This is a genomic window from Dyella sp. C11 (assembly GCF_003121485.1).
GTDB lineage: Bacteria > Pseudomonadota > Gammaproteobacteria > Xanthomonadales > Rhodanobacteraceae > Dyella.
In genome coordinates, this window is the sequence record NZ_QAVX01000001.1 from 57,672 (window position 1) to 519,044 (window position 461,373).

The 461,373-nt window shown below is 63.7% G+C and carries 402 protein-coding genes, 2 tRNA genes, 2 other RNA genes and 1 riboswitch (1 of these 407 cut by a window edge); of the genes, 233 read left to right on the top strand and 173 right to left on the bottom strand.

Features of this window, described 5'->3' with window-relative positions:
* Positions 1–57 precede the first annotated feature (57 nt).
* The 4 genes from DK366_RS00220 to DK366_RS00235 are packed head-to-tail and all read left to right on the top strand — an operon-like array spanning position 58 to position 6,488.
* Positions 58–3,498 carry a response regulator gene (locus tag DK366_RS00220; protein WP_198651368.1) on the top strand — a complete coding sequence of 1,147 codons (3,441 nt, stop codon included), beginning with the start codon at positions 58–60 and terminating at the stop codon, positions 3,496–3,498.
* A 14-nt stretch (positions 3,499–3,512) separates the two neighbouring features.
* Positions 3,513–4,337 (top strand): CheR family methyltransferase, encoded by an 825-nt coding sequence (locus DK366_RS00225; RefSeq protein WP_109123509.1) that lies wholly within the window; start codon positions 3,513–3,515, stop codon positions 4,335–4,337.
* Positions 4,334–4,906, top strand: a complete 573-nt coding sequence (locus DK366_RS00230) for a chemotaxis protein CheB (RefSeq protein ID WP_109123510.1) — start codon at positions 4,334–4,336, stop codon at positions 4,904–4,906. The genes DK366_RS00225 and DK366_RS00230 overlap by 4 nt, the downstream gene beginning before the upstream one ends.
* Positions 4,907–4,922: 16 nt before the next feature.
* The gene (locus DK366_RS00235; RefSeq protein ID WP_109123511.1) at positions 4,923–6,488 is read left to right on the top strand and encodes a response regulator; all 1,566 of its coding nucleotides are present in this window, start codon (positions 4,923–4,925) and stop codon (positions 6,486–6,488) included.
* Positions 6,489–6,542: 54 nt separating this feature from the next.
* On the opposite strand, the gene DK366_RS00240 is transcribed toward DK366_RS00235, so the two are convergent.
* Positions 6,543–6,695, bottom strand: coding sequence for a DUF3309 family protein (locus tag DK366_RS00240; protein WP_109123512.1), 153 nt, complete (start codon positions 6,693–6,695; stop codon positions 6,543–6,545).
* 238 nt (positions 6,696–6,933) lie between these two features.
* Positions 6,934–7,422, bottom strand: coding sequence for a hypothetical protein (locus DK366_RS00245; RefSeq protein WP_109123513.1), 489 nt, complete (start codon positions 7,420–7,422; stop codon positions 6,934–6,936).
* A gap of 294 nt (positions 7,423–7,716) precedes the next feature.
* Here DK366_RS00245 and DK366_RS00250 point away from each other — a divergent pair, with 294 nt between their 5' ends.
* From DK366_RS00250 to DK366_RS00265, 4 genes are all read left to right on the top strand, one after another.
* On the top strand, positions 7,717–8,730 hold the full coding sequence (locus tag DK366_RS00250) for a LacI family DNA-binding transcriptional regulator (protein WP_109123514.1): 1,014 nt from the start codon (positions 7,717–7,719) through the stop codon (positions 8,728–8,730).
* Positions 8,731–9,225: 495 nt separating this feature from the next.
* Positions 9,226–11,643: a glycoside hydrolase family 3 protein gene (locus DK366_RS00255; protein WP_232820872.1), complete on the top strand. Its 2,418-nt coding sequence runs from the start codon at positions 9,226–9,228 to the stop codon at positions 11,641–11,643.
* A gap of 352 nt (positions 11,644–11,995) precedes the next feature.
* Positions 11,996–14,437, top strand: a complete 2,442-nt coding sequence (locus tag DK366_RS00260) for a TonB-dependent receptor (protein ID WP_109123516.1) — start codon at positions 11,996–11,998, stop codon at positions 14,435–14,437.
* Between the two features lie 203 nt (positions 14,438–14,640).
* The gene (locus tag DK366_RS00265; RefSeq protein ID WP_109123517.1) at positions 14,641–16,221 is read left to right on the top strand and encodes a tryptophan halogenase family protein; all 1,581 of its coding nucleotides are present in this window, start codon (positions 14,641–14,643) and stop codon (positions 16,219–16,221) included.
* A gap of 63 nt (positions 16,222–16,284) precedes the next feature.
* On the opposite strand, the gene DK366_RS00270 is transcribed toward DK366_RS00265, so the two are convergent.
* The 9 genes from DK366_RS00270 to DK366_RS00310 all read right to left on the bottom strand — a co-directional run bounded on the left by DK366_RS00270 (position 16,285) and on the right by DK366_RS00310 (position 25,926).
* Positions 16,285–16,746: a hypothetical protein gene (locus DK366_RS00270; RefSeq protein ID WP_198651369.1), complete on the bottom strand. Its 462-nt coding sequence runs from the start codon at positions 16,744–16,746 to the stop codon at positions 16,285–16,287.
* A 109-nt stretch (positions 16,747–16,855) separates the two neighbouring features.
* Complete coding sequence (locus DK366_RS00275; protein WP_109123518.1) at positions 16,856–17,479, bottom strand: hypothetical protein; 624 nt, start codon at positions 17,477–17,479, stop codon at positions 16,856–16,858.
* Entirely contained in the window at positions 17,473–17,799 is a 327-nt protein-coding gene (locus DK366_RS00280) for a hypothetical protein (RefSeq protein WP_109123519.1), read from the bottom strand. The genes DK366_RS00275 and DK366_RS00280 overlap by 7 nt, the downstream gene beginning before the upstream one ends.
* A 144-nt stretch (positions 17,800–17,943) precedes the next feature.
* Positions 17,944–18,690 (bottom strand): hypothetical protein, encoded by a 747-nt coding sequence (locus DK366_RS00285; RefSeq protein ID WP_157956408.1) that lies wholly within the window; start codon positions 18,688–18,690, stop codon positions 17,944–17,946.
* 111 nt (positions 18,691–18,801) lie between these two features.
* Entirely contained in the window at positions 18,802–19,755 is a 954-nt protein-coding gene (gene pip, locus DK366_RS00290) for a prolyl aminopeptidase (RefSeq protein WP_109123521.1), read from the bottom strand.
* 90 nt (positions 19,756–19,845) lie between these two features.
* Positions 19,846–20,265, bottom strand: a complete 420-nt coding sequence (locus DK366_RS00295; protein ID WP_198651370.1) for a hypothetical protein — start codon at positions 20,263–20,265, stop codon at positions 19,846–19,848.
* Between the two features lie 123 nt (positions 20,266–20,388).
* Entirely contained in the window at positions 20,389–23,325 is a 2,937-nt protein-coding gene (locus DK366_RS00300) for a TonB-dependent receptor (RefSeq protein WP_109123523.1), read from the bottom strand.
* Positions 23,326–23,553: 228 nt separating this feature from the next.
* A complete protein-coding gene (locus tag DK366_RS00305) occupies positions 23,554–23,931 on the bottom strand; it encodes an MliC family protein (RefSeq protein WP_198651371.1) in 378 nt (125 codons plus the stop codon).
* A 3-nt stretch (positions 23,932–23,934) separates the two neighbouring features.
* Complete coding sequence (locus tag DK366_RS00310; protein ID WP_109123524.1) at positions 23,935–25,926, bottom strand: serine hydrolase domain-containing protein; 1,992 nt, start codon at positions 25,924–25,926, stop codon at positions 23,935–23,937.
* Between the two features lie 416 nt (positions 25,927–26,342).
* Here DK366_RS00310 and DK366_RS00315 point away from each other — a divergent pair, with 416 nt between their 5' ends.
* On the top strand, positions 26,343–27,371 hold the full coding sequence (locus tag DK366_RS00315; protein ID WP_109123525.1) for a sensor domain-containing diguanylate cyclase: 1,029 nt from the start codon (positions 26,343–26,345) through the stop codon (positions 27,369–27,371).
* Positions 27,372–27,378: 7 nt separating this feature from the next.
* On the opposite strand, the gene DK366_RS00320 is transcribed toward DK366_RS00315, so the two are convergent.
* From DK366_RS00320 to DK366_RS00335, 4 genes are read right to left on the bottom strand one after another with little or no spacing between them, the layout of a single operon-like run.
* The gene (locus DK366_RS00320; RefSeq protein WP_109123526.1) at positions 27,379–28,293 is read right to left on the bottom strand and encodes an AraC family transcriptional regulator; all 915 of its coding nucleotides are present in this window, start codon (positions 28,291–28,293) and stop codon (positions 27,379–27,381) included.
* Between the two features lie 55 nt (positions 28,294–28,348).
* Positions 28,349–29,143: a DNA-binding domain-containing protein gene (locus DK366_RS00325; RefSeq protein WP_109123527.1), complete on the bottom strand. Its 795-nt coding sequence runs from the start codon at positions 29,141–29,143 to the stop codon at positions 28,349–28,351.
* On the bottom strand, positions 29,140–29,982 hold the full coding sequence (locus DK366_RS00330) for a DUF692 domain-containing protein (RefSeq protein ID WP_109123528.1): 843 nt from the start codon (positions 29,980–29,982) through the stop codon (positions 29,140–29,142). The genes DK366_RS00325 and DK366_RS00330 overlap by 4 nt, the downstream gene beginning before the upstream one ends.
* 52 nt (positions 29,983–30,034) lie before the next feature.
* A complete protein-coding gene (locus DK366_RS00335; protein ID WP_109123529.1) occupies positions 30,035–30,316 on the bottom strand; it encodes a hypothetical protein in 282 nt (93 codons plus the stop codon).
* Positions 30,317–30,596: 280 nt separating this feature from the next.
* Here DK366_RS00335 and DK366_RS00340 point away from each other — a divergent pair, with 280 nt between their 5' ends.
* From DK366_RS00340 to DK366_RS00350, 3 genes are read left to right on the top strand one after another with little or no spacing between them, the layout of a single operon-like run.
* Positions 30,597–31,103, top strand: a complete 507-nt coding sequence (locus tag DK366_RS00340) for a DoxX family protein (protein ID WP_109123530.1) — start codon at positions 30,597–30,599, stop codon at positions 31,101–31,103.
* Between the two features lie 25 nt (positions 31,104–31,128).
* Positions 31,129–31,515, top strand: coding sequence for a thioredoxin family protein (locus tag DK366_RS00345; protein WP_109123531.1), 387 nt, complete (start codon positions 31,129–31,131; stop codon positions 31,513–31,515).
* Complete coding sequence (locus DK366_RS00350; RefSeq protein ID WP_109123532.1) at positions 31,515–32,243, top strand: cytochrome c biogenesis CcdA family protein; 729 nt, start codon at positions 31,515–31,517, stop codon at positions 32,241–32,243. The genes DK366_RS00345 and DK366_RS00350 overlap by 1 nt, the downstream gene beginning before the upstream one ends.
* 9 nt (positions 32,244–32,252) lie before the next feature.
* Here DK366_RS00350 and DK366_RS00355 read toward each other — a convergent pair whose 3' ends face one another.
* The 3 genes from DK366_RS00355 to DK366_RS00365 all read right to left on the bottom strand — a co-directional run bounded on the left by DK366_RS00355 (position 32,253) and on the right by DK366_RS00365 (position 36,269).
* Positions 32,253–32,927, bottom strand: a complete 675-nt coding sequence (locus DK366_RS00355) for a MarC family protein (RefSeq protein WP_109123533.1) — start codon at positions 32,925–32,927, stop codon at positions 32,253–32,255.
* A 91-nt stretch (positions 32,928–33,018) separates the two neighbouring features.
* Positions 33,019–33,888, bottom strand: a complete 870-nt coding sequence (locus tag DK366_RS00360; protein ID WP_109123534.1) for a ribonuclease H-like domain-containing protein — start codon at positions 33,886–33,888, stop codon at positions 33,019–33,021.
* The gene (locus DK366_RS00365) at positions 33,885–36,269 is read right to left on the bottom strand and encodes a DEAD/DEAH box helicase (RefSeq protein WP_232820873.1); all 2,385 of its coding nucleotides are present in this window, start codon (positions 36,267–36,269) and stop codon (positions 33,885–33,887) included. The genes DK366_RS00360 and DK366_RS00365 overlap by 4 nt, the downstream gene beginning before the upstream one ends.
* 207 nt (positions 36,270–36,476) lie before the next feature.
* Here DK366_RS00365 and DK366_RS00370 point away from each other — a divergent pair, with 207 nt between their 5' ends.
* The 5 genes from DK366_RS00370 (at position 36,477) to DK366_RS00390 (ending at position 44,088) form a co-directional block, all read left to right on the top strand.
* Positions 36,477–37,142: a response regulator gene (locus DK366_RS00370; RefSeq protein WP_109123536.1), complete on the top strand. Its 666-nt coding sequence runs from the start codon at positions 36,477–36,479 to the stop codon at positions 37,140–37,142.
* Complete coding sequence (locus tag DK366_RS00375) at positions 37,139–38,545, top strand: ATP-binding protein (RefSeq protein ID WP_109123537.1); 1,407 nt, start codon at positions 37,139–37,141, stop codon at positions 38,543–38,545. Before DK366_RS00370 ends, DK366_RS00375 begins: the two co-directional genes overlap by 4 nt.
* Before the next feature lie 142 nt (positions 38,546–38,687).
* The gene (locus DK366_RS00380; protein WP_109123538.1) at positions 38,688–40,001 is read left to right on the top strand and encodes a TolC family protein; all 1,314 of its coding nucleotides are present in this window, start codon (positions 38,688–38,690) and stop codon (positions 39,999–40,001) included.
* The gene (locus tag DK366_RS00385) at positions 39,998–41,044 is read left to right on the top strand and encodes an efflux RND transporter periplasmic adaptor subunit (RefSeq protein WP_109123539.1); all 1,047 of its coding nucleotides are present in this window, start codon (positions 39,998–40,000) and stop codon (positions 41,042–41,044) included. Before DK366_RS00380 ends, DK366_RS00385 begins: the two co-directional genes overlap by 4 nt.
* Positions 41,041–44,088 carry an efflux RND transporter permease subunit gene (locus DK366_RS00390; RefSeq protein ID WP_109123540.1) on the top strand — a complete coding sequence of 1,016 codons (3,048 nt, stop codon included), beginning with the start codon at positions 41,041–41,043 and terminating at the stop codon, positions 44,086–44,088. The genes DK366_RS00385 and DK366_RS00390 overlap by 4 nt, the downstream gene beginning before the upstream one ends.
* A gap of 29 nt (positions 44,089–44,117) precedes the next feature.
* On the opposite strand, the gene DK366_RS00395 is transcribed toward DK366_RS00390, so the two are convergent.
* The 5 genes from DK366_RS00395 to DK366_RS00415 all read right to left on the bottom strand — a co-directional run bounded on the left by DK366_RS00395 (position 44,118) and on the right by DK366_RS00415 (position 48,661).
* Positions 44,118–45,941, bottom strand: coding sequence for a GGDEF domain-containing protein (locus DK366_RS00395; protein ID WP_109123541.1), 1,824 nt, complete (start codon positions 45,939–45,941; stop codon positions 44,118–44,120).
* 2 nt (positions 45,942–45,943) lie between these two features.
* Complete coding sequence (locus DK366_RS00400) at positions 45,944–46,261, bottom strand: hypothetical protein (RefSeq protein ID WP_109123542.1); 318 nt, start codon at positions 46,259–46,261, stop codon at positions 45,944–45,946.
* Between the two features lie 330 nt (positions 46,262–46,591).
* A complete protein-coding gene (locus DK366_RS00405) occupies positions 46,592–46,861 on the bottom strand; it encodes a hypothetical protein (protein WP_109123543.1) in 270 nt (89 codons plus the stop codon).
* Between the two features lie 119 nt (positions 46,862–46,980).
* The gene (locus DK366_RS00410; protein ID WP_109123544.1) at positions 46,981–47,787 is read right to left on the bottom strand and encodes an SAM-dependent methyltransferase; all 807 of its coding nucleotides are present in this window, start codon (positions 47,785–47,787) and stop codon (positions 46,981–46,983) included.
* 52 nt (positions 47,788–47,839) lie between these two features.
* Entirely contained in the window at positions 47,840–48,661 is an 822-nt protein-coding gene (locus DK366_RS00415; RefSeq protein ID WP_109123545.1) for an alpha/beta hydrolase, read from the bottom strand.
* Between the two features lie 159 nt (positions 48,662–48,820).
* Here DK366_RS00415 and DK366_RS00420 point away from each other — a divergent pair, with 159 nt between their 5' ends.
* The 3 genes from DK366_RS00420 (at position 48,821) to DK366_RS00430 (ending at position 50,792) form a co-directional block, all read left to right on the top strand.
* Positions 48,821–49,279, top strand: a complete 459-nt coding sequence (locus DK366_RS00420) for a hypothetical protein (RefSeq protein ID WP_109123546.1) — start codon at positions 48,821–48,823, stop codon at positions 49,277–49,279.
* A 92-nt stretch (positions 49,280–49,371) separates the two neighbouring features.
* Positions 49,372–50,229: a fumarylacetoacetate hydrolase family protein gene (locus tag DK366_RS00425; RefSeq protein ID WP_109123547.1), complete on the top strand. Its 858-nt coding sequence runs from the start codon at positions 49,372–49,374 to the stop codon at positions 50,227–50,229.
* Positions 50,226–50,792 carry a YbhB/YbcL family Raf kinase inhibitor-like protein gene (locus DK366_RS00430; RefSeq protein ID WP_157956410.1) on the top strand — a complete coding sequence of 189 codons (567 nt, stop codon included), beginning with the start codon at positions 50,226–50,228 and terminating at the stop codon, positions 50,790–50,792. The genes DK366_RS00425 and DK366_RS00430 overlap by 4 nt, the downstream gene beginning before the upstream one ends.
* 8 nt (positions 50,793–50,800) lie before the next feature.
* On the opposite strand, the gene DK366_RS00435 is transcribed toward DK366_RS00430, so the two are convergent.
* Positions 50,801–52,363 carry a S53 family peptidase gene (locus tag DK366_RS00435; RefSeq protein WP_109123549.1) on the bottom strand — a complete coding sequence of 521 codons (1,563 nt, stop codon included), beginning with the start codon at positions 52,361–52,363 and terminating at the stop codon, positions 50,801–50,803.
* A gap of 186 nt (positions 52,364–52,549) precedes the next feature.
* Between DK366_RS00435 and hemB the strand changes: the two genes are divergently transcribed.
* Entirely contained in the window at positions 52,550–53,542 is a 993-nt protein-coding gene (gene hemB / locus DK366_RS00440) for a porphobilinogen synthase (RefSeq protein ID WP_109123550.1), read from the top strand.
* Between the two features lie 819 nt (positions 53,543–54,361).
* Here hemB and DK366_RS00445 read toward each other — a convergent pair.
* Genes DK366_RS00445 through DK366_RS00455 form a run of 3 tightly spaced genes read right to left on the bottom strand, consistent with a single transcriptional unit; the run spans position 54,362 to position 55,632 of the window.
* A complete protein-coding gene (locus DK366_RS00445; protein ID WP_109123551.1) occupies positions 54,362–54,742 on the bottom strand; it encodes a tautomerase family protein in 381 nt (126 codons plus the stop codon).
* An 18-nt stretch (positions 54,743–54,760) separates the two neighbouring features.
* A complete protein-coding gene (locus DK366_RS00450; RefSeq protein ID WP_109123552.1) occupies positions 54,761–55,306 on the bottom strand; it encodes a DUF4865 family protein in 546 nt (181 codons plus the stop codon).
* Entirely contained in the window at positions 55,303–55,632 is a 330-nt protein-coding gene (locus DK366_RS00455) for a carboxymuconolactone decarboxylase family protein (RefSeq protein WP_109123553.1), read from the bottom strand. The genes DK366_RS00450 and DK366_RS00455 overlap by 4 nt, the downstream gene beginning before the upstream one ends.
* A gap of 104 nt (positions 55,633–55,736) precedes the next feature.
* Here DK366_RS00455 and DK366_RS00460 point away from each other — a divergent pair, with 104 nt between their 5' ends.
* The 3 genes from DK366_RS00460 to DK366_RS00470 all read left to right on the top strand — a co-directional run bounded on the left by DK366_RS00460 (position 55,737) and on the right by DK366_RS00470 (position 59,881).
* Positions 55,737–56,624, top strand: a complete 888-nt coding sequence (locus tag DK366_RS00460; RefSeq protein WP_109123892.1) for a LysR substrate-binding domain-containing protein — start codon at positions 55,737–55,739, stop codon at positions 56,622–56,624.
* 89 nt (positions 56,625–56,713) lie between these two features.
* Positions 56,714–58,558: a monovalent cation:proton antiporter-2 (CPA2) family protein gene (locus DK366_RS00465; protein WP_109123554.1), complete on the top strand. Its 1,845-nt coding sequence runs from the start codon at positions 56,714–56,716 to the stop codon at positions 58,556–58,558.
* Between the two features lie 153 nt (positions 58,559–58,711).
* Complete coding sequence (locus tag DK366_RS00470; RefSeq protein WP_109123555.1) at positions 58,712–59,881, top strand: glycosyltransferase family 9 protein; 1,170 nt, start codon at positions 58,712–58,714, stop codon at positions 59,879–59,881.
* On the opposite strand, the gene DK366_RS00475 is transcribed toward DK366_RS00470, so the two are convergent.
* Both DK366_RS00475 and DK366_RS00480 read right to left on the bottom strand, forming a co-directional pair.
* Positions 59,800–63,267: an ankyrin repeat domain-containing protein gene (locus tag DK366_RS00475; RefSeq protein ID WP_109123556.1), complete on the bottom strand. Its 3,468-nt coding sequence runs from the start codon at positions 63,265–63,267 to the stop codon at positions 59,800–59,802. The two genes, DK366_RS00470 and DK366_RS00475, sit on opposite strands and share 82 nt — an antisense overlap.
* A gap of 117 nt (positions 63,268–63,384) precedes the next feature.
* On the bottom strand, positions 63,385–63,684 hold the full coding sequence (locus tag DK366_RS00480; RefSeq protein WP_109123893.1) for a YcgL domain-containing protein: 300 nt from the start codon (positions 63,682–63,684) through the stop codon (positions 63,385–63,387).
* A 346-nt stretch (positions 63,685–64,030) separates the two neighbouring features.
* Here DK366_RS00480 and DK366_RS00485 point away from each other — a divergent pair, with 346 nt between their 5' ends.
* Positions 64,031–65,470 (top strand): outer membrane protein transport protein, encoded by a 1,440-nt coding sequence (locus tag DK366_RS00485; protein WP_109123557.1) that lies wholly within the window; start codon positions 64,031–64,033, stop codon positions 65,468–65,470.
* A 203-nt stretch (positions 65,471–65,673) separates the two neighbouring features.
* Here DK366_RS00485 and DK366_RS00490 read toward each other — a convergent pair whose 3' ends face one another.
* The 5 genes from DK366_RS00490 to DK366_RS00510 all read right to left on the bottom strand — a co-directional run bounded on the left by DK366_RS00490 (position 65,674) and on the right by DK366_RS00510 (position 73,782).
* Positions 65,674–67,086: a coniferyl aldehyde dehydrogenase gene (locus tag DK366_RS00490; RefSeq protein WP_109123558.1), complete on the bottom strand. Its 1,413-nt coding sequence runs from the start codon at positions 67,084–67,086 to the stop codon at positions 65,674–65,676.
* A gap of 16 nt (positions 67,087–67,102) precedes the next feature.
* Positions 67,103–69,559: a TonB-dependent receptor gene (locus DK366_RS00495; protein ID WP_109123559.1), complete on the bottom strand. Its 2,457-nt coding sequence runs from the start codon at positions 69,557–69,559 to the stop codon at positions 67,103–67,105.
* Positions 69,560–69,620: 61 nt separating this feature from the next.
* Positions 69,621–70,766 (bottom strand): SO2930 family diheme c-type cytochrome, encoded by a 1,146-nt coding sequence (locus DK366_RS00500; RefSeq protein WP_232820856.1) that lies wholly within the window; start codon positions 70,764–70,766, stop codon positions 69,621–69,623.
* 10 nt (positions 70,767–70,776) lie between these two features.
* A complete protein-coding gene (locus DK366_RS00505) occupies positions 70,777–72,021 on the bottom strand; it encodes a parallel beta-helix domain-containing protein (RefSeq protein WP_109123560.1) in 1,245 nt (414 codons plus the stop codon).
* A 168-nt stretch (positions 72,022–72,189) separates the two neighbouring features.
* Positions 72,190–73,782, bottom strand: coding sequence for an ATP-binding protein (locus tag DK366_RS00510; RefSeq protein WP_109123561.1), 1,593 nt, complete (start codon positions 73,780–73,782; stop codon positions 72,190–72,192).
* Between the two features lie 87 nt (positions 73,783–73,869).
* On the opposite strand from DK366_RS00510, the gene DK366_RS00515 reads away from it, so the two are divergent.
* The 5 genes from DK366_RS00515 to DK366_RS00535 all read left to right on the top strand — a co-directional run bounded on the left by DK366_RS00515 (position 73,870) and on the right by DK366_RS00535 (position 78,866).
* Positions 73,870–74,553 carry a response regulator transcription factor gene (locus DK366_RS00515; RefSeq protein ID WP_157956411.1) on the top strand — a complete coding sequence of 228 codons (684 nt, stop codon included), beginning with the start codon at positions 73,870–73,872 and terminating at the stop codon, positions 74,551–74,553.
* A gap of 226 nt (positions 74,554–74,779) precedes the next feature.
* Entirely contained in the window at positions 74,780–75,145 is a 366-nt protein-coding gene (locus tag DK366_RS00520) for a hypothetical protein (protein WP_157956412.1), read from the top strand.
* A 116-nt stretch (positions 75,146–75,261) separates the two neighbouring features.
* Positions 75,262–75,885: a response regulator transcription factor gene (locus DK366_RS00525; protein ID WP_109123564.1), complete on the top strand. Its 624-nt coding sequence runs from the start codon at positions 75,262–75,264 to the stop codon at positions 75,883–75,885.
* Positions 75,886–76,249: 364 nt separating this feature from the next.
* Positions 76,250–77,704 (top strand): DUF1254 domain-containing protein, encoded by a 1,455-nt coding sequence (locus tag DK366_RS00530; RefSeq protein WP_198651372.1) that lies wholly within the window; start codon positions 76,250–76,252, stop codon positions 77,702–77,704.
* Positions 77,705–77,840: 136 nt separating this feature from the next.
* A complete protein-coding gene (locus DK366_RS00535) occupies positions 77,841–78,866 on the top strand; it encodes a DUF1254 domain-containing protein (RefSeq protein ID WP_109123566.1) in 1,026 nt (341 codons plus the stop codon).
* 149 nt (positions 78,867–79,015) lie between these two features.
* Here the strand turns inward: DK366_RS00535 and DK366_RS00540 are convergent, their stop codons facing one another.
* Entirely contained in the window at positions 79,016–80,092 is a 1,077-nt protein-coding gene (locus DK366_RS00540; protein ID WP_109123567.1) for an AraC family transcriptional regulator, read from the bottom strand.
* A 128-nt stretch (positions 80,093–80,220) separates the two neighbouring features.
* Here DK366_RS00540 and DK366_RS00545 point away from each other — a divergent pair, with 128 nt between their 5' ends.
* Together DK366_RS00545 and DK366_RS00550 are read left to right on the top strand one after the other, a co-directional pair.
* Positions 80,221–81,027 carry a phosphatase PAP2 family protein gene (locus DK366_RS00545; RefSeq protein ID WP_157956413.1) on the top strand — a complete coding sequence of 269 codons (807 nt, stop codon included), beginning with the start codon at positions 80,221–80,223 and terminating at the stop codon, positions 81,025–81,027.
* A 54-nt stretch (positions 81,028–81,081) separates the two neighbouring features.
* Positions 81,082–82,566: an NAD(P)/FAD-dependent oxidoreductase gene (locus tag DK366_RS00550; protein ID WP_109123569.1), complete on the top strand. Its 1,485-nt coding sequence runs from the start codon at positions 81,082–81,084 to the stop codon at positions 82,564–82,566.
* A 96-nt stretch (positions 82,567–82,662) separates the two neighbouring features.
* Here the strand turns inward: DK366_RS00550 and DK366_RS00555 are convergent, their stop codons facing one another.
* Together DK366_RS00555 and putA are read right to left on the bottom strand one after the other, a co-directional pair.
* A complete protein-coding gene (locus tag DK366_RS00555) occupies positions 82,663–83,397 on the bottom strand; it encodes a TlpA disulfide reductase family protein (protein ID WP_109123570.1) in 735 nt (244 codons plus the stop codon).
* Positions 83,398–83,449: 52 nt separating this feature from the next.
* Positions 83,450–86,605, bottom strand: a complete 3,156-nt coding sequence (gene putA, locus DK366_RS00560; protein WP_109123571.1) for a bifunctional proline dehydrogenase/L-glutamate gamma-semialdehyde dehydrogenase PutA — start codon at positions 86,603–86,605, stop codon at positions 83,450–83,452.
* A gap of 491 nt (positions 86,606–87,096) precedes the next feature.
* Here putA and DK366_RS00565 point away from each other — a divergent pair, with 491 nt between their 5' ends.
* The 5 genes from DK366_RS00565 to DK366_RS00580 all read left to right on the top strand — a co-directional run bounded on the left by DK366_RS00565 (position 87,097) and on the right by DK366_RS00580 (position 91,333).
* Positions 87,097–87,537, top strand: coding sequence for a DUF2244 domain-containing protein (locus DK366_RS00565; RefSeq protein WP_109123895.1), 441 nt, complete (start codon positions 87,097–87,099; stop codon positions 87,535–87,537).
* Between the two features lie 23 nt (positions 87,538–87,560).
* On the top strand, positions 87,561–88,526 hold the full coding sequence (gene coxB / locus DK366_RS00570) for a cytochrome c oxidase subunit II (RefSeq protein ID WP_109123572.1): 966 nt from the start codon (positions 87,561–87,563) through the stop codon (positions 88,524–88,526).
* A gap of 47 nt (positions 88,527–88,573) precedes the next feature.
* The gene (gene ctaD / locus DK366_RS00575) at positions 88,574–90,196 is read left to right on the top strand and encodes a cytochrome c oxidase subunit I (protein ID WP_109123573.1); all 1,623 of its coding nucleotides are present in this window, start codon (positions 88,574–88,576) and stop codon (positions 90,194–90,196) included.
* Between the two features lie 51 nt (positions 90,197–90,247).
* On the top strand, positions 90,248–90,379 hold the full coding sequence (locus DK366_RS21655) for a hypothetical protein (RefSeq protein ID WP_255412526.1): 132 nt from the start codon (positions 90,248–90,250) through the stop codon (positions 90,377–90,379).
* 66 nt (positions 90,380–90,445) lie between these two features.
* Entirely contained in the window at positions 90,446–91,333 is an 888-nt protein-coding gene (locus DK366_RS00580) for a cytochrome c oxidase subunit 3 (protein WP_109123574.1), read from the top strand.
* A gap of 260 nt (positions 91,334–91,593) precedes the next feature.
* Here the strand turns inward: DK366_RS00580 and DK366_RS00585 are convergent, their stop codons facing one another.
* Positions 91,594–91,809 (bottom strand): twin transmembrane helix small protein, encoded by a 216-nt coding sequence (locus DK366_RS00585; RefSeq protein WP_019464088.1) that lies wholly within the window; start codon positions 91,807–91,809, stop codon positions 91,594–91,596.
* 59 nt (positions 91,810–91,868) lie between these two features.
* On the opposite strand from DK366_RS00585, the gene DK366_RS00590 reads away from it, so the two are divergent.
* From DK366_RS00590 to DK366_RS00635, 10 genes are all read left to right on the top strand, one after another.
* A complete protein-coding gene (locus tag DK366_RS00590; RefSeq protein ID WP_109123575.1) occupies positions 91,869–92,606 on the top strand; it encodes an SURF1 family protein in 738 nt (245 codons plus the stop codon).
* Complete coding sequence (locus DK366_RS00595; RefSeq protein ID WP_109123576.1) at positions 92,603–93,172, top strand: hypothetical protein; 570 nt, start codon at positions 92,603–92,605, stop codon at positions 93,170–93,172. Before DK366_RS00590 ends, DK366_RS00595 begins: the two co-directional genes overlap by 4 nt.
* Positions 93,172–94,338 carry a COX15/CtaA family protein gene (locus tag DK366_RS00600; protein WP_109123577.1) on the top strand — a complete coding sequence of 389 codons (1,167 nt, stop codon included), beginning with the start codon at positions 93,172–93,174 and terminating at the stop codon, positions 94,336–94,338. The genes DK366_RS00595 and DK366_RS00600 overlap by 1 nt, the downstream gene beginning before the upstream one ends.
* Positions 94,339–94,340: 2 nt before the next feature.
* Positions 94,341–95,249 (top strand): heme o synthase, encoded by a 909-nt coding sequence (cyoE, locus tag DK366_RS00605; protein ID WP_109123578.1) that lies wholly within the window; start codon positions 94,341–94,343, stop codon positions 95,247–95,249.
* A 964-nt stretch (positions 95,250–96,213) separates the two neighbouring features.
* The gene (locus DK366_RS00610) at positions 96,214–96,444 is read left to right on the top strand and encodes a hypothetical protein (protein WP_109123579.1); all 231 of its coding nucleotides are present in this window, start codon (positions 96,214–96,216) and stop codon (positions 96,442–96,444) included.
* Between the two features lie 166 nt (positions 96,445–96,610).
* Positions 96,611–99,280: a magnesium-translocating P-type ATPase gene (gene mgtA / locus DK366_RS00615; RefSeq protein ID WP_109123580.1), complete on the top strand. Its 2,670-nt coding sequence runs from the start codon at positions 96,611–96,613 to the stop codon at positions 99,278–99,280.
* Positions 99,281–99,630: 350 nt separating this feature from the next.
* Positions 99,631–101,280, top strand: coding sequence for a Na/Pi cotransporter family protein (locus DK366_RS00620; protein ID WP_109123581.1), 1,650 nt, complete (start codon positions 99,631–99,633; stop codon positions 101,278–101,280).
* Between the two features lie 283 nt (positions 101,281–101,563).
* Entirely contained in the window at positions 101,564–102,673 is a 1,110-nt protein-coding gene (locus tag DK366_RS00625; protein ID WP_109123896.1) for an efflux RND transporter periplasmic adaptor subunit, read from the top strand.
* Complete coding sequence (locus DK366_RS00630; RefSeq protein ID WP_109123582.1) at positions 102,666–105,767, top strand: CusA/CzcA family heavy metal efflux RND transporter; 3,102 nt, start codon at positions 102,666–102,668, stop codon at positions 105,765–105,767. Before DK366_RS00625 ends, DK366_RS00630 begins: the two co-directional genes overlap by 8 nt.
* Before the next feature lie 2 nt (positions 105,768–105,769).
* Positions 105,770–107,284 (top strand): efflux transporter outer membrane subunit, encoded by a 1,515-nt coding sequence (locus DK366_RS00635; protein ID WP_109123583.1) that lies wholly within the window; start codon positions 105,770–105,772, stop codon positions 107,282–107,284.
* Positions 107,285–107,287: 3 nt separating this feature from the next.
* Here DK366_RS00635 and DK366_RS00640 read toward each other — a convergent pair whose 3' ends face one another.
* From DK366_RS00640 to dnaG, 3 genes are all read right to left on the bottom strand, one after another.
* Positions 107,288–107,890: a pentapeptide repeat-containing protein gene (locus DK366_RS00640; protein ID WP_109123584.1), complete on the bottom strand. Its 603-nt coding sequence runs from the start codon at positions 107,888–107,890 to the stop codon at positions 107,288–107,290.
* Positions 107,891–107,900: 10 nt separating this feature from the next.
* Positions 107,901–108,527, bottom strand: coding sequence for a DedA family protein (locus DK366_RS00645; protein WP_109123585.1), 627 nt, complete (start codon positions 108,525–108,527; stop codon positions 107,901–107,903).
* Positions 108,528–108,713: 186 nt separating this feature from the next.
* The gene (dnaG, locus tag DK366_RS00650) at positions 108,714–110,504 is read right to left on the bottom strand and encodes a DNA primase (protein WP_109123586.1); all 1,791 of its coding nucleotides are present in this window, start codon (positions 110,502–110,504) and stop codon (positions 108,714–108,716) included.
* Positions 110,505–110,636: 132 nt separating this feature from the next.
* Between dnaG and DK366_RS00655 the strand changes: the two genes are divergently transcribed.
* Entirely contained in the window at positions 110,637–111,293 is a 657-nt protein-coding gene (locus tag DK366_RS00655; protein WP_232820857.1) for an N-acetyltransferase, read from the top strand.
* Between the two features lie 5 nt (positions 111,294–111,298).
* Here the strand turns inward: DK366_RS00655 and DK366_RS00660 are convergent, their stop codons facing one another.
* Positions 111,299–111,469, bottom strand: a complete 171-nt coding sequence (locus DK366_RS00660) for a DUF1328 domain-containing protein (protein ID WP_109123588.1) — start codon at positions 111,467–111,469, stop codon at positions 111,299–111,301.
* A gap of 207 nt (positions 111,470–111,676) precedes the next feature.
* Here DK366_RS00660 and DK366_RS00665 point away from each other — a divergent pair, with 207 nt between their 5' ends.
* The gene (locus tag DK366_RS00665) at positions 111,677–113,419 is read left to right on the top strand and encodes a S41 family peptidase (protein ID WP_109123589.1); all 1,743 of its coding nucleotides are present in this window, start codon (positions 111,677–111,679) and stop codon (positions 113,417–113,419) included.
* 28 nt (positions 113,420–113,447) lie between these two features.
* On the opposite strand, the gene DK366_RS00670 is transcribed toward DK366_RS00665, so the two are convergent.
* Together DK366_RS00670 and rpsU are read right to left on the bottom strand one after the other, a co-directional pair.
* On the bottom strand, positions 113,448–113,894 hold the full coding sequence (locus tag DK366_RS00670; protein WP_109123590.1) for a GatB/YqeY domain-containing protein: 447 nt from the start codon (positions 113,892–113,894) through the stop codon (positions 113,448–113,450).
* Between the two features lie 198 nt (positions 113,895–114,092).
* Complete coding sequence (gene rpsU, locus DK366_RS00675) at positions 114,093–114,308, bottom strand: 30S ribosomal protein S21 (protein WP_014404075.1); 216 nt, start codon at positions 114,306–114,308, stop codon at positions 114,093–114,095.
* 123 nt (positions 114,309–114,431) lie between these two features.
* On the opposite strand from rpsU, the gene tsaD reads away from it, so the two are divergent.
* The 4 genes from tsaD (at position 114,432) to DK366_RS00695 (ending at position 117,362) form a co-directional block, all read left to right on the top strand.
* A complete protein-coding gene (gene tsaD / locus DK366_RS00680; RefSeq protein ID WP_109123591.1) occupies positions 114,432–115,457 on the top strand; it encodes a tRNA (adenosine(37)-N6)-threonylcarbamoyltransferase complex transferase subunit TsaD in 1,026 nt (341 codons plus the stop codon).
* Positions 115,458–115,578: 121 nt separating this feature from the next.
* Positions 115,579–115,938, top strand: a complete 360-nt coding sequence (gene folB, locus DK366_RS00685) for a dihydroneopterin aldolase (protein ID WP_109123592.1) — start codon at positions 115,579–115,581, stop codon at positions 115,936–115,938.
* A gap of 12 nt (positions 115,939–115,950) precedes the next feature.
* Positions 115,951–116,433: a 2-amino-4-hydroxy-6-hydroxymethyldihydropteridine diphosphokinase gene (gene folK, locus DK366_RS00690; RefSeq protein WP_109123593.1), complete on the top strand. Its 483-nt coding sequence runs from the start codon at positions 115,951–115,953 to the stop codon at positions 116,431–116,433.
* Between the two features lie 74 nt (positions 116,434–116,507).
* Positions 116,508–117,362 (top strand): DUF6159 family protein, encoded by an 855-nt coding sequence (locus DK366_RS00695; protein ID WP_109123594.1) that lies wholly within the window; start codon positions 116,508–116,510, stop codon positions 117,360–117,362.
* A gap of 49 nt (positions 117,363–117,411) precedes the next feature.
* Here DK366_RS00695 and DK366_RS00700 read toward each other — a convergent pair whose 3' ends face one another.
* The 4 genes from DK366_RS00700 to DK366_RS00715 form a co-directional block, all read right to left on the bottom strand.
* Entirely contained in the window at positions 117,412–118,158 is a 747-nt protein-coding gene (locus DK366_RS00700) for a pteridine reductase (protein ID WP_109123595.1), read from the bottom strand.
* 58 nt (positions 118,159–118,216) lie between these two features.
* Positions 118,217–118,852, bottom strand: coding sequence for a hypothetical protein (locus DK366_RS00705; RefSeq protein ID WP_109123596.1), 636 nt, complete (start codon positions 118,850–118,852; stop codon positions 118,217–118,219).
* A gap of 616 nt (positions 118,853–119,468) precedes the next feature.
* Entirely contained in the window at positions 119,469–121,319 is a 1,851-nt protein-coding gene (locus DK366_RS00710) for a J domain-containing protein (protein ID WP_109123597.1), read from the bottom strand.
* Between the two features lie 261 nt (positions 121,320–121,580).
* Positions 121,581–122,147, bottom strand: a complete 567-nt coding sequence (locus tag DK366_RS00715; RefSeq protein ID WP_109123598.1) for a hypothetical protein — start codon at positions 122,145–122,147, stop codon at positions 121,581–121,583.
* Between the two features lie 536 nt (positions 122,148–122,683).
* Between DK366_RS00715 and DK366_RS00720 the strand changes: the two genes are divergently transcribed.
* On the top strand, positions 122,684–123,430 hold the full coding sequence (locus DK366_RS00720; protein ID WP_109123599.1) for a hypothetical protein: 747 nt from the start codon (positions 122,684–122,686) through the stop codon (positions 123,428–123,430).
* 152 nt (positions 123,431–123,582) lie between these two features.
* Entirely contained in the window at positions 123,583–124,254 is a 672-nt protein-coding gene (locus DK366_RS00725; protein ID WP_157956414.1) for a hypothetical protein, read from the top strand.
* Between the two features lie 284 nt (positions 124,255–124,538).
* Here the strand turns inward: DK366_RS00725 and DK366_RS00730 are convergent, their stop codons facing one another.
* The 3 genes from DK366_RS00730 to DK366_RS00740 all read right to left on the bottom strand — a co-directional run bounded on the left by DK366_RS00730 (position 124,539) and on the right by DK366_RS00740 (position 127,243).
* Positions 124,539–125,444 carry an alpha/beta hydrolase gene (locus DK366_RS00730; RefSeq protein ID WP_109123601.1) on the bottom strand — a complete coding sequence of 302 codons (906 nt, stop codon included), beginning with the start codon at positions 125,442–125,444 and terminating at the stop codon, positions 124,539–124,541.
* 36 nt (positions 125,445–125,480) lie between these two features.
* On the bottom strand, positions 125,481–126,305 hold the full coding sequence (locus DK366_RS00735) for an oxidoreductase (protein WP_109123602.1): 825 nt from the start codon (positions 126,303–126,305) through the stop codon (positions 125,481–125,483).
* A gap of 95 nt (positions 126,306–126,400) precedes the next feature.
* On the bottom strand, positions 126,401–127,243 hold the full coding sequence (locus DK366_RS00740) for an SDR family NAD(P)-dependent oxidoreductase (RefSeq protein WP_109123603.1): 843 nt from the start codon (positions 127,241–127,243) through the stop codon (positions 126,401–126,403).
* A gap of 860 nt (positions 127,244–128,103) precedes the next feature.
* Between DK366_RS00740 and DK366_RS00745 the strand changes: the two genes are divergently transcribed.
* The 4 genes from DK366_RS00745 to DK366_RS00760 all read left to right on the top strand — a co-directional run bounded on the left by DK366_RS00745 (position 128,104) and on the right by DK366_RS00760 (position 133,255).
* Positions 128,104–128,901: a type 1 glutamine amidotransferase domain-containing protein gene (locus DK366_RS00745; RefSeq protein ID WP_109123604.1), complete on the top strand. Its 798-nt coding sequence runs from the start codon at positions 128,104–128,106 to the stop codon at positions 128,899–128,901.
* Positions 128,902–129,269: 368 nt separating this feature from the next.
* The gene (locus DK366_RS00750) at positions 129,270–129,569 is read left to right on the top strand and encodes a putative quinol monooxygenase (RefSeq protein WP_109123897.1); all 300 of its coding nucleotides are present in this window, start codon (positions 129,270–129,272) and stop codon (positions 129,567–129,569) included.
* A gap of 47 nt (positions 129,570–129,616) precedes the next feature.
* Complete coding sequence (locus DK366_RS00755) at positions 129,617–130,033, top strand: heme-binding protein (RefSeq protein ID WP_109123605.1); 417 nt, start codon at positions 129,617–129,619, stop codon at positions 130,031–130,033.
* Positions 130,034–130,663: 630 nt separating this feature from the next.
* Positions 130,664–133,255: a sensor histidine kinase gene (locus DK366_RS00760; RefSeq protein WP_198651373.1), complete on the top strand. Its 2,592-nt coding sequence runs from the start codon at positions 130,664–130,666 to the stop codon at positions 133,253–133,255.
* 60 nt (positions 133,256–133,315) lie between these two features.
* On the opposite strand, the gene DK366_RS00765 is transcribed toward DK366_RS00760, so the two are convergent.
* The 3 genes from DK366_RS00765 to DK366_RS00775 form a co-directional block, all read right to left on the bottom strand.
* A complete protein-coding gene (locus DK366_RS00765; RefSeq protein WP_109123607.1) occupies positions 133,316–133,729 on the bottom strand; it encodes a GFA family protein in 414 nt (137 codons plus the stop codon).
* A 92-nt stretch (positions 133,730–133,821) separates the two neighbouring features.
* A complete protein-coding gene (locus DK366_RS00770; protein ID WP_109123608.1) occupies positions 133,822–134,538 on the bottom strand; it encodes a type 1 glutamine amidotransferase domain-containing protein in 717 nt (238 codons plus the stop codon).
* A gap of 93 nt (positions 134,539–134,631) precedes the next feature.
* The gene (locus DK366_RS00775; RefSeq protein ID WP_109123609.1) at positions 134,632–135,234 is read right to left on the bottom strand and encodes a TetR/AcrR family transcriptional regulator; all 603 of its coding nucleotides are present in this window, start codon (positions 135,232–135,234) and stop codon (positions 134,632–134,634) included.
* Positions 135,235–135,551: 317 nt separating this feature from the next.
* On the opposite strand from DK366_RS00775, the gene DK366_RS00780 reads away from it, so the two are divergent.
* Both DK366_RS00780 and DK366_RS00785 read left to right on the top strand, forming a co-directional pair.
* A complete protein-coding gene (locus DK366_RS00780; RefSeq protein ID WP_109123610.1) occupies positions 135,552–137,759 on the top strand; it encodes a TonB-dependent receptor in 2,208 nt (735 codons plus the stop codon).
* A gap of 141 nt (positions 137,760–137,900) precedes the next feature.
* Positions 137,901–139,094 (top strand): SAM-dependent methyltransferase, encoded by a 1,194-nt coding sequence (locus DK366_RS00785; RefSeq protein ID WP_109123611.1) that lies wholly within the window; start codon positions 137,901–137,903, stop codon positions 139,092–139,094.
* 71 nt (positions 139,095–139,165) lie between these two features.
* Here the strand turns inward: DK366_RS00785 and DK366_RS00790 are convergent, their stop codons facing one another.
* From DK366_RS00790 to DK366_RS00810, 5 genes are all read right to left on the bottom strand, one after another.
* Positions 139,166–141,454, bottom strand: a complete 2,289-nt coding sequence (locus DK366_RS00790) for a YfhO family protein (RefSeq protein WP_109123612.1) — start codon at positions 141,452–141,454, stop codon at positions 139,166–139,168.
* A 15-nt stretch (positions 141,455–141,469) separates the two neighbouring features.
* Entirely contained in the window at positions 141,470–143,428 is a 1,959-nt protein-coding gene (locus tag DK366_RS00795; RefSeq protein ID WP_109123613.1) for an alkaline phosphatase family protein, read from the bottom strand.
* A 170-nt stretch (positions 143,429–143,598) separates the two neighbouring features.
* Positions 143,599–144,828, bottom strand: coding sequence for a multifunctional CCA addition/repair protein (locus DK366_RS00800; protein ID WP_109123614.1), 1,230 nt, complete (start codon positions 144,826–144,828; stop codon positions 143,599–143,601).
* A gap of 124 nt (positions 144,829–144,952) precedes the next feature.
* Positions 144,953–145,897 (bottom strand): complex I NDUFA9 subunit family protein, encoded by a 945-nt coding sequence (locus tag DK366_RS00805; RefSeq protein WP_109123615.1) that lies wholly within the window; start codon positions 145,895–145,897, stop codon positions 144,953–144,955.
* A gap of 13 nt (positions 145,898–145,910) precedes the next feature.
* Positions 145,911–147,989 carry a transglycosylase SLT domain-containing protein gene (locus tag DK366_RS00810; RefSeq protein WP_109123616.1) on the bottom strand — a complete coding sequence of 693 codons (2,079 nt, stop codon included), beginning with the start codon at positions 147,987–147,989 and terminating at the stop codon, positions 145,911–145,913.
* 229 nt (positions 147,990–148,218) lie between these two features.
* On the opposite strand from DK366_RS00810, the gene DK366_RS00815 reads away from it, so the two are divergent.
* Positions 148,219–149,838, top strand: a complete 1,620-nt coding sequence (locus DK366_RS00815) for a glycoside hydrolase family 17 (protein WP_109123617.1) — start codon at positions 148,219–148,221, stop codon at positions 149,836–149,838.
* On the opposite strand, the gene DK366_RS00820 is transcribed toward DK366_RS00815, so the two are convergent.
* The 5 genes from DK366_RS00820 to DK366_RS00845 form a co-directional block, all read right to left on the bottom strand.
* Positions 149,737–150,171 (bottom strand): hypothetical protein, encoded by a 435-nt coding sequence (locus tag DK366_RS00820; protein ID WP_109123618.1) that lies wholly within the window; start codon positions 150,169–150,171, stop codon positions 149,737–149,739. The genes DK366_RS00815 and DK366_RS00820 overlap by 102 nt on opposite strands.
* The gene (locus tag DK366_RS00825) at positions 150,168–150,983 is read right to left on the bottom strand and encodes an endonuclease/exonuclease/phosphatase family protein (RefSeq protein WP_109123619.1); all 816 of its coding nucleotides are present in this window, start codon (positions 150,981–150,983) and stop codon (positions 150,168–150,170) included. Before DK366_RS00825 ends, DK366_RS00820 begins: the two co-directional genes overlap by 4 nt.
* A 111-nt stretch (positions 150,984–151,094) precedes the next feature.
* Entirely contained in the window at positions 151,095–151,751 is a 657-nt protein-coding gene (locus DK366_RS00830; protein ID WP_109123620.1) for a thiol:disulfide interchange protein DsbA/DsbL, read from the bottom strand.
* Positions 151,752–151,795: 44 nt separating this feature from the next.
* Positions 151,796–152,656, bottom strand: a complete 861-nt coding sequence (locus DK366_RS00835) for a thiol:disulfide interchange protein DsbA/DsbL (RefSeq protein ID WP_198651374.1) — start codon at positions 152,654–152,656, stop codon at positions 151,796–151,798.
* Positions 152,657–152,725: 69 nt separating this feature from the next.
* Complete coding sequence (locus DK366_RS00845) at positions 152,726–153,529, bottom strand: c-type cytochrome (protein ID WP_109123622.1); 804 nt, start codon at positions 153,527–153,529, stop codon at positions 152,726–152,728.
* A 110-nt stretch (positions 153,530–153,639) separates the two neighbouring features.
* On the opposite strand from DK366_RS00845, the gene yihA reads away from it, so the two are divergent.
* Positions 153,640–154,275 carry a ribosome biogenesis GTP-binding protein YihA/YsxC gene (gene yihA / locus DK366_RS00850; RefSeq protein WP_109123623.1) on the top strand — a complete coding sequence of 212 codons (636 nt, stop codon included), beginning with the start codon at positions 153,640–153,642 and terminating at the stop codon, positions 154,273–154,275.
* Positions 154,276–154,335: 60 nt separating this feature from the next.
* Positions 154,336–154,929: a class I SAM-dependent methyltransferase gene (locus tag DK366_RS00855; protein WP_109123624.1), complete on the top strand. Its 594-nt coding sequence runs from the start codon at positions 154,336–154,338 to the stop codon at positions 154,927–154,929.
* A gap of 6 nt (positions 154,930–154,935) precedes the next feature.
* Here DK366_RS00855 and DK366_RS00860 read toward each other — a convergent pair whose 3' ends face one another.
* A complete protein-coding gene (locus DK366_RS00860; protein WP_109123625.1) occupies positions 154,936–155,430 on the bottom strand; it encodes a GAF domain-containing protein in 495 nt (164 codons plus the stop codon).
* Between the two features lie 125 nt (positions 155,431–155,555).
* Here DK366_RS00860 and bioD point away from each other — a divergent pair, with 125 nt between their 5' ends.
* The 10 genes from bioD (at position 155,556) to DK366_RS00910 (ending at position 167,136) form a co-directional block, all read left to right on the top strand.
* Positions 155,556–156,227, top strand: coding sequence for a dethiobiotin synthase (gene bioD, locus DK366_RS00865; RefSeq protein WP_109123626.1), 672 nt, complete (start codon positions 155,556–155,558; stop codon positions 156,225–156,227).
* 53 nt (positions 156,228–156,280) lie between these two features.
* Entirely contained in the window at positions 156,281–156,625 is a 345-nt protein-coding gene (locus DK366_RS00870; RefSeq protein ID WP_109123898.1) for a hypothetical protein, read from the top strand.
* Positions 156,626–156,799: 174 nt separating this feature from the next.
* Positions 156,800–158,998, top strand: coding sequence for a peptidyl-dipeptidase Dcp (dcp, locus tag DK366_RS00875; protein ID WP_109123627.1), 2,199 nt, complete (start codon positions 156,800–156,802; stop codon positions 158,996–158,998).
* Between the two features lie 187 nt (positions 158,999–159,185).
* Positions 159,186–159,998, top strand: a complete 813-nt coding sequence (locus DK366_RS00880; RefSeq protein WP_157956416.1) for a hypothetical protein — start codon at positions 159,186–159,188, stop codon at positions 159,996–159,998.
* A 260-nt stretch (positions 159,999–160,258) separates the two neighbouring features.
* Positions 160,259–162,562, top strand: coding sequence for a TonB-dependent hemoglobin/transferrin/lactoferrin family receptor (locus DK366_RS00885; protein WP_109123629.1), 2,304 nt, complete (start codon positions 160,259–160,261; stop codon positions 162,560–162,562).
* 13 nt (positions 162,563–162,575) lie between these two features.
* Positions 162,576–163,661, top strand: coding sequence for a ChuX/HutX family heme-like substrate-binding protein (locus tag DK366_RS00890; protein ID WP_109123630.1), 1,086 nt, complete (start codon positions 162,576–162,578; stop codon positions 163,659–163,661).
* Positions 163,654–164,508, top strand: coding sequence for an ABC transporter substrate-binding protein (locus DK366_RS00895; protein ID WP_109123631.1), 855 nt, complete (start codon positions 163,654–163,656; stop codon positions 164,506–164,508). Before DK366_RS00890 ends, DK366_RS00895 begins: the two co-directional genes overlap by 8 nt.
* 68 nt (positions 164,509–164,576) lie before the next feature.
* Positions 164,577–165,563, top strand: coding sequence for an iron ABC transporter permease (locus tag DK366_RS00900; protein WP_232820858.1), 987 nt, complete (start codon positions 164,577–164,579; stop codon positions 165,561–165,563).
* The gene (locus tag DK366_RS00905) at positions 165,560–166,417 is read left to right on the top strand and encodes a heme ABC transporter ATP-binding protein (protein WP_198651375.1); all 858 of its coding nucleotides are present in this window, start codon (positions 165,560–165,562) and stop codon (positions 166,415–166,417) included. The genes DK366_RS00900 and DK366_RS00905 overlap by 4 nt, the downstream gene beginning before the upstream one ends.
* 44 nt (positions 166,418–166,461) lie before the next feature.
* On the top strand, positions 166,462–167,136 hold the full coding sequence (locus DK366_RS00910) for a hypothetical protein (RefSeq protein ID WP_109123633.1): 675 nt from the start codon (positions 166,462–166,464) through the stop codon (positions 167,134–167,136).
* 19 nt (positions 167,137–167,155) lie between these two features.
* Here the strand turns inward: DK366_RS00910 and DK366_RS00915 are convergent, their stop codons facing one another.
* Complete coding sequence (locus DK366_RS00915) at positions 167,156–167,944, bottom strand: LytTR family DNA-binding domain-containing protein (protein ID WP_109123634.1); 789 nt, start codon at positions 167,942–167,944, stop codon at positions 167,156–167,158.
* Positions 167,941–169,053, bottom strand: coding sequence for a histidine kinase (locus DK366_RS00920; RefSeq protein WP_109123635.1), 1,113 nt, complete (start codon positions 169,051–169,053; stop codon positions 167,941–167,943). The genes DK366_RS00915 and DK366_RS00920 overlap by 4 nt, the downstream gene beginning before the upstream one ends.
* Positions 169,054–169,250: 197 nt before the next feature.
* Here DK366_RS00920 and DK366_RS00925 point away from each other — a divergent pair, with 197 nt between their 5' ends.
* Positions 169,251–169,664, top strand: coding sequence for a hypothetical protein (locus DK366_RS00925; RefSeq protein ID WP_109123636.1), 414 nt, complete (start codon positions 169,251–169,253; stop codon positions 169,662–169,664).
* Between the two features lie 65 nt (positions 169,665–169,729).
* Positions 169,730–170,143, top strand: a complete 414-nt coding sequence (locus DK366_RS00930; protein WP_109123637.1) for a hypothetical protein — start codon at positions 169,730–169,732, stop codon at positions 170,141–170,143.
* Positions 170,144–170,208: 65 nt separating this feature from the next.
* Here DK366_RS00930 and DK366_RS00935 read toward each other — a convergent pair whose 3' ends face one another.
* The 7 genes from DK366_RS00935 to DK366_RS00965 form a co-directional block, all read right to left on the bottom strand.
* On the bottom strand, positions 170,209–171,576 hold the full coding sequence (locus tag DK366_RS00935; protein ID WP_109123638.1) for a glutamate--cysteine ligase: 1,368 nt from the start codon (positions 171,574–171,576) through the stop codon (positions 170,209–170,211).
* A gap of 218 nt (positions 171,577–171,794) precedes the next feature.
* Complete coding sequence (locus DK366_RS00940; RefSeq protein ID WP_109123639.1) at positions 171,795–173,183, bottom strand: sensor histidine kinase; 1,389 nt, start codon at positions 173,181–173,183, stop codon at positions 171,795–171,797.
* 8 nt (positions 173,184–173,191) lie between these two features.
* Positions 173,192–173,857: a response regulator gene (locus tag DK366_RS00945; RefSeq protein WP_109123640.1), complete on the bottom strand. Its 666-nt coding sequence runs from the start codon at positions 173,855–173,857 to the stop codon at positions 173,192–173,194.
* Positions 173,858–174,018: 161 nt separating this feature from the next.
* Positions 174,019–174,942 (bottom strand): Grx4 family monothiol glutaredoxin, encoded by a 924-nt coding sequence (gene grxD, locus DK366_RS00950; protein ID WP_109123641.1) that lies wholly within the window; start codon positions 174,940–174,942, stop codon positions 174,019–174,021.
* Between the two features lie 262 nt (positions 174,943–175,204).
* Positions 175,205–176,062: a UDP-2,3-diacylglucosamine diphosphatase gene (locus tag DK366_RS00955; protein WP_109123642.1), complete on the bottom strand. Its 858-nt coding sequence runs from the start codon at positions 176,060–176,062 to the stop codon at positions 175,205–175,207.
* Between the two features lie 306 nt (positions 176,063–176,368).
* Positions 176,369–176,965: an SGNH/GDSL hydrolase family protein gene (locus DK366_RS00960; protein WP_109123643.1), complete on the bottom strand. Its 597-nt coding sequence runs from the start codon at positions 176,963–176,965 to the stop codon at positions 176,369–176,371.
* A gap of 6 nt (positions 176,966–176,971) precedes the next feature.
* Positions 176,972–178,222 carry an aminotransferase class I/II-fold pyridoxal phosphate-dependent enzyme gene (locus DK366_RS00965; protein ID WP_109123644.1) on the bottom strand — a complete coding sequence of 417 codons (1,251 nt, stop codon included), beginning with the start codon at positions 178,220–178,222 and terminating at the stop codon, positions 176,972–176,974.
* Between the two features lie 150 nt (positions 178,223–178,372).
* Here DK366_RS00965 and rsgA point away from each other — a divergent pair, with 150 nt between their 5' ends.
* From rsgA to aceE, 5 genes are all read left to right on the top strand, one after another.
* Complete coding sequence (gene rsgA / locus DK366_RS00970) at positions 178,373–179,428, top strand: ribosome small subunit-dependent GTPase A (protein WP_109123645.1); 1,056 nt, start codon at positions 178,373–178,375, stop codon at positions 179,426–179,428.
* Positions 179,429–179,496: 68 nt separating this feature from the next.
* The gene (locus tag DK366_RS21660) at positions 179,497–179,628 is read left to right on the top strand and encodes a hypothetical protein (protein ID WP_255412528.1); all 132 of its coding nucleotides are present in this window, start codon (positions 179,497–179,499) and stop codon (positions 179,626–179,628) included.
* Positions 179,625–180,899, top strand: coding sequence for a flavohemoglobin expression-modulating QEGLA motif protein (locus tag DK366_RS00975; RefSeq protein WP_109123646.1), 1,275 nt, complete (start codon positions 179,625–179,627; stop codon positions 180,897–180,899). The genes DK366_RS21660 and DK366_RS00975 overlap by 4 nt, the downstream gene beginning before the upstream one ends.
* A 214-nt stretch (positions 180,900–181,113) precedes the next feature.
* Positions 181,114–183,405, top strand: a complete 2,292-nt coding sequence (locus DK366_RS00980) for an NADP-dependent malic enzyme (RefSeq protein WP_109123647.1) — start codon at positions 181,114–181,116, stop codon at positions 183,403–183,405.
* A gap of 982 nt (positions 183,406–184,387) precedes the next feature.
* Entirely contained in the window at positions 184,388–187,081 is a 2,694-nt protein-coding gene (gene aceE / locus DK366_RS00985; RefSeq protein ID WP_109123648.1) for a pyruvate dehydrogenase (acetyl-transferring), homodimeric type, read from the top strand.
* Positions 187,082–187,337: 256 nt separating this feature from the next.
* Here aceE and DK366_RS00990 read toward each other — a convergent pair whose 3' ends face one another.
* From DK366_RS00990 to DK366_RS01000, 3 genes are all read right to left on the bottom strand, one after another.
* Positions 187,338–187,661, bottom strand: a complete 324-nt coding sequence (locus DK366_RS00990) for a hypothetical protein (protein ID WP_109123649.1) — start codon at positions 187,659–187,661, stop codon at positions 187,338–187,340.
* Between the two features lie 76 nt (positions 187,662–187,737).
* Positions 187,738–188,952, bottom strand: coding sequence for a 5-demethoxyubiquinol-8 5-hydroxylase UbiM (gene ubiM, locus DK366_RS00995; RefSeq protein ID WP_343125606.1), 1,215 nt, complete (start codon positions 188,950–188,952; stop codon positions 187,738–187,740).
* Between the two features lie 88 nt (positions 188,953–189,040).
* Positions 189,041–190,315: an MFS transporter gene (locus DK366_RS01000; protein WP_109123650.1), complete on the bottom strand. Its 1,275-nt coding sequence runs from the start codon at positions 190,313–190,315 to the stop codon at positions 189,041–189,043.
* A 141-nt stretch (positions 190,316–190,456) separates the two neighbouring features.
* Between DK366_RS01000 and DK366_RS01005 the strand changes: the two genes are divergently transcribed.
* Complete coding sequence (locus DK366_RS01005; protein WP_109123651.1) at positions 190,457–190,759, top strand: DUF3247 family protein; 303 nt, start codon at positions 190,457–190,459, stop codon at positions 190,757–190,759.
* Between the two features lie 19 nt (positions 190,760–190,778).
* On the opposite strand, the gene DK366_RS01010 is transcribed toward DK366_RS01005, so the two are convergent.
* A complete protein-coding gene (locus tag DK366_RS01010) occupies positions 190,779–192,002 on the bottom strand; it encodes an acyltransferase family protein (RefSeq protein ID WP_109123652.1) in 1,224 nt (407 codons plus the stop codon).
* Positions 192,003–192,156: 154 nt separating this feature from the next.
* On the opposite strand from DK366_RS01010, the gene DK366_RS01015 reads away from it, so the two are divergent.
* The 3 genes from DK366_RS01015 to DK366_RS01025 all read left to right on the top strand — a co-directional run bounded on the left by DK366_RS01015 (position 192,157) and on the right by DK366_RS01025 (position 194,351).
* Positions 192,157–193,050, top strand: coding sequence for a LytTR family DNA-binding domain-containing protein (locus tag DK366_RS01015; protein ID WP_109123653.1), 894 nt, complete (start codon positions 192,157–192,159; stop codon positions 193,048–193,050).
* A 67-nt stretch (positions 193,051–193,117) separates the two neighbouring features.
* The gene (locus tag DK366_RS01020; protein WP_109123654.1) at positions 193,118–193,846 is read left to right on the top strand and encodes a hypothetical protein; all 729 of its coding nucleotides are present in this window, start codon (positions 193,118–193,120) and stop codon (positions 193,844–193,846) included.
* Positions 193,847–193,904: 58 nt separating this feature from the next.
* Positions 193,905–194,351, top strand: coding sequence for a DUF6491 family protein (locus DK366_RS01025; protein ID WP_198651376.1), 447 nt, complete (start codon positions 193,905–193,907; stop codon positions 194,349–194,351).
* A gap of 940 nt (positions 194,352–195,291) precedes the next feature.
* Here DK366_RS01025 and DK366_RS01030 read toward each other — a convergent pair.
* On the bottom strand, positions 195,292–196,113 hold the full coding sequence (locus tag DK366_RS01030) for a ferritin-like domain-containing protein (RefSeq protein ID WP_109123656.1): 822 nt from the start codon (positions 196,111–196,113) through the stop codon (positions 195,292–195,294).
* 129 nt (positions 196,114–196,242) lie between these two features.
* Positions 196,243–196,659: a universal stress protein gene (locus tag DK366_RS01035; RefSeq protein ID WP_109123657.1), complete on the bottom strand. Its 417-nt coding sequence runs from the start codon at positions 196,657–196,659 to the stop codon at positions 196,243–196,245.
* A 316-nt stretch (positions 196,660–196,975) separates the two neighbouring features.
* Between DK366_RS01035 and DK366_RS01040 the strand changes: the two genes are divergently transcribed.
* The 9 genes from DK366_RS01040 to DK366_RS01080 all read left to right on the top strand — a co-directional run bounded on the left by DK366_RS01040 (position 196,976) and on the right by DK366_RS01080 (position 202,642).
* Positions 196,976–197,437, top strand: coding sequence for a hypothetical protein (locus DK366_RS01040; protein ID WP_109123658.1), 462 nt, complete (start codon positions 196,976–196,978; stop codon positions 197,435–197,437).
* Positions 197,438–197,532: 95 nt separating this feature from the next.
* The gene (locus DK366_RS01045) at positions 197,533–198,078 is read left to right on the top strand and encodes a peroxiredoxin (protein WP_109123659.1); all 546 of its coding nucleotides are present in this window, start codon (positions 197,533–197,535) and stop codon (positions 198,076–198,078) included.
* Positions 198,078–198,638, top strand: a complete 561-nt coding sequence (locus DK366_RS01050; protein ID WP_109123660.1) for a hypothetical protein — start codon at positions 198,078–198,080, stop codon at positions 198,636–198,638. The genes DK366_RS01045 and DK366_RS01050 overlap by 1 nt, the downstream gene beginning before the upstream one ends.
* 65 nt (positions 198,639–198,703) lie before the next feature.
* Positions 198,704–199,456, top strand: a complete 753-nt coding sequence (locus DK366_RS01055) for a DUF2884 family protein (protein ID WP_109123661.1) — start codon at positions 198,704–198,706, stop codon at positions 199,454–199,456.
* A 111-nt stretch (positions 199,457–199,567) separates the two neighbouring features.
* On the top strand, positions 199,568–200,002 hold the full coding sequence (locus DK366_RS01060) for a PA2169 family four-helix-bundle protein (protein ID WP_109123662.1): 435 nt from the start codon (positions 199,568–199,570) through the stop codon (positions 200,000–200,002).
* Positions 200,003–200,028: 26 nt separating this feature from the next.
* Positions 200,029–200,604 (top strand): DUF924 family protein, encoded by a 576-nt coding sequence (locus DK366_RS01065; protein ID WP_109123663.1) that lies wholly within the window; start codon positions 200,029–200,031, stop codon positions 200,602–200,604.
* Between the two features lie 27 nt (positions 200,605–200,631).
* On the top strand, positions 200,632–200,931 hold the full coding sequence (locus DK366_RS01070; protein WP_232820859.1) for a DUF2845 domain-containing protein: 300 nt from the start codon (positions 200,632–200,634) through the stop codon (positions 200,929–200,931).
* A gap of 116 nt (positions 200,932–201,047) precedes the next feature.
* Positions 201,048–201,356: a DUF2845 domain-containing protein gene (locus tag DK366_RS01075; protein WP_109123664.1), complete on the top strand. Its 309-nt coding sequence runs from the start codon at positions 201,048–201,050 to the stop codon at positions 201,354–201,356.
* Between the two features lie 62 nt (positions 201,357–201,418).
* A complete protein-coding gene (locus tag DK366_RS01080; protein WP_109123665.1) occupies positions 201,419–202,642 on the top strand; it encodes a low temperature requirement protein A in 1,224 nt (407 codons plus the stop codon).
* 10 nt (positions 202,643–202,652) lie between these two features.
* On the opposite strand, the gene DK366_RS01085 is transcribed toward DK366_RS01080, so the two are convergent.
* Together DK366_RS01085 and DK366_RS01090 are read right to left on the bottom strand one after the other, a co-directional pair.
* Positions 202,653–203,681 carry a 2-dehydropantoate 2-reductase gene (locus DK366_RS01085; protein ID WP_109123666.1) on the bottom strand — a complete coding sequence of 343 codons (1,029 nt, stop codon included), beginning with the start codon at positions 203,679–203,681 and terminating at the stop codon, positions 202,653–202,655.
* Positions 203,678–205,336, bottom strand: a complete 1,659-nt coding sequence (locus DK366_RS01090) for an FAD-binding dehydrogenase (protein WP_109123667.1) — start codon at positions 205,334–205,336, stop codon at positions 203,678–203,680. Before DK366_RS01090 ends, DK366_RS01085 begins: the two co-directional genes overlap by 4 nt.
* 581 nt (positions 205,337–205,917) lie before the next feature.
* On the opposite strand from DK366_RS01090, the gene DK366_RS01095 reads away from it, so the two are divergent.
* The 3 genes from DK366_RS01095 (at position 205,918) to lpdA (ending at position 210,531) form a co-directional block, all read left to right on the top strand.
* The gene (locus DK366_RS01095) at positions 205,918–206,751 is read left to right on the top strand and encodes a mechanosensitive ion channel domain-containing protein (RefSeq protein ID WP_109123668.1); all 834 of its coding nucleotides are present in this window, start codon (positions 205,918–205,920) and stop codon (positions 206,749–206,751) included.
* 194 nt (positions 206,752–206,945) lie between these two features.
* Entirely contained in the window at positions 206,946–208,640 is a 1,695-nt protein-coding gene (aceF, locus tag DK366_RS01100) for a dihydrolipoyllysine-residue acetyltransferase (RefSeq protein ID WP_109123669.1), read from the top strand.
* Positions 208,641–208,740: 100 nt separating this feature from the next.
* A complete protein-coding gene (gene lpdA / locus DK366_RS01105; protein ID WP_109123670.1) occupies positions 208,741–210,531 on the top strand; it encodes a dihydrolipoyl dehydrogenase in 1,791 nt (596 codons plus the stop codon).
* Positions 210,532–210,594: 63 nt separating this feature from the next.
* Here lpdA and DK366_RS01110 read toward each other — a convergent pair whose 3' ends face one another.
* From DK366_RS01110 to DK366_RS01135, 7 genes are all read right to left on the bottom strand, one after another.
* Positions 210,595–211,626 (bottom strand): hypothetical protein, encoded by a 1,032-nt coding sequence (locus tag DK366_RS01110; RefSeq protein ID WP_109123671.1) that lies wholly within the window; start codon positions 211,624–211,626, stop codon positions 210,595–210,597.
* A gap of 158 nt (positions 211,627–211,784) precedes the next feature.
* The gene (locus DK366_RS21080; RefSeq protein ID WP_157956417.1) at positions 211,785–212,054 is read right to left on the bottom strand and encodes a hypothetical protein; all 270 of its coding nucleotides are present in this window, start codon (positions 212,052–212,054) and stop codon (positions 211,785–211,787) included.
* Positions 212,055–212,283: 229 nt separating this feature from the next.
* On the bottom strand, positions 212,284–212,952 hold the full coding sequence (locus DK366_RS01115) for a hypothetical protein (RefSeq protein ID WP_157956418.1): 669 nt from the start codon (positions 212,950–212,952) through the stop codon (positions 212,284–212,286).
* Between the two features lie 59 nt (positions 212,953–213,011).
* Positions 213,012–214,886 carry a tetratricopeptide repeat-containing sulfotransferase family protein gene (locus DK366_RS01120; protein WP_109123673.1) on the bottom strand — a complete coding sequence of 625 codons (1,875 nt, stop codon included), beginning with the start codon at positions 214,884–214,886 and terminating at the stop codon, positions 213,012–213,014.
* A gap of 111 nt (positions 214,887–214,997) precedes the next feature.
* Positions 214,998–217,910 (bottom strand): TonB-dependent receptor, encoded by a 2,913-nt coding sequence (locus DK366_RS01125; RefSeq protein ID WP_109123674.1) that lies wholly within the window; start codon positions 217,908–217,910, stop codon positions 214,998–215,000.
* A 169-nt stretch (positions 217,911–218,079) separates the two neighbouring features.
* Positions 218,080–219,183: a DNA polymerase IV gene (gene dinB, locus DK366_RS01130; protein ID WP_109123675.1), complete on the bottom strand. Its 1,104-nt coding sequence runs from the start codon at positions 219,181–219,183 to the stop codon at positions 218,080–218,082.
* Positions 219,184–219,324: 141 nt separating this feature from the next.
* Positions 219,325–220,644, bottom strand: coding sequence for a flavohemoglobin expression-modulating QEGLA motif protein (locus tag DK366_RS01135; RefSeq protein WP_109123676.1), 1,320 nt, complete (start codon positions 220,642–220,644; stop codon positions 219,325–219,327).
* Positions 220,645–220,851: 207 nt separating this feature from the next.
* Here DK366_RS01135 and DK366_RS01140 point away from each other — a divergent pair, with 207 nt between their 5' ends.
* Both DK366_RS01140 and DK366_RS01145 read left to right on the top strand, forming a co-directional pair.
* Positions 220,852–222,183 (top strand): amino acid permease, encoded by a 1,332-nt coding sequence (locus DK366_RS01140; RefSeq protein ID WP_109123677.1) that lies wholly within the window; start codon positions 220,852–220,854, stop codon positions 222,181–222,183.
* 88 nt (positions 222,184–222,271) lie between these two features.
* Positions 222,272–224,467: a beta-agarase gene (locus tag DK366_RS01145; RefSeq protein WP_109123678.1), complete on the top strand. Its 2,196-nt coding sequence runs from the start codon at positions 222,272–222,274 to the stop codon at positions 224,465–224,467.
* Between the two features lie 121 nt (positions 224,468–224,588).
* Here DK366_RS01145 and DK366_RS01150 read toward each other — a convergent pair whose 3' ends face one another.
* The 3 genes from DK366_RS01150 to DK366_RS01160 all read right to left on the bottom strand — a co-directional run bounded on the left by DK366_RS01150 (position 224,589) and on the right by DK366_RS01160 (position 226,503).
* The gene (locus tag DK366_RS01150) at positions 224,589–224,996 is read right to left on the bottom strand and encodes a hypothetical protein (RefSeq protein ID WP_109123679.1); all 408 of its coding nucleotides are present in this window, start codon (positions 224,994–224,996) and stop codon (positions 224,589–224,591) included.
* A 153-nt stretch (positions 224,997–225,149) separates the two neighbouring features.
* Positions 225,150–225,599, bottom strand: coding sequence for an Mpo1-like protein (locus DK366_RS01155; protein WP_109123680.1), 450 nt, complete (start codon positions 225,597–225,599; stop codon positions 225,150–225,152).
* A gap of 7 nt (positions 225,600–225,606) precedes the next feature.
* Positions 225,607–226,503 carry a phosphoribosylaminoimidazolesuccinocarboxamide synthase gene (locus DK366_RS01160; RefSeq protein ID WP_109123681.1) on the bottom strand — a complete coding sequence of 299 codons (897 nt, stop codon included), beginning with the start codon at positions 226,501–226,503 and terminating at the stop codon, positions 225,607–225,609.
* 233 nt (positions 226,504–226,736) lie between these two features.
* On the opposite strand from DK366_RS01160, the gene DK366_RS01165 reads away from it, so the two are divergent.
* The 3 genes from DK366_RS01165 to rpe all read left to right on the top strand — a co-directional run bounded on the left by DK366_RS01165 (position 226,737) and on the right by rpe (position 228,619).
* On the top strand, positions 226,737–227,021 hold the full coding sequence (locus DK366_RS01165) for a c-type cytochrome (RefSeq protein ID WP_109123902.1): 285 nt from the start codon (positions 226,737–226,739) through the stop codon (positions 227,019–227,021).
* Positions 227,018–227,827: a co-chaperone DjlA gene (gene djlA / locus DK366_RS01170; RefSeq protein ID WP_109123682.1), complete on the top strand. Its 810-nt coding sequence runs from the start codon at positions 227,018–227,020 to the stop codon at positions 227,825–227,827. The genes DK366_RS01165 and djlA overlap by 4 nt, the downstream gene beginning before the upstream one ends.
* Positions 227,828–227,935: 108 nt before the next feature.
* Positions 227,936–228,619 carry a ribulose-phosphate 3-epimerase gene (gene rpe / locus DK366_RS01175; protein ID WP_109123683.1) on the top strand — a complete coding sequence of 228 codons (684 nt, stop codon included), beginning with the start codon at positions 227,936–227,938 and terminating at the stop codon, positions 228,617–228,619.
* A 254-nt stretch (positions 228,620–228,873) separates the two neighbouring features.
* Here rpe and DK366_RS21665 read toward each other — a convergent pair whose 3' ends face one another.
* Positions 228,874–229,005, bottom strand: a complete 132-nt coding sequence (locus tag DK366_RS21665; protein ID WP_255412531.1) for a hypothetical protein — start codon at positions 229,003–229,005, stop codon at positions 228,874–228,876.
* A gap of 391 nt (positions 229,006–229,396) precedes the next feature.
* On the opposite strand from DK366_RS21665, the gene pdsR reads away from it, so the two are divergent.
* Genes pdsR through DK366_RS01190 form a run of 3 tightly spaced genes read left to right on the top strand, consistent with a single transcriptional unit; the run spans position 229,397 to position 232,739 of the window.
* A complete protein-coding gene (pdsR, locus tag DK366_RS01180; protein WP_109123684.1) occupies positions 229,397–230,086 on the top strand; it encodes a proteobacterial dedicated sortase system response regulator in 690 nt (229 codons plus the stop codon).
* Complete coding sequence (locus DK366_RS01185) at positions 230,086–230,685, top strand: hypothetical protein (RefSeq protein ID WP_109123903.1); 600 nt, start codon at positions 230,086–230,088, stop codon at positions 230,683–230,685. The genes pdsR and DK366_RS01185 overlap by 1 nt, the downstream gene beginning before the upstream one ends.
* A gap of 44 nt (positions 230,686–230,729) precedes the next feature.
* Positions 230,730–232,739 carry an ATP-binding protein gene (locus tag DK366_RS01190; protein ID WP_109123685.1) on the top strand — a complete coding sequence of 670 codons (2,010 nt, stop codon included), beginning with the start codon at positions 230,730–230,732 and terminating at the stop codon, positions 232,737–232,739.
* Between the two features lie 102 nt (positions 232,740–232,841).
* Here DK366_RS01190 and DK366_RS01195 read toward each other — a convergent pair whose 3' ends face one another.
* Positions 232,842–234,140 (bottom strand): hypothetical protein, encoded by a 1,299-nt coding sequence (locus DK366_RS01195; RefSeq protein ID WP_157956419.1) that lies wholly within the window; start codon positions 234,138–234,140, stop codon positions 232,842–232,844.
* A 142-nt stretch (positions 234,141–234,282) separates the two neighbouring features.
* On the opposite strand from DK366_RS01195, the gene trpE reads away from it, so the two are divergent.
* From trpE to DK366_RS01215, 4 genes are all read left to right on the top strand, one after another.
* On the top strand, positions 234,283–235,758 hold the full coding sequence (gene trpE / locus DK366_RS01200; protein ID WP_109123904.1) for an anthranilate synthase component I: 1,476 nt from the start codon (positions 234,283–234,285) through the stop codon (positions 235,756–235,758).
* 11 nt (positions 235,759–235,769) lie between these two features.
* Entirely contained in the window at positions 235,770–236,468 is a 699-nt protein-coding gene (locus tag DK366_RS01205; protein ID WP_232820861.1) for a hypothetical protein, read from the top strand.
* 214 nt (positions 236,469–236,682) lie between these two features.
* Positions 236,683–237,372 carry a hypothetical protein gene (locus tag DK366_RS01210; protein WP_157956420.1) on the top strand — a complete coding sequence of 230 codons (690 nt, stop codon included), beginning with the start codon at positions 236,683–236,685 and terminating at the stop codon, positions 237,370–237,372.
* A gap of 164 nt (positions 237,373–237,536) precedes the next feature.
* Entirely contained in the window at positions 237,537–237,767 is a 231-nt protein-coding gene (locus tag DK366_RS01215; protein ID WP_157956421.1) for a hypothetical protein, read from the top strand.
* Position 237,768: 1 nt separating this feature from the next.
* On the opposite strand, the gene DK366_RS01220 is transcribed toward DK366_RS01215, so the two are convergent.
* The 7 genes from DK366_RS01220 to DK366_RS01250 all read right to left on the bottom strand — a co-directional run bounded on the left by DK366_RS01220 (position 237,769) and on the right by DK366_RS01250 (position 248,107).
* Entirely contained in the window at positions 237,769–238,818 is a 1,050-nt protein-coding gene (locus DK366_RS01220; RefSeq protein WP_109123689.1) for a serine hydrolase domain-containing protein, read from the bottom strand.
* A gap of 18 nt (positions 238,819–238,836) precedes the next feature.
* Positions 238,837–239,514 (bottom strand): M15 family metallopeptidase, encoded by a 678-nt coding sequence (locus DK366_RS01225; RefSeq protein WP_109123906.1) that lies wholly within the window; start codon positions 239,512–239,514, stop codon positions 238,837–238,839.
* A gap of 34 nt (positions 239,515–239,548) precedes the next feature.
* Complete coding sequence (locus tag DK366_RS01230; RefSeq protein WP_109123690.1) at positions 239,549–241,102, bottom strand: serine hydrolase domain-containing protein; 1,554 nt, start codon at positions 241,100–241,102, stop codon at positions 239,549–239,551.
* On the bottom strand, positions 241,092–242,309 hold the full coding sequence (locus DK366_RS01235) for a dipeptidase (protein ID WP_109123691.1): 1,218 nt from the start codon (positions 242,307–242,309) through the stop codon (positions 241,092–241,094). The genes DK366_RS01230 and DK366_RS01235 overlap by 11 nt, the downstream gene beginning before the upstream one ends.
* A complete protein-coding gene (gene lysA / locus DK366_RS01240) occupies positions 242,306–243,571 on the bottom strand; it encodes a diaminopimelate decarboxylase (protein ID WP_109123692.1) in 1,266 nt (421 codons plus the stop codon). Before lysA ends, DK366_RS01235 begins: the two co-directional genes overlap by 4 nt.
* Positions 243,572–243,637: 66 nt before the next feature.
* Positions 243,638–246,640, bottom strand: coding sequence for a carboxypeptidase regulatory-like domain-containing protein (locus DK366_RS01245; protein ID WP_109123693.1), 3,003 nt, complete (start codon positions 246,638–246,640; stop codon positions 243,638–243,640).
* Between the two features lie 42 nt (positions 246,641–246,682).
* On the bottom strand, positions 246,683–248,107 hold the full coding sequence (locus DK366_RS01250; RefSeq protein ID WP_232820874.1) for a transglutaminase-like domain-containing protein: 1,425 nt from the start codon (positions 248,105–248,107) through the stop codon (positions 246,683–246,685).
* Between the two features lie 209 nt (positions 248,108–248,316).
* On the opposite strand from DK366_RS01250, the gene DK366_RS01255 reads away from it, so the two are divergent.
* The 7 genes from DK366_RS01255 (at position 248,317) to DK366_RS01285 (ending at position 256,068) form a co-directional block, all read left to right on the top strand.
* Complete coding sequence (locus DK366_RS01255) at positions 248,317–249,468, top strand: DUF819 family protein (RefSeq protein ID WP_109123695.1); 1,152 nt, start codon at positions 248,317–248,319, stop codon at positions 249,466–249,468.
* A gap of 17 nt (positions 249,469–249,485) precedes the next feature.
* On the top strand, positions 249,486–250,883 hold the full coding sequence (locus tag DK366_RS01260) for an SH3 domain-containing protein (RefSeq protein WP_109123907.1): 1,398 nt from the start codon (positions 249,486–249,488) through the stop codon (positions 250,881–250,883).
* Positions 250,884–250,927: 44 nt separating this feature from the next.
* On the top strand, positions 250,928–252,025 hold the full coding sequence (locus tag DK366_RS01265) for a dipeptide epimerase (protein ID WP_109123696.1): 1,098 nt from the start codon (positions 250,928–250,930) through the stop codon (positions 252,023–252,025).
* 1 nt (position 252,026) lies between these two features.
* A complete protein-coding gene (locus DK366_RS01270) occupies positions 252,027–252,884 on the top strand; it encodes a MurR/RpiR family transcriptional regulator (protein ID WP_109123697.1) in 858 nt (285 codons plus the stop codon).
* Between the two features lie 141 nt (positions 252,885–253,025).
* Entirely contained in the window at positions 253,026–253,691 is a 666-nt protein-coding gene (locus DK366_RS01275) for a hypothetical protein (RefSeq protein ID WP_109123908.1), read from the top strand.
* Positions 253,688–254,935 carry a dicarboxylate/amino acid:cation symporter gene (locus DK366_RS01280; RefSeq protein WP_109123698.1) on the top strand — a complete coding sequence of 416 codons (1,248 nt, stop codon included), beginning with the start codon at positions 253,688–253,690 and terminating at the stop codon, positions 254,933–254,935. The genes DK366_RS01275 and DK366_RS01280 overlap by 4 nt, the downstream gene beginning before the upstream one ends.
* Complete coding sequence (locus tag DK366_RS01285; RefSeq protein WP_109123699.1) at positions 254,932–256,068, top strand: FAD-binding oxidoreductase; 1,137 nt, start codon at positions 254,932–254,934, stop codon at positions 256,066–256,068. Before DK366_RS01280 ends, DK366_RS01285 begins: the two co-directional genes overlap by 4 nt.
* Before the next feature lie 15 nt (positions 256,069–256,083).
* Here DK366_RS01285 and DK366_RS01290 read toward each other — a convergent pair whose 3' ends face one another.
* Positions 256,084–256,665: a hypothetical protein gene (locus DK366_RS01290; protein WP_157956422.1), complete on the bottom strand. Its 582-nt coding sequence runs from the start codon at positions 256,663–256,665 to the stop codon at positions 256,084–256,086.
* Positions 256,666–257,087: 422 nt separating this feature from the next.
* Between DK366_RS01290 and DK366_RS01295 the strand changes: the two genes are divergently transcribed.
* The 5 genes from DK366_RS01295 (at position 257,088) to DK366_RS01315 (ending at position 261,429) form a co-directional block, all read left to right on the top strand.
* On the top strand, positions 257,088–257,684 hold the full coding sequence (locus DK366_RS01295; protein ID WP_109123701.1) for an aminodeoxychorismate/anthranilate synthase component II: 597 nt from the start codon (positions 257,088–257,090) through the stop codon (positions 257,682–257,684).
* On the top strand, positions 257,681–258,748 hold the full coding sequence (gene trpD / locus DK366_RS01300; protein WP_109123702.1) for an anthranilate phosphoribosyltransferase: 1,068 nt from the start codon (positions 257,681–257,683) through the stop codon (positions 258,746–258,748). The genes DK366_RS01295 and trpD overlap by 4 nt, the downstream gene beginning before the upstream one ends.
* Before the next feature lie 42 nt (positions 258,749–258,790).
* A complete protein-coding gene (gene trpC / locus DK366_RS01305; RefSeq protein WP_109123703.1) occupies positions 258,791–259,585 on the top strand; it encodes an indole-3-glycerol phosphate synthase TrpC in 795 nt (264 codons plus the stop codon).
* Between the two features lie 21 nt (positions 259,586–259,606).
* Complete coding sequence (locus tag DK366_RS01310) at positions 259,607–260,308, top strand: HAD family hydrolase (protein WP_109123704.1); 702 nt, start codon at positions 259,607–259,609, stop codon at positions 260,306–260,308.
* Between the two features lie 131 nt (positions 260,309–260,439).
* Entirely contained in the window at positions 260,440–261,429 is a 990-nt protein-coding gene (locus DK366_RS01315) for a helix-turn-helix domain-containing GNAT family N-acetyltransferase (protein ID WP_109123705.1), read from the top strand.
* Positions 261,430–261,500: 71 nt separating this feature from the next.
* On the opposite strand, the gene crp is transcribed toward DK366_RS01315, so the two are convergent.
* On the bottom strand, positions 261,501–262,196 hold the full coding sequence (crp, locus tag DK366_RS01320) for a cAMP-activated global transcriptional regulator CRP (RefSeq protein ID WP_109123909.1): 696 nt from the start codon (positions 262,194–262,196) through the stop codon (positions 261,501–261,503).
* Between the two features lie 279 nt (positions 262,197–262,475).
* On the opposite strand from crp, the gene speD reads away from it, so the two are divergent.
* Positions 262,476–263,261, top strand: coding sequence for an adenosylmethionine decarboxylase (gene speD / locus DK366_RS01325; protein WP_019465856.1), 786 nt, complete (start codon positions 262,476–262,478; stop codon positions 263,259–263,261).
* Positions 263,262–263,689: 428 nt separating this feature from the next.
* On the opposite strand, the gene coq7 is transcribed toward speD, so the two are convergent.
* Positions 263,690–264,331: a 2-polyprenyl-3-methyl-6-methoxy-1,4-benzoquinone monooxygenase gene (gene coq7 / locus DK366_RS01330; RefSeq protein WP_109123706.1), complete on the bottom strand. Its 642-nt coding sequence runs from the start codon at positions 264,329–264,331 to the stop codon at positions 263,690–263,692.
* Positions 264,328–265,548 carry a (Fe-S)-binding protein gene (locus DK366_RS01335; RefSeq protein WP_109123707.1) on the bottom strand — a complete coding sequence of 407 codons (1,221 nt, stop codon included), beginning with the start codon at positions 265,546–265,548 and terminating at the stop codon, positions 264,328–264,330. Before DK366_RS01335 ends, coq7 begins: the two co-directional genes overlap by 4 nt.
* Before the next feature lie 132 nt (positions 265,549–265,680).
* Between DK366_RS01335 and rplM the strand changes: the two genes are divergently transcribed.
* The 4 genes from rplM (at position 265,681) to DK366_RS01355 (ending at position 268,880) form a co-directional block, all read left to right on the top strand.
* The gene (rplM, locus tag DK366_RS01340) at positions 265,681–266,109 is read left to right on the top strand and encodes a 50S ribosomal protein L13 (protein WP_109123708.1); all 429 of its coding nucleotides are present in this window, start codon (positions 265,681–265,683) and stop codon (positions 266,107–266,109) included.
* Between the two features lie 9 nt (positions 266,110–266,118).
* Positions 266,119–266,511, top strand: coding sequence for a 30S ribosomal protein S9 (gene rpsI, locus DK366_RS01345; protein WP_109123709.1), 393 nt, complete (start codon positions 266,119–266,121; stop codon positions 266,509–266,511).
* A 66-nt stretch (positions 266,512–266,577) separates the two neighbouring features.
* Positions 266,578–266,651: transfer RNA gene (locus DK366_RS01350), tRNA-Gln, on the top strand.
* 558 nt (positions 266,652–267,209) lie between these two features.
* The gene (locus tag DK366_RS01355; RefSeq protein ID WP_109123710.1) at positions 267,210–268,880 is read left to right on the top strand and encodes an MFS transporter; all 1,671 of its coding nucleotides are present in this window, start codon (positions 267,210–267,212) and stop codon (positions 268,878–268,880) included.
* Positions 268,881–268,914: 34 nt separating this feature from the next.
* Here DK366_RS01355 and rpiA read toward each other — a convergent pair whose 3' ends face one another.
* From rpiA to DK366_RS01385, 6 genes are all read right to left on the bottom strand, one after another.
* On the bottom strand, positions 268,915–269,553 hold the full coding sequence (gene rpiA / locus DK366_RS01360) for a ribose-5-phosphate isomerase RpiA (RefSeq protein WP_109123711.1): 639 nt from the start codon (positions 269,551–269,553) through the stop codon (positions 268,915–268,917).
* A 29-nt stretch (positions 269,554–269,582) separates the two neighbouring features.
* Positions 269,583–270,047 carry an EVE domain-containing protein gene (locus DK366_RS01365; protein ID WP_109123712.1) on the bottom strand — a complete coding sequence of 155 codons (465 nt, stop codon included), beginning with the start codon at positions 270,045–270,047 and terminating at the stop codon, positions 269,583–269,585.
* The gene (locus DK366_RS01370; RefSeq protein WP_109123713.1) at positions 270,044–270,664 is read right to left on the bottom strand and encodes a 5-formyltetrahydrofolate cyclo-ligase; all 621 of its coding nucleotides are present in this window, start codon (positions 270,662–270,664) and stop codon (positions 270,044–270,046) included. The genes DK366_RS01365 and DK366_RS01370 overlap by 4 nt, the downstream gene beginning before the upstream one ends.
* 74 nt (positions 270,665–270,738) lie before the next feature.
* Positions 270,739–270,925, bottom strand: a non-coding RNA gene (gene ssrS / locus DK366_RS01375) — 6S RNA.
* A gap of 7 nt (positions 270,926–270,932) precedes the next feature.
* Complete coding sequence (locus DK366_RS01380; RefSeq protein WP_109123714.1) at positions 270,933–271,256, bottom strand: cell division protein ZapA; 324 nt, start codon at positions 271,254–271,256, stop codon at positions 270,933–270,935.
* Positions 271,249–271,485, bottom strand: coding sequence for a TIGR02449 family protein (locus tag DK366_RS01385; protein WP_109123715.1), 237 nt, complete (start codon positions 271,483–271,485; stop codon positions 271,249–271,251). The genes DK366_RS01380 and DK366_RS01385 overlap by 8 nt, the downstream gene beginning before the upstream one ends.
* Before the next feature lie 101 nt (positions 271,486–271,586).
* Between DK366_RS01385 and DK366_RS01390 the strand changes: the two genes are divergently transcribed.
* On the top strand, positions 271,587–272,150 hold the full coding sequence (locus DK366_RS01390; RefSeq protein ID WP_109123716.1) for a UPF0149 family protein: 564 nt from the start codon (positions 271,587–271,589) through the stop codon (positions 272,148–272,150).
* Positions 272,147–273,457 carry an aminopeptidase P N-terminal domain-containing protein gene (locus DK366_RS01395; RefSeq protein ID WP_109123717.1) on the top strand — a complete coding sequence of 437 codons (1,311 nt, stop codon included), beginning with the start codon at positions 272,147–272,149 and terminating at the stop codon, positions 273,455–273,457. The genes DK366_RS01390 and DK366_RS01395 overlap by 4 nt, the downstream gene beginning before the upstream one ends.
* Before the next feature lie 99 nt (positions 273,458–273,556).
* Here DK366_RS01395 and cydX read toward each other — a convergent pair whose 3' ends face one another.
* The 10 genes from cydX to rph form a co-directional block, all read right to left on the bottom strand.
* Complete coding sequence (cydX, locus tag DK366_RS01400; RefSeq protein ID WP_109123718.1) at positions 273,557–273,694, bottom strand: cytochrome bd-I oxidase subunit CydX; 138 nt, start codon at positions 273,692–273,694, stop codon at positions 273,557–273,559.
* 15 nt (positions 273,695–273,709) lie between these two features.
* Positions 273,710–274,840, bottom strand: a complete 1,131-nt coding sequence (gene cydB, locus DK366_RS01405; RefSeq protein ID WP_109123719.1) for a cytochrome d ubiquinol oxidase subunit II — start codon at positions 274,838–274,840, stop codon at positions 273,710–273,712.
* Between the two features lie 10 nt (positions 274,841–274,850).
* The gene (locus DK366_RS01410; protein ID WP_232820875.1) at positions 274,851–276,434 is read right to left on the bottom strand and encodes a cytochrome ubiquinol oxidase subunit I; all 1,584 of its coding nucleotides are present in this window, start codon (positions 276,432–276,434) and stop codon (positions 274,851–274,853) included.
* Positions 276,434–276,676 (bottom strand): cytochrome oxidase putative small subunit CydP, encoded by a 243-nt coding sequence (gene cydP / locus DK366_RS01415; RefSeq protein ID WP_232820862.1) that lies wholly within the window; start codon positions 276,674–276,676, stop codon positions 276,434–276,436. The genes DK366_RS01410 and cydP overlap by 1 nt, the downstream gene beginning before the upstream one ends.
* Before the next feature lie 184 nt (positions 276,677–276,860).
* Positions 276,861–278,186, bottom strand: coding sequence for a Xaa-Pro dipeptidase (pepQ, locus tag DK366_RS01420; RefSeq protein ID WP_109123721.1), 1,326 nt, complete (start codon positions 278,184–278,186; stop codon positions 276,861–276,863).
* Positions 278,187–279,742: 1,556 nt separating this feature from the next.
* Positions 279,743–280,102, bottom strand: coding sequence for a PilZ domain-containing protein (locus DK366_RS01425; RefSeq protein WP_232820863.1), 360 nt, complete (start codon positions 280,100–280,102; stop codon positions 279,743–279,745).
* Positions 280,099–282,387, bottom strand: coding sequence for a DUF1631 family protein (locus tag DK366_RS01430; protein ID WP_109123722.1), 2,289 nt, complete (start codon positions 282,385–282,387; stop codon positions 280,099–280,101). Before DK366_RS01430 ends, DK366_RS01425 begins: the two co-directional genes overlap by 4 nt.
* An 82-nt stretch (positions 282,388–282,469) precedes the next feature.
* Positions 282,470–283,636 carry a radical SAM family heme chaperone HemW gene (gene hemW / locus DK366_RS01435; RefSeq protein ID WP_109123723.1) on the bottom strand — a complete coding sequence of 389 codons (1,167 nt, stop codon included), beginning with the start codon at positions 283,634–283,636 and terminating at the stop codon, positions 282,470–282,472.
* 3 nt (positions 283,637–283,639) lie between these two features.
* Positions 283,640–284,239, bottom strand: a complete 600-nt coding sequence (gene rdgB / locus DK366_RS01440; protein WP_109123724.1) for an RdgB/HAM1 family non-canonical purine NTP pyrophosphatase — start codon at positions 284,237–284,239, stop codon at positions 283,640–283,642.
* A gap of 15 nt (positions 284,240–284,254) precedes the next feature.
* Positions 284,255–284,986: a ribonuclease PH gene (gene rph, locus DK366_RS01445; RefSeq protein WP_109123912.1), complete on the bottom strand. Its 732-nt coding sequence runs from the start codon at positions 284,984–284,986 to the stop codon at positions 284,255–284,257.
* Positions 284,987–285,062: 76 nt separating this feature from the next.
* Between rph and DK366_RS01450 the strand changes: the two genes are divergently transcribed.
* The 7 genes from DK366_RS01450 (at position 285,063) to DK366_RS01480 (ending at position 290,252) form a co-directional block, all read left to right on the top strand.
* The gene (locus DK366_RS01450; protein WP_109123725.1) at positions 285,063–285,923 is read left to right on the top strand and encodes a YicC/YloC family endoribonuclease; all 861 of its coding nucleotides are present in this window, start codon (positions 285,063–285,065) and stop codon (positions 285,921–285,923) included.
* On the top strand, positions 285,920–286,561 hold the full coding sequence (gene gmk, locus DK366_RS01455; RefSeq protein ID WP_109123726.1) for a guanylate kinase: 642 nt from the start codon (positions 285,920–285,922) through the stop codon (positions 286,559–286,561). The genes DK366_RS01450 and gmk overlap by 4 nt, the downstream gene beginning before the upstream one ends.
* A gap of 138 nt (positions 286,562–286,699) precedes the next feature.
* Positions 286,700–287,536: an ABC transporter ATP-binding protein gene (locus tag DK366_RS01460; RefSeq protein ID WP_109123727.1), complete on the top strand. Its 837-nt coding sequence runs from the start codon at positions 286,700–286,702 to the stop codon at positions 287,534–287,536.
* Positions 287,533–288,306, top strand: coding sequence for a lipid asymmetry maintenance ABC transporter permease subunit MlaE (gene mlaE, locus DK366_RS01465; RefSeq protein WP_109123728.1), 774 nt, complete (start codon positions 287,533–287,535; stop codon positions 288,304–288,306). The genes DK366_RS01460 and mlaE overlap by 4 nt, the downstream gene beginning before the upstream one ends.
* A gap of 46 nt (positions 288,307–288,352) precedes the next feature.
* The gene (gene mlaD / locus DK366_RS01470; RefSeq protein ID WP_109123729.1) at positions 288,353–289,213 is read left to right on the top strand and encodes an outer membrane lipid asymmetry maintenance protein MlaD; all 861 of its coding nucleotides are present in this window, start codon (positions 288,353–288,355) and stop codon (positions 289,211–289,213) included.
* 53 nt (positions 289,214–289,266) lie between these two features.
* On the top strand, positions 289,267–289,950 hold the full coding sequence (locus tag DK366_RS01475) for an ABC transporter substrate-binding protein (RefSeq protein WP_109123730.1): 684 nt from the start codon (positions 289,267–289,269) through the stop codon (positions 289,948–289,950).
* Complete coding sequence (locus DK366_RS01480; protein ID WP_109123731.1) at positions 289,947–290,252, top strand: STAS domain-containing protein; 306 nt, start codon at positions 289,947–289,949, stop codon at positions 290,250–290,252. The genes DK366_RS01475 and DK366_RS01480 overlap by 4 nt, the downstream gene beginning before the upstream one ends.
* 69 nt (positions 290,253–290,321) lie before the next feature.
* On the opposite strand, the gene DK366_RS01485 is transcribed toward DK366_RS01480, so the two are convergent.
* Positions 290,322–291,170: a VacJ family lipoprotein gene (locus tag DK366_RS01485; RefSeq protein ID WP_109123732.1), complete on the bottom strand. Its 849-nt coding sequence runs from the start codon at positions 291,168–291,170 to the stop codon at positions 290,322–290,324.
* Positions 291,171–291,370: 200 nt separating this feature from the next.
* On the opposite strand from DK366_RS01485, the gene rpoZ reads away from it, so the two are divergent.
* The 7 genes from rpoZ (at position 291,371) to DK366_RS01520 (ending at position 299,532) form a co-directional block, all read left to right on the top strand.
* Positions 291,371–291,661, top strand: coding sequence for a DNA-directed RNA polymerase subunit omega (gene rpoZ / locus DK366_RS01490; protein ID WP_109123733.1), 291 nt, complete (start codon positions 291,371–291,373; stop codon positions 291,659–291,661).
* A 133-nt stretch (positions 291,662–291,794) separates the two neighbouring features.
* Positions 291,795–293,960 carry a bifunctional (p)ppGpp synthetase/guanosine-3',5'-bis(diphosphate) 3'-pyrophosphohydrolase gene (locus DK366_RS01495; RefSeq protein ID WP_109123734.1) on the top strand — a complete coding sequence of 722 codons (2,166 nt, stop codon included), beginning with the start codon at positions 291,795–291,797 and terminating at the stop codon, positions 293,958–293,960.
* 69 nt (positions 293,961–294,029) lie between these two features.
* The gene (locus tag DK366_RS01500; RefSeq protein ID WP_109123735.1) at positions 294,030–294,413 is read left to right on the top strand and encodes a RidA family protein; all 384 of its coding nucleotides are present in this window, start codon (positions 294,030–294,032) and stop codon (positions 294,411–294,413) included.
* A gap of 80 nt (positions 294,414–294,493) precedes the next feature.
* Positions 294,494–296,611 (top strand): ATP-dependent DNA helicase RecG, encoded by a 2,118-nt coding sequence (gene recG / locus DK366_RS01505; protein ID WP_109123736.1) that lies wholly within the window; start codon positions 294,494–294,496, stop codon positions 296,609–296,611.
* Between the two features lie 88 nt (positions 296,612–296,699).
* Positions 296,700–297,626 (top strand): nucleoside hydrolase, encoded by a 927-nt coding sequence (locus DK366_RS01510; protein ID WP_109123737.1) that lies wholly within the window; start codon positions 296,700–296,702, stop codon positions 297,624–297,626.
* Positions 297,627–297,734: 108 nt separating this feature from the next.
* A complete protein-coding gene (locus DK366_RS01515; protein ID WP_109123738.1) occupies positions 297,735–297,980 on the top strand; it encodes a type B 50S ribosomal protein L31 in 246 nt (81 codons plus the stop codon).
* Between the two features lie 256 nt (positions 297,981–298,236).
* On the top strand, positions 298,237–299,532 hold the full coding sequence (locus DK366_RS01520) for a citrate synthase (RefSeq protein WP_109123739.1): 1,296 nt from the start codon (positions 298,237–298,239) through the stop codon (positions 299,530–299,532).
* Positions 299,533–299,805: 273 nt separating this feature from the next.
* On the opposite strand, the gene DK366_RS01525 is transcribed toward DK366_RS01520, so the two are convergent.
* Positions 299,806–300,483 (bottom strand): hypothetical protein, encoded by a 678-nt coding sequence (locus DK366_RS01525; RefSeq protein ID WP_109123740.1) that lies wholly within the window; start codon positions 300,481–300,483, stop codon positions 299,806–299,808.
* Positions 300,484–300,568: 85 nt separating this feature from the next.
* Positions 300,569–303,106 (bottom strand): penicillin-binding protein 1A, encoded by a 2,538-nt coding sequence (locus DK366_RS01530; RefSeq protein WP_109123741.1) that lies wholly within the window; start codon positions 303,104–303,106, stop codon positions 300,569–300,571.
* Positions 303,107–303,354: 248 nt separating this feature from the next.
* On the opposite strand from DK366_RS01530, the gene DK366_RS01535 reads away from it, so the two are divergent.
* The 11 genes from DK366_RS01535 to DK366_RS01585 all read left to right on the top strand — a co-directional run bounded on the left by DK366_RS01535 (position 303,355) and on the right by DK366_RS01585 (position 315,726).
* Positions 303,355–304,413: a pilus assembly protein PilM gene (locus tag DK366_RS01535; RefSeq protein ID WP_109123742.1), complete on the top strand. Its 1,059-nt coding sequence runs from the start codon at positions 303,355–303,357 to the stop codon at positions 304,411–304,413.
* Positions 304,413–305,147, top strand: coding sequence for a PilN domain-containing protein (locus DK366_RS01540; protein ID WP_109123743.1), 735 nt, complete (start codon positions 304,413–304,415; stop codon positions 305,145–305,147). Before DK366_RS01535 ends, DK366_RS01540 begins: the two co-directional genes overlap by 1 nt.
* A complete protein-coding gene (pilO, locus tag DK366_RS01545) occupies positions 305,147–305,836 on the top strand; it encodes a type 4a pilus biogenesis protein PilO (RefSeq protein WP_109123744.1) in 690 nt (229 codons plus the stop codon). The genes DK366_RS01540 and pilO overlap by 1 nt, the downstream gene beginning before the upstream one ends.
* Complete coding sequence (locus DK366_RS01550) at positions 305,833–306,366, top strand: pilus assembly protein PilP (RefSeq protein ID WP_109123745.1); 534 nt, start codon at positions 305,833–305,835, stop codon at positions 306,364–306,366. The genes pilO and DK366_RS01550 overlap by 4 nt, the downstream gene beginning before the upstream one ends.
* Positions 306,367–306,420: 54 nt before the next feature.
* Complete coding sequence (locus tag DK366_RS01555) at positions 306,421–308,538, top strand: type IV pilus secretin PilQ (protein ID WP_109123746.1); 2,118 nt, start codon at positions 306,421–306,423, stop codon at positions 308,536–308,538.
* Between the two features lie 152 nt (positions 308,539–308,690).
* On the top strand, positions 308,691–309,686 hold the full coding sequence (locus DK366_RS01560) for a MoxR family ATPase (RefSeq protein ID WP_109123747.1): 996 nt from the start codon (positions 308,691–308,693) through the stop codon (positions 309,684–309,686).
* Between the two features lie 14 nt (positions 309,687–309,700).
* A complete protein-coding gene (locus DK366_RS01565; RefSeq protein ID WP_232820876.1) occupies positions 309,701–310,615 on the top strand; it encodes a DUF58 domain-containing protein in 915 nt (304 codons plus the stop codon).
* Positions 310,612–311,142: a DUF4381 domain-containing protein gene (locus DK366_RS01570; protein WP_109123749.1), complete on the top strand. Its 531-nt coding sequence runs from the start codon at positions 310,612–310,614 to the stop codon at positions 311,140–311,142. Before DK366_RS01565 ends, DK366_RS01570 begins: the two co-directional genes overlap by 4 nt.
* Positions 311,139–312,119: a VWA domain-containing protein gene (locus tag DK366_RS01575; protein ID WP_109123750.1), complete on the top strand. Its 981-nt coding sequence runs from the start codon at positions 311,139–311,141 to the stop codon at positions 312,117–312,119. The genes DK366_RS01570 and DK366_RS01575 overlap by 4 nt, the downstream gene beginning before the upstream one ends.
* On the top strand, positions 312,116–314,032 hold the full coding sequence (locus DK366_RS01580) for a tetratricopeptide repeat protein (RefSeq protein WP_109123751.1): 1,917 nt from the start codon (positions 312,116–312,118) through the stop codon (positions 314,030–314,032). Before DK366_RS01575 ends, DK366_RS01580 begins: the two co-directional genes overlap by 4 nt.
* Positions 314,029–315,726 carry a BatD family protein gene (locus DK366_RS01585; protein ID WP_109123752.1) on the top strand — a complete coding sequence of 566 codons (1,698 nt, stop codon included), beginning with the start codon at positions 314,029–314,031 and terminating at the stop codon, positions 315,724–315,726. The genes DK366_RS01580 and DK366_RS01585 overlap by 4 nt, the downstream gene beginning before the upstream one ends.
* On the opposite strand, the gene DK366_RS01590 is transcribed toward DK366_RS01585, so the two are convergent.
* Positions 315,710–316,231, bottom strand: a complete 522-nt coding sequence (locus DK366_RS01590) for an O-acetyl-ADP-ribose deacetylase (RefSeq protein ID WP_109123753.1) — start codon at positions 316,229–316,231, stop codon at positions 315,710–315,712. The two genes, DK366_RS01585 and DK366_RS01590, sit on opposite strands and share 17 nt — an antisense overlap.
* 87 nt (positions 316,232–316,318) lie before the next feature.
* Here DK366_RS01590 and DK366_RS01595 point away from each other — a divergent pair, with 87 nt between their 5' ends.
* The 3 genes from DK366_RS01595 (at position 316,319) to DK366_RS01605 (ending at position 321,303) form a co-directional block, all read left to right on the top strand.
* Entirely contained in the window at positions 316,319–316,783 is a 465-nt protein-coding gene (locus tag DK366_RS01595) for a MarR family transcriptional regulator (protein ID WP_109123754.1), read from the top strand.
* A gap of 277 nt (positions 316,784–317,060) precedes the next feature.
* Positions 317,061–318,191, top strand: a complete 1,131-nt coding sequence (locus DK366_RS01600) for an efflux RND transporter periplasmic adaptor subunit (RefSeq protein ID WP_198651378.1) — start codon at positions 317,061–317,063, stop codon at positions 318,189–318,191.
* A gap of 13 nt (positions 318,192–318,204) precedes the next feature.
* Positions 318,205–321,303 carry an efflux RND transporter permease subunit gene (locus DK366_RS01605; protein WP_109123755.1) on the top strand — a complete coding sequence of 1,033 codons (3,099 nt, stop codon included), beginning with the start codon at positions 318,205–318,207 and terminating at the stop codon, positions 321,301–321,303.
* A 292-nt stretch (positions 321,304–321,595) separates the two neighbouring features.
* Here the strand turns inward: DK366_RS01605 and DK366_RS01610 are convergent, their stop codons facing one another.
* From DK366_RS01610 to DK366_RS01620, 3 genes are all read right to left on the bottom strand, one after another.
* Positions 321,596–323,035, bottom strand: coding sequence for a M20/M25/M40 family metallo-hydrolase (locus tag DK366_RS01610; protein ID WP_109123756.1), 1,440 nt, complete (start codon positions 323,033–323,035; stop codon positions 321,596–321,598).
* A gap of 156 nt (positions 323,036–323,191) precedes the next feature.
* On the bottom strand, positions 323,192–323,608 hold the full coding sequence (gene mscL / locus DK366_RS01615; RefSeq protein WP_109123757.1) for a large-conductance mechanosensitive channel protein MscL: 417 nt from the start codon (positions 323,606–323,608) through the stop codon (positions 323,192–323,194).
* Positions 323,609–323,689: 81 nt separating this feature from the next.
* Entirely contained in the window at positions 323,690–324,376 is a 687-nt protein-coding gene (locus DK366_RS01620) for a fumarylacetoacetate hydrolase family protein (RefSeq protein ID WP_109123758.1), read from the bottom strand.
* A gap of 228 nt (positions 324,377–324,604) precedes the next feature.
* Between DK366_RS01620 and DK366_RS01625 the strand changes: the two genes are divergently transcribed.
* The 5 genes from DK366_RS01625 (at position 324,605) to DK366_RS01645 (ending at position 330,295) form a co-directional block, all read left to right on the top strand.
* Entirely contained in the window at positions 324,605–325,852 is a 1,248-nt protein-coding gene (locus tag DK366_RS01625; protein WP_109123759.1) for an efflux RND transporter periplasmic adaptor subunit, read from the top strand.
* A gap of 70 nt (positions 325,853–325,922) precedes the next feature.
* Positions 325,923–326,609 carry an ABC transporter ATP-binding protein gene (locus DK366_RS01630; protein WP_109123760.1) on the top strand — a complete coding sequence of 229 codons (687 nt, stop codon included), beginning with the start codon at positions 325,923–325,925 and terminating at the stop codon, positions 326,607–326,609.
* Positions 326,610–326,619: 10 nt separating this feature from the next.
* Positions 326,620–327,786, top strand: a complete 1,167-nt coding sequence (locus DK366_RS01635; RefSeq protein ID WP_109123761.1) for an FtsX-like permease family protein — start codon at positions 326,620–326,622, stop codon at positions 327,784–327,786.
* A gap of 10 nt (positions 327,787–327,796) precedes the next feature.
* Positions 327,797–329,116, top strand: a complete 1,320-nt coding sequence (locus tag DK366_RS01640) for an ABC transporter permease (protein WP_109123762.1) — start codon at positions 327,797–327,799, stop codon at positions 329,114–329,116.
* A gap of 99 nt (positions 329,117–329,215) precedes the next feature.
* Positions 329,216–330,295: an alpha/beta fold hydrolase gene (locus DK366_RS01645; RefSeq protein ID WP_157956423.1), complete on the top strand. Its 1,080-nt coding sequence runs from the start codon at positions 329,216–329,218 to the stop codon at positions 330,293–330,295.
* Here the strand turns inward: DK366_RS01645 and DK366_RS01650 are convergent.
* The 4 genes from DK366_RS01650 to DK366_RS01665 all read right to left on the bottom strand — a co-directional run bounded on the left by DK366_RS01650 (position 330,271) and on the right by DK366_RS01665 (position 334,060).
* Complete coding sequence (locus tag DK366_RS01650) at positions 330,271–331,659, bottom strand: TIGR00366 family protein (protein WP_109123914.1); 1,389 nt, start codon at positions 331,657–331,659, stop codon at positions 330,271–330,273. The genes DK366_RS01645 and DK366_RS01650 overlap by 25 nt on opposite strands.
* A 99-nt stretch (positions 331,660–331,758) precedes the next feature.
* Complete coding sequence (gene yedA, locus DK366_RS01655; protein ID WP_109123915.1) at positions 331,759–332,673, bottom strand: drug/metabolite exporter YedA; 915 nt, start codon at positions 332,671–332,673, stop codon at positions 331,759–331,761.
* Between the two features lie 126 nt (positions 332,674–332,799).
* Positions 332,800–333,675 carry a methylated-DNA--[protein]-cysteine S-methyltransferase gene (locus DK366_RS01660; RefSeq protein ID WP_232820864.1) on the bottom strand — a complete coding sequence of 292 codons (876 nt, stop codon included), beginning with the start codon at positions 333,673–333,675 and terminating at the stop codon, positions 332,800–332,802.
* A gap of 112 nt (positions 333,676–333,787) precedes the next feature.
* On the bottom strand, positions 333,788–334,060 hold the full coding sequence (locus DK366_RS01665; protein ID WP_109123765.1) for a hypothetical protein: 273 nt from the start codon (positions 334,058–334,060) through the stop codon (positions 333,788–333,790).
* Positions 334,061–334,138: 78 nt separating this feature from the next.
* On the opposite strand from DK366_RS01665, the gene DK366_RS01670 reads away from it, so the two are divergent.
* The gene (locus DK366_RS01670; RefSeq protein WP_109123766.1) at positions 334,139–334,483 is read left to right on the top strand and encodes a Rieske (2Fe-2S) protein; all 345 of its coding nucleotides are present in this window, start codon (positions 334,139–334,141) and stop codon (positions 334,481–334,483) included.
* Positions 334,484–334,537: 54 nt separating this feature from the next.
* On the opposite strand, the gene DK366_RS01675 is transcribed toward DK366_RS01670, so the two are convergent.
* The 5 genes from DK366_RS01675 to DK366_RS01695 form a co-directional block, all read right to left on the bottom strand.
* Entirely contained in the window at positions 334,538–336,670 is a 2,133-nt protein-coding gene (locus DK366_RS01675; protein ID WP_109123767.1) for a YjbH domain-containing protein, read from the bottom strand.
* Complete coding sequence (locus tag DK366_RS01680) at positions 336,667–337,452, bottom strand: capsule biosynthesis GfcC family protein (RefSeq protein ID WP_109123768.1); 786 nt, start codon at positions 337,450–337,452, stop codon at positions 336,667–336,669. The genes DK366_RS01675 and DK366_RS01680 overlap by 4 nt, the downstream gene beginning before the upstream one ends.
* Entirely contained in the window at positions 337,449–338,195 is a 747-nt protein-coding gene (locus DK366_RS01685) for a YjbF family lipoprotein (RefSeq protein ID WP_109123769.1), read from the bottom strand. The genes DK366_RS01680 and DK366_RS01685 overlap by 4 nt, the downstream gene beginning before the upstream one ends.
* A 1-nt stretch (position 338,196) precedes the next feature.
* Positions 338,197–339,222 carry a polysaccharide biosynthesis/export family protein gene (locus DK366_RS01690; protein WP_109123916.1) on the bottom strand — a complete coding sequence of 342 codons (1,026 nt, stop codon included), beginning with the start codon at positions 339,220–339,222 and terminating at the stop codon, positions 338,197–338,199.
* A gap of 160 nt (positions 339,223–339,382) precedes the next feature.
* On the bottom strand, positions 339,383–339,736 hold the full coding sequence (locus tag DK366_RS01695; RefSeq protein WP_198651379.1) for a hypothetical protein: 354 nt from the start codon (positions 339,734–339,736) through the stop codon (positions 339,383–339,385).
* A 338-nt stretch (positions 339,737–340,074) separates the two neighbouring features.
* On the opposite strand from DK366_RS01695, the gene DK366_RS01700 reads away from it, so the two are divergent.
* The 11 genes from DK366_RS01700 to DK366_RS01750 all read left to right on the top strand — a co-directional run bounded on the left by DK366_RS01700 (position 340,075) and on the right by DK366_RS01750 (position 353,259).
* On the top strand, positions 340,075–340,518 hold the full coding sequence (locus tag DK366_RS01700) for a low molecular weight protein-tyrosine-phosphatase (protein ID WP_109123918.1): 444 nt from the start codon (positions 340,075–340,077) through the stop codon (positions 340,516–340,518).
* A 105-nt stretch (positions 340,519–340,623) separates the two neighbouring features.
* Positions 340,624–342,825 (top strand): polysaccharide biosynthesis tyrosine autokinase, encoded by a 2,202-nt coding sequence (locus DK366_RS01705; RefSeq protein ID WP_109123770.1) that lies wholly within the window; start codon positions 340,624–340,626, stop codon positions 342,823–342,825.
* Between the two features lie 256 nt (positions 342,826–343,081).
* Positions 343,082–344,503: an undecaprenyl-phosphate glucose phosphotransferase gene (locus tag DK366_RS01710; protein WP_109123771.1), complete on the top strand. Its 1,422-nt coding sequence runs from the start codon at positions 343,082–343,084 to the stop codon at positions 344,501–344,503.
* 68 nt (positions 344,504–344,571) lie between these two features.
* Positions 344,572–345,720, top strand: coding sequence for an EpsG family protein (locus DK366_RS01715; RefSeq protein ID WP_157956424.1), 1,149 nt, complete (start codon positions 344,572–344,574; stop codon positions 345,718–345,720).
* Between the two features lie 73 nt (positions 345,721–345,793).
* Positions 345,794–346,594: a glycosyltransferase gene (locus DK366_RS01720; RefSeq protein ID WP_109123773.1), complete on the top strand. Its 801-nt coding sequence runs from the start codon at positions 345,794–345,796 to the stop codon at positions 346,592–346,594.
* A complete protein-coding gene (locus tag DK366_RS01725) occupies positions 346,591–347,670 on the top strand; it encodes a glycosyltransferase (RefSeq protein WP_198651380.1) in 1,080 nt (359 codons plus the stop codon). The genes DK366_RS01720 and DK366_RS01725 overlap by 4 nt, the downstream gene beginning before the upstream one ends.
* Before the next feature lie 100 nt (positions 347,671–347,770).
* Positions 347,771–349,003, top strand: coding sequence for an oligosaccharide flippase family protein (locus DK366_RS01730; RefSeq protein ID WP_157956425.1), 1,233 nt, complete (start codon positions 347,771–347,773; stop codon positions 349,001–349,003).
* A gap of 14 nt (positions 349,004–349,017) precedes the next feature.
* Entirely contained in the window at positions 349,018–349,953 is a 936-nt protein-coding gene (locus DK366_RS01735) for a glycosyltransferase (RefSeq protein ID WP_109123776.1), read from the top strand.
* A 23-nt stretch (positions 349,954–349,976) separates the two neighbouring features.
* Positions 349,977–351,479: a hypothetical protein gene (locus tag DK366_RS01740; RefSeq protein ID WP_109123777.1), complete on the top strand. Its 1,503-nt coding sequence runs from the start codon at positions 349,977–349,979 to the stop codon at positions 351,477–351,479.
* 96 nt (positions 351,480–351,575) lie between these two features.
* Positions 351,576–352,550, top strand: coding sequence for a UDP-glucose 4-epimerase GalE (galE, locus tag DK366_RS01745; protein ID WP_109123778.1), 975 nt, complete (start codon positions 351,576–351,578; stop codon positions 352,548–352,550).
* A 61-nt stretch (positions 352,551–352,611) separates the two neighbouring features.
* Positions 352,612–353,259, top strand: a complete 648-nt coding sequence (locus tag DK366_RS01750; protein ID WP_109123779.1) for a phosphatase PAP2 family protein — start codon at positions 352,612–352,614, stop codon at positions 353,257–353,259.
* Here DK366_RS01750 and DK366_RS01755 read toward each other — a convergent pair.
* The 5 genes from DK366_RS01755 to DK366_RS01775 all read right to left on the bottom strand — a co-directional run bounded on the left by DK366_RS01755 (position 353,253) and on the right by DK366_RS01775 (position 359,490).
* Positions 353,253–355,070, bottom strand: a complete 1,818-nt coding sequence (locus DK366_RS01755) for an SLC13 family permease (RefSeq protein WP_109123780.1) — start codon at positions 355,068–355,070, stop codon at positions 353,253–353,255. The genes DK366_RS01750 and DK366_RS01755 overlap by 7 nt on opposite strands.
* Before the next feature lie 349 nt (positions 355,071–355,419).
* Entirely contained in the window at positions 355,420–356,145 is a 726-nt protein-coding gene (trmB, locus tag DK366_RS01760) for a tRNA (guanosine(46)-N7)-methyltransferase TrmB (protein ID WP_109123781.1), read from the bottom strand.
* Positions 356,146–356,148: 3 nt separating this feature from the next.
* Positions 356,149–356,949 (bottom strand): thiazole synthase, encoded by an 801-nt coding sequence (locus DK366_RS01765; protein ID WP_109123782.1) that lies wholly within the window; start codon positions 356,947–356,949, stop codon positions 356,149–356,151.
* A 60-nt stretch (positions 356,950–357,009) separates the two neighbouring features.
* On the bottom strand, positions 357,010–357,210 hold the full coding sequence (thiS, locus tag DK366_RS01770) for a sulfur carrier protein ThiS (protein WP_109123919.1): 201 nt from the start codon (positions 357,208–357,210) through the stop codon (positions 357,010–357,012).
* A 96-nt stretch (positions 357,211–357,306) separates the two neighbouring features.
* Positions 357,307–359,490, bottom strand: coding sequence for a DUF6600 domain-containing protein (locus DK366_RS01775; RefSeq protein ID WP_198651381.1), 2,184 nt, complete (start codon positions 359,488–359,490; stop codon positions 357,307–357,309).
* Positions 359,491–359,729: 239 nt separating this feature from the next.
* On the opposite strand from DK366_RS01775, the gene DK366_RS01780 reads away from it, so the two are divergent.
* From DK366_RS01780 to DK366_RS01805, 6 genes are all read left to right on the top strand, one after another.
* Positions 359,730–359,803: transfer RNA gene (locus DK366_RS01780), tRNA-Gly, on the top strand.
* Positions 359,804–359,860: 57 nt separating this feature from the next.
* Positions 359,861–360,316 carry a RimK/LysX family protein gene (locus DK366_RS01785; RefSeq protein WP_109123784.1) on the top strand — a complete coding sequence of 152 codons (456 nt, stop codon included), beginning with the start codon at positions 359,861–359,863 and terminating at the stop codon, positions 360,314–360,316.
* The gene (gene rimK, locus DK366_RS01790) at positions 360,313–361,230 is read left to right on the top strand and encodes a 30S ribosomal protein S6--L-glutamate ligase (RefSeq protein ID WP_109123785.1); all 918 of its coding nucleotides are present in this window, start codon (positions 360,313–360,315) and stop codon (positions 361,228–361,230) included. The genes DK366_RS01785 and rimK overlap by 4 nt, the downstream gene beginning before the upstream one ends.
* A 127-nt stretch (positions 361,231–361,357) precedes the next feature.
* Entirely contained in the window at positions 361,358–361,852 is a 495-nt protein-coding gene (locus DK366_RS01795; RefSeq protein WP_109123786.1) for a hypothetical protein, read from the top strand.
* Between the two features lie 298 nt (positions 361,853–362,150).
* Positions 362,151–362,837, top strand: a complete 687-nt coding sequence (locus tag DK366_RS01800) for a response regulator transcription factor (RefSeq protein WP_046972192.1) — start codon at positions 362,151–362,153, stop codon at positions 362,835–362,837.
* Positions 362,821–364,104, top strand: a complete 1,284-nt coding sequence (locus DK366_RS01805) for a HAMP domain-containing sensor histidine kinase (RefSeq protein WP_109123787.1) — start codon at positions 362,821–362,823, stop codon at positions 364,102–364,104. Before DK366_RS01800 ends, DK366_RS01805 begins: the two co-directional genes overlap by 17 nt.
* 151 nt (positions 364,105–364,255) lie before the next feature.
* Here the strand turns inward: DK366_RS01805 and DK366_RS01810 are convergent, their stop codons facing one another.
* From DK366_RS01810 to metF, 3 genes are all read right to left on the bottom strand, one after another.
* Positions 364,256–365,173, bottom strand: a complete 918-nt coding sequence (locus DK366_RS01810) for a branched-chain amino acid transaminase (RefSeq protein ID WP_109123788.1) — start codon at positions 365,171–365,173, stop codon at positions 364,256–364,258.
* A gap of 80 nt (positions 365,174–365,253) precedes the next feature.
* Positions 365,254–365,862, bottom strand: coding sequence for a DUF4124 domain-containing protein (locus DK366_RS01815; RefSeq protein WP_109123789.1), 609 nt, complete (start codon positions 365,860–365,862; stop codon positions 365,254–365,256).
* 28 nt (positions 365,863–365,890) lie between these two features.
* Positions 365,891–366,718 (bottom strand): methylenetetrahydrofolate reductase [NAD(P)H], encoded by an 828-nt coding sequence (gene metF / locus DK366_RS01820; RefSeq protein ID WP_109123790.1) that lies wholly within the window; start codon positions 366,716–366,718, stop codon positions 365,891–365,893.
* 218 nt (positions 366,719–366,936) lie between these two features.
* Here metF and ccoN point away from each other — a divergent pair, with 218 nt between their 5' ends.
* The 10 genes from ccoN to DK366_RS01870 are packed head-to-tail and all read left to right on the top strand — an operon-like array spanning position 366,937 to position 375,723.
* The gene (ccoN, locus tag DK366_RS01825) at positions 366,937–368,382 is read left to right on the top strand and encodes a cytochrome-c oxidase, cbb3-type subunit I (RefSeq protein WP_109123791.1); all 1,446 of its coding nucleotides are present in this window, start codon (positions 366,937–366,939) and stop codon (positions 368,380–368,382) included.
* Between the two features lie 10 nt (positions 368,383–368,392).
* Positions 368,393–369,034, top strand: coding sequence for a cytochrome-c oxidase, cbb3-type subunit II (ccoO, locus tag DK366_RS01830; RefSeq protein ID WP_109123792.1), 642 nt, complete (start codon positions 368,393–368,395; stop codon positions 369,032–369,034).
* 1 nt (position 369,035) lies between these two features.
* A complete protein-coding gene (locus DK366_RS01835; RefSeq protein ID WP_109123793.1) occupies positions 369,036–369,176 on the top strand; it encodes a cbb3-type cytochrome c oxidase subunit 3 in 141 nt (46 codons plus the stop codon).
* Complete coding sequence (gene ccoP / locus DK366_RS01840) at positions 369,173–370,108, top strand: cytochrome-c oxidase, cbb3-type subunit III (protein ID WP_109123794.1); 936 nt, start codon at positions 369,173–369,175, stop codon at positions 370,106–370,108. The genes DK366_RS01835 and ccoP overlap by 4 nt, the downstream gene beginning before the upstream one ends.
* A gap of 38 nt (positions 370,109–370,146) precedes the next feature.
* Positions 370,147–370,413: a hypothetical protein gene (locus DK366_RS01845; protein ID WP_109123920.1), complete on the top strand. Its 267-nt coding sequence runs from the start codon at positions 370,147–370,149 to the stop codon at positions 370,411–370,413.
* Positions 370,410–371,963, top strand: a complete 1,554-nt coding sequence (locus DK366_RS01850) for a 4Fe-4S dicluster domain-containing protein (RefSeq protein ID WP_109123795.1) — start codon at positions 370,410–370,412, stop codon at positions 371,961–371,963. Before DK366_RS01845 ends, DK366_RS01850 begins: the two co-directional genes overlap by 4 nt.
* On the top strand, positions 371,960–372,439 hold the full coding sequence (locus DK366_RS01855; RefSeq protein WP_157956426.1) for a hypothetical protein: 480 nt from the start codon (positions 371,960–371,962) through the stop codon (positions 372,437–372,439). The genes DK366_RS01850 and DK366_RS01855 overlap by 4 nt, the downstream gene beginning before the upstream one ends.
* Positions 372,440–372,441: 2 nt before the next feature.
* Positions 372,442–374,847 (top strand): heavy metal translocating P-type ATPase, encoded by a 2,406-nt coding sequence (locus tag DK366_RS01860; protein ID WP_109123797.1) that lies wholly within the window; start codon positions 372,442–372,444, stop codon positions 374,845–374,847.
* Positions 374,844–375,014 (top strand): cbb3-type cytochrome oxidase assembly protein CcoS, encoded by a 171-nt coding sequence (gene ccoS / locus DK366_RS01865; protein WP_109123798.1) that lies wholly within the window; start codon positions 374,844–374,846, stop codon positions 375,012–375,014. Before DK366_RS01860 ends, ccoS begins: the two co-directional genes overlap by 4 nt.
* On the top strand, positions 375,004–375,723 hold the full coding sequence (locus tag DK366_RS01870) for a sulfite exporter TauE/SafE family protein (RefSeq protein ID WP_109123921.1): 720 nt from the start codon (positions 375,004–375,006) through the stop codon (positions 375,721–375,723). The genes ccoS and DK366_RS01870 overlap by 11 nt, the downstream gene beginning before the upstream one ends.
* A gap of 138 nt (positions 375,724–375,861) precedes the next feature.
* Here the strand turns inward: DK366_RS01870 and ahcY are convergent, their stop codons facing one another.
* Complete coding sequence (gene ahcY / locus DK366_RS01875; protein WP_109123799.1) at positions 375,862–377,295, bottom strand: adenosylhomocysteinase; 1,434 nt, start codon at positions 377,293–377,295, stop codon at positions 375,862–375,864.
* 37 nt (positions 377,296–377,332) lie between these two features.
* Positions 377,333–377,429, bottom strand: a riboswitch (S-adenosyl-L-homocysteine riboswitch).
* A 140-nt stretch (positions 377,430–377,569) separates the two neighbouring features.
* Here ahcY and DK366_RS01880 point away from each other — a divergent pair.
* The 3 genes from DK366_RS01880 (at position 377,570) to DK366_RS01890 (ending at position 383,975) form a co-directional block, all read left to right on the top strand.
* The gene (locus tag DK366_RS01880) at positions 377,570–380,065 is read left to right on the top strand and encodes a prolyl oligopeptidase family serine peptidase (protein WP_109123800.1); all 2,496 of its coding nucleotides are present in this window, start codon (positions 377,570–377,572) and stop codon (positions 380,063–380,065) included.
* Between the two features lie 133 nt (positions 380,066–380,198).
* Positions 380,199–382,904: a phosphoenolpyruvate carboxylase gene (gene ppc, locus DK366_RS01885; RefSeq protein WP_109123801.1), complete on the top strand. Its 2,706-nt coding sequence runs from the start codon at positions 380,199–380,201 to the stop codon at positions 382,902–382,904.
* A 72-nt stretch (positions 382,905–382,976) separates the two neighbouring features.
* Complete coding sequence (locus tag DK366_RS01890) at positions 382,977–383,975, top strand: glutathione S-transferase family protein (protein ID WP_157956427.1); 999 nt, start codon at positions 382,977–382,979, stop codon at positions 383,973–383,975.
* Positions 383,976–383,996: 21 nt separating this feature from the next.
* Here the strand turns inward: DK366_RS01890 and DK366_RS01895 are convergent, their stop codons facing one another.
* Positions 383,997–385,874, bottom strand: a complete 1,878-nt coding sequence (locus tag DK366_RS01895) for an ATP-binding cassette domain-containing protein (RefSeq protein ID WP_109123803.1) — start codon at positions 385,872–385,874, stop codon at positions 383,997–383,999.
* Positions 385,875–386,258: 384 nt separating this feature from the next.
* Between DK366_RS01895 and DK366_RS01900 the strand changes: the two genes are divergently transcribed.
* Positions 386,259–387,389 (top strand): D-alanyl-D-alanine carboxypeptidase family protein, encoded by a 1,131-nt coding sequence (locus DK366_RS01900; protein WP_109123804.1) that lies wholly within the window; start codon positions 386,259–386,261, stop codon positions 387,387–387,389.
* A gap of 881 nt (positions 387,390–388,270) precedes the next feature.
* Here DK366_RS01900 and metK read toward each other — a convergent pair.
* A complete protein-coding gene (gene metK, locus DK366_RS01905) occupies positions 388,271–389,470 on the bottom strand; it encodes a methionine adenosyltransferase (protein ID WP_109123805.1) in 1,200 nt (399 codons plus the stop codon).
* A 613-nt stretch (positions 389,471–390,083) separates the two neighbouring features.
* Complete coding sequence (locus DK366_RS01910) at positions 390,084–391,904, bottom strand: FAD-dependent oxidoreductase (RefSeq protein ID WP_109123806.1); 1,821 nt, start codon at positions 391,902–391,904, stop codon at positions 390,084–390,086.
* Positions 391,905–392,082: 178 nt separating this feature from the next.
* Between DK366_RS01910 and DK366_RS01915 the strand changes: the two genes are divergently transcribed.
* Both DK366_RS01915 and DK366_RS01920 read left to right on the top strand, forming a co-directional pair.
* Positions 392,083–392,778: an SGNH/GDSL hydrolase family protein gene (locus DK366_RS01915; protein WP_109123807.1), complete on the top strand. Its 696-nt coding sequence runs from the start codon at positions 392,083–392,085 to the stop codon at positions 392,776–392,778.
* Between the two features lie 113 nt (positions 392,779–392,891).
* Complete coding sequence (locus DK366_RS01920; RefSeq protein WP_232820865.1) at positions 392,892–393,614, top strand: hypothetical protein; 723 nt, start codon at positions 392,892–392,894, stop codon at positions 393,612–393,614.
* Positions 393,615–393,624: 10 nt separating this feature from the next.
* Here the strand turns inward: DK366_RS01920 and DK366_RS01925 are convergent, their stop codons facing one another.
* The 3 genes from DK366_RS01925 to dusB form a co-directional block, all read right to left on the bottom strand.
* Positions 393,625–394,446 carry a class I SAM-dependent methyltransferase gene (locus DK366_RS01925; protein WP_109123922.1) on the bottom strand — a complete coding sequence of 274 codons (822 nt, stop codon included), beginning with the start codon at positions 394,444–394,446 and terminating at the stop codon, positions 393,625–393,627.
* 80 nt (positions 394,447–394,526) lie between these two features.
* Entirely contained in the window at positions 394,527–395,444 is a 918-nt protein-coding gene (locus tag DK366_RS01930) for an alpha/beta hydrolase (RefSeq protein WP_109123809.1), read from the bottom strand.
* A 70-nt stretch (positions 395,445–395,514) separates the two neighbouring features.
* The gene (gene dusB / locus DK366_RS01935; RefSeq protein ID WP_109123923.1) at positions 395,515–396,501 is read right to left on the bottom strand and encodes a tRNA dihydrouridine synthase DusB; all 987 of its coding nucleotides are present in this window, start codon (positions 396,499–396,501) and stop codon (positions 395,515–395,517) included.
* Positions 396,502–396,586: 85 nt separating this feature from the next.
* Here dusB and DK366_RS01940 point away from each other — a divergent pair, with 85 nt between their 5' ends.
* Positions 396,587–397,171: a flagellar basal body-associated protein FliL gene (locus DK366_RS01940; RefSeq protein WP_109123810.1), complete on the top strand. Its 585-nt coding sequence runs from the start codon at positions 396,587–396,589 to the stop codon at positions 397,169–397,171.
* A gap of 170 nt (positions 397,172–397,341) precedes the next feature.
* Here the strand turns inward: DK366_RS01940 and DK366_RS01945 are convergent, their stop codons facing one another.
* Entirely contained in the window at positions 397,342–398,604 is a 1,263-nt protein-coding gene (locus tag DK366_RS01945) for a nucleoside permease (protein WP_109123811.1), read from the bottom strand.
* Positions 398,605–398,829: 225 nt separating this feature from the next.
* Between DK366_RS01945 and rhtC the strand changes: the two genes are divergently transcribed.
* A complete protein-coding gene (gene rhtC, locus DK366_RS01950; protein ID WP_109123812.1) occupies positions 398,830–399,453 on the top strand; it encodes a threonine export protein RhtC in 624 nt (207 codons plus the stop codon).
* A 15-nt stretch (positions 399,454–399,468) separates the two neighbouring features.
* Here rhtC and DK366_RS01955 read toward each other — a convergent pair whose 3' ends face one another.
* The 5 genes from DK366_RS01955 to DK366_RS01975 form a co-directional block, all read right to left on the bottom strand.
* Complete coding sequence (locus DK366_RS01955; RefSeq protein ID WP_109123813.1) at positions 399,469–399,810, bottom strand: GFA family protein; 342 nt, start codon at positions 399,808–399,810, stop codon at positions 399,469–399,471.
* Positions 399,811–399,833: 23 nt separating this feature from the next.
* Positions 399,834–401,204 (bottom strand): FAD-linked oxidase C-terminal domain-containing protein, encoded by a 1,371-nt coding sequence (locus DK366_RS01960; RefSeq protein ID WP_109123814.1) that lies wholly within the window; start codon positions 401,202–401,204, stop codon positions 399,834–399,836.
* A gap of 40 nt (positions 401,205–401,244) precedes the next feature.
* Positions 401,245–402,750 carry an alpha/beta hydrolase gene (locus tag DK366_RS01965; RefSeq protein WP_109123924.1) on the bottom strand — a complete coding sequence of 502 codons (1,506 nt, stop codon included), beginning with the start codon at positions 402,748–402,750 and terminating at the stop codon, positions 401,245–401,247.
* Positions 402,751–402,853: 103 nt separating this feature from the next.
* A complete protein-coding gene (locus tag DK366_RS01970) occupies positions 402,854–403,210 on the bottom strand; it encodes a YraN family protein (protein ID WP_109123815.1) in 357 nt (118 codons plus the stop codon).
* Positions 403,210–405,072, bottom strand: coding sequence for a penicillin-binding protein activator (locus DK366_RS01975; protein ID WP_109123816.1), 1,863 nt, complete (start codon positions 405,070–405,072; stop codon positions 403,210–403,212). Before DK366_RS01975 ends, DK366_RS01970 begins: the two co-directional genes overlap by 1 nt.
* Positions 405,073–405,167: 95 nt before the next feature.
* Here DK366_RS01975 and rsmI point away from each other — a divergent pair, with 95 nt between their 5' ends.
* From rsmI to lpxC, 17 genes are all read left to right on the top strand, one after another.
* Complete coding sequence (gene rsmI / locus DK366_RS01980; protein ID WP_109123817.1) at positions 405,168–405,995, top strand: 16S rRNA (cytidine(1402)-2'-O)-methyltransferase; 828 nt, start codon at positions 405,168–405,170, stop codon at positions 405,993–405,995.
* Between the two features lie 141 nt (positions 405,996–406,136).
* An RNA gene (gene rnpB / locus DK366_RS01985) (RNase P RNA component class A) lies at positions 406,137–406,503 on the top strand.
* Positions 406,504–406,814: 311 nt separating this feature from the next.
* Complete coding sequence (gene mraZ, locus DK366_RS01990) at positions 406,815–407,261, top strand: division/cell wall cluster transcriptional repressor MraZ (protein ID WP_046972286.1); 447 nt, start codon at positions 406,815–406,817, stop codon at positions 407,259–407,261.
* A gap of 56 nt (positions 407,262–407,317) precedes the next feature.
* Positions 407,318–408,232 carry a 16S rRNA (cytosine(1402)-N(4))-methyltransferase RsmH gene (gene rsmH, locus DK366_RS01995; protein ID WP_109123818.1) on the top strand — a complete coding sequence of 305 codons (915 nt, stop codon included), beginning with the start codon at positions 407,318–407,320 and terminating at the stop codon, positions 408,230–408,232.
* 5 nt (positions 408,233–408,237) lie between these two features.
* Entirely contained in the window at positions 408,238–408,510 is a 273-nt protein-coding gene (gene ftsL / locus DK366_RS02000; RefSeq protein WP_109123819.1) for a cell division protein FtsL, read from the top strand.
* On the top strand, positions 408,507–410,318 hold the full coding sequence (locus tag DK366_RS02005; RefSeq protein WP_109123820.1) for a penicillin-binding protein 2: 1,812 nt from the start codon (positions 408,507–408,509) through the stop codon (positions 410,316–410,318). Before ftsL ends, DK366_RS02005 begins: the two co-directional genes overlap by 4 nt.
* The gene (locus DK366_RS02010; RefSeq protein ID WP_109123821.1) at positions 410,315–411,787 is read left to right on the top strand and encodes a UDP-N-acetylmuramoyl-L-alanyl-D-glutamate--2,6-diaminopimelate ligase; all 1,473 of its coding nucleotides are present in this window, start codon (positions 410,315–410,317) and stop codon (positions 411,785–411,787) included. Before DK366_RS02005 ends, DK366_RS02010 begins: the two co-directional genes overlap by 4 nt.
* Positions 411,784–413,154, top strand: coding sequence for a UDP-N-acetylmuramoyl-tripeptide--D-alanyl-D-alanine ligase (murF, locus tag DK366_RS02015; protein WP_109123822.1), 1,371 nt, complete (start codon positions 411,784–411,786; stop codon positions 413,152–413,154). Before DK366_RS02010 ends, murF begins: the two co-directional genes overlap by 4 nt.
* Complete coding sequence (mraY, locus tag DK366_RS02020; protein ID WP_109123823.1) at positions 413,144–414,244, top strand: phospho-N-acetylmuramoyl-pentapeptide-transferase; 1,101 nt, start codon at positions 413,144–413,146, stop codon at positions 414,242–414,244. Before murF ends, mraY begins: the two co-directional genes overlap by 11 nt.
* A 2-nt stretch (positions 414,245–414,246) precedes the next feature.
* Complete coding sequence (gene ftsW, locus DK366_RS02025; protein ID WP_198651383.1) at positions 414,247–415,476, top strand: putative lipid II flippase FtsW; 1,230 nt, start codon at positions 414,247–414,249, stop codon at positions 415,474–415,476.
* A complete protein-coding gene (murG, locus tag DK366_RS02030) occupies positions 415,473–416,546 on the top strand; it encodes an undecaprenyldiphospho-muramoylpentapeptide beta-N-acetylglucosaminyltransferase (protein WP_109123825.1) in 1,074 nt (357 codons plus the stop codon). The genes ftsW and murG overlap by 4 nt, the downstream gene beginning before the upstream one ends.
* Positions 416,543–418,042: a UDP-N-acetylmuramate--L-alanine ligase gene (gene murC, locus DK366_RS02035; protein ID WP_232820866.1), complete on the top strand. Its 1,500-nt coding sequence runs from the start codon at positions 416,543–416,545 to the stop codon at positions 418,040–418,042. Before murG ends, murC begins: the two co-directional genes overlap by 4 nt.
* A gap of 202 nt (positions 418,043–418,244) precedes the next feature.
* Positions 418,245–419,180 (top strand): D-alanine--D-alanine ligase, encoded by a 936-nt coding sequence (locus tag DK366_RS02040; protein WP_109123826.1) that lies wholly within the window; start codon positions 418,245–418,247, stop codon positions 419,178–419,180.
* Positions 419,177–419,914, top strand: a complete 738-nt coding sequence (locus tag DK366_RS02045) for a cell division protein FtsQ/DivIB (RefSeq protein ID WP_109123827.1) — start codon at positions 419,177–419,179, stop codon at positions 419,912–419,914. Before DK366_RS02040 ends, DK366_RS02045 begins: the two co-directional genes overlap by 4 nt.
* Entirely contained in the window at positions 419,911–421,143 is a 1,233-nt protein-coding gene (gene ftsA, locus DK366_RS02050; RefSeq protein WP_109123828.1) for a cell division protein FtsA, read from the top strand. Before DK366_RS02045 ends, ftsA begins: the two co-directional genes overlap by 4 nt.
* Positions 421,144–421,260: 117 nt before the next feature.
* Positions 421,261–422,442, top strand: coding sequence for a cell division protein FtsZ (ftsZ, locus tag DK366_RS02055; protein WP_109123829.1), 1,182 nt, complete (start codon positions 421,261–421,263; stop codon positions 422,440–422,442).
* Between the two features lie 463 nt (positions 422,443–422,905).
* A complete protein-coding gene (gene lpxC, locus DK366_RS02060) occupies positions 422,906–423,820 on the top strand; it encodes a UDP-3-O-acyl-N-acetylglucosamine deacetylase (RefSeq protein WP_109123830.1) in 915 nt (304 codons plus the stop codon).
* Positions 423,821–424,051: 231 nt separating this feature from the next.
* On the opposite strand, the gene DK366_RS02065 is transcribed toward lpxC, so the two are convergent.
* Positions 424,052–424,534: a DciA family protein gene (locus tag DK366_RS02065; protein WP_109123831.1), complete on the bottom strand. Its 483-nt coding sequence runs from the start codon at positions 424,532–424,534 to the stop codon at positions 424,052–424,054.
* A gap of 30 nt (positions 424,535–424,564) precedes the next feature.
* On the opposite strand from DK366_RS02065, the gene DK366_RS02070 reads away from it, so the two are divergent.
* On the top strand, positions 424,565–425,494 hold the full coding sequence (locus DK366_RS02070; protein WP_109123832.1) for a M23 family metallopeptidase: 930 nt from the start codon (positions 424,565–424,567) through the stop codon (positions 425,492–425,494).
* Between the two features lie 244 nt (positions 425,495–425,738).
* Positions 425,739–428,474 carry a preprotein translocase subunit SecA gene (gene secA / locus DK366_RS02075; protein WP_109123833.1) on the top strand — a complete coding sequence of 912 codons (2,736 nt, stop codon included), beginning with the start codon at positions 425,739–425,741 and terminating at the stop codon, positions 428,472–428,474.
* A gap of 71 nt (positions 428,475–428,545) precedes the next feature.
* On the opposite strand, the gene DK366_RS02080 is transcribed toward secA, so the two are convergent.
* From DK366_RS02080 to lptD, 6 genes are all read right to left on the bottom strand, one after another.
* Positions 428,546–429,394 (bottom strand): symmetrical bis(5'-nucleosyl)-tetraphosphatase, encoded by an 849-nt coding sequence (locus DK366_RS02080; RefSeq protein ID WP_109123834.1) that lies wholly within the window; start codon positions 429,392–429,394, stop codon positions 428,546–428,548.
* Entirely contained in the window at positions 429,394–429,777 is a 384-nt protein-coding gene (gene apaG, locus DK366_RS02085) for a Co2+/Mg2+ efflux protein ApaG (RefSeq protein ID WP_109123835.1), read from the bottom strand. Before apaG ends, DK366_RS02080 begins: the two co-directional genes overlap by 1 nt.
* Before the next feature lie 89 nt (positions 429,778–429,866).
* The gene (rsmA, locus tag DK366_RS02090) at positions 429,867–430,652 is read right to left on the bottom strand and encodes a 16S rRNA (adenine(1518)-N(6)/adenine(1519)-N(6))-dimethyltransferase RsmA (protein ID WP_109123836.1); all 786 of its coding nucleotides are present in this window, start codon (positions 430,650–430,652) and stop codon (positions 429,867–429,869) included.
* On the bottom strand, positions 430,649–431,659 hold the full coding sequence (pdxA, locus tag DK366_RS02095) for a 4-hydroxythreonine-4-phosphate dehydrogenase PdxA (RefSeq protein WP_109123837.1): 1,011 nt from the start codon (positions 431,657–431,659) through the stop codon (positions 430,649–430,651). Before pdxA ends, rsmA begins: the two co-directional genes overlap by 4 nt.
* A gap of 7 nt (positions 431,660–431,666) precedes the next feature.
* Positions 431,667–433,019, bottom strand: coding sequence for a peptidylprolyl isomerase (locus tag DK366_RS02100; RefSeq protein WP_109123838.1), 1,353 nt, complete (start codon positions 433,017–433,019; stop codon positions 431,667–431,669).
* Positions 433,020–433,057: 38 nt separating this feature from the next.
* The gene (gene lptD / locus DK366_RS02105; protein WP_232820867.1) at positions 433,058–435,319 is read right to left on the bottom strand and encodes an LPS assembly protein LptD; all 2,262 of its coding nucleotides are present in this window, start codon (positions 435,317–435,319) and stop codon (positions 433,058–433,060) included.
* A 335-nt stretch (positions 435,320–435,654) separates the two neighbouring features.
* Here lptD and msrB point away from each other — a divergent pair, with 335 nt between their 5' ends.
* Complete coding sequence (msrB, locus tag DK366_RS02110; protein WP_109123840.1) at positions 435,655–436,059, top strand: peptide-methionine (R)-S-oxide reductase MsrB; 405 nt, start codon at positions 435,655–435,657, stop codon at positions 436,057–436,059.
* Between the two features lie 8 nt (positions 436,060–436,067).
* On the opposite strand, the gene DK366_RS02115 is transcribed toward msrB, so the two are convergent.
* Genes DK366_RS02115 through DK366_RS02125 form a run of 3 tightly spaced genes read right to left on the bottom strand, consistent with a single transcriptional unit; the run spans position 436,068 to position 438,172 of the window.
* Entirely contained in the window at positions 436,068–436,988 is a 921-nt protein-coding gene (locus DK366_RS02115) for a histone deacetylase family protein (RefSeq protein WP_109123841.1), read from the bottom strand.
* A gap of 6 nt (positions 436,989–436,994) precedes the next feature.
* Entirely contained in the window at positions 436,995–437,561 is a 567-nt protein-coding gene (locus tag DK366_RS02120; protein WP_109123842.1) for a cob(I)yrinic acid a,c-diamide adenosyltransferase, read from the bottom strand.
* Between the two features lie 5 nt (positions 437,562–437,566).
* Entirely contained in the window at positions 437,567–438,172 is a 606-nt protein-coding gene (locus DK366_RS02125) for a hypothetical protein (protein ID WP_109123843.1), read from the bottom strand.
* A 103-nt stretch (positions 438,173–438,275) separates the two neighbouring features.
* Between DK366_RS02125 and ubiH the strand changes: the two genes are divergently transcribed.
* From ubiH to DK366_RS02140, 3 genes are read left to right on the top strand one after another with little or no spacing between them, the layout of a single operon-like run.
* Positions 438,276–439,505 carry a 2-octaprenyl-6-methoxyphenyl hydroxylase gene (gene ubiH, locus DK366_RS02130; RefSeq protein ID WP_109123844.1) on the top strand — a complete coding sequence of 410 codons (1,230 nt, stop codon included), beginning with the start codon at positions 438,276–438,278 and terminating at the stop codon, positions 439,503–439,505.
* Positions 439,502–440,725 carry an FAD-dependent oxidoreductase gene (locus tag DK366_RS02135; protein WP_255412534.1) on the top strand — a complete coding sequence of 408 codons (1,224 nt, stop codon included), beginning with the start codon at positions 439,502–439,504 and terminating at the stop codon, positions 440,723–440,725. Before ubiH ends, DK366_RS02135 begins: the two co-directional genes overlap by 4 nt.
* A 33-nt stretch (positions 440,726–440,758) precedes the next feature.
* Entirely contained in the window at positions 440,759–441,547 is a 789-nt protein-coding gene (locus tag DK366_RS02140; RefSeq protein WP_109123846.1) for a dienelactone hydrolase family protein, read from the top strand.
* Positions 441,548–441,856: 309 nt separating this feature from the next.
* Here DK366_RS02140 and DK366_RS02145 read toward each other — a convergent pair whose 3' ends face one another.
* Positions 441,857–442,858 (bottom strand): polyprenyl synthetase family protein, encoded by a 1,002-nt coding sequence (locus DK366_RS02145; RefSeq protein WP_109123847.1) that lies wholly within the window; start codon positions 442,856–442,858, stop codon positions 441,857–441,859.
* Positions 442,859–442,995: 137 nt separating this feature from the next.
* On the opposite strand from DK366_RS02145, the gene DK366_RS02150 reads away from it, so the two are divergent.
* The 11 genes from DK366_RS02150 to ssb all read left to right on the top strand — a co-directional run bounded on the left by DK366_RS02150 (position 442,996) and on the right by ssb (position 456,526).
* On the top strand, positions 442,996–444,210 hold the full coding sequence (locus tag DK366_RS02150; protein WP_109123848.1) for an MFS transporter: 1,215 nt from the start codon (positions 442,996–442,998) through the stop codon (positions 444,208–444,210).
* Between the two features lie 137 nt (positions 444,211–444,347).
* Positions 444,348–445,319, top strand: coding sequence for a DedA family protein/thiosulfate sulfurtransferase GlpE (locus DK366_RS02155; RefSeq protein WP_109123849.1), 972 nt, complete (start codon positions 444,348–444,350; stop codon positions 445,317–445,319).
* Positions 445,320–445,699: 380 nt separating this feature from the next.
* A complete protein-coding gene (gene kdpF / locus DK366_RS02160; protein WP_082121097.1) occupies positions 445,700–445,792 on the top strand; it encodes a K(+)-transporting ATPase subunit F in 93 nt (30 codons plus the stop codon).
* Positions 445,789–447,591 carry a potassium-transporting ATPase subunit KdpA gene (kdpA, locus tag DK366_RS02165; protein WP_109123850.1) on the top strand — a complete coding sequence of 601 codons (1,803 nt, stop codon included), beginning with the start codon at positions 445,789–445,791 and terminating at the stop codon, positions 447,589–447,591. The genes kdpF and kdpA overlap by 4 nt, the downstream gene beginning before the upstream one ends.
* A 28-nt stretch (positions 447,592–447,619) precedes the next feature.
* Positions 447,620–449,695: a potassium-transporting ATPase subunit KdpB gene (gene kdpB / locus DK366_RS02170; RefSeq protein ID WP_109123925.1), complete on the top strand. Its 2,076-nt coding sequence runs from the start codon at positions 447,620–447,622 to the stop codon at positions 449,693–449,695.
* A 177-nt stretch (positions 449,696–449,872) separates the two neighbouring features.
* The gene (locus DK366_RS02175) at positions 449,873–450,073 is read left to right on the top strand and encodes a hypothetical protein (protein WP_109123851.1); all 201 of its coding nucleotides are present in this window, start codon (positions 449,873–449,875) and stop codon (positions 450,071–450,073) included.
* An 80-nt stretch (positions 450,074–450,153) separates the two neighbouring features.
* Positions 450,154–451,647 (top strand): outer membrane beta-barrel protein, encoded by a 1,494-nt coding sequence (locus tag DK366_RS02180; RefSeq protein ID WP_109123852.1) that lies wholly within the window; start codon positions 450,154–450,156, stop codon positions 451,645–451,647.
* Between the two features lie 10 nt (positions 451,648–451,657).
* Positions 451,658–452,227: a potassium-transporting ATPase subunit KdpC gene (gene kdpC, locus DK366_RS02185; RefSeq protein WP_109123853.1), complete on the top strand. Its 570-nt coding sequence runs from the start codon at positions 451,658–451,660 to the stop codon at positions 452,225–452,227.
* Positions 452,228–452,371: 144 nt separating this feature from the next.
* A complete protein-coding gene (locus DK366_RS02190) occupies positions 452,372–455,038 on the top strand; it encodes a sensor histidine kinase KdpD (protein WP_109123854.1) in 2,667 nt (888 codons plus the stop codon).
* Positions 455,035–455,727 (top strand): response regulator transcription factor, encoded by a 693-nt coding sequence (locus DK366_RS02195; RefSeq protein WP_109123855.1) that lies wholly within the window; start codon positions 455,035–455,037, stop codon positions 455,725–455,727. Before DK366_RS02190 ends, DK366_RS02195 begins: the two co-directional genes overlap by 4 nt.
* Positions 455,728–455,956: 229 nt before the next feature.
* Complete coding sequence (gene ssb, locus DK366_RS02200) at positions 455,957–456,526, top strand: single-stranded DNA-binding protein (RefSeq protein ID WP_109123856.1); 570 nt, start codon at positions 455,957–455,959, stop codon at positions 456,524–456,526.
* A 193-nt stretch (positions 456,527–456,719) separates the two neighbouring features.
* Here the strand turns inward: ssb and cynR are convergent, their stop codons facing one another.
* Positions 456,720–457,664, bottom strand: a complete 945-nt coding sequence (gene cynR, locus DK366_RS02205) for a transcriptional regulator CynR (protein ID WP_109123857.1) — start codon at positions 457,662–457,664, stop codon at positions 456,720–456,722.
* 173 nt (positions 457,665–457,837) lie between these two features.
* Here cynR and DK366_RS02210 point away from each other — a divergent pair, with 173 nt between their 5' ends.
* Positions 457,838–458,662 carry a fumarylacetoacetate hydrolase family protein gene (locus DK366_RS02210; RefSeq protein WP_157956428.1) on the top strand — a complete coding sequence of 275 codons (825 nt, stop codon included), beginning with the start codon at positions 457,838–457,840 and terminating at the stop codon, positions 458,660–458,662.
* A 543-nt stretch (positions 458,663–459,205) separates the two neighbouring features.
* Here DK366_RS02210 and DK366_RS02215 read toward each other — a convergent pair.
* Entirely contained in the window at positions 459,206–459,589 is a 384-nt protein-coding gene (locus tag DK366_RS02215; protein ID WP_109123859.1) for a nuclear transport factor 2 family protein, read from the bottom strand.
* Positions 459,590–459,739: 150 nt separating this feature from the next.
* On the opposite strand from DK366_RS02215, the gene DK366_RS02220 reads away from it, so the two are divergent.
* Positions 459,740–460,360, top strand: a complete 621-nt coding sequence (locus DK366_RS02220; RefSeq protein WP_109123860.1) for a DNA-3-methyladenine glycosylase — start codon at positions 459,740–459,742, stop codon at positions 460,358–460,360.
* A gap of 21 nt (positions 460,361–460,381) precedes the next feature.
* On the opposite strand, the gene mug is transcribed toward DK366_RS02220, so the two are convergent.
* Together mug and DK366_RS02230 are read right to left on the bottom strand one after the other, a co-directional pair.
* Positions 460,382–460,894 (bottom strand): G/U mismatch-specific DNA glycosylase, encoded by a 513-nt coding sequence (gene mug, locus DK366_RS02225; protein WP_109123861.1) that lies wholly within the window; start codon positions 460,892–460,894, stop codon positions 460,382–460,384.
* A 63-nt stretch (positions 460,895–460,957) separates the two neighbouring features.
* Positions 460,958–461,373 carry the 3' portion of a TetR/AcrR family transcriptional regulator gene (locus DK366_RS02230; protein ID WP_109123862.1) on the bottom strand. It continues 214 nt past the right edge of the window, so only the last 416 of its 630 coding nucleotides appear in the window; the start codon falls outside the window, past its right edge — the gene reads right to left on this strand; the stop codon is at positions 460,958–460,960.

Consider the following 461,373-nt stretch of genomic DNA (forward strand, 5'->3'; position numbering starts at 1 on the left):
GAGACGGATCTTGCTGCTAACTTGCCGCCATTTGACCGGCAACCCGTCACGGACCCCATGAGCCCACAACACCCGAGTTCCGGTGCCTTCCGCCTGCAGGGCATGGATAAACGAACGTCGTTCGCCCTGCTTTCGGTGATTGTCTTCTTCGTGGTCAGCGGTTTCGTGGCGTACCAGAACGTCCGCACGATTCGCGATGACAACCAGAAGGTCATCCAGTCGCAGGAAACCGTCACGGCGCTCAACGAGATCCTGTCCAGCGTGCAGGATGCGGAAACCGGCCAGCGCGGCTTTCTGCTTACCGGCAACGAGCGATACCTGGAACCGTATCGCGCGGCGCTGGCGAGCATTCCGGCGCGCGTGGACACCATCCGTACCTTGACGCGCGACAACCCGCGCCAACAGCAGCGACTCAAGGAACTGTCCGGCCGACTGGACGACAAGCTCGCCGAACTCAAGGACACCATCGAACTGCGACGGTCACGCGGGCTTGAGGCAGCGCTGGCCGTGGTGAATACCGACCGCGGCAAGGCGGGCATGGATGCCATCCGCACGCAGCTGGGCCACATGCAGGACGACGAATTCGACCTGCGCGAAAAGCGCGTGGCCGAGATGTCGACGGCTTACGGCAGCGCCATCACCAGCGGCATCCTGAGTGGCCTGCTGGGCGTGGCCCTCACCATTTTCGTGAGCATCCTGATCCGCAATGCGTCGCGTGCACGCCAACGGGATGCGTGGCTGCAGAAGGGGCAACTCGAACTCGCCGCCGTCATGTCCGGCGATCAGGACACCGGGCCGCTGGGTGCGAACATACTGTCCTTCCTGGCGCGCTTTCTCGATGCGCAGGCAGGGGCGATCTTCGTCAACACCGCGAATTTCTACGAACGCATCGGCACGTATGGTGTGCCCGCCGAGCACGGCATGATCGAACGTTTTTTGCCGAGCGAAGGATTGCTCGGCCAGGCGGCGGCCGAGAAGCGCATGCTGGTGGTGCAGGACGTGCCGGACGGCTATTTGCTTGTGGGCTCCGCACTGGGACACGACAAGCCGCGCCACCTTGTGCTGTCGCCAAGCGTTGCCGATGGCGAAGTAAAGGGTGTGCTGGAGCTCGGCTTCTTTCGCGCCGTGGACGCAGACACTCTCGCGTTTCTGGAACAGAGTGCCGATGCCATCGGCATGGCGCTGCGCTCGGCCACCTATCGCGCCGAGTTGAGTCGTTTGCTCGAGGAAACGCAGCGCCAGTCCGACTCGCTGCAAGTGCAGGGCGAAGAACTGCGTGTGTCCAACGAAGAGCTGGAAGAGCAGAGCCGCGCGCTGCGCGAGTCGCAGTACCAGCTTGAGCAGCAGCAGGTGGAGCTGGAGCAGACCAACGCGAACCTGGAAGAACAGGCGCAGCAGCTGGAAACCCAGCGCGACGAACTGAGTCGTGCCAATCGCGAGATCGAAGCCAAGGCCGGCGAGGTGCTGCGCGCCAGCCGCTACAAGTCGGATTTCCTTGCCAACATGTCGCACGAGCTGCGCACGCCGCTCAACTCCGCACTGATCCTCTCCAAGCTGCTGGCGGACAATCCGCATGGCAATCTCAGCGAGGAACAGGTGAAGTTTGCCCGCACCATTCACTCCTCGGGCAACGACCTGCTGACACTGATCAACGACATTCTCGATCTGTCCAAGATCGAGGCAGGCCACATCGAGATTCACGCAGAACCGATGCCCATCGAGCGTCTGCTCAAGGATCTGATGCCGCAGTTCCAGCCCGTCGCCGAACAGAAAGGCCTGACCTTCGACGTGTCGATGTCGCCCGAATGCCCGGCGATGATCGAGAGCGATCGCCAGCGCATCGAGCAGGTCATCCGTAACCTGTTGTCGAACGCTTTCAAGTTCACCGAACGCGGCGGCGTGAAGCTCGACGTGTTTGCCGACAAGCACGACAACGTGGTGTTTGCCGTCACCGATACCGGCATCGGCATCGCGCCCGATCAGCAGAAGAAAATCTTCGATGCGTTCCAGCAGGCCGATGGCACCATCAGCCGCAAGTACGGTGGCACGGGTTTGGGCCTGTCGATTTCGCTCGAACTGTCGCGCCTGCTTGGCGGCAGCATTGGCGTGGAAAGCACGCTGGATCAGGGCAGCACGTTCACTTTCACCTTGCCACGCAAGGCCGTTGCGGTGCCGCCGGCCGCGCCGCCGCTCGCACCGCGTCCAGCCATCGCCATGCCGGTGGTTGCAGCGCCCCCTGCCGCACCGGTCAACATCGAGACGATATCGGCACCCAAGGTGGCCGACGATCGCGCGAACACGACCGATCACCGTCGCGCCATCCTGGTCATCGAGGATGACGAAGCCTTCGCGCAGATCCTGCGTGACCTCGCCCACGAAATGGACTTCCGCTGTCTGGTGGCCACGAGCGCGCAGGAAGCGTTGGGGCTGGCAAGGCAGCACGTGCCGCAAGCCATCGTGCTGGACATCGGCCTGCCCGACCAGTCGGGCTTGTCGGTGCTCGACATCCTCAAGCGCGATATCCGCACGCGCCACATCCCGATCCACGTGGTGTCAGCCGCCGACCACTCGCATGCCGCGCTCTCCATGGGCGCGATGGGTTACATGCTGAAGCCGGTGAAGAAGCAGCAACTCACCGAAGTGCTGGGCAAACTCGAGGCCAAGCTCGCGCAGAACGTGCGCCGCGTGCTGGTGGTCGAGGACGACGACGTGCAGCGCGACGCCATTCGCCAGCTGCTCGCGTCGGCCGATGTGGAGACGGTGGGCGCGGGCACGGCGGCCGAATGCCTGGAATGCCTGAAAGAGCAGACCTTCGACTGCATGGTGCTGGACCTGTCGCTGCCCGATGCCTCCGGTTTTACGCTGCTGCAGACACTGAGCGGTGAGGGTGCCTATGCGTTCCCGCCGGTCATCGTCTACACCGGTCACGATATTTCGCCGGCGGAAGAAGAGCGGCTGCGTGCCTATTCGCACTCCATCATCATCAAGGGTGCGAAGTCGCCGGAGCGCCTGCTGGACGAAGTGACGCTGTTCCTGCATCAGGTAGTCACCGATCTGCCGCCGGAGCAGCAGAAGATGATCCAGGAAGCCCAGCACCGCGACGCCGTGCTGGAAGGCCGTCGCATCCTCATCGTCGAAGACGACGTGCGCAACGTCTACGCGCTGATGAACATTCTTGAGCCGAGGGGCTGCGTGCTCACCATTGCGCGCAACGGCCAGGAAGCCATCGATGCCTTGAATGCAGCCAGCACATCGGCGGGCAAACCCATCGACCTGGTGCTGATGGACGTGATGATGCCCGTGATGGATGGCCTTACCGCCACGCGCGCGATACGCGATGACGCGCGCTGGAAGCGGTTGCCCATCATCACGCTCACCGCCAAGGCCATGCCGGACGACCAGGAAATCTGCCTGCAGGCGGGTGCGAGCGACTACATGGCCAAACCGCTGGACGTGGACAAGCTGGTCTCGCTTGTGCGCGTGTGGCTGGCGCGATAAGGCAGGGAGGCCACGTGACCGACAAGATCGAAGAGCTGGAGATCACCTTGCTGCTGGAGGCGCTTTACCAGCGCTTCCACTACGACTTCCGCAGCTATTCGAAGGCGTCGATCAAGCGGCGGTTGCGTCAGCTGCGGGAGCGGCTGGGCTATCGCAATTTCTCCGCCATGCTCGAAGGCCTGCTGCACGATGCGGCGATCTTTCCGCAGGTGATCAGCTACCTGACGGTGCAGGTGAGCGAGATGTTCCGCGACCCATCGTACTTCCGCGCGCTGCGCGAGCACGTGGTGCCGCACCTGCGCACGTATCCGTCGCTGAAGGTGTGGATCGCCGGCTGCAGCAGTGGCGAGGAGTTCTATTCGCTCGCCATCCTTTTCCGCGAGGAAGGGTTGGAGCAGAAGACGATGTTCTACGCGACGGACATCAATCCCGGCGCGCTGGAAGCGGCGTCGGCGGGCGTCTACAACCTCGATCGCATTCGTGGTTTTACGGAGAACCACCAGCAATCCGGTGGCCGCTCGTCGCTGTCCGACTACTACACCACGGCCTACGGCAAGGCGTCGTTCGATCGTACGCTGCGCGACCGCGTGGTCTTTTCCGACCACAGCCTGGTCACCGATGCCGTCTTCGGTGAGATGCACCTGATTTCCTGTCGCAACGTGCTCATCTATTTCGATAGCGCGTTGCAGGACCGCACGCTGAAACTCTTCAGCGATTCGCTGATCCGCAAGGGTTTCCTGGGGCTGGGCTCCAAGGAAAGCCTGCGTTTTTCCAGCGAATCCGGTTCCTTCCTCGATTACGTGCAGGGCGAACGGATCTACCAGAAGCGCGACCTATGACGACCACGGCGCACATCAAGGCGGTGGTGATGGGCGGCTCAGCCGGCTCCATCGCGTCGCTCATCACCATCGTGAGGGAGCTGCCTGCGGCCTTCGAACCCTCGGTATTCCTGACCGTGCACGTGCCGCCGAGCGAGAAGCGGAACGTATTGGTGGATGTGCTTCGCTCCCACTGCGACATCGCCATTGGCGAAGCGGAAGACAAGCAACCCATCCAGCCCGGCACGCTTTATGTCGCGCCCTCGGATTATCACTTGCTGGTGGAAAGCAGCGGCGTGTTGTCGCTGTCGTCGGACGAGCCGGTGCTGTTTTCGCGTCCCTCCATCGACGTCTTGTTTGAAAGCGCGGCCGATGCCTATGGCGAGGCGCTGGTGGGCATCGTGTTGTCGGGTGCCAGTTCCGATGGCGCTCACGGCTCACGTGCGATCCAGGATGCAGGCGGCGCCGTGATGGTCGAAGACCCGCTGTCGGCCTACGCATCGGTGATGCCGCTGGCGACATTGAACGCCTGCCCGGGAGCCCGCGTGGGATCGCCGGGGCAGATCGCAACCTACCTCAAGCACTTGTAGACAAGCAGGCATCGACATGGAACCGGTTTACTTCCTCTTGGTGGATGACCTCGACGACAACCTCACGTCGCTGGAAGCATTGCTGCGACGCGAAGGGCTCGTGCTGCTCAAGGCACGCTCCGGCGAAGAAGCGCTGGAGCTGATGCTGGTGCACGATATTGCACTGGGCCTGCTCGACGTGCAGATGCCGGGCATGGACGGCTTCGAGCTGGCCGAACTGATGCGCGGCAACGAGCGTACGCGCCATGTGCCGATCATTTTTCTCACGGCGAGTGCATCGGACAACCATCGCAAGTTTCGTGGCTACGAAGCAGGAGCGGTCGACTTCATCCAGAAGCCGATTGAGTGGGACATCCTGCGCAGCAAGGCCAATGTGTTCTTCGAGCTGCATCGGCAACGCCAGCAGATTGCCGCGCAACGCGACAAGCTGGAGGCACTCGCCGAAACGCTTACCCGTTCGGATCGCTACAAGGACCAGTTCCTGGCCATCCTTGCGCATGAGCTGCGCAATCCGCTGACGCCGCTGCGCATGGGGCTGGACGTGTTGAACGGCCAGCCATCAACCGATCGAGCGAAGCAGATCCATGACGTGATGAATCGCCAGCTGGTGCATCTGGTGCGACTGGTCGACGACCTGCTCGATGTGTCGCGCATCAGTCAAGGAAAGATCGTGCTGAAGCGCGAGAAGGTGCACATGGCCGACATCGTTCAGTCGGCGGTGGAAGCCAGCCGTCCACTGATCGACAACGGCAAGCACGAGTTGAACATTCGCGTGGCGGAACAGCCGCTATGGGTGAACGGCGACAAGACGCGCCTCGCACAGGTGCTGGGCAACCTGCTCAACAACGCGGCGAAGTACACCCCGGCGGGCGGCGTGATTTCGCTGGATGCGCATCAGGAAGGGCAGGACGTCGTCATCTCCGTGGCCGACAACGGCATGGGCATTCCCCACGCCATGCAGTCGACCATCTTCGACATGTTCACGCAGGTAGGTGAGCATCTTGCGCGCGCGCAAGGTGGCCTGGGCATTGGCCTGGCGCTGGTCAAGCAACTGGTGTCGATGCACGAAGGCACGATCACGGTGAAAAGCGACGGTACCAACCAGGGCAGCACGTTTACCGCGCGGCTGCCCTTGCTTGCCGCGGAGCGCAAGGAAACCGGATTGGAGGAGCGCACGGCGGGTGGCCACACGGGCCCACGGCTCAAGGTGCTCGTGGTGGACGACAACGTCGACGTGGCCGAAACCATTGGCTGGTTGCTCGGCGAAATGGGCCACGAATACCGCGTGGTTCACGACGGCAGCAAGGCACGCGATACCGCACGCGAGTTTGCGCCCGACGCGGTGTTGCTGGATATCGGCATGCCGACCATGGACGGCTATGCGGTGTGTCGCGCATTTCGGCAGGATGCCGACCTCAAGGACCTCACCATCATCGCGCAGTCGGGTTGGGGGCAGGAGCACGACAAGGCGCAGACCGCACAGGCGGGGTTCGATCATCACCTGGTGAAGCCGATTGGCTACGGTGATCTTGAGCGCGTGCTGTCATCGGCGTTCAAGGCAGGACGCGTCGGCGTGGCGTAATGCGCATGCCGGCAGCGCGGACATCATCTGCGCTGCCGGCATCGTTCCACGCGTTTAGATGCGCCCCAGCAACAGCAGGATCAGCAGGATCAGCAGCACCAGGCCCAGGCCACCGCTGGGGTAATAGCCCCAGCCGCGGCTGTACGGCCACGAGGGCAGTGCACCGATGACGAGCACGAGCACGATGATCAGCAGGATGAGCGACATGGCGATTCCCTCGTCTGGCTTCCGTAGTGGCGCGGGCCGGGCATCCGGTCCGAAGGCGATGTGTGTTTCGCCCTGAAGCCTGCGGAGCGAGGGATAACGGACGTGTCAAAAGTGCACACGCAAAACGTGTAGGAAGCTGCACCGTTTGGAGTGCGCTAAGCAACGACGCGGCGTATGGTGCGCGCCGCGTCGTTGATCACATGCCGGTTTGGCCGTCCATTTGACGGATGGCCGTGCATCAGGCGATGGCACGCACCCGGAACGACCTGGTGGTGCGGATGGCCAGCACCACGAACACCACAAGCACGACCAGCTGCGATGCGCCGAACAGCTTTTTCTGCAGGTCAGGCGGCAACGCAGCCAGCGCCGGCACCTTGGCGAAGATCTGCGCCACCAGTACGAACATCAGGAAGTACTCGCTGATGACGATTCCCAGCGGAAACTGCGCGGTCCAGAATCCCGAGCGGCCGATGGAACGGCGCGCCGCGAGCGTCCACGCCAGCACTACCAGCGCGACGATGCCCACGCCGATGGCGGGCGTGAAACCGTGGAAGGGAAAGAAGAAGCCCGTGACGCTGGTGAGGATCGCGGTGACCAGAAAGGCGCTGAGGGCGCCCGACCGTACGCGTCCCACCATCAGGTCGCGGATGGCCCAGAAGCCGACGACGATGGCGACAAGGCTGAGTAGTGTGTGGAAAGCGGTGAACCAGGCGAGAGGCGTGCTCATGAATGCGCTCCTTGGTGGTGTCGCAGGAACTAACGCAGCACGGCAGGCGATGGCATGTGGCATCGCGGCGCCGTGTCCGGTGGCAAAGCATTCGCTACAAGGTGACCCGGTCCCCCGACCGGATGGCTGGCCCCTGGACCAGCCTTGGCCACTATGCGCCCGGGATCGCGCCGCCCTCAACCCACGAAAGGGTAAAAGCCGAGCGGCGGCAGAAACGTGCCATCGCCGGTTCTTGTAAACGCAAGGGCGCCAAGGGCATATTGACCAGGCAGCAGGTCGTCGTTGGGAGAAGTCATGCGGGTCCGCCTCGAAGATGTAGCACGTGCGACGGGTGTCTCGCCCAAAACGGTTTCCCGCGTCCTCAACGAAGAATCCTCGGTCAAGGAATCCACCCGCCAGAAGGTGCTGGCGGCCATGGAATCCATGAACTACCGCCCCAGTCCCGCGGCGCGCGGGCTGGCCGGCAGCCGGTCCTTCCTGGTGGCCATGCTGTACGACAACAACGACAACCCCGCGTCGACCTATCTGGCTGAAGTGCAGGACGGCGTGCTCGACGCGTGCGATGCACATCGCTACAGCATGATGGCCTGTCCGCTGCGCATGCGCGGGCAGGACTTCATCCGGCGCGTGGATGCGCTGGTATTCGATCACCACATCGACGGCGTGATCATGACGCCGCCGCTCACCGACTACGCGCCGCTGCTCCAGCGCCTGAAGGAACACGGCGTACCGTATTCCAGCATTTCGCCCGTGCAACGGGACAGTTCCATCGGCGTGTGCATGGACGAACAGCAGGCGGCCAAGGCGCTGGTGATGCAGCTGGTGGAACTGGGGCATCGCCGCATTGCCCACATCCTGGGAATCGCCAATCACGGTGCAAGCCGCTGGCGCATGGCCGGCTACAAGGACGCGCTGGCGGCGGCGGGCATTCCGTTCGATGCGCAGTATGTGGTGCAGGGCGAATTCTCGTTTGGTTCCGGCGTACTCGCCGCGCGCGAACTGTTTGCCTTGCCCGAACTGCCCACCGCGATCTTCGCGGCGAACGACGACATGGCCGCCGGTGTGATGTGGGCGGCCAACGAACGCGGATTGAAAGTACCGCGCGATCTTTCCGTCTGCGGCTTCGATGACACGCCGCTGGCCACACAGCTGTGGCCGCCACTCACCACCGTGCGCCAGCCCAGTCGCGAGATGGGCAAGCTGGCCGCGTTGCAGCTCATGGAGCTGTTGCGCGGCCGCGGCCCGGGCTTGCTGGTGCAGGTGCCATACGCGTTGCAGATGCGCGAATCGACGGCGCGGGCGCCGTAGGTTTTTTCGGGGCGTTTTGTTTTCGGCCGGGGATTTGGCGCCGGCACCAAGCTTCATGACACGCCGCGCCGCAACGGTATCCGATGACCTCCGTTACCCCTCTCCGTCATTCCCGCGAAGGCGGGAATCCAGTGCCTTTCGCCCAACACCGAAGGCGCTAGATCCCCGCCTTCGCGGGGATGACGGTGAGGAAATGATTGGCCTTACGGGCCAATGGGCTAGCGAATAATTTTCATAAGTAACTAATTTTACGACAAAATATCCAGCGTCTCTCGTCCCCGCGAGTGCTTTCCCCCTCTGCTGCGACGCAAATTGACAGCGCTGACATTTCTGTCAGTCTCCCCACCGACCGACTCCGAGGGGGAGCCGGCCCCCTGTCTGATGGAGAGAGCCGTGCTGGCTTGCGTTCGTCGTTTGCGTGGTGTTCCCGCGGTTCTTGCCGTTGCCCTGGCCTGCGCATGTGCAGGCGTCGCGTTCGCCGACGATGCGTCGACCGTGCACCCGGATGCGTGGCCGCGCGCTACCTGGCCGTTTCCGAAAGACGCAGCGCTCGAACAGCGCGTATCGGCGCTGATGGCGAAGATGACGGTGGAGGAAAAAGTCGGGCAGCTCGTGCAGGCGGACATCCTCAGCGTGACGCCTGACGACGTGCGCAAGTACCGTCTCGGCGGCATTCTCGCAGGCGGCAACTCCAAGCCCGGCGGCAAGGTCACGGCCACCGTGGATCAGTGGAAGGCCACATCCGAAGCGTTCTATCGCGCGGCGATGGATACGAGTGGCGGTCATCAGGCGATTCCGTTGCTGTTCGGCATCGACGCCGTGCACGGCCACAACAATGTCGTGGGTGCCACGCTGTTCCCGCAGAATTCGGCGCTCGGCAACGCGCATGATCCGGAACTGATTCGCGAGATCGGCGAAGCCACGGCCGCCGAAGTGCGCGCCACCGGCATCAACTGGAGTTTCGCGCCCACGCTTGCCGTGCCGCAGGACGTGCGCTGGGGTCGTTCCTACGAGGGCTATTCGCAGGACCCTGCCATCGTGGCGCAGTACGCCACCGCGATGGTAGAAGGCCTGCAGGGCAAGGTCGGCACGCCGCAGTTCCTCGATGGCTCGCATGTGCTCGCCTCCGCCAAGCATTTCGTGGGTGATGGTGGCACGAAGAACGGCAAGGACCAGGGCGATGCGCAGATCAGCGAAGCCACCTTGCGCGACATCCACGCAGCAGGCTATCCGCCGGCCATCGACGCGGGCGTGCAAACCATCATGGCGTCGTTCTCCAGCTGGAACGGCACCAAGATGTCGGGCAACAAGGCGTTGATCACCGACGTGCTCAAGCAGCGCATGGATTTCCAGGGCCTCGTCGTCGGCGACTGGAATTCGCACGGCCAGGTGCCCGGTTGCAGCAACGACGATTGCCCCGCGTCGTACAACGCTGGCCTGGACGTGCTGATGGCGCCCGACAGCTGGCGCGGCCTCTACGAACATACGCTCGCCGAAGTGAAGTCCGGCGTGATTCCGATGACGCGGCTCGACGATGCCGTGGCGCGCATCCTGCGCGTGAAGTTCCGCGCGGGCCTGTTCGAGAGTGGTGCGCCTTCCACGCAATCCATCGTGCAGCACGCCAGCGAGGTGATCGGCAGCCCGGCGCATCGTGCCGTGGCGCGGCGCGCGGTGCGCGAATCGCTGGTGCTGCTGAAGAACAACGGCGGCCTGCTTCCGCTCGATCCGCGCAAGCACATCCTGGTGGCGGGCGAGAGCGCCGACAATATTTCCCGCCAGAGCGGCGGCTGGACGCTCAACTGGCAGGGCACGGGCCTGAAGAACGAAAACTTCCCCGGTGCGCAGTCCATCGGTGCAGGCATCGCGGAACAGGTGAAAGCGGCTGGCGGCAGCGCCGAGATCGATGCGGACGGCCATTTCACGCAGAAGCCGGACGTCGCCGTGGTGGTGTTCGGCGAAGATCCGTATGCGGAATTCCAGGGCGATATTCCCAACCTGATGTTCCGTCCCGGCGACGATCACGATCTGGAGTTGCTCCGTCACCTGCATGCGCAAGGCATTCCGGTGGTGGCGGTATTCCTGAGCGGTCGGGTGTTGTGGATGAATCGCGAGATCAACGCTGCCGATGCGTTCGTCGCTGCGTGGCTGCCGGGCAGCGAAGGCGGCGGTGTGGCCGACGTGCTGCTGCGCAAGCGCGATGGCAGCATCGCCAACGACTTTCACGGCAAGCTTGCTTACGCGTGGCCGAGTTCGGCGGTGGAGGGGCAGGGCAAGCCGCAGTTCGCGCTGGGATACGGCCTGACCTACAGCGATCGCGTGTCGCTGCCGAAGCTGTCTGAAGTCTCGGGCATCAGTGGCGAGCAAGTACCGGTCGGCAATTATCTCGATCGCGGCAAGGCCGTGCACGGCTACACGTTCACGCTGGTCGATGCGCAGGGTGCGGCGATGGCAGGCGACGTGTCGCCGGCCACCACGCCCGACGGCAGCCTCCACATGGTGGCGCTCGACTACAAGGCGCAGGAAGACGCGCGACGTTTCACCTGGCAGTCGAACAAGGCGCAGCTGTCGATTCGCGCACGCACGCCGCTCGATCTTGATCGCGAAACCAACGGCGACGTGCTGCTGGTGACCACGCTGCGCGTCAATGCGCTGCCGACGCAGGATGTCTGGGTTGGCATGGGCTGCGGCGCGAACTGCCAGGGCCACGTCGCACTGGGCAAGGCCTTGTCGAAGGTCGCGCCGGGCCAGTGGACACGCATCGGCGTGTCGCTGAAATGCTTCCGCGCTGCCGGTGCGGACATGCATCACATCGAGCAGCCGTTCGCGTGGGGCGCGGGCAGTGGAACGGACATCGCGATTTCACGCGTTGCCTTGGGCACGGATGTCGATCAAGCGGTCGATTGCCCTCATTGATGTCGGCATTCGAAAGCTTGTGCGGCAGGAAAACCCGGCATGGATGGCCGGCGATCAGCAAGGGTAGGTCAGTGGTAACGGGCAATGGACGGCTGGAAGTCTGTTTGCTCTTGCATCAAAAACATCCGTGAAGGCGATCGTCACGGAGGCGCAAAGCAAGCTGCAGCAAGGGGTTCAAGGGGAGTTTTTACTTGCTGCCGCGCGTCAAGCTTCTGCCGGGCAACCGGTCTATGATCGCCATGACAGCGCTGTCATACAGACGAATGACAGCGCTGTCATCGGGGAGCGTCAGATTCAGTCACCGTCGAGGGCGGTGACATACAACAATCCGATTGAATTGAGGGGAAGCCAAATGAAGTTGCGCTATTCGGCGTTGTACGTCGCCATGTCCCTGGTGCTTGCGCCGGGCCTGGTGCTGGCCGCAGATCAGGATGCAGCGCCGCAGAGCGCGCCTTCGCAGAACACTGCGCCGCCGGCGGACAAGAAAGTTAAGCAGCTCGATGCCATTTCGGTGACCGCGACCAAGCGCGAGACACCGCTGCAGAAAACGCCCGTGGCGGTGAGTGCCATCACGCCTGACACGCTCGACAAGGAGCGCGTCATGACGGTGCAGGATCTCACCAAGCTCGTGCCGGGCCTGCAGGGCACCAGCGAAGGCGACCACGGCGTGGTCACGCTGACCTTGCGCGGCATTGGCAACGACAGCGCGAAAACCGAGTACGCCGATCCGGAAGTGGCCACCTTCGTCGACGGCGTCTATGCGCCGCGCGCGGAAGCCGCGTCGGGCCTGCTGCTGGACATGGATGGCGTGGAAGTGCTGCGCGGTCCGCAGGGCACGCTGTGGGGTCGCAACTCCACCGCGGGCGCCATCAGCTTTCAGACGGCCAAACCGGACATCGGTGCCGGCTTCTACGGCAACGCGCAGGTGGAAGCGGGCAACTACAACCAGATGGGCGCACGTGCCGCGTTCAACATGCCCATCAGCGATACGTTCGCGATGCGCGTGGCGGTGGTGCACGAGCAGCACGACGGCTATGTGGATTACCAGAACCCGTCGAGCGAACTGCCCAGCGTGGCCGAGCAGCAGCAGGCCTACCTGGCCTCGCCCGCCTCGGGCGGTTCGCTGGCCAATTTCAAGCCGATCGACCCCAGCCAGTACGTGCAGGGTGGCAAGAAGTACAACTCGCAGGATCAGTCCGCCGCACGCGTGAGCGCGTTGTGGCAGCCCAGCGATTCGTTCAAGTGGAACCTGTCGTACGAGTATTTCCTCGATCGCGGCACGCCGGACCTCAGCCTGATGCAGACGCCGCGCCAGGGCCAGGATTTCTGGTCCGCGCTGATCGACACCGCGCCGTACCTGGACCGCACGTCCAAGACGTTGCGCAGCCGCATGGACTGGGAGATCAATGACGGCATGGAGCTGAGCTACATCGCCGGCTACAACCGCTATTCCGGCAAGAGCGATTTCGACCAGGACGTGGGCGTCGCCGTGCCAACCAGCTTCACCACGGGCGGCGTGTACCAGGACGACCGCACCAACTACTCCAACTATGAAAGCTGGAGCCAGGAAGTCGATCTTCGTTCCAAGGGCCAGCAGACGTTCGACTGGATCGTTGGTGCGTACTACGGCTACGAAGACAACAACATCCGCTTCGACATTCCCATCATGAACGGCACCAAGTACGGTTCCGTGAACTGGCAGGGCTCCTTCATCCAGCCGAAGGAAACCGTGGAGTCGTATGCGCTGTTCGGCCAGACCACGTGGCACATCAGCGACCACTGGCGCCTGACCGGCGGTGCGCGCTGGTCGCACGACGACAAGGAAAACAAGGGCGGCATCAACTGGGGCTGGGATTACGATCCCACGGTGCCGCAGCTGCCAATCTCGCCGGGCGTGTATCCGGACCCGTCCAACGGCTTCACCATCTCGCAGGAAAACAGCGCCAAGTACAGCAAGAGCAAGCCGACCTGGTTGCTGCGCGTGGATACCGACGTAGGCTCCAACGGCCTGCTCTACGCCAGCGTGTCGACCGGCTACAAGTCGGGCGGTACGCAGGACGCGGGCACGCTGTACAAGCCCGAGACGCTGACCAACTATGAAATCGGCAGCAAGTTCACCTTCCTTGATGGCCACATGACGTGGAACTCGGCCATCTATTACGAAGACTTCAAGAACTTCCAGCTGTCCGCGCCCATCGTCTATCCGGACGGCAACCACGGCCTGGGCTTCTCCAACGTGGGTGGCACGACCGAAGTGTTCGGTATCGAGTCGGAGCTTGCGTACCAGCAGACGGACGACCGGGCCAGCCTGATCTTCTCGGCCATCCCGAAGAAGAAGCTTGGCACGCTGATCTATGCCGGCTCCAACGACTACCAGGGCCTGCCTGCATGCCCGCCGGCATCGAACCTCGCCAACTGCATGAACGTCACCGGCAACGACCTGCCGCACGCGCCCAACGTATCGCTCACCGCGATCTACGAGCACGATTTCCACCTGGGCAACGGTGGCCGCCTCACGCCGCGCATCAGCGCGCAGTACCAGAGCACGCAGTGGCTCAGCTACTTCAATCTCGGCGCGGGCGACCAACAGAAGGCGTACACGCGTGGTGATCTGTCGCTGCGCTACACCGAGCCGGGCGACAAGTGGTGGGTGAACGCATACGTGCAGAACATCTCCGACGGCAAGATCCGCACCAGCGCGGCGCGCTTCCTGATGCCGGACGGTTCGCTCGAGTACGTGTCGCAGTACCTCGCTCCGCGCACGTATGGCGTGCAAGTGGGCGTGTGGTTCTGATCGGATGCAGGCGGCGTCCCCATGATCGTCGCGCCGCTCACGTTTTGCCGTTCTGCAGGCGGTGCTCCGGGGAGCATCGCCGATCCTCCCCTTGAATGGCGTTTTTGCCGGGTCCGCGTGGGGCGGCCCGGCAGTTCTTTCATGCAATCATTCGCGATGCAATTGCCGCGAAGCGCTGGCGTGCTCGCCAGCCGGGAGATGTCATGGCTCGTCTGAAGAAAGTGCTGATTGTCGGCGGCGGTACGGCCGGCTGGCTGGCGGCGTGCTATCTCGCCAAAACCGTGAACGCGCGCGATCCGAATGGCGTGCAGGTGCATCTGGTGGAGTCGCCGGACATCGGCCTGCTCGGCGTGGGCGAAGCCACGTTTCCCTCCATTCGCGGCACGCTTTCCGCCATTGGCCTGGACGAGCGACGCTTTCTCGTCGGCGCGACGGCCACATACAAACAGGGCATCCACTATCGCCATTGGGTGCGCCCGCCCGGAACGCCCGGTGCGGACCATTTCTTCCATCCCTTCAATGCACCGAGCCAGCGACCGGGCGGCCCGGAGCTGCTGCCCTACTGGTTGCTGGGCGCGGCGCCGGAAGGCATGTCGTTTGCCGACGCCGTGTCGATGCAGACCACGCTGGTGGATCACTCCAAAGGCCCCAAACGCTTCAAGGACCCCGACTACCAGGGCCCGATGAACCACGCGTTCCACTTCGATGCTGCGTGTTTTGCGCGCGTGCTTGCGGAGCATGGCCAGGAAGCACTCGGCGTGAAGCGTCACATCGCCACGGTGGAACGTGCGGAGCTTGATGAGAACGGTGCCATCGCGCGCATCGTGACGAAGGAGCTGGGCGATCTCACGGCCGATCTCTATGTGGATTGCACCGGCCTGAAGGGGATGCTGATCGGCAACGTCATGCAGTCGACGTTTCGCAGCCGCGCGGATGTGCTGTTCGCCGATCGTGCGGTCGCCATCCAGGTGCCCTACGAGCGGCCTGATGCGCCGATTCCGTCGTACACCATTTCAACCGCGCAGGAAGCGGGCTGGATCTGGGACATCGGTCTGCAGAAGCGCCGCGGCGCGGGCTATGTCTACTCGTCCCGCCACACCGATACGGCACGGGCGGAAGCGGTATTCCGGCGTTATCTCGGCCCCGCCGCAGATGACCTCAAGGCCTTCCATATCAAGTTCGAAACCGGCTATCGCCCCGAGCACTGGCGCAAGAACTGCGTGGCGGTGGGTTTGGCGGGTGGTTTCGTCGAGCCGCTGGAATCCACCGGTATTGCGCTGATCGAACTGGCGACGTATCTGCTGACGCACCTGCTGCCTAGCGACACGGATGCGATGGAGCAGGCGGCGCGCCACTTCAACGAGATGATGATTGCGCGCTACGACCGCATCATCGATTTCATCAAGATGCACTACTGCCTGAGCCAGCGCCGCGATTCGCAATTCTGGATCGATAACACCGATCCGTCGAGCATTCCGCAGACGCTGCAGGACAAGCTGGCGCAGTGGAAAACGCGCCCGCCGCATCGCCTGGATTTCGTCAGCGACCTGGAGATGTTCCTGGTCTCCAGCTGGCAGTACGTGCTTTACGGCATGGAGTTCAAGACGGATCTTTCCGCCATGCGCAGCATGTATCCGCGTATGGACGAGGCGAAACAGGAATTCAGGAACATCCAGCTCGCTGCATCACAGGCCTTGCATGACCTGCCGGATCATCGCGCGCTCGTCGAGCAGATGTGTCGCGAGTACAGGCAACGTGTGGGGCTTGAAGGCGCAGTGGCCTGACCCTCGTCGAATGAACATGCCGCGCCGAAGCTGTGGCCTCGGCGCGGCACGTCAGCAACAGCGTCAGCGACTGTAGTGCACGTCGCTGATGGCGTGATCCACGGCCGCCTGGGCCTGGTCCACATGCATGAGCGCGCGATGCTTCAGGTCACGCGTCATCGGATCGTCTTCTTCGCGGGCGATGTCGTCATGCACGCGGGCGAGCAGATCGGCGGCCTGGTGCAGGCGGCCCGGCTGGTCCATCGCCATGTCCGCTGCCGGATGATCGTTGAGATCCTTGCCGTCGTCGTAGGCGGCGCGCTTGATCTCGTCGATGGCGCGGTCGATCTCGGTCAGCGCAATGTCTTCCTGGCTGCTTACCGCGGCGTCGCCGGGACGGTGGGAAATCATCCAGCGCGCAGCGCGCAGGTCGGACAGCGCGTGCAGATAGGCAGGATGGCGCCCCGGCATATCGGCGTGCGCGGAAAGCGGCAACAACACGGCGATACCCGCCGTCAAAATCATGCGCTTGAACAGCAACTTCATGCGGCCCCCTCGGGTGTGAAAGTGGCCGCATTATTCAGTGCAATCGCTTGCGCATGCCTTGCTTTGAAAAGGCCGTATTTAGCGGGCAGTCGGTGATGCGACGCAGCGCTCAGGGAAGCGCTGCCACACCACCGCTGCCGAACGTGCGGATGGCCTCGTCGATGGCGAAGTCGGCGGCATTGATCGAGGCGTTGGCGCGATAGGCATCCCAGTCGCGTTCCATGGCACGCAATAGCACGCGCCGCGGCGTGTCGCCTGCGTCGCTCGCTGCCACGCTGCTGTCGCCATAAGTGGCGGGCAGCTTCGACTGCATCAGCAGGCACAGCGCTTCCTCGATGTCGTATGCCGTGCCGCCGCGCGCGGAAATAAGGTTGATGGCCTGCGTGGCGTTCCTGCGTTTCTTCCAGTCGCCGTTGCGACCGCTCATCATCATGTGCATGCCTTCATAGCCGACGACGGCTGGCAGGCTCGCATCCTTCATGGTGGCAAACATGATGGGCGGGTTGTCCATGTTGTTTCCCAGGGGGCCAAGCCCGATTACGGCCACTTTTACCGAGCTGTAGGGGAACGGCATGCGCGCGAGATCTTCGAGATGGCGTACGTGGTGGCTTCTGGCTTCTTCCGCCGTCCACGCGGCAATGGTCGACTGCTCCCTGGGCTCCACGTGTTGCCGCCAGTAGCTCATGAAGTCGCCAAAGCGCGGCTCGCCCAGCTTCAGCGTATTGATCAGCACGGCGCTGTCGTCGTAGGTGTAGGCAAGCTTGTAGAGTCCGCATAGCTGCGCACGTCCGACGCCATCGCATACGCCGGCAGGAACGATCCCGTGTTGAGTTCCTTGATGCCATCCAGCGGCACGGCAGCGCGCAGGTCGGGGAAATTGGCGTTGTCCCGATGCAGCAGGTAGAACAGGAAATCGGCATAAGGGGACGCCACGAATTCCAGGCTTGCTCCTTGCGCCGCCGTTGCCGCTGGTGCTGCGTGTGCCATGCCACACAGCAGTAGCATCATCGTTACTGCAAAACCCATTGCCCTGCGCTTCTTGCGTACGTGCATGACAGCCTCCCTGGTGGTACTGCAGCCAACGAATGTGATGCTGACGACGATGGTACAGGGGGTCCCGATGAAAATCGGGACGGAGTCCTCATGGGCGCAAGTACGCAACGGATGCCTGCGCACCCGCTGCGAATCAACCCGCGATCAGTTGTGGCTGGCCTTGGAGAGCTCGCCCACTTGCACGTGACCGGTCCATCCATCAAAGACGTTGACGGCAGCCTTGTCGATCACCTGCACCATGGCCTGCGACGTCATGCAGTGGTTGTCGGTGTACGGGTCGCCGCCCAGGTTCTGGTCGGCCGGCATGCAGGAGATGCCGTCGCCGCGTGACGCCACCCTGGCAATGCGTGCCATGCCGTCGGCGTAGCGGCGTTCGGCTCGCGGTGCCGCCACGGCATCGCCATAGGTCGGCAACATCTCCCGAAGAAGCGAGCGTGAGCGCTCGCGTTCCTGGGGCGTGGCGCTGTTGTAGGCCGTTTCATAGGCCTGTCGAAAGCTGGAGTTGGGACGTTCGGCGCTGAGTGCCAGCCACGCGAGGCCGAGCGGCCGGTTCACGGGTTGATGGTCGCCATTGAGCGCCATCACGCCCAGTACGTACTGGGCGGGTTTGCTGGCCCAGCTCGCGGCGACCTTGAAGAGGCGTTGCGATTGCTCGACTTCACCGTGGCCGAAGGATCGCTCCGCGATGCAATAGTAAAAGTCGGCCGGCAAGACTTTTTCCTCGCCGGGCGCGCAGAGCGTCCTGGCGAGGTCCACATCGTCGGTTGCTGCTTCGGCTGGCGTTGCGTTCGCCGGTGCGGCCTGGGGATCGCCGGCCATGACCGGTGCCGTGAACGCGATGGACGCGGCTAGCCAGGCGCCCATCACGCGGATGCAGTGCTTCCTTTGCATGTCTCTACCCTCGGGGATTGGGTTTCGATCGGTTTGATCGTAACTCTCCTATCGTTGGATCGAGGCGAAAGGGGTCATGAAGATTTCTTCATCCGCCACACCCTGGCGACGTCAGGCGTAGCGATCCGCCAGCGCGTCCGTGGCGCTTACCAGTTTGTCCACGATCTCGGGATCGGCTGCGCTGTGGCCTGCCAGCACGACGTGGAACGCTGCCTCCGGCCACGCCGTGGCGAGATCGTAGGCGCTCTTCATCGGGCAGATGATGTCGTAGCGGCCCTGCACGATGGTCGAAGGAATGTGGCGCAGTTTTCCAACTTCGCGCAACAGCTGGTCCGGCTCCAGGAACATGTCATGGCGAAAATAATGCGCTTCCGCGCGCGCCACGCTGATGGCCACCTGCGGCTCGTCCTGCGTGCCGGGTTCATCGGGGTCGTGGATCAACGTGGTGCTGCCGCCTTCCCAGTTGCCCCATGCCTTGGCGGCAGCGAGGCGAACGGCTTCGTCGGCGCTGTCCAGGCGGCGCCAGTAGGCTTCCACCATGGCGTCGCGTTCGTTCTCGGGGATATGCGCGAGATAGCGTTCCCAGCGCTCGGGAAAAATCCAGCGCGCGCCGCCATCGAGTTCGTTGAACCAGCGCAGCTCTCCTTCGCGGCCAAGGAAGATGCCGCGCAGCACCAGTCCAAGCACGCGTTCGGGATGCTTCTGCGCATACGCCAGCGCCAGTGTGGAACCCCACGACCCGCCGAACACCACCCATCGTTCGATGCCGAAGTGTTCGCGGATCGTCTCGATGTCGTCGACCAGATGCCACGTGGTGTTGTCGCGCAGCTCGGCATGCGGGGTGGACTTGCCCGCGCCACGCTGGTCGAACAGCACGATGCGGTAACGCGCCGGATCAAAGAACCGGCGGTGATACGGCGATACGCCGGCGCCGGGACCGCCGTGCAGGAACACCACGGGCAAGCCATCCGGATTGCCGCATTCCTCGACATGCAATTCGTGAAGGTTGTCCACCCGCAGCCGATGGGTGCGATAGGGCTCGATCTCGGGATATAGCTCGCGCATACAAGTCTCCTCGGCTATGTGCGGGAGCATAGCGACAGCGGCACGAAAAGATATAGCAAACGTCGGCTGTCTCGTAGCGGGCTCTGGTTGCTATCCCGTCAGATCTGCGAGGCGAAGGAAGTGCTTCAGCAATTCGTCGCTTACGACAAACGGTGCCAGATAGCTACGTGCCCGCTCTTCCTTCTCGGTCGAACCGAGTTGCGACCAGCTTGAATCGAGATTGGCGTTGTTCAGTGCCAACCGCCATTCGCGCCGAGTGTCGTCCATCAGGAGCCATTGATCCCAGCAATGTGGATCCTGCCCGCTTTCAGCCTCCATCGTGGTCATCGCGACGATGACCTTTCTATGAAGGTCCGCCAGGAGAGGACTTCCGGCAACGTAAAAATTATTGGGTGACTCGGAAAATCGAGCCTCCATGAGGCCCTTGTGAAGGGCGAGAAGTTCGTAATAGTCATCGATCACCAACGCCTGCGCCATCATCGATTCCTGCGTTGAGTCCGAAGAATCCATGGTCTAAAAATTTCGACCATCACACCTTCCGTAACTGTTCTTCCCTTCCGCGGCGAAATGCCCTCTACGAGCCTGGCATATGACGGGGCCGCGCACGCGTTGCGCGGCCCCGATTCCGTCTGATCACATCTTGTAATTGATGCCGAACATCACCGTGCGGCCCCAGGTGTTGTAGTCAAGCGGACGTCCGATCGACACGCCGTTGGGCAGTGCGGAAATCTGCGCCGTCTTGTACGCCGAGTTGGTGAGGTTGTAGACCTGCAGCAGGATCGACAGGCCGTTCCATGTGCCGTCGGTGAAGTTGTAGCCGCCCTGGAAGTCGGTCTGCTTGTCGGCCAGCACCTGCTGGTAACCCAACTGGTCGAACAGGGCGATGGCTTCGCCGGTGAACGACGAGCGGTAGCGCTCGGACAGGCGGAACGACCAGCCGTACTTCTCGTAGTACACCGCCAGGTTGGCCACCTTGCGCGACAGGCCGGGCAGGGTGGATGGCGCACCCGGAATGGACGTTACCGAACTCACTGGCACCGTGCTGTTGGTCAGCGAGAAGTTCGCCTGCACGCCGAAGCCATCGAGCGGGCGCGCGATGAGCGCGCCTTCCAGTGCACCGGACAACTCCAGGCCTTCCATGCGGCCACCGGTGCCGTTTTCAGGCGTGGTGTACGAGCCGATATTGCTGGTGGGTACCAGGGTCGGGTCGTTGTTGATGTACTTGGAGAAGTCGTAGTCGAGGACGGTCTTGTTGTAGATGTAGTTCAACAGGTTCTTGTTGAACACGGCGACTGCCACGTAGCTGGACTTGCCGAAATACTTCTCCCACGAGAGATCGGTGCCGACCGCCACATACGGCTTGAGGTTGGGGTTGCCGCCGCTGCCCGTCCACAGCACCTGGCCCGCTGCCGGGCCATCCGTCACCTGGTAAACGCCTGCGGAGGACGCGACCTTCTCGTCGTCGATGCGTCCGCGGGTCATCGTCTTGGCAAAACCGAAGCGCAGGTATTGCTGATCGGCGATCTGCGCGGCCAGGTTCAGGCTGGGCAACACGTTGTTGTAGGTGGTGCCGCCGCTGATGTTGCCCAGCAAGGTGTTGCCGTTGGTCTGCAGTGCGTTCGACGATTGGTCGGTGTGCACGAACTGCACGCCCATGTTGCCGCGCAGCGGCACGTCGCCCAAAGAGGTGTCGATGTTGAACTTCACATACGCCACCGGCACTTTTTCCTCGACGCTGTAGTTGCGTGCCCAGTCGCCCTGGCCGTTGCCGTCGGTGAGGTAGAACTGGTTGTTCAACGCGGCGAGCACGTTGTAGTTGAGGATGGGTCCAATGCCGCCGTAATTGATCGACGTGGGTCCGTATAGGTACGACGGATTCACCGGCACCGAGTAGCCCGGCACATAGTCGCTGCCGGTGGAACCGTTGCCGTTGAGCCACGCGAATTGCACGTCCGCCGATTTGGTCTTCTTGCGGTCGGAGTAGTTCACGCCCACATCCACCGTGCTGAAGATCCAGCCGACCGGATGCGACACCTGCAGGCGGATCGCCTTGATCACGTCGTTCTGGTGATCGAATTCCTGGCGACCGTCATAGCCGTAGCCATCAGGGTCGGTGAATTGAATGGCCGACGGATCGGCCAGGTTCACACCGGTGCTGAAGTTCGGGAAGCCGTAGTTGAGCGGCGTGGCGAACTGCACGCTGGTGGTGCCCTGGTCGGGAATGCCGGAGAACAGGTAGGCGTCGTGCAGATCCTTCTTCGCACTGGAGTACGAGAGGTCGGCGACACCTTGCCAGCCGTTGCCGAATTCGAACTGGTTGTTCCAGCCGACCGAGAACAGCTTGTCGTGTTCCTTGGTGAATTCGTTCTGCAGGATGGGACGGATGCCGTCCATGGTGCCGGTGGTGACCACCGGATAAGGCTGCGACGGCACCACGCCAAGGTTGCTGTACACGGCCGGGCCGGCGTTGTCATAGGGGCCGCTCGCCCACTGCACGCCGTTGGTGTACTTCTTCTCGTTGAACGTGGAGTAGTACGTATCGAGCGTGCCGTGATACCAGTCGTTCGGTGCCCACTCCAGTACGGCCATCAGGCCGTTGCGCAACTGGTTCTCCGACTGCGCGCGCAGCTGCATGCCTTCCTGCGAGAGCACGCTGTTGGGCACGCCCGGCGAATGCGGACCGCCCCAGGCATCTTCGATGCTGCCCGGGCCGTTGTTGAGGCTCCACCACCACGCCTGGTACTGCTTTTCCTGGATGGGCGAATCGAGCTGCGCGAAGCCGATGGCGAGGCCGAGCGTGTGGTCGAGGAACTGGTCGACGTACGAAAAACTCGCGCGATGGCCGAGATCGCCTACGCCCGTGCCCGGGTTGTTCTTGCCGTTGGTGGTGTATTCGCCACGGAGGTTGGCCACGATGGTGCGCGTGGACAGGTCCAGCGGCTTGAGCGTGTGCAGGTCCACCGTGCCGGACAGGCCCTGGCCGATCAGGCTGGCGTCGGGCGTCTTGTACACTGCCGCGCCGCTGATCAACTCAGCCGGATACTGGTCGTAATCCACGCCGCGGTTTTCACCGATGGTGGCCTGCTCGCGACCGTTGAGCGTGGTGCCGGCGAAATCCGGTGCCAGGCCACGGATGGAAATCTGGTTGGCGCGGCCATCCACGCGCTGCGTGGCCAGGCCGGGCAGGCGCGCCAGGCTTTCCGCGATGCTGGCATCAGGCAGCTTGCCGATGTCTTCCGCGGAAATGGCCTCGATGATGTTGTCCGAGTTTTCCTTGGCCTTGATCGAATTCTCGATGCTGCCAGCGATGCCCGTAACGGTGATGGCATCGAGCGTCGAGGCACGATCTTCGGATTTGGGCAGCGGGTTTTGATCCGACGCCGCGGGCTTCTTCGCCGGCGTGGTCTGCGTGTTCTGCGGCGTGGCCTGTGTCTGATCCTGCGTCTGCTGGGCGAACGCTGGCACAGCGGAGGCCAGGGCGATCAGTGCAGTGGCGCAAGCGAGTGCGAGCGGGCGTTTGGCCCAGACGGTGTTGCGTGCAACGAGAACCTGCGAGCGGCAGCCGTTCATTCCCTTCCCCATGTCGTTATGTGTGCTTGCCGCGCCCCCCGGCACGGCCTCCGCAGGCACGCGCCTGCCCCGGCTGCAAGTTCTTGCGAGCAGGCGGCCAAACGGTAGTTTTCTGCGTGCGGGGAAGAATGAGCGAGAGAAATTGCTGCGTCATCATGCGACGCAGCAACTTGGTCATGTTGTTGAAGCGCGGGGCGCGCGCGGTTCAGCGAGGTGAGGAAAGCGTCGTCATGCGCCCGGTGCGGACGAACAGCCGGCAATGATGGGTGCCGCGTTTGGCCCGGCCATCATGTCGTACAGGTCGCCGCTGTTGCCCTTGGTCCACCAGGTGTACTGGCCCGCCACGTACTTCACGCCGGAACCTGCCGCGGTATCGACGAACAGCATCGCCTTGTCCTTTACCAGCAGCAACGCAAAGCTCTGGCCGCCATGACTGTTGTAGTAGGTGACCTTGAGCGACTTGCCGTCCTGGCAGTGGTACTGGCGAACGATGGTGGCATCGACCGGGATCTCCGGCACGTTCAGGCTGTCGGCCATGACGGCGCCCGCCGCAAGCCACATGACCGTGGCGAGGGCGGCGCGTGTGTAAGCTTGGTGGATGTCCATGGCTCACTTCACCTCGTCGTAGACGTATTCGTGCTGGCCATCGCGCAACACCAGCTTGCGCGCATCTGCCGTACCGGAGACAACGAACTCGAAGCCATCCGAGCCCGGCGAGATGGTGACGAACGATACGGAGCCGTCGTCGTTCTTTCGTGATGCCACATCGCTGTGCCACGCGCCGAAGTCGAACGCCACGTTCTTGCCGCTGCGATCCACCTGGATGCTGCCCACGGCGGCGTTGCGATAGTTGTTGGCCAGCTTGGCTGCCTGTGCCGGATCGGCCGGCACCGTCAGTCGCTTGCGTTCGGCGGCAATGCCGGCCTTCAGTCGCTTCACGCCCGCGTCGATGTCGTTCTGGGCGAGCGGCTGGCCGTCGAACAACACTTCGAGCAGGCGACGCTGGAACGGTCCACGGATCAGCACGCCGGCATCGGCGTTGGTCAGGATCACGGCGCCCACGCCTTGTTCCGGCAGCCACATCATGTCCGAGTGGAAACCGGCGAGATCGCCGCCGTGATGCACCACCGGCACGCCCCACGTGTGGTCCACCATCAAGCCCATGCCGTAGGTGGCCGTGGTGCCTAGCGCCACGTTGGGCTTGCGACGTTCGAGCAGCGCTTCTTTTGAGACGTAGCGCGTGCCGTCGGGCAAGACGCCCTCGGCCAGTTCCATCTGCACGTAGCGCAGCATGTCGCTCACCGAACTCCATGCGGCACCGGCGGGGCGCGCTGCTCGAATGGAATCGTTGATGCCCATGCCGGCCACCGCCGTATGGCCATCCACGTCCATGCCGTGTGGCGTGGCGTGGTCGCCGAGCAATGCGCGGTCGTAGTCGAAGGTGGTGAGCTTCATGCCGAGCGGATCGAAGACCTGCTTCTGCATGGCCATGTCGTACGCGGCGCCAAGCTCCAGTGTCGGGTAAAGCACGTGGCCGCCCATGTAACCGGCTGCGGCAGCCATCAGGTTGGAATACTGGAACAGTTGACCGAACTTGCTGGTGGGCTGCATGCCGCCCAGGGCACTCATCACCGTTTCGGGCGTGGCGTCGCGGCTGTTGAGCAGCCACTCCATGTCCTGTCGCGGCATGCCCGTGCAGGCGCAGATGAGGTGGCGGATCAGCACCTGCCTGGTGGTGTTCGCATCACCGAGCCGGAACGACGGCATCACGTCGATCACGGGCGTGTCCCAGGTGAATTTCTTCTGGTCCACTTCGCGCGCCAGCATCAGCGTGGTCAGCGCCTTGGTGTTGGAGGCGATCATGAAGAGCGTATCGGCGTCGACCGGTTCGGCCTTGTTGATTTCGCGCACGCCCAGGCCACCGGCGAACACCACCTTGCCGTGGTCGATCAGGCCAATGGCAATGCCTGGCACGTCATACGCCTTGCGCGCGTTGTCCACGAAGGTTTTCAGCGTTTCCACGCGCGTGGCATCGAGCTCATGGGCCTGCTTGCCGGCAAACGTCTCGCGCTGGTAGCCCTTGGGCAGCAGACGATCGGAGATGGCGCGCAGCTGGGAGGCACGTTTTTCGCCTACCGCATTGGCCACGTCGTAGATCAGCACCGTGTACTGGTCGCCGTGGCGATAGGCGATGGCGGTAACGTCCCGCTTGTCGTTGGCCGAGGTTTCGTAGTTGTAGACGCGGATCTGGTCCCAGCTGTCGCGCTTGGCGACATCGGTGGCGATCTGCAACGGCCACACCTTGGCGGGTGCGTAGGCTTTCCAGGCTTGCTTGACGGCGTCGTCCGGCGTGCTTGCCTTGGCATCGACCAGCACGGCCTGGGAGCCGGCCTCGGGCGGGTCGAGGGTGATCTTGTTGCCGACTGCCTGGATGGTCCAGTCGGCGGGCACGACGAACTGCGTTCCGGCGGACGTGGTTCGAGGGGTGTCGGCCTTTACCGGGGCGCCCGGGGCCGGTGCTGCCGGCGGAGGCGTGGGGTTGGCCAGTGACAGGGATGCCAGTGCGAACAACGTGGCGAACGCAATGCAACGCTTCAACATGAAGGTACCTCGCTAAGAGAGGGAACACTCGTGCTGGACGTGTTGCGCTGGGGTTGGCGCGACACGATGGGGACGTCGACGGCTCGGGCGAGTCTACACAGGTTGGGACATCACGCCAGTGCGTCGCGCGGAACAGGGCGCGGCATGGTGGGGCGAGGGCGGGACATGGCACCAACGACATCGTGGCGCGCACACGGCAGTCGCCTTGTCCCAGAGACCATCCGCCACGATCCGGGAAAATCGTTCCATACGCCTGTTGTTCTGACGCCACGCTGACAGCGGGGCGCGGGATCGATCAAGCGGCGACGTGGCCTTTGGTCGGTCATTGCATCCTTTCCGCGGGATGTTTTTAATGTCGACTGCGCCCACGGGTGCTGGCGTTATGTCGTGCGTACTGATCGAATCGAAGGATGTCCATGTCAACTTTTTCACCGTCCGATTTCGTGGGCCAGTTGGCGGAATCCGTCGCCAAGGCACGCACGCTGGAAGAACTGGTGCGCCCGTTGCTTGAGTTGCTGCAGACGGTGACGGGGCTGGAGTCCACCTACCTCACCACCATCGATACCAGCCAGGGCTATCAGTACATCCTGTTTTCTCGCAACACGAGCCGGCTGGATATCCCCGAAGGGCTGTCCGTGCCGTGGGAAGGCACGTTGTGCAAGCGCGCGCTGGAAGAAGGGCGCCCTTATACCGACGACGTCGCCAACTGCTGGGCCGATTCCGGCCCTGCGCGCGAACTGGGTATCGCGACCTACGCAAGCACGCCTGTGCGCCTGGAAGACGGCACGCTCTACGGCACGCTGTGCGCGGCCAGCGGCGAGCGCAAGCCGCTCGCGGACGGTGCCGAGCAGGTGTTGCAGATGTTCTCCCGCCTTATTGGCCAGCAGATCGAGCGCGAACGCATGCTGCAGGCCTTGCAGCAAGCGAACGACACGCTGGCGGTGAGTGCATTGACCGATGCCACCACCAAGCTGCCCAATCGTCGCGCGCTGATGGAAGAATTGCGTCGCCGCCTCGCGGGTCATGGTCCGGATGGCAACGCGATGGTGGTCGCGTTCATCGACCTGGATCAGTTCAAGGCAATCAACGACGTGCACGGTCACGATGCAGGCGATCGATTCCTCACGGCCATCGGCGGTCGCATGCAGGGGGCGGTGCGTTCCGGCGATTTCGTCGCGCGCCTGGGCGGCGACGAATTCGTGGTGTTGTCCAGCCCGGCGCACAGCGATGCGCTGGCGGTCGCCGAGGCGCTGCGCAAGCGCCTGCAGGAAGCCACCACCGGCCGCTTCCACCTGGGCGACATCACGCTGGACTACGCCGGGCCGAGCATCGGCACCATCGTGTCGATGTCCGGCGAGCTCGATCCCGAAGCATTGATCGCCAAGGCGGATGCCGCGATGTACGAGGTCAAGCGCGAACGCAAGCAGACCCAACCGCCGCGCTAAGGCGTCATCAATTCAATGCGGTGGCACGCATGCCTTCACCCCGGACCCGGCCGGGACACATGCCGCTGACCCGCTTGAACAGGCGCCGGAACGCAGCTTCGCTGCTGTAGCCCAGTTGCTGCGCAATGCCCGCCACCGATTGCTGGCGATCGCGCAGCAGTTGCTCTGCCACGCTCACGCGCCATTGCGTGACGTACTGCACTGGCGGCGTCTTCATCAGTTGGCTGAAGCGTTCGGCGAACGCTGAGCGCGACATGCACGCCAGCGCCGCCATGGACTGCATGGTCCACGCCTTGCCCGGATGATCGTGCACGGCCTGCAACACGCGTGCGATGCGTGGATCGGCCAGCGACGCGAACAGGCCCTGCCGTTCGTCGGTGCTACGCGAGTAGTCGCAGATGGCGAGGGTGAACAAAGCATCCGCCAGTTTGTTGAGCAGCACATGGCGACCCGCGCAATCGGCGTGTACTACGTCGGCCATGGTCGACGCCAGCTGGCGGAACGGCGCGCTGGCCTGCGAGGCATGAATCACCATGCACGCGGGTAACGCAGCGCTCAGCGGATGCTGCGCGCTGCCGGTGAAGCGGAATTCGCCGCAGATCAGGCTGGCCTGGTGCACGCCTTCCTCGCCTTCACCGCTCAAGCGGTGCGACGAGCCATGCGGAAAGATCACCAGGTCGCCCGCTTCCAGCGTCACGTTACCGCCCAAGGCCTCGCTTTCCACCGTGCAACGGCCGGCGCCCACCAGATGGAACAGGCCGCATTCGTAGCGCGGGGCATCCGCGTACCACGTACCGCAGCGATGAAGCTCGGCGACCACCTGCACCTGCAACATCGACCGGCTGAGCAGGGATTCCAGCGCCGGCTCGACGAGCCTGGGGCGTGGACCGGCGGGCAATGAAGGGTTCGGCTCGATGTACATGGGAGTCCTTCCGGCGGGTGTCTCATAGAAAACTTCGCCGGAAGGACGTTGAGGGTTACATGGGGGGCACTCCGGCCAGTTCGACGCTGCCGATCAAGCCCTCGCCCAACCACTGCATCAACAGGGACGCCACGCGTGGCAGCGCTGCCTCAGGTCGTCGCAGCTCCGCCATGCATTCGCACAGCTGGGCAAACGTGCCGCCCTGCATGGCGACCTGCAGCGCCGCCGATTCGTCGGGCGCAAGCGACCGATAACGAACGTCCAGCGCGGGCCGCCATACCAGCAGGGTTTGCGGACGACGGCGCCGCCGCAGGCCAGGTCGCCTGTCGTCGTGATCGGCCGCGCGCCGGAACGCTTCGATGTTGCCGGTGGCGCGAACCAGTCGCGCGTTCGGCAGGATGCGCAGGCTCATGGTGGCCCAGGCATCAGGCGGCACGCGTGCCAGGTCGTGTGGGGCGGCGGCGGGGTGGGCAGCGGCATCGAAGGCCGTGGAAATGGCCCAGTCCAGCTGCGCCATCTCCGCCAGCGCGGGTTGTTCCGACCACGGTGGTGTCGTGGCAAGAAACGACGCGAGTCCCTTGCCATGCCAGCGAATGTTGAAATGCGTGGACGGGTGTGTGGCGACGTAGTCGTCGAGCAGCGCGACGAATCGCCGACCGGCAAGCAACCGGAGCCCGGGAAATTCGACGGCCAGCGCTTCGCGAAGGCGAATGCGATAGCCGTGGTGATAAATCGCCAGGCGGCTGGCATCGTCGGCCATGGCGTCGCCGCACAGCGAGGCCACATGCGGCATCGGTTGCGCGAGCATGGCTTCGGCCAATTGCTGTTGCATGGTGCGCAAGTCGCTCACGCGGCCTCCTGCAACAGCGCATCGGCCAAGGCGCGCGCATGGGCCAGTTCCGCGCGCAATTCCGCCAGCGGCGGAATATGGTCGTCGCGCTCGATCATGGTGGACACGCGCCCGAAGCGGCGCACGGCTTCCACGTAGAGATCCCACACGGCATCGACCACGGGTGCGTCGTGCGTGTCGATCAGCAGCGACCCGCCTTGCTCGTGCCCGGCCAGGTGAAATTGCTGCACGCGTGACACCGGCATGTCGTCGAGATAATCCAGCGCGGAAAAACCGTGGTTGTGCGCGCTGACGTGCACGTTGTTGATGTCGAGCAGGATCAGGCAGTCCGCGCGCTCGGCCACGGCAGCGAGGAACTGCGATTCGCTGAGCTGCGATTGTGCAAAGCGGATATAGCTGGACACGTTTTCCAGCAGGATGCGGCGACCAAGACGATCCTGCACGCGACGCACGCGGTCGACGACGTGATCCAGTGCCTCTTCCGTGTATGGCAGCGGCATCAAGTCGTGCAGGTTCACGCCGTTCACGCCGGTCCAGCACAGGTGATCGGAAATCCACGCCGGTTGCAGCTGGTTCGCCAGTGCAGCGAGCTGATCGAGGTAATGCGGATCGAGCGGATCGGTGCCGCCAATGGACATCGATACACCGTGCATCACCAGCGGAAACCGCTCGCGGAACCGTTCCAGCCAGCGCAACGGGCGACCGCCCGGCACCAGGTAGTTTTCGGAAACCACTTCCAGCCATTGCACCTGGCCGGGATCGTCGATCAAGGCTTCGTAGTGATCGACGCGCAAGCCAAGGCCAAAGCCAAGGTAAGGCAGTTCGCGATGGGTCGTCATGGCGGCAAGGGCAAGGCTCGCGGCACGGCGTCCGCGAGCCTTGCTGCAGGTCTTACGCCTGCTTCGCCGCGGCCTGCGCCGCCGTGCAATCGGACTGCGTCTTCTGCATGGTGAAGCCCTGGCCCTTGCACGCGTTCTGGCCCTTGCAAGCGTTGGCGGCCTGCTTGCACGCGCCCTGGCCCTTGCACGATGACGAGTTCATGCACTTCACGCTGGCGGTGTCGCTCTTGCCTGCCGCGGTCTTGTCGGCCGCGGAGGCGGACATCGAGGTGACGGCGAACAGGCCGGCAACCATCATCGCCATCGCGGCACCGTTGAGTTTGCTGGTCTTCATGGGACTCTCCTGACAAAGGGGAAACGGCCGCCGTGGGCGGCGCGGAAAACGAACGTCGGGCCGGACGCAGCGTCCGGACGGGTGCCGACGCATGCATTCTCGACAGATGGCCCGTCGTCGACTGTCCCCCGGCGTCCCCGTTTTGTGTCCCATCGTCCGGTCGTTTGCCCGTCCGGAGAGGACCGGACGCCAAGGCACAAAAGCGGGACGCGCGGACATGGCGGGGCGGGCGCATGCGTTTGCATGATGCGTGCACCTCGTTTCCCTGGAACTGCCCGTCATGCGTCACTTCATCGCCGACAACGCATCGAGCCTGCTCGCAGGCCTTCACCGGTTCGAATGGATCGGGCCGCTCGTCGTGCGCCTGGTGTTCGGCTACTTCTGGCTGGAGACCGGCATCGCCAAAGTGCACAACCTCGATGGATTCACCCAGCGTTTCGTCGGCTGGGGCATCCCGTTTCCCGCCTTCAGCGCGGGCCTTTCCGCGTGGACGGAGCTGATCGGCGGCCTGCTCATCATGCTGGGCCTGTTCACGCGACTGGTATGCATCCCCATGCTGATCAACATGGCCGTGGCGGTATCGCTGGTGGTGTCCGCCAACCTGATGAGCCTGGACGACTACGTGGAGGCGGACGAAATTGTCTACAGCCTGATCTTCTTCTGGTTGTTCGTCAGCGGGCCGGGCAAGGCCAGCCTCGACACACTGCTGGCGCGTGCGCTGGGCATCCGCACTGCGTCGGACAACACACCCTCGCCGCGTGCCGTCATGCGCGCCATCGTCGATTGATGGTCGAGCAAAGGAGTCTGCTTCGATGAAAACATCCCTTTTCAGCATGGCCGTCGCGACGCTTCTACTGGCCATCAGCGCCGGTGCGGCGGCCGACGAGGTGCCATTTAACCAGGGCCAGTACGCGCAGGCGGTGGCGGCGGGCAAGCCGGTCGTGGTGTATCTGCACGCGGACTGGTGTCCCACCTGCCGCGCACAGAAGCCCGTTCTCGACCGGCTGTCCAAAGAGCCGCGGCTGAAGGACATCACGATCTTCGTGGCGGACTTTGATACGGAAACCGCGCTGGAGAAATCGTTGAAGGTGACGCAGCAATCCACCTTCGTGGTTTTCAGGCAGGGGCACGAAGTAACGCGCTCGACCGGGCAGACCGCCGAGCCTGCCATCCGTGCGCTACTGGAGCAGGCGCTCTGATGGATTTTGGCGTTGGTACTTACGCGCTCGGCTTTCTTGCGGGCATGGCGACGCTGCTGTCGCCCTGCGTGCTGCCCATATTGCCCATCCTGATCGCTTCGGCACTGTCGCGGCATCGTTGGGGCGGTGCCGCGCTGGCGCTGGGGCTTGCGTTGTCATTCGCGGTCACAGGCACGTTGCTCGCTGCTGTGGGCGCATCCATCGGCCTCGATGCATCGACTCTGCGTGTGATCGCGGCGACGCTGATGGTGCTATTCGGCCTGGTGATGTTGTTGCCACCCTTGCAGCATGGGTTTGCACGCGTCACGGCCCAGCTCGGTAACCGTGGTCAGCAGGTACTCGGCAACGTGCGCGACGAAGGTGGTATCAGCCAGTTCCTGATCGGCTTGCTGCTTGGGCTGGTGTGGAGTCCCTGTGTGGGGCCCACGCTGGGCGCGGCCACCACGCTGGCCGCGCAGGGGAAGAATCTCGCGCAGATCGCCTTGCTGATGCTGTTGTTCGGGCTGGGCGCCGGTTTGCCGTTGGTGGTGCTGAGCACCCTCTCCGGCGCCACGATGACACGCGTGCGGGGCGCGTTGGTTTCCGTCGGCCATACGGCGAAAGCCGTGCTGGGCGCGTGCTTTGTGGTGATCGGGGTGCTGGTGCTCACGGGGCTTGATCGCCGATTCGAGGCCTTCGTGCTTTCCGTCAGCCCGGACTGGCTGACCCGCCTCACCACGTCGTTGTAAGCGGCACCATCAGGCTTGCCACTTGATCGATTCCAGCAACTCCTTCAATCCCAGCCAAAGCAGCTGCATGCCAATGCAGAACGTGATGAGGGCGAACAGCCGCATCACGATCTTGGTGCCGGCCGAACCCAGCCAACGCTCCAGCGTTCCTGCAAAGCGCATGCAGATGTAGATGCTGGCGCTCAACACCACCAACGCCGCGGCGACGCCCGCAAAGTGCGCGGCCGACAGGCCTTCCTTCGGCGAACTGGTGCCCAGCGCAATGGCGACGGAGATGGAGCCGGGGCCCACCATCAAGGGCAGCGTGAGCGGATAGAAGGTTTTGGAGGCGAGCGACGCGCCCGGTTTGGGCGCTTTCACTTCCTGTGCCTTTTCCAGTGCGGCATCGTCGTCATCGGGCTTCTGCAGCAGGTTCCAGCCGGCCACCGCAATGATCAAGCCCCCTGCCACGCGCAGCACCGGAATGGAAATGCCGAAGAAGGTGAGCACGTAGGCACCCATCAACAGCGAACCCAGCAGGATGGCGAAGCTGTTGGTGGTGATGCGCCAGGACAGGTCGGTGCGCTCGGCTTCCGTGGTATGCGGCACCATGCTGAGCACGATGAAGGCCGACCCGATGGGGTTGATCACCGGAAACAGGCCCGTGATCAGCAGCAGGGCAGTCTGGATGAAATCCTTCAACATGGCGTGCGGCTCCCGGGTGCATCCGCGGTGACAAGGCGGACGTGCAACGCATGCATCGCAACATATGATGGCCATGTTGGACAAGATGGCATCAAGGCCGCGTGCTTTGACTCGGCACCATCGCGTCCTCGTCCGTCGCGAATCGGTGAAGAATGCCCCCCAGGCTGCGCAAGTCCTGGCTGTTGTGATGTGCCACGCGGTGCAGTGGCGCCGCCGAGCCACCACGCAGAAAACCAAGCCAGGCAGCAGGCGCTTCGGAGCCGGGCAGGTCGTCCTCGCGAACGACTTGCAGCAGCTGGCGCTCGGCCGTGGCAAGGCGACAGTTTTCCCATGCGCCACGCCAGCGCCGCCGGACGGGATGCAACAGGTCGATATGCGCCAGGCCTTCCAGTGGCGAGGCGATGCGTTGCATGCGATAGCGCGTCTTGAGCAGTGGCGCGTCATAGGACTTGCCGTTGTAGCTCACCAGCACCGAGTCCGGTCGCAGCCACGAGGCGAAGCATTCGAGCATGGCCGCTTCACCAGCCAAGGTGGTGATGAGAAGCTGCCGCTCGCGAAATTGCCCTTCGTGCCAGTCACCCACGCCGATCATGAAAGCGCGCGTGCCCGTACCGCCAGCCAGTCCCGTTGTCTCGGTATCGAACAGCAGCAGGCGTTCGGGCTCGATGTTTTGATCGATACGCGCGAAAGCCGCATGGAAAGCAGGTGGCATGGCCGGCCACGCGGTGCGCGCTTCGCACAACTGCAATCCAGGCGCGATGGTCTGGCCGGGTAGCGGCCCCACGTCCATCACCGTCTTGCGTGGTGGCGTGCGTTGCACGCGTTGTCGAATGCCGAGCAACTGGCTGATGTTGTCGGGAAGCGCCGGGCGCTGGCGCGGTGTCGGCACGGGCGCGGGCGCCGGTGGCGAAACGCCCGCCTGGCGACGCAGGCCGCGCAGTTTGTCGGCCAGCGCGCTCATAGCGCAGCGACCAGGTCGAGCACGCGCGTGGCCAGCGTCTTGAGCGAGCGTTCGCCCTGTTCGTCGGCGGCGAGTACCGGGCCGACACAGGCCGGGCAGCCGGCGCGGCAATCGCAACGATGCACCAGTTCACGTGCAAGCCGCACCAGGTCTTCGCGCCGTTCGAACAACGGCGCACTCAGCCCCACGCCGCCGGGGAAGGCGTCGTAGAGATACAGCGTGGGGATGAAGGGGCCCGACAGAGCCACTTCGTTTTCTCCGAAACCCGCGCGCAATTGTGCGCGTCCGTTGGTGTCGGGAGTGGCGAACCACGCGCCGTCGCCGCTGCCCACGGCCTTCTGCAAATCGCGCGCCTCGGCCATCACGGCCACCGTCGCCACGATGTGCAGTGCGTGCGCCGCGGCGAGAAAACCGTCAAGCGCTTCCTGTCGATGATCGAACGCCTGCTCCAGCGCACGCTGCGGAAGCTGCCACCACACGGCCGTGGTGTGCAGCTCCAGGTCGGGAAGATTCACCGGCCCGTAGCCGATGTTTTCATGGGTGTAGTAACGGATCTTCTTGTAGCCGGCCACGCGACGCGCCACGTGCACTTCGCCGTGATGCGCGCTGCCCGCGCCGGCGGGCGAGCCGTCGAACGCTTCCAGCACCTTGAGCTTGGTGTAGTCGATGGCGTCGGTGTAATAGTCGACGTTCGTGCGTGTCACGAATGCCTTGCGACCGTTCCAGTCCAGGCGTTCCACCTGATAGGGCACGGACTGGATCATATGGATGGCACCTTCGTACAGCGTGAGCGATGCCGCGCTGAAGTCCACTTCCGCCACGATGGTCTGCCGTCCGTCGGTGCGGTCCACCACCACGAAGTTGCCATCGGCCACCGAGCGCAGCGACACCGCGTTGGCGGGATAGCTGTCGGCGATCCATTCGAAGCGCTCGCCTTCCTGATGCAGGACGCCTTCTTCGGCGAGCACGTCGAGCCACGGCGTGGCGTCTTGCGGGCCAAATAGTTCGCCGTCCTTGAAGGGCAGCTCGAAGGCCGCGCAACGCACATGGTCGAGCAGGATCAGCGGCTGGTCCGGCGCAATGCGCGCATGTTCCGGCGGCGTGCCCTGGAAGAACTCCGGGTGGCGTACCAGGTATTGGTCCAGCGGATCGCTGCTGGCCACCAGCACACCGAGCGACGCCTGCTGGCGCCGCCCCGCGCGACCAAACCGCTGCCACGTGGCGGCCACGCTGCCGGGATAACCGTTGAGCACCACCACGTCCAGCGCGCCAATGTCCACGCCCAGTTCCAGCGCGGATGTGCTGACGATGCCGTCCACGGAACCGGCGCGCATCTCGCGTTCCGCCGCGCGCCGCTCCGTGGGCAGATAGCCACCGCGGTATGCGCGAATGCGTGGCGCCTTGCGCGGATCACTGTCGAACACGTCCTTGAGGTACTTGGTAAGCACTTCCACCATCAGGCGCGACTGCGCAAATACCAGGGTCTTCAATCCCGCGCGAATCGCCGTGCGTGCAATGCGGTTGGATTGCGAACGCGCCGACGCTCGCAGGCCCAGGTCCGCGTTCACCACCGGCGGGTTCCACAACAGCACGTGTTTCTCGCCCACCGGCGCACCGCTGTCGGTGATGGCTGTCACCGGCTGTTCGATCAACGCGCTGGCGTGCTCCGCCGGATTGCCGATGGTGGCCGAGCACAGGATGAATTGCGGCGACACGCCATAGAACGCGCACACGCGCTGCAACCGGCGCAACACATTGGCCACGTGCGAGCCGAACACGCCGCGGTAGGTGTGCACTTCATCAATGACCACGTAGCGCAGGTTCTCGAAGAACTGGGCCCACTTGGTGTGATGCGGCAGGATGGCCTGATGCAGCATGTCCGGGTTGCTCACCACGATGTCGCCATGCAGGCGGATGGCCTGTCGCGCATCGCCCGGCGTGTCGCCATCGAAGGTGAAGGCCTTCACGCCCAGGTCGCCGGCCTGGTTGAGTTCCAGCAGTTCGGCCACCTGATCCTGGGCGAGCGCCTTGGTCGGAAACAGATACAGCGCCTTCGCTCGCTGGCGGATCGCCGCGCTGATGACCGGCAGCGTGTAGCAAAGCGACTTGCCCGATGCCGTGGGCGTGGCGATCACCACGTGTTTGCCTGCCGCCGTCGCGTCCCACGCCTGCGCCTGGTGCGCATACAGCTGCGTAATGCTGCGCGAACGCAGGGCATCGGCCAGCGCCGGTGGCATGTCGCCCGGCAGCGGCGCAAAGCGGCCTTCGCGGCCGGGCAGCACGAACGAGCCGGTGATGCGATCGCCATAGCGCTTTGCCAGGCGCCGCGCGAGCTGGTCGCCGCCGGAAACCGGTGCCGCCAGCGCGCCGTCTCCACGCATCGCTCGTTGGGCCATGGGGTTGGGCAAGGCATTCATGGGCGCGCTCCGTCGGGGACGGCATTGCACCCTTTGGGCGTCTCATTCCCTGAGACGGGCTGCCCCGGGGAGTGGCTGGAACCCGGGACAGACAGGCGTTTAAGTCTTTCCTAAGCCGCCTGCCGGATAATCCCGGCGGATATCGCCGGATGGGCGAGGGAGCGTCAGGTCGTGCACATTCTTCTGGTCGAAGACGACGCGCAGCTGGGATCGGCGATCCAGCGCGCCCTGGAACGGTTGAGCTACACCGTGTCGTGGCTGCGCGACGGGCGCTCGGCGCTCAATGCCATGCGTGACCGCACTGCTGACCTGGTGCTGCTGGACCTGGGGCTGCCGGGCCGTGACGGCATCGAGGTGCTGATCGAGGCGCGGCGGGCGCACGTGGGAACCCCGGTGCTGGTGATGACGGCGCGCGACGGGCTTTCCTCGCGTGTCGATGGCCTTGATGCCGGCGCGGACGACTACCTCACCAAGCCCTTCCACGTGGAAGAACTGGCGGCGCGCATCCGCTCGCTGACGCGCCGCATGCGTGGCCTGTCGGTGAATCGCATCGAGGTGGGCGTGCTGAGCCTGGACGTGGGCACGTCGGAAGTGAGCTTCCGTGGCGAGGCGGTGGACCTGACGCGTCGGGAATTCGCGCTGCTGCAGGCGCTGATGGAAAACGCGGGCCGACTGGTGCGACGCGAGAGCCTGGAAAACTCGCTGTATGGGCTCGATCACATCGTGGGCAACAACGCGCTGGAAGTGCTGGTGCATTCGCTGCGCCGCAAGCTCAGCTTCGAAACCATCCGCAACGTGCGCGGCTTCGGCTACATGATTCCGCAGGACCCCAAGTGAGTCGCCGCAGTCTGCGGTCCCGGCTGCGCTGGCTGATCCTGGGCGTGATCGCGCTGGTGCTGTTGCCGCTGGGCATCTACAGCCTCAGGCGCACCAACAATGAAGTGAACGAGCTGTCCGACGGTCGCCTTGCGCAGTCGGCGCGCACGCTGCAGACGCTGATCGGCGAGATCGGCCTGCCTGCGTTGCAGCGCCACAACGCGGAGACCGGCGTGGTGGTCCCCATCACCGCCAAGTCCACGCAGGAAATGGTGCTGCATGGGCACACCTATGAATCGGAGGTCGGTTTCCAGGTGTTCGACCGGGAGGGTCATCCGCTGCTCGTCACCGGCAACATGACCGAACTGCAGCCGCCCGATGCCACGCGCCCCGGTTTCCAGAACGTGCGCTTGGGCCGTTATCGCTGGCGCTTGTTCACCCTGCCGCCTACCGCGGATGGGTGGGTGGTGCGTGCGGCCGAGCGCTACGACAGCCGGCGCGATATTTCCGTGGCGTTGTGGATCGAACATGGCTTGCCACCACTTATCGCGTTGCCGGTGCTGGCGCTGCTGCTGGGCTGGGCGGTGCGCCGCGGCCTGCGACCGCTGGATGCGCTGGCGGAAAAGCTGGACACGCGCCAACCCGGCAGTCGCGACACGCTGGACGTAGCCGATGCACCACGTGAACTGGAGCCGGTGCTGGATGCACTCAACAGCCAGTTCGCCCTGCTGGAAGAAGCGCTGGAACGCGAGCGCCGCTTCAGCGCCGACGTGGCCCATGAACTGCGCACGCCCATCGCGTCCACCATGATCAACCTGGAGAATGCGCAGGCCAGCCATGACGCGCGAGAGGCGGGCATGGCGCTGTCGGACGCACGCGCCAGCCTGGCGGCGCTGGCCCGGCGCGTGGAGCAGTTGCTCTCGCTGGCGCGACTGGAATCGAGTTCGCGCGCCGACCAGCGCAGCGATGTGGACCTGCTCGCCGTGGCACGTTCCGTGATCGAGGAGCTGTCGCCGCTTATCGGCGACTCGAACGTGGAGTTGGACGTGGCGCTCGCCGAGGGCGAGTTGACGGTGCGAGGGCACGAAGTGGCGCTGGCGGCGTTGTTGCGCAATCTTCTGGAAAACGCCCTGCGCCACGTGCCCGACGACGGCTGCATTCGCTTCATGGTCCAGCGCGATGAGGCGCAGGCCGTGATCGATGTGATCGACAACGGCGAAGGCATTCCGCCGGAACGTCGCGCGGCGGTCTTCACGCGCTTTCATCGCGAGGCGGGCAGTCGGGGCGATGGCTACGGCCTGGGCCTGTCCATCGTGCAGCGCGCTGCGCAAATGCACGATGCAACCATCGAGCTGCTCGATTCGCCCTACGGTCGGGGATTGCGCGTTTCCGTGCGCATTCCGTTGAGCCCGCAAGACCACTGAGCGGCCGTTCCGCGCATCACTTTTCTTTACAAAGTGAACGCTAAGCCAGGTTCGGTAGGGTGTGTCTTCCCCTTCCGCGCATGGACCGTCGGTGCCTTCCCCGTTTGCCCTTTTTCATTCCGCGTGCGCGGGCCGGCGACGCATGGTCGCCGCGCTGCTGGCGGTCGTCAGTCTTGCAGGCTGCGCCAGTTATCAGGCCAGGCCGCTGCCGGAGCAGTCGGCTTCGGCGTCGTCGCTGTCGCAGTTGATCGGCTATGAGCCATCAGCGTTGCCGCTGGATATGGCGGCGGTGGAGCGACTGGTGCTGCTGAATAACCCGGATCTGCGCAGCCAGCACGCACAGCGCCAGGCGGCGCGCGCGCAACAACGGCAGGACGGCGTGCTGCCCAATCCCGTGATCGGCGGCAGCGTGGGCTATCTGATGTCCGGTCCGGGTGACGCCACCGCGTGGACCGCGTCGATCAGCCAGGACATCGCCTCGCTCATCACCTTGCGCCCCCGCCGCGAAGCGGCGAAAGCCCGTGCCGATGAAGTCGATGCCAGCCTGCTGTGGGAGCAATGGCTCACCGTCGGCAAGGCGCGTCTTCTCGTCGTCGACCTCGTTGAAGGCGAGCGGCAAATCGCCTTGCAGCAGCAGGCACTCGATGGGTTGTCGCAACGCGAATCGCGCATCCTCAAAGCGGTGGATGCGGGAAATGCGGAGCGCGTCTCCGTGGCGCCGGATCTGGCGGCGGCCGCGGAAGCGCGCGCATCGCTGGCGGCCCTGCAGCGCCAGCAGCTGGACCAGCAACAGCAACTCGATGCGCTGCTTGGCCTGACGCCGGATGTCGTCGTGCCGTTGTCGAAGAACCTGCCTGCGCCGGGCATCGACGCCACCGCCATCCACCAGCAGTTCGACAGCGTGAGTCATCGGCGCCCCGATCTGGTGGCGCTGCAATTGGGCTATCAGGCGCAGGAAGCAACGCTGCGTGCCGCCGTGCTTGCGCAATTTCCCGCGTTTGCCATTGGCTACGACGCCTCGCAGGACAACAGTCGCGTGCGCAATGGTGGACCAGCGGTGAACTTCACCTTGCCGCTGTTCGATCACAACCAGCACAACGTGGCCATCGCCAGCGCCACGCGCGATCAGCTGCGCCAGGAATACACCGTGCGCCTCGCCACCGCGCATGACGATGTGGACGCACTGCTGGCGCAGTACGCCCAGCGCGATGCGCAGCGACGGGCCCAGGCCTCGGCAACCGACGATGCCGCGCGCGCAGCGTCCCAGGCCGACGTGGCGGCGGCATCGGGCCTCCTCGATCTGCGCAGCACCACCGATCTTCACGTCGCTGCCATCAACCGCCAACTCGCATCGGTTGCCGATGAACAGGCCATGCTCGAACAGCAGATGGCGCTGGAGTTGCTGGTTGGCCGCGGCATGCCGAGTTCTCTTCCGCAGGATGTCATGGCGCCATGAACGTACGAATGCCAGGAATCGCCATAGCACTTGCCGCATTGGCACTGTGTGCATGCACCCATGACGACGCGCCCGACGATGCACAGGTGAGCGCCGCGGTAACCACCGTCGCCGTCAAGCAGGGCAGCCTGCCCGAGACCGTGACGGCTTACGGCAGCGCGGGCCCGGCCGCCGACGCGGCACAGGTGGTGAGCGTGCAAGCTGCCGGCCACGTCGCTCGCTGGAACGTGACGGCGGGAACCGCCGTGAAGCGCGGGCAGTCGATACTCGTGTTCGCACTCGCGCCATCTTCCGTGGCGGCCTATCAGCAGGCCGTTGCCGCGCAAAAGCTCGCTTCTGCGCAGCGTGCGCACGTGTCGCAACTGCTGGCGCAGCAGCTCGCCACGCGCGACCAGCTCGACCAGGCGGAAAAGGCGGTGCGAGATGCGGAAACCAATCTTGTCGCGTTGACCGCGCAACAGGGCAGCCGTGAAACGATGGACGTGACCGCACCCTTCGACGGCACGGTCATCACTGTTGATGCGTCGCAGGGCGACAACCTGGCGCCCGGTGCTCCGCTGTTGACCGTGCAACGAGGCGATGGCCTGGTGATCACCGTGGGCGTGGAGCGCGATGCGGTGGATCAGGTCAAGCCGCAGGGCAAGGCGGCGCTGGTGCCTCTGGATGGTGGTGCCCGGATGCGGGGCACCGTGCGACGCGTGGCGCGTGCGCTCAATCCGCACACGCACCAGCTGGACGTGGAAATCGTGCCGGAGGGCACACCGGTCAACGGCGAAGGTTTCCGCGCGGATATCGTCGTGGGCCAATGGCAAGGCTGGGTGTTGCCGCGCGATGCCATCCAGGGCGACGAGGCGGATCGCCACGTGTTCCAGGTGAACCACGGCAAGGCCGTACGCGTGCCCGTGAAGGTGCTGGGTGAATCCGGCGACACCAGCATCGGCAGCGGCGCGCTGGATTCGCGCCTGCCCCTGGTGACGGAAGGCGCCACGCAGCTCGATGACGGCATGGTGGTGCGACTGCCTTCGGCCAAGGCAGGTCCATGAATCTGCCTGCGCTTCTTGACCGGCACGCGCGTGCCATTGTCATCGTGGCCTTTGCGCTCGCACTCGCCGGGCTGGCCAGTGCGTTCACGCTGCCGGTAGGCCTGTTTCCGCAGGTGTCGTTTCCGCGCGTGGTGGTGGACCTGGATGCCGGCGACCGGCCGGCGGACCAGACGGCGTTGCTGCTGACACGGCCCGTCGAAGAAGCCATCCGCACGGTTCCCGGCGTGGCCGCCGTGCGCTCGGAAACCACGCGCGGTTCGGCGCAGGTTTCGGTGGACTTCGGTTGGGGGCGAGACATGGTCGCCTCGACCCTGCAGGTCGACGCCGCCATTGCGCGCGTGCTGCCGCAGCTGCCGACGGGCACGACGTACAACGTGCGACGCATGGACCCGACGGTCTACCCCATCATCTCCTATGCGCTCCAGTCCGACTCACTGTCGCCGGTGGCGCTGCGCGATCTGGCGCAATACCAGATCGTGCCATTGCTGGCTTCCGTGGATGGCCTGGCGCGCGTCGATGTGCAGGGCGGCGAAACATCGGAAGTGCAGGTGGAAGCGGACCCGCGAAAGCTCGCGCAGTACGGCCTTGCGCTGGATGATCTGGTCATCGCCGTCAACGGCGCGAACCAGCTGGCAGCGGTGGGTCGCCTGCAGGATCGCAACCAGCTCTACCTCGTGGTGGCGGATCATTCGCTGCAACACATCGAGGCCATTCGCAACGTCGTGCTGAAAAACGACGCGCATGGCTGGGTTCGCCTTGGCGATGTCGCCACCGTGCGCGACGGCTACGTGCCGCAATGGATGAAGGTGAGCGAGGACGGCAAGCCTGCCGTGCTGTTCAACGTGTACGAACAGCCGGACGGCAACGCCGTGCAGATCGCCGGCGACGTACGCGCCAGACTTGCCTCGTATCACCTGCCGAAGGGCGTGACGATCAAGCCGTGGTACGACCAGAGCGAGCTGGTCACGGAGTCCGCGCACAGCGTGCGCGACGCCGTGCTGATCGGCCTGCTGCTGGCGGCCGCCGTGTTGCTGCTGTTCCTGCGCAGCCTGCGCGTCACGCTGGTCGCCATGCTGGTAGTGCCGGTGACGCTGGCGATCACCGTGCTGCTGCTGCATGTGTTCGGCATGAGCTTCAACATCATGACGCTGGGTGGCATTGCGGCAGCGGTGGGCCTGGTGATCGACGACGTCATCGTGATGGTGGAACACGTCGCGCGCCGCGCCGGTGCGGACGATGGTGGCGAAGCGGCCGTGTTGCCGGCGGCACGGGAATTCCTGGCACCGCTTACCGGTTCCAGTCTCGCGACGTTGATCGTATTCCTGCCGCTGGGTTTGCTGGGCGGTGTCACAGGTGCCTTTTCTCAGGCCTTGTCGGTGACCATGGCGAGCGCCCTGGTGGTTTCATGGCTGGTGTCGGCTTTCGTGGTGCCGCCGCTGTTGCGTCGGTGGGTGGACTTCCAGGAATGGCGCGATCCCGGCCTGGGCAGCGAAGGCTGGCTGTCGCGCACGCATGCGCGCCTCTACGACACGTTCTCGCTTCGCCCGGCGTGGCTGCTCGCTCTGCTGGTTCCACTGCTTGTGCTGGGCGGTGTGGGTTACGCGCGCGTCGCCACGGGTTTCATGCCCTCGGTGGATGAAAGCGGCTTCGTGATGGACTACTACACGAAGCCGGGTACGTCGTTGCCTGAAACTGCACGCCAGGTCGGACAGGTGGAGGCGATCCTGCGCGGGATGCCGGAAGTGGATACGTTCTCCCGACGCCTCGGTACTGGGCTGGGCGGCGACCTTGGCCAGTCATATCACGGCGATTTCTTCGTGCGGCTGAAGCCGGATCATGCGCGTTCCACCGAAGACGTGATGACCGACGTGCGCGAACGCGTGGAACACGACGTTCCCGGTGTCGAGGTCGAGCTGGCGCAATTGATGGAAGACCTGATCGGCGATCTCACGGCGGTGCCGCAACCTATCGAGATCAAGCTGTACGCCAACGACCCCGCCACGCTGGTGCCGCAGGCGCGCCGCGTGGCCGCTGCCATTGCCGACATTCCCGGCGTGGTGGAAATCAAGAACGGCGTGCAGCTCGCCGGCGATGCGTTGAACGTGCACGTGGACGCCGACCGGGCCACGCTCGAAGGCATGACGGTTGCCACGGTGACGCAAGCGATAAGCGATGCATTGACGGGTGTGGTCGCCACGCAGTTGCCGCAGGCAAACAAGAGCGTGGGTGTGCGCATACGCATGCCCCATGCCATGCAATGGCGACTGCCGGACCTGCTCGCACTTCCCCTGCGCGCACCCGATGGCCACGTCTTCCCGTTGAGCCGCGTGGCGACGGTGGATGTGGAAAACGGCCAGCCGCAGATCTCACGCGAAAACCTGGAGCAAATGGTCGCGGTGACCGCACGCATCGATGGGCGCGGCATGGGCGCCGCCGTCGCCGATGTGCAGCGCATGCTTGCGCGCCCCGGCATGATCGATGCGGGTACGCGCTACGAACTGGGCGGCCTTTACCGGCAGCAGCAGATTGCCTTCGTCGGGCGCGGCAAGGTGTTCCTGATGGCCTTGGTGGCGGAGTTCGTGCTGCTCTTGTTTCTTTACGGTCGCACGCGGCTGGCGCTGGTGGTGATGGGCTGCTCGCTGTTTTCCGCAACAGCAGTGTTCATTGCGCTGTGGCTGTGTGGCGTGGATCTGAACATCACCGCCATGATGGGCATGACGATGATCATCGGCATGGGTACCGAGATGGCGATTTTCTACGTCTCCGAATACGTGGCGTTGTCGCGTCATCTACCCATGAAACAGGCATTGCGCGAGGCGAGCCGCGACCGCTTGCGTCCCATCACCATGACCACGCTCGCGGCCATCCTCACGCTGCTGCCTCTCGCGCTGGCGTGGGGTGCAGGTGCGGGCATCCAGCAACCGTTGGCGATTGCCATCATCGCGGGGCTCGCCCTGCAATATCCGCTGGTGTTGCTGGTGATGCCGACGCTGATCGGGCTGGTCGAGAAGCGCGATCATGACATGCCTGCTCAACGCGCCTGATCCCGCGCGTTACGGCGGGCGAGCAGGGATCAGTGGGAAACGAGGCTTTCGGCCTGGGGTTCGCTGGCGGCGCTGGCGGCCGGCACCAGGAAGTCGCCGTGCTCGCCGTACACCACGCGGTTCCGGCCCTCGCGCTTGGCCTGGTACAGCGCGTTGTCGGCATCGATCATCAACTGGCGCATGTCGAAACCGCTGCGGTCGGTGGAGGACACACCAAAGCTTGCGGAGATGATCACGTGACGCGTTTCGCCCCATAGCGGCGTGGCCGAGATGGCCTGGCGGATGCGCTCGGCCCGGTCACGCGCCTGCGACGCGCTGCAGGCGGGCATGAATACCGCGAATTCCTCGCCACCCAGGCGGCCAAAGACATCGTGACGGCCCAGGTGATGCTGGCACGCCGCCACGGCGCGCTTGAGCACGAGGTCGCCCACGGCATGGCCGTGCGTGTCGTTGACGTCCTTGAAGTGATCCAGGTCCATCAGCACCAGGCACGCCGTTCGCGTGGACTTGGCGGCGGCACGCAAGGCGAGCTCGGCTTCGTCCACGAAATGCTGCCGGCTGTGCACGCCGGTAAGACTGTCGCGTGTGGCCAGGCGCTTGAAGCGCAGCTGGGAGCGCTTGATGCGCAACAGCCAGAAGGCGATGGAGGCAACGCCAGTCAGCAGCAGGGCAATGTATAGACGGCTGGTTTCCATGTCCTTGCGATCCAGCTTGCGCTGGAGTTGCAGGATCTGGTTCTGCTTGTTGAGCGAATCCACTTCCATCTTGTTGGCAAGCACTTGCTGCTTGACCGTCTGGTAAGCCACCGCCCTGGCCGTGACGTCGTTGAGGTAGCCCTTGTCCGCGTCCATGAACTTCTTGTGGAAATCCAGCGCGGCGCGTGGGTTGCCCAGCTTGTCCTCGACCTGATACAGCACCTGGTAGGCCGGCCCCAGTGAATCGGAGAACTTGTCCTTGATGGCCTCGGACACGGCCTCGTTGGCGTATTTGCGTGCGGCTGTCGTGTCGCCAAGCTGCAGGTACGCCTGCGCGAGCGTCACGTTTACGCCGTTCATCAGCACGCGATAGTGGTACGAGGCGAACTCGTCGTAGTGCGCCAGGATGATCGCGATGGCGTCCTTGGCGCGCCCCTGTTCGATGGCGTACTTGGCCTGGTCGTTGCGCAGCGAGTTGGCGTACAGCGCCTGTCGTGCTTCAAGGCAGGTGGCGATGCCGCGATCGTATTCGGGGTCGGTGCCGCGCACCTTGCGCGCGAGGAACAGCACGCGCAGCTTGAACGCCATGCCCTGGCACGCACGGTCGCGAAGTTCAGGGTCGTCCAGGATGTGCTGGGCGTATTCGGATGCCAGTTCGTACTGGCCCGCCGCAGCGAGGAATTGCGCGGTTTCGCCCAGCGCCTGGTAGCGGGCTTCCGGGTCTTTCACGGCCGGCAACAGGTCCACCAGCGTGTTGAGCTGCGTGAACGCTTCTTCGTAGTGCTGGCCAAAACCGAGGATGTTCACCAGCGTGGCCAGCGCGCGAACCTGCAGCGTCGGGTCGCCCGAATGGGCAATGATGTCGTTGAGCGCCGGACGTGCCACGTCGTAGCGGCCGTCGAATGCCAGCTGCCACGCATCGAGATAACGCAGATGCCATTGCTGGTCGGGAGAAAAGTCCGCCGCATGCTCGTCCAGCTGACTGAGCAGTTGAAGGAACTCGACGTGATTGGCGGTCTTCAGCTTGTCAGCGCGATCCAGCATCTGCACAGGATCTTCCGTCGATGCAGGTGCGGCCATGACGGCCGCACCCACACACCATCCTGTCAGCAGGGCTGCCAGGATGATGATCCGGCTGACGTGGCCGGTGCGGAACATGCTCAGGCCAGGTCGGCGGCGCGAGCGGTCGCGGAAGACTCGGAGGCGCTCTTGCTCGGCTTCTTTGCCTTCTCGTCGCCTTCCTCGTCCTCGTCGCCTTCTTTCTCTTCCTCTTCTTCTTCTGGCGTGGTCTGGAAGCAGACCATGGGCACGATCTTCAGCAGCTCGTGCAGCGCTTGCGCATCGCGCGCCAGGATGGCCTCACCCTCCGAGGCACCGACCTTTGCGTCGGCCAGAGCAAGTGCGACTTCTTCTTTGGCGGCCTGAAGCAGCTGTGCGTCGCTGCCAAGCTTTTCCAGGAACTCGATAACGTTGGACATGCGGTATTCCCCCTAGTGACTGATATTACGGCGACAACCTGATGGGTGTCTCTCCCCGCCCCCTGAAGGCACTCTCTTCCCGATGCCGTTCAAAAGTGGCTTCCGCTGCAGACCTGCCGCAGGCGGAAAGCGGTGGACATCCCCTTTGCTCCTGCCAGCCATGACCGGTCTGCGACAGACCGCGATGGCTCCCTGTTACGGCGTCCATACCTGCGGGGCCGGGCGCCATTCGTCGCACGGGAATCGCCGCACCAGACACCGCTTGTTTTCCCCTGAGATGGCGGCGTCGGGATGCCCGCGCCGCCACCAATTCAATCCTGAAGATCAGCCTTACTTGAGCTCGCGACCCGGCACAGCGCCTTCCTTCGGAATGAAGTCGTAGTTCTCCGACTCCTCACCGAGCGGTGCCATCTGGACATGGAACAGCGGTTCCTGGCGCAGCAGCGTATGGAGCGTCGTGGTGCTCCGGGCGATGATGGCGGCGCCGACAGCTGCGTCGATCTGGGCCTTGGCTACGGCCTGAGCGAGCTCTTCGGCACTGCCGTGACGAAGGGTTGCATCGCTACCCAGCTTTTCGAGCAGCTCAACAATGTGTGACATGGACTACCCCTGGTAAATGGTTGAGGGAAACGGCCAATCACCCGCGACCATGCTGCCGCCACGGGATTTCCGATCATAGCCCCGTTTTTTGTCGCAAATGTGCATGCCCGGGCGCTCGATCAAACGGTCGGCAACGACTCGTCCAGCTGGGCCAGTCGTGCCCGGACCTCCTGGTCGATCTCCATGCGCCGGGCGGGAGGAATGGCCAGCGTGTCGGACATGGTGAGATCAGCCTGCGGCAACTGGCTGAGCGGCATGCGCTCGATGCGGGGCGATTCGATGGGCAGGGCGGCCGCGCGGTACACGATCACCTCGTGGTCGAGCGGGTAGTCGCGGGCCAGCACGTCCAGCAGCACCTCGCGATAGGCCGAGCCGGTGGCGAAGCGGCGTGTGGTCAGGTCGCCGGCCAGGCCGATCTGCCAGAGGATCAGCCAGGCGCTGGGGTCGATGTTGCGCCGGTACATCATGAATTGCGTGGCTTCGTAGTGCTGGCAGCCGCGGGTGCCGGGGTCGATGCCCACGTCGGCATAGAGGCAGTCTTCCGAGGAAATGCCCGGTTCCATGCGTGCCGGAAAACCCTCCAGCCGCGCCTGTTCAATCGCCTTGTGAGGCGCCTGGGCGAACACGCCCGGATGTCCGTAGAACACGCCACAGACCCGTTTGCCGGCACGCACTTCGGCCAGCATCACATCGACCATCTCGCGGTAGGTCTGCCCCCGCTCCTTGCCGTGCGCGTAGAGCGGCTGAAGGCTGCGCACGTCGGGGTGCATGCGCTGCAGCCACAGCTCCACCACACCATCGGCCACCCCGGCGAACACCACGTCCGCCTGCTCGATGTAGCTGCGGGCAAGCGGACTGATATGGGAGCCCAGGGTGATGCCGATGCCGACGCAGGCCAGGCTGCCGGTGGAGGGTGGTGTACTCAAGGACTAGCTCCAGGCGCTCGGGCGCGGCACGAAAACATAGGGTATGGATGTGTCAGGCAGGATAAAGCCCCGGTGACGGTTCGGGGAAAGTGGCCGGCGAGGCGTCCGTATTTTTGCGGAAGAAAGAAAGCATCGCCGCCAGGAACGTCTCCCTATGTTCGCCGTGCAGGTGATGACCGCTGCCCAGCCGAAGCACCGTGGCGTTCGGCAGGGCGTTGGCCAGCAAGGACAGCCTTGCGCTGACCAGGCCATCGTCATGGCTGGCCATCAGCAGGCAGGGATGCGGAAGCGTTGCCACCCGTTGCCACCAGCCGGGCATGGGCGCCTTCAGTTCCGCCAGCACCGAGCGGGCCGATCGCACATCGAATTGGCGCAGCAACACCAGCCGCAGCAGCCGACCCACGCCGAGTCGCTGCAGGGCATGCTTCCCCGCGGAACCCGGGCGCGCGGCGGCGATCGCTGCTGCATCCTCGGCGTCGCGCGGTGGAACGGGCGCGGCTTCGATCACCATCTGTTCGACGCGTTCGGGCCGGTGGGCCGCCAATCGCAGCGCCAGATGGCCGCCCAACGAATGGCCGGCCAGCGAGACTTTTTCCAGCTCCAGGGCGTCGAGCAGGGCGATCAGGTCCTGGTCGAACTCCGCCAGGGCATAGCAGGCCGTGCGTGCGCTGCGTCCATGGCCGCGCAGGTCGGGTGCCACCACGCGAAAGCCGCTCCGGGCCAGCGCTGGCGCAATGTTCCGCCATGTAGCGGATTGGCTGGCGAAGGCGTGGATCAGCATCACGGCGGGCCCTGCTTCCGGACCGCAGACCCGGTAGGCCATGCGGTGCCCCCGGATCTTCACGAATCGGCAGTTCGACAACCGGCTTTCCATGGTGTGATCCAGCTCCCTTCCGTCGCAGTTGCGTTGGGACAACCATCCTTTACCGTAGCAGGACGTACGTCGCCTGTTGGATCAACAGGTTGGCTATGATCGGAAGCAACCGGGTGGGAAAGGGACCGGCAATCGCCGACGCTCAGGCAGGGGTGGGCGATGAAGAAGGTATGGGCTTTTGCGGCGCTGGGTATCTCGGTGGGCCTTCTGGCCGCGCCGGCCGTGGCGCAGGAACGCGTGGCGCTGGCCATCAGTGCCGCCAGTTACGACAACCTGTCGGCGGCCTCGCCGTCGACGGAACCGACCTATCGTGAACCCCTGGACGACGTAACCAGGGCGCGTGACGAGAGCGCCGCGGAGTCGGGCGAGCGCACCAGGCTTCCGGTGTTCGAAGTGTCGGGCACGCGCGGGCAGCGTTTTTCGCACGAAGCGCTGGCACTGGTCGGTCGGGCCATGGTGGCGGCGGCGTCGGAAAAGACGGGCGTGGGTACACCGGTGGCGTCGCCGCTGTACCAGCCGTATCGACCGGGCATGTCCGTGCCCGAGCCGAGCACGACGGAACTGAGCTGCCCACCGCTGGGTACGCCCAGTGCGCCGGCACGCTGCAACACGCACTGAGCGTGTTGGCGCGGTGCGGTTTCGCGCACCGTTCCCTCCCGTCATGACACAGGGCTAGAGTAGTCCCGGGTTTTCCGCGCGGGAGCGAGCTCATGCGGTTCATGCGTTTCGAAAAGGACGGCCACGTCGGTATCGCCGTGGATGCAGGTCATGGCTGGCATGCGCGACTGGATGACGATGCCGCCTTTCCGGGCGACGTCGGTCTTATCGCGATGCTGGCTCCCGGCAATCGCGACGTGCTCGTCGAGCACCTGCACAAGGGCGCCGCTGTCGACATGGACCATGTGCGCTTCCTGCCGCCGTGCGCGAGGCCAGGCAAGATCGTCTGTCTGGGACTCAACTACCGGGACCACGCGAGGGAATTCGATTCGCCGCCACCCAAATACCCGACCTTGTTCGGCCGCTTTGCGTCCAGCCTGATCGGGCACGGCGCACCGCTGGTGCGTCCGCGCGTTTCGGACAAGTTCGATTACGAAGGCGAACTGGTGTTGGTGATCGGGCGCAGCGGGCGGCATATCACCCAGCAGGACGCGCTGGACCACGTGTTCGGTTACGGCGTGTTCAACGATGCCTCCATCCGCGATTACCAATTGCGCACCACGCAATGGACGATGGGCAAGAATTTCGACGGCACCGGCGCGTTCGGTCCATGGCTGGTAACGGCAGACGAACTGCCGCCCGGCGCAGCCGGTCTTGCGCTGGAAACGCGCCTCAACGGTGAAGTGGTGCAGCAGGCATCCACCAGCGACATGATCTTCGACGTGGCGCAGACCATCGCCATCGTCAGCGAAGCCATGACGCTGGACGCGGGCGACATGATCGTGATGGGCACCCCATCGGGCGTGGGCTATGCGCGAAAGCCGCCGCTGTACATGAAGCCCGGCGATGTGTGCGAAGTATCCATCGAACGCATTGCCACACTGCGCAACACCGTGGTGCAGGAGGCGTGATCGCACGTTTGCTCGGCACCTTGTTGCGCGGACGGCATGCGGGAGATACCCACCTGCTGGTGAACGAGCTGCCGGTGCGGGCGAACGAAAGCTCGCTTGCGCTGCGGAGCGATGCGTTCGTCGCCGATGCACCCATACCTTTGCGCTACGCGGGCGAAGGCGTGGGTGACAACGTGTCGCCACCACTTCACTGGTCGCTGCCACCGCCCGGTACCGTTGAACAGGTACTGGTGATGGAAGACCCGGACGCACCCCTGTCACGACCTTTCGTCCATCTGGTGGCGACGGGCATTGCCCCTGGCATCACGCGTCTGGACGAGGGCGCGCTCAACGGCGACAACGCGCAGGCCATGACGCTCGGACTCGGTACGTTCCGCAAGGCGGGCTACAGCGGACCACGCGCGCTACCGGGTCACGGTCCACATCGCTACGTGTTCCAGCTGTTAGCCCTTGATCGTTCGTCGGGCCTGGGTGCTGGCGCACGACGACGCGATCTGGTCGCCGCACTCGACGGCAAGGTGCTGGCGCGAGGCACGCTCGAGGGGCGCTTCGAGCGCCCCTGAGTGCGTCATCACTTTGCGGTGGATGTGCCGCCGCTGCCGCTCGTCTTCAGTTTGGCCAGCGCATCCAGCAAGGTCTGTCCCTTCGGCGTGCCCAGGCCGGTGCACGCATCCCAGCCTTTGGCGGCCTTGAACTTGCCGTTGGTGCCTGACGTGATGTCGTGGAAGGCGGTGATGCCGATGCTGTAAAACGCCTCGTGCGGATCGCCCACCGGCTGTCCGAGCTGCTGGTTGAAACGTGCGATAAGCGCAGCCCACAGCGGCGCCACCGCGCTGGTGCCACCGATCACCTGGTTTTGGCCGTCCACCAGCACCTGATAGCCGGTATTGGGATCGGCATCGCCCGCGACATCGGGCACGCCGCGACCCACATAGTTGTTGGTGCCCTTGGGTACGTTCGACGATTGCTGCCACGTTGGCAGCGGGAAGCTCGCACTCACGCCGCCACCCGTGGCGCCATCATTGCTGGCCAGTTCGTTCCACACGGTTTCGCTGCTGATCGTGGTGTTGCTGCCGGTGAGTTTGGTGCCACCGCAGGCGAGTGCATACGGACTGGATGCCGGGAAATCCACATGCGGCTGGTTGTCGGTTTCACCGTCGGTGTAGCCGCTGTCGCCACAGGCGACCGTCACGGTAACGCCGAGCGCGGCGGCATCCTGCAACGCACTTTCCATGGCAGCGAGTGACGACGCGGACCAGCTGTCCTCCGGGCCGCCCCAGCTGATGGACATGATCGACGGCTTGTAAGTTGTGTCGTGCGCGGCCTGCGAGATCGCCTCGTAGAAACCCTGGTCGGTGTTCGGCGAGAAATACAGTGCGATGGTGGCGCCGGGCACCAGCGAGCCGATCACTTCCACGTCCAGCATCACCTCGCCATCCGCATCACCGCCGGGCTGGCTGGTGCCGCCTTGTACCGACACCACGTTCACCGTGGGCGCCTTGATGCCCAGCGACTGCATGTATTGCGTGAAGTCGCTCTGCGTGAAACCGCCACCCAGTTCGATGATTGCCACGGCTTGTCCGCTGCCATCGAGGTTCGCCGGAAAATCGTAGAGCGCACCCACCTGCACCGGCGTGTATTGCGTGGTCGGGGTCTTGCTGGCGCGGCGAAAATGCGGGCGCGCAATGGGACGCTGGTCCAGGCCGAGCACGGCGATGACGCGAGAAGAAAGCTCGCTGGGCAGCGCAGCGTGCGACCGGCATCCCATCATCTCCGGACCACCGTCGGGCATCTGGTAACGGCCCAGTTCCACGCCGAACGCCTGCTGCAGCTGCTGCGGCGTGCCGCGCAAATGCATCACGCGACGATGCAGTTCGCAGCCGGTTTCCGTCAGGCCATGCTTGCCCGCGAACTGGCGAATGGCATCGGCATCCGCGGGATCGGCACCCCACTGCGCACCGAAATCCGCGCGGCTGGCCGCAGGTTTGTGCGGCCATGCAGCGGGCGCTGGATGATCACCGCGTCGACGCATCACCACGGTGACATCGATCGGCTCCGTCCCTTCGTGGGGACCGAGATAGCGGGCTTCGTTGGCAAGTGGCCAGTGATGACGGCCAGCGGCAGGCGTGCTCATGTGGGCGGCTCCTTGGGGACAAGCGGGCTGAGACTGCACTTTCAAATGTTGCAGCCGGGTGTTTCTGGGGCAGGGCGTTCATGCATGGTGCGGTTTCGTCGTCTCAGCGTCCGCGTCAACCTGTCGAACCGGCGTATGGGCGTGGACGCGCTAAAATGGCCCGATGTCTTGCCCGAGAGTTCACCCATGAGCTATCCCGCTGTCCGCATGCGCCGCATGCGCCGTGATGCCTTCTCGCGCGCACTGATGCGCGAAAACACCTTGCTTGCCTCCGACCTGATCATGGTCGCCTTCATCATCGAAGGCGAAGGACAGCGCGAGCCGGTGCCGTCCATGCCGGGCGTCGAGCGCCTGTCCATCGACGAGTTGCTGAAACTGGCTGGCGAATGCGTGCGCCTGGGTATTCCCGCACTGGCCTTGTTCCCCTCGCCGGGTGCGTCGGTGAAGACCGAGGATGCGCGCGAAGCCTGGAACCCGGATGCGCTGATGCAACGCGCCACGCGTGCGCTGAAGGCGAAATATCCGGAGCTGGGTCTGATCGGCGACGTGGCGCTCGATCCGTACACCACGCACGGCCAGGACGGCCTGATCGATGAAAACGGCTACGTCATGAACGAGTCGACCATCGAAGCACTGATCAAGATGTCGCTGGCGCAAGCCGCCGCCGGCATGGATTTCGTGGCGCCCTCCGACATGATGGATGGCCGCATCGGCGCGATTCGCGATGCGCTGGAAGAAGCCGGTCACATCCACACGCGCATTCTTGCCTACTCGGCGAAATATGCTTCCGCGTTCTATGGCCCGTTTCGCGACGCGGTGGGTTCGGCCGCCAACCTTGGCAAAGGCAACAAGCACACGTACCAGATGGACGTGGGCAACAGCGACGAAGCGCTGCGCGAGATCGAACTGGATATCCACGAAGGTGCTGACGCGGTGATGGTGAAGCCGGGCATGCCTTATCTGGACGTGCTGCGTCGCGTGAAGGATGCCTTCGGCATGCCGACGTTCGTGTACCAGGTGAGTGGTGAGTACGCGATGCTGAAGGCCGCCGCGCAGAATGGATGGCTGGACGAGAAGGCCGTGGTGTTGGAGTCGTTGACGGCGTTCAAGAGGGCAGGGGCGGATGCCATCCTGACTTATTTTGCGGTTGATGCGGCGCGCTGGTTGCGGGGCGAGTAACCCGTTTTTGCGCCGCGCGTTTTTTCTCCCTCTCCCCTGTGGGGAGAGGGTTGGGGTGAGGGGCGGGTGCTCGCGACGACGTTTCTATCTTCGCTGCCATTCTGGCGATAACCTCCCTACCTCTCACCGCCATCCTAGCGATGACGTTTGTATCCCTCACCGTCATCCCAGCGAAGGCTGGGATCCAGTGACTTTGCCTTTTCTCTCTCGCTCGTTTGAAGCGTGCCGCGATCTGGCTCGCCTGCCGCGGGCTTCCGACCTCCTGCCGGAGGCCGGGTCACTTTTCTTTGCTTGCCCAAAGAAAAGTAACCAAAAGAAAGGGCACCCCCGCTTGGCGCTGTCTGGGCTGCGCCCAGCCAGTCCGTGAGGGGCGGCCGGGCTTTTCGACCGGGCTCCTGCCCGGGCGAAAAGTGCCTGACATCCATGTCAGGCACCCCTGCGGGGCCTGATCGTCCACCCCTCACCGCCGCACAGGGGGCCCAAGATCAAGAGCGAGCGGACGGCTCGTGCAGCTTTGCTGCACATCGCGTCGTGGGTAGGTCGCTGTGCTCCTGCCTTCGCAGTGAAGATGATTAGGAAGGGCGAGGCTAGATTGACCCCTCACCCCAACCCTCTCCTCGCTCCTCAGAGCCGCGGCCATCCATGGCCGCTCCCCGCGTACCCCGGAGGGGAGAGGGGGCAAAGCCTGTTGCCGCGACAACCCTGCGCAAAGTCACTCGATGACCCTCCTGCGCCGACATGACGGCTATAGAAGGAGCCGCCGAGTCTGGTCGCTGTAGCGCTGCAACGAAGTCTCGCGTGGAAAACGCCCATACCACCCTATGCGTATTGCGCGATTCCATTCCCGAACGACCAATTCTCCTTGCTCGTCTCCAGCAAATTGATGAACACATCCTCCGGCCGCAAGCCCGGCTCCTTGCTCAACAATTCCGCCGTGCGCTGGTAGAACGCCTTTTTCTGCTCCACCGTCCGCGTGTTGTTGCACGCAATCTGGATGATCACCAGGTTGTCAGTGCGCTGGATATCCAGATAGCTCGGGTCATAGTCGAACTCTTCCGCCTCGTGCTGGTGCACCACGATGAAGCGGTCGTTCTGCGGCACGTTGAAGGCTTCGATCATGGCGCGATAGACGCTGTTGCGGATGGCGGCGATGTGCTTGGCGGGTTTGCCGCGGCGAAGTGAGATGCGATCGAGTGGCATGGGAATCTCCCGTGGGGATCAGGGTTGGGAAACGTGGCCGACGTCGTACCACTGGCCGGCGGATGAGGCGGGGCGTGTTTCGTCCCAAAGGCGAAAGCTCACCCGTGTCCAGGTGGTGGGCTCGAAGGCGGTGACGGCGGCGAGCGCGCCGCGTTCCACATCGCGTTGCAACTGTGCGCGCTGCGCTTCGCGCAAGGCGTCGAGCGCGGTGTAGGGCGGAATCAGTTGGATATCGCGTGAGGCAAAGCGTGCATGACGTGCTTCCGGCGACAGGTAGACGTCCCACACGGGCCACACGCGGATGGACGGCCATCCGAAAGCACGCGTCAGGTTGGCAAAGCCTTCGCTGCCGAGGAAGCGTTGCATGGCAGCGCTGTCGCGCCACACGTAGAACGGCGCGTAGAGGTTCTCGGTGGACGACGGGCCCTGCTGCGCGTGCAGGTACGTCTTGATCAACAAGCCATCGAAGTGGTCGAGCATGTGACCCTTGTCGGCGATGCGCTGCCGAACAATGTCCATGTCGTAGTCCGCGGGCAGGGTGAAGCTGTATTGCATGGCGATCATGCGTGCGTCTCTCCTTGGCTCAGCTCGCGCAACCGCGTCATGGCGGAGGCGGCAGCCGGCCAGCCGGCATAGAACGCCAGATGTGTCGTGAGGGCGGCGAGTTCGCCGTGCTCCACCCCGTTCTGGCGGGCCAGCGTCAGGTGGAACGGCAACTGTTCGACACGATGGAGCGCGATCAGCGCGGCGATGGTGACCAGGCTGCGATCGCGAGGCGACAGCGCGGGATCCCGCCACACCTGCTCGAACAGCACGCGGTCGGTGATCTCGGCGAAGGCCGGTGCCACATCGCCGAAAGTGCGCTGACCGTGTTGGGAAGAGCTATCCATCGCAGGCTCCGATTGGCTTGACGGAAGCTAGCGTAGGGCGGAGAGTATTGTCCTGAAAATCGGAAAATATGGGACGAATAGTCCACTAAAACGGGATGATTGCCATGCGGCGAATCACCTTCGATCTGGACGTGCTGCGCACGTTCGTCACTGGCGTGGAGCTGGGCAGTTTCGCCAAGGCGGCGGATCGCCTGGGGCGTTCGACCTCGGCCGTCAGCGCCCAGCTGAAGAAGCTGGAAGATCAGGCTGGCACACCCGTGCTGCAGAAGTCCGGGCGCGGCATGGCGCTGACGGAAGCGGGCGAAACCATGCTTGCCTACGCGCGTCGCCTGCTTGAGTTGAACGATGACGCTGCCGCCGCCCTGCACGGCGCGGAACTGGAAGGCTGGGTGCGGCTGGGCCTGCAGGAGGATTTCGGCGAAAGCCTGCTCACCGACGTGCTCGGGCGCTTTGCCCGTGCCCATCCGCGCGTGAAGGTGGAAGTGCGCATTGCGCGCAACACCGAGCTGCTCGATCGCGTGACCTCCGGCCGCCTCGATCTGGCACTGGCCTGGGAGGCCGGCGCATCGTCGCCGCATGCCGAACACCTGGGCGCCGTACCGCTGCGCTGGATCGGTGCGGCCGGCGAGCGTTCCCTCTGGCCACGCGACAGCGAGCCGCTGCCACTGGTGATGCTGGAGGCGCCTTGCGTGATGCGCACGGCAGCCACCACCGCGTTGGACCGCGCCAATATTCCGTGGCGCATCGCATTCACCAGCGCGAGCCTTGCGGGTACATGGGCGGCGGTGGCGGCGGGGCTGGGCGTGTCGTTGCGTACCCCCTTCGGATTGCCGGCCAGCGTGCGCGCCATGCCATCCCACGAAACCACCTTGCCGTCGCTCGGGGAACTCGGGCTGTGCCTGCACCGCGCGGAAGCCGAACCGTCAGCGGCCATCGAGCGCCTCGCCGCCATCCTCACGCAGCAATGGCAGGGGCTGGCATCTGCTACCTGAGTCGCGGGATCACCGGTTGTTACCTGATGGGGGTCGGCGTGTGCCGCGTCAGCGTGGAATAATGCGAATCCCCCGAATGGAGTGCGCGAGTGGATAGCCACCATTTCCTGGAAACAGCGCTGGTTTTCCTGGTGGCGACCGTCATCGCGGTACCGCTGACCAAGCGTTTCCGATTGGGCTCGGTGCTGGGCTATCTGCTGGCGGGCATCGTGATCGGGCCGCAGGAGCTGGGCCTGGTATCGGATACGTCGGGCGTGGCGACCATTTCCGAGTTCGGCATCGTGCTGATGCTGTTCGTCATCGGCCTGGAGCTTTCGCCACAACGATTGTGGGTGATGCGGCGACAGGTGTTCGGCACGGGCTTGTTGCAGGTGCTGGCGAGCAGCCTGGTGATTGGCGCAGCCGGTTACTACCTCTTCGGCCTCACGGTGAACGCGGCCACCATTGTCGGCGGCAGTCTCGCGTTGTCGTCCACGGCGTTCGGTTTGCAGATCCTCGCGGAGCGCAAGGAAGCCGGCTCGGCGTATGGCCGGCAGGCGTTTGCCATCCTGCTGTTCCAGGATCTCGCCGCCATCCCGCTGATCGCCGCCGTGCCCTTGCTCGCCAGCGTGTCGACCAAGCACGGGTTTGATCCGTATGCGGTGATGCGAACCATCGCCGCCATCGTGCTGGTAATGGTGGGCGGCCGTTATCTGCTGCGCCCGATATTCCGCTTCGTGGCCAAGGCAGACAACGTGGAAGTGTCCACCGCCACCGCGTTGCTGGTAGTGATGGGCACGGCGTGGCTGATGGAGAAGGTTGGCGTGTCGTCCACGCTCGGCGCCTTCCTCGCCGGCGTGCTGCTGGCCGATTCGGAATACCGTCACGAACTCGAGTCGCACCTTGAACCGTTCAAGGGCCTGCTGCTGGGTTTGTTCTTCATCAGCGTGGGCATGTCGATGGACCTCACGCTGCTGGTGGACCAGCCGATGCGCGTGGCCATGCTGGTGGTGGTGTTGCTGTTGATCAAGGGCGCATTGCTGTGGCCGCTGGGGCGCATCGTGGGTGGCCTCAGCGGGCGCGACTCGTTGCGTCTTGCCGTGCTGCTTGCCTGCGGTGGCGAATTCGCCTTCGTGGTGCTGAAGCTGGCGCGTGAGCAGAACCTGGTCACGAGTCAGCAGCATGGCTTGCAGGTGCTTGCCATTACGTTGTCCATGGCGTTGACGCCCTTGATGGTCACGGCGCTCGGCAAGCTGCTGCATCAGGAGAAGACTAAGAAGGAACGCGAGTTCGACACCATCGTGGCCGATTCGCCGCGCGTCATCATCGCCGGCTACGGACGCATGGGGCAGATCGTGGCGCGCATGCTGCGTGCGCAAGGCATTCCGTTCGTGGCGCTCGATCACTCGGTGGAACAGATCGACCTGGTGCAGCGCTTCGGCAACGTCAACGACATTTTCTATGGCGATCCCGCGCGTCCCGAATTGCTGCGCGCCGCGCAGACCGACCAGGCACTGGTGTTCGTGCTGGCGGTGGATGATCCGGAAGCCAGCTTGCGCACCGCACGCGTGGTGCGTCGCCTGTATCCGAACCTGAAGATCATCGCGCGTGCCCGCAATCGCCAGCACGCGTGGCGACTGATGGACCTGGGCATCGAGCTGCCCGTGCGCGAGACGTTGTATTCCAGCCTGAAGATGACGCGCCAGACACTCGAGGCACTGGGCGTGCCGGCAGAGGTTGCGGCGGACCAGGTCGAGCGCTTCCGTCGCCAGGACGCCGAACTGCTCAAGCGCCAATACCTTGTCTACGACGACGACGCGCGCATCGTGCAGACCACGCGCGAGGCGCTCGCCGATCTTGAACAGCTGTTCCAGGCTGACGCTTCACCGGAAGCCAAGCGCGTGCGTGCCGTGCCTACGGACGCCAAACCCAATGACGAAGACGTGACACGCTGACGCCCGGCTGACGTCTTTTCATGCGCTGTGAGCTTGCGCTACAAGCGCAACTCATTTCGCTGCAGATAGGGAAAGATGGCGCGGCCTGAAGGTCGTGCCGTCGAGGGGCGGGCCGCCTGAGGGATCGGGCATTCCCGACGCCAGACCCTACGCATGAACCAGCGTGCATCGTTTCATCCCGTCGTGATCCGCTTCGGACGACTGGGCGACACCATCCTGTTGCAACCGTTGTTGCGCAAGTTGCGCCACCGTTATGGTGCTGCATGCCGGCTGATATCACTCGGCGAGTGTTCGCGCGTGCTTTATGAAGGCACCGATGACGTAGCTGAAGTGCGCCATGTCGACAGCCAGTACGGCTCCCTCTGGCTCAATCCGCAACGCTTGCGTACCGCGCTTTCGCTGCGTGAATTGCGTCATTCGCCGTTCTACATCTGCGAGCCCGACGTCCGCACCCGCACCAAGGTGCGGCCCATGCTGGCACTGGCAGGCATTCCGCCGGAGCACTGCGTGTTCATCGAAGACACGCCGTTAGGCGAAGGCGAGCACTGGATCGACTGGCTGATGCGCTTCGCCGACCAGACGCCCGCCGCATTCTCCGAAACGCTGGACTCGGACAGCGCGCTGCCAAGCGCGCCCAGCCTGGAACCGACGGCGATTGAAATGGGCGAGGCGCAAGTGTGGCTCGCCCGTCGCCACCTGCATGGCCGTCCACTGGTGCTGGTGCAGCCGTCGAACAAGCGCACCATGCGCTGGAACGGCGTGCGCAAGCGCGATGATGATGACAAGTCATGGCCGGTGGAGCGGTGGGCGCAGCTGTGTCGTGCCATCGTCGAGGCCATGCCTGACGCTCGCGTGCTGTTGTGCGGCTCGGCAGCGGAGGCGGGTTATCTCGACACCATTGGTCGCGCGGCAATGCATCCGCACGTAGTCGTGCCGCGCGAAGGTTTGCCGCTGGGCATGTTGCGCGCGTTGTTGCACATCGCCCACAGCATGGTGTCGGTGGATACCGGGCCGGCACATCTGGCCGCCGCCGTGGGGTGCCCGTTGGTGGTGTTGTTCGGCAATCGCTGGCCATCGATGTGGACGCCGCGAAGCGCGAGCGGCAGTGCTGTGCATGCCATCGGCGGCCTGCCCGACGTGCAGCGCGTCGATCACATTGGGCTGGATGATGTGGTGCAGGCGTGGCGACGTTTGCCACCACGCCCGGAACCTGTTGCGCGTCGCCTGATCGAAGAAGCGCTTCAGTCGGCGGGTTGGGCCGGTTGCCTCAATGTCTGCCGCACGCTGGGCATGGCCGAGCCGCTGCGCGCAGCGAGTTCGTGAGCGATATCCACATAACCGATGGCGCGTGCCACATCGGCAGGCGTACGCCCGAACGCGTCCTGGGCTTGGCGATCGGCGCCGCGCGCCAGCAATACGCGTGCCGGTGCGAGCAAGGCATGCATCGCGCAGGCATGTAGCGCGGTAACGCCACGCTGGTCGGCGTGTTCGAGCGAAGCACCGGCATCCAGCAGCACCGGCACCAGTGCGCCGATATGCGTGGGATCGCACTCGCTGCCCGGACGAAGATGCGCGCCAAGCAAAAGCAGCAACGGCGTCTTGCCTTCCTTGTCGGCAAGGCTCACGTTCGCCTCGCGCTTGAACAGCGCATCGAACAGGCGGCGTGCGCGCAGGCTGTCGTTGTGGTCGAAGCCGTATTGTGCGGCGGCATGCAGGGCGGCATGCCCGCGTTCATCGACGGCATTCACATCGGCGCCGCCGTCGAGCAGCTGCTCGACGATTTCGGGGTAACCCATGGCGGCGGCAATCATCAGCGCCGTGGCGTCGCCGGGCAGGCGCTGATCGACGCTGACGCCGTTCTGCAGCAGCAAGGTGACCAACGTTTCGCGACGCGCGCTGACCGCGGCCGCCAGCGGCGTCATGCCGTTGGTGGCGGCGAGCGACGCATCGGCACCCTTGTCCAGCAGCAGTGCTGCCACCTCGCGCTGGCCGGCACCGCAGGCATGCAGCAAGGCGGTGGCACCCTGGCGATCCTGGGTGTCGACGGCAAAGCCCAGTTCCAGCAAACGCTCAACGGCGGTGAGTGCACCAGCTTTCGCGGCAGACGGCAGATCTTCCGCGCGCAGCGGACGCGTGGGACGCATCCAGTCACCCCAGTTCAACCAGCGCTCGACGGCGTCGTGTTCCAGGGAAAGGCCAAGCGGCGTTTCGCCGTTCGCATCGATCGCTTCGGGATCGGCGCCGTGCGCCACCAGTGCGCGCACCAGCGGCAACGCACGCTCGCCGTTTTCCAGCGCGGCGAACAAGGGTGTGCGACCGCTGACATCGCGCGTGTTCGGATCGCAGCCGCGCGCCAGCAACGCTTGCAGCAGCGCTTCGTGACCGTAGGTGGCGGCAAGGTGCACCGGCGTGCGTTCGCGTGCATCGACACCGAACGGATCGGCACCGCGTTCGAGCATCACCAGCGGCAGCGCCGCGCCTTGCGCGCTGTCTTCAAGGCGCACCAGCGCCTGCGTCAGCAGGCCGGCGCCCGCGGGTGTCGCGCCTGCCTGCAGAAGATCGTCAACCGCTTCGGTGGCGGCAGGCAGTTGTTGCAGCAGTGCATCGAACAGGCGGCGGCCCAGCGGCGAAAGCGTGGGCTCCACGCCTTCCGCCGTCTCGGCGTCGTCCACCAGCTGCGGCTGCAGGCGTGCTTCAGGATCGAGTGCGTGATCGAGCAGCCAGCGGCGCGCCGCACCCTGGCCGGGGCTGGCAAGGTCCAGGTACATCTGGGCCAGCTGCGAAGGCGGCCACTCGCGCACGCGTTGCACGAAGGTGGACACCACGGCCCAATGGCCGAAGCGCAGCGCGTCGAGCAAATGAGCTGGCGTGTCCGCGCCTTCCGGCAGCGCGTCCATGCTCAGGCTGGCGGGCAGCGGCGTTTCCGGATCGAGCAAGGCAACCAGATCCCAGCGGCCTGCGGCAGCGGCGTGATCGAGCGCGCTGCGGCCATTGCTGCCAGCGGTCTTGGGCTCGGCGCCTAGTGCAAGCAGTGCGCGCACCACTTCGGCGTGCGCTTGCGGCGACTGGCAGGCCAGCGTGAGTGCGTCGCGGCCATGGCTGTCGCGGGCGCGGGCATTGGGCTGTGCTTCGGCAATCAGTTTCACGATGCCGACGGCGCCGGCACGCGCGGCTTCCATCAGCGCGGTGCTGCCGTGGCGATCCACCAGGTTCACGTCGGCGCCGGCGGCGCGCAGCGTGCGGGCAATCTGTTCGTGACCTTCGGCAGAAGCAGTCATCAGTGCGCTGCGGTGGCGTGCATCGACGGCATTGATGGCGGCGCGATGCTTCAGCAGCAGCTTCACGCCTTCGATGTCGTCGTCCGGCACGCCAGCGGCGGCGACCAGGGCCGGTTCGCCGTCAGCGGGCGTCGGCTTGGCGCCGTGTTCGAGCAGGAACTTGGCGACCGGCCAGTTGGCGGCACGACAGGCGATGGCCAGCGGACTCAGGCCAGCCTTGTTCAGTGCGTTGATGGGTGCACCGGCATCCAGCAGCATGGCGGCCACGATGGGTTCGCCACTGAGCACGGCACCGTGCAGTGGCGTGTTGCCTTCACCATCGGCAGCCAGCGCGCTGGCGCCATTGGCGAGCAGCGTCATCACGGCTTCGGCGCGGCCGTGCCAGCTGTCACGCGTGGTGGCGAGCAGCGGGGTGAGGCCACCGCTGGCGCGGTTCACGTCGGCGCCCTTGGCGATCAGGGCGCGCAACAGACGCGTATCGGGCAGCAGGGCGGCGAGCATCAGCACGGGGCGCTGGTCGCGATCGCCCTGCGCGGGGGCCGTATTCGGATCGGCACCGGCTTCCACCAGGGCAAGCGCGCGCTCGATATCGCTGTCGCGCGTGGCGGCCAGCAGGGCCTGGGCCTGTTCCGGCGTGCCTGCGGTGCGTTCCTGTTCGCTCAGTTGCGGCGCGGGCTTGGGCGCCGGTGCAGGAGCGGGAGCATCCACAACGCCGGCGGAAGGCTGCCGCATCGGGCGGCGTCCTTCGCACAGCATGGCGCGCAAGGTGCGGTTGGCAATGATCAGGCAGCCCAGCGGCATCAGCACGACGCCGTAGATCGCCAGCGCCGCCGTGCGCAGCTCCGACGGCAGCACGCCGTAGAGGCCGGTGAGTGCAATGGCGACGAAGGCCAGTGCCAACAGCGAGATCGCCGCCGGCAGGAAGTGCGTGAAGAAGCGATCCTCGCGCGACAGATGGCGCCCGAACGCAAGGCTGCGTGCCGTGGCGGTGAAGATCCACGAGCCATCGCTCTGCGCGGGATACGCGTCGTCCCACACATAGACAAGGCCAAACGCCGGCCACACACGCCACAGCGCGCCCAGGGCCACCACCAGCGCGCCCGCGAGCATCAACGCTGCACTCAGGCTCGGCGCCTGGTTGAGCTTGAGCATGGGCCACGCCACCAGCAGGAACACCAGCACCACGTAGCCGGTGAACATCACCAGGTGGGCTGCGCCACGTCGCAGCACCGTGCGGCCAAAGCGCGGTTCCGGGTCGAAGCCAATCGCGTGGCATACCGCCGCCATGGTCAGCGTGTTGGCGACCAGCAGCGGGATCAATGCGAGTGGATGGGCGCCGATCGCGGCGATCGCGGTAGCGATCAGACCGGGAATGAACCAGGCAAGGGCTTGCAGAAACGGAGGAGGGCGACGCGTTTTTGAGTAGGCCATGGGCGCGGAGTATAGGAATCGTGACGACACCAGACGGTAATCCCGTGTTAACGGCGTCGGTGATGACAAGCAAGCAGGTCCCGGCACGCGGGCCGCGCAGAGAGCACGAGCAGGCTCTTAGTGGTCGCAGTGGTGCGGGTCCAGCGGTGCGCTCTTGTAGGCAGGATGGTTGGCCGTGGCCAACGTCTCGTTCGGTGGCAGCTGCAGGTGCCAGCCCTTCTCCTTGATGTGCCGGAGCACCTGCATGGCATCTTCGTGGGGCAGCTTGCGCTCCCCGGTCAGCTCCACTTCGAGCACGAAGCGCAGGTCGCCCAGCATCAGGGCAAGCGATTCGGGAATGCATTCGAAGTCGTCGCGGCGACCCAGCCACAGATACGTATCGGGTTTGCGCTGGCTGGCATAGACAAAACAGTGCATGGCGGCACCCATCGGCAGGCTTCAGGAAGGGGCGCACCCGCGGGCGCGGTCTGCAAGGTTACCAGTCCCTTGTATGTGTCGTCCCGTTTCCACCTGTTACATCGCCAGAACACCATACGTTTGCGTTTGCGAAATGGGTGTCTACGCCATCTTCGTTAATCGCCCTCGAACGGCGTGCATGAATCGGCATTTCACGGGGAACTTTGCTGCGACCGCACTTGCAAGGCCTGCATTGAGCCGGCACAGTGCCCGCCGGGGGTGTCAAACGCGCGTATGAAAAAGGCGCGACGACGTCAAGCCCCTGCTACTACCCGAGCCAGATCAACGATAAGCAGGAGCATTGCTGATGCAGATGTCATTCCGTCAACTTTCACGTGCGGGCCGTCCGCTCACGCTCGCTGCGCTGAGCCTGGCGATCCTGGGGTCGCTTGCTGCACCGCAGCGCGCCCATGCCAGTGCGTTCCAGCTGCATGAAGACAGCGCCGCGGCGATGGGCCGCGCGTACGCGGGTTCCGCAACGGCTGGCGACGACGCCTCCGTCGTGGCCAACAACCCGGCCGCCATGAGCGACCTGAAGGGCACGTACTTCCAGGCCGACGTCACCGCCATCAACTTTGGCACCAGCTTCAGCGGTTCGGCGCACGACGCGCTGGGTCGTCCGATCAGCGGCAATGGCGGCGGCGACGCCGGCACCACCATGCCGGTCCCGGCCTTCTTCTTCGCCACGCAGCTGGGCGACAAGTGGCACGTGGGTGCAGCCTTCACCGTGCCGTTCGGCTTCCAGACCGAATACAACAACAACTGGATCGGTCGCTACAACGCGATCAAGTCCAAGTTCGAATCGCTCGACGGCACGCTGTCGGTGTCCTACGACGTGACCGACAACTTCGCCCTGGGCGTGAGCGGTATCGCGCAGAAGACCTCGGCTGAGCTGACCTCCGCCATCAACTACAACGCCGTGGGCCTGGGCCTGGTGCAGCAGGGCGTGGCCGCTGGCGCCATCCCGCCGGCACAGGCTGCCGCGCTGGCGCAGCAGGTTGGCACCATCGTGCCGCCGGGCACGGACGGCATCGCCCGCATCAAGGGTGACGACTGGGCATACGGCTGGCAGGTCGGTGCGCTGTGGCGCATCACGCCGAACGACAAGTTCGCACTGGATTACCGCTCCAAGATCTCGCACACGCTGGAAGGCACCGCCAACTTCACCGTGCCGTCCAACGTGCAGGCGCTGCTGAGCAGCCCGACCGTGGCCGCCCTGCTGGCCGGTGCGGGCGGCGTGCCGTTCACGCACACCGATGGCACCGCGCCGTTCACCACCCCGGCCGTCGCCACCGCCAGCTACTGGCATCAGGAAGAGCGCTTCGGCCTCGGCGCCGACGTGGCCTGGACCAAGTGGGATTCGTTCAAGGACCTGACGGTCTATTACTCGAACCCGGCCCAGCCGACCACCACCGAAGCCTTCAACTGGCGTAACAGCTGGTACGTGTCCATCGGTGGCGAGTACTACGCCACCGAACAGCTGACGCTGCGTGCTGGTATCGCGCTCGACACCACGCCGACCATCACCGAAACCCGCGATCCGCGCGTGCCTGACAGCACCCGCCAGCTGGTCTCGTTCGGTGTCGGCTACAAGGTCAGCAAGAACTTCGTGCTGAACGCTTCGTATGCCCACATCTTCGTGAACTCGGCTCGCATGAACGCCACCAGCTCCACCGGCGACGTGATCACGGGTGAGTCGGACGACTACGGCAACCTGCTGAGCCTGTCGGCGCAGTACAAGTTCTAATCGCGGCACGCTGCGAGACGAACCGACGTATAAAAACCTCCCCGCGCAAGCGGGGAGGTTTTTTTGTGCGCTAAACAAAGAGCGCGCGGCACACCAAAACCATGTGGGAGCGCACCCTGTGCGCGACGCCTTTCGCCTAGAAGGTGAAGAGCATCGCGCACAGGGTGCGCTCCCACAAAATCCGGAATCGTGGCGTTGAGGGCTTAACCCAACCGCATCAACAGCTTCAGCATCCGCTTGAACTGCGCGCCATACGGCGGATTGAGCATGCCCGTGCCATTGAGGCGTGCCTGGCGAAATACCGGCTTCATGTGCGAAAACGTCTGGAAACCCGCTTCGCCGTGATAACCGCCGATGCCCGACGGGCCCACGCCACCGAACGGCAGGCCGTGCTGGGCGATGTGATAGAGCGTGTCGTTCACCGTCACGCCGCCGGCATGCGTACGTTTCAGCACCTCGTCGATCACCGCGCCACTTTCCTCGAACAGGTAAAGCGCGAGGGGCTGCGGGTGACTGGCGATGTAGCTGATCGCCTCGTCCAATGAGTCATACGGCATCACCGGCAGCAGCGGGCCGAAGATCTCGTCCTGCATCACCGCCATGGTGTCGTTGACGTTGGTCAGCATCACCGGCGCAAGCAGGCGCTTGGCTGGCAGGTCGTGCGCATCGCTCATCGGCTCGGCACGCGCGCCTGCTGCCAACGCGTCGTCGCGAAGCTTGCGCAGGCGGTCGTACTGGCGATCCGACACCACCGACGTGTACTGCTCCTGCGCACCAAGTCGCGGATACAGCTTGCCGACCATCTGGCGCGCGGTGCTGACGAATTCACCCAGGCGTTCGCGCGGCACCAGCACGTAATCCGGTGCGATGCAGGTCTGCCCGGCATTCACCAGCTTGCCGAACACGATGCGTTCCACGGCATGTTCGAAGCGCGCGCCGGGGCCGACGATGGCCGGTGACTTGCCGCCCAGTTCCAGTGTCACTGGCGTGAGGTTGGTGGCGGCCGCGCGCATCACGTGATGGCCGACGGCCGTGGAGCCTGTAAACAGCAGGTGGTCGAACGGCAGCGCCGAAAACGCCTGCGCCACGTCGGCGTCGCCGTTGACCACGACGACTTCATCCGCCGAAAAATAGCGCGCCACCTGCTCGGCAAACAACGCAGAAAAGCTCGGCGTGTACTCGCTCATCTTCAGCATCACGCGGTTGCCCGCGGTGAGCGCGTCGATCAGCGGTCCCACCGCAAGGAACACCGGATAGTTCCACGGCACGATGATGCCCACCACGCCGCGCGGCTGCGGCATGAGCGTGGTGCGTGCGGGCAGGAAGACCAGGTTGGCCAGCCTGCCGCGCGCACGCATCCAGCGGCGCCCGTTCTTCAGCGAGTGACGAAGATTCGACAGGCTGGGGTAAAGCTCCAGCAACTCCGTTTCTTCCTTCGCCCGATAACCGAAGTCCGCGCTGATGGCGTCGGCAAACGCGTCGCGTTGCTCGTTGAGCATGCGCTCCAGCGTGCGCAGCCGCGTTGCGCGCACGTCCCATGAAGGCATGGGATCGCGCGCCTGCGCTTCGCGCAGGCGCAACAGGCTCGAGTGAAGCGACGGACTAGGCTCTTTCATGGTGACAGCCTCACAATTAGAACTTCGCGCGCAGTTCCAGGCCCCACATGCGCGGCGGCGTGATGGTGGCGAACGGCGTGCCGAACACCGACGTGCTGATGTTGTTGACGCCCGTGATGTAGCGCTTGTTGAACACGTTGTTGCCGTACAGGGCCACACCCCAGCGATCGCCCGGCGCATGCCAATCGATGCGTGCATCCGTGCGCTGCTGGCTGGTGCCGACCTTGAAATTCGGGCTGATGTCGCATTCGCCTTGCACCTGCGAATCGGAATTGCAGCGCGTGGCACCGCGATACGCCTGCGACAGGTCGAACTCCAGGTCGCCGTTGGCCACGCCATGCACAGTGTAGGACAGCGACAAGGCACCGGAGAAGTACGGCGCGCCGGTGGGCTGGCCGCTCAGATCGGTGCCGTCCGGCGCGGTGGCGGAGCGATAGGTGGAGTTGATGTATGCACCCATGAAGTTCACGCGGAAGCCGTCGATCGGCGCCCACTGCGCTTCCAGTTCGGCACCCTTCGCTTCCTGGTCGCTGCTGTTGACAATGTAGATGGGAATGCCCGTGCCGCTGTTGGGGTCCAGAGCCAGCGTCTGGATGTTGTCGTAGCGGTAGTAATACACCGAGCCGTTCAGCAGAAGGTTTTGATCAGGAAAAAGGGTCTTGATGCCTGCTTCGTAGTTGATCACCTTTTCCGGCTGGAACGTGGAGCCCACCTGCACGCTGTTGTAGCCACCGGCCTTGTAGCCCTTGGTGATGGAGGCGTAGGCCATCACGTCCGGCGTGAACTTGTAGCTGGCGACCAGGCGCGGGCTGAAGTTGTTCCAGGTGTTGCTGGCGTTGACGGTCTGGCCCACGGCCTGCGGGAAGATGAAGTTGCTGCTGTACGCATCCAGCGTGCCGGGCGGAAGAATGCCCAGGCCATAAAGGCCGGCCACCGTGGCATCGAACGCCGGCGCGCTGCGCGGCATGTTGTACCAGCTGAAGTCCTTCTCGTCGCGCGTGTAGCGCAGGCCCGTGGTGATGTCGAACTTGTCGCTCACGTGCCAGATCACGTCGCCGAACGCGGCATACGCCTTGAAGTTGCCATCGTTGCTGATGGCTTCCTTCCACGGATCACCCAGCAGCGAGAACGGCAGGCCGGCCGCGGCCAGCATGTTGCTGATGTCGGTGAGCGGCGTGCCGGCGCCTTCCACGTTGTTCGCCAGCGTGTCGAGGCTGTTGGTGTTGATGTCCGTCACGCTGGTCTGGCGCGCCTGCTCCTGGTAGTAGCTGACGCCGGCCACCCAGTCCATCAGGTCGTTGTTGCCCGAGAGCTTGAACTCCTGATACCAGCTGTTGTTGTGCTCGATGTTCGCCGTGTCGAGATACGTCACGACGTGATTGGTGCCGTCGTAGTCGCCGAGGTTGAACGTATCGAAACCACGCCATGCGGTAGTGGAGGAGAGATCGCCCCAGCCGAAGGAATGATCGATCTGCACCGTGACGCCGTCGAAGCGACGCGACTCCCGCGCGCCGATGGCATCGTTGTAGAGCGGTGCATGCAGCGGATTGAGATAGGTGGATGGATCGGGCGGATACGGTGCGCGTTCATTCGTGTCGCTCGACAGCGGCACCAGGCCGATGGCCGGCGAGGGCGTCTGGTTGAGCTTCTCGTGATCCCACGACACCAGCATGCGGGTGTTGTCGGTCATGTTCCAGCGGAACACGGCGCGCGTGCCCCAATCGTTGTCGCCGCCGTACTCCTTGCCGGTGGCGGCGTCCTTGATCCAGCCGTCGCTCTGGTTGTCCAGCACGCTCAGGCGCAGCGCCATGTCCTTGTTGATCGGAATGTTCACCAGCGCATCGACGTACTTGCGGCCGTCGTTGCCGATACGCACGCGCGCATCGCCTTCGAACTTGTCGGTAGGCTCGTTGGTGACGATGGAGATGGCGCCTGCTGCCGCGTTGCGACCGAACAGCGTGCCTTGCGGTCCCTTCAGCACTTCGATGCGCGCGATGTCGTTGAACGCGAGCAGCGAGCCGCCCGAACGTGCGGCGTAGACGCCATTGACGTACACGCCCACCGCGGACTCCGTGCCGATGCCGAAGTTGCTGGTGGAGATGCCGCGCAATTCATAGGTGGGCTGCGTGGGCTGGCTGGCATCGATCACCAGGCCCGGCACGAAAATGTCCATCTTGCTGAGATCCGTCGCCGCCAGCGTGTTGATCTCCTTGGCGGTCACGATCTGCACCGGAATCGGCACCGACTGCACTTCCTGCGTGCGGCTCTGCGCCGTCACGGTGATATTGCCGAGCAGCTTGGCCTTTTCGGGATCGGCGTTGGTGTTGCCGGCCTGCGAACCGCTGGTGTCCTGCGGCGGTGTCGGTGCGGCATCGCTGGCCCAGCCAACGGTGGGTAGCGCGCCAAGCATCACGGTGCTGCCGAGCAGCAGTCGATGCAGGCAAACGGACAACGGACGCGGACGGATCTTCATCAGCAGTTTCTCCCCTCGAATGTGAAAAAGCCGCGGCCCCAGAGGGCCGCGGCGTGTTGCTTTAATGAATCGCGACGCAGCCCCCCGACTGCGCCGCAATCCATGCCTTGATCAGCGCCACGCCTTCGCGATGCACTGTGCTTCGGCCCAGTTCCGGCATCATCACGCCCGGATCGGCCGAGTCCATCCGGTACGGCAGGATGGAGTCGTCGGGCTGGCCCGGAACGATATCGAACAGATGATCGCCCGTGCCACGTCCCGCCGCGACCGGCGGCTTGCAGATGCCGAGATGGCGGTCTTCGGGTGCTGTGACATCCAGCGTCAGGGCGGTGGTGTTGGCCGCTCCCTTCGGGTTGTGACAGTGCCCGCAGTTGATGTCGAGATAAGCACGCGCGCGCGCATCGAGCGAGGCGTGCTCATCCATGAAGTTTGCGTTCCGTGGCGCTTCGTTCGGTGCTGGTGCGCCGGTGAGGTAGCCCACCTTCATCAGGTGTTCCAGCTGGTTCTCGTCACTCTCCGCGTAGTGATAGTCGCGATTGAGATGACGAGCCTTCGGGCCGATGGGGTGGATCTTGCGCGTCACCCAATCCTGCGCGTGGCAGCTGGAGCACTGGCTTTCGTCGGGAACGACGTAGTTGAAATCTTCGCGTGCGTCGCTGTCGGCCACGAGCGTAAGCGGAATCACCGCGCCGGTACGCGCCAGCATCGCGTCGCTCTGGTCGTCCTTCCACACATAGGGAATGGCTGCCCAGCCCGATTCGCGATGCACGAGGATGCGCGTTTCGATCAGGTGCACATGCGAGAGATCCAGGCCTTCGCCGGCGAAGTCCTTCGACGTGTCGTACGTACGCGCCACGTCGCTGAACTTTCCATCCGCCGTGCGCGGGTAATAGAAAGTCTTGCTGATGATGGTGCCGACCGGGAAATCGAAGGTGTCAGTCGGGTTGTACTTCGCCGACACCCCCTTGGGCATCCAGATCGTGCGCAGCTTGTGCGCATAGTCGGTGAACAACGGCGTGTTGAGGTCGTACGGCACCACGCCCTGGTTGAGCACCAGCTTGCCGTCACGCACTTCCACCACGTGCCAGTCGCTGAGTTTTTGTGGCCGGCCATCGGCCTGGAAGGCCACCGGATCGAGATCGCGGTGGCAGCCGGCAACCAGCATCAGTGCCAGCAAGACGCTGGCACGCGCGAACCACTTCATCATCGGTACTACCTCAGGCCTTCGGTTCCGGATCGAGCACAACCGGCGGCAGCTTCGGCAGCGTGCACTGGTACGGCTTGGTGTCGGTGCTGGGATTCTTGTAGTCGTGCGGGCCATCGGCATTGATCACGCCCACGTCGCCGTTCTGGATGCAGAAGCGGTCTTCGGCAGGCGGCAGGCCGTTCACCAGGGTCTTCTCGTTGACGTAGCCGTCCCACAGGATGTCCGGGAATTTGCCGCTCAGCCCGAACACCGCCGTCTTCAGCGTCTTCAGCTTCAGGCCATCCGGCGAATCGCCGCCGCCCTTGAAGCGGTTGTCATAGATGAAGATGCCCTTGGGATACGGGTTGTAGTCGGCCGCGACGCCCTTGGTGTTGTAGTAGTTGGTGGAGAAATAGCTGGAAATGATCACGTTCGCCGTCTGGTTGTCGGCGATGTCGTTGTCGAAGATCTCCACCTTGTCGTTGGAGTTCACCACCACGCCCGAACCGCGCGGCACGCTGGCCACGGCGGCGCCCTTGGCGGCGAAGTTGTCGGTGTTGTTGCCGAACACCTTGTTCTTGAACACGCGTGTGCTGTGACCCGCTTGCGAGAGGTTGGGCATGTTGAACACCAGGATGCCGCCGGTGTTGTTGGTGGCGGTGTTATCGAACACGTCGGCATTCACCGAGTTCTCGATCTCGATGCCGGCCACGTTGTATTCGGCACGGTTGCGGCGAACCACGATGTTGTTGGACTGACCCACGTAGATGCCGGCGTCCGACGCGCCGATCACCACGGAGTCTTCCACCAGCACGTTCTGCGTCTTCACCGGATACAGGCCGTACGCACCGTTGGTGGTCTTGGGACCGCCGGTCCATTCCACGCGCACGCCGCGAATGGTGATGTTCCTGCCCTGGTTGATCTTGAGCGAGTCGCCCTTGGTGTCTTCCAGCGCGAGGTTCTCGATGGTGAAGTCGTTCGCGTTCACCAGCAGGCCCTCGGGGCCCACGACCTGCCCCTTGAACGAGAGCACCGTCTTGTCCATGCCGGCACCCTTGATGGTCACGCCATCGGTGCGCAGGCTCAGGCCGCGGGTAAGGTGATAGTGGCCCGCCGGAATGTCGATGACGGTGCCCGGCTTGGCGTCCAGCAACTGCTGCTGCAGCTTGGCTTCGAACGAGGCGTCGTCATTGCTCTGGGCGGGCGGTGCGTCGTGATTGCAGGCGGCCAGCGCCAGCGGCGCGGCAAGGGCGAGATAGATGAGTTTCTTGCGCATGGTGGCTTACTCCCCAGAAGCGACGATCTGCGTGACATCTCACTGTCTCGGAAACCGCGGTGCACAAGGGAGGGCAGAACGTGCATCGAAGGGGGGCAAATCGGCCAGTGTGACGATCGTTTGAAATCGCGCGCGGTAGGCGGGGCACCCTGATGCTCGCCCTCTTGCTCAGGCGGGCACAACCACCCGGATCAACGTTCCGACGCCCGGCGCGGACTTTATGGTCAGCACGGCACCCATGGATGAAGCCCGCTCCCTCATCGTCAATAACCCGATGCCGTCCTGATCGACGTGGCGCTCTGCGTCAAAGCCACGTCCGTTGTCGGTGACTTCGATCACCAGGCCTTCGGCCGACGACTGGCATGTCACTTCAATCAGCTCGGCCTGTGCGTGCTTGATCGCGTTGTTGAGCGACTCCTGGACGATGCGATACAGGTGGAGCGCTGTCTCACCGGTGGGCTCCCTGTAGTCAGGCTCGGCTCGCAACCGAACGACGCTTGGTCCCTCGGGTGGCAACAGATAGACCAGTGATTCAAGGCTTGCGCGAAATCCCAGGCGTTCGAGCATGACCGGCTGAAGGCCATGGGAAACGCGCCGAACATCAACGACCAGGGTGTCGAGATGTTGCTTGATGCGGATGATCTCCTCTCGCGACGCGTCAGTGGCGTTTTGCGACATCAATGTCATCGCATTCGCAATGACGGCAATCTGCTGGCTCACACCATCGTGCAACTCTTGTGAGAGTCGCCGGCGTTCGTTGAATTCCGTGTCGGACAGCCGAACTGCCAGATGCCTTAGCCGGTGAACATCTTCATCAATCCTGGTCTTCAGCTGGGAGCGTTGACGACTTTGCGTGGCGGCGACGTAACAGAGCAGCCCCATGCCCAGCGCCCAGCACTGTATGAGGTGCGCGCCCGGCTGTCCGGTCCATGCGCTCGCGCTTTGCGGGTTGTAGATGGCCAGGATGGCCGCGGGAACGGATGCAAACACCAGCGCAATTGACGCACCCGCCACCCCGAGCCGGACCGAAATGGCCACAAGAAGCGGGGCAGGAGCGAATAGCAGGATCGGCATCTTGCTCTGGTTGTTCGGCAGGGAGAACCACAAGGCAAGCAGCAGCGCGGCGAGAATGCCAAAGAGGGCAGCCGTTTCCACCGGTCGCTCCCAGGCCTTGTGCGAGAGCGTCGATGCGGGCCAGAGCGAAAGCAGCAAGGGTGTTTCAATCAGGACCCCCATCGCGTGCCCCGGTGCCAGCGATGCCCAGGTATGAAGTATTCCCGGACGCACGCCGGAGATGTCCCCAAAGTACGCTGTCGTGAATGCCGTCGTGGCGGGCAGTGCAACCACCGCGACGAGGAAAAAGACGAGCAGGGCGCGAAGATCTGAAAACAACGCGTCCTGGAAAGGAATCAGGCACCAGGCGACCACCGCCACCAGCACAAAGCCTACCGCGTAGGCTGCCATGCTGATCAGGAAGCTGACCGGGATCAGTTGCATGACCACCACGGTGCCGCCGATCCCCATCCCGAGACCCAGGGGTAGCCACTGCCGCCCGGGCAGTCTTAGACAAGCTGTCAAAAACAGACCGCCAGGTAGCCAGATCGTGCTGGTTTCCGCTGGTTTGAACAGCAGCAGGACGGTGAGCCCGTGAGTAACGAACCCTAGCGCAACGCCGATGAGCGCTATAGTGATCCAGCGGCGAAGTACGGCCGGATGGGCCGTGCGTTCTTCGTTCGCGTCAGCAAATCGTTGGGGCGTCATGTTCGTCCTGTTGACAGACCAGGCGGCGTCGCTTTGGCAAAGTTATAGAACCCGCCGTCCGTGCGTTGCAACTTCGGGAGAGGCAGCGTGAATGTTTCTGGCGAAACCCCCGAAGCGCTTGAAGAAAGGCACGTTCTTCTCGTGGACGATCACCGCGTGCTGGCGGAAAGCATGGCGTCCGTCCTGCGCGAGCACTTTGGAAAAGTCACGTGCGTGGCGTCCGCCGCAGGAATGATGGAAGTCCTCCTGGCCGCGCCTGGCGTATCGGTCGTCGTCTGTGATCTGGAACTGCCGGTGGTCGATGGCATCGAGGCGCTGCATGCAGCGCGGAAAGCGGGGCTCACGGTGCCCTTCCTTTTTCTCACCGCCCATGACGAACCCTTTCTCGCCCGACGTGCGCTTGAGTTCGGTGCCAGCGGCTACGTGCTGAAGAGCACGCCCCTGGCCACACTGCTTGATGCCGTGCGCATCGTGCTTTCTGGAGGCCGTTATATCGACCCCGCCATCAAAGCCAGCGCGTTGGCCGTCGGCAGGGAAGCAGGTACGCATCTATCCGGCGCGCAGTTGCTGGTCATTGCGGAGATGGAACAGGGACGAACGGCCAAGGAGATAGCGCAAAACCTGGGGCTGTCGGTGCGAACCATAGAGGCCACCAAGCGTATCCTCATGCAACGGTTCGACGCCCACACCAGCGTGGAGTTGATCTACAAGCTGAAGCAAATGGGGATGCCCAAGTTCGCATCCTGGCGCATCAAGAAGCCCCGGCACTGAGCCCGCGACGTGCTTCGCATCTGAAGTAACCCGCCTCCGCCTGACGGACCATCCTCGGGATCGGCCGCCTCCCCCTGGCTACGCCAATGTCTTAGGTAATTTTTGCGTAGCGCCTGGAAGGCGCGGCGCCGTAGCGTTGGGCCAGGGAAACAAGGGGCGAAGCACTGAATTCATGAAACCCCATGCTCACGTTGAAGCGGCAGTAACGAGCGGGTTGGACACCGACATGGTTGATCGCATGTGCGCGAATCACATCCCGCACAGCGCCACTTTCCTGGACGACGCCCCTCGAATTCCTGATTGTCCCCCTGACGCGGGTGCCTATCTACGGCGGCGCGACGAACTGATCGACGAGGCGGTATCGACTTCCTCTCCCGAACGCCAGTTCGATCTGCTTCGACAGGCGCTGGCGATGGACGAGCGCGTTGCGGCCTGTTTGACGCCACCGCCCGTTCTGATTCGGAGCAAGCAGGCCCAGTCACCCTTCGGGCATGGCGATTTTCTCGCCAGGCTGGTCAATGCCTTTCTGGATCGGAACGACCTTCAAGGGGCCGAGAGCGCCGTCCAGATGCTGATGCGGGGCCACCCATGAATGCGCAACGCGCGCCGGGATGGAAGGACATGGCCAGGATCGCGGTTCCACCCCGCTAGCTTTCTGGCACCGACGTACCGCAGCCGTCCGCTGCCGAGACGATAACGGAGCGCATCATGGGATTACCTCCTGCGATTGTCATAGCTGATCCCAACCGACTTGTCGGCGAATGCCTTTCCTGGGCGGCCAGTCGGCGCGCCACGGTAGCGGCGCTGGTTTCCACGGGCGTGGACCTCATTGCCGCAGTAAAGCAGCACAAACCGTCCGTCTTGATAGCCGATACCGCATTACCCGACCTGACCGAGTCCGAACTTCTGGGGTTCATGCAAAGAGAGGCGCCATCGACAGCCGTCATCTTCGTATCGGGCGCAGTCTGGATCGGCGAAGCGCAGGACGCCGTATGCGAAGGCGCGTCGGCACTCGTCTCGAAAAGCAGTGATGCGCGTGAGCTGGTGAAAGCCATTGACGAGGCGTTGGCTGGAAGACGTTACGTCGCAGCTACCGCAAAGGATTCCCGGCGAAGAAGCCCCGATGCATGCGGATTTCATTTGACGGCACGCCAGAAGCAGGTGGTCCGCTACCTGTTGAAGGGCCACAAGGCCAAGGAAATAGCGAAAATACTTGATTTAAGTACGCGGACCGTCGAATCGCACAAGTACAACATCATGCAAATACTGCAGGTCCACAATGGTCAGGAGCTTCGTGGTGTGGTGCTTCGCCATGCCGACGTCCTTAGGTAGGTCGTACCTTGTGTCACTGACTCTTGCGTCATGAGCGCGCCCGGGCAACCGAGTGGGGCCATGCCTCACTTGAATCCAAGCATTCATTTCATCGCCTGAAGCGCATGGACCATTGATGGAGCACGTGGCCTGCATCGGTGGGCTTTATCGTGAGTGCGATGCCAATGACGCTTGCATCCATGGTGCAAGCCAGTGGTGGGCGTGATCGGACAGCCCATGGCGCTTGAGTAATTCTACGTATATGTCACCCGGTAAATCTGCGCTTGTCGCTGATTGTCGTCATGCGGAAGCTTTCCACGTCGAACGTTCCCGCTGGCAGCGCTGATCTTGGCGCCAGGCTGCGCAAATCCGGGGCGTATGACCATTGGGTGGTATCACGGCTGGCCGCGGTCTTATTCGGAGCAAGCATATGTTGCGTCGATTAAAGGTATTCCTGGTCTTTGCTGCAGCTGTCTTTGCATCGCCACTCGCCATGGCGGACGGCGAACAGAGCACAGTCACGCCCACCGAAGCGCGGGCGATCGCTAAAGAGGCCTACGTATGGGGCTTTCCCATGGTGGAGTCGTACAAGACGCTCTATGCGCAGGCCATCGACAAGAGCGGTTCCAACTATCGTGCTCCGATAAATCAGCTGGGCAGCTCGGCCAACGTATTCACCGCCAGCGACACGGCGATTGTCACTCCCAATTCAGACACGCCGTACTCGATGATATGGATGGACTTGCGCGCGGAGCCGCTGGTTCTCACCATTCCGCGGATTGCCAAAGACCGCTACTTTTCCGTCCAGCTGATTGATCTGTACACGCAGAACTTCAATTACATCAGCGCGGGAACCACCGGAAAGGAGGGCGGAAACTACATGGTTGCCGGTCCGGACTGGAAAGGCGCGACGCCTCCGGGCATCAAGCAGGTATTTCGCTCCGAAACCGATATCGCCTACGGCATTTATCGCACGCAGCTCTTCAACGACAAGGATATCGACGCTGTACGCAAGCTGCAGTCGGAGTACATCGTTCAGCCGTTGAGCGCCTTCTTAAAAAAACCGCCGCCGGCAGCGGCACCCAGGATTGACTATCCGCCCTACGATGAAACCCGGGCGAATGACCTTGGTTTCTTCTCCTACCTCAATTTCCTGTTGCAATTCGCGCCCGTCCAGCCGTCCGAAGTGGCGCTGCGAGCCAGGTTCGCCAAGATCGGTATCGGCCCTGGCAAACCCTTCGACGCCGACAAGCTTTCGCCGGATATGCGCCGCGCGCTGACCGATGGCATCAAGGACGCGAATGCGGAAGTCGAGGATTTCAAGAAAACCAAGATCAATACGAAGCAGATCAGCAGCGCAGACCTCTTCGGCTCGCGTGCCTTCCTCAAGAACAACTACCTGTATCGGTATGTCGGCGCCAAGATGGGCATCTTCGGCAACTCGGGTAGTGAAGCGGATTACTCGGCTTATTTCGTGGACGCGGACAATCAACCGCTGGACGCTTCGAAGCATGCCTACGTCCTGCATTTTGCGAAGGGCGCATTGCCACCAACCAAGGCATTCTGGTCGCTGACCATGTACGACGGCAAAAGCCAGCTGCTGGTCGACAATCCCATCCATCGGTATCTGATCAATTCCCCCATGCTGCCGAGCATCAGGCGGGACGCTGATGGCGGGATCACGCTCTATATCCAGCACGCGTCCCCGGGGAAAGACAAGGAGAGCAACTGGTTGCCTGCACCCGATGGGCCGTTCTACGCCATGTTTCGCAACTACGATCCGGGTGACGCAGTGATCCATCGAACCTGGATACGACCGGAGATGACCAAGGTTCCCTGATCGAGATAGGGCGGTTGTTTTCCGTCTTCAGTGCGACATGTTCGTTCGAGTCGTCGGCAAGCCGGGTTCCTGTTTCTCCAGGTGCCGGCATCGCTTCCACCCCGTCAGTCGAAACGTTTTTGCGGAGGAAATCAGCATGCGTCAATCGATCTTTAGCGCCGCGCTCGTCACCGTCCTGTTGAGCATTGCGTGTGCGCAGGCAAAAACCGCATCCACTGACGTCGTTCCCGTGACGGTCAACAACTTCGCCCGCGCCGAAACGGACATGTACCTTGCATCCATCGTCAAGCGCGGCGGCTTGGGCACCATTCATTCGGAACGTGAGCCTGCCGCCATCGACAAGCAGGATGTCATCCGGCTCAACCGCGACACGCTCTATTCGTCCGGGGTATTCGACCTGGATGCGGGCCCGGTGACCATCACCTTGCCTGACGCCGGCAAGCGCTTCATGTCCATGCAGATCATCAATGAAGACCACTATGTGCCTGCCGTGGTTTACGGGGGCGGGAGCTATACGTTCGACAAGGCGAAGGTGGGTACGCGCTACATGGCGGTAGCCATTCGTACGCTGGTGGACCCCAACGATCCCAAGGATCTGAACGCCGTCCACGCCTTGCAGGATGCCATCAAGGTCAGTCAGGCCAGCCACGGCACGCTCGATCTTCCCCACTGGGATCCGGTTAGCCAGAAGAAGATCCGCGACGCGCTCCTCGTGCTTGCCGCTTCGACGAACGGCTTCAAGAATGCGTTCGGCCAGAAGGGCGAAGTCGACCCGATTGCACACTTGCTGGGCACGGCGGCCGGTTGGGGCGGTAACCCCGACAAGGACGCGACCTATATCGGCGTGACTCCGCCGAAGAACGATGGCAAGACGATCTACCATCTCACGGTAAAAGACGTACCCGTTGACGCCTTCTGGTCCATCAGCGTCTACAACGCGGCGGGCTATTTCCAGAAGAACAGCTTGAACGCGTACACGCTCAATAACATCACCGCCAAACAAAACGCCGACGGTGCGATAGTCGTGCAGTTCGGCGGTTGCGACGGCAAGATCCCGAACTGCCTTCCCATCATGCCCGGCTGGAACTACACCGTGCGGCTCTATCGGCCGCGGGCTGAGATACTCAACGGCTCCTGGACATTCCCGTCGCCGCAGTCATGAACGGCGTAGGTCATTTGTCTCCGAGCCCATATGGCGACACGAGCGCAGAGGGCTGATCATCGCTAGCCGAACGAATTGGGTGGGCAACCACGAGCCCATGTTCGACGGACCCATAGAAAAGAAGGCCCCGACATGGGGCCTTCGATGTTTCAGGCTGCGTGCTGGCGCGCGCTGCGTGGTGGCATGCCAGTCCATCGCTTGAAGGCGCGGCGGAATTCGCGGGGATCGGAAAAACCGATTTCCAGGCCGATTTCGGCCACGCTGAGCGTGCCACCATGGAGCAGTTCAAGCGCACGCTCGGCGCGCACGCGGTCGTGGATTTCGCGGAACACACGGCCGCCTTCGGCCAGGCGACGACGGAGCGAGCGTTCGCTCATGTTGAGCATGCGCGCCACGTCGGGTAGTCGCGGCTGGTTGCGCAGGTGACTGCGCAGCAAGCGTTCTACCGAGGCGACGATTTCCTGCTGCGGGCCTTCCACGTCATGCTGCTGCGTGCACAGCGCCAACGCCTGTTGCGCGGTAAGCGGGTTGTGCGTGGGCAGCGGATGTTCCAGCCACTGCGCGTCGATGATCACGCGGTTGTGGCGCGCGCCGAACAACAGCTCGCACTGGAAGAAATCCTCGTATTCCCTGGCGTGGGCGGGCCGTGCGTAGGTCAGTTCGAGGCGTATCGGGCGGAAGCCCTTGCCCGCCAGCTCCCGCGCGATGGCCAGCGAGCTGGCGAACAATTCCTCGCACAGGAACGGCAGCAGCGGCGCATCGTTGAAGCGTGGCCACACGGCCAGCGCCACTTCGCGCGGGCCGACAATCTCGAAGCTCACGTCGACCAGGCTGCCGCTCACACGGTGATGGGCGATGCCTACCTTCATGGCATCGCCAAACGTGGCGGAGGTCATCATGGCCAGGCCCAGCAACCCGAAGCTGCCGAGCGTTTCGGCGCGCCCCACGGCCAGGCCGAGGCCGGGTTCACCGGTGGCCTGCAGTGCGCGCCGAATCACGGAATGCGCCTGCCGGTAGGACACGCGCAGGGTCGGGTCGTTCAGTTGTTCCCGGGTGAGGCCTGAGCCGGCGAACCAGCCGTCGCAGCGCAACCCGCGCGAGAGGGCCAGCTGGGTGAGGTGCACGAGGATGTTCGGCGGCGTTTCGGCCACGGTGTAGCGCGCATCCGCGTTGGAGAACGCGGTCGCGGCTTCATCGGTGGCCGGATTGACGGCTGCGGACATCATCGAACTCAAGCTCCCACCCCCTGAGAGCGCCGGTTGGCCCGGCGAGGTCCCTTGATCTATATCATGGCCTACGGTCCTTCGCCTTATGCAATGCACAAGGCCGCCGCCGTTTCCCGGGGAGAATGTCGATGAACGCCTTGCCGGTCCGCTGCCGATACGCCTTGTTTCCCTGCCTGCTGGCCCTGGCGGCCTGCGCGCCCGTGCACACCCCGCCGGCTGCGCTGTCGCCTGCCAGCGCGCGGTCGGTCGCCACCTCGCTGCAGACGGCCGAACTGCTGCCGGCCGCGCCCAAGGTCGGCACGCCGCGGTACGAGGCCGATCGCCAGGTGTTTCTCGCCACGCGCAAGCTGCAGGATTCGCCGCGCTGGACGCTGGCCCAGCAGGACGTGGACTACGCCACCCCCAAGCTGATGGGCGATTTCAGCTGCGCCATGGGCGTGCCGCTCGATGCCACGAAGCTGCCCAGGCTGGCAGCCCTGGTCGATGCCACCAGCAACGCTGCCGATGCTTCTACCGGCCCGGCCAAGAAGGCCAACCAGCGACAACGGCCGTTCCTCATCGATCAGGGCGCCACCTGCCAGTCCACGTTGCAGCTGGCGCACAGCTTTGACTACCCCTCTGGCCATGCCACGCGCGGCTGGGCGGTGGGGCTGGTGCTTGCCGAGCTGGCGCCGGATCGCGCCACGGACCTGCTGCTGCGCTCTCGCGCCTTCGCCGACAGCCGCGTGGTGTGTGGCGTGCACAATCTGAGCGCCATCGAAGCGGGTGCCATGAACGGCGCGTCGGTGGTGGCCGTGCTGCACGCGTCGCCCGCGTTCCAGGACAGCCTCGCGGACGCCAAGCATGAGCTGCAGGCCTATCGCGACAGCGGCGTGTCCATGCCTGCCACCCAATGTTCGGCGGAAAAGGCACTGATCGAACCCACGCCGTACTGAGCCTTGCACGGCGTAAGCTGGCGTTTCACGGCCACGCCACACGGAGACGCGTGCATGGATCAGGAAGCTTCGCCCGCCTTCGATGTGCTGATCATCGGTGCGGGGCTGTCCGGTATCGGCATGGCTTGCCATCTGGCGATGGACCACCCGCAGCTGAAGGTGGCGCTGATCGAACGGCGCCGCTCCATCGGCGGCACGTGGGATCTGTTCCGCTATCCCGGTGTGCGTTCGGATTCGGACATGTTCACCTTCGGCTATGCGTTCCGTCCTTGGCACGCATTGGATGTGATGGCCGATGGTGACGCCATTCGCGAATACGTCATCGACACCGCGCGTGCGTATGGCGTGGACGGCAAGGTGCACTACGGATTGAAGGTGGTCTCCTCGTCCTGGTCGAGCGAGGAACGGCAATGGCGCGTGCATGTGTTCGACGAAGTGCACGGCGAAAACGGCGTGTTCACCTGTCGGTTCCTTGTCGTGTGTACCGGTTACTACAACTACGACCGAGGTTATCTGCCGGTGTTTGCAGGCGTGGATCGGTTCCGCGGCCAGCGCGTGCATCCACAGCAATGGCCGCAGGGGCTCGACTATCGCAACAAGCGTGTGGTGGTCATCGGCAGCGGTGCCACCGCGGTGACGCTGGTGCCGGCCATGGCTGGCGATGCAGCGCATGTCACCATGCTGCAGCGCTCGCCCACCTACATTCTTTCCCTGCCACGTTTCGACAAGATCTCCGCCGTCCTGGAGAAAGTACTGCCGAAATCCCTGGTGTTCCGCATGGCGCGGCGGCGAAACATTTTTCTCACTCGACTCATCTACAAGGCGGCGCGCCGGTGGCCGGACAAGGTTCGCGCATTCCTGCTCTCGGGTGTGCACAAACAGCTGGGGCCGAATGCCGACATGCGCCACTTCACGCCCGACTACCAGCCATGGGATCAGCGTTTATGCGTAGTTCCCGACGGCGATCTGTTTGCTGCCATGCGCAGCGGCAAGGCGTCGGTGGTCACGGGCGACATCGCGACATTCACGGAGCAGGGCATCCAGCTGATCTCCGGTGAAGAACTGCAGGCGGACATCATCGTCACTGCGACCGGCCTGGACATGCAGACGCTCGGTGGCATGCAACTGCAGGTCGATGGTCAGCCGCGCGTCATGGGTGAACTCGTCACCTACAAGGGCGTGCTGCTGCAGGACACGCCCAACTTCGCCTGCATCTTTGGCTACACCAATGCACCGTGGACGTTGAAGGCGGATCTCGCGGCCAAGTATGTGTGCCGCTTGCTTGCGCATATGCGTGAGCAAGGTGCTGAAGTGGTCACGCCGCGCGCGCCCGCGGACGAGCGGCAGGACGAATCCATCATGGGTTCGCTTACGTCGGGCTATGTGCAACGCGGCGCGCCAGTGCTTCCACGACAAGGGCGCGGGATGCCGTGGCGCGTGCTCAATAATTACGAGCGCGATTGCGAGCTGTTGCTGAAGTGTCCGGTGGTCGACGAGGTATTGGAAGTTCTGGCCTCACGAGCGCCGCGCCCTGTCTAGGCAGCGATCTTTTGTAGGAGCGCACTTGTGCGCGACCGCGTGCACGTGTCATCTCCGGTCGCGCACAAGTGCGCTCCTACACGTGTTCTGTCGCCGTCAGGGGTGCTCAGTGGCTTTCTTCCACTGATTCACCCAGCCCGTAAGATCAGCAAACTGCTTGTCCTGCCCATTGCGCATGGTCATGCCTACCGCTGCGCCCGCGACGCGGCCCGAAGGGTCGATCAACATCAATGTGGGATAGACGTTCACGCCCAGCGTGTCGATCAATGCCTGTCCATCGTGCAACACGGGCCAGGTGAAGCCGCGGTCGCTCACGAAGGCGCGCGCTGTATCGGCATCTTCATAGGTGATGGCGACGAAACCCATGTCGCCATGCGCGTGTGCGAACGCGTTGAGTACCGGTACTTCGGCGATGCATGGTGCGCATTCGGCGAAGAAGAAACTCACCAGTGTGTAGCGCCCACGCAGATCACCCGAACGCAGCGTGTCGCCTTTCAGCGCAGGCAATTCGAACGGCGGAAAGGCACTTCCACGGCCGAACGAAAATCGCCCCGTACCTGTCGTGGTGCCCGGCGGCCGCAGGCGCAGCATGGCGGCATTCGCCTCGCTGTCCGCGGAGCTGCTGTAGTTGCGCCCCTGGCCCAGTTGCTGCGCGAACGCGGCGTAATCCAGCGGCTTGCCGTTGGCATCGAGGTAATGCACATCGGGTGATGCGCCCAGCTGCAAGGTGGCGATGAAACGCTGTTCGTCATCCTGGGCGGGTGTCGCGTGAAGCGATGTCGTGAGCATCGCGAGGAGAAACATCGATGCGAGTCGTGCTGCGTGGCGCATGCCGGTTCCCGTCGAGAGAAGGCCGGCGCGCGTGCGCCGGCCTTGGATGCGCTTACTCGCCGATGGTGAGCAGCGACGCGTTGCCGCCAGCGGCGGTGGTGTTGATGGTGAGCGTGCGCTCGCCGGCAAAACGCAGCAGGTAGTGCGGGCCACCGGCCTTGGGGCCCGTGCCCGACAGGCCTTCGCCGCCGAACGGCTGCACGCCGACCACGGCACCGATCTGGTTGCGGTTGACGTAGCAGTTGCCCACGCGCGCGCGGCTCTGGATGAACTCCACCGTGTCGTCGATGCGGCTGTGGATGCCCAGCGTCAGGCCATAGCCGGTGGCGTTGATCTGATCCACCACCTTCGGCAGTTCGTCGGCCTTCCAGCGGATCACATGCAGCACCGGGCCGAAGATCTCGCGGGTCAGCGTGGCCAGGCCCGGGATTTCATAAGCGCGCGGCGCGAAGAACGTGCCGTTGCCGGTGGTGGCCGGATCGAGCACCACTTCGCCGATCTTCTTGGCTTCCTTGTCCATGCGTGCGGCGTGGTCGACCAGGATCTTCTTGGCGTCCTCGTCGATCACCGGCCCCACGTCAGTGGACAGCTGGCCCGGGTCGCCGACCTTCAGTTCCGCCATGGCACCGGCAAGCATCGCGTTGACCTTGTCGGCGATGTCTTCCTGCACGAACAGCACGCGCGCAGCCGAGCAGCGCTGGCCGGCGGATTGGAACGCCGAAGAAATCACGTCCTTGACGATCTGCTCCGGCAGGGCGGAGGAGTCGGCGATCATTGCGTTCTGGCCGCCGGTTTCGGCGATCAGCGCAGCGATGGGCGCGGTGCGGGCGGCGAGCGCGCGGTTGATCGCCCAGGCGGTGTCGGTGGAACCCGTGCACGCGACGCCCGACACGCGCGGATCGCGCGTCAGCGCGGCACCCACCGTGGCGCCGGCACCCGGCAGGTACTGCAGCACGTCGGCGGGAACGCCGGCTTCGTGCAGCAGCTTCACCGCAACGTAGCCGATCAGGCTGGTCTGTTCGGCGGGCTTGGCGATCACGCTGTTGCCGGCGGCGAGCGCCGCGCTGACCTGGCCAAGGAAGATCGCCAGCGGGAAGTTCCACGGGCTGATGCAGACGAATACGCCACGGCCGTTCAAGAACAGCTGGTTGCTCTCGCCGGTCGGGCCCGGCAACTGTTCCGGGTGGCCAAACAGGCGACGCGCCATGGTGGCGTAGTAACGCAGGAAGTCGGCGGCCTCGCGGATTTCGGCGATGGCGTCCGGCAGGCTCTTGCCCGCTTCGCGCACGCACAGCGCGATGAATTCACCGCGACGCGCTTCGAGCTGTTCGGCAGCATGCTCAAGGATGGCGGCGCGGCTCGCGGCCGGCAGGCGATCCCATGCGTGGTGCGCGGTCACGGCGTTGGCGAGTGCCTTGTCGACGGTGGCGCTGTCGGCGGAGACATAGCTGCCCACGGCCTGGCGACGGTCGGCCGGGTTGGTCACCTGCACGGTGGCGCCAGCGCTCTTGGCGCCCGGCACCAGCGGCTCGGCGTTCCACGGGCCATTGTTGCTGTGGATTGCCTCGGCGAGGGCCTTCAGTTCGTTGTCGTTGGAGAAGTTGACGCCCATGGAGTTCTTCCGAAGTTCACCGTAGAGATTCACCGGCAGCGGAATGCGCGGGTGGGGGATGGAGGCAAAGGAGCGCACGGTCTCGCACGGATCGGCGACCAGTTCGCGCACCGGCAGCGATTCGTCGACCACGCGGTTGACGAAGCTGGTGTTGGCGCCGTTTTCGAGCAGGCGGCGCACGAGGTAAGGCAGCAGGTCTTCATGCGTGCCCACCGGTGCGTACACGCGGCACGGTACGTTCAAGTTCTGCTTGCCGATCACTTCGGCGTAGAGGTCCGTGCCCATGCCGTGCAGGCGCTGGTATTCGTACGGACGGCCCTGCGCGATGTGATGCACGGCAGCGATGGTGTGCGCGTTGTGCGTGGCGAACTGCGGGTAGATCAGCGTGACGCCCGCGTCCAGCAGCTTGCGTGCGCAGGCCAGGTACGACACGTCGGTGTTCGGCTTGCGCGTATACACCGGATAGCCGCTGAGGCCGTTTTCCTGCGCGCGCTTCACTTCCGCATCCCAGTACGCGCCCTTCACCAGGCGCACGTACCAGCGGCGGCCGGTGGCACGCGCGGTTTCGATCAGCCAGTCGATGACGAACGGCGTGCGCTTGGCATACGCCTGCACCACGATGCCGAGGCCGTTCCAGCCTTCCAGCGACGGATGCGCAAACACATCACCGATGATGTCCAGCGAGAGTTCCAGGCGATCGGCTTCTTCCGCGTCGACGGAAAGCGCGATGCCCTGCTTCATCGCCAGCTGCGACAGCTCAAGCAACTTCGCGGTGAGGTCGCGACGTGCGATCTCGCGCTTGGCCACTTCATAGCGTGGATGCAGCGCGGAGAGCTTCACCGAGATCGACGGCGCATCGGTGTGGTTGGCGAACGGGCCGCGCGAGCCGATCGATGCGATGGCGCTGCGGTAATCCTGCTGGTAACGCTCGGCGGTTTCGCTGGTGAGCGCCGATTCGCCCAGCATGTCGTAGGAATAGCGATACATCGCGTATTCCTTCTGCGCGCAGCGATCCAGCGCGTCGCCAATGGTCTGACCCATCACGAACTGGTGGCCCATGATGCGCATGGCCTGGCGCACGGCCAGGCGAATGGCCGGCTCGCCCGCGCGACCGACCAGGCGACGCAGCGCACCGGTGAAGTCGTGACGGGTTTCTTCCGACAGCGTCACCAGCTTGCCGGTGAGCATCAGGCCCCAGGTCGACATGTTGACGAAGACGGACTCGCTCTGGCCCAGATGCTTCTTCCAGTTCGCATCGCCCAGCTTGTCGCGGATCAGCTTGTCCGCGGTGCTCTTGTCCGGAATGCGCAGCAGCGCTTCGGCCACGCACATCAGCAGCACGCCTTCTTCCGAAGAAAGATCGTACTGGCGCATGAAGGATTCGACCGCGCTCTGGTCCTTGGCGCGGGCGCGCACGCGGGTCACCAGCTCCGCAGCCAGGTCGATCACCTTTTCGCGCTCGACGGGCGGAAGGGTGGCCTGGGCGAGCAGGTCGTTGACCGCTTCGGTCTCGTCGCGCAGCCAATTGGCGGTGATGCGCGCGCGCGCAGGCTCGACGCCGGTGGGCAGTTCGGGGCTAAGAATGGGCTGTGTCACTTGGGTATGGACCAAAACGTGGGTGGGGCGGGGAATCGCGGGATTGTACGCGTGGGGGAAAACGCACGCATCCGTACGCAGTTGTGCGGTGCGTCAGGGGCTCGCGTACACATATATATGTGGGCGATGGCAAGGAATCGGTAGCGAAGAGGGGCAGGCGTGACCTGCCAGCCGGGTCACGATGGGATGTTGCGACGACCAGGGGCTGCATGTGGCAAACCGTCGCACCTTTTGGGGGGCTTCCGGTGAGCCGCGTCGAGACACCGGCTACTCGCTGCTCAACCCACTGACAACACACGCAAACGCAGTGAGACACACATCACCCGCGCACGCGCCAGCACGTCGCGCCGCATTCATCCCTGCTTCAAATCAATGACATGCGGCGTTCTTGCTCCCCGATGCAATCGCGGCCTATCATGCCGTGGTTCCAGGCACGCCGGGTCCTCATGATCGTGCTTCGACCAGCAGCAGCCGGCTTGCCGTGCGTAACGATGTGGCTCAAGCCCAATCGTGCACTGAGCCGACGCGACCTGCGTCGACTGATCGGGGTTCTGGCGGCGCTGGCGCTGACGACGGCCGTGTTGGGAGCATGGCAGGGGAATGTCTTCGCTCCTTTGTTTGCTCTGGTCGAGTCCTCCGCAGTGGCTTTCGCTCTTGGCGTGGCCTGGCGGGCCGGCGACCGCAGCGAGCGCATCACCCTCGACGAATCGTCGCTGGAGGTGCAGTCCCTGCCAGGTCGGCGCAGTGCGCGCTTTCAGACGTATTGGGTGCGCGTAGAACTGCGGTCCGGCCAGGGAAGGGCGCGTCTGCTGCTGGCGTCGCATGGACGGGAGCTGGAAATCGGGGCTTTCCTCGGGGAAGAGGAGCGCGCCGAGCTGTCAAGGAAACTCATGGTGTTGCTGACGGAGCTTTGCCAACAGCGACGCAGGTAGGTTCAACAAAGGTGCATCGAGACATGACATCTGGCGGCATCAGGCCTGGCAGTATCAAGCGAGCAGTCGCGGCAATCGCGCTCATCGCTCTCACCATGTTCGGCGGCGTGGCTCTCGCCAATCCGCAGCCAGGGCAGTTGAACATGACGCGCGGCGCGTCCACGTGGTCGCCCGAGGCCTACTTCCTCAACAACGTTGCCTTCGGCGTTTGCGTCGTCATCGGCATCCTTGTGTTCGGCGCGATGTTCATCGCCATGTTCCGCTTCCGCAAATCGCGCGGTGCGGTGGCCGAAAAGTGGTCGCACAACACCACGCTTGAAATCGTGTGGACCACCATTCCCGTCATCATCCTGATCGTGCTGGCGTATCTCGCCACGGGCGGTCTGCGCACCTTCGCCGACACCACCGGCTCCGAGATGACCGTGAAGGTCACCGGCTACCAGTGGAAGTGGCGTTACGACTACGTCGACTACAAGGGCAAGGCGATCGAGAAGGTGGGCTTCATGTCCCGCCTCGATCGTGAAAGCGACGACACGCGCCAGCTGAACTCGGGCCTGGACCCGAATGCCGTGAAGGTGGGCGACGAGAACACCTACCTGCTCAACGTGGACAAGCCGCTGGTGGTGCCGGTGGGCACCAAGATCCGCTTCGTCATTACGGCGGGCGACGTGATCCACTCGTGGTGGGTGCCTGCGCTGGGCTGGAAGATGGATGCCATCCCGGGCATCGTCAACGCGGCCTGGACCAACATCACCGAGCCGGGCGTGTATCGCGGCCAGTGCGCCGAGTTGTGCGGCCAGGATCACGGCTTCATGCCGATCGTGGTGAAGGCGCTGCCGAAGCCGGAATTCGAGAAGTGGCTGGCTGAGCAGGAAGCCGCGGCGAACCCGCCGCCGGCGCAGCCTGCCGCTCCGGCACCGGCTTCCACGGCTGCCGCACCCAAGACCGCCGACGTCGACGCACCTGTTTCGCAGGGCCATCAGGGCTGAGCAATCAGCCCCATCACAGCATTCGCATTTAGGTAGAGGTGTAAGGCATGGCCCACGCAGCTACACACGACGATCATCATCACGACGATCATCACGGCGCGCCCAGCAATTTCTTCGTCCGCTGGTGCATGTCCACCAACCACAAGGACATCGGTACGTTGTACCTGGTGTTCTCGCTGCTGATGTTCTTCATCGGCGGCAGCTTCGCGATGGTGATCCGCGCGGAACTGTTCAAGCCCGGCATGCAGCTGGTGCAGCCGTACTTCTTCAACGAAATGACCACGATGCATGCGCTGGTCATGATCTTCGGCGCGGTGATGCCGGCCTTCGTGGGCCTGGGCAACTGGATGATCCCGCTGATGATCGGTGCGCCGGACATGGCGTTGCCGCGCATGAACAACCTGTCGTTCTGGATTCTGCCGTTCGCCTTCGCGCTGCTGCTGTCCACGCTGTTCCTTCCGGGCGGTGGCCCGGCTGGTGGCTGGACCATGTATCCGCCGCTGTCGCTGCAGGGTGATTCGGTCGCCTACGTGGTGTTTGCGGTGCACTTGATGGGTATCAGCTCCATCATGGGCGCGATCAACATCATCGCCACCATCCTGAACATGCGCGCGCCGGGCATGGACCTGCTGAAGATGCCGGTGTTCGTGTGGAGCTGGCTGATCACGGCGTTCCTGCTGATCGCGGTGATGCCGGTGCTGGCGGGTGCAGTGACCATGCTGCTCACCGACAAGTACTTCGGTACCAGCTTCTTCAATGCCGCTGGCGGTGGCGACCCGGTGCTGTTCCAGCACATCTTCTGGTTCTTCGGTCACCCCGAGGTCTACATCATGATCTTGCCGGCCTTTGGCCTGGTGTCCGAGATCATCCCGACCTTCGCGCGCAAGCCCATCTTTGGTTACAAGGCGATGGTGTTCGCCATCGCGTCCATCGCGTTCCTGTCGTTCATCGTGTGGGCGCACCACATGTTCGCGGTGGGCCTGCCGCTGGGCGGCGAAATCTTCTTCATGTACGCCACCATGCTGATCGCGGTGCCGACGGGAGTGAAGGTGTTCAACTGGGTCAGCACCATGTGGGGCGGCTCGATGACGTTCGAAACGCCGATGCTGTTTGCCATCGCGTTCGTCATCCTGTTCACCATTGGCGGCTTCTCGGGCCTGATGCTGGCGCTGGCGCCGGCCGACTTCCAGTATCACGACACGTACTTCGTGGTGGCCCACTTCCACTACGTGCTGGTGACGGGCGCCATCTTCGCGATCATCGCGGGCACCTATTACTGGCTGCCGAAGTGGACCGGCCACATGTATTCGGAGACGTGGGGCAAGATCCACTTCTGGAACAGCGTGATCTGGGTGAACGTGTTGTTCTTCCCGCAGCACTTCCTGGGCCTGGCCGGCATGCCGCGCCGCATTCCCGACTACAACGTCGCGTTTGCCAACTTCAACATGATCAGCTCCATCGGCGGCTTCCTGTTCGGCGCCTCGCAGCTGATCTTCCTCGGCGTGATCATCCACGCGGTGTGGTTCTCCAAGAAGAAGGCACCGGACCGCGTGTGGGAAGGCGCCAAGGGCCTGGAGTGGACCGTGCCGTCGCCCGCGCCGTATCACACGTTCGATGTGCCGCCGGTTATCCATGATGACGAGCTGGCACACGGCCACCTCGACGATTGATGCCACGCATGACCGCCTCGGCGTTGCGCCGGGGCGGATGGAAACGAACGGATGAACCAGTCAACCACGACAACGATCGAGCAACAGCGCAAGAAGGGTGTGCGACTCACCGTGACGGTGTTCGGTGGCATCGCCTTCGCGATTTTCGTGCTCTCGCTGTTGCAGGGGCTGAAGTACTCCTGACGTAACCGCTGCCGTATTTCCATGTCGTACCGTTGACGTAGACAGAGCATTCCACAGGGATCTCACATGGCTCAGCAACAAGGCGTTTATTTCGTTCCATCCAAGAGCCAGTGGCCGATCGTGGCCGCGGTGGTGATGTTCGTCACCGTGTTCGGTGCCGCGCACTGGTTGAACGCTCCCCCGGGTGAGGCAGGCTTCGGCAAGACGCTGCTGCTGGTCGGCTTCGTCGGCATCCTGCTGATGTTCTTCGGCTGGTTCCGCTCGGTGATCCGCGAGTCGCTCGCGGGCAGCTACAACAGCCAGGTGGACCGCTCGTTCCGCATGGGCATGATGTGGTTCATCTTCTCCGAGGTGATGTTCTTCGGCGCGTTCTTCGGTGCGCTGTTCTACGCGCGCATGTTCGCCGTGCCGTGGCTGGGTGGTGATGGCCATGGCGTGCTGACGCACCAGTTCCTGTGGGAAGACTACGCGGCGTCCTGGGGCGCCAGTGGCGGTGGTGGTCCGGCTCGCATCGGCGGCAACTTCCAGACGGTGGCGCCGTGGGGCCTGCCGCTGATCAATACGCTGATCCTGCTCACCTCCAGCGTGACCATCACCATCGCGCACCACGCGCTGAAGGCTGGCCATCGCGGCAAGATCCTGCTGTTCCTGGGCCTGACCGTGCTGTTGGGCGCCACGTTCCTGTACTTCCAGGCGCACGAGTACATCGAGGCGTACAAGGAACTGAATCTGACGCTGCAGAGCGGTGTCTACGGCTCGACGTTCTTCATGCTCACCGGCTTCCACGGCATGCACGTGACGCTGGGCACCATCATGCTGGCGGTGATCTGGCTGCGCGTGGCCAAGGGCCATTTCACCAAGGAACATCACTTCGGTTTCGAAGCGGTGGCCTGGTACTGGCACTTCGTCGACGTGGTGTGGCTGGGCCTCTTCATGTTCGTGTACATCCTCTGAGACGCTGACGCGTCGCAGCAAAAACCCGCCGAAAGGCGGGTTTTTTTGTTGGTCGCGCGGGAGTGCTGCAGGCTTGACCTGTGGGAGCGCACCCTGTGCGCGACGAGCCAGCGTAGCGGTAGCGGCAATGCGCCTGTCGCGCACAGGGTGCGCTCCCACAGGAACAAGTAATGGGACGGCCCAAAACAAAGGCCCGCCAGTGGCGGGCCTTTGGGAACCGGATGTCGCAGCAGCGCGACAGCGGCGGCGGAACGCTACAATTACTGACCCACGCCGTGCGGGTGGAGCCAGCCCATCCAGATACCGAGTACCACCATCAGGATGAGCAGCACCGACAACCCGATGCGACGCGTCAGCGCCCACACCGTGCGCTTGCTGCCTTCCTTGTCGGTCATCATGAAGTACAGGGCCTGACCAAGATTGAACAGCACCACCAGCAGCAGAATCACCAGCGCATATTTGTAGATGGTTTCCACGTGATTGGTCCGAACGTTATCGACATCCGCAGTATAGCGGCCGTGCACGGAGCCACTGCGTGAAGTGGCTGCGCCGTCCGTCGTGGTTCGCGCTGCTGCTCACCGTGGCCAGTGCCTTGTTGTTCATACGTTTGGGCGTGTGGCAGCTGCATCGAGCGGACGAGAAGGAAGCGATTCTGCGACGGTATGCCACAGCGGAAACGGCTGCGCCGCGCGACTTTGCCGCAGTGGCCTTGAATCCCCCCGTGAACGCGTTTGCACGCGTCGAGGTGCATGGCGAATACGTGGCAGATCGCCTGTACCTGCTAGACAACCCGAAGCACGACCAGCGTGGCGGTGTGGAAGTCTATGCGCCTTTCCGCCCGCAGCACGGCGATCGACTGCTGCTGGTCGACCTGGGTTTCCTTCCTGGCAATGGCACCGGCCAGCCTCCGCAGCTGCCACCGTTGCCCACGGGCGCGCATGACCTGCACGGGCTGTATGTGCCTGCCCCGGGCGTGGGTTTCGAGATGGGCGGCAATGCGCTGAGTCAACAAACGCAGTGGCCAAAGACCACGGTGTATCTCGACCTGCGGCAAGTGGCAGCTGACCTGGGCACCGCGTTGTATCCGCAGGTGCTCTCGCTGGATGCGGAGCCCTCATCCATTTACGTGCGCGAGCACACCATCGATTTCTCTGCGATGCCGCCCGCGCGACATCGCGCTTACGCGTTCCAGTGGTTCACCTTTGCCGTTGCGGTCGTGGTGATCCTGCTGGTGCTGCATCGTCGTCGACCTTCCCGATCGGACACGCCATGAATCCTCCTGATCCTGCCGCACTGCGCGCCAGTCGCCTCAAACTGCTGTTGATCATGCTGGTCTTTGCGGCACCGATTGTTGCGGCCATGCTGCTTACGCTCAGTGGCTGGCAGCCTTCCGGCAAGGCGAACGGGCAGGCCATTACACCGCAGCGAAACTTCGCCGCTGAGCAACTGCCGATATCGCTCACCAACGGCGATACCTGGGAGTGGCGTGCCAGCGAGCCGAAGCTGACGCTGGTGGCGCTGGCAGGACCCGATTGCGCGGCGAAATGCCTGGACGTGCTGACCAAGATGGCCGCCGCCCGCATCACGCTCAACCAGAATGCCGAGCGCCTGCGCTTGCTCTACGTAGGCAAGCCCCCGGCCGATGCCGCCGCCAGTGGCATGACGAATTACTGGAAGCTGGGGCAGGACGCGATGGGTGCGCTGGCGCCGTTCAAGCCGACTGAGCCCGACACCGTGAGCGCGGTGCTGGTGGAATCCAACGGCACCGCGCTGTCGTTCTATCCCGCGGGCTTTGATCCCACCGGGCTACGCAAGGATCTTCAGAAGGTGATTCGCTGATGACCGCCCGCTCCATCAAGGTGCTGCGTGGACTGGCACTGCTGGCTGCCGTATTCGCGTTTGGCGTGGTGATGTTCGGCGCCTTCGTGCGCCTGTCCAACGCGGGTCTTTCCTGCCCCGACTGGCCGACGTGCTACGGACGCGCCACCTGGCCCGAACAGCAGCATGAAATTGCACAGGCGAACCAGGCCTTCCCCGATCGCCCCTACGAGACGAACAAGGCGTGGCGTGAGCAGGTGCATCGTTTTCTCGCCGGTACGCTGGGTACGCTGGTGTTTGCGCTTGCACTCATCGCCAGCTGGCGTCGCCCGTGGACGCGTTATGCCGTAATCGCCGGTGCGATATTCGCCGCCGTTGGCGTGGGCATGTACATCAAGGGCGAACACCATTGGTCGCTGCTGGTGTCGTTGTTCGCGATCGGATTGCCCGCGGCGGCGGCGATCGGGCTTGAACGGCCCGGTGCCTGGCGCATCAGCGTGCTGGCGCTTGCCGTGGTCGTCTTCCAGGCGATGCTCGGCATGTGGACGGTAACGCTGCTGCTGAAACCCATCGTGGTGATGGGCCATCTGCTGGGAGGCATCACCACGTTCGCGTTGCTCGCCTATGCCGCGCTGCGTTTCTCGGGCGTGGGGGCGAATGACGACAGCTATGCCGGCCTGGGTCGCGCGGTGGTGCTTGGCATCGTGCTGCTGGTGGCGCAGATCGCACTCGGTGGATGGACATCATCAAATTACGCAGCGCTCGCTTGCGGCACGGATTTCCCGAAGTGCCTCGGCCAGTGGGCGCCGCCGACAGATTTCCGCGAAGCCTTCGTGCTGTGGCGTGGCATTGGCGTGAACTACGAAGGCGGCGTGCTCGACATGGCAGCGCGCAGTGCCATCCAGATCGCCCATCGCCTTGGTGCGCTGGTGGTGTTCTGCTATCTGGCGTGGCTGTCGCACCGCGTGTCGCGGCGCGGGCTGCGTTCGCTGGGCCTGGCGATAGCCGTGGTGCTGGTGACGCAGGTGCTGCTGGGCATCAGCAATGTGCACTTCGGGCTGCCGCTGCCGGTGGCAACGCTGCACAATGGCGTGGCCGCGCTGTTGCTGTTCACCCTGCTGGCGACGTTGGCACGCACGCAAAAGCATCACGAAGATGCGATGTTCCTTCCCTACGGACACCTTTGACGATGACCAGCCGTTTCCATGAGTACCTGGAACTGACCAAGCCGCGCGTCGTTGCGCTGCTGGTGTTCTGCGCGGTCATTGGCATGTTTCTCGCCGTGCCCGGCATTCCGCCGTGGCGCGCGCTGGTGTTCGGCACGCTCGGCATCTGGATGGCGTCGGGTTCGGCGGCGGCGTTCAATCACCTGATCGATCAGCGCATCGACAAGGTGATGGCGCGCACCGCGCATCGTCCCCTGGCCACTGGCCATCTCAAGCCGAAACAGGTGCTCACCTTCGCGCTGGCGCTTGGCGCGTTGTCGATGGTGATCCTGGTGTTGCTGGTGAATCCGCTCACGGCGTTGCTCACGTTCGCCGGCCTGATCGGTTATGCGGTGATCTACACCGCGTACCTCAAGCGCGCGACGCCGCAGAACATCGTGATCGGCGGATTGGCGGGTGCGATTCCGCCGGTGCTGGGCTGGACGGCCGTCACGGGAGAGCTGCACGCGTTCGCGCTGCAGTTGTGCCTGATCATCTTCGTGTGGACGCCACCGCATTTCTGGGCGCTGGCCATTTTCCGTCGCGATGATTATTCACGCGCGCAGGTGCCGATGTTGCCGGTGACGCATGGCGTAGTGTTCACGCGCTGGCATGTGCTGTTCTACACGATTCTGCTGGTGCTGGTGACGCTGTTGCCGGCGCTGACGGGTTATAGCGGGATGGTGTATCTGGGTGGTGCGGCGGTTTTGGGTGCGGGTTTTCTTTACTACGCCATTCGCTTGCTCAATCCGCCGGATGAGTTTTTCGCGATGAAGGTGTTCAACTATTCCATCGTGTACCTGATGGCGTTGTTTGCGTTTTTGCTGGTGGATCACTGGGTGATGGAGCCGCTGGTGCAGCATCAGGGCGTGGTGTTCGAGCGCACCACCTGACGCGACGCCTTAGCTCCCTCTCCCCTTCGGGGAGAGGGTTGGGGTGAGTCCCGGAAAGGGGATAAAGGTCGGGTGCTCGCGATAGAGTTTCTATCGTTCATCACCATCCTCGATATGGCGTCTCTACCCCTCTCCGTCATCCTAGCGATGACACTTCTACCCCTCACCGTCATTCCCGCGAAGGCGGGAATCCAGTGACTTGGCCTTTGCTTTCTCGCTCGGTCGAAGCGATTCCGCAACTTGGCTCACCTGCCGCGGGCTTCCGGCCTCCTGCCGGAGGCCGGGTCACTTTCTCTTGCTTGCCCAAGAGAAAGTAACCAAAGAGAAGGGCACCCCGGATGACGCGCCTTCCGGGCTTTCAGCCCTCCAGGTCCGCGTGCGGGCTACGGGGTTTGTCGACAGGGCATCCTGCCCTGACGACAAACTGGCCGGCATCCATGCCGGCCACCCTGCGGGCTGGTCCTTCACCCGCACGCCGCTGTCATACGGGGCCCTGAGAGCGAAGGGCCAAAGCCAAAGCAAGGTTGGTGGCGCTTTCTCGAGCACCCGCCCCTCACCCCAGCCCTCTCCCCGGAGGGGAGAGGGAGCAAACCGGGCGGGCGGGGCGTGCACACCCGGTGACGCCCCCGTCACCTTGCCGGCGACATTCCATTCACCCCTCTGAACGCAACAACTTTCGCCGCCAAAAAGGGCCGCCACGGGGTTGACACTTGCGCACCGCAGCAAGACAATTCGCGCGCCACCCGGCGCGGTTCGCCGTACGTGGCCTCTGTCCTATCAACCCAAGGCATATGGACGTTTACCCTAGTCGCAACGTCGACATCCGCGAGCATCGGGTGCCGGCATTGCTTAACAAGCTGATCTGCTGCGGCGACCGCCTGCGGTCGGCTGGCGCTTTCCTCGACTAGGGAAGACCGGCCCACCTCTGACGGCGCTTCAGCGCCGTTAACGAGGAGAAAGGGCCATGAAGCTCCTTCGCGATTTCTTCCGTCTGCGTGCTGCCCGCTCGGGCCGCCGTGTGGACTCCCGTTCCTGGACGATCACTGTGCCGGCCCCCCTGGCCGACGCGCAGCGTTCCCCGTCGTCCGATTCGCACCGTCTTTCCGACGCCCCGCGCGGCCATCAGGTCGCGCGCCGGCCGGAACATGCCGTTTCGCAAGCGCATCGTCATCTGCAGCTGGTATCCAGTCACTGATGAAGACCTCGCCGCGCATTGCGCTGCCGCGCAAGGGCTGGCCTCCGCCAGTCCCCTGGCAGCCTTTGCGGCGAAGTCCGTAGTGCACGTATTGGCGTCACGCGCGGGGTAACCCCGCCGGCTCGCTGGTCCGGCCCAGATGTCACCGATTTCACGGAAGCGAGTCATGTTGAAGCACTCCACCCAGACCGTCACCGGCAAGACGGCCGGCACGAGCGCCGCCGCACCGGTGCGCGTGGCCGTTGCGCAGGAAGCGTTCCGCCACAACGAGGCGCTGTATGCGGCCCTCGATACCAGCGCCGCCGGCCTCAACGAAGAGCAGATTTCCGAGCGACTCGATCGCGACGGCGTCAACGAGGTCTCGCACGAGAAGCCGCCACACTGGTCGTTGCAGCTGCTTACCGCGTTCAAGAACCCGTTCATCATCGTGTTGCTGGTGCTGGCGGTCGTCCAGTTGCTCACCGACAGCAGCGACCTGACGGGCCCGATCATCATCGCGGTGATGGTGGGCATCAGCGTGCTTTTGAGCTTCACGCAGGAATACCGTTCGTCCAAGGCGGCCGAGAAGCTCAAGGCGATGGTGCGCAACACGGCCACCGTCACGCGTCGCGCGTCGGACGGCCACAGCGAGCGCATCGAAGTGCCGGTGGGCGAACTGGTCGCGGGCGACATCGTGCATCTCGCTGCGGGCGACATGGTGCCCGCGGACCTGCGCCTGGTTTCCGCGAAGGATCTGTTCATCAGCCAGGCCATCCTGACGGGTGAGTCGCTGCCGGTGGAGAAGTCCGCACCCGCGCACGTGCATACCGGAAGCGAACTGGAAGGCGGCCAGGCGACGGACAATCCGCTCGACCTGCCCACCGTCTGCTACATGGGCACCAACGTGGTGAGCGGCAGCGCCACGGCTGTCGTGGTGGCGACGGGTTCGCGCACGTATCTGGGTTCGCTCGCGCGGACCATCGTCGGCGAGCGCGTGCAGACCAGCTTCGATCGCGGCGTGAGCAGCGTCAGCTGGCTGCTGATCCGCTTCATGGCGGTGATGGTGCCGATCGTCTTCATCATCAATGGACTGGACAAGCACGACTGGCTGCAGGCCTTCCTGTTCGCGTTGTCGGTGGCCGTGGGCCTGACGCCCGAGATGCTGCCGCTGATCGTGACGGCGAACCTCGCCAAGGGCGCGCTCGCCATGTCCAACCGCAAGGTGGTGGTGAAGCGCCTCAACGCGATCCAGAACTTCGGTGCGATGGACGTGCTGTGCACGGACAAGACCGGCACGCTCACCCTCGACAAGATCGTGCTGGAGCGTCACCTCGACCTGTACGGCGAAGAATCGGATGAGGCGCTGGAATACGGCTACCTCAACAGCCGCTTCCAGACGGGGCTGAAGAACCTGATGGACAAGGCGGTGCTCGAGCATCGCGACCTGGAAGAAACCGCGCAGCACTACCGCATCGTCGACGAGATTCCGTTCGACTTCCAGCGCCGCCGCATGTCGGTAGTGCTGGGTAATGGCGACGGCCACGAGCTGCTGGTGTGCAAGGGCGCCGTCGAGGAAATGCTTTCCATCTGTTCGTCGGCAAAGATCGAAGGCGAGATCGTCCCGATGACGGACGAGATGCGCGCCGAGATCAAGGCGATGACGCGCGGCCTCAACGAAGACGGCCTGCGCGTGCTCGTGGTGGCCATCAAGCAGCAGCCACCGGCAGGGCGCGCCTACGGCGTGGCCGACGAAAGCAGCCTGACTGCCGTCGGTTGCCTGGCCTTCCTCGATCCGCCGAAGGACAGTGCGGCCACCGCCATCGCGGCGCTGCATCACCACGGCGTGGAAGTGAAGGTGATCACCGGCGACAACGAAGCGGTGACGCGCAAGATCTGCCGCGAAGTGGGCCTGGATGTGGAGCACTCCGCGCAGGGCAAGCACATCGAGCCGCTGAGCGACGACGAGCTGGACGCGCTGGTAAAGCGCACCACCGTGTTCGCCAAGATGTCGCCGCTGCAGAAGGCGCGCGTGGTGAAGTCGCTGCAGCGCCAGGGTCACACCGTGGGCTTCCTCGGCGATGGCATCAATGACGCACCGGCGCTGCGCGAAGCGGACGTGGGCATCTCGGTGGATACCGCCACCGATATCGCCAAGGAATCGGCGGACATCATCCTGCTCGAAAAGAACCTGATGGTGCTTGAGGAAGGCGTTATCGAAGGTCGCATCACCTTCGGCAACATCATCAAGTACATCAAGATGACTGCCAGCTCCAATTTCGGCAACATGTTCTCGGTGCTGGTGGCGAGCGCGTTCCTGCCGTTCCTGCCGATGCTGCCGCTGCAGATCCTGGTGTTGAACCTGCTGTACGACATCTCGCAGCTGTCCATTCCGTTCGACCGCATGGACGACGAATACCTGCGCAAGCCGCGCAAGTGGGACGCCAGCGACATCGGCCGTTTCATGGTGTGGATCGGTCCGGTCAGCTCGATCTTCGACATCACCACGTTCCTGCTGCTGTGGTACGTGTTCGGCGCTAACTCGACGGAACACCAGTCGTTCTTCCAGTCGGGCTGGTTCATCGAGAGCCTGCTGACGCAAACGCTGATCGTGCACATGATCCGCACGCGCCGCATTCCGTTCCTGCAGAGCATTGCGTCTGCACCGGTGCTGGCGCTGACCACGGCGATCATCATCGTCGGCATGCTGATCCCGTACATGGGCATCGGCAGCAAGATCGGCATGGTGCCGCTGCCGGGCGTGTACTTCGGCTGGCTGGCTATTACGGTGCTGACGTATTGCGTGCTGACGCAGCTGGTGAAGCTGGTCTACATCAAACGGTACGGGCGCTGGTTGTGAGGGAAGGCGCGGTGGCTTTCTGGTTGCCGCGCTCCAAGGCCTCATGCCGGTGATGTGACACGCGATTTTTCCAGGCCTTCCTCTGGCGGCCCAGTCGGCTATTCACAACCCGGTGCCAGCGCGCATGTTTTCCTCACCGTCATTCCCGCGAAGGCGGGAATCCAGTGCCTTTTCGCTCTTCGAGCCAAAATCAACGGCGCTGGATTCCCGCCTTAGCGGGAATGACGGCCAGGGAGCCTGAGGTTTCAAGCGGTGATCGCTGCGCACTAGCGCTTTGCCACTACCAAAGACTTCCGCAAGGCATCCCATCGATGCTTTCGCGTATTCGCTTTTTAAAGGGAGGTCACGCCATGAAAGGCACCTTCGCTCTTCTCGATATCGCCGGCTACGTCGCCCTGCTGCTGTGGGGCACGCACATGGTCACCAGCGGTGTGCTGCGTGGCTACGGCAGTGCATTGCGTCGCTGGATGGGCCGTTATCTCGGTCATCGCCCTGCCGCGCTCGGCTTCGGCGTGTGCGTCACGGCGTTGCTTCAGAGCAGCACGGCCACGGGCTTGATGGCGACATCGTTCGCCGCCAGCGGCTTCCTGGGGCTCGCGCCGGGACTGGCCGTGATGCTCGGGGCCAACGTGGGTACGACGCTGATCGTGCAGGTGATGTCGTTCGACATCTCCATCGTGGCGCCGGTTTTGATCCTCATCGGCTTCACGGTGCACCGCCGTACCGACGATGTGAGCTATGAAAACCTCGGCCGCGTCTCCATTGGCCTTGGCCTGATGCTGCTTGCGTTGCACCTGCTGGTCGGCGCGATGGCGCCGGTGGAAAACGCCACCGTGTTGCGCGCCATTCTGCAAAGCCTGGCAAGCGAACCGGTGTTGGCCATGCTGGTGGCCGCCGTGCTCACGTGGGCCTGCCATTCCAGCGTGGCGGTGGTGCTGCTGATCGTGTCGCTGGCGACCGCAGGCGTGGTCGATGCGCCCGGTGCGCTCGCACTCGTGTTGGGCGCGAACCTGGGCGGCACCATTCCTGCCCTGATGGAAGCGCATACGCCAGTCGCACGTCGCCTGCCGATGGGTAACCTGATGGTGCGCGCGTTCGGTTGCGTGGTGTGCCTGCCCATGCTGCCGCTTATCGCGCACTGGCTGGCGCCGCTGGGGGCGTCGCCGGCGCGCATCGTGGTGAATTTCCATACGGCGTTCAACGTGGCGCTCGCACTGATCTTCATCGTGCCGGTGGAAAGCCTGGCTCGCCTGCTGGTGCGCCTGCTGCCCGAGCCGCCCAAGCCCAACGATCCGGGCGTGCCGCAGTACCTCGACGAAGGTGCGCTGGAATCGGCCAATGTGGCGCTGGCCAATGCCGCGCGCGAATCCATGCGCATGGCCGACATGGTGGAAAGCATGCTCAAGGGCCTGGTGGAAGTGTTCGGCAAGGACGATCGCGTGCGCGCCGCTGCCATCAGCCGCATGGACCCTTCGCTCGACAAGCTGGGCATGGCCATTCGCGAATACCTGGCCGATCTGGGCGGTGAAGCCCTGAACGAGGAAGACGGCGAACGCAGCCAGGAGATCCTCGCGTTCGTCATCAACATCGAACACATCGGCGACATCACGGCGAACAACCTGATGGAATTCGCCGCCAAGAAGGCCGAACGCGGGCAGGATTTCTCCGCCGACGACATACAAGATCTTGCGGCCATGCACGCGCAAGTGATGGAAAGCCTGCGACTGGGTCTTACCGTATTTCTACGCGGTGACCTGCGTGCCGCACAACAATTGGTCGCACGCAAGGAAGCGCTGTGGCGCCTCGAGAACGAGGCCTCGGAACGCCACATCAAGGCGCTGCGCGAGCGTCGAGATGGTGGCGGCGGTGGAGACGTCTATCTGCGCATCCTGCGCGACCTCAAACGCATCCATTCGCACCTTGCAGCCCTGGCTTATCTCCCCCTGGAGCGCGCCGGCATGCTGCAGGACCGGCTGATTCGCGAGCCCGCGACGACCTGACGTAAGCCTCATTCCCTATCGTACTCATCCTGTAACGGAGCAACGGCACATTGGACCCGGACCCATCGACTGACATCGAACAATTTGCTGACGACGTCGACCCCGTTCCTGCGTTCGCTCCTGTCTGAGTGAACCCGCACGCGGCGGCCGGCATCGGCAGAGCCGCGAGCGGGTCATGCGACGGCACCCTTCAGGTGCCACGCGCTATCCCTTCGCTATGGCTGCTTCATGGTTCCACGGCCGTGACGGGCAGCTGCATGCCAAGTATTTGCAGGGACACCTCATGACGTACCGACTGACCCCACTCTTCCTTGTCGTCGCCACTTTGTCGCTGGCGGCTTGTTCTCACCACGCCGACGAGCAGGCGCCGCCGCCCGCCGTGGTAGACGACCATGGCGTGCTGCGCGTGCCCGATGGCTCGCCGCTGCGCAAGGCACTCACCGTGGCACCTGTAGAGATGCGCGAGGCGCCGCACGCACGCGTGTTTCCTGCCACGGTGGAGTCCGATCCCACGCGCACGGCGAACGTAGTGGCGCCACTCACCGGCCGTATCACCGAGCTGAAGGTGGGCCTGGGTGATCACGTGGAGCGGAACCAGTTGCTTGCCGTGATCGAGTCGGGCGACATGGCGCAGGCCTATGCGGATGTCGCCAAGGCGAACGACGCGCTGGCACTGGCGAAGAAGGGCATGGATCGCGCACGCGGCGTGCAACAGGCCGGTGGCAACGCGGTGAAGGATCTGGAAGCGGCGCAGAGCAACTACAACCAGGCGCAGGCGGAGCTCGATCGCGCGCAGACGCGGCTGCAGTCGATCAACAGCGGTGGTCAGGGCGGAACGTCTCGCAGCATTCGCATCACCTCGCCGGTCAGCGGCTATGTCACGGCGCTGTCCGTGGCGCCCGGCACGTACGCCAACGACACCACCACGCCCTTGATGACCGTGGCCGACATCGACTCGGTGTGGATCACTGCCAACGTGCCTGAATCCGACGTGGGCGGCATCGCCAAGGGGCAGGCGGTGGATGCCACCTTGTCCGCCTATCCCGACCAGGTGTTCCACGGAAAAGTGGGTTTCATCAGCCAGGTGCTGCAGTCGGATACGCGTCGCGACATGGTGCGCGCCGTATTCGCCAATACGGATGGACGTCTGAAACCCAACATGTTCGCCAAGGCCAGCATTGCCGTGCCGCAACCGGCCCAGGTGTTCGTGCCCGAATCATCGCTGCTGATGAACAACGACAACACCACGGTGTTCGTGGAGGTGTCGCCGTGGGCGTTCGAGCGCCGCGCGGTGGAGTTGAGCTACGACGAAACTGCGGGTGCGCGCGTGGTGAAAGGCCTCAAGGCCGGCGACCGCGTGGTGGTGAAGGGCGGAGTGTTGCTCAATGATTAATCAGCTCTTCCACTTCTGCTTCCAGAAGCGCGGGCTGTTCATCGTCGTCGCGGTGCTGGTGCTGATCTTCGGCTACTACTCGTGGACGCAGCTGGCCATCGAGGCGTACCCCGAACTGAGCGACGTCACCGCCCAGGTGACCACGCAGGTGCCGGGGCTGGCCGCCGAGGAGATCGAACAGCAGGTCACCACGCCGCTGGAACGTGCCTTGTCCGGTACGCCGGGCCTGGTGGCCATGCGCTCCAGCAGCACGTTCGGTCTCTCGCTGATCACGCTGGTGTTCAAGGACGGCTCGGAGGATTACTGGGAGCGTCAGCGCGTGACCGAGCGCATTGCGCAGGCCACGCTGCCAGCGGGCATCACGCCCAGTCTCGATCCGGTGTCGGGGCCGGCGGGCGAGATCTATCGTTACACGCTCGAATCCACCAGCAAGAACCTGATGCAGCTGTCGGAGCTTCAGAACTGGGTGGTTGTGCCGGCGCTGGAGAAGATTCCCGGCGTGGCCAACGTGGATGTGTTCGGCGGCTTCACCAAGGAGTTCCAGCTGGAGCTCGATCCCGCGCAGCTGCTGCATTACGGCGTCAGCGTTAATCAGGTGACCAGCGCCATTTCATCCAATACGGCCAATGCAGGCGGCGGGCGCATTACGCGCGGCGCCCAGTCGTACATCGTGCGCGGCATCGGCATGGTGCACACGCTGAAGGATCTGGGCGACGTGGTGGTGACGCAGAACAACGGTGTACCCGTGCTGGTGCGCGACCTGGGCAAGCTGCAGTACGGCCACCAGGTGCGTGAAGGCATTCTTGGCAAGGACAACAACCCCGACACGGTCGAGGGCATCGTTGACCTGCTCAAGTACGAAAACCCCTCGCGCGTGCTGGAAGACATTCACGCCACGGTAGCCAAGCTCAACAAGCAGCTTGAGCCGCAGGATGTTCGCCTGGTGCCGTACATCGATCGCGACGACCTGGTGAATGCCACGAAGGAAAAGGTGTTCCATACCGTGATGGAAGGTGTGGGCCTGGTGTGCATCGTGCTCATCCTGTTCCTGGGCAGCCCGCGTTCGGCGATGGTGGCGGCGGTGGCCATCCCCATGTCGCTCGTCACCGTGTTCATCCTGATGCAGTTCACGCACATGCCAGCGAATCTGTTCTCGCTGGGTGCGATCGACTTCGGTGTGATCGTGGATGGCACCATCGTGGTGACGGAGGCGATCCTGCGGCGTCGCGAAGAGAAGCCGAACTCGGTGCTCACCGAAGACGATGTGATGACGGTAACCAAGCACGTGGGTCGCTCGATCTTCTTCGCCACGTTGATCATTGTCACCGCGTACCTGCCGCTGTTCGCGTTCGAACATGCCGAAGGCAAGCTGTTCCGTCCCATGGCCTTTACCGTGGGTTACGCGCTGCTGGCGGCGCTGCTGTGTACGGTGACGCTCACGCCGGGTCTTGCCTACTTCGCGCTGCGCAAGCCGCGCAAGATGTTCAAGAACAAGCCGCTTGAGCGTCTGCAGGCCGGATACACAGCGATGCTTGCAAGGCTGCTGGGCAAGCTGCCGGTGGTCTATTCGGTGGCGGGCGTCGCCCTGGTTGGCGTCCTGGTGCTGGGCGCTTCCATCGGTCGCGAATTCCTGCCGGACCTGGACGAAGGATCGCTGTGGCTGCAGGTGCAGATGCCATCCGGTTTGTCGCTGGACAAGGCCAGCGAGATGACGTCGGACCTGCGCCGCGTGATCCGTGAGTTCCCCGAGGTGTCGTATGTGGTGACGCAGCTGGGTCGAAACGACACCGGCACCGACCCTTGGACACCGTCGCACGTGGAATCCGGTGTGGGCCTGAAGCCCTACGACACCTGGCCCAGCGGTGAAACCAAGGACCAGTTCATCCGCAAGTTCAACGCACGCATGCAGCAGATTCCCGGCGTTACCGTGGGTATCAGTCAGCCGATCGTGGACGGCGAGAACGACATGATCGGCGGCGCGCACAGCCCCCTGGTGCTGCGCATCTACGGTGACGACCTCAGCGAACTTCGCCGCATCGGCAATGAGATCGTGGATGTATTGCACGGCGTGCGCGGCACCGCGGGAGCGTCGGTTTTCCAGGAGCCGCCCATTCCGCAGCTGGCCATTACCGCGGATCGCGATGCGGCTGCGCGTTACGGCATCAACGTGGGCGACATCAGCGGTCTTATCCAGACGGCGATTGGCGGATCTCCGGTGACGCAGGTCTACGTGGGCGACCGCATCTACAACGTCACCACACGCGTATCCAATGCGACGGCCAACAATGTCGAAGCCATCGGGCAGTTGCCGTTGAGCGCCGCCAATGGTGCGCAGGTGCCGTTGAAGCAGGTGGCGGACATCCGTTTCAAGACGGGCGAAAGCACCATCGCGCATCAGGAAGGCAAGCGCCAGATCACCATCGGCGTGGAGAACCGCGACCGTGCGTTGTCCGAATACCTTGCCGATGCGCAGGCGCAGATCGATGCGAAAGTGCATTTCGACAAGTCGATCTACCAACTGCAATGGGCGGGCACGTTCGAAAACCAGCAGCGCGCGGAAGCACGCCTTGGTGTCGTGATGGCGCTGGTGATGGGCATCATGCTGGTGTTCCTGTTCTTCGAATTCGGCAAGTTGCATCAGGCAGTCATGGTGCTGGCCGTGGTGCCGCTGGCAACGGTGGGTGGTCTCATCTCGCTGCATTTGCGTGGCGAGACACTCAACATCGCTACGGCAGTGGGCTTCATCGCGCTGTTTGGCGTAGCCGTGCAGAACGGCATCATCATGGTGGCGAATATCAATCGCGTGCGTAAGCACGGGCACGGCCTGCGCGATGCCGTGCTGGAAGGCGCCACCGAGCGCTTCCGTCCCGTGTTGATGACCGCGACCGTGGCCAGCGTCGGCATGTTGCCGGCGGCGCTTGCGACCGGCATCGGCACCGATGTGCAGCGCGGACTTGCCACGGTGGTCGTGGGCGGCCTGCCCATCGCCACGCTGCTGACGCTTTTCATTCTTCCGGGTTTCTACTTTGCGGTGGAGCGCTACATCGAGCGCCATCGTCGCAAGAGCCGTCCGCACCCCTCGCGGGAGCTGTGATCATGAACCAGTCACTGTTGTTTCGTTCCCTTCGCACTGCGCTTGCCCTGGGCGTAGTCGTGACGCTTGCGGGTTGTGCGGTTGGGCCCGATTACAAGCGGCCACAGACGTCGCAGGCACAAACCTACTCACCCACGCCGATGCCAGCGCAGACGGCGTCGGCCAGTGGCCCGGCGGGCGAATCGCAGCATCTGCTGGCGTCGATGGATATTCCGGGCCAATGGTGGACGCTGTTCCACTCCGAGCCGCTCAACGGCCTGATCGCCGACGCGCTCAAGCACAACGCGGATATCGAGGCGGCACACGCGTCGTTGCAGGCATCGTGGGAAGCCGTCTATGCGCAGCGTGGTGCTTACTTCCCCACGGTCAACGGCAGCTTCAATCCCACGCGGCAGGATGTCGCCAACGATGTGGCGAGCGGCGTGGCGTCCAACGCCAACCTGTACAGCCTCACCACGGCGCAGGTGAGCGTGTCGTACGCGCTGGATATCTGGGGACTCAACCGGCGGCAGGTAGAATCGCTTGCGGCGCAGGCAAACCAGCAGCGCTTCCAGCTGGAGGCCACGTATCTCACGCTGACCAGCAACGTGGTGAATGCAGCGATTACCGAAGCATCGCTGCGTGCGCAGATCGACCTGACGCATCGGATCATCGACGAGCAGGAAAAGATCCTCGGCACGTTGAAGCGTCAGCAGGCGTTGGGTGATGTTTCAGACGCCGCGATCGCTGCGCAGGAAGCCACGCTGGAACAGAGCCGCGCCACGCTGCCGCCGCTCGACAAGCAACTCGCGCAACAGCGTGATTTGCTGGCCACGCTTACCGGACGAACGCCTGACCAGCGCATTGACGCCACGTTCCAGCTGGATGCATTGCAGCTGCCCGCTGAATTGCCGGTCAGCTTGCCTGCGCAGTTGGTGGATCAGCGCCCCGATGTGCGTGCCGCAGAGGAGCAGCTGCACGCGGCCAGCGCGGAGGTGGGTGTGGCCATCGCCAACCGCTTGCCGAACGTGCAGATCAATGCGTCGTTCGGCAATGCGTCGGAACAGATGAGTCATCTCTTTGGCGCGGGCAGCGGTTTCTGGGGTGTGGGCGCCACGGTGACGCAGCCCTTGTTCGACGCGGGCACGCTCAAGCACAAGCAGCGTGGCGCCGAGGCGGCCTATCGCCAGGCAGCGGCGCAATACCGCGGCACGGTGCTGGGTGCGATGCAGAATGTGGCGGACACGCTGCACGCCATCGATGCCGACGCGCAGGCGCTGGCCGCCGCGCAGCGGGCCGAGCAGGCGGCTGCGCGCAGTCTGGATATTGCCAGGCGTCAGCTGGCACTCGGTGACCTCAGCGAAAGCGCCATGCTCAATGCGCAGCTCACCTGGCAACAGGCGGCGCTGACGCTGGTACAGGCGCGCGCCGCGCGTTACGCCGACACCGTGGCGCTGTTCCAGTCGCTGGGCGGCGGCTGGTGGCACCGGAAGGACGAGCAGGAGACGGCGACCGCGCGGTCGGACACGCCGCGCTAGGTGTCAGTCCTGCAGTTCGATATCGAGGCTGTCGAGCAGCGAGACAGCCTCGGGCAACGAAAAGCGTGCCCGCTTGATGTCGTTGGTGAAGATGTTGATGCGGTAGTTCAGGGCATCGGTGAAATTGGCGCCGGCCAGTCGCGTGCGTGCGAATACGCTGTCACGCAGGTCGGTGCCGTTGAAGTCTGCGCCTTGGGCGTTGGCGTCGGTGAAGTCGACGTCCAGCGCGCGGCATTCGGCCAGCACGCATTCGCTCAGGTCCAATCCGAAAAAGCTTGAGTCGTTGAGCACGCAACGGTGGAACCGGAGCGCCTGCGCCATGCGCACGCGTGGCCAGTGCGCCTGCGTCCAGTCAATGCCGACCATCTTGCAGTCGCTGAAGCGCACCGCATCGAAACCGGTGCCGGTGATCTTCGCCAGGCTCAGGTTGCACTCGTGGAATTCGCAGTCACTGAAGCGGCAGCGTGTGAGCGTGGCCTCGCTGAAGTTGCAACGCGTAAAGCTGCAATCGCGAAAGCGCACGCCGTCGATGGCCGCGCCGACCAGGTCGAGGTCCGCGAAGGCCTGGTCGTCATAGGCTGTTTCGGTCAGCGCGTGCGTGGCCATGCCTGAGGCGTCAGTGCGGGTTGGATTCACACGCTACGCGGCGCTTGCGGCGCCACCACAGCGCCAGCGCCACGATCAGTGCCACGCTGCCGACCAGCCACAACCCGTTCTGGCCGCGATGAATCCACTTGGCCAGCCACTCGTGGTTGTCCGCGCCCAGATAACCCAGGTAGACCCAGAGCGGCACGCTGATCAGCGCGGCGAATCCGTCCAGCAGGAAGAAGCGCAGGAACGATACGCGATGGGTGGAACCCGCGGTAATGAATACGGCGGTGCGCATGCCGGGCAGGAAGCGCGCGATGAACATCAGGCGGTTGCCGTAGCGTTCGAACTTCTCCTGCACCTTGGCGTAGCGCTCGGGCGTAAGCACGCGCGCGACGAAACGGATTTTGAGAATTCGCGCACCGAAGTGATGGCCGAGCAGGAACATGCCCGCATCGCCCACCAGCACGCCGGCCATGCCGACGCCAACCATGGTGTGCACGTTGGCATAGCCAAGGCCCGCGATGACGCCGCCGGCGACCAGCGTGATGTCTTCCGGCAAGGGGATGCCTGCGCCACACAGCAACAACGCGATGAATACCGCGAGGTAGCCGTTTTCGGCGAACACCGTGACCAGTCGTTCAAGCAGTTCCATCACTATCCATGCCCGGGCGACCCATGCCCCACAAGAGTGCTCGATGATCCCATAGGAAAGCGTCCGTGCGCTTGCGGTGGCGCAGAACGCATCCCTGCCATTCCCGGGGGAATGGCGGTGCGAGGCGCCATCTTGCAAGGGCGTTGGTTAGAAGGCTGTTCTTTCCGTGCCGGGATGGCGCATATGTCAGCGCTGTGACGCGGTAGGCGTCACGCGGGCGGCCAGCAGCTCGCGCAGTTCGGCTTTCTCGGCGCTATCCAGCGTGCCTTCGCGGCTTTTGGTGGTGAGCCAGTCACGCCGTTGGATCACGGCCTGTTCTTCCATGCGCCGCAGGGCGTCGAAGAACTCCGCACGCTGCGTTTCCGGTTCCCCCACGACCATGGCCGCCATCAACTTCTGGAGCGCGGGATATTCAGCGCGCTCGGCAAAGTGCTCCACCAGCATGGCGGGGTTGATGCCAGGACGCGAGCGCGCCAGGTCGATGAGTTCTGCCAGCAGTTCCACGCCCGGCTTGTCCAGGCGCAGGAAGCCATAGGGGCGTTCCACCTGGTCGGCCGCACCCGGTTGTGCCAGCAGCAGGGCAATGGCGCTACGCACCAGCGAGCGTTGCACCACCGTGGGACGCTGCGTGGCGGTGCGCGGTGCGGGTGAGGTATCGAGGGTGGCGCGGGCGCCGGTGCGCTTTTCCAGTTCCTGCGCCATCAGGTCGCGGAAGGCGCCATCGGGCAGGCGTGCGATCAACGGGCGCGCGCGTTCGGCCAGGCGGGCGCGCCCATCCAGGCTACCGGTGTCCACGTCGTGCGCCAGTTCGCCGAAGAAGTATTCGGAGAGCGGCGTGGCGGCCTTCAGGCGTTTCTCAAAACCGTCCTTGCCTTCCTTGCGGATCAGCGTGTCCGGATCTTCGCCATCGGGCAGGAACAGGAAATACGCCTGGCGACCGTCGCGCAAGCGCGGCAGCGCCGATTCCAGCGCTTTCCATGCAGCCGCACGGCCGGCACGGTCACCGTCGAAGCAGAACACCACATCGGGCGCGGCGCGGAACAACACTTCGGTGTGTTCCGGCGTGGTGGCCGTGCCCAGCGTGGCCACCGCAATCGGCAGGCCGGCCTGATGCATGGCGATGACGTCCATGTAGCCCTCGACCACCACGATGCGGGCGAGACTGGGGTTCGCCTGTTTCACCTGCCACAGCGCGAACAGTTCGCGGCCTTTGTGGAACAGCGGTGTTTCCGGCGAATTGAGGTACTTCGGCCCCGGCTCTTTTTGAGGAGTGCGGGCAGGGATGCCCGCTTCTTGACCTTCGCGCGCAGGAGGCGCGCTGGAAATAATGCGACCGCCAAAGGCGATCACGCGACCACGTCTATCCATGATCGGAAACATCAGGCGTTCGCGGAAACGGTCGTAGCGATTGCCGCGCTCGTTGCTGGCCACCATGCCCGCTTCGTTGAGCAGCTTGGTGCGCCGGTCGCTGCCGCCGAGCGCCTTGATCACGCCGTCGAAGCCCGCCGGCGCCCAGCCGATGCGGAAGCGCGCGATGGTTTCCGCGTCCAGCCCGCGCTTCTTGCAGTAGGCCTGCGCGTCGGCACTCTTGGGCAATTCGTTCTCGTACCAGCGTGCGGCCTGGTCGAGCAGGGCGTAGAGGTCGGTCTTGTCCTCGCGCGGACGATCGTCGCCGCCTTCGCGTGGCACGGTCATGCCCACGGACTGCGCCAGTTCTTCCACCGCATCGGGGAATTCCAGGCGCTCGTAATCCATCAGGAACTTCACCGCGCTGCCGTGTGCGCCACAGCCGAAGCAGTGGAAGAACTGCTTGGCGGGGCTGACGTAGAACGACGGTGAGCGTTCGTTGTGGAACGGGCAGCAGGCGGTCCATTCGCGCCCGGCCTTTTTCAGCGGCACACGCCGCTCGATCACGTCGACGATGTCGACGCGAGCAAGCAACTCGTCGATGAAGCTGTCCGGGATACGTCCGCGCATAAGGTCTGTAGTTTATCGGTTGCGGCCCGACTCTGGCCGTTTGGGCCCCGGTTTGGGCCTCGCCGCCCTCTGGTAACCGCGCCGGCGTGCCCTATGCTGGCGCTGGGGAGCCGACAAGGCTTTGGGGGAATCATGGGGAAAGTGTTGGAGATGGCCAAGTCGGGCCAGCAGGTGCGTTTTCGCCCTGCGTCGCCGGACGATGCCGACGCGGCCGTGCCGTTGATCTACAGCTCAGGCCCGGTGGCCTTCGATTACGTGTTCACCACCCGCGATGGCGGGGAGGCGGAAGCCTTTCTGCGCTATTGCTTCGTCGATGGCGCCGGTGAGTTCGGTTGGCGCAACCACTGGGTGGGCGTGGCGGAGGGGCAGGTGGTGGCCGTGGGGGCCGGCTACGGAGCGGACACCAAGTGGCCGTTCACGCTGGCGGCGGCGCGGCAGATCATCGGCCATTACGGCGTTCGGCGAGGGCTGGGCGTGATCGCGCGCGGGCTGCGCGTGGAATCGCTGATCCGACCGCCAGACGGCGACATGCACTACCTCGCGCACCTGGCTGTACTGCCCGAATTGCGCGGGCAGGGCGTGGGCCGCGCGCTCATCGACATGCTGGTGGGAACGGCCCGCGACATCGGGCGCTCCCGTGTCACGCTCGATGTCGCGGCCAGCAACCCCAGGGCCGAAGCCCTTTACCGTCGCGCCGGCTTCAAGGTCATTGGCGAGCGCATATCGCGGCTCGCCAATGAGCGTGGTCGGGTCCCTGACCATCGGCGCATGGAACGCATCGTGGACTGACGCCGTTACGCCATGTGGATGATGCCTACCACGGCAAGCAAGGCGATCAGGAACAGGATGATGAAGATCGCGAACAACACTTTGGCGATCGCGCCGGTCACGCCGGAGAGCGTGCCGAAACCCAGCCAGCCGGTCACGATCGAGACGATGGCAAGGATGATGGCCCACTTAAGCATGTGTCACTCCCATGGATTGAATTTGGCGCTGCTTTTTTAGGTTCTGGAATGTGAAGGCCGTGCAGTGCGCTTGTGCAGGACACGCAAGGCGCGCTGCGCGACCGAGCAGCCATTAAGGAAGAAACCGCGACCAACGGCAGGGTGCGGCCCGTCCCCGACTTGCTAGCCTTGGGCGTCGGCCTCGGGGGAGGCCCAGGGAGGAAGACCATGCGTCATGGATGGACGGCTATAGGTACGGCATACCTGCTGGCGTTTTCGGTACAGGCGCAGGACACTTCGCTGGAGGCGCGGTACGCGCATCTGCAGGCGCTGAACAACCAGGCTTATTCGCTGATCGACGCGCAACCGCGCGATCCCCGCAAGCTTGCCCAGGCGGCCGAACTGCTCAGGCAGTCACTGACGGCCGAAGAACAATTGCGGCCAACGTTTCGCGACAACGCGTTCTACGAAGCGGCCGGCGAAAGCCGGCACAACGACGCCACCCTGATGCTCGCCCGTGCCTACGCCTTGCAGGGCGACAAGGAGCAGGCTCTCTCCACGCTCGAAGCGTTGACGAAGGAATCGTTCGTCGGCTCGTATCGGGCCGATGAGATAGCAAAGGACGAGGCGTTCGCCGACCTGCGCCATGAGCCGCGCTATCAAGCAGTGATGGCGTCATACCGCCGTCTGGATACGCTCTGGAACGCGCCGGCCATCGCCACGTCTTCTACGGAGCTGGACGAGGCGCAGCGCGTCGCGGGCCTGTCGTTGTTCTGGTCCGAGGCGCGATACAACTTCGTGCACTTCGATCATGTGCCGGATCTGGACTGGAACCAGGCCTATCTCGATTTTCTGCCGAAGGTGATGGCTGCCAAAAACCTGCACGATTACTACGACGTGATGATGCAGTTTGCACCGCTGCTGCATGACGGCCACACCAATATCTATCCGCCCAAGTCGATCCAGAACGAGTTCTACGCACGACCGCCGGTTCGTACGGCATGGATCGATGGACGCGTGCTGGTCACCGCCGTACGCAGTCCGGCGCTCGCGTCAGAGGTGAAGGTGGGTGATGAAGTACGGACGATCGATGGTCAGGACGTTCGCGCCTACGCACGGGAACACGTGGCGCCCTACGCCAGCAGCTCCACCCCGCAGGACGCTGATGTACGCGCCTACGACTATCAGCTGCTGCAAGGCGATCATCGCAAGCCGGTGACGCTGGGCTTGCAGGGTGCTTCGGGGCCTGTGCGCCAGGTGACGCTGTCGCGCGAGAAAGATCCGCAGACCCAGCGCGCGCCATCGTTCGAGTGGCGCATGCTGCCTGGTGGCGTTGCCTATCTGGCGCTCAACGAATTCGAGGACGAGGATGGCGTGAAGGCTTTCGAGCGGGCGCTGCCCGAGATCCTCAAGGCAAAGGGATTGATCCTGGATGTGCGCCAGAACGGTGGTGGATCGGATCTGATGGCGGCCAACATTCTCAGCTATCTCACAGACCAGCCCATTCCTGGCGCACAAACCCGCAGTCCCGAATACGTACCGGTTTTTCGCGCCAATTCCGGGCCCTACATGAGCTGGATGACCCTGTCGCCCGGTTCGTTCGAGAAAGAGCGCAAGCAGCACTATCGCGGTCCCGTGGTGCTGCTGATCGGGCCCCGCACCTATTCGGCGGCGGAAGACTTCGTGGCTGCCTTCGACAGCATCAAGCGAGGCACGCTGGTGGGCGAGGCCACCGGTGGCAGCACGGGTGCTCCGCTGGAATTCAACTTGCCGGGCGGTGGCTCGGCGCGTGTCTGCGCCAAGCACGATGCTGCGCCTGACGGGCGAGAGTTCGTTGGCAAGGGCATGGCCCCGGCCATCGTGGTGGCGCCCACCGTGGCGGACATCCGGGCGGGGCGCGATCCGGTGCTGGAACGGGCGGTGGCGCTGCTTACGGGCAAGCTCCCGGCCGCAAGCCCTGCGGCGCCCTGACGGGCGCCGACTCGGGCAATGCCGGCCATTAGCCGGCCAGGCGCGCCTTGATGCGGCCGGACACTACGCCCATGTCGGCGCGGCCGGCGGCCTTTTCCTTCACGGCGGCGACCACCTTGCCCATGTCACGGGCCGAGCTGGCGCCCGTTTCGGCGATGGCGGCCGTAATCAGGGCGTCGATTTCCTCGTCGCCCATCTTGGCCGGCAGGTAGACCTCGATCACCTTCATTTCGGCGAGCTCGACATCGGCCAGGTCCTGGCGGTTAGCCGCCTGGTACTGGCTGATGGAGTCCTTGCGCTGCTTCACCATCTTCTCCAGCACGGCCAGCGTCTGGACGTCGTCCAGCTCGATGCGCTCGTCCACTTCGCGCTGCTTGATGGCGGCCAGGATCAGGCGGATCACGCCCAGGCGGTCCTTTTCGCCGCCGCGCATGGCGGCCTTCATGTCGTCGGTGAGCTGCTGTTTGAGGGTCATGATCTCTTTCCTTGGAAGCGCAAAAGCCAGCAATCGGGAAACACAAAAGCCGGCGTTGCGAAGGCAACGCCGGCTAGTGTAGGTCTATCGTCAGCGGCAGCGGATGGACGCGCCAGTCTGCCAAGCTACCTGTCGTGGCGCCTAATGACACAAGGCGCCGAAAACCCGTCGATCGTCCGCCAGGCGGACGAAGAGGGCTCAGTACAGGCGCGTACGACGCGAGGTGTCGCGCGAGAGACGGCGCAGGTGACGCTTCACGGCTGCAGCGCGCTTGCGCTTACGCTCCTGGGTCGGCTTTTCGTAGAACTCGCGCTTGCGGGTCTCGGCCAGGACGCCGGCCTTTTCGCAGGTGCGCTTGAAGCGACGGAGGGCAAGCTCGAACGGCTCGTTCTCGCGGACTTTTACGCTGGGCATGGAAACTCCAAGTGGTAGACTGGCCCGCCTGAACGAGCCGTTTGAATACGGTGAGCCGCGAAGTATAACGTGGAAACGACAGCAATTTCAAAGCCCCAGTCTGATTCCCCGGCAAACAAGCCAGTGCTGGGCATCGAGACCTCCTGCGACGAGACCGGCGTGGCCCTTTTGCGCTGGGAACCGGACGCGCCCGGGAAGGGCCTGCTTTCACACACGCTTTACAGCCAGATCAAGCTGCACGCCGAATACGGCGGCGTGGTTCCCGAGCTGGCCAGCCGCGATCACGTGCGCAAACTGCTGCCGCTGGTGCGCGAGGCACTGGCCCAGGCGGGCCTGACGCCGGCCGATCTGGGAGGCGTAGCCTACACCGCCGGCCCCGGCCTGGTGGGTGCCCTGCTGGTGGGGGCTTCTGCTGCGCGGGCCATGGCCTGGGCGCTGGGCGTGCCGGCCATTGGCGTACATCACATGGAAGGCCACCTGCTGGCCCCGCTGCTGGAGGAGGACCCGCCGGAGCCGCCGTTCGTGGCGCTGCTGGTGTCGGGTGGCCACTCCATGCTGGTGGAGGTGAAGGGCATCGGCGAATACAAGATCCTGGGCGACACCCTGGACGACGCTGCCGGCGAAGCCTTCGACAAGACCGCCAAGCTGATGGGCCTGCCGTACCCCGGCGGCCCCGCACTGGCGAAGCTGGCGGAGCAGGGCAGGCCGGGCGTGTTCCGTTTTTCCCGGCCCATGACGGATCGTCCCGGTCTGGATTTCAGCTTCTCGGGCCTCAAGACCCAGGTGTTGCTGGCCTGGCAGCAGTCGGACAAGAGCGATCAGACCCGAGCCGACGTGGCCCGCGCGTTCGAGGAAGCCATTGTCGACACCATGATCATCAAGTGCCGCCGCGCCCTGCAGGCCGCGGGGGCGAAGCGCCTGGTGATTGCCGGTGGCGTGGGCGCCAACAAGCGCTTGCGTGCCGAGCTTGCCGCCGCGGGGGAGAAGGACGGCTTCAAGGCCTACTTCCCGCGCCTGGCGTTCTGCACCGACAACGGCGCCATGATTGCGCTGGCCGGCGCGATTCGCCTGGCGCACGGCCAGCATCAGGATGAAACGGTGCAGGTATTCCCACGCTGGGACCTGGAAACGCTGCCGCCGGCGATGTGATGACAACGCATTCCCTTGTGGGAGCGCACCCTGTGCACGACCGCAGCGTCTGGACGTAACCGCTTCATTGGCTCGTCGCGCACAGGGTGCGCTCCCACAGTTAGATCGCTACCCTATCCGCATGGATATCGTTTTCATCGAAGACCTGCGCATCGATGCCGTCATCGGCATCTACGACTGGGAGCGCCGCGTGCGCCAGACGTTGTCGTTCGACATCGAAATGGCGTTCGACAACACGATCCCCGCCGCCAGCGACGACATCGCGCTGACGCTCAACTACAAGGACGTGTCCAAGCGCCTGATCGAGTACGTCGGCGCGTCCAGCTTCGGGCTGGTGGAAACGCTGGCGGAAAAGTGCGCGGCCATCATCCGCGAGGAATTCGGCGTGTCGTGGGTGCGCGTGAAACTGTCCAAGCCGGGCGCCGTGCGTGGCGCCAAGTCGGTAGGCGTTCGCATCGAGCGCGGCACGCGCCCGCAGTGACGCATTGATTCCATGGCACGCGTCTACCTGAGCCTGGGCTCCAACCTTGAGCCCGTTCGCCACCTCCGTGCTGCGCTGGACGAATTGCGCGCGCACTTCGGTGACATTGCCGTTTCGCCCGCCTATCGCAGCAAATCGGTGGGTTTCGATGGCGCCGATTTCGTGAATCTTGCGGTAGGGCTGGATACGGATCTTTCGCCCGAAGCGCTCAACACGTGGCTGCATGCCCTGGAAGACCGTCACGGCAGGTTGCGTGATGTGCCGCGTTATTCGGATCGTACGCTCGACGTGGACATCGTGCTGTACGACGACCTCGTGCGGCAGGGCGAAGGCCATCTGGACATTCCCCGCAAGGAACTCAAGCACGCCTTCGTGCTCAAGCCCATTGCCGACATTGCGCCGCAGCTCAAGCATCCGGTGACGGGGCAGACCATGCGGGCGCTGTGGCAGGCCTTCCCCGCCGAGAGCGAACCGCTGGAGCCGGAGCCGCTTTAAAGCGCTGCACTGTCGCCAGGACGCGGCTGGTGCTAGAACTCGCGCACCCAACACAGGACAGGGAGACTAAGGGTATGGCCGGTCGTTTTGCACGAAGCTGGACGCTCATGAAGGCGAGCGCGGATGTGTTGCGCTCGGACAAGTCGTTGTTGATGTTCCCGCTGGCATCCAGCATCTGCTGCTTGCTGGTGGCGGCGAGTTTCCTCATTCCCGTCATCGCTGCGATGGTCGCCGCCGGCGACGTGGCGGAGCACGGCCACCGCATGACGGCGGGCGGTTACGTGCTGATGTTCCTGTTCTATCTGGCGCAGTACTTCGTGATCATTTTCTTCAACACCGCACTGGCTGGCGCCGCGCTGGCTCGCCTGCGCGGCGAGGAAACGAGCTTTGCCGATGGCATGGCCATCGCCAAGTCACGCATCGTGAGCATCTTCGGTTATGCGCTGATCGCCGCCACCGTGGGCCTGGTGCTGCGTGCACTGCAGGAACGCCTGGGTCTGATCGGTCGTCTCGTGGCCGGCTTCCTCGGCCTCGCCTGGACGGTGGCGACGTTCCTTGTAGTGCCCGTATTGGCCAGTCAGGACGTGGGCCCGACCGACGCCATCTCGCGCAGCGTGGAACTGCTCAAGCGTACCTGGGGCGAGAACCTCATCGGCAATGCCGGCATCGGCGTGGTGTTCGGCCTGCTGATGTTCCTGGCTATTCTGGTGGCGGCGCTGCTGGTCGGCGGTGCCTTCGTCACGCAGTCGATCACGGCCATCATCGCGGCCATTGTCGTCGCCGTGGTGGGCATCACCATGCTTGGCCTGATCCAGGCCTCGCTGCAGGGCATCTACGCCGCGGCGCTCTACCGCTACGCCGAAGACGGCGAAGTGGGACACGGTTTCGATCAGCTGATGCTGGAGCAGGCGTTCAAGCCGAAGAAGTGATCGCGGTGGGAATCGCGTCAATGAAAGGGGCGCTTCGGCGCCCCTTTTTTCATACCGAAAGCGTGCGACCACCATCCACGCGAATGATGTGTCCCGTCACGAACGGCGAGTCGCGAAGCAGCCAGAGCACGGCGCCGGCCACATCGTCCGGCGAACCGGCGCGCTTCAGTGGCGTGCGGTCCAGCATGGCTTGCTGGTCGTCGTAGGGCTTGCCGTCGCTGGGCCACATGACGGCGCCGGGTGCGACACCGTTGACGCGCACGTCGGGGCCCAGGTCGAGTGCGAGCGAGCGCGTCATCGCTTCCAGCGCCGCTTTGGCCATGCAATAGATGGGATGGTTGGCGAGCGGGCGCTCGGCGTAGATGTCCACCATGTTGACGATGGCGCCGCGTGCTTCGCGCAAGGCAGGCGTCGCCGCCTGGGCCAGGAAGAACGGCGCCTGCGCATTGGAGGCGAATAGCTCGTTCCATTGCGCGAGGGTCGCCGTGCCCACGGGTGTGGGATAGAACGCGGAGGCGTTGTTGACCAGCGCATCGAGTCGCCCAAAGCGATCGAGTACGCGTTGCACCATGACGGGCAGCGTATCGAGATCGCCAAGTTCGGCCTGCACGGTGAACGTGCTGTCGCTGCGCTGGCGCTCCAGCGAGGTGGCAAGCAACTCGGCCTCTGCGGCGGAGTGTCGATAATGCAGGGCAAGGTCGTAGCCCGCCGCATGCAGGGTGCGTGCGATGACGGCGCCGACGCGTTTGCCGGCGCCGGTAATCAGGGCGACGGGGCGCTCGTGGCGTGGATTCATGCGTGGGCTCCTGCGTGGCGCGATCCGGCGGGGAGCTTGCCCCAAAGCGCGGATGCCGTCATCCGGTGGGTGCCGACGATTCGTCGACGGCAGTGTCATCGGTGACGAACGGTGCGCCGAACATGGCGATGGCGGTGCGCGCCACCTGCCCTGTGTCGTAGTAGGCGTAGCTGCCCACGCCCACGGCGCCGACCACCGGCAGCCAGCGCGAGATGCCGCTGCCCACGGCGCGCTGCGTCACCTTGATGCCGACTGTCTTGGCGACGCGTTCCACCAGCGTGTAAGTCATGCGTCGGAACAGCAGGCGGTCACCCACGCGGACCACCAGGTCACGGAAGGCCTGCGCAGCCGTGTGCCGGAACAGGCACCACAACATCTGTTCGCGGCCCAGCTCCGAGTGCTGGCCGTAAGCGGCCGCGATGTCGCTCACCATCTGCGCCTGGATCTTCCAGATCGCGATGACCTCGGGCAGCACGGTCAGCCAGCCCAGCGGCCCGGGCGGCAGGGCCAGCGATCCGGCGGTAAGGCCAGCCCGCTGCTGCGCCCGGCCGGCAATGCGGCGGGCTTCTTTCTCCGGGTCCAGGGCGCCGGGCACCTTGCTGTCCGGGATCTGGCTGACGAAGTCCAGGATGGCTTGCGTCACCCGGCCATGGTCGGTGATGACGGCGGGCAGCTGGGAAGGGGAATCGGACATGGCCGGGCTCGCTGAGCGGTGGATCGCGAGCGTCCAGTCTAGGGGTTGGGGGTGAAATCCGGCTGAGCCCGGGCTGTTCAGGGCTGAACGAAGGAACTTGTGGTCAGAACTTCATAGTTCGTACCTTTTAGGACACCATTTGTTTGTGCATTTAGCGAGCCATCCGTACAAACAATGCGTACAAAACGGAGTGCATAGTTTGTACATGGCGTTTCAAATCAGCCGGTTATCGCATATCCAGTTGCAGCGAGTGGAGCGTACAGAACTCCATAGCCTGAATCTGGCATTCGTTGATATCGGCAAATAAAAAGCCCGCGAGGGGGAGCCTGCGGGCTTTGGGTCATCCGTCTCTATTTTGCTCAGCGAGGAGGGGGGGCCTTGCCAAGCGTTGGGACTGATGTCTCTCGACATTCAATTAATATACTTTGCAGTATATTAATGAAGCGTGACTAGGCGAGGGAGCGGCGACTCCGCTACACGTACTTGTGCCGTCTCCGGAGCGCTCGCGCGATGACAATCAAATAGGGGAGAAACGCGCGCCTCGAGAAAAGTGTATGTAGAGGAGCTCCCTCGCTAGGACGGCGGTAGCCGGACCCCACCTGGATCAGCCGTTGTTTCATAACGTAAGCCCCCGCACTTCGACTCGATGTTGTCGGGTCTGAACGACCGCTCCGCCCTCAGTCGCATAAATCGTTCGGATCGGATCCCGCGCCATCAATTCACCAACTTTTGCGCCAGCCTCGGTAAACCACTGAAGTCTCTTACCCGAGAGCAACCCAAATCCGTTCTGCGAAACAAGCAGCTTGCCCTGCTTGAAGACATCGAGGAACGCGGCGAGCTTCACCTTGTTTTCGATGACGTAGAGTCGGGTGGGCGTGAGAAAGTACGTGTAACGACCAACGTCGATGATCTCGCGCGGGCAAGTTCCGATGTCGTACACCACCTCAGGCTGCCCTTCCTGTGAAACCAGAATAACTTTCCCAGAATAGGTCGCCAGGTAGGTCCCGCCGTCAGCAGCAAAGCTGGCCGCGTAAACCCAATCTTGAGGAGTCCCCCCGCTTATCGTTATCTCCAACCGAAAGCCCTCCACCTCTACCACATGGTCGGGAGCCTTTCGGGCGAAGTAGGTGACATCAGACTCCTCGAGTTCGAGGGTAGTGGGATCGACGCCGGTCAGAATCTCGAATGCCCTGTTGAGGGCCTTCATCCTCTCGGTGGCAGCCGGATCGCTAGCATTGCGATCGGGATGGTGGGTCAGCGCCAATTTGCGGTACTTCCGCTTGATGTCCGCAGGATCGACCGGCAGGGACAAACCGAAAAGCCGTAGCGCGTCCTCAACCTCTTGACCCACTCCGAACCGATCGCTGCGACCCACGACACGCTTCCAACCTTCCTTGAGAGGGATTACAACCCCCCAAACTGCGCGGCCAAGAGTCGTGCAGCACCATGCCTCGTCGGCCAATGTAAAGAGGTATCTGTTTCCATCGGGAGAAGCATCGACGGCTCGCACTTGGGATTTGAACTCGCCCCAGTAGTTCGTATCGATGGTTCGGAAATGATCGACTACGCGGGGATCGTCGCGGAGATTGGACTCGGCAATGGTGCGTAGCTCAGCGTCGTAGACGTGAAGACCCCCCTCAGAATCCATGATCGCGATGCTGGAGCCGGTGAAGGGGGCCCCGGTGCGATAGGCATCATGGCGAAGAGCCTTCTCGCCAACGACTAAACCATGCCGGTCAATCCGACGAAGTACGCTTTTTACCTCCGACTGGCTCGTGCTGGCGCCAGCGCGGTTAAGCAGCCAGAGCCCGGTCGCATCAATGGCAGCAATATCGAAGGCGGGATCGGGCTGCTGATCGCCCTGCAGCTTTCGTCCATCAGTGAGTGACCAAGGAGCATCATCGGACACCGTGAACAAGGGCAGTGACGACGGGCTAGCAACATCAACAGGAGTGTAGTCGTGCCTCTTTCCCGCTTTGTCCAGCTGCTCAAGGATGCGATTGAAGCGGCGGCGATCAGCGTCCTTGACGTAGTCAGAAACCATGTCAAACATCTCGGAACATTGCTTCGCTGCCGCTGCTAGCTGTCCAGACTTCATCCGCTGAGCGATGAGCGTGGAATAAGCCTTTGCAATGACCTCTCCGACACGACCTTGCCGCTGATCTGAGGTAAGGCTAGAGGCGAGCTTTACGACCTTGGTGTGTTGGTTCTTAAATCCGGCCTGAAATACTGGTTCAAGCAATGGGTCTTTGTACTCACGATGAAACTCGCCACGACCGTCGACCTCCCATGTTGCCGGTGATGGCGGCAGGGGAATGTACTCGGCTTGTGACCAATCGAGCTCAGTCGGCGGCTCACGCCTACCAGAAGCTCTCTTCGATTCGGGGCCGAGAGCCATCAATCCTACCGGCTCTCTGAGTGTTTTCGACCCTGCCTTTCCGAACAGTTTCGTCAGGAAGCCAGGCATTCGCTATCTCCAGCTTGCCATTCGTCGCTACACACTATTAGCTCCACCCTTGGTCGCGATCGAGCATCCCTATTCCTTCCTACATAGTGTTCAGCAACATTGATATGTTGAACCATATCCTGACCGGCGATCGGTGGCCACCGCATCCGCACATGGGATGCAGATCGGCGCTCGCATACGGAGAAGGCTTCAGGGGAGCCACCAGCGGCCGTTATAAATGCTATGGACTACCGTATGAGCGGGGTCCTCTACGGTCGCTTATTACGCATTTTGATCAGGTTTCTCTGATGGATCCGTATGCGTGGTTCGGTCGCGGCCGCGACGATAGGCCGCAATCACGTCATCCAACTGCCCGCCGCCAACGCTGACAGCGTATTGATAAGCAACTGACCAGAAGCGTCGCTGCCTGGATGGGATCATCCGGCGTCGAGCCTCCATCAGGAAACTTCCCTCTACAAATCCATCATCGCCCACGTAATGCACGTGCCAGCGATCCAGTTCACGGTCGTGACCAAACTCTATGACCTCTTGTCGTGCAATGACTCCCAGGTTCGCCTGGGCACGTGGGTCGAAGAGATCCGGCTCAAAGCAGGCCAGGAGATATAGGACATCATCCATGTTATGGACGATGTCGCTCCCTCGGATCCGGTAGATTTCATCGACGAACCCGCCTCCGATGATCATGGCATCGCGCCATTCATCACGGCTTTCATCGTGAAATGCCTTCCCGTCGCACTCGATACCGACCCGGTGCCCAGATAGTCCGGTCAGCACGAAGTCCAAGACGAAACGTCCGCAGAGGGTGTTGACCTCAGCCTGCCGCTGCATGCGGACGTCAGCACCTGCGTATTTGACATACCGGAGGACAAAATCGTCCTCAATGGGGCTGTCGTAAGGCGGTTCATAGGGCGGATACTTGAGGGCTCCGATTAGGGGGCGGCTGTCTTGATCAAGCGTGCCGCTACTCCTAGCCGACGTTAGGGCTGCGCATGAGAAGAGTAAATGGGGTGGATCTCAGGATCTGAGATGGGCGGGTGATTGGCTATCTTGGCAGCACTCCGCTGCGCCTCACTCACGGACGCTATGGCGAATATCTTTTCTGTTGGCATCACCTGCTCCTGTGGTAGCACCAAATTTGACCATCCTGAGAATCCGCGCCCGTACGACGTCATCATCTGCCAGCGATGCGGGAAAAAAGTCCGGTGGGATCAAATGATTGAGCAGGCCGTTTTGAAAGAAATGCCGGCCGCAACGGCCACTTTCATTTCAGAAGAAGCTACACAGGGCAACTCGCTCGATCAGCCGAATTGCACCAGCACCAGCCGAAGGCCAATATGCGAGGCTTTCGGCCAACGGGCGCGTCGATGCCATTTCTGAAAAACTACCCAGAGCAGGCGACCCAGCCGCTGACCTACCACGACTGGACCTATCCAACTTCGGCCTGGTGGCATTCGATGGGCGCAGGCGAACAGGCAGCGTGGGCCATCGTTTGGGCGACGGCCGTGTGCGGGCTACTTGCTGCTATCGGATCGTTCCTAGCCGCGTGGGCAGCGAAGGCGGCTGCCAAAACGGCTCTCGATATTGCCAAGGAGGATCGGCGTGATCGCCTGATCATGAAGCAGGCCGATGACGTCGCCACCAATTGGCGCGCCGCGCTGAGCTTTGAAGCGCCAATGCAACGGCTTGTTCGCCTCGTCAAGCTTGCGATCGAATGCATCGAGGCAGCTGAAAACATACCTGTCGATGCGGATGGTCAACGATTCGCCATGTTCGGCACGACAAACTTCGCATACATGACGGATGCCCTTGGTTACGAAGACATTGCCCGGATCGGCAACATGGCAAACCTAGCAGGCAACGTTTCCGGGGACTTCGGTACCGTCATCTTGCAGGCCTTGTCGTGGAGCCGCGAGGCCGCGGCACTGCTCGAGCACGTGGTCAATTCGCACACGACCCACAACAGCAACGGCGTCGCCCACACACGTTACTTCGTTGACTACTGGTACGTGGCCGATGCCCTGTCTGCATGCCGCTCCCTTGAACGACACGCTGAGGTGGCTCTGCGGGAGATCGATGCCGCCATTTCGGCGCAGCACGCTGCCATTCCGTAACGGCCCACCACTCTTCGTGGTCACACGCGATGAAGCTCATGTTCGACATGCTGCGCGGCTATGGTGGTTAATCGCTTCGGCCGATCAGGCAATTGCGGGCAGACCAGCTGGGGGCGCATTCTTGGCCGGGATGAACGGGGTTGGAAATGGCCGTGGGCGAGCTTGACCCGAGAAAGATCTACGCAGGACAGATTCGACAAGCTTCAGCGCGGCTTGCCGCGGCATTGCGATTTCATAGTGTCTATGTCGCTGATAAGGATGTGCCGTCGCTCGACGCTGCTGTTCTGCAGATTAGGAAGGCGCTTGAGCTGATCGCCTTCGCTGCAATCGCCCCGGACAAGGAGGCATTCCTAAAAGTCCGGGCCAGTGATGAGGCTGGGAAATTCACCCGTGATTTCCATGCCCGAAAATTCCTTCTCACCCTCGACAAAGTTAATCCTGACTTCTACCCGTTGGCCTTGACGGGGCCTACGCGCAAAGAGCAAGGCATGGAGTTTGGCCGTAAGGAAACCGGGTACCTGACCCGTGACCGCTTTGAGAAGGTATATGACCGGCTTGGGAAGCACCTACACGCGCAAAATCCTTGGGGTAGTGACCCAAACATCCAAAACTTGGCGAAAGACATCCCTTCGCTAGTGGAGGAGATTTACCAGTTGATTGAGCTTCACGCGCGGATAGTGCGACGACCAGGAAAGATCGAAATATGGGTATGGCAGACTGATCGCCAGGGCGGAATGCCGGCGTTCCTTGAAGCCATTGCTGACGGAGATCTTATCGACACAAAGCGAAAGTCTCGCGCTGGGGTTAGCGGCGCCAAGCAGTGAACGGTAGATTTGAAGTACGCGGCAGCTAGGTATGCGAGCTAGTCGACCCAGGGCTAGTACAGCTGCGCAAAGCGAAATATCACCAAACGGTGGGCACTTCGCAGGGCGCAATTGAATTTGGCCGTGTCTGGACAAGTCGAATATCTGGTATCTGCTTTTGACTCATGGCGGATTTAAGGCGCCAAGTAACGGAGCACGAGAAAACCAGCGCACATCAAACATCACGACTCCACTGGTCCTGGTGTAAGCACTATGTTTTGGTAGCCAAATCTAGTTCGATGTTTCTAGAAACTAATTTTCCTGGCAGCTTTGCTGTCCAAGAACGCTCGCATGATCGGGATGATCTCGTCACCTCTGTCTTCTAGAGCAAAGTGTCCTGTTGGAAAAAGGTGAAACTCCAAATCTTGGAGGTCACGCTTGTACGGATAGGCTCCGTCGGCAGGGAAAATCGTATCGCGCTCACCCCACACGACAAGCGTTGGTGGTTGATGTTCGCGAAATAGGCGTTGTACCTCCGGGTACAAAGGCACGTTGCTCCGGTAGTCGTACATCACATCCATCTGAATCTCGACGTTGCCTGGTCGATCAAGAAGCGCTTGGTCGTGTACCCAGTTATCCGGCGAAATGCGAGTTACGTCGTCGACGCCGTCGGTGTATTGAAAGACGGTTGTTTCCAGCTTGACCAGCCAACGCAGGGCGTCCCGGCTCTCTGTGGATCCGTCTGCCCAGTACTTCTTGATGGGATCCCAGAACTTCATAAGCCCCTCTTCGTAGGCGTTTCCGTTCTGGACAATCAACGCCGTGAGCTTTTCAGGATTTTCGAGAAACAGGTGCCATCCCACTGGGGCGCCGTAGTCCATGACATACATGGCGTACGAAGAGATCTTTAGGCGTTCGAGCAAGGATCGAACCAATTTGCCAAAGTTCTTGAACGTGTAGGCGTAGCTCTGGTGATCAGGCATGTCACTTTGGCCGTAACCTGGGTAGTCCGGCGCGATGACGTGGTAACGGTCAGCCAGCGCGGGAATCACATTTCGAAACATGTGTGACGACGTGGGAAACCCATGAAGGAGTAGGACAACCGGTCCATCGGCAGGGCCGGCCTCACGATAGGCGACCTTGATGCCATCGATGGGCATACTCCGATAGAACACTACTGGTAGACGTTGTAGCGACGATGTCGTAGTCATTGAAGCCCACCTTTTCAGCAGATTCGGCGCTTGCTGTCAGATATCAGTCGACGTGGAAAGATTGCGCCAAGTCTTGATCTCTTCTTCTACCGTGCGATTCTTCTCTTCGATTCTCTGGATGGCGTCAGCACCAAGCGGCAATCGAACGGGAGGCTGGTCGGCATCTACCAAAGCAAGAATCGCTTTGGCCAGCTTGGAGGGATCCCCGGGTTGCGTATGATTTGCCTTAGTCACGAAGCCGCGCATGGAGCCGGCAGTCTCGTCGTAATCGGCGATGATGTTCGCGGCACGAACCAACGATCGGTTATCGAGAAAGTCCGTCCGGAAGAAGCCGGGCTCCACGACCGTCACGTGAATGCCAAGTGGCTTCAGTTCGAGTGCTAGTGACTCCGACAAGCCTTCGATGGCGAATTTCGTCGCACAGTAAATACCCCAGCCAGGGTATGAGCTGTAGCCTCCGACAGCTGACATGTTGATGACATGCCCACTTCGTTGATGCCTCATCTGCGGCAGGATGGCTCGAGTGACAGCCAACAGGCCGAACACGTTTGTCTCGAACTGATGGAGGGTTTCATCTGGCGAGGCTTCCTCAACTGCACCGACAAAGCCGTAGCCGGCGTTGTTGACGAGCACATCAATGCGACCATAGCGATCTATCGCTTTCGACACAGCCTCTTTCGCCTCGCCCTGGTTCGTGACGTCAAGCTTCAATGCAAAGAGTTTAGGATGATCGCGGAGTCGATCTGAAATCGCTGAAGGATCACGCGACGTAGCGATGATGTTATCACCGCGTGCCAGGGCTTCGTCGACGATTCGCGCGCCAAAGCCACGCGCCGCTCCAGTTACAAACCAGGTACGCATAACCCCACCTCTTCGATTCCATGGTTGTGATGGCACGCGAATGAGCCCGATGGATGGACGTCGCGTGCCACGTACGAGTCAATGACTGGTGATTTCTAGACCGGAATGTTTTCACCGGCGTCCGGATAGCGTGGATACCAGCCGTTCTTTACGCCTAACGTTCGAACATCGAATTCAACATCGCCGCTGTATCGAGGCGCATACTTCTTGAAGGCGGCTTCGATCTCACGCCAGCGTGCACTTATGCGCACAAAGTTGAATGCATGCGACACGATGTAGAACTCGCCAGCCATGATCTGCTTCATCACCAGTGCCGCGTAGGCATCGGTATCCATCCCTTCTTGCGTTTCCTTCGCTAAATCGGAGCGAACGAGGCCGGGACAGATCAGTGCAGTTTCGACGTGTTTAGGTAGCTCTTCCCTCAGTGCTACGGTCATTGCTAGTACGGCGTGTTTACTCGCGACGTAACCAGCACCTTCTGGAATCGCATTGAAGAACGAGTTCTCTGAGCCAACGTTGTAAATGGCCGATGGCGTCCCTTGTTCGATGAGGCGCTTACCAAAGATGGAGATGCCATTGAGTACGCCGAACAAGTTGACCGCTAGCACACTCTGGACGTCTTCGATCTTCGAATCGACAACTGAAGAAGGTATCGGACCAACGCCGGCGTTGTTAACGATGACATCGACGTTGCCGAAGGTCTTCCAAGCGTAGTCAGCAAGACCTTCTACTCGCGCGCGATCAGTAACGTCACACTTAAAACTTTCGACGCGCCGACCAAGCTTCCTAAGATCGTCGACGGCAGACTCAAGCTTCTCTTGGTTGATCCCGGCAATCAGAAGATCCGCACCTAGATGCGCGAATTGCTTCGCAAGCGCAAAGCCGATGCCGGTGGCACCGCCTGTGATAACTACGACTTTGTTCTTGAAGTCTTTCATACGCTGCGCCTCGGTTACCTATTGAATGTCATTGTCGACGGCAAACTGTGAGATCCGATATCTCGCGTGCAACCGTACCGATCGTGTTGAGTACGCTTGCCATGAGCTCTACCTGTGTACCGTATTCGTTGCCGACCAGTGCTTCGGGTAAATGCCAGTTAATTTGCGCGTAGATGGAGCCGCGACCATCGATCAGCGCCGTTGCTTGGAAGACACCTGGATGTCTACTCAGGATTCTCCGGTTGCTTAAGAGCGAAGTGCCACGTGTCGACGTGAGGAGTTCCTCCTGTGAAACATCGCGCTGATGATGCCGGCGCGCGGTTCTGCGTGGTCGACATCATGTACAACCGAAGGTGGTGCCTCCGAATAGAACCAGGCGACGCCAATTGACGAATCACCCGCACTGCGAACTGAGTGACCTTTCAGAAAGGAAAAAAATCACCATAAAGGGTGATACGACGACGCCAATTGACGGACCGCACGCACTGCGAGCTGAGTGATATTTCAGGAAGGACAGAAATCACCATAAAGGGTGATACGAAGACGCCAATTGACGAATCTTCTGCGCTGCTAGCTGAGTGATCTTTCAGAAAGGAAAGAAATCACCATAAAGGGTGATACGACGACGCACCGCATCTAAGCGAAAAGTGCAGAGCATGTGCACTTGATGGTGATCAGCGATGTCTCGTTCACTTGTGTCACGCACGAGTGACTTTATTGACTTCAAAAAAATACAGCCTGCCGCAAAAAATGATCAACATTGTGCAACTTCAGCAAATACGAAAGCGTCTTCGACTCGATACCTTTGGTTCGCAATTCCAATCAATCAACATCTGCGCCGCTAAAGGCTGGAGGCAATCATGGCTAAGCAAAAAGTTCTTGTGCTCGGTTCAAACGCCACCCGTATCGAGATTCAAGGTGGAAAAACTGGACCCACAGGCAATTACCTCAATGAGACCGTCGTTCCGGCCATGGCATTGGTCTACGCGGGTTTCGATGTTGTTCTGGCCACACCGAACGGTACGAAGCCCCACATCGATGAAGTGTCAGCGGCGCCCGCTCACTTTGGTGGCGATGAGAAGGCTTTCAAGGCGGCAGAGGATTTCTACGCCAAGCATCCGTCGATGAACAACGTGCGCACCAATCGTTCGGTTATCGACGAAGGACTGGAAAACTATGCTGCTGTGTTCGTGCCTGGTGGGCAGGCGCCCGTCGTTGATTTGATGCAGGACCCAGAGGTCGGCGAAATTCTTCAGTATTTCCACGCTACCAAGAAACCGACTGCTTTCCTCTGTCACGGTCCGATTGCCACAATCGCTGCTCTTCCCAACTCGCGGGAGTTTCGCACAGCTCTCGTGGCCGGCAACCCGAAGGAAGCTGAGAAATTGGCAAAGGGTTGGCAGTACGCGGGGTACAAGATGACGATATTCTCCAAGTCGGAAGAGAAGTACGTCGAAGATCAGATCCTGCACGGCAAGATGTACTTCAATATGCCTGAAGCACTGTCCGCCGCTGGCGGTGACGTGCATGTGGGTAAGGACTGGGAGCCGAATGTCATTGAAGACCGTGAATTGATCACCGGTCAGAATCCGCGGTCTGATCATTTGATTGCATCGACGCTGATCAAGGCGCTTGGTCGCCAAGCGAAGGCGGCGTAATTCGAAAAGTGCCAAGGGCAACTCGTGTTAGGCCTCCCGCCCGTCGTCTCGTCAAGCGGCGCACCTTCTTGGAAAGGCGACGGGCTTTCTTGATTGATCGTACGCAAGCAGTCTACGCGGTGACGGTTTACCCGGCTTGCGGACCGGTAATGCCGTTCCGCTTGCGTACCTCTGGCGGGGCGCTAGTCCGCTATACGCGGCTGGACTCGAAATCGAACGATTCCCGAGCGATCTCCAGGTACCGTTCAGTCGTTTTCGTCTTGAGTGACAACAGATCTTTTGTAGGAGGGACTTTTCATCCTTCTACTACCCATATGGCTTTAGCACTGTACGAACAGTTCAAAGCCAACACTTGCGAGGAATTTGCCGTGAGTACTTCGGTCAAGATGGTTGCATTGCTAACCGCGAAAGCAGGTAAAGAGGCTGATCTCCACGCTCTTCTGAAGGGAATGCCCGGACCCTCTCGCTCCGAGCCTGGAAATCTCCGCTATGACCTTTGGAGCGACTCAGCCCAAGCCGGTCGCTACGTTCTGGAGGAGATTTACAAAGATGCCGACGCCATCGCCGCTCACCGTGAGTCAAAACACTTTCAGGCCTACCTCTCGCAAGTCAACGATTTTGCGGAGCGCTTGGTGATCGTGCTCGCACCGGAAGATGTGAAGGCTTGAGCATGTCAGCTACTGGGGCCGAATAAGGCAACGGTACGGAGAGTGTTATGCCACGCACTTATGAAACGCTGACCCTTGGTGACGCGAAGCGCATGCTTGCTGCCGCTGAGGCCAAGGCCGACGACTTGGGCATTGCCTACAATATCGCTGTGGTCGACGCGGGCGGACATCTTCTAGCGTTTATCCGACAGGACAACGCGCTCATTGGAAGCATTGACCTCGCTATCGATAAAGCCGGCACTGCCAGGCTCTTCAATCGCTCGACGGCGGAGCTCGCGCAGCTATCGCAATCCGGACAACCGTTGTTCGGTATCCAGGAGAGCAATTCGGGCAAGGTCGTCATCTTCGGTGGCGGAGTACCTGTGATTGTTGGGGGAACCATTGTGGGTGCAGTGGGGACGAGTGCGGGCACGGTTGAGCAGGACGTCGCGGTCGCTGAGGCGGCGCTGGCCGCCCTCTGCTAGCCATATCTCCGAAGGAACAATGTCAAAAATTGCAAACACCATCAGTAACTTAATTATTTCTTTTCGAAATCTTCTGGATACGCTCACGAGCTAACCGAACCAGCGTTGTGCTATTAGCTGGAACTAGCGAAGTCTTTCCTGCTATTCCGGTGCGCTGCGGTGGAACGTTCGCGTTGGTCCAGGCCCCAGACGCTCCGCCGTCTGCGAAAAGTATTGCAGCCCTTTCGACACGGGCTATGTACTTGCGTCTCGACGAGCGTTGTTCTCTTGGTCTTGAGCTTGGTCCTGATGCCCACGGGGGTGAGGGCCGACAATCGGCCGTGGACGATTGAGCGATACCAACATGTTGCATGGACCAGCAAGGATGGCGCGCCATCGGGTGTCTCGGCGTTAGTGCAGGGAAGTGATGGCTTCCTTTGGCTTGCCGCGAACCGTGGACTATACCGATTCGATGGCGTGCACTTTGACTACGTTCCAACGCCCAATGGGGCAAACATTGATGGGCTCTACGTAAGCTTGGGCAATCGGCTCTGGATGCGATATCGAACGGGCGGATTCGGTGTGCTGGAAGCGGATGGGAGCGTTTCAACGTGGGGTCCGACTCAGGGTATCCCAGAGAGGACTCGCCTATTGGGTTTCCTGGAAGACAGCCACAACGCGCTTTGGGTCTACGGAAGCGGTGGGCTCTATAAATGGACAGGACAGCGATGGTCCAACATCGGCGATGCTGCTGGACTTAAAGATGGCTGGGCGACCTCCCTGCTCATCGCGAAAGATGGAGCTTTTTGGGTCGGTACGCACAAGGGCTTGTATTACCGGGGCCCAAGAGACCGTCAGTTCATATCTCTCGAAAGACAAGGATACGTCGCTCGCATTGTGCAGGCAGCCGACGGCAGTATTTGGGTTGCGCACTTTCGAGGATCTATCGACCGCTGGATTCCGACGATCGATGGCCCGCACCGCTCGATTGGTGGCGTCACGACTACGGGCGTAGGAGAAATTCGATTCGACTCGCTCGGTGGACTCTGGATTAACGGTCTTGGCGACGGCGTTCGGCACATCACATCTGAATCCATACAGAAGCTGAGCTCAGATCCACCTTCTCTCAACAAATCGGTTGAGCGATTCAGCACGGCAGAGGGGCTCAGCAGTGACTATGCATGGCCACTGCTCATTGATCGCGAAGGTAGTATTTGGGTAGGCACGGGTGGTGGTATCGATCGATTCAGCCGAAGCAACTTTACGCCCGCACGTTTCCCCTCGGGAGTTCACGACTTCTCCCTAGCCGCCGGCGCAGACAACACCATTTGGGCGGGCAGTTCATCGACGCCAGTCATGCAATTGAAGGATGACGCTGTCGCGACCTTCGACGTACCTCCTATCACGTTCGCGACCTATCGAGATCAGAAAGGAACGGTCTACTTGGGTGCAGAGAATGGAATCTGGCGAGTTGATGCAGGACGGCCAACACACATCGCTGAGCTTCCCAAGGGTCTATTCACCGTTCAAGCGATGACTAAGGACAAGAGCGACACCCTGTGGGTCTCTCTCAATGTGGATGGTGGTCTGTACGCATTGTCGAACGCGCATTGGGACAAGTCACCGATCGTTGGAACGCCATCAGCAATGTTCACGGACAGCCTCGATCGGGTTTGGCTGGGTTACCAAGACAATCGACTTGCCATGATTGACGGGAGTGACGTGACGACGCTTGGTGCCGAACAGGGATTGATGATCGGCGAGGTGAAGGCCTTTGCTCAAGACGCCGGTCGACTTTGGGTCGCGGGAAGTCGCGGTGTTGGATACGTTGATGGATCGCGGCTCGTAATGGTTAAGCTCGGAAGCAACGAGCCGCTCCAAGATGTAACAGGGGTAGTGTTCTCGGCTTCGCATGACCTATGGATTCATACGGTAGCGGGCGTGTATTGGATACGTTCCAGCAGCGTGCGTGACGCGATCTCTGATACAACGCTGGCATTGCCCTATCGGAAATTTGAGACGCAAGATGGATTGCCTGGTTCGTCGTCCATGGCAGGTCCAAGCCCATCGGTAGTTAAGAGCACGGATGGGCGGTTATGGTTTGCTACAAGCAATGGCGTCGTATGGCTGGATCCAGACCAAATTATCTCCAACCCTGTGCCGCCGCCGGTCCATATCCAAAGCATCCTGGCGGACGGCAAAACGTACCCGATCGCAACCGTCGTCGACCTTCCACCGAGAGTAAAAGACTTACGGATTCGGTTCTCCGTACCAAGCTTGGTGATGCCCAGCCGCGTGAGCGCCAAGATTCATATGGGAGGTGTTAACAAGGATTGGAGCGATGCGGGCGCGCTGCGTGAGGTGGGTTACTCAAATTTAAGCCCCGGCCGGCATCGCTTTGATGTGATCGCCGCGAACGAAGACGGCGTGTGGAACACAACAGGCGATCATGTTTTGTTGGAGATTGCGCCGGCGTTCTATCAAACCGTCTTGTTTAAGGCACTGATGGTGCTTTTGGCCCTTGTGGTGGTTTGGCTCGTCGTCATGCTCCGAGTGCGGCAGCTGGACTATCGCAGAAGGCTCCGATTCGAGGTGCAGCACGCTGAGCGCGAGAGGATTGCCCGTAACCTTCACGACACGCTGCTTCAGGACTTTCCAGCACTTCTTTTAAAGATCCAGTCCGAAGTCGCGACACTTCCCGAAGATTCGTCAGAACGTCACGTGCTCAATGAAACGTTGGGAAAGGCGCGAAGTCTCATCGTGGAGAGTCGAGATCACGTATCGAGCTTGCGTTCCTATGATGTCGCTGACTTGTCTACGACAATCGCGAGTTTCGCTCGCGAGCACGCTTCTGCTGCAGGCATGAAGCTGAGTGTGTCTGTCACAGGAAATCAAAGGGCCTTGTCTGAGGAAGCTTATGAGGAAGCAAGCTTCATACTCAGGGAAGTCGTGCTCAACGCTTGCAGGCACTCGGGGGGGGATCGACTCACTATCCGACTGGACTTCGGCCCGCAAGCTCTCTGTCTTTGGGTCATCGACAATGGTCGGGGTATCGATCCGGAAATTCTGGAGGCGGGTGCCAAGGAAGGGCACTGGGGTCTAGTTGGCTTGCGCGAGCGAGCTCGACTGTTGTCCGCTCAGCTTGACGTCGAGTCGCGATCTGGGGTGGGAACTACCATAAAGTTGGTCATCCCACGGCGCTCTGCGTTCTTACCTTCCTGGCGTTCGTCGCCAGGAAGGTAAGTCATGAGAGTTGTTAGCGCGTCATGCGCTATTGCCGTTTTGCTGTACTAGCAGCGGTACTTAAGCGGGCATTCCCGCAAACTGAGGGACGTCGAGCGCAGACGTCCAATCGAGTCGGCGTGACGTAAACATTTCAAGTTTGGGTGCAATGTGGTCAGCATTGGTCAAGCTGCCGATTGCAACGAAGACTGCGCCGGGGAATGCCTGCAGATTGCTCGTGAAGAGGCGTGAGCCACATTCGGGACAGAAGTTGCGGTCCAGGCCGTTACCTGAGTTGGCAATGTAGTGGAACGATTTTGGCTGACCGCTGAGAAGAGTGAAGTCATCCTCAGGCACGGCGAAGAACGTAGCCATCGAGCCACCCGCTGCCTTTTGGCAATCCTTGCAGTAGCAGTTCGCGACGAAGTCCGGATCGGTATCGAACTCAAAGGTCACTGCACCGCATGCACATGCACCTTGATGTTTCTTAGCCATAGAGATATCTCCTTAAATGTTGTGTTTAGAAGGGTTGTACTTTGACGCGAACACGCTGCGTCGCCTGGGTTCTAGGTAGAGGGGCGAGACGATTAGTGCGCGTCGGGCGCACTACGATCGGCCTTCGTAATTGAATTCAGTTGTTCGATCAGCACGGCAGCCGTTGCCGCCGAAGACGCGGGGTTTTGGCCTGTGATCAGGCGGCCATCGGTGCGCACGTAGGCGCTCCAATCGGGGCCCCTTGAGTAAAGTCCGCCCTTGGCGATGAGCTCGTTCTCGACGAGAAATGGCACTACGTTGGTCAGGCCAACGGCTTCTTCTTCGGAGTTGCTGAAGCCCGTCACTTGCTTGCCGCTCACCAATGGCTGGCCGTCATCACTCTTCACGTGGCGTAGGACGCCTGGCGCGTGGCATACCAAGGCGACCGGTTTGCCCGATCGAGTGAACGCCTCAATCAGCGCAACGGAGTGCTGGTCTTCCGCCAAATCCCACAGGGGGCCATGACCACCGGGATAAAACACCGCATCGAAGTCCGCGTCCGAAACTTGATCCAGTCGTGCGGTATTCGCCAATAGAGCCTGCGCGATTGCGTCTGCTTCGAACCGACGGGTCAGATCCGTTTGGAAGTCCGGCTCGTTGCTCTTGGGATCCAGCGGCGGTTGGCCGCCCTGAGGGGAGGCCAGCGCGACCTCAATGCCAGCGTCCCTCAAGGTGTAATACGGAGCGGCCAACTCCTCTAACCAGAAACCGGTCTTACGTCCGGTATTCCCGAGTTCGCTGTGTGAGGTCAGAACCATCAAAACTTTCATGGAGTATTCCTCTTTTGAAGTTATAAGTAGACCGGTCGTCTAGTGATGTTTCGGAAAAAATCCTCCCTAGGGAGGCGTGTGAATCTGTGCCCGTTATGCGGGCTGCAAAAGCTCGTGGGTAGTCGTGAGTGCAGCCTGGAAAGGTTGTGTGCTGCGCGAGATCTTAACCATCACGCTTGCACCCAGCCAAAGCTGATAGAGGCATTGGGCGAGTACTTTCGTATCTTGGCCGGCTCGAAACGACCCTTCCTTTTTACCCGCCGCAATGGCTCGGCCAAGTCGTTCGACAATGCCGTCCGTGCCTAGCTTGAGTGCCGCGCGCATAGGCTCGGAGAGATCTGCAACTTCGGCGCCCAACTTCACGGCCAGGCATTTGCCTTGGCAGTCTGCGAACGACTGATTGGCCCGCCAATTTTCCCAGTACTGATCTAACCTCTGAGCCATGGTTAGACCCGATTGGCCCAGCATTTGATCCATCTCGACGAGGTAATCGTCGAAATAGCGCTTCAGGAGCGCCTCACCAAACGCATCCTTGGACCCGAAGTAGTGATAGAACGACCCTTTCGGAACCCCTGCCTGGGCCAGAATTTCATTCAGCCCCACGGCCGAAAAGCCCTTAGCGCCCATGATGCGCTGCCCCACCTCGAGGATGGTTTCGCGGACATCACTTGTCTGGCTGGCACTAGCAGGGCTCATGGTTGCGAACCATAGCTCAAATTAGACCGGTCGTCTACTAGATATATCTTCAGCTGACTCCTCTCCAAAACGGGCGTGTCTGAGAGTCGATGCTGTGCGCGGCAAGGAAGGCTGGCCTTATGGAAAGCCTAAATCAGGCTTGAACTCCAAAGTTTGTCTTTCCCAGAAACTCCAAAGTCTGAACAGAACCCCCAAACTTTGGAGTTCTGTCCACTTGCCCGGGCAGGCATGACTTCTGGGGCAGGCGCGGGGTGGGTTAGAATGGCAATGTTATAACGTATCGAAAATAACAACATCGCCACCCTTTTCGGATCCCCATGAAACGTACCTTGCTCGCCCTGAGTCTTGCCGTGGCCTTCGGCGCCGCCCCCGCTGCCTTCGCCCAGACCACCCCGGCCCCGGATACCAGTACCGTCAATGCGCCCACGGCCACCGACGGCAGCGATGCCAACGGCAGCTCCAGTGGCGCCAGCCGCAACCAGACCGCCAAGGTGAAGCAGCTCAGCGCCATCGACGTGAGCGCTGCGCTCGACCAGTCGCGCAACTCGCTGTCGCCGGATACGGGCAGCAGCCAGTACGTGATCGACCAGAAGGCCATCCAGCAGCTGCCGCTGGGCGATTCCACGCCGCTGAACCAGGTGATCCTGCAGGCGCCGGGCGTGGTGCAGGATTCCTACGGCGGCGTGCATGTGCGTGGCGACCACGCCAACCTGCAGTACCGCATCAACGGCGTGATCATTCCCGAATCCATCTCCGGCTTCGGCCAGACGCTGGACGCGCGCACCATCCAGAGCGTGAAGCTGCTCGATGGCGCGCTGCCGGCGCAGTACGGCTTGCGCACGGCGGCCGTGGTGGATATCGACACCAAGAGCGGTCATGACCTGGGCAACGGCGGCAGCGTCGGCATCACCGGCGGTTCGTACGGCACGTTGAACCCGAACGCATCGCTGTGGGGCAGCAACGATCGCTGGAGCTGGTTCGTTACCGCCAACTACATGGAAAACGACGTCGGCATCGAAAACCCGACGCCGAGCAAGACGCCGATCCACGACCACACCAACCAGGTGAAGGGCTTTGGCGACATCTCGTATCTGATCGACGACAACACGCGCGTCAGCTTCATGTTCGGCGCGACCAACAATCGCTTCGACATTCCGAACAACCCGGATCAGACGCCGCAGTTCGGCTACCTCGACGTCACCAATTTCAACTCGGCCGACCTCAACGAACGCCAGCAGGAAAAGACGCGCTTTGGCGTGCTGTCGCTGCAGGGCAAGTGGGGCAAGACCGATTACCAGGTGTCCGTGGGCCAGCGCTACAGCAGCGTGGGTTTTGATCCCGATGACATCGGCGACCTGATGTTCAATGGCGTGGCGTCCACCATCAACCGCACCAACCGTGCCGACACGCTGCAGGCGGATTTCTCCACGCCGCTGGGCGATAGCCACACGCTGCGCTACGGCATCTACGGCGAGTTCGAGCGCGGCAACATCAGCAACAACTCGCTGGTGTTCCCGGCCAACCCGGATGGGTCGCAGGCCAGCACCACGCCCATCGCCATCTACGACGCCACCAATCTGCTCGCGCGCACGTATTCCGCGTACCTGCAGGACGAGTGGAGCATCGGCGACAAGTGGACGGTGAACTACGGCGTGCGCGGCGACCGCTACGAGCTGTTCCGCACCGAGAGCCAGCTGAGCCCGCGTTTTGGCGTGGTGTACCAGGCTACCGACAGCACCACCATCCACGCCGGTTACTCGCGCTACTTCACGCCGCCTGCGACGGAAGTGATCGACGACAGCAACATCGCACGCTTTGCCGGCACCACCAATCAATTGCCGAGCGGCGGCAACAACCTGCCGTTGTCCGAGCGCTCGAACTATTACGACCTGGGCATCCAGCAGCAGATCGGTTCCACCCTCACCCTGGGCGTGGATGCGTACTACCGCCAGGTCGATCGCCTGCAGGACGAAGGCCAGTTCGGCGCGGCGCGGAGCTACTCCAACTTCAACTACGACCAGGGTCGCATCCGTGGCGTGGAGTTCACCGCCAACTACGACAACGGCCCGGTGACGGCGTACTTCAATGCGTCCTTCAACCGCGCCATGGGCAAGAACGTGATCACCGGCCAGTACAACTTCAGTCCTGATGAACTGGCCTACATCTACAACAACTGGATTCACCTGGATCACGACCAGAAACTCACCTCGTCGGGTGGCATCACGTACTCGTTCGACAAGGCCACGCATGTCGGCGCCGATTACATCTTCGGCAGCGGCCTGCGCAAGGACGGCGACGGCGTGCCGAACGGTGCATCGCTGCCGTACTACTTCCAGCTCAACCTCAACGTGGGCCACGACTTCACCTTCGACAGCGTCGGCACCATCAAGACGCAGCTGGCGTTGATCAACGCGCTGGACCGCACGTACGAACTGCGCGACGGCACCGGCGTGGGCGTGGGCGCGCCGCAGTTCGGCCCGCGTCGCGGCATCTACCTGAGCCTGCAGAAGGACTTCTCGTTCTAAGCGTCGGCATCTGACGGCGCCTCCTTGTCCCGGTAACTCCCCTTGCTGGGCTGCATCCCCGCCATGGCTTCCAGCCTCCCCCTCACGAGGCCATGGCGGGGCATGCGCTAGACTTCCAGCGTTTCCCCGCAGGCAACGCGCATGTCTTCCCAACTCCCCGATCCGAGCGCGGAAGAACGCGCCCATTCCGACCGACTCTTGGCACGCGTGCGCGAGGAAATCGCCGCGCATGGCCCCATGCCGTTCGCCCAGTACATGGAGCGTTGTCTCTATGCCCCCGGCCTTGGCTACTACAGCGCGGGCAAGACCAAGTTTGGCGAAGCGGGTGATTTCATCACCGCGCCGGAATTGGGTGACCTGTTTGCGCGGTGCGTCGTCAACGCCGTGTATCCCGTGATCCAGATGCTGGGCGACGCCGTCGATTTTCTCGAGCTGGGCGGTGGCAGTGGCGCCTTTGCCGAAGCGGCACTCAAGGCCTTTGCGGCGCAGGGCGCCATGCCGCGCCGCTATTACATTCTCGAACCCAGTGCCGATTTGCGTGAACGCCAGCGCGATCGCCTGGCCGAGGCGCTTCCTTCGGAACTGTTTGCGCACGTGCTGTGGCTGGATCGCCCGCCGGAGCAGGAGTGGCAGGGCGTGCTGTTTGCCAACGAGGTCATCGACGCGTTGCCCACCACGCGTTTCGCGATGCGCGCCGGCGAAGTCTACGAAGAGTACGTCACGCTGGACGGCGAAGGCCGCCTGATGCGCGTGGATCGTCCGGCCGATGCGCTGGTCTCCGGCGCAGTAAGGCATGTCGAGCGCGATCTCGGGGAAGAGTTTCCCGAAGGTTATCGCTCGGAAATCCTTCCGCAGCTGCCGTACTGGATACAAGCCGTTGCGGGCACGCTGACGGCCGGCATGATGCTGTTTGCCGACTACGGCTACGTGCGCCGCGAGTTCTACCTGCCGGAGCGCAACGACGGCACGCTGCGCGCGTTCTACCGCCACCGCGCGCACAGCGATCCCTTGTATTTGCCGGGACTCAACGACCTCACCGCATCGGTCGATTTCACAGCGCTTGCCGAAGCCGGCAACGGTGCCGGCTTCGGCGTGGCGGGCTACATGCCGCAGGCACAGTTCCTGATCGGCAGCGGCTTGCAGGACATCTTTGGCGTGGCGTACGAAAGCGCACCGGACGAGGCAGCGCGTTACGCACTCGCCCAGCAGGTGAAGAAGCTCACGCTGCCCGATCAGATGGGCGAGCGTTTCCAGGTCATGCTGTTCGCACGCGGCATGGATGTATTGCCGCTGCCCGCGGAGTTGCTGGAAGCGGATCAGGGCGACCGACTTTAAGGCGCAGTTCCATGGCTCGAACCGCTGCCCTTCACGCAAGCTGGCAGTGGTCGCGCGCGGTGCATGGACGGCTATTTTCGAGAGCTGCGTTCGCGGGCGCGGAGCGCGGCATCGACCATGGCCAGCGGATGAAACGACAAGGTGACTGTCTGCTCTCCTGCGGGAACGCAGATGGCGCTGAACATGCCGTTGGCGCGATGAATGGCCAGCGGCACGCCGTTGGCCCGTGCCTGCCATCCCGGAAAATCGAGCTGGCTCACCACCAGCCAGCCCGGTCCTTCGGAAGCGGAAGAGTGGACCGTGATGTGCGTGGGCGTGGCGTCCGTTGCCTCTGCCTGTAGCGCGTGCCGGCATTGGATGGCGTCGCGTCTTGCCTGCTGGCGGTCGTCTTCGTCGCGGGGCGTAAGCCAGAAGTCCTTGCGGAAATCCGTGGCTGTGAACGCTGCCGGATCAGGATCGCCAGCCGTCTCGCGCATGTTCACCGGCGTGAGCAGACGAGGGTAGGCGCGCGTGTTGTGCCACACCTCCCAGGTGCGGTCGCCATGCACGCGTTCATATCCCAGGGGTGGCGTCCATGGTTGGTACGACGCCGACGCATCGCGCACGACGTAGTCCACGCCGAGCAGGTTGGCCATCGCACTGTCGGGCCCGGTGTTGTAGGGCGTGTTGATGCGCGGCAAGTTGCCATTGTCGCGGGCGCCGTACCAGTGGTCGTACAACGCATACCGCAAGGGGTTGTAGCCCTGGGTGGATTGCAGGCCGCGCAGGACGACAAGATTGTCCCAGTACACCCAGGCGCCGATGGGTTCGATGCGCTGTGGCAAAACCTTGCTGGTCCCGGGTTGCGCCCGCTGGTAAGACGCAATGGGGTCGCGCAGGAACGAGCGCGCACTGTCGCGCTGTTCGGTGAAGCTGCCATTGAGGTTGTAGCTGCGGTAGTCGACGACCAGCACGATGAGCATCCACGCCACGACGCGTCGCGCGCCATGGTGTTTGCGTGCCAGGTCGCAGCAGGCCAGCGCGGCCACGATGACGGCGCCGATGGACGCGGCATGCCAGTGCCCGTTTGCATCGCGCAGCCCCAGGCTGGCCGCGAAGAGAAGGATCAGGGCAATCACCAGCAGCCGGATGGGCGTACGTCGATCCTGCAGGTCGATATGCGTAGCGGAAAGTCCCACCGCCACCGCCAACGCCAGGTTGAGCAGGTACGCCGCGTCTGACGGACGGCGAAAGAAGTGCATGCCCGGCACGTTGTCGAACAGCCACGGATAGATGGGCGAATGCAGGCCGAGCGAATAGAGAAATGCCACCCCGCCTGCCACGCCAAAGAACGCCAGCTGCCGTCGTTGCCCAGGTTGACGCCACGCACGCGGAAGCCCGAACAAAAGCAGCAGCGGCAGTGCGCCGATGTAGAAATAGGCCTCAATGCGTGGAGCGGTTCCCGCGGGCGTTCCCGCCAGCGCCTTGAGCGCGTTGGGATAGAGGAAGGTCAAGGCATCGGCGACACGCAGTGACCCATCGGCGGATGCGTCCACGGGCAGCGCGGCCCGGTTGGACAACGTCGTAAAGGCAAGCGTGAAAAGCAGCTGGGGAAGCCCAAGCGCAGCGGCAACGACGGCACCAAGCGCGACGCCACGCAACCAGCGCCATCGAGTCGTGCGATCGTAACCGGACCAATGGTTCGTGGTGGCGAATACGCCGTAGGCAGCCAGCAAGGGTATGAGCAGATACGTCAGCTGCACCAGTTGCGTCAGCAGGGCGCCGACGGCCACGCCCAGCAGTGCACCGCGCCGCCATGTCGGCGCGGCGAGGAAATACGCGATGGTCCACAGCGCCACCGGCGCATAGGCATAGGCCAGAACGATGGGCACGTGCTCCATGCGGGACGCTGCGACGCCACCGCCCATGAAGACCAATGCCCCCATCAGGCTGCCGAAAGCCGAGCCACCCCATTGGCGCAACAGCGCCAGCATCGCGGTCGCGCCAAGCAGCATGTGCAGCAGCACGGCCCAGGCGAACCAGGTGGCGCCGGGCGACGAAGGAAGCAGCATCCACGCCATCATCAGCGGCGAGAACAACATGCCTTGCGGGTCCGCAATCTGCGGATAGCCCGCGTAGATGGACGGATTCCACCAGGGGGCAACGCCGTGGTGAAGGCTGTGCGCGTTGAAGAAGACGGTGGGATAGAACTCGTCCATCGCGTCCCACGGCAGCACGCGATGACCGATCAACAGCGGAAGGTAAAGCACTACCCAGGCGGCAAGCAGCACGCCGAACAAGCGGCGAAACGGTGTGCAATCCAGGCGATATGACTCGTCCATGTCGACGGCGCTCAGGCTGAAGCGTCGCGCCGCCACCATGGAGGCACGTTGGGGCTAGTTTACCGGCTTGCTGTCATCCGGCCGCTTCACCAGCTGCCCGTGCTTGAACAGCGACGCGGCGACCTGGTAGTAAGCCGTGGCATCGTCCACCTGGGTCTGGTTGATCGGCGAGTTGGGTACGGCGTCGCCGTTGTGGAAGTCGGGCTTCACCTGTTCCAGCTTGCGCTGCGGCTCCAGCACCGTGAGCACATCGCCACGCAGGTAGCCGAGCTTCTCGTAGGTGGCCGGGAAGGCGCGTTCGCGGCCCGGTTCCAGCTGGAAGATGTCGGCGCCGAAGAAGCGGCTGCGGTAGCTGAAATTGAGCAGGCCCATCACGGTCGGGATGATGTCGATCTGCGCCATCTGCCGCGACACGCGCTGCGGCGGGATGTTCTTCGGCGAATAGATCCACAGCGGAATGTGGTAGCGGTTGATCGGCACGCTGCTGCGGCCCGCGCTGGAGGCACAGTGGTCGGCGGTGATCACGAACACGGTGTTGTCGAAGTACGGCTTGCCTTCGGCACGCTTCAGGAAATCGGCGATGGACCAGTCCGTATACGCCACGGCCGCTTCGCGCGTGCCGTTCTTCTGCGGCACGCGGTTGGCAGGCACCGTGAAGGGGCGATGGTTGGACGTGGTCATGATGTGCAGGAAGAACGGCTTGCCCTGCGCATTGGCCTCGTCCATCTGCTTGAGTGCCAGCGTGTAGAGATCTTCGTCGGCCACGCCCCACACGTTCTCGTGGTGGATCGTCTCGCCCTTGGCAATATCGTTGCGGTCCACTGCGCGATAGCCGTTGTGCGAGAAGAAGTAGTTCATGTTGTCGAAGTAGCCGTAGCCACCGTAGACAAAGTCGGACTGGTAGCCGCGGTCGTTGAACACGTTGGCGGCGGAGAACAGGTTTTCGTTGTTGTGCGCCTTCACGATGGAGTCGCCCGGGGTGGGCGGCACCGACAGCGACAAGGCCTCCAGGCCACGCACCGTGCGGGTGCCGTTGGCGTAGAGGTTGTCGAAGAACATGCTCTTGTCGATCAGCGCATCAAGGTTGGGCGTGATGTTGCCGCGCTTGTCGCTGAACTCGGAAAGGAAATCGGCCGACAGGCTTTCCACGCTGATCAGCACCACGTTGAGGTGCTTCTCCGGACCGGCATGGCGAATCTCGCGGGTCAGGTCATGCGGATCGTCGCTGACATAGGTGGCTTCCGGCGTCTTCACCAGCTCGCGCACGCGCTTGAATGCCTCGTCGTCCGGCAGGGTGCGGTAGAAGCGCGAGTAATCCAGGTGGCTGCTGCGGAAGGCGGCGAAGAACTCGTACACGCCGTTGCCCGAGACTTCGTTCACGTAGGCGTTGTCGGTGCGGTCCTTGAAGGTGCCCTTGATGCCGATGGCCGTGACCACCGTCACCAGCAACCACACCAGCACGACCTTGCTGCGCTGGCCGAAGCGGGTGCCGCCATCGCGTGCCTGCAAGCCGCTACGGCTCAGCCACACGACCACCAGGGTGGCGGCGGCCAGCAGGGTGATCCAGGTGCCCAGTGGGTAGGACTCGCGGATATTGCCGATCACTTCGGTGGTGTAGACCAGGTAGTCCACCGCGATGAAGTTGAAGCGGGTGCCGAACTCGGCCCAGAAGGTGAGTTCCGAGGCGGCGACGAACAACAGGCCGAACAACAGCACGGTGCCGCCGACATACAGCAGCCATTGACCGAGCCGCGACACATAGAGGCGCGTGGGCACCAGCCACAGGTAGAGCAACAGCGGCCAGGCCAGGTAGACGAAGGCGATCAGGTCGTAGCTCAGGCCCACGCCGAAGCCGTAGGCCCAGTACAGCGGGTTGTGCGGCACGCCGCTGCCCGACATGAAGAGCAGCACGATGCGCGTCAGCGCGCCGATCAGCACATAGCTGATGGCGAGCCACCACAAGGGGCGGAACCGCTGGCGCAGCGGCGTGGTCGGCGGGTTCACAGTCGGCACGGATGACTCCGGAAAAGCTGAAGACGAGGCACGGCCGGTCGAGGGCCTGGTGGCAAACGTCCGCGTTCATGTACGTATCCAGCCCCCAGGGCCGGGCGCGCATGTCGGGCCGCGTACCTTACTTGCAAAAGGCTTTCATATTCCTTTGTTGATGCAAATGTACGTGCGAATCAGGCTCCAGGCTGGCGCAACGCAGCAATGGCGGCCACGCGCGCTGCCGTCATGGCTTCGCCAATGGCTGGCCCTTGCAGGCCTTCGGCAACGAAGCGCTCCGCGCGCACGGCCGCTGCCGCATCGCAGGCGCGCTGCAGGTAACCGGCCTGTGGATAGGCATCGTCGGCATGGCCCAGGCGTCCGCGCTTGTCGGCCTCGCAGGCGGCCAGGAACAGCGACAGGCGCTCCGGCCGGCGCAGTGCATCCAGCGACGTCAGTATTCGCAGCACGGTGGCGGGCTTCAATTCGAAGGCGCGATGCGCGTTCAAATGTTCACGGCACACCTGTTCGGCGAGGGCCGCGTGTTCGGTGGGCACTTTCAGTCGCGCCACGAGGCGGCGCAGCGGCTCCACGCCCCCATGCTCGTGACCGATATGGCGCGGTAGCACATCGGCCGGCGTGAGCGCCTTGCCGAGATCGTGGGTGAGCGCGCAGAAGCCGACCACGTCGTTGCCGGGCGCGATGCGTGCGGCCATGTCCAGCACCATTTCCACGTGCACGCCGGTGTCCACCTCCGGATGAAACTCGGCACGCTGCGGCACGCCGTAGAGCGCGTCTACTTCCGGGAACAGCACGGCGAGCGCGCCCGATTCGCGCAGCACGCGCAGAAAAGCCGATGGCTGCGCTTCGCCCAGCGCCTTGCGCGTTTCCTGCCAGACGCGTTCGGGCACCAGATGATCGACTTCCCCATTGCGCACCATCTGCTGCATCAACGCCATGGTGTCGGGTGCCACGGTGAAACCCAGCGGGGCAAAGCGCGCGGCAAAACGTGCAACGCGCAACAAACGCACGGGGTCTTCCACGAAGGCGGGCGAGACATGGCGTAGCAAGCGTTGTTCGAGATCGCGCGCCCCGTGGAAGGGATCGACCAGGTGCCCGTCCTCGCCCTCGGCCATCGCGTTGATGGTGAGGTCGCGACGTGCCAGATCTTCTTCCAGCGTTACCGCCGGATCGGCGTGAAAGGCAAAGCCATGGTAGCCGTGACCTGTCTTTCGCTCCGTGCGTGCCAGCGCGTATTCCTCGCCGGTGTCGGGATGCAGGAAGACGGGAAAGTCCTTGCCCACGGGGCGAAAGCCTTTGTCCAGCATGTCCTCGGGACGTGCGCCAACGACCACGTGGTCGTGGTCGCTGACCGGGCGACCCAGCAGTTTGTCGCGGACCGCGCCGCCGACGAGATAAATGCGCATGACGGGAATTCTGCCACGGCTCAACCAACCGGGTACCTGTGGGAGCGTACCCTGTGCGCGACGGTGTCACTGGCACCGGGCAGTCGCGCACAGGGTGCGCTCCCACAAAAGGTCAGGGCGGGACTCAGCGGCTCGAAACGCGCGCGGCATCCAGCCGTCGCTGGCGCGCCGGCTGCTTGAGCAACACCGGCAGCCAACCCGCCAGCGGCTGGGGCGTGATGCCCAGCGACGCATAGCCATCCACCTTGCCCACGGAATCCGTACGCAACGAACGGAAGTTGTCCAGCGAGAACGGCTTGCCGGGAAGCAGCTGCGCCACCTGCGCCTGCAGGCGGCCCAGGCTGTCGGGCAGCGGGATGATGGGCGTGCGCACGCCCATGGTGTCGCGGATCATGTGCACGATCTCGCCCAGCGTCAGTACGTCAGGGCCATAGAGTTCGAACGTAGTGTCGATGCCGAGCCTGTCGTCGCCGATGCAGCGCGCCATGGCTTCGGCGACATCGCCCGTCCAGGTGGGTGCCATGCGCGAGGAAGCACGCGCGAGCGGCAACGCGGGCATCTGCCGCAGCAGCTGCGCAAAGCGATCCACCAGGCCGCCACCAGCGCCGAACATCACGCTGGGCTGGTAGATGGTCCAGTCCAGCGAGGATCGACGCACGAACGCTTCTGCTTCGCCCTTGCTCTTGAGGTACTGCGACAGGCCCTGACCTGCCTTGAGCGCGCTCATGTGATGCAGGCGCGACACGTTGGCAGCCTGGCAGGCGCCAAGCACGCGCTGCGCCAGATCCACGTGCGCATGCTGGAACGTCTGCTCGCCGAAGGCATTGAGGATGCCGACGAGGTTGATCACCGCATCGGCGCCGTCGAACTGCCGGCGCAGGGCATTGGCGTCATAGACGTCCACGCTGCGCACGCTCACGCCCGGCAGCACGCCAAGCGCGCGCGCCCGCTCGCGATTGCGCGAAAGCACGCGAATGCGATGGCCGTCCCTCACCAGGCGCGGCAGCAGATGCGAGCCCACGAAGCCGCTGCCACCCAGTACCACCAGTTGTTTTGCTTTTGCTGTCACTCGTTTCGTTCCTTCAACGTGCGCTGGCGCTACCCGCCGTGGCCGGCGTCGCGACACTGCTGGCCGGCGCGGCGGTGGCACCTTCGGCAGGCGCCGGTGTCGTTACCGCCGGGCATGTCACCAGCTTACGTTCGCTGCGGCTGTCGGGCAGCGTATAGGTCTGTCCGATGGGCGTCAGGCGCTGCGACAGCGTTACCGCATTGCCGTGCTGGCGCCAGTCGTAGATCACGGCGAAGGACATCACGCGCGCCACGTATTCGCGGGTTTCCTTGTACGGAATGGTGGCGACGAACAGGTCCGGCGGCAGTGAGCCGCGTGCTTCCAGCCATTGGTCCACTTTGCCCGGGCCGGCGTTGTAGGCCGCGCTGGCCAGCCAGGGTGCGCCGTTGAAGCGGTTGGCCATCTGCGCGAGATAGCGCGTGCCAAGGATGATGTTGGTGATCGGGTCATACAGCGAATCGCCACCCGTCCACGTCACGCCGTTGCGCTTGGCCACCAGTGCGGCGGTGGACGGCAGCAGCTGCATCAGGCCGCGCGCATCCGCACCGGAACGCGCGTCGGTCATCCATGCGCTTTCCGCGCGAAGAATGGCGTAGGCCCAGGAAGGATCGATACCGGCTTCTTCCGCCTGCGGCACCACGCCATCCTGGCTGGCGAGCGGAAAACGCTGCTCGTAGTAACGCAACGCATCACCGGTGTTGAAGGTGAACACCGCGCGGTCGTACCAGCCGCGGCGATAAGCCAGGTCTACGGCCAGCTTCATGGTTTCCGCATCGGCACCATCCAGCGCTTGCGTCCATTCGCGGCGTGCCTGTTTCGGCAGGCCCACGGCGTAGAGTTCGAACGCGCGCAACAAACCCTGGTTGGCGAGCAGCGCGTTTTCACGCTGCGGGTTGCCCTTCAGCGTGATCTGGCAGATGCCATATGGCGCGTTGATGCGATCGGCGGCGAGAAACCCGAAGAAAGTGGGCTCGCTGGCGAGGCTGGTGAGTACCTGCTGCGCATCGGCGGCGTGCCCGGTTTCCGCAAGCGCACGCGCGCGGAACCAGCGCCACTCGCCATCCTGCTGTTGCGTGGCGGGCATGGCATTGATGGCTGCGAGCACCGCATTCCAGTCCTGCTGCGCAAGGGCGGCACGCACGCGCCATTCGCGGCTGGTATCCGTCTGCACGGAGGGCGGCAGGGCGATAAGGCGCGCAAGTGCGCTGGAGTCGTAGTCGGTGGCGTGGAACAGCGCCAGCGCGTACATCACGCGGTTGCGCTGTTCGGGCGTGAACGCGAAGCGATCCTGCAGCTTCTGCCAGGCGATATCGGCGGTCACGGACTGCCGCCGTGCAAGCTTCTCCAGCGCCAGCGTGGCAGCCTGCCGGCTGCGCGGCGAATCAGGCCACTGGTTGGCCGCGACCACGGCCGCACCCGGATCGCTCAATGCCGACGCGATGCGTCGTGCGGATTCGCCTTGATCGGCCGGCAGCCATCCGGCCATGGCATTGATGGTGCCGGGCTGGCCGGCGTCGGCTGCGCGATCGATGCGGTCCCACAGGCGCGCTTCGGTAAGCAGGCCCTGGTCGTGCGCTGCACCCAGCACGGGATCACATGCGCCCGGCAGCTTGGGCTTGGCCCACAGCGCGGCGAGGTCGCGATCGAAATCGAGCTGCGCGCCCTTGCTCAGCTGTGCCTGCAACGCGTTGCAGGTGAGGGCATCACCAAGCCCGGGCTGATACATCGCAAGGAAGTTGTCCCAGTCCTGACGACGTGCCAGTTCGGTGAGAAAGTCGCGGCGCAGATCGCTGGCGGACAGCAGGCCCGGATAGCGCTTGAGGTAGTCCTCCACTTGCGGCCGCTGAACCTGGCGGATGTCGTGCGTCAGCGCGGTCGCTTCCAGATAGGGATACAGGGGGTAGTCCTGCAGCCCACTCGCCAGCGAACGCCAGCCATCACCGCCTTGCAGTGCCGCTGCATAGGCTTGCTTGAACGCAGTGCGTTGCGCTTCCGTGGGTTCGGCGGCAACGGCCGCGCCGGCCAGCCACAGGCCGGCGACCATGATGAGCAAGCGTCGGGCGATGCGCCGCGGTGCTGCATGCAGGGACATGACTACTCCTTGTGCCAATACCGACGCAGTGATTGTTCGCGGCTCCGCGGGGGCGGCGCGCTGCGCGGGACTGGGCAGTCTGGCCAATCCCCGCTGAGCGTGACGTGAAACCTCATGCGAGCCGAATCCGCGCATGCCGAAGGCGACCTGCCTGCCGAGGCGCGCCTGTTAGAATCGGCAACCCATGAGCGCCGCATCCGGCGCCCCGAGCCACGCTCCCAGGAAGCGCATGTCGCCAACGTCTTCGCCATCTTCCCGCATTGTGCCTGTTGCATGGCTGGTGCTCGTCCTGGCAGCGCTGTGGGGCGCGCAGTGGTGGTGGCAGATCGGACGTCCGGTGCCGCTGGAGGATGCGCCCAGCGCGCGCATCGCCTGCGTGTCGTACGCACCGTTCCGCAAGCCCGGCGAAACACCGCTCGATCCGCATGCGTTCGTCAGCCCCGAGCGCATCGACGCGGATCTGAAGGCCCTGTCCGAACGATTCGATTGCGTCCGCACGTACTCGCAAAGTTTCGGTCTCAACGCGGTGCCGGGCATCGCGCAGAAATACGGCATGAAGGTGCTCATGGGCATCTGGCTGGGGCGCGACAAGGATTTGAACGATCGCGAAGTGGCGATGGGCATTGCCACGGCGAAAGCGCATCCGGACGTACTGCGCGGCGTGATCGTAGGCAATGAAGTACTGCTGCGTGGCGAGCAGTCGCCCAAGGCCATCACGGGTTACCTCACGCAGGTGCGCGACGCGATACGCGATACGCATGTGCCGGTGACCTATGCCGACGTATGGGAATTCTGGCTGCGTTATCCGCAGATGGCCGACGCTGTTGACTACATCACCATCCACATCCTGCCGTACTGGGAAGACGAACCGGTGGCGCCGGAGTACGCGATCAAGCACGTCGCGAATGTGTATGCCCACGTGAAAGAGAGCTTTCCCGGCCGCGCGGTGATGATCGGCGAAACCGGCTGGCCCAGCGAAGGTCGCCCGCGTCGCCAGGCCAGCGCGAGCCTGGTGAACGAAGCGCGCTACCTGCGCGAGTTCCTGCGGTACGCCGGCAGCGTGGACATGCCGTACAACGTGATTGAAGCCTTCGCTCAACCGTGGAAGCGTGCGCAGGAAGGCACGGTGGGCGGTTACTGGGGCATCTTCGACGTCAACGCGCGCCCCAAGTTCAGCATGCAGGGCCCGGTGGTCGAAGAGCCGAACTGGATCAACGGCTGGTATGCCGGTGCGGCGGGCCTGGTGCTGTTTTCGCTGCTGGGTTTCTGGCGTCGCGATCTGGCCAACACGCGCAGTCGCCTGGCGCTGGCACTCGCCGGCTTTGGTACGGGCACGTCGATCGCGTGGCAGGGCCGCCGCATGATCTTCGATTGCCGCAACGAGGCGGAATGGATTTTCACCATCCTGCTGTGCGTCATCGCAACACTCACCGCGCTTTACCTTGCGCGTCGCGTGGCGGCACGCCTGGCCGGCGCGGCGTTGCAGCTGCCGGATCGCCGCCTGCGTTTTGGCTGGATGTTCGGCCTGGCGTTCTACGGTTTGCTGATGGTCTTCGACGGCCGCTATCGCGACTTCCCGCTCGGCCTGTTCTGGCCGCCGGCGCTGGGTTTCCTGCTGGCATCGTTGCTGGAAACGCGTGACCACTGCGTGGTCCCCATCATCGAGGAACGCTTCATGGCCTGGGTGTTGCCGCTGCTCGCCGCCGTGGTGGTGGCACAAGAGGCAGGGCTCAACCCGTCGACGTGGCTATGGCTGGGCGTGAGCTTCGCGTCCGCCGGCTCGGTGATGATCGAGTGGCGTCGTGCGCATCGACTGTACGCGCACCAGGCGCAGGCAGCCCACCAGTAAGGCGAATGCGCCCGGCGCGAAGCAATACAGCACCAGCGCCACCACGCCCGTCGCCGCCGAAAGCCACGCGGTGAACGGGTGCTTGCGGAACAGCGCCAAGGCGGCAGCGGCCAGGGCCACCCAACCGTAGATGCCCATCTGATAGCCGAAGATGGGTGCAAGGATGAAGCCCAGCACCACGGTGTGCCGCACATCGCAGGCCATGCTCTTGGCGGTGTCGCACGCGTGCGCGACGTCGGCCGATTCGACCAGGCCATAACGCAGCACGCAAACCGCTGCGCCGATCAGGATCAGCGACAGCCAGGGAAGGGTCAGGGAAAGTGCTCGTTTCATCGGCGCATGCGGGCAGGGCGTGGGGCGATATGGCTCGGAAGACGAATCTCGGCCGCTATCGGCAGGTGGTCGGAGAAAGCTTGCGGCAGCGCCCACACCTTGTCGACCTGGAGTTTCTCGGACGTCAGGATGTGGTCCAGTGCGCGGCGCGGCTTCCAGCTCGGAAACGTGGGCGTGGACTGGTCGGGCGGAACGAGGCTCGATCTGGAAAACAGGTGCTTCATTTCCGCGCTGCGGATTTCGGTGTTGAGATCGCCCATCAACACCGCGTGCGGATAGTCCTGCAGCACTTCGGCGATGAAGCCGAGTTGCTTGGCGCGCGCCGGTGCACTCAGCGAGAGATGGGCAATCATCACCGCCAGCGCGTCCGCGCCTTCACCGAAGCGCGCGAGCAATGCGCCGCGGCCGGGAATGCGGCTGGGCAGCGGGTAGTCGAGCACGCTGCTGGGTTCCAGTCGGCTGATCAGCCCGTTGGCCGAATGCGCCAGCCTGGCCATCGGGCGATTGGGCTGATGGCTCCAGAACGGCATGCCCGCCGCTTCGGCGAGGTAGCGTGTCTGGTTGAGAAAACCCGAGCGCAGGCTGCCGGCATCGGCTTCCTGCAGTCCGATCACGTCGAACTGCGGCAGCACCTCGGCGAGGCGATCAAGGTTGTCCAGCTTGCTGCGGCCAGGCAGCACCGCGTTGATGCTGCGGGTGACGTACTCGCTGTAACGCTGCACGCTGGCACCCGCGAGGATGTTGCAGCTCAGCAGTCGCAGGCGGCGCTCGGTGGCAGCAGGAGCGGGGGAAGGGGTTTCTGCGCGATTCATCGGGCGGGCAGGTTAGTCGCAAAAGGGTGAACGCCGCCATCGCGGCGGCGTATCCCGAGAGGATGCCCGGTCAGTTGTGAACGCCGGGAAAGTTCCTGCGCCCGCCGGGGCTTACTTGCCGCCGGCCAGTTCGCGCTTGGCCAGCCACTGCGTGACAGCGGCCAGCTCGTCCAGCGTCTTCACATTGGCCGTGCGGTACTTGCCGTCAATCACCAGCGTCGGCGTGCCATCCACCTGCCAGGCCTGCACCAGCTGTGCATCCTTGCGGATCTGCTGGGTCACCTCGTCGGAGCTGGCGATGCGCATGAAGTCGTCGCGCTTCACGCCGTGTGCGGCGTAGAAATCGGCGAGCTCATCGAGCGTGGAGATCGGGTAGTGATCTTCGAACTTGGCCTTGAACAGCGCCAGGTGCGTCTGCTCCACGGCGCCCAGCTTCTCGGCGGCGTAGTAGGCGCGCGCGAACGGCACCCACTGGTCGTTGAAGGCAGCCGGCAGCAGCTTGAACTTCACGCCCGCCGGCAGCTGCTTGCGCATCTGGTCAGCGACGGGCGCGAAGTGCGCGCAATGGATGCAGCCATAGGAGAACACTTCGACCACTTCCACCTTGCCGTCATTGCTGAGGCGATGGTTGGGGGCCGGCAGCGTCACGTACTCGTTGCCATCGGTGTACGGCGCGGCGTTGCCGGTGTCGGTGGCTGTGCAGGCACTGGCCAGCATCAGGCCGGCGATCAGGCCGAAGGCACGAAAGGAAGCAAAACGCTTGAACATGGAATGGGACTCGTCGGGTGGCGTGTGATGGCGTGGGGAGCGGCTTACTTGCCGGCTGCTTCCTTGGCCACCAGCCACTTCGCGAGTTCGACAGCCTGCTCGTAGCCGCCTGCCGAACGTGCGGTGAAACGGTACTTGCCGTTGACCACGATGGTCGGCGTCTCTTCCACGCCATAGGCCTTCATCAGGTCATCGGAGCGCTTGACCTTGGTGTTGATGGCGAAGGAGTTGGCCACGGCCACGAATTCCTTCGGATCGGCGCCGAACTTGGCGTACACCTTGGCGGCGTCGTCGATGGTGGGCAGTGCCGACATGGGCTTGAGGTTGTTGCCCTGCATGGCGGTCAGTTCCTGCGACTTCCACACGGCGTCGTACATGGCGTCGTTGGCCTTGTCGGCCACGCCCAGCGCCTGCGCGGTCAGGAACGCACGCTGCAGCATCGGCCAGTTTTCCTGCGGCATGAAGGCGGCCGGCAGGTAGGCGACGGCGGCGTCGGCCGGCAGTTCCTGCACCAGCTTGTTCATGGTGGGGTGAAACGCGTTGCAGGCCGGGCAGCCGTAGGAGAATACCTCGGCTACTTCGATCTTGTCGGTATTGCTGACCTTGGCCTGCGCCGGTTCGATGCGGAAGTACTGCTTGCCTTCCACCCACTTGCCATCGTCCACGAACGGCGTGGCCGGTGCGGCGGGAGCGGCGGGAGCCTGCGCGGTGGTGCTGGCAGCGGCCGGGGCGGCCGTGGCAGCTGCAGCCGGCGCAGCGGCCGTGGAAGCCGGCGTCGGCTGCGCGGCCGGAGCGGTGGCGGCAGGCGCGGGCGCCGGCTGAGGAGCCTGGCTGGCGTTGTCGTTGTTGTTGCTGCAGGCGGCAAGCGCGAGCAGGGCGGTGCACAGGAACGACAGACGCTTCATGGGGATCCTCAAATACTCAACTGGACTCGGAGCGAACACGCCGGCCCGCGGCCGGCGTATCCAAAGACATTACTTGGCGGCAGAAGTGCCTGCGCCTTCGGCGGCGTGCAAGCCTTCGACGTAACTGGCCACGGCGGCGATGTCCTTCTCGTCCAGCTTCTTGGCGATGCCCGGCATGATCTGCGCATGGGCGTCCTCGCCCCAGACCGTGCCGTCGTGCCATGCCTTGAGCGTGGCTTCGATGTATTGCGCATGCTGGCTGGTGAGCTGCGGGTACATGGCACCCGGATTGCCGCGGCCATCGATGCTGTGGCACGCCATGCAGGCCGGCACGCCCTTCGTGGTGTCGCCCTGGCGATAGAGCTGCTCGCCGCGCTCGACCAGCGCCTGGTCGGCAACGCCCGGCAGCGCCGACTTGCTGGCGAAATAAGCGCCAATGTCATGCATGTCCTGTTCGGACAGCGGCGCGGCCATGCCCAGCATGATCGGGTTCTGGCGCTTGCCGGACTTGAAGTTCTCGAGCTGGTGGGCGATGTACGCCTCGCTCTGGCCAGCCAGCTTGGGGTACTGCGGATCGGTGGAGTTGCCGTCCATGCCGTGGCAGGCGCCGCAGACGGCGGCCTTGCCCTGGCCAGCGGTGGCGTCGCCCGGCTTGACGGCGGCGGTGGCCTCAGCCGGCTTGGCGGCCTGTTCAGTGGCGGCAGGAGCTGCGGCGGCGGGCGCCGGGGCGGCGGAAGCAGGTTTGGCGGCGGTGGTCGCAGGGGCGGGGCTCTTGGCCTCCTGGGCGAAAACCGCGCCGGAAGAAAGCGCAACGGCGAGGACTACGGCATAACGAACTACAGCGGGCCGGAAACCGGCGGGCCGAAAACTCATACACTTGTCTCCCGAAAAACTGCTATGGCTGCACGGTCCGCGCTGGCCAGCACGTCCGCAACTGGCAGAAACTACCGGATTATCTCTGCGCCACCATAGCCGGTCAAACCATGTCCAATCCATTGCAAGGCGCCCAGTTCGTACTGGCTGCCCACCGAATTTCACAGCTTCCGACCGACACCGGCGCGGAGGTGGCGTTTGCTGGTCGCTCCAATGCCGGCAAGTCGAGCGCGCTCAACACGTTGACCGCGCATCGCGGTCTTGCGCGCACTTCGAAGACACCGGGACGAACGCAGCAGATGGTGGCATTTTCGCTGCCGCCGCTGCCCCAGGGCGAGGGCCAGGCGCCGTTGCAGGCGCGGCTCATTGACCTACCCGGCTATGGCTACGCCAAGGTGCCCGAGGAATTGCGCGCGCACTGGAAGAGCGAAATCGACGCCTACCTGCATCGCCGCGAAAGCCTGCGCGGCATCGTGCTGATCGCCGATATCCGCCATCCGCTGAAGGAATTCGACCGGATGATGCTGGAGTTCTGCTTCGCCACGCACCTGCCTTGCCACGTGTTGCTGACCAAGGCGGACAAATTGTCGCGGGGGCAGGCGGCGCAGGCGTTGGCCGCGTTGCGCAAGGAGCTGGTGGCCAGCAGCACGCAGGCCACCGTGCAGGTGTTTTCCTCGCAGGCAGCGACCGGCGTGGAAGAAGCGCGGAACATGGTGATGACCCTGCTCAACACGCCGCGGCAGTAAGGCCGGCGGACGATTCCGCCTCCCGGCCCGTTCGGCGCAACGCACCACCGGGAGACGTCCGTGGATCGCACGACCATCCATGCCTATGACGACGCGGCGGCCGCGTTCGCCGCCGAGTGGCGCAGCCAGCCAGCACCCGTCGACATGTACGCGTTGCTGGAACGCTTCTTCGTGCCCGGTGGCCGCACGGCTGACATCGGCTGCGGTGCGGGGCGCGATGTGCACTGGTTGAACGGGCACGGTTTTGCCGCCGTGGGTTATGACGCCTCGCCAGGCTTGCTGGCCGAAGCGCGCACCGCGTATCCAAACTATGCGTTCCACCCTGCGGCGTTGCCGGAACTCGACGGCGTGGCGAATGGCGCTTTCGACAACGTCCTGTGCGAGACGGTGATCATGCATCTGCCTGGCGGGCAGATCACGGCAGCATGTCGCCGATTGCTGGACCTGCTGATACCTGGCGGCGTGCTCTACCTGAGCTGGCGCGTGGCGTCCGACACGCTGTCCGAACGCGACAGCCATGGCCGGCTGTATGCGTCATTCGACGCGCGGCTGGTCGAGGACGGCCTTCGCGGCGTCGACATCCTGCTGGACGTCGACACGCTCAACCAGTCCTCGGGAAAACGCGTGCGACGCATCGTGGCACGTCGCACTTAAGCTGCTTCAGCGCTTGTCGACGGCTGCCATGAACACGGCGCACAGCGCCTCCATGCCGGCGCGGTCTTCGTCGTCGAAGCGCGCGACGGAGGGGCTGTCCACGTCCCACACGCCAAACAGGCTGCCGTCGGCACGCACCAGCGGCACCACGATTTCCGATTGCGAGGCGGCATCGCAGGCGATGTGTCCGTCGAATTCGTGCACGTCGCGCACCACTTGCGTCTGGCGTGTCTGCGCCGCCGTGCCGCACACGCCGCGACCGAGGGCGATGCGGATGCAGGCGGGCTTGCCCTGGAACGGTCCCACGACCAGCTCCGTGCCGTCGTAGAGATAGAACCCGCTCCAGTTGAAATCCGGCAGGCTGTGATAGACCAGCGCGGCGAAATTCGCGGCGTTGGCGATCGTGTCCGGCTCGCCTTCCAGCAGGCCACGCGCCTGTTCGCACAGGTCGTCGTACTGTTCGCGCTTGCTGGCGTAGGCCTGCGTCTTCACTTCATACATGGATGGCATCCTCTGGAGCGTGGCCGGCTCCGCCGTGGGTGGCGGTGGGGAAGGGCCGGCGACCGCAAAGGCCGTATTATGCGCCTGCAAGGCGCCGCCGGGATGCCGCCAACAGGGGATGGCCCATGTCGACACTGTTCATCGCCGGTACCGATACCGGTATCGGGAAAACCCATGCCACGTGCACGCTGCTGCACTTCTTGCGCGGACGTGGCAATCACGCGTGCGGCATGAAGCCCGTAGCCAGTGGTTGCGTGGAAACGCCCGAAGGCCTGCGCAACGACGACGCGCTGGCGCTGCAGGCGGCCAGCAGTGCGCCGATGCCGTACGAGTGGATCAATCCCATGGCACTGCGCGAACCGCTGTCGCCGCATCTGGCGGCGGCGCACGAGGGCGTGGAAATCCGCCTCGCTCCGCTCTATGAGGCTTTCGAGCGATTGCGCGGCATGCATGACGACGTGCTGGTGGAAGGCGTGGGTGGCTGGCTGGTGCCCTTGTCACGCAGCCTGCTCGCGTCGGACATTGCACGTCAGTGGCAGTTGCCGGTGGTGCTGGTGGTCGGCCTTCGGCTGGGCTGCATCAACCATGCGCTGCTCTCGGCGCGTGCCATCGCCACCGATGGTTGCCGCCTGGTGGGCTGGATCGGCAATCGCATCGATCCGGACATGGCCGCGGTGGAAGAGAACATCGAAACCCTGCGACACCAGTTGCCCGCGCCGTGCCTTGGCATTCTTCCGCACGGCGTGCCGCCGCACGAGGCAGCGGCTCACCTCGATCTCACGCTGCTCTTGGAATGACATTCACGCGATGCGTGCTTGGATGTGCGTATCGCCAGCAGGAAATCACGGTCATGCGCAGCCATTACTACCTCTCCATCGCCGACCTCGCGCATGCGCGCGGCCCTGTCCCCACGCTGAGCTACAACGGCGCCGGTCCGAACGATCTTGCTGCTGCGGTGCAGGACGCCATGCGCAATCCCGACCTGTTCGAACGCTGGCGCGCCATGCAGGACGAACCGGACGACGTCGATCCTTCGCTGGGCGTGGTCGATCCGCAGGCCACGGCCAGTGCGCGCGTGGACGACCTGCGTACGGACATGGACCTGATCACCGACCTGCCCATGAGCATCGTGCGGCAGCGGCTGAACCTGTTGATCGGCAACAGCTGGCAATTGCGCGACATGCGCAAGGCCTGACGCCACCGTTCCCTGGAGGCAGCGCACCCCGAGCGCGACAGGCGTCGCCTCATGCTGCACCCGCGCAAAACCCGCGGGTATAGCCTGAGGGCCCAGTACTTCCAGCCCTTGGCACTCTCGCCTGCGTATGGGTAGTCTCAGGGTCCGTTTGTCACGTTTCCATGGGGAACCCCGATGCTTCGTCTCCGCACGCTTGTCATAGCCACGTCCATTGCGCTCGCCGCCTGCTCGCAGCAGTCGAACGAGCAGGCCGCCGCGCCCGCGCCGTCCAGCACCGCGCCGGCTCCGGCCTCCACGGCCGCTGCGCCCCAGGCCAATGCCGTCAACCCGTTCCTGCAGCCGAGCACGCTGCCGTTCCAGGCGCCGCCGTTCGACAAGATCACCGATGCCGACTACAAGCCGGCCTTCGAGCAGGGCATGAAGGAGCATCTGGACGAGATCAACAAGATCGCCGACAACCCGGAAGCGCCGACCTTCGAGAACACCTTCATCCCGATGGAAAAGTCGGGCCAGCTGCTGAGCCGCGTGATGCACGCGTTCGACGCCGTCAGCGGTGCCAACACCGACGACGAGTTGCAGAAGCTGCAGGAAGAAGAAGCGCCGAAGTTCGCCGAGCACCAGGACGCCATCGTGATGAACGAGAAGCTGTTCGCGCGCATCGAGACGATCTACAACCAGCGCGATTCGCTCAAGCTCGATCCGGAATCCAAGCGCCTGGTCGAAGTGACCTACAAGAACTTCGTGCACGGCGGCGCCAAGCTGTCGGCCGCCGACAAGGCCAAGCTGAAGGACCTCAACAAGGAAGAGTCCTCGCTCAGCACGCAGTTCACCAACAAGCTGCTCGCTGCCACCAAGGCCGGCGCGCTGGTGGTGGACGACAAGGCCAAGCTCGATGGTCTTTCCGACGGTGATGTCGCTGCCGCCGTGGAAGCCGCCAAGGCCCGCAAGCTCGATGGCAAGTGGGTGATCCCGCTGCAGAACACCACGCAGCAGCCGGCACTGGAAGGCCTGAACGACCGCGCCGTGCGCGAAGAGCTGTTCAAGTCGTCGTGGGATCGCGCCGAGAAGGGCGACGCCAACGACACGCGCGACCTGATCGCCCGCATCGCACAGATCCGCGCACAGCAGGCCAAGCTGCTCGGCTACCCGAACTACGGTGCGTGGAAGCTGGAAGACCAGATGGCCAAGACGCCGGAAGCGGCGATCGGCTTCATGGACAAGCTGGCACCGGCCGCCACCGCGCGCGCTGCCCGCGAGGCCAAGGACATCCAGGACGTGATCGACCAGCAGAAGGGCGGCTTCAAGGTCGAGGCATGGGACTGGGAGCACTACTCCGAGCAGGTGCGCAAGGCCAAGTACGATCTCGACGAATCGCAGATCAAGCCATACTTCGAACTGGACAACGTGCTGCAGAACGGCGTGTTCTACGCCGCCAACCAGCTCTACGGCCTGACCTTCAAGGAGCGCAAGGACATCCCCGTCTGGCAGCCTGACGTGCGCGTGTTCGAAGTGTTCGACAAGGACGGCACCTCCATGGCGCTGTTCTATTGCGACTACTTCAAGCGCGACAACAAGAACGGCGGCGCGTGGATGAGCAACCTGGTCGACCAGTCCAAGCTCATGGGCACCAAGCCGGTGATCTTCAACGTGGCCAACTTCACCAAGCCCGCTCCGGGCCAGCCGGCGCTGCTGTCGTTCGACGACGTGATCACCATGTTCCACGAGTTCGGCCACGGCCTGCACGGCATCTTTGCCGACACGCAGTATCCGAGCCTGTCGGGCGCCGCCACCGCGCGCGACTTCGTGGAATTCCCGTCGCAGTTCAACGAGCACTGGGCGACCGATCCGAAGGTCTTCGCCAACTACGCGAAGAACTACAAGACCGGCGAGCCGATGCCGGCCGAACTGGTCGAGAAGATCAAGAAGTCCAAGACCTTCAACAAGGGCTACGACATGACCGAACTGGTCGGCGCCGCCCTGCTCGACATGAGCTGGCACAGCCTGTCGGCCGATGCGCCGAAGCAGGACCCGGACAAGTTCGAGATGGACGCGCTCACCAAGGCCAAGATCAACCTGAGCTACGTGCCGCCGCGCTATCGCTCCAGCTACTTCCAGCACATCTGGGGTAACGGCTACGCCGCCGGTTACTACGCCTACCTGTGGACGGAAATGCTGGCTGACGACGCCTTCCAGGGCTTCGTCGACAAGGGCGGCCTGACCCGCGAAAACGGTGATCGCTTCCGCGCGATGATCCTCTCGCAGGGCAATACGCAGGACCTGGCCACCATGTACAAGAACTGGCGCGGCAAGGACCCGAGCATCGAACCGATGCTGCTGAACCGTGGCCTGAAGGAAGGCTCGCAGAAGAAGTAAGTCTTCTGCGCAGACAGGAAAAAGGGCCGGCATTGCCGGCCCTTTTTTTATGTCGCCCGCCAGGCTGCTGTCGGCAGGCGAACTTGAAGTTGAGACCGTGCAGCGCCATGTGTTCCAACGACGGGCTGGTGCAGTCGGGTGCAAGGAAAGCAGCGCGATCACCGCGCCTCAACCGCAGGGAAATGTCATGCCACGTATTGCATGGATCGTATGGTTCCTGGCGTCGATGCTCTTTTCGTCGACGGCTGCGTCAGCCGGGTCACGACAAGGTTGCGCACCGTTGCAGGGATTCGAAGCAACAGCTTCCGCACAAGTGGTGATATTCGGCGATTTCCACGGTACGGAGCAGCCGCCGGCGATCTTCGCGAACGCGGCTTGCCTGTTTGCCCGCGATCTGGGCGACGCGCGGGGAGTGATAGGCATTGAGCTGCCCGAATCGTTCAACGCGTACTTCGACCAGGTGACGCCGGAAAACCGCGAAGCCTTATGGACACGGATTCAGGCCGACCCGTTCTGGGATGAATTCAAGGATGGTCGACACGGTGCGGCCATGCTTGAGATGGTGAGAGCCTTGCTGGACGTCACGACGGCATCGCCCGGGCGCATTCGCCTGCTCGCCGTTGCGCGGCAACCTATCGATGCCGAGGGTGCATCGTTGTTCGTGGAGACCATGAAGTCGTTCGATGCACGTCGCGGGCTGGTTTTCATAGGCAATGCCCATGCGCGCTTGATGGGCATGCCGGGCATGCAAGGGTCGCCGTTTGCCGCGAATGTCAAAGGCTCCGGGTTGACGGTGATTTCCCTCAACATCAAGCCAGGCAAGGGCACAGGGTGGTTTTGCACACCGCAATGCGCGTCGAAACGGCTTCCGGTGTTTTCGCCTGAAGGCGATGACGTTCATGTCGTGATGGATTCACCGGCGACACGAGAACCGTGGGACGGCTATTACTACGTCCCCGAGCTGACGCTGTCGCATGCCGTGCGCAAGGCGACGCCTTGAGAGTGCGTGGGAGCGTCTGATTCGTTTGGCCATCCATTTGTCGGTCGTCTGACGTGAGCAGCTTTCGGGCATCCTTGTCGCAAAATCTCGCCAAGCCCTAGACGCGCACTTCACAAATGAGATAGATTCTCATTTAGATGGTGCCCGCAACCCTCCCTTGGGCGCCCACGTTTCACTTCGGCCGCCAGCTCGGGCAGACGTTCTGCCTCCTTTGCCAGCCAGCCGCGTGATCTCCACGCTTGGCAAAGGAATGAACCCACATGCTGCGCTTTACCCCGCTGGCCGCCGTGATCGGCGCCCTGTTGTCCCTGCCTGTCTACGCTGCGGAGTCTGCGAGCCCCGCGGCTGACGCAAAGTCCGCCACCGATCTGCCCGCGCTGCAGGTCACCGCGCTTGCGCCCACCATCGAGCTCAACACGCCGGGCACGGTGTCGGTGATCGATCGCGTGCAGATGGATCGTCACCTGGTCACCAACATTCGCGACCTTGTGCAGTACGAGCCGGGTGTGTCGGTGATCGGCACTGCTGGCCGTTTCGGACTCGACAGCTTCAACATCCGCGGCTTGTCGGGCAACCGCACGCGCATCGAGATTGACGGCATTTCGATGCCGGCTTCGTTCGGCGCCAACGTGGCGGGCGGCAGTTTCCGCGCAGGCCGCAACTTCATCGACCTGGATGACATCAAGCAGGTCGATATCGTGCGCGGGCCGGCCTCGGTGCTGTATCCCTCCGATGCGCTGGGCGGCACGGTAAGCCTTCAGACGAAGGACCCCGCCGACTATCTGCGCGGCGACGGCAGCAACTACATCGCCGTCAAGGAGCAGGTCGACAGCACCGATCGAAGCCTTTCGACCACGGCAACGTTTGCCGGAGGCGACAAGCGCAACGGTGTGCTGTTCGTCGCCAATCATCGCGAAGGCCATGAAACCGACAACAAGGGTGACGTCGGCGGCACGGGCGCCACGCGCACGCGACCCGATCCGCTCACCTACCAGCTCGACAGCTTCCTGGGCAAATACGTGCATACCGCCGACAGCGGCCGCGTGGACCGCTACACGGTGGATGGCTCGCAAACGCGCACGCGGACGGATTCGCTGTCCAGCGTTACATCCAGCGCGCATTACTACGAGTCGCAGGACGAAGACATGCGGTTCCGCGCCAGCGTGGGACAGTGGTTTCCGCAGCTCAACAGCGCTGTCGCCGATACGCTGGACTGGAATGTCTACTGGCAAAAGAGCCGCACGCGCACCAACACGCAGACCGAAACGGCTACCATTGCGCGTTTCTACGACAATCTTCCGCTGCAGGAGAAAGTTGCCGGCGGAAAGATCGTGGCGGTGAAATCGCTGGGTGACGAAGCGGCGGTGACGCAGTCCATCAGCTACGGCGCGGAGCTTTCGCGCACCGATGCCATGTCGACGGTGGATGGCTACGGCATCAACAAGAAAACGGGTGCCACGGGTCAGACATCGGCCTTCCTGCCCGGCAATTATCCGCTGCACCTGATTCCTTCCAGCGAGACGGATCGCTACTCCGTGTTCGGCCAGGACGAGATCGGCTTGTTCGACGGACGCCTGTCGCTGATGCCTGGCGTGCGAGTCGATCGCTACGAATACAAGCCCGATGCTGACGCGCTGTACTCGGCCTATAACCCGGGTTACGTGCCGCAGAACTACGAGAAGACCCACGCCTCGCCCAAGCTCGGCGTGTTGTGGCACTTCAATACGGCGTTGAGCGCGTACTTCAATTACGCGCAGGGATTCCGTCCGCCGCTGTACAGCGAAATCGCCGGTGCATGGAACGAACAACCGTTCCCCGGTTTCAACATTGCCTTCCTGCCCAATGCCAACCTCAAGGCGGAAACCAGTCGCGGCCTGGAACTGGGATTGCGCGGCAAGGGCGACGCGGGCTGGTTCAACGTGGCGGCGTATTACAACCGTTATCGCGACTTCATCTGGTCAGGCTACGCGTTGTCCGCATCGCAGGTGCCGAGCTGGGTGCCGGTGATGCCGGGCATGAATTTCTACTACCAGGCGGTCAACGCACCCAAGGCCACCATCAAGGGCGCGGAGGCAAGCGGCGCGCTGCGGCTCGCGCAGTTCAGCGATGGGCTTGAAGGCTGGACGTTGAAAGGCAATGCATCCGTGGCCAGCGGGCGTTTGATTGAACCGGGCGATACGGGTTACAGCCCGCTCAATACGGTCGACCCCGCCAAGCTTGTGCTGGGCGTGAGCTACGACGCCGCGCAATGGGGCGTGGAACTGGTCGGCACCGGTGTGCGCAGGCATTCGGCGCTGAGCGACCCTGCCGCGTTCCGGCCAGCCGGTTACGCCACCTTTGATCTGTATGCGCACTACACGCCGATCGACAACCTCGAGTTCTATGCGGGCGTGAGCAACCTCGGCGACCGCAAGTACTGGGATTGGGGCAACTTGAACGGCGGCACGCTCGGCAATCTCGTGACCGGCAACGGCCTCAACGATTCGGGCACCGGCGGCGTGCCTGCCGATCGCCTCACCATGCCTGGCCGCACCTTCAGCGTCGCCGCCAAGTTCGCGTTCTGACCGGAGCATCGTCATGCTTGAATCCATTCATTCCCCTGCATCTTCTTTGTCCATTCCCGAGCTGCTGGAGGCCTCGCGTCGACTGCGCGAACAGGAGCCCAACCTTCGTGCACGTGATGTGGCCGATCGTCTCGGTGTAAGCGAAGCCGAGCTTGTCGCCAGTCGTTGCGGCGACGGCGTGACGCGCCTGGAAGGGCCATGGCCTGCGTTGATCGAGTCGCTGCCCGAACTGGGGCACGTGATGGTGCTGACACGAAACGACAGCTGCGTCCACGAGAAGAAGGGCACGTTTGCCAACATCGAGATCGGTGGCGTGATGGGCGTGGTGCTCGATGAAGACATCGACCTGCGCCTGTTCCTCAAGCACTGGGCGTTTGGTTTTGCGGTGCGCGAGGAGTCGCGCGGCCGCTGGCTGCAGAGCCTGCAGTTCTTCGATGGCGATGGTCGCGCCGTGCACAAGGTGTATCTCACGGACCGCAGCCATCATCACGCGTGGTCGGGCCTGGTCGGGCGATTCGCGGCGCCCGTGCAATCGCCGCTGCTGGCCATCCGTGCCGTGGAGGAACCGCTTCCCCTGCAGCTGGAAGACGATGCCGTCGATGTCACCGGCTTGCGCGAACGCTGGCGCCGGCTGCGCGATCCGCATGATTTCTTCGCCATGCTGAAGCAGCACAAGGTGACCCGTACGCAGGCCCTTCGCCTTGCTGGCCGGGAGTTCGCGCGTCCGGTGCTCAACACGGCCATCCGCACGCTGCTCGAATCGGCAAGCAGCGATGGCCTTCCCATCATGGTGTTCGTGGGTTCGCCCGGCGTGGTGCAGATCCACACGGGGCCGGTGCGCAACATCAAGGTGATGGGGCCGTGGCTCAATGTGCTGGACGAGGATTTCAACCTGCACCTGCGCGAAGACCACATCGTGGAAAGCTGGGTGGTACGCAAGCCGACGCCCGAAGGTCACGTGACATCGCTTGAGCTTTACGACGTGCGCGGTGGACAGATCGTGCAGCTGTTCGGCAAGCGCAAGCCGGGCGTACCCGAGCTGGAAGCGTGGCGCGCGCTGGCGGACAGCCTGCCGGACCAGGAGAGCAGCCATGCGTAATCCGTGGTTCGTTGGCGCGTTCACGGCCCTGCTCTCGCTGGCGCTCACGGCACGCGCAGCCGATGCGTCGCTCCGCGTGGTGGCGTTGGGTGGCGACATCACGGAGATCGTCTACGCACTGGATGCACAGGACACGCTGGTCGGTGTCGACAGCACCAGCCTGTGGCCGCAGGCGGCGACACATCTCCCCGATGTTGGCTACGTGCGGCAGCTGGCGGCGGAAGGCATCCTGTCCTTGCGTCCGCAGCTGATCCTGGCCACGCACGACGCCGGGCCGGCGACGGTGATGACGCAATTGCGCGACACCGGCATGCGCATCGAGATGATGCCGGTCACGCGTACACCGCAAGCCGTGGTCGCGAAGGTGAAGCAGGTCGGCGATGCACTTGATCGGAAGCCTGCCGCCGCAGCCCTGGCCGCGAAGATCGATGGGCAGTACGCCAGCTTGTCCAAGGCCGTGGCCGCCATGCCGAAGCATCCGCGCGTGATGTTCCTGATGTCGGCGGGCGATGGCAGTCCCAAGGCCGCGGGTCGCGACACCGCGGCGGATGCCGCCATCACGCTGGCAGGCGGCGCCAATGTGGGCGGCGATTTCAGTGGCTACAAGGCGGTGTCGCCGGAAGCGATGGCGGCATTGGCACCCGACGTGATCGTGCTGATGCATGAGCGCGAGGCCGAACTCGGCGGCATCGATGGCGTGCTCAAACTGCCTGGCGTGGCGATGACGCCCGCCGGGCGAGCGCGGCGCATCGTCTTCGTGGATGGGCAGGCCTTGCTCGGATTCGGCCCACGCAATGCCGAGCATGAACTGGAACTCCAACGCATGCTTGCTTCCATTCGGCCATGAACACGGTGGCGATGGAACGGCCATCTGTCCGGCGGTTTCGCAGCCTTCCGTTGGTGGGGCTGACGGCCTTGCTGTTGACCGTCGCCGTGGGTGGCATGGCGACCGGTGCCATGCCGCTCTCCGCGTCCGATGTGATCGGTGCCTTGTGGCGCGGCGCGACGGGCAAGACGCTCGCAACGGACGATGCCATCGTGCTCATGTTGCGTCTGCCACGCGTGCTGATGGCAGCGCTCGTTGGCGCGGCGTTGGCATGCAGCGGCGCGACCATGCAGGGCTTGTTTCGCAATCCACTGGTGGAGCCGGGGCTGGTAGGCGTGTCGGCCGGCGCCGCACTGGGTGCCATTGGCATGATCGTGCTGGGTGGTGGCGTGCTGGCGTCGCTGCCCGCCGTGATCGCATCGTTCGGTGTCGCGGGCGCCGCGTTTGCCAGTGGCGTCACGGCCACGGCGCTGGTTTATCTGATCGGCAGTCGACGACCGGGCATCGCCACGCTGCTGCTGGCGGGCGTGGCCATCAATGCGATTGCGATGGCGGGCGTGGGTCTGTTCACCTTCATGGCCAATGAACATCAGTTGCGTGACCTGAGCTTCTGGACGCTGGGCAGTCTGGGCGGCACGAGTTGGTCGCGCCTGCTCGCCGTCGCGCCGCTGATGTTGTTGCCGGTGTGCCTGCTGCCGCGCTACGCCAACGCGCTCAATGCACTGTTGCTGGGCGAGCGCGAAGCGGCGCTGTTGGGCTTTCATCCGGAACGGCTTCGCAGGCAACTCATCGCACTGACTGCGCTCGCCACCAGTGCGGCCGTCGCCATGTGTGGCGTCATCGGCTTCGTGGGCCTGTTGGTGCCGCATGTGGTGCGCATGATGTGGGGCCCCGATCATCGCCTGCTGCTGCCCGCCTCTGCGCTCGGTGGAGCAGCGCTGCTCATCGCGGCGGACGCCGTGGCGCGCGTGGTGGTGGCACCCGCCGAACTGCCGATTGGCGTGATTACCGCGCTGCTGGGCGGCCCGTTCTTTCTCTGGTTGTTGTTGCGCCTTCGCGTGGGAGAGTCGACATGAACGTTGCGATGGACTGGCGTGCGTCATCATCCGAGGCGACATCCGGTGTGCTTGAGGCGCGGGATGTCCATCTCAGCCACGGCACGCGACGCGTGCTGCAAGGCATCGATCTTCGCGCGAAGCCGGGCAGACTGCTCGCCCTGATTGGCCCCAATGGCGCTGGCAAGAGCAGTCTGCTTTCCGTGATGGCCGGGCTGCGCCGCCCTTCGCATGGCGACATGCAGCTGGATGGGCGCGCCGTGCACGCGTGGCCGCTGCACGAGCTGCCGCGACGGCGCGCCATGCTGTCGCAGAAGGTGCAGCTGGGTTTCGCCTTTCGCGTGGACGAAGTGGTGATGCTGGGGCGCAGCCCGCAAGGCGCCGCATCGTTGCGCGATGCCGATGCATGTATCGTCGAAGCAGTGTTGCTCGCTACCCGTACCACGCATTTGCGTGAGCGTAGCTATCTGGAACTGTCCGGTGGCGAGCAACAGCGCGTGCAGTTGGCTCGTGTGCTGGCGCAGGTGTGGGATTGCCGCGACACGCCCGCGTGGCTGTTGCTGGACGAACCGGAGGCCGGCCTGGATATCGCTCATCAGCACGACATGTTGCAGCACGCCCAGTCGCTGGCTCGCCAAGGCTTCGGCGTCGTGGTGGTCCTGCATGACCTCAACCTGGCGGCCCGTTATGCCGACGATGTCGCGCTGCTGGCGCAAGGTCGCCTGGTGCGGCACGGCGATCCGACCGAGGCGCTGGAGGCCGACGTGTTGTCCCGCATTTACGGCATTCCCCTGCAACGGACTCTCGACGACGAAGGTCGTTGGCTGATCCATCCGGCGCGCCGGGCCAGCCAGGTGGCTTTTGCGTCCCGTTGACCCGGGCCGGGGAGAATGGGTGGCACGTCTTTCCGGAGCCATCCATGCGCAACCTGGATTTCAGTTCCTGGCACGCCCTGCTGTCGACCATCATCGGGCTCGCGCTTATTGCGCTGATCTCGGTGGGGATACGGTTGCTTGCCATGCATACCGTGCAGCAACGCCGGGAGCGCGAGAACCGCCAGATCAACGAGCGCCTTCGTACCTTGATCGCGGCGTACAAGACGCTGGGTGGCTCCTTCACCGGTGATCTGTCGGTGGACCCTTCACACCTTCGCGACCTGCGGCGAGCCTCGTTGCCGGCGGAAGGCGAGGCGGTCGCCATTGCCCTGCCGGTATCGGACCGGTCGCGCCGCATGCGCGATGCCGTCGAAGCCGCGTTGTCGGACATCATCTTGCTGGGTACCGAGGAGCAGGTGGCGCTGGCGGCGCGTGCGGCCACCGAGCTGGCCGAAGGGCGACCCACGCATACGGCGGAACTGGTGGTGTCGGTGCGCGACTTCATCCGCAAGGTGTTGGACCTGGAACCCGTACCGAAACACCTGGCCATTCCGCGACAAGGCCCGACGCGCGTGGCCGGCACGCGTGCGAAGGGTGACGCCAAAGGCGATTCCAAGGGCAGCGGCAAAGGCGGTGGCGGCATGGGTGGCATGGGCGGCGGCATGGGAGGCATGGGTGGTCATGCCTCTCTCGATGACGATCACACGGCGCATCATTGATTCGGGCTTCGCCGGGCGTTCAGTCGCTCGTGCGATTGTCCCGCGTCGATACCAGCCGAAGGAACGCCTCGTGCTGATATCGGCTCATGCGCAGCTTCTGCCCCGTATCCATGGTGACCACATGGTGGCCGTTGAACCACGGGTGGATGGCCTGTATGCGACGCGTGTTGATGATGGCCGAACGATGCACGCGCGCGAAGTGCCGCGGATCGAGTCGTGATGCGAGCACGGTCATCGTCTCGCGCATCTCGTGCACGCGATCTGCCAGGTGCAGCAGCACGGTGTTGCCGCTGGCCTTGATCCATACGATGTCATCGACATTGACGAAGGTGATGTGCTCGTCGACGCGCACCGGCAGCCGTTGCAGGTAATTGTCGCGCTGGCTCAACGAGTCGAGCGCCTGCATGATCCGCGCTATCGGCGGTTGTTCGGCCGTGTTTTTTGCAGCGAGCCGTTGTTTCACGCGGAGCAGTGTGCTGGCGAAACGTTCGCGGCTGAAAGGCTTCACCAGGTAATCCACGGCGTTCGCTTCGAACGCGCGCACGGCGTATTGCTCGTACGCGGTGACAAATACCGTGGCAGGCATATGGTCGGCGCCGATGGCCGTCACCACGTCCATGCCGTTGAGCGCAGGCATCTGCACGTCGAGAAAGACCAGGTCCGGGGCGTGTCGACGAATGGCCTGCACGGCAGTCTCGCCGTCACCGCATTCGTCCAGCAAGGCGATCTCCGGATCGGCCTTGAGCAGGCGGACGATCGCGCGGCGTGCGATGGGTTCGTCGTCCACCACCAGCGTGACAATGCTCATGCGCTTGCCACTTCCGGTGCTTCATCCGGTTCTTCGATTTCACGGAACGGCAGGCGCAGGCGGCAGATGACGCCTTGCGGCCAGATCATGTCGAGCCTGACCTCGGCCGCGTCGCCGTAAAGTTCGCGAAGCCGCAGCGACGTATTGCTCAGGCCGATGCCGTGGCCCGTGGATGCCTTATTGGCTTCCAGCGTGCTGTTGCGGTTGCGCACATCGATGCAAAGCGTGTCGTTCTCGCGACGACTTTCGATCTCGATGCAATCGGCGCCCACGCGTTCGCCGATGCCGTGGCGAATGGCGTTCTCGACGATGGGCTGCAGGATCAGGCTGGGCACGGCGCCGTGGAGCGTGTCCGGGCTCACGTAGATCTGCGTGGTCAGGCGATCCTTGAAGCGCGTGCGCTGGATGCCGAGGTATAGATCCAGCAGCACCAGTTCGCGCTGCAGGCTGATCTCCTGTCCGTCCTGGTCTTCGAGGAAGGCACGCAGCAGTTCGCTCAGGCGCATCAGCATGTCTTCGGCCGACAGCGTGTCCTCGTCCAGCAGCGTGGCGATGGCATGCAGCGTGTTGAACAGGAAATGCGGTTGCAATTGGGATTTGAGTGCTTGCAGACGCGATTGCGCGAGCTCGGCGGAGAGGCGGTTGGCTTCCAGTTCGCGCCGGGATTTTTCTTCATGAAACGCCATGGCCTGCTGGATGGCGAACAGCGTCCAATACGTAAGCAGCCCACGCGCGAAGTGCTGACCCACGAAGTACCACAGCTGCTGGGTGAAATCGCTGGGTTCGAACAACGTGGAAACCGCGGCACCGATCACCAGGCTGAGCAGGGTCACGCCAAGGCTCAACGGCAATTGCGTACCCAGTCCGCGCAGGCGTACCGGCGAGCGGATGGGATACCTGGCGGCGAGGCGGAACACCCAGGGTGCGAGTGCCGCCCACGTGTACCACTGGATCATGGACCAGCGCAGGTAGTCCCACGGCGACCACACGTGGTCGCGGACCACGATGTCGTGAAGCATGCCCTGCACGCCGAACACGACAGCCACGGCCGTCCACAGGCCGAGATAGTGGCCCAGTCCGATATCCGTGTTGCCCAGCCGGATCTTCATGTTCGCGGGTCCGCATGGATCGTCGAGACCATCTTAGGCGCCTGAATTCGCGGATAGAAGCGACCCGTTCGATCACTACGATTCGTCACTGCGCCACGACGATTCGTCACGAATCGCTGTCGGGATGCATCCGTTCGGCGTTCCATGGCCCCACCCGCACAGGCGTGCGGGCATCTGCCCACGGCCGGAGCGCTGCCATGAACATTCATCGTGTTGCCCTTTCCCTGTCGAGCGTTGCCATTCTGTCGACCACGCTGCTGATGGCGCTGTCCGCCTGTGCGACAACAAGCGATGCATCGTCACGCCACTTGCGTGTCGTCAATGCCACGTACGACGACATGACGGCGCTCGCCTTCGCCCCGAGCGGCAGCATGGATTTTCGCGAGGTGACGCTGGCGCGCCCGTTGACCGGTGCGCTCGGCTCAGTGACCGTCGATGTGCCATCCGGTGCATGTGTGCGCGATGTGCGCGTCACGCTTCACGGCGATCGCACCTTGCTCTATCCGCATATGGACGTCTGTCGTCATGATGGCCTGCGCCTCGCCGTGGGCGCGCGACCGGAACGTTCCACGTCGCTGAAGGACGCGCCCGAGGCCGCCGGTTCGCCGTAAGCGGGCGCACCTGAGTCGGGCTACGATGGGCGAACAAGTCGTAGCCATCGATCCCGGAGGTTGCCATGCGTCGTGTCAGTCGGTCGTTCGTGCTGGTCGTGATGGGGTTTGCCGCAGGCGTGGCTGTGTCGGTGGCGACGCGTGCACTGGCCCAACCAACGGCGGGCAAGCCGGTGGTTGGCACCTATGGCGTGTCGGTTGACGAAGTGAAGCAGAACCTCGTCGAGCCGCAACTGTTCACCGGCCAGTTCCATCGCAAGGTCACGCTTTCCGATGGTTCGGTGCGGGACATCACCTTGATTGCGGTGGAGGAACAAGGCCAGCCCATGGTGAAGTTTCTGGATACGTCGAAGTCCGGCACGTTCGAGAGCACCATGGGGCCCAACGGCACGACCACGAACGGCAAGCTCATGGTCATGGTGAACATCAAGGAGGGCGGGGCGTTGGGTGGTCCGGCGAAGCGAGCTGATGTCCGTTGACGCTACCGTATTTTTCGATGGCATAAAAAAAGCCCCGCAAGGCGGGGCTTTTTCGCGAGCGGTGTTTAGTACGCGAACTCGCGGAACACCGGATCGACGCTGCCGTTCCACGGCCCGTGGAACAGTTCAAGCTTGCGCTCGGCGGGCGTCTGGTTGGCTTCGACAATCTCGATCAACGGTTCGAGGAAGATGCTTTCATCGGCGCCGTTGCGATTCAGCCGGGCGCGGCGCTTGAGGCCGTGCGAGGCGATCTTCAGCGTTTCAGCGGCAAGCTCGCGCACGCTGTGCTTGCGGAACGGCAGCTTCAGCGCCTGGCGCGGCACGCCGTCGCGCAAGGCGTGGCGTTCCTCGCGGGTGAAGTCCTTCACCAGATCCCAGGCGGCGCCAAGCGCTTCGTCGTCATAGAGCAGTCCCACCCACAGCGCGGGCAGGGCGCACAAACGGTTCCACGGACCACCATCGGCACCACGCATTTCCAGGTACTGCTTGAGGCGTACTTCGGGGAAGGCGGTGGTGAGGTGGTCGGCCCAGTCCTTCATGGTGGCGTGTACGCCGGGCAGGGAAGGCAGTTCGCCGGCCATGAAGCGCTTGAAGTCCTGTCCGGCCAGGTCGATGTACTTGCCATCCTGGTAGCTGAAGTACATCGGCACGTTCAGCACGTAGTCGACGTAGCGCTCGTAGCCGAAGCCGTCTTCGAACACGAAATCGAGCATGCCGGTGCGATCGGGGTCGGTGTCTTCCCACACGTGCGAGCGATACGACTGATAGCCGTTCGGACGTCCATCCGTAAACGGCGAATCGGCGAACAACGCGGTGGCGATGGGCTGCAGTGCCAGGCTGGTGCGGAACTTGCGCACCATGTCCGCTTCGCTGCCGAAATCCAGGTTCACCTGCACGGTGCAGGTGCGGGTCATCATGTCCAGGCCCAGGTTGCCGACCTTGGGCATGTACTCGCGCATGATCTTGTAGCGGCCCTTGGGCATCCACGGCATCTCGTCGCGACGCCATTTGGGCTGGAAGCCCATGCCCAGGAAGCCGATGCCCATGCCTTCGGCAATGGAACGCACTTCGTTGAGGTGTGTGTTCACCTCGCCGCAGGTGTCGTGGATGGTTTCCAGCGGCGCGCCGGAAAGCTCCAGCTGCCCCGCAGGCTCCAGCGTGATGGAGGCCTTGTCGCGTGACAGCGCCACCGGGTTCTCGCCTTCGCGCGCCACGTCCCAGCCGTAGCGCGAGGCCAGGGCTTCAAGCAGTGCGCGAATGCCGCGCTCACCTTCAAAGGTGGGTGGACGCAAGGTATCGGTGAGGAAGCCGAACTTCTCGTGCTCGGTGCCGATGCGCCATGCCTCGCGCGGCTTCTCCCCCGCGGCGACGTAATCAACAAGCTGCTGGCGGCTGCCGATGGGTGTGCTCTTGACGGCACTGGGTATGGACACGGGGAACTCCTTGCAGGGCTGGCACCACTGTGGGGGCGACGCATCCTAAATCAAAGTGCCGATTTTCCGAACTTTTGAATTTATGGCGCCATCGCGTGCTGGGCGAGGGTGCCACCTTTCTGTTTACCCGGCGATGTGTGTTGTGGCGGCGAAGGCTCGGGTTGCGCGGCATGACGTCGCGACCCTGGCGGCCACGCCGACATCGCTTGCCGTGGAGCTCAGCGAACGAGGGGGAAGTCGATGCGCATCCGGGCACCGCGCCCGGAACTGCCCTCGAGAATGCTCAGGCTGGCGCCGTGCACGCGGGCCACTTCGTCCACGATGGCCAGGCCCAGTCCACAGCCGTCGGAACCGTTGGCCGTGCTGCGCGCACTGCGGTAGAAGCGCTCACGCACTTTCTCGCGCTCTTCCGGCGGAATGCCCACGCCGCTGTCGTCCACTTCCAGGAAGGGGCGATGGTTCTCCATGCCGCAGCGGATGGTGATGTTGCCGCCAGCGGGCGTGTGGCGAATGGCGTTGTCGATCAGGTTGTTGAGCACTTCGTGCAGCAGCCAGTACACACCGGTGACCTGCACGGGTTCGCTGTCCGCGCCCAGGTCGATGCCGTGGGCGATGGCACGGTCGAGCGAGCTGTCGATCACCTCACCGATCAGGTGCGGCAGATCGACAGCCGTGAAGTGGCTGGCGCGATGGGCGGATGGTTCAGCGCGTGCGAGCGTCAGCAGCTGGTTGGCGGTATGGGCAAGACGGTCCACGCCACCCTGCAACAAGGTGATGCGTTCCTGCAGCGGCGTGCCCGCCGTTTCGCGGGTAAGCACCTCCAGCTGGGCTTTCAGTCCTGTCAGCGGCGTGCGCAGTTGATGCGCGGCGTTGGCCAGGAAATGCTGCTGCGACAAGACCGAATCGCGCACGCGCCCCAGCAGGGAATTGAGCGATTCCACCAGCGGCAGCACTTCCGCGGGCGCGTCTTCGGTGGGCAGCTGGTTGAGGGCGACCGCGGGGCGTCCGGCAATCTGCCGGCTCAGGCGCTGCAGCGGACGCAGGGCGATGCGTATGCCGACCAGGGCAATGATCAGCACCGCGGCCATCTGCACGGTGTCGTTGATCAGGAAGGCCACGTCCAGGCGGTGCACTGCGCGATCACGCCTGGCGGGCGTTTCGGCCACGGTCACCACCAGCGGGTCGCCGGTTTCGCTGGTGCGATAGCTGGCGAGGCGGAACGGCTGGTCGCGGAACGTTATGTTGGTGTAGCTGAAGCCATCCGGCGACTGGCTGTCGGGAGCGATGGGCAGTTCCGGCGAACCGGCGATGGTGGTGCCATCGGGCAGGCTCACCCTATAAAAAAACTGCTCGTCCGGCATCGCGCGCAACGGCGGCGGCGGATGCGAGGGCAGGCCGACGTCCAGCTGGCCGTCGGGCCGGGCGTGGATGCGTGCCACGATGGCCAGCGCCGAGCGCGACAACGAATGATCGAACGCGCTGTGGATCGGGCTGACGATGACGTGATGGTCGACCGCCACGCCCGCCACCAGCAGCACGAACAGCGGCGCCAGCAGATAACTCAGCAGCCGCTTGTGGACGCTGGTGGGGCGCTTGCGCAGGGCCATGAGCGGACTCAGGCGTCTTCGAGGCGATAACCGAGACCGCGGATGCCGCGCACGGTGGCCGAGCTGCCCAGCTTGCTGCGCAGGCGCGACACGTGCACTTCGATGGCGTTGCCCGAGATGTCCTCGCTCCAGCCGGTAATGGCCTGGGTCAGGCGTTCCTTGCTCACCACGCGACCGCTGTGATGCGCCAGGCATTCGAGGATGGACCACTCGCGACGGGTGAGTTCGAGCACGTCGCCTTTCTCGTTGAGCGCGCGGCGTCCGGCCAGGTCGATGCGCAGTCCACCCACGACGATTTCATTGGCGGCGGCGGCCGTGGCGCGACGGATGAGTGCGCGGCAGCGGGCGGCCAGTTCCGGCAGGGCGAACGGTTTCACCAGGTAATCGTCGGCGCCCAGGTCCAGCGCGGTGATGCGGTCGTCCAGGCCGTCGCGGGCGGTGACGATCAACAGCGGGAGCGAGCTGCCGCTGCGACGCAGGCGGCGCACCAGCGAAAGGCCGTCCTCGCCGGGAAGTCCCAGGTCCACGATGGCCAGGTCGTAGTGCGTATCCGTCAGTCGCGAGGCCACCGATTCGGCGTCGCCCACGGCGTCGACCACATAACCGGAACCGACCAGGCCACGCGAGATGGCGTCGGATACGAGGGAATCATCTTCGACGAGCAGGATGCGCATAGGGCACGTCATGGAAATGGTGTGGGCATGCTAGCAAACACGCCTTTCAGTTCGCCGTCGTCGGAACGGTCCGATCTTCGGCGTACGTCGCCCCCCCGGCGCCAAAAAGAAAGGCACCCACCGGGTGCCTTTCATCATCCGTCGGTTATCTGTCGCGCGGCTTAGTAGCGCGGCACCGTGGAGTCGATCTCGCGCGCCCAGGCGTCCATGCCGCCTTCGACATTGAAGATCTTGGTGAAGCCGTGCGCGGCAAAGCGCTCGGCCACGCCGCGGCTGGATACGCCGTGATGGCAGATGAAGGCGATCGGCGCGTCCTTGGGCAGGGCGGCCAGTGCGTCGTAGCCTTCCTCTTCCAGGATGCGGGCCTGCGGCAGCGGGGCCGCGGCGGCACGGCCGTGCGCCGGGCGCACGTCCACCAGGGTGATGTCGCCGGCGGCCAGGCGTTCCTTCAGCTGCTGCACGGTGAGGCTGCCGATGTCCTGCGCACCCGGGAATTTCAGGCTCAGGCCTTCGCCCTGCACGGTGGACACCCAGTCGATCACGATGCCCTTGGCGCGCTGGGCGCTGCCCGGGTCGAAGTGCACTTCGATACCGTTGGAGGTGACCACGATGTCGTGGTCGCTGCCGGGGGCCAGCTGGAAGCCGGCGCTGTGGTCCGGACCGATTTCCAGGTGCAGGGCCAGGCCCTGCGCGTTGGCCGTGCCCTGGCGGATGGCCTCGGCGGCCTTGTCGGTGATGGTGATCTCAGGCGGCGTGCGATCCGGTGCCGAGGCGCCGAACAGCTGGTGCAGTTCGCCAGAGGCGTACATCTGGCGAATGATGTCCGCGCCGCCCACCAGCTCGCCGCCCACGTAGAGCTGCGGAATGGTCGGCCAGTCGCCGTAAGCCTTGATGCCCTCGCGGATTTCCGGGTCTTCCAGCACGTTCACCGTGTGGTATTCCGGCAGCAATTCATTGAGCGTGTTGGTGGCCGCGGCCGAGAAGCCGCACATGGGCTGCTGGCGCGTACCCTTCATGAACAGCACCACGCGGTGGTTCTGCAGCAGGGAGTCGATACGTTCGCGGGTGGCGCTGTCGAGGGACATGGGACGGGAGACTCCGGCAAAGAGGGCGGATTGTAGCCCTTTGCATATGCCGGCGGATTCGGGGGATGCAAGGGGGCGGCCGCTTTGTGGGGCAAAAGCGCCAGGGCGCTCTCGTGCGCTCAAAAGAAACCGTCATTCCCGCGAAGGCGGGAATCCAGCGACTTTCGCTCTTGTCTGCCCCGTCGCAGGGTGAAAAGGCACTGGATTCCCGCCTTCGCGGGAATGACGGTCAGGAGAGGTCTCGCCTGACTAGTTAGCTACATCAAGCCGCCGGCCGCAGCTCCGACAAATCCAGCTTCGCCCGCGTCAGCGGTGCCAGCGCCAGTGCAGCGGCGGGCGAGGGCAGCACCACTTCGCGGCTGGCGCGTCCCAGCGGAGCGACTTGCTCGCTCCAATGGATCAGCTCCATGGCGCCGGTGTGGTCTTCCACCAGCACCGTGCAGTGTTCCACCCAGTCGCCGTCGTTGAGGTACAGCACGCCATCCATGTCGCGCACGTGGCCGAAGTGGATGTGGCCGCAGATATGGCCGTCGAAGCCGCGTTCGCGTGCGTCGTTGGCCACGCGTTCCTCGTAGGCACGGATGTAGGCCAGCGCCTTGCCGATGTGCGATTTCACGATGATGGAAAGCGGCAGGTAGGGAAGCTCCATGCGGCTGCGCATCGCGTGGACCCGGCGATTGGTCCAGCAGATGAAGCGATGCATCACTTCCCCCAGGTGCACCATCCATGTGCGCCCAACCTGCTCCGGATCGAATTCGTCGCCGTGGCTGACGTGGTAGCGGCGGCCGTCGGCCCCTTCGTGCACGGCGTCCAGCGCGATCTTCACGCCGCCGAAGCTCTGGCCGGCCAGGCCGCGCACCGGCGCGTCATGGTTGCCGGGGATGTAGATCACCTCGACGCCGCGGCGCGCCAGGTCCAGCACTTCCGCGATGACCGCACCATGGTCGGCATGCCACCACGTGCGGCGTGCCAGGGATTCCATGTCGATGATGTCGCCGACGAGATAAAGCTTCTCGCAGCGGAGCTTGCGCAGAAAATCGAGCAGGTAGCGGGCCTTGCAGTCGGGCGTGCCCAGATGCACGTCCGAAATGAAGGCGCTGCGGCAATGGAAGGTCGCCATGCTGTCTCTCCCGGTGGTTACCGGGATGCCAGAATGCCGTGGCTTCGTCACCGCACGATGGCGGAAAGGTTGCAGTGTGGTTTCCGCGGCAGGCTTTTCCGCATTGCGCGCGCTCGACTTTATCTGGCGCACCCACCCGGCTTCCTCGTCAACCACGCTTCCCTCACCGTCATTCCCGCGAAGGCGGGAATCCAGCGCCTTTGGCGCTTTTCGCGACAGGAAGAAAGGCACTGGATTCCCGCCTTCGCGGGAATGACGGTGAGGGATAAAGACAGTGAGGGATTTTGGGGTGATTTTGGCGGGATATCAGACCGAGAGCATCCCGACCACCGTCGGCACCGCCGCCTCCGTCCACAGGGCGTACTGCGCGGCGGACGGATGCAGGGCGTCGTCTGCCAGCAGCGCGGGGTGAAGTCGCGAGATGCCAGTGATATCGACGAAATGCGCGCCGCGCGCTTCCACTTCTTCCTGGGCGATGGCGTTATAGACGTCCAATTCGTGCGCAATCTGCAACACGTCGCGCCCGCTGCCATGGGCGAAAGGCGTGACGCCCCAATCGGGAATCGACAGCACCAGCACGCGTTCCGGGCGCATGCCGGCAAGCGCAACGGCGCGATCGAACAGGCCGCGAAATTCCTCGCGATAGTCCTCCGCACTGCGCCCGCGGTACTGGTTGTTCACGCCAATCAGCAGGCTTACCAGGTCGTACGGCGGCTCGAACGTGGCCTCATCCATCGCGGCCGACAGTTCGTCCGTGGTCCAACCGGTGGTGGCGAGGATGGTGGGCTCGTCCAGCGCCACGCCCTCGCGCTCCAGCCGTACGGCCAGTTGCACCGGCCAGCGGCCCGCTTCGGGCACGCCTTCGCCGATGGAATAGGAATCGCCCAGCGCGAGATAACGCATCGTGCCTCAGCAGGCCACGGCAGCGGCAACGCGCGGCTTTTGCGTCGCGGCCATGCCGGCCAGGACGCGCTCCATGCGCACCAGCACTTCGCGTAGCTGGTCTGGCTGTGGCAGCAGGGTCAGGCGCAGGTGGCGGCTGTGCGGCACGTTGAAGCTGCTGCCCGGCACGACGAGCACGGATTCCTCTTCCAGCAGGCGCAGCGCAAAGGCGTTGTCGTCGAAGTCGGCGATGCGGTCGGCGCGAACGCGCGGGAAGGCGTAGAGCGCTCCCGCCGGCGACACCAGGTCGAGAAACTCGCTGGCGGCCACGCCTTCAAGCACGGCGCGGCGGGCCTCATGCAGGCGACCGCCGGGCGAGGTAAGCGCGTTGATGGTCGGTGCCGTCTCCAGCGCCGGGCGCACGGCCCATTGCGCGGTGACGTTGGCGCACAGGCGCAGCGCGGCCAGCAACTGCAGGGCATCGCGATAGTCGGTGGTCTTCGCCGGATCGCCCGACAGGCTCATCCAGCCCACGCGATAGCCGCAGGCGCGGTGCACCTTGCTCAGGCCGCCGAAGCTCACGCACGGCACGTCGCCTGCCACTGCGGCCAGCGGCTGGAAGGTGGTGCCGTCGTAGAGGATTTCGTCGTAGATCTCGTCGCTGAGCAGCAGCAGGCGATGGCGCGCTGCGATGTCCACGATGCGGGCCAGCAGTTCGCGCGGGTACACGGCGCCGGTCGGATTGTTCGGGTTGATCAGCACCAGCGCGCGCGTGCGCGGCGTCACCAGGGCTTCGATTTCCTCGGGATCGGGCAGGTGGCCGTTCTCGGCGAGGCAGCGGTAATAGCGCGGCTTGCCATCATTGAGGATGGTGGCGGCGCTCCACAGCGGATAGTCGGGGCTGGGCAGCAGCACTTCGTCGCCGGGCTGCAGCAGGGCGCGCAGGCTCAGGTCGATCAGCTCGCTGACGCCATTGCCGACGAAGATGCGCTCCACTTCCACGCCGCGCGCGCCGCGATGGCGCTGCTGGGCGGCGATGGCGTCGCGCGCTTCTTCCAGGCCCTGCTCGTGGCCGTAGGCCTCGCTGTCGTGAAGATGACGGGCGATGGCCTCACGCAGGTGCGCCGGGGTTTCGAAGCCGTAGCGGCCCGGGTTGCCGATGTTGAGCTTGATGATCGGCAGGCCGGCAGCTTCCAGCTCACGGGATCGCCGGGTCAGGGCACCACGGATTTCATAGCGCACGTCCGCCAGGTGCGCACTGGGTTTGATCGAGGCCAACGCGAGCGTCCTTCGTCTTGGTGTTGTTGCGGCGCACGAATCCGGCCGCTGACCCGATGCTAACTCGTCCCGACGCGTGGTGGGAGCTGTATTTCGCGGTATTTCGGGCTTTTTTCGGGCAGCGTGGCAGGCAGGGCATAATGTCGACCCATGACGGATGCCGAAACCATTTCGCGACTGCGCCGCATCGGTTGGCGCGGGGACTCCCTGCCAGCCGACGGCCGCCAGTTGGCCCGCGTGGTCGCCCAGCACCGGGCAGGCTACGAACTGCACGACGGCGAGCACTTGTTCGGCGCCCAGCCGGCCGGTCATTTCCTCAAGCGCAGCCTGGACCCGGCCGAGCGTCCGGCGGTCGGCGACTTCGTGGAAATCGAGTCCGGCAAGCCGCCGCACATCGTGCAGGTGCAGCCGCGCCGCACCGTGCTTTCGCGCGCGGCCGCGGGTGAGCGCTACGAACGGCAGATCATCGCCACCAACATCGATTACGTGCTGGTGCTGACGGGGCTGGATGGCGACTTCAATCCGGCCCGCATCGAGCGCTACCTCTCGCTGACCGAAGGTTCCGGCGCACAGCCCGTGGTGCTGCTGAGCAAACTCGACACGCGCGAAGACGCAGCGGAACTGCTGGCTGCGCTGCGCGAGCGCCTGCCGCAGGGCACGCCCATCCACGCCATCAACGGCAAGGACCCGGCGAGCATCGACCTGTTGCTGCCTTACCTGCAGCCCGGCGACAGCGCCGTGCTGGTGGGTTCGTCCGGTGCGGGCAAGTCCACGCTCACCAATACGCTGCTGGGCACCGAACGCATGGCCACCAGCGCAGTGCGCGGGCACGACAGTCGCGGCCGCCACACCACGACCTACCGCGCGCTGCTGCAACTGCCCAGCGGCGGTTGCCTGATCGATACGCCCGGCATGCGCGAACTCAAGCTCACCGGCGAAGAAAACCTCGACCTGTTCGCCGACATCGATGCACTGGCCGAGCAATGCCGCTTTGCCGATTGCGGCCACGGCAGCGAGCCCGGCTGCGCGGTACAGGCGGCGCTGGACAGTGGCGATCTTTCCGCCGAGCGCTGGCGCAACTACCTGAAATTGCGCGACGAGCGCGAGGAGCAGGCCACCACGCTGGAGGCCAAGCTGCGCCGCCAGCGCGGCGGGCGGCCAGCGACCAAACCGCACGGCAATCGACACTCGCGCGATCGCGAATAGCCGCCTGCGGCGCTTTCGCTTCCGCGCGGGTGCACTACTATCGGGGCGTCCTGGTTGGGGAAGCGGGCATGCAGCGGCTGTCGTCGCGTTCGGTGTTTTTCTACAAGCGGGGTTTCCCCGCGTTCTGGCTCGGGTTGTCTGATGCGCTGTTTCTTGAAGACGTGGGATGCGTGGGTGCCGTGCGGGGGAGCAAGGCATGAGCATTGACGTCAGCCGTTTCAGCCCCGAACTCCAGCGCTACGCCGACCTCGACCAACGCCTGCTCGCCGCCGTCAAAGGCATCCGCATCCTGCCCACTGTCGCGTGGCCCGCATCGCTCGAAGACCGCATGATCGCGGCCTACGCTAAGGGCCAGTTCACACTGCCCGATGTGCAGTACCAGGTGCCTGACCTTTCCGCCGAACGCGCCGAACTGGCCGCCATCGAGCGCGAAGCGGGCTACGGCGATCCGCTGGGCGAATACCTGTGCCGCACGGCCGAGTCGTGGCGCATTGCCGCCGAGATGCTGGAAGCCGCGGGCACGGACCAGGTCACCGCACCGTCCATTGTGTTGTATGGCCGGCCCGGTGACAAAATCCCAGGCAGCGAGCGCAGCAACCTGGATGCGGCGCGCTACTTCGTCGAACTCTCCGATGAGCTTGGCTCGGACCTGATTGCCGACGACGTGAATTCGGCGATTTCCGCCGACGACCTGCGCGCGGACCTGAGCAAGACGCTGGACGACTTTTTCGGCGAGCCGCTGATTTCCGTGGAAGTGGACCCGGAGCTCACCGCGAAGGCCGCCGCAGGCGCGACCCGCATTCGTTTGCGCGGCGGTACGCGTTTCACCGATTACGACCGGCATCAGCTGCTGGCGCACGAAGCGCTGGTGCATTCGCTTACCGCGCTCAATGGCCGCGCGCAGCCGCTGCTGGCCTCGCTGGCGCGCACATCACCGCGCGTCACGGCGACGCAGGAAGGCCTGGCGGTGTTCGCCGAGCTGATGTCGGGCGCCATCGACATCTCGCGTTTGAAGCGCATCAGCCTGCGCATTCTTGCCATCGACATGGCCTTGAGCGGCGCGGACTTCGTCGAGGTCTACCGTTTCTTCAGCGATTGCGGGCAAAACCCCGCCGACAGCTTCCACTCCGCGCAGCGCGTGTTCCGCGGTGTGCCGCTCACGGGCGGGGCGGCGTTCGCCAAGGACAATGTCTATCTGTCCGGCCTGCTCACGGTGCACACCTTCTTCCGGTGGGCGCTGAAGCAGCGCCGCATGGATATGTTGCGGAATCTTTTCGCGGGCAAGCTGGCGCTGCACGATGTCATCAGCCTGCAACCCTATTTCGAATCCGGTGTCATCGCCGCGCCACGCTGGTTGCCGCCGTGGATGCAGCATGCGCATGGACTCGCAGGAAAGCTCGCGTTCTCGTTGTTCGTCAATCGCATACACATGGGCAAGGTGGAGGCGGAGACGCTTTCACTGAGTCTCTAGCCTGCTTTTGCAGGAGCGCACTTGTGCGCGACCGGCCTGACCTCGGTCGCGCACAAGTGCGCTCCTACAGGAGGCCTTCGTTGCATACCAGTTGTGTGAACCATCGCGTCACCATGCTGCACCGCATCGTCGGGAGAGAGGTGTCGCCGGTGATACCATTGCGCGATGCCGCCTCGCGGCCCCGATTCCCCATCACATTCGATCTCCCTATCCCATGGCCCTTCCCGAAGAACTGCGCCTAGCCGCTCTCGAGTACCACCGCCTTCCGCGCCCCGGCAAGATCAAGGTCGCCGCGACCAAGCCGATGGTGACGCAGCGTGATCTCGCGCTGGCTTACTCGCCCGGCGTGGCCTACGCCTGCGAAGCGATCGTCGAAGATCCCAACGCCGCCAGCGAAATGACGGCACGCGGCAATCTTGTTGCCGTCATCACCAACGGCACCGCCGTGCTGGGCCTGGGCGACATCGGCCCGCTGGCCGGCAAGCCGGTGATGGAAGGCAAGGGCGTGCTGTTCCAGAAGTTCGCCGGCATCGATGTGTTCGACATCGAAATCAATGAGCGCGACCCGGACAAGCTGGTCGACATCATCGCCTCGCTGGAGCCGACCTTCGGCGGCATCAACCTGGAAGACATCAAGGCACCGGAGTGCTTCATCGTCGAGCGCAAGCTGCGCGAGCGCATGAAGATTCCCGTGTTCCACGACGACCAGCACGGCACCGCCATCATCGTGGGCGCGGCCATCGTCAACGCGCTGGAAGTGGTCGGCAAGAAGATCGAGGACGTGAAGCTCGCCACTACCGGCGTGGGCGCCGCGGGCATCGCATGCCTGGACATGCTGGTGGCGTTGGGCCTCAAGCCCGAAAACATCCTGGCGTTTGATCGCGACGGCGTGCTGTACAACGGCCGCGACAACATGGACCCGGACAAGCAGCGTTATGCGCGCGACACCGCCAAGCGCACGCTGGCCGAAGTGGTGGAAGGCACCGATATTTTCCTGGGCCTGTCCGCTGGCGGCATCCTCAAGCAGGACATGGTCGCCAGCATGGCGGAGCGCCCGATCATCCTGGCGCTGGCCAACCCCAATCCGGAAATTTCGCCGGAAGACGCCAAGGCCGTGCGTCCGGACTGCATCATCGCCACCGGCCGTTCGGATTACCCGAACCAGGTGAACAACGCGCTGTGCTTCCCGTACATCTTCCGCGGCGCGCTGGATGTGGGCGCCACGGTGATCAACGAGGCGATGAAGACCGCGTGCGTGCGCGCCATCGCCGAGCTGGCCCGCATGGAAGCCGGCGACCTCGCCAGCGCCTACGGCGGCGACGTGCCGACGTTCGGCCCCGAGTACCTGATTCCGCGTCCCTTCGATCCGCGCCTGCTGGTGATGCTGGCGCCCGCCGTTGCGCGCGCCGCGATGGATTCGGGTGTCGCCACGCGTCCCATCGTGGACATGGAGGCGTACATCGAAAAGCTCGGCCAGTTCATCTATCGCACCGGCCTGCTGATGAAGCCCGTGTACGAGCGCGCGCGTGCCGACCGCAAGCGCGTGGTCTACGCCGAGGGCGAGGAAGAAACCGTATTGCGCGCCGTGCAGACGGTGATCGATGAGCGCCTGGCGTTCCCGATCCTGATCGGCCGACCCAGTGTGATCGAGACACGCATCGAGCGCCTGGGCCTGCGCATGCGCGAAGGCGTGGATTTCGAAATCACCAATATCGATGACGATCCGCGCTTCAACGAATACTGGCAGCAGTATCACGCGCTGACCGAACGTCGTGGCGTATCGCCAGCCGCCGCCAAGAACCTGATGCGCTCGCGTCCCACGCTGATCGCGTCGCTGATGGTCGAGCGCGGCGAAGCCGACGCGATGATCTGCGGCCTGGTCGGTCGCTTCCACAAGAAGCTCGGCTACATGCGCAGCATCTTTGGCCTTGATCCGGGTGTGTCGTGCACGTCGGCAATGACGGGTGTGATCAACGACCAGGGCGCGTGGTTCTTCCTGGACACGCACGTGCAATGCGATCCCACCGCCGAGCAGATTGCCGAAGCGACGCTGCAGGCCAGCTATCGCCTGAAGCTGTTCGGCATCGAGCCGAAGATCGCGTTGCTGTCGCATTCCAATTACGGCAGCCACGAGAACGCCAGCGCAGCGAAGATGCGCAAGGTGCGCGAGATCCTGGTGCAGCGCGGTCCGAAGCTGGACATGGACGGCGAGATGCAGGCCGATACCGCGTGGGACGAAGCACTGCGCCTGCGCATGTTCCCCAACACCACGCTGAGCGGTCGCGCGAATTTGTTCGTAATGCCGAACCTCGACGCTGCCAACATCACCTACAACATGGTGCGGGTGATGACGGATGGCGTGGCCATTGGCCCGATCCTGATGGGCATCAATCGCCCGGCGCACATCCTGACGCCGGCGGCGACGCCGCGTCGTGTGGTGAACATGACGGCGATTGCGGCGGTGGATGCGCAGATTCGTCAGGCGCAGGGTGAGAAGCGCAGCTGAGTTTGCGCTGCGCTTTTTAGTGTTTGAGAGCGGAGCCTTAGGGCTCCGTTTTCGTTTGGGGTTTTATCGAAATTTCTGCGGCGCATTTGTTGGACGCCGGGCGGCGCTCCCTCTCCCCTCCGGGGAGAGGGTTGGGGTGAGGGGCGGGTGCTCGCGGGAGCGCTTCATTCTTTAGCCGTCATGCCGGCGCAGGCCGGCATCCAGCGCCTTGCGTTGGGTTGTCGCCGTGAGGTGTTTCGTTCTTATGTAACGGAACCGCGACCTAGCTCGCCTGCCGCGGGCTTCCGACCTCCTGCCGGAGGCCGGGTCACTTTTCTTTGCATGCCCAAAGATCCCACGGGACTAGCTTTGCGTCGAAAGTAACCAAAAGAAAGGGCACCCCGGATGACGCGCCTTCCGGGCTTTCAGCCCTCCAGGTCCGCGTGCGGGTTACGGGGTTTGTCGACAGGGCTTCCTGCCCTGACGACAAACTGGCTGGCATCCATGCGAGCCACCCTGCGGGCTGATCCTTCACCCGCGCGCCGCTGTCATACGGGGACCCCAGGAGCAGGAGCCAAAGAGCCAAGGCAAGAGCGAAGACAAGAGCAACACCAAAGGCTCAGGGCCGCGTCTCGATCAATGCCGCCGCGTTCCCCTGTAGGAGCGCACCTTGTGCGCGACCGCGGCGCCTCGTCGTTGCCGCTCCGTCGGCTTGTCGCGCACAAGTGCGCTCCTACAGGGGCAGGAAAGGTTCTCGCGGGTTGGCCCCTCACCCCGGCCCTCTCCCCGGAGGGGAGAGGGCGCGGACCCGCTAGACCAAAGTCGAACCCCTCTCTCACTGTCGCCCCATCAACACCTTCCATCCCCATTCGCGGCCGTATTGACACGATCCAATTGGCGAAAATAGGTGCCGGAGCTACACTCAGAGGGTTTCCCGCCTCTCACCCAGAGGCGATCCACCTACAGCCGCGCCAACCCCCGGCGCCGCGGAGAGAAGCTCCCCATGGATCAGCTCGACGACATCCTTCAACAGGACCTCGACCCCACCGAAACCCAGGAATGGGTCGAGTCGCTCAACGCCGTCATCAATCACGATGGCACCGAGCGTGCGCATTACCTCCTGGAAAAGATGGTCGATTCGACGCGCCGGGCTGGCGGCTACCTGCCGTTCAATCCGACCACCGAGTACGTCAACACCATTTCGCCGGGCAACGAAGCCAAGATGCCGGGCGACGCGGCGATGGAATGGCGCATCCGCACGCTGATCCGCTGGAACGCGATGGCGATGGTGGTTCGTGCGAACCGCAAGCCGGGCGAACTGGGTGGCCACATTGCGAGCTTTGCCTCGTCGGCCACGCTGTATGACGTGGGCTTCAACCATTTCTGGCGCGCACCGAGCGCCGATCACCCGGGCGACCTGGTATTCCACCAGGGCCACTCCAGCCCGGGCATCTACGCGCGTTCGTTCCTCGAAGGCCGCATCAGTGAAGAACAGCTGGACCTCTTCCGCATGGAAGTGGCCGGTCATGGTCGCGGCCTGTCTTCGTACCCGCACCCTTGGCTGATGCCGGACTACTGGCAGGTGCCGACGGTGTCGATGGGTCTGGGCCCGATCCAGGCCATCTACCAGGCGCAGTTCTGGAAGTACCTGGAACACCGCGGCCTGATGCCGAAGACCGACCGCAAGATCTGGTGCTTCATGGGCGACGGCGAAACCGACGAGCCCGAATCGCTCGGCGCCATCTCGCTGGCCGGCCGCGAAGGCCTGGACAACCTGGTGTTCGTGATCAACTGCAACCTGCAGCGCCTTGATGGTCCGGTGCGCGGCAACGGCAAGATCATCCAGGAACTGGAAGGCGTGTTCCGTGGCGCGGGCTGGAATGCCATCAAGGTGGTGTGGGGTTCCTACTGGGATCCGCTCCTCGCTCGCGACACCAAGGGCGTGCTGCGCAAGCTGATGATGGAAACCGTCGACGGCGAGTACCAGGCGTGCAAGGCCTTCGGCGGCGCGTACACGCGCGAGCACTTCTTCAACAAGTACCCCGAAACCCGCGAGATGGTGGCCAACCTGTCGGACGACGACATCTGGCGCCTGAACCGCGGTGGCCATGATCCGCACAAGGTGTTCGCCGCCTACGACCAGGCGACCAAGACCAAGGGCATGCCGACCGTGATCCTCGCCAAGACGGTGAAGGGCTACGGCATGGGCGCGGCCGGTGAATCGCAGAACCCGACGCACCAGCAGAAGAAGCTGGATGCCGAGGCCGTGCGTCACTTCCGCGACCGCTTCAACATCCCGGTGGCCGACGACAAGCTCGCCGACGTGCCGTACTTCCATCCGGGCAAGAACTCGCCGGAAGTGGAATACATGATGGAGCGTCGCCGCGCGCTGGGCGGCTTCCTGCCGCAGCGTCGCCGCACCTCGGACGTGAAGCTCAAGGCGCCGGAACTGTCGGCGTTCGAGCAGATCACCAAGGGTTCGGGCGAGCGCGAAATCTCCACCACCATGGCGCTGGTGCGCGGCATGAACCTCATGCTGCGCGACAAGCAGATCGGCGAGCGCATCGTGCCCATCGTGGCCGACGAAGCCCGCACGTTCGGCATGGAAGGCATGTTCCGCCAGATCGGCATCTACGCGCCGTTCGGCCAGAAGTACCGTCCGCAGGACGCCGACCAGCTGCTGTACTACCGCGAAGACCAGAAGGGCCAGGTGCTGCAGGAAGGCATCTCCGAGGCCGGCGGCATGGCCGCCTGGATGGCTGCGGCCACCAGCTACAGCATCAGCAACCAGCCGATGCTGCCGTTCTTCGTGTACTACTCCATGTTCGGTTTCCAGCGCATCGGCGACCTGGCCTGGGCGGCAGGCGACGCGCGTGCGCGCGGCTTCCTGATCGGCGGTACCGCCGGCCGCACGACGATCAACGGTGAAGGCCTGCAGCACGAAGACGGTCACTCGCACCTGCTCTCCGGCGCGATCCCGAGCGTGAAGTCGTACGACCCGACGTTCTCCTACGAAGTCGCGGTGATCCTGCAGGACGGCACGCGCCGCATGCTGCAGGAACAGCAGGACGTGTACTACTACCTGACCGTGATGAACGAGAACTACCAGCATCCGGACATGCCGGCTGGTGCCGAGGAAGGCATCATCAAGGGCATGTACCTGTTCAAGGATGCCGGCAAGCCGAAGAAGGGCGAGCCGCGCGTGCAGCTGCTGGGTTCGGGCACGATCCTTCGTGAAGTCATCGCGGCGGCCGAGCTGCTGGAGAAGGACTTCGGCGTCACCGCCGACATCTGGTCCTGCCCGAGCTTCAGCGAACTGCGTCGCGACGGTTTCGACGCCGAGCGCTGGAACCGCCTGCATCCGGAATCGGAACAGCGCGTGCCGTACGTGACGGGCCTGCTGCGGGACCGTCAGGGTCCGGCCATCGCCGCCACCGACTACGTGCGCGAGTACTCCGACCAGATCCGCGCCTTCATGCCGGACGGCATGCGCTACACGGTGCTGGGCACGGATGGCTACGGCCGTTCGGACACGCGTGCACACCTGCGTGGTTTCTTCGAAGTCGACCGTTACTGGATCGCCCACGCCGCGCTCGCTGCGCTGGCGAAGGACGGCAAGGTCAACGCGAAGGACGTGGCCCGCGCCATCAAGACCTACAAGCTGGATCCGGACAAGCCGAATCCCGAAACGGTCTGAGGCCAGAGTCTCTGGTAACAAAAAACGCCGCGGCATGCCGCGGCGTTTTTTGTGCGTGGATTTCCACTGTAGGAGCGCACCTTGTGCGCGACCGCCCATTAGGGCGCCTTCACCGTGATGATTGTCGCGAACACTGTCGATCGAGGTCGCTGGCGACTCTGCGGTCGCGCACAAGGTGCGCTCCTACAGGGGGTAGGATGCTGTGCAAAAAAAAACCCGCCTTTCGGCGGGTTTTTCGATACGGGTGACGCCAGCGTCAATCGTCATCCTGATTGCGGAACAACTGGCGAAGCAGGAAGAACGCCCCCACGGTGCCGGCAATAATCGCGGTGGTGGCCACCGGGTGGCGGGTCACGTGGCGACGCAGGCGTCGATACTGATAGTTGGCCTCGTCGGCGAAATCTTCGGCGGCGTGGCCGACGCGGCGCGCATACGTGGTGCGGTTGCGACCGAAGCGGCGGCCAGCTTCGCGACCGCGCTCCACCAGCTCATCGGCGCGGCCTGCGGCCTCACCAGCGTAATGGCGTACTCGGTCCCGGACGCCGTTGACGGTGCTTTCGATATCGTATTGACGGCTCATGGCGTCCTCCTTGCGTGAAGTGATCTCACGTTGCCAGCGCTGGTGTGAGCGGTGCGTAAATAATGGCCAGACGTGTTCAGCTGCGATGATGGCGCCATGCCGGCGTCTCAACCCCGCGGGCGGCCAGCGCGCTGGCAATGATTTGGCGGACAGGTGGCAGCGCCCGGGCCGCCTGCAGCAAGGCATGGCGGGCGATGTGCGCGGCGGGGTGATCGTTCGTATACATCTTCACGATGGCAGCGGTCGCGGCATACAACGGCCACGTCGCCTGTCGATGCAGGTGTTGATAGCGACGCAGCACGCGGTCCGCGGCGATATCCCCGCCTGACGCCGCCACTTCCGCGAGCAGCCTCGCCAACGTTTCCACGCCACGCAAACCGAGGTTGAAGCCATGGGCGGTGACAGGATGCATGCCCACGGCCGCATCACCCGCCAGCGCAAAGCGATGTGCAACGAAACGGTGCGCATAAGTGCCGACCAGCGGATACGCATGCCGTGTGGATACCAGACGCATCGCGCCATGGCGATGACCGAAGCGTCGTTCCATGTCCGCGTTGAACGCCAACTCGTCCAAGGCCATGACCCGCTGCAAGTGATGCGGCTGCAGCGTCAGCACAACGGATGCTTCGTTGCCTCGCAGGGGCAGCAATGCCAGCGTCTGTGCGTGACCAAACCATTCCAGTGCTTCGCTGTGGTGGGATTTTTCGAGCGCCATGCGACAGACCAGCATCGTTTTGCCGAAGTCGTGCATCTGCGCTTCGATGCCGGCTTCACGACGCAGCCGTGAGAAACGACTGTCGGCGGCGATCACCAGTCGCGCCGTAATGTGTTCGCCACTGGACAATCGCAGTTGTGCGCTGTCGCGCGGCAGCATCAGCCCTTCGACCGACGTATCGCACATCAGCGTGACGCGTGGTTCGTGCTCTATGCTCACAAAAGCGGCACGACGTATGCGGTCGTTCGGAACGAGAAAGCCAAGTTCCTCTTCGTGGCTTTCATCGGGTGTCACACGAAGCCCTCGCGTGTTGCATCCGTTCAGCACGCGAGCGCTGCGCAACGCGGAAACATCCGTGGACTCGACTCGTTGCCAGATGCCGAGTTCGCGCAGCATCCGCACGGATTGCTGTGTCAGTGCGATTTCGCGACCGTCGAACGGTGGTTCGCGCAGCACGTCCAGGGGTTGCTGCTCAACGAGGAGAAGGCTGAGGCCCGTTTCTGCCAGGGCGCGGGCCAGACAGAGCCCGGCAGGGCCGGCGCCGACGATGGCGATATCGACGTTCATGGTGAACATGCAAGGGAAGGTGCCTCATGCTATCGAGCACGGGGACACCTCCCTTGATACGGATCAACGCCGTGCGATGTTCCATGCCCGCACGCGTTCAGAGCGTGCTTTCGGCGCCCGTATTGGCGGGGTCCGGCACGGGTTCGGCGCGCAGGCTTTGACGTCGGCGGAGCGTGGGAAACATGGCCATCCACAGACCCACCACGACCAGCGTGCCGATGCCGCCGATCAGCGTCGCATTGATGGCGCCCACCCACGCGGCCAGCAGGCCTGATTCGAACTCACCGAGCTGGTTGGAGGTGTTGATGAAGATGGCGTTGACTGCGCTGACGCGGCCGCGCATTTCATCGGGCGTGTCCAGCTGCACGAGTGCGCCGCGAATCACCATGCTCACCATGTCGAACGCACCCAGCGCGAACAACGCTATCAGCGACAGCCACAGCACCTTCGACACGGTGAACACCAGGGTGGCCACGCCGAAACCGGCAACCGACGCGAACATGATGGGACCGACCCGTCGTTCCATGGAGTGACGCGCCAGCCACAGCGACATCAGCAACGCGCCGACGGCGGGCGCCGCACGTAGCAAGCCCAAGCCCCAGGGGCCGGTATGCAGCACGTCCTTTGCAAAGATGGGCAGCAGCGCCGTGGCGCCGCCCAGCAGCACGGCAAACAAGTCCAGCGAAATCACGCCGAGAACGTCGGGTCGATGGCGAATGAAATGCACGCCGGCGAACAGGCTCTTCAGCGTCGCCGGCTCGCGCTTGGGCTGCGCCTGCTCATATCGCATGCGCATCATCAGCACCACGGCAATCAGGTACAGCACGGCGCACACGGAATAAACGACGCCGGCGCCGGCGACATAAAGAAAGCCGCCTACCGCGGGACCCATGATCATCGCGGCCTGACCTGCCGATGCACTGGCGGCCATGGCGCGCGGCAAGATCGCCGGTGGCACCAACGCCGGAAGCATCGACTGCAGCGCCGGAAATTCGAAGGCCTTGGCGACACCAATGATGAAGACCAGCGCGAGAATGGTCGTCTCATGCGCCAGATGCGCAAGACTGATGATGGCCAGCACCACGATGGCCAGCATGTCGACGATTTGCCCCAGCATCACGATGCGACGACGTTCGAACTGGTCGGCCACGTGGCCTGCCGGCAGTGCCAGCATCACCGATGGAAAGAACTGCACCAGGCCGATCAGCCCCAGATCCAGCGCGCGGCCGGTGATGGCGTAAATCTGCCAACCCACCGCCACCGACAACATCTGGAAACCGAAGCCCGAACAGATGCGGGCGAACCAGAACTGCACGAATGCGGGATGCGAACGCAGCGATTCCGCAGAAGCTTGCGCGGGAGAAGGGGACATGCGGGGATCCTTGCGGGGACGCGACCATTATCGGCAGCTGAAGCGCCAAGGCAAAGCACCGCAGCTTCACGCGCATGTGACCGGCGCTTGCCGGCAACGATCCTAGCGTGGTCCCAAGACAATCGAAGGACGAGGTGCGTCATGGGTCAGTTTGCCGAACGCGTCTACACCGATCCGGCGAAGATTCGCCGATTGGAGTCCCTGGTCGATCAATTGCCGGCGAACGGCCACGTGGTGTTGCAGCTGGTGGACGGCACCAGCTACGACGGCGTGGTGTGTGCGCGTCCGAATGTGCAGGTCTTTCGCGATCCGCAGGCGAATGAAGGCATCAACGGCGTCGTGCGCCTGGAACGACCCGATGCGCCGATGTGGTCCTGCTACGTATGGCTGGGTGACATCCATCGCGTGGAGCATCTGGATTCCACCATGGGCAGCGAGAGCTGAGCCCTCGCTGCCCAAGCCATCATGCGGTCTGTATCTCGCCGGCGAGAGCGATGGGACGGGCGGTCGCGCGTGGTGTCGCATCCAGGCCGAACAATGGCCGCAGCCAGCGCGTGCGACGAATCAGGCCTTCATGCAGAACGGCGCAGCCGACCACCGTGCCCAACAGCATCAGCGTGGGTTCCAACACGGGACCCAGTTTCTGCGGAATCAGCCAGTAGGCGATGGCGAGCATTACGCTCTGGTGCAGGATGTACCAGGGGAACACGGCTTCGCGCGCATACGGCAGCCAGCGGAACGGTCGGTTGAGATAGCGATGGCCCCAACCCAGGACCGCCGCGATGGCGCTCCATGCATAGAAGAAATGCAGCGCGCGCATGCACAGATGGATATCGTTGATCACATTCGATGACCACGCGCTGGTGTCGGCGAAGCTGCCCAGGTTGTCCAGCACCAGAAAGGCGGCGAAGCAGGACACCGCCAGGCCCAGTGAGCGCCGACGCAGGCGAGCCAGTTCGTCCCAGACACCCACGTGTGTGCCGATGACGTAGCCGTAGAAAAACATCGTGGCGTAGTTGGCATGGGCGTACCAGTCGCCAATCACGGCGTGATTCTGCGGAAAACGTGCGGCAAGCAGCAGGTTCCAGCTCAGCACCGGCAGCGCAGGCACCACCAGCAGCGGCCAGCCGCGCAGGCGATGGAGCGTGCCGATCAGGCGTTGCCCGGGACGCGATTCCAGTGCCGGCAGCAGGGCAATCAGCACCAGCGTGAAATTCCACACATAGGGCAGGTACCACAGGTGGTTCCAGGTGACGCCGAAGTTCCAACCGTCGAACGCACCTGCCGGCCACGGACCACCGGTCCAGTAGCGCAGCAGGAAGTGGCCGAAGCCCGGCGCCACCAATCCCCGGTCGACGCCCTGTACATAAGGCTGGATGGGCACGACCACGGCCATGCCGAACAGCAGCGGCAACATCAGCCGCACCGTCCGTTTCCAGGCCAGCGCCGGCAGGCTCAGGCGGCCACGCAGGAAGTGCACCGCCATGCCCGAGATCAGGAACAGCAGGTCCATGCGCCAGAAGCTGGAGGCCAGCATGGGGTACTTCAGCCAGTCGGCGATGTACGTGCTCTTGAGGTGAAAGGTCCAGTCGTCGGCCGGGCCGACGTACAACATGCCCAAGTGGTAGAGGATCAGCAGGCCGAAGGCCAGCACGCGCAGGGCATCGATGTCGTGGCGCCGGTTCATGGACGAAACTCCGTGGGAAAGTGCCGCGCATGCTCCGCCGCGGGCATCCCTGCGTCGCCCGCTAAGTGATTGATTGACCGGAAACAGGGACGAGTGGCGAGTAGCCAGGGACGAAAAGGGCGGGTTCGGTCGCTGCAGCCCGTAGAATTCCCGCATGACCGCCAAGCCCGCCTTCGACTTCGCCCGGTTCCAGCGCTGGCGCCGACCTTTCGAGATCGGTTTCTGGGTCGTCTCGCTGACGATCAACACCGTGTTCAACGGGATGGTGGCGTGGTTCGACGACACCTATCGCGCCCACCGGGCCGAAAGCATCGAGCCGTGGATCTGGGAGGCGAGCAGCAGCCTGGTCATTCTGGCGCTGGTGCCCTTCGTGGTGATGGCAAGCCGCCGTTGGACACTGCGCTTCGGCAACTGGCGACGGAACCTGAAGATCCACCTCGCGCTCAGCGTGGCGTTCTGCCTGGCACACGTGAGCCTGATGATCCTGTTGCGCGTCGCAGCCTACCGGGCTCTCCTGGGCTGGCACTACCACTTCGGCGACGACTGGCTGCAGCAGCTGGGCTATGAATACCTGAAGGACATCCGCACCTACTTCCTGTTCCTGGCCATCATCGGCGGCTACCGCCTGCTGGTGCTGCGGCTGCAGGGCGAGGCGAGCCTGCTGGCGGAACCGGACGAAGGCCCGCCGGTGGAGCCCGTCGATCGCCCGGAGCGTTTCCTGGTGCGCAAGCTCGGTAAGGAATTCCTCGTCGCCGCGCGCGAGATCGAATGGCTGCAGGCCTCGGGCAATTACGTGAACCTGCATGTACGCGGGCGTGACTATCCGCTGCGCGCCACCATGGCCGGCATCGAGGATCGACTCGACCCCAGCCGTTTCGTGCGCGTGCACCGCAGTTACCTGGTGAACCTGGACTACCTCACCGAGATCGAGCCGCTGGAAACCGGCGACGCGCGCCTCACCATGCGCGACGGCGCCACGCTCCCCTGCAGTCGCCGCTTCCGCACCCAGTTGCGCGAACGTTTCGGCGATGCGCCCGTCAGTGCCTGAGCCGGCGGTTGCGCTGCGGCGCCGCCCCGTTCCACTCTTAACGCCTATCCGTGTCAGGAACGCATCCATGAATCAGCGCCTCCGCTTCGCCGCCACCGCCTTCGGGCCCCTGTTGCTGCTTGCCGGTTGTTCCCAGTCCGGCGACCAGGCGCCCCAGCAGGCCGCGCAGGCGCCCGCCGATGATTCCGCCGACAAGCTCAACACGTATCGCCAGCTTCAGCGCATCGGCAATGACGAGATGGCGGTGACGATGGGCAAGGAAATCATCGCGCGCTATCCCAACAGCGATGCGGCAAAGGAAGTGCAGCAAAGCCTGCCCGAGATCGAAAAGCGCTACACCGAGAACAGCGAGAAGAACCGTCTCGCCGGCCTGTGGCGCAATCAGGTGTCGCCGATGGCCGGCGGCACGCAATCCACCGCCACCATCTACACCAGCCAGCCCGCAGGCGACGACCGCGTGCGCCTGGTGCTGCGCCGTCACACCGAGTGGGGTCAGAACGCCTTCCTGTTCAACGGCGGTCCGCATGGCTTCGTGTGCAAGGGCGTGTGCTCCATCAAGGCCACGTTTGACGGCAAGCCCGGCACCATCAGCGCGTTCGCACCCACCACGGGCGAGCCGGCCCTGCTGTTCAAGGACGACAAGGGATTCATCGCCCAGCTGGAAAAGGCGAAGAAGATCACCATGGACGTGACGCTGCAGGACGGCGAGAAAAAGGAAACGCTGGTGTTCGAAACCGGCGGCTTCGATCCGAACAAATGGCAGCCCGTCACCAAGACGGCGGCCAAGAAAAAGTAAGGTCCACGCGCACGCCTCTCGCGCGTTTGGAACGCCGGAACTCACGGAGATGAAAGTCATGGCAGTCAAACATCTGCTCGCCACCCTCGCGGTCGTCGCAGCGCTGAGCGCATGCACCCGCGTCGGCCAGGATTACACCACCCGCATGGAAGCCCGCCAGCAGGCTTATGTGACCGCGGCAGGCGCGCCCGTCGACAGCTTCCGCTATTTCAGCCTGTGGTCGTGGGAGCCGTTGAGCGACTCGGCGCTGGCCGTGTACACGCGGCCGAACGAGGCGTGGCTGATCGATCTGGATGGCAAATGCCGCAATCTTGAATTCACCAACCACATCGGCCTGACGTCATCGGCAAGCGAAGTGTCGGCGCGGTTTGACCGTGTGATCACGGGGCCGGCGGATGCGCCTTGCTTCATCAAGCAGATTCGGCCGGTGGATATCGCGAAGTTGAATTCGCCGCAGCAGGGCAAGCCGCGTGAGGTGGAGGAGGCGCCGCGGCCGGCGAAGTAAGGTTTGCTGGTTGTTGTTTTTGCGATGTGTGTTGCGATGTGTATTGCGGTGTTTGTGCGTCGTGTATTGGACGACGCCTCCGCGCATTTTCTCCCTCTCCCCTTTGGGGAGAGGGTTGGGGTGAGGGGTGGGTGTTCGCGACACCGTTTCTATACCTCACCACCATCCTGGCGAAGACGTTCCAATCCCTCGCTGTCATCCTCGCGATGACGTTTCTACCCCTCACCGTCATCCCAGCGAAGGCTGGAGGCGCTTTTCAACGGCCGAAGGGCCGGTCATCCAGTGGCTTTGCCTTTGCTCTTAGGCTCTTTATCGGCCTCTCCGCGACCTGGTTCGCCTGCCGCGGGCTTCCGAACTGCTGCCGCAGTCCGGGTCACTTTCTCTTGCTTGCCCAAGAGAAAGTAACCAAAGAGAAGGGCACCCCCACTTGGCGCTGTCTGGGCTTGCAGCCCAGCCAGCCCGTGAGGAGCGGCCGGGCTTTTCGACCGGGCTCCTGCCCGGGCGAAAAGTGCCTGACATCCATGTCAGGCACCCCTGCGGGGCCTGATCGTCCACCCCTCACCGCCGCACAGGGGGCCCAAGATCAAGAGCGGAGCAGACGGCTCGTGCAGCTTCGCTGCACATCGCGTCGCGAAGCGTTGCACGCGTAGCGGCTTCTTCGTGGGTCGGCCACGCCGCTTTCGATCCCCCTGTAGGAGCGCACTTGTGCGCGACAACCCCACGCCACGGTCTCATCCAGGCGCCGGTCGCGCACAGAGTGCGCTCCTACAAGGGGATCGCGAGAGCGAAAGGGTTGCTTCGATTGACCATGGCCATCGTTGCGCCGATGAACAGCACTTCGGGCCTTCGCCGGGATGACGATTGGGATAGAAACGGCAGGCGCTAAAGGCGGGTTCGAATGACGGGGGCGGGAGAAACAACAAGCCTGCAAACACGTCTCTCAATTAAGAAACAACTTCTCCGCCAACTTCGCCAACGGTTTCTCCATCGCATTCTGCAACCGCGGCGGCAATTCCAGCGGCTTCAGCAACATCTTCACCGTCATCTCCGCGGGAATATTCCGGCGCAGCAAATCCTGCGCGCGTCCGGTGACACGCTTGAACTCTGCGTGGTTGTCCTTGTGCTGCGGATAGCACTGGTTGAACACATGGCGCAGTGCGATGTCGCTGTCTTCGCTGCGAATCTCGTTCACGCGGCGCAAGATGGCCCGGAACACCTTGTAGCGACCGAAGCCTTCGCGTTCGCGGTAGAGGCGATAGTGTTGGTAGAAGTGCTTGTAATGGCGCACTTCGTCGCTCTTGATATGGCCCGTGAGCTGTTTGAGCACCGGCTCGTCGGTGATGTCGTTGAGTGCGCGATAGAGGCTGGCGGTGCCGGTTTCCACTACGCAGCGTGCGGCCAGTTCCAGTCCGCGGCAGGACTCCAGTTCGTCGGCGGTGCAAACCGCACCATATTCGGCCCAGAACTCGGCAAAACCCTTGTCCCAGTCGAATTCGGGCCACACGGTTTTCACGTAGGTGGCGAGCGCACGGCCGTGCTGCAGTTCTTCGTGTTCCCAGTGTTGGCTGAGCCAGGTCTGCAGTTCCTCGTCGCCGGCAAAATGGTCGACGAGGTTGTGTGTGTAGAGGTCTGAGCCGCTTTCGACGAACGATGCGCTGCACAGCAGGAAAAACAGATCTTCGTTCTGGCGGATGCGAGGGATTTCGATTCGGCTGAAGTCCAGGCTTTCCAAGGTCCAGGGCAACGATTGGGCGTAGCTCACGCGGGCATTCCTGTGCAGGGCTAAGGCGTGGCTCGACGCGGAACGCGGAGCCGGCCTGACATGACGATCTTGTGACAACAGCATACGACGAGACGGCGACGCGGGATTAACGAGCGCCGACCCGGGAAGTCAGCGCACCACGGTGACGGGCACGTGCGCCCGCTCAAGTACGTCACCGGAAACCGACCCCAGCAACCAGCGCGCGAGGGCGCCGCGCTCGGTGTGGCCGATCACGATGTGGTCCACGCCGTGGCGACGTACCTGTTCCAGCAACACGTCGCCCGGGCTGCCGCGCACGACTTCGGCATCGATGAGGGACGCGCCACCGGGAACGAGTTGCTTCACTTCGTCGAGCAACTGCGTGCAGCGCCTGGCGCCCTGGTCGGTCATCAGCAGCGCGCAGGTATCGGCGCTTCCCTCGGTCATCTGCAGCACGCTCACGACCCGTACGCGACCACCCGCGGCCTGGGCCATTTCCACGGCAAGGCGAACGGCGCGTTGGGAGGTGGCGGAGCCGTCATAGCCGACCAGCGAGTACTTGAGCATGCGCCATCTCCTGGCTAGGGCAGGCACACTGCAGGGGACGGGTGAAGCGGACCGTCGACGGCGCGTGCCTGCGGTTCTACGGATGTCGACACCAGCGTAACGCCGGGCGGCCAGCCCCGGCTACGGTGCGTTACGGTCCGGCCAGGACCTCGCCCCAGGGGCCTTTAAGCCTCGCGACAGCGTGGTCCCGGGGATCGTTAACCGTGCAGCCAGCTATTTCTACATGACGTTCACGGCGACTGCCGAGGATGGAAGGGGCTGAGACGCGCCCAGGGTTGGCGTCGTCCGGGTCCTCACTCATGACAAGGAGACTGCGATGATCAAGCGTACGTTCGGAATGGCGGCTTTGGTGCTGGCTTGTGCGGGTGCCATGACGGCGCTGCCCGTGTCCTCCGCCAAGGCGGCCGACGCTGAAGTGAAGTGCGACCTGAGCTTCAGCATCTCGGGCTGGTCGCTGATCTACAAGCACGCCGAAGGCTCCGGTACCGTCGTGTGCAGCAATGGCCAGCGCGCCAACGTCAAGATCTCGGTCAACGGCGGCGGCCTCACGGCTGGCAAGTACCACATCGACAATGGCAAGGGTGACATCACCCATGTGCACAACATCGACGATGTGTTCGGCAGCTACGCGCAGGCGGGTGCCGAGGCAGGCGTGGTGAAGAGTGGCGAGGCGCAGGTGCTGTCCAAGGGCACCGTGTCGCTGGCGCTACATGGCAGTGGCGAAGGCGTGAACCTGGGTGTTTCCGTCGGTGCGTTCGAGATCGAACGCGTGAAGTAACCCTCGCCGCGGGATAGGCGGTTCAAAGGGCGCCTGATGGCGCCCTTTGTTTTGCAGCGCGTACACTTTGCGCGTTTCCTGCCCGGAGTGTGGTCATGCGTCGATTGTTGTTACTGCTGTTTTTAAGCCTTTTCCTGGGGCTGGCACTGCCTGCGTTCGCCGATGAATCCGCGGTGGCCATGCCGCAGGCGGGACAGGTGGCTCCGGAGTTCCACCTGCAGGACCAGAACGGCAAGTGGCACACACCCGCAGATCACAAGGGCCACTGGGTCGTTCTGTACTTCTATCCGAAGGACTTCACGCCGGGTTGCACCACCGAGGTCTGCACGTTCCGCGATGACGTGGCCAAGTTGCGCCAGCAAGGCGCGGACGTATTGGGTGTGAGCCTGGACGACGTGAAGTCGCATGCTGAATTCGCCGCGAAATACCACGTGCCGTTCCCGCTGTTGTCCGATGCGGATGCGAAGACGGCGCAGGCCTATGGCGTGCTCGCCTCGAAAATGGGCTTCAAGTACGCGCACCGCACCACCTTCCTGATCGACCCGCAGGGCAAGATCGCCAAGGTCTACCAGGATGTCGATCCCGAGAAGAATTCCACGCAGGTGCTCGCTGACCTTGCCTCGCTGAAGGCGGCCTCCTGATGTTGCTGAAGGTTCGTGGTGACAAGAGTCGTACTGACGGTTTTGCGTTCTGGCGCCTGGTGACGTGGCTCATCCTGTTGCTGGCGGCCTACGGTTGCCTGCAGTACGCGCTGCATGCCGCGCGCCTGTGGGAGACGTTGCAGCCGCTGCCGGCATCGGACGCGGAAGACATCCAGCAGCTCCACCGCATGCTGGCCTGGGATGTCGTGTACTTCCTTGGCGCGTTCGCGCTGGTAGTGATCTGCGCGGGTGCTATTCTCCGGCAGCTTTGGTCTCGCGCCGCGCTGCAGGTGGCCGCCGTGTTGCTCGCGGTGGGCTGGGGATTGGTGGGCGGGCTGACGCTGTATTCGCAGTGGCACCAGTTCAGCCAGGGCATGGCCGCGACGAACGCCCAGTCCGGGCTGGATACTGCCTCGCAGCTGGCGCTGGATCAGATGCATCGCTCCGTGCTCATGGCGCTGGCGATCAAGTTCCTGTGCGTGCCCGTGCTGGCGTGGCTGGCGTGGGCGCTGGGACGTCCTGAGGTGAAGGGGCAATTCCACGGGCGGCGTCCACGTTGAGCGATTCAGGTCCGGTTGCCGCGGCGCGGGTTATCGCTGCGGCGTCGTCCGTGCCGGATCTTTCCATGCCCCTGCGCCGTCTCTCGCTTGTCGCCGTTCTCTCGCTGGGCAGCCTGTCGCTGCATGCGCAGGACCTGGCCACGACTTGTCACGCCACCAGCAGCTACGACCTCACCGTGTCGCCGGGCCGGCTTGTGTTCGATCGACCGCAACCGCTGCCACGTCAGGTGGAGTTGCGCGATGGCAGCCTGAGCACGGACGGCACACCTGTTTCCCTGCGACCGGATGATCAGGACAGGCTGGCCGTGTTCGAGCGTGAATTGCGCGCCCTGATGCCCCGCGCCAAGGCGGTCGCCGGTAACGGCGTGGATATGCTGGCGGCGGCCATGCACGACGAAGGGGCGCGGCTTTCGCTTGATCCAGCCACGCGCACGGAGCTGGACCGTCGGGTCGCAACGCGCGCCACCGAACTCAAGCAGCGCATCGCCGCCAGCAACAGCACCCACGACTGGCAGGGCAACCTGGCCGACCAGTACGCCAACCAGCTCGCCTCGGACCTGATGCCGCTGCTGGCCAACGATCTGGGCCAGCAGGCCGTGAATGCCGCCATGACGGGTGATCTCCAGGCGGCAGCCAACCTGCGCGACACCGCCGCCGACCTCACCACCCAGCTGCGCCCCCGCCTGGAGCAGCGCATGCAGGCGCTGGCCCCGCAGGTACAGGCGCTTTGCCCGGCCGTTCAGCGCCTGGCCGAATTGCAGCAGGGCATTCGGGCCGCCAATGGCCAGCCTCTCAACTTGCTTGAGGTCGGCCAGTAAAACCGGGGCTGAGCATGAGTCTCTCCTTCGCCCGGGATTAACCTTCTGCTAAGTGGCGGAGGACGAGGATGGCACCCGCTCACTCGTTCTCGGCTGTCAGGAGGCGACCTCGTGTCGCACGCACCGCATTGCAACGCGCTCATTCGTCGTGGTATCGATGACCGGGACCTGTACCGCAGGGCCCTCAGGCGGGTCCGGGAGCCCGGCCTGCAGGCACTGCTGGCCGAAAACCTGCAGACGCTGGACACGCTGATCGGCGACCTTCAAGCACAGGTTCACGCGACGGGTGGCACCCCCGCCAGGCACGGCACGCTCGCCGGTTCAGTACGCAGCGCCCTGGCCGACATGGTCACCGGCATGGCATCCAACCGTGATACAGCCTGGGTGCACTACTTGGCACGCAACGAATGCGGGCTGCTCCATCGCTTCGAGGAGCAGATGGCACGGGCATCCGGCGATACGGCGCGTGTGCTGAGAGTCCAGTTGTCGCGCCTGTACGGCATCCACAAAGATATGCACTGCCTGGCCGGCACCACGCACGGCTGACCGGTTCCACCCCTCAAGGAGTGCATGTGCCGTCGACCCCTGCGGACGTGCTGGATTTCTGGTTCGAGCCGGCATCGCAAGCGATGTGGTTCGATCGCAGCGATGCGTTTGATGCGCGTGTGCGCGAACGCTTCGGCGACACCCTGGAGGCCTCGTTGCGCGGCGAACTCGATGCCTGGACGCAGACGCCCGAAGGTTGGCTGGCGCTGCTGATCGTGCGCGACCAGTTCAGCCGCAATCTGTACCGCGAGTACGCACGCGCGTGGGCAGGCGACGAAGCCACGCAGGTGATCGCGCTGGACGGCATGGCGCGCGGCGACGATCAACGGCTGACGGCCTTGCAGCGCGTGTTTGCCTATATGCCGCTGGAACATGCGGAAAGTCGCGTGCTTCAGGCGCATTGCGTACATCTGTTCGAGCGCCTCGTCGCCGGCCAGCCCGACGGCGAGCGCCCCGCCATGCAGCACTTTCTTGATTTCGCCCGGAAACATCACGATGTAGTAGCGCGGTTCGGACGTTTTCCCCACCGCAATGCAGTGCTCGGTCGCCCGGACACGCCTGAAGAAAAGACCTATCTCGCCACACCGGGCTCGGGTTTCTGAAAGTCGTCTTGCGTTTGATCATCAGCGTTGGTCACCGATGACAAGGAGTTCACCAAGCGACGCTATCTCTTCATCACCCTGCTCTTGCTGAGCGCCTCCGCGTACGCGAGCAATACCTATCGCGTCGGCAGCGAGGTACTTACCGTGGGCGACAGCGCGGTTCGCGCCATGCAGCTCATGGGCAAGCCGGACTTCAAGGAGCCCGTGCAGAGCGACTACGGCGGTTACCAGGGTGAGCGCTGGCAGTACATGCGTGATGACGGGCGCGTCGTGATCATCACCATCATCAACGGCAAGGTGTCGGATATCGCCGATCGCTCGCGTTAAGCGAGCGCGTGGACGGCTAAGCGGGCTTGGCCCACAAGCCATCGCGGCGGAGGCGCATGTCGCCGCGTGGCATGTCGTCGCTAAGGTGAATTCTCCAGCCCGGAGGACCACCAGCGATGCGTCGATATCTTGTTCTGGCCAGCCTGTTGTTTGCATGCGCGGCGCACGCCGGTGGCGGCACCTTGCGTGTCGGCAGCGAGGTGCTTTCACCGGGCGACAGCGCCACGCGCGTAATCGAGTTGCTCGGCAAGCCCTCGTATCGGGGACACGCCAAGGCGCCCAGCAGCCGGTCAGGCGGCAAGAAGGGCGCGAAGTCTTCATCGTCCTCGGGCGGCGAGCAATGGCAATACCGGCAGGGCAACCGGATCGTGACCATCGTGTTGGCCAACGGCAAGGTCACGTCCATCCGCGACGACGGACGTTGATGACGATGGCGGCCTGCGTGCCGCTCATGCGATAAGGGGCGCGTTTCCAGGGAGATCGCGCCATGTCCGACGTACTTCAATCGACAGACAGTCGCTCGGGCAGCCTGCTGCGGTCGCGTGGCCCGGGTGCGCACGGCAAGGTGACCAACATCGAGCTGTTCTTCGATCTGGTGTTCGTTTACGCGGTGACCCAGCTCTCCCACACGCTGCTGCACGACCTGAGCCTGTCGGGTGCGTTGCACGTGCTGCTGCTGTTCCTTGCCGTGTGGTGGGTGTGGATCTTCACCGGATGGATCACCAACTGGCTGGACCCCGAGCGCCTCGCCGTGCGGCTGCTGGTACTGGCGCTGATGCTCGGCGGCTTGCTGCTGTCCACGGCGTTGCCCGAGGCCTTCGGTGAGCGCGGCAAGGTGTTCGCCATCGCCTACGTCGGCATGCAGGTGGGGCGTTCGATGTTCATGGTGTGGGCGTTGCGTCATGCCAGCCAGAGCGCGCGATTCAATTTCTATCGCATCACGCTATGGCTTGCGGTCACCGGCGTGTTGTGGATCGTGGGCGCGTTCTTCGCGCAAGGCGAAATGCGGTTGGCGTGGTGGGTAACCGCATTGCTCATCGAATACCTGGGGCCGGCGGCGTATTTCTACGTGCCGGGCCTTGGTCGCTCATCCACCAGCGAATGGGACGTGGAAGGCGGGCACATGGCGGAGCGCTGCAGCCTGTTCGTGATCATTGCGCTGGGTGAATCCGTGGTGGTGATGGGCAGCAGTTTCGCGGACAGTGCGCGAACGCCGGATCTGTGGCTTGCCTTTTTCGTGGCCTTTCTCGGTTGCGTGGCCATGTGGTGGATCTATTTTGACCTGGCCGTGGAACGCGGCAGTCGTTCGATTCGGCAGTCGGCGGACCCGGGGCGCACCGCGCGACTGGGCTACACGTATCTCCACTTGCTGATCGTCGCCGGCATCGTGGTGTGTGCCGTGGGCGATGAGCTGAGCCTGGCGCATCCGCACGCGTTGGCGGAAACAGCGGAAATCGCGGTGCTGCTGGGTGGCCCGGCGCTCTATCTGCTGGGCAATACGTTGTTCAAGCAGACCGTGAATCACACGAATCTGCCGTTCTCGCATCTGGCGGGTTTGCTGCTGCTGGCCTTGCTGATATGGCCTGCGCGCAGCATGTCGGTGATGTCGCTGGCAACGGCCACTACGGTCGTGCTTGTGCTGGTGGCTGCGTGGGAAACATTGTCGTTGCGCAGCGTGCGGCGAGAGCTGTACAGCGAGGCGAGCGAGTAAGTCGTCGCGCTTACGCGGCGGATGCGTGCTGCAAATCCGCGAGCAGCTCCTGTGCGTTCCACGCGCGCCGCGATTGCTCGGCCTCGTGGACCAGGGCTGCGAGTCGCGCATTCACGGGTGCCGGGACACGATGTTCTCCGGCCAGGCGTACGACCTCGCCGTTGATGACATCCACTTCCGTGGGGCGACCGCGTTCCAGGTCTTCCCACATGGACGAACGCGCCACGGGATCGATGGCCAGCAGGCGCGAGGCGAGTCGACGAAACCACGCGTCGGGCATTTCCAGCACGCGCGGCAACCACTGTGGCGGCAGCGGGGTGAGCTTGGCGGGCTGGATGTCGGCGGCGGCGAACACATCCAATGCCTCACGCTGTGCGAGCGCCAGGCAGCGGCGCCAGTCGCGCTGGGAAAGTTCTTCCTTCAACGGTACGTCCGCCAGGGCATTCAAGGCGTTGTTGAGGTTGAGCAGCAGCTTGGCCGCCAGCACGGCCGGCATGTCGTGGCGCGCCTGCATGGGCAGGCCGGAGGCTTCGAAAATGGGCAGGAACGCGGCGAGGGACTCGTGCGCTTCCACCATCAGTTCACCGCCGGAACCCTGGTGAAAATCGCCAGGCACGCGTTGCAGCACATTGAACGGCACCATGCCGGCAAGCACGGGATGTCCCGGCAACGCTTCGCGCAGGATGGCCGCATTGTGCAAGCCGTTCTGAAAGCTCACCACCGGCACGCCCGGGGCGAGCACGCCGGCCAGTTCCTGTGCGACGGTTTCGGTTGCTGACGATTTAACCGTCACCAGCACAAGGTGCGCCTTGGCGGCGGCGAACGGGTTCACCTGCAGCTCCAGGTCGCGCGTGGCCACATGTTCGTGGCCTCCTTGCAGGTCGCTCCAATCGAGGCCGCCATGGATGCGCCACGCATCGATGACGCGACGGCGACCGATGCAGGTGATACGGGCGTTTTCATGCAACCGGGCGCCGAGATAGCCGCCCACGCTGCCTGCACCGTAGATGGCGATGCGGGGCAGGGCATGCGCGCTCATGCGATGGCCTTGGCCGCGGCGCGACCCGCGATGCGACCGGAGAACAGGCAACCACCGAGGAAGCTGCCTTCCAGCGCGCGGTAGCCGTGCAGTCCACCACCGCCAAAGCCCGCCGCTTCGCCCACGGCATACAGCCCCGGCAGTGGTTCGCCGTTCTGGCCCAGCACGCGGGCATCGAGATCGGTTTCCAGGCCGCCCAACGTCTTGCGCGTGAGGATGTTCAAGCGCACGCCGATGAGCGGACCGTTCGCCGGATCAAGCAGGCGATGCGGCTTGGCCACGCGCACCAGCTTGTCGCCGCGGTAACGCCGCGCATTGTGGATGGCCATCACCTGGCCATCTTTCGCGTAAGGATTGTCGAACTGGCGATCGCGCGCTTCGATCTCGCGACGCAGGTGCGCGACATCGAGCAACGTATTGCCCGCCAGCGCGTTCATGCCGGCGACGAGTTCTTCCAGCGTGTCCCGCACAATGAAATCGCGACCATGCTGCTTGAACGCCTCTACCGGTGCAGGCGCGCCCTTGCCGACGGCGCGCTTGGCCACCTGTCGCCAGCTTTTGCCGGTGAGGTCGGGATTCTGTTCGGAGCCGGACAGCGCGAACTCGCGGCGAATGATCTGCTGATCGAGGATGAACCAGCTGTAGTCGTGGCCGGTCTGACGCAAGTGTTCCAGCGTGCCCAGCGTGTCGAAGCCAGGCCACAGCGGCCCGGGAAGACGCTTGCCGGTGGCATCGAACCAGAACGACGACGGGCCCGGCAGGATGCGAATCGCATGGCGCGGCCAGATCGGGTTCCAGTTCTCGATGCCTTCCACGTAATGCCACATGCGGTCGCGGTTGATCAGCCGCGCACCCGCGCTTTCGGTGATGCCGAGCATGCGGCCGTCGACGTGGGCAGGCACGCCGCACAGCATGTGCGCAGGGGGCGGCCCCAGCCGTTCGGGCCAGTTCTTGCGCACCAGCGCGTGGTTGCCACCGATGCCGCCCGAGGCCACGATCACCGCCTGCGCGCGCTGTTCGAACCCGTGCAGCACATCGCGCGAGCTGGGCTTGCCGCGCTCCATGCCATCGGGCGTGAGCACATTGCCGCGCACGCCGACGACAGCGCCGCCTTCGACGATCAATTCATCCACCCGATGGCGAAAGCCGAACTGCAGCAGCCCCTTCGCTTCGGCCTCGCGCGCGCGGCGCACGAACGGCTCGATCACGCCGGGGCCGGTGCCCCACGTCACATGGAAGCGCGGCACCGAATTGCCGTGGCCCACGGAGCCATGGCCGCCACGTTCGGCCCAGCCGACCACGGGGAACCAGCGCATGCCCATGGCGTGCAGCCACGCGCGTTTTTCGCCGGCGGCGAAATCCACATAGGACTCCGCCCAGCGACGCGGCCAGTGGTCTTCGGTACGGTCGAACGCGGCCGTGCCCATCCAGTCGGCCAGCGCGAGTGCGTGCGAATCGCGCACGCCCATGCGCCGCTGTTCCGGCGAGTCGACGAAAAACAGTCCTCCGAATGACCAGAACGCCTGTCCCCCCAGGCTTTGTTCCGGCTCCTGCTCCAGCACCAGCACGCGCTTGCCTGCATCGGCCAGTTCCGTGGCGGCCACCAGCCCGGCGAGGCCGGCTCCCACCACGACCACATCGCACCCGTCCCGCATTCCCCGCCTCCCCGTGGCGTTGCGTTCCCGAACCTCGAACTTAGCGTGCCCGGCAGGTCATTCCTATGCGCGCTGCGTCATAGCCCGGAAGCCCCGCCATGACCGATGGCACGGCGTGACCACAGGCCCATGCCCCGTCGTCATGCTGTGCTGCATCGTGACTTTCGAGGTCGGACGACGAACGCGGAACGTGGGGCCGGAGGGAATCGAAATGCATGCGGTTGAGAAGGCGAGCAGGTTCGATGCAGGACGTGCACGGGTTGGTCCGGTTCACGCCGGCGATATCGATGTGCACGACGGCCGCTGCGTTTGTTCGATGGGTCCGCTTGCAGGACGGTTCGCGAGGGCAATCGCTTGCGCATGACGACAAGGACAACAAGAAGCTGACCACAGCCAGGGATCGTGCGCGCGCCGGCGGAGGCGATTTCGTGCACAGATTCTTTTGTCGGGGCTCCCCAGCACGACGTTGAGACCACGCCGGGCAACCGGCGCGGTCTGTTTTGCTTACAGGGGAACCACGGAACCTTGATTGACGGGCTGCTAGTCTCGCGACGTTTTTTTCGTCGAGAGAACCGCTCTTCATGCACGATTTCCTGACACGTACGCATCTTTCCGACAACACCATCACCACATTGATCAACATCGGTATTGCGGTGCTGATTCTGCTGATTGGCATCTGGCTGGCCGCGCGCGGGGCCAACATCGCGCAACGCGCCATGCAGCGTGCGAATGTCGATCCCACGCTCACCGGGTTTCTGCGCAACCTGACTTATGGCGTGCTCATCGCGCTGCTCATCGTGATGGCGTTGCAGCAGGCGGGCGTACCTTCCGCGCCGCTGGTCGCTGCGCTGGGTGCCGGCGGACTGGCCATTGGCCTGGCGCTGCAGGGCTCGCTGAGCAACCTGGCGTGGGGCGTGCTGCTGATCGTGTTTCGACCTTTTCGCGTCGGCGATTACGTGTTGGCGGGCGGCATCGAAGGCACGGTGCGCGACCTCAGCCTGATGCACACGCTGCTGGTGATGCCCGACAACCGCGAGGCCGTGGTTCCGAATGCGAAGATCGGCTCGGACGCCATCATCAATTTCAACCGGCTCGGCACGCGCCGTTTCGAGCTGAAGGTGCGCATTGGCTACAAGGACGATATCGGCAAGGCGATGGACATCATCCGTGAGCTGTTCACCGCAGACGCACGCATCCTGAAAGATCCCGCGCCGGGTGTATGGACCGACAGCCTGACCGACAGCGCCGTGATTCTGGTGCTGCGCGCCTATACCCGGTCGGGCGATTCCTGGGGCGCGCAAACCGATCTGCTGCGCGCGCTGAAGGACCGTCTTGGCGCGGAGGGCTTCAGTCTGGCGCCCGGTCCGGCGCAGTTCGTGATGCTGCCGGGCAAGCCTTCGGAGCAGACCACCTGACGAAGTGGAATGCATCGCCGGGCGGCCCCGGCGTGGATCGTCGAAAAGCGCTAGACCAAAGTCGTGCATACGTATGCGAATGGTGGCTTCAAACGATCCAAAAGCGACCGAAAGCGGGTCTCGTTCGCTATGATTGAAGACCTTAAGCGGCCGTCATCCCCGCCGGCTCGCCATCGCCATCCGTAGGAGAAACCATGGCCGACCTCAAAGAAGCACGCGTCCCCGATATCGGCAGCGAAAACGTGCCGGTGATCGAAGTGCTGGTGAAACCAGGCGACAAGGTGGCCAAAGAACAGGGCCTGGTCACGCTGGAGTCGGACAAGGCAACCATGGAAGTGCCGGCCCCGTTCGCGGGCACGGTGAAGGAACTGAAGCGCAAGGTGGGTGACGAGGTGTCCGAAGGCACGCTCATCGCCATCATCGAAGCCGAAGGCGAGGCCGCTGCACCGGCACCCGCCCCCGCACCGGCAGTCGCGCCGGCCAAGGCCGAAGCGCCCGCCAAGTCGGCACCGGCACCTGCTCCCGCACCGGCCGCGGCCCCCGCCGCTGGCGGTGGTGGCGTGCAGGAAGTGAAGGTGCCGGACATCGGCAGCGAAGACGTTCCCGTCATCGAAATCCTGGTCAAGGTGGGCGACACCATCGCCAAGGATCAGGGCCTGATCACGCTGGAATCGGACAAGGCCACCATGGAAGTGCCGGCTCCGTTCGCGGGCGTGGTGAAGGAAATCAAGGTCAAGCTGGGCGATGAGCTTTCCGAAGGCGCCGTGATCGCGCTGGTCGAGGCTGCCGGTGGGGCCCCCGCTGCTGCGCCGGCGCCCGCGCCTGCACCGGCGGCTGCCAAGGTCGAAGCACCCAAGGTGGAAGAGAAGCCGGAACCGCAAGGTGGCCGCAGCGTGCTGCCGGGCAACGCGCCCGAAGGCGACGTGGCGCCGACCGCCCGTCCGCCGTTCGACTCCAAGATCATCATGCCGGGTGACGCCCCGTATGCCAGCCCGGCCATCCGCGCTTTCGCGCGCGAGCTGGGCGTGGATGTGCGCCAGGTGAAGGGGTCCGGTCGCGGTGGTCGCATCCAGCGCGAAGACGTCACCGGCTACGTGAAGCACGCGCTGGCTTCCGGTGCCCGTCCGTCGGGTGCGCCGGTCGCTGCCGGCGGTGGCCTCAACTTGCTGCCGTGGCCGAAGGTCGACTTCAGCAAGTTCGGTGAGATCGAAGAAAAGCCGCTGTCGCGCATCCAGAAGATTTCTGGCGCGAACCTGGCGCGCAACTGGGCGATGATCCCGCACGTCACGCAGCACGAAGACGCCGACATCACCGAGCTGGAAGCCTTCCGCAAGAAGCTCGGCGAAGAGAACAAGGACCTGAAGGTCACCCCGCTGGTGTTCCAGATCAAGGCGGTGGTCGCGGCGCTGAAGAAATTCCCGCAGTTCAACTCCTCGCTGGATGTCACCGGCGAAAAGCTGACGCTGAAGAAGTACTTCCACATCGGCATTGCGGTGGACACGCCCGATGGCCTGGTCGTGCCGGTGATTCGCGATTGCGACAAGAAGGGTCTGCTTGAGCTCGCTGCCGAACTGGGCGAGATCTCCAAGAAGGCACGCGACAAGAAGCTCGGCCCCAACGACATGTCGGGAGGCTGCTTCTCCATCTCCTCGCTGGGTGGCATTGGCGGCACGTCGTTCACGCCGATCGTCAACGCACCGGAAGTGGCCATCCTTGGTGTCTCCAAGGCGGCCATGAAGCCGGTGTGGAACGGCAAGGAATTCGCTCCGCGCCTGATCCTGCCGCTGTCGCTCAGCTACGACCACCGCGTGATCGACGGCGCGCTCGCCGCGCGCTTCGCTTCCTACCTCGCACAGCAGCTGGGCGATATCCGCCGCCTGCTGCTCTGACCTGGCTTTTTCCCTCTCCCCTCCGGGGAGAGGGCAGGGTGAGGGGCGGGTGCTCGCGATACCGCCTCAACAGGTTGCGAACAAGAACAAAGGATTCCCCATGGCAAGCACCATCGAAATCAAAGTTCCCGACATCGGCGGCAACGACAACGTGCCGGTGATCGAGGTACTGGTGAAGGTCGGCGATACCGTCACCAAGGAACAAAGCCTGATCACGCTCGAATCGGACAAGGCCACGATGGAAATCCCGTCGAGCGCCGCGGGCGTCATCAAAGAGCTGAAGGTCAAGGTGGGCGACGAACTGTCCGAAGGCGCGGTGATTGCCGTGCTGGAAGCCGCTGAAGGCGCCGCCAAGGCCGAAGCGCCGAAGGCGGAGGTGCCCAAGGCTGCCGCCGCTCCGGCGTCCGCGCCTGCCGCCGCACCTGCACCCGCCGCGGCAGCCGCACCGCAAGCTGCCGGCGCGTCCGGCCGCACGCCGGACATCGAATGCAAGCTCGTCGTGCTCGGTTCCGGCCCCGGCGGTTACACCGCGGCGTTCCGCGCGGCGGATCTGGACGTCGACACCGTGCTGGTCGAGCGTTACGCGTCGCTCGGTGGCGTCTGCCTCAACGTCGGCTGCATTCCGTCCAAGGCGCTGCTGCATGCCGCGGCCGTGATCGACGAAGCCGAAGCCATGGCCGCGCACGGTGTCACGTTCGGCGCGCCGAAAATCGACCTCGACAAGCTGCGCGACTTCAAGACCAAGGTGGTCGGCAAGCTCACCGGCGGTCTCGGCAGCATGGCCAAGCAGCGCAAGGTGCGCACGGTGCAGGGCGTGGGTACGTTCATTTCGCCGAATGAAATGGAAGTCCAGACGTCCGAAGGCACCAAGCTGATCCGCTTCGAGAACGCCATCATCGCTGCCGGCTCGCAGTCGGTGAAGCTGCCTGCGTTCCCGTGGGACGATGAGCGCATCATGGATTCCACCGGCGCACTGGAACTGAAGGACGTGCCGAAGAAGCTGCTCGTCGTCGGCGGCGGCATCATCGGCCTGGAAATGGCCACGGTGTATTCGGGCCTCGGCAGCGAAGTGACCGTGGTCGAGTTCATGGACCAGATCATCCCGGGTGCCGCTGCGGATCTGATCAAGCCGCTGGCGCAGCGCCTGGCCAAGAAGCTCAAGGGCGTGCACCTCAAGACCAAGGTGACCGAGGCCAAGGCCACCAAGAAGGGCATCGAGGTCAGCTACGAAGGCGAGAGCATTCCGGAGACCACCGTGTTCGACCGCGTGCTGGTCGCCGTGGGTCGCTCGCCCAACGGCAACAAGATCGGTGCGGACAAGGCCGGTGTCGCGGTGACCGACCGTGGTTTCATCAACGTCGACACGCAGATGCGCACCAACGTGCCGCACATCTTTGCCATCGGCGACCTCGTCGGCCAGCCGATGCTGGCGCACAAGGCAACGCACGAAGCTCGCGTGGCGGCCGAAGTCGTGTCAGGCATGAAGAGCCACTTCGATGCGCGCGTGATTCCGTCGGTGGCCTACACCGATCCGGAAGTGTCATGGGTGGGTGTGACCGAGCGCGAGGCCAAGGAAAAGGGCTTGAAGGTCGGCGTGGGCAAGTTCCCGTGGGCGGCCAGCGGTCGCGCCATCGGCATCGATCGCACCGAAGGCTTCACCAAGCTGATCTTCGACGAGGAAACGCATCGCATCGTGGGCGCGGCCATTGTCGGTCCGCACTCGGGCGACCTCATCAGCGAGCTGTGCCTGGCGATCGAGATGGGCGCGGAAGCGGCCGATATCGGCCTGACCATTCATCCGCATCCGACGCTCAGCGAATCGGTGGGCATGGCGGCCGAGGCCTACGAAGGCACCATCACCGACCTGTACATTCCGAAGAAGAAAAAGTAATCGGTTGTCGCTGATACGAAGAAAGAGCCCGGGGACATCCCGGGCTCTTTTTTTATGCCGCGATCAGTTCGATTCGGTGAACTGGATCGACGGGGTCGAGCCGCCGGACGCGGTGCACGCGCCGAGGTTCAGGTTGTTGCTTTCACCGGTGGAGCCGGAGTTGGCCGTGCAGGTGGGCACAGCGGTGGAGCCATCGGTCACCGCCAGGTTCACGGTGATGGACGAGCCGCTGTTAAACTGCGCTTCGGAGCCGCCGGCGTTGCCGACCACGTTGAACTCGCCGGTCTTCCACACGGTGGCCAGCAGCAGCACGCTGTCCTTGCCGCTGGAGCTATAGGCCTTGGTGCCGTTGGTGAACACCACGGTGTCGTTGCCACCGGAGGTTGCCGTGCCGGTGAGCTTCACGCTGCCCAGCGCCGTGGCGGCCACATCGGGTGCAGAGGCGGCGGCGCTGTTCTTGTAGCAATCGCCTTCGCCGTCGCTGCCGAAGCCGCTCGGGCAACGCGAGCTGCCCCAGCCGATCAGCCAGTACTGCATGAACACTGCCGCGGTGCCCTGCGTCTCGTAGTCGGGCGCATAGACGAACTGCTGCCAAACGGTGCAGCCGGAGTGGCTCTTGCAGACCGAGGTGGTGTCGTCGAAGCTCGAGTTGATCTGCAGCGAATACTCGTTTGCACCGAGGATGCCGCCGCCGCCGTACGCAGCCCCGCCCACGCCCTTCTCTGAGGTCACGCCCGTCACCGACGGGAAGCTGCCCACGGCCTGCGTGATCAGGGTGCTGGTGTTGATGGTGTAGTCATTGCCGTTGCCGGCGGTCTGCGCGGCACCGTTGTTGAAAAGCTTGAAACGCGGCACCGGCGCAACGCGCGGCACGGCTTCATGGCAGGCGGACTGATGCCAGATGACGCTGGGATAAGTGGCTTCAAAACAGCCTTCCGATGGCGTGGCGATGTGCGCCATGCTCTCCCGCCAGCTGGCCTGCGCCTGTTCTTCCAGGCCAAACTTGTTGACCGAGGTTTGTGCCAGAACGACGGAAGGAAGACAGGCGGCGGCGATCAGGCCGGCGAGAAGAGCGATCTTGGTTTGTGCACGCATTGAGATACTCCCTGGTACGCGAATAGCTATTGGTTTACGACCACGGACAATTCCGTTGGCCGACGAACAACAACAACTCACCTACGCCGGCAACCTGCAGTTGCAGCGGACTACTTGCGTTCTGCGTTGACCCTTCCGGCGAGAAGGCGATAAAGCGATCACAGTTCGATCACGAACACTCGAAAAGCCGGTGACGACGAGTGCTCTGCGCGTTTGGTAACGCATACGTCATGCGGTTGCAAATCGAAAAAAAGTACGCGATGCGGTGTAAGGAACGCGACAGAAAGCGTTGCATCGATCAAATCGATGCGAGTCGTTGAGAAGAAAGAAAATATTTCTTCAAGATGACACGCGGCATCGGTGTAGGCGCCGCAAGGTTGTCGCAATTTTGCACGGCCATGAAAATCGCGCTCCATGCGTCGAAGCAAGTGAACTCATGGGTACGCAAAAAGCGCTTAAAACAAGGGGTTTTGCATATGTTTTCTGCGTCTGTGACGTGCTTCGCGTTTCGCCTTATCCGCAACGCCGAGTTGTGATCGAGGCGTGAACTCTTTCGATGCCGGTGCGCTGCGCGCATAACCACGGAACTCACGCGCACGTGCTTTGAAGCGGCATGATGCTGGAGCGATGCATTGCACATCGCTCTTCTGGACTCATCTACTTTCCGGATTGCGCCACCGCCGCCTTGATGGGGTCCGACGCATCTTTCATGTACGCGATGGTTTCCCGGGAGCTGATGATCATCTGCTGGGACACGCTGAGAAACTCTACCGGGTCCACATCCTTGCCCAGGTTGATACGCGTCTGCAGGTCGATCATGCGTGGCGCGTCGAGCGCCACGGTCGCGTTGTGCGCGGTCCAGTTCGCGGCCTCACGGATGGAGGCATAGGCGGCGGTGTAGCGATGCAGGCGTTCCACCTCTATCCACGTAACCGACTGGTTGGCCACCGCCACGTCCCAGGCCTGTGTACTGAAGGCCGGCCAGTTGATGGCGAGCTTGAATTCACCCGCAAGCTGACGGATATGCTGGTTGATCTGTGCATCCGGCAACCCTTTCTGCACGTCGTCGCGGATCGCCTTGTCGATGGTGATCAGCGGCGCGAGTTTCTTTTCGTCGACATCCTGGGCTCGCTGGATATCGAGCAGGAGGTTGTTCAATTCCGCGTCGATCTGCGCGCTCGCGTATTCGGCGGCATGCCGATGGTGCACGCGCTCGATCCACTGCTCCAGGCCCAGTGCGGTGAGAATACTAAGCACGATCATCAGGTAGTGCTGAAGGAATTCGCGCAGCGAGTGCATCTTCAGCTTGGGAACTTCGAAATGCATCGGGAATTCGTCCATGTCGGTCTGGGAGCATGCGGCGTTGCGGGATGCCGCGAAGGAGTTCAGATGGAGTAGCCGAGCCGCTCCATCATGGGGCGTAGCGTGGGCAGCACCGGTTCGAACAGGTCCCGGTACGCATGCCACCGGTTGACCGCCTTTCGGTGTATGCCTTCGGTGACCTGCGCGTAACTGGGTGTGCTGATGAAGCCCTTGGCGCGGGCATGTTCGGCGAAGCGTGCCATGGGCGTCGCGTCGTCCAGTTCAAGAAACTGACCGAGTCGCGCGATGTGTTCGTCAAAACGCGAAACCACCGATTCGTAGCGCCATTCGAGCACGCGCGGCGCGAAAACTTCCACGTGGCGGAACCACTGCTCGAATGCATCCACGTAACCCCGCGCCAGCCGTTCCAGCGTCGAGCACAGCACCATGAAGGCGGGCGAGCGAAACGGTTGCATGTAGCAGCTGAGCAGCACGTCGCAAGGATGGCGAAGGCACAGGATGATGCGTGCTTCGGGAAACAGCCGCATGATCATCGGCAGGCACAGCATGTTGAGCGGGTTCTTGTCGACGAGGCGGCGGTTGCCCAGGTCGGGCACGACCTTGCTGACCACATTCGCATAGATGTCGCGCAACTGATCCACGTTGGCCTGCGACAGGCCGGCGAGATCGGCCGGGTACGATTGCCCGGCCAGCTGCATGCGCTTGATCAACTCATAGATGAAAGCGCGTTCGTCCATGGAGCGAAAATCCGGATGCGAATCCAGCATCTGCTCCAGCAACGTGGTGCCCGAGCGCGGAAAGCCGACGACGAACACCGGGCTTTCATGGCTGCGTGGCGCACGCAATGCGGACCAGCGATCATGCGCGAGACGATCGACGTTGTGCTGCACCATGTCCAGCGGCTGGCTGCCTTCTTCAAGCAGCTCCGGTACGAAATCCCTGGCGAAGCGCAGCTGTGCGGCATGCGCGTCCCGCAGCGCCTGGCGTGCCTCATCGCGACGGCCTTGCTTGTCGCGAATGGAGGCGAGGCTGAAGGCGGCGTTGGCTTGCAGGTGCGCTTCGTCGCGTTCGCCTTGCAAGCGCGCGAATAGCGCCGCTGCGTAGTCCAGTTCGCCGCGACGCGAGGCGACGCTGGCGTGTACCTGCAGTCCGGCGTGGCGCAGTTCCCAGTCGCCCGCCGGCAGCGCTTCGAGCGTGGCGACGGGGAGTACTTCCAGTTCTCGCGCTGCCTCATGCACGTCGTTGCTGCGCTCGTGCATGGATGCGCGCAGCGCGACGATGCGCATGACCAGCGCAGCACGTGCCGGGCCCTCCGGCAGCACGGCCCGATCCAGCGTCTGGAATGCCGTCTTCTGGTAGCCGAGGCTGGACAGGATGGTTGCGAGGATCAGTGCCTGGTCGGCCGCTTGCGGCGGCCATTGGGCAGCGTCTTCCAGCATCACTTCCGCACCACGGGTGTCGCCGCAGAAGTGGCAGGCGTACGCCGCCTGCAGTCGCGCCTCGACAAAGTCGCCCGCCAGGCCCACCGCTTCCAGCAGCGATTCGCGCGCGAGCAGCCAACGCTGCTGCTGCGAGTAAAGCAGGCCGAGGTTGTAGTGGGTTTGTGCGTTGCTGGGCCCCAGCGCGATGGCTTTGAGCAGCGCATCTTCCGCCAGCGTGTAATCACCGGCCTCGCGCGCCACCAGGCCAAGGTTGTTCCAGTATTCGGAAACGCCGGGATGGCGCTGCGTGAGATGGCGAAAGAGGGCGATGGATTCATCAAGGCGGCCGACGTATTGCAGCGCGGCGCCATACAGCAGCACGGCCGTGTCGTCGGCAGAGGCGATATCGGTGATCGACTCGCCCAGTGCCTGAACGCGGGGCATGTCGCCCGCCTGATAGGCGGCCAGCATGTGCTGCGCAAGAAGGGAGGACGACGAGGGTAGGGGCGTGCTCATCGTTCGATCTTAGAACCAGTTCCCCGCCCGTGCACGAGCGTGCAACGGGCGGGGAACGGTGTTCGTCGAAGGTGCGGCCGCGATGGGCGAAACCGCACCGTTTACTGCGCTTTAGAACTTCACGGTGGCGCGTGCCCAGTAGTAGCGACCCATCACGTCATACGTTGCCGTATCCACGTTGTAGTTCAGGCCGTTCTGGTACACCAGCGGCGGGATGCGGCCGCTGAGGTTGTCGATACCCACGTCGAACCTGGTGTGGATGGTCGGCCACTCATAACCTGCCTGGATGTCGTGGTATGTGATGGCACCCATCGGCATCGACACAGCCTGGCCGGTATCGGCATAGGCGGTGAGGTTCTTCAGGTGGTTGATGTAGCGGCTCTGCCACTGGGCGCTCCAGTTGCCCAGGGCCCAGTTCAACGTGAACGTGCCACGCCAGCGGCTGATGTTGCCGAACTGCTGCGTGTAGGTGCCCGCGTAGTTGATGGTCTCTGCACCCGGTGCGCCCGGCGTGGCGTCGTTCTTGAACGTATCGATGTACGTACCGCCGAGCGAGGCCTTGAACTTGCCGGGGTCCACGCCGCCCACGTCGAAGTGCGGGATGACGTAGTTCAGCGTGAAGTCCACGCCGCTGGTGCTGAGGTTGCCCAGGTTGACGTACGGCGTGTTGACGTAGTTGATGCCACCCGGGATCGACGTGCTGGCGCCGTAGCGGTTGATGAAGCCGCAGTACGGGCTGCCGTTGTCCGCGTAGCACTCATTCAGCACGGTCTGTGCCTGAATGATGGTCAGCATGTCCTTCAGCGTGATGCGCCACAGGTCCACCGTGCCCGACGCGCCGTCCAGCCAGCTCGGCGAGTAGACGAAGCCGAAGTCATACGACTTGCCCTTTTCCGGCTTCAGCGTGCTGCCCACCGTCGCCGCACCCGAGTAGTGACCCGCAATCTGCGTGTTGAGGGTGCTGGTGTAGTTGGTGTTCGGCGGCATGAACTGACATGCCGCGGCGTGCTGCTGGAGTTCGGCTGCCGACAGGTTGTAGCAGGGGTCGTTGACCGTCGGGTTGGTGATGGTCTGGCCGTCATACAGCTCGTCCAGGTTCGGTGCGCGGAACACCTGGGAAACGGTGCCGCGGACCAGCAGGTCCTGGATCGGGCGATATTCGATGGCGAGCTTGCCGTTGGTCGTGGTGCCCGTGGTGCTGTAGTTGGACGTGCGCACGCCCAGGTCAACGTTCAACGAATACGCCCAGGGCTGTTCCGAAAGCAGCGGAATCAGCGTTTCGGCGTAGAGCTCCTTCACGTTGATGCTGCCGCTTGCCGGCGAACCGCAGGCTTCCTGCAGCACCACGCAGGTGCCGGTATCCACGTTGAGCAACGCATCGCTGGTGACGGTGTAATCCATCGTGTTCTTGCGATACAGCACACCGGTGGACAGCTGCATGGTGCCGGCCGGCAGATCCCACAGCGAGCCGGATGCATTGGCCTGCACCTGCTTCATGGTCTGCGTCATGGCGTAGACCGGGTTGCTCACGCCCTTGGCGAGCAGCGCACTCGTGGCAGGGTCGGCCTGGTCGAAGATGTTGGCGCCGGCGTCGATCGCCGCCTGCAGGGCAGGGATATTCACTTCGTTGTAGTCGGTCTGCACGCGGTGCGTGCGGCCGTAATCCACGCTGGCGTCCCAGATCCACGTGCTGCTGCCGCCAAAGTCACCGCGGAAGCCGGCATTGACCTGCTCGTTGTCGGTGCTGAACGTGTGGATGCGATTACCCACGCCGGTCAGGCGCGTGCTGATCAGGTTGTTGCCGGCCACCGACGGATCACCGAAGGGAACGCCGAACGGGTTGATCGGATTGTCCGCGGCGACCGACCAGCCGTCCGTGCCGCTGGTGGGCGCGGGTGCGTCCTGGCCGGACGAATGCGTGTGGTTGTAGAACGCATCGCCGAAGAACGTGACGTGATCGTTGAGCTTGTAGTTGCCGAGCACGAAGAGGTTGGTGCGCTCGGACTGCGTCTGGATGTAGTTGAACGCGTTGTAGTTGTAGACGTCGCTGGCGTTGTTGAAGCAGCGATAGTCGCTGGGGCTGCTGCCGTTGCCGCTGGCCAGCGTGACCAGGCCTGTCGTGGCGCCCGGCGCGGCGCAACCGGCCGGAAGCCCCGGGTTGCCCACGGGCAGCTGGAACTTGCCGGTGGGCACCGTGTGCGAGCCGGAGATCTGCGGGCCGGAGCTGTATAGCGACAGCTGGTGCGCCGAGAAGCTGCGACGCGTGGCAATCACCGGGTCCTGCTTGTTGTAGTCGAGGCCCGCGACGATGTTGCCCTGGTCACCCGATGCACCCACCGTGAACTGGCCACCACGACGCTGACCATCGCCGTGACTGGAGATGCCATCGTTGCCGCTCAGTTCGGCGCCCTTGTAGTCCTTGCGCAGGATGAAGTTCACCACGCCGCCGACCGCGTCGGAGCCGTAGACCGTGGAGGCACCATTGGCCAGCACGTCCACGCGCTCGATCATGTTCTGCGGAATCATGTTGAGGTCGGGGTTGGCCAGGCGCTGGCCATCGATCAACACCAGGGTGCGATCGGTGCCAAGGCCGCGAAGCGAGACACGTGCCGCGCCGTCGCCGCCTTCCAGCGTCGGGCTGGCCACGCCGCCGCCGTTGCTGTTGTTCTGCGTGTTGGTCGCCGTACCGGAAACGCTGGGCAACTGCTGAATCACATTGCCGAGCGTGGGACTGCCGTTATTGGTGATGGCGCCGCGGTCGAGCGTGATGACCGGGTTGGCCGTTTCGGAATCCACGCGGCGAATCAGCGAGCCCGTCACCGAAACCGCCGTCAGCGTTTTCGCGCTGGACTGCTTGGGTTGCTCGGTGGTGGTGTTCTGGGTCTGCGCATTTGTTTGCGCCTGGTCGCTCGTTGCGTCCTTGCTTGCGACGTCTTCGGCCTGTGCCATCGCGGCCGTTGAAGCGATACCTACTGAAAGCGCCAAACGTACTGCTATCGACAGACGATTGTAGTTGGACTGCATGATTGTCTCCCCGAAATCATAGGCAAAGAGTCCCCGCTATAGGCGCCTAGACGTCTATAGGTGTTGCACCGCTGTATGGGTTCCCCGGAGTCACTCTTTCAGGAAATTGAGATCGAGACAAGGCCTCTTTAACAATTCTTTCGGCCTACTAACACTTTCGTGCGTGGTTTCATTTGAAACCAAATGATTCAAACAGATCGCTTTGTGCGGCGAAGCTGTCGGATTCGACGAAACCGGCCAGGCCTACGCCCACCAGGCGATAGCGCGTTTCAGCGGGCTTCTGCACCCGGTCGCGCAGGGCGCAGGCGATGTCCGCGACAGCGCGTGCGGAGTCTGGACGTGAAGCAGGTGTGAAGCTGCGAGTGAGTGTGCTGAAGTCCGACGTCTTCAGTTTCAGCACCACGGTGCGCGCAACCCGGGCGTGCGGGCCCGCGGCCTCACGTTCATGCGCCGCCCAGGCTTTGGCGGCGAGGCGTTCGATGTGCGGCGCAAGATCGTCGAGCGCCAGGTCGTGCTCGAAGGTGTCTTCCGCGGAAACCTGCAGCGTGGGGCGATCCGGCTGCACGGGATGATCGTCGATGCCCAGCGACAGTTCGTGCAGGCGCTTTCCCCAGCGTCCGAATCGTTGTTCGAGTGCTTGCCCGCCCAGGGTCCGCAGATCGGCAACGGTGGCCACGCCCAGCTCCGTGAGCCTGGCTTCCATCACCTTGCCGACGCCCGGCAAGCGACCGATCGGCAGCGGTGCGAGAAAGGCTTCCACCTGGTGAGGCCGCACCACGAAGATGCCGTCTGGCTTGCGCCAGTCTGACGCGATCTTGGCGAGGAACTTGTTCGGCGCCACACCGGCCGAGGCGGTGAGTTCGGTTTCCTGCCTGATCGCCGAGCGGATGGCTTCGGCCGTGGCGGTGGCGGAAGGCAAACCCGTGTGCGTGGTGGTGACGTCCAGGTAGGCCTCGTCCAGCGAGAGCGGTTCGATCAGGTCGGTGTGACGCGCGAAGATCTCGCGCACCTGACGTGACACGGCCTTGTAGCGGGTGAAGTCCGGCGGCACGAAGATCGCCTGCGGGCACAGTCGTTCCGCGCGTACGGCTGGCATGGCCGAGCGCACGCCAAACCTGCGTGCCTCATAACTGGCCGCACACACCACCGAGCGCGCGCCGCGCCACGCGACCACCACGGGCTTGCCGCGCAGCGAGGGATCGTCGCGCTGCTCCACCGACGCATAGAAGGCGTCCATGTCGACATGGATGATTTTGCGGGGCTGGGGTGGCACTGCGTGAACGGAAGGGCTTCGACGTGTGAGGGAGCACAGTCAAGCACGAAACCCTCTGTTCCGCAGTCACCAACGCGCAGGCCCTTCAAAACAACGCACGTTTGTATGCCGCACCGCCGGTGATGGCCGCGGGCGTGCGCCTCACGGCACGTGCATGCTCTCCTCCACCCGCTCCTCATCCAGCTCCACGAAACGGTTGAGGTCGAACGTGTCGAGCCGGAATCGCGCAGCCGCGGTGAAGAAAGCCATCAGCGACAGGATGCGTTGCGGATTGCGCGCCCACGGCGGCACGTACGTGGCCCGCGCGATCAGTCCTTCCTGAAGATACGGGCTCAGCGTGATGACGTCGGAGGTGGTGACGCGGCCCGCGAACAGCAGCGGCAGCATTTCGACATGGCCTGCCTGCAGCACTTTGCGGATGAACAGGTACACGATCATCACGCCTTCAAGGTACGCGCCGTCCTTGGTGAAGCAGATGCGGCCGCGCGGATCGCCGCCGCGGAAGATACGTGCGGCGCTCTGGTAGCTCTCGGTCGGTGACTGGCCGGCTTCCAGGAAGCCGCGGAACACTTCGATGAAGTCAGCGCCTTGCAGCGCGTTGTTCACGGCGACCACGCGCAGGGCAATGCGACGCAGCCGGTTCAGGTCGATGGCGCCGGTGATGATTTCCGAGAACGTCGCCAGGCCTTCCTGGGTGCGCGTGGTGCGTGGCGCGCCAAGACCCAGCGATTTGAAATAAGGCTGGTGCTTGCCGTTGAGCAGCGTGGCCGTGTGCACGAAGGCTTCGTGTTCGGTGAGCTGCTCCAGGTCCAGCGCCGAGAACAACGCGCTGGCGCGCAGGTTGATGCTCTTGCTGCCGGCCGTGGCCTTGGACGGCAGGTCCGGATCGAGCACCACGTCCACCTTGTCCTTGTCGAAGAACGGACCCAGCCGTTCGCGCAGGCGCTGCGCGAATTCCTCGGCAGGAATATCGGCCGGCACGTGCGGTATGCCTTCGCGACTGATCAGGTCGTCGCTGATGTTCAACAGGTCGCGTGCCGCGTCCACCGCGGTCGCGGTCTGGCTGCGGTATTTGGTGTCGGGACGGCCGTACAGTGCAGCCGAGCAGCGGGTGAATTCCTCGGTGCCCACGTTCATCAGCATCTGCGCGGCCACGAGATAGCTCCACGCCGACTTGTAGAGCCAGTTGCCGACGGGATGGCCGCGATCCACCTTCGCCATGATCGCTTTCAGGGCGTCCATTTCGCTGGACAAATCCGGATGACGTACCGGCGGCTGCGGCAGCACCGGGTTGCCCTTGTTCCACGAGTCCATGAAGGTCGCTTCCATCGACTGCGGCCAGTCGATGGCCTTGAGTACGCGGATCTTCTTGCCCACGGCGACCAGTTCGCGGTCGCATTCGAGCAAGGGGCCAAGGGTCTTGTCGTCTTCGGGGCGGACGACGCTGGCAACGGTACTCATGACGCCTCCTGGGGGCTGGCCGGGCGTGTGGCCAGCGTGCGGTGACGGGGAGGGGGCAATGTGCCCGACGCAACGTGATGCAATGGCGAAGGCGTGTCGTCAAAAAACGACGCGTTCCCAACATGTTGCAGCGAGATGTCGAACACAGGGGCGCAGTCCGCTATCGTCCATCCTTCGTATTCGCCGTGCAGGAAGCCGTGCCGCTCCATGACTGCTGAGACTTCTTCCTCGTATCTGCGCCGCCTGGGTACCTGGGATGCGGCTGCCATCGTGATCGGTGGCGTGATTGGCGCCGGCATTTTCCGCAGCGCCTCCACCGTGGCCGAGCGCACTTCGTCCGGCGCGCAGCTGCTCACGCTGTGGGCCGTCGGTGGCCTGCTCACGCTGGCCGGCGTGCTGTGTTACGCGGAGCTGGGCGCGCGTCGGCCGCAGGCGGGCGGCGTCTACATCTATCTGCGTGAGGCCTACGGACGGCTGCCGGCGTTCCTGTTCGGCTGGACGATGGCGCTGATCAACTATCCCGGCAGCGTGGCGGCGGTGGCCACCACGTTTGCGGATTATTTCTGCGCCGCCGTGGGCCTGGATGTGCATCAGTGGGTGAAGCCGGTGGCGGCGGGTGCCATCGCCTTTATCGTGGGCGTGAATTTCTTTGGCATCCGGGCTGGCTCGCGCATGCTGAATGTGTTCACGGTGCTCAAGCTGTCGGCCATCGCACTGGTGGTGGCGGTGGGCGTGATTCTCGCCAAGGGGCAGTTCGGCAACGTGCTGGCCACGGACACCGCGCATCCCGTGCCATCCAGCGCGATCCTGGGCGCGTTGCTGCCGGTCTTGTTCACCTACGGCGGCTTCCATTACCTCAACGACCTGGCGGGCGAGGTGCGCGACCCTCAACGCACGCTGCCGCGCGCGCTGGGCCTGGGTCTGGGTGGCGTGGTGGTGTGCTACGTGCTGGTCAACTTTGCGTACCTCGCCGGACTGGGCCATGCCGGTCTGGCGGCCAGCCAGGCGCCCGCGGCGGACCTGATGCGCCATCTGTTCGGTGAAAGCGGCGCCACGCTCATCGCGGTGGGCATTGCCTGCTCCACCTTCGGCTATTGCAGCATCGCCATTGCCGGCGGTGCGCGCGTGCTCCAGACCATGGGCGCGGACGGCATGCTGTTCAGTGCCGTGGGTCGTATCCATGCACGCTCGCATGCACCGCGCGTGGCTTTGGCACTGCTGGGTGGCTGGGCCATCGTGCTGGTGGTGTCGGGAAGTTTTGGCCAGCTGGTGGATTACACGACGGTGGGCGAGTGGTTGTCGCACGCGTTCGGCATCGCCACGCTGTTCTGGTATCGCCGCCACTTCCGCAACGAGCCCTCGCCCTATCAGGTACCGCTGTATCCGCTGCTGCCGCTGTTGTTCGTCACCACGGTGCTGGCGGTGATCATCGTCACCTCGATTCGCCAGCCCAGCGATGCCGGCATGAGCCTGGCGCTGATCGCCCTGGGCGTGCCGGTGTATTACGCATGGCGTGCATGGCAACGGAGGTCGGCATGATCTTGCGTCGTCATGCGATACCCCTTCAGCAAGGCGTCCTTCAGATGCCGCAGGCATACTGCCGCCACTTCCCTGTATCGAGCCGCCGATGAACCGGATCGCTCCCCTTGCCCTCGCCTGCGTCGTGGCCCTCGCGGGTTGCCACAAGGCCAGCGATACCGACCGCGCCGATCTGAGCCATGCCGCCGCGGCACCCGCGCCGGCACCGGCGGTTACCGTCAGCACGACCGATGCGCCGACCCCCGCCACGCCGCAAACCTCGCTTGACCACGTTACGTTGGACGGCAAGCCGATCACGGTCGAAGGCATGTCGCTGCAACGCTACGTGTTCCAGCCCTCGCCGCAGCCTCAGGTGACGGTGATGCTGGACAAGGGCGACTGGTCGAAGGAAGGCTCGCTGCGCGTGGACATGCAGAACGCCATGTCGTGGGCGGTCACATTGACAGTCGACATCGACGGCGCGAAGGAAGGCGAGCACCTGCACGCCACGGTGGGTGTTCCCGCCGGTCCGCCGCAAACGCTGGTGATCCCGTTGCACGCCACCTCGCCGCGCGACATGGGTATGCAGGTGGGACCGCCCATGCCGTACATGGCGGGTGGCAAGCGCGTCTTCGTGGCCACTACGGTGGAAGGAAAACTCGACCTTGCTCACGTGAAAGCCGTGCGTCTGGGCACGCCCGCGCCGACGGCCGCGCAAACGTTGCTGTTCGGCAAGCTGGATACCTCGCGCGGCGATCATGATCTGCGTGACGCCTATACCGGCATCGTCGATGCGTGGGGCCAGTACACGCGGGGCCAATGGCCGGGCAAGGTCGACACCGACGAGTCGTTGCGTGCCGGTCGACCGAAGGCCAAGCCGGGCGCAACCGTGGAAACGACGCCGCGCAAGGGTTTCGACCGCTACGGCGGACGTACCGACATGCCTGCCTTCAAGGCCACCGGTTGGTTCCGCGCGGAAAAGCGCAACGACCGCTGGCAGCTGGTTACACCGGAAGGACACGCGTTCTTCTCGCTGGGCGTGAATGTCGTCGACGACGATGGTGGTCGCACCTACATCGAAGGTCGCGAGTTCATGTTCAAGGACCTCCCGCGCGACAGTGCGCGCTGGGCGCCTTTCTATGGCACCACCGGCAAGGCGACGGGCGATCAGACGGCGTCGGCAGGCATCGCCTATCACCAGGGCAAGTGGTTCGATTACTACTCGGCCAATCTCTTCCTTGCGGATGGCCGCCACTGGCGCCAGGCATGGCGTGGCCGCACGCTGGAGCGGCTGGACGACTGGGGCTTCAACACGCTGGGCAACTGGAGCGACGACGCGCTCAGCCAGATGCACCACCTGGCGTATACGCGCTCGATCAACATCGCCGGTACGTTCGGCAATGTGTCCAGCGGCTATGACTATTGGGGCCGCATGCCCGACCCGTTCGACCCGCGCTTCGCACAGGCAGCCGATGCCGCCGTTGCGCAGGTGGTGAAGGAAGTGCGCGACGATCCGTGGATGCTCGGCTACTTCGCCGACAACGAATTGGCATGGGCCGGCCAGGGGCCGCAAGGTCGCTGGGGGCTGGCGCAAGGCACCTTGCGCGGCGAGGCCCGCAGCCCGGCCAAGCAGGCATTCATCGCCGCATTGAAGAAGAAGTACGGCACACCGGCAAAACTCGCGGCGGCGTGGGGTATCACGCTCGATGCGTGGGACGCGCTGGAGGTCACGAACTTCGCCGCGCCGAATCCCGACGATGCGCACCCCGCCATCGTGGACGACTACAGTGCGTGGCTGCGTACGTACGCGGACCAGTATTTCCGCACGGTGGCACAGGCCATCCACAAGCACGATCCGCATCACCTGTTCCTCGGCGGTCGCTTTGGCGTGCACACGCCTGAAGCCGTCGCGTCATGCGCGCAGTTCTGCGACGTGGTGAGCTTCAGTGGTTATGCCGATGTGCCCGAGCATGCCTTCGACGCGGCGGCCTTCGCCAAGCTGGACAGGCCGGCGCTCATCTCCGAATTCCATTTCGGCTCCGACGATCGCGGTCCGTTCGGCAAGGGCGTGGTGCCGACGTGGAACGAACAGCAGCGCGGCGAAGCGTATGCGCACTATGTGGCGGATGCCTTGGCCAATCCCGCCATCGTCGGCGTGCACTGGTTCCAGTACGTGGATCAGCCGGTAACCGGACGCCTGATCGATGGCGAGAACGCACACATTGGCCTGGTGGCGATCACCGACCGACCGTTCACGCACTTCATCGACGCCGTACGCGAAGCAAACCGCAAGACAGGCTACTGAGGGGCACACGCCGACACTGTAGGAGCGCACCTTGTGCGCGACCGCAGCGTTTCGTCGTTACTTCAGTGCTGACAGTCCAGGTCGCGCACAGGCTGCGCTCCCACATGGGCGCGGGAGCGACTTACGCCAGCGCTGTCGCCGCGCCGTAGCTCACCGCCATCAACACCGCTACCGCCATGCACGCGCTGGTGGGGCGGATGCGGTGCGCATCGACGCGCGGAATAAGGCGCCACAGCACCACCACGCCGATCACCATGTCCACCACCAGCGCGCCACGAAGCAACGGCGTGGTGAGCAACAACGCGTAGGGCGGCTTGGTGATGCCTTCGTGGATGGCGACGCCGGCAATGCTGAGCAGGCCGATCATGCACCACACCAGGCAGGCGAAATACGTGCGGTTGAAGACCACCGGACAACGCTCCGCCCAGCGCAGCACCGACCATGCGATGAGCGCAAGGAACAACGCGCCGATGCTGCTGTAGAGCACCCACCAGAGCAGGGTGCTGATTAAGGTGAGTGCGAAGGTCATGCAGGGGTTCCGTTTTTTGCTCGTCATTCCGGCGCAGGCCGGAATCCAGTAGCGCTATCGCCCGATTTTCGCCCCTTGCAGGCTTTCGCGAAAATCTTGCATTGCCGCCACTGGATTCCGGCCTGCGCCGGAATGACGAGTAGGTAAGGTTGGTTAAACGCCTACGCGACGCAGCAGCTTGTCCATCAACCACGCGGGCCCCACCAGCAGATACGCGAGATCAGTGAAGAAGCTCGGGCGTTTGCCTTCAATGGCGTGGCCGATGAACTGTCCTATCCACGCCACCACGAACACGCCGATGGCGGTAAGCAGCAGGTTGTGCGGACCCAGCGCGCGATAAGCGAATTCGGTCAGCAGGCAGAGCAGCACCAGCGCGACAAACAGCGCTGCCGCCAGGCGATGCGACTGCTTCCAGTACCACACGAACGCCAGCACCAGAGCGGCAACGGCCCAGAAACCCGGACGGCCGATCATCGGCGGCACCGGGATGGTCCACATCATGGCGATTGCGCACCACAGGATCGCCGGCACGCAGATCCAGTGCAGCACGCGATTGGTGGGGTTTTGATGGTCGTTGCTGTAACTGTCGAGCCAACGTTGCATGGGTGCCTCAGTCGACGGTGATGTTGGCCAGACGCTGCAATGCCTCGGCGTACTTGGCGGCGGTGGCACCGATGACGTTCGCGGGAACGTTCGGGCCGGGCGCTTTCTTGTTCCAGTCCAGCGTTTCCAGATAGTCGCGCACGAACTGCTTGTCGTAGCTCGGCGGACTGATGCCGACCTGATATGAATCGGCCGGCCAGAAGCGCGAGGAATCCGGCGTCAGCATCTCGTCCATCACGTAGAGCTTGCCGTTCTCGTCCGTGCCGAACTCGAACTTGGTATCGGCAATGATGATGCCGCGCTCCGCCGCATACGCCGCGGCCCACTTGTAGATGGAGAGCGTGGCTTCGCGCACCTGCTCGGCAAGCTCCGGACCTACCGCGGCCACCACGGCATCGAAGCTCACGTTCTCGTCGTGGTCGCCCACGGCGGCCTTGGTGGACGGCGTGAAGATGGGCTCCGGCAGCTGCTGCGCCTGCTTCAGGCCAGCGGGCAGCTTGATGCCGCACAGCGAACCCGTCGCCTGATAGTCCTTCCAGCCCGAACCGATGATGTAGCCGCGCGCAATCGCCTCCACCGGCACCGGCTTAAGGCGGTGCGTGACCACCGCGCGCTTCTCGTACAGCTTTACATCGGTGCCGGCCGGCAGCACGTCGGCCAGCGGCACGTCGAGCAGGTGGTTGGGCACCAGGTGCGCGGTCTTGTCGAACCAGAAGTTGGAAATCTGCGTGAGCATCTCGCCCTTGCCCGGAATCGGGTCGGGCAGCACCACGTCGAAGGCCGAGAGACGGTCGCTGGCCACGATCAGCAGGCGATTCTCCGGCAGCGCGTAGACGTCGCGGACTTTGCCGCGGTGGATCAGGTCCAGGCCCGGGAGGTTCGATTGCAGCAGGGTGGTGGGCACGGTCTTTCGCTCCAGGAAGGCCGACCTGGCGCTCCAGGACGGGAAAACAGGAAGACGGCCCGGAACGGGCCGGTGATCAAGCGACAGATTGTAGCGGCTGGCGCCGCCCGGCAGGGCTTGGCGCGGCTGCTAGAATCAGCGCTTTTTGAGCCCGGGTCTTCGCCATGGTGTTTTCGCCCCGCCGCATCGCAGCGCCGCTTCGGTGCCTGCTTGCCGCTTCGCTGGCGTGGAGCATGGCCGCCTCGGTGCAGGCCGCGGCGCCGGCCAAACCCGCGCGCCTGGGGCTTTGTGCCGCCTGTCACGGCGAAACCGGCCAGGCGCAAATTCCCGGCGCGCCCAATCTTGCCGGGCAAAAACTCGATTACCTGCGTGAAGCGCTGAAGCAATACCGCGACGGCCGCCGCAACGTACCGTTGATGCGTGCCGCCATCGGCCCCATGAGCGATGCCGACCTCGACGAACTGGCGCGCTGGTATAGCGCGCAGACGCCACTGCCGCCCACTCAAGGCAACCCATGAATTTCACCTGGACCATCTGGCTGGCCCTCTTCGGATTGATCTTCGGCCACGGCATGCCCGGTGCCGTGGTGGGCGGCATCACCGGTTTCATCATCGACAGCCTGCGCCAGGGCCAGCGCCGTCGCGCCACGCCGGAGGCGGGCGGTTACATCAGCCCGCTGTTCGCCCTGCTGGGCGCGGTGGCCAAGTCCGATGGGCGTGTGTCCGAGGCGGAAATCGCCGTGGCCGAACGCCTGATGCAGCGCATGGGCCTGGAGGCCGATCAGCGCAAGCAGGCGGTGGCCGCGTTCAATGCCGGCAAGCAGCCGGAATTCGACGTGACGCCGGCCATCGAGCAGCTGCGCCGCTGGGTGGGCCTGCGCCGCGACCACGCGTTCCCCGTGCTGGACGTGGTGATCGAAACGGTGATCGCCGAAGGCAATCCGCCGCCGGAAAAAATGGCCATCCTGCGCCAGCTCGCCTTTGCGCTGCGCGTGAGCGACATGGAGCTGATGGCGCTGATGGCCATGAAGGGCTACGCCTGGAATGCCACGGGCGGCGGTTCGCGCGGTTACGATTCGCGTGGCAACGGTGGCTACGTGCCGCCCCAGCGCAACACGCAGGGCCCGGACCCGTACACCGTACTGGGCATTTCGCGCGATGTGGACGACCGCGCCGTGAAGCGCGCCTACCGCAAGCTGATTTCCGAACACCACCCCGACCGCCTGGGCGACCTGCCCGAAGCCATGCGCAAGCAGGCCGAAGCGCGCGCCAGCGAGATCAATGCCGCCTACGAGCGCATCAAGGCCGAACGCGGGTTCAAGTAAGCCGGTTCAAATCAACCGCGCAACGACATGCGGGAGCGCACCCTGTGCGCGACTGCGACGGCATCACCCCAGGCCGCGCACCCAATGCGCTCCTACAGGAACGAAGAAATGAGCAAGCAATCCAACGTCATCGCCCCGTCCATCCTTTCCGCCGACTTCGCCCGGCTGGGCGAGGACACCGCCAAGGCGCTGACGGCCGGTGCTGACTGGGTGCATTTCGACGTGATGGACAACCATTACGTGCCCAACCTCACCATGGGCCCGATGGTGCTCAAGGCGCTGCGCGACTACGGCATTACCGCTCCCATCGACGTGCACCTGATGGTGAAGCCGGTGGACCGCATCATTCCCGACTTCGCCAAGGCGGGCGCCACGGTGATCAGCTTCCACCCGGAAGCGAGCGAGCACGTGGACCGCACCATCGGCCTGATCAAGGAATCGGGTTGCCAGGCCGGCCTGGTGTTCAACCCGGCCACGTCGCTGGATTGGCTCGACTACGTGATGGACAAGCTCGACCTGATCCTGCTGATGTCGGTGAACCCGGGCTTTGGCGGGCAGAAGTTCATCCCCTCCGCGCTGGACAAGCTGCGCGAAGTGCGTCGCCGCATCGATGAGAGCGGTCGTCCCATCCGCCTGGAGATCGACGGCGGCGTGTCGGCCACCAATATCGGTGCCATCTCGGCGGCGGGTGCGGACACCTTCGTGGCGGGCTCGGCCATCTTCAACGCGCCGGACTACAAGCACGTCATCGACGCCATGCACGTCGAGCTGACCGCGGTCGCGGGCCAGTAAATCAAGCGCTGAAAAAGAAAATCCCGGCGCGGGGAGCGCCGGGACAAGTTCGTCGGAACGACGTGTGAGGAGACCACACGACGGCCGGTGATCCACGGCAAGAACCATCGACCGTCAGAACTTATGACCGGGATTTTGCGGTTTGGTTCCCGTGTACGCGTCATCACCTTGCGATAGCGCTTTGTTAACGCACAAAAAAATCCCCGCCGGTGGGCGGGGAAGGAACGTGCCTAGAGGATAGGAACCAGAAGTTCTTACATGGGCTGCCAGTCGGGATCGGGCTCATCAGCCCCGGCGGCCGGTGCGCTTCCGTGCGCTCCGGCCGCTTCCATGGCTTCCACGGGCAAGGAAAAGAAGGGGTCGTTCAGGTCGAAGTCGGCGCTCATCGTGGCCTCCTGGGTGTGCGGCCTGCTCAGTGCAGGCTCATGACCAGCCCGAGTAATAGCCCTCCGAGCGCCAAGACCACGCGAAGTGGCTCAAAGCCACGCAGCTCGGCATTGGGATCTATGGGCGGCTGGTTGGTGGGACGCATGACGGGACTCCTGGAAGACGAGCCCATTGGGCGACCGGGCGGGGCATGCGTAGGGACCCGAATGTGGCAAAACGCGGGCAAGATCGGCCCGCCATCGGGCAACGCCTCAAGAACGTGACGGAGTTCCACCCGACTGTGGCGCGCCGCCGGCCCAACATGGCGAAACGCTGGCAGTGCGCGCCAACCGCTTGCGCGACTTGGGCCCAGGCTTCACGCTGCGCGCCGTTACCCACCCGGAGCGAAACATGGGCCGCAGTATCGCCATTGTCGAAGACGAGCCGCTGATCCGCGCAAATTACGTCGAAGCGCTCACCCGCTTCGGCTACGAGACGCGCGGTTATGGCTCGCGGCAGGAAGCCTCCAGCGCATTCCAGATGCGCCTGCCGGAGCTGGTCATCATCGACATCGGCCTGGGCGACGAACCCGAGGGTGGCTTCGACCTGTGCCGCGAGCTGCGCGCCAAGTCCGCCACGCTGCCCATCATCTTCCTCACGGCGCGCGATTCGGATTTCGACGTGATCTCCGGCCTGCGCCTGGGTGCGGACGATTACCTGAGCAAGGACACCAGCCTGCACCAGCTGGCCGCACGCATCGCGGCGCTGTTCCGCCGCATCGAGTCGCTGAAGGTGCCGGCCAGCAGCGAGACGGTGATCGAGCACGGTCCGCTCAAGCTCGAATCCGAGCGCATGCGCATCACTTGGAACAACGAAGAGATTCCGCTCACCGTCACCGAGTTCTGGATGGTGCACACGCTGGTGCGCTTTCCCGGTCACGTGAAGAATCGCGACCAGCTGATGCGCGAAGCGGAGCTGGTGGTGGACGACGCCACCATCACCTCGCACATCAAGCGCATCCGCAAGAAATTCATCGCCGTGGCGCCGGAGTTCGACGCCATCGAGACAGTGCATGGCGTGGGTTATCGATGGAAGCCGTGATGAAGCGTTGGTTCGGGTTGCTGCTGTTTGCGTTGATTTCCATGTCCTCCCATGCCGCCGATGGCAAGGATCAGGGCGTGATGGTGTATGGCAAGGCGGACAAGGATGTACCCGGTTGGTCGATTCTCACGGATCTGCCGACGGGATGGACGCAGGATTGCTGCATGTACGCCAAGGCCATTGGCGTGAATCTTGTGCTCTACAAGGGCGAATGGACGGGCGATCCCGAGCGCGTGATGGTGCTCAACGTTTGGCCGTCCAAACTCTCATCGCTCGAGGCCGAGCTGCAGGACGATCGTCACCACTATCTCGCCCGCGATGCAGCCGCCAAGGTGGACGTGCTGGCCATCGACAACAAAAACATGGCATGCCGTGGCGTGCATTACGCCGGCACGGACCACAAGGACGACCTGGTCGTGTTCTGCGATCCGGGTCTCGCCACTGGTGTGCGTCTGAGCTGGTCCATGACATTGGCTCACGACGATCCGCAGCAGGCTGACTTGATCGCCGCGTTCCAGCATGTGGTCGAGCAGTCGAAGTATCTCAAGTACACGGACGAAACGAACGGCAAAAGCAGCAAGACCAAGGCGAATCCGTAACCGTTAGCGGCGACTTTTGCCGTTCCGCCCTTTATCGTTCGCCCATGACTCTTCGCCAGAAACTCCTGCTCGTCGCCCTGTGCACGCTGGCCCTGCCCGTGGCCGGCTGGCTGTACGTGCGTCAGATGGAAACCCTGCTGCGCGAAGGCCAGGCACAGGCGCTTACCGCGTCGGCGCGTGCGATGGCGCGCAGCCTGGTGGTGACCGGCGCGCCGCTGCCGCCCGCCGGACCCGTGTGGTACGTGCAGGACGCCGCCAACCCCATCACCATCGATGGCTACGGTGACGACTGGGCACCGCTCACGCCGTGGAGCCAGCCGCTGGACAAGCGCGGCAAGCTGCTGCTCGCCCAGGACGCGGACTGGCTGTATCTCTATGCCGATATCCGTGGCGCCCAGCGTACGCGCGCCGACGCTGAAGACCCGGGTGCGCTGCGTGCCGATCACCTCGTGCTCAGCCTGGGCAAGGGCGATCAGTCGCGGCGTTACCTGCTGGCGAGCGCGGCACCGGGATCGGTAACGGCACGACCGCTCGATCCGCCCATCGACGGCTTGCCGGCACGCATCACCGCGCAATGGCAGGAAGACGGCAGCGGTTACCGCGTCGAGTTGCGCGTGCCGCGGCAGGGGCTGGATTCGCTGGGCCTGGCCGTGTTCGATCCGACCACCGGCGGCGATCCGCAAGCGGTGCAAAGCCGGCCACTCGTGGCGTATTCCAAGCCGCTGTCCAACGAGCTGGGCCTGCTTGCGCTCGATGGCGTGCAGGCGCGCGTGCTGGCACCCGAAGGCTGGCTGCTCGCTCAGACCGGGCGCCTTTCCACGCCGGCTGCGGCACCGGGCGACCAACCCGGCTGGTTCGCTGCGCTGGTCTATCGCTCGCTGCTGGCCAATCAGGTGGACGAGGCCGAGCTGTGGACGCAGGACGTGCCGCGGCTGGACGTCACTGAAGTGCACGAAGCCAGCGCCGGCAAACCGGCAACGCTATGGCGACAGGGCGAGGCGCGCGGCAGCGTGGTGCTGGCGGCCGCCGTGCCGATCGAAAGCGATGGCAAGGTACGTGGCGTGCTGTTGCTGGAACAGGCCAGTCGCGCCGTGCCGCTGCTGGCCAATCGTGCGCTGCTCGGCCTGTTGCTCACGAGCTTCGGCGTACTGCTGGTGGCGGGCGCGATCCTGCTGGTGTTCGCCACACGCTTGAGCATTCGTCTTGGGCGTCTGCGCGATGCGGCCGAACGCGCGCAATTGAACGATGGACGTCTGGACGGCCCCTTCCCGATGACGGAAGCGGAGGATGAGATCGGCGATCTGGCGCGCAGCTTCGAGCGTCTGTTCGAAGTGGTGGGTGGCTATACCGATTACCTGCGCACGCTCGCGTCGAAGCTGTCGCATGAATTGAACACACCGCTGGCCATCGTCAAGTCGTCACTGGACAACCTGGAGCACGCGTTGCAGGCCGGGGATGCGATGCCGCCCGATGCCGAGCCTTATCTGCACCGCGCCCGCGACGGCGTGGCGCGACTGGGCATGCTGGTACGCGCCATGAGCGAAGCCAGCCGCATGGAGCGCGCCATTGCGGCGGCCGAACCGGAGGACGTGGATCTGGTCGCCGTGGTGCGCGGATGCAGCGATGCGTACCGCCCGCTGGCGGGCACGCGTCGTCTGGAAACCGAGTTGCCCGCCGAGCCCATGACGATGCACTGCGCACCGGAATTGATCGCGCAGGCGCTGGACAAGCTGTTCGACAATGCCTTGTCCTTCACCCCGGAATTCGGCTGGCTGCGGCTGACGTTGCGCGCCACCGGCGATGGCGCGGAAATCGAATTGGCCAATCAGGGTCCGCCGTTGCCGGCCGCGATGCAGGGACGATTGTTCGATTCGCTGGTGAGCCTGCGCGACAAGGCAACGCCGGGCGACGCGCCGCACCTGGGTCTCGGACTCTACGTGGTGCGCCTTGTCGCCGAACGCCATGGTGGCGTGGCGATGGCCCGCAACCTGGAAGACGGCAGCGGCGTGGCATTCACGCTGGTGCTGCACGGCATGCCGCGCCAGCGTCTGTAAGCATGCTGTTGTGGGAGCGCACCCTGTGCGCGACTGCGATCAGCTTCAGGTGAAACCCAGTCGCGCACAGGGTGCGCTCCCACACATGAGTGTTCGTTCGCTTTACTTCGTTTCGCCCAGCGTCCAGCCACCGCCGCCGGGCATCACCGCAAATTGCCGCACGGTGGTCGCCGCACAACTGGCCGGCTTGTCGCTGCATTGCGCCAGCGTCACGCGAAGGTGCTGGTCGTCCACTAGATCAAAATCCGAAAGCTTAGTGGTGGCCACGCTGGCGGCGGTATCCAGCACCGTGCCGATGAAAACGCCGTTGTGGAACACGTACAGCTGCAATGCGTTGGGTTGGCATTGCGCGTCCACGGACACGGCGGCCTCGGCCACGTAGGTGTCGCCCTTGCGTTGGGCGTGGCCGGTCAACAGGCGCTGACCGGTCAGCAGGAAGCGATCTTCATCGTTCTTCGGCGCGGCAGTGCGCACTGTGCATTCCGTCGTGGCCACGGTGGCCGGTGCGCTTTGCGAGAGTGGTTTCAGCGGACGAGGCACATAGGGCTGTGCCACCGGCGCGGCGGCCGGCGGCCGATGCATCCACAACACCAGTGCGGTGGCACTGAGGATGACCGCAGCCACGGCCACGAAGCGGCCTCGCAGCGCCGGTCGTTGATACAGGTAGACCAGCGTGCACAGTGCTACCAGCAGCGCCACCGAGGACAGCGGGTGCCATAGCAGCGCCAGCACGGCGAACAGCACCGCGAACACGGCCGCCGTGGAGTAGGGCTTTTTCAGCGGTGGCTTGGTGGATGTCGCAGGAAGCGGTGGCGGTTCCCTGGATGCGACGGCTTCGGGCTCTGCCGCGAACGGGTCGTGGGTATCGGAGGCGTCGAAGGCGTATGCATGCACTTCTTCGGGCAGCGGCGGCGGCTGGTGATCCGCGGGCACGTCGCTTTCCCGTGGCGCCGGCCCGTCTTCGTGGATGAGTTCGCGCGCCTGCGCTTCCGGTGGTGTGGGAAGCGGTGGCGGGTTTTCGCTGCTGGCGGCCGGCTCCCACGCAAACCAGGTCTGGCCACCGTCGTGGCACCACTGGTCGCCCGCTTCGGCATAGCGATCCAGCGCATCCGCGGGCAGCGGTCCCCTCACCTGATTGTCGCGACGGAGCCAGATGAGGCGTTCGTCATCGGGCCATATATCGGCTTCCACGCCCATGCCGCGCAGCTGGGCGACCTGTGCATCGGCGGCTTCGGGTTCGAGGCCGCGGCGGATGATCAGCGGCGCCCGCGCGAACACGCGTTCGCGAAATCCGGCCATCTCCATGCCGAAGGCGGCAGCCATGCGCGCGTGCACGCTGGCCGGGTCCTGCCCGTCGAGCAGGCGGCCGGAAAGTACCAGGCAACGGTGGTCCATACCCATCGATTTCCCCTGCGGGCGCAGCGACGTGCCCCGATTACCCAAGGTTAGGCGTGCAACGGCGGGCGAACAAGCGCCAAGGCTTCGGTTCCCATGCTCCATGCCCCTACAATGGCCGTTCAAGCTTGGCCATCCGGATCCCCACGTGATTTCCCGAGACGATTTCGACGCGCTGGCAGCGCAGGGTCATACCCGCATCCCGCTGGTGCGCGAGGTATTTTCCGACCTCGATACGCCGCTGTCGGTTTACCTGAAGCTGGCCGACGGCCCGTACACCTTCCTGTTCGAATCGGTCGAGGGCGGTGCCACCTGGGGTCGCTATTCGATCATCGGCCTGCCGGCGAAGCGCGTGTATCGCCTGCGCGGCCACGAGCTGGAAGTGGAAGACGCCGGTGAAGTGACCGAGCGTCGCCATGTGGCCGATCCGCTGGCCGAGATCGAAACGCTGCGCAAGCAGTACGACGTGCCGCGCCTGCCGCAGCTGCCTGCCTTCAGTGGCGGCCTCGTAGGTTATTTCGGCTTCGAGACCATCGGCTACATCGAGCCGCGCCTGGCGAAGTGGGATCGCCCCGACGAATTGGGCACGCCCGACGTGCTGCTGATGCTCGCCGAGGAAGTGGCCGTCTTCGACAACCTCAAGGGTCGCCTGTACCTGATCGTGCATGCCGATCCGTCGCAGCCGCACGCCTACGCCGAGGCGCAGCGTCGACTGGATGCGCTGGTGTATCGCCTGCGCCAGAGCGGCGTGTCGTATCCGCAGCTCAACCAGAGCACTGCGCTCGATGAAAGTGACTTCAAGTCCTCCTTCACCAAGGAAGAATTCGAAGCGATGGTGGAGCGCGCGAAGGAATACATCCGCGCCGGCGACATTTTCCAGGTGGTGCCATCGCAGCGGCTCAGCGTGGGTTTCAACGCGCGGCCGGTGGATGTGTATCGCGCCTTGCGTGCGCTCAACCCGTCGCCGTACATGTATTTCGTCGACCTGGGCAACACGCAGATCGTCGGTTCCTCGCCGGAGATCCTCGCCCGCCTGAAGGACGGCAAGGTGGTGGTTCGACCGCTCGCCGGCACGCGCAAGCGCGGCGCCACGGAAGAAGAAGACCAGGCGCTGGAAGCGGAACTGCTGGCCGATCCCAAGGAGCGCGCCGAGCACGTGATGCTGATCGACCTGGGCCGCAACGACATTGGCCGCATCAGCGACACCGGCAGCGTGGAAGTGAGCGAATCGTTCGTGGTCGAACGCTATTCGCACGTGATGCACATCGTGTCGCAGGTGCAGGGCAACGTGCGTCCCGAGGTGGGCTACATGGACGTGCTGAAGGCCACGTTCCCTGCGGGTACGCTCAGCGGTGCACCGAAGATCCGCGCGCTGGAGATCATCCAGGAACTGGAACCCTACAAGCGCAACATCTACGCCGGTGCCATCGGCTGGATCGGCTGGTGGGGCGATGCCGACACCGCCATCGCCATTCGCACGGCCGTGATCCAGGATGGACGTCTGCACGTCCAGGCGGGTGCGGGCATCGTGTACGACTCCGACCCCGCGTCCGAGTGGGAAGAAACGATGAGCAAGGGTCGCGCGCTGTTCCGCGCCGTGGCCCAGGCAGCGAAGGGCCTGTGAGCATGCGCGGCGTGCCTCGCACTGCCATGTGGTCCTGCGCGCTGGGTTTGGGCAGCAGCTTGCTGATCACGCCGCTGCAGGCGCGCGAGCCTGAGGCATCGCCAGTCTGGCGAGACGACGCCACCTCGCGCCTCGAAGCCCTGGCGCTGCTGCAGACGCTCAACGCCGAATTGCTCAGCCACCCCAGTGCCACGCTCACGCTGGAGCGCTGGTGTGGCGAGCATCACCTGGCGCCGGAAGCGAAGATCGTCGCCGAACGCGTGAAGGGTGAAGACAAGCCGCTGCCGCCCGACGCACGCGAGCAATTGCAGATTGGCGCCGACGAGCCCGTGCGCTATCGCCGGGTGCAGCTTGCCTGTGGCGAACACGTGTTGTCCGAAGCGGACAACTGGTACGTACCTTCGCGCCTCACCGACGCGATGAACCACGAGCTCGACAGTTCCGACACGCCATTCGGCAAAGTGGTGCAGGCGTTGCACTTCCGCCGCCAGACACTTTCCGCCGAATTGCTGTGGTCGCCGTTGCCGGCTGGCTGGGAAAACGGTGCATCACTGCCGCCCGCCACGCATGACGCGCTCGCGATGCCGCATCACGTGCTGCAGCATCGCGCGGTGCTGTTCGACCAGGCCAATCGACCCTTCAGCCTGGTCGTGGAAAGCTATACATCGCAAGTTCTTGCCTTCATTCCCGCGGGCCAGCATCGGCCATAAGTTAGATATCGCGCCCCTCGTCTTTCGCAGGTCTCTTCGATAAGAATGCGCGAGCAGTCACTGGGGGCGTACTGTCTTGCGTTGAGCTGTCGAGAGACAGCCAGTCGTGTCGCACGAGCGCATGCATATCACCGCCGCCAGTTGCATCTCCTGCGCTACGGACGTCCAAGGGGGGATATCCGGTAACGCGCAGGACACACGTCAGGGGAATGACATGAAGCATTTAGGGAAGAAGGGTGTCGTGATTGCGTGCGCCCTGAGCGTATCCGCGTGCGCATCGATCATTGGAACGCCGTATCAGAAGGTGCAAGTGGAAACGCGCGCCGCTGACCAGAGCATTCGCGCGGATTGCACGTTGAGCAACGGCGAAAGCCAGGTTCGCGTGACCACGCCAGGTACGGCGGTGGTTCATCGCTCATCGCACGACCTTAGCGTGAGCTGCCAGAAGGATGGCAAGCAGATCGCGCAGCAGTCCTACGACTCCACCATTCGCGGCATGGTCTGGGGCAATCTGATACTTGGCGGCCTGGTCGGTATCGCGATCGACTTCGCCGACGGAGCTGCGCATCACTATCCGGACAAGGTGAGCGTGATCGTGCCGTCGGTGTATGCCAACGCTGCGAGCTATCCCGCCAGCGATGCCACCCAGGTCGGCACCTATTCGGCGGCATCGCCAGCCATCAACGGGCTCGCCAGCCTGGACGGCCGCATCAGCAAGACGATGTTCAACGCTGCGCAGAACGTGGCCGCCAGCCACCAGTGCGATCGCGCCATCCACGTCGTGATGGTGGAAGGCCAGCGCGCGATGTTCCGCTCGCAGTGCCCGGCTTCCGGCGACGTGCAGATCGAGTGTGCCGGCGATGCTTGCGTGGCCATGCAGCCGATGGGCATGGCGAGCAGCTGACGGTCGTTGGTGTTTGGCGCATCAACACTTTTTCGGGCGGCTGTCCATCGGCCGGCCGCCCCGAGGCTTTCGGATAATTCCCATATTTTGAGCGATTAGTGCCCGATACCTTGAAGGAACCCTAGCAGCATAGCCGTAGGCGAAGCCTCGGCATGGAGTTCCCGATGGTTGGCCGCCTTGTCGAATATCTCATTCAAAATGCGCCCGGTGATGGCTGGACGGTGCTGCGCAACGGTGCGCCCATCGGTCGCCGTCGCGTGCTGGAACACGCGGTGGACTTCGCCGGCCGCTTCGCGGAAAGCGAGGCGTTGCAAGGCCGCGCCACGCGCGTGGTGATGGAGCGCAAGCCCGCCTCGCGACTATCCGACGTCGCTTGCTGGCGTTGCGCCGCGTAAGTCAGGGCGTGAGGAATCGCTGCCCGATGGCCAGCGCGGTTCGATAGGGTTCCGGGTCGTTGCGATTGCTGAGCAGGATCACCGTGAGGTGTTGTTTCGGCCAGCGGATGATCACGTTGCGAAAGCCCATGCTCTCGCCCGAATGCCACAGCACGTCGCCGTGGATGCGCCAGCCGTAGCCGTAACTGTCCACGTCGGGCTCACCCGTCACGGTGTTCTGCGCGCTGAAGGCAAGCTGGCGTGAGTTGTCCGACAGCAGGCGATGGTCGTAGAGCGCGGCATCCCACTTCGCCAGGTCATCAATGGACGAATAGATGCCGCCATCGCCACGCGTCGCGCTGGTCGGACTCTGGTCGGTTTGCATCCAATGCCCGTTGTCGTCGCTGTAGCCATAGGCCCGATGCGTCACGGCAGGACCGCCATGCACGTAAAGCAGCGTATGGCTCATGCCCAGTGGCTGGAAGATGTTCCTGGCAAGGAAGTCCGGCAGCGATTGGCCTGAGGCGCGCTCCACGATCAAGCCAAGCAGTACATAGCCACCGTTGCTGTAGCGATACGACGTCCCCGGCGGAAAATAGCTGCGCGGTTCGGCAGCGAGCATGTGCAGTACGTCCGCGTCACTGATCTGCGCCGTTTGATCGGCAGGCATCAAGTCTTCGTAATCGATCAGGCCGCCGCCATGGCTGAGCAGCTGGCGAATGGTGATGTCTTCATGGGAGGCCGGAAGTTCCGGCAGCCAGTGGCGGGCATGATCATCCAGGCTGAGTTTCCCTCGCTCTGCCAGCAACAAGATCGCCGCCGCGGTGAACTGCTTGCTCACCGAGGCGAGTCGATAGTTGGTCGCCGGCGTCGCTGCTTCGCGGGTTTCCATGTTCGCCAGGCCGTAACCCCTCCGCACCAGCGGCTGGCCGTCCTTGATCACCAGCAATGACGCGCCGGGAACATTGCCCTGGTAAGCGGCCATGAGGGCGTCGACATCGCGGGCCGCATCCCTGGCCTGGGCGACACCAGCGAGCAGGGTGAGAACAAGCAGCGTCACGAGCTGGCGCATGAAGTGGCCTTGTGTGGGTTATTGCACCGGAACGTCGTAGATGGTGTCGGGCGTGGGCTCGGGATTGAGCGTGTAGTGCCACCACTCCATCGCGTAGTTGCGAAAGCCCTCGCGTTCCATCGCGCGCTTGAGCGCTTCACGGTTGGCGTGCTGCGCGGCAGTGGCGCCGGGCGAGTCGGTATTGGCCAGCGTGCCGAAGTAGTCGAAGTCCGTGCCCATGTCGAGCGGCTGGCAGTGCGCGTTGGCGGCATCGCATTGCATCAGCGTGAGATCCACCGTGGCGCCGCGGCTGTGGCCGGACACGGGTGCAATGTAGTCGCCGAGCAGGGCGCGCTTGTCGAGCAGCGGATAGTGAGTGGCTTTCGTGCGCTGGTCATCGAGATCGCCGGCCCAGCGTACGAAGTGCTTCACGGCGCGTGCCGGCCGGTAACAGTCGAAGACCTTGAGCTGCTGGTGCTGCGCGTGCAGGTCGCGCTCCACACGTGCCAATGCTTCGGCCGCGGGCTTCAGCAGGAGGCATTTGGGCGCGAGATAGCCATCCACCGGCGTGCCGACAAAGTTGTCGCTTCCCGCGTACTTGATGTCTTCGGCCATGTCGGGCGCGAACTGGCGGATATCCACCAGCCCTGCTTGCTTGGCCGTGGTGGCCGGCGACAACGTCGGTGTGCCATCCGCGTAGGCCCGCGAGGCAAGCATGGCCAACGCCACGAGGCAAGCAAGGCAGTAGCGATCAATCACAGTCGTGCTCCCGCTGAAAGGCCAGGTCTTCGAAGTCGTAGCTGAAGTCGGCCGACGGATCGACCTTGCTCATGCGCAGCGTGTCGTGCGGGTTCGCCGGGAACCGCAGCCACGCATCGGCGTCACCGTGATCCCAATGCACCAGATAGCGCTTGCCAGCCTGCATCACGGTGCCCGTAAGCCGTGGTGACTTCGTCGACGCGAAACGCACCGCATGGCCGTGCGCGCACAGCGTGATGGAGCCGAACCATGGATCGCGCCAGCTTCCCAGTTGCTGTCGAAGCCCTTCGGGTTTTGCTGGAGACGATGCGGGCATGGTGAACGTCTCGCGTCTGGCGGCGTCGGCCTTTGACAGCTGGTCGGCGTACCAGTCGGCATCGTGCCCATCATGCGGTGACGTGAAGTGCTTGGTCAGCGCTTCCATCAATACGGTGCGCGCGTCTTCCGCTTCACTGTTGATCAGCACCACGAACCCTGACTGGCGATCCGGCAGCAATGTCATGGCGGAATACATGCCGGACAACGTGCCGGTATGCGACACGGTGAGCTCGCCGTCGACATCCGCAATGCGCCAGCCATAACCGTAGGCGTAGCGGGTCGTGCCGTCCCAGGCGCGTCGCCGCGCCGAGATCGGCATGGGTGTGTAGGGTGTCCACAGCATCCGGCGTTGTGCCTCGGACAGCCATTGCGTCTGTTGCGCCGTGGGAACCAGCCAGTTGCGCGCCCACACAAGCATGTCGTCGAGGCTGCAGCGCACGCCACCCGCGGCAGCGGAGGTGATGTCCGGGATATCCGTGGCATCGGCATCGATGACCACGTTGCGGTCGCCCTTTCGCACGTGGGGCTGTGCGACGTTACCCACGGTGTCGCGTTGCCACGCACCAATCTGGCAGCGGGTCAGTCCCAGGGGCTCGAACACTTCGTGACGCAGCAGCACGTCGTAAGGTGCATGGCCCGCGGCGGCTGCGACCTCACCCGCCACGACGTAGAGCAGGTTGTCGTAGGCGTAGCCGGCGCGAAAAGGGTACGCCGGCTTGAGATAGGGCAGGGCATGCACGATGTCCTGCCGCGTGAAGGCATTGGGTTCCGGCCACAGCATCAGGTCGCCCGCGCCTTCACGCAGGCCGCTGCGATGCGTGAGCAAGTCGCCGACCTGCATGTGTTCCGTGACCCACGGATCGGCCATGCGGAAATCAGGCAGGTAGTCGCGTACTGGTGCATCCCAGCGCAGCTTGCCTTGCTCCACCAGGCGAGCGAGCAGCGTCGAGGTGAATGCCTTGCTGTTGGAAGCGATCTTGAACAGCGTGTCTTGATTGATCGGCTCGCCTGAACCTGCCACGCGTTCGCCGAGCGTGCGCGTGTACACCACCTTGCCGTGGTCGATCACGCCCACGGCAAGGCCGGCCAGGTGATAGCGCGTCATCACCGCGTCGACGATGGGGTCGAACTCGGCCGACGCCGGTGGCGGGGCAGCCGTCGCTGTACTCGTCGCCAGCATCAGCCACAGCGCGGCGATGCAGCGGTGAAGGATTCGATCAGCCCGCATGACCTGCCGTGGCGCGCCTGGTCACCTCGCCCCACACCCGCAGCAGGTTGCCACCCCACAACTTGGCAATGTCGTCATCGCTGAACCCGGCGCGCCGCAACGCCGCGGTGAGATTGCGCGTTTGCGTCGCGTCGTTCCAGCCTGCAAGGCCGCCACCACCATCGAAATCCGAAGCAATGCCAACGTGGTCGATGCCCGCCACCTGCACCATGTGCTTGATGTGCGCCACATAGTCGTCCACGGTCGGTGGCGGAAGTGCCGCATCGATACGCTTCATGCCCTCGACATAAGCCGGCAGGTATTCGTGCTTCTCGCTGTCGAATTCCTTGTCGCCGGCCTGCTTGGCCACCTGTGTCTGCAAGGCCTTCTGGGCAAGGTCGCGCGCCGGGTCCAGCCGGATGAATTCCTGCACCGCCACGGCCTGGATGACACCGCCCTTGGCGGCGATGGCGCGAAGCAGTTCATCGGAAAGATTGCGCGGATGCGCATCCAGCGCCCGCGACGACGAATGCGACGCGATCACCGGCGATGTCGACAAGGCAAGCACCTCGCGCACGCAGGCATCGGACGAATGCGAAACATCGACCATGATGCCCAGCTGGTTGGCACGCTTCACCACGCTGCGACCGAACTCGGTGATACCGTATTCCGGTAGCGGTGTGTCACCCAATGACGCCTCGGGCGTCGAGCTGGTGCACAGGTCGTTGTTGCCCATATGGGCGAGGCCGACATAGCGCGCCCCGCGCTGGAAAGCCGTGTCCAGGTTTTTGATGTCGTGGCCCAGCGAATAGCCGTTCTCCACGCCAATCATGGCCGACAGCCTGCCCGCCGCCTTGTTGGCGCGGACATCATCCGGCGTGCGTGCGAGCCGAATGCGGTTGGGGTAGGTTTTCAACATCAGGTCGATGTCGTCGTATTTCTGTTTGGCTTGCGCCACGGCCTTGGCATAGCCGTCGGGCGTCAGCGGCCCCTGCTCCACGTAGACGATGAAGAACACCGCATCAAGGCCGCCGCGCTCCATCTTGCCCAGGTCCACTTGCAGTGGTGTCGGCTTGCCGACATCGAAGCGGGCTTCGCGCATGTACGCGAAGGGAATATCCACGTGCGTGTCGAGCGTGATCGGTGGATCTTGTGGAGCCGCCACGGCGATGCCGCCGCATGACAGGGCCAGCGCGATGGCGCTGGCGATCAGGCCGAAAGTCTTCATGCGGTCTCCCAGTGGTGGGCCGCCGTCTCGCCGGCGACCATGTCTTCGAAGCGCTGGCGCTGCCGCACCACGGCGTAGCGCCCCGCATCTACCAGCACTTCGGCAGCAAGCGGGCGCGAGTTGTAAGTGGACGCCATGGATGCACCGTAGGCACCGGCGGTACGAATCATCAGCAGGTCACCGCTGCTGCAGGCCGGCAGGGTGCGTGCGCGTGCGAAGGTGTCTCCTGTCTCGCAGACCGGACCCACGATGTCGTATGAAGTCATCGGACGCACTTCCCCCGTCACCGGCACGATGTCGTGCCATGCATCGTACAGGCTTGGCCGTGCCAGGTCGTTCATGGCGGCATCGAGCACCAGGAACTGGCGTTCGTCGCCGTGTTTGACACGGATGACGCGCGTCAACAACACACCGGCCTCACCGACGAGATAACGGCCGGGCTCAAAGAGAAGCTGGCCTTCGAAGCCGGCCAACGCCTCGCGTACCACGGCGACATAATCCGCGGCGTGGACAGGTTGATCGTGGCCTTCGCGGTAGCACACGCCCAGGCCGCCGCCGACATCGATGCTGGCGATGGGGTGGCCGCTCGCGGTGAGCTCTTTCCAGAACGCAGCCACGCGTTGAAAGGCTTCACGGAACGGGCCGAGTTCCAGGATCTGCGAGCCGATGTGCACGTGCAAGCCATCCAGCTCTACGTGATCCAGTTCGTGTCGGGCGGAAAACCACCGGCGCGCTTCATGGATGCTCACGCCAAACTTGTTCTCAGCCTTTCCGGTGGAGATCTTGGCGGGGGTGAAGGCGTCGACATCCGGGTTGATGCGCACCGAAGCCCGCGCCAGGACGCCGCGTTCCAGGGCGGCGCACTGCAAGGCCACCAGCTCGTCGTGGGATTCCACGTTGAAGCGGAGGATGCCGGCGTCGAGGGCTTCCGTCATCTCTGCGTCGGTCTTGCCCACGCCGGAGAACACGATGCGTTCGGCGGGTATCCCCGCCTGCAGGGCGCGTCGCAACTCGCCCACGGAAACAATGTCGGCGCCCACGCCTTGGGCGTTCATCAGCGACAGCACGCCGCGATTCGGATTGGCCTTGACGGCGAAGCAGATCAACGCGTTCATGCCGCCAAGGGCGCTTTGGAGCGAGGCGATTTGGGCGCGCATTGCGCTGGCCGAATAGACGTAGAGCGGCGTGCCCAGTCGCTCGGCGAGAGCGCGCAGGTCTAGGCCATCGAATGTGGCGTGCGGGGTATCGGGTTGCATCGTCATGTTGCCTTGTCACCAAAAAAGACAGCGGCCTGCAACACGCAGGCCGCCGGGGTGGGGAGCGCCCAATCAGAAGTCCACGGACACCGTCAGCTGCGCGTAGCGCGGCTGCTGGAACAACAGGGGTTGCTTGAACGTCGAGCTGGTGCTGTTGGAAATGGTGGTCTGCAGGTCCTGGTCCACCTGGATGGTGCGCTGCTCGTTGAGCAGGTTGTACACGGCGAACTTCACACGCAGCTGGCCGATGTCGGCGAGCTGGCGCAGGTAGGTGATGCTGGCGCCCAGGTTGTAGGTCCACGGCGTGCGGCCATACTTGCCGCGCGGCGAGGCTTCGTACACGCGATCTTCCGAACGTTCCGCATCGCAGTTGGCTACGCAGATGAAGTAGCTGTGATACGCCGTGTCGTCGTAAGGGTTGCCCACGCCGAAGCCGGTGATCGGGCCGCCCGAGGCAATGTTCGCGTCACCCGCGATCTGCCAGTGTGGCGTGATGGCATAAGTGCCGCGCAGCTTGATCTGGTGACGTCGGTCGTTCGGCAGATAGCCGTCGCCGCCCAGGTTTACCCACGGGTTGTCCCAGTTCTCCGTGCGGCCGGTGTCGTCGAAGTTGGTGTCGGAGTTCACCGGGCCTTCGGCGTTGCCGCGGTTCCACGACAGCACGTACGACGCGTTGAACGACCACTTGTCGTCCCATGCGCGGTCGAGCTGGAATTCCATCGACGTGTAGGTGCGCTTGGGCTTCACCCAACCACGCTGGCCGAGATAGTTGCCGTCGGCGTCGTACATCGCCCAGCCCTGCTTGGACGTGTCGATGGTCACCCAGCCGTCGGCCTTGCCATCGCAGTTGGTGTCGGCCCACACCGTGTTCTTCTTGCCGGGATTGCCCATCACCCAGCCGATATAGCCATCGCCACCGCATTGCGGCGTGGCGCTGATCTCCATGTCGTCGATGGCGTTGTGCAGCTTGCGGTACGTGCCAGTGACGCCCCACGACCACTTGTCGTTGAGCATCTGCTGGAAGCCGAGGATCAGCTCGTCCTGGTAGACCTGCTGCATGTCCTTGTTCACTTCCGAGCGAAGGTCACCCACGGTGCCGTTGCCCTGGGACGTATCTACGCCGCCCAGCTGCGGGCCGAGGATGGGCACGGCGTACTTGTTGCCGTTGGCGTCGGTGAGCGTCTGCCACCCGCCGAATGCGTAGTAGGTGCGCTCATCCAGCAGGCCGCCCGCCTGCTTGATGCTGATGACGTTGGCGACGGGCAGGTAGTAGCGACCCAGGTTGCCGAAGAGCTTGGTGGTGCCGTCGCCCTTCATGTCCCACGAGAAGCCGAAGCGCGGCGCCCACATGTTGTTCATCTTGATGTAGTCGCGGCCTGCGGCATCCATGTTGTCGAAGCCATCGCGACGGATGCCGGCATTCAGCAGCAGGTTGGGTGTGACCTGCCAGTTGTCTTCCAGGTAGAACGCGTTGTTGGTGGTGTCGAAATTACCCGCGACTTCATAACGGCGTGCACGCACGTAGCCGTTGTAGCCCGGTGGAATCACGCCGCCGCCGGCAGGGTTGGGAATGGTGGAGCCGGGCGTGGACGCGTAGACGTTGTAGTAGATGGCGCCCGGGCCGGGATAGTGGCGGGCATAGAGCGAGTCGTCGTCTTCGTGGTCGTAGCCGAAGCGCAGCAGGTGGTCTTCCAGCTTCCACTCGAAGTCGACGCGGCCTTCCTTGCGCTTGTCGTTGAGTTTTTCCACCGCGGTGTTGGTGGTGCAGCCCAGCGGCACGCCGGGCTTGGGCACGGCGTTTTCCGCAGCGACGTGGTTGCATTCCAGGTCGGACAGCGCGCGGTTGTACGACTCCTGGCGATTCTCGCCGTACAGCACCTTCATCGACAGGTTGTCGGTAAGGTAGTTGGTGTACGTCAGCGACCAGTTCTTGCCGCCGGTATCGGTGTAGATGGTGTCGGTCTTGGCGCCGATGGTGTGCGTGTCGTAGTCGTAGTTGTAGACCCGGCCCACGTTGGAGCTCTGATCGGAGAACGCCATCAGCGAGAGCAGGTTGCTGTCGTTGATGTGCCAGTCGATGGTGGTGCCCCAGAAGCCGGGACTGGCGCTGTTGCTGGTAAGGGTGGTGCCTTCGTTGTTCGTGTTGCGCGGGTTGTCGCCGCGCTGTTCGAACATGGCGAAGATGAAGAGCTTGTCCTTCACGATGGGGCCGGACGCCCAGAGGTTCGTCTTCATCAGCGAATCGCGATCTTCGCTCGCCGTCAGGTAACGGTTGCCGTTGGCGTCGTAGCGGTCTTCCGCCTGTGCATGCCAGGCGCCCGGTTCCATGGTCATTTCCACGCCGGCGTGGAACTCGTTGGAGCCCGAACGTGCCACGGCGTTGATGACGCCGCCCGTGGTGCGACCGAATTCCACGGAGTAGCCTCCCGTCTTCACCTGGAATTCCTGGTAGAAGTTGAAGGGTGCCTCGGAATAGCCGTTGCGGTTGTAGAAGTCGGTGACGTTGAGGCCGTTCACGTAGATGGCGTTCTCCGCCACGGACGAACCGCCGAACGACAGGCCGCCGAAGTTGGATGAACCTTTCACCACGCCCGGCGCCAATTGCGCGACCGCGGCCAGGTTCTGTTCCACCGGCAGGCGACGCAGTTCCTCGCGTGAAATGTTGACCGCCGATTCCGTGGACGTGACATCCACCGCCGTGATGATCGACGTGCCGGTGACGTTCACTGCAGAAAGATTCGTGGCGTTGGCCGTGCCAAGATTCACCGTGGTCGCGTTGCCCAGTGTCACGGTGACCGATGTCGGTTGCGTCAGCGTCTTGCCGTCCTTCGCCACGGACAACGTGTAGTCGCCGATGGGCAGGAAGGGAATGCGGTAGTTGCCCTTGTCATCGGCGGTAACCGAGCGACTGAAGCCGGTTTGCGCGTTGCTGATGGTGACGACGGCGCCGGCATCCGTGTGACCCACCACGGTGCCGTCGTTGTTGCCTGCATGGGCGGCTGGCATCCCCATCGAAGCCAAGCCCATGCCCAGCGCCATGCACAGCATGGTCCTGCGAAAAGTACGACTGACCATTTCCCCGTCTCCCCCGGTTCTGTCGTCGTTGATGTGAGCCGCTTACCCGCCGGTGCGCTCAGGCACGGGCAAGAGCTGCCATGTGAAGTCGTAGTCCCATTGATCGAAATACAAATTGCCGCCGCGCCACTCCAGTTCACCGCGCTGCGAATCCACCGTTTCGGAGCGGAAGAACTGCTTGGCCGGCACGAAGGGCTGGCTGAAATCGCTGTTGAAGACGATGCGATAGGCGTCGAGTCCGCCCAGGTAAAACCATTGCAGTGCCGCGTCGTCGTTCTTCGACGGATGCAATTGACCGAAGGTCACATCCATCGGCACCCAGCCGTAGGGCGCGAGATACAGCTGGCCCCAGTCGTGAATGTTGTTGTAGGTGCCGTCCGAGAAGATCCAGCCCGATTGCCAGCGCGCGGGGATGCCGTTGAGGCGCAGCAGCGCGATCAGCAGCATGGTCTGTTCGCCGCAATCGCCGTGCCCGGCATGCAGCGTGTAATCGCTCAGGTTGCTGATGGTGGAGTACTCGCGCGCACCCGCCCACGGAATCTGGTCCACCGCGGCAAACAGCTTCTGCGCGATGCGATACGGGTTGGTTTCGTTGCCGACAACGTTGCGCGAATACGCGCGAAGGTCATCGGTGAACACGATGTGCGGCGCACGCTCGGCCACATACGGTGCAAGATCCGGCGTGATCTTCGTAGCCACGACTTTCGAGGCGTCGATATCGTGGTACTGCGCGTGGATGGTCAGCTCGTAGGTGACGGCGAACGTCGTGGGCTTGCCCGCTTCGGCTTTTCGTTCGAGATAAGCCGTGCGCTGCAAGGTTGATGCAGGCGCGACGCGTGCGCCCGCCGGCTTGCTGTCGACCAGGCGCACGCCTTCCTGCTGTCCCGGCAGTTCGCGAGGGAAGGGCAGCCATGCGCGAATGGTTTCGCCCGCTGGCACGGCATCGGCGTTGACGGTGACCGTTTCGGTGACGCGAACGTGGTTGGGCGTGACACTGCCTTGCCCCGTGGCGAGTGCTTCGCGTCGCGCATCGCGGTGATGATCGTTGAGCGACTCCATGGGATCGTCACTCGATGCGGCAGGATGCGTGCGTTGCGCTGCCGCTTCCTTGCTGAGCAGGAACAGGTTGCCCGGCGCGCGCTTGAAGTAGAGCGTGCGCCCGTCGATCACCATGTGTTCGATCAGGCCCTGTTGATCCCAGCGTTCGAATTCGGCATCGGTGACGCCGGGGGCCTGCTTGCGGATGCGCGCCTTCGCGGCATCGGCATCGAGGGTGAAATCCAGCAGCATGCGTCGCATGCGTTCGCGCTGGAACAACAGTGCATCGCGCGACGCGGACGTTACGCCGGGTTGGGATAGCGCCTGCGTGATGCTGGCGTCGGCGTCCTTGAATTGCCCCGCATCGACGAGAGCGATGGCATGCTGCACGGGGGAGGTATCGGCGACGGCCGTGCCGGTCGCAAGCAGGCAGGCGAACGCCAGCGCATGCGGCAAGGCGCGTCCGCGTCGCAAGGATGAGAGGGGTCGAACCGTCTGCACCTGCCACTTCCCCGTAAGAAAAAGCGAAGGCGTTGTGTAGCACGCTTGCAATCGACGGTCAATAATTTATGCTTCTAACGAAATTCGTCTGAATTAGATATTCCAAGACGAATGCGAACGGGAGTCAGAGGGGACGCATGATCCACACGGCCTGGCCTTATCTCGCTGTCATGTTGCTGGCAGCGGGCCTGTTTCCCGCCCTTGAGCGGCGCTTCAAATGGCGGTTTTTCGAGGTATTGCCGCCCATCGTGCTCACTTACCTGTTGGTGACGGCGCTGGCCGTGGCCGGCCTGTGGCAGGTGAACGAGGAGATCCGCGCCACGCAGTCCATGTTGATCGAGCACATGGTGCCGGCGCTGCTGTTCCTGCTGATGATCAATTGCGATCTGCGCGCCATCTACCGGCTGGGACCGCGCGTACTTGCGGTGTTCTTCGTCACGGTGGTCTGCCTGTTCGTGGCTTTCATCGCCACGTTCCTGATGTTCCGGCACTGGCTGCCCGGCAAATCGTGGCAACCGCTGGCGGCGCTGTCGGGCAGCTGGATCGGCGGCACCGCCAACATGGTGGCCGTGAAGCAGGCCATCGGCATGCCCGACCGCCTGCTCGCGTTCTCCCTGCTCACCGATGCGCTCTGCTACTCGATGTGGGTGGTCGTGCTGTTTGGCCTGGGTCGCGTCGCCACGCAGTTCAATCGCTGGACGCGTGCCACCTCCAGCGCTGACATGGTGGTGGAAGAAACCCGCAGTCACGGACCGACCACGCCGGAGAACGTGCTGCTGTGGCTGGGCATGGCACTGATGACGGCCGCCTTCTCCGCCTGGCTGGCCGCGCGACTGCCGGTATCGGACATGATCTCGCCCACCACGTGGACCATCATGCTGGCCACCGGGTTCGGCCTGGTTGCCGCGCACACGCCACTGGCGCGCTTCGCGGGTGCCAACACCATTTCCAGCGCCATGCTGATCAGCGTGGTGGCCATTCTCGCTTCACAGAGCAATTTCGAGGGCATCGCCTCGGCGCCGCTGTACATCGGCTGCGGCCTTTGCATCATCGCCATCCATGCCGTACTGCTGGCGCTGGCAGCGCGCGTGTTCCACTTCGACCTTTACCTGTGCGGCATTTCCTCGCTCGCCTGCGTGGGCGGCGTGGCGGCTACGCCGATACTCGCCGCCAGCTATTCCCGCTCGCTGGTGCCGGTAGGCATCCTGCTGGCGTTGCTCGGCTATATCCTCGGCACCGGGTTCGGTTTGCTGGTGGCGTCGGTGATGTCGTCGCTGGCCATTTCGTAGGAATCATCATGCGATTCATGTCCCGCCTGACGCTTTGCCTGTGGGTCGCTCTCGCCGCGAATCCCGTGTTCGCCGAGAAGGGACCCGACGCCGTTCCCGTGCCGCCATCGGGCGTGCTGGGCATCAGCAACAACGTGATGCTCGCGCCCGATTTCTGGATCAGGCAGTCGGCGCAGCCGGATCGCGTGTTGCTGGACGCGGCCGAGATCGGCAAGCACAACGCGAACCTGTTCAAGGTCGATCCGTCCATGCACGACCTGCGTGCCATGCCGGCCACGCTGGACCGCGCCACGGTCAACGGATGGATCAACGATCTTTCGCAGTACCCCACGCGCAAGCTCTATGACGTTCACGGGCAACCTGTCCCGGAGGGCTTGCGCAAGGAGCTGGCCGACGCGCTCGCCCTGGATGCCGTGCCCGAAAAGCAGTCGACTCGCTACGGCATGATCGTGCAGCGCGCTGCGCTTCGCACGTTTCCCACGGACACGCGCGTGTTCACCTCGAACGACGACACCGACATCGATCGCTTCCAGGAAACGGCCGAATTTCCCGGCACGCCGGTGTTGATCGCACAGACCAGTCGCGACGGCCGTTGGCTGTTCGTGGTGAGTCCCCGTTACGCCGCGTGGACGCACCGCGAGAACGTGGCCGAAGGCCATGCCGACGACGTGCTTGCACGCATCGGACGCACGCCTCGTCGCATCGTCACCGGCAGCACGGTGCGTACCGTTTTCACGCCCGAGCAGCCCGCCGTTTCGCAGCTGCAACTGGATATGGGCGTTGCGGTGCCCGTGCTTGCCGATCATCCCGCCGACCAGCCGGTGAACGGGCAGTCGCCGTACGCCTCCCACGTGGTGGAACTGCCCATTCGCGGCGTGGATGGCAAGCTCGGCTTTTCGCCCGCGCTGATCCAGCGCAACGCCGATACGCAGGACGACTACCTGCCGCTCACCGAAGCGAACATCATCCGGCAGGCCTTCAAGTTTCTGGGCGAGCGATATGGCTGGGGCCACGACTACGACGGCCGCGACTGCAGCGGTTTCGTGTCGGACGTCTATCGCAGCCTGGGCGTGGAAATGCCACGCAACACCAGCAAGCAGGCGACCAGTCCCGGCTTCACGCACCAGGCTTTCGGCGACAAGGACAGCCACGACGCGCGCCTGAAGGCGGCGATGGCATTGCAGGTGGGTGATCTCGTCTACATCCCGGGCCACGTGATGATGGTGATCGGCAAGCTCGACGGCGCGCCGTACGTCATTCACGACACGGGCGGCATGGCGTATCGCGACGGCAAGGGCGGCATGCGCCACGTCAAGCTCAACGAAGTATCGGTGACGCCGCTGCTGCCGCTGATGTACGACGACAAGCACACCTACGTCGACCGCATGACCAGCATCGTGCACGTTCGCCCGTAACGGCGAATGCATTCCTCATTGACGACAGGAAGTTCTCAAGTCCCATGAAGATCACCGATATCAAGTTCGGCATGCTGCGGGTACCGTTGAAAACGCCGTTCAAGACGGCGCTTCGTACCGTCAACCAGGTCGAAGACATCGTGGTGATGGTGCACACCGACACGGGTCATGTCGGGCATGGCGAAGCACCGGCCACGGCCGTGATCACCGGTGACACGCATGGTTCCATCATCGACGCGATTCGCCACTACATTGCGCCACGCCTGATCGGCCAGGACATCGCCGACCTCAATCGGTTGACGCAGCTGATCCAGGGCGCGATGGAAAAGAACACCAGCGCCAAGGCCGCGGTGGAAATCGCCATCCACGACTTATGGGGCCAGTTGTACGGTGCGCCGTTGTACAAGCTGCTGGGCGGCGGCGACCCGGTCATCACCACCGACATCACCATCAGCGTCGACTACATCGACAAGATGGTGGCCGACTCCGTGAGTGCCGTGGAGCGCGGCTTCGAGTCGCTCAAGATCAAGGTCGGCAAGGACATCGGCGTCGACATCGAGCGCGTCAAGGCCATCTACGCGGCGGTGGAAAATCGCGCACTGCTTCGCCTCGATGCCAATCAGGGCTGGACAGCCAAACAGGCGGTGTATGCGCTGCAGACGCTGGAAGACGCGGGCGTGAAGCTGGAACTGGTGGAGCAGCCGGTGAAGGCGCGTGACCTGGAAGGCATGCGCTACGTGACCGAACGCGTGCATACGCCCATCATGGCTGACGAAAGCGTGTTCGGCCCGATGGAAGTGATCGACCTGATCCGCATGCGCGCCGCCGACATCATCAACATCAAGCTGATGAAGACGGGCGGCATCTCCAACGCCATCCGCATTGCCGACATCGCCGGCATGTACGGCGTGGAATGCATGATCGGCTGCATGCTGGAAACCAGCATCAGCGTGGCGGCCGCCGTGCACGTGGCGGTGGCCAAGTCGGCGGTGATCACCAAGGTGGATCTGGACGGCCCCTCGCTGTGCCAGTACAACCCCGTGGACGGGGGCGTGGTCTTCAACGAGTCGGAGATCTCGGTTACCGAGGCGCCTGGATTGGGCATCCGGGAAATTCGCGGTCTTGAAAAACTGGCAGGGTGACATGTCGCCACTGGTGAAAATCCGCTCCGAACGTGACCAGATGTCAGCGGTCGAGCGGCGCATCGCCGATTTCATCTTGGAAAACGCGCAGCTGCTGCGCGACTACTCGTCGCAACAGCTTGCCAATGCGTTGGGCATCAGTCAGTCCAGCGTGGTGAAGTTCACGCAGAAGCTGGGTTTCAAGGGTTATCCCGACCTGAAGTACTCGGTGGGCGAGGCCATCGCGCGAGCGGACAACGGCGATGCGACTCACGTCGCCACCAAGGCCGCGGAAGCGCACGATGAATCGGGCGTCGGCAGCCTGTGGCGGCGCAAGTCCGAGGCCGAAGAAGAAACGCGCCTCATCAACACGCCCGACACCCTCCAGGCGGTCGCCGATGCCATGGCTACTGCCGGCGCCAAGGGCAAGGTATTCATGATTGGCCTGGGCGACGACGACATCTACGCGCGCAGCTTTGCGCTGCGGCTGTCGCTGCTGGGCATTCCCACCGTGCACAACTTCGATGCGGCGCGCATGGCCGCCAGCGTCTCCGCGGCGGGCGCGGGCGACGTGCTGCTCGTGTTCTCGGAACATGGCAACCATCCGGCGTTGTGCAAGATCGGGCGCTTTTTCCGTGAACGTCGCGGTCGCCTTATCACCGTCACGCGCCACACCTCCAATCCACTGCGTGCACTGGCAGACATCGCGCTGCTGGTCTCGGCGCACGATGACCGGCCGTACATCCAGCCCGTGCTCTACCAGTCCGCACTTCAGCACCTGCTCGACGGTGTGTTCGTGCAGTTGTGCGAAGGCGATGAGCAGCGGCATGTGCAGCTGCTGTCCAATCTCGAACGCGTCCAGCAGATGCTGGACCCCTAGCCACTCCATTCACGGCATCGCATGACTTTCTTCGCCCATCGTTTTGTGAATCGCTGTTTGCTCGCCACCATCCTGGCCGCCACGGCGATCCCTGTTGTCGCTTTGGCAGATGCAGATACCGCATGGCAGGCATCGCGGCAGATGGTGTTGGTCATCACGCCGGACTGGAACGCGGATCACGGCACGTTGCGGGCCTTCGAGCGCGATGGCGACGGCTGGAAAGCAACGGTCGAGGCGCAGGACGTGACGGTCGGACGATCGGGATCGGCCTGGGGCATCGGCTTGAATCCAGCCCAGGCCGATGGTCCGCAAAAGCACGAAGGGGATGGTCGCGCCGCGGCCGGCGTGTACCGCGTCGGGCCCATCTTCGGCTATGCCTCCTCGGCGGATACGCACATGCCCTACGAGGCCATGCAGTACACCGACTGGTGCGTCGATGTGGACGGCTCGCCGTACTACAACCAGATTGTCGATACGAAGAAGGTGGGCGAAAAGGCGGTCGAAGGCGCGAGCGAACCCATGCGCCGCGATCTCCATCTCGCGGGTGACCAGCGCTACAAGATCGGCTTCGTCATCGAGCACAACGCCGAAGGCAAGCGTGGCGGCGGCAGCTGCATCTTTGCCCATCTGTGGAAATCGCCCACGGATGCCACGGCGGGTTGCACGGCCATGCCCGAATCGGTGATGCGCCGACTGGTTGCATGGATGAAACCCGAAGAACACCCGGTCTTCGTCCTGTTGCCGCAGAGCGAATACGAACGCCTGCGCACGTCCTGGCATTTGCCCGCACTGGGCAAGCAGCCTTGAGTCCGACCACGCGTGTACTTGCGGGCCTCGTGCTCGGCGCTGCGGGCGGTCTTGCACTGGCGGCATGGTCACCGACCGCGGCAGTGCAAGTGGCCGATGCGGTGCAGCCCTTCGGGCGGCTGTGGCTCAACGCCCTGCAGATGACCGTGGTGCCGCTGGTGTTTGCCTTGGTGGTCATCGGCGTGAACACGGCAAGCGATGCCGCGGCGTCGGGCCGCATCGCACGGCGCGCCATCGTGGCCTTCATACTGATCCTGACCGGCGGTGCGCTATTCGCTGCTGCGGCCGCGCCGCGATTGTTCTCGATGTTTCCGCGCAATCCCTCACTGACCACGGCACTCGAAAGTGCCGTGGCGACGCATGCACCTGCGGCAACGGCCGCCGTTGGCTGGGCGGAATGGTTCAACGGCATCGTGCCGTCCAACGCCATCAACGCCGCCGCGCAAAGCGCGATGCTGCCGCTGGTGGTGTTCGCGCTGTTCTTCGGCTTCGGCCTTACCCGCATCGACGCGGATCGTCGCGCGCTGGTGGTGTCGTTTTTCCAGGCCATTGCCGACACCATGATCGTGGTGGTGCGCTGGGTTTTGTGGGTGGCGCCGCTGGGCGTGTTCGCGCTGATTCTCGCGGTGTGCGCGCGAGCCGGTCTGCATATGCTCAGCGCCCTGGGCATCTATGTGCTGGTGGAATGCGTGCTGTATCTCTCCGTGACCGTGCTGATGCTGCCGATAGCGAAAGTGTGGGGTGGCGAGACGCTGAGGCGTTTCATTCCGGCAGTGGTGCCGGCACAGATCGTCGCCGCGAGCACGCAGTCGTCGCTGGCTTCCTTGCCGGCCATGCTGGAAAGCGCGGAACGTCGCCTGGGTTACCCGTCGCAGGTGAATGCGCTGGTGCTGCCGATGGCGGTGAGCCTTTTCCGTTTGACGAGTCCGGTTCAATACGTGACGTCTGCGTGCTTCATTGCATGGGCCTACGGCATCGACGTGGGCGCTGCACCGCTGTTTGCGGCGGCGCTGCTCGCGGTAGTGATCAGCTTGGGTTCGGTCGGGTTGCCGGGGGCGGTGAGTTTTCTTGCCACCAACCTGCCGGTGGCGCAGGCGATGGGCGTGCCCGTGGGTCCGCTGGGCCTGATGCTCGCCGTCGACGCGCTGCCCGATGCACTCGCCACGCTGGGCAATGTCACGGCCGACCTTACGGCCACCAGCGTGGTGGCCCGCCAATCCGCCAAGGAAAGCACAAGCGCATGAGCACGTTGCACGACGCCGATGTCATTGTGTTGGGTGCCGGCATGGCTGGCGCCTCCGTGGCCTACTTCCTGGCGCCGCACGTGCGTGTGCTGGTGCTTGAGCGCGAGGAGCATGCCGGCGTGCATTCGACCGGTCGATCCGCCGCCCTGTTTTCGGAGACTTACGGTTCGACGCAGGTACGCGCGCTGACGCGGGCGGCCCGGCGATTCTTCGATCATCCGCCGGAAGGTTTCGCGCAGCATCCGATTCTTGCGCCGCGTGGCTCGGTGAGCATCGGTACCCGTGAGCAGATGGAGAAAGTGCATGCCTTGCACGCGGACATGGCGCCGCGCACGCGCGGCTTGCGCGTGGTTGATGCAGCCTGGTTGCAATCGACCGTTCCGGTGCTGCGGCCGGAGGCTGCACACATCGGGCTTTACGAGCCGGGCGCGGCGGATATCGACGTCAACGAGTTGCACCAGGGCTTTCTGCGTGGCCTGCGCAGTCGCGGTGGATCGTTGAAGTTCAACGTGGGCATTCAGTCGATCGAACGCGAACAGGGTCAATGGCTCGTCGACGCAGGCGACGCACGCTATCGCGCCCCCTTGCTGGTGAACGCAGCGGGTGCCTGGGTCGACCAGGTCGCGGCGCTTGCCGGTGTCGCACCCATTGGCATCCAGCCACGCCGTCGTTCGGCCTTTTTGTTCGAGGCGCCCGCGGGCGTGGACATCGCGCACTGGCCGTTCGTGATGGATCTTGATGAAAGCTTCTACTTCAAGCCGGATGCCGGGCTTCTGCTGGGTTGTCCGGCGAATGCCGATCCGGTGGAACCGCACGACGTACAGCCCGAGGAGCTCGATATCGCCATCGGCATTCACCGCATCGAACAAGCCACCACCCTGACCATTCGCCGCCCGACGCGAACCTGGGCGGGCCTGCGTTCGTTCGTGGCCGACGGCGATCTGGTCGGTGGTTTCGCGCCGAACGCCGATCATTTCTTCTGGGTGGCCGCCCAGGGCGGTTACGGCATCCAGACATCGGCCGCGATGGGCGAAGCGAGTGCACATCTGGTGCTGGGTCGCGCGTTGCCTGCGCATTTGCTGGACGCAGGCGTTACCGCTGACATGCTCGATCCACGGCGGTTGCCGGGCTGAGTCGTTCGACCGCTATCAGGGGCGTCGTTTCGTTGGTTCGGGGTGTTCTTCGTCGGGCGAATCGTGGACGTACGATGCGCGCGGCTCGGCCGGTGGCGGGTAGGGACGCCGCAGGGCAGTGTGCGTGGCGCGCCTGTTGTCGGCGTGCGAGTGGCTGGCTATATGCGCATCGCTCCGATGCGTGATGCTGGCCCGCATGGTCCCGCTCAAGGTCAGATCACCTTCGGCCGCCACATGAAGATGCTGGAGAACAGCCTGCTCGTGCGCTGGGCCCATGCGCCGTGATCGCTCGAACAACGTGCTGAGCAACGGGCACAGGACCAGGTTGCGCAAGCGGCACGACACGCTGTTCAGACCGTATGAAAGCACTCCGCGGATATAGGTACGCTGGTCATCCGTATAGGTGAGAAAGTGCTTGGCGATCTGGCCGCCTACCAGGGCGAAGTCCAACTGCACCGGGACATGGTTTCCCCACACCTTCATGGCCTGCTGTCTTACGCGCGCCACCTCGGGAAGCAGCGACAGTGCCTCCAGAAATTTTTGTAGTTGCGGCATGAGTACACCGTCCGTGCTTGCCATGAAGGTTGATCCGATCATGGATGTCGCCAAGCGCGGGCAGCATCGGCCGCCAGCGTCAGTTGGCGTCCGTCAATGCCCCTGTCTGGATCGGTCGAGGTTCAGCATTGCCGCGCAACGTTTGACGCCAGATTGCCGTTGCGGAAAGGCGAACAGGAGTGCGGCGTCATGGGGTGAGGATGCCCAGATGGGGGCGTTCCCACACGTCCAGGGCGCCTTCGAGAGCGCGGCAGGTAAGGCCGTTGGCGATCATTCCCGCACGCGACAACCTTGCGCCCCGGCACCAGCACTCACCTGGCTGCCGGCGATGGGCCGAACGCCATGCTGCACTGCCGCGACGGTGGCCGTTACAATCCAGAGTCTGGCCATCCAGGCCCTGACACCCTCGTCGCCGGCCGGCAAGGGTGTCCAGCCAACCCATGAGATTCCCGGTTAGGTCGCCTATGCTCCTGATGATCGACAACTACGACAGCTTCACCTTCAACCTCGTGCAGTACCTGGGCGAGCTGGGGCAGGCGGTGAAAGTGGTTCGCAACGATGCGCTGGACGTGGCGGGCATCCGGGCGCTGAAGCCCACGCACATCATGATTTCGCCGGGTCCCGGCACGCCGGACGACGCGGGCGTGTCGCTGGACGTGCTGCGCGAACTGGCGGGCGAGATCCCGGTATTCGGCGTGTGCCTGGGGCATCAGGCCATCGGCCAGGTGTTCGGCGGGAAGGTGATCCGGGCCAAGCAGATCATGCACGGCAAGATTTCCCCGGTTCGCCATCGCGGTAAGGGCGTGTTCGCCGGCCTGCCCGATCCCTTCGAGGCTACGCGCTATCACTCGCTGGTAGTGGAGCAGGATTCGCTGCCCGATTGCCTGGAAGTGACTGCCTGGACGGAGAACGCCGACGGCACCATCGACGAGATCATGGGCCTGCGCCACAAGACGCTGAACGTCGAAGGCGTGCAGTTCCATCCCGAATCGATCCTCACCCAGCACGGCCACGACCTGCTGCGCAATTTCCTCGGCCTTCCACTGAAGCTCGCCGCATGAGCGCGACCGGAGACGTAGGGCGTCGTGTCACCATCACGCCGCAGGAAGCGCTTCAGCGAACCATCGAGCACCGTGAAATCTTCCACGACGAGATGATCGCGCTGATGCGGCAGATCATGCGTGGCGAAGTGAGCCCGCTGATGACCGCTGCGATCATCACCGGCCTTCGCGTGAAGAAGGAAACGGTGGGTGAAATCACCGGTGCCGCGCGCGTGATGCGCGAGTTGTCGGCCAAGGTTGACCTTCCGCCGCACGAGCATTTCGTGGATATCGTCGGTACCGGTGGCGATGGTGCGTCCAGCTTCAATATTTCCACGGCGTCCATGTTCGTCGCGGCGGCGGCCGGCGCGCGCATTGCCAAGCACGGCGGGCGCAGCGTGTCGTCCAAGTCGGGCAGTGCAGATGTGCTCGAGGCACTCGGTGCCGTCATCGACCTGCCGCCGGCACAGGTGGCGCAGTGCATGGACGAGGTGGGCATCGGCTTCATGTTCGCGCCAAACCATCATCCGGCCATGAAAGTGGTGGCACCGGTGCGCAAGGAAATGGGCGTGCGCACCTTGTTCAACATCCTGGGTCCGCTGACCAATCCCGCGGGCGCGCCGAACATCCTGATGGGCGTGTTCCATCCCGATCTCGTCGGTATCCAGGTACGCGTGTTGCAGGCGCTTGGTGCCAGGCACGCACTGGTCGTGTGGGGCCGCGATGGCATGGACGAGATTTCGCTGGGCGCCGCCACGCTGGTGGGCGAACTGCGCGATGGCGAGGTGCGCGAGTACGAAGTGGAGCCCGAGGATTTCGGCCTCGCCATGGCGTCCAGCCGAAACCTGCGCGTGGAAAATGCCGAGGAATCCCGGGCCATGCTGATCGAGGCGCTGGAAGGCCGCCGCGGCGTGCCGCACGACATCGTGTGTCTCAACGCGGGCGCCGCGCTGTATGCGGCCAATGTGGTGGATTCCATCGCGGCCGGTATCGAATTGGCGCGTGCCACCATTGCCAGCGGTGCGGCCCGTGCAAAAATGGACGCCTTCGTCGCCACCACGCGGCGGCTGGCCGGGGCGCCCTGACGCTCACATCGCCTTCATCCCCCATCCCCGCAAGCTTTTGCCATGACCGACATTCTCCAGCGCATCCTTACCCGCAAGACCGAAGAAGTCGCCGAGCGCAGCGCCAGGCTGCCGCTGGCCGAGCTCTCCGCTCGCGTGGCGGACTTGCCGGAAACCCGTGGTTTCGCCGCAGCCATCGAGGCGAAGATCGACGCCAGCCTGCCGGCCGTGATCGCCGAGGTGAAGCGCGCCAGCCCGAGCAAGGGCGTGATTCGTCCGGATTTCGATCCCGCCGCCATTGCGCGCAGCTACGAGAAGGGCGGCGCTGCCTGTCTTTCCGTGCTGACCGACAAGGACTTTTTCCACGGCAGTGAAGATTTCCTGCAGCAGGCGCGCGATGCCTGTTCGCTGCCCGTGCTGCGCAAGGATTTCGTGATCGACCCTTACCAGGTGTACGAGGCGCGCGCGATTGGTGCCGACTGCATCCTGTTGATCGTTGCCGCGCTCAATGACGCGGCGCTGCTGGAGCTGTCGCTGCTGGCAGCCGAGCTGGACCTCGACGTGCTGTGCGAAGTGCACGACGCCGAGGAGCTGGAGCGCGCGCTGGCGTTGCCGGTGCCGCTGATCGGCGTGAACAACCGCAACCTGCGCACGTTCCACACCTCGCTGGATACCTCGCTGGAGCTGCAGCAGTTGATGGAATACGACCGCATCCTGGTCAGCGAGTCCGGCATTCACACGCCGGATGACGTGGCCACGCTGCGTGACGCCGGCATCAATGCCTTCCTGGTCGGCGAAGCGTTCATGCGCGCCGACGATCCGGGCGCGGAATTGCAGCGCCTTTTTGCCACGCCCTAAGCGCCCGCCAGAAACCAACGTATGACCACAGGGGAAACCAGTCTCGAGCCGGCAACGGTAGATGCGGCCGTTGCTGCGCCGCGCACCGTGCTGTTCGATTTCGATGGCGTGCTGATTCACGGTGACGCCTTCTACCTTTTCATGCGTGATCGCTACCAGCGCTCCTGGCTGTACAAGCTGGGCGCGCTGTTTGCGGTGCCGTGGATGCTGCTGGTGGTTCCGTTTTCGCGCCGACTGGCGGAACGGGCGCTCGTGCACGTGGGCCTGCTGGGCCTCAATGAGCAGCGCTACCGGGCCGCGGCGGAAAGTTTCGGTGCGAGCCTGGTGCGCCGGCCGAAGCAGTTTTGCCGGGACGGCCTCAGCGCCCTGCGACGCCACCAGGCCGCCGGCGATCGCGTCATCGTCGTTACTGGCTGCGAACACGTGCTGGTGAGCCACATCCTGGCACAGCTGGGACTGGGAGACATTGACGTGCTGGCGTCGCAGCTCCGCCCGGGTCTGCTGGGCATGCGCGTGAAATTGCACAACGTGGGGCGGCGCAAACCCGCGCAGCTGGCGGCTTTCGGGGTTGGCGAGTGGCATGTGGCCTATAGCGACTCGCTGGTCGATGCACCCATGCTCAAGCCTGCGGCGGAGGCTGTGCTGGTGAACGGCACGCCCCAGCTCTGCAAGAAGCTGGAGAAGGCGCTGGGCCGCACCATCACCCGTGTCGACTGGTTCTGACCAGCCTTGTTGAGGGGGGGCGCCCGTTTGCGGCCGCCGCCAAGGGGTGCTGTCGCCGTGCGGACCGGTTCTTGACCGGCCCATCGCATTGCTTGCGTTAGCATTTACATAATTCGTTCGGGAGCTATCGGATGTACCTCCCTTCGCTTGCCCAGCTGGCGCTCGGCAGCCGCCTCAAATCCCTCAGCGACCACTTCTATGCCGCGGTGGACGAGGTTTACCGCACCTGCGGTGCCGGCGTGGAGTCGCGCTGGTTCCCGGTGCTGCGCTTCCTTTGGGAGAACGGCGAAACCACCGTCAGCGACGTGGCGCAGGCCATTGGCCAGACCCATTCCGCGGTCAGCCAGTTGGCCGACAAACTGGTCGACGCCGGCCTGGTATGCCGCAAGAAGGACGCCCAGGACGGCCGTCGCAGCCTGCTCTCCTTGACCGAGAAGGGCCGGGCGGACCTCTCGGCGCTCGGTCCGATCTGGGTGTCCGTCCGCCGGGGCATCATGAAATCGCTGGGCGAAGAGGGCCTGGTGACCTTGCTCGATGCGCTCGCGGCGACGGAAGCCGCCCTGCAGGAGCGGCCCGTGGTGGAGGCCATGCTGGCCGAGCACGCGGCCGTGACCTCGGCGGCGGTCGAAGTGGTGGGCTACGAGCCGGGCCTCAAGGAGCACTTCTACCGGCTCAATGCCCAGTGGCTGGAGCGCCATTTCCGCATCGAGGACATCGACCGCGAGCTGCTGGGCGACCCCGAGCGCTACGTGCTCGCGCCGGGCGGCGCCATTTTCTTCGCGCGACTGGCTGGCGAAGTCATCGGCACCTGCGCTCTGCTGCAAGAGTCGCCGGGCGTTTATGAGCTTTCGAAGATGGGCGTGGACGAAACCTTCCGAGGCATGGGCGCCGGAAGGTGCCTGCTGGCGGCCGCCATCGCCGAATTCCATCGTCGCCAGGGCAGGGAGCTGTTCCTGGAATCCAACAGCCGCCTGAAGACCGCGTTGCGCATGTACGAGCAGGCGGGCTTCGTGCTGCAGCCGTCGGTGCGCCAGGGTTCGCACTACGAGCGCGCCGATGTGTACATGGTCTATCAACCAAGCCACGCCCAAGGCGTCAGGTCGGGCTCGGCCAAGGGCTGACCGACGGGGCTCGCAGGCATGAAAAAACCCGGCCTTGGCCGGGTTTTTCTTGTTGCTTGCCTTGAGAAGGCTCAGCGCGTGCCGCGGACCACGATGGTCTTGCCGGCCACGGCGATCATGCCTTGCTCTTCCAGCTGCTTGAGCACGCGGCCCACCATTTCGCGCGCGCAGCCGACGATACGGCTGACTTCCTGGCGGGAAATGCGGATCTGGGTGCCTTCCGGGTGAGTCATCGCATCCGGCTCCTGGCACAGGTCCAGCAGCGTCTTGGAGATGCGGTTGGTCACGTCCATGAAGGCCATGCGGCTTACCTGGCGCGAGGTGCGCAGCAGGCGGTGCGTCAGCTGGGAGCCGATGGCGAACAGGATCTTGGGGCATTCCTCGCGCAGCGGGCCTTCCATCAGCTGGAACAGGCGCTCGTAGCTGATTTCGGCCATTTCACAGGCTGTGCGGGTGCGCACCATGGATTCGCGCTGTGCCTGCTCCACGAACAGGCCCATTTCGCCGATGAACTGGCCGCGGCTCAGGTACGCCAGGATCAATTCGCGGCCCTGTTCGTCCTCGGTGCAGACGGCCAGGGAGCCATCCACGATGTAGTAGAGGGTGTTGGCGGGGTCGCCGGGGCGGATGATGGCCGTCTTGCCCGGGTAGCGACGGCGGTGACAAAGCGCCAGGAAGCGCTCCATCGAAGCCGGGTCCGGGGCGAAGTTGGCTGGCGCCTGGGAACGTTCAAAAGCTTGCTGCAGCTGATATTTGAGTTGCGCCACGATAGATCCCATAGATGAAAACCCGGGGTCCGAAGACGCCCCCCGACAGTCCAATCCGTCCCCCCTTCGGCATTATGGCAGACTAATCTGGCCCACCGGAGGTTCAGTTTTCCATTTTTTTGCCGCATACTTCACGGTCTTTCGGACGCGATCCCTTTGTCGCGCTCCGGTCACAAGGGTCGTGGAAGCTTCCTGCTTTCACGTCGAATTATCCAGCGGGGACCCTTGTAGCTAACCCGCCTCTACTGCTGGCCCTATCCCCGGCCATGGAGAGTCGCTGTGGTGAAACCGCTTCCGCGCCTGCGTTTGCAGGGCTTCAACAATCTGACCAAGGCACTGAGCTTCAACATCTACGACATCTGCTATGCAGTGTCCGAAGAGCAACGCCAGCGCTACATCGAGTACATCGATGAGCAGTACGACGCCGATCGTCTCACCCAGATCCTGACGGATGTGGCCGAGATCATCGGTGCCAACATCCTGAACATTGCACGCCAGGACTACGATCCGCAAGGCGCGTCGGTGACGATCCTCATTTCCGAGGAGCCCGTGGTCGAGAAGCTCGGCCGCGACACGATCTCCGATGCCGTGGTCGCGCACCTGGACAAGAGCCACATCACCGTCCACACCTACCCGGAAACGCATCCGCACAACGGCATCGCGACTTTCCGCGCGGACATCGATGTCGCCACCTGCGGCGTGATCTCGCCGCTGAAGGCCCTGAACTACCTGATCGACAGCTTCGAGTCGGACATCGTCATCGCGGACTACCGCGTGCGCGGCTTCACGCGTGACGTGAAGGGCAAGAAGCACTTCATCGACCACAAGATCAACTCCGTGCAGGACTACCTGGCCAAGCACATTCGCCAGAAGTACGAGATGTTCGACGTGAACGTGTACCAGGAAAACATGTTCCACACGAAGATGCACATCAAGGACTTCGACCTTGATACGTATCTGTTCGAGGCGCATGCGGATGATCTTTCGTTCAAGGAACGCCAGCGCATCGAGTCGCTGCTGCGCCGCGAGATCGAAGAGCTCTTCCACGGTCGCAACCTGATGTAACGAAAAACCCGCCGAAAGGCGGGTTTTTTTTGGGGCGCGAAGTCACTGTGGGAGCGCACCCTGTGCGCGACCGCGGCGCCTCCGGCATCTCAGTCGATGGTCGTCGCGAGGTTGCTTGTCGCCTTGGGCTCCCTCGGACAGTCGCGCACAGGGTGCGCTCCCACAAAGGAATGCCAGCGCATCGAGTCGCTGCTGCGCCGCGAGATCGAAGAGCTCTTCCACGGTCGCAACCTGATGTAACGAAAAACCCGCCGAAAGGCGGGTTTTTTCTTTGAGGCGCCAGGTCACTGTAGGAGCGCACTTGTGCGCGACCGCAGCATTCCCGCACCTCCTCAGTCAGCGGTTGTCGCGATGCCCGGGGCGCGCAGCCACTCTGAAGTGGTCGCGCACAAGTGCGCTCCTACAAAGAGCTTGTCGCCGGGCGGCGCTCAAACCCGGTACGCCACCGCCTTCATCACCATCGACGTCACATGCATCACGCCGGGAATCGGAAACGGCAAGTCGATGCCGCCACGCTCCCGCGCGTTGTGCGCATGGCGAATCTCGTCCGCCTGCATCTGCGACAGCACGGCACGCGAACGCTCATCCTGCGGCGGCAGCCTGTCGAGGTGTTCCTCCAGATGCGCTTCCACCTGACGCTCGGTTTCCACCACAAAGCCCAGGCTCACCGGATCGCCTGCCAGCGCGGCCAGCGCGCCGATGGCGTAGCTGCCGGCGTACCACAACGGATTGAACAGGCTAGGGCGGCTGTCCAGCTCCTTCAGGCGTTCGCTGCACCAGGCCAGATGGTCGGTTTCCTCGGCGGCGGCGTGCAGCAGGTGCTCGCGCGTTTCTTCGTTGCGCGCCAGGGCGGCCTGGCCGTCATAGAGCGCTTGTGCGCACACCTCGCCCGTGTGGTTGATGCGCATCAGGCCGGCGGCGTGACGGCGCTCGGCGTCGTCCATGTCGGCTTCTTCGAAGGCATCGGCGGGTGACGGGCGCGCAGCTTCCGGTGCACCGGACACGGTTTCCAGCGCGCGTTCGATGCCGGCGAGCAGACGGTCGAGCGGGGAAAGCGTGCGAGCGTTCATGGCGACATCTCCAGTTGCTGCGCCAGCAGCGTAAGCGGATGCATGTGCGGCCAGTGCGCACCGTGCTCATCCATGCCGGCGGCGAGATGCAGCCGGCATCCGATATTGGACGACAACAGCTGCTGTGGTGCCAAGGTGGCGATCTGTCCCAGCACGCCGTCGCGAAGGCGCGCAGCGCGCTCGGGGAATTCCAGCATGTGCGAGCCCGCTGCGCCGCAACAGTGGGGCGGGCGCGGCACGACCGCCACGTCGAGCGAAGGGATCTTGCTCAACAGTTTTTGCAGGGCGGACTCACTGCGGGCCACGTTGAGCTGAGTGCATGGCAAGTGGAGCGCCACACGACGAGCCAACGGACGAAACGTGAGCTGGTCCAGGCGCGCAGCCAATAGCGAGACAGGGTCGACGACGGCGACCTCCGGCAGTGCGCGCCGCAACGTGCCCAGGCAACCGGGCGTCACCGTCACCAGCTGGCTGGCGCCGGAGCGTTGCCAGTTGTCGCGCACGCGTTCGGCAAGGCGATCGGCGGCCTCCATGTCACCACCGTGAAGATCCATGGCGCCGCAACAGAACGCAGGCAGCCGTTCCACGCGATAACCGGCCGCGCGTAACAGCGCGATGGCCGAACGTTCCGCCGCTTCATCTTCGACGCTGGCCACGCAGCCGGGAAAAATCGCGACGGTGATTGAATCGGCGTCGCTCCTTGGCGAAATCGAGGGCACCGTCTCGTCGGTGGCTTCTTCGGGCCACGTCTGCAGTGCCGCCCGCCACGGAGAGCCCGCGGGAAGTCGATGGGTGAGCCGATTCTTCCAGCGCGCCACGCCGCTCGCCCCTGCAAGCCTGGCGGCAAGCCGCAAAAGGGTTGGCTGCTTCAGCGCCGCCAGCAGCTGTTTGGGACGTTCCGGCGAGGGGCCGATGAGCGCACGCGTTTCAACCAACAGCTCGTCGTATTTGACGTTGGCGGGGCATACGCGCTGGCAATTGAGGCAGCCCAGGCAGTGGTCCAGATGGATACGCAGGGCCGCCGTGGGTTCTGCGTCGCCCCGGGCCAGTGCCGCGGCAATGGCAATGCGGCCGCGCGGCGATTCCGCCTCGTTGCCGTCCAGGCCGTAGGTAGGGCAGGTGGGCAGGCACAGGCCACACTGCACGCACTGGTCGGCGAGCGCGGCGATCTTCTGTTTTCGAGTAAGGGGGGGCTTTTCAAGCGCCATGGTGATCATGCTATCATTGCCAGCTCGCATCCCACCGGTCGGTGGGCTTGCGCGATTGATGAAAACTCCGTTATCATCTCGCGCCTTTGTTCCACCGATTATGTGAACCGCCCGTTGTGGCGGCAGACTAGGTATTCTGAAATGAAAACGTTCAGCGCCAAGCCGGAAAGCGTCAAGCGCGATTGGTTCGTGATTGACGCCACGGATAAGACGCTCGGTCGTCTCTCGACCGAGATCGCCCGCCGTCTGCGTGGCAAGCACAAGCCGGAATTCACCCCGCACGTCGACACCGGCGATTACATCGTTGTGGTCAACGCCGAGAAGGTGGCTGTCACCGGTGCCAAGCTGGACGACAAGATGTATCACCGCTTCACCGGTTACGTCGGCAACCTCAAGACCACGAGTCTGAAGGACCTGCTGGCTTCGCACCCGGAGCGCGTCATCGAAATCGCCGTCAAGGGCATGCTGCCGAAGAATCCGCTCGGCCGCGCGATGTACCGCAAGCTCAAGGTGTACGGTGGTGCCGAGCATCCGCACACCGCTCAGCAGCCGCAGGCGCTGGAAATCTAAGGAATCATCATGGCTATCCAGCAGAACTACGGCACCGGCCGCCGCAAGACCTCCGCCGCTCGCGTGTTCCTTCGCAAGGGCACCGGCGCGATCACCGTCAACGGCAAGACGCTCGACCAGTTCTTCGGTCGTGAAACGTCGCGCATGATCGTTCGTCAGCCGCTTGAGCTGATCGATGCGACCGAGAAGTTCGACGTGAACGTCACCGTCGCTGGCGGCGGCATCACCGGCCAGGCTGGCGCGATCCGTCTCGGCATCGCCCGCGCCCTGATCGAATACGACGAAAGCCTGAAGTCCCAGCTCCGCAAGGCTGGCTTCGTGACCCGCGACGCCCGCGAGGTCGAGCGCAAGAAGGTCGGTCTGCACAAGGCCCGCCGCGCTACCCAGTTCTCGAAGCGCTAATTCTCCTCGGAGAGTTGCTTCGACGGTTCGGTGCATCAAGTCAGAGCGCACCGAACTGAAGGGTTTTGGGAGATCGTCTAACGGTAGGACAACGGACTCTGACTCCGTTTATCTAGGTTCGAATCCTAGTCTCCCAGCCAAAAACAAAAAGCCCGCCTTCATGGCGGGCTTTTTGTTTTTGATTGGGAGGGTGAGGACTCGGACCCCGTTCGACAAATTTGCTGGGAGCAAATTTGGACAGCGCATAGCGCTGGCCCCGGAGCGCGCAGCGCGGAGGGGTGAGCCCCAAGGATGGGGCGAACAATCCAAGCCTTCACGCAATCGCCCATCACCTGAGCCAATCTGCGCTTGTCCATATAGTTTTCGAACTTGTTTGGACCGAGCCTCAGTGATCGCCCCGTTACGCGCAACGCTGGGAGTGAGCCCCACGGCTGGGGCGAACAATCCAAACCTCCGCGACACCACGCTCCATCTGAGCCGAGCTGTGCTCTTGGCAAAACTTCACCCCAGACGTTTGCGTCGATCTACGGACCAGGACTAGAGCGCGCAATTCGCAGTCTTGCGCGCTTCGATTCCCAACGCCTCCGCGAAAGCTATCAACCAGCCGAACCAACCACCCCACCCCATTCACAACCCAAGTACACCCCGCCACCCACGCTACCGCCAACGCCGGCTTTCCCGGCAGCGATGCGACGCCCATGCTCCAATCCTCCACCCCGCAGCTGGATGGCGCCGTCAAGCCGACGGAGAAACGTGAATCCGGTTTGCTGGCACCGCTTCGCATCGGTGTCTTCCGGCGCATCTGGGTCGCCAACCTGTTCGGCAATCTCGGCACCTGGGCGCAATCGGTCGCGGGGGCCTGGGTGATCACGGCGGCGCATGCCGGTCCGATCATGGTGGCGATGGTGCAGGTGGCGTCAGCGGCGCCGCTGGTCGTGCTGTCCATTGCCACCGGCGTGCTGGCCGACAACTACGACAAGCGAAAAATCATGCTGGTAGGCCAGTTGGTGGAGATGGCCGGCGCGATCTTCCTCACCGCACTGGCTTTCCTGGGAAGGCTCGACCCTTCGCTGCTGATCCTGGCGGTACTGTGGATTTCGCTCGGCAGTGCGATCACGGTACCGGCGTGGCAATCGGCGGTGGGCGAACAGGTGCCGCATGGCATGGTGAGTTCGGCGGTGCTGCTCAACGGCGTCAACTACAACGTGGCGCGCGCCGTCGGACCGGCCATCGGCGGCCTGATGCTGAGCGTGCTGGCGCCGAGCTGGGTCTTCATGGTCAACACGATCAGCTATGTCGGGTTGATCGCGGCGTTGTGGTACTGGCGGCGCGACGTGCCGGTGCACTCGCTGCCGCCGGAGAGCATCCGCGAAGGCGTGGTGGCTGCGATGCGCTTCACCTGGAATTCCACGGTGACGCGCCTGGCGATGCTGCGCTCCTTCATGTTCGGCTTCACCGCCAGCGTGATCTGGGCACTGCTGCCTTTGGTGGCCCGCGGGCGTCCTGATGGCACGGCGGCCCTCTACGGTTACATGCTCGGCATGCTGGGCATCGGCGCCATCTTCGGCAGCCTGCTCGTGCCGATGCTGCGACGATTGCTGGGTTCAAGTCGCTTGATCAGCGTGGCGGCGCTTGTCCTGGCGGGCATGATGTTGCTGCTCGCCTATGCAGGTTCGCTGGCGGTGATCATGCCGGCGCTCGGGGTATCCGGTGCCTGCTGGATCGCTGCACTCACCGAATACAACGCCAACGTGCAGTTGCTGGTGCCGGCCTGGGTGAAGGGCAGGGCGCTCGCGCTCTATCAGACGGCGCTTTACGCGGGCCTGGCCATCGGCTCGTTCCTGTGGGGACATCTGGCGGAGACGATGGGTGTATCTGGTGCCATTCTGTCGGCCGCGATCACCACGGCGATATCCGCGTTGCTGCTGTATCACTCGCAGTTTCCGATGCTGGACGCCGGCTCGGTGGAACTGGTTGCACGTAGCAGGAGCAAGCTCACCCAGCTGACATTCGATCATCGACGCGGCGAAGTCGTGATGGCGATCGAATACCTGGTGGCCCCAGAACACGCGACGGACTTCGTGGCGTTGGCCGACGACTTGCGGCACCTTCGTCTACGCAATGGCGTGCGCTACTGGGGGCTGTTCCGCGACGTGCGTGACGGGAATATCTGGCGCGAGGTCTTCCTCGTCGAGTCGTGGCTGCAGCACCTGCGCATGCTCGACCGCATGACGCTTGCCGACAAGGCGCTGATCGATCGCGCGAGGGCGCTGCATCAGGGATCCGATCCACCCAAAATGACGGTGAGCGTGACCTACGATTCCATTCCCTATGCGTCGACGGACGTCCAAACGAAAACGCCTCCCTGAGGGGAGGCGTTTCGTGACTGCCGATGGCGGCGAGTTACATCACCTTGTCGCCGACCAGCACCACATCCGCCGCGCGCCGCGCGAACAGGCCGACCGCGACAACGCCCGGAATCTGGTTGAGGTCGCTTTCCAGGCCCACCGGATCGGTGATCTGCCAGCCGTGCACGTCGATCACCCAGTTGCCGTTGTCGGTGACCACGCCGTCGCGCCACACGGGCTGGCCGCCGCGCTTGACGATTTCGCGGCCACCCAGGCTGCGCGCCATGGGAATGACTTCGATCGGCAGCGGGAATTTGCCGAGCAGCTTCACCTGCTTCGTCGAATCGATGATGCAGACGAACTTCTGGCTGGCTTCGGCAATGATCTTTTCGCGTGTGAGCGCGGCACCGCCGCCCTTGATCAGGCGCTTGTGCGTATCGCACTCGTCGGCACCGTCCACGTACAGCGTGAGCGCGCCGGTGGCGTTCAGGTCGAGCACCGGAATGCCCAGGCGCTTGAGGTGCGCGGTGGATTGCTCGGAGCTGGAAACAGCACCCTGGATGCGATCTTTCAGGTCGGCCAGCGCATCGATGAAGAAGGCGACGGTGGAGCCTGTGCCGACGCCGATGATGGCGCCGTCTTCGACGTAGCGGATGGCGGCTTCGCCGGCCTGGCGTTTTTCGTTGGCGCTCATGGGCTTGGTTTCCAATAAGGGAGAAAGTGTTAGGCCATCGCCTCGATGTGATGCCACTCGTCGGCACCCACGGGCATCACGGACAGACGGTTGCCCTTGCGCACGAGCGCCATGTCGGCCAGGGCGGGATCCGCCTGCAACGCCTTCAACGTGATGGTGTGCTTGAGCTTCTTGACGAACTTCACTTCCACCAGCATCCAGCGCGGATTGTCGCGCGAGCTGGCGGCATCGAAATATTTGCTCTTCGGATCGAACTGGCTGGGATCGGGGTAGGCGTCGGTGGCCACTTCGGCAATGCCGACAATGCCCGGTTCCGCGCAGTTGGAGTGATAGAAGAAAACCTTGTCGCCCACGCGCATGCCGTCGCGCATGAAGTTGCGCGCCTGATAGTTGCGCACGCCGTCCCAGGCTTCCTGGCCCTTGCGCTTCAAATCGTCGATGGAAAAGGCGTCCGGTTCGGACTTCATCAGCCAGTACTGCTTGTTCTTGCTCATGCGTGGGCTTCTCCGTCCTCACGGTTGGCGTGGCAATCGATCAGTTCCTGATCGGTGGCGATGAAATCGAGCGGAACGTCCCAGGGTTCCTCGTCGATGGATGGCAGCTCCTGGAACGCATAAGCGATGCCAACCAGCAGCGGTTCGGTGGGGCGCACCTGGTCGTTGAGGAAGGCAAAGGCGCGGTCATAGTAGCCACCGCCGGTACCCAGCCGATTGCCGCGACGGTCAAAACCCGTCAGCGGGACCAGCACCAGGTCGAGCTGGAAAGGCTCAAGCAATTCGCCAGGTTGCGCGGGCTCGGGGATGCCGTAGCGGTTCGGCTGAACGTCTTCGCCGGATTGCCAGGGCGCGAAACGCAGCTGGAAGTGGGGGCCAATGACCGGCAGCAGGAACTGCTGGCCGCGCGAGGCCAGCGGCGGGATGACCAGGTTCAGGGGCAATTCCCCGTCACAGGCCCAGTAACCGGCCACGCGGGCGTCGGTGAGGTATTCGGGCAGCTGCTCCAGGCTTCGGCGCAGGCCTTGGGCGGCGGCGATGCGCTGCCCCGGTGTCAGGGCCCGGCGCTGATCGGCCAGTTGCCGGCGTAATTCGCGTCGCTGGGCGATGGCGTCCACGTTCGCGTCTCCTGCTGAGCGAGCCATCCTTGGACTTACGGCGCCCTTGGGCGCCGTAAGTTAAGGAATAAGGTGGCGTTACCGCGATGCCGCTGCCCACCAAACGACCTTGATCCACGATGGATCAGGTGGGAGGGCGACATGGTCTCAAGGCTTTCCGCACGCGGCGGACATGCACAACAACCGATGAAAAGCCGACCCGGGGCCGTATTTAGGAACAAGGCAAATGTAAGAGTGTGCTGGCGCACACCGCAGAGAACGCCGTGGACTATTTTATGTGGGCGTCGAGTGCTGCTTCAAGCTTGCGACGCAATGCGGCGATGCCGTCAGTCACGCTCTGATCAGAACCCGTGTGCTGCTTGCGCAGCGCGAGAAATTCGTGGGTGACGCTGATGGCGGCCAGCACGGCGAGGCGATCGAAGCCCGGCGCCTTCGCGTTGGCACGCAATTCGCGCATCTTGCGGTCGAGGAAGGCTGCCGATTCCAGCAGGCCTTCGCGTTCTTCCGGCGCGCAGGCGATCAGGAATTCGCGGTCGACCAGGCGCAGGGCGACCGGCACGCTGGCGTTGGTTTCCACGGTGCTGTCAGCCATTGTTCTCGAGCGCCTTCAGTCGCTGGATCATTGCTTCAACGCGGCTGCGCGCCTGTTCGTTGCGCGCCATCAGGCCGGCCCGTTCACTCGCCAGTTGTTCCTGGCTGTGACGCAGGCTGCGGTTTTCTTCGGAGAGGCGGCGCACGGCATCAAGCAACCGGTCGACTTGTTCGCCGAGGGCTGCAAGCTCTTGCTTGGAATCTGACTTGACGGAATCGGGCGCGCTCATGGTCGAAACTATAACAGGAGGCCTGACGAAAACAGCAGGCTGGACAACGTTTTCAAAGCGGGTGCATTAAACTTGCCGCTTGTCTTGAAAGGAGCCAAGCCATGACAGCGAACGAGCTGATCGGCTACGACGAACTGGATGCCGCCGCCGCCCGCCTGCAGCTGGCCGAGGACGCCAGCGGCCTGCACGGTTCGCTGTGCGGATTCCTGGCCGGTGGCGGTCGCATCGGCAAGCAGTCGCTGGTGGAAGCGCTGCACATGGATGCGGAAGCCGCAACGCCATCGGCGGGCGACAAGGCCCTGCTGGAGCGTCTGGTGAAACAGACCGAGTCCGAGCTGGCCGATCCGGAACTGGGCTTTGAACCGCTGATGCCCGCCGATGACCGACCGCTGGCCGAACGCGCCGACGCGCTGGTCGATTGGTGCCGCGGGTTCCTCGGTGGCTTTGGCCTCGGTGGTGCGCAGACGCACGGCAAGCTGTCGGACGAGGCGCAGGAAATCCTCAAGGACCTGGGCGCCATCGCCGCATCGTCCTTCGAATTCGGTGATGAAGCCGAGGACGAAGACGCCTTGATCGAAGTGCATGAATTCGTGCGCATGGGCGCCATGCTGCTGTTCGCCGAGTGCTCGAACCGCCACGGCCCAAGCAGCGACACCGTGCATTGAACATCTCGTCCGAGGAATACACCCGTCGCCGCCGCCAGTTGATGCGCATGGCGGGCGACGATGCTGTTCTGTTGATTGCCGCCGCCCCCGAGCGGGTGCGCAACGCGGACGCCAACTGGCCCTATCGGCAGGACTCGGACCTGCATTATCTCTCGGGTTTTCCCGAGCCCGATGCCGTGCTGGCCTTGCTGCCGGGGCGCAAGCATGGTGAAGCGGTGTTGTTCTGTCGCGAACGCGACGAGGAACACGAACGCTGGCATGGCGAGTCCATCGGCACCGACCGCGCCGTCAGTGAGCACGGCATGGATGATGCGTTCCCCATCGACGACATCGACGACATCCTGCCCGGCATGATCGAAGGGCGGGCACGCGTCTACTGTCACTTTGGGCGCGAGCCCGAATTCGACGCGCGACTGCTTGGCTGGATGCGCCGCTTGCGCCAATTGCGCGGCGGTGGCGTGGTGCCCAAGGAATTCGTGGCGCTGGGCCACCTGCTGCACGACCTGCGCCTGTACAAGTCACGCGGCGAGTTGAAGCTGATGCGTGAATCGGCCTCCATCGCTGCCGATGCGCATCTGGCGGCCATGCGTGCGGCCATCGCGGGTCGCCACGAATACGAGGTGGAAGCGGAAGTGCTGCGCGTCATGCGCAGCCGCGGTGCGGTGCCCGCGTTTCCGCCGATCGTGGCAAGTGGCGTGAATGCCTGCACCATGCACTACACCGCCAATCGTGCGGTGCTGCGCGATGGCGATCTGTTGCTGGTGGATGCCGGCGCCGAAGTGGATTGCTACGCCTCGGACATCACCCGCACATTCCCCATCAGCGGCCGTTACAGCCGCGAGCAGCGTGCGCTTTACGAAGTGGTGCTCGCGGCGCAACTTGCGGCTATCGACGAAGTCTTGCCTGGGCGCGCTTTCAACGCGGCGCACGAAGCGGCCGTGCGCGTCATCACGGAAGGTCTTTGCGCGCTGGGGATTATCAAGGGAAGCGCGGACGCCGCCGTCGCCGATGGCAGCTACAAGCGTTTCTTTCCCGCCAAGACGGGCCACTGGCTGGGACTGGATGTGCATGACGTCGGCGACTATCGCGTCGATGGCGAGCCGCGCGTGCTTGAGCCCGGCATGGTGGTGACGGTGGAACCCGGCATCTACGTGCCGCCGGGCGATTTCACCGTGGCCGAGCGCTGGCGTGGCATCGGCATCCGCATCGAAGACGATGTGGCGATTACCAAGGATGGCAACGACGTGCTGACGGACGGCGTGCCCAAGGATGCGGACGAGATCGAGGCGCTGCTGGCCTCGCGCTGAGGCGCTATTTGTTTCTGTAGGAGCGCACTTGTGCGCGACCGTCACATAGCCTGATCACTGCTACGACCGGTCGCGCCCAAGTGCGCTCCTGCATGGCGGTTAGGGCAGCTTGTCGCGGGGATGCGGATCCTTGCGGTTATGCGCATCGTCGGTGGCGTAAACCTCGTACCACATCGCGTTGAGGATGCCGAAGGCGCAGGCCAGGCCGAGGCCGAGGATCCAGGCGAAATACCACATGGTGTCGTTCCTCTCTCAGTAGCCGTGGCCGGACTGGCGCACGTGGTCCAGCGTGACGCGACCGCGTACCACGCGATACACCCAGCTGGTGTAGATGATGATGATGGGCATGAAGATCGCCGTCATCGCCAGCATCAGGCCCAACGTGCCCTGGCTCGACGATGCGTCCCACACGGTAAGGCTGGAGCGCGGATCGAGCCGGGAAGGCAGCAGGAACGGAAACAGCGCGAAGCCCGCGGAAAGAATGGTGCCCGCCACCATCAGGCTGCTGCACACGAAACCGCCGAGTCCCTTCTTGCCCACCGTGAGCTGCACGCCAATGGCACCTGCGAATGCGACCACGGGAGCGAGCCAGAACAGCGGATGCTGCATGTAGCTCGCGAACCAGCTGCTGCCCTGTGCGACCTGCTTGAAGAGCGGATTGGACACGCCATCCGTCACGACCGGACCGACGATGGCGAAGCCTGCCACGCCGTAGGCAAGCCAGATACCAGCAGCCACGTACAACACAACATAGGCCAGCGTGGCGAAGCGTGCCACGCGCACCGCGCGGTCCGCGATGATGTGGTCCGCCTTGTACGCCGCCCAGCACGCACCATGAGCCAGCAGCATGCTCAGTGACACCAGACCTGCCACCAGCGCGAACGGGTGCAGCAGTTCGAAGAAACTGCCGTGCCAGGTCATGCGCAGGTCGTTGTCGAACTGGAAGGGCGCGCCAAGGAACAAATTGCCGAAGGCCACGCCGGAAATCAGCATCACCACGATGCCGGATGCGGTGAGCACGTAGTCCCACACGGTGCGCCAGCGTTCGTCGTGCACCTTGCCGCGAAAGTTGAAGCCCACCGGCCGCAGGATCAGCGCAACCAGCACGAGGAAGATCGCCAGGTACATGCCGGAGAACGACACTGCGTAAAGCTGCGGCCACGCCGCAAACGCCGCGCCGCCGCCCAGCACGAACCACACCTGGTTGCCTTCCCACGTGGGCTCGATGGTCTCGAGCATCACCAGGCGTTCGTCCTCCGTCTTGCCCAGCACGCGCAGCAGCGCCGCGATGCCGAAGTCGAAGCCGTCCATGATGGCGAAGCCGATCAGCAGCACGCCGAGCAGGGCCCACCAGATCACGCGTAGTGTTTCGTAGTCGAACATGGCGTTCTCCTCAGGCGCCGACGTGGGCAGCGGACTTGGTGATCGGTGGCACCGGTTCCGATGCCGGCCACAAGCCCAGGCCATCCGGTCCCTTCTTGGCGTACTTCACCATCAGCACGGCGTCGATGATGGCCAGCGCGCTGTAGAACAACACGAAGCCGCCAAGCGAGGTCCATACCTGTCCTGCCGTGACACTGGATACACCCAGTGCGGTGGGCAGCACGCCCTCGATGGCCCACGGTTGACGGCCATACTCGGCCACGATCCAGCCCAGTTCGGTGGATATCCATGGCAGCGGCAGACTCCACAGCGCCAGCTTCAGATACCAGCGGCGCTTGTCGAGTTGGCGCTTGCTTGCCTGCCAGAACGAGAACGCGAACAGCGCGATGAAATAGAAGCCCAGCGCCACCATGATGCGGAACGACCAGAACAGCACGGGCACGTTCGGGATGGTGCTTTCCGCGGCCTTCTGGATATCGGCCGCCGTTGCCTTGCGGGGATCGTCCATGGTGCGCTTGAGCAACAGCGCGTAGCCCATGTCCTTGTCGTGCGCAGCGAGAATGGCCTGGGCCTGCGCGTTGTTCTTGTCCTCGCGCAGCACGAGCATGGCGTCATACGCCTGGATGCCGGTGCTGATTCGTCCCTTGGTGTCTTCCACCAGGTTGGCAATACCCGGAATCGGTTTGTCGATGGAACGCGTGCCGATCAGGCCCATCACCCAGGGAATGCGCACGGCGTAGTGCGTGGTGTGGTTCTCCACGTCAGGCAGGCCAAACAGCGTGAACGATGGCGGAGCCGGTTCGGTTTCCCACATGGCTTCGATGGCAGCCATCTTCATCTTCTGGTTTTCCGAAACGGCGTAACCCGATTCGTCACCCAGCACCACCACGGAAAGCGCCGCGGCCAGGCCAAAACTTGCGGCCACCGTCATCGAACGCTTGGCGAAATCCACATTGCGACCACGCAGCAGATACCAGGCGCTGATGGACAGCACGAACATCGAGCCGATCACATAGCCCGCACTCACCGTGTGCACGAACTTCGCCTGTGCCACCGGGTTGAACATCACCTCGGTGAACGACGTGACTTCCATGCGCATCGTCTGCGCGTTGAACGCCGAACCCACCGGGTTCTGCATCCAGCCGTTGGCGATGAGAATCCACAGCGCGGACAGGTTGGTGCCCAGCGCGAGGAACCATGTCGTTAGCAGGTGCGAGAAGCGCGACATGCGATCCCAGCCCATGAAGAACAGGCCCACCAGCGTCGCTTCGAGGAAGAACGCCATCAAACCTTCGATGGCCAGCGGCGTACCGAACACGTCGCCCACGTAGTGCGCGTAATAGGCCCAGTTCATGCCGAACTGGAATTCCATGGTGACGCCGGTGGCGACGCCCATGGCGAAGTTGATGCCAAACAGCACGCCCCAGAACTGCACCATGCGCTTCCATACTTCGCGCCCGGTCATCACATAGACACTCTCCATGATGGCGAGAATCCACACGATGCCCAATGTCAGCGGCACGAACAGGAAGTGATAGAGCGCAGTCAGCGCGAACTGCAGGCGTGAGAGCGTGACGACATCGGAGTCGATGATCATGGGCTGTCTGCTTGCGTTGAGGAAGAAGAAGCGGCCGGCGCGAGCAAATGCTCGATGGCAGCGGGACGGGTGTCGGGCCGCGCGTAGTGGGCGGCCACGGCCCACCAGATGAGCGAGATGAACGCGATCTTGGCGACCACCAGGAAAATCAGTTCGCGCGCCAGGCGACGCAGCGGAGGTCTTGGCAGGTCAACGGGAACCGGCACCGGATCGACCGGGCCGGCGTGTGTCTTGGTCATGCGACGCGCCCCTAGCTGTACCTTGGGGCGAGCATACGCAACGAGCGTGAAGTTGTCGTGCGGAGGGATGACGCAGCGGCGCAAGGCCGCGCGGGCTGAAATGCCGCAGCGGCGATGGCTCAAGTTGGTGTAGGTGTTTCTACTGAAGCCTCGCCCGTCGCCGGGCGAGGCCAGCCGGGAATGGTCAGCCGATCAGCGCGAAGGCATCGCGCGTCAGGTTCTCGGGTGCGCCATCGGTGCACACCACGTCGTCTTCGATGCGGATGCCGCCATACGGACGGAACTGCGCGACACGATCCCACTGGATGTCGCTTGCCACCGGCTTGTCACGAAGTTCGTCGAGCAGCATGTCGATGAAGTACAGGCCCGGCTCGATCGTCACCACCATGCCCGGTTCCAGCGCACGCGTCATGCGCAGGTACGGGTGACCCTGCGGGCGCGCAATGGTGCCGCCGGTTTCGGAGGCCTGGAAGCCGGCCACGTCGTGCACCTGCAGGCCAATGGGATGACCCAGGCCGTGCGGGAAGAAGGCGGACGTGACGCCGGATGCCACCGCACTTTCCGCGCTCATGCGGATGATGCCGTGCTCGCGCAGCACATCGGCCAGCACGTGATGTGCGTGGATGTGCAGCTCGGGATAACTCTGGCCCGCACGCACTTTCGCCGCGAAAGCCTGCTGAGCGGCATCCATGCTGTCGATCAATGCCTGGAATTCCGCATGCCCCTTCGCGGCATACGTACGCGTGATGTCGCTGGCATAACCCGCTGCGCTGGCACCGGCATCGATCAGGAACGACCGGCTTTCCGCCGGGGCGTGGCGATCAAAGTGCGTGTAGTGCAACACCGCGCCATGTTCGTTGAGGCCAACGATGCTGGCGTAGGGCAGCTCCGCGTCGATCTGGCGTGCGGCGGCGAGATGCGCCATGTGAATGCCGAACTCGCTTTCACCTGCGCGGAAGGCCTGTTCGGCAGCGCGGTGCGCACGCGCGCCAATACGGCTGGCCTCGCGCATCAGTTCAAGCTCGTACGGCGTCTTGTAGGAGCGATGCCAATGCAGGTAATCCAACACGGCCTGCGGATTGTTGGCTTCCGCGCCGGGCACGGTCGGGCATTCCGGACCGATGATGGCGCGGCGAGTGTTCGTGGCAGGCAACAGCGCGACGGCATCCGTGGCGTTGCGCACGATCTCGATGTCGAAGTGTTCCACCCAATAGCCGCTCGGTGCGGCGGGCACCACATGCCAGTAATCCTTGGGCTGCAGAAAGATCAGCTTGGGCTTGTGGCCCGGGGTGTAGACGATCCAGCTTCCCGGCGTGTCCGTGAGCGGCAGCCAGTGGCGGAAGTGTGGATTGGCGACGAAAGGGTAGTCCTGGTCGTCAAGGAATTTCCGCAGCGGCGTGCCGGCGGCTATCACGAGATGATCGAACCCGCCGAGTGCAAGCGCCTTGTCGGCGCGTTCGCGCAGCGTGGCGAGGTGCTGGGGATAAAGCGGGGCAAGGCGATCGTGCATGGTGACGCCGGACGGCGGCGCCGGGCTTGATGGTGGGCCGGGCGGTTGGGGAAGGGGACATGATGGCGCGGAGGGGAGGGTATCGCCAGTTTTGGGGTGTGTGCGGCGCCGTTTGGCGCGTTTTGGCTTGGCTCCCTCTCCCCGCTGGGGAGAGGGTTGGGGTGCGGGGCGGGTGCTCGCGGGAACGTGTCTATCCCTCACCGCCGCCTTTGCAATGACGCTTCTATCCCTCACCGCCATCTTAGCGACGATGTCTCTACCCCTCACCGTCATTCCCGCGAAGGCGGGAATCCAGTGACTTTGCTTTTGCTCTGTCGTTCGGCTGAAACGTTGCCGCGACCTGGCTCGCCTGCCGCGGGCTTCCGACGATCTGCCGATCGCCGGGTCACTTTTCTTTGCTTGCCCAAAGAAAAGTAACCAAAAGAAAAGGCACCCCCACTTGGCGCTGTCTGGGCTACGCCCAGCCAGTCCGTGAGGGGCGGCCGGGCTTTTCGACCGGGCTCCTGCCCGGGCGAAAAGTGCCTGACATCCATGTCAGGCACCCCTGCGGGGCCTGATCGTCCACCCCTCACCGCCGCACAGGGGGCCCAAGATCAAGATCAAGATCAAGAGCAGAGCAGAGCAGAGCGGACGGCTCGTGCAGCTGCGCTACACATCGCATCGTGGGCAGGTCGCTGCGCTCCTGTCTTCAAGAAGGATCGCTTGGAAGGGAGAGGTTAGGTTGGCCCCTCACCCCAACCCTCTCCCCGGAGGGGAGAGGGAGCAAAAGCGGCGGGTGCGCACCGCCGCGCGTACTGGAGTTCATTACCCACGACGGTCGGAGAGCGAAGCGCGCCTCTTGAGTCGACCATGAGATCGGAAAACAGGGCAAGGGCTTTGTCACACTACGGCGGTCGGCAAGCGTAGCGTTCGCCTTGAACCATCGCAGAGGTTGGGAAGCGTAGCGATCACCTGCTTTCAGCCCTCTTCGCTTCGGCGCGTTGCGAAGCGCAATGAAGTACCCGCTGTGTCTCGGCGAAGGTTGCCAAGCACCAACACACCTCAACCGTTCGGGCTTATCCCCACGCAATGCTATGAGCCGTGGCTCTGAAGGCCATTTTCTTTGGGTTACTTTTCTTTTGGGCCAGCAAAAGAAAAGTGACTCGAGCGCCGGCAGGCGATCGAAACGCCGCCGCGGCGTGAGCGGCCAGGTCGCGGCAACGCCCGCACAAGCGATACCCGCGTACAACGCAAAAAAGGAAACAAAGTCATTGGACCCCCGCCTTCGCGGGAGTGACGGTGAGGGAGTAGCGAAGGCTTTCGAAGCGTGGAAGCAGGCGTGCAAAAGCTGCACCGCTCGAAGAAGCGATCCAAGCGCAACGCGAAAACCAAAGGCCAAGCCACATGCTGGCGCATCAAGGCTGTTGAAAGCGCCGCGAGCCTGTATCGGGATGACTGCGAGGAAAATTCGGAACGAAAACGGAAAGGCTGCACCGGCGTCGATCGCCAAAACGGCTTCGCGAAAAAGCCCAACCCTCAAACCCTGGCGGGACGGCCCAGCCAGACAGCCGCAACCCTCAATCCCTCTCCGGCTGCTCCAACCACGCATCCAGCAACGCCGCATCCGCGTCATCAATCGCCACGATGCGATACCCCGACCACACTTGCCCCGGGCTGGCCGCCGCTTCGTGCCATTGCTCCTGGATGCCCACCTCGATGCTCTGCGGTGAGCTGCCCAGGCCGGGCAGCGACAGGCTTACCTGGTAGATCGCCTCGCTGCGCGGTGGATGCGTGCTGATGAGCAGCATGCCGTTGGCGGAAAGGTTGCCCAGGTGGCCGATGGGCTGGCCGGTGATCACGTCGGTCACCACCGCCGTGAAGTTGGCGCGCTTGCGCAGGGCGCGGCGCTGGTCGATGGAGGCAATGTTCTCGCTCACGTCGGTGCTCCGGGGCGTGAGTGGGCGGCGTGGCCGCTGGTGAGCTGGCGTAATTGGCTGGTCAGTGCGTGCCACGCACGATCCAGCAGGTTTTCCTTGATCTGCGGCATCTCGCGCACGCGGCCGCAAGCCATTTCGTGGGCGAGTTGTTCCAGCGTCATTTCCTGTCCGCGCAGGCCGCGGCGCGTGACGAAAAGGCTGTTGCCGGACACCGGCGAATACCACGCCAGCTTGCGCTGGGTGATGCGGCCGTTGCTTGGATCGATGAACTCGAACCAGCTGCCGAAAGGAAGCTGGCGCAGGCGCTGACGAATGCGTCGTTCCGGTGATTCGGGCGAGGGCGGCGGTGTGGAAATGGGCGGCGGGGCAACGGGTGTTTCCGGTGCCACGTTTTCGCCCAGTCGCTGGCGCTGCTTGAGCTTGAGTGCCAGTTCCGTCGCCGTCGCCGCTTCGGTGTTTGCCGGCGCGGTGGCCGGCACGCCCAGCAGGCGCTGCGCGACCTGCACGGCTTCTTCGGCGTGCATGCCGATCTGTTGCAAGCCCGATTCCACTTCAGCCTGCAACAGGCCGCGATCGGCGACCGGCTGTTGGCCGAGCAACTGGTCGGTAATGCGAAGACGCAGGGTGAAGGCTTCGCTGTCTTCGCCATGCCGCAACAATGTCAGTGCCAGCACGTCGGACCACGCGCGTTCCAGCAAGGTGCGCAGGAGGCCGCGTGGATTGCACTTCTCGAAGCGCTCGGTCATCAACTCGGCGGCGCGATGGCGCGCCTGCTCGAGACGTTCGCGGCCCTGCATCGCTTCGACCTGGCGGCGTTCGGCGATCTGCGCCTTGCGATTGAGTAGGCCGAGATGATGTTCGATATCCGCCAGCAGGCTCGTGTAGAGGCCGGTGCTGGGCGGCTCGCGGCGTGCACGGTCCACCAATTGGTTGAGCTTGGCTTCGAGCGTGCGGTCGACATCGCCTTCGGGACCATCCAGCCAGTCGTTCGCCGCTTCGGTAACGACACCGAGCAGCTTGCGGGCGGGATGTTCGCTCTGGTTGAAGAAGCCCTGGTCGGTCACCGCCATGCGCAGCAGCGGCAGCTGCAGTTCGCCCAGCAGCGAGTGCGCATTGCCCTGGTGATGCAGCTGGCGATCCAGTTGTTCGAACAGCATGGCGACCAGTTCGACCGTGTCGCCCTGTTCGTCGCTCAGGTGCATCTGCGCGGCACCGTCCGGTCGGCCGGAGTTGAGCTGCGTCAGCAGTTCCTCGCGCAGCGCCTGCGCACTCAGCAGCTCACGCTTGGCCTGGTCGGCCACGTCGCTGACGTGCAGTTGCAGGGCATCGAGTGCCAGCTGCAGTTCTTCGGGGGATGCCGAGCGTCCGCCTTGATAATCGAGTGCACCCTGGCCGGAACGATGCTGCGCCAGCATTTCGCGCAGGTTGTCGAGCACGGCGATGCTGTCGCTGCGTGGCGCGGCATTCTGGGCAGGCGCCGCTGCCGCCGCGCCCGGTGCCGGCTGTCGATTGAATGCAGCAGGCGGATTGTCCTGGGCGCCCGCGCGCGAGGGGCGTTCCATCTGAATGCGTGGCGTCGTGGGAAACGCGCGCAGCTGCGGCAGGATGCCGTCGGCGCGCAGGTGTTCGTTCACCGTGTCGTACAGCGTGGATAGCCCGGCCACCACCGTTGCGTCGAAACACTGCAACAGCAGCAAGCGATGTTCGACGGGCAGTTCCATGGGTGCCATCGCTTCGCGGAAAGCGGTGGCCAGCGAATGCGGGCCCAGCGGCAGGTGCTCGCCTTCCAGCGGCGGCTGGCTTACCAGCACGGCGTAGCGATAACCCAGCTCGAACAGCGCCGTGCCGTGGCGTGCTTCGCCGCGGGCAACGAGTTTGTCCAACGCCACGGTTTGTTCGTGTTCGGTCGGGTCGAGCAGTTCGAGCGGCCGACGCGGCGCATCCGCATGAACTTCCGTTTCAACGATGACGCCGACGCGGCTGAAGTGCTGGCGCATACCGTCCATGAAACGGCGTTCCAGCGCTGCACGCTGCTGCTGCACCAGCTGGCGCGAATACAGGCACTGCTGTTGTTCCACGGGGCTGCGCGACCGCTCGGCCTGCCCATAGAGCCGTTGCTCGGCTTCGCCCACACACTGGCGCAGCGGCGCTTCCAGCCAGCTAGTGCAGAGTGCGTGCGTTTCTTCGATCAGTCGACGGGCGCGCGGCGACCAGCCAGCATGGTCGGGACGTGTGTCTCGATCGGATGCAAGCGGCGGCCGTCGACCCTGCTGTTCGACTTCCATGACAGACCTTGGTTTCATTCCCCCCGGATGGCCAAGAGTCTAAGGCCGCCAGGGCACGACCGCCATCGGCCGGACGGTGGATTCAGTCAAGAAATCCGGAAATGACGTCATTGAGGAAGCGTTGCCCAAGCGCCGTGGTGTGCAACCGGTCGGTTGTCTCGGCGAGCCAACCGCGTTGGCGCGCCTGGGCGAGGGCACCGGCGATGCGGTCGAGTGGCAGGCCGGTGCGCTCGGTGAAGTCCGCCATCGGTACGCCGTCGATCAGGCGCAAGGCGTTGAGCATGTATTCGAAAGGCAGTTCGTCCACGGCCACCGGGTTGCTGCCGCCGATGCGTTCTGCGGCTCCCGGCGCGGCAAGGTAAGCCTTCGGGTGGCGGGTTTTCCAGCGACGCAGCACCTCGCCGTTGGCAACATCGGTGATCTTGCCGTGGGCTCCGGCACCGATGCCCAGGTAATCGCCGAAGCGCCAGTAGTTGAGGTTGTGCACGCAGCGACGCCCTTCCTGGGCATACGCGGATACCTCGTATTGCCTATAGCCGGCCGCGCCCAGCTGTTGTTCGCAGGCTTCCTGCATGGCCCAGGCGTGGTCGTCGTCGGGCAGCGGAGGCGGGTTGGCGGCAAAGGCGGTATTGGGTTCCAGCGTCAGCTGGTAGTGGGAGACGTGAGTCGGCGCGAGCGCGATGGCGCGTGCCACGTCGTCCTGGGCGCCCTCCAGCGTTTGCTCGGGCAGGGCGTACATCAGGTCGAGGTTGATGTTGGCGTAGCCGGCATCCTGGGCCGACTTCACCGCCGCCTCGGCCTCGCTGGCCGAATGGATGCGGCCGAGGCGGCGCAGCTTGGCATCGTCGAAACTCTGGATGCCAAAGGACAGGCGGTTCACCCCTGCCGCCAGATAGCCGTCAAAACGTCCATGCTCGACCGTGCCCGGGTTGGTTTCCAGGGTGATCTCGGCATCGGCATTCAGCGGCAGCCGTTCGCGCACGCCTTCCAGGAAGCGGTCGATCAACTCCGGCGCGAACAGGCTGGGCGTGCCGCCACCGAAAAAGATGCTATGCACCGGGCGGCCATGTACCGCGGCGCCGAAATCGCGCAGGTCGGCGTCGAGGTCGGCGAACAACGCGTCGACATACGTCTCGTAGGGTGGCGCTTCGCCCTTCACGCCGTGCGAGTTGAAGTCGCAGTACGGGCACTTCTTCACGCACCACGGCATGTGGACGTACAGCGACAGCGGCGGTGCGATCAGGGACATGGCTTAGCGGCGTAGTACGTCGAGTTCGTGGCGAAGCTGCACCAGCGCGCGGCCGCGATGGCTGATGCGGTTCTTCATGCCGGGCGACAGTTCGGCCGCGCTTGCGGTTTCGCCGTCGGGCAGGAACAGCGGGTCGTAGCCGAAGCCGTGGGCGCCGCGCTGTTCGGTCAGCACGCGGCCATGCCAGCGGCCTTCAGCGATGAGTGGCGCCGGGTCGTCGGCGTGCTGCAACAACACCAATACGCAGATGAAGAACGCGCCGCGCTGCTCTGTCGGCACGCCGTCCAGCTCACGCAAAAGGCGCGCATTGTTCGCGGCGTTGTCACCATGTGTACCCGCATAGCGCGCCGAGTACAGCCCAGGTGCGCCGCGCAGATGGGACACGCACAGGCCCGAATCGTCTGCCAACGCCGGCAGGCCGCTGATGCGCGACGCGTGGCGCGCCTTGAGCAGTGCGTTCTCCACGAACGTCAGGCCGGTTTCCTCCGCATCGGACACATTGAACGCCGATTGCGGCTCCACCTGCAGGCCGCTGTCGGCGAGCAGGTCGTTGAACTCGGCAAGCTTGCCGGGGTTGCTGCTGGCCAGCACGATGCGCGTCATGGGCGTTCCTGCGGATTACGCCAGACCGAGCGCAGTGCGCTGCGCGGCCACCAGCTCGGTGATGCCCTTTTCGGCAAGACCCAGCAGCGCGTCCATCTCGTCGCGGCGGAAGGCGTGGCCTTCGGCGGTGCCTTGTACTTCAATGAAACCGCCACCGTCGTTCATCACAACATTCATGTCGGTATCGCAGTTGGAATCTTCGGCGTAGTCCAGGTCGAGTACGGGCACGCCCTGGTAAATGCCCACAGACACCGCGGCCACGGCGCCCACCACTGGATTGCGGCGCAGGTTTTCGCGCTTCATCAGCAGGCTCACGGCGTCCACCAGTGCCACATAGGCGCCGGTGATGGCGGCCGTGCGCGTGCCGCCGTCGGCCTGGATCACGTCGCAGTCCAGCGTGATCACGCGTTCTCCCAGCGCCTGGCGATCCACGCAGGCACGCAGGCTGCGGCCGATCAGTCGCTGGATTTCCATGGTGCGGCCGCCCTGGCCGCCGCGCGCGGCTTCGCGCTGCATGCGGGTGTTGGTGGCGCGCGGCAACATGCCGTATTCGGCCGTGACCCAACCCTCGCCCTTGCCGCGCAACCACGGCGGCACGCGGGCTTCCACGCTGGCGGTGCACAACACCTTGGTGTCACCGAAACTCACCAGCACGGAGCCCTCGGCGTGGCGGGTGTAGTGGCGTTCGATGCTGACGGTGCGCAACTGGTCGGCGGCGCGGCCACTCGGGCGGCTGAAAGAGGTCATGGGATAGGAGGCCATTGGGCAAGGCAGGGCGGGAAAGTTTACCATTGCAGCCTTTCTCACCGTTCGAAGGCCTCCAATGACCCGCAGCATGACGGCTTACGCCTCCGCCGAGACGACCGGCCCTGCTGGCACGCTCAGCTGCGAGCTTCGCACGGTCAATCACCGTTACCTGGAATTGAGCCCGCGCCTGCCGGACGAGCTGCGCGTGTTCGAGTCGGCCTTGCGCGAGCGCATCGCGGCCAAGCTGTCGCGCGGCAAGGTGGACCTTACCGTGCGCCTGCGTGGCGAGGCCCGTGCGGAGTCGATGCAGGTGAACGCCACGGCGCTGGCCCGCCTGTCGGAACTGGCAGCGGACATGGAAGCGCGCTTTCCGCGCATGTCCATCGAATTCACCGAGCTGTTGCGCTTTCCCGGCGTGCTGCAGCAGTCCGAGGTGGACCCGGATGTGCTGCAGGCGGCCTTGATGGACGTGCTGGATCGCGCACTTGCCGCGCTCACGGCCACCCGTGAACGTGAAGGCGCCAAGCTGGCCGATCTGCTCAAGGAGCGCCTGGATGCCATCGAGCGCATCGTGGCTGACGTGCGCAGCTTCATGCCGCAGATTCGCGAAGGCCTGCGCGCCCGCCTGGAATCGCGCCTGGCCGACATCAAGCAACCGGTTGATCCGGGTCGCCTCGAGCAGGAACTGGTGCTGCAGATCACCCGCAGCGACGTTGACGAAGAGCTGGATCGCCTGGCGACGCATATCGCCGAAACGCGTCGCGTCTTGAGCACCAGGGAGCCGGTGGGCCGTCGCCTGGACTTCCTCATGCAGGAATTCAACCGCGAAGCGAACACGCTGGGTTCCAAGGCCGTCGACGTGCGCAGCACCAACGCGGCGGTGGACCTGAAGGTGTTGATCGAGCAGATGCGCGAACAGGTGCAGAACATCGAATGAACACGAACGCGTCCAACGCCGACCATCCCCAGTGCACGCTGTTCGTGGTGGCAGCGCCTTCGGGCGCGGGCAAGTCCACGCTGGTCAACGCGCTGCTGGAGCGCGAGCCATCCATCTCGCTGTCGATCTCGCACACGACGCGCCCGCCGCGTCCGGGCGAGCTGTATGGACGCCATTATTTTTTCGTCGAGCGTGAGGCGTTCGAACAGGAAATTGCCGACGGCATTTTCCTGGAGCATGCCGAAGTGCACGGCAACCTGTATGGCACCTCGCGCAACACGGTGGACACGCTGCTCGCCGAAGGCTGCGACGTGCTGCTGGAAATCGACTGGCAGGGCGCGCGACAGATTCGCAAGAGCAAGCCCGACTGCGTGAGCGTTTTCATTCTTCCGCCTTCCCGTGCGGAACTGGAACGCCGCCTGCGCGGCCGCGGTTCGGACAGCCCGGAAGTGATCGCGCGTCGGCTGCACAACTCGCGCGAGGAAATCGCCCACGCGCATGAGTTCGACTACATCATCGTCAACGACAACTTCGACGATGCGCTCAACGACTTGCAGTCCATCGTGCATGCCGTGCGCGGACGCAGCCCGTTGGCCGGTGAGCGCCACGAGGCATTGATCCAGGAACTGTTGGCCTGAGGGCGCAGTTCCTTGCGACGTCTGTTGTTCGTAAGCTCTTGTTTCATTAGCTGTTCCTGAGCAGACCAAGACAGCGCTCATGGTCTTCACGCCACGATTCAGCTACTTTGGCGGCTTTCCCCAAGCCAGCTTTCGCCCATGACCGACTCCGTTAGCGCCAAGCCCGACGACAGCGCCCTGGTGCGCGTCCGTGGCCTGACCACGGTGCTCAATGGCAAGAAGGTCTTCGACGCACTGGATATCGATATCCCGCGCGGCAAGATCACCGCCATCATGGGCCCCAGCGGTACCGGCAAGACCACCCTGCTGAAACACATCACCGGCCAGATGCGCGGCGACGCGGGCGAGGTGTGGGTGGATGGCCATAACGTGCCGAAACTGTCGCGCGAGAAGCTGTTCGAGTTGCGCGAACGCATTGGTTACCTGTTCCAGAATTCCGCGCTGCTCACTGACTACGACGTGTTCGAGAACGTGGCGTTTCCGCTGCGCCAGCACACCGATCTGCCGGAAGTGCTGATCCGTAACATCGTGCTCACCAAGCTGCAGGCCGTGGGCTTGCGCGGCGCGGCGGGTTTGATGCCGACGGAGCTGTCCGGCGGCATGGCGCGTCGCGTGGCGCTGGCGCGCGCCATCGTGTTCGACCCCATGCTGATCCTGTACGACGAGCCGTTCGTGGGTCTCGATCCCATCGCGCTCAATCAGGTCTTGAAGCTGATCCGTACGCTCAACGAGACGCTTGGCATCACCAGCGTGCTGGTGGCACACGAACTGGAAGCGATCAAGCAGGTGGCCGATCACATCTATCTCATCGCCAACGGCAAGGTCGTGGCGCAGGGCGATCCGAAGACCATCGCCGACGACGGTTCGCCGTGGACGCGCCAGTTCTTCGGCGGCGATGCCGATGGTCCCGTGCCGTTCCAGTATCCGGCCGGCGATCTGGGTCAGGCGCTTGGTTTTCCAGGGAGTGGTGCATGAGTGCGGCGATGAAGAACGACAACATCGTGGTGCGCTCGCTCGCACAGATCGGCGACTGCGCGCTGTTCCTGCTGCGCATGCTCGCCGCCGTGCCGCGCAGCATGCGCCACTGGCGCGAGACCGTGCGCCAGCTGTGGTTTGTCGGTGCGATGAGCCTGATCATCATCATGGTCTGCGGCCTGTTCGTCGGCATGGTGCTGGGCCTGCAGCTGTATGACGTGCTGTCGATTTTCGGTGGCACGTCGGCCACGGGCACGGTGGTGGCCATCGCCATCTATCGCGAACTGGGTCCGGTGGTAACGGCGTTGCTCTTCGCTGGCCGCGCGGGCACGTCGGTCACGGCCGAGATCGGCCTGATGCGCGCCACCGACCAGATCGCCGCGATGGAGATGATGGCGGTCGACCCGATTGCCTACGTGGCCGTGCCGCGCTTTCTTGCCGGCGTCATCGCCATGCCGCTGCTGGCCTGCGTGTTCTGCGCGCTGGGCATCTTCGGCGGTCACCTGGTCGGCGTGAGCTGGCTGGGCATCGACAACGGTACCTTCTGGTCGAACATGACCGCCACCGTCGAGGTGGTGAAGGATGTCATCAACGGCGTGATCTGGAAGAGCGTCGTGTTCGGCATCGTCGTGTCGTTGATCGCCGTGTTCCAGGGCTACACCACGCCGCCTACCAGCGAAGGCGTCGCCTATGCGACGACACGCACCGTGGTCGCTTCATCCATCGCCATCCTGGCGCTGGACTTCGTGCTCACCGCCTTCCTGATGTGACCCGAGCCATGAATTTTTCCAACCACTTTTCCATGAGGAACGTGCCGTGAGCCAGAGACAATCCTATGCCGTCGGCACCGGCCTGTTCATCGCGCTTGGCTTTGCCGCGCTCGGCTATCTCGCCACCCAGACCACGTCGGTGGCCAACTCCAGCCGCGGCCCCAGCTACACCGTCGAGGCGCACTTCGCCAACATCGGCCAGCTCAAGGAGCGTGCGCCGGTGAAGGTGGCGGGCGTGCGCATCGGCCAGGTGCAGTCGATCGTGCTCGATCCGGGCAAGGAAACGGCCGACGTGAAGCTGTCCATCGACAAGCGCTACGACCAGATTCCCGACAACTCGGTCGCCACCATCTTCACCAGCGGCCTGCTGGGCGACCAGTACGTGGGCCTGCAGTACGGCAACTCGAAGAAGAGCCTTGCCGATGGCGGCACGCTGGCGCTTACGCGTCCGGCGCAGCAGCTGGAAGAAATGCTCGGCAAGTTCTTTGGTGCCGGCGGCGTGGCCGACAACCTTGGCGGCAGCTACAGCGTCAAGGGGCGCTTCACCAACGTGGGTTCGCTGTCCGTGGGCGCCCCGGTGAAGATGGCCGGCGTGGCCATCGGCACCGTGCAGTCGATCCAGGCGGACCCGGTGAAGCTGGATGCCGAGGTCACCCTTTCCATCGACAAGCGCTACGACCAGATCCCCGACGATTCGGCCGCCGCGGTGTTCACCAGTGGTTTGATCGGCACCCAGTACGTTGCCATCCAGCCCGGCGGTTCGCCGGACATGCTCAAGAACGGCGATGAGCTGGTGCTGACGCAGTCGGCGATGCAGATCGAAGATTTGATCGGCAAGTTCCTGGTCAGCGGCTCGCCCAGCGCCAAGCCGGCCGATGGCGGCAAGACCGACGGCGACAAGCATTGAACCGGCGCATCGCGCACCGATATCCCAACGACATGTTCCCCAGGAGTTTCCCCATGTTGCGCAGTCTGGCTCTTGCCACCGCCATCGCTTTCGGCAGCGTGATTGCCGCCCCCGTGCTTGCGCAGGACGCCGCCCAGGGCGCGGCCAGCCAGCAGACGCCGAACGAAGTCGTGCAGCACATCTCCGATGAGCTGGGCAAGGCGATCGAAGGCCACCAGCAGGAGCTGAAGAACAATCGCGAGAAGTTGATCGGCGTGATCGACGGCGTGTTCCTGCCTAATTTCGACATCGACTACGCCTCGATCCTGGTGCTCGGCCAGCACGCCCGTGAAGCCACGCCCGACCAGCGTTCGCGCTTCGCCAAGGCGTTCTACAACTCCATCACCCATCGTTACGCCGAAGGCCTGCTGGACTACACCCGTGGCCGCGTGAAGGTGTTGCCGTTCTCGGGCGACCTCAACGACAAGCGCACCATCGTGCGCAGCCAGGTGGTGCTGGACGATGGCAAGACCATCGCTGTCGACTACGCCTTCCGCAAGGACAAGAGCGGCACGTGGAAGGCCTACGACGTGATCATCGAGGGCATTTCCTACATCACCAACTATCGCAACCAGGTGGATGCCGAGATTCGCAAGGTGGGCATCGACAAGCTCACCAGCAACCTCGAAAACCAGGGTGATCAGGCGCTGAAGGAAATGGAGCAGGACACCAAGGGTCAGCCGGGCAGCAAGCAGTGAACACGGCTTCCGCGCCCGTGCGCATCGACGACAGTGCCGCCGACGCCGTGCGCGTCAGCGGCGAGCTGACGTTCGGCAACGCCGCCGCCGCGCTCGATGCGATCGGTGCGGCGGTGTCGCGCGATGGCCGCTCGGTGCTGGATCTGTCCGGCATCACCCGCAGCGACAGCGCCGGCCTGGCCTGCGTGCTGGCGGTGCTGGCGCAGTCGGCCGAGCGCGGTCGCAGGCTCAGCGTGCGCAACATGCCTGAGGGTATGCACCTGCTGGCCAGCGTGTGCGAGGTTGAAAGCCTGATGGCGTGAGGCTTCGGCCGCACACGGCATGAAAAAGGGGCCTCGCGGCCCCTTTTTTTGTCCTGCCGAAAGAAGCGATCAGTCTTTCTTCGGTTCCGGCTGGTCCTGCGTCGCCTGCGGCTTCTTGCTGTTTTCCCACTTCTGCTGCTCGTCGAGCAGTTCATCGGGATCGAAGCTCTTGTCGTGCAGACCCTGCAGCTGCTCGATGACCTCTTCCGGCGGATTGCCGTCGTAGATCTTGTAGATGCGCTGCTGGCGGTAAGCGTCGCGGATGAAGGCGTACGGATCGTAGGCCGAATTGAGGAAGCTCTCCGCATCGATCGCGCTGGCGCGAATCGTCACCAGGTACATCAGCTCAGGCAGGTACTGCTGGCCGTATTCGTAGTGGTTGTTGCGCTCGAAGTAGCTGATGGGGTCGAAGAAGTAGCCATCGACCGGCACCTGCCAGAAATCGCGTCCGGTGGTCGGGCCGAAGAACGGCACCATCAGGTACGGACCGTCCGGCACGCCCCAGCGGGCCAGGGTGACGCCGAAATCGGTGTCGTCCAGCGGAATACCCAGCTGGCTGGCCGGGTCGAAGAAGCCGCCAATACCCAGCGTCAGGTTGACCAGGAAGCGGCCGCTGCCCTGCAGCGCCTGCTTCGGGCGCGCCTGCAGCAGGTCGTTGGCCACCGTGATCGGCATGCGGATGTTGGTGAAGAAATCACTCATGCACCGACGGATGGTCGGGTTGGTCACCTTGCGGTAACCCACGGCGACGGGCCGGATGATCGCCTGGTCCAGCGAGTTGTTGAAGGCGTAGACCTTGCGGTTCATCTTCTCGTACGGGTCATCCGTACGCGGTTTGGCGATGGAACAGCCAGCAAGCAGCGTGATGGCCACCAGGGGCAGGCTGCGCATGACGAAAGAGCGAAAAGCGGACGGCATGGGGGCAACTGTCCTGGGGGCATGAGGGAGTACAATATTGTACTGTTGGGTTTTTTATTATGTACAGGCCCCCATAGTCTTATAGGACGCAGGCTGCAGGCGGCGTGAGGCACGCATGATAAGCCTTGCTGCATTGCCAGCAAAGCCGCCTCTGGCTACACTGACAGATGATAAGTCGCTTTATTCTCTAAGGATTTCAGATGGCCCGCATTACTGTCGAAGACTGCCTGCAGGTGGTCGACAACCGCTTCGAACTGGTGTTGATGGCGACCAAGCGCGCCCGCCAGCTCGCAAATGGCGCCGAGCCGGCAGTCCATCCCGACCATGACAAGCCGACGGTGCTCGCACTGCGCGAAATCGCCGACCGCCGCATCGACCAGGCCACCATCGACGAGATCGACAAGGCCGAGCGCGAGCGCGCCGAGCGCGAAGCGCTGGAGTGGGCCGCGGCCGAAGTGGACGACGACCTCTCCAAGGGCGGAGATGACTGATGGATGGCGGCGGCTGTAGCCACAAACGCCTGAGCGCCGGCTTGTCCGGCGTTTTGCGCTGTGGGCTCCACGTCGCCAACCTCGTAGCGCCTTACGGCAGCGAGGCGGTCGCCTGAGCGGGGACCGAACATCCATGCCAGCCGTCACGGACTCCACCACCAAGGATTCGTCGACGCTGCCACCCTACGTGCTGGCGCTCAAGGAGCGCGTGTCCTACCTGCCTGAAGCGCAGGTGGCGAAGGTGGTCCGCGCCTACGAAGTGGGCGCCGTGGCGCACGAGGGCCAGGCCCGCAAGAGCGGCGAGCCCTACATCACCCATCCCGTGGCCGTGGCCGGCATCCTGGCCGAGCTGGGGATGGACGCCGAGACCATCATCGCGGCGATCCTGCACGACACCCTGGAAGACACCTCGCTGAGCCGCACCGAGCTCGCCGGCGAGTTCGGCGAAACCGTGGCCGAGCTGGTCGATGGTGTCACCAAGCTGGACAAGATGCGCTTCTCCAGCCGGCAGGAGGCGGATGCCGAAAGCTTCCGCAAGATGCTCCTGGCCATGGCGCGCGACCTGCGCGTCATCCTGATCAAGCTGGCCGACCGCCTGCACAACATGCGCACGCTGGGCGCGAAAGATGGCCCGTCACGTCGCCGCATCGCGCGCGAGACGCTGGAAATCTACTCGCCCATCGCGCAGCGCCTGGGCATGAACAAGTTCAAGGCGGAGCTGCAGGACCTGGGCTTCCGTGCGCTGTATCCCGATCGTTACCGCGTGATCAGCGAGCGCATCCGCGCGGCGCTGGGCAATCGTCGCGAGGCGATGGGCAAGATCGAGACCGCATTGTCCACGCGCCTGTCGGCCGACCACATCACCGCCAAGGTGGTGGGGCGCATCAAGTCGCCGTGGAGCATCTATTCGAAGATGCGCAACGAGCACAAGAGCTTTGCGCAGCTGATGGACGTGTATGGCTTCCGCGTCGTGGTCGATTCGGCCATGAGCTGCTACATGGCGCTGGGCGCCGTGCATGGGCTCTACAAGCCGGTGGATCGCCGTTTCAAGGATTTCATCGCCATTCCCAAGGCGAACGGTTACCAGTCGCTGCACACCGTGCTGCTGGGGCCGTTCGGCGCGCCCATCGAAGTGCAGATCCGCACCGCGGAAATGGATTCGGTGGCCGAGCGCGGCGTGGCGGCACACTGGGCGTACAAGACCGATTCCGGCCCGGCGAACAGCGCGCAGGCGCGCGCCCGCGAGTGGCTGTCGTCGCTGGCGGACAGCCAGGCCAATACCGTTTCATCGTCCGAGTTCATCGAGAACGTCAAGATCGACCTGTTCCCGGACGAGGTCTACCTGTTCACGCCGCGCGGCGACATTCTCGCGCTGCCGCGCAATGCCACCGCACTCGACTTCGCCTACGCCGTGCATACCGATGTGGGCGACCACGCCGTGGCCGCGCGCGTGGACAAGAAGCTGGTGCCGCTGCGCACGCGCCTGGAGTCGGGCCAGCTGGTGGAAATCATCACCGCGCCGTCGGCGTTGCCGAACCCGGCGTGGCTGGAATCGGTGGTCACCGGCAAGGCGCGCACGGCGATTCGCCAGTACCTGAAGCATCTCCAGCACGAAGATGCGGTGGACTTCGGACACCGCATGCTCGATCGCGCGCTCGACGCGCTGGGCACCAGCCTCGATGCGATTCCGCCGGCCGTGCTCGATCGCTTCCTCGAAACATCCAAGCTCAAGCGCCTGGAAGAACTGTTGTCCGATATCGCGCTGGGCAACCGCATTCCGCACCTCGTGGCCAGCCAGCTGGTGGCGGCACGCGGCAAGAAGTCCACCGACGTGCAGCAGTCGCCGCATGCGATGGAGAAGATCCGCATCACCGGCGCCGAGCGCGGCGTGCTCAGTTTCAGCAACTGCTGTCATCCGCTGCCGGGCGACGAGATCATCGGTTATCTCTCCTCGGGCAAGGGCATTGTGGTGCACCGCGTGGAATGCCCGAACGTGGTGGAACTGCGCAAGTCGCCGGAACGCTGCGTGGCCATCGAGTGGGACCGCGACGTGCAGGGCGATTACCGCGCCGAACTGCGCATCGAAGTCATCAACCGCCCGGGTGTGCTCGCCACCGTGGCGGCAGCCATTGCGGCGGCGAACTCCAACATCGAGAACGTGGAATACGTCGAGCGCGACGCCGCGGCGGCCACGCTGTTGTTCGCGCTCGAAGTGAAGAACCGCAAGCATCTCGCGGAAGTGATCCGTCGCGTGCGCCGCACCGGCGTGGTGAGTGGCGCGTACCGCTATCCGCTGTAAGGCGCGCCGGCTCCTCATCGGCCGCATGAGGTTTTAGACTGGGGGTCTGAACAACCCACGAGGCTCCCCATGTCCCGCGACATCATCTCCACCGACAAGGCTCCGGCCGCCATTGGCCCGTATTCGCAGGCCGTTCGCGCCGGCAACACGGTCTATTTCTCGGGCCAGATCCCGCTTGATGCAGCCACGGGCCATACGGTCGAAGGCGACATTGCGCTGCAGGCGCGCAAGGTGTTCGAGAACATCAAGGCCGTGGCCGAGGCCGCTGGCGGTTCGCTCGACAAGATCGTGCGCGTGGGCATTTACGTGACCAACCTTGGCCATTTCGCCACGGTCAACGAAATCATGTCCGAGTATTTCCAGAAGCCGTTCCCGGCGCGCTCGACCATCGAAGTGTCGGCACTACCCAAGCTGGTCGACATCGAAGTCGACGCCATCATGGTGCTCGACTGATCGATTTGCGCGCTCTGCGCCGACGGCCGGTCGCGAGTGGCCGGCTGCCGCTGATCGATCCGCTCGGTTAGGCTTCTTCGATGCCGCCCTCTCGCGCCAATGCCGCCAAGATCCTCTCCGACCCTGGCGCAACGCCGGTATCGGCGTTGCCTGGCGTGGGTCCTGCCCTGGCGGAGACGCTGGCGCGGTTGGGACTCGAGCGCGTGCAGGATCTGTGGTTCCACCTGCCACTGCGCTATGAAGATCGCACGCGCGTCACGCCGATTGCCGATCTTCGACCGGGTGAGCGAGCGCAGGTCGAAGGTGTGATCGAGGCCGTCGAACGTGGCTTTCGTTATCGGCCGCAGCTGAAAGTGGCGATCAGCGACGACTCGCATCAGACCCTGGTGCTGCGTTTTTTCCACTTCAACCGTAACCAGTCGGAGCAGCTCAAGCCCGGCACGCGCCTGCTGTGTTATGGCGAAGTGCGGCAGGCGGGGCAGGGGCTGGAGATGGTGCATCCGCAATACCAGCGACTGAGTGGCGATGAACCTGCCGCCGTCGACGACCTGCTCACGCCCGTCTACCCGACAACCGAAGGTCTGGGACAGAAACGCCTCGCAGGTGTCGTGGCAAAAGCGCTCGCGCTGTTGCCGCCCGATGCGCAGCTCGAATTGATTCCCACGGAACTGTGCGTCGAGCATGGCCTCACCTCGTTGCGTGAGGCGCTGCTTTACGTGCATCGGCCGCCACCGGATGCCCACCTTGGACAGCTCACGACGGGGCGTCACCCGGCGCAGCAACGTCTGGCCTTCGAGGAATTGCTCCCCCAGCATCTCAGCCTGAAGCGTATGCGCGAGGCCGTGCGACGTCGCCATTCACCGCGCTTGAAAGGAACGGGTGACCTCCGTCAGCGGTTGCTGGCGAGCCTTCCGTTCGGGCTCACCGGCGCCCAGCAGCGCGTCAGCGCCGAGATTGCGAAGGACATCGCCGAACCTCGTCCGATGCTGCGCCTGGTGCAGGGCGATGTGGGCAGCGGCAAGACCATTGTTGCTGCCTTGGCTGCGCTTGCTGCGGTGGAGTCGGGTCAGCAGGTGGCGTTGGTGGCGCCTACGGAATTGCTGGCGGAGCAGCACCTTCATCATTTCCGTCATTGGCTGACGCCGCTCGGTGTCGAAGTCGCCTGGCTTGCCGGCAAGGTCACCGGCAAGGCGCGCACGCAGGCACTGGAGCGTGTGGCTTCCGGTGCGCATGTGGTGATCGGTACGCATGCGTTGATGCAGGAAGGCGTGTCGTTCGCGCGCCTGGGCTTGGTGATCGTGGACGAACAGCACCGCTTCGGCGTGCAGCAGCGCCTTTCCCTGCGTGACAAGGGTGCCGATCACGCCTCCGGCCTGGTGCCGCATCAGCTGGTGCTCACCGCCACGCCGATTCCGCGCACGCTTGCCATGAGTGCGTACGCCGACCTCGACGTTTCCGCCATCGACGAACTGCCGCCAGGTCGTACGCCGGTGCAGACCATTGCGATTTCCAATGCTCGCCGCTTCGACGTGATCGAACGCATCCATGCCGCATGCCTAGAAGGAAGGCAGGTGTATTGGGTATGCACGTTGATCGAGGAATCCGAACAGTTGCGCGCGCAGGCGGCTGAAGTGGCACATGCGGAGTTGTCCGCTGCGCTGTCCGACTGCCGCATCGGGCTTATCCATGGACGCATGAAGCCCAAGGAAAAGCAGGTGGTGATGGATGCCTTCAAGGCTGGCGAGCTGTCGGTGCTGGTGGCGACCACGGTGATCGAAGTGGGCGTGGATGTGCCCAACGCCAGCCTGATGGTGATCGAAAACAGCGAGCGCCTGGGCTTGTCCCAATTGCACCAGCTGCGCGGGCGCGTGGGTCGTGGCGCCATTGCCTCCAATTGCGTGCTGCTCTATCAGCCGCCGCTCGGGCAGCTGGCGCAGGAGCGCCTGCAGGTGATGCGCGAGACCAACGATGGTTTCCGCATCGCAGAGAAAGACCTGGAGTTGCGTGGCCCCGGCGAGGTGTTGGGAACGCGACAAACGGGTCAGTTGAGTTTCCGCATTGCGGACCTTGCGCGGGACGCCCATTTGTTGCCCGCCGTGCAGGATGTCGGTGCCCAACTGCTGGCGCGTCATCCGGAACAGGCCGAGTTGCTGATCACGCGCTGGATCGGCTCTGCCGCCCGCTACGCGCACGCCTGAGTGCGTCGCCACAGCGCCACGTCCGGGCGGGCTTTGCGCGCGCACCGCGAGGCCCTAAGCTAACCAATCCCCCCAAAGAAAAATCGTCATGAGCCAGCTGCAGCTGTTGATCGACACCGACCCGGGCGTGGATGACGCGCTCGCCATCCTGATGGCGCACGCGCATGCTGACGTGCTTGGCTTGACGATCGCCGCCGGCAATGTCGGCCTGGGCCACACCGTGCGTAACGCACGCACGCTGGTCGACCTGGTGGACAAGGCGACGCCGGTTTTTCCGGGATGCCCGACGCCGCTCGTGCGCTTGCCCGAGGAAGATGCCGTGCATGTGCACGGCGCCGATGGCCTGGGCGATGTGGGTTTTCCCGAGCCCAGGACCGTTGCCTCGGGCGAGCATGCCGTGCACGCCATCCTGCGCCTCACCCGCGAGCATCCTGATCTCACGCTGGTGTGCCTCGGCCCGCTGACCAATCTCGCGCTGGCGGTGCGTCTGGATCCTTCGTTGCCGCAGCGCGTGAAGCGCCTGGTGATCATGGGTGGCGCCGTCACGGGCCTGGGCAACACCGGCAAGATCCCGGCGGAATTCAACATCGGTTTCGATCCCGAGGCGGCGCACGTGGTGTTCGAGGCGTTTCCTTCGTTCGACCTGGTCGATTGGGAAGTCGTGCTGCGCCATGCGTTCGACGACGAAGAGTTCAACGGCTGGATCGCGGCAGGCGATCAGCGCGCCACGTTCTTCGACAAGGTGTTTGGCACGGCGCGCGCATTCAATGCAAAGCGTGGTCGTCACGGTGTCATCGCCGCTGACGCATTGGCGATGGCTGTGGCGATCGATCCGGGCATCGTCACGCGCATGGAAGAACGCCACGTGGCCGTGGAAATGGATGGTCGCCTGACGCGTGGCGCGACCGTGGTCGACTGGACCGCACGCCATGGCAAGCCGGCGAATGCACGCATCGTGATGGAAGTGGACCAGGCCGGTTTTGCGGCCATGGTGAAGCGGGCGCTGGGGGCCTGAAACGGCCCGCTGGGCCGGTTTCCCCGGCCCAAGTCACTGACCTACTTGCCAATGAGTGCGGCCTGTGGTTAAAATGCCGCTCTTTTCACCCACCGCTTTGAGTCTGTCATGAAGCCCGATACCCATCCGAATTATCGCCCGGTGGTGTTCCAGGACCTGTCGTCGGATTTCGCGTTCCTTACGCGTTCGACGATCGCCACCAAGGATTCCGTCAAGTGGGAAGACGGTAACGAGTACCCGCTGATCAAGGTGGATATCTCGAGCCACTCCCATCCGTTCTACACCGGCAAGCAGAAGACGCTTGATACCGGCGGCCGCGTGGACAAGTTCCGCAAGCGCTACGCGCAGAAGTAATCGCGCGAACGCATAGGCTGTCACGCGGCGGTTACGCAGCGTGTCCAGGCTTGATCGCACGGGGCGAGCATCAGCTCGCCCCGTGCGTTTTTGCGTCCGCCATCCGACCATCCGCTAGGGCATGTTGGTGGGTCGATATGTGATAATGGGCGGCGAGGTGTCGCAGCCATCCCCATACGCGACATCAACCCTACCTCGTCGGCCATCGCCCCACGGGCGAGACGTCGGCGACGACATTTCGTGAAGGAGGTTTTCCGTGTCCGATTCCAAGATCGTCAAGTTGGTGGATGAGTCGACCAACCGCAGCAGTGAACTGCCCCTGCTGAGCGGTACGCTCGGTCCCGCATGCATCGACATCGGAACGCTGTACAAGGACACGGGGCATTTCACCTATGACCCGGGTTACGGCAGCACTGCCAGCACCAAGAGCGCCATCACCTATATCGACGGCGACGAGGGCGTCCTGCTGTATCGCGGTTACCCGATCGAGCAGCTCGCCGAGAAGTCGAACTTCCTCGAAACCTCGTACCTGCTGCTCAATGGCGAGTTGCCGAACAAGGACCAGTTCGCCAAGTTTGAGCACGACATCACGCATCACACGATGATGCACGAGTCCCTGAAGGACTTCTTCAAGGGCTTCCACCACGACGCGCACCCGATGGCCATGCTGGCCGCCTCGGTGGCTTCGCTGTCGGCCTTCTATCACGACGACATCGACGTCGATAACGCCGAAGACCGCAAGCTGGCCGCGATCCGCCTGATCGCCAAGATGCCGACCATCGCCGCTGCCTGCTACCGCTATTCCATCGGCTGGCCGTTCCGCTACCCGCGCAACAATCTCGAGTACGTCGACCGCTTCCTGCACATGATGTTCGAAGTGCCGAGCGAGCCGCTGGAAATGAGCCCGGTTGCCGCCAAGGCGCTGGACCTGCTGTTCATCCTGCATGCCGACCACGAGCAGAATGCGTCGACCTCGACCGTTCGCCTGGTGGGTTCGACCGGTGCCAATCCGTACGCTTCCATCGCTGCCGGCATCACGGCGCTTTGGGGCCCGGCGCACGGTGGTGCCAACGAAGCCGTGCTGAAGATGCTCGAAGAGATCGGTACGGCCGACAAGGTCGAGACTGCCGTCAAGCGCGCGAAGGACAAGAACGACAACTTCCGCCTGATGGGCTTCGGCCACCGCGTGTACAAGAACTTCGATCCGCGCGCGAAGATCATCCGCGAAATGTGCCACAAGGTGCTGAACGAGCTGGGCGTCAACGACCCGCTGCTCGACGTGGCCATGAAGCTGGAAGAAGCCGCGCTGAAGGACGACTACTTCGTGGAGCGCAAGCTGTACCCGAATGTCGACTTCTACTCCGGCATCATCTACAAGGCGCTGGGCATCCCGACCGAAATGTTCACGGTGATGTTCGCCATCGCCCGCACGTCCGGCTGGATCTCGCACTGGATCGAACAGCACGAAACCCCGGGATCGCGCATCGGCCGTCCGCGCCAGATCTACACCGGCGCCAACGTGCGTGACTACGTGTCGACCGACAAGCGCTGATCGGCTTGTTCAAGGCATGAAAAAAGCCCCGGTTTTCCGGGGCTTTTTTTGTGGGCTTTCGCCAGATTGTGTCGCGCACAGGGAGCGCTCCCACAGACGAGCGAGCCCATGTGGGACCGCACCCTGTGCGCGACACATGCCGGCGATATCGCCGCCAAGTCATCCGATGCGCTGCATGGCAGCCATCCAGTGTCATGTCATCGTGCCTTCGCGGCGCACGAAAAAGCCCCGGTTTCCGGGGCTTTTTCGTTCTTCACCTGACGGTACCGCTGTTCAACGCAACGCCGACGACAGCATCCGCTCGAACTCATCCTCCTGGCCGTCGTTGGCGGCAAGCAGTTCTTCGACGGCGGCGAGCGATGCGCGTCGCATGGGTTTTTCGTCGATGCGATCGAGTGGCGCCTGCTTCAAGGCGTCGCGGGGCAGCACGGTGATATCAAAGGGAAGGCCGTCGGCGGCGAACAGCAGGACGGGATATTCCACCTGATCGTCGCGCGTGACGCGCAGGCGGCGGGTCTGCTGGGTCAGTGGCACGCCTCGCTCCTGCAGGAACAGCACGACGTTCTCGGCGGTATCGCTGAAGACATGCAGGCACACGGCCGAATGTGTATCGGCGGTACCCTCGAGCACCGCGCCGACCAGGCGTGGATCGAAGCGGTCGAGGAAGCGCATGGCTTCCGCTGCGGCTTCGCGGCGTTCCTGCAGCAGTTGCGGATGGGAGTCGGCGTGGAAGATGCGCTGGTGTTCGCGCAGTGCATCTTCGATTTCGTTGTTACGCGGCAACGCCTGTGCGTCGATGATGCCCAGCCGCTCGGCGGCCTTGATCTTGGCGTGATGGAAATCGCGGATGCCGTGTTCGCTCATCAGTCGCGCCGCTTCCTGGGCAACGAGCAGACGTTTGCGCTGAAGACGATCCTGCGCGTGGATGCGATGGTGCTGACCTCGTGCCATGCCTCATTCCTCCGGCAATCTGGCGCTCGCTGGTGCGAGCGCGGGCGGCAGTGCGGCCTGGGCGAAGAACCGGCGCTGCCGACGATTAGAAGATGTCGTAGGCGTGCTGCTGATCCTGGTCCTCCTGCTGCTGGTTGGCCTGGTTGCGCAACCGGTCCACGTCCTCGACCTTGAAGATCTCGGACATGATGTTCGGGTCGTCCGACCCGGCCGGCAAACCGCTTTGGCGGTCGATCTGTACCGTAGTGATACCGGGCGGCATCGGCAAGATGGCCGGCGGCTGGTCCTTGAGTACTGTGCCCATGTAGGACATCCAGATCGGCAGGGCGGCCTTGGCGCCGAACTCGCCCTTGCCGAGCGAGCTGAAGTCGTCGAAGCCGACCCAAACGGTGGTGACCACGTTGCCGTTGAAGCCGGCGAACCATGCATCGCGGTGATCGTTGGTCGAGCCGGTCTTGCCGGCCAGGTCGGTGCGGCCAAGCGTGGCCGCGGCCGCGGCGGTACCGCGCTTCACGACATCCTGCATCAGCGAGGTGACCAGGTAGTCGTTGCGCACTTCGATCACTTGCGGGGCCAGGACGGGGGCATGGGCGCCGTCACCGTGGGCGTCGGCCGGCAACACCGCGTCGCCTACGCCAGCCACGCTGCCGGAGGTCGTCGGAACCCCACCGGCGCTGCCAGCGGCCGCCACGCTGTTGCCCGGCGCGGCGCTCGCGTTGGCTGGCGGCGGACCCGGAGGGCGGGTGTCGAGCAGGCGTTCGGCGCAGGTACGGCACGCACGGGCCGGGTTGGCGGCGTAGACGGGCTTGCCGTCGCGGTCGTCGATTTCGCTGATGAAGTACGGCGTGACGAGGTAGCCGCCATTGGCAAACACCGAGTAGCCACGGGCCATGCTCATGGGCGACACCGAGGCCGTACCCAGTGCCATGGACAGGGTGCCGGGCAAGGAGTCGAGCGCGAAGCCGAAACGGGTGGCGTACTCGCGGGCAAAGCGCACGCCGATGGCGTCGAGCAATCGCACCGACACCAGGTTCTTGGACAGCACCAGCGCTTCGCGCAGGCGGATGGGGCCGTCGAACTTGTCGTCGTCGTTTGAGGGCGTCCACAGGCCGCCCGGTCGCGACGGATCGGGCAGGGCGAGCGGGGCATCGTTGACGATGGAGGCTGGCGTGAAGCCGCGTTCGAAGGCCGCCGAGTAAATGAAGGGCTTGAAGCTGGAGCCCGGCTGGCGGGCTGCCATCACCGCACGGTTGAACTTGCTGCGCAGGAAGTTGAAGCCGCCAACCAGGGCCTGCAGCGAGCCATCTTCCGGATTGAGCGACACCAGCGCGCTCTGGGCGGCCGGGATCTGCGTGAGCTGCCACTGACCCTTTTCATCACGCGTCACGCGCACGATGTCGCCGCGCTTGAGCACGGTGGACACGCTCTTGGGCGTGGCACCGACGCGGGTGTCGTCGATGCGGGGGCGGGCCCAGCTCATGGATTCAAGGCTGAGCTTTACCTCGTCACGGTTGACCAGGTAGATGCTGGCCTCGCTGGCGGTGGACTGGGTGACGATGCCCGGCTGCATGCCGGCAATGTCGCCGTAGCCGGCCAAGGCGCGGTCCAGGTCGTCCGTGCTGGCTTCGGCAGCCAGTTCCTGATGGGCCTCGGGGCCGCGCCAGCCGTGGCGGTGGTCGTACTCCACCAGGCCGGAGCGGACGGCGTCCACGGCGGCCTGCTGGTGCTTGCTGTCCACCGTGGTCTTGACCACGTAGCCCTCGGTCAGGGCGTCGTTGCCGAGGCGGTCAAGCACCTGCAGGCGCACCATCTCGGCCAGGTACGGCGCATCCACCTCGATTGCCGGCTCATGCGGCGAGGCGTTGAGCGGTTCCTCGATGGCCTGGTCGTACTCGGCCTTGGAGATGAAACGGTTTTCCAGCATCTGGCCCAGGACCCAGTTGCGGCGGGCGACCATGCGCTTGGGGCTGTTGAGCGGGTTCACCAGCGAGGGCAACTGGAAGGTGGAGGCCAGGGCGGCGCATTCGGCCACGGTTAGCTGGTCCAGCGTCTTGCCGTAGTAGTAGGACGCCGCGGCGGCCACGCCATAGGAGCGGTGGCCCAGGAACATCTTGTTGAGGTAGAGCTCCAGGATCTGGTCCTTGGTCAGCTCGCTCTCCATGCGCAGGGCAATGAAGATCTCGGTCAGCTTGCGGGAATAGAGCTTTTCCGGGCTCAGGAAGAAGTTGCGGGCCACCTGCTGGGTAATGGTGGAACCGCCCGATCCCTTGTCGCCGCCGGAGGACACCACGTGCCAGCTGGCGCGGGCGATGCCATGCCAGTCCACGCCCGGGTGCTGGTAGAAGCTGGCGTCCTCGGCGGCCAGCACGGCGTGCTTGAGGCGCTCGGGGACATCGCCCACGGCCACCGGGATGCGGCGGGTTTCACCAAAGCTCGCAATCAGTTTGCCATCCGAAGAGAGCACCCTGAGCGGCACCTGCATGTGGTAATCCTTGAGGACGGCCACCGAGGGGAGACGGGGGGAAATAAGCCAGTAGGCCACGCCAATCGCCGCCACGCCCAGCAGCAAACCTGTAAAAGCCAGGACCAGTATCCAGCGCAGCAACCGCTTAAGAATTTGCATGATTTGGGTGTTTGCGAGACGTGAGTCAAAACAAGACAGAGTATAGATGTAGCAGTATCCACGGCATGAACCGAGCGCGTCACAGCAAAAAACAGGCCATCCGGTCATTCGCCCAACCTGTGGAAGCCGTCACGCGAATGAGTCGAGAAAAAGCTCGTAGGCCGTTGCCAATACGTTAATTTTTGGATTAAATGCCGACGCGTACCAGACCAATCTGAGTTTGGGCGCCCAGGGGCAAGGGGGAAAACGTGGGGCTCTTTACACCCAAGAAGCCGCCGCTTGTTGGTGTCGACATCAGTTCGACAGCCGTCAAGTTGCTGCAACTCAGCCAGGCTGGCGGTCGCTATCGCGTGGAGCATTACGCGGTCGAGCCACTGCCCCCCAATGCTGTGGTCGAAAAGAACATTGTCGAGGTTGAAGCCGTAGGCGAGGCCATCCGGCGCGCCTTGGCTCGCTCGGGATCCAAGCTCAAGCATGCATCGGCGGCCGTTGCCGGCTCCGCCGTGATCACTCGCGTGATCCCGATGCCGAGTGAGCTTTCCGAGGACGACCTCGAAGGCCAGATCCAGGTCGAGGCCAACCAATACATCCCGTATCCGATCGAAGAAGTCAGCCTCGATTACGAGGTGCTCGGTCCGGTGCGCGACAACCCCGAGATGAACAATGTCCTGCTCGCTGCCTCGCGCACCGAGAACGTGGACATGCGCGTCGCGGCACTCGATCTGGGCGGCCTGGCCGCCAAGGTGATCGACGTGGAAGCCTTCGCGATGGAAAACGCCTTCGCGATGGTGGCCGATCAGCTGAACGTCGGTCGCGACGCGCTGGTCGCCGTGGTCGACATCGGCGCCACCATGACCACGCTGTCGGTGCTGCGCAACCAGCGCACCATCTACTCGCGCGAGCAGGTGTTCGGCGGCAAGCAGCTCACCGACGAAATCATGCGTCGCTACGGCCTCTCCTACGAGGAAGCCGGTCGTGCCAAGCGCAAGGGCGGCCTGCCCGACTCTTACGAGAGCGAGGCGCTGGAGCCGTTCAAGGAATCGCTGGTGCAGCAGATCAGCCGTCTGCTCCAGTTCTTCTTCGCAGGCAGCGAATACAGCAAGGTCGACCAGGTGGTGCTGGCCGGCGGTTGCGCTTCCATCGAAGGCATTGGTCCGATGCTGGAAGAGCAGCTGGGCGTGCCGTGCGTGGTGGCCAACCCGCTGGCGCGCATGTCGCTGTCGCCTCGCGTGCAGGCCCAGTCGCTGGCACAGGACGCCCCCGCCTTGATGATCGCGGTCGGCCTCGCGCTGAGGAGCTTTGACTGATGGCACACATCAACCTACTTCCGTGGCGCATCGAGCGCCGCAAGCAGCGCGAGCGCGAGTTCTTCATGCAGCTCGGCGCGGCCTTCGTGGCCGCCGTGCTGGTGGTGCTGCTGTGGTCGTTCTGGATGGATTCGCGCATCAGCACGCAGAACGATCGCAACACCTACCTGCAAGGTGAGATCAAGCAGCTCGACGAACGCATCGCGAAGATCAAGGACCTGGAAAAGGTTCGCGAGAGCCTGCTGGCCCGCAAGCAGATCATCGAGCAGCTGCAGGCCAACCGCTCGCAGATGGTCCACCTGTTCGACGAGCTGGTGAAGACGATTCCCGCCAGCGCACGACTCAACGGCCTCAAGCAGTCCGGCGATTCGATGTCGCTCGATGGCGTGGCGCAGTCCAACGCCAGCGTGGCCGAGTACATGCGCAACATCGAGGCATCGCCCTGGATGGGACATGCCGACCTGCGCAAGACCGAGAACACGCACGGCGACAGTCGTCTGCCTTATTCGTTCGGCCTGGACGTAGCGCTGAGCCGTCCCAAGTCTGAAGAGGACAGCGATGGCACCGATGACGGCCACGGCCCGGCCGCTGCCAGCACGTCGGCGGCGCATCCGGCGGCTGCCAGCGTGACGCAGCCCACCCAGCCTGCGCCGGCCACCACGGCGGCCACGATGGCCAAGCCCGCAACGCCCGCTGCGCCGGCGGCACCTGCAGCCAACGGAGGAGCCAAGTAATGAAGTTCCTCACGGATCTGCAGACACTTGATCGCAACAACATCGGCGGCTGGCCGAAGTCGATCAAGATCTTCTTCACCGGCCTCTTGTTTGCCCTGATCGTGTTCTTCGGCTGGTACCTGTTCATCAGCGACCAGCAGGACCAGCTTCAGGCAGCGGTAGGCAAGGAAGGCCAGCTGAAGAAGGAGTTCTCCGAGAAGCAGGCCAAGTCGGTCAATCTCGAAGCGCTTCAGCAACAGCTCGATGAAATGCAGGACATGCTGCGCCAGTTGCTGCGCCAGCTGCCCAGCAAGACCGAAATGCCCGAACTGCTGGTCGACATCTCCCAGACGGCGCTGTCGGCGGGCCTGGAAACCGAGCTGTTCCAGCCGGGTCCGGAATCGCCGAAGGATTTCTACGCGGAGAAGCCGATCCAGTTGCGCATGGTAGGTACCTATCACCAGTTCGGCACGTTCATCAGCGGCGTGGCTTCGCTGCCGCGCGTGGTGATCCTGACCATGCACGACGTGTCGCTGACGCCCAAGAACAAGGACCCCAAGGGTGGTGCAACCGCCAATGGCCTGCTGGTCCTGCAGGGTACGGTCAAGACATATCGCTATCTGGATGAAGACGAAAGCGCATCGGCCAAGGCGGCCAATGCCAAGTCGCAGCACGGTAAGCCGGCCGCGAAGACAGGGGGGCAGAAATGAGCAAGTTGACTGCCATCAGGCCTGCCTTCATGGCGAAAGCCTCGCTGGTGTTGTGCACCGTCCTTACGCTCGCCGCGTGTAGCGGGCAGGACGACCTGCACCAGTGGGTCGCGCAGGAAAAGCAGAAGAAGGGTGCGCCGATTCCGCCGCTGCCCGTGATCAAGACCTTCGAAACCTTCCAGTACAACGATCAAGATAAACGCGATCCGTTCAGCCCAAGCACGGCGGAACTCCAGACCAGCAACAGCGGTCCGCGGCCTGACGAAAACCGCGCCAAGGAACCGCTGGAAATGTTCGCGCTGGACAGCTTGAAGATGGTCGGCACCGTGGGGACGGGTGCCGGAATGGAAGTGCTCGTCAAGGATCCTGGTGGCGTGATCCATCGCGTCCACCGCAACGAATACATGGGCCAGAACTACGGTCGGGTCACCGGGATCGGCGAGGACCACATCGATCTGGTTGAACTGGTTTCCAACGGCAATGGTGGCTGGATGGAGCGTTCCGCCAGCATCGCGCTTGGCGAGAAATAAGAAACAGGGGCTGATGCAATGACGAACCAATTCAAAACTGTTCGGGGCCGTGTCATGCGCCAGGCTAGCCGTTACATGGTGGTGGGCCTGCTGACGCTGGGCGCCGCCTGGTCGAACGCTGCCTTCGCTGCCAGCAGTACCCTGAAGGACATCAGCTACGACACGCTGCCCGGTGGCCGCGTCGAGCTGCATTTGAACTTCGCTCAGGGTCCGGTGCCGGAACCGAAGATCTTCACCACGGGCAACCCGCCGCGCATCGCGGTGGATTTCCCTGATACCGACAACGCGGCTGCGCGCCACCTCGACGTCAACAAGGGCTCCACCACCGGTGTCTCGGCGGTGTCGGCCGGCGGTCGCACGCGCGTCGTCGTCGAGCTGGTACGCGACTCCACCTACCGCTCGCGTGTCGAAGGCAACAGCCTGGTGCTGACCGTGAACAACGGCACCGACGCGCAGACCACCACCACGGCAGCCACCATCGACCCGTCGAAGGCGTTGCCGTCGATGAGCAGTGGCCCGGCGGTGTCCAACATCGACTTCCGTCGCGGTCCGAATGGTGAAGGCCGCATCCTGATCGACTTCAGCGCGGCGGGTGCCAGCGCCGACATGAAGAACCAGGGCGACAAGGTCATCGTGGACATCAGCCACGCCAACCTGCCTGCCAACCTCGCCCAGCGCCTGGATGTGCTCGACTTCGCCACGCCGGTGCAGTCGATCGTCACCAAGGCAGGCGGCGGTGGTGCACACATGGAAATCGCCGTGAAGGGTCAGGTCGACACCTCGGCCTACCAGAGCGGCAACCAGTACGTGGTCGAAGTGGCCCCGCGCAAGAAGGACCCCAAGGCCGACGCCATTGCAGCCAAGGGCCAGGAGCCGGTCTACACGGGCAACCGCGTGACCTTCAACTTCCAGGACATCCCGGTACGTTCGGCACTTCAGCTGCTGGCTGATATTTCCGGCCTGAACCTGGTGGCGTCCGACACGGTGGGCGGCAGCGTCACGCTGCGACTCGTCAACGTGCCGTGGGATCAGGCCCTGGATGTGGTGCTGCGTGCCAAGGGCCTGGACAAGCGTCGCAACGGCAACGTCATCTGGATCGCTCCGCAGGAAGAGCTGGCCAAGTACGAGCAGAACGTGGCCGATGCCCGCCTGAAGGCAGAGGACAACGCCGAGCTCATTACGGACTATGTGCCGATCAGCTACGGCAAGGCCAAGGACATCGCCAAGTTGCTGACGACGGGCAGCCAGACTTCGGGTGGTGCTGGTAACAATACGAATGCGTCGCATGGCTTCCTGTCCTCCCGCGGCAGCGTCTCCTTCGACGACCGTACCAACACACTGCTGATCAACGACAACCCGGAGAAGATTCGCCAGATCCGCGGCTTGATTGCCGTGCTTGATCGCCCGGTACAGCAGGTGCTTATCGAATCGCGCATCGTCATCGCCACCGACAACTTCACCCGCGAACTGGGCGCCAAGTTCGGTGTGCAGGGCACGAAGACCAATCCGAGCGGCCAGCAGATCTCGACCGGTGGTCAGGATCTGGGCAACGGCACCACCGGTGGCTACAACGTGAACCTGCCCGCGAGTGGTGGCGGCAGCTTCGCCCTGGGCATCCTGGGCAAGAACTACGCCCTGGATCTGGAACTGTCGGCGGCGCAGACCGAAGGTCGCGGTGAAGTGATCTCCAGCCCCCGCGTCATTACCGCCAACCAGCAGGAAGCGGTCATCCGTCAGGGTCAGGAAATCGGCTACGTCACCTACCAGAACAGTGCGACTGGTGCGGCTGGCAGCGGCACCGCCACCGTGCAGTTCAAGGATGCCGTGCTTGAGCTGAAGGTCACGCCGACGATTACCGCCGACAACCGCGTGTACCTGATGATCAACGTGAAGAAGGACGCGCTGGCCCAGTTCATCACCGTGCCGGGCAGTGGCCAGGTGCCGCAGATCGACACGCGTGAGATCAACACCTCGGTGCTGGTGGACAACGGTCAAACCGTGGTGCTGGGTGGCATTTACGAGATCACCAAGCAGGATACGGTCACCAAGGTTCCTGGTCTGGGCGACATCCCGGGGCTTGGCATGCTGTTCCGCAACACCTCGCGTGAAAGCGACAAGGCGGAGCTGCTGATCTTCGTGACGCCGCGCATCCTGAGCGAAAGCCTGCAGTAATCAGGGGCCGGGTGCAGAACCGAAAAGGGCGGCCTTGGCCGCCCTTTTTCTTTGCCCGACCTTGGCCTTCACAGGGGGCCGGAAGTCATGGGTATTAAACTTCCCGGGCCAGTTAAGGTCTGTCGTCAGGTACAACCCCGATGGAACCCCCGATGGATATGCCCGAGGCTTCAACCTCTGCCCGCCTGCAGCAGGCGTTTCTGCACGTGCGCGATGAGCTGCAGCGCAGCGTCATTGGCCAACCGCATCTGATCGATTGCCTGCTGGTCGCCTTGCTGGCCGACGGCCATCTGCTGGTCGAGGGCGCGCCAGGCCTGGCCAAGACCACCGTGGTGAAGGCGCTGGCGGGGTGCATCGAAGCCGACTTTCACCGTGTCCAGTTCACCCCGGATCTGCTGCCCGCCGACCTCACCGGGACCGACGTGTTCCGGCCGCAGGCGGGAAGTTTCGAGTTCGAGAAAGGCCCGCTGTTCCACAACATCGTGCTGGCCGACGAAATAAACCGCGCGCCGGCCAAGGTGCAGTCGGCGCTGCTCGAGGCCATGGCCGAGCGACAGATCACGGTGGGTCGCAGCACCTGGCGCCTGCCGGATCTCTTCATGGTGATGGCAACCCAGAATCCCATCGAGCAGGAGGGCACGTTCGCCTTGCCCGAAGCGCAGCTCGATCGTTTCGTGATGCACGTGACGATCGGCTATCCGGATGCCGCGGCGGAACTGGCCATCCTTCAGCTGGCACGCGAACAGGCCCGCAGGACGCTGCACCCGGCACCGGTTGAGCGCCCGAGCCTGACCCAATCCGATGTTTTCAGTGCACGAGACGCCGTGCTCGACGTACACATGGCGCCCGCATTGGAGGAATACATCACCCAGCTGGTGCTGGCCACGCGCGAGCCGGGCGTCTATGGACCCGAGCTCAAGCGCTGGATCGCCTGGGGCGCCAGCCCGCGCGGCACGATTGCGCTGGATCGTTGCGCGCGAGCGCATGCATGGCTGGCGGGGCGCGACTATGCGTTGCCGGAGGACGTCCATGCCATCGCCCACGAGGTGCTGCGCCATCGCGTGCTGTTGAGTTACGAGGCGGAAGCCGAAGGCGTTCGCAGCGACGATGTCATTCGTCGCGTGCTGGATCTCGTGCCATTGCCGTGAATGCCGTCGTGGATATGACCCCCGACGCGGATGGGCGTACCCGCGTTCGCCTTGCCGAACTGGTCGCACTGCGCTCGCGCGTCGCGAAAGCCGCGCTGCCGCGGCTGGAGAGCCGTGCCATGCGCGCCGGCCAGCAATCCAGCCGTCTATACGGCCGAGGCATGGATTATGCCGAGTCGCGCGTGTATCAGCCTGGTGATGACGTGCGCCGGATGGACTGGCGACTCACCGCGCGCAGCGGGCGCCTGCACACCAAGCTGTTCCAGGAGGAACGCGAGGGTCGCCTGCTGATCCTGCTCGACGCCCACGAGAGCATGCGGTTCGGCACGCGCGCGCGCTTCAAGTCCGTGCAGGCCGCGCGTGCTGCCGCGCTTGCCGCATGGTATGCAGTACGGGCAGGCGAACGCGTCGGCTTGTTGTCCTTTGGTGCCGGTCACCGCTTGCTGAAGCCCGTCGGTGGCACGCGAGGCGCGCTGGCGGTGTGCGGTGCGCTGGCGGAATGGGACGCCGACGACGCCTCGGCGTCCGGTGAGCTGCTGTCCGATGCCCTGTTGCGTGCCGGGCGGTTGATGCATGGCGCCAACCGCGTGCTGTTGATCAGCGACGGGCTCAGCTGCGATGAGGCGGCACGCGGCCGGTTGCTCGATCTCTCGCACAAGGCCGGTGTGCGCGTGCTTGTGGTGGCGGATGCGCTGGAGTTGGGCATGCCGCCGTCTGGGCGTTATCCGATGGAACACGATGGCGTGCGTCGCGAGGTTGCCCTGTTTGGCGAGCGCCAGCGCCGGGAATTCCAGCAGGCGCTTGGCGCAGGACAGACACGCCTGAATGCCATGGCGCAGTCGCTGGGTGTGCCGCACGTCACCATCGATACCGCGGCCGATCCGCTCGACGCGGTGATGTCGCTGCTGGCTCCCGGAGTACGCCGATGAATGCACCGGCCGCCGCGCAGCCCAACGGCCCGCTGTTGCGCGACATCCACCTGCCACCGCACCCATCCTGGTGGCCCCTGGCGCCGGGATGGTGGGGGCTGGCCGCGCTGGGCCTGATCCTGCTGGCGCTGGCCGTGTGGTGGTGGCGACTGCGTCATCGTCGCCGTGTGGCCGAGCAGCGAGTCCTGGCGGAGGTCGATCGGATGCTCGCGCTGTGGCGCGATCAGCCCCAGGCGTTGGCCACCGGACTGCACCAGCTGCTGCGACGCGCAGCCGTGCGCTTGAACCCGCATGCCGCACAGCAGCGCGGCGAAGAATGGCGGCAGACCCTGGCCAGCCTTCGCGTGGATACCGCAACGCTCGATCATTTGCGCGCGCTGGACGCGGCCATGTTTCAGCCCCATGCGACGCTTGACCCCGATGCCGCAGCTCATGCCACGCGCCGATGGTTGCAGCTGGCATGGCGCGAAGGCGTTCGATCCGGCCCCCGAGCGCGCGCCGCGTTACCCGTGGGAGCACGCACGTGACCGAATTCGTCTGGCCGTGGGTGGCCGTGCTTCTGCCGTTGCCCTGGTTGCTGCGCTGGTGGCTGCGACCTGCAGCGCCGGGACAGGCCTTGCATTTGCCTCATCCCGGCGTGCACCTGGATACGCCACAACGCCAGGGCCGTGCAGGTTGGCGCACGTGGCTGCTGGTGCTGGCCTGGCTTTGCCTGCTGGTTGCCGCCGCGCGTCCGCAATGGGTTGGCCCGCCGCAGGCGCAGCAGCGCAGCGGACGTGCGTTGATGTTGGCCGTGGATCTTTCCGGCAGCATGCGCACGGAAGACATGCAGCTTGGCGCGCAGCCCGTGAGTCGCTTCGGTGCGGTCGAAGCCATCGCGGGTGATTTCATTTCGCGTCGCAGTGGCGACGAAATGGGCTTGATCCTGTTTGGCAGTCGCGCGTTCCTGGTCACGCCACTCACGTACGACCTGCAAGCCGTGCGTGCGCAGCTTCAAGGCGCGGCCGTTGGACTTGCCGGCACGGAAACCGCCATCGGCGACGCCATTGCCGTGGCCGTGAAGCGACTCGCGGGGTTGCCCGAACAAGCCCGCGTGGTGGTGCTGCTGACCGATGGCGTCAACAACGCCGGCAACATCACGCCGCTCGATGCAGCGCATGCCGCCAAGGCTGCCGGGGTGCGCATCTACACCATCGGCATCGGTGCCAACGAGATGAGCATTCCGGATCTGTTCGGCACGCACACGGTCAATCCGTCGGCGGATCTGGACGAAGGCATGCTGCGTTCGATCGCCACGCAAACGGGCGGCCGCTATTTCCGCGCCATGGATTCCTCGCAGCTCACCGACGCCTACCGCGCTATTGATGCCCTGGAGCCGATGCCGCAGCAAGGGCCGACGTTGCGCCCCCGGCATGAGTTGTTCCGTTGGCCGCTGGCCATCGCCGTGTTGGCATGGCTGCTTGCCTTCGTACCGGCGTCGCGTCGCCGGGAGGCCTTGGCATGATCGAGGCCCTGCAGCAGTTTCATTTCCTTCGCCCGGCGTGGTTGCTCGCCTTGCTCGCGTTGCCGGTGCTCGTTGCATTGGCCGCGCGCCGGCATGGCGCGCGCGATCAACTGTCGCGACTGGTCGATCCTGAATTGTTGCCGTTCCTGCTGAAGGGGCAGGCGGTGCGTCGGCGTATTTCGCCGTGGCTGCTGGCGGGTGGCTGGATCATCGCTACGTTGGCCATGGCCGGTCCCACGTGGAGTCGCGTGGCACAGCCGCTGTATGCCAGGCGCGCTGCCCAGGTCATTGCGGTGTCGATGTCGCAGCACATGCTCGCACGCGATGTGGCACCCAGTCGGGTGGATCGCGCGCGCTACAAGGTGCGCGACCTGCTCGCGGCCGATCACGACGGTCTCAATGCACTCATCGCGTATGCCGGCGAAGCGTTCGTCGTGGCGCCGCTGACATCGGATGCCTCGGCACTCAATGATCTGCTCGACGCACTCGCGCCGGACACCATGCCGGTCGATGGCGACAATGCGGCCCAGGCTATCGAACGGGGTGTTGCACTCATCCGTGATGCGAAGGTTGGTGGCGGTACGATCGTGCTGGTCACCGACGACGCCGACGCTTCCGCACAGGCGGCAGCGCGCAAGGCGGAGGCGGCTGGCGTGCACGTTTCCGTGCTGGGCATCGGTACCACGCAGGGTGGCCCGGTGCCGTTGGCCGACAACAGTTTCCGCCGCGATGACCAGGGCAACATGCTGTTTGCGCGGCGCAACGACGATGCTCTGCGAGCACTCGCCTCCAGTGGCGGTGGTGCGTATGTGCCGATGACCGACGATGACCGCGATGTGCGTGCGCTTGCCAGTCAACTCACGGCCAGCGGTCCTGCTGAGGAAACGGCTGATCTGCATGGCGACGAATGGCAGGATCGCGGACCGTGGTTGTTGTTGCTGCTGCTGCCGATTGCCGCGGCGTCGTTCCGGCGTGGCTGGCTGATGATGCTGGCGCTTGCGTTGCTGCCTGCCGCGCCCAATGCAGCGCATGCCAATGCCTGGAACGATTTGTGGCAACGCCCTGATCAGCAGGCTGATGCCGCGCTCCGCCAGGGCGATGCCAAACGCGCGCAGCAGCTTGCGCGTGATCCCGCGCTTCGCGGCAGCGCGGCGTATCGCGCTGGCGATTACACGGCGGCAGCCAAGGATCTCCACGGTCTTCCCGGCACCGATGCTCAATACAACCTGGGCAATGCGCTGGCGAAGCAGGGCGATTACCAGGGAGCCATCGACGCTTACGATCGAGCGCTCAAGGCCAATCCCGACAACGCCGACGCCACCGCCAACCGCAAGGCCGTTGAAGACTGGATGCATCGCCAGCCGAAGAATCCGCAAAACGACAACGGTGCGAAGGACAACAAGGGCAAAGCCGGTTCGGGTCCGTCGACCACGCCTCCCGACAATGCCCAAGGACAGTCCGGACAGCAGCAGGACAAGGACAAGCAGGATCAGGGGCAGGGCAAATCCTCACAGGACGCGCATGGCAACTCGCAAGGTCAGGACAACGCGCAGAACCCGCAGGGCAACAACCAGCCGATGGATCAACACCCTGACCAGAACGGCAGCAATGCACCGCAAACGCCCGAACAGCAGGCCCAGGAACGTGCACGCCAGGAGCAGGCGCAACAGGCGTTGCAGAAACAGATGGATCAGGCGCTTGGCAAGCAGGGCAAGGGCGACAAGCCACAGAACGGTCCGCACGAACTGGGTGTGATCGACAAGGAAGACGCGCAATCGAAATTGCCTGCCGATGTGCGACAGGCCTTGCAGCGCGTTCCCGACGATCCCGGCGCGCTGCTGCGTCGCAAGTTCGATCTTGAATACCGGCAGCGCCATGATGGTGCCGCGCCGTCCGAAGGTGATTCCCAGTGAAGCCACGCCATGTGATGTTCCTGCTGTGGTGCCTGGCCTTGTTGGCGCCGGTCACGACGTTCGCTGCTGACGTGCAGGCCACGCTCGACCGCAACCACGTCGAGCTGGGCGAGACAGTCACGCTGAATTTGCGTGCCAGCGGCGGGCTGGCGGCTACGCCGGATCTGAGCGTGCTGTCACCGGACTTTGCCGTGCTCGGCTCGTCCACGAATACCAGCGTTACGTTCATCAATGGCCACCAGACGACGCAATTGACGATAGGCATCGCGTTGCGCCCGCTGCATGTGGGTACGTTGCACATTCCTCCCTTGTCCTTCGCGGGCGGTACGACGGCACCGGTGGATCTGGAGGTGGTGCAGCCTGACGCAAACGCCGCCGCTGCGGGACGCAAGGATGTCTTCCTCGAATCCACCGTCGATCCGGCGAGCGCCTATGTGGGCCAGCAGATGGTCTTCACCGTGCGCCTGTTCTTCGCGACGGACCTCACCAGTGGAGCGCTTGAAGACCCTCAAGTGGCAGGCGTGGATTTCCGCCGTCTGGGCGACGAGATCAACTACCAGGCCGAACGCGGCGGGCGTCGCTACAACGTCATCGAGCGCCGTTACGCCGCCACGCCGCAGCGGGAAGGCCGCTTGCAGATTCCGCCGATCGCCTTCCAGGGCGAGTCGGTCAACATGGCCAACCCGGATGCCTTCTTCGGCAACGGCACGCCGATCACCGCGTCATCGCCGGCGGTCGACATCGATGTGCGCGCCGCGCCTGCGCAGGCGGCGAAGGGTGCATGGCTGCCGGCGCGCGCGCTCACGCTTTCATTGGATGGTGGCCCGTCCCATGGCGAGCTTCATGTGGGTGAGCCCCTGAACCTGGTGATGAACCTGCAGGCCACGGGATTGCCGTACGAGGCGCTGCCGTCGTTGAGCCTGCCGGCGCTTGATGGCGCGACGGTGTATCCGGACAAACCGGTGAATGGCACACGCGTGGAAGGCGAGTGGTTGGTGGGGCGCCGGCAGCAGAGCTTCGCCGTGGTACCCAATCGGGCCGGTACGCTCGCCATTCCCGAAACCACGCTCACGTGGTGGAACGTGGTCGACAACCGTGAAGAGACGGCCCGTGTTCCCGCCCAGACATTCACCGTACTGGCCGCAGTCGGTGCACCGGCTGCGCCACCCTCGGCAACACAGGCCGCGCCCAGCGCCACTGCGGTTCCGGCGACGAGCGACGTCGCGCAGTCGGCAGCGAATACGCCGTGGCGCCTCGTGGCGCTGGCGAGCGTGGGTCTGTGGGTGATCAGCGTGCTGGCGTGGCTGATGTGGCGCCGTCGTCGTCCCCGACAGCCAAGGGAGGCTTCGGTGCCGCCGGATGCAAAGGCATCTACCTCCCGCTTGCGGGCGGCCTTCCTCGCCGAGGCGCGTGGCAACGATGCGGCACGTCAGGCCCATACCTTGCTGGCGTGGGCGCGGGCCGAGCGTCCGGCGATGCAGAATCTTGGCGAGCTGGCGCTGGCGCTGTCGGCGGGCCCCCAGCGCGAGGCCATCGATGCCCTGCAGCGCAAGCGCTACGCGAATGCCGACGAAACCGGGCTGGGGGCGCGTCTGGCCAGTGCTTTCCGCGACGGCTTTGCGTGGCAGCCCGTCACCGGCGCTTCCCATGATTCTCCGCTCGCGCCGTTGTATCCCTTCAACCTGCGTCGTTGAGCGCGGCCAGCCAGAGGTCGGCCATCGCATCGCTGAAGCAGCAGATCTGCACCTGCGACGGGCCGCCTTCGGGCGCTTCGAGCAGGCTGCGCAGTGCCACGTGCGAGGCCAGTTCGGGCGGATAGCCATAAACCCCGCAGCTGATCGCCGGAAACGCGATGGCATCCACGTCGTATTGCATCGCCAATGTCATGCTCTGCCGGTAGCAGCTGGCGAGCAGCGCCGGTTCGCCGCTGTTGCCGCCCTGCCATATCGGCCCCACCGTATGGATGATGTACCGTGCCGGCAGGTCGAAACCCGGCGTGACGCGAGCCTCTCCGGTGGGGCAGCGGATGCCCGGGGCGACCTCCGGAATGGCCCGGCAGGCTTGCAGCAGACGCGGGCCTGCGGCACGGTGAATGGCGCCGTCCACGCCGCCGCCGCCCAGCAGCGACGGGTTGGCCGCGTTGACGATGGCGTCCACGTTCAGGCGCGTAATGTCGCCGGTGATGATCTCGATGTTCATGGGCATGAACTCATGGGTATTGGATTCGTAAAAAGTTGCGACGTATGCTTGGCCTTCCCACTCGCCCGCAGGGACTGATCGATCGACATGACTAAGGCAGAAGACATCTCCTTCGGCTATCTGCTCAACGATGTCACCTTGCTCATCCGCAAGCACTTCGACAGGCGTGCCGTGAAATTCGGGTTGACCCGCGCACAGTGGCGGGCCACCAAGATGCTTTACCACCGCGAAGGCATGCGCCAGACCGAGTTGGCCGAATCGCTGGAAATGGAGCCCATCGCCGTGGGACGCGTCATCGATCGCCTCCAGGCGGCCGGTTTCGTGGAACGCCGGCCCGATCCCAAGGATCGCCGCGCCTGGCGGCTCTACGTCACCGACCAGGCACGCGGCGTCATTGCCGACATGGAGCTGATCGCCCGTGGCGTGCGCAAGGACGCCGCGAAAGGCATCCCGGTCGACGAGCTCGAACAGGCGCTGGGCGTGCTCAACCGGATGAAGGAAAACCTCCAGGCGCTCGATGGTGGCGGCGCCGAGGAAGAAGGCGAGGCCTGACGTCCTCGCGTAACGGAAGGCGCGCACCAGGTCTTTTGGCAGGTGCGCGTCATCGTCTCGCCACACTAATTTGCAATGACTGACGCCTGCCTGACGGCCGGCGATTTGCCAAGTGCTGTCGGTCGTGCAGGTCACGCTCGCATGCTGCTTCACAATGCCAGTGCAAGCACCGGCAGGGTGGGCAAGGTGCATTCCCTTTACTGACAGGCAGCGCAGCCGATAAGTCGGCACGTTGGCGCATGACGCGCGCCGGCGACGGTGGGTAGTCGGAGACATCATGCAGGGTACGTCACGCAAGAAATTCATCGTGCTCGCCGTGATCATCGTGGCGGCCATCGTGGCCGCGCAGATGTTTCGTGGCGGCGAGCGCGCCCGCGCCAAGACGCCTTCTGCGCCAGCCTCCGTGCCGGTGAAGGTGGCCAGCGCACATCGTGGCGATCTCGACCTGACGCTCAAGGTGATCGGTCGCGCCGAGGCGTTCTCCACGGTCAACGTGCAGGCGCGCGTCAGCGGCCAGTTGCAGGTGTTGTCGTTTACGCCGGGCGGGCAGGTAAAGCAGGGCGACACCATCGTGCGCATCGATCCCAGCCTGCTGCAGGCGCAGCTGGACCAGGCGCTCGGCAACCTGGCGAAAGACCAGGCGCAGCTCGACAACGCCAACACGGTGATCAAGCGTTACCAGCCGCTGCTCGGCAAGGGCTACGTGTCGCAGATGGATTACGACACGTACAAGGCCAACCAGGGCATCTACACCGCCGCCGTCAAGGCGGACAACGCCGCGGTGGAGCTGGCACGCACGCAGCTGGGCTATGCGCAGATCCAGGCACCGTTCGACGCCATCGCCGGCGCGCCGCTGATGTATCCGGGCGCGCAGATTTCGGCGAACGACACTTCCATCGTGGTGCTTAACCAGATCCGCCCCATCCACGTCACGTTCTCCATTCCCGAAACAGGCTTGGACGGCATCAAGGCGACGATGGCGCGCGGCAAGGTCCCGGTCACGGTGAACATTCCCGGTTCCAAAGGCGCGGCGATGGATGCCGAGCTCGACTTCATCAACAACACGGTGGACGCCACCACCAGCACCATCCAGCTCAAGGCGCGCTACACCAACGACGACGTGCGGCTTACGCCCGGCCAGTTCGTGGAAGTGACGTTACCCACCACACGCCTCACCAATGTGGTGACGGTGCCGGTGGTGGCGCTGCAGAACTCGCCGCTGGGCAGCTTCGTGTTCGTCACCGATGCAGACGGCACGGTGCAGCAGCGCATGGTGACGGCAGGGCCCACCACGGGCACGCAAATCGTCATCGAGAAAGGTTTGGACGGCCATGAGACCGTGGTGACGGACGGTCAGCTGCTGCTGGTGGACGGCACGCACGTGCACGTCGTTACCGACAACAGTTGATCGGGCACCACGCATGAATCTGCCCGCCCTGTGTATCCAGCGCCCGGTGATGACCACGCTCTTGATGGTGGCCTTGCTGGTATTCGGCATCGCCGCGTACCCGAAGCTGCCCGTCAACGAACTGCCGAACGTCGATTTCCCCACCATCACGGTGAACGCGAGCCTGCCCGGTGCGGCGCCTGAAACCATGTCGACGGCGGTGGCGACGCCACTGGAAAACCAGCTCTCCACCATCGCCGGCATCCAGTCGATGACGTCGACGAGTGCGCTGGGCTCCACGTCGATCACCATCACCTTCGAGCTGGATCGCAACATCGACGGTGCAGCACAGGATGTGCAGGCGGCCATTTCCTCCGCGCAGCGCCAGCTGCCGACCAACATGCCCACGCCACCGACGTTCCGGAAGGTGAACCCGGCGGATGCACCCATCCTCTATCTCACGCTGCGCTCACGCACGCAGCCGCTGTCGGTGGTGGATGACTATGCGGAAACGCAGCTTGCGCAGCGCCTGTCGATGATCGACGGCGTGGCGCAGGTCAACGTGTACGGCTCGCAGAAATACGCGGTGCGCATCAGCGTGGATCCACAGAAGCTGGCTGCCAGCGGCATCGGCATCGATACCGTGCAGAACGCAGTGGCGGCAGCCAACGTGAACCTCGCTACCGGTTCGCTCAATGGCAATCGGCAGCTGCTGCAAATCCGTTCGGACGGCCAGTTGCAGCGTGCCAACCTGTACAACAACATCATCGTTGCGTATCGCAATGGCGCGCCGGTGCGCTTGTCCGACCTGGGCAAGGCCGAGGACAGCGTGCAGAACGACCAGGTGGCGAGCTGGTACAACGGCGAGCGCGCCATCGTGCTGGCCATCCAGCGCCAACCCGGTTCCAACACGGTGGCCACCATCGACCGCATTCGCGCGGCGCTGCCCACGTTCGAGGCAACCTTGCCGCCGTCGATCAAGATGGCCGTGCTGTATGACCGTTCCGACTCCATCCGCGAATCGGTGAACGACGTGCAGTTCACGCTGCTGCTGGCCGGCGTGCTCGTGGTGCTGGTGATCTACCTGTTCCTTGGCAATGCATCGGCCACGCTGATTCCTGCGCTCGCGTTGCCAGTGTCCATCGTTGGCACATTCGGCGCGATGTTCGCGCTGGGCTACAGCCTGGACAACCTCTCGCTGCTCGCCTTGACGCTGGTGGTCGGCTTCGTGGTGGACGATGCCATCGTCATGCTGGAAAACGTCGTACGTCATGTCGAAGACGGCATGGACCCGTACGAGGCATCCCTCAAGGGCGCCAGCGAAATCGGCTTCACCATTTTCTCGATGACGCTGTCGCTGGTGGCGGTGTTCCTGCCGGTGATGTTCATGGGCGGCATCGTGGGCCGCCTGTTCCATGAGTTCGCGGTGACGTTGAGCGTGGCGATCCTGATCTCGGGCTTCGTCTCCATCACGCTCACGCCGATGCTGTGCAGCCGCTTCCTCAAGCACGCCGAACACGAGAAGAAAGCGAAGGTGGTGCTGTGGTTCGACGCCGGCTTCGAGCGCGTGCGCCGCGGTTATGTCAGCACGCTCACCTGGGCCGTACATCACCCGCGCAGCATTCTTGGCTTGTTTGCCGCGAGTCTTGTGGCAACCGGCGTGCTGTTTGCCGTGGTGGACAAGGACTTCATTCCGGCCGGTGACTCCGGCCAGTTGAACGTGAACGTCGAGGGGCCGGACGACACATCGGTGGCCGGCATGGCGCAACGCCAGCAGCAGCTGGCGAAGATCGTCGCGGATGATCCGAACATCGACAGCTACATGTCATCGGTTGGCAGCGGTGGTGCGCGCACCACCACCAACAACGGCTCACTGCTGCTTACGCTCAAGCCGCAAGGCGAGCGTTCAGACATCAATACCATCATCCAGGAACTGCGCGCGAAATTCGCCAAGGTGGCGGGCATCCGCGCCTACATCCAGAACCCGCCGTCGATCCAGGTCGGTGGCCGCCAGTCCAAGGCGCAATACCAGTACACGCTGCAGTCCATCGATACGCCGATGCTGTACACCTGGTCGGGCAAGGTGATCGACGCCTTCAGCAAGCTGCCTGGTTTCCAGGACGTCACCAGCGACCTGGATCTCAACGGTCCGTCCATCGTGGTGGACGTGAATCGCGACAAGCTCGCCACGCTGGGCCTCACCATGGACCAGGTGCAGACGGCGTTGGGTTCGGCATTCGGTGCGAACCAGATTTCGACGATCTATGGTGCGTCATCGCAATACTGGGTGATTCTGCAGGTGTACTACGCCCTGCAGAACGATCCGGACGTGTTGTCCCAGATCTATGTCACGTCGAACAGCGGCACGCTGGTACCTCTCAATGCCGTGGCGGGTTTCGCACGCAAGCCACAAGCGCTTACGGTGAATCATCAGGGCCAGATTCCCGCGGTGACGGTGTCGTTCAATCTCGCACCCGGCGTGAGCTTGAGCGAGGCGGTGGCGCGCATCGATGGCGCGATGAAGCAGATGAACCTGCCGCCGTCGATTACCGGCAGCGTGCAGGGCACGGCGCAGGCCTTCCAGGATTCGATGCAGGGCATGGGCCTGCTGCTGGTGCTGGCGGTGTTCGTGATCTATCTCGTGCTGGGCATCTTGTACGAGAGCTTCATTCACCCGCTCACCATTCTTTCCGGCCTGCCATCGGCGGGTGTGGGCGCGTTGCTCACGCTGATGATCTTCCGCGCACCGCTCGATCTGTTTTCCTTCGTGGGCATCGTGATGCTGATCGGTATCGTGAAGAAGAACGCGATCATGATGATCGACTTCGCGCTGGAGAAGCAGCGCAACGAAGGTACCGATCCCGCACTGGCTATTGTCGAAGCGTGCCACGTGCGTTTCCGTCCCATCATGATGACGACCATGGCGGCCTTTGCAGGCACGCTGCCGATTGCCTTGGGCCTGGGTGCGGGCGCGGAAACGCGTCGCCCGCTGGGCCTCGCCGTGGTCGGCGGCTTGCTGGTGTCGCAGGTGCTCACGTTGTACCTGACGCCGGTGATCTACCTGTACCTGGATCGCCTGCATGCACGGCTTTCGCGCAAGCGTCGCTTGGGTAGTGCCGAAGCTGCCCACTGAACCACAGGTCTGTTTGTGGGAGCGCACCCTGTGCGCGACGGGCCTTGCTGGACCGGTGAGGCTGTCGCGCACAGGGCGCGCTCCCACAGAAGAGCCGGTTTCAGCTATGCGCTTTCGTTCTGCATTCATCTAGTTCGCCTCCAACCTGTAGGAGCGCACTTGTGCGCGACCGATCTACCTCACGGCGAGGTTGAAACGATGCGGTCGCGCACAAGTGCGCTCCTACAGGGGGGAGATGTCGCAAAAAAAAGGCGGCCATTGGCCGCCTTTTTTCATGACCTGGGGGAAGCGATCACTCTTCCGCACCGTCGTTCGCGAATGCGCCCGGTGCCGAACCAAAATCGCCATCCGCCTGCGCCGCCATGTACGAGAACGCTGCGTACACCGCCACGTTCTGCGCCAGTTCCTTCGGGTCGATCTTGTCGAGCGTGTCGTTGGCGGTGTGGTGGTAGTCGAAGTAGTTGGTGCCGTCCTGCACCAGCGTCAGCGCGGCCATGCCCTTGCCGTGCATCTGCGAGAGGTCGGAGCCGCCGCCGCCGGGCTTGCTGGCGTCATACGCCACGCCGATCGGCGCCAGCACCTTGGCGATCTGGTCGATGGCACCACGCGCTTCGGGCTTCACGCTGGCCGTCATCAGCCACACCTTGCCGGCGCCGAAGTCGGACTCGGTACCGAGCTGGAACTTCGACACTTCCTTGGCGTGCTTCTCGGCGTACGCCTTGCCGCCCCAAAGGCCCATTTCCTCGTTCGCGAATGCGATGACGCGGATGGTGCGATCCGGACGCTGCGGCATGTCATGGATCAGCTTGCCGGCGGCCATGGCGATCGCCACGCCTGCGCCATCGTCGATGGCACCCGTGCCCGGGTCCCACGAATCGAGATGACCACCAATGGCAACCCCCTGGTCCGGATGCGTCTTGCCGGTGACTTCGCCGATCACGTTGGCGCCCTTGTAGGTGCCGTTGAAGCCAACATCGAGATCAAGCTTGATGCTCACCGGCTTGCCGTAACCCACGATGCGGCTGAGCTGGTCGGCGTCGGGATTGGAGAGCGCTGCCGCGGGAATGGCGCCGTCCGGACCGGTGAAGCCGGTAACGCCCGTGTGCGGCGTGCGGCTGTTGGCATCGGTGCCGGCAGAGCGCAGCAGGAACGCGGCTGCACCCATCTTCGCGGCGATCACCGGGCCACCCACGCGAACAGCCGAACCCATGCCGTAGTCATGGCCGTCCTTCTGGCGCGTCATGCGCGCATCGACGTAGACGATCTTGCCCTTCACCTTGGTCGGGTCGGCGCTCTTGAGCGCGTCCAGGCTGTCGAACTTCACGACTTCCGCGGTGAGGCCGCCCTTGGGCGTACCGGCCGAGTAGCCCAGTGCGATCAGGTCAAGCGGCTGCGGGAACGGCGCCACGATTTCCGCATGCTCGCTGCGACGCTCCCACAGTGGATAGCTCACTTCCTCGGTGTACACCTTGTCGAAGCCCAGTGCCTTGAACTTGGCGATGGCCCACTCGCGGCCGCGCGCGTCAGCCGGACTGCCGGCCAGGCGCGGGCCGACTTCGGTGGTCACCGACGAAACGATCTCGTACGCCGTGTTGTCGTTCATCGCCTTGTCGCGCAGCTGTTCGGCCGTCTTTACGGCTGCGGCGGGAACGGTGGTCTGGGTGGCGGCGTTGGCCGAGCCGATGGCAAGCATCAGGCTGGCGGCAAGCAGGGTAAGTGGCAGTCGGCGCATGGGGCAGTCCTTGGGCGGAAACAACGATTATGGCCCGGCTCCACGCTGCTGCTTAGGCCAGAAGTCATGGAGCCAGAGACGAAGAGCGAAGAGGGAAGGACGGGAATGAAAAAGGCGCCCACCGGCGCCTTTTTCGCCACTCGATCCCCGCTCAATTCACGGTCGATTCTGCGTCTTCAGCAGGTCGCGGATCTCGGTCAGCAGCACCACGTCGGCCGGCGGCGGCGCGGGTTCGGCCTCCTGGCGACGCGTAAGCTTGTTGATCGCCTTGCCCACCAGGAAGATCGCAAACGCGATGATGATGAACTGGATAAGCGTATTGATGAACGTGCCGTAGCCAATAGCCACTTCGGCAATTTTGTGGGCCGGATCGGTATTGTCGGCCGGCTTGAGCACCCACTTCATCTGCGAGAAGTCGATGCCGCCGGTAAGCAGGCCGATGGGCGGCATGATGATCTGATCCACGAGCGACGTGACGATCTTGCCGAACGCACCGCCGATCACCACACCGACCGCCAGGTCGATGACGTTGCCGCGCATGGCGAATTCTTTGAACTCTTTGAGCATGCTCATGCTTCTCTCCCTTGGCCAGTTGGCGCTTGAACTCTAACCCAGCGATATGTGGACGCGGCATCTAGAGCCGCCTCCGCACGTTCAGACGACGCGGCCTTCCAGCGTGGCCACGCCCACCAGTTCGGCATGGAAGCGGTCGCCGCGTTGCATGGCCGATACACCGGCCGGCGTGCCCGTAAAGATCAGGTCGCCAGCCTTCAGTTCGAACAGCGTGGACAGGATCGCGATGATCTCGTTGACGCCGTGCACCATCTCGCCCAGGCGTCCGTGCTGGCGCTGCTGGCCGTTCACGGTGAGGGTGATTGCCGTATCGCCATCAATCGTCACCTCGCTGGCGCGGCGCAGTGCCGACACCGGTGCGGAATGATCGAAGCCCTTGGCCACGTCCCACGGATGGCTCTTGGCCTTGGCGACGGCCTGCAGGTCGCGGCGCGTCAGGTCCAGGCCCACGCCATAACCCCAGATCAGCTCGCCGGCCTGTTGAGCAGAAAGGTCATGTCCGCCACCGCCCAGCGCCACCACCATTTCCACTTCGTGGTGCAGGTCGTTGGTGGCTTGCGGGTAGATGACGTCGGCGCCGTCCGTCACCACGGCATCGGCCGGCTTGGTGAAAAACAGCGGTGTGTCCTTGTCCACCGTCGCGCCCATTTCGCGTGCGTGCTCGGCGTAGTTGCGGCCGATGCAGAAGATGCGGCGCACCGGAAAACGTTGGTCGCTGCCGATGATCGGCAGGCTCGGAACGGCAGGAGGGGTGATGGCGTATGACATGGCGTGGAGGGTATCACCGGGAGGGATACCGGCCATTCTACTGTCACGTCAGCTTTTTTCGGGCTGGGGTTGCGGGTACAACCGGACCGCTTTTGGCCCACTTCGCGTTTCAGCCCGGGTGACACGTGTCATCGCGTTTGGCTGATGAGGGCTTCTGGGAGGGAGCAGGGGCGCTCCCGCATTGTGTATCGCACCGTGGGAACCGGCGTGGACCGGCAGGGAGAGCGTGTGGCGAATGCGGATCTGTTGAAGGAACTGCGCATCGAGAAACACTTGCGCGAGGAACATGGCCAAGGCCCCGGGCGTTGGCCGTGGATCGCGGGTGGCATCGTGCTTGCGCTCGCGTTGGCGGCAGGCGTGGCGTGGTGGGTCATCAACCACAAGGCCATCGAAGTGCAGACGGCGCAGGCGCAATCACCCGTGGCCAACGCGGCGGCGGGTGCCGTGTTGCAGGCGACGGGTTACGTCACCGCGCGCCGCCAGGCAACGGTGTCCGCGCAGATCACCGGCACGCTCACTGACGTGTTGATCGAAGAAGGCGATCACGTGAAGGAGGGCCAGGTGGTGGCGCGTCTGGACGACTCCCAGTACAAGGCGGCACTCGAAGCGGCACGCACCGCCGCTGCGGCATCGCACGCGCTGGTGTCGCAATTCCAGGCGCAGCTCACCCAGAACGAGCGCGATGCCGTGCGCAACGAGGCACTCGTTGAAAAAGGTCTGGTCTCCAAGCAGGTCGCCGAACAATCACGCACCCTGGTCGACAGCACCCGTGCGCAGCTGGTGTCGCAGCAGCGCAGTGCATCCTCGGCTGATGCACAGGTGACCGTGGCACAGGTGAATTTCGACTACTGCGTGATCCGTGCACCGTTCGACGGCGTCATCACCACCAAGGACGCGCAGGTTGGCGAAATCGTCTCGCCGTTCTCAGCCGGCGGCGGCTTCACGCGCACCGGCGTGGGCACCGTGGTGGACATGGATTCGCTGGAAGTGGATGTGGACGTCAACGAGGCCTACATCGGCCGAGTCAAGCCGAACATGCCCGCGGAAGCCGTGCTCGATGCGTATCCCGACTGGAAGATTCCCGCGCACGTCATTGCCATCGTGCCCGCCGCCGACCGCGGCAAGGCCACGGTGAAGGTACGCGTGGCGCTGGGGCAGAAGGATTCGCGCATCGTGCCGGACATGGGCGTGCGCGTGTCGTTCCTCGAACAGGCCCAGGGCGAACAGCAGACGCAGGCGCCGAAGGGTGCGCTGGTGCCGGCCGCCGCCATCGCGCAGCGCGACGGCCAGGGCGTGGTGTTCATCGTGAAGGGTGACAGCGTGCAGCAGCGCAGCGTGTCGTCGGCCGCCTCCAATGTGGGCGACCAGAGCCTGCTGCCGAATGGCGTGGACGTGGGTGACACCGTGGTGGTGTCGCCTCCGGCGGAATTGAAGGACGGCGACCGCATCAGGGCAGCGACGAAAGCCGCGCAGTGATCGGCGGACGCAGGGCGTATCGGGTGCATCGCCACGCGCGATGCCAGGCACATCGCATCAGGAGCACGACATGGGCACGTTGATCGAAACCCGCGAACTTTCCAAGGTGTACGAACGCGGCAAGCAGAAAGTCGAAGTGCTGCATCACATCAACCTGGACATCGCCGAAGGCGACTTCCTCGCGTTGATGGGCCCGTCCGGTTCGGGCAAGACCACCTTGCTCAACCTCATCGGTGGCCTGGATACGCCCACGGGTGGCTCCATCACCGTGGCTGGCCAGCGCCTCGATCAGCTCAGCGGTGGCCAGCTCGCCAAATGGCGCGCCTCGCACGTGGGCTTCGTGTTCCAGTTCTACAACCTGATGCCGATGCTGTCGGCGCAGCGCAATGTGGAATTGCCCTTGCTGCTTACCAAGCTTTCCGCGGCGCAGCGACGTAAGAATGCGTCCATCGCATTGCAGCTGGTTGGCCTTGATGAGCGCGCCTCGCACAAGCCCAGCGAACTCTCGGGTGGTCAGCAGCAGCGCGTGGCGATCGCTCGCGCCATCGTGTCCGATCCCACCTTGCTGGTGTGCGACGAACCGACGGGCGACCTGGATCGCCAGTCTGCCGAGGAAGTGCTTGGCCTCCTGCGCGTGCTCAATCGCGAACACGGCAAGACCATCGTGATGGTCACGCACGATCCCAAGGCCGCCGAGTACGCCAACCACACGCTTCATCTGGACAAGGGCACGCTGGTCGAACAGGCCTTGGCGTGAGGATGCGACGATGAAATATCTCCACCTCATCTGGGCAGCGCTGTTCCGGCGCAAGACCCGCACCATACTCACGCTGGTGTCGATCATTGCCGCGTTCCTGCTGTTCGGCATGCTCGACGCGGTGCGTACTTCCTTCAACCAGGCCGGGCAGAGCGCCAACGGTGCGCAGCGCCTGCAGACCGGTTCCAAGCTTTCCTTCATCCAGACCCTGCCGCAGGCGCTGGAATCCCAGATTGCGCAGGTGCCTGGCGTGAAGATGGTGACCTACGCCAACTGGTTCGGCGGTGCCTATCAGGACCCGCACAATCAGGTGTTCAGTTTTGCCGTCGAACCCAATTACATCGATCTCTATCCGGAGATTGAGGTGAGCGCGGCGGAGCGCAAAGCATTCGACGATACGCGCACGGGCATCCTCGTGGGCGAGAAGCTGGCCAAGCGTTTCAACTGGAAGGTGGGTGACAAGATTCCGCTGCAGTCGACCATCTTCCCCGACAGGCAAGGCAGCAAGAACTGGTCATTCGACATCGTGGGCATCCTGCATTCGAAGGACAAGAAAGCCGGCGGCTTCTACGACCAGTTGCTGCTGTTGCACTGGAAATACTTCGACGAAACCACACCGTTCAATCGCGGACAGGTGGGCTGGTACGTCACGCGCGTAAACGATGTGAACGAGGCCGACCGGGTGGCCAAGGCCATCGACGCGATCTCCGCCAATTCCGATCACGAAACGCGTACGCAAACCGAGCAGGCGGCGACCGCCAACTGGGTGAAGCAGTTGGCGGATATCGGCCTCATCGTGGGCTCGATCATGGGTGCGGTGTTCTTTACGCTGCTGTTGCTATCGGGCAACACCATGATGCAGGCCGTGCGTGAACGCACCAATGAGCTGGCCGTGCTCAAGACCATCGGATTTTCCAACCATGCCGTGCTGGGCATCGTGCTGGCGGAATCGGTCTTGCTGCTGTTGCTTGGCGGCGTCATCGGCCTTGGACTCGCGGCGCTGATCAATCCCATCGTGAGCGCCGGCAGCGGCGGCATGCTGAACCTACCTGGCGTCGGTGCGAACAGCTGGATTCTTGGCCTGGTGCTGATGATCGCCATCGGTCTGCTGGTGGGCCTGTTGCCCGCGATGCGTGCAATGCGCCTGAACATCGTCGACGCATTGGCCGGCCGCTAAGGGGAGCGACATGAAAAATTTCCTGATCAATCTCGGCCTGCTTGCTCTCATCGTCGCCGTGCTTTTTGCGTGGATCGCCATGCCGTGGCAAGGCGTGGTGGTGCTGGTGGTGTTGTTCGCGTTGTGGATGGCCTTCCCGCGCGGCGGCCGGCGCGCCGCCTCCGTGGCCAGCGTGGGCATCAGCACATTGGGCCAGCGCATCGGCTCGTCGGCTGTCATCGTTGTCGGCATTGCCGGTGTGGTTGGCGTGCTGGTGGCGTTGCTTGCCATGGGCGAAGGCTATGCGGAAACGCTGCGCAAGACAGGCAGCGCGGATACCGCCATCGTCATGCGTGGCTCATCCGCAGCCGAAGTGATGTCGGTGCTCGACCACGACAGCGTCACGCTGATCCCGCAGGCTGCGGGCATCGCCAAGGACGCGAAAGGCCAGCCGATCGCTTCGCCGGAAATTGTCGTGGCCGCCAACCTTCCGCTCAAGGGCGGCAATCCCGACGACGAAGGCAGCGTGCAATTGCGTGGTGTCGGTGAGCAGGCCTGGGCGGTGCGTCCCAACGTGAAGATCATCGAGGGTCGCAACTTCCAGCCCGGCATGCGCGAGCTGGTCGTGGGCAAGGGTGCCACCAAGCAATTCGATGGCCTGGTGCCGGGCCACATCGTGAAGCTGGGCAACCAGCAGTGGACCGTGGTGGGCGTGTTTTCTTCAGGCGATGCCATGGATTCGGAAGTGTGGGGCGATGCCAGCGTGGTGGCCGATACGTATCGTCGCGGCAGCAGCCGTGCATCAGTCACCGTGCGCCTCACCGATCCCAAGGCCTACGACGCCTTCAAGAAGGAGTTGGACAACAACCCGCAGCTGAAAGTGGATGTGAACACCACCATCGACTACTTCAGCAAGCAGTCCGAAGGCATGACCAAGGTGATTCGGGTGGTGGGCATCGCGGTAGGCCTGATCATGGCCATCGGTGCGATGTTCGGCGCGCTCAATACCATGTTTGCGGCTGTTGCCTCGCGTGCGCGCGAAATCGCCACGCTGCGGGCCATCGGCTTCCGTGGTTTGCCCGTCGTGGTCGCCGTAATGCTGGAAACCATGTTGCTGGCCTTGATCGGAGGATTGCTCGGTGGCTTGCTCGCGTGGCTGATCTTCAATGGCTACAGCGCATCCACTCTCGCGGCTGGAACCGTGGGCAAGCTGAGCTTCGAGCTGCGCGTGTCGCCGGAGTTGCTCTGGACTGGCCTGAAGTGGGCACTCGCCATCGGTTTCATTGGCGGCCTGTATCCCGCGGTGCGTGCCGCACGCTTGCCGGTGACGACGGCGCTGCGCGAGCTTTGAGCAACGAGGGGCGGGGATTCTCCCGCCCCTCACTTGCACGTGGTGTTTTCGCGCGACATGCTCGGTGGCATCCAGGAGTGCACCGTCGCGGAGGACGCCATGCAGCGAAAGCGGGTGATCTGGCTTTGCATCATGGTTCTGTTGAATGGATGCACTCGCTATGTCGCGCACAAGATCGAGCATCCCGGTGCCGACAACAGTGCGCTTCAGGCGTACATGCGAGGCAATCTTCGCGAGCAGGGTTTCAGCTACGAATGGATGCGCACCGCAGACGGCGTGCGCCTGGCGTACTGGTTGGGCGAGCCAGGCAATTACGCCATAACCGAAACCTTCAGATACGCCGCCGACGGTCAAGGCTACCGCTGGCAGATGGAGCTGCCGGAGAAGAAGCCATTGGGCGTCGCGCCCGGCACGCGCGGCACCGTGGTGTTGCTGCATCCGTGGGAAGGGGAGGGCGCGATGCTGATCGCGTGGGCATATCACTTCGCTTCCAGTGGCTATGTGGTGGTGATGCCAGACCTGCGTAGTCAGGGCGAGTCGGACAAGGCGCCGGTGGGTTACGGGCCGCGCGAAGGGCGTGATGTTGCGGAGCTGGTCGAGAATCTGCGCGCCGCGCATCGATTGCCGGAACCCTTGTTTTTGCTCGGAGTATCCTACGGTGGCGCTGCCGCGATGTTTGCGGCAGCGGAATTGCGCGATGTCCGGGGCGTGATTGCACTGGAACCTTACGGCAACGCAGCGGACGTGATCCGGCGCGCGCCATCCACCGGCCTGTTTGGTCCGCGCTGGCTGGGCGCGGTGATCGGCAAGTCGCATGTCGATGCGGCCATCCATCAGGCGAGCCTGGATCTGGGCGTGGATCTGGAACACATCGACACGGCGAGGGCGCTGCAATCGGCGCCGTGCACCTTGATCGTTCGTGGCGCCAACGACTCATTGGTGTCGGCCGAGTCGCTTCACGCGCTGGTCGAGGGCGTTCCTGCGGCGCATTACGTGGAAGTGGAGCATGAGAACCACATCAGCCTCGTGCTTCGCACGGATCGCCTGCTGCCGCCCCTGTTGGCATGGATGGCCAATCTAACGGCAACGCCCGGCGTTTCCTGTCCCACCATTACGCCGCTGCCCGCCATGCGCGCTGCGACGTCCGGTCACGCTCAGGGCATCACTGGCGGCACGTAGGTCAACGTTAGGCCCAGCGCCCACAGCAAGCCCAGCACCAGCGGCACGTGCACCAGCAGCTGCATGAAGGTGAAACCGACCACGTCGCGCGCTTTCAATCCCAGCACGCCAAGCAGGGGCAGCATCCAGAACGGGTTGATCAGGTTGGGCAGCGCTTCGGCCGCGTTGTACACCTGCACGGCCCAACCCAGGTGCACGTGCAGATCGTTCGCTGCCTGCATCACATAGGGCGCTTCCACCAGCCACTTGCCGCCACCCGACGGCACGAAGAAGCCGAGCACGGACGAATAAACGCCCATCACGAGCGGGAACGTATCCGTGGTGGCGATGTGCACGAACAGCCCGGACAGGCGGTGCGACAATGTCACATCACCCACGCCCGGCGCATGCGTGAGCAGCGCGGCGATGCCGCCATACAAGGGAAACTGGATGAGTACGCCCGCCGTGCTCGGCACGGCGCGTGCCACGGCGTTGAGGAAACTGCGTGGACGCCAGTGCAGCAACAGGCCTGCGGTGAGAAACAGGAAGTTGTACGTGTTGAGATTCGCGATGGCGGTAATGGCCGGCTTGGTAGCGAACTCCACGACGAGCCAACCCAACCCAAGCGCGCCAATCAGCACGGAGAGCAGCGGACTGTATTCGAGCCATTCGCCAGGGCGCTGGCGTGGCGGCAGGGCAGGTGTCGGTGTTTCCGTCACGCCAAAACTTTCCGCCGTGCGCGCATGTTGACCCGAAGGCGCCGTGAGCCAGCACACCAGCAGTGACACGACGATCAGCACGGCCGTCAGCGCGATTGACTGCCACAGGAAAATCGTCTGACCGAACGGCAGCACGCCGGTGATGTTGATCAGTCCTGGCGGCATGCTTTTCGGATTCGCCTGCAACTGCGCGGCCGACGAAGAAAGCCCCATCGCCCACACCGCGCCAAGGCCTAGGTATGCCGCGGCGCCTGCCGCACGGTAATCCATGCGCAGCTCTTCGCGCCGCGCCAGTGCGCGCACCAGCAAGCCACCGAAGACCAGCGAAAATCCCCACGACAACAGCGACGCCAGCATGCTGATCAGGCCGACATAGCAGATGGCCCCACGCCCGCTTTTCGGTGCGCGAGCCAGCCATTCGATGAAACGCGCCACGACCGGCGCGGTGGCCACCACGTAACCGCCGATGACGACAAACGCCATCTGCATGGTGAAGGGGATAAGGCTCCAGAAGCCGTCGCCAAACGCATTCACGGTGACAATGGGCGTAGCACCGAACGCCAAGGCTGCCGCGGCGACAATGATCACGCCCAGCGCAGCGAACACCCATGCATCAGGAAACCATCGTTCGGACCACGCCGCGCAACGCAGCGCGGCACGCGCCATCAAGCCATCGTTCGATGCATTCATGGTGTCGCCCCGGTCCAGGATCGGGGCATGGTCACCGTGCAACCAACGCCAAGGCAAGCCCGGTGTTTGGATGCGTCAACGGCGCTGGCGTGCCAGCGTGATGGCGCCCACGCCAAGCAGGATGATCGCCATGCCGGCAAGGTCGTACGGGCCCACGCTTTCATTGGCGAGCAGCACGCCGAACAGCACGGCCACCGGCGGGTTCACGTAGGCGTAGCTGGTTGCCAGTGCCGGGCGTGCATGCTTGAGCACATAGAGGAAAGCGCTGAAGGCAATGATGGAGCCGAAGATGGCGAGGTAAACGAGGGCCGCCGTGGCCCGTGCCGTCGGATGTGCGGGCAACTGCTCGCCGCTGGCAAAACCGACGATCAACATGGCAACGCTGGCGCACAGCATTTGAGCGGCGGTGTTCATGGGGCCTGCCGGCATGTCCTGGCGGCGGCTCCAGGTGGCACCGAAGGCCCAGCTCATGGCGGCCACCAGCAGCGCGATGGCGCCGATGCGCGAACCCGACAGTCCGCTGCCGAGGTTGAGCACGATGACGCCGAAGAAGCCGATGATCAGGCCGATGGTTTCGCGTCGCGTCGGCCTTTCTCCGTAAAGGCCGGAGAACACCGCCGCGAACAGCGGCATGCTGGCCACCGCCACGGCGGCGACGCCCGAGCTCACCCGTTGTTCCGCGAAACAGACCAGCCCGTTGCCAACGCCGAGCAGCAAGATGCCGGTGATGGCGGCATTGCGCCATTGGCGTGCCGTCGGCAAGGCCACGCCACGCATTCTCAGGAACGCAAACAGCACCACGCCCGCACCCAGGAACCTGATGCCGGCGAGCAGGAACGGCGGATAGCTTTCCAGCGCGTAGCGGATGCCCAGGTACGTCGAGCCCCAGATGACGTAAAGCGCGAACAGCCCCAGCGGGACGAGCACGCGGGGATCGGCAAGGGAAGCTGGCGCCACAGGCGCGGCTGCGGAGGTCGTCGTGTCGGTCATGGCAGTGTGCGCGGGGAGCATCTCGGGGCGGATGCCGCTCATAGTTTACAAGCACTCCAACCATAGTCCGGGCCAGCCCGGGGCAGAAGCGAGGCTTCCGCAAGACAGTCTTGAGCGTGGCTCAAGTCAGGCGGCAGAACGCTTCCGCAGCGGCGTGCCTTGCCGTTCGCTGGCAAGCAGCTCGCGCTTGCGTGCCACGCCCCAGCGCCAGCCACCCAGCGAGCCATCTTCACGGACAATGCGATGGCAGGGGACGATCAGCGCGAGGCGATTGTTGCCGCACGCATTGCCCACCGCGCGCGCCGCCTTTGGCATCCCCAACTCGGCGGCAAGCTCGCCGTAACTCTTGGTAACGCCGGAAGGAATGCGCGTCAGCGCGTCCCATACCCGCCACTGGAACGCCGTGGCTGCCACATCAAGCGGAGGCAGTGCCGGTGCGTCGGCATCGCTCCAGCCCAGGTCGTGGGCGATGCGTGCAATCACCGCGTCGAGCCATTCCTCGCGCCCTGCGTCGACACGCTCATGCGACGCCTTGGGAAACTCGTCGGCAAGTCGCTGCTGCAATTCGGCGTCGCTGTCGCCAAGGGTCACCGAACAGATGCCGCGTGAGGTGGTGGCAACAAGCAGCCGGCCCAGTGGCGTGGCGGTGGTGGTGTACCGGATATCCGCGCCGGCACCGCCGGCTCGATAACTGGCGGGCGTCATGCCAAGCAGGCGATCGCTGTGTTCATACACGCGGCTGCCCGAACCGAAGCCGGCGTCGTAGACCGCGTCGCTTACCGCAGCACCGTTGCGCAATGCGCTCTTCAACTGCCCGAAACGGCGGGCGCGATGGTATTCCGCCGGACTCATGCCGTAGCGACGGCGAAAGGCGCGTTGAAGGTGGCTGGGACTGAGGCGGGCCGCGTCGGCAAGCGTCTGCAGGGTCGGCGCCTCTTCGGCGCGTTCCAGCAACTGGCGGACGTGTTCGAGCGTGGCTTCGTTGGCTTGGCGAGCGTTCATGGTCGACATCCGTTAACCGATGGATGCAGCCTAGTGCCGCCGCCGTGCAGCGGCCATCCGGATCTTGCGCAGCTCGGTCTTGGGGGTGCCTCGGCTAGCCCGAAGCTGTACGTCAGCGCGCTGCGTGACGCGTCTGGTGCAGCACCACGAACTCGCCGTCGATGACTTCGGGCACATGGGCGCGACGACCCGCAGGCGACATGGCGCCCCGCTTGCGCGACCATTGGCGCAGTGCGAACACCACGGCGCCGCCCACCAGCAGCACGCTGGCCACCACAAGACCGAACACCATCAGCACGCCGACCACGGCCAGCCCCACGAGCAACGACAGGGCGCGGACCAGCGGGTGACGGGAACGACGCGGCAGGGGCAGCGAAAAACGCATGTGTTAAAAATCCGTGTGGTAAAATCAACGACTTACGTGAGTAACGATGGGGCCTTACGGCCAAAGAGGCAAGTGCCTATGGACACAGCAACACCCGACCAGGCGCTCTGCCGACTGGAAGACATTCCCAACGGCGGCGCCATTGCCGTGGATGCCGTACTGCGCGACGGCGAAGAAAGCGTCATCGTGCTGCGTCGCGATGACGCGGTGCGCGCCTACCTCAATATCTGCCCGCACGCCGGTCGTCGACTGGACTGGGCGCCGGGCAAATTCCTGGTGAAGGACAGCCTGATCGTTTGCGCCGCGCACGGTGCGGCATTCCAGGACATGGATGGCTTGTGTGTCGGCGGACCCTGCCGCGGCGAGCACCTGCGCGCCGTCGGCGTGCGCGTGACCGATGGCGAAGTCTGGCTCGACGACTGAACCGATGCGGGGCGGCCAACGCAAGACGGCCCGGGCAACCCCGGGCCGTCTTGTTTACTCGACGATCTTGTCGAGATTGTTGTTGAAGTTGTCCAGGTCGCGATCGCTGGTGAGCGAGTACAGCGTGTAGCGCTTGTTCAACGACGCGCCGCCGTCGCGGATCAGTGGATCCCACACGAAGGCCGCGCGCGTCATGGTGGAGCGCGGCAGCATCAGGTCGAACGGGATCGAAATGTAGATGCCCTTGTCGAAGCTGCCTTCGCCGAACTGTTGTGCGGAAACATTCGTCTTCGTCGCATACGCACCCATGCGCACGCCATTGGTGAATTCACGTGACACGTCCACGGTGGCGCCCCAGTCGCCTGCCAGGTAACGGCCCGCGCTGATCGCCACGGTCACGTCCTTGTAGCCCATGTTGAAGTAGCCCGTGACGTGCCCCGTTACCACGTGATAGCCGCGGAACGAGAAATCCTGGTCGTAGCCGCGCTGCTTCACCCAGTTCACGTCCGTACCGATCGCCCAGCGCTCACCGAACGGCCGATACAACACTTCGCCACCGACGCCGCCGAACATGCTTTCGAGCATGCCGCCGTACGCCATGCCGTAGAGGTCCTGTCCCAACTGACGCGTCTGGGTCAGCTGGAAAATGGGCATGGTGATGGTGGAACTGGTGACGTACTTGCGCACGTCGGTACGCACGCGGGGCAGGTCGCTCGGCGCGTCGTAGGTGAACTTGTCGTAGTTGTCGACCAGGTCGGCCGCCAGCACGCCGCTCCACCACAGGTTCGGGGTGAAGTGCACATCGACGTTGTAGATGGCCGAAATCTGGTACAGCAGGAACGCGTTCGGGCCGCCCAGGTTCTGGCCGTAGGTCAGCGCGAACGACTGATCCACCCGCTTGATCGGCGCGGTGTACAGCACTTCCTCGTTGCGCGGCGTGGGTGCGTTCTGTTCCACGCCGCGACGGAAATCCGAGAGATCGATGTCGTGATCGATCAGTTCCTCGAAACGCGGACGATGCACGCTGGTTTCGGCCGTGGTCAGGCCTTCCTGCTGCGCTGCCACGGTGAACCAGTCCACGCCCTGGCCCAGATGGTTGTCGAGCACGCGCGATGCACGGCCCACGGCCTTCGCATCATAGAGATAGCGCTGCTGTTCGCCCGTCACCACCACTTCGCTGCCGCGACGGGTGATGCTGGACACCTGGATGCCTGCGTTGTCGTGCAGCTCGCGCGCGACCGACGCCCAATCCACCTGCTCGGGCGCCTGACCCACCGTGCCTGCACTGCGTTGCGGCAGCGGTGGATCGAGCAGTTTCGTGGGGCCGGTGCCCTGCGCCACGTTGGCGTGCAGCGTCAGCCCGAACATCACGGTGTTGCCGCGCTCGTAACCCACGCTCAGGTCAAGGTTGTGGCTCGGGCGGAACACGGCGCCGACGTTGATCGGCGAGTTCTGCGGCTGATTGTTGTGCTGCGGCTCGTGCTTGTAATCGTTGCCGTCGTACTCGGCCTTCAGCACCAGCCAGTCCCAGGGCGTCTGGTAGCTCACGCCACCGAACAGTGCCGCCGGGCCGCGGAAATACGTATTGCTGCTGAAACGGCCGGTGCCGTCGGTGGTCGGACGCACCTTGAACTTGTCGCTGATGATCGAGAAGGGGTTGGTGATATCCCCGCGCGCGCCCACATAACCCCAGCCCATGCCCAGGCTGACGTCGAGCGGACCGAGGCGCTTGTTCATCACCACGTATTCGCCCGAGAACAGGCCGGTGCCGCCAATATCACGCGCACCGACGCTGAGGTCAGGCAGATAGTGGCTTTCCGTCCACAGCCGCACCTTCACGTCGATCGATTTGTCTTTGTAGCTCTGCGAACCGCTGAGTGATTCAGGCCCGTAAAGGCGATTGCTCACGGCCGAGTAACGGAAGATACCTTCCAGCCACGGTAACGGTTGCAGCGAAACGTTGTAGCGATCGTACGGCTGCACATGGCTTGCGGTGAGCGCGATCTCGCCTTCGTCGGCCATGCGTGCGGTCGGCGTCTGCCACAGGCCGACACCACCGAAATCGCTTTGCGTCGGTGCGTTGTCCGCCCAGGCCGTGCCCATCAACAGGCAGCTCGCCAGCGACAGGGCACAGCCACAGCGTCGGCGCAGCACGCGACGGCTTTGTTTGCGGAGACGATGCGTCATGGCTGTGCTTCCGGCCAGGCGATCGGCTGCGTCGCAAGGAAGTTGGCCAGCTCACGGTTGAGGTCAGGCGCCACGTTCTTGAGGCGATACTCGCTGATGGGCACGTAGACGACGGCGCCCGGCGCAAGCGAAAGCGGATGGCTGCGATTCCACGCGCCCATGCCTTGCCGGAACACGCGGCCATCCGGCTGGATCACGAAGATCCAGTCGTTGTCCGCTTCCTTCAACAGGGGGCAGGCCTTGAGATAACGCATGGCATCCTGCAAGGCGACATGCGGCAGCTCGCACGCCGCGGCCACGGCACCCACCACGCGAATCGTGGAGGGGCGCGTGGGGTAATAAAGCGCGTCGCCTTCGGCAACGGGCTTGTTTTCCGCGGGAGTGACTTCGAGCGCGCGAGGATCCAGTAACGCCACCTGGCGGCCGGTCACGGGCATGCGCTGTACCCATGACGCCATGCGGGCGGCCAGATCTGCCAGGCCATCATGTTCGTCCTTCAGGGCGTGCAGGCGCAGCTGGTTGAGATCGAACAATACGCCGGCCTTATCGCGCGACTGGGCGGCCTGCAATGCAGGGCGAAGCCACGCCGCGCCGGCCGTATAGGCGTCCCTATGCAAGGGTGACGAAAGAGCCGCCTGACTCAGCCTGGCGCCTGCCGGGATGTTCCTGGTGCCGCCTGCATTGACGGCGCCCCGTACATCGACCTGCGTGGCAACGCTCCCGGAAGAAACCCCCAGGGATGCCAGCAGGCCGAGGCAAAGCAACGCGCTGCGCAGCCTCATGGGCTACCCCGGTAAGGACGAAGCTGCACAACGGTCAGCGTCAGGCCCGGCATGAGGTGTTGTTCGCTTTTCCAGACGAAGCCGTCCTGCGGGTCCACCCAGTAACGGTTGGTGGCGTGGAATCCGGCCGCAGGCATGGCCATGTCTTCGGTGATCAGCGTCACGGCATGGCTGGTGCCGAGAATGTCGATGGTGGCGTTGCCCGATGCCGAAAGCTCGGCGTGCACGGGAATGCCGTAGCGGTATCCGGGAGACCAGTCGTCCTGGCGGTCATAAGCCGCATGCGAGTCGACATGGTTCAGGCCGGCGTCGAACGGATCGTTCGTGGAGACGATGCGGCTGGCATCGAGGTTTTCCGGCAGGCCGAACGTCTGCACGACGCGCCCATGGTCCAGCACCACGAAGGCGCCGTCCTTGCCGTACCAATACTGGCGATGGCCATCGATGTTGCCGAGCACGAGGATCGCATCACCACCGTTCGTGGTGACGTGGATCTGCGCGTAGGGATTGGCCGCAACCTGCTCGGGCGTCGGATTCAACTTCGCGTGGCTTTGCCACTCCAGCTTGATCGTGTCGATGGTGCCGCGCGTTGCCTGGGTGCAGCCACCCAGTAAAAAGACACACGCCCACAGCCATACCCCTGCGCCCCAACGCGATCGCCTTGTGTGGCTGGCGGCGTTGGCGTGGCGCACTTCGGCGGCCGGCTCCGCGTGAGCCGGTGGCGGGGTAGCCCCTGAACGCACGTCAGTTGTGGCCGAGGTTGTAGCTGGCGTCTGCCGCGCTGCTGATGATGCCGCTCAACGGCAGCAGCTGTGACAGGAAGCGGTTCCAGCGAGTTACGCCAGCAGGGCCCACAAACACCACGTCACCCGGCTTGACCTTGAACTGATCCGCCAGCAGGAACGCGTCGGGCGAGCGCGCGTCGAGCTGATACACCGTGCCCTTGGCGTTTTCCAGGTTCTCGATGCCGCGAATCACGTACACGGCCTTGCCCTTGGACGTCGACTGGTTGAGGCCACCCGCGCGCCCCAGCGCCTGCGTAAGCGTGAGGTCGGTGGTCTTGAACGGAAGCGCGGTCGGGCGATTCACTTCGCCGATCACGTACGCCTCGTGGCGATCGTTGTAGGGCAGGAACAGTCGATCGCCCGGCTTCAGGTACACGTCCTGGGCCATGGCCTTGCTGCTGTTCAGTGCATCGAGATCGATGTGGTAATCGTGGCCATCACGCGACAGCACCAAACCGGAAAGGTTTGCCTGCTCGGTGTTGATGACAGCCACGCCAAGAGCCTGGGAAAGCGTAGTGGGAATGGCGGTGATGGGTTGCGGGTCGGTCTTGATGAAAGCGCCCTGCACAGTCACGCGCTGGCTGCCGTAACCGATCACATTCACGTCGACCTGCGGCTTTTCCACATATTTGGCCAGCTTGTCGCTGATGGCCTTGCGCAGTTCTTCGATCGTCAGGCCCGAGACCTTCAGTTCGCCCACATAGGGGTAAAACAGCGTGCCGTCTGAGCGCACCAGTCGACCGTTGGCCAACGTCTGCTGCTGCGGACCCGCTGGCGATGTCAGCTCGGGGTGATCCCACACCGTGATGTACAGCGTGTCTCCCGCGCCGATGCGGTAAGACTCGGGCTTGTACGCCAGCAACTCCGGCGCAATCGCAGCCGCATTCTCCGCTGCCCGATCCATGGCCAGCTGCTTGGGCGTAATGGGCACGATATCGACGCGGCTGCTTTCGTCGGCGCTTCGCATCATGTTGCTGGTGGACATGTGCTGGCCCGGCGCCCAGATGCATCCGTGCAGCAGGAGGGTCGCGGCGGCAAGCGCCACGGCAGTGCGTACGTTCATGACTTCGGATTCTTTGACTTACAGGCAGCAACCATCCGTGCCGGACGTGTCCAGCACGGATGGCTCGTGTACTGCGAAAGGGTTAGTGGGTGCCGGTCGTGCCGGTGGTGCCGCCGGTACCGCCGGTGCCACCCGTGCCACCACCGCCAGCGCCCGGCGGGGTGTTCTGGTTGCCATGGCTGTCACTGCCACCGCTCGCCACCGCAGCGGCGACTGCGGCAGCACCCACCACGGCAGCGCCAATGGCCACTGCCGACATGCTGCCGACTGCAGCGCCGGAACCTGCGGCGGCACCAGACGCCGACGCGCCGGACGTGGCCGCGGGCTGAGCCGGAGCCGGCGTCGGAGCCGGCGACGAAACCGGCGTCGGAGCCGTCTGGGCAAAGGTCTGGCCAATCATGGCCGTCGTCAGGACAACAGCGAGCAATTTCTTCACGAGAACTCCATTCTGGTGGTAAACGGGCGCCATATAAGCACACCCTTGCCAGAAAATGAACGAACCGCTGGCCCCCTTGGCGGATCGCCCGTTCAGTGACGCGGATCAAAGTTGAGTTATGATTGTAAGCTGAATGCAAGACTTATGTTGGCATTTTGTGAGCAGCAGGTGATCGGTATGTGAGCGTTAAGCGACGCCTCTCGTCAATCACCAAAAAGCAAGATCGGCATAAGGCGCGTTTTCTACAGGGGTCTGTTTCGTGGGGGTACTGCATGCGCTTTCGCGCGTGCCGGGCTTTTATGGGCAGTGGATAGTGCTTGCTTGAGTTGCTCGCTGCTGTGTTCAAAAGGATCTTGATTGTCTGCGTGGGGAACATCTGCCGTAGTCCTACGGCTGAGTACCTGTTCCGTCATCACCTTGCATCGGCTGGTGTCTCCATTGAGAGCGCCGGCCTGGGCGCGCTTGTGGACAAGCCCATGGACCCGACGGCTCTTGAGGTGCTTGGGGATCACGGTGTTGATGGTGTTGCGCACCGTGCGCGCCAGATCAGCGCATCCATGCTTCGCGACGTCGACCTCGTGCTTGCCATGGAGCGAGAGCACGTCAATCGCATCGCACGCCTTGCGCCCGAAGCCAGCGGCAAGGTGATGCTGCTGGACCGCTGGAATCAGGGTGCAGACATTCCCGATCCCTATCGGCAAAGCCGCGAAGCATTCGATCACGTCTACAGCCTTATAGATCGCGGTGTAAATGCGTGGCTGCCGTATTTGCGTGTGTCGTGATGTCGATTCCAGTGTAAGAAAACTCCTACGCATGAGGGCGCTGATCCCTCATACGCAGCCAAACAAAATTCCTTCAACCTAGCTGACCTTTTTTGGACGTCCGGCATGGCCGCAACTCAAAACACCTCGCCACAAGAAGACGAGATCGACCTGCGCGAATTGCTCGGCACGTTGGTCGACCACAAGTGGCTGATCGGCATCATCACGGGCATTTTCTTCGTGCTCAGTGTGGGCTATGCCGTGCTCGGCACGCCGATCTACGAGGCGGATGCCCTGGTGCAGGTGGAGCAGAAGGTGCCGGATCTCCCGGGCCTGAGTGCCATCACGCAGACGCTCGGCGCGTCGAGCTCCGAGGCGACGACGGAAATTGCGTTGATCACATCGCGCACGGTCATCGGCAAGGCGGTGGACGACCTCAATCTTCAGATTGAAGTAGCGCCGTACCACTTCCCGATCTTCGGTGGCTGGGTGTCTCGTCATTTCGTGCCCGACCAACCGGCCGACGTGGCGTCGCCGCTGCTCGGTTTCAGCCGCTACGACTGGGGCAATGCCAAGCTCGACATCTTCCAGATGAAGGTGCCCGCTTCGCTGGAAGAAAAGAAGCTGGTCCTCGTTGCCGGTGAGCATGGCAACTACACGCTCTACTACAGCGGCGATGTCATGCTGACGGGCCGCGTGGGGGATGTTGCCACGGGGCATGGCTTCACCATGCAGGTGCGCGAGCTGCGCGCGAACCCGGGAACGCATTTCACCGTCATCCACCACACGGCGCTTGCGGTAATCAACCAGCTGCAGCTGGACATCAATGCCACGGAACAGGGCAAGGATTCGGGCATCATCCAGCTCACGTACGACCACGAAGACTCCGATCTTGCGGCCGCGCTGCTTGATCACGTGAGCCAGGCGTACGTGAAGCAGAACGTGGAGCGGAACTCCGCCGAGGCAGCGAACAGCCTCAAGTTTGTTCGCGAGCAGCTGCCGCGCATTCGCCAGGATCTGGACAACGCACAGAGTGCGCTGAATGCATTCCAGACCAAGGCGCACTCGGTCGACATTACGCTGCAGACCAAGGGTCTTCTTGACCAGGAAGTGGCGATCGAAACGAGCATCCAGCAGCTGCGCATGCAGCAGGCGGACATGGAACGTCGTTTCACCGGCGAGCATCCGGCGTACAAGGCGTTGCTGGAACAGATCGGCCAGTTGCAGGCGCAAAAGACCGGCATTGAAAAGCAGGTCGGTGGGTTGCCCGATACGCAGCAGGAATTGCTGCGACTGACGCGGGATGTCGAAGTTCTCAACGCCACCTACACGGGTCTGCTCAACCAGGCCCAGCAGCTCGACATTGCGCGAGCTGGCACGGTGGGTAACGTGCGCATCATCGACCAGGCGGCCGTGGATATTTCCAAGCCCGCCAAGCCCAAGAAGCCGCTGGTCGTGCTTGGTGGCACCTTCCTTGGTGGATTCCTGGCCGTTGGCTTTGTGCTGCTGCGCCAAATGCTCAGCCGCGGCGTGGAAGATCCGACCGCGATCGAGCAACTGGGCCTGTCGGTCTATGCATCCATCCCGAGCAGCGTGGCGGAAAAGCAGAGTTTCCTGCAGGGGCGTCGCGGACGTACCGACGGCCGGCAGAAGTTGCTCGCCGTCAACGCGCCGGCGGATCTTGCCATCGAAGCCTTGCGTAGCTTGCGCACGAGCCTGCATTTCGCCCGTATCGAGGCGAAGAACAACATCCTGATGATCTCGGGCGCCAGTCCGGGCGCCGGCAAGACGTTCATTTCCTCCAACCTGGCTGCGGTCATCGCCAAGGGTGGCCAGCGCGTGCTGCTCATCGACGGCGACATGCGCAAGGGTGCATTGCACACCGTGATCGGTGGTCGTCCTGACAAGGGCCTTTCCGAACTCATCTCCGGCCAGTTGACCGTCGAGGACGTGATCCGCACGGTGCCCGACGCGGAAGGCCTGCACTTCATCGCCCGTGGCAAGGTGCCGCCCAATCCGTCGGAGCTGCTCATGCATGCGCGTTTCAGCGAATTGCTCGAAACCCTCAAGCCTGACTACGACCTGGTCATCATCGATACGCCGCCCATTTTGGCGGTGACGGACGCGGCCATCATGGGCCACCACGTGGGCACCAGCCTGCTGGTGATCCGCTTTGGCCTCAATCAGGCGAAGGAGATCGCGTTGGCAAAGCAACGTTTCGAGCAGAACGGCGTGCAGATCAAGGGTGCGGTGTTCAATGCGGTGGAGCGTCGTAGCACGGGCTACTACTCCTACGGGTACTACGAGTACGGCAGCAGCCCGGCCTGAGCGTTCAAAACGTTTCGAAATATCGACATAAACAGGGATTCTTTGAGTCCCTAGTACGAAGAGTCTATTGGTTGCTTACGCGGGGTCGATCATGATTCCGCAGCTCTTTCACGGGGGGTGAAATGAGGGGCAATGAAAGTGAGTGGCGCAGCCCGAAAGAGGGACGGTTTTGCGTCGGTGATCTGCCTGTACGTCGGACGAATCGTCACGGCAGAAACATGTCGTTCGCAAACTTGGACAAGGAAGGGATGCGTCAATGCTGACAATGCCAGGAGTTCCGCAACTTAAACGGGCGGAGTCCCATTTCTTTTCAAAATACGCAGCGTTGCTGGACATCGCACTTCGCGTGAGCGACGTGCTGGTTATCACCGTGATGGCGCTTGCCGTCTATCGCTGGGAGTTCGGCAACTTCTCGATGGATATCCACTACACCTCCGGCCTCATCCGGACGGTGCTGCTGGCACTCGTGATCTTCCCGGCGACAGGTCTCTATCGCAGCTGGCGCGGTGAAAACCGACTGTTTGAACTCGCGCGGCTTTGGCTGGCCTGGTCCGGCGTCATGGTGATGTTGCTGGCGATCGCCTGGGCGCTGAAGACCACCGACGCCTATTCGCGGGTCGGTGCGGGCACCTGGTTCGTCACGACCGGTGTCCTGCTGACGATCGACAGGTTGGCGCTGCGCTGGGTGCTTGGCCACATTCGCATGCGCGGAGTCGATTCGCGCCGCGTGCTGCTCATTGGCAGCACGCAGGCGGGGCAGCGCATTGTCAATGCGGCCCGCAAGAACGCATGGGCCGGCCTCGACATTATTGGCTACGTGCGCACTCCTTACGATCAGGTGGAAATCGATGGCGTGCCCTGCCTGGGCGATTTCGACGACATCGCCGCATCGTTCGATGGATGGGAGCCAGACCAGGTCTGGGTCGCGCTGCCCATGCGCGCGGAAGCCATGATCCAGAAGGTGCTGCAGCTCACCATCGACAAGCCGTCCACCATCCGCCTGGTCCCGGACTTCTTCGGGTACGAGTTGATCAACCATCACGCCGCCGTTCTCAACGGCGTGCCGGTGATTACCTTGCGCGCGAGCCGAGTGACGGGCCATTCGCACATCGTGAAAGGCATGATGGACCGTGCCATCTCTGCGGTGCTGTTGTTGGTCATCAGTCCGCTCATGCTGGTTCTTGCGCTCGGTGTAAAACTGAGCAGCCGTGGCCCGGTGTTCTATCGCCAGCGCCGAGTCGGTATGGATGGCAAGGAATTTGACATGCTCAAGTTCCGCTCCATGCCTGTCGACGCGGAAAGTAAGGGCGTGCAGTGGGGCAATGCCGGCAACAAGACGACGACACGCTTCGGCCGCTTTATTCGCAGCAGCAGTCTTGATGAGCTGCCGCAGTTCATCAATGTGTTGCGTGGTGAGCTTTCAATTGTCGGCCCGCGCCCGGAGCGGCCGGTTTTCGTGCACGAGTTCAAGCGCACCATTCCCGGCTACATGCACAAACATTTCGTGAAAGGCGGCATTACGGGCTGGGCGCAAATCAATGGTCTGCGCGGTGATACCGATCTGGCCAAACGCATCGAATACGACCTGCACTACATCAAGAATTGGTCATTGTGGCTGGACGTAAAGATCATGCTGCGCACGCCTCTGGTCCTTCTGAAGAGAACCAATGCCGTCTGATGCGGGAAAGGAATGGTGACGGGTAGGGTCGAGCCCGCGCCGGGTGGTTAACTTTAGAGTTGATGAAGATGAGTAGTACCGGGTGGTTTGTCTATTGGGGCGTTTCGTCGCTTGCGATGATTTGCTTTGTTATGGCGGCGCAGCAGACCACCCGCCTGGGGGAGCGAAGCGTGCACGGCAGTTCGAAAGGACTGTCGCTGCTGTGCATACTTAGCGTCTTCGTCCTGGGCGCCTATTTCATCGGACTTCGGCCGATCAATCTTGGCTCCGATACGCCAAATTATGTTCGAGCCTATCGCGCACTCGGCTCGTTGACCGGGGCGAGGGAAGTGGGTCTTGCCTACTTCGGCAATACCGAGTGGCTTTACTGGCCTGTACAGGCCGTGGTGAAGCTTCTGGTGCCAGAGCCGTCGGCGTGGCTGTTAACTACGTACGCACTTACTTTTTTCGGTGCCTGGCTGGCCTATCGCTTCATGGCGCAGGAATTGGGCGCCCCAGCGATCATTTTTATTTTGCTGTTCTTTACCTATGAGTTGGTTTTCTTTGGAAACATTCTCAGACAAGTTGCCTCCTATCCACTGGGTATTCTTGCCTGCTATCAGCTGAGTGAGCGGCGACGATTCCGTGCGAGCGCGCTCTTCGCCATCGCTGTCGGGTTGCACTGGTCGTCACTCATATTCGTCCTTTACCCCGTTTTGCGCATTCTGCCGATTACCACGCGGGTACGCGCGGTGATCTATTTCGCTGGTGCCCTTGCTGCCTCCGGACTGATCCTCGCTCTCACGCAGCGCATCGGCGGTGCGTCAGCGGCACTGGGAAGCATGGCTAGTCTTTCCGAAAAAGCGGCTTCGTACTCGGGCGGCACCACTGGCTTTGGACCCGTGTACACCACATTCAATTTTTTCGGCTGTGTGGTGATGATTCTGATGTACCTGCTGGCCCTCGATGACGTCAGGCGCAGCCCGGTTTTCAATGCAGTGTTTTTGTTGTTTTCTGGATTGGTTGTCGTGGGCGTCGCCGTGCCGACTCTTTCCGAGCGCTTCATTACGAACACTCTGTACTTGTTTCCGGCTATCGCATGGGTCGTCGTGCGCCGCTTGATCCCTCGCTCAGAAGGGCTGCGTCGCATCGCGTTAGCCGTGTTCTTTTTGACGATGGGGGCGGCGGTGCTGATGCAAAAGAGCGCTATCTACACGCTGGGACTCGTTTCGGACTAGTCCGCTTGTCCCAATTCTTGGTCGCTTTACTTTTACCCAAGTTTGCCCGTGACCACTGGTTCAGAGATCGAGCATGTCTAGAATTGCTGTGTTACTGGCTGCGTACAACGCTGAAATGTCCCTGCAGAAGGCCGTGGACAGCGTGTTCGCGAGCACCATCCCGGTAGATCTTTTTATTATCGATGATGGTAGCCGGCTTCCTGTCGAGGATTTCATTCAGCCGTCCAATCGCCTGCGAGTTGTTCGGCTGCCAGCCAACAAGGGCCTGGTAGGGGCACTTAATGCCGGACTGGATCTCATCGTGAGCGAAGGGTACCCATACGTCGCTAGGATGGACGCGGATGACGCTTGCCATCCCAATCGTTTCGCGCGTCAGTTGGCGTTTCTTGAAGAACATCCCGACATAGATCTGGTGGGATCGTGGGCCAGGTTTCTGGATGAAAGCACCGGCGCGGTAACCATGGAATATCAGCCGCCGACTGCGCCTGCTGACGTCAGGCGCGCGCTCTACTTCAATAGTCCCGTTCTACACCCTACCTGGATGGTGCGGGCGTGTGTATTTGCGCAGGGGATGCGTTACAGGTCTCTGTACCCCGCCGCTGAAGACTACGATCTTCTTTGTCGATTGGCGCGGTCGTCCAGCCTGGGCAATCTTCCCGAGTATCTACTCGACTACACAGTCTCTACCCAAGGAATCTCGATCAAGCGAAGGCGCCGGCAGTTGATGGACAGGCTGCGTATTCAGTGTTCCATGTTCACGCTGAAAAATGTCGCTTCCATGGCCGGGATTGCCAAAACCTTGATGCTATTTCTTGTGCCGGGCGAGTGGGTTCGTGCGGCCAAGACGATGGCATGGTCGCGAGCACGCTCATGAAAGTTCTGCACGTCGCCGAAACCATTCGTGGCGGAGTCGCCACGGTCATGCGTCTGAATATTGCAGCTCAGGTTGAGGCATATGGTGCACGGAATGTCGCAGCGCTTGTCCCAGCGGAGCAGGCGGATGATTTGCTGAATCCGGCATGCATGGTCAGCACATTTGTGCGTCGGCGGCGTGGCCTTGCGTCCATGTGGAATCTTTTCAAAGCCCTGCGTCGAGCAGCAAGGGAGTTTGAGCCAGACGTTGTCCATCTGCATAGTACATTTGCAGGTTTCGTTGGCCGGATCGCTTTGGCGTTGCCAGGCGTGATTCAGTGGCGTAGGCCAAGGGTTGTGTACTGCCCGCACGCCTGGGCTTTCCTTATGACCACGTCGGACGCTCAGCGAAAACTTTATGGTGTGATTGAAAAGGCGTTGGCGCCGTTTACCGATCGCATCGTCTGCGTTAGCAGATTCGAAGTCGACAACGCGCTTGAAGTAGGCATACCGGGAGCAAAGATCGAGCTGGTTTACAACGGGGTTCCCGCGTCGCCGTGCGTGGCGGATATCAAGGATGACGAAGATCCGATCCACTTGCTATTCGTCGGACGCCTCGACTACCAAAAAGGCTTCGACATTCTGCTGGACATCATGAGCCGCCTTGGCGACAAACCAATACTGCTTACTGTGGTGGGTGATGCCGTCATAAGCGGTGAGAAGCCACCCTCTCGACCCAATATCAATTATCTGGGTTGGAGGGCGGCCGAGGAAGTCGCGCACCAGATGCGATCCGCTGACCTGTTGATCATGCCTAGCCGGTGGGAAGGGTTCCCTATGGTGCTTCTGGAAGCGATGAGTCACGGGCTGCCGGCTTTGGCCAGTCGTTGCAGTTCGATGCCCGAAGTTATCAGGCATGGGAAAAATGGCTACTTGTTCGACCTGGATGATATGGAGTCGGCTGTCACCCTTATTCTGGGGCTTGACCGGAACACATTGAAATCCATGGGATTGGCTGCACGGAATGCTTATGCCGAGCAGTTCACCGCTGCGCACATGACCAGCAAAACCATGGCGTTGTACCGGGAGCTGGCGTGATGGCGTCATTGAGACTGCTTTTCTGCGGACGGGCACGCGAAGCCGGGTTTGGTCGTGGCTTTAAGCGTTACGTGGACTTGCCGCTATGATCAGATCTGTCTTGAGTACGTATCTGCTTTTTGGCGTGCGCACTTGCATGCCGCTGCTGCTGCTTCCCATTCTTTCCCACCGCGTGGGCAGGGACGAATTTGGTGTGGTGCTGGCCGTTCAGTCATTGGGACTTCTTGGCTCAGTGCTGACCGAGTATGGATTTCACTACGCCGCGGCACGCGAACTTGGACTTGCGAATGACGGTCACGACATTGCTCGCATTGTCTCCCGCACATTCTTTTCCCAGCTACTTCTGGCGGCCTTAACGCTCATTATCGTCGGTCTATCGGCGCTCCTGACCCCAGTGCTTTCCGCGTCGCCGGTTGCGATTGTCTCAGCGATACTTATTGCCGTTGCGACGGGTTTGGCACCCGTATGGTATTTCCGCGGAGTTGGCAAAGCGTCCTGGGCAATCGCTATCGAAGCCTTTGGGCAGTTTGTGGCGCTGGGGCTGATGTTCTGTCTAGTTCGTGCACCTCGCGATGCACCCTTGGCGATGTCTTTCATGGCCATTGGTCCTTGCTGTTCATTCGTATTGGGCTATGCGATAACCCTGCGTCGCGGCGTCGCCATTCTGCGGGTGAGGATGAGCGATGTGCTAAGCGAGCTGCGCGCCGTCTTTTCGTTGTTTCTTGTCCGTGCGGGAAGTTCGTTCTATACCGTTGCTGCCATATGGATTACAGCGCTGCTTTCTTCGACCAACCAGGTCGCCTATTACGGCGTGGCGTCCAAGCTTGGCGGTCTCTTGGTGGCGCTCTATCAGCCGGTCTCCCATGTCATGGTGCCGAGGGCCGCACGTTTAGCCCAAGAAGCCCCCGGGCTATTGCGAAGAGAGGCCGTGAGGTGGGGTTCCTGCATGGTGGTCTTTGGGCTGATTGTTGTTGCAATCATTCATGCGGTCATTGCGCCAGTCATTTCTTTGGCGTTGGGTGATGATATGCGGCCGGCTATCGCCGTTGCCGAAGTGCTCTCGTGGGTGTGCGTAACTGCGGCCCTCAAGGAAGCGGCAAGTTGCTTCTATCTCATCCCATACCGGCAAGATCGACTCATGTCCGCATCCGTCATCGCGGCTGGGCTGCTCAATCTTGGTCTGGCCTATGTGTTGGTGCCTGCCAAAGGAGCGATGGGCATGGCCTGGAGTCGACTCATATGCGAGCTATTCATCGTCGTCGTGTTCCTGGCGTTCGCCATTTTTGGTGCGATGGACTGGCGGCGGACGTCGCCCCGCCCAGTGGTCGACTGACCGAAGGTTGCTAGATGATGAAGTCCTACAACCGGCCTCCGTTATTTTCGGTGGTCATCCCGACCTATAACAGGCGTGACCTGCTGCTTCGCGCCGTGCGTTCCGTCATCGATCAGTCCTTCGACGATTTTGAAGTGATCGTCGTCGACGATTGCGGCTCCGATGACTCGGAATCACACCTTCAGTCGATGGGCGACAGCCGCATTCGTTACGTGCGTTTGGTGGAGAATGCCGGGGCGGCCGCTGCACGCAACGAAGGGGTCCGTTTGGCCGCTGGTCTCTGGACCTGTTTCCTGGATAGCGATGACGTTTGGCTCAAGGACAGACTGGGCAAGCTTGCAAGTTTTATCGCGTCTCATGGAAATTCAGAGCGTCTCGTTTACTGGTCGTCTCTCTATTTTGATAGGGGCGATGAGGTGCTGCAGCTCAAGCCGCAAAGCCATCCGGAGCCAGCATTCCGTCTGATGACTTATCTCCTTTGCTCCGATGGCTTGATGCAGACCAGCACGCTCGCCTTGGCTGCCGATGTAGCTCGTAAACATCCTTTCGACGAGAGCATGAAGATTCACGATGACTATTCGTTTCTGTTGAATCTAGAGCGTGCTGGCTATCAGTTCGCGGGAGATACCGATGCACAGGTCGTATGGAAGAACGACATCCAAGGTCCTCGGGTCAGCCTTAATGGCAAGATGGAGCGCAACGAGAAATGGCTTGCAATGTACGGTCGATGGCTTAGCCCCAAGGAACGTTCGGCGTACGAGGCGTTGTTTCTTGCTCCCAAGCTGGGGCCAAGGCAGTTCGTTCGATCAGTAGCGATGGTGGTAAAGGCTTTTGCACGGAGAGCTATCGGCCCTCGGCGAGCAGCCCTTTCTTTGATGGGCCTCCTTATGCCACGCCATTTGTACGAGAGCTTGGCAAGGCGATTGTTGAAATCGGGTGGCCATTCTTAAGGTCGTGCTGGGCGGCAAGACGCATGATCGGAGATGCATCGCATGGCGTCACTACTCGTTGGGGAATCTTAGTGATCGGTAAGCAGTGGCAGGCAATACTCCTGGGCATCTTCAGTTGGATCGCGCTCGGCACCCAGGCCCCGGCGCAATCTTCGCGCGCCGCGGAGGATGATGGATATTGCCTAAAGTGCACCCGTATCAAGATTGGCTCTCCCCATCTCATGCGGGGGCCGGCGGAAGATATCGGCGACAATCGCTTTTCATTCTTGAGGTTGACGGATGGCAGGTTTCGCGGGTTTGACGCCAATGGTGTAACGCGCGCCATCGATGGAGCGTCGCCTTGGGACATGAATGGCGACGGACGCATCGTGTTGAAGCGAGGCGCTGAGGGTAGCTATGACGCCTGTGGCCAGTGGATCCAGCATATTGAACATCGCGGTGATGTCCTGCTCGGGTTCGTGCATAACGAAACTGCCTGTAATTACCGTATCGGGCAAACCCATAAATCCATGTCCTTGGCCCTCTCCAAAGACAGCGGCGAAACATGGAGTACCCAGGGGTTGGTAATCTCGGGTAGCGATGTACCTGCTGCCGGTAAGAATACGGGGGAGGGCGACTGTACGTTTGTCGATGGACACGACGACTATTACTACGCTTACTGTGGACGTTCACGAGACGGTAATGTCGTGAGTATTCGTGCGCCCAAGGTGAATCCAGGCCCCGGGCATTGGATGAAATACCAGGACGGCCTTTGGAATCAGCCCGGTCTTGGCGGTGACGCCTCACCACTCGGTCACCTGGGCTCAAGCGCTGCCTACTGGGTAGATGCGAAAGAGACCATATTGCTGGGATGGCAGGGCGGGGGTATCAGCGTCCATCTGTCCAAAGACCATGTCAGCTTCGGAAAAGAGTGGATACGTTTGTTACCCGCGGGTCAGGGAGCGTGGAGGAGGCCCGATCCATCGGAGGCCGTGGCCTATCCTGTCGTTCTAAATGCCGATGATGGTTCCAATCAGCTGACGGCAAACTGGATGTTGGTTTATGCGTACTGGTACCCAGGCGCTGGCCCGAAAGACAAGTATGTCGTGGGCAGAAGCATTAGCGTCTCCACCGCCACGTCTCCGGTCTATGCGCATGCCTTGATCATGCTGGCGCGATGGCGATCCGCTGATGGTGCTGACCAGTGGTCGACCACGGGAGTGGCCATAGATCGCGGGAATGCCTATGCTTTCGATAAAAATTTGGGCTACCTGCTGACATCGCCTGAGCCGGGGCTCAATCTTCTGCAACTGCAGGACTGCGTATCGCGAGATGGGCGTTCAGCGCACTTTCTAGGTACGGAAACGGATTGCGAGAAAAATGGATTCGCCTCCGTTCGATTAGCGGGATGGGCATACGCCGAGTCGCAAGACGGCACGCAGGCACTTTACGAATGTGTGAGCGCGGATCGCCGGATGTTTGCGTCCAACGATGTGGCTTGCGAAGGAAAAGGGTCGGGAAAGCTTCTCGGCTACACAGCGCAATAAGATGGAGCTACGGCATTCTGCGATTGACAACTCCGCCTGAGGATCTGTCTGAGGCGTGTTGTCAAAAAAAGTTGAACCAGCGAGGCTTTGGAATTTATGCACGTTTTGATTTGTGGCGGCGCGGGGTACGTCGGCAGCCATATGGCCAAATGGATGGCAAGCCGCGGCTTTACGGTATCCGTGCTCGACAACTTATCAACTGGCCATCGTGCAGCGGTGCAATGGAGCGATCTGCTTGAAGTGAATCTCCTCGACAAGCATGCGCTTGATCAGGTTTTTTCAGCGGGTCCCATTGATGCAGTCATGCATTTTTGCGCACGCTCGCTGGTTGGAGAGTCGGTTGTCGAGCCCTATCAGTATTACGAGAACAACGTGGTCGGCACATTGAATCTACTTCAAGCCATGCGGAAACACGGTGTGGATCGCCTTGTTTTTTCTTCGACCGCGGCAGTGTATGGCCATCCTGAAATGGATCACATTGATGAGGAGCACCGCAAGGCTCCTATCAATCCGTATGGCATGAGCAAGCTGATGGTCGAGCACATGCTCGCCGATGCGGCCGCTGCGTATGGACTGAGGTCAGTGTCGCTTCGCTACTTCAATGCTGCGGGCGCCAGCGAGGATGCGGAGATAGGCGAGGCGCATGAACCGGAAACTCACCTTATTCCCAATGTATTGAAGTCTGTGTTGGGACAAGGAGCGGCGCTGAAGATATTCGGAGACGACTATCCAACGCCGGACGGTACGTGCGTGCGTGATTACGTGCACGTCGACGATCTGGCGCAGGCCCATGAGCTGGCGCTGAGGTACATGGACACGCATGAAGGTGCTCATGCCTTCAACCTGGGAAGCGGCGAGGGCTACTCGGTCCGTGAGGTCATGTCGGTGGCTGAGCGGGTGACGGGGCGATCGGTGCCCTATGAAGTTGCTCCACGGCGCGCTGGCGATCCGGCAGTGCTTGTTGCATCCAGCTCAAGAGCGAGGCGCGAATTGGGTTGGCAGCCGAAGTACAACGAGTTGGGCGCGATCATCGAAAGCGCATGGCGATGGCATGTGAATCGAAAATTCTGATGCCAGCATCCTGCTCGACGCGGTGGAAACCTTTCGCGCACGCTTGCAGTGGCGGCTGATCATGTCTTTCTGGTCATCGATCACCGCTTTGGGCGATTCCGCGGTTCTGCTTCCTAGTGCGGGGCTCATACTCGCCGCTTTGTGCACATCCGAGCGAACGCGAGGGCTCGCATGGCGCTGGGTGGTCTCATTCATTGCGGTAGCAGGGTTGGTGGCGGCCAGCAAGCTGATCTTCATGGGCTGGGGCTGGGGAATCCGTCAGCTTGATTTCATCGGGCTCAGCGGTCACTCGGCAATGGCTGCACTAGTGTGGCCGTGTTTGCTGGGCTTGCTCTGCGGTCACGCATCACGACGCTGGCGGTGGTTGGCTTGCGTGACGGGTCTGTCGCTGGCGCTGCTTGTTGCCGTGTCCCGCTTGATATTGCATGTGCACTCCGCCGCCGAAGTTATCGCGGGGTTTGCCACAGGCTCTGCGGCGGCGCTGTTGTTTCTATCCCGCTATGAGGCACGCTGGCAACTATCGAAGATACGCTGGCTGCTCGGTGCCGCGATCTTGATCGTATTTCCGTTGCTTGCGGGACAACGCTTTCCTTCTGAAAAAATACTTCGCCTGGTCGCCCAGCAGATAAGTCTGGATGGCACGGTTTATACGCGTCGCCATTTCCACCAGCATGCGTCCGACAACCAGCGAAACTCCGATGGTCAGTGATACATCAAATTGATCGTCACCAGCGTCAGCACCAGCACAATGCCGGTGAGTGGCAATCCAACGCGCAGGAAGTCTTTGCCGCGGTAGCCGCCGGGGCCGGCGACCATCATCAGGGCGGGGTGGCCTGAAGTGAGCAGGAAGGTGTTGGACGAGGAGACGGCGACGATCAGCGCGTAGGCGGAGGGGTTGTTGCCGGTGGCGACGGCGACGCTGATGGCGATGGGCACCATCATCACGGTGGCGCCGACGTTGGACATCACCTGCGAGAACAGCAGCGTGAGGATGGCCAGCGCCAGCTGCAGTATCCAGTGATTGGTGTGGCCAAGGTGTTGCAGCACTTCCTGTGCGAGCCATGCGGCGGCGCCGGTGGAGTCCATCGACCAGCCCAGTGGAATGAGGCAGGCGGTGACGAAGATGGTTTTCCAGTTGATCGCCTTGTACGCCTCGTCCATGTTCAGCACGCCGGTGAGCAGCATGCCGATGGCGCCGGTCATCATGGCCACGGAAAGGTCGAGATGCGTGAACACCGCAAGGCACTTGGCGAGCAGGAAGAAGCCCACCGCTTGCCAGATTTTGCCGGGACGTTGTTCTTCTTTCGGAATGTCGGTGACGATGACGAGATCGCGGGCTTCGCTCGCCAGCACAAGATCGCGCCAGCTCGAATGCAGCACGAGGGTGTCGCCTGCGCGAAGGCTGACAGAGCGCACGTCGTCGCGAAACACCTGGTCGCCGCGGTTCACCGCCAGCACCGAAATGCCATAGCGCTTGCGCAGTCGCAGGTCGCCCACGCTCTGCTTGAGAAAGCGCGAGCTGGGCGGAATCACGGCTTCGGAAATGCCCGCGCGGGACGGGTTGAACAGTTCACCCAACTGACGCATGCGCGGCGAAAGTTTGCAGAGCTGGTTGTTGGCGAACTGGTTGAGCTGATCACGCGGGCCCAGTACGCCGAGTACGGAGCCCACCCAGATCACGTGGTCTGCCGGTGGTGCCATGCGCGCGTCGTTGCCGCTCTTGATGGCGAGGATGAGCGGCGCACCGTACAACTGCTCCACTTCGCCAATGCTCATGCCGACCAGCGGGCTTTCCGCCGTGACGGTGAGCTCGGCAGTTTCGCCCACGATGCCGTAGGTGTCGGCGAAGTAACTTTCCGTGCGGCCGGGTGTGACCTTCAAACGTTCGTCTTCGCGTTCTGGCAAAAGCTTCTTGCCGAAGAAATAGAAGAAGGCAACACCGGTGAGTGCAAGCACGAGGCCCACGGGTGTGACGCTGAAGAGGCCGAACTTCGGAATGGTGTGCGCACCCGCAGGCAGGTTCGCATTGGAACTGGCGACAAGATCGTTCAGCACGATCAGCGGGGAGTTGGCGATGAGCGTGGTGTTGGTGGCGGTGAGGATGCAGAACGCCATCGGCAACAGCAGTCGCGAGATCGGCACACCGGTGCGTGCGGCAAGTCGGCTGGTGACGGGAATCATCAGTGCAGCCAGCGCCTGGCTGGGAATGACGGCACTGAACAGGCTGGTGACGAGGTTGATGACCAGGCCAAGCCGTGATTCCACGCCACGCGCCATGCGCATCACGAAGCTGGCGGTGAGCGTGAGCACGCCGGCGCGATCCAGTCCCGCGCCCATGATCATGATGGCGATGATCGCGATGACGGCGTTACCGGCGAAGCCGTTGAACACGCGGTCGGAGGGGATGAGGCCGGTGAGGCCGATCACCACCACCACCAGTAACGCCACCATGTCGGCGCGGATCCACTCCAGCACCAGCATCAGCATGGTGAAGCCCACCAGCCCCAGCACCAGGATCATTTCAGGGGTGAGGGCAAGTCCCACTAGCGTGCGTCCCCTTGCAGGGCGCCTTGGCGACGATTGGATGTGGGCAGTGGGAGCTTCACGCTGCGACGACTCGTCCCTGTTTGAGTCGAGAGTATAAGCGCGTGATGCGGTGCTCTGGTGAACCTCACCTGCAATGCGGAGCGTGGTGAGGTGTTTTGTGTGCGGGTGCGCAGAGTGTCGCGCGTGATTTGGCTTTCTGCGAAGGTCAGTGCAGGGAGCGCCACAGCGAGCTTGATGTCTTGTGACTGAGAGATAGAAAAGGTGAGGCGGCGTGGCCCCTCACCCCAGCCCTCTCCCCGCAGGGGAGAGGGAGCAGGGCGCGTTAGGCCTTGCGGTACAGCAGATCCCACACGCCATGGCCCAATTTCAGGCCGCGGCGCTCGAAGTGGGTTTCGATGCGCCACGCGGGTTTTTCCGCATATTGGCCAGGGCCAAGGTCGTTGCGCCAGTCCGGTGCGGCTTCCATCACTTCGAGCATGTGCTCGGCGTAGGGCTGCCAGTCGGTGGCCAGGTGCAGCAGGCCGTTGGGGGCCATGCGCGAGGCGAGCAGGGCGACGAATTCGGGCTGGATGATGCGGCGCTTGTTGTGGCGCTTCTTGTGCCACGGGTCCGGAAACCAGATGCGCGCTTCGGCGAGCGTGCCGGGCGGAATCTCGTTCTCCAGCACTTCCACCGCATCGTGCTTGTACAGGCGCACATTGCTCGCATCGCGTGCGGCGAGCGCGTTCATCAGGCGACCCACGCCGGGGCCGTGCACTTCCACGCCGATGAAATCGCGGCCGAGGTCGTTCTCGCTGGCCCAGGCCAGCGCCTCGCCATTGCCGAAGCCGATTTCCAGCACCAACGGTGCCGTGCGGCCAAATCGTGAGGCGAGGTCCTGCGGCGCGGCGGTGTAGTCGATGCCGAAGCGTGCCCAATGATCGTCGAAGGCACGTTGCTGCGCGGGTGTCATGCGGCCTTCGCGCAGCACGAAGCTGCGGATGCGCCGCATGAAGTGGGGATGTTCGGCGTCGTCGTTGCCGCCGTCGTGGTGCTGCTCGTCAGTCATGGATCAACCGATGGTGCCGTCGATCGGGCTGGAAGCCGACGCGAAACGCTTGCGCGGAATGCGACCAGCCTTGAAGGCGGCGCGGCCGGCCTGGATGGCGAGCTTCATGGCGTGGGCCATCAGCACGGGGTCCTTGGCGCCGGCAATGGCGGTGTTCATCAGCACGCCGTCGCAGCCCAGTTCCATCGCAATGGCCGCATCGGAAGCGGTACCCACGCCGGCGTCGACGATGATCGGCACCTTGGCGTTCTCGATGATCTCGAGCAGGTTGTAGCGGTTCTGGATGCCCAGGCCCGAGCCGATCGGCGCGGCCAGCGGCATCACGGCCACGCAGCCGATCTCTTCCAGGCGCTTGGCCAGGATCGGGTCGTCGCTGGTGTAGACCATGACGTCGAAACCGTCGGCGACCAGCGTTTCGGCCGCCTTGAGCGTTTCCACCACATCGGGAAACAGCGTGCGCTGATCGCCCAGCACCTCAAGCTTCACCAGCTTGTGGCCGTCCAGCAGTTCGCGGGCGAGCTTGCAGGTGCGCACGGCATCCACCGCGTTGTAGCAGCCGGCGGTGTTGGGCAGCAGGGTGAATTCTTCGGGCGGCAGCGCGTCGAGCAGGTTCGGCTGGCCGGCGTCCTGGCCCACGTTCACGCGGCGGATCGCCACGGTGACGAGCTCGGCACCAGCGGCCTGGCTGGCGCGGCGGGTGTCGTCGAAGTCCTTGTACTTGCCAGTGCCGGTAAGCAGGCGCGAGCCATAGCTCTTGCCGGCGATGATCAGCGGATCGGAAGAATCGAGCGTCTTGATGTTCATCGTGGGGTCTTCAGTCTGCGGCGGCGCCGGGGCGTCGCATGGACATGGATGCCGGGGCGATCAGCCGCCGCCGATGGCGTGGACGATTTCCACGCGGTCGCCTTCGCCCAGCGCGTGGCTGGCGTGGCGGCTGCGGGGGACGATCTCCTGGTTCACTTCCACGGCGACGCGGCGCTGGCCGTAACCGGCCTCTTCGAGCAACTGGGCGACCGTCGTGGCGGGGTTGCAGTCGCGCGGACTGCCGTTGAGCGTGATATGCATCCGCGCATTGTAGCGTCTGGCGGATCGGATGCCGGCCCGGATGACAAAAAGGCCCGGCATGGCCGGGCCTTTTTCGGTGGAACCCTGTGTAGGGCCTCAGTTTTTCTTGTCGTCATTCCGCGGCGGCGGGGCATGGTGCTCTTCGTGAGCCGGCTGCTGCCGCGGCTGCGCGTTGTTGTTCTGCGGTGGCTGATACCCGCCACGCGGTGGCTCATAACCGCCACGAGGGCCTTCGTAACCCCGTTGCTGCTGGGCTTGTTGCTGGGGTTGCTGCTGGTATTGGCGCGGCTGCTGTTCGTAGCGTGGCTGTTGCTGCGGCTCCTGGCGCGGCGCGGCGTTTTCGCGCTGGAAGCGTTCCGCATTGTCCTGGTTCATCGGCTGGCGAGCCGCCTGTTGCGGAGCCTGTTCGAACCGCGGCGCGGCCGGCAGTGTGCCCGGCTGCGGTTGCGCGCGGGCACGATCTTCCTCGCCATTGGAGATGTAGCTGACGCCCGGTCGCGGCTGGTTGTTCTCACCACGGGGCATGGGCGGCTGGCCGTTCGGGCGGGCATAGCGGGCGGACGGCAGTTCGCCAGCTCGTGCCGCCGCCGGCTCGGCACCCTGGGGCGCAGGGTGCATGGCCGGGTTGGGCGCATTGCCACGGGCCGGGCTGTTGATCGGTTGGGCGCCGGAGAATTCAGCCTGGCGACCCGGCGAGGCCGTGCGCATGCCCGGGCCCGCATTGTTGAGCATGCGGACATTGTTGGCGGCCGGCGCAGGCGCCATGCGCGGTGCACCCGCCACGTTGGCCGGGCGTGCCGCGAAACCGGCGGCGGGCGGCGTCCGCGCAACGACTTCACGCTGGAAACCGCCCGCGGGCAGCGCGCGTTCCGATGCCGCACGCGGCGGCGCGAAGCTGGCGCGCACCGGCGCGAGGCTACCGACACCGCGGGGTGCGACCGGCGCATTGGCGAAGTGTCCCGGGTCCACCGGTGCCATGTGCTGGCGCGCGTTGCGGGCGGCAACGAAATCCTGCCCTGACATGGCGCGGAAGGCATGCGGCACATCGCGGTTCACGAAGCGCTCGTTCGGGAACGGGCGGCCGTCGTGGAAATAGTTGTAACGGTTGTTGATGTCGTTCATCACCATGCCGCGGTTGCCGCCGCGCACATAGATGTTGGTGATGTTGACGTTGGTGTAATAGCCGCGGCTTGCGCGGTACCAGGGGTTGTAGACCTCGCCCGGGCCCAGCGGGAACCAGCCCACCGGACCGCCGATGCCGATGGAGACGCCGCCACCGACAAAGGCCACCAGTGCCGGCGCATACACCGGCCGCACGCCGACCGGGCCAGGCACCCAGCCCCAGCGTCCGCGCACATGAGCCCAGCGACCGTAGTGATACGGCGCAAAACCCCAGGGTGCGGCGTCTACCCAGGTCCAGCCCCACGGGCCGACGTACGACCAGTGGCCGTCGCTATAGGGTGACCAGTCAGCGCCTACGCTGGTGGGGTACCAGACCTGCCCGTAATCGGCGTCCTGCTGCCAGTTGCCGTACTGGTCCAGATCCTGTGCGCCCACCATGTCCTGCGGCACATTCGGGTCGGCAGGGGCTTGTGAATATTGCTGGTTGCGGCTGTTGCACCAGGCGTCGAAATCATCGCCGCCCTGGATGTCGTTGATGCTGACGACGCTCAGCGAGGAGTCCTCGAACTCATACGATCGCCCGCCGGCGACAAGGCGCTGCGCGCCACCTTCGCCATACACCGTGGCGCGTCCATCGAAGTCGGTGACGCGGGTGGATTTGCCGTCTTCACTGATGTCGACGCGATAGTTGCCCGGCTGGTCGATCACCAGCGCCACGGTGGGCGTGTCGATCTCGTAGCTCTGGCCTTCTCCGAGGTCGCCCACCGCCACATTGATGGTGCCTTGCGACAGCTCGAGCTGGGTCAGCTGGTCGTTGAGGGTGAGAACACCGAAATTGGAATCGTCGGCAATGCGCAGCACGCCGCTGTCCAGTTGCAGTTCGGCGCGCGCACCTTCACCGGTGGAAAGGCGATCGCCGGTGGTCAGCGGACGGTTGAGGCTGGCGTCGCCCCAATCCTTCTCGCCCGCCGGCAAAAGCCCCACGTCGCCGTTGCGATAAGAGAGTCGCGCAATGCGCGACGGCGGATCGCCCGCGCCGCTGTCGTCGGGCGGTGCCTGCGTTTGCGCCTGCGAGAGCCCGCTGGCGCAGATCAACAAGGTCGCTGCCATCCATCGCCAGCGGTGCGGCGACGAAAGGAAAGCAGGAAGCACACGCATCGGGTTCTCCGGAGCTGGTCGCGATGTCATCGCGGAAAGTATTTCGTCGCCCGCAAGAACGCATGGGACTGTCGGGCGCCGACGCTTGCATTATGCGGATGGGCGCCGCATTCATCGCAAGGACTGGCAAGGCCCGGTCAAAAAATGGTTCAGCCGGCCGCCATGTCCGGTTCACCCCTTGTTCGGCTGGCCGAACGGTTCCCAAGCCCCGCGACGGCGGGTTACCATCGCACGGCGTTGCGGGTGTAGCTCAATGGTAGAGCTGTAGCTTCCCAAGCTACTGACGAGGGTTCGATTCCCTTCACCCGCTCCAACCAGCTCCCGACCCCACCGAGCTCCCCTAGACGTAACCCTGCGGTGTGCGCTGACCATGGCGGATGTGACTACCCTCGGCTGGCGGGAGCGGCTGTCGTTGCCGATGCTCGGCATACCCCTGCTCAAGGCCAAACTCGATACCGGCGCGCGCAGCAGTTCGCTGCATGTGGATACGCTGGAAAGCTTCGAGCGCGCGGGCGATACGTGGTTGCGTTTCTCTGTTTCCACGGGCGGCCGTCATCGCGTTGCCGTCACTTGCGAAACACTGGCGCTCGACCGGCGTGCGGTTACCGATACCGGCGGGCGGCGGACCATGCGCTGGTTCATTCGTACGGATGTGGTGCTGGGCGGGGAACGTTTCGCCGTCGACATCAATCTGACCGACAGGCGCCATATGCTGTTTCCCATGCTGCTCGGCCGCAGTGCGCTGCATAGCCGGTTTGCGGTGGACCCTGCACTTTCCTATACACAACCGCGCCCGCTTCGGGCCGGCACGACGGGTGTTTCATGAAGATCGCCATTCTTTCGCGCAACACGCGTCTTTACTCGACGCAGCGCCTCATGGACGTCGCGCGCGAGCGCGGGCATGTGGTGCGTGTGCTCGACCCGTTGCGCTGCTACGTGCGCATTGCGCCAGGCGACATGTCCATTCGTTACAAGGGCAAGGCGATCAAGGGTATCGATGCGGTGATTCCGCGCATCGGCGTCACCAGCACGTTCTATGGCACTGCCGTGCTGCGACAGCTGGAGATGATGGGCGTGTACACGCCCAATACGTCCGATGCCGTGCTGCGTGCGCGCGACAAGCTGCGTTCGCTGCAGATTCTCGCCGCCAAGGGGCTGGACATGCCGGCCACGGTGTTCGGCGACAACCCGGACGACACGGCCGACGTGCTGGCCATGCTGGGCGAGCCGCCGCATGTCATCAAGCTCAATGAAGGCAGCCAGGGCACTGGCGTGGTGCTGGCGGAAAAGCGCAGCGCGTCGCAGAGCGTGATCGAGGCCTTCCGTGGCCTCTACGCCAACTTCCTCGTGCAGGAGTTCATCGCCGAGGCGAAGGGCAGCGACCTGCGCTGTTTCGTGGTGGGCAAGAAAGTAGTGGCGGCCATGCAGCGCGATGCCGTGCCGGGTGAATTCCGGGCCAATATCCACCGCGGCGCCACGGCCCAGGCGGCCACGCTCAGTTCGGAAGAACGCCGCATTGCCGTTCAGGCTGCGTCGGCGCTGGGCCTGGGTGTGGCGGGTGTCGATATGCTGCGTTCCAAGCGGGGCCCGCTGATCCTCGAAGTGAATGCGTCGCCCGGGCTGGAAGGCATCGAGGCCGCCACGGGCGTGAACGTGGCGGGCGCCATCATCAAACTGCTGGAAAGCGAGAGCGGCGCCCGCCCGTCGCCCGCCAAGCGCAAGGCACAGCGCGTCGACTGACAGCGAAATGCGATTTTTTGGGTCGGAATATCACTTTCGACCTTTGACCCCGTGCCGGAAGCCGGCCTAGCATGTCCCTTCCTGCAGGGCGCGTCCCGAGGGGGGATGCCGCAGGGTGGAGGGGTCAATGAAGTTCAAGTACTGGCTGCCGGTCACGGTGGCGATGATGTTCGTGTTGCAGGTGGCGTCGGTTACAGCGAAGGAATCCAAGCCTGACGTCAAGGCCAATACCAAGGACGAGTTCGCCGCGGTGGCCGATCATGTTCGCCAGCAGATGGCTCCCGGCGGTCGGTTTGATGCGGTTCCCAAGAACGACCAGGACACCGTCAACCGCGATCTGGGCTCCATGATGTCGCTGTACGACAAGTTCGGCACGGTCGACGCCATGGACCAGCAGTCCAAGCTGGCGCTGTACAACAACCAGTCGGAAGTGAATGCGATCCTGACGCATCACGACGCGGACCGCGAAGTCTGTGAGCATGTCACGCCGATGGGCTCGAACATTCCCAAGACGGTATGCAAGACCCAGCGTCAGATTGACCTGGAACAGGGTCAGTCCCAGAAGATGATGCAGGATTTCAACAATCAGGCCGTGCCGAGAAACAACAACCTTGGCCATTGATCTGGCCGGTTAACGGCGATGTGAGTAGCGGTTAACCCCTGTCTAACCGCGCAGCACCTATAAAGGTCCCACTGCAATTTGTTGGCACTTCCGTAAGGTCTGGTGACAGCAGATTTCGGTATCGGGGCAGTAGCTTGAGCCCAGGCGAGCGACCACGCGTCGACCAGCCTGGGCTTTTTTCTTGCCTGATTCCCACCCTTGTTCAGCTTCCCGCTTGCCCGGGGCCCCTTTCCTCACCGGCAACTTGTTAAGCTTGCCGCCTCGGCCGGCCTTCATGCCGGCTGCGTATGGAGGACGCATGCGCGTACTGGTGATCGAAGACAACAGCGATATCGCCACGAACATCGGCGATTATCTGGAAGACCGCGGCCATGTGGTCGATTTTGCCGGTGACGGCGTCACGGGCCTGCACCTTGCGGTGGTGCACGATTTCGACGTCATCGTGCTCGACCTGACCCTGCCGGGCATGGACGGTCTGGACGTCGCACGCAAGCTGCGCCACGAAGCGCACAAGCAGACGCCGATTCTCATGCTCACCGCGCGCGATGCGCTGGAGCAGAAGCTCACCGGCTTTGAGTCGGGCGCCGACGACTACATGACCAAGCCGTTCGCCTTGCAGGAGCTGGCGGCGCGCCTGGAAGTGCTTGCCCGCCGCGGCAAGGGCCCGCAGAGCCGCGTGCTCAAGGTGGGCGACCTTACCTACAACCTCGACACGCTCACCGTGACGCGTGAAGGCAAGTCGATCCAGCTCAACCCGATCGGCCTGAAACTGTTGCAGGCATTGATGGAAGCCAGCCCGTCCGTGGTGACGCGCCAGGATCTGGAACAGCGCGTGTGGGGCGAAGAGCTTCCCGACAGCGATTCGCTGCGCGTGCACATCCACGGTCTGCGCGCCGCCATCGACAAGCCGTTCGACAAGCCGCTGATCCACACGCGGCACGGCATCGGATATCGGATGGTCGAACCGGATGCAGTCCAGGCGTAAGCTCAGGTTTCGCCTGGTCGTCTCCTTCGCGCTGTTTGGTTTCGGCCTCAGCGCGTTGTTCGCTTTTGCGGCGCTCAATATCCGCAGCCGGGTGGAAGACCAGCTGGTCAATTCCAGTCTGCTGGACGACGCCCGCTGGGCGAACCAGCAGGCACAGGAGCACCCGGGCGCACAGACGGGATCGCGGCTGCTGACCGGCAGCATGTACAGCGACCGCACCATTTATCGCGCGCCGCTGTCGTGGCAGAACCTGGACAACGGTGTCCACGACATCTACGAAAACGAGCAGGACGGCCAGCGCCATCACTACAAGCTGGCCGTGTATCGCGAAAATGGCATCATCAGTTTTCTTCGCTACGACGTGTCGCGCGAAGAATTGGGCAAGCAGCAATTGCTGTTCAGCGTGATCGGCGCGGTGTTCCTGTTCGGATTGCTGTCGCTGGCGATTGGCCTCTGGCTGTCGCGCAAGGTGCTCAAGCCCGTCAGCGAACTGGCGCGTCGTCTGCGCGATTTCCGCAAGAACGGCAAGGCCGAGCCGCTGGCACCGCATTTTGCGGATGACGAAGTGGGCGAGCTGGCGTTCGCGCTGGATGAATATTCCCAGCGACTCACCGCGATGGTAGAGCGCGATCGCGAGTTCAATTCCGACGTGAGCCACGAGTTGCGCACGCCGCTGGCAGTCATCGCCAGCACCACCGAGCTGCTGCAGGGTTCGCCGGATCTGACCGACAAATTGCGCGAGCGCCTGAAGCGCATCGAGCGCTCGTCGCGTCAGGCGACCGAGCTGGTCGAAGCGTTGCTGTTGCTGTCGCGCGCGGAACGCCGCGGCCCCACCCGTGGAGAAACCACGGAAGTGGCGAAGGTGGCATCGGATGTCATCGAAAGCCAGCGTCCGCAGATGCGCGACAAGCCGCTGGAAGTGGAGATGATCGTGCGACAGCCGGTGAGTGTGAATGCGCCCGCCTCAGTGCTGGCGGTGGCGCTTACCAACCTGATCGGCAACGCCATCAAGTACACGCTCGAAGGACGTGTCACCGTCGAAGTAAGTGCCGATCGCATTGAAGTGATCGACACCGGCCCGGGCATCAAGCCGGAAGACGCGGAACGTTTGTTCCAGCGTGGCGTGCGTGGTGAAGGCGCGGGTGGCAGTGGCGCGGGCCTGGGCCTGGCCATCGTGCGCCGCCTGTGCGACCTCTACGGCTGGGATGTCTCAATGCGTCCGCGCACCGATACCAACGGCGCCATTGCGAGCATCGTGTTTAGTTAATGGGTTAGTCGGCCGCCTTGCTGCCTGGAAAGGGTGAAGTCGGCTCGCCAGCGCGAGCCTGTAAATAGTAGAAGCAAGGCAGGCCTTCGCCGTGCTCTCACCATTTACCATTCACAGCTCGCGCAGCGAGCGGCTTCACCATTTACCGCTCTTAGAGCGGCTCCAGCCAACCCCACTGGTCGTTCGTCTTGCCGGTGAACAGGCCGAAGAACAACTCCTGCAGGCGGCGCGTGACACGACCGGCCTTGCCGCTGCCGATCTGCTTGCCGTCCACCGAGCGGATCGGCGTGATCTCCGCTGCCGTGCCGCACATCAGCAGTTCATCGCACAGGTACAAGTATTCGCGCGGAATATCGCGTTCGACGACTTCGATGCCGTCTTCGCGTGCGAGCGTCTTGAGCGTGTCGCGCGTAATGCCGGTAAGGATGGAGGCACTGGCCGGCGTGGTGTGCAGCACGCCATCGAACACCAGGAACAGGTTTTCGCCCGCGCCCTCGCTGAGCAGGCCCGTGGAGGCCATGGCGATGCCTTCGCCGAAGCCGAGACGACGCGCTTCACGCGCGATCAGCTGGCCGGAAAGGTAGTTGCCGCCGGCCTTGGCGCCCGCCGGAATGGTGTTGGGTGCAAAGCGCTGCCAGCTCGACACGCAGGCTTCGATGCCGGTTTCCAGCGCCTCGGGACCGAGGTACGGGCCCATGGCCCATGCCGCCACCGCCACATCGATGGGCGTTTCCGCGGAGAGGCCGAAACCACCCAGGCCACGGTAGGCCACCGGGCGCAGGTACGCCGCGGACAGGCCGTTCTTGCGCACGACATCGCGGCAGGCTGCCGCCAGTTCGTCCTGCGAGTAAGGCACGACCATGTCGTAGATCTTGGCCGACTGGTACAGACGCTTGAGGTGGGCGGTGAGGCGGAAAATGGCCGCGCCGTCCGGCGTTGCGTAGCTGCGGATGCCTTCGAAAACCGAGGAGCCGTAATGCAGGGCATGCGCCATCACGTGGACGGTGGCGTCTTGCCAGGGCTTGATGGAGCCGTTCTGCCAGATCCAATCGGGGTACTGCTGCGCCATGGGGGATCTCCGGGGAAAAATCGCGCCATGATACCGCGCCTGCCGATACGGCGATTTTGCGCAGCACCAACGGCCGTGCTTCAGCCCGATCCACGCAGCCAGAGGCAGCCGGAACGGCGCACGATGCTGAAGCGCGTTTCGTGCGGTGTGCCGCTGCCGTCATTGGATGCCGTATGCACGAGCAGCATGGGTTCTCCGCCGCCGGATGACGGGCGAGGGGATGCGTCCGTGGTCGATGCATCGCCATCTGTGCCAGGGCTGGACGACGACGTTTCTTCTTCGTCGGATGCGCCGACATCGAGCAGCGGACGCTGCATCAGCGATCCCAGCGAGCGAATGTCAGCCACAACGGCCTCGCGCCCATAACCGTTCCAGATCATCAGCCCGGCCAGCCGGTTAGGATCGTGCGCGGCGAATGCATCGATGGTGCTCTGGCGCAGCGAAGCCACGGACGTGGCGCAGCTCACCGGCGGCGGAGTGGTTGCCGGAATATCGGCGGCGCCTTGCACCATCGGCGCGGCAGCTGTCGCGGGCGGCGGCGTGTTCACCGGCGTAGCCTGCAGGAACGCGCAGGGCTGGTCGGTGAACACCGGGTTGCCGTCGGCCCCCACGCAGCGATGAATGCCTGCCTGCGCCATCGCGCTCAACGGCAACAGGAACAGCAACAGGATCAGGCAGGCTCGCATCATCCGCCGAGCTTACGCCCGGCGTCGTCGCTTATCCGTGCAGCCGGTCGAGAATCGCACGCGTGGCGCGTGCGCGGTTCAACGTATAGAAATGCAGGCCGGGTGCGCCGCCGTCGAGCAGGCGACGGCACAGCTGCGCTACCACGTCGGCGCCCAGTTCACGAACCGATGCCGCATCGTCGCCGTGCGCCTGCATGCGCTTGGCGATCCAGCGGGGAATCTCCGCGCCGCACTGGTCGGAAAAACGCTTGAGCTGCGAGTAATTGGAGATGGGCATGATGCCCGGCACGATCGGCACGTTCACGCCCAGTCGTTGCACGTCATCGACGAACCGGAAGTACGCATCGGCGTTGAAGAAGTACTGCGTGATGGCGCCATTGGCGCCGGCGTCGATCTTGGCCTTGAAGTGGCGCAGGTCGACGAGTGCGTCGTCGGCCTGCGGATGCATTTCCGGGTACGCCGCCACTTCGATGTGGAAATGGTCGCCCGAATGTTCGCGGATAAAGCGCACCAGCTCCGAGGCGTAGCGGAAATCGCCGGGCGTGGCCATGCCGGAGGGCAGGTCGCCACGCAATGCCACGATGCGGCGGTAACCGGCGGCGCGGTAGTCATCCAGCAGCGCGGCCAGTTCCGCGCGCGTGCCGCCGACGCAGGAAAGGTGCGGTGCCACGTTCAACCCGTGTTGCGTGTGCAGGCGATGCACTGTTTCGCCGGTATAGCTCAGCGTCGAGCCGCCCGCGCCGAACGTCACCGAGACGTATTCGGGCGCATGTGACTTCAGCAACGTCGCGGCCTGGTCCAGCTGGGCACGCTGTTCGTCGGTCTTGGGCGGAAAGAACTCGAAGCTGATGCTCGACATGGAGGCAACCCCTGATTGGCGGATGCCGGGGAGTATATATCTCTTTTTCGCGATATAGAGATATCTATCGAAAATCCCCGCCTGGCACCGATGGCGAACCTTGGGGCTGCGACAAACCGCGGCACGGTTTGGCCTTCCGGACTTGATCCAGATCAATTGGCCCGCTGGATGCGCGCCCCAGACTTCCGCCCGTTCAGTCATGCCTAGGAGCGGGCCTCATGGTGGGCGTCGAGGGGAGTTACAACGACAAGGTCATACGGCAGTTTTCCGTGATGACCGTGGTGTGGGGTGTGGTCGGCATGCTGGTCGGCGGTTTCATCGCCGCTCAGCTGTATTGGCCTGCCCTGAATTTCGACGTGCCGTGGCTGAGCTACGGGCGCCTGCGTCCGTTGCATACCAATGCGGTGATCTTCGCGTTCGGTGGTTGCGCGTTGTTCGCCACCAGCCTCTACACCGTGCAGCGCACGTGCCATGTGCGGCTCATTTCCGACAAGCTGGCGTCGTTCGTATTCTGGGGTTGGCAGCTGGTGATCGTGGCGGCGGCAATTTCCCTGCCGCTGGGCTACACGCAAGGCAAGGAATACGCCGAGCTGGAATGGCCCATCGATGTGCTCATCACCATCGTGTGGGTGGCGTATGCGGTGCTGTTCTTCGGCACCATCGTCAAGCGCAAGGTGAAGCACATCTACGTGGCCAACTGGTTCTATGGCGCGTACATCATCACCATCGCGCTGCTGCACGTGATCAACAACCTGGCCATCCCGGCCGGCTGGATGAAGTCGTACTCGGTGTATTCGGGTGCAGTCGATGCGATGGTGCAGTGGTGGTACGGCCATAACGCCGTGGGCTTTTTTCTGACCACTGCCTTCCTCGGCATGATGTATTACTTCGTGCCCAAGCAGGCAGGGCGGCCGATCTATTCGTACCGCCTGTCGATCGTGCACTTCTGGGCGCTGATCGCCATCTACATGTGGGCTGGTCCGCATCATCTGCAGTACACGGCGTTGCCCGACTGGGCGCAGTCGCTGGGCATGGTGTTCTCGCTGGTGTTGCTGGCGCCGTCGTGGGGCGGTGCGATCAACGGCATCCTCACGTTGTCCGGCGTCTGGTACAAGCTGCGCACCGATCCGATCCTGAAATTCCTCGTCGTCTCGCTCTCGTTCTACATGATGAGCACGTTCGAGGGACCGATGATGTCGATCAAGACGGTGAACTCGCTCAGTCACTACACCGACTGGACCATCGGCCATGTTCATTCCGGCGCACTGGGCTGGGTGGCGATGATCTCCATCGGCTCCATCTACGCCATGCTGCCGCGCCTGCTGCGCCTGCCGAAGATGTATTCGGTGAAGTTGATCGACACGCACTTCTGGCTGCACACCATCGGCGTGGTCGTGTACATCGCCGCCATGTGGATTGCCGGCGTCACGCAGGGCCTGATGTGGCGCGCGACCGATCCGGACACGGGCACGCTCACCTATTCGTTCGTCGAAGCGCTCAACGCCACCAAGCCGTATTACCTCTTCCGCATCGGCGGTGGCCTGATCGTGTTGTCCGGCATGCTCGTGATGGCCTGGAACGTGTTCAAGACCTTCCGCATAGCCAGCGCAAGCACCGAGCCGCAGCCATTGCTGGCGCCCGATGCCGCCGATGCCCGTGCCTGAGGGAACAGACATGAGCCAGACACACGCGAAACTCGAAAAGAACATTGGCCTCATGGCCATCCTGGTGGCCGTTGCTGTTTCCTTCGGCGGCCTGGCCGAAATCGTGCCGCTGATGTTCCAGGCGGAAACCATCAAGCCGCTGCCCGGCATCAAGCCGTATCCCGCACTGGAGCTCGCGGGTCGCGACGTCTACATCCGCGAAGGTTGCTACAACTGCCATTCGCAGATGGTGCGCACGCTGCGATTCGAAACCGAACGCTACGGGCATTACTCGCTGGCAGGGGAATCGGTGTACGACCATCCCTTCCAGTGGGGCAGCAAGCGCACCGGGCCCGACCTCGCCCGCGGTGGCCTGCGTGGCTATTCCGACGATTGGCATCGCGCGCATCTGCACAACCCGCGCGACGTGGTACCGGAATCCAACATGCCCGGCTATCCGTGGTTGGCCGACAACAAGCTCGACAGTGCGGAAATCACGCAGCACATGCGAGCACTCAAGCGCATCGGCGATCCGTACAGCGAATCGGATATCGAAGGCGCTGCCAAGGCCGTCGAAGGCAAGACCGAGCTCGATGCCGTCATCGCGTATCTGCAGGGCCTGGGCACGCACGTGTCGCAGACCGACATGCAGGCAGCGGAAGGAGCGGACTGACATGGTGCCTGGATTGATTACGGCGGTGCTGCTGGTGCTGTTCGTCGGAGGAACCCTCTGGCTGTGGCGTCCCGGTGTGAAACCCCAAATGGATGCCGCTGCGCACATGCCGCTGGACGATGACAAGGAGGACATCGCATGACTTCCCACTGGACGTGGTACGTCATCGCCATCGTCGTGCTCAACCTGGTCGGTTGCGTGTGGCTGTTGCGCGGAAACACGCGCCGCAGCCCGACCGATCCGAAGCCCGACGAAACCGGACACGTGTGGGATGGTGATCTCACCGAATACAACAAGCCGTTGCCGCGCTGGTGGATCAACCTGTTCTACATCACCATCGTGTTTGCCGTGGCGTATCTGCTGTGGTTCGGCGTAGGTTCGTTCAAGGGTTATGGGCACTGGAGTTCCCACAAGGAGTGGGCGCTGGATCAGGCGGCGGAAGATGCGCGCCTGGACGACGCGCTCAAGCTCTATGCGGGCAAGTCCATCGACGACCTGGCAAACGATCCGCAGGCCGTGGCCATGGGTCGCACGATTTTCATCAACCGCTGCGCAGCGTGTCATGGTTCGACGGGTCACGGTGCCACCGGTTTTCCCGATCTCACCGATGACATCTGGCATTGGGGCGGCACGCCACATCGCATTCTGGAAACCATCCAGGAAGGACGCCAGGCCGTGATGCCCGCATGGGCCACCACGCTGACGGCACAAGGTGGCCAGACCGCAGTGGATGACACCATCGCCTATGTGTTGTCGCTGTCCAGGCCCGACCAGCCGAAGAGCGAAGCGGTCGATCGCGGCGAGAAGCTGTTCGGCGGCATCTGCGTGGCCTGCCATGGTCCGCAGGGCAAGGGCAATCAAGTCGTGGGCGCGCCGGATCTTAGCGATAGCTATTGGCTCTATGGCAGCAGCAAGGCGTCACTGCGCAAGACGTTGAATGAAGGCCGCCAGGGCGTGATGCCTGCATGGAAGCCCGTGCTGGGTGACACGCGTACGCGCCTGGTCGGCGCTTATGTCTGGACCTTGTCGCCACACAAGGTGCCGCCGCCTGCCGGTGCCGTGGTGGCGGAATGAGTGACCGGAACATCATCGTGACGCGACACGACGAATGCATGCCTTTGTCGCAACGCCTGGGAGCTTTGCTGTGGCCGAGCTTCTTCGTCGCCGGCATCGTCACGATGGTGTTCTTTGCCTTCATCGATCCGATGGCGCTGAGGGACATCACCTTTCCTGCCCTGACTATCGGACGTGAGCTCGGCTACACGCTGGGCTTCTTCCTCATCTGGCTGGCGACCGCTTCGTCCAGTCTCTTTACCTGGGTGCTGCTGCGGCCGGGTCGCCGCGTGAGGGCTGGCACAGGTTCGGGTAACCAGCCATGAGCCGCCGCAATCCACTTCAGGTCATCGACGAGTCGAGCGACTCGTACTACGTCAGCGAGCGCAAGGTTTACCCGCGCGAGGTGTCCGGTCGATTCAATCGACTTCGCGTGGCGGCTGTTGCCTGGTTGCTCGGCATGTTCTATGCCTTTCCCTGGATGACATGGGAAGGCCGGCAAGCCGTGCTGCTGGATCTTCCTGCGCGCAAGTTCTACGTGTTCGGATGGCTGTTCCTGCCGCAGGATTTCCTGTTCCTTTCGGTGCTGCTGATCATCGCGGCTTTGGCATTGTTCTTCTTCACCGCGCTGGCAGGCCGGTTGTTCTGCGGTTATGCCTGTCCACAAACGGTATGGACGGAAGTATCGCTGTGGATCGAGCGCTGGTGCGAAGGCGATCGCAACAAGCGCATGAAGCTCGACGCCGGCCCGTGGACGCGCGAGAAGATCGTGCGCAAGAGCGCGCGTCACGCGTTGTGGATCGTCTTCTCGCTGTGGACGGGCTTCACTTTCGTGGGCTACTTCAGTCCCATCATCGATCTGGCGCATCGCGCACCACTGGCCTGGGGTGGCTGGGAAGCGTTCTGGATACCGTTCTACGCTTTCGCTACGTGGGGCAATGCAGGCTTCCTGCGTCAGCAGGTGTGCAAATACATGTGCCCGTATGCGCGTTTCCAGAGCGCCATGTTCGACCGCAACACCCTGATCATTGCCTATGACCCCATGCGCGGCGAGCCGCGCGGATCGCGCAAGCGCGGTCTGACGAGTGTGCTGGAACGGACGCGCGGGCTGCTGGAAAAGGTCGTTGCCTACGACTATGTCTTTCGCGCGGGCCTGCATCCATCGGCAGCGGACAACCGGGCGCAGGCAGGCGGTACCATCGCGTTGGCCGGTATCGGTGAAGAAGCCAGGCCGCTGCCCAGGTTCGCCTTCGAAGAGCTGGGCGACTGTATCGACTGCACTATCTGTGTGCAGGTGTGTCCCACGGGTATCGACATCCGCAACGGGCTTCAATATGAATGCATCGCGTGCGGCGCGTGCATCGATGCCTGCAACAACGTGATGGACAAGGTGGGTTATCCCCGCGGCTTGATTCGCTACACCACGCAGAACCAGGTCGATGGCAGGCATGCGAGCGTGCTTCGTCCGCGCGTATTCGTCTATGGCCTGCTCCTGCTGGCCTTGATGGGCGGCTGGATCTACGGCGTTACCCATCGTGCGCCCCTGATGGCCGAAGTGCTTCGCGATCGCAATGTCATGTACAGCGAAGCGGCCAATGGCGATATCCAGAATGCGTACACGCTGAAGCTGGTCAACAAGGCGCAGCAGACGCATCGCTTCATCATCAACGTCTCTTCCCGTGACGTCGCCGGGATCGCTCTCGGTGGCGGAACAAAGACCGTCAGCGCAGGCAGCGGCGAAGTGCTTTCGGTGCCGTTGACCGTGTCGGCGTCCTCCGATGTTTCCGGTCGCCACGACGTCGCCTTCCACGTGCGCGATCTCGACGCGGATGCCTACGTCAACGTCAACAGCAGTTTCTTTGGACCTGTTCCATGAACCCGATACGCAGCGCCTGGCGCGAACCTATGGTGTGGATGCTGGTAGGCCTGCCCCTGGCATCGGTCGCCATTGGTTTCGCCCTGTTGTTCGCGGCGGTGCATCCCGGTCGCGAGGACATGGAAATCGTGGGTGAAACCACGCGCGTGGGGAAGCTGCTCGTGGCCGCAAAGGACGAGCCTTCCGCTACCGTTGACACCATGGGCCTGGTACTGCGCACGAAGGGCGACATGATCGAGGCGGTACCGGTGGATGGAAACTTTCCGCGCGGCGGCAAGTTGAAGTTGCTGCTGTCTTCTCCGGGTGAATCGGCGCCGGCGCGCACTTTTGTGCTCTCACCCAGCGAGCTCGGCTGGCGTGGCGTGGGGTCGCTGGACGGCAGCGATTGGCACGTCGATTTGCACCCTGACAATGATGCGTGGACATTGCACGGCGAGTGGAAAGTGCAGGCGCGTTCCATTCGTCTTGTGCCCTGATCGTGGACGTTGCCGTCGATGCTGATCCAGCAGGTCATGCGTTGGCCTGCTACCACTGCGGCGAGACTTTGCCGCAGGTGCCCGTGTCGCTGGATATCGAGGGGGAGGCGCGCGGCTTCTGCTGCCACGGCTGTGCGGCCGCCGCCGAATGGATACGCCAATCGAAGCTCGATGACTACTACCGTTTGCGCAGTACCACGGCGGGGCGGGTCGAGGCGATGCCTGACCTCGCCAGCTGGGATCGCGAGGATGTCCTGAGCGAACACGCGGTTCCTGTGGCTGGTGGACTGGAAATCACCTTGCTCACGGACGGCATGCGTTGCGCGGCCTGTGCGTGGTTGATCGATCGCGCACTGCAACGCGAACCGGGCGTATTCGATAGCAGCGCCAACGCGGTGACCGGGCGCATCCGCATCGGTTGGGAGCCGACCACGGTGCGGCTTTCCCATCTCCTTGGCCGACTGGCCATGTTGGGCTATCGGCCGTACCTGGCGGCAGGTGCCGTGCGTGAACGTGCGCGCGTCGCCGAGCAGCGCCGCTGGTTGATGCGACTGGGCGTGGCAGGGCTGGGCGCCATGCAGACCATGATGTTTTCCGAAGCGCTGTACCTGGATTTCGGCCACCACATGGCGTTGGCGACGCGCGACTTCTTCCGTTGGGTTGCCTTGCTGGTGGCAACGCCGGTGGTGTTCTACGCGGGCTGGCCGTTCCTCGAAGGCTGCTGGCGCGAGCTTCGCCAGCGACGCCCCGGCATGGACAGCCTGATCGCGGGTTCGACCCTGCTGGCCTACTTCGCCAGCGCCGTGGAGACTGTGCGGGGTGGTGCGCAGGTCTGGTACGACACGGCCACCATGTTCGTTTTTCTTCTGCTTGCCGCGCGGTTGCTGGAGCAACGCGCTCGTCGCGTTGCCAGCGCACAGGTTGATGCGTTGGCGCGCGCGCGCCCGGTACTCGCGGTTCGGGAGAACGTGGATGGCAGCCGCGAATCCATACCGATGTCGTCGCTGTGCGTGGGCGACATTGCCTGTGTGGCGGCTGGCGATGTCGTGCCGGCGGATGGTCATCTGCTGGATGGCGAAGCGTCGTTCGAAGAAGCGCTATTGACCGGCGAGTCACGCCCCGTGACACGACTGCCTGGCGCGCAGATCTATGCAGGCACGATCTGCCGCGACCGTGCGGCGCGCATCGTCGTGACCGATGTGGGTGTCGCCACGCGTCTCTCCCAGCTGACCCGGCTGGTGGAACAGGCGCAGGCCCACCGCCCGCCGATGGCGCGTGTTGCCGATCGCATCGGCAGCGTGTTCGTCAGCACCCTGTTGGTGCTCGCGGTGTTGGTATATGTCGCGTGGCGCATGCACGATCCGTCGCGCGCGTTTGAAGTGACCTTGTCGCTGCTGGTGGTGAGCTGTCCCTGTGCGCTTTCGTTGGCCGTTCCCGCCGCGCTCACGGCGAGTCACGGGGCGCTGGCGCGATTGGGCGTGTTGTCGGTGCGTACCGGTGGATTGGAGAACCTCGCGCGTGCGACCGACGTCGTATTCGACAAGACGGGCACGTTGACGCACGTGCGCCTGGCGGTGGGCGACATTCGCACCTTCACCACCATGGATGCGGCGACCGCCTTGCAGATGGCGGCGGCACTGGAGCGTGACAGTCGCCACCCGATTGCCGAGGCGTTTTCCCCCGTATCTACGCGGTTTTTTGCCAGCGACGTTCGCGAAACGGTGGGTCATGGCATCGCCGGGTGCATCGACGGCCGGGTATGGCATCTGGGGCGCGCGTCATTCGCAGGGTGTCGTGAGGATGACGGGCGGCTTTGGCTGGGCGACGGCCGGCGTGTCGTGGCGTGCTTTTCATTGGAGGAAAGCCTGCGTCCTCATGCAGAGGATGCCGTGGCGGAACTGCGCGTATTGGGTTTGCGGGTGCATCTGGCCAGCGGCGATGCACACGAACCGGTAGAGCGGTTGATGCGCAAGCTGGCGCTTCGCGATGCCCGCTCGCGTCAGACTTCCGAAGACAAGCTCGCGCTGGTGCGTACGTTGCAGGACAACGGGAGCGTGGTGGCCATGGTCGGTGATGGCCTGAACGATGCGCCGGTGCTGGCCGGTGCCGATGTATCCATCGCGATGGGTGAGGGTGCCGCATTGGCGCAGCGCGCGGCCGACATGGTGCTCACGGCGCCCTCGTTGCTGCGTATTCCACAGGCGATACGCCTCGCGCGCCGCACGATGCGCGTCATTCGCCAGAATTTCGCCTGGGCCGTGGGCTACAACCTGCTGGCGCTACCGCTGGCCATCACCGGCCATGTCACGCCTGCTTTCGCCGCCTTGGGCATGGCGCTTTCGTCACTGGCCGTGACGATCAACGCGCTGCGTTTGTTGCGTGGTTCTTCCATGGGGCCGAACGCATGATCATCTTGCTCATGCTGATCCCGCTCAGCCTGATGCTGCTTGCATTCGCCATCGGTGCGTTTGTGTGGGCCGTTCGCAAGGGACAGTTCGACGCCCTGGATACACCGGCGCTGGACATTCTTCACGATGAAATGCGTGTGGAACGCGCTGAACGCCGTGTCGATTGATGTCCTCACGCTGTCCGCTGCGTTGCTGAGCGGGTTGCTTGGCGGTGTTCACTGCGCGGCGATGTGCGGTGGTATTGCCACGGGATTTTCGGTGTGGTCGCCGCGACATGGCCTGCCCTCTTCGCTGCAATTGAATACAGGCCGTGTGCTGGGCTATGCGTTGGCCGGCGCCTTGGTTGGTGGCATGGGGGATGGCGTGTTGCGCTTATTCGAGTGGCACGGGCTCATGTTGGTGATGCGCATGGCGATGGGCGTGGTGCTTGTGCTGGTGGCGTTGCGATTGCTGGATCATCAAGGGCGCCTTCGTTTTCTCGCGCGCCCCGGCATGCACGTCTGGCGTTGGCTGCGGCCGTTGCAGAAACGTGTGTTGCCGGCGAATACCGCATCGCGCCGCCTGTTGGCGGGCATGGTGTGGGGATGGATGCCCTGCGGGCTCAGCACCACCATGCTGGCCGCGGCGTGGCTGGCGTCGAGTACCGTGGGTGGCGCGTTGATCATGACGGTGTTCGGTCTGGGCACGTGGCTGGTGATGGTGCCGCTGACCTGGTCGGGTGCGCGCGTGGGGCGCTGGATGCAGCGGGAGGGTGCGCGACGCGGCGCGGCCGCGTTGGTGTTGTTCGCTGGTGTGGTGACGATGGCGGGGCCGTGGTTGATGCAGGTGCCGTCGTTGCATGGGGTGATGGGGTGGTTGGGCTGTGGGCTTCGTTGAGCCGCGCACAGGGTGCGCTCCCACAGAGGGTGGCGTTGCTCCTTGTGGGAGCGCACCCTGTGCGCGACGCCCTTCGCCTCGCCCGAACAAAAAAAGGCCGCCTTTCGGCGGCCTTTTCTGTCTGCCCGAAGGCAACGATCAATAGCGGTAGTGCTCCGGCTTGTACGGGCCGTCCACCGGCACGCCGATGTAGTCGGCCTGTTCCTGGGTAAGCTTGGTCAGCTTCACGCCGATCTGCTCCAGGTGCAGGCGAGCCACTTCTTCGTCCAGCTTCTTCGGCAAACGGTAGACCGTGTTCTCGTAGAAGTCCTTGTTCGCCCACAGGTCGAGCTGGGCCAGCGTCTGGTTGGAGAAGCTGTTGGACATGACGAAGCTCGGGTGGCCGTGGGCGCAGCCCAGGTTCACCAGGCGGCCTTCGGCCAGCATGTAGATGCTGTGGTTGGTCTTCTCGAACGTGTAGCGATCCACCTGCGGCTTGATGGTTTCGCGCGACACGCCCTTGGCGGTGTTCAGGCGATCCATCTGGATCTCGTTGTCGAAGTGGCCGATGTTGCACACCAGCGCGTTGTTCTTCATCGCCGCCATGTGTTCCAGCGTGATGATGTCCTTGTTGCCGGTGGTGGTGACGTAGATGTCGCCAAGGCCCAGCGTTTCTTCGATGGTGGTGACCTGGAAGCCTTCCATCGCTGCCTGCAGGGCGTTGATGGGGTCGATCTCGGTCACGATCACGCGGGCGCCGAAGCCCTTCAGCGAGTGCGCGCAGCCCTTGCCCACGTCACCGTAACCGCAGACCACGGCCACCTTGCCGGCGACCATCAGGTCGGTCGCGCGCTTGATGCCGTCGGCCAGCGATTCGCGGCAGCCGTAGAGGTTGTCGAACTTCGACTTGGTCACCGAGTCGTTGACGTTGATGGCCGGCACCAGCAGCTTGCCGGCTTCGGCGAGCTGGTAGAGACGGTGCACGCCGGTGGTGGTTTCTTCGGAGACGCCCTTCCATTCGGCGGCGATCTTCTTGAACCAGCCCGGACGCTCGGCTTCGGTGCGCTTGACCAGATCCTTGATGACCTGTTCTTCGTGGTTGCCACTGGGCGTGTTGACCCAGTCGCTGCCTTCTTCCAGCTCCACGCCCTTGTGGATGAAGAGGGTGGCGTCGCCGCCGTCGTCCACGATCAGCTGCGGGCCGAGTTCACCCGGGTGGGTGAGCATGTCCAGCGTGCACTGCCAGTATTCCTCCAGCGTCTCGCCCTTCCAGGCGAACACCGGCAGGCCGCCGGCGGCGAGCGCCGCGGCCACGTCATCCTGCGTGGAGAAGATGTTGCACGAAGCCCAGCGCACGGAGGCACCCAGCTCGCGCAGGGTTTCGGCGAGCACAGCGGTTTCCTTGGTGCAGTGAAGCGAGCCGGACAGGCGCACGCCCTTCAGCGGCTTGTCCTTGGCGTAGCGGGCTCGGATCTGCATCAGGCCGGGCATTTCTTCTTCGGCCATGCGGATGCGGCGGCGGCCGAGGTCGGCGAGGGACATATCGCGGACCTTGAAATCCTGCTGGGCAGAATCTTTGGTAACTGCGTTCATGATTTAGCTCCGGGTGTTGCGGCCATGAGGCCACATCGTTGTCCGGGCGCCGTTACAGAAGAAGTCCGTCGAGCCTGGCCGGGTAGGGGACACGGTGTGTCCACGAATCCTCGGTCGCAGCGCCCCTCGATGGAACGCCAGAGTATAGCGTCACCCGGTGATGGTTTCGTTGCCCAAGGCCCCCTGGTGGCCGGACCCGTGACGGATGGCCTGGTGACGCGCGGCGCCAAAGCGTTAATGTCGCAGAGGGTTACGACACAGGGGATGCCCTCACATGGATATGTCGCTCCGACGCCTCATGCTCGTCGGTTTGTTGCTGGCCGTGTCACCGCACGTGCTGGCCGATCAGGCACCGAAGACCGCTGCTACCGCGCCCGCCTCGGGTTATTTCACGCCGCCTGCGCCGTTGCAGGCCCTGGTGGATGCTCCGCGTCCGCCGCAGTTGTCCATCAGTCCGCATCGCGATCTGCTGGCGCTGACGCAGACACCGGCCCTGCCGGGCATCGATCTGGTGGCGCAGCCGGAACTGAAGTTGGCGGGCCTGCGCATCAATCCGCGCACGTACGCGCAAAGCCGTTTCGTCTTCAGCACGGATCTGTGGCTGATGGATATCGCCACCGGCAAGGAGATTCGCCTGCAGGGTCTGCCGAAGCCGTTGTCGATCGCCACCTCGTCGTGGTCGCCCGACCAGCGCTACCTCGCTTTCAACCAGGTGGATGCGCGCGCGGGCACCAATGAATTGTGGATCGTGGATGTCGCTGCACATGCGGCGCGCCGCCTCACGTCGTTGCCGCTCAACACCGTCGCGGGTCGCGGCTATCGATGGATGCCCGATGGCAAACAGCTGCTGGTGCAGTTGCAGCCGCAAGGGCAGGGTGCAGCACCCGTCGCGAGCATCATTCCGACGGGACCCGATACGCAGCAGACGCAGGCCGGCGGTGGCGTGAAAGCCATCCGCACCTATCAGGACATGCTGCGCAACGAAGACGACGCCAAGCTGTTCGAGTACTACCTGCGCTCGCAGTCAGCACTGGTCGACCTGGATGGCAAGGTGACGCCGCTGGGCGATCCCTCACTGACACTCGCCATCGTGCCGTCACCGGATGGCCGCTACGTGCTGCGCCAGCGCGTCGAGCGACCGTTCTCCTACCTGGTGCCCGTGGAAAGTTTTCCGCGCCACATCGAAGTGCTCGATCGCGACGGCAAGCTGGTGAAGGAAATCGCCCACCTGCCGCTGGTGGAAGGCTTGCCCACCGGCAACGATGCCGTGCCCACCGGTGTGCGCGATATCAGCTGGCGCGCCGACGCACCGGCCACGCTGGTGTGGGCCGAAGCGCAGGATGGTGGTGATCCGGCCGCCAAGGTCGACATTCGCGACATCGTGCAGATGCAGGCGGCGCCGTTCGATCAGGCGCCGGTGACATTGGCCAGGCTGGCCAGCCGCTATGCCGGCGCCTATTGGGCGAACGGCGATCTGGCGCTGGTGGACGAGTTCTGGTGGAAAACCCGCAAGGTGAAGGAGTGGCGCGTCTCGCCGGATCATCCGTCACAGGCGCCCGTGCTGGTTCGCGAAGGTTCGTCGGAAGATCGCTACCGCGACCCGGGAACGCCAGCGACCATGCCGGATGAGCACGGCGAATCGCGACTTATCGTCACGGCCGATGGACAGAACATCTATCGCCTCGGCGACGGTGCGTCGCCGCAGGGCGATCGTCCCTTCATCGATCGCGTGAATCTCGCTTCGGGCCAGAGCACACGCCTGTTCCAGTCGCAGGCGCCCTACTACGAAGATCCCCAGGCGCTGCTGGATGCGGAAGGCACGCGCGCACTGATTTCGCGCGAGACGCCCAACGATCCCACCAACTACTACGTGCGCGATCTTTCATCGAAGGGCACGTGGCGCGAGCTGACGCATTTCCCCAATCCGCTGCCGCAATTGAAAGGCGTGAAGAAGGAGCAGATTCGTTACAAGCGAAAGGATGGCGTGGAACTCACTGCCACGCTCTACCTGCCACCCAACTACGATCCGAAGAAGGATGGCCCCCGCCCGATGCTGATGTGGGCCTACCCGGCCGAATTCAAATCGGCGGATGCGGCGGGGCAGGTCACCGACTCGCCGTACCGCTTCAACCGCATCAGCTACTGGGGCCCGCAGGCGTTCCTCACCATGGGCTACACGGTGCTGGACAACTTCTCCGTGCCGATTGTGGGCGAGGGCAGCAAGGAGCCCAACGACACCTACATTCCGCAGCTGGTCGCCAGCGCGGAAGCAGCCGTGGACGAAGTGGTGCGTCGCGGTGTGGCGGATCGCAACCGCATTGCCGTGGGTGGGCATTCCTACGGTGCCTTCATGACGGCCAACCTGCTGGCCCACACGCGCCTGTTCAAGGCGGGCATTGCACGCAGCGGCGCCTACAACCGCACGCTTACGCCGTTCGGCTTCCAATCGGAGGAGCGCAACTACTGGCAGGCGCCGGACGTCTACAACGCCATGTCGCCCTTCAACTACGCCGACCACATCAAGGACGCGTTGTTGATGATCCACGGTGAACAGGACAACAACTCCGGCACGTTCCCCATCCAGAGCGAACGCATGTACGCCGCCATCAAGGGGCTGGGTGGCACGGCACGGCTGGTGCTGCTGCCGAACGAAGCGCATGCCTATCGCGCACGCGAATCGATCCTGCAGATGCTGGCCGAGATGAACAACTGGCTGGACATGTACGTAAAGAATGCAAAGCCGGCGGACAAGGCCGCGGCTACGCACTAAGCCATGGGGTATCACAAGGACGGGGCGATCATCGCCCCGTTTCCTTGATGTCGCTGAACGCGTTTGTGGCAATGCACAATTCGTCGCGGCTTCGGGTAGTCTTGGACGTCCAGACATCCGCAACGTGGCATCGATGAACCAGCACCGCAGTCCTGAGTTCGCCCCGCACGACGCGCCCCTGCGCGAAGACGTCCGCCGCCTTGGCACCCTGGTCGGCAACATGCTGGCGGAGCAGGTCTCGCCGGAATTCCTCGATGAAGTGGAGCGCATTCGCACGGCGGCCATCGAACGCCGCGTGGAAGATGCGCCGCTGGACGTGCTGGGAGGCCTGCTGACGGGCCTTGAGACCGATAAGGCCGAATCGCTGGCGCGCGCCTTCGCCACGTATTTCCAGGCGGTGAACATCGCCGAACGCATTCATCGCATCCGCCGTCGCCGCGACTACCAGCGCGAAGGCGGCGCACCGCAACCCGAATCCCTGCTGGACGTGCTGATGCGCCTGAAGGCACAAGGCGTGGAGGCAGGTGAGCTGCTTGAATGGCTGGAACGGTTACAAGTGGAACCGGTTTTCACCGCGCACCCCACCGAAGCCGTGCGCCGCTCGCTGCTGGAGAAGGAGCAATCCATCGTCCGCGCGCTGGTGGACAACTTCGATCCCACGCGAACGCCGCAGGAACGCAAGGAAGACGACGATCGCATCTTCATGGCGTTGAGTGCGGGATGGCAGACGGCCGAAGCATCGTCGGTGAGCCCAACCGTGCAGGACGAACATCATCACGTCGGCTTTTACCTGGCCAACCCCATCTATCGCATCGTGCCTGCCGTGTACGAATCGCTCGCCGATGCTTTGCAGACGGTGTACGGCGTGGCCGTGCCCATTCCGCGCCTGCTGAGTTTCGCGACGTGGGTGGGTGGCGACATGGATGGCAACCCGAACGTGGGCGCGGCGACCATTGCCAACAGCCTGTCCACGCAACGGGCGCACGTGCTGGAGCACTACATCGAAGACATCGCCGGCCTGGCGCGCCTGCTCAGCCAGACCGAAGATCGCGTGGAAGTGGGCAGCGACCTGGCCAATCGCCTGTTCGACTATCGCGTGCGTTTCCCGGAAGCGGCGGCGAAGGTACGCCCGCGCCACGCCGACATGCCGTACCGCAGCCTGCTCACCATCATCGGTGCGCGCGTGGAGGCCACGCTCGACGACGATCATCCCGAAGGCTATGCGGGTGCCGATGAATTGCTGGAAGACCTTCGACTGATCGCGATGAGCCTGGTCGATCATCATGGCCTGCACGCGGGCGCGTATGCCGTGCGTCGCCTGATCTGGCGCGTGCGCACGTTCGGTTTCCATCTTGCGCGACTGGACGTCCGCCAGGATTCGCGCGTGCACGACGACGTGCTGGCCTTGCTGCTGAAGGATGACGAGTGGGCAGCGCGCGATGCCGCCGAACGTGCCCCGCGTTTGCGCGACTACGCCGGTGGCGCTGAATCGTTGCCACGCAACAACGATGCTGCCGTCGTGGCACTGCATGACGTGTTCGCCACGCTGCGCGAAGCGCGCACCCGTTATGGCAAGGAATCGCTGGGCCTGTACATCATCAGCATGGCGCGTTCGGCGGCCGATGTGCTCGCCGTGCTTGCGCTGGCGCGCTACGGCGGGCTCACCGAAGAAGGTCGCGTCCCGCTCGACGTCGCCCCCTTGTTCGAAACCGTGGACGACCTGACCAACGCGCCGGCCACGTTGCGCGCGCTGCTCGATGATCCCGTGTACCGCGATCATCTCGCCTCGCGCGGCAATCGCCAGTGGGTGATGCTCGGTTACTCGGACAGCGGCAAGGATGGCGGCACCCTGGCGTCCCGCTGGGGTTTGCAGCGCGCACAGGTGGAACTGCTCGACGTGGCCGCCGACGCAGGCATACGCCTGTCGTTCTTCCACGGACGCGGCGGTTCCGCCAGTCGCGGCGGTGCGCGCATGACGCCTGCGTTGATGTCCTCGCCGCGCGGCTCGGTCAACGGCGTGCTGCGCGTCACCGAGCAGGGCGAGGTGATTCATCGCAAGTACGGCATCCGCGCCTTGGCGCTGCGCAATCTGGAGCAGACCGTGGGCGCCGTGCTGCGGGCATCGCTGCGGCCGCGTACGCACGAGCCGCGCGAAGATGTCTGGCGCGAACGCATGGCACGCCTGGCGGCGCGCAGCCGTGAACACTACCGGGCGTTTGTCGATCGCGAGGGATTCGTCGATTACTTCCGCACTGCCACGCCTATCGACGTTATCGAACGCATGACGCTGGGCTCACGCCCCGCGCGTCGTCGCAGCATGCGCGGTGTGCAGGATTTGCGCGCGATCCCCTGGGTGTTCGCGTGGACGCAGTGCCGTACGATCCTGCCGGGTTGGTATGGCCTGGGCACCGCGCTGGATTTCGGCGCTGCCGAATATGGCGAACAAGCCATGTCGGAAATGGCGCACGACTGGCCGTTCTTCGCCAACATGCTCGACGACGTGTCCATGGTGCTCGCCAAGAGTGACCTTGGCATCGCCGAAGCGTTTTCCAGGCTATCTGGTCCGTTGCACGAGCCGTTCTTCGGCCTGATTCGCGACGAGTTCGAGCGCACGCGTCACTGGCTGATGAAACTGAAGCAGAACGACGCGCTGTTGCAGAACGCGCCGCGGCTGGCGACGTCGATCGACCTGCGCAATCCCTACGTCGACCCCATGAGCCTGTTGCAGGTGGACCTGCTCAAGCGCTGGCGCGCAGGGGATGGCAGCGACGATGCGCTGCTCACGGCGTTGGTGGCGTGCGTGAACGGCGTATCGCAGGGTTTGCAGAACACGGGCTGATGCCGCGCGGGTTCGTGCAGGCGATGCCCGCTTCGATGCGATCTGCGCCTTGAATTCGTGCGCGCCACCATCATGGTTTCCCGATCATGGATCGAGGAAGGCACGATGATCGAGCTGTATCAGCTGCGTTGGTCGCACTACGTGGAAAAGGTTCGCTGGGCGCTTGATTTCAAGGGTCTGCCGTGGCGAGCCATCGATGTGGTGGCGCACAGGAAGGAAGAAATGCGGCGCTTTCCCTGTGCGCAAACCGTGCCGCTGATCCACGACACGGCCACGGGCATTGCCATCAGCGATTCGTCGCCCATCCTCCGTTATCTCGACGAGACGTATCCCGAGCGACCGTTGTTTCCCGACGACCCGGCCGAACGGGAGGGCGCATGGCAATGGATGTTGCGTCTGGATTCGACGCTTGGGCTTTTTGCGCGTCGCCTCGGTTACACCCAGGTGATCATGGAGTGCCCGCAGGTTCTGTCGCGGCTGTTCATGCCGCAGGTGTGCCGTGGCCTTTTTACCCGAAAAGGCTGGCGTTCCCTTGCCGCGCCGGTGCTTGGCATGATGCTGACCAAACGATTCCACTTCGATCGCAATCGCGAAGATCGCATCTACGAACAATTGGAAGCCCTGCTGCTTCCACTGGCGGATCGATTGAGTCGCGCCGCCTTTTTGGTAGGCGAACAGTTGAGTGCGGTGGATGTGACCCTGGCGTCCTTGCTTCGTCCGCTGCGGATCGTGCCGCACTTCAGCCATCATCCTCGCCTCCAGCCCCTGTTTGCCTGGCAGACAAGGCTGTTCCGGGAGCATGGGCGCGATCCGGCCTTGTTGTACGAAACGTTGATCGACGAACGACGCCGGCAGCGCGGCGTCATGCGGGGGCGGGTGAGCTGGCTTGATGCGAACGACACCCGCAATGGCCCGATTGCGACTGAACCGTTGACGGTGGCCGTCAACGACATTCATCCGGTGTCGAGCGTCAGTCTGTTCGGTGCCTGGCCCGGTTACATGAAGCTTCGCCGCTTCAGCGGCATCCGCAAGATGCCCTATACGCCAGCGCCGCATTTGGCGCTGGCGTGATCGGTCGGCAACGGAACGGCATCAGCCGTCCAGCTCGCTCCAGCGTTCGTAGGCGCGTTCAAGTTCGGCTTGGACACCAGCCAGCGCTTCGTTGGCCTTGACGATGGCTCCGCTGTCCTGCTGGTAGAACGATGGATCGTTCATGGCCACGGTGCGTGCCTCGATGTCCGCTTCGAGGGCTTCGATGCGCGCGGGCAGCTGTTCGAGTTCGCGCGCGTCCTTGTAGCTCAGCTTGCGCTTCGCCTCGACGGCAGGTGCAGGCGTCGTTGCTGAAGCAGTGGCGGGGCGCGCATCAACAAGCTTGGGCGTGAACGCCGCCGTGGTCGCGGGGCGCTGGCGTAGCCAGTCGCTGTAGCCGCCCACGTATTCGCCGATCTTGCCGTCGCCCTCCAGTACCAGCGTGCTGGACACCACGTTGTCCAGGAACTCGCGGTCATGCGAGACGAGCAGCAGCGTGCCCTGGTATTCGGTGAGCAGCTCTTCGAGCAGCTCCAGCGTTTCGACGTCCAGATCGTTGGTGGGTTCGTCCATCACCAGCACATTGGACGGCTGGGCGAAGAGCTTGGCGAGCAACAGGCGATTGCGCTCACCACCTGACAGGCGCGTGATCGGCGCGCGCGCACGTTCCGGCGAGAACAGGAAATCCTGCAGGTAGCCGATGATGTGCTTGCGCGTGCCGTTGAGCTCGATGTATTCGCGGCCTTCCGCCACGTTGTCCAGCGCGTTGAGCTCGTTGTTGAGCTGCACGCGATGCTGGTCGAAATAGGCGATCTGGATGCCGGTGCCGAGCGTGGCGTGGCCGCGTTCGGGCTTGAGGTCGCCCAGCATGATCTTGAGCAAGGTGCTCTTGCCGGCGCCGTTGGGGCCGATGATGCCTACACGATCGCCGCGCATGATGGTTGTGCTGAGATTGCCGATCAGCACGCGGCCGCCGTAACTCTGGTGCACGTGTTCGAGGTCGATCACCTTCTTGCCGGATGCCTGCGCGTTGGCCAGCGTCATCTTCACGTTGCCGGACAGCTCGCGACGTTGGCCGCGTTCAACGCGCAGGGCTTTCAGTGCGCGCACGCGTCCTTCGTTTCGTGTGCGGCGCGCCTTGATGCCCTGGCGAATCCACACTTCTTCCTGCGCGAGCTTCTTGTCGAAGTGCGCGTTGGCCTGTGCTTCGGCGTGCAGGCGTTCTTCGCGGCGACGCAGGTAATTGTCGTAGTCGCCCGGCCAGTCGGTGAGCTGGCCACGATCGATTTCGACGATGCGCGTGGCCAGCGCGCGAAGGAAGCTTCGGTCATGCGTGATGAACACGATGCTGCCATCGAACTGGCGCAGGAAACTTTCGAGCCAGCCGATGGCTTCGATATCGAGATGGTTGGTGGGTTCGTCGAGCAGCAGCACGTCGGGCTTGCGCACGAGCGCTTGCGCAAGCAGCACGCGACGCTTCATGCCGCCGGAGAGCGCGGCGAAATCGGTGTCGCCAGGAAGTTCGAGGCGGGCGAGCACATCGGTGACGCGGCGATCGAGATCCCAACCATGCTGCGCTTCGATTTGCGACTGCGCTTCGCCGAGCGCATCCATGTCGCCTTCAGCGAGCGCGTGGTGGTAGCGCGCGAGCAACTGGCCGAGATCACCAAGACCTTGCGCGACCACATCGAACACGCTGCCCGAGGTGTCCTGCGGCACCTCCTGCGCCATGCGCGCAACGACGATGCCGTTCTGCACGCGAACTTCGCCGTCATCCGGTTTCAGTTCGCCCACGATGAGCTTCATCAGGGTGGATTTGCCTTCGCCGTTTCGACCGACGATGCACACGCGCTCGTTCGCCTCGATGGAGAGGTCGACATGTTCGAGCAGGAGAGGGCCGCCGATGCTGAAGTCGACGCGCTGGAGTTGGATCAGAGACATCCCGCCAGTTTAAGGGATGCGAAGAAAAAGACGCGGCCCCGCTCAATGTGTGCGCGTAGCGGCCGATAGGAAGGAATACGGGTGATCCGCGGGATGTGGCGTGACCAGGGCAGGGGCATTGCTTTTCAAGGAAAAATTGCGACTTCCCACGTGAAAAAGAGCTTTCGCCCTACGTCATTTGCGGGCACACTCCCTTGAAACGTAGACAAAGCCTTCACGGTGAAATTTACGTTACGACGGCGCCACGGGCGCCGTTCTTATTTATCGTCCATGGAAACATGGACTTATGTGATCTAATTCAAGTATTGTCTGGCCCTGTTCCGGTGTGGTTGCAGTTCAGGGTCTGTAACGCCGGATAACGCGGCGGCGAAGCGAGGAATCGGGGTGGCTATCAAGTCCAACACGCCGGCCAGGGCAGCAACCTGGCGCCAAGGTCTGCTCGCGCTGTTCATGAGCGTCGCAGGCAGTTTTGCGAGCGTGGCCCACGCCGGTTACGCCGCCATCGTGATCAACGAAGCCGACGGCCAGGTCATTACGGCCGTGAACGCCGATGAGCCGAACCATCCCGCGTCGCTCGCCAAGATGATGACGCTGTACCTCGCCTTCCAGGCCGTGCAGAACGGCACGCTGAAGATGGACCAGGAACTGGCTGTGTCGTCGTGGGCTGCCAACAAGGCGCCGACCAAGCTCGACCTGCGCAATGGCCAGACCATCACCGTCGAAGACTGCGTGCTCGGCATGATCACCAAGTCGGCCAACGACGCCGCCACCGTGGTGGCCGAAGGCCTCGGCGGTTCCGAAGGTCACTTCGTCGAAATGATGAACGCGCAGGCCCAGCTGCTGGGCATGAGCAACACCCATTTCGCCAACGCCTCGGGCCTGCCCAGCCCGGAAGACAGCACCACCGCCCGCGACATGAGCAAGCTGGCCATGGCGCTGTACCACGACTTCCCGCAGTACTCGCACTACTTCTCGACCAAGGAATTCATGTTCCGCGGCCAGCTGGTGCGCGGTCACAACAACCTGATGGACAAGTATCCGGGCATGGACGGCCTGAAGACCGGCTTCACCAATGCCGCCGGCTTCAACCTGGCCTCCACCGCCGTGAAGGATGGTCGTCGCCTGTTCTCGGTGGTGATGGGCGGTCGCACTGCCTCCGTGCGCGACAAGCTGATGGCGCGCCTGCTGGACGACGGTTTCGAGAATCAGGAAACCCCGCCGGAACTCGTCGCCCAGGCTGGCGAGGCGCCGGCTGCCGTGGGTGCCAAGGGTCGCCGGACCGCGAAGGGTGGCGTGGTGGCTGCCAAGGCAACGGCTGTCGCTGACGCCACGACCGCAGGGCGTCGTCATCACCGTCGTACGACGGGCAAGACGGATACGGCCGTGGCTGCGGCAACCTGCTCGAAGAAAAAGAAGGGTGCGACGTGCCCGGCGAGCACCACGGCGCGCAGCACGAAGGTGGCTGCGGCGTCGGGGCAGAAGGTGGCTTCTGCGGGTGGGTCGCCGGACAAGTGAGTTCGGCGGTTGCGCTGGGCTGAGATGAAAAACGGGTCGCGGAAGCGGCCCGTTTTTGTTTTTGGGCGGTGTGCGATAGCAATACATGGGCGCCGCGCTTCTACTCCCTCTCCCCTCCGGGGAGAGGGTTGGGGTGAGGGGCGGGTGCTCGCCCGACCGTTTCATTCTTTAGCCGTCATGCCGGCGTAGGCCGGCATCCAGCGCCTTTGTTTTGGATTGTCGCGTGGCGGTATTTGGCTTTTCTGAAGCTATGCCGCGATCTGGCTCGCCTGCCGCGGGCTTCCGAACCGCTGCCGCGGTCCGGGTCACTTTCTCTTGCTTGCCCAAGTCCCACGGGGATTAGCTTCGCGTCAGAAAGTAACCAAAGAGAAGGGCACCCCGGATGACGCGCCTTCCGGGCTTTCAGCCCTCCAGCTTCGCGTGCGGGTTACGGGGTTTGTCGACAGGGCATCCTGCCCTGACGACAAACTGGCTGGCATCCATGCCAGCCACCCTGCGGGCTATTCCTTCACCCGCCCGCCGCTGTCATACGGGGACCCCAAGGCAAGAGCCAGGGCAAAAGCCAGGGCAAAAGCCAGGGCAAGAGCAATACCAAGGCTCGAAGCGGTGCCTTGATCGATACCGTCGCGTTTCCCCTGTAGGAGCGCACCTTGTGCGCGACCGCGGCGTCTCGTCGTTACCGCTCCGTTGGCTTGTCGCGCACAGGGTGAGCTCCTACGGAGGTAGGAAAGGTTCTCGCGGGCTGGCCCCTCACCCCGACCCTCTCCCCGGAGGGGAGAGGGAGTAAAGCTGAGGCGGCGTCTAGTTGCTGGCTTTGTCACCATGCCATAACGAAAACGGGCCGCTTTCGCGGCCCGTTTCAAAAGCAAAGCAAGCGTTGCTTACTTCAGCTTGGCATCGGCGCGCAGCGCTTCGGCCTTGTCGGTCTTTTCCCACGAGAACGTGGTGTAGGTCTTGCCGTCCGGACCCTTCACTTCCTGCGGGGTGCGGCCGAAGTGACCGTAGCTGGCGGTCTGCTGGTACATCGGGTGCACCAGGTCCAGCATCTTGATGATGCCGTACGGGCGCAGGTCGAAGTGCTTGCGGATCAGCTTCTCGATCTTTTCGTCGGCAATCTTGCCGGTGCCGAAGGTGGTGACCGAGATGGAGGTCGGTTCGGCCACGCCGATGGCGTAGCTCACCTGGACTTCGCAGCGGTCGGCAATGCCGGCAGCCACGATGTTCTTGGCGACGTAACGGGCAGCGTAGGCAGCCGAACGGTCAACCTTCGACGGATCCTTGCCCGAGAATGCACCACCACCGTGACGGGCCCAGCCGCCGTAGGTGTCCACGATGATCTTGCGGCCGGTCAGGCCGCAGTCGCCCACCGGGCCACCGATGACGAACTTGCCGGTCGGATTGATGTGGAACTTGGTGCCCTTGTGCAGCAGCTTGGCCGGCAGCACGGGCTTGAGGATGTGCTCGCGCACGGCCTCGATCAGGTCCTTCTGCTTCACGCTCGGATCGTGCTGGGTCGACAGCACCACGGCGTCGATGGCGGTGGCGACACCGTCTTCGTAACGCAGGGTGACCTGGCTCTTGGCGTCCGGGCGCAGCCACGGCAGCGGCGAGTTCTTCTTCTTGCGGACCTTGGCCTGCTGCTCCACCAGACGGTGCGAGTAGTAGATGGCCGCGGGCATGAAGTCCTTGGTCTCGTTGGTGGCGTAGCCGAACATCAGGCCCTGGTCGCCAGCGCCCTGTTCTTCCGGCTTCTTGCGATCCACGCCCTGGTTGATGTCCGGCGACTGCTTGCCGATCAGGTTCAGCACGCCGCAGGTCTCGCCGTCGAAGCCGACGTCGGAGGAGTCATAGCCGATGTCGGTGATGACCTTGCGGGTCAGCGCTTCCAGGTCGATCCAGGCGCTGGTGGTGATTTCGCCGGCGACGATCGCCACGCCCGTCTTCACCATCGTTTCGCAGGCCACGCGCGCACGCGGATCCTGCGCGATGATCGCATCGAGGACGGCATCGGAGATCTGGTCGGCGACTTTGTCCGGATGGCCTTCGGAGACCGACTCGGAGGTGAAGAGGAAGTTGCTCATCGCGGGTTATATCCTTCCTTACGGATAAAGAGATAAAAGGGGGTGGCGCATGATACACGGCCTCCCCCCGGTTTGCAGCCTCAGCATGGCCCGGGGACATGACGATTTCATGCCGATTCAGCCATTTGGACGGCTTTGCGGCTGCGCCTGAGACGCCAAAACCGCCCTGGAGGCGGCGGTGCCACTCGTAAGAGTACTCCGATGGGGCGTTTGGCGAATCGGCGGGGCGGGGGTTCACCGGGCCCGCGTCCCAGAGCATCGTTCCAGCTCCAGCTCCAGCTCCAGCTCCAGCTCCAGCTGCCGCTCCCGTCTTCGCCCTTGCCCTTGCCTCAATTCACGCTCCCCCTCACGGTCATTCCGGCGAAGGCCGGAATCCAGTGCCTTTTGCCCTGCGAGCCTCGATGCAAAAGCAAGGTCGCTGGATTCCGGCCTTCGCCGGAATGACGGTGAGGGAATATCGGTGGTGAGGGAGTATCGACGCTGAGGAATTAGCAACGGCGGAGGAAATCGACGACGTGGAAACCGCGACGACGTGGAGTCAGGAAGCGCGCAAGCCACCTACGTTGCCAAACACGCCTGGCGGCCCGGGGTGAACGGACTAGACCAAAGCCCGTCACCCAGCCTGCCGAATGCGCACAAACCCATCCTCGCTCCAGTCCTCGCTGCCCACGCCGTGGCGCACGAAGAACAGGCCTTCCGGGTCGTAACGCCGCTTGGCTGCCGCCAGTCGCGGGTAATTCGTGCCCCAGAACGAGGTTTGCCAGCCGCGCTCGAAATAGTCGCTCTCCGAGACATAGGAGCCAGCGCCGGGTGCGACTTCGAGCAGCGCGTCCATGCATTGGTCGATGCGAACCTTTTCGCGCCGTGCGTCTTCCAGGTCCGGCGACACGCCCATGCCGGGAAAAGCCGGAGCACTCTCGCTGCCGGTGATGGCCAGGGCAAAGGCGTCCATGGCCCCGGGATTCATGGCGGTATCGCGTGAGCGCGCCACCGCATCGGCCGGCGCGCCGGCCAGCCCCTTGTTGAAGTGCAGCGAGAAGCCCCAGTGCTTGGAAGCCCGGAACATTGCCTCACCCAGCGCATCGCTCTGCCGCTCGTCCAGCAGCGACTGCGGCAGCCAGCCTGAGCGATAGCCGTGGATGAACTGTCCCACCTGTCCTTCGTCGCCGGCCCATAGCACGTGATCGCGCGGGGCGTCGGGCCGGCTGTCGGGGACGATCAGCTGTGGCGCGTGTTGGCGGAAGAATTCAGCATCCCAGAAATGCCGCGCGGGCAGCGCGATGACGCGCACTTCTTCCTTGATGCTGTAAGCGCTGCGTGCCTTCACCCATGCGAGGAAGGGCGCCCACACCTGTGCGGCTTCCTGCTGGCTCAAGCCCTGGAACACCATCGACAGGTGCAGCATGTTCTCGTGGAACTTCAGTTGCTCGCCCCAGTGCGGATTGAACAGCGCGTCGCGATAGAAGCGCATGGCTTGTGCGATGAGCGCGCGGTACGACGCGTCGGAGTCGGCCTGTATCACGCCGAACACGGCGCCGAACGTGTCGGGCAGGTCGTGCGTGAGAAGGGTCAGCTTTGTCACCACGCCGATGCTGCCGCCACCGCCGCCCTTGATGGCCCAGAACAATTCGGGTTCCTGGCAGGCGTTGACCACGTGCACCTTGCCGTCCGCCGTCACCACTTCCGTTTCCAGAAGATTGCCGCTGGCACTTCCGAAGCGCTTGGAGAAACTGCCGAAGCCGCCGCTTTGCACCAGGCCGGCCACGCCGACGGTCATGCAGCCTCCGCCTTGAACGTAGCGCCCGCCTTGGGTGGTCACGGCGTTGTATGTGTCGACCCACATCGCGCCTGCTTCCACGGTAACGGCGGGGCGCGGCGCCATCGATGTGACACAGCCCTGTGGCACGAAAGCATCGTGCATGGCCATGCGATTCATGTGGCGCGTCCAGATCAGCAGCGAATCGGGTGCAACCGACGTCCCCTGATAGCTGTGGCCGCCACCTTTCACCACCAGCCGCAGGTGGTGCTTGCGGGCGAAATTCACGGCGGCCACGACATCACCGGTGTTCTCCGCGGCCACGGCGTAGACGCTCGGGCGCGACGTCCACGCATCGGCCCAGCCGCTGGTCTGGGTGAGGGACGGCGTGTCGCCGAGGTAATAGGGATTGCGGACCTGCTTCAGTGCCTCCTGGCGCACCTCGTCGGCAACGCCGTGATCGAACGGCGAACGGAGTGGCTGCAGTCGACCGCCGACGGCCTGCCGAAGCTGGTTCCACTCGGCGTCCGACGGCCAGCCGGGATCGCCGGGACGAACACGGGAACGCAGGCCGGTCAGCGCGCCGGCTGCCTGGCGAGCAACGCCCACGGCGGGCGACAGCGCCAGGGGAAGCAGGGGCAGGGTGAGGGCGGCCTTCAGCAGATCGCGACGATGCATGGCGAATTCCCCGGGGTTTGGATCAGCCCACTCTGGGCCAAACCCGCCGAGCGACAACCCTGGAGTGACGAACCGCGCCCGCCCGGGGACGAGCGGCGGCCGCTCGGTGACCGGCGTTGGACATACCTGTCGAGACAGACATAATCGAAGGCTCCCCTCATCTCCCCGGAGCGAGTGAATGAAGCGACTGACCTGGCTGGTCTTCTTCCTGACGACCCTGGTGGCATCGGCCATCGCGCATGCAGACAGCGCACCGCCCTCGCACTGGACGCCGGACATCAACGCGTTTGTCGCCGCCGACCATGAGCACCCGCCGGTTCAACATGGCGTGCTGTTCATCGGCAGCTCGTCCATTCGTTTCTGGGCGTCGCTGGCAGAGGATTTCCCCGGCGTGCCGGTCATCAACCGCGGCTTTGGCGGTTCGGCCCTGCCCGACTCCACGTTTTATGCCGACAAGATCGTGTGGCCGTACAAGCCCAACCTGATCGTGATGTACGCCGGCGACAACGACATCAACGATGGCGCCACGGCCGAGCAGGTGCTGGCTTCGTTCCAGAAGTTCGTCGCACGCGCCCGCGAAGGCGTGCCGAACGTGCCGGTCGTCTACATCTCCATCAAGCCGAGCATCGCGCGCCTGAACCTGTGGCCGACCATGAAAGCCGCGAACGACAAGATTCGCGATTGGGCCGCCACGCAGAAGAATGTCCGCTTCGTGGATATCGCCCCCGCCATGCTTGATGCGCAGGGCAAGCCGCGCGCCGAACTGTTCCGCCCGGATGGCTTGCACATGTTGCCCGCCGGCTACGCGCTGTGGGTCGCCACGCTCAAGCCCGTGCTCGCCGATTATGGCTTCGTGGTGAAGTCGTCGCCGTGAGTTTTCTACGTGCCGCCGGTGAATCCGGTGGCACAGCTTCCTGCGTTTCCTTCGCATGAACGTGTGCGGGTGTTCGGCTAGCCTGCGCCGACAACCAACAGGGGGAAGGAACGATGAAGCGGTGGTGGTTCGTCGCGGTAGGGATGCTGTGTGGTTCGTTGCATGCGCAGTCCGTGAGTGCGCCGGCGCTGAAGGCGGGCGATAGCTGGGTCTACGTCGATACGGTGGAAACCGGCACGCAGGGCTGGTCGCAGAAAAGCGTCAGCGTCACCGTGGAGCGCGTGGACAGCGACAGCATGCTGGTCGCCAACAAGCAGGAAGGATCGACGCAGCCTGCGGTGGAGCACCTGGTTGGCATCGACTGGAGCCGCACGCGTGACGTCAACGGCAAGCAGCAACAGGTCAATCGACCGCTCGCGTTCCCGCTGACGCAAGGCAAGAAGTGGCACGTGGAATACACCGAAGCCAACCCGAACAAGCAGCACACCAGCGAGACCATTGGTGATGACTATGTCGTCGTTGGCTGGGAAGACGTGAAAGTGCCAGCCGGCGCCTTCAAGGCCGTGAAGATCGAGGCGCAAGGGCAGTGGTCGGCCATCGTGGCGCCAGGCGTAACCACCGATTTGCATGGACAGGTGAACGCGAACGGTGCGCTCAGCGTGTCGCAGAGCCAGATCACCCGCCCGCACACGGTCAGCGGCCGCCTGTACAAGGCCTTCTGGTACGTGCCCGAGCAGAAGCGCTTCGTGAAGTCGGTGGAGGAGTACTACGACAGCAAGGGCGTGCGTTCTTCCCGCTACACCGAAGAACTGCAGTCGTCGAAGCTGGCCGGTTGATCCGGCCGCTTCAATACACCAGCGCCCGCGCCTGCACGAAGGCGAAAAAGAACACCGCGTTCGGATCGTTGCGCACGGCCTGCAATTCGCCGCGCATGCCCTCGACCGTCGCGGTGTCCACCTTGCCGGTAGCCACCAGCTGGTCGGCTGCCGACAACAGCACTTCCTCCCAGAACTCGATCATCTGCTTGCGCTTGCCGGGCTGGCGGTTGTCCAGGTGGAAACTCTTCACTTCCGTCTGCACATCGCGATAGCCGCCGGCCAGCAACAGGTTGCCCAGCTTGGCGCCGATGAATGGATCGCCGCCGCTGTCGTACTGATGATCGTTGAACGCCATCCAGTAACGCAGCAGGTGCGGTGAATACGGATCGAGAAAGAACGAGGTATTGAGCACCTCGGTGACATAGATCACCGCGCCAGGCGCCAGCACGCGGCGCACTTCGCTCAACACGCGCGCCGGGCTCGGCATGTGTTCCAGCACCCAGCAGAGATACGCCGCATCGAAACTGCGGTCGGCGAAGGGCAGGTCGGTCGCATCCGCCTGCTGCAGGGTGTAACGCGCCGTGCACCATGCCGTGTTGATCAGGTTGCGTTCCGCCGCATCCAGCTGCGCTGCCGAGCGGTCGATGCCGGTGACATGCAGGTTGGGAAAGCGCCGCAACAGGATTTCCGTCTGCGCACCGACGCCGCTGCCCACTTCCAGCAGGCGCGTGGCCTCGCTGTAGTCGATGCGGCTGAACAGCTTGGTTTCGAACATGCGGGCCTGGCGCACCAGCCGCGATTGCTCTTCCGACGAAAAGCCGTGGATATAGGGAAACTCACCCGTGGCGATGCTGTTCACGACGGCCGCCCCGCATCAGGGAATACGGCACGCACGCTACGCCGGCTCGTGTCGAGGGAAAGTCGCCGCGTTTACTGTGGCCTGGGCATGGCTCGGGCATGAGCCTGGATGAAAGCCAGCACATCCACCAGCGTTGGCGCGCCACCCTTCATGGGTCGGGACAACGCGAACAGCAACGCTTCGTGCCCCACGCCGGGATACGTGCGCAAGGTGCTGTCCTCGTGCAACACCTGCGTGGCGCGATACAGCGAAATCGCGTTCGACGGCTCCACTTCGTCGTCGTCCGTGCCCTGCAGCAACAGCATGGGCGGCTCCTCGCCGCGCACATACGACACCGGTTGGCCCCGGCGCTGCTGTTCGGGCGTGGTGCCGAACACGCCAAGCATGATCGGATCGTCCTGCGGCACCGGCACAAAGTCGTAACAGCCCGCGAGGCCAATAAAGCCCGCCAGATCCGCTGGCTTCAATCCATGGCGGCCCAGCCATTCGGGCGATGTCGCGAGCAGCGCGGCGATTTGTCCGCCCGCCGAATGACCCATCACGAAGATGTCGTCCGGTGCACCGCCCATCGCTTCAGCGTGCGCATGCGTCCACGCCACGGCGGCGGCCGCATCCCGCATGAAACCGTCCAGCGTGACCTGCGGGTATTTTCGGTAATCCGGAATCACGGCGATGACACCATGCGCGGCCAACGTCGTGCCGACAAAGCGATACCACGCGCGTTCGCCGTTCACCCACGTACCGCCATAAAAGAACACCACCACTGGCGCGTGTTCCGCATGCGTAGGCGCGTAAACATCCAGCGCCAGCCCGTGCTCTGCGTCGAACACCTGGTTCGGTTGCTCGACAATGTCGCGACGCTGGTCGGTCGCGTTGAGGCCGGAGAACAGCGTGGCCTCGCAGCCGCCAAGCAACGTGGCTGCGCAGAGCAGCAACAGCTGTCCTGCCGCGCGAAGCAGCAGGGATGTGCGCGAACGTGTCGGCGGCATGGCATGGACTATCAGGGGAGCGCGGCCATCATGCCGTGAAGCAGCGCGCAAAGGCTTGCGACGTGATCGGTCAGGCGGCTAGAAGCACGCCATCCTGCAGGTTGGCGAAATATTCGCGCGTGAGGCGCAACTGGTCCTGCGCATTCTCCGCGCGGTTCACCACGTGGCGGAACGCGGCGTTCTCCGGGCGATCCTTGGCGTACCAGCCCAGGTGCTTGCGCGCGATGCGCACGCCCTGCAGTTCGCCGTAGAACGCATAGAGCTGTTCCAGGTGGTGCACCAGGATCTCGCCCACTTCAGCGGGCGTCGGCTCGGGAAGGATGTCGCCGGTAGCGAGGTAATGGCTGATCTCGCGGAAAATCCACGGGCGACCCTGCGCGCCACGCCCCACCATCACGGCGTCGGCGCCGGTGGCATCGAGCACGTGCTTGGCCTGCTGTGGCGTCACCACGTCGCCGTTGGCGAGAATGGGAATGCCCACGCTCGCCTTTACCGCGGCGATGGTGTCGTATTCGGCGTCACCTTCGTATTTGTCCGCGCGCGTGCGGCCATGCACGGCGAGTGCGGCAATGCCGGCATCCTCGGCGATCCTGGCAATCGTCAATGCGTTCTTGTTCTGACGATCCCAGCCCGTGCGGATTTTCAGTGTGACCGGGATATCCACGGCGTCGACGACGGCCTTCACGATGCGCGCCACCAGCGGTTCATCCTGCAGCAGTGCCGAACCCGACCACACGTTGCACACCTTTTTGGCGGGGCAGCCCATGTTGATGTCGATGATCTGGGCGCCGTTGGCCGCGTTGTAGCGGGCGGCTTCGGCGAGCATCGCCGGGTCGTAGCCGGCGATCTGCACGCTCACCGGTTCGGGTTCACCGTCGTGATCCATGCGCTGGCGCGACTTGCGCGTCTGCCACAGCCGCGGATCGGCGTTGGTCATTTCCGACACGGCCAACCCCGCGCCCAGCCGTTTGCACAGCAGGCGGAAAGGCTTGTCGGTGACGCCGGCCATGGGCGCGAGCACCACGGGCGGGTCGATGCGGTAGGGGCCGATCTGCATCCGCCTATTGTAGCGGGTGAGCGCCGACGGCTTGGCCACAGTCACGCGTGCTAGCGTTTCCGGGTCTCCGAAACGGGCCATCCGCATGTTTGTACGAAAGTTTTTGCTCCTGCTGTGCTGTCTGCCTGCGCTGGCCTGGGCGCATCACGACGACAAGGGACTGCGCGATGCCACCGTGCTGATCGTGCGTCATGCCGAGAAAGCCAGCGATGGCGCGGGCCTCAGCGCGCAGGGCGAGCAGCGCGCCCAGGCCTATGCGAGCTATTTCGATCCCTGGCGCGAAGGCGGCGAAAGCCTGTTGCCGCAGCGATTGATCGCCACGCGGGACAGCAAGGAAAGCGCACGGCCACGCCTGACCCTGACGCCGCTGTCGCAGACGTTGGGCTTGCCCATCGAGCAACCGTATGCGGACGACCAGGTGGACGGCCTGGCGCGGTCGCTGCGCGAAAACAATCACGCCAATGTGGTGCTGATCGCCTGGCATCACGGCCATATCGACAAACTGATCGATGCGCTGGGCGGCAAGGCCGGCAAGATCACCGGCCGCAAGTCGTGGCCCGAGGATGTGTACAACTGGGTGGTGGAGCTGCATTTCGACCACCACGGGGATTTGGATGCGTCGCGCAGCCGGCTGGTGGTGGAGCACCTGCTGCCGGGTGATGGCCGTTAGGCGTTCCGTCGCGTCGGGACAATCGGCTATCCCTCACCGTCATTCCCGCGAAGGCGGGAATCCAGCGACTTTAGCTCTCCGGGAAAGCTGAAGAGCGGAAAGTCACTGGATTCCCGCCTTCGCGGGAATGACGGTAAGGCGGAGTTACGCCCCAGCGAGGACGCGCGGGCTCAATGCGCCACCACCGCACCTTCCATCGCCGCCCGCTCATGCTTGTGCTTGAACAGCACCGCAAACAACACCGCCACGATCAGCGAATACACCGCAAAGGTGATCCAGATGCCGTGCCAGTCCTTGCTCTGGTCCGGGCGGGTGAAGAACGCCTCGATCACCAGGCCGCTGATGGAGCTGCCCAGCACGGCGCCGATGCCGTTGGTCATCAGCATGAACAGGCCCTGCGCGCTGGCGCGGATCGAGGGATCGCTCTGGCCTTCCACGAACAGGGAGCCCGAGATGTTCAAGAAGTCGAACGCCATGCCGTACACGATGCACGACAGCACGATCATCCACAGGCCCGGGCCCGGGTCGCCGTAGGCGAACAGGCCAAAGCGCAGCGTCCACGCCAGCATGCTGATCAGCATCACCGTCTTGATCCCGAAGCGGCGCAGGAAGAACGGAATGGCCAGGATGAACAGCGTTTCGGAGATCTGCGAGATGGACATGATGATGGCGGGATAACGCACCGCCACCAGGTCCTTGTACGCATCCATCTTGGCGAAGTCGTGCAGGAACGTATCGCCATAGGCATTCGTCAGTTGCAGCGCCGCGCCCAGCAGCATGGCGAAGATGAAGAACACCGCCATGCGCGCATCGCGGAACAGCTTGAACGAGGTGAGGCCGAACGTATCCAGCCACGACTGGTTCGCGCTGCGCTGGAAGCGCGGCGGGCAGGCCGGCAGCGTGAACGCATACAGGCCCAGCAGTACGGCCGCACCCGAGGCCACATAGAACTGGCCGGACGAGGTTTCCAGGTGCAGCAGGCTCACCGTCCACAGCGCGGCGATGAAGCCCACCGTGCCCCATACTCGGATCGGCGGGTAATCGCGCACGATGTCCTTGCCGTCGCTCTTGAGCGCGTTGTACGCCACCGCGATGGAGAGCGAGATGGTCGGCATGTAGAACATCATGTTGAGCAGCATCACCCAGAACATCAGGCCGGGCGACTGCACCATCGGTACGCAGAACAACGTGATGGCGCCGCACAGGTGGAAGATGCCGTAGAGCTTCTCCGCATTGATGTACTTGTCCGCGATGACGCCCGCGATGGACGGCATGAACAGCGACGCGATGCCCATGGTGGAGAAAATCGCGCCGAACTGCGCGCCCGACCATTGCTTGGTCTGGAACCAGTACGCGCCAATGGTGAGCAGCCACGACCCCCATACAAAGAATTGCAGGAAGTTCATGGCAATCAGGCGCAGTCGCAGGTTCATCAGCGTCGTCGTGTGCTTCAAGGGTGGTGGAAGTCGGGGAGCGCAGGCTTGCGTCGACGGGCCGGTCGTTGGCCGGGCCTGTCAGGGCGAGGTGGATTCCCCTTGCAGAGGGCCTTAAGACGAGCCAAGGCCGTGCCAAAATAAGGGCAGACTAGAGGAGCGGTGCGGTGGCGACAAGTTGCGCCGCCACGAAGCCCTGACGCTCCCTTCCCCGAGGAGACCCCTTTGAGCCTGTTCCTGACGATTGCCCTGGTCCACCTGGTGGCGCTGTTGAGCCCCGGTCCGGATTTCTTCTTCGTGTCGCAGACAGCCGTGAGCCGCACGCGGCGCCAAGCCATGTTCGGCGTCATCGGCATCACCCTCGGCGTGGTGGTGTGGTCCGCGCTGGCGCTGGCGGGCCTGCAATTGCTGCTGCAGCGCCTGGCGTGGCTGGAACGGTTGATCGCCATTGCCGGCGGGCTTTATCTCGCCTGGATGGGCGTGAAGATGCTGCGTGGCGCGCTCAAGGCGCCGGCTGTTGCGGGAGAGCCCAAGGCGGCGCTGCAGCAGAGCGACTGGGCCACCCTGCGGGCAGGGCTGCTGACCAACCTGTCCAATCCCAAGGTGGTCATCTACTTCGGCAGCGTGTTCTCCGCGTTCCTGGGCGATCGCGTCGACACGGCGACCCGCTGGGGGCTGTGGACCCTGGTGATACTGGAAACCTTCGTGTGGTTCACCGTCGTGGCCGGCGTGTTCGCCTTGCCGGCGATGCGTCGCGGTTATCTGCGCCTGTCGCGCTGGATCGATGGCCTGGCCGGCGCCGTGTTCGTAGCGTTCGGCCTGCACCTCATCTTCTCGCACAAGGGCTGACTGGCGACGGCCGACTCAGCGTGAGCGGCCGTCGTAGTGCCTTACCGGCAGCGCATCCAGATCAATGCCTTCCAGGCAGCGCACGTTGATCGCCGCCATGGGTTTGCCATCGGGGCCGGTGCCCTCGCAGTAGGCGTGGATGCCGCAGTTCGTGCAGAAGATGTGCTGGATCACGTGCTTGTTGAACAAATAGCTGTGCGTATGCACGTTCGATGTGTGCAGATGAAACTGCTCGCGCGGCACGAACCAGAGCAATGCGCCCTTGCGCTGGCACATCGAGCAATTGCAGCTCATGACTTCGTTGGGTTCGCCGTCCACGGTGAACTGCACGTTGCCGCAATGACAGCTGCCTTTCATGGTGAACCTCCCATACGTTGAATTCAGGGCAGCAGCTTGCCCGGATTGAGGATGCCCTCGGGGTCGAACGCCGCCTTTACATTGCGCATCAAATGCAGCGTCGATGCCTGCAGCGCGAGCGGCATGAATTCCTTCTTCACCAGCCCAATGCCGTGCTCGCCGGACAGCGTGCCCTCCAGCGAAATCACCAGCGCAAAGATCTCGGCGAGACACGCGTGCGAGCGCTCGCGTTCGGCGTCATCACGCGGCAGCAGGTTCACGTGCAGGTTGCCGTTGCCGGCGTGACCGAAGCTCACGATCAACACGTCGTGCTTCTTCGCGAGCGTCTTGATGCCATCCACCAGTTCCGGCAGGTGGCTGACCGGCACCACGACATCCTCGTTGATCTTGTTCGGCGAAATGGTGCGCTGCGCGGGTGAGAGCGCCTTGCGTGCGGACCACAGCGCCTGCGTTTCCTCCGCCGTTTCGGCGACGCGCAAGTCTTCCAGTCCATCGCCACGTGCCGCACGGGACACCGCTTCCACGGCGCTCGGAAGCGTTTCGGGTTCACCATCCACTTCGATCATCAGCATGGCGCCTGCGAGTGGCACGGTGTCGCCGCCGTAGTCGCGAGCGAGCTTCAGCGCCACGTCGTCGATGAATTCGAGCGCGCATGGCGTGACCGGTTGCGCCATGATGCGTGCGACGGCGCGTGCGGCGGCAGAAACATCCTTATATGTGGCGCGAAGGGTGCGCAGCCCGGAGGGTTTGGGCGTGAGCTTCAACGTTGCCTCGGTGATCAGCGCGAGCGTGCCTTCCGAGCCGATTAGCAGACGCGTCAGGTCATAACCGGTGGCGCCCTTGCTGGTGTAGGTACCGCAACGAAAGCCTTCGCCTGTGCCTGCCACTGCGCGCAGACCCAGCGTATTTTCACGCGGGCTGCCGTATTTCACCGTACGCGGCCCCGCGGAGTTGCAGGCAAGATTTCCACCGATGCTGCACCAGGGCGACGATGACGGATCGGGTGGCCAGAAGAAACCATGCGGCTTCAGCGCCTGCTGCAGGTCGCCATTGAGTACACCGGGCTCCACGACCGCCAGGCGGTTGTCGGGATCAATGCGCAGGATGCGATTCATGCGCTCGAAGCTCACCACCACACCGCCATCCACTGGCACGGTGGCGCCCGTGGTGTTCGTGCCGCGACCGCGTCCGATCACTGGGACGCGATGCGCGCGACACGCCTGCACGAGTGCCTCGGTTTGCTCGTGCGTGGTGGGAAATACCACGGCATCGGGCAGGGCATTACGGCGCGAATTGTCATAGGCATAAGCCAGGCGCTCGGCCATGCCGGTGGCCAGCGCATCGCCAGGGAAGTGAGTGGCCAATGCCTGGAGCAGACTGTCGGGTAGGTTCATTTCCCCAGTATCCCACTCTGCGGCAGCTGCGGGAGGCGATTCAGTTCACCGGCAATGCCGCCGTGGCGCTCGCATTGGCGGGGGATGGTGTCGGCGCCTCCGGCAGAAGCGCCTCGATGCGCTGGCGGACATACGGATAGAACGGATTGGAACTGATGCGCAGCACATCCGTGATATTGAGGATGAGCGCGCCACGCTCGCCACGTGGCGCCACCGTGCCAAGGCGAATGCCATAGTTCTCCGACGTGTCGGGTTCGGTCCCGTACAGCGGGTCGTTGGAGGGGAAGGGCAGCGCTATGTGCGACAGCGAAAAGATGTTGTCCGGATAGAGATACGGCAACGGGGTAACCGCGGCCGTGGTCTGGCCGGCGTCGGTGCTGCGGGCGACAGTATGGCTGTCATTTTCCGCGGCGTTGCCAATCACCGTGCTGCGAAAAGCTTGCGGCCCCGGCGGCAGCAAGCGGCTCAATGCCGTGCGCGAGCTGGGCTTCAACAGTGAGTCGAAGCGATGGTCGCGATTGACGTCGAACAGCACGACCTCACTGCCGTTCTTCGGGAGGTGCGCATACAACGTGCGCATCACGGCAGGCGCACTCACCGTGTCGTCCACCACGGACTGGAATGTAAGGATGGGCGGCAGCCTGGCAAGTTTGTTGTCGCGCGCCATGCGCAGCATCTGGCTGCGGATTTCATCCGTGAGCAAATACGACTGGCGCGCAGCATTCACGGGAAACGAGTTGTACTTGTACGGGTTGTATTCCGGAAGCAAGTCCAGCCACGCCGCTTTCGCAAATCCCGGCAGCAATGCGGGCAATCCGGCAAGGCCCGCGAAGCGCGCAAACGTGGTAACGCCGATCATCGGCGACAGCAGCACGAGTCGTGTCGGCATCGCCAGATCGTCATGCTCGCAGGCATCGAGTGTGTACTTCACGGCGAGTGCGCCGCCGTTCGAATAACCCACCATATGAATCGGCAGGTTCGGTCCCGCGCGCCGCTTCGCCTCCCGCATGGCAAGGCGCGTTGCCGCCAACCATTGCGGCCAGTCGGCCTTGGTGAGCCCCGCCGGTACCGTGCCATGCCCCGGTACGCGCAAGCCGATGGCGATGAAGCCGTGCGCGCGGTACAGCTCCGCGATATCGCGCAAGCTGTACGGTGAATCCGTCAGGCCATGAATCAACACCACCACACCCGTGGGCTGGCCGGTCGGCTCCAGCACGTAGGAGTGATTCCAATCGTGCGCGAAGTGCCCCGGATACATCGGCGCACCTTCGAAGTAACGATTCGTGGCCACGCGTTCGTCTGGCGCGAGCTTGTCCGTCACCTGCGTCTTCATCTCATCGAACGCATGGCGCTCGGCGTCGAGATAACCGGGCCAGTCGGTGGCATCGAGTTGCGATGGAGAAAGCTCATCCGGGACGTATGTCTGCCAGGGCGCGAGCGGATCACCCTGCTGCGAATCCCAGGCGCGAATGGCCAGCAGGGAAACCAGGAACACGAGGACAACGATGGCTGTCCATTTGCCAAGCTTGACCAGCACTCGAAGCATGGTGATCCCCTTGCGTTCGGACCGGCCCATTGGCGGCCCGCTGCGGCGAGTGTGACCGGGAAAACATGTGTAAACCGTAGACGGCCGTCGCGTTCGCCCGGGCTCAGCAGGTTTCGAAGGCGCTGCGCCACCAGTTCATCGAGGCGTTCCCCACGGGGCCGTCGTAACTCACCACGTCAAAGCGGCAGGCGCGGTTGGCGTGTGCAGGGTGTGATGCGAGCCAGAGTTCGGCCGTCTTGATGAGCTTGCCCTGTTTGGCCGCATTGACCGTGGCCGCGGCATCGCCACGCGTGCTGGTCAGGCGGTGGCGAACCTCGACGAACACCACGGTGTCACGGTCCAGCATCACCAGGTCCAGCTCGCCGTAGCGCGTCGTGTAGTTGCTTGCGAGCAGCTTCAGGCCGGCGCGCTGCAGCTCGGCGCAGGCGCGCTTCTCGAATTCGGCGCCCGCTGCCCGCATCAGTGCTGCGTGGCGGGCTGGTCGGTCTGCAGCTGCGGCGAGCCGCTGGCATCGGTCGGCGGTGCGAGTGCCGGTGCGCTGTCCATCTGCAGGCTGCCGTTGATGGGACGCGCCAGGCCGTCCTGGAATTTGGCCCATACCAGCACGCGGCGGATACGGCCGAACTGGTCGGAGGTGAGCTGGCCGCTGGCGCCGGGCAGGTAGCTGCCCGGATGGGCGCGCAACCAGTCGACGTAGGGGGCGAGATTCCACGCATCCATGCCGAAGGCGAACAGTCGCGCCGACGTGCCGCGTGCAGCGGGCAGCTGGGCAGCGATGTCACCGTGGTTGGGCAGGCCGGGCTGCACGTCGAACAGCCACGGGGAGTCGCAGAATTCCACGCCTTCCAGGTCGCGGTTGGCGCCTGCGTCATCCACGCCCGCGTAGATGTGCGAGGTGCCGAACACCGGCAGATTCACGCGCGCGAGCTTGAGCTGGGGCAGCAGCAGTCGAGCCTGCTGCGGGCGCATGCTGATGAAGATACCGTTGTTGTTCGTGCCGGTCGCACTCGCGTCGGCAGCATCCGTGGGCACGCCGAGTCCACTGATGGTGGAGGCGAAATTGACGCCGGTACCCGTGAGGTTGCCCGTGCCGGCCACCTTGCCGCCGCGTGCCTCGAATTCCGCCTTGAACGACTTGGCCGCGCGCTGCGCGAAGTCGTCGCTGCTCACGATGGCCCACGCATTGGTGATGCCGTTGTCGGCCATATGGTCGGCGGCTTGCGCACCTTCGGTTTCCGGCAGCAGGCCGAATTCGCTCACGCCGCTGGCGGGCAGGCTCTTGTCGTCGGGATGGTTCAATGCGAGCAGCGGCACGGGAAGCTGCGGAAGTCCAAACAGCGCCGACACTTCACCGCGCGTCAGCGGCCCGATGACCAGCTGCGCGCCATCGTTCACGGCCTGCTGATAGGCCTTGATGGCGCCGGGTGCGGTGCCGGCGCTGTCGTAGATGCGCACGGGCGGTCGCGGCGTGTGGTTGCGTGCGGAATCGGCATAGGCCGCAAAGAAGCCTTCGCGGATCGACGTGCCCGCCGCGGCGAGACTGCCGCTGGTGGGAAGAAGCAGCGCGATGTGCGCCGGCATCTTGAAGCCCTCACGGACATTGGCGCCTTCGCCCGGCACCATGGTGCCCACTTCCTGCTCCAGGGCAGGCGCCGGATGCGCCACGGCAACACCCAGCTGCGTCAGCGCTTCATTGACCCACGGCAACATGCGATCGCTCGGCTGCATGGCGGCCGCGCGTTGCTTGAGCGGATCGACACCCAGCTTGGTCAGCGTGGAGACAATGTCCTTGCGGTTTTGCGCCTGATCGAGGCCGGTCAATTGGCCGTCCATTTCCACGCGCGTGCGCGCAGCGCCCCACAGGTCGCCGGTTTGCTGCATGGCTTGCGAGCGCAGCTCCAGCAGGCGCAATTGCAGCGACGCCGGCACGCTGATGTTCGGCTGCGTGGTGAGCTGCAGGGCCCTGGGCGCGTTGTGCTGCTTCAATGCCCATTCGGCCTGCAGCAGGTCCAGTCGGGAGGGTTCATCGCCCGTGAGGCGCTGGCGGCGGATGCCATCGAGCATCGGGCCGGCGCGGTCGAGCTGGCCTTCCTGTCGATAGGCCTCGGCAGCAAGCAGCTGGTAGTGGTCACGATCGCTGCCGGTCTGGGCCAGCGCGAGATAGGCCTGCGCCGCTTCGTCGAACTTGCCCTGGCGGGCGAGTGCATCGGCCTGCTGGCTCGCCGCGGTTTCCGCGGGCGATTTCTGTGCGGCCGGTGGTACGCAACCACTCAATGCCAGAGAAATAAGCAGGGCAACGCCTGCGGCGCGAGTCAAGCGCATGGCCAAATCCCTTCGAGCTTTTTTTGACGACATGGTCGGCGAATGGGCGATGATAGCCCATTGGGTCGCCACCCCAATGCATAGGAAACAGGAAGATGTCACAGATTCAGGCCGGCCAGCTGTGGGTGGTCGCCACGCCCATTGGCCATCGCGACGACTTTTCCGCGAGGGCCGTCGAAACCCTGCGCTCGGTCGCCGTGATCGCCGCGGAAGATACGCGGCACAGCCGTCCGTTGCTGATGCATTACAACGTGGCCACGCCGCTGGTGGCGCTGCATGAGCACAACGAGCGCGACGTGGTGGATGCCATCGTGCGGCGCCTGCAGGGCGGTGAATCGGTGGCGCTGATTTCAGATGCCGGCACGCCATTGATCAGCGATCCCGGTTTCCGTCTCGTGCGCGCTGCGCGTGCGGCGGGTATTCGCTGCATTCCCGTGCCGGGCGCCTGCGCGGCCATTGCGGCGCTGTCGGTGGCCGGTTTGCCCAGCGACCGCTTTGTGTTCGAGGGCTTTCTTCCACCCAAGGCATCGGCCCGGCGTTCGCGCTTGCAGGAACTTGCGGGTGATAGCCGTACGCTCATCTTCTATGAGTCGTCGCATCGCGTGGCCGAAAGTCTGGCTGACATGCGCGATGTTTTCGGCGAATCACGCGAGGGCGTGCTTGCGCGCGAGCTGACCAAACTGTTCGAAACCGTGATCGGCGAGCCGCTGGGCGAGCTGGCGACGCGCGTGGCGAATGATCCGGACCAGCAGCGTGGCGAATGCGTGATTCTTGTCGCCGGTCGCGGCGAGGAAACCGATGCACGCGAGGCGGAAGGGCGTCGAGTGTTCGCCATCCTGCGTGAGGAACTGCCGCCGGCGAAGGCCGCAAAACTGGCTGCGGCGATCACCGGGGCGCCGCGAAAGCTGCTCTACGAAGGCTAAAACACCGCATATGTAGGAGCGCACTTGTGCGCGACCGACGCACGGCAACATGCCCCGGTCGCGCACAAGTGCGCTCCTACAGTCAGGGAAACGCCTCTTTTCAAGACCCTTCCTCGAGCCCAATCCGCTAGAATAGGCGTTGGAGTCGGCCGGGCAGTCGCGTCGCGCGCAAGCGCATCGAGGAAAGTCCGGGCTCCGTAGGGCAAGGTGCCAGGTAACGCCTGGGCAGCGTGAGCTGACGGCCAGTGCAACAGAGAGCAGACCGCCGAACGGCACTTTCGGGTGTGCGTGGTAAGGGTGAAAGGGTGCGGTAAGAGCGCACCGCGTGCGGGGCTAACGCCGCATGGCACGGTAAACCCCACCTGGAGCAAGACCGAATAGGGGAACGATAACGCGGCCCGCGTTGTTCCCGGGTAGGTTGCTGGAGCCAGACGGTGACGTCTGGCCGAGAGGAATGACTGTCGCGCCGCAAGGCGTACAGAACCCGGCTTATAGGCCGACTCCACCTCATCCGCTACCGGTCGTCACCGTCGCGCCTTCGTCGGCGCGGTGGTGGCGACCGCGTATGGCGAGCCATGAACGGCGATTCATATCCGGTGCCTTTTCGGGGCCTCGAAGATATGACTGATGGCATGGGTCATGAGCAAAAAATCCTAGCCATTCAAACACCTTCGGGTGTTTCCTCGAAATGGCTGGAATTACTGCCAGATCACCGCCTTTCTCATTGATTCACAAGAAAAATTTCCTTGACAGTCTCAGGGGGCGAGACTATCGTGGGTTCCTGTGTGAAATCGTGGGAATTCGTGGAGCTATAGCGTCGTGTTCCAGGGCGAAACCGCCATCACCGTTGACGACAAAGGCCGGCTGGCCATTCCGACCGCGTACCGCGAGTTGGTGGCCGACGCCTGCGCCAATCGTCTGGTGATCACCTACAACCCCTTCGAGTCGGGCTGCCTGTGGCTGTTCCCGTACGCGGAGTGGGAAAAGGTGCGCGACCAGGTCAACGCGCTTCCCAAGGTCAAGGCGGCCCATCGCGACATGCAGATGAAGCTGGTGGGTGCCGCGGCCGTGGTTGAGCCCGACTCCGCCGTGCGCATCCTGCTGCCGGCGAGCCAGCGCGCAACCACGGGTATCGAGAAGAAGGCGGTTCTGCTGGGCATGGGCAACAAATTCGAGCTTTGGAGCGAACAGGCTCACCTGGCCAAGATCCGCCAGACCATCGGCGAAGACGAGATCACCAACGAGATGGCGGAGCTGCAGCTGTAACCGGCAACGGTGACAGCGCGGCGCAGTAACGGGACGGGAGCGGGAGTGCAAGCGGCATGGCCGAGCGGTTAGTGCACATCCCGGTGATGCTGGGTGAAGCAGTGGAGGGACTCGCCGTGCAGGCAGGCGGGCGGTATCTCGATGGCACCTTCGGACGCGGCGGCCACGCCCGCGCCGTGCTGTCGCGCCTGGGTCCGGACGGCCGCCTGCTGTTGATGGATCGCGACCCCACCGCCATCGCCACCGCACAGGCCGATTTCGCCAGCGACCCGCGCGTGTCCATCCGTCACGCCAACTTTTCCAGCATGGCCGAGTGGGACGAAACCGCCGGCGGCCTGGACGGCATCCTGCTCGATCTTGGCGTGTCCTCGCCGCAGCTGGACGAAGCCGCCCGTGGCTTCAGCTTCATGGCCGACGCACCGTTGGACATGCGCATGGACACCACGCAGGGTGAAAGTGCGGCCGATTTCCTGGCGCACGCGTCGGAAAGAGAGATTGCCGACGTGCTGTGGATCTACGGCGAGGAACGCTTCAGCCGCAAGATCGCCCGCGCCATCGTGGAAGCCCGCGCGGAAAATCCGATCACGCGCACCGGCCAGCTGGCCGCGCTGATCGAGCGCCTCATTGGTCGTCGCGAACCCGGCAAGCACCCGGCCACCCGCAGCTTCCAGGCGTTGCGCATTCGCGTGAACGGCGAGCTGGACGCGCTCAGCCAGGGTCTCAATGCGGCGCTGGATCTGCTCAAGGTGGGTGGTCGCCTGTCCATCATCAGCTTTCACTCGCTGGAAGATCGCGCGGTGAAGCTGTTCATTCGCGATCACTCCGGTCGCGTGCAGGGTAGTCGCCGCGGTCCGCCGGTCGCGGCTGCGCCGGCCCGTCTCGCTGCTGTCGGCAAGGCGCAATTCCCGTCCGACGAAGAGCTGTCCGTCAATCCGCGTTCCCGCGCGGCGGTGTTGCGCGTGGCGGAGTAGCTTGCATGAGGGTACTCGGCGGCCTCTTCATGTTCATCCTGATCGCGGCGGTGCTTTCCAGCGCCATTGCCGTGGTGTGGACGCGCCATGAGAGCCGCGTGCTGTTCGTCGAGCTGACCCGCCTGCAGAACCAGCGCGACGATCTCAATATTGAATACGGCAAGCTCGAACTGGAACAGGCCACCTGGGCCGAACCGCGTCGCGTGGACGACGAGGCGCGCCAGGTGCTGGGCATGGCCAATCCCAAGCCGCAAGACATCCAGCTGGTGCGCCGATGAAACCGCGCCCGCGCACCTCATCCTCCTCGCGCCGCCACGCTGCGGTGCCCAGCGCACGCCGTCGCATGCTGGTGGTGGGCGGTGTGCTGGTGGCCGCTTCGCTGGCGCTGGTGGCGCGCGCGTTTGACATGCAGGTGGTGCGCAAGGATTTCTATCAGAACCAGGCGGACGCCCGCATTTTGCGCGAGGTGCCCATTGCGGTGTCGCGCGGCACCATTTTCGATCGCAACGGCGAGCCGCTCGCGGTGTCCACGCCAGTGGTGTCGATCTGGGCGAATCCGGCCGAAGTGCTGGACAACGAAGACAAACTGCCGGCGTTGGCCAAGGCCATCGGCATGGATGCGGATGCGCTCAAGCAGTATCTGTCGCAGCGTTCCGAGCGCGAGTTCGTCTATCTCAAGCGCCAGATGTCGCCAGATGCTGCGCAGGTCGTGCTTGATCTCGCCGTGCCGGGCGTGAACGGCCAGCGCGAATTTCGCCGCTTCTATCCGTCCGGTCCGGTGACGTCGCACGTGCTCGGCTTCACCAACATCGACGACCACGGCCAGGAAGGCCTGGAGCTGGCGTTCGACGACTGGCTGGCCGGCAAGGAAGGCCGCAAGCGCGTCATCCGCGATCGCCAGGGCCACGTGGTGGAAGATCTCGACCTGGTGCGCGCACCGCAGCCGGGTCGCGACATCACGCTCAGCATCGACCGTCGCATCCAGTTCCTTGCCTACAACGAATTGAAGAACACCATCGAGCAGTCGGATGCCGACTCCGGTTCCATGGTGATCCTGGACGTGCGCAACGGCGAAGTGCTGGCCATGGTGAACTGGCCCACGTACAACCCGAATGCCTTGCGCGGCAGCAATCCGTCCAGCCGTCGCAACCGCGCGATGACCGACGTGGTGGAACCCGGTTCCACGATCAAGCCGATCCTGATGGCGGCGGCGCTGTCCAGCGGCAAGTACACGCCGACGAGCCCGATGGTCGACACTGGCAACGGCCACTTCTTCTATATCCGCAAGGACATTCGCGATACGCATTCCAACGGCATGCTGTCGCCCACCGGCATCATCGCCAAATCCAGCAACATCGGCGCCGCCAAGGTCTCGCTGACGCTGGACACCGGCCTGATGTACGACACCTATCGCGCGTTCGGCTTCGGTGCCAGCACCAACAGCGGCTTTCCCGGCGAAGCGTCGGGCTATCTGAAGCCGGGCAAGAGCTGGGGCATGCTGGAGAAGGCCATCCTGGCGTACGGCTACGGCCTCAACGTGACGCCGCTGCAGCTCACGAACGCCTACGCCACCATCGCCGACAACGGCGTGATGCACCTGCCCACCTTCGTGAAGGGTTCGGACAACGAAGCCAAGCAGATCATCGACCCCAAGGTCGCCAATCAGCTGGTGCAGATGATGGTGGCCGTGACCCAGCCGGGCGGCACGGGTGCGCCGTATGCGTGGATTGCCAACTATGGCGTGGCGGGCAAGTCCGGCACGGCGCACAAGGCGACGGCCGGCGGCTATTCCAACAGCAACTACAGCTCCGCCTTTGCCGGTGTCGTGCCCGCGTCCAATCCGCGCCTGGCCGCAGTGGTGATCGTCGACAACCCGAGGAAGGGCAGCTACTACGGCGCGCTGGTGTCGGGCCCCGTGTTCTCCAAGGTCCTGGATGGCGCACTGCGCCTGTTGGACGTGCCGCCCGACAATATCGGCCGCTGGTATGTCGGCGGGCCCTTGCAAGGACAGAACGGTTTGACGGGAAGCAAGCCGCCCGTCGTCGAAACCGTGGATGACGCCCCCGTTGACGAGGCGCCGCAATGACCGCGCGCCTCGACCAGCTGCTGCATGGCATCGCCGAGACCCCGGGTGTCGGCGATATCGTCGTTTCGGGACTCACGCTCGATTCGCGCCAGGTGCGTCCGGGCGACGCGTTCTTCGCGCTGCGTGGTACGCGTGAGCACGGCATCGCCTTTGCACGTGGTGCCGTCGAGCGTGGCGCGCGCGTGGTGTTGGCCGAAGCGCCGGCGGCGCATGTGGAAGGCCTCGGCGCGCCGGTGCTTTGGGTCGATGGCCTGCACGGCAAGGTCGGTGAAATCGCCTCGCGCTTCTTCGGTCGTCCGTCCGAGGCCATGCGCGTGATCGGTGTCACCGGCACCAACGGCAAGACCTCCACGGTGCAGCTGCTGGCGCAGGCGCTGGAGCACCTGGGTCACTGCGCGGCCACCATCGGCACGCTGGGCGCCGGCCTGCATGGCCAGATCAGCGAAGGCGAGCGCACCACGCCCGACGCCATCAACGTGCAGGGATTGTTCGCCTCGTTCCGCGAACAGGGCGCTACGCACGTGGCGATGGAAGTGTCCTCGCATGCGCTCGAGCAGGGACGTGTGGCCGCCGTGGCGTTCGATGTGGCCGCCTTCACCAACCTCACGCGCGACCATCTCGATTACCACGGCAGCATGGAAGCCTATGGCGAAGCCAAGGCCAAGCTGTTTGCGTGGCCCACGCTGGAAGCGGCGGCGATCAACGTCGACGATGCATTCGGCAAGACGCTCGCCCGGCGCATCCCACAGGCCGTACGCGGACTGCGCTTGAGCACGGAAGGTGCAGCCGACGCCGAAGTGCGCGCCACCGACATCGTTACGTCATCGGAAGGGCTGGCCTTCACGCTGCAGACGCCGTGGGGCAGCCATGCCATCCGCAGCCGGCTGCTCGGCCGTTTCAACGTGGCCAATCTGCTGGCGGTCATCGCGTGTCTTGGCGCATTGGGTGAATCATTCGATCGCATCGTCGATGCCGTGGAAGCGCTGGAGCCGATCAACGGCCGCATGAATCGCCTTGGCGGCGTTGCCGGTTTGCCGCTGGTGGTCGTCGATTACGCGCATACGCCCGATGCACTGGAACAAGCGCTGTCGGCGTTGCGCGCCCATTGCGAAGGCCAGCTGATATGCGTGTTCGGCTGCGGCGGCGAACGCGACGCAGGCAAGCGCCCGCAGATGGGCGCCATTGCCGAGCGTCTTGCCGATCGCATCATCGTGACCGACGACAACCCGCGCGGCGAAGACGGCGACGTCATCGTGGCGCAGATCGTGGCCGGGCTTCGCCAGCCCGACATGGCCACCGTAGAACGTGATCGTGCCCGCGCGATCGAAACGGCACTGTCGTGCGCCCAGCCGGGCGATGTCGTGCTGATCGCCGGCAAGGGTCACGAAACGTATCAGGAAGGCGCGCATGGCAAGCGCCCGTTTGACGACCTGGCCGTTGCACGCCAGGCGCTGGAGGTACGCGCATGATGCGCTTGAGCACCATCGCACTTTGGACTCGCGGCCACCTCATGGGTGGCGACGTGGATGTGACCGGCGTATCCATCGATACGCGCAAGATGCAGGCCGGTGACCTGTTCGTCGCCATCAAGGGCGAACGGGTGGACGGCCACGATTTTCTTGCCGAGGCGCAGGCGAAAGGCGCGGTCGCGGCGCTCGTCACGCGCAAGGTCGATTCGTCGTTGCCGCAGGTGGTGGTGGACGATACCGGCCTGGCATTGGGCGACCTGGCCAGTGCCGTGCGCGCGCAGAGCAACGTGCGCGTGATCGGCATTACCGGTTCCAACGGCAAGACCACGGTGAAGACGCTGACGGCGTCCATCCTGTCGCGCCACGGCCGCACGCACGTCAACGCCGGCAACTACAACAACGAGTTGGGCTTGCCGCTCACCTTGCTGGCCATGCCGCAGGACACCGAGTACGCCGTGCTCGAAATGGGTGCGGGCAAGCCGGGTGACATTGCCTATCTCGCTGCCATCGCGCGGCCCGATATCGGCCTCGTGAACACCATCGCGCCCGCGCATCTTGAGCGCATGGGCAGTGTCGAAGGCGTGGCCGAAACCAAGGGCGCGCTGTATCAGTCGCTGCCGGTCGACGGCGTGGCCATCATCAATGCGGACGACGCCTTCGCGAGCTTCTTTGCGGGGCTGGCGGGCACGCGCCGGCAGCTGCGTTTTGCCCTCAGCCATAAGGCGGACATTGGCGCCGACATCGTGGATCAGCGCGTTGACGGTTCGCACTTCGTGTTGAGCACGCCGGTGGGTGATGCCGACGTGCACCTGCCGCTGGCCGGTCGCCACAACATCGCCAACGCGTTGGCGGCGGCATCCATTGCGTTGGCCTTGGACGTACCGCTGGACACCATCGTGGAAGGTCTTGAGCAGGTACCGGGCGTTGCCGGCCGCTTGCAGCTGGAAACGATGGCCGGCGGTTGGACGCTGATCGACGACAGCTATAACGCCAACCCCGGTTCCGTCGGTGCCGCCATCGACACGCTGGCTCTGGCCGATGGCGAGCGCTGGCTGGTGCTGGGCGACATGGCGGAGCTCGGTGACAACGCGGTGGCACTGCATGCCGGCATCGGCGAGCGCGCACGCGAGCATCACATCGACCGCTTGTTTGCCGTGGGACCGTTGAGTGCGGCCGCGGTCAAGGCATTCGGCGAACGTGGCGAGCACTTCGCCGACAAGGCGGCGCTGGCTGCCGCACTCAAGCAACAACTGCACGGCGGCGTCACGTGCCTGATCAAGGGCTCGCGTTCCGCCGGCATGGATCAGGTCGTCGTCGCCCTTCGCGGCAACAAGAAGAATGGGGAGGGCGCATCCGATGCTGCTTGAACTTGCAGACTGGATGGCCCGGCACTTCACCGGCCTTCACCTGTTCCAGTACATCACGTTCCGCACGATCATGGCCGCGCTCACCGCGCTGGCGATGTCGCTGCTGTTTGGTCCCGTACTGATCCAGAAGCTGGCCGATCTCAAGGCCGGCCAGGTGGTGCGCAAGGATGGTCCGCAGACGCATCTGTCCAAGGCTGGTACGCCCACCATGGGCGGCGTGATGATCCTGCTGGCGGTGACGCTTTCGACCATCCTGTGGACGGACCTGCATAACCGCTACGTGTGGCTGGTGCTGGCGGTGATGCTCTGCTTCGGCGTGATCGGTTTCTACGACGACTACAAGAAGCTCGTGCTGAAGGACAGCCGCGGCCTGGCCTCGCGCTGGAAATATTTCTGGCAGTCCGTGTTCGGCCTCGCGGCCGCGCTGTTTCTTTACTACACGGCGCCTCATGGCAGCGGCTTGGCCCCGGTCGCCGAAACGGCGCTGTATGTGCCGCTGTTCAAGCAGGTGGCGATTCCGCTGGGCATCCTGTTCGTGGTGGTTGCCTACTTCATGATCGTGGGCTTCTCCAACGCGGTGAACCTTACCGACGGCCTCGACGGCCTGGCCATCATGCCGACCGTTCTTGTCTCGGGTGCGCTGGGCGTGTTCGCGTATCTCGCCGGCAACCGCGTGTTCTCCGAATACCTTGGCATCCCGTCCATTCCCGGCGCTGGCGAGCTGGCGATCTTCTGTGGCGCGCTGTCGGGCGCGGGCCTGGGCTTCCTCTGGTTCAACACGTATCCCGCGCAGGTGTTCATGGGTGACGTGGGCGCGCTGGCCATTGGCGCGGCGCTGGCGGCCATCGCGGTCATCGTGCGACAGGAAATCGTGCTGCTGGTGATGGGCGGTGTGTTCGTGATGGAAACCGCCTCGGTGATGATCCAGGTGGCCAGCTTCAAGATGACAGGCAAGCGCGTGTTCCGCATGGCGCCCATCCATCACCACTTCGAGCTCAAGGGCTGGCCCGAGCCGCGTGTGATCGTGCGCTTCTGGATCATCAGCGTCGTGCTGGTGTTGATCGGCCTTGCCACGTTGAAGGTGCGCTGATCATGATCTTCGACACCACCCAGGCCAAACGACGACAGGGTCCCCGCGGCAGCTTCGACATGCTGCTGGTGATCGCGCTCGTCGGTCTGGCGTGCGTCGGTGTCGTGATGGTCACCTCCAGCTCCATCGCCGTGGCGGACAGCCAGCACATCGGCGCGTTCTATTTCCTGAAGAAGCATCTGCTGTTCCTCGGCCTGGGCGCCGTGCTTGCCACGGTGGCCATGCGCACCGAGCTGAAGCTGCTGGAAAAGAACGCCTACCTGCTGCTCGCCGCCGCTGTCGTATTGCTGTTGCTGGTATTCGTGCCCGGCATCGGCATGCGCATCAACGGTGCGCGGCGCTGGCTCAACTTCCTGATCACCAGCTTCCAGCCGGTCGAGGCAGTGAAGCTGATCCTGGTCGTGTACACGGCCAGCTATCTGGTGCGCCATCGCGAGAGCGTGGAATCGAGTTTCTGGGGCTTGTTCAAGCCCATCGTGGTCGCCGGCATGTTCGTGGTCTTGCTGCTGCTGCAGCCGGACTTTGGTTCGGCCACGCTGATGATCGCCGTCACCATTGGCATGATCTGGATGGGCGGCGCCAATCCGGTGTTCCTTGGCGGCATGGGTCTGCCGGTGGTGGCGTTGCTGTGGTTCGTGGCGAAGTTCGAGCCCTACCGCATGCGTCGACTGACTTCGTTCGTCGATCCGTGGGCCGATCCATTCAACGATGGTTTCCAGCTCACGCAGTCGCTGATGGCTATCGGTCGTGGCGAGTGGACCGGCGTGGGCCTGGGTTCCAGCGTGCTCAAGCTGTCGTACCTGCCTGAAGCGCATACCGACTTCATTTTCGCGGTGATCTCCGAGGAATTCGGCCTCGCCGGCATTCTGTTCGTGATGGGCTTGTTCGGCCTTGCGGTGGGGCGCGGCCTGTACCTGGGCGCCAAGGGCATGGAGATCGGCCAGCGCTTTGCCGGTTTCGTAGCCTGCGGTATCTCCATGATGATCGGCCTGCAGGCGATGGTGTCCATCGGTGTGAATCTCGGTGCGCTGCCGACCAAGGGCCTCACCCTGCCGCTGATCAGCTACGGTGGTTCGTCCATCGTGTTGACGTGCGCCATGGCGGGTGTGCTGTTGCGCACCACGTATGAAATCAATCGCGCCATCGATGCCCGCCAGATGGCGTCGCGCATGCCGGCCAACGCGGTGGCTGACGCCAACGCCGCGGCTGCGCGCGAGGCGGTGACCGCATGAGCAGCCAGAAGCCCGTGCTGATCATGGCCGGCGGCACCGGCGGCCACATCTTCCCCGGCCTCGCCGTGGCCGAAGCCCTGCGTGCGCAGGGCATTCCGGTCGTATGGCTGGGTGCGGAAGGCGGCATGGAAACCAAGGTGGTGCCGGCGCACGGCATCGAGCTTGTGACCGTGCCGGTCGGTGGCCTGCGTGGCAAGGGTTTGAAGACGCGCTTGATGGCGCCGCTGATGCTGGCGCGCGCACTCTGGTCGTCGCTCTCCGCACTGCGCAAGATCAATCCGCGCAGCGTGCTTTCGATGGGCGGCTACGTGGCCGGTCCCGGTGGCGTGGCGGCGCGCATCACGCATCGCCCGTTGCTGGTGCACGAACAGAATCGCGTGGCGGGCTTCACCAATCGCAAGCTCGCCGCGCATGCGCAGCGTGTGCTGGCCGGTTTCAGCGATGCGCTGCCCAATGCCGAGTGGGTCGGCAACCCGGTGCGTGGTGCGATCGCAGCGCTGCCGTCACCGCGTGAGCGCATCAGCGGCCACACGGGGCGTCCGCGCCTGCTGGTGCTTGGCGGAAGCCTCGGCGCACGCGCGCTCAACATCGCACTGCCGCAGGCGCTCGCGCTGATGTCGCCGGCGCAGCGTCCGCAGGTGCTGCACCAGTGCGGCAACCGTGGCATCGACGAGGCGCGCGCGGCCTATGCAAAGGCCAGCGTCGAGGCGCAGATCGTGCCCTTCATCGAAGACATGGCTGGCACGTACGCATGGGCTGACCTCGCGGTCTGCCGCGCTGGCGCACTGACGCTGGCTGAATTGACGGCAGCCGGACTCGGCGCCGTGCTCGTGCCATTTCCGTATGCGGTGGATGACCACCAGACCCGCAATGCCGAGGCGCTGGTCGCCGCGCATGCGGCCGAATTGATTCAGGAGAAGGATCTGGACGTACAGCAGTTGGCGCAGCGCCTGGAAGCGTTGCTGGATGATCGCGAACGGATGATTGCGATGGGCGAGGCCGCCCGCACGCTCGCCAAGCCCGATGCCGCGGACGTGATTGCCCGTGCCTGCGTGGAGGTGGCCGCATGACGCCGCGTCGCCTGCTTGCGCACGAAGACCTGATGACCACCTTCCGCCGCGTGCACTTCATCGGCATCGGTGGCGTGGGCATGAGCGGCATCGCCGAAGTGCTGCACAACCTCGGTTATGCCGTGTCCGGCTCCGACCGCTCCAACTCGCCGACCGCGCAGCGTCTGGCGAGTCTTGGCATCGTGGTACACGTGGGTCACGAAGCGGAGCACATCGGCGACGCTGACGTCGTGGTCACTTCCAGCGCGATCAAGGCCGACAATCCGGAATTGCAGGCCGCGCGCGCCGCACGCATTCCGGTGGTGCCGCGTGCGGAAATGCTGGGCGAGCTGATGCGTTTTCGCCGTGGCATCGCCATCGCCGGTACGCATGGCAAGACCACCACGACCAGCCTTGTTGCCAGCGTACTGGCTGAGGCGAATTACGATCCGACGTTCGTCATCGGCGGCCAGCTCAACGCGGCCGGCGCCAATGCGCGCCTCGGCACGGGCCAGTACATCGTGGCCGAAGCGGATGAGTCCGATGGCTCGTTCCTGATGCTCTCGCCGGTGATCGCCGCCATCACCAACATTGATGCGGATCACCTGGAGAACTACAACAACGACTTCGCCCAGGTGAAGAAAGCGTTCGACGATTTCCTGCACCGCTTGCCGTTCTACGGGCTGGCCGTGCTGTGCGTCGACGATCCGGAAGTTGCCGAGCTGGCCAAGTCGACCACGCGTCGAGTGATGACGTACGGCATCGAGACGAAGGATGCGGACGTGCGCGCGAGCAACCTCTCGCAGCACGGTTTCGAGATGCACTTCGACCTGTGGCTGCCGGGCCGCAACGACGCACTGCACGTGAAGCTCAATCTGCCGGGTCGCCATAACGTGCTCAACGCCCTGGCTGCCGCCACCATCGGCTGGCAGCTGGGTGTGGAAGCCGAAGCCATCGCGCGCGCGCTGGAAGCGTTCCAGGGCGTGGGTCGTCGCTTCCATCGCCGCGGTGAAGTCGCGCTGGATAAAGGTGCGGCGTTGCTGGTCGATGACTACGGCCATCACCCGCGCGAACTCGCCGCCGTGTTTGCCGCCGCGCGTGGCGGTTGGCCGGATCGCCGCCTCGTTGTGGGTTTCCAGCCGCACCGATACAGCCGTACGCGCGATCTGCTGGACGATTTCGCCAACGTATTGGCCGAAGCCGATGTGCTGGTGCTGACCGAAGTCTATGCAGCCGGTGAAACGCCGATCGCGGGCGCCGATGGTCGCGCGTTGGCGCGCGCCGTGCGTGCTCGCGGCAAGGTGGATCCGGTGCTGATCGATCATCCGCGCGATCTGAAAGACACGCTGCCCGCGCTGGTGCGCGACGGTGATCTGGTGCTGCTGCTGGGTGCTGGCGATATCGGCGCAGCAGCAGTCGAGCTGGCGAATGCCGGCAACTTGAGGACAGGAAGTCTCCCTCGCCCATCCACATGGCCCGCGCCGGGAGCTGTTGGCCCGCAGGGCAAGGAAGAATGAGTGAGTGTATGTCGATACACGATCGAATGATGACGCAGTCCTGGGGGCCAACAGACCCGGCCCGAAGGGTTGCTTTCCTGCGGCTGCCAGACGGCGCCGCGCGATTTGGCTTGGCCACCGGCCAAGCCTGCATCACACAACACCATCTGGCAGCCGCAGGAAAGCAACGCGGGCCATGTGGATGGGCGAGGGAGACTTCTAGGTGAGCAAGACGATTACCGATCCCGCACAGTTTGGCCGCGTCGCCGTCGTCATGGGCGGCAGCTCGGCCGAGCGTGAGGTGTCGCTGGATTCCGGCCGCAACGTGCTGGCCGCGCTGCAGGCGCGCGGCGTGGATGCGCATGCCATCGATGGCATCCCCGCGTTGCTCGATGCCGTGCGCGCAGGCCACTTCGCGCGCGTGTTCAACATCCTGCATGGCGGTGGCGGCGAGAACGGCGAGCTGCAGGGCGCCCTGCAATCGCTGCGCATTCCGTTCACGGGCTCGGGCGTGCTGGGTTCGGCGCTGTCGCTCGACAAGATCCGCGCCAAGCTGGTGTGGCAGTCGCTCGGGCTGCCCACGCCGAAATTCAAGGCGCTGCCGCGCGGTGCCGATGTGCACGCGGCTGCTCGCGAAATCGGCTTCCCGCTGATCGTGAAACCTGCGTGGGAAGGCTCCAGCGTCGGTGTCTCGCGCGTGTTCAAGGAAGAAGACCTCGACGAGGCCGTGGCACTGGCGCAGCGCTATCCCGGCGACATGCTGATGGAAACGCTGATCGAAGGTGGCGAGTACACCGTAGGCATTCTCGATCGCCAGGTGCTGGCCACCATCAACATCGTGCCCAAGGGCGAGTACTACGACTACAACGCCAAGTACATCGCAGAAGACACGCAGTACATCTGCCCGGGTCTGCGCGGTGACGACGAGCGCGAGATGCAGGAACTGGCCCTGCGCGCGTTCGACGCGCTGGCCTGTTCCGGCTGGGGTCGCGTTGACGTGATGCGCGACAGGCAAGGCCGCAACTGGCTGCTGGAAGTGAATACGGCGCCGGGCATGACCTCGCATTCGCTGGTGCCCAAGGCGGCCGCCGTCGCGGGTATCGATTACGAGACGCTGTGCTGGCGCGTGCTGGAAACCAGCTTCCGGGAGGGCGTGTGAGGGGAGCCGTTCGCCTCGTTGCCTGGGTTTTGGCCATCGCGCTCGTGGCACTGCCGATCGTCGGCGTGCTGCGCGGATGGTTTGCGGCCAATCGTTGGCCCGTGACCCAGTTGACGGTGCAAGCCGAGTTCAAGCATGTGACCGAGGATGAACTCCGTTCGGTCGTCATGCCGCGCCTCGGCAAAGGTTTCTTCGCGCTCGACATCGACGGCGTGCAGAAGGCCGTCGCCACGCTGCCGTGGGTGGAATCGGTGGAGGCGCGCAAGCGCTGGCCCGACACGCTGATCCTGCGCATCTACGAGCGCCAACCGTTCGCGCGCTGGAACGAGAAGCAACTCATCAGCCGTCAGGGCCTGGTATTCGATGTGCCGGATGTATCGGCCAACACCGATCTGCCGGATCTGCGTGGCCCCGATTCACGCCTGGCCGAAGTGGTGAGCTTTTATGCGGAAACGCAGAAGGCGTTCGTCAACACCAAATTGAAAATCACCGGCGTCGCGCTCACCGAGCGTGGCAGCTGGAGCCTCACCACGAGCAGCGGTGCGCAAATCGTCGTCGGCGATCGCGAACAGGCGGGCCGTCGCCTGCGCCGCTTCCTCGATGTCTACCCACAGCTCATGGCAGGCCACGCTGATGGCTTTGCCTATGCCGATCTTCGTTACACCAATGGATTTGCCGTTCGATGGCCGCCCCAGGCGAGCACCGTGAACGCTGGAGGCTCACCCCGCACATGAAGACCAAGAACGACAAGCAACTGGTGGTCGGCCTCGACATCGGCACCTCGAAAGTGGTGGCGATTGTTGGCGAGTACGAACCCGGTGAGCCGATCGAAGTGATCGGTATCGGCACGCACGTGTCGCGCGGCATGAAGCGCGGCTCGGTGGTGGATATCGAATCCACCGTCCACTCCATCCAGCGCGCCGTGGAAGAGGCGGAGCTGATGGCGGGCTGCGATATCCGCTCGGTCTACGCCTCCATTTCCGGCAGTCACCTGGAAACCAAGAACTCGCACGGCACCGCGGCCATTCGCGACCGCGAAGTCATGCCGAGCGACCTGGACCAGGTGCTCGAAGCGGCCAGCGCCGTGGCCATCCCGGCCGACCGCAAGGTTCTTTATAAAGAGTCACAGGAATATCGCATTGACGGCCAGGACGGCATCCGTTCGCCCGTGGGCATGAGCGGCGTGCGCCTGGAAGCGAGCGTGCACCTGGTGACCGGTGCCGCGGCGGCGATCCAGAACATCAGCAAGTGCATCCAGCGTTGCGGCCTTACCGTGGACGAACTTGTGCCGTCCGCCGTGGCCAGCGCCAAGTCGGTGCTGACCGACGACGAGCGTGAGCTGGGCGTGTGCCTGGTCGACATCGGCGCGGGTACCACGGATATCTCCATCTATACGCAGGGCGCGATCCGCTACACCAAGTCGCTGCCGGTGGGTGGCGACCAGGTGACCAACGACATCGCCTATGGCGTGCACACGCCGACCGCGCACGCCGAGGAAATCAAGATCAAGTACGCCTGCGCGCTGGCGCAGCTGGCGCACGCGGAAGAAACCATCCAGGTGCCGAGCGTGGGCGATCGTCCGCCGCGTCGTCTTGCGCGCCAGTCGCTCGCGCAATCGGTGCAGGCGCGGTACGAGGAAATCTTCGAGATGGTGCAGGACGAACTGCGCCGTTCGGGCTACGAGAGCCTGGTTGCCGCAGGCGTGGTGCTCACCGGTGGTGCGTCGCGCATGGAAGGTGCGCTGGAGCTTGCCGAAGAGATCTTCCACAAGATGGTGCGCATCGGCGTGCCGCAGCATATCTCGGGCCTGGGCGAGGTCATCGCCAATCCGCTGCATTCCACCGGCGTCGGCCTGTTGCTGCATGGCTCGCGTTCCGGCGGCATGCGCGTGAGCGGACCCAGCGGCGGCAGCGTGGGCGGCCTGGTCGACAAATTGCGTGGCTGGATTACCAAGAATTTTTGATTTGGGCAGGGCATGAGGCCTGGCCAGGACGAATGGATGTTCGTCCACCACCTCGGGGCGACAGGAACGTCAGCACCCGCGGTTACAACGACAACGATGCTCTACGGAGGACGGGAAATGTTTGAACTGATCGAAAAACTCGCACCCAATGCAGTAATCAAGGTCATCGGCGTGGGCGGCGGCGGCGGTAATGCCGTGGCACACATGCTCAATGCAAACATCGAAGGCGTCGAGTTCGTCGTCGCCAACACCGATTCGCAGGCGATGAAGAGCTGCGGTTCGCGTCAGCACCTGCAGCTGGGTGCCAACGTGACCAAGGGTCTGGGCGCCGGCGCCAACCCGGAAGTGGGCCGTCAGGCCGCACTGGAAGACCGCGAGCGCATCGAGGAAATGCTCGAAGGCGCGGACATGGTGTTCATCACCGCCGGCATGGGTGGCGGTACCGGCACGGGCGCAGCCCCGGTCGTGGCCCAGCTCGCCAAGGAAAAGGGCATCCTCACGGTCGCGGTGGTTACCAAGCCGTTCCCGTTCGAAGGTCGTCGCCGCATGCAGGTGGCCGCCAAGGGCATTGAAGACCTGTCCCAGCACGTCGATTCGCTGATCACCGTGCCGAACGAAAAGCTGCTGTCGGTGCTGGGTCGCGAAGTGACGCTTCTTAATGCGTTCAAGGCCGCCAACGACGTGCTGCTCGGCGCCGTGCAGGGCATTGCCGACCTGATCACCGCCCCGGGCCTGATCAACGTCGACTTCGCCGACGTGCGCACCGTGATGTCCGAAATGGGCATGGCCATGATGGGTTCGGGCACCGCCCGTGGTGATGACCGCGCGCAGGCTGCTGCCGAGGCCGCCATCAACAACCCGCTGCTGGAAGACGTCAATCTCAACGGCGCCTGCGGCATCCTGGTGAACGTCACCGCCGGTCCGAACCTGACCATGCGCGAATTTGACGAGATCGGCCGCATCATTCACGACTTCGCCAGTGAAGACGCCACCGTGGTCATGGGTACCTCCCTGGATCCGGAAATGCAGGACGACGTGCGCGTCACGGTCGTGGCCACCGGCCTCAACCGCGCCGTGGCTCGCCAGCCGCAGCGTCCGGTGGTCGCCCAGCAGGTGGAAATGCGCCAGCGTCCGCGCCCGGTCGTACTGCGTACCGGCACCGGTAATGAAGTGGTCGATTACGCCCAGCCGGAAGTCACCACGACCAGCCGCGTCGAGACCACCAGCCAGGCCAAGAGCGCCGATCCGAGCTTCGACTACCTGGACATCCCGGCCTTCCTGCGTCGCCAGGCCGACTGAGACAGCTGACTGGGCAAATAATTTGAAGAAAAATTGAACAAATCGCCGGTTTCACTTGTCAGTAACGAATCGTGCATGGGATTCGTCTGATTGAAGCCCTTGCCCGAGCCCGCTTTGCCGCCCTTTCGGGGGCGGAAAGTGGCTTGGTTGACGCTGCGCCGGCGCTCGTTCTTGAGATGTAGGGCCATGCTTCATGGATGAGCATGACCGGGCCAGATTCATTTTTGGCTTGGTCCGACGCCCCGAGACCGGATCCCGTCCCGGTCCGGGGCGTTGCGCTTCAGTCAAGCCATTGAAAATGCTTGGAAAAATGCTGATCACCCCACGAACGGAATAAGTTCGTGAATGAAAGGAGCATGAAAGGGTGAACAGTGTGTGTGGCGCGGATCGCCTTTTCACAGGTTAAGACTGTGTTAGCATCCGTTCCCTAAATTGGCTGCTGCCCCTTACAGGTACCAAAAAAATGATCAAGCAGCGTACGCTCAAGAACATCATTCGCGCCACAGGCGTCGGTCTGCATACCGGCGACAAGGTGTACATGACGCTTCGCCCCGCTGCCCCGAATACGGGCATCGTGTTTCGTCGTACCGATCTGAATCCGCCGGTCGAAATCAACGCTCGTCCCGACAATGTCGGCGATACGCGTCTGTCGACCACGCTCGTCAACGGCGACGTGCGTGTTTCCACGGTGGAACATCTTCTTTCCGCGATGGCGGGCCTGGGCATCGACAATGCCTACGTCGACCTGTCGGCTCCTGAAGTGCCGATCATGGACGGCAGCGCTGGTCCCTTCGTGTTCCTGCTGCAGTCGGCAGGCATCGAAGAGCAGAACGTCGCCAAGCGCTTCATCCGCATCAAGAAGCCGATCAAGGTGCAGGATGGCGACAAGTGGGCCAGCTTTGAGCCGTTCGAAGGCTTCAAGGTTGGCTTCTCGATCGAGTTCAATCACCCGATCATCAGCAAGCGCACCTCGCGCGCTGAAATCGACTTCTCCACGACCTCGTTCGTGAAGGAAGTGAGTCGCGCCCGCACCTTCGGTTTCATGCGCGACATCGAAATGCTGCGCGAACACAACCTGGCGCTCGGCGGTTCGATGGACAACGCCGTGGTGCTCGACGACTACCGCGTGCTCAACGAAGACGGCCTCCGTTACGAAGACGAGTTCGTGAAGCACAAGATCCTCGACGCGATCGGCGATCTGTACCTGCTGGGCCACAGCCTGGTCGGTGCGTACTACGCCCACAAGTCGGGCCACGAGCTCAACAACAAGCTGCTGCTTACCCTGCTGGCCGATGCTTCGGCCTGGGAAGAGGTCAGCTTTGCGGACGATCCGGCCACCTCGCCGATCTCCTACGCCCACCCGGCACAGGCCATCTGATCGACGGGCGATTCGCTAAGTCCTTCACAAGCCTGAACAAACTGAACGGCCGCGGCCCAAAGACGCGGCCGTTTGTTTTGTGATATACCTCGCCCCTTCCATTGGCAGCTGTTCACGTATTGATGACATCGGGGTCTGTCACGTTCGTGGGGGCATGGTATAAACCCGTCAGTGCCGACCGAAGGGCCGGTGCAGGGGATGTACCGCCATGGGGTGCGCCGGAACCTGGTCTCAGCGGGTTTCGTCGGCAGAGGAATCAGAAGTTTCGGCGACGGACGCCAGCTCGAGGAACAGTTCCCGTAATTCGGGGTCTGTGGTTGAGGCTGCTGCGACTCTCAGGTGAGAGGCGGCAGCTGGCGAAAGCGGTTTTGACCGATCCGGCACGTTTTCTGTCGGTGGTTGGGGGGCCACTTTCACGGTGACTGAACTGGCGTACGTGCCTACGGCGCGTGCGGTCGAGAGGATTTGCGTCTGGAGAAGGCGCAGCCTGGCGGCCAGAGCCGGCGAGGGAGCCAGAAAAACGAGGCGGCCGTCTTGCAGGTTGGCGAAACGAACCTGCTCGCGGAGTGGTGACGGTAACGTCTGGCGCAGTGCGCGATCCAACGCGTCGAGCGCGCGGGCCTTTTTGGCCAGCGACGCTACGGGGCCGTATTCGGTAATGGCCTTCAGGCCGGAACCGGTGCGGCGAGAGGGTTTTGGATCATCGCGCTGCATGGATGCCGACATCTTCTGACGTAGAAAAGCATGCAAATCATACTTGTGTCCCGCACCAAAAAGGTGCCGAAAACATTGAATCTCGCGGACCGGCGGCTGCGATTCCGCCTGTTCGGCGCCGTCGCTGCGGCCATCCTGGGATGCGCGGGATTGGGCGGAGCGATCGCCATGGCCGTGGCCAGTCCGCATGACCGCGCGCTCACCGAAATCCGCCGACTGCGCCAGCAGGTACAGCAGCAGAACGAGCAGCTTGCGGGCATTCGTAAAGACTCGCAGCGCGACATCGATGCGCTGGCCGTGAAGCTGGGTCAGCTCCAGGCGCAGTCCACCCGCCTCAACGCCCTCGGCGAACGCCTGACCCAGGTTGGCAAGCTCGACGACGGCGAGTTCAACTTTGACGAGCAGCCTGCCGTCGGTGGTGTGGAGGATTTGTCGGATAGTGGTTATGCGCTTCCGCAAAATCTCGATATCAGCATCAACCAGTTGGCCAACCAGTTCGACAGCCAGCAAGCCCAGCTCCAGGCGCTCCAGAGCCTGCTGCTCGACGCCAAGATCGAGTCCAATCTCAAGCCCACCGGCATGCCGGTCGAAGGCTACATTTCCTCTTATTTCGGTGGTCGCCCTGATCCGTTCAGCGGTCACGCCGCCTATCACACCGGTCTGGATATCTCCGCGCCCAAGGGCACGCCGGTTCATGCTGTCGCCGAGGGCATGGTTACCTATGCCGGCGAGCGTACCGGCTATGGCGAGGTCATCGAGATCGACCATGGCAACGGCTACATGACCCGCTATGCGCACAACAGCAAGCTGGAAGTCAGCCCGGGCCAGCGTGTGCACGTGGGTGACGTGGTCTCCGAGGCCGGGTCCACCGGGCGTTCGACGGGATCTCACGTCCATTTCGAGGTCTGGTACAAGGGCCGCGTGGTCAATCCGCTGGCTTTCGTGAAGAACCATCGCTGAACCGGCGCGGGGGCCGCTGGCGGCACCCTTGAAAGCCTTCGGGCACGCCGCCACTCCAAGATCGGGACGATGATCGGGGGAGTCCGCGAAGTTCGCCGATACGGGAATTTCGTCGTTGCAGGGCCAGCCGGCGCCTGCGGTGGCGTGGCGTTTGGGATAGCCCGCCGACCCTAGTATCATCAATCCTTTCGTCCTGCCCGGGTTTGCCGGGTAGGCGGTTCATGAATCCTGATCCGGAAGATCGATGCTCAACCGTGCCCTGACGAGCCTTTTCGGTAGCCGCAACGAACGCGTGCTGCGCCAGCTCTCCAAGAATGTCGCGCGCATCAATGCGCTGGAACCCGAGTTCGAGAAGCTGAGCGACGAGGCGCTGCGCGCCAAGACGGACGAGTTCAAGCAGCGCGTCGCCGGTGGCGAGTCGCTGGACAAGATCCTGCCGGAAGCGTTTGCCGTCGTGCGCGAAGGCGCCAAGCGCGTGCTCGGCATGCGCCACTACGACGTGCAGCTGATTGGCGGCATGGTGCTGCATTCGGGTCGCATTGCTGAAATGCGCACGGGTGAAGGCAAGACCCTGGTGGGCACTTTGCCGGTGTACCTCAATGCCCTGGAAGGCAAGGGCGTGCACGTCGTCACCGTCAACGACTACCTGGCGCGCCGCGACTCGGCGCAGATGGGCAAGCTCTACGGCTTCCTCGGCCTGACCACCGGCGTGGTGTGGCCGGGCATGGATCACGCCGACAAGCACGTGGCGTACAAGGCCGACATCACCTACGGCACCAACAACGAATTCGGTTTCGACTACCTGCGCGACAACATGGCGCTCAGCAAGGACCAGCGCTATCAGCGCGGCCTGCACTACGCCATCGTCGACGAGGTGGACTCCATCCTGATCGATGAAGCGCGTACGCCGCTGATCATTTCCGGTCCGGCAGAAGATTCCCCGCAGCTGTACATCGCGGTGAACAAGATCGTCCCGAAGATGATCCGCCAGGAAAAGGAAGACAGCGCCGGCGATTACTTCGTCGACGAAAAGCAGAAGCAGGTGCACCTGTCCGAAGAGGGCATGTCGCACGCCGATGAGCTGCTGCGCCAGGCGGGCGTGATCGACGAAGACAGCGGCCTGTACGACTCCAAGAACCTGGCCGTCGTGCATCACCTGAATGCGGCGTTGCGCGCCAATGCCATCTATCACCGCGACGTCGATTACATCGTGCGCGACGGCGAAGTGGTCATCGTGGACGAATTCACTGGCCGTACGCTGGCGGGTCGTCGCTGGTCCGATGGTTTGCACCAGGCCGTGGAAGCGAAGGAAGGCGTGCCGATCCAGCGCGAGAACCAGACGCTCGCCACGATCACCTTCCAGAACCTCTTCCGCATGTACAAGAAGCTGGCCGGCATGACCGGTACGGCCGATACGGAAGCCTACGAATTCCAGCAGATCTACGGCTTGGAAGTGGTGGTCATTCCCACCCACAAGCCGATGATCCGCCAGGACAACCCCGACATGGTTTTCCTTGGCCAGCAGGCCAAGTACAACGCCGTGATCGAGGACATCAAGGACTGCAACAAGCGCGGTCAGCCAGTGCTGGTGGGTACCACTTCCATCGAGGTGTCCGAGCTGCTGTCGAACCTGCTGCGCAAGGAAAAGATTCCGCACGAAGTGCTAAACGCCAAGCAGCACGAGCGCGAAGCGCACATCGTGGCTCAGGCGGGCGCACCGGGCTCGGTGACCATTGCTACCAACATGGCCGGTCGCGGTACCGACATCGTGCTGGGCGGCAGCCTGGAAGCTGCGTTGGCTGCGTTGCCGGAAACGGCAACCGATGCCGATCGCGCCAAGGCCAAGTCCGAGTGGAAGAAGCTGCACGAGAAGGTGCTCGCTTCGGGTGGCCTGCACATTGTCGGTACGGAGCGTCACGAGTCGCGTCGTATCGACAACCAGCTGCGCGGTCGTTCCGGTCGCCAGGGTGACCCGGGATCGTCGCGTTTCTACCTGTCGCTGGAGGACAACCTGCTGCGTATCTTCGCCGGCGATTGGGTCGGCCGCTGGATGCGCATGTTCGGCATGAAGGAAGAAGACGCGCTGGAAGACCGCATGGTCAGCCGCCAGATCGAAAAGGCGCAGCGCAAGGTCGAGCAGCACAACTTCGACATCCGCAAGCACCTGCTTGAGTTCGACGACGTGGCCAACGACCAGCGCAAGGTGATCTACAGCCAGCGCGACGAACTGCTGGTGGTCGACGATGTGTCCGATGCCATTGCCGACATTCGCGATGACGTGGTCACCGGTGTGGTGCGTCGCTACGTTCCGCACGACAGCATCGACGAGCAGTGGGACCTCGCCGGCCTCGATCGCGAACTGGAAAGCGAATTCGGCTTGTCGATGGACCTGAAGTCGTGGGTCGACCAGCAGCACGAGATCGACGACAAGATGATCCTCGAGCATGTGCGCGAGGGCGTGGATCAGCTGTTCAAGAACAAGGAACAGCAGATCGGCACGGAGACCATGCGTCAGCTCGAGAAGCACATCATGCTCAGCGTGGTGGACAACGCGTGGAAGGAACACCTGGCCAGCATGGATTACCTGCGCCAGGGCATCTACCTGCGCGGCTATGCGCAGAAGCAGCCCAAGCAGGAGTTCAAGCGCGAGTCGTTCGAGCTGTTCTCCAGCATGCTCGATCGCATCAAGGCCGAAGTGGTGCAGATGCTTGCCCGCGTGCGCGTGCGCAGCGAAGAAGAAGTCGCTGCCATGGAAGCCGAGCAGCAGCGCCTGGCCGAACGCCTGCAGCGCCAGATGCTGGCAAGCGGCGGCGGTGCGCCGGTGGCCGCGCTGGGTGCGGATGCGGAAGCCGTGGCGGCTGGCAGCATGGGCGCACCCGTGGGTGTTCCGGATCAGGACGGTCCGCGCGTGGGCCGCAACGACCCTTGTCCCTGCGGCTCCGGCAAGAAGTACAAGCATTGCCACGGCCAATTGAGCTAAAAAGAAACCCCGCCTTGGCGGGGTTTTTTTTGGATGGTGTCGGCAGGTTTTCACCGGCGGAGAAGAGGCTGTCAGTCTCCGCCCGGGACACGCTTGCGATAGGGTTCGGCATCCACCGTGATGTATTGCGGTTCCTCGGTATCCAGGCGCAGCGCGGTGAGCTTCCCGCCCCACACGCAACCGGTGTCGATGGCGTAGATGCCCATGCCCGCAAAACGACCCAGTGCCGACCAGTGACCGCACACGATGCGCGTTTCGCGCCGACGCATGCCCGGCACTTCGAACCACGGATACATGCCCGGCTTCTGTGTGCCGGGAATACCCTTGCTTTCGAAGTCGATGCGGCCCTGCACGTCGCAGTAGCGCATGCGCGTGAGCGTGTTGATCGATGCGCGCATGCGTTCGACGCCCTGCAGGCGACTGCTCCACGCTGCGGGTCGATTGCCGAACAGATTCTTCAGCAGGCGCGGATGACGCGGGCCGCCGAGCTCGCGCTCGATTTCCTGCGCCGAGCGTTGCGCCTGGCGAAGCGTCCACATGGGCGCGAGGCCCGCGTGCACCATCGTCCAGTTGAGTTGCTCGTCGTGGTGCAGCAGCTTTTGCGAGCGCAGCCATTCCAGCAGCACGGGCGCATCGTCGGCGAACAGCACTTCGCGCAGTTCGGGGTTTACCTTCGACTGTGCTTCGGGGCGTCGCTGGGCGATGGCCAGGAGGCTCAGGTCGTGGTTGCCCAGCGTGACGATGGATTGCTCGCGCAGGCCATGGATGAACCGCAACGTCTGCAGTGACTGGCCGCCGCGATTGACCAGGTCGCCGCAGAACCACAGCCGGTCGCTGGCGGGATCAAAGCGGATCTTGTCGAGCAGGCGTTGGAGTTCGGGATAGCAGCCTTGCACATCGCCGATTGCGTACGTAGCCATCAGTGCAGGGTACGCGGAATCGAGAGCGTGAATGCCGGGATCGGCGCCTCGAAATGGGTGCCATCATCGGCCAGCATCTGATAGCTGCCCTGCATGATGCCCACCGAGGTTTCGAGCACGGCGCCCGAGGTGTACTCGTATTCGTCGCCTGGTCGGATCCACGGCTGCTCGCCGACCACGCCTTCACCGCTGACTTCCTCGACCTTGCCGTTGGCGTCGGTGATGATCCAGTGGCGGGTCAGCAGGCGCGCGGGAACGTCGCCCGCGTTGTGCAGCGTAATGGTGTAGGCGAAAACATAGCGGTTGTCGCCGGGACGGGATTGGTCGGGGACAAAGCGGGGTTCGACCTGCACGTCGATCGTGTAGGAAGATCTTTCATTCATGCCCCGATTGTACGGGTTGTCGCTACGCATGGGTGAAGCTTGCGGGCACGTGGCTGAACCGGAAAGCTGTCCGGATGGCCATCTGCCGATCAGGCGATCGGGACGCGGGCCAGTCGCACGTAGTCGTGAGGTGAAAGCGTTTCCGCTCGGGCCTTGGGGTCGACGTCCGCCGCCATGATCGATGCGCTGTCCATGACGTTCTTCAGCGCGTTGCCGAGTGTCTTGCGCCGCTGCGCGAATGCCGCCTTCACGATGGCGTGGATGCGTTCGGGGTCAGCATCGGGCAGCTGATCGGGGCCGAGCGGAATCAAGCGCACGACGGCGGAATCCACCTTCGGCGGCGGTCGAAACGCACCGGGCGGCACCACGAACAGCGGCTCCACGCGGCAAGCCAATTGCAGCATGACGGACAGACGCCCGTAGACCTTGCTGCCCGGTTCGGCGGCCATGCGATCCACCACTTCCTTCTGCAGCATGAAGTGCATGTCCTGGATGGCGCGCGCATGCTCCACGCAGTGGAACAGGATGGGGCTGGAGATGTAGTACGGCAGGTTGCCGGCGACGCGCAGGCGCTCCACGCCATGGCGATGCGCGAGCGCGGTGAAATCCACCTTCAGCACGTCCGAGTGGATGATGCTCAGCTCACCCACGCTGGCGGCGCGCGCCTGCAGGTCGGGAATCAGGTCGGTATCCAGTTCGATCGCGGTGAGCTTGCCGGCTGCGGCGAGCAGCGGCAGCGTGAGCGCGCCTTCGCCGGGGCCGATCTCCACGACGAAATCGTCGGGGCGCGGGGAAATGGCGCTGACGATGCGCTCGATATAGCGCTTCTCGTGCAGGAAGTGCTGGCCGAAACTCTTCTTGGGACGTGCGTTCATGACTTTCCTTGCGGGGCGGCGCGCTGGCGCGCCACCAGATCGAGCGCCATCGTCGCTGCGGCGATCAGGCTGGAGGGATCGCCGCGCCCGGTGCCGGCCAGGTCAAGCGCCGTGCCGTGATCCACGGAGGTGCGGATAAAGGGCAGCCCGAGCGTCAGGTTCACCGTGCGATCGAACGCTTCGCTCTTGAGTACCGGCAGTGCCTGGTCGTGATACATGGCGAGTACGGCGTCATAGCGCTCGCGTTGCGACGGCACAAAGGCCGTATCGGCGGGCAGCGGTCCCAGCAGTTGCATGCCCTCGGCACGCAACGCATCGAGGGTGGGAATGATGGTGTCCAGTTCTTCGCGGCCCAGGTGTCCACCTTCGCCCGCATGCGGGTTCAGGCCCAGCACCGCGATTCGGGGTGCGCTGAAGCCGAACTTCGTACGCAGCTCGTTATGAACGATACGCAGGACGCGCACGAGTGTTTCGTGCGTGATCGCCGCCGGCACCGCCGACAACGGCAAGTGTGTCGTTGCCAGCGACACGCGCAGCTCCGGGCTCGCCAGCATCATCACCACATCGGTGCCGGCGCGATCGGCGAAGAACTCGGTGTGCCCGCTGAAGGGAATGCCCGCGTCATTGATCGAGGATTTCTGCAGCGGCGCGGTGACGACAGCCGCGTAACGCCCGGCCAGGCAACCGTCTGCGGCTTCGGCAAGCGTGGCAAGGACATGGCGGGCATTGGCCGGATCGGGATGGCCGGGCTGTTCAACGGCACCCAGCGGCAGGTGATGAAGGCGCAGTTGGCCCGGTCGTCGCTCGGGGATGTCGCTTCCATCGTCGTCGATCAATTCGATGGACGCACCGCAGCGCGCGGCAGCCCGCTCCAGCAGTCCGCGATCGGTGACCGCAACGAAATTGGCCGCCAGCGAACTGGCGGCCAATCGGATCAGGAGCTCGGGACCGATCCCCGCTGGCTCACCTGCGGTGACGGCCAGCCGGGGCAGGGTCTGGGTATTCAACGTGACCTCAGGAGGACTTCGCGCCCTGTGCCTGCTGCTCGTTGGGATCGCGCAGCTCGGGCACCAGGATGTTCACGTAGGCGCTGGAACGCATTTCGCGCAGGTAATCGTCATACACCTGCTCGGCCTTGCGGTTGCCGATGGCCTGGCGGGCCTGGGCGCGCTCGAGCTCATCGGTGCGGTCGCTCTGGCGGGTGCCCAGGCGTTCCAGGATGTGCCAGCCGGCTTCGCTCTGGAACGGCGGTGCCACCTGGTCGTCCTTCAGGTCAGCCAAGTGCTGGGCGATATTGGAGCCCCAGTCGTTCTGCATGAACCAGCCCATGTCGCCGCCATTGTTGGCGGTGGTGTCGTCCTTGGAGTTTTCCTTCGCCAGCTTGGCGAAGTCCTCGTGCTTGTTGACGATGCGGTTGTACAGGTCTTCCGCCTTCTGGTGAGCCTGCTCCGGCGTCAGCAGTTCGCTGGGACGGATCAGGATCTGGCGGGCGTGATACTCCTGCACGACCTGGCGGCTGGGTTGACGCTGCTCGATCAGCTTCAGGATGTGGAAACCCGTCGGGCCGCGCAGGGCCGGGGTGACGTCGCCGGGCTTCATGGTGCCCACGGCGTCCGCAAAGGCCGGCGGGATCTCGTCCATGCGGCGCCAGCCGAGGTCGCCGCCGTCCAGGGCGTCCTGGCCGTCGGAATAGCGGATGGCAGCCGCGTGGAAATCCATGCCGCCCTTGATGGCATCGGTGGCCTGGGTGGCCTTGTCCTGCGCCGCCTTGATGTCGGCGGCGCTGGCGCCGGCCGGCAGGCTGATCTGGATGTGGGCCAGGTGGACTTCGCCCGCCTTGTAGGAGGGGCTGGCCAGCATGTTGTTGATTTCGCTATCGGTGATGCTCACCTGGTCGCGAATCACGCTGTCATGCAGGCGCTGGGCGACCAGCTGGTCCGACAGCTGGCGGCGGAAGGCGGCAAAGCTGTTGCCGTCGGCTTCCACGGCAGCGCGCAGCTGTTCCGGGGTCATGTGGTTCTGCTGGGCCACGGCGTTGACGGCCTGGTCCACATCGGCGTCGGACACGCGCACGCCCTGGTCATCGGCGCGCTGCACCTGCAGCTTCATAAGGATCAGGCGGTCCAGCACCTGGCGGCGCAGCACGTCCATCGGGGGCAGCTGGCCCGGGTTGCTGGCGTACTGCTGCTGGACCGAACGTACGGCCTCGTTCAGCTCGCTCTGGAGGATCACCCCTTCGTCCACCACCGCCACGATACGGTCAAGCGACTGGTCACCCTGCTGTGCCTGGGGCAGCAGCTGGGCTTGGGCGGGCAGGGCGGTCGCGGTGGCGACCGCGAGCAAGAGAATCGCGAAAGGCTGCTTCATCAGTCCGGGGCCTTCAATCGCCGAGGGCGACAGGGAAGTTATTGATAACCAAGAATACCATTGCGCAGGGTGTTTTCCGACTGACCGGTAAATCCACCCATGCCCTTGAATTCCACTTCCAGCATGATCGCCGTGTTGGCCGAACCCAGCTGCGTGGTGAAATCGTAGGTATTCACGTAATGGCGCCCGATCAGCTTCAGCGCGACGCAGCAGCTGTCGTACTCCACGCCGGCGTCGGCTTCCACGGTCTTCTTGTCCAGCACCGAATAGGTCCAGTGACCGATCAGGCGCCAGCGGTCGGAGACCGGATAGACCATGGAAGCGTCATATTGTTCCAGCATGGGCGTGGTGCTGCCCGGGTACCGGCGATAGCGGTAGGAGAAGTTGAGGATGCCATCGGTCTTGATGCGCATCTGCAGCGAGACAGCGCCAAGGTCGGTAAGGCGGGTGTTGGGGTTCCACTGGTATTGCGTCATCACCTTCCAGTCGTCGTTGAGCTGGGTGGTGAGGTCGAGCACGTAGTCGGAGCCTGACCAGTTGGTGGGCGGGGTGACCGTGTTCACGCCATTGGGCTGCTGTACGCGCTGCTGGCTGAAGTAACGGATCTGGCCGAAATCTGCCGACAGCCGCTCCACGCCGTTGTCGTCCAGCAGTCGCGTGGTCAACAACGCACTGAGGTTGTTCGCGTTCATCTGGCGGTCCGCACCCGAATACGTGTTCGGCGTGAACAGCTCCCACGTGTCGAACGACATCAAGGTCGTGTCGAACAACGGAATGTTGTTCTGGTTGCGATACGGCACGTACAGGTAGTACAGGCGCGGTTCCAGCGTCTGCGTGTAATTGGTGCCGAACAACGACGTGCTGCGGTCGAAGATCAGGCCGCTATCAATACTGGTGATGGGCAGCGAGCGGGTTGGCGAGCCGCTGGTGTAGGGAGAAGGCGTACCTGCCGGCAGCAATTCCGTCAGGCCGTTGCTGTAGCCGTACTGCTGGTAATTCCCAATCAGGTCGTACGCCGTGTAGCGATAGGCGACGCGCGGTTTGACGAACCAGTACGAGCCACGGAAATCCCCCTGGATGTAGGGATACAGGTCCAGGCGATTGCCTTCGACGGAATCTTCCTTGCGGAATGCGACGGCTTCGGTGTTGGCACCGACGTCCAGCCAGTTGTTGATGGGGTAGTCGATGTTGAAGGTTGCACGCGGCCACCGCTTGTACTGGACGGTGAAGTCAGGCAGCGAATAGTCGACGTTCTGGTAGTAGTCGGCGCCGAAGCTGGCGTTCCAGTACGCCTTGTCCCAGCGGCCTGCACCATTGATGTAGGCGGACGAAACGAGCTGGCTGATCGATGAGGTGTACAGATCATTACCAAAATCACGTAGGTAGTTCTGGTCCGACGTCAGGTTGATCGACGTATTGAAGGACCAGGGGCCGTAGATTTGCGTATGGTCGTTGTACTTCAGCAACCATCGATCCTTGCCCTCGGTGTTAGCGGTGCTGTCCGGATCGTTCTCGCCCTGGTCATTCGGCAAGTACTCAAAGTTGAACTGCCCCAGGCTGCCCGGTTCCAGGTAACGAAACTCACCTGCCAGCATCACGCCGCGATCCGTGTAGATACGCGGATCCAGCGTCGCGTCGTAGTTCGGCGCCAGGTTCAGGTAATACGGCGCATTGACCATGAAACCCGAGCGGCTGGAGTTGCCGATGGTCGGGGTCAGGAAGCCGCTCTTGCGGTCGTCGTTGATCGGGAACGTGAACGTGGGCAGCCAGAAGAACGGCACGTTGTAGAGGTACATGGTGGCGTCGTGCGCCACGCCCTCGCCGGTTTCCTTGTCCATGCGGATGTCCTTCGCATGGATCTCCCACACGTGGTTGCCCACGTCGCAGGTGGAGTAGGTGGCGTTGAGGTAACGGCTGCGCTGGTCGTCCAGCATCTGGCCCTGGGTGGCCACGCCGTTGCCGCGGTTCGTCAGCATCTGGTAAGCGACGTTGTCCGCGATGGCGGTGCTGGCGTTCTGGTTGCCGCGCATGTGGTCCGAGGACACCAGCTGGCCCACTTCCTGGTAGCGCACGTTGCCGCGCGCGTCGAAGTCGGTGGTGTCGTCGTTGTAGTCGGCCACGTCCGACTGGATGCGCTGGTCGGCGCGATCCACCTTCACGTTGCCTTCGAGGTGATAGATGCTCTGGTTGGAGCTGTCCACGCGCTCGGACACCACATAAGTGTTCGAGGTGTCGCGGACCGAGCTGTCCTTGCTCATGGTCGGGTCGTAGAACGACAGCATCGCGTTGGGACGACACATGTTGTAGTTCAACGGCCGGGGTGGGCAGCGGAACTGGCCCAGTGCGCAGTTCGACACCGCTGGCGTCGTCTTGGTCGCAGCGACCGCCGGCGAAGGCGGCTGGTTGGGCTCGACAGGCGCCGTGGGGCTAGGCTGGTCCAACGTCGTCTGGGCCTCGACCGGGCCACCGCACAGAGCCAGGGCAGCGGCAACCGCCAACAGGCGGCGAGGGGGCAGGTGGCGCGGAGGGAGCTTGGGCGTCACGATGGCAGTCTGTCGGCTGGGAGGCTCGTAAAACTAGCAGAAAGGCCCCATGGACGGCAGTTGGGTAGACCACCTTGCGAGAAGGAAGCGGCATGAGCGATCACAAACCCGACGCTGGCGACGACCGTTGGCGGTCCCGGCTGACGCCGCAGCAATATGCGGTGTGCCGCTGTTCGGCCACGGAGCCTCCCTTCAGTGGCAAGTGGTATCGGCACAAGGCCGCCGGGACTTACGTCTGCGTGGCTTGCCAGGCCCCGTTGTTCGCATCGGAAGCCAAGTACGACTCAGGCTCGGGTTGGCCCAGCTTTTTCCAGCCATGGATACGCAAGGCCGTGGACTTGCGGCAGGACGAAAGCCACGCCATGCGCCGCACGGAAGTGCGATGCGCGTCGTGCGAATCGCATCTTGGCCATGTGTTTCCCGATGGCCCCAAGCCCACGGGGCTGCGCTACTGCATCAATTCGGTGGCGCTGGATTTCGTTCCGGCCGGCAGCTGAGCGAGGTATCAGCCTTCCAGCAGCTCGCCCACATGGGCGGCCACGCTGGTCGACAAGGCAAGCAGGTTGTAGCCGCCTTCCATGGTCGACACCAGTCGGCCCTGGGCGTGCGAGCGTGCCACGTCCATCAGCCGTTGCGTGATCCACGCATAGTCTTCGCTGCCCAGGCGCAGATCAGCCAGGGGGTCGTTGCGGTGCGCGTCAAAGCCGGCCGACACCAGCACCAGCTGCGGCTTGAAGGCGTGCAGTCTGGGGATCAGGTCGCCTTCCCACAGCTCGCGGAATTCATACGAGCCATCACCCGGCGACAGCGGTGCATTGACGATATTGCCCACGCCATGTTCGTCCGCGCGCCCCGTTTCCGGGTACAGCGGCATCTGGTGGCTGGAGATGAAGAGCACGCGGGGTTCGCGCGCGAAGATGTCCTGCGTGCCGTTGCCGTGATGGACATCGAAGTCCGCAATGGCCACGCGCTTGAGGCCATGTTCCTTGATGGCGTGGGCCGCGCCGACCGCCACATTGTTGAACAGGCAAAAGCCCATCGCGTGGTCCGGCGTGGCGTGGTGCCCCGGCGGACGCACCGCGCAAAACGCCTTGCCGCCGTCGCTGAGCACGGCATCCACGGCAGCCACCATGGCACCTGCGGCACGCAGCGCCGCTTCGGCGGAGCCAGGCGACATCAGCGTGTCTTCGTCCAGGCGAACCGTGCCTTCCTCCGGCGTGATGGCGAGAATGCGGTCCACATGTTCGGGCGTGTGCACGCGCAATAGCTGTTCACGCGTGGCGCGCGGTGCCTCGACGCGATCGAGCGCGGCAAAACGGTCGTGGTCCAGCGCCTGCAGCACGGCACGCAGACGCGAAGGCGACTCAGGCTGCGCCGGGCCGGGATCGTGCTGCAGGCAACTCGTGTGCGTGTAGAGCCGCAGCATGGATCGTCACGCCTGGGGCTTGCGGCGGCGCTCGTGATTCCAGAGCACTTCGCCGTGGCCGCTGGCGCGCGCAAGCACGCGCGACACGACGAACAGCAGGTCCGACAGGCGGTTGAGGTAACGCTGCGCCTGCGGCCGCACTTCCTCTTCGCGACCCAGCGCAATGACCTCGCGCTCGGCACGCCGGCACACGGTGCGCGCCAGATGGCAGCACGATGCCGCCATGCCGCCGCCGGGCAGGATGAAGTCCTTCAGCGGCGGAAGCGGATCGTTGAACGCATCCAGCACCTGTTCCAGGCGCTCGATATCCGCATCGTGCACCATGGCCATGCCAGGAATGCACAGCTCGCCGCCAAGATCGAACAGGTCGTGCTGCACCTGGGTCAACGCTTCGCGCACGTCATCCGCAACACCGTTAGACGCCAGCACCATGCCGATGGTGCTGTTGAGTTCGTCCACCGTGCCGTAGGCGCCGACGCGCAGCGAATCCTTGGCGACGCGCGAACCGTCGCCCAGGCCCGTGCTGCCGTCGTCGCCGGTGCGGGTGTAGATCTTGGAGAGGCGGTTGCCCATCGTGATCAGTGCGACAGCTTGGAGGAATCAGCCTGGCCAAGCGTGCGCGACAGCTGCACCACCAGGCCGTGGACCACCAGGCCAAGCGCCACATAAAGAAGCGTGGTCTGGAGGAAGAAGCCGTACCAGTCGGTCATGTTCTCGAACCATGCGGCCACGCTGCGCGGCTGCGGCACGGTGCTGCTCAGCCAGTAGTAGCTGCCGTTGGACACCACGTAGCAGGCGAGCCAGCTCACCAGCACCGCGGCGACAGTCACGCCAGCGCCACGTGCGTTCAGGCCTGGCTTGCGGGCGGCCAGCCAGCTGCCGCCGAACCACAGGCTGGCGTACGCCGGCACGAGGAACCAGTAAGCGGCCGAAACGCAGTAGTGATCCCAGAAATTGATGCCCTGGCTGCTGATCACGATGTAGTCGAGCAGCACGGCCTCCACCATCAGCAGCGGGAAGGCCCAGCGCGCGGAGCCGCGCAGCCAGAAGCCAGCCAGGAAGAAGATGCCCCACGACGCATCCCACACATCGTGGTGGAACAGCGAAAGATGAATGCGGGTGGCGGCCATCACCGCGGCCAGGGCGATGAAAATGCCGAGGCGCTGCGTCTGCGTCTTAGCCATGAGCTGCTCCAGAAAATGTCGCGTCGAGTGCAATGGCCAAGTCTATCCCACGAACCGGCGCCAGAGGGCGCCCGCCGGCCCATAGCGCGTATCATTCGGCGCCATGACTGACTCACTTCCCCAGGCCGCCGGGTCGCGGCCGGTACTCATCGTCGGTGGCGGCCTGGTGGGCGCCAGTCTGGCGATTGCCCTCGATGCGGCCGGGATCGAAGCCGTGATGGTCGAGGCGGCGGCGCCGCGCATCGGCGACCAGCCCAGCTACGACGAGCGCAACCTGGCGCTGGCCCGTGCCACCGTGAATGGGCTCACGTCCATCGGTGTGTGGAAGCATGCGCAGGCGCAGGCCACACCCATCCAGCACATCCATGTGACGCGCGCCGGCGAGTTCGGCAGCGTGCAGATGGACGCCGCTCGCCATCACGTCGACGCACTCGGCTGGACCCTGCCTGCGCGCGAACTGGGTGCGGCGTTGCTGCGTCGCCTCGACGAATGCACGCGCCTGCGCCGACTCGCGCCCGCTCGCGTGGAATCGATGGAGCCTTTGGTCGATGGCTGGCGCGTGCGCATTCGTGCCGGCGAGGAGACGATGGAGATCGATGCGTCCCTGCTGGTGGGCGCCGACGGCACCGCGTCGTCCGTGCGCGAGCGCCTGGGCATCGACGTCGATCGCCATGACTACAAGCAGACGCTGTTCGTCTGCACCATAACGCCTGAGCGCGATCACGCGCACCGCGCTTACGAGCGATTCGCAGACAACGGTCCCATCGCCGTGTTGCCGTTGGCAAGCCGTCGCTGCGGCCTGGTGCTTACGGTGCCGCAACACGACGCCAAGGCGATTGAAGCGATGGACGATGATGCATTCGTCGCCTTCGCTCAACAGCGTTTCGGCTGGCGCCTCGGTCGCCTGAGTCGACCCGGCAAACGGCACCCGTATGCCATCCAGCGCGTGGCTGCGCGTTCACTCGTGTCCAATCGTGCCGTGCTGGTAGGCAACGCTGCGCAGACCGTTCACCCCATCGGTGCGCAGGGTTTCAACCTCGGGTTGCGCGATGCGTTGACGCTCGCCGAATTGCTTGCCGGTGCGCCGGACCCGGGTTCGGATGAATTGCTTGAACGCTATGCGGCGCGTCGCGCCCCCGATCGCGAAGGCACCATGGCGATGAGCCACGGCCTGGTCCAATTGGCCTGCCTGCAACAGCCCTTGCTCGCACCCTTGCGATCGATGGCCATGCTGGCCTTCGATCGCATACCGCCCTTGCAGCGCCTGATGGCGCGCCGAGGCATGGGCTTCCGCGGCGAACCGCCGACTGCCGTGCTGGAGCGATTGCCTTGAACGCGACGCTTTCCTCACGCCAGGAATCCTCGCGCCGCCGCGGACCTGCATTGGACGTTGCCGTGGTCGGCGGCGGTATGGTCGGCGCGGCAACGGCGCTTGCGCTGGCGCGTGCCGGTTTTGCCACCGCACTTGTCGAGGCGCGTGCACCTGCGCCGTGGTCTCCCGATGACGACGTAGACCTGCGCGTAGTGGGCCTGGCGCCATCGTCCGTCAGCCTGCTCGATGAACTGGGCGTATGGACGGCCATTCGCCAGTCGCGGGTGAGTCCGTATGCGCACATGCATGTATGGGATGCGGAAAACGGGGCGGCCATCCATTTCGATGCCGCCAACGAAGGCCGCAACCTGCTCGGCTACATCGTCGAGAACAACCTCGTGCAGTGGCGGCTGTGGCAGGCGCTGGACGCAGCGGGCGTGCGACGTCTTTGCCCGGCGCAGGTCAGCGGATACGAAGTGCTGGAAGATCGCGTGCAGCTGACCCTCAGTGGCGCAGAGACCGATGCGATCTCCGCGAAATTATTGGTCGCTGCCGATGGTGCCGCTTCGCCGTTGCGCGCCATGGCTGGCATCGAGACGCATGGCAGGGATTACGCACAGCGCGGCGTGGTTGCGCACGTGCAGACGGAGCGCCTGCATGAAGGCACCGCGTGGCAGCGCTTCCTGAGCACGGGACCGCTCGCCCTGTTGCCGCTGGCGGATGGTCGCTGTTCCATCGTGTGGTCGCTGCCGGACAGCGAAGCGCAGCGTGTGCTCGCCCTCGATGACGAGGCGTTCTTCCACGAACTCGGTGTCGCCAGCGATTTCCGTCTTGGCCGCGTCACCGGCGCCACGGCGCGTGCCGCCTTTCCGCTGCGATTGCAGTTGGCTGAAACTTATCAGGCAGAGCGCTTCGTGCTGCTGGGCGATGCGGCGCACGCCGTGCATCCATTGGCAGGGCAGGGCGTGAATCTCGGGTTGCGTGATGTCGTTGAGCTGCGCGACACGCTGGCCAACGCCCGAGACGGCGGCAGTGACATCGCTGCCGCCCACGTCTTACGCCGGTACGCTCGCCGACGCCGCAGTGCGGACACCATGGATGCCATGGGTTTCGACACACTGGCACGCATCTACAGCTGGCAGTCCATGCCGCTGGTGGCGGCGCGCGGATTGGGCGTTCGCCTGATCGACAAACTGTCACCCATCAAACGCAGACTCGCGGAACACGCCGCCGGTCTGTAATCGTTCAAGACATCGCAACAAGGAGAGGACGTCATGCGCATCGCCCGTCTTTGCAGTCTGCTTTTGCTTTCAGGGTTCGCCTTCGCCGCGCAGGCGAAGATGGTGGAGAAGCCGGTCGAGTGGACGCAGGATGGCACCACGTTCCACAGCGTGCTGGTCTATGACGATGCCGTCACCACCAAGCGCCCGGCGCTGGTGATGGTGCCGAACTGGTATGGCGTCAACGACGGTGCCATCAAGAAGGCCGAGAACATCGCCGGCAAGGATTACGTGATTCTTGTCACCGACATGTACGGCGAGAAGATCCGGCCCACCAGCGACGATCAGGCCAAGGCTGCGACCAAGCCGCTGTATACGGATCGTGCGTTGATGCGCAAGCGCATCGACCTGGCGTTGGATCAGCTGAAGGCGCAGGCGAAGACCGCGCCCATCGATGTCTCCAGGCTGGCCGCCATCGGCTTCTGTTTCGGTGGTTCGGCGGTGCTGGACCTGGCGCGCAGCGGCGCCGATGTGGCGGCGGTGGTGTCGTTCCACGGTGGCCTGGCCACGGATGATCCGTCGCTGGCCAAGAACATCAAGGCGCGCGTGCTGGTGATGAACGGCGCAGACGACAAGGGCACCATGCCCGATGCCGACAAGTTCATGGACGAAATGCGTGGAAGCAAGGCCGACTGGCAATTCGTGGTGCTGGGCAATGCCGTGCATTGCTTTACGGAAACCGACCAGCACAGTCCGGGTTGTGCCTACGACGATCGCGCCGCGCAGCGCAGCTATCGCCTGATGCACGATTGGCTGAAGGCGGCTTTCAGCAATACGCCGTAAAGGTGAAATGAAAAAGGCGCGCCATTGGCGCGCCTTTTTTTTGCGATGCATGCGGAATCTCGCCTCATCGATTGTTCCCCTTACCGTCATTCCCGCGAAGGCGGGAATCCAGCGACGTTGGCTTTTGCCATGAAAGGCGCAGGACGACCGGCCCTTCGGCCGTTGAAAAGCGTCTCCCGCCTTCGCGGGAATGACGGTGAGGAATATTTACGGCGGTGAGGAACGTTCGCGAGGGCGCGGAACATCCGCGCCGGCATGTGCTATTCAGTGCGTTGTCGAATTTTCACCGCACGCGACAGTGTGCACTTCTTAGAACGAACGCTGCACCGAATAATCCGCCAGCGTCGCCATTGCGTCGCGCCACGGCGAATCGGGCAGTGCACGCAACGCATCGCGCGCGGCATCCGCGTGCATCACGGCGCGTTCGTGGGTGCGTTCAAGCGCACCGGAATCGCGGATGGCGGCGATGATGCGGTCGAGCGAATCCAGGCCGCCGTGTTCGATGGCGTGGCGCAGCGACTGCTTCTGTTCGGCATCGGCGCGCTGCAGTGCGTAGATGAGCGGCAGGGTGGGTTTGCCTTCGGCAAGATCGTCGCCGATGTTCTTGCCGAGCGTGTCGGCATCGCTGACGTAGTCGAGCAGGTCGTCGGCGATCTGGAATGCGTAGCCCAGCTGCATGCCGTAGCGACGCAGCGCAGCGCATTGTTCCGCCGGCAGGCCACCCAGCAAGCCACCCAATTCCGTGGCGGCGGCGAACAGCACGGCCGTCTTGCGTTCGATGACGTTGAGGTAGGCAGCTTCATCCACGTCGGCGTTGCCGATATTCAGAAGCTGCAGCACTTCGCCTTCGGCGATGGTGTTGGTGGTGTCGGCCAGGATGCGCATGATGCGCATGTCATCCAGCTCCACCATCATCTGGAACGAACGCGAGTAGAGAAAGTCGCCCACCAGCACGCTGGCGGCGTTGCCCCACAAGGCGTTGGCCGTCTTGCGGCCGCGGCGCAGGTCCGACTCGTCCACCACGTCGTCGTGCAGCAGGGTGGACGTGTGGATGAACTCGATCACCGCGGCCAGCTTGATGTGGTAATCGCCACGGTAGCCCGCCGCGTTGGCGGCCAGCACGTGCAACATCGGGCGAAGTCGCTTGCCGCCGCCGGCGATGATGTGGTCGGCGATCTGGTTGATCAGCACCACATCCGACGACAGGCGCTGGCGGATCAGGGCATCGACCCGGTGCATGTCTGCGGCGGCGAGCCCTCGAACGGCGGCAAAGTCGGCAGAACGGGGGATGGCGGCTTGGGTCGTGGTCATGAGGCGGTCGTAGCGTCGTATCGGGCGATTATAGAGAGAAGTGGGCGGCAGAAACCGCCGCGACACGGCACCACGGTTGGTTTTTTGGGGCCAAACGTATAATCCGCGACTCAAGCGGCCCTTTTATGAAGCCATCAGTGAACAAACTGTCCCCCCTTGACCGACGCAGTGCGCTGACCCTGGCCTGTGTGATCAGCCTGCGGTTGTTCGGCCTGTTCCTGATCATGCCGGTGTTTTCGCTGTATGCGCAGCAGATGCCCGATGCGACGCCTTTGTTGATCGGGCTGGCGCTGGGCGTATATGGCCTGGGGCAGGTGCTGCTGCAGATTCCCCTGGGCCTTCTGTCTGATCGCATCGGCCGCAAGCCGGCCATCACGCTGGGCCTGCTGGTGTTTGCCGTGGGTGGCGGGGTAGCCGCCTTGTCGCACAGTCTGCTGGGCATCGTCATCGGCCGCGCCTTGCAGGGTATGGGCGCCGTGGCTGGCGCGGGTACGGCCCTGGCGGCGGACCTGACACGACACGAAAACCGTAGCAAGGTCATGGGCATCATCGGCGTGTCCATCGGTATGGCCTTTTTGCTGGCGTTGATCCTGGGGCCGCCGCTGGAGGCCGTCGCCGGATTGCCGGGTCTTTTCGCCGCCACTTCGCTGCTTGCTTTGGCGGCTCTGGTTCTCTTGTGGCTGATCGTGCCCACGCCGGCACAGGCATCGGCGCCGGCAGCGGCCACGTTCGCCAGCGTGCTGTCGATGTTGCGTGACGGACGCATGCTGGTGCTCAACGGGTCGGTATTCTTTCTGCACATGTTGTTGACGGCCAGCTTCGTGGGCTTGCCGCTGCTGCTGGCCGACCGCCTCCATTTGCCCGCGAGCAGGCATTGGGAGCTGTATCTGCCGGTGATGGTGATTGCCGCCTTTGTGATGGGCGCCTTCCTGCATCGCATGCGGGATCTGGCGCAAAGCCTGCGCATGGTGGCCGTGTGTGTCGTGGCCACGGGCCTGGGGTTGCTTGGTTTTGGCTGGTCGGGCGACCACGTGGCGGTGCTGGGTGTGGCCGCCGCCGTGTTTTTCTCGGCGTTCAACCTGCTTGAGGCGGCGCTGCCCAGCCTTGTCTCCCAGCTGGCACCCGGCGCGCGTCGCGGCGCCGCGATGGGGGCGTATTCGACCAGCCAGTTCCTCGGGGCGTTTGTCGGCGGCGCGGTGGGCGGCATCGCGCTGGGGCGTCTGGGTCCGGACGGCGTTTTTCTCTGCGCCGCCACGCTGACCTTGCTCTGGCTGCCGCTGGTACTGGTGGGTGCACGCCGTATCGGCCAGGTCGATGCCGGCCCGATGGCGGGCGCCGTGCCGGAAGCGTGATGGTGTGCGGAAGTGCCGGGTGAGCCCGTAGCGGGCCGTGTTTCAACGCGCGAGAATTCACCCGAAAGTCGATTGTTTTTGCGAACGCCAGCCCCAATGATCGTGGAGCTGGGAGGCATCACCGGTCGAGGTCTGCCATGGCTCACCACATCATCGAGTTGATCGCTCAATACGGCCTGCTGTTGGTGTTCATCAACGTGCTGGTCGAGCAGGCCGGGGTCCCCGTTCCCGCCGTTCCCACCATGATCGTCGCCGGCGCCCTGGCGTCGACGGAACGATTGCCGCTGGCTGGTGTGGTAGCCGTCGCGGTGCTGGCCTGCCTGCTGGCCGACCTGGCCTGGTATGCGGGTGGGCGCCACTTCGGCGGTGGCGTGATGCGCACGCTTTGCCGCATTTCCCTGTCACCCGATTCCTGCGTAAAGCAATCGGAACTGCGCTTCCAGCGCTGGCGCGGTGGCGTGCTGCTGGTGGCCAAGTTCATCCCCGGATTGTCCACGGTGGCACCGCCGCTGGTGGGCGCCATGGGTTTGCGGGTGGCGCCGTTCGTGCTGTTCGACGGGCTGGGTTCGCTGATGTGGGTGGCCGTGGCCGTGAGCCTGGGTTACATCTTTGCCAGCCAGATCGATGCCGTCATGGTGGCCTTGGCCAACGCGGGCAGCGTGGCGCTCATGTTCCTGGGCAGCCTGCTCGCAATCTACATCACCATGAAATGGTGGCAGCGCCACCGTTTGCTGCGCACGCTGCGCATGGCGCGCATCACCGTACAGGAACTCAACGACGCCGTGGCCGGTGGTCGCAATCCCGCCATCGTCGATGTGCGCTCCGAAGCGGCGCGGATTATCGACGCGCGCATCATTCCCGGCGCCTTGCTCGCCGACGTGAACAGCGTCGACCGTATCGTCGATGCCGTGCCGCTGGACGCGGAGCTGGTGATCTACTGCACTTGCCCGAACGAAGCCTCCGCCGCCGTGGTGGCCAAGGCGTTGATGACGCGTGGCTACAAGCGCGTGCGCCCGCTGCTTGGCGGATTGGATGCGTGGGATGCGGCAGGCTATCCCGTGCTTCGCGCACCGGCTGCGGAAGAAGGCGTGGTTTCCCACGCGATCTGAGTAAACCGGGGTGTTGTGGGAGCGCACCCTCTGCGCGACGGCCATTTGCGGCTCGCCCCACGCTCATCGCAGTCGCGCACAGGGTGCGCTCCCATAGCACCGGAGCGCCCTGGTGAAAATTTTTACGGTTTCTATACGGGGGGCGAGGAATTCGCTACCCCTTTCTTATGCGCCGATTCCGACACTACGCCTCGTCAACTGAGACGGTGAGTCGGATTTCGATGGACGCCATTTATCTCCTTTTTTCGATCGTGCTTTTTGCGGCGACGCTCGGCTTTCTGCTGATCTGCGACCGCCTGGGCCGCCGTCCCTGACGAGCGCCTGCCATCCGCGCCGGTGATCGGGAGCCGGTGCGCGACCTTCCCTCGGGAGATCCATCCATGAACGCGTTCTACATCGTGGCTGCCGTGATTGCGGTGGCCCTGACGGGCTATCTGTGCGTGGCCCTGCTCAAGCCGGAGTGGTTCGAATGACTCCGTTTGATATTTTCCAGGTTGTCCTTTTTCTCGGTGTGCTGCTTGCGCTGGTGAAGCCCGTTGGCGCTTACATGGCCCTGGCTTTTGCCGATACGACCAACGGCGTGAATCGCGTGGGTGGCAAGGTCGAGCGCGTGCTCTATCGCCTTGCCGGCGTGCGTGCGGACGAGCAGATGAGCTGGCGCCGCTATGCCATCGCCATGCTGGTGTTCAACCTGCTGGGCGTGTTTGCCGTGTATGCGTTGCAGCGCCTGCAACAGTGGCTGCCGCTGAATCCGCAACACTTCGGCGCGCTGACGCCGGATCTGGCCATGAATACCGCCATCAGCTTCGCCAGCAACACCAACTGGCAGGCCTACGGTGGCGAAAGCACCATGAGCTACCTCACGCAGATGCTGGGCCTGGCCGTGCAGAACTTCCTGTCGGCGGCCACGGGCATCGCGGTGTTGCTGGCTGTGATTCGCGGCTTTACGCGTCGCAGCGCCGACAGTGTGGGCAACTTCTGGGTCGATATGACGCGTTGCACGCTCTACGTGCTGGTGCCGTTTTCGCTGGTGATCGCGCTGCTGCTTTCGTCGCAGGGTGTGGTGCAGAACTTCAAGAACTATGTCGACGTGCCCCTGGTGCAGAACACCACGGCCGTGGAAACCGTGAAGGACGCTGCGGGCAATACCGTGAAGGATGCCCAGGGCAAGGACGTGACCAGGTCGAGCACGGTCACCACGCAAACCCTGCCGATGGGCCCGGCCGCTTCGCAGATCGCGATCAAGCAGCTCGGCACCAATGGTGGTGGTTTCTTCAATGCGAACTCGGCGCATCCGTTCGAAAACCCGACACCGTTCAGCAATTTCATCGAGATGCTGGCGATCTTTTTGATTCCGGCGGGACTTTGCTACACGTTCGGCAGCATGGTGGGCGACCGCCGCCAGGGCTGGGCGATTCTCGCCACCATGCTGCTCATTTTTGTTCCGCTCGCTTTCGGCGCCATCGCTGCCGAGCAGGCCGGCAATCCGGCACTGCATGGACTGGCCGTCGATCAGCAGGCTTCCGCGCTGCAAGCCGGCGGCAACATGGAAGGCAAGGAAACACGCTTTGGCATCGCCGCCAGTGGCCTGTTTGCCACGGTCACCACGGCAGCTTCGTGCGGCGCGGTGAACGCCATGCACGACTCGCTGACGCCGCTCGGCGGCCTGGTGCCGATGTGGCTGATGCAGCTGGGCGAAGTGATCTTCGGCGGTGTGGGTTCCGGTCTGTACGGCATGCTGGCCTTTGCCGTGGTCGCGGTATTCATTGCCGGCCTCATGGTGGGACGCACGCCCGAATACCTGGGCAAGAAAATCGAAGCGCACGAAATGAAGATGGCGAGCCTCGCCGTGCTGGTGCCGTGCGCCCTGGTGGTGATTTGTACCGCCATTGCCGTGATGACGCCGGCTGGCGTGGCGGGCATCGCCAACCCGGGTGCGCATGGCTTCAGCGAAGTGCTCTACGCAGTGACTTCCGCGGCCAACAACAACGGCAGCGCATTCGGTGGACTTTCGGCCAACACGCCGTTCTGGAACGTGTTGCTGGCCGTGTGCATGTGGTTGTCTCGCTTCCTGCTGGCCGTGGCCATGCTCGCCATGGCCGGGTCGCTGGCCGCCAAGCGCCACGTGCCGCCCTCTGCCGGCACGCTGCCCACGCACACGCCGTTGTTCGTGACCTTGCTCGCCTGCGTGGTGATCGTGGTGGGTGCGCTCACCTTCCTGCCTGCGCTGGCGCTTGGCCCCATCGCTGAATTCCTGATGTCGGTGCGCTAAGCGCGCAACGAAGGATTGATCCATGACCATGAATCACACCCATGTCCACGGGGTTCGCAGCTTCGACCGCGCCCTGATTATCCAAGCCATCGCGGATTCGTTCCGCAAGCTGTCGCCGAAGCAGCAGTTCCGCAATCCCGTCATGTTCGTCGTGTTCGTGTGCAGTGTGCTCACCACGTTGCTTTGGGTGCAGGCGCTGACGGGGCACGGCGAAGCGCCTACCGGTTTCATCTTCTGGGTGACGATCTGGCTGTGGTTCACGCTGCTGTTCGCCAACTTCGCCGAAGCACTGGCCGAAGGTCGCGGCAAGGCGCAAGCCGCTGCGCTGCGTAGTTCGCGCAAGGACGTCGTGGCCAAGCGCCTGGCGTCGCCTCACAAGGATGCTGCGATCACGTTCACGCCTTCGTCTGAATTGCGCGTGGGCCACCATGTTCTGGTGGAAGCAGGCGATCAGTTGCCGGGCGATGGCGAAGTGGTGGTGGGCGCGGCCAGCGTTGACGAAAGCGCCATCACAGGTGAGTCCGCGCCGGTGATTCGTGAGTCCGGTGGCGATCGCAGCGCTGTCACAGGCGGTACTCGCGTGCTGTCGGACTGGCTGGTGGTTCGCATCACGGCGAACCCGGGCGAGAGCTTCCTGGATCGCATGATCTTGATGGTGGAAGGCGCATCGCGCCGCAAGACACCGAACGAGATCGCACTCACCATTCTGCTGGCGAAGTTCACGCTGATCTTCCTGCTGGCCTGCGCCACGTTGCTGCCGTATTCCATCTACAGCGTACAAGCCGCGGGTGCGGGCAACCCGATCACGCTTACCGTGCTGATCGCGCTGCTGGTATGCCTGATTCCCACCACGATTGGTGCGCTGTTGTCCGCCATTGGCATTGCCGGCATGGACCGCATGATCCGCGCCAATGTCATCGCCACGTCGGGGCGTGCGGTGGAAGCCGCGGGTGACGTGGATGTGCTGTTGCTGGACAAGACCGGCACCATCACGCTGGGCAATCGCCAGGCCGTGAATTTCCTGCCGGCACCGGGCGTGGACGAGGCCACCCTGGCTGACGCCGCGCAGCTGGCCTCACTCGCCGACGAAACACCCGAAGGCCGTAGCGTGGTGGTGCTCGCCAAGGAGCGCTTCGGCATCCGCGAGCGCCAGCTGGAAGATGGTCATGCCGAGTTCGTGCCCTTCACCGCGCAGACCCGCATGAGTGGCGTGAACATTGGCGAACGCCACATCCGCAAGGGTGCACTGGATGCGGTAGAGCGTTACCTGGAATCGAACGGCAGCCATCTGCCGCCGCTGGTGAAGCGCATGGCGGAAGACATTGCGCGTCGCGGTGCCACTCCGCTGATCGTGACCGAAGGCACGACGGCGCTGGGCGTGATCGAACTGAAGGACATCGTGAAAGGCGGCATCCGCGAGCGCTTCGCCGAAATGCGCCGCATGGGCATCAAGACCATCATGATCACGGGTGACAACCCGCTGACAGCTGCAGCGATTGCCGCGGAAGCAGGTGTGGATGATTTCCTCGCCGAGGCCACGCCGGAAGCGAAGCTCAAGCTCATTCGCAAGATCCAGGCCGAGAACCGATTGGTGGCGATGTGCGGTGACGGTACCAACGATGCCCCGGCACTTGCCCAGGCAGACGTTGCCGTCGCCATGAACACCGGCACGCAGGCCGCGAAGGAAGCCGGCAACATGGTGGACCTCGATTCCAACCCCACCAAGCTCATCGAAGTGGTGGAGATCGGCAAGCAGATGCTGATCACGCGTGGCTCGCTTACCACGTTCTCCATTGCCAACGATGTGGCCAAGTACTTCGCAATCATTCCGGCGGCGTTCGCCACCACGTATCCGGCGTTGAATGCGCTCAACGTGATGAAGCTGGCCACGCCGCAGAGCGCGATTCTTTCAGCGGTGATCTTCAATGCGTTGATCATCATCTTCCTCATCCCGCTGGCACTGAAAGGCGTGAAGTACCGCGCGCTGGGTGCCGGTGCGCTGCTTCGCCGCAACCTGCTGGTTTATGGGCTGGGCGGCATCGTGGTGCCGTTCGTGGGCATCAAGGTGATCGACATGTTGCTCGTTCTTTGCGGACTGGCCTGATCCTCATTCCCGTCATCCCGTCATCCCGTCATCCCGTCATCCCGGCGTAGGCCGGGATCCAGAAGCCGCTGTGGAAGGTTTTCGCGAAAGGCACGCGCTTCCGTTACTGGATTCCCGCCTGCGCCGGAATGACCGGTGAGAGTCACGGCGTCAAACCTCAATCCCGGAGTCTTTGCCATGCAAGTACTCAAGCTTTCCGTTTCGCTTCCTGACGACACTCACCCGGACATGGAGCTTCGTCTTTCGTCCGACGACTCGTCCTGCGATGTGGTGATCGCGCTGCCGACGCAAGGGCGTCCACGCGTGCAACCACGCGACACCGAGGCGCCGCACAGCGAACACGATGACTACGTGCTCGGCGGTTACGCCGGCATCTGAATACCAGGCCGCACGGTCGCGGCCCCACACAACCATCACAAAAAAAGGACGGCTCACCCGAGCCGGTTTCAGGAACACCCATGATGTCCAAGAAGGTTCTTTCGTTCGCGCTGTTGCTTGCTCTTGCTCCTGCCGGCGAAGCCGCTGCGTCCGCTGCGCCGCTCGCCAGCACCGACGTGGCCCCTGCCGGCACGCTTGCCGATGGCCAGGCCGCTGCGCCGGCCGCCGCGAGTGACGACTGCTCGCAGGGCTTCTTCTCCCGCCTTGGTGCGGCTTATCGCAAGGACGCTCAGCCAGTCGATCCCAATGCACCGGTCGCACCGCGCCGCGCCATGGATGCACCGCTGGATGCCCCGCCGTTCCCGAACGGCGAGTGGCAGCTGGGTGGCGTGGCCGCGCCGATTGGCGTGCCGGTGGCCTATGGTCAATACCCGCTGCAGAAAGCGCTGTTGTGCACCAAGCTCGGCAACTGGATGAAGCGCAACCGCATTGAAGTGAACGGCTGGATCAATCCGTCGGCCAACGTGAGCTCGTCCAGCTTCACCAACTATCCGCTGTCCTATGCCACGCGCCCGAACCGGGTGGAATTCGACCAGCTCGTGCTCAACATCACGCGCGTCGAAGACACCGTGCAGACCGACCACATGGACTGGGGTTTCAATATCTCCACGTTGTATGGCTACGACTACCACTACACGGTAAGCAAGGGCATTTTCAGCAACCAGCTGCTCAACAACCCCAATTCGAACGGTCCGCTGCCGGGCAAGGTCTACGGCGTCGATCCGATGCTGTTCTATTACGACCTGTACATTCCTTCCATTGCCGAAGGCATGGTGGTTCGCATCGGACGCTACCTGTCGCTGCCGGATATCGAGGCGCAGTTCTCGCCGCAGAACTACCTGGTGACCCACTCGATTCTCTACACGGTCGATCCGTACACGCAGACCGGCATCATGACCACCACGCGCCTGAGCCAGCAGTGGACGCTGCAGCTCGGCATCAACGCCAGCAACGACACGGCGCCGTGGAACCACTCCGCGCGCCCCACGCTGCAAGGCTGCGTGCGCTGGGTGTCCAAAGACAACGACGACATGCTTTACCCCTGCATCAATAGCTGGAACACCTCGGACTACAACTACAACAACGTGCAGATGTACGTGATGACCTGGGGCCATCGCTTCAGTTCGTCGGTGCACATGCAAACCGAGGCCTACTACATGTATGGCCGCAACATCCCGGGCTTCGGACCGGATGGCGAGCCGGGCGTGGTGGCGTCGTCGCCCTATCCAGGCAAGGCGGGCGAATACGGCGCGGTGAACTACCTGAACTTCGAGTTGAACAGCAGCAACATGCTCACGTTCCGCAACGAGTTCTACAACGACCAGAAAGGCCAGCGCACCGGCTACGCCACCAAGTACAGCAGCCACACGCTGGGCCTGACGCATTGGGTGTCGTCGGACCTGGAGATTCGACCTGAGCTGCGTTACGAGCATTCATACGACGTGAATGCGTACAACGGCGGCAAGAAGAACTACCAGGCCGTCGCCATCGTCGACGCTATCCTTCACTACTGAGGTAACCGCCATGGGCAAGCTCATTCGCAGCGCCATTGTGATGCTGCTCCTGATGACCGTGATCACCGGCGTGGCCTATCCGCTGGCAGTCACGGGATTGGCGCAGGTGCTGTTCCCGTCGCAGGCGAACGGCAGCCTGATCGTGAAAGACGGACGGCCCATCGGCTCATCGCTGATGGGCCAGTCCTTCGACGATCCCCGGTATTTCTGGGGACGTCCGTCGGCCACCACACCGCAGCCGAACAACGGCACCTCGTCGACGGGTTCCAACCTTGGCCCGACGAACCCCGCGCTGACCGACGCCGCAAAACAGCGCATCGATGCGTTGCACGCGGCCGATCCGGGCAACGCGGCGCCGATACCGGTGGATCTGGTGACGGCATCCGGCAGCGGTCTCGATCCGGACATTTCGCTGGCCGCAGCGGACTATCAGGCGGCGCGAGTGGCCAGGGCGCGCGGCCTGAGCACATCGCAGGTCAAGGCGATGGTGACCATGGCAACCACGGGAAGGCAATTCGGCGTGCTGGGTGAGCCGCGCGTCAACGTGCTCAAGCTCAACCTCGCACTCGACGGTCGGTGACGTCGTTTTTCTCCCTCTCCCCTCCGGGGAGAGGGTCGGGGTGAGGGGAGGGTGCTCGCGACAGCATGGCTAGCCAACTCTTTTGCACTTCCGGTACACGAATGCACGTCCTACCCTAAACACCTATCCACCCAAGCGGCCTCCATGTCCGAACCCTCCCGCGAAGCACGCGCCGACGCCTTGCTCGAATCCGTGCAGGAAGAGCGCACGCGCCGCCTGAAGATCTTCCTCGGCGCCGCACCGGGCGTGGGCAAAACCTACGCCATGCTCTCCGCCGCGCGCGAGCTCAAACGGCAAGGCATCGATGTCGTGGTGGGCCTGGTCGAAACACACGGCCGGCAGGAAACCGCCGCGCTGCTGGAGGGCCTGGAGCAGCTTCCGCGCCGTAAGGTGAACTACAAGGGTCGCGACTTCACCGAGTTCGACCTTGACGCCGCGCTTGCCCGCAAGCCGGACATCATCCTGGTGGACGAGCTCGCGCACACCAATCTGCCGGGCGGTCGCCACGAGCGTCGTTGGCAGGACATCGCGGAGCTGCTGGAAGCGGGCATCGAGGTCTATACCGCGCTCAACGTGCAGCACCTGGAGAGCCTCAACGACCAGGTGCGGCGCATCACCAACGTCACCGTGCGCGAGACCGTGCCCGATGCATTCCTCGACCGCGCCCGCGACATCGTGCTGGTGGATCTTCCACCGCGCGAACTGATCCAGCGCCTCAAGCAGGGCAAGGTGTACGTGCCCGAGACGGCGACGGCCGCACTCGACTCCTTCTTTTCGCCGACCAACCTGGTGGCATTGCGCGAGCTGGCCGTGGATACCGTTGCCGGTCACGTCGACAGCGACCTGCGCGAACACATGCTGGCGCGCGGCGGCGCCATGCCGGTGCGGCGTCGCGTGTTGGCCGCCATCGATGGGCATTCGCAAAGCGAATACCTGGTGCGTATCGCGCGTCGGATAGCAGAGCGTCGTGGTGCGCCATGGAGCGTGGCTTTCGTCGATACCGGCGCGGCGCTGGACAAGGCGCGCCAGGAGCGCGTGGACGCCGCGATGCGGCTGGCGCGGCGCCTTGGTGGCGATACGGTGGTGTTGCGTGGGCACGCCATCGCGGACGAACTGATTGCGCACGCCGATCGCGAAGGCATTGGCCAGATCATCCTGGGGCGCACGCGCGAACGCCCGCTGGCACGCATGCTCGGCCGCTCGCTGACGCAGCTGCTCCTGCGGCGTGGCGCGCACCTGGAACTCACCATCATCGCCACACCGGCGGAACGCGCGAAGTCGCGCCTGCGCCTTCGCATGCCGGGCGGTGCGGGTCGTCGGGGTGAATACATCTACGCCACGCTGGCCACGCTGGTGGCTTTTGGTCTTTCGTTCATCGCGGATCGCTATCTTTCCGTCGCCAATCTCTCGCTGATCTTCCTCACGGCGGTGTTGGTGGTGGCGGTGCGTACGCGCATGGCGGTGGCGGTTTACACGGCGCTGTTGTGCTTCCTCGGCTACAACTTCTTCTTCGCGCCGCCGCGCTACACGTTGATGATCGCCAACTTCGACGACGTACTGGCGGTATGCCTGTTCCTCGTCGCGGCACTGGTGGCGAGCCGCCTGGCCACCAAGCTGGCCAGCCAGGTGGAATCGTTGCGCATGGCACACGCGCAGGCCCGCGCGCTGCTCGCGTTGGGCCAGCGTCTCTCCACCAGCACGGATGCGGAAGGCATTCGCCGCGTCGGCGCGTCGGCGCTGGCGCATGTGCTGCGTTGCGATGTGGCGATGCTGGCGCGCGATGCCAGTCAGGTGTTGCGCGTGGTGGCGGCCGCGCCGCGCGAATTCGACTTGACGGCACAGGACATGGGGGCGGCAACCTGGAGCGAGGAGCACGCGGAACAGGCCGGACGCTACACCGACACGCTGCATGCGGCGCCGTGCTGGATGCTGCCGCTGGGCAGCGACAACAATCACCTGGGCGTGGCGGCGTTGCGCTTTCCGCCAGGGCAGGGCGAGCCGTCCACCGATGAACGCAGCCTGGCCCTGACGATGGTGCAGGACATCGGGCAAGCATTGCAGCGTGCGCGACTTGCCGAAGAACTGGAAGGCGCTCGCGTGCAAGGCGAAACAGAGCGGCTGCGCAATGCGCTGCTGTCTTCCGTATCTCATGACCTGCGCTCGCCACTCGCCTCGATGATCGGTTCTGCCGGCACGCTGCTGAGTTACGGCGATCAATTGCCGCCGGAAGAGCGGCGCGAACTGCTCGACGCCATTCTTGGCGAAGGCCAGCGCCTGGATCGCTACATCCAGAACCTGCTGGACATGACCCGTCTTGGTCACGGCACGCTCAAGCTCAATCGCGATTGGGTGGACGTCGCTGAAATCGTCGTGGCTGCCACCACGCGCCTGCGCAAGCTGTTTCCCGACCTGAAGGTCGATACGGTGATGCCGCCGCAAACGTTGCTGCTGTACGTGCATCCCGCGCTGATCGAACAGGCGCTGTTCAACATCCTGGAGAACGCCGCGCGCTTCTCGCCGCCAAACGAAGCCGTGCGCGTGATGGCGCGAGCCAAGGGCGAGCAGGTGCAGATCGATGTGGTCGATCGCGGGCCCGGCATCCCCGAGGACGAGCGCGCGCGCATCTTCGACATGTTCTATTCCGTCTCGCGGGGCGATCGCGCACCGCAGGGCACCGGCCTGGGCCTCGCCATCTGCCGCGGCATGATCGGCGCGCACGGCGGCAGCGTGGAGGCCTTGCCGGGCGACGGCGTTGGCACCACCATTCGCATCACCCTGCCGTTGCCGGCGCCGCCCACGAATGCCGTATGACCTCCGCTGCGCGTGTCCTGGTCATCGATGACGAGGCGCAGATCCGCAAATTCCTTGACATCGGGTTGCGTGCCGAAGGCTACGAGGTGCTGCTTGCGGCGAACGCGGCCGATGGCCTGGCGCTGGCCGCCACGCGTTCGCCGGATCTGGTGATCCTGGATATCGGCCTGCCCGATCGCGAAGGCCACGACGTGCTGGCCGAGTTGCGCCAGTGGACGCACGTGCCGGTGATCATGCTGTCCGTGCGCGATGCGGAAAGCGAAAAGGTGAAGGCGCTGGACGCGGGCGCCAACGACTACGTGACCAAGCCGTTCGGCATCCAGGAATTGATGGCGCGCCTGCGCGCGCTGCTGCGCAATCGCCAGGGCGAGCCCGAGTCCACGCAGCGTTACGACGACGGCCAATTGGCCATCGATCTCTCGCGTCGCGAGGTATCGCTTGAAGGCACGCCGTTGTCGCTCACGCGCAAGGAGTACGCCGTGCTTGCGCTGCTGCTGCGCCATGCCGGGCGCGTGGTGACACAACAACAGTTGTTGCGAGAGATCTGGGGCGCCACCCACACCCACGACAGCCATTACCTGCGCATCGTGGTGGGCAAGCTGCGCCAGAAGCTGGGCGACGACCCGGCCACCCCCCGCTGGCTCAAGACCGAGCCTGGGGTGGGCTACCGCTTCCTCGGCGGGGCATGACCTCCACGGGTGTCGCGGCTCGTGAGAATCCTTAGTGGTCTGATTCCCGGACTTTTTTCGTCCCCGGCCCACGTTTGGGCGGGGCGAAAGCGGTCCGGATTCACGGTTCCCCGGCACAGGTCAATCCTGTTTTCCCCAGCCGGGGCGCGGTTATGATGGCCGCCGGACCAACATCCCGGTGCTGACTGCCCCAGAACGCAGCGCCGGCTCACAGAGGACATCTCAATCCATGGCACGTGGCATCAACAAAGTCATCATCGTCGGCAACCTCGGCGCCGATCCGGAAACCCGTTACACCGGCAATGGCACCGCCATTACCAGCATCCGCATCGCGACCTCCGAGAACTGGACCGACAAGCAGAGCGGCGAAAAGCAGGAACGCACCGAGTGGCACCGCGTGAAGCTGTTCGGCCGCCTGGCTGAAATCGCCGGCGAATACCTGAAGAAGGGTCGCCAGGTTTATATCGAAGGTTCGCTGCGCACCGACAAGTACACCGACAAGGACGGCGTTGAGCGCTTCAGCACCGACATCATCGCTGCCGAAATGCAGATGCTTGGCGGCGGCGAAGGTGGAGCAGGCGGCGGTGGCGGTGGCGGCAACTACCAGCGCTCGCAGGGCGGCGGCGGTGGCCAGCGCCAGGGTGGCTACAGCGGCGGCGGTGGTGGCAACCAGCGCGGTGGCGGCGACAACTACGGCGGCGGCTCGCGCGGTGGCGACAACTACGGCAACCAGCAGCAGCGCCAGTCCGCACCGCCGGCACAGAACAACAGCTTCGACGACGACGATATCCCGTTCTAAACGGTGCATATCTCCAACGGGAAGAGAAAACCCAGGAAAAGGCCCTCATTTCGAGGGCCTTTTTTTTTTATGGTGTGATGTCGGATTTTTTGACGGGGCCAAGTCTTAGCCGCTACCAAATGTCGGTTGGCATCGGAAGGGCCATGGCAAGGTCGTTGAGTTCGAGAGAGCGTGACGAATCCGAGCGATGTCTTTAGCGGCGGGCCCTGTATCTTGCAGCCTTTCTGGATCGAATAGCGGTCGATGTGTCGTCGTTGTCGTCCCAATCTTTGATCATGTCCTGGGCCATGGTCATAAAGGCGCGTACTGCTGCAGAGCAATAGGCATTTCGACGACGGAGCAATGCGGCGCGCCGCGTTTCCAATGCGGGCTGCAGTTTCACTGCAGTGAGCCCGGCGCAGACAATGTTGGCCGGAAGAAGCGTTCCCAGATCGGTGTTGCGCACGATCTGCACCAACGCCTCGATGGAATTAGCTTCCACCACAATCTTCGGTCGAAGGTCTTTGCTCCGGAAATATTGATCGGCAATCCTGCGCGTGGAAAAGGACGCATCCAGAAGAGCCAGATCCATGTGTGCCAACTCTTTGGCCGTGATCATGGCTTTGCGCATTTTCGTGTGGTGTTTGCCTACGATCAGCGTGGGGCGCTCGTTGTGAAGTGGTGTCACTTCGATATCTTCTGATGGAAGGTCGCCAAAGCCCACGCCGAGATCCAGCTCGTCATCTCGCAGCAATGGCTCGATGGCTTTCTGCGGTGCCACCCGGATCGTCACCGCGATGCCCGGATAGTGCTTTCGAAAGCGTTGCAGCAATGGGCCGATCAGATACGTCGCCGCACTCATGGTCACGCCCAGTCGCAGCGATCCGGTGGAAAGGTCCGCCACGTCACGTACGGCGCGTGAGGCCTGTTCGAGTTCTGCCAGTGCGCGTCCGGCGTGTTGCAGATAAATCGTGCCCATATCTGTCGCGCAGATTTTGCGGCCCGAGCGATCCAAAAGCTGTGCACCCACGCGTTCTTCCAGTTCCTTGATCTGTTGCGACAGAGCGGGCTGTGAAACGTGTAGCGCCTGTGCCGCACGCGTAAAGCTCCCGTGATCGACGACAGCCTTGAGGTAACGCACGTGGCGAAGGCTGGTCATCTATAAGTCCTGGGTTATGGATGTCGTAAGAAATGGGTCTTGGACACTTATACGCCGGCGCCGTAGCTTTTTCACCAGGCGAGCCCCGAAGTGCCTCGTCGAAAGCCTCAGCCATTCAACCCTCGTGCGTTCCAGCAACACGGAACGCAGCCAAGACCACTGGAGAATTGACCATGCAACAGTTTGCGCGCGTTCTCACCAGCAACGGCGTTGTCCCTGTCATCGTGAAGGATGGCAATCACCTTGACCTTCGCCCCCTCCTGCCCGACATCACTCCGGATGCCATCGCGAGCGGCCTGCTCGACAAGGTGGATACGACGGGCTTGTCTCCCATCCAGGGCGAATTCACCTTCCTTGTACCGATTGCCGGCATTCGCCAGATCGCAGCCACGGGCTTCAACTACCGCAAGCACATCGAAGAATTCAAGATGACACCGCCGACCGAGCCGGAGGTTTTCCTGAAAGCCATCACGTCGCGGTCCGGTCCCAGCGATGCGATTTCCCGCGGCCCCAACCCCAACGTGAAGCTCGACTGGGAAGTTGAACTGGGCATCGTGGTCCGACGCGAAGCGACCGACATCACCGCTGACGAAGCGCCCAATTACCTGTTCGGCTATGTCTGCATTAACGACGTGTCCGATCGCGACACGCAGGTCGATGCGCAGAAGCAGCAGCACTTGGTACGTGCCAAATCGCGCCCTGGTTATTCGCCGGTCGGCCCCTATCTGACCACCGGTATTGATGGCATGAATGTGGATGTCTGGACCAAGCTCAACGGCAAGTATGAGCAGCAGGGGAATACCAGTGACATGCTCTTCTCGATTAACGAGATGCTGGCCTACTTCTCGACGCACATGACACTACTGCCCGGCGACATCCTGGCCACTGGCACGCCCCCTGGTGTCGGCTTCGGCAAGAACCGCTTCATGCAGGTGGGCGACGTACTTGAGTGCGGTATCAGCAACCTCGGGTCTCAGCGCCACGACATTCTGCGTTGACCATAGGCGACGCGGTCGCTCGTCTGTCTTTCATTTCCCCCACGCCCGAACGACCTCGCGGCGATCCGCGCATCGCCGCGACGGTGGCTTGCATCGATCTGTCGAGACTCTTCTATGGCATCGCCAACTTATTGGACTATCGCCCTGGAAGGAGTTGTACACGCTTGCCGCCATCGCACCGGTGTCCATCGTTCTTCGCTTTTCCGTCCGGAGGCCAGAAAACCTGCGCCTTCAACTGAAGGACGCGTCACTTTGAATGGGATCCGCAACTATGAAAACCACCTGTGTTTCGACCGTCCTGATCGCTTCGCTTGCTGTTATCAGCAGCTCGGTGTCCGCCACGCCTGCTTCGACCACCGCAAGCAAGACGTCGTACGCCTCGGCCACGCCGTGCCATCGCTCCCACGAAGACAATGCACAAGGCAGCCGAATCAACGGCCGCGCTGACTGGGATGTCGACTATCCATCTCAGCTTGCGCCACAGACACCTGGCTCGACTCATCACCATGCCCCGCGCTGAGCGGTCCCTCCGACGCGTGCGAGTTACGCCGTACGCTCCACCCATTGCGCACGCCAGGCGGGCGCATCGAACGGATCGGCGAAGTACTGCGTCTCATGCGATACCTTGCCATCGCGGAATGCCATGATGCTGACGGTAAATGCGCGTTTGCCCTGGTAGTCGATGGTGTACTCCGTGACCCAGAGATCTCCTTCGCCTTGTATGCGCCGCACCTGGAATCCGGATGGCTTGCCCGGATGGTGGCTGCGCAGGGCTTGCAGGTTGTGCTTGCCGTGGATGACTTCGCCTGACTGCGGGTATTCGCAGATGGCATCGTCGTGATAGATGTCGTGCTCGGCGGCTTGATCACCTGCCGCTGAGGCGGCCCAGTGGGCGTCGAGGGCGGCTCGGATGCTTTGCGCGTTCATGGCTGGCCTCTGTGCATTCGTGGCCGAAAGGGAACGTACGGCATTGCATCACGATCAGGGTGAGGCGAGCGTTGAGGGCGTCCCTTGACCGCAGGGAAACACGCATGGCGTCTAGAATGCCGGCGCTGTGGAGCGAGCCGGAGCTGACGGATGCGCAAAAAGACCCAACGGTTGGATGGCTGGCCGGGTGCAGTCGTTTCGAGGCGATTCTTCGAACGTCCCGCAACCACCGTTGCGCCGTTACTGCTCAACAAGATCCTCGCCTGTGCCGACGGACGAGCTGGCCGTATCGTGGAAGTGGAAGCGTATGCGGGCTCGGTGGATCCGGCGGCGCATACGTATCGCGGCAAGACGCCGCGTAATGCAGTGATGTTTGGCCCGGCTGGGCACATGTATGTGTACTTCACCTATGGCATGCATTGGTGCGCCAACTGCGTGTGCCGGCCGGCGGGTGAGGGTGTGCTTATCCGTGCGCTCGAGCCGCTGCTCGGCCTGGACAAGATGCGCGGCCAACGTCCCTGGGGAACCATGGATCGCGAGCTCTGCCGCGGCCCCGCGCGTCTGACGCAGGCGATGGGCATCAACGGCGAGCAGAACGGGATCGATCTGGTCGGTGCACTCGATGGTTATGCCATTGTCGATGACGGCGTGGCGCCACCGAAGCATCTGGCGGGTACGCCGCGCGTGGGCATACGCGTGGGTGTCGATTTTCCGTGGCGCTGGCGGGTGCCGAACAATCGCTATGTGTCGGGTCCGGTCGCCACGTCGTGAGCTGCTGCGCGCGTTGGATGCTCAGCGCTTGCGCGTTGCCTGATGGAGCGCGTGGTACGCCTCGACCAGCTGTTCGAGCGAGAACGCCCGATTGCGTCCGCTGGGATTGGGCAGCACCCATGCGCGCGAACCGCCAAAGGCCTCGGCCTGCAAACCCCATGCGACATCGTGGCGGCCGACCAGCGCCGCGTACGCCACCTTTCCCAGGAAGGCGACCGTGCGCGGCGCATAGTGTTCGACCCTGGCGGTAAAGCCTGCTGCTTCGGACAGGAAGTCGGCACGCGTCAGTTCATCGGCACCTGCCGTCGGGCGTCTCACCACGGAGGTGATGCCACAGCGATATTCGAGCAGGCGGCGATCTTCTTCGGCGCGAAGCACCTCGGGTGTGAAACCGGCGAGGTGGAGCACGCGCCAGAAGCGATTGCTGCGGCCGGCAAAATGATGGCCGGTGGTCGCGGCAAGCAAGCCGGGGTTGATGCCGCAGAACAGCACGGCGAGATGCGGGGCGATGACGTCGTGAAGCGTGTCAGGCATGACGTTCCGCGCAATGGCGGAATGGCAGCTGATGCATGCAGAAGCTCTCCTGTGGCGAACTCTTCATCCGGTGATGATCGTTACGGCCTTTTGAGCGAGTTTGCGCAGATCCTTTTTCGATGTTCCCGCACGTGCGCGGATGGCAATGGTGTGCATCGTCGCGGAAGCGAGCAAGGCGAGTGCGCCCACATCCGCGTCCTTGGCCAGTTCACCCTTGTCACGAGCCATGCGCAACCTGCCTTCGAAACACGCGTCGAGTTTGCGAAGGCCGTTCCTGACGATGCCTTGGATTTCGCCATCATCTGCGGCTTCGGTGATGGCCGTGCCGAGCACAAAACATCCCCGTGCGTTACCTTCGCCAGAAAAATAGATGGCCAACGCTGCCTCGTAGACGCGCATCAGCGCATCCTTCAGTGAGTGATCACCCTTCAGGGCATCGTGCATCACGCTGGACTTCATGTCCCAGTAATCGACCAGCG

What these genes read in the sequence shown, in the direction of transcription:
- aceE (WP_109123648.1), top strand. Translation starts at nt 184,388, where the DNA reads ATGGATCAGCTCGACGACATCCTTCAACAGGACCTCGACCCCACCGAA.
- gmk (WP_109123726.1), top strand. Translation starts at nt 285,920, where the DNA reads ATGAACACGAACGCGTCCAACGCCGACCATCCCCAGTGCACGCTGTTC.
- DK366_RS01010 (WP_109123652.1), bottom strand. Translation starts at nt 192,002, where the DNA reads ATGAACCGGCGCCACGACATCGATGCCCTGCGCGTGCTGGCCTTCGGC.
- DK366_RS01945 (WP_109123811.1), bottom strand. Translation starts at nt 398,604, where the DNA reads ATGAACCTGCGACTGCGCCTGATTGCCATGAACTTCCTGCAATTCTTT.
- DK366_RS01040 (WP_109123658.1), top strand. Translation starts at nt 196,976, where the DNA reads ATGATCAAGCGTACGTTCGGAATGGCGGCTTTGGTGCTGGCTTGTGCG.
- DK366_RS00765 (WP_109123607.1), bottom strand. Translation starts at nt 133,729, where the DNA reads ATGGCTAAGAAACATCAAGGTGCATGTGCATGCGGTGCAGTGACCTTT.
- ftsA (WP_109123828.1), top strand. Translation starts at nt 419,911, where the DNA reads ATGAAGACCAAGAACGACAAGCAACTGGTGGTCGGCCTCGACATCGGC.
- DK366_RS01025 (WP_198651376.1), top strand. Translation starts at nt 193,905, where the DNA reads ATGGCAGTCAAACATCTGCTCGCCACCCTCGCGGTCGTCGCAGCGCTG.
- thiS (WP_109123919.1), bottom strand. Translation starts at nt 357,210, where the DNA reads ATGCATATCACGCTCAACGGCAGTCCGCGCGACTGCAACCCCGCCACG.
- DK366_RS01355 (WP_109123710.1), top strand. Translation starts at nt 267,210, where the DNA reads ATGCTCCAATCCTCCACCCCGCAGCTGGATGGCGCCGTCAAGCCGACG.
- DK366_RS00425 (WP_109123547.1), top strand. Translation starts at nt 49,372, where the DNA reads ATGCGGTTCATGCGTTTCGAAAAGGACGGCCACGTCGGTATCGCCGTG.
- galE (WP_109123778.1), top strand. Translation starts at nt 351,576, where the DNA reads ATGCACGTTTTGATTTGTGGCGGCGCGGGGTACGTCGGCAGCCATATG.
- secA (WP_109123833.1), top strand. Translation starts at nt 425,739, where the DNA reads ATGCTCAACCGTGCCCTGACGAGCCTTTTCGGTAGCCGCAACGAACGC.
- DK366_RS00500 (WP_232820856.1), bottom strand. Translation starts at nt 70,766, where the DNA reads ATGATGAAGTGGTTCGCGCGTGCCAGCGTCTTGCTGGCACTGATGCTG.
- ccoO (WP_109123792.1), top strand. Translation starts at nt 368,393, where the DNA reads ATGAGCCAGACACACGCGAAACTCGAAAAGAACATTGGCCTCATGGCC.
- rph (WP_109123912.1), bottom strand. Translation starts at nt 284,986, where the DNA reads ATGACCTCTTTCAGCCGCCCGAGTGGCCGCGCCGCCGACCAGTTGCGC.
- DK366_RS01605 (WP_109123755.1), top strand. Translation starts at nt 318,205, where the DNA reads ATGAATCTGCCCGCCCTGTGTATCCAGCGCCCGGTGATGACCACGCTC.
- pepQ (WP_109123721.1), bottom strand. Translation starts at nt 278,186, where the DNA reads ATGCACGATCGCCTTGCCCCGCTTTATCCCCAGCACCTCGCCACGCTG.
- DK366_RS02180 (WP_109123852.1), top strand. Translation starts at nt 450,154, where the DNA reads ATGATGTCCAAGAAGGTTCTTTCGTTCGCGCTGTTGCTTGCTCTTGCT.
- cydP (WP_232820862.1), bottom strand. Translation starts at nt 276,676, where the DNA reads ATGACCAAGACACACGCCGGCCCGGTCGATCCGGTGCCGGTTCCCGTT.
- DK366_RS01570 (WP_109123749.1), top strand. Translation starts at nt 310,612, where the DNA reads ATGAATGCACCGGCCGCCGCGCAGCCCAACGGCCCGCTGTTGCGCGAC.
- DK366_RS00595 (WP_109123576.1), top strand. Translation starts at nt 92,603, where the DNA reads ATGAATCCTCCTGATCCTGCCGCACTGCGCGCCAGTCGCCTCAAACTG.
- DK366_RS00320 (WP_109123526.1), bottom strand. Translation starts at nt 28,293, where the DNA reads ATGTACATCGAGCCGAACCCTTCATTGCCCGCCGGTCCACGCCCCAGG.
- DK366_RS00740 (WP_109123603.1), bottom strand. Translation starts at nt 127,243, where the DNA reads ATGAAAGACTTCAAGAACAAAGTCGTAGTTATCACAGGCGGTGCCACC.
- ccoN (WP_109123791.1), top strand. Translation starts at nt 366,937, where the DNA reads ATGGTGGGCGTCGAGGGGAGTTACAACGACAAGGTCATACGGCAGTTT.
- kdpF (WP_082121097.1), top strand. Translation starts at nt 445,700, where the DNA reads ATGAACGCGTTCTACATCGTGGCTGCCGTGATTGCGGTGGCCCTGACG.
- DK366_RS02140 (WP_109123846.1), top strand. Translation starts at nt 440,759, where the DNA reads ATGCGCATCGCCCGTCTTTGCAGTCTGCTTTTGCTTTCAGGGTTCGCC.
- DK366_RS01515 (WP_109123738.1), top strand. Translation starts at nt 297,735, where the DNA reads ATGAAGCCCGATACCCATCCGAATTATCGCCCGGTGGTGTTCCAGGAC.
- DK366_RS00550 (WP_109123569.1), top strand. Translation starts at nt 81,082, where the DNA reads ATGGATCAGGAAGCTTCGCCCGCCTTCGATGTGCTGATCATCGGTGCG.
- DK366_RS01650 (WP_109123914.1), bottom strand. Translation starts at nt 331,659, where the DNA reads ATGGCGCGTGCCGCGCTGCGTTGCGCGGCGTGGTCCGAACGATGGTTT.
- DK366_RS01755 (WP_109123780.1), bottom strand. Translation starts at nt 355,070, where the DNA reads ATGATCCTGGTGCTGGGGCTGGTGGGCTTCACCATGCTGATGCTGGTG.
- DK366_RS00265 (WP_109123517.1), top strand. Translation starts at nt 14,641, where the DNA reads ATGGCTCGTCTGAAGAAAGTGCTGATTGTCGGCGGCGGTACGGCCGGC.
- DK366_RS00235 (WP_109123511.1), top strand. Translation starts at nt 4,923, where the DNA reads ATGGAACCGGTTTACTTCCTCTTGGTGGATGACCTCGACGACAACCTC.
- DK366_RS00990 (WP_109123649.1), bottom strand. Translation starts at nt 187,661, where the DNA reads ATGAGCCGTCAATACGATATCGAAAGCACCGTCAACGGCGTCCGGGAC.
- pdsR (WP_109123684.1), top strand. Translation starts at nt 229,397, where the DNA reads ATGGGCCGCAGTATCGCCATTGTCGAAGACGAGCCGCTGATCCGCGCA.
- DK366_RS00975 (WP_109123646.1), top strand. Translation starts at nt 179,625, where the DNA reads ATGAGCATTGACGTCAGCCGTTTCAGCCCCGAACTCCAGCGCTACGCC.
- coq7 (WP_109123706.1), bottom strand. Translation starts at nt 264,331, where the DNA reads ATGAACGCTCGCACGCTTTCCCCGCTCGACCGTCTGCTCGCCGGCATC.
- DK366_RS00655 (WP_232820857.1), top strand. Translation starts at nt 110,637, where the DNA reads ATGGGGAAAGTGTTGGAGATGGCCAAGTCGGGCCAGCAGGTGCGTTTT.
- rdgB (WP_109123724.1), bottom strand. Translation starts at nt 284,239, where the DNA reads ATGACGCGCATCGTGCTGGCCAGCAGCAACCCCGGCAAGCTTGCCGAG.
- DK366_RS00270 (WP_198651369.1), bottom strand. Translation starts at nt 16,746, where the DNA reads ATGAAGTTGCTGTTCAAGCGCATGATTTTGACGGCGGGTATCGCCGTG.
- mug (WP_109123861.1), bottom strand. Translation starts at nt 460,894, where the DNA reads ATGCCTGACACGCTTCACGACGTCATCGCCCCGCATCTCGCCGTGCTG.
- grxD (WP_109123641.1), bottom strand. Translation starts at nt 174,942, where the DNA reads ATGTCCCTCGACAGCGCCACCCGCGAACGTATCGACTCCCTGCTGCAG.
- DK366_RS00715 (WP_109123598.1), bottom strand. Translation starts at nt 122,147, where the DNA reads ATGCAGCGGCAGGCTGAGGTCAACACCCTCTGCGGACGTTTCGTCTTG.
- apaG (WP_109123835.1), bottom strand. Translation starts at nt 429,777, where the DNA reads ATGAATGAAAGATCTTCCTACACGATCGACGTGCAGGTCGAACCCCGC.
- DK366_RS00445 (WP_109123551.1), bottom strand. Translation starts at nt 54,742, where the DNA reads ATGCCACTCGATCGCATCTCACTTCGCCGCGGCAAACCCGCCAAGCAC.
- DK366_RS01075 (WP_109123664.1), top strand. Translation starts at nt 201,048, where the DNA reads ATGCGTCGATATCTTGTTCTGGCCAGCCTGTTGTTTGCATGCGCGGCG.
- DK366_RS00625 (WP_109123896.1), top strand. Translation starts at nt 101,564, where the DNA reads ATGACGTACCGACTGACCCCACTCTTCCTTGTCGTCGCCACTTTGTCG.
- DK366_RS01775 (WP_198651381.1), bottom strand. Translation starts at nt 359,490, where the DNA reads ATGCGTGTGCTTCCTGCTTTCCTTTCGTCGCCGCACCGCTGGCGATGG.
- folB (WP_109123592.1), top strand. Translation starts at nt 115,579, where the DNA reads ATGGATATCGTTTTCATCGAAGACCTGCGCATCGATGCCGTCATCGGC.
- DK366_RS01430 (WP_109123722.1), bottom strand. Translation starts at nt 282,387, where the DNA reads ATGGAAGTCGAACAGCAGGGTCGACGGCCGCCGCTTGCATCCGATCGA.
- DK366_RS01315 (WP_109123705.1), top strand. Translation starts at nt 260,440, where the DNA reads ATGTACCTCCCTTCGCTTGCCCAGCTGGCGCTCGGCAGCCGCCTCAAA.
- DK366_RS00400 (WP_109123542.1), bottom strand. Translation starts at nt 46,261, where the DNA reads ATGTCCAACGTTATCGAGTTCCTGGAAAAGCTTGGCAGCGACGCACAG.
- DK366_RS01005 (WP_109123651.1), top strand. Translation starts at nt 190,457, where the DNA reads ATGGGTCAGTTTGCCGAACGCGTCTACACCGATCCGGCGAAGATTCGC.
- DK366_RS01230 (WP_109123690.1), bottom strand. Translation starts at nt 241,102, where the DNA reads ATGCGGGCTGATCGAATCCTTCACCGCTGCATCGCCGCGCTGTGGCTG.
- DK366_RS01495 (WP_109123734.1), top strand. Translation starts at nt 291,795, where the DNA reads ATGCCAGCCGTCACGGACTCCACCACCAAGGATTCGTCGACGCTGCCA.
- DK366_RS00485 (WP_109123557.1), top strand. Translation starts at nt 64,031, where the DNA reads ATGCAGATGTCATTCCGTCAACTTTCACGTGCGGGCCGTCCGCTCACG.
- DK366_RS00405 (WP_109123543.1), bottom strand. Translation starts at nt 46,861, where the DNA reads ATGTCACACATTGTTGAGCTGCTCGAAAAGCTGGGTAGCGATGCAACC.
- DK366_RS01720 (WP_109123773.1), top strand. Translation starts at nt 345,794, where the DNA reads ATGTCTAGAATTGCTGTGTTACTGGCTGCGTACAACGCTGAAATGTCC.
- DK366_RS02215 (WP_109123859.1), bottom strand. Translation starts at nt 459,589, where the DNA reads ATGAACGCGCAAAGCATCCGAGCCGCCCTCGACGCCCACTGGGCCGCC.
- DK366_RS00580 (WP_109123574.1), top strand. Translation starts at nt 90,446, where the DNA reads ATGGCTCAGCAACAAGGCGTTTATTTCGTTCCATCCAAGAGCCAGTGG.
- DK366_RS01930 (WP_109123809.1), bottom strand. Translation starts at nt 395,444, where the DNA reads ATGCCGCCGACACGTTCGCGCACATCCCTGCTGCTTCGCGCGGCAGGA.
- DK366_RS00635 (WP_109123583.1), top strand. Translation starts at nt 105,770, where the DNA reads ATGAACCAGTCACTGTTGTTTCGTTCCCTTCGCACTGCGCTTGCCCTG.
- DK366_RS00955 (WP_109123642.1), bottom strand. Translation starts at nt 176,062, where the DNA reads ATGGCGACCTTCCATTGCCGCAGCGCCTTCATTTCGGACGTGCATCTG.
- DK366_RS00450 (WP_109123552.1), bottom strand. Translation starts at nt 55,306, where the DNA reads ATGATCGCCATGCAATACAGCTTCACCCTGCCCGCGGACTACGACATG.
- DK366_RS02080 (WP_109123834.1), bottom strand. Translation starts at nt 429,394, where the DNA reads ATGGCTACGTACGCAATCGGCGATGTGCAAGGCTGCTATCCCGAACTC.
- DK366_RS01385 (WP_109123715.1), bottom strand. Translation starts at nt 271,485, where the DNA reads ATGAGCGCGCCCGATTCCGTCAAGTCAGATTCCAAGCAAGAGCTTGCA.
- DK366_RS01245 (WP_109123693.1), bottom strand. Translation starts at nt 246,640, where the DNA reads ATGGTCAGTCGTACTTTTCGCAGGACCATGCTGTGCATGGCGCTGGGC.
- DK366_RS01645 (WP_157956423.1), top strand. Translation starts at nt 329,216, where the DNA reads ATGCAGCGAAAGCGGGTGATCTGGCTTTGCATCATGGTTCTGTTGAAT.
- DK366_RS00745 (WP_109123604.1), top strand. Translation starts at nt 128,104, where the DNA reads ATGGCTAAGCAAAAAGTTCTTGTGCTCGGTTCAAACGCCACCCGTATC.
- DK366_RS01050 (WP_109123660.1), top strand. Translation starts at nt 198,078, where the DNA reads ATGTTGCTGAAGGTTCGTGGTGACAAGAGTCGTACTGACGGTTTTGCG.
- DK366_RS00310 (WP_109123524.1), bottom strand. Translation starts at nt 25,926, where the DNA reads ATGTTGAAGCGTTGCATTGCGTTCGCCACGTTGTTCGCACTGGCATCC.
- DK366_RS01260 (WP_109123907.1), top strand. Translation starts at nt 249,486, where the DNA reads ATGTCCCGCCTGACGCTTTGCCTGTGGGTCGCTCTCGCCGCGAATCCC.
- DK366_RS01140 (WP_109123677.1), top strand. Translation starts at nt 220,852, where the DNA reads ATGACTGCTGAGACTTCTTCCTCGTATCTGCGCCGCCTGGGTACCTGG.
- DK366_RS00345 (WP_109123531.1), top strand. Translation starts at nt 31,129, where the DNA reads ATGAAAACATCCCTTTTCAGCATGGCCGTCGCGACGCTTCTACTGGCC.
- DK366_RS01015 (WP_109123653.1), top strand. Translation starts at nt 192,157, where the DNA reads ATGACCGCCAAGCCCGCCTTCGACTTCGCCCGGTTCCAGCGCTGGCGC.
- rpsI (WP_109123709.1), top strand. Translation starts at nt 266,119, where the DNA reads ATGGCTATCCAGCAGAACTACGGCACCGGCCGCCGCAAGACCTCCGCC.
- DK366_RS01095 (WP_109123668.1), top strand. Translation starts at nt 205,918, where the DNA reads ATGCACGATTTCCTGACACGTACGCATCTTTCCGACAACACCATCACC.
- DK366_RS01850 (WP_109123795.1), top strand. Translation starts at nt 370,410, where the DNA reads ATGAGCCGCCGCAATCCACTTCAGGTCATCGACGAGTCGAGCGACTCG.
- bioD (WP_109123626.1), top strand. Translation starts at nt 155,556, where the DNA reads ATGTCGACACTGTTCATCGCCGGTACCGATACCGGTATCGGGAAAACC.
- DK366_RS01915 (WP_109123807.1), top strand. Translation starts at nt 392,083, where the DNA reads ATGAAGCGACTGACCTGGCTGGTCTTCTTCCTGACGACCCTGGTGGCA.
- DK366_RS02120 (WP_109123842.1), bottom strand. Translation starts at nt 437,561, where the DNA reads ATGGGCAACCGCCTCTCCAAGATCTACACCCGCACCGGCGACGACGGC.
- DK366_RS00700 (WP_109123595.1), bottom strand. Translation starts at nt 118,158, where the DNA reads ATGAATCCACGCCACGAGCGCCCCGTCGCCCTGATTACCGGCGCCGGC.
- DK366_RS01740 (WP_109123777.1), top strand. Translation starts at nt 349,977, where the DNA reads ATGATCGGAGATGCATCGCATGGCGTCACTACTCGTTGGGGAATCTTA.
- DK366_RS00910 (WP_109123633.1), top strand. Translation starts at nt 166,462, where the DNA reads ATGCGCAACCTGGATTTCAGTTCCTGGCACGCCCTGCTGTCGACCATC.
- rpiA (WP_109123711.1), bottom strand. Translation starts at nt 269,553, where the DNA reads ATGAGCGCCAACGAAAAACGCCAGGCCGGCGAAGCCGCCATCCGCTAC.
- DK366_RS00870 (WP_109123898.1), top strand. Translation starts at nt 156,281, where the DNA reads ATGCGCAGCCATTACTACCTCTCCATCGCCGACCTCGCGCATGCGCGC.
- coxB (WP_109123572.1), top strand. Translation starts at nt 87,561, where the DNA reads ATGACATCTGGCGGCATCAGGCCTGGCAGTATCAAGCGAGCAGTCGCG.
- yedA (WP_109123915.1), bottom strand. Translation starts at nt 332,673, where the DNA reads ATGACCGACACGACGACCTCCGCAGCCGCGCCTGTGGCGCCAGCTTCC.
- DK366_RS01335 (WP_109123707.1), bottom strand. Translation starts at nt 265,548, where the DNA reads ATGATCACCATGGCGCTTGAAAAGCCCCCCCTTACTCGAAAACAGAAG.
- recG (WP_109123736.1), top strand. Translation starts at nt 294,494, where the DNA reads ATGCCGCCCTCTCGCGCCAATGCCGCCAAGATCCTCTCCGACCCTGGC.
- DK366_RS01800 (WP_046972192.1), top strand. Translation starts at nt 362,151, where the DNA reads ATGCGCGTACTGGTGATCGAAGACAACAGCGATATCGCCACGAACATC.
- DK366_RS00940 (WP_109123639.1), bottom strand. Translation starts at nt 173,183, where the DNA reads ATGGCCCTGCGCAAGCGCCCCACCAGCGTCCACAAGCGGCTGCTGAGT.
- ftsZ (WP_109123829.1), top strand. Translation starts at nt 421,261, where the DNA reads ATGTTTGAACTGATCGAAAAACTCGCACCCAATGCAGTAATCAAGGTC.
- DK366_RS00315 (WP_109123525.1), top strand. Translation starts at nt 26,343, where the DNA reads ATGTCAACTTTTTCACCGTCCGATTTCGTGGGCCAGTTGGCGGAATCC.
- rsmA (WP_109123836.1), bottom strand. Translation starts at nt 430,652, where the DNA reads ATGAACGCACGTCCCAAGAAGAGTTTCGGCCAGCACTTCCTGCACGAG.
- cydB (WP_109123719.1), bottom strand. Translation starts at nt 274,840, where the DNA reads ATGTTCGACTACGAAACACTACGCGTGATCTGGTGGGCCCTGCTCGGC.
- DK366_RS01120 (WP_109123673.1), bottom strand. Translation starts at nt 214,886, where the DNA reads ATGAGCACGCCCCTACCCTCGTCGTCCTCCCTTCTTGCGCAGCACATG.
- DK366_RS01630 (WP_109123760.1), top strand. Translation starts at nt 325,923, where the DNA reads ATGGGCACGTTGATCGAAACCCGCGAACTTTCCAAGGTGTACGAACGC.
- DK366_RS01215 (WP_157956421.1), top strand. Translation starts at nt 237,537, where the DNA reads ATGGTTGGCCGCCTTGTCGAATATCTCATTCAAAATGCGCCCGGTGAT.
- DK366_RS00810 (WP_109123616.1), bottom strand. Translation starts at nt 147,989, where the DNA reads ATGTCCCTGCATGCAGCACCGCGGCGCATCGCCCGACGCTTGCTCATC.
- lptD (WP_232820867.1), bottom strand. Translation starts at nt 435,319, where the DNA reads ATGTGTCGTCCCAACGCGATGCTGTCGTTCTACGACCCGACCATGAGC.
- DK366_RS00535 (WP_109123566.1), top strand. Translation starts at nt 77,841, where the DNA reads ATGCGTCAATCGATCTTTAGCGCCGCGCTCGTCACCGTCCTGTTGAGC.
- DK366_RS00360 (WP_109123534.1), bottom strand. Translation starts at nt 33,888, where the DNA reads ATGAGCGCGCTGGCCGACAAACTGCGCGGCCTGCGTCGCCAGGCGGGC.
- DK366_RS02210 (WP_157956428.1), top strand. Translation starts at nt 457,838, where the DNA reads ATGCAACAGTTTGCGCGCGTTCTCACCAGCAACGGCGTTGTCCCTGTC.
- DK366_RS01620 (WP_109123758.1), bottom strand. Translation starts at nt 324,376, where the DNA reads ATGTCATACGCCATCACCCCTCCTGCCGTTCCGAGCCTGCCGATCATC.
- ubiH (WP_109123844.1), top strand. Translation starts at nt 438,276, where the DNA reads ATGACTGACTCACTTCCCCAGGCCGCCGGGTCGCGGCCGGTACTCATC.
- DK366_RS01975 (WP_109123816.1), bottom strand. Translation starts at nt 405,072, where the DNA reads ATGCGCTTGACTCGCGCCGCAGGCGTTGCCCTGCTTATTTCTCTGGCA.
- DK366_RS02115 (WP_109123841.1), bottom strand. Translation starts at nt 436,988, where the DNA reads ATGCTGCGGCTCTACACGCACACGAGTTGCCTGCAGCACGATCCCGGC.
- DK366_RS00800 (WP_109123614.1), bottom strand. Translation starts at nt 144,828, where the DNA reads ATGCGCATTTATCTCGTCGGCGGCGCGGTCCGCGACAAACTGCTGGGT.
- DK366_RS00815 (WP_109123617.1), top strand. Translation starts at nt 148,219, where the DNA reads ATGTCGCCAACGTCTTCGCCATCTTCCCGCATTGTGCCTGTTGCATGG.
- DK366_RS01750 (WP_109123779.1), top strand. Translation starts at nt 352,612, where the DNA reads ATGTCTTTCTGGTCATCGATCACCGCTTTGGGCGATTCCGCGGTTCTG.
- pip (WP_109123521.1), bottom strand. Translation starts at nt 19,755, where the DNA reads ATGCGCGAGCTATATCCCGAGATCGAGCCCTATCGCACCCATCGGCTG.
- trmB (WP_109123781.1), bottom strand. Translation starts at nt 356,145, where the DNA reads ATGACTGACGAGCAGCACCACGACGGCGGCAACGACGACGCCGAACAT.
- DK366_RS01475 (WP_109123730.1), top strand. Translation starts at nt 289,267, where the DNA reads ATGTTGCGCAGTCTGGCTCTTGCCACCGCCATCGCTTTCGGCAGCGTG.
- DK366_RS00945 (WP_109123640.1), bottom strand. Translation starts at nt 173,857, where the DNA reads ATGCGCATCCTGCTCGTCGAAGATGATTCCCTCGTATCCGACGCCATC.
- DK366_RS01540 (WP_109123743.1), top strand. Translation starts at nt 304,413, where the DNA reads ATGGCACACATCAACCTACTTCCGTGGCGCATCGAGCGCCGCAAGCAG.
- DK366_RS01530 (WP_109123741.1), bottom strand. Translation starts at nt 303,106, where the DNA reads ATGCAAATTCTTAAGCGGTTGCTGCGCTGGATACTGGTCCTGGCTTTT.
- DK366_RS01795 (WP_109123786.1), top strand. Translation starts at nt 361,358, where the DNA reads ATGAAGTTCAAGTACTGGCTGCCGGTCACGGTGGCGATGATGTTCGTG.
- rimK (WP_109123785.1), top strand. Translation starts at nt 360,313, where the DNA reads ATGAAGATCGCCATTCTTTCGCGCAACACGCGTCTTTACTCGACGCAG.
- msrB (WP_109123840.1), top strand. Translation starts at nt 435,655, where the DNA reads ATGAGCGATCACAAACCCGACGCTGGCGACGACCGTTGGCGGTCCCGG.
- mraY (WP_109123823.1), top strand. Translation starts at nt 413,144, where the DNA reads ATGCTGCTTGAACTTGCAGACTGGATGGCCCGGCACTTCACCGGCCTT.
- DK366_RS00390 (WP_109123540.1), top strand. Translation starts at nt 41,041, where the DNA reads ATGAATCTGCCTGCGCTTCTTGACCGGCACGCGCGTGCCATTGTCATC.
- DK366_RS01155 (WP_109123680.1), bottom strand. Translation starts at nt 225,599, where the DNA reads ATGCAACGTTGGCTCGACAGTTACAGCAACGACCATCAAAACCCCACC.
- DK366_RS01960 (WP_109123814.1), bottom strand. Translation starts at nt 401,204, where the DNA reads ATGAACCTACCCGACAGTCTGCTCCAGGCATTGGCCACTCACTTCCCT.
- DK366_RS00930 (WP_109123637.1), top strand. Translation starts at nt 169,730, where the DNA reads ATGCGTCGTGTCAGTCGGTCGTTCGTGCTGGTCGTGATGGGGTTTGCC.
- DK366_RS00920 (WP_109123635.1), bottom strand. Translation starts at nt 169,053, where the DNA reads ATGAAGATCCGGCTGGGCAACACGGATATCGGACTGGGCCACTATCTC.
- DK366_RS01460 (WP_109123727.1), top strand. Translation starts at nt 286,700, where the DNA reads ATGACCGACTCCGTTAGCGCCAAGCCCGACGACAGCGCCCTGGTGCGC.
- DK366_RS01710 (WP_109123771.1), top strand. Translation starts at nt 343,082, where the DNA reads ATGCTGACAATGCCAGGAGTTCCGCAACTTAAACGGGCGGAGTCCCAT.
- DK366_RS01270 (WP_109123697.1), top strand. Translation starts at nt 252,027, where the DNA reads ATGTCGCCACTGGTGAAAATCCGCTCCGAACGTGACCAGATGTCAGCG.
- DK366_RS01665 (WP_109123765.1), bottom strand. Translation starts at nt 334,060, where the DNA reads ATGCGTTTTTCGCTGCCCCTGCCGCGTCGTTCCCGTCACCCGCTGGTC.
- DK366_RS01815 (WP_109123789.1), bottom strand. Translation starts at nt 365,862, where the DNA reads ATGATGCGAGCCTGCCTGATCCTGTTGCTGTTCCTGTTGCCGTTGAGC.
- DK366_RS01255 (WP_109123695.1), top strand. Translation starts at nt 248,317, where the DNA reads ATGATCCACACGGCCTGGCCTTATCTCGCTGTCATGTTGCTGGCAGCG.
- metK (WP_109123805.1), bottom strand. Translation starts at nt 389,470, where the DNA reads ATGAGCAACTTCCTCTTCACCTCCGAGTCGGTCTCCGAAGGCCATCCG.
- DK366_RS01195 (WP_157956419.1), bottom strand. Translation starts at nt 234,140, where the DNA reads ATGGGTATGGACCACCGTTGCCTGGTACTTTCCGGCCGCCTGCTCGAC.
- DK366_RS01190 (WP_109123685.1), top strand. Translation starts at nt 230,730, where the DNA reads ATGACTCTTCGCCAGAAACTCCTGCTCGTCGCCCTGTGCACGCTGGCC.
- DK366_RS01285 (WP_109123699.1), top strand. Translation starts at nt 254,932, where the DNA reads ATGAGCACGTTGCACGACGCCGATGTCATTGTGTTGGGTGCCGGCATG.
- DK366_RS01295 (WP_109123701.1), top strand. Translation starts at nt 257,088, where the DNA reads ATGCTCCTGATGATCGACAACTACGACAGCTTCACCTTCAACCTCGTG.
- DK366_RS01000 (WP_109123650.1), bottom strand. Translation starts at nt 190,315, where the DNA reads ATGTCCCCTTCTCCCGCGCAAGCTTCTGCGGAATCGCTGCGTTCGCAT.
- DK366_RS00230 (WP_109123510.1), top strand. Translation starts at nt 4,334, where the DNA reads ATGACGACCACGGCGCACATCAAGGCGGTGGTGATGGGCGGCTCAGCC.
- rsgA (WP_109123645.1), top strand. Translation starts at nt 178,373, where the DNA reads ATGACGGATGCCGAAACCATTTCGCGACTGCGCCGCATCGGTTGGCGC.
- DK366_RS00330 (WP_109123528.1), bottom strand. Translation starts at nt 29,982, where the DNA reads ATGACGACCCATCGCGAACTGCCTTACCTTGGCTTTGGCCTTGGCTTG.
- DK366_RS00555 (WP_109123570.1), bottom strand. Translation starts at nt 83,397, where the DNA reads ATGCGCCACGCAGCACGACTCGCATCGATGTTTCTCCTCGCGATGCTC.
- DK366_RS01590 (WP_109123753.1), bottom strand. Translation starts at nt 316,231, where the DNA reads ATGAACATCGAGATCATCACCGGCGACATTACGCGCCTGAACGTGGAC.
- DK366_RS00845 (WP_109123622.1), bottom strand. Translation starts at nt 153,529, where the DNA reads ATGAGTTTTCGGCCCGCCGGTTTCCGGCCCGCTGTAGTTCGTTATGCC.
- DK366_RS00880 (WP_157956416.1), top strand. Translation starts at nt 159,186, where the DNA reads ATGCCACGTATTGCATGGATCGTATGGTTCCTGGCGTCGATGCTCTTT.
- DK366_RS01940 (WP_109123810.1), top strand. Translation starts at nt 396,587, where the DNA reads ATGTTTGTACGAAAGTTTTTGCTCCTGCTGTGCTGTCTGCCTGCGCTG.
- cyoE (WP_109123578.1), top strand. Translation starts at nt 94,341, where the DNA reads ATGACCAGCCGTTTCCATGAGTACCTGGAACTGACCAAGCCGCGCGTC.
- DK366_RS00860 (WP_109123625.1), bottom strand. Translation starts at nt 155,430, where the DNA reads ATGTATGAAGTGAAGACGCAGGCCTACGCCAGCAAGCGCGAACAGTAC.
- rsmH (WP_109123818.1), top strand. Translation starts at nt 407,318, where the DNA reads ATGGCCGAGCGGTTAGTGCACATCCCGGTGATGCTGGGTGAAGCAGTG.
- DK366_RS01610 (WP_109123756.1), bottom strand. Translation starts at nt 323,035, where the DNA reads ATGCGCCGACTGCCACTTACCCTGCTTGCCGCCAGCCTGATGCTTGCC.
- DK366_RS01970 (WP_109123815.1), bottom strand. Translation starts at nt 403,210, where the DNA reads ATGCGGGCAGCGGGCGCCGAATTCGAGAAGCGCGCCTGCGCCGAGCTG.
- DK366_RS02005 (WP_109123820.1), top strand. Translation starts at nt 408,507, where the DNA reads ATGAAACCGCGCCCGCGCACCTCATCCTCCTCGCGCCGCCACGCTGCG.
- DK366_RS01855 (WP_157956426.1), top strand. Translation starts at nt 371,960, where the DNA reads ATGAACCCGATACGCAGCGCCTGGCGCGAACCTATGGTGTGGATGCTG.
- DK366_RS00620 (WP_109123581.1), top strand. Translation starts at nt 99,631, where the DNA reads ATGAAAGGCACCTTCGCTCTTCTCGATATCGCCGGCTACGTCGCCCTG.
- DK366_RS01910 (WP_109123806.1), bottom strand. Translation starts at nt 391,904, where the DNA reads ATGCATCGTCGCGATCTGCTGAAGGCCGCCCTCACCCTGCCCCTGCTT.
- yihA (WP_109123623.1), top strand. Translation starts at nt 153,640, where the DNA reads ATGTCCAATCCATTGCAAGGCGCCCAGTTCGTACTGGCTGCCCACCGA.
- DK366_RS02190 (WP_109123854.1), top strand. Translation starts at nt 452,372, where the DNA reads ATGTCCGAACCCTCCCGCGAAGCACGCGCCGACGCCTTGCTCGAATCC.
- dcp (WP_109123627.1), top strand. Translation starts at nt 156,800, where the DNA reads ATGCTTCGTCTCCGCACGCTTGTCATAGCCACGTCCATTGCGCTCGCC.
- DK366_RS00365 (WP_232820873.1), bottom strand. Translation starts at nt 36,269, where the DNA reads ATGCGTGGAGACGGCGCGCTGGCGGCACCGGTTTCCGGCGGCGACCAG.
- DK366_RS01580 (WP_109123751.1), top strand. Translation starts at nt 312,116, where the DNA reads ATGATCGAGGCCCTGCAGCAGTTTCATTTCCTTCGCCCGGCGTGGTTG.
- DK366_RS02195 (WP_109123855.1), top strand. Translation starts at nt 455,035, where the DNA reads ATGACCTCCGCTGCGCGTGTCCTGGTCATCGATGACGAGGCGCAGATC.
- DK366_RS01810 (WP_109123788.1), bottom strand. Translation starts at nt 365,173, where the DNA reads ATGGCGCAGCAGTACCCCGATTGGATCTGGCAGAACGGCTCCATCAAG.
- DK366_RS01380 (WP_109123714.1), bottom strand. Translation starts at nt 271,256, where the DNA reads ATGGCTGACAGCACCGTGGAAACCAACGCCAGCGTGCCGGTCGCCCTG.
- DK366_RS00825 (WP_109123619.1), bottom strand. Translation starts at nt 150,983, where the DNA reads ATGAATCGCGCAGAAACCCCTTCCCCCGCTCCTGCTGCCACCGAGCGC.
- ahcY (WP_109123799.1), bottom strand. Translation starts at nt 377,295, where the DNA reads ATGAACGCAGTTACCAAAGATTCTGCCCAGCAGGATTTCAAGGTCCGC.
- dnaG (WP_109123586.1), bottom strand. Translation starts at nt 110,504, where the DNA reads ATGCGCGGACGTATCCCGGACAGCTTCATCGACGAGTTGCTTGCTCGC.
- DK366_RS01225 (WP_109123906.1), bottom strand. Translation starts at nt 239,514, where the DNA reads ATGCTTGCCTCGCGGGCCTACGCGGATGGCACACCGACGTTGTCGCCG.
- DK366_RS01555 (WP_109123746.1), top strand. Translation starts at nt 306,421, where the DNA reads ATGCGCCAGGCTAGCCGTTACATGGTGGTGGGCCTGCTGACGCTGGGC.
- DK366_RS00785 (WP_109123611.1), top strand. Translation starts at nt 137,901, where the DNA reads ATGTCTTCCCAACTCCCCGATCCGAGCGCGGAAGAACGCGCCCATTCC.
- DK366_RS01165 (WP_109123902.1), top strand. Translation starts at nt 226,737, where the DNA reads ATGGCCGCCTCGGTGCAGGCCGCGGCGCCGGCCAAACCCGCGCGCCTG.
- DK366_RS02070 (WP_109123832.1), top strand. Translation starts at nt 424,565, where the DNA reads ATGCAAATCATACTTGTGTCCCGCACCAAAAAGGTGCCGAAAACATTG.
- DK366_RS00460 (WP_109123892.1), top strand. Translation starts at nt 55,737, where the DNA reads ATGCGGCGAATCACCTTCGATCTGGACGTGCTGCGCACGTTCGTCACT.
- trpD (WP_109123702.1), top strand. Translation starts at nt 257,681, where the DNA reads ATGAGCGCGACCGGAGACGTAGGGCGTCGTGTCACCATCACGCCGCAG.
- DK366_RS01045 (WP_109123659.1), top strand. Translation starts at nt 197,533, where the DNA reads ATGCGTCGATTGTTGTTACTGCTGTTTTTAAGCCTTTTCCTGGGGCTG.
- DK366_RS00540 (WP_109123567.1), bottom strand. Translation starts at nt 80,092, where the DNA reads ATGATGTCCGCAGCCGTCAATCCGGCCACCGATGAAGCCGCGACCGCG.
- cynR (WP_109123857.1), bottom strand. Translation starts at nt 457,664, where the DNA reads ATGACCAGCCTTCGCCACGTGCGTTACCTCAAGGCTGTCGTCGATCAC.
- DK366_RS01690 (WP_109123916.1), bottom strand. Translation starts at nt 339,222, where the DNA reads ATGTCCACCAGCAACATGATGCGAAGCGCCGACGAAAGCAGCCGCGTC.
- DK366_RS01725 (WP_198651380.1), top strand. Translation starts at nt 346,591, where the DNA reads ATGAAAGTTCTGCACGTCGCCGAAACCATTCGTGGCGGAGTCGCCACG.
- DK366_RS01835 (WP_109123793.1), top strand. Translation starts at nt 369,036, where the DNA reads ATGGTGCCTGGATTGATTACGGCGGTGCTGCTGGTGCTGTTCGTCGGA.
- DK366_RS00415 (WP_109123545.1), bottom strand. Translation starts at nt 48,661, where the DNA reads ATGGAAAGCCGGTTGTCGAACTGCCGATTCGTGAAGATCCGGGGGCAC.
- DK366_RS01145 (WP_109123678.1), top strand. Translation starts at nt 222,272, where the DNA reads ATGAACCGGATCGCTCCCCTTGCCCTCGCCTGCGTCGTGGCCCTCGCG.
- DK366_RS00475 (WP_109123556.1), bottom strand. Translation starts at nt 63,267, where the DNA reads ATGGCCTACTCAAAAACGCGTCGCCCTCCTCCGTTTCTGCAAGCCCTT.
- DK366_RS21660 (WP_255412528.1), top strand. Translation starts at nt 179,497, where the DNA reads ATGCAGCGGCTGTCGTCGCGTTCGGTGTTTTTCTACAAGCGGGGTTTC.
- DK366_RS01765 (WP_109123782.1), bottom strand. Translation starts at nt 356,949, where the DNA reads ATGAACATCAAGACGCTCGATTCTTCCGATCCGCTGATCATCGCCGGC.
- hemB (WP_109123550.1), top strand. Translation starts at nt 52,550, where the DNA reads ATGAGCTATCCCGCTGTCCGCATGCGCCGCATGCGCCGTGATGCCTTC.
- DK366_RS00505 (WP_109123560.1), bottom strand. Translation starts at nt 72,021, where the DNA reads ATGCGCAAGAAACTCATCTATCTCGCCCTTGCCGCGCCGCTGGCGCTG.
- DK366_RS00885 (WP_109123629.1), top strand. Translation starts at nt 160,259, where the DNA reads ATGCTGCGCTTTACCCCGCTGGCCGCCGTGATCGGCGCCCTGTTGTCC.
- lpdA (WP_109123670.1), top strand. Translation starts at nt 208,741, where the DNA reads ATGGCAAGCACCATCGAAATCAAAGTTCCCGACATCGGCGGCAACGAC.
- rpsU (WP_014404075.1), bottom strand. Translation starts at nt 114,308, where the DNA reads ATGCCCAGCGTAAAAGTCCGCGAGAACGAGCCGTTCGAGCTTGCCCTC.
- DK366_RS00355 (WP_109123533.1), bottom strand. Translation starts at nt 32,927, where the DNA reads ATGTTGAAGGATTTCATCCAGACTGCCCTGCTGCTGATCACGGGCCTG.
- DK366_RS00895 (WP_109123631.1), top strand. Translation starts at nt 163,654, where the DNA reads ATGCGTAATCCGTGGTTCGTTGGCGCGTTCACGGCCCTGCTCTCGCTG.
- DK366_RS01920 (WP_232820865.1), top strand. Translation starts at nt 392,892, where the DNA reads ATGAAGCGGTGGTGGTTCGTCGCGGTAGGGATGCTGTGTGGTTCGTTG.
- DK366_RS02010 (WP_109123821.1), top strand. Translation starts at nt 410,315, where the DNA reads ATGACCGCGCGCCTCGACCAGCTGCTGCATGGCATCGCCGAGACCCCG.
- DK366_RS21655 (WP_255412526.1), top strand. Translation starts at nt 90,248, where the DNA reads ATGAACCAGTCAACCACGACAACGATCGAGCAACAGCGCAAGAAGGGT.
- ftsL (WP_109123819.1), top strand. Translation starts at nt 408,238, where the DNA reads ATGAGGGTACTCGGCGGCCTCTTCATGTTCATCCTGATCGCGGCGGTG.
- DK366_RS01565 (WP_232820876.1), top strand. Translation starts at nt 309,701, where the DNA reads ATGACCCCCGACGCGGATGGGCGTACCCGCGTTCGCCTTGCCGAACTG.
- DK366_RS00250 (WP_109123514.1), top strand. Translation starts at nt 7,717, where the DNA reads ATGCGGGTCCGCCTCGAAGATGTAGCACGTGCGACGGGTGTCTCGCCC.
- DK366_RS00660 (WP_109123588.1), bottom strand. Translation starts at nt 111,469, where the DNA reads ATGCTTAAGTGGGCCATCATCCTTGCCATCGTCTCGATCGTGACCGGC.
- DK366_RS01135 (WP_109123676.1), bottom strand. Translation starts at nt 220,644, where the DNA reads ATGAGTACCGTTGCCAGCGTCGTCCGCCCCGAAGACGACAAGACCCTT.
- DK366_RS01880 (WP_109123800.1), top strand. Translation starts at nt 377,570, where the DNA reads ATGGATATGTCGCTCCGACGCCTCATGCTCGTCGGTTTGTTGCTGGCC.
- DK366_RS01510 (WP_109123737.1), top strand. Translation starts at nt 296,700, where the DNA reads ATGAGCCAGCTGCAGCTGTTGATCGACACCGACCCGGGCGTGGATGAC.
- DK366_RS01955 (WP_109123813.1), bottom strand. Translation starts at nt 399,810, where the DNA reads ATGAAAGGCAGCTGTCATTGCGGCAACGTGCAGTTCACCGTGGACGGC.
- pilO (WP_109123744.1), top strand. Translation starts at nt 305,147, where the DNA reads ATGAAGTTCCTCACGGATCTGCAGACACTTGATCGCAACAACATCGGC.
- cydX (WP_109123718.1), bottom strand. Translation starts at nt 273,694, where the DNA reads ATGTGGTATTTCGCCTGGATCCTCGGCCTCGGCCTGGCCTGCGCCTTC.
- DK366_RS00630 (WP_109123582.1), top strand. Translation starts at nt 102,666, where the DNA reads ATGATTAATCAGCTCTTCCACTTCTGCTTCCAGAAGCGCGGGCTGTTC.
- DK366_RS00520 (WP_157956412.1), top strand. Translation starts at nt 74,780, where the DNA reads ATGGTTGATCGCATGTGCGCGAATCACATCCCGCACAGCGCCACTTTC.
- DK366_RS01035 (WP_109123657.1), bottom strand. Translation starts at nt 196,659, where the DNA reads ATGCTCAAGTACTCGCTGGTCGGCTATGACGGCTCCGCCACCTCCCAA.
- DK366_RS00305 (WP_198651371.1), bottom strand. Translation starts at nt 23,931, where the DNA reads ATGGACATCCACCAAGCTTACACACGCGCCGCCCTCGCCACGGTCATG.
- DK366_RS00565 (WP_109123895.1), top strand. Translation starts at nt 87,097, where the DNA reads ATGTGGCTCAAGCCCAATCGTGCACTGAGCCGACGCGACCTGCGTCGA.
- lysA (WP_109123692.1), bottom strand. Translation starts at nt 243,571, where the DNA reads ATGACGATGCAACCCGATACCCCGCACGCCACATTCGATGGCCTAGAC.
- ccoP (WP_109123794.1), top strand. Translation starts at nt 369,173, where the DNA reads ATGACTTCCCACTGGACGTGGTACGTCATCGCCATCGTCGTGCTCAAC.
- DK366_RS21665 (WP_255412531.1), bottom strand. Translation starts at nt 229,005, where the DNA reads ATGAGCGCCGACTTCGACCTGAACGACCCCTTCTTTTCCTTGCCCGTG.
- DK366_RS01660 (WP_232820864.1), bottom strand. Translation starts at nt 333,675, where the DNA reads ATGAACGCTCGCCAAGCCAACGAAGCCACGCTCGAACACGTCCGCCAG.
- DK366_RS01525 (WP_109123740.1), bottom strand. Translation starts at nt 300,483, where the DNA reads ATGGCACGAGGTCAGCACCATCGCATCCACGCGCAGGATCGTCTTCAG.
- DK366_RS01500 (WP_109123735.1), top strand. Translation starts at nt 294,030, where the DNA reads ATGTCCCGCGACATCATCTCCACCGACAAGGCTCCGGCCGCCATTGGC.
- DK366_RS01485 (WP_109123732.1), bottom strand. Translation starts at nt 291,170, where the DNA reads ATGCCGTCCGCTTTTCGCTCTTTCGTCATGCGCAGCCTGCCCCTGGTG.
- DK366_RS01210 (WP_157956420.1), top strand. Translation starts at nt 236,683, where the DNA reads ATGAAGCATTTAGGGAAGAAGGGTGTCGTGATTGCGTGCGCCCTGAGC.
- DK366_RS01640 (WP_109123762.1), top strand. Translation starts at nt 327,797, where the DNA reads ATGAAAAATTTCCTGATCAATCTCGGCCTGCTTGCTCTCATCGTCGCC.
- DK366_RS01275 (WP_109123908.1), top strand. Translation starts at nt 253,026, where the DNA reads ATGGTGTTGGTCATCACGCCGGACTGGAACGCGGATCACGGCACGTTG.
- DK366_RS02125 (WP_109123843.1), bottom strand. Translation starts at nt 438,172, where the DNA reads ATGGCTAAGACGCAGACGCAGCGCCTCGGCATTTTCATCGCCCTGGCC.
- DK366_RS02145 (WP_109123847.1), bottom strand. Translation starts at nt 442,858, where the DNA reads ATGACCACGACCCAAGCCGCCATCCCCCGTTCTGCCGACTTTGCCGCC.
- DK366_RS00220 (WP_198651368.1), top strand. Translation starts at nt 58, where the DNA reads ATGAGCCCACAACACCCGAGTTCCGGTGCCTTCCGCCTGCAGGGCATG.
- lpxC (WP_109123830.1), top strand. Translation starts at nt 422,906, where the DNA reads ATGATCAAGCAGCGTACGCTCAAGAACATCATTCGCGCCACAGGCGTC.
- DK366_RS00790 (WP_109123612.1), bottom strand. Translation starts at nt 141,454, where the DNA reads ATGGTGGCGGCGCGACGCTTCAGCCTGAGCGCCGTCGACATGGACGAG.
- DK366_RS00385 (WP_109123539.1), top strand. Translation starts at nt 39,998, where the DNA reads ATGAACGTACGAATGCCAGGAATCGCCATAGCACTTGCCGCATTGGCA.
- DK366_RS01235 (WP_109123691.1), bottom strand. Translation starts at nt 242,309, where the DNA reads ATGAAGACTTTCGGCCTGATCGCCAGCGCCATCGCGCTGGCCCTGTCA.
- rplM (WP_109123708.1), top strand. Translation starts at nt 265,681, where the DNA reads ATGAAAACGTTCAGCGCCAAGCCGGAAAGCGTCAAGCGCGATTGGTTC.
- DK366_RS00600 (WP_109123577.1), top strand. Translation starts at nt 93,172, where the DNA reads ATGACCGCCCGCTCCATCAAGGTGCTGCGTGGACTGGCACTGCTGGCT.
- DK366_RS00350 (WP_109123532.1), top strand. Translation starts at nt 31,515, where the DNA reads ATGGATTTTGGCGTTGGTACTTACGCGCTCGGCTTTCTTGCGGGCATG.
- DK366_RS01715 (WP_157956424.1), top strand. Translation starts at nt 344,572, where the DNA reads ATGAGTAGTACCGGGTGGTTTGTCTATTGGGGCGTTTCGTCGCTTGCG.
- murF (WP_109123822.1), top strand. Translation starts at nt 411,784, where the DNA reads ATGATGCGCTTGAGCACCATCGCACTTTGGACTCGCGGCCACCTCATG.
- DK366_RS01185 (WP_109123903.1), top strand. Translation starts at nt 230,086, where the DNA reads ATGAAGCGTTGGTTCGGGTTGCTGCTGTTTGCGTTGATTTCCATGTCC.
- DK366_RS01600 (WP_198651378.1), top strand. Translation starts at nt 317,061, where the DNA reads ATGCAGGGTACGTCACGCAAGAAATTCATCGTGCTCGCCGTGATCATC.
- DK366_RS00545 (WP_157956413.1), top strand. Translation starts at nt 80,221, where the DNA reads ATGAACGCCTTGCCGGTCCGCTGCCGATACGCCTTGTTTCCCTGCCTG.
- DK366_RS01090 (WP_109123667.1), bottom strand. Translation starts at nt 205,336, where the DNA reads ATGCGGGACGGGTGCGATGTGGTCGTGGTGGGAGCCGGCCTCGCCGGG.
- DK366_RS00915 (WP_109123634.1), bottom strand. Translation starts at nt 167,944, where the DNA reads ATGAGCATTGTCACGCTGGTGGTGGACGACGAACCCATCGCACGCCGC.
- DK366_RS00735 (WP_109123602.1), bottom strand. Translation starts at nt 126,305, where the DNA reads ATGCGTACCTGGTTTGTAACTGGAGCGGCGCGTGGCTTTGGCGCGCGA.
- murG (WP_109123825.1), top strand. Translation starts at nt 415,473, where the DNA reads ATGAGCAGCCAGAAGCCCGTGCTGATCATGGCCGGCGGCACCGGCGGC.
- kdpA (WP_109123850.1), top strand. Translation starts at nt 445,789, where the DNA reads ATGACTCCGTTTGATATTTTCCAGGTTGTCCTTTTTCTCGGTGTGCTG.
- kdpC (WP_109123853.1), top strand. Translation starts at nt 451,658, where the DNA reads ATGGGCAAGCTCATTCGCAGCGCCATTGTGATGCTGCTCCTGATGACC.
- DK366_RS01080 (WP_109123665.1), top strand. Translation starts at nt 201,419, where the DNA reads ATGTCCGACGTACTTCAATCGACAGACAGTCGCTCGGGCAGCCTGCTG.
- rpoZ (WP_109123733.1), top strand. Translation starts at nt 291,371, where the DNA reads ATGGCCCGCATTACTGTCGAAGACTGCCTGCAGGTGGTCGACAACCGC.
- DK366_RS01675 (WP_109123767.1), bottom strand. Translation starts at nt 336,670, where the DNA reads ATGACGCATCGTCTCCGCAAACAAAGCCGTCGCGTGCTGCGCCGACGC.
- DK366_RS00980 (WP_109123647.1), top strand. Translation starts at nt 181,114, where the DNA reads ATGGCCCTTCCCGAAGAACTGCGCCTAGCCGCTCTCGAGTACCACCGC.
- DK366_RS00710 (WP_109123597.1), bottom strand. Translation starts at nt 121,319, where the DNA reads ATGCCTGGCTTCCTGACGAAACTGTTCGGAAAGGCAGGGTCGAAAACA.
- DK366_RS00455 (WP_109123553.1), bottom strand. Translation starts at nt 55,632, where the DNA reads ATGGATAGCTCTTCCCAACACGGTCAGCGCACTTTCGGCGATGTGGCA.
- DK366_RS01670 (WP_109123766.1), top strand. Translation starts at nt 334,139, where the DNA reads ATGGACACAGCAACACCCGACCAGGCGCTCTGCCGACTGGAAGACATT.
- ssb (WP_109123856.1), top strand. Translation starts at nt 455,957, where the DNA reads ATGGCACGTGGCATCAACAAAGTCATCATCGTCGGCAACCTCGGCGCC.
- DK366_RS01735 (WP_109123776.1), top strand. Translation starts at nt 349,018, where the DNA reads ATGATGAAGTCCTACAACCGGCCTCCGTTATTTTCGGTGGTCATCCCG.
- DK366_RS00510 (WP_109123561.1), bottom strand. Translation starts at nt 73,782, where the DNA reads ATGACGCCCCAACGATTTGCTGACGCGAACGAAGAACGCACGGCCCAT.
- DK366_RS00720 (WP_109123599.1), top strand. Translation starts at nt 122,684, where the DNA reads ATGCCATTTCTGAAAAACTACCCAGAGCAGGCGACCCAGCCGCTGACC.
- DK366_RS00335 (WP_109123529.1), bottom strand. Translation starts at nt 30,316, where the DNA reads ATGAAGACCAGCAAACTCAACGGTGCCGCGATGGCGATGATGGTTGCC.
- DK366_RS00245 (WP_109123513.1), bottom strand. Translation starts at nt 7,422, where the DNA reads ATGAGCACGCCTCTCGCCTGGTTCACCGCTTTCCACACACTACTCAGC.
- DK366_RS00755 (WP_109123605.1), top strand. Translation starts at nt 129,617, where the DNA reads ATGCCACGCACTTATGAAACGCTGACCCTTGGTGACGCGAAGCGCATG.
- DK366_RS00905 (WP_198651375.1), top strand. Translation starts at nt 165,560, where the DNA reads ATGAACGTTGCGATGGACTGGCGTGCGTCATCATCCGAGGCGACATCC.
- DK366_RS00730 (WP_109123601.1), bottom strand. Translation starts at nt 125,444, where the DNA reads ATGACTACGACATCGTCGCTACAACGTCTACCAGTAGTGTTCTATCGG.
- DK366_RS01450 (WP_109123725.1), top strand. Translation starts at nt 285,063, where the DNA reads ATGACCCGCAGCATGACGGCTTACGCCTCCGCCGAGACGACCGGCCCT.
- DK366_RS00300 (WP_109123523.1), bottom strand. Translation starts at nt 23,325, where the DNA reads ATGAACGGCTGCCGCTCGCAGGTTCTCGTTGCACGCAACACCGTCTGG.
- DK366_RS00525 (WP_109123564.1), top strand. Translation starts at nt 75,262, where the DNA reads ATGGGATTACCTCCTGCGATTGTCATAGCTGATCCCAACCGACTTGTC.
- DK366_RS02175 (WP_109123851.1), top strand. Translation starts at nt 449,873, where the DNA reads ATGCAAGTACTCAAGCTTTCCGTTTCGCTTCCTGACGACACTCACCCG.
- DK366_RS01680 (WP_109123768.1), bottom strand. Translation starts at nt 337,452, where the DNA reads ATGAGGCTGCGCAGCGCGTTGCTTTGCCTCGGCCTGCTGGCATCCCTG.
- DK366_RS00295 (WP_198651370.1), bottom strand. Translation starts at nt 20,265, where the DNA reads ATGGATTCTTCGGACTCAACGCAGGAATCGATGATGGCGCAGGCGTTG.
- DK366_RS00925 (WP_109123636.1), top strand. Translation starts at nt 169,251, where the DNA reads ATGAACATTCATCGTGTTGCCCTTTCCCTGTCGAGCGTTGCCATTCTG.
- DK366_RS00240 (WP_109123512.1), bottom strand. Translation starts at nt 6,695, where the DNA reads ATGTCGCTCATCCTGCTGATCATCGTGCTCGTGCTCGTCATCGGTGCA.
- DK366_RS00380 (WP_109123538.1), top strand. Translation starts at nt 38,688, where the DNA reads ATGGTCGCCGCGCTGCTGGCGGTCGTCAGTCTTGCAGGCTGCGCCAGT.
- DK366_RS00645 (WP_109123585.1), bottom strand. Translation starts at nt 108,527, where the DNA reads ATGGAACTGCTTGAACGACTGGTCACGGTGTTCGCCGAAAACGGCTAC.
- DK366_RS00470 (WP_109123555.1), top strand. Translation starts at nt 58,712, where the DNA reads ATGAACCAGCGTGCATCGTTTCATCCCGTCGTGATCCGCTTCGGACGA.
- djlA (WP_109123682.1), top strand. Translation starts at nt 227,018, where the DNA reads ATGAATTTCACCTGGACCATCTGGCTGGCCCTCTTCGGATTGATCTTC.
- DK366_RS01110 (WP_109123671.1), bottom strand. Translation starts at nt 211,626, where the DNA reads ATGCGTGCACAAACCAAGATCGCTCTTCTCGCCGGCCTGATCGCCGCC.
- hemW (WP_109123723.1), bottom strand. Translation starts at nt 283,636, where the DNA reads ATGTCCCTGATCGCACCGCCGCTGTCGCTGTACGTCCACATGCCGTGG.
- ubiM (WP_343125606.1), bottom strand. Translation starts at nt 188,952, where the DNA reads ATGTTCACCATGAACGTCGATATCGCCATCGTCGGCGCCGGCCCTGCC.
- DK366_RS02100 (WP_109123838.1), bottom strand. Translation starts at nt 433,019, where the DNA reads ATGAAGCAGCCTTTCGCGATTCTCTTGCTCGCGGTCGCCACCGCGACC.
- DK366_RS00435 (WP_109123549.1), bottom strand. Translation starts at nt 52,363, where the DNA reads ATGAGCACGCCTGCCGCTGGCCGTCATCACTGGCCACTTGCCAACGAA.
- DK366_RS00695 (WP_109123594.1), top strand. Translation starts at nt 116,508, where the DNA reads ATGGCCGGTCGTTTTGCACGAAGCTGGACGCTCATGAAGGCGAGCGCG.
- DK366_RS00260 (WP_109123516.1), top strand. Translation starts at nt 11,996, where the DNA reads ATGAAGTTGCGCTATTCGGCGTTGTACGTCGCCATGTCCCTGGTGCTT.
- DK366_RS01635 (WP_109123761.1), top strand. Translation starts at nt 326,620, where the DNA reads ATGAAATATCTCCACCTCATCTGGGCAGCGCTGTTCCGGCGCAAGACC.
- DK366_RS00340 (WP_109123530.1), top strand. Translation starts at nt 30,597, where the DNA reads ATGCGTCACTTCATCGCCGACAACGCATCGAGCCTGCTCGCAGGCCTT.
- ppc (WP_109123801.1), top strand. Translation starts at nt 380,199, where the DNA reads ATGAACCAGCACCGCAGTCCTGAGTTCGCCCCGCACGACGCGCCCCTG.
- DK366_RS02220 (WP_109123860.1), top strand. Translation starts at nt 459,740, where the DNA reads ATGCGCAAAAAGACCCAACGGTTGGATGGCTGGCCGGGTGCAGTCGTT.
- DK366_RS00495 (WP_109123559.1), bottom strand. Translation starts at nt 69,559, where the DNA reads ATGAAGATCCGTCCGCGTCCGTTGTCCGTTTGCCTGCATCGACTGCTG.
- DK366_RS00775 (WP_109123609.1), bottom strand. Translation starts at nt 135,234, where the DNA reads ATGAGCCCTGCTAGTGCCAGCCAGACAAGTGATGTCCGCGAAACCATC.
- DK366_RS01115 (WP_157956418.1), bottom strand. Translation starts at nt 212,952, where the DNA reads ATGCATTTCGAAGTTCCCAAGCTGAAGATGCACTCGCTGCGCGAATTC.
- DK366_RS01550 (WP_109123745.1), top strand. Translation starts at nt 305,833, where the DNA reads ATGAGCAAGTTGACTGCCATCAGGCCTGCCTTCATGGCGAAAGCCTCG.
- DK366_RS01805 (WP_109123787.1), top strand. Translation starts at nt 362,821, where the DNA reads ATGCAGTCCAGGCGTAAGCTCAGGTTTCGCCTGGTCGTCTCCTTCGCG.
- DK366_RS01965 (WP_109123924.1), bottom strand. Translation starts at nt 402,750, where the DNA reads ATGCTTCGAGTGCTGGTCAAGCTTGGCAAATGGACAGCCATCGTTGTC.
- folK (WP_109123593.1), top strand. Translation starts at nt 115,951, where the DNA reads ATGGCACGCGTCTACCTGAGCCTGGGCTCCAACCTTGAGCCCGTTCGC.
- DK366_RS00490 (WP_109123558.1), bottom strand. Translation starts at nt 67,086, where the DNA reads ATGAAAGAGCCTAGTCCGTCGCTTCACTCGAGCCTGTTGCGCCTGCGC.
- trpC (WP_109123703.1), top strand. Translation starts at nt 258,791, where the DNA reads ATGACCGACATTCTCCAGCGCATCCTTACCCGCAAGACCGAAGAAGTC.
- DK366_RS01845 (WP_109123920.1), top strand. Translation starts at nt 370,147, where the DNA reads ATGCCTTTGTCGCAACGCCTGGGAGCTTTGCTGTGGCCGAGCTTCTTC.
- DK366_RS01890 (WP_157956427.1), top strand. Translation starts at nt 382,977, where the DNA reads ATGGTTTCCCGATCATGGATCGAGGAAGGCACGATGATCGAGCTGTAT.
- DK366_RS00820 (WP_109123618.1), bottom strand. Translation starts at nt 150,171, where the DNA reads ATGAAACGAGCACTTTCCCTGACCCTTCCCTGGCTGTCGCTGATCCTG.
- rpe (WP_109123683.1), top strand. Translation starts at nt 227,936, where the DNA reads ATGAGCAAGCAATCCAACGTCATCGCCCCGTCCATCCTTTCCGCCGAC.
- DK366_RS00960 (WP_109123643.1), bottom strand. Translation starts at nt 176,965, where the DNA reads ATGCGTTATCTCGCGCTGGGCGATTCCTATTCCATCGGCGAAGGCGTG.
- DK366_RS01390 (WP_109123716.1), top strand. Translation starts at nt 271,587, where the DNA reads ATGACAGCGAACGAGCTGATCGGCTACGACGAACTGGATGCCGCCGCC.
- DK366_RS00280 (WP_109123519.1), bottom strand. Translation starts at nt 17,799, where the DNA reads ATGCACGTACGCAAGAAGCGCAGGGCAATGGGTTTTGCAGTAACGATG.
- DK366_RS01020 (WP_109123654.1), top strand. Translation starts at nt 193,118, where the DNA reads ATGAATCAGCGCCTCCGCTTCGCCGCCACCGCCTTCGGGCCCCTGTTG.
- ccoS (WP_109123798.1), top strand. Translation starts at nt 374,844, where the DNA reads ATGATCATCTTGCTCATGCTGATCCCGCTCAGCCTGATGCTGCTTGCA.
- DK366_RS01290 (WP_157956422.1), bottom strand. Translation starts at nt 256,665, where the DNA reads ATGATCGGATCAACCTTCATGGCAAGCACGGACGGTGTACTCATGCCG.
- DK366_RS00830 (WP_109123620.1), bottom strand. Translation starts at nt 151,751, where the DNA reads ATGTTCAAGCGTTTTGCTTCCTTTCGTGCCTTCGGCCTGATCGCCGGC.
- DK366_RS00835 (WP_198651374.1), bottom strand. Translation starts at nt 152,656, where the DNA reads ATGAAGCGTCTGTCGTTCCTGTGCACCGCCCTGCTCGCGCTTGCCGCC.
- murC (WP_232820866.1), top strand. Translation starts at nt 416,543, where the DNA reads ATGACGCCGCGTCGCCTGCTTGCGCACGAAGACCTGATGACCACCTTC.
- DK366_RS00665 (WP_109123589.1), top strand. Translation starts at nt 111,677, where the DNA reads ATGCGTCATGGATGGACGGCTATAGGTACGGCATACCTGCTGGCGTTT.
- DK366_RS00480 (WP_109123893.1), bottom strand. Translation starts at nt 63,684, where the DNA reads ATGCACTGTTTTGTCTATGCCAGCCAGCGCAAACCCGATACGTATCTG.
- DK366_RS02155 (WP_109123849.1), top strand. Translation starts at nt 444,348, where the DNA reads ATGGCTCACCACATCATCGAGTTGATCGCTCAATACGGCCTGCTGTTG.
- metF (WP_109123790.1), bottom strand. Translation starts at nt 366,718, where the DNA reads ATGTCGAGCATCAGCTTCGAGTTCTTTCCGCCCAAGACCGACGAACAG.
- DK366_RS01150 (WP_109123679.1), bottom strand. Translation starts at nt 224,996, where the DNA reads ATGACCTTCGCACTCACCTTAATCAGCACCCTGCTCTGGTGGGTGCTC.
- kdpB (WP_109123925.1), top strand. Translation starts at nt 447,620, where the DNA reads ATGAATCACACCCATGTCCACGGGGTTCGCAGCTTCGACCGCGCCCTG.
- DK366_RS01785 (WP_109123784.1), top strand. Translation starts at nt 359,861, where the DNA reads ATGGCGGATGTGACTACCCTCGGCTGGCGGGAGCGGCTGTCGTTGCCG.
- DK366_RS00640 (WP_109123584.1), bottom strand. Translation starts at nt 107,890, where the DNA reads ATGGCCACGCACGCGCTGACCGAAACAGCCTATGACGACCAGGCCTTC.
- DK366_RS01125 (WP_109123674.1), bottom strand. Translation starts at nt 217,910, where the DNA reads ATGCAGTCCAACTACAATCGTCTGTCGATAGCAGTACGTTTGGCGCTT.
- ctaD (WP_109123573.1), top strand. Translation starts at nt 88,574, where the DNA reads ATGGCCCACGCAGCTACACACGACGATCATCATCACGACGATCATCAC.
- rsmI (WP_109123817.1), top strand. Translation starts at nt 405,168, where the DNA reads ATGTCACAGATTCAGGCCGGCCAGCTGTGGGTGGTCGCCACGCCCATT.
- DK366_RS01085 (WP_109123666.1), bottom strand. Translation starts at nt 203,681, where the DNA reads ATGAGCGCGCATGCCCTGCCCCGCATCGCCATCTACGGTGCAGGCAGC.
- mlaE (WP_109123728.1), top strand. Translation starts at nt 287,533, where the DNA reads ATGAGTGCGGCGATGAAGAACGACAACATCGTGGTGCGCTCGCTCGCA.
- DK366_RS00780 (WP_109123610.1), top strand. Translation starts at nt 135,552, where the DNA reads ATGAAACGTACCTTGCTCGCCCTGAGTCTTGCCGTGGCCTTCGGCGCC.
- DK366_RS01310 (WP_109123704.1), top strand. Translation starts at nt 259,607, where the DNA reads ATGACCACAGGGGAAACCAGTCTCGAGCCGGCAACGGTAGATGCGGCC.
- DK366_RS01595 (WP_109123754.1), top strand. Translation starts at nt 316,319, where the DNA reads ATGACTAAGGCAGAAGACATCTCCTTCGGCTATCTGCTCAACGATGTC.
- DK366_RS00670 (WP_109123590.1), bottom strand. Translation starts at nt 113,894, where the DNA reads ATGACCCTCAAACAGCAGCTCACCGACGACATGAAGGCCGCCATGCGC.
- DK366_RS00770 (WP_109123608.1), bottom strand. Translation starts at nt 134,538, where the DNA reads ATGAAAGTTTTGATGGTTCTGACCTCACACAGCGAACTCGGGAATACC.
- DK366_RS00890 (WP_109123630.1), top strand. Translation starts at nt 162,576, where the DNA reads ATGCTTGAATCCATTCATTCCCCTGCATCTTCTTTGTCCATTCCCGAG.
- aceF (WP_109123669.1), top strand. Translation starts at nt 206,946, where the DNA reads ATGGCCGACCTCAAAGAAGCACGCGTCCCCGATATCGGCAGCGAAAAC.
- DK366_RS00285 (WP_157956408.1), bottom strand. Translation starts at nt 18,690, where the DNA reads ATGCAAAGGAAGCACTGCATCCGCGTGATGGGCGCCTGGCTAGCCGCG.
- DK366_RS01055 (WP_109123661.1), top strand. Translation starts at nt 198,704, where the DNA reads ATGCCCCTGCGCCGTCTCTCGCTTGTCGCCGTTCTCTCGCTGGGCAGC.
- DK366_RS00705 (WP_109123596.1), bottom strand. Translation starts at nt 118,852, where the DNA reads ATGTCCGATTCCCCTTCCCAGCTGCCCGCCGTCATCACCGACCATGGC.
- DK366_RS01265 (WP_109123696.1), top strand. Translation starts at nt 250,928, where the DNA reads ATGAAGATCACCGATATCAAGTTCGGCATGCTGCGGGTACCGTTGAAA.
- DK366_RS01560 (WP_109123747.1), top strand. Translation starts at nt 308,691, where the DNA reads ATGGATATGCCCGAGGCTTCAACCTCTGCCCGCCTGCAGCAGGCGTTT.
- mgtA (WP_109123580.1), top strand. Translation starts at nt 96,611, where the DNA reads ATGTTGAAGCACTCCACCCAGACCGTCACCGGCAAGACGGCCGGCACG.
- DK366_RS00420 (WP_109123546.1), top strand. Translation starts at nt 48,821, where the DNA reads ATGAAGAAGGTATGGGCTTTTGCGGCGCTGGGTATCTCGGTGGGCCTT.
- DK366_RS01365 (WP_109123712.1), bottom strand. Translation starts at nt 270,047, where the DNA reads ATGAGCAAGAACAAGCAGTACTGGCTGATGAAGTCCGAACCGGACGCC.
- dusB (WP_109123923.1), bottom strand. Translation starts at nt 396,501, where the DNA reads ATGCAGATCGGCCCCTACCGCATCGACCCGCCCGTGGTGCTCGCGCCC.
- mscL (WP_109123757.1), bottom strand. Translation starts at nt 323,608, where the DNA reads ATGAGCATGCTCAAAGAGTTCAAAGAATTCGCCATGCGCGGCAACGTC.
- DK366_RS01705 (WP_109123770.1), top strand. Translation starts at nt 340,624, where the DNA reads ATGGCCGCAACTCAAAACACCTCGCCACAAGAAGACGAGATCGACCTG.
- DK366_RS02065 (WP_109123831.1), bottom strand. Translation starts at nt 424,534, where the DNA reads ATGCAGCGCGATGATCCAAAACCCTCTCGCCGCACCGGTTCCGGCCTG.
- DK366_RS01220 (WP_109123689.1), bottom strand. Translation starts at nt 238,818, where the DNA reads ATGCGCCAGCTCGTGACGCTGCTTGTTCTCACCCTGCTCGCTGGTGTC.
- DK366_RS00610 (WP_109123579.1), top strand. Translation starts at nt 96,214, where the DNA reads ATGAAGCTCCTTCGCGATTTCTTCCGTCTGCGTGCTGCCCGCTCGGGC.
- DK366_RS00395 (WP_109123541.1), bottom strand. Translation starts at nt 45,941, where the DNA reads ATGTTCCGCACCGGCCACGTCAGCCGGATCATCATCCTGGCAGCCCTG.
- ftsW (WP_198651383.1), top strand. Translation starts at nt 414,247, where the DNA reads ATGATCTTCGACACCACCCAGGCCAAACGACGACAGGGTCCCCGCGGC.
- DK366_RS01895 (WP_109123803.1), bottom strand. Translation starts at nt 385,874, where the DNA reads ATGTCTCTGATCCAACTCCAGCGCGTCGACTTCAGCATCGGCGGCCCT.